We start from the raw sequence: 405888 nt of genomic DNA, 5'->3' as shown, positions 1-405888 counted from the left end.
GATTTGTCCAGCATATCAGGCACATATCCTTTCAGCTTCATAAAATGGCGGGCGTTGTCCTGATGGCCTCCAAAATACAAGGCTGATACAAATGCCGTGGTGATAATTTCTGCATCGCTTACCCTTACTCGCAAATCCTCGGTATGCTGCAATGACTTTAAAATATCATCTACAATACAATAAAGAGCTATAATTTTACTGTCTGAAAGCATGACTATAGTTTTTTAGATGTGGTAATCCAAAATTATTATAACATGCTTTCTCTTTTTATTCTTTTATAACTGGCAACTTGAGTTATTTAAAATAAAAAAATATTTTCAATAATAAATGCGTACCCCGAAAGCCTGACAAAGCTCCCCATTTAAACAGTAAAAGAGCAAAATTCTATAGCACAGCAAACCTATTGACCATCCAGATCTTGCAGGCCGGTAGCCGGCGACGATCTGAAATATAAAAACCTGATACGTTCCCCTAGACTTAGATTGTTGTAAGGTCAATTACCAGTGCATGATTACGGCTGTTATTACAGTTGCCATTCTATTGGCGCCTGCATTCATATTTTCGCCGTTGGCAACTACGATTGGGAGGCGATTGTTCCCACACCGTTTTTTTTCCTGGCAAAATGATGCGCTGCAAAGCTGCTATTTCGAATACCGCTCATAAGCCGCCTTCATTTTAAGGTCGTAGCGGTTTTTCTTATACTGCGGGCCGTTATATCCTTTTCCAAAAGCCGGCCAGTTTTGTGCGCGCAATGCGGCGAGTAAGCCGGTGTTCCGGATGAAATTGCAAAAGGCCAGCAAGTGGGCCGGCTCACTGGTATACATGGCATTTACAAACAGCTGGAGGCCGGCAAAGCCTGCCAGCTTAAAATTCAATCCCAGGATCTGGAATTTGCCCCAGGAGGTGGCCATCAGGGCGGCCTGGTGATCCAGTGCCGCTGCCCTTTTCAGGCGTTTGTGCTGTTCGCCGGGGTTGCCATATCCGCCGGCTACCGGGTTGCTGATATCCGGGTATTGCGCATCAAACCGTCCGGCAGTAAGCCGGTGAAAGGTATGCCGTTCAAAAAGGATCTTTGGCTCGTCATTGCAAAGGAATCCCGTTCCTGCAGATTCTACCTCCGCCACGGCCTTAATCGCCGCCACCGCACAACCCAATAGCCGGGCCGCACCCTGATAATCCTGTTCTGTTAATATCGGTTTCATGAGTATTATTTTAAAATGTGGGAATGTGAAAATGTGAAAATGAGATAGTATACCCGGCTTTTAGCTTTCAGCCTTCAGCAATCAGCTTTCAGCGCTCAGTTTTCAGTAGATCATCAAGCATGAAACGGATCCAACCTGGAACGGCATTTAGCATTTAGCTTTCAGCTTTCAGCCACGGTTACCTCGTGATCGATGATACAACTTCAAACGGAGCTAAACTGAAACTTTAAACATGAAACCTGGAACGGCCTTCAGCCTTCAGCTTCCAGCGTCTCTTCGTCTTCTTTAAACAGCTGCCTTAGCTGAAATGTAATGATGCGCCGGGCAGGGCGTACAAAGATCTTTACAAAGGCGCTGCGGGGGGCCATGGTTTCCATGTTCTCAAATACCGATACCACCTCGGTATAGATCATGATGTACAGCATTACATCGCCAAAGAGCCAGACGAAGCTGTTGTTGAACACCTCGCCGGAATCATACACAATATTCAGGATCACCATGGCCACAATAATGCAGCCGCCGTATTGTAAAAACTTGGTAATGGTTTTACGGAACCCCTGTGAACTGCGGCGGGTTCCGGTAAGGGTGGCCTTGGCTACGCCACAAATAAAGTCCAGCACTACCACCACCAGCAAGCCGGTGAGCAGCGCCGTGTTGGGCCAGTATTGAATGAAATGTTTCATGGTATTAAAATTTGAAAATGTGGAAATGTGGAAATGTGGAAATGGATCGTACATCAAGCATAAAAACGGCATCTGAGGTTGAACGTTAAACTTTAAACATGAAACCGCGTGTAGCCTTTAGCAGTTAGCTTTCAGCTATCAGCCATCAGTGTTATCAGTCTTCAGTTATCAGCTATCAGTTTTCAGATGATCACGTATGGATTCGATGATCTGACATCTTATACGAAAAACAGGGAATTGTACATCGCTCATCAGGTAACAAACGGATCTAACCTGAAACTTTGAACCTGGAACCTGGAACATACGCTTAGCATTCAGCTTTTAGCTTTCAGCTATCAGCATTAACCATCAGGTGTTAAAACGGACCCAACCTGAAACCTTAAACATGAAACGGCGTTTAGCGTGCTGCCTTAATTTAACCGCGCGGCATCTTCGCCTCCCGGCGGTATTTGATAACCGGTATTGCCGGGTTCCTGCCCTGTTATTTGCCCGCCTTTTTCCAGCCATTCCAGTTCCCGGATCAGCTGCCGGGCAGCCTCGGCCCTGTACCCTGCCAGTACCAGCCGGTACCGGATCTTTAACTGGTGTATAGGGCCACCGGTATCTAAAATACGCCAGAGATTGTGATTTAATACGGCCAGTACCTTGTTGCGTCGGGTGTTGGTGCTGTTTGCTTTGCAAAGCACCTGGGCCATCGCGTACATGGGACCCGCCGCCTCAAAATCGGTGGCTTTCTTTTCCAGCGCCCACCGGGCCCTGTTGGCATCATGGTTCGCCTGGGTAATGTCCCAGTTCAGCTTCCGGCGCAATTCTTCAACCTGGCTTTCAGAAGCCCTGCGGAATGGATCCGGCGCGTCGTTTTGCGCGGCACATATCTGTTGCCATACCTGGTGTATTTCCTGCAGCTGCAGCAACACCTCCTGGGGAAGGCTGCGGTCGCCCACGCTGTAACGTAACACCATTTCTTCTGAACAGCCCGCTATGCGGGCGATCTGCTGCGCCGTAAACGGAAGCTTGTTTGAATCTTGTTTCATATGATTTATTTTAATTGTTAAAAAAGAAAACGGAATCGTTCCTGGTTGTAAAAAAACCAACTGCCCGCTGTTGGGGCAGCTGGTTTTTACACGCTACAGTTCCGCTCTGCGGGTCTGTAACTCGCTGATCAGGCTAACTGTTTCATCCAACTCATACTGTATTCTTTTGAGCTCATAGATCTTTTCGATCACGGCCACATCGCCAAAGCTGGTTTTCCGGTTTTCTAACAGGAACACCTTGTACCAGGCCGTGGTGCGCTTTTTTATCTGCTCGGTTTTATAGGTACCGTCCGGCAGGGTGGCGATAACGGTATCCATGTTTTCCAGTTCTTTCTTCCGGATACCGAGCTCAGTGGCATTTACAAACGCATTATTGGAGTACTGATCTTTCAGCCGCAGGAGGTTGAGCTTTTTCCACTCCATGTCTTTGCGCTCTTTTTCTGCAATGTTGATGAGGGCATCGCAGTCTTCAGCGGTCGTTAACTGACTTAGGGGATAATTTGCCATATGCTTTAATTTTTAATTCCGGGAAACCCGGAGGTGAACAATACAGCAAACCTACCCTTCTGCAGCCCCCGTTTCCAAGCGGGGTACCGCCCTTTCCAAAAGGTTTAACAGTTAGCCCTGCTGCTGTACAATAACCTTACCGGCCAGGGCGGCCTTTTGCTGCGCGGTTAATACCTGCAGTTTAAAGGCCAGTAGCTGACGGCGCTGCGGGCAGCATTCCGATAGCTGAATAAGGGTAAGCTGCAGCCGGTTGGCCAGCAGCTCCATCCGCCGGCTGCCGGCCGGTGCCTCCTGCACCAGGCGCTTTAAAATATACAGTTTATTGATCAACCGTGCATATTGCTCCTCCATTGCCGTTAGCTGCTGTGTAATACTTACAGAACGGGCCGCAGCCCTTTGCTGATGCATGTTGAGCAGGTCCAGGCTTTGCTGATGCTGTACCTGTAAAAAACGCTCGCGGCTGGTTTGCGGTGCGCTTGCCCGTTGCGCGCTTTGCTGCCATTGCTGTTGCAGCGCCAGCCATTTTTCCGCGGCGCCGGCGGGCAAGCTGCGCAGGCCGTTTTCATAATGGGCGATGGTGCTGCGCGATACATTGAGCAGGAGGGCCAGCTCCTGCTGACTGAGGTTAAATGCTTTCCGGATCTGTTTCATGATGCATTGATTTTAGTGGGTATGGCCGGCCCTTTGTAGCGAAAAAATTGTACCCGTTTAAAATTGCTACAAAAAAAACGGTACAGGTTTTGCGTGGGTTTCCCCTTCGGGCCATAGCCGGTTTATGTGTTGCGAACCTGAACCGGGCTGTTCCCGGTTCCCTTATTTATACCGTTCTTCCAGAAGTACAGCCTGGGGGTTCTTTGTTCTGGCAACAGCCGACCGTGATGTTTTGGCGCATAAAGAAATACTGGTTCATAGCGGCGGGTTTAGATGCAATAAAAAAAAATACAAATTATATTTTAAAATTATATAATTTGTGTAATAAATGGCAAGGCACCGGAAAATATAGGGAAAACCCTACGGATGATACCCGGCAAAAATTGTTATTTTAAAGTAGATCCGGCAGGCATTGGATATATGCAGTTTTTATGATACGCCATGCTACCCGGTTTATAGGAATCAAAGGAAAAAAAGGTACCGGGTCTGCTTGTATGAAGCTATGTATTGAACCTGCGCTATAGAGCAGCCGAACCTAAAATAATGCTATGATACCTGCAAATTCGCTTACCAAAGCCACTGCTATGATGCACGTTTATACCGCCGCTCCGTGGCCGGCACATGCGCCCAGGGACCTGCTTCGATGGAACAGCACCACGCCCTGTTAGAAAGCTGCCATCCAATCAGGCATTTTATGCAAGCAGGAATGATGCATGCATCATTCCTTATTTCAATAACCAATCATTTTTTTATGGACACCTCCGCTATGATTCATGTTTTACCGGCAGACGATCACCAGCTCTGCCAGCAGGCCATTCATTTGTTATTAAGCGACTATGCGGCCATTACCATCTGCGGTACCGCCTTCACCGGTGCGGAACTGCTGGAACAATTACCGGTATTAAGTCCGGATGTAGTTATTATGGATATTCATATGCCGGTGATCGACGGCATACAGGCCACCCGGCAGGCCCGTTTATTATACCCGCAGCTGAAAATACTGGCCTATACCATTGCCGGGGAGGAAGACCGTATTGTAGAAATAATGGGTGCCGGGGCCAATGGCTTTGTGTTTAAAGCGGCAGCGGGCAACTCGCTGATACCGGGTATCCTTGCCGTTATGGAAGGGCATACCTATTACTGCAACAGCGCCTCTGCCATCCTTACCGATACGCTTAAACGACAGGCACGCACCCATGCCGCAGCGGCCCTTTTTACGGATACGGAAAAGATCATGCTCCGCCTGATCAGCCGGGGATATACCACAGAAAAAATAGCCACCACTTTATTTATGAGCATCAAAACCGTGGAGAAATACCGCTCGGCCCTGCTGGCAAAAGCAGACGTAAAAAATGTGGCAGAACTTATGGCCTATACCTACAAAAACGGGCTTTGCCTGCCCGAGGATGACGGAGAAATATAAAGCCGGTATCCCCCATCACTCCTATGGCGTATATATACCACTACAGGCACCCGGGGCAGATTGACAACCCGATATTTCGTAAAACCCGGAGAAATTTCAATCACCAGGTTCGCTATTTCCCGTACCGGTTCCTTACCTTTAAAAAATGAAAAAATTCATCGCCCTCTTCAGGGAACCCGACGGAAGAACGGAACAACACACAGAAGACGCCATCAAAAAACACCGGCAAAACTGGGCCGCCTGGATGGAACGCTGGCAGCAACAGATCAGCGGCGGCAGCGGGCTCACCCTCGATGGCCGGATCTTAAAAGATCCGCAGGCCGGGGCAACACCGGGTATTTACAAAAACGGAACAGAAATTGTGGGAGGCTTCCTGATGATTACCGCAACCGACCTGGATGCAGCCGCTGCCATGATGCAGTCCTGCCCCATTTTTGAGTTTGGGGGTTATGTAGAAATCCGGGAGTTGCAGCAGCAATAAGAGGGATCATTCCTTTGTTTATAAAAAGATGCACCATGAATACCCCTACCATTGAGCATTTCCTGGCTTCCTATTCTATACCGGTGCAGCAGCATGCGGCACTGCTCCGGCAGGTGATCCTCCGGCAACTCCCGGGCATCAGCGAACAACTGGATCTACCGGCAAAAATGATCGCCTACAGTTATGGTCCGGGATATGCCGGCCTGGTCTGCGTGCTCCTTCCTTCCAAAAAAGGATTAAAACTGGGATTCAATAAGGGCCCGGAAATACCGGACCCGGAAGGGCTGCTGCAGGGCACTGCAAAAACAACCCGCTATGTAGTCATTGACAACCAGGATCAAATAACGTCTCCGGGAATCGCAAAACTCCTGGCGGCAGCGCTGGAACAGTATAAAAAAAGAAGGGCACACCTTAAGCAATCGTAACCGCGCCGCTGGCTGCTGACATAGGGCTGTCAGCTTTCGGTTTTATCTTTACCAAAACAATCATCCATGAAACAGCATACCACCAACTATACCAACGCCTTTATACAGGTAGCCGATGATTGTGCTGCCACCGCCGGCGAAATCCCCCCGGTAAAAGGCAATAAGCCTACCGTGGCCAATATCCAGTTCGAAATGATCCGCAAACATCCGTACCGGTACACATCAGACGATGTGATCTTTGAGGTTTTTGCCCAAAAAAATGATCTGACAAAAGCCGGGTACAAAGCAGCACGTACCGCATTCTTTTCAAAAGGACAACCCTGTTTAAGAACATCCCCGCTTACAAAGCGGTATGGATGGGGCGTGCACAGCAATGCGGAGGGCAAGATTGCCATTTACGGAGTAGAGACCAAAGAATATGCGCAGTTTTCAAAAGACAAATCGCTCCAGGTCGTAAAAGCCATGCGCTCATCAAGATAATATCCAAACGCATCCGCTCCATATGCTATAAGGCAGGCAGCTGGTGTGCAGCGGCCTCGGTCCTTTTTTCCCCGAACAATCCCGCTTACATACCCTGCAACCCGCTCGTTCTGTTTTTTTTGAAGACGATACCCCGAAAATCCTGCCTGCCGGTACATGGCGGTTATTTTGTGCAGCGGCACCCGCAAAATCTTTCCCGCATTATTTTTTTTGTCGGTTCTTTTTAGATATATTTAACAAATATAATTGTGTACACTGTACATAATATATACGAATACATGAGGGTCTCAAAATTCTAAATCAAATTAACGAATCAACAAGAATGCGTATGAAAATGAAATTGCTTGTACAAAGCCTGCTGGGGTTTGCGCTGCTCCTTGCATTTTTCCCTGCGGTTGCCCAAACAAAAGCGGTAACCGGTTTGGTAACAGACGACAAGAATCAGCCAGTGGCAGGAGCTACTATTGAAGTAAAAGGTATGCAAACGGCTACCATATCCCGTGAAGACGGAACCTTTTCCTTGAACGTGCCCGCGAACGCAAAAACGCTACAGGTTTCCTATGTGGGTTATACCCGGCAGGAGGTAGCCATCACCGGGGGCACCATCCAGGTGAGCTTACAGCCTTCAACGGATCAGTCTTTAAATGAAGTAGTGGTCATTGGTTATGGAACGGCCAGAAAAAAGGATCTCACAGGATCTGTGGCCTCCATCAGCGCCAAGGACTTTAACAAAGGTGTTATTACCAGTCCCGATCAGCTGATCCAGGGCAAAACACCTGGTGTAATGGTATTGAATAATACCGGGCAGCCCGGGGGAAGTGCTACCGTGCGCATCCGCGGCAACTCCTCCATCAGGGCCAGTAACAATCCATTGTTTGTGCTGGACGGTATTCCGCTTTCGGGTACTTCCGCAAGACCCGGTGGTACTTCCGGTTATTCTACGGACCAGGGCAACCCGCTTACGTATCTGAACCCGAATGATATTGCCAGCATGGACATTTTGAAGGATGCATCTGCCACTGCTATTTATGGTTCAAGAGGTGCAAACGGAGTGGTAATTATTACCACTAAAAGAGGCAAATCAGGAGCCCCGGTACTCAATGTCAACGCAGCTTCAGGCATCGCAAATATCCTGAAAAGGCCCACCGTTTTAAGCGCTGATGCATTCCGCGATGCGCTTAAATTTTACACCCCTGAAAGTGCAGCCTCTTCCGATTTTGGGGCATCTATCAACCCGTTTAATGCCATTACCCGTACCGGGCTTTCCCAAAATTACTCGGCGGATATTACCGGCGGTACAGAAAACGGCCGTTACCGCATTTCCGGCGGATATTTTAACCAAAAAGGGATTCTGAAAAGCTCAGATCTGAAAAAATATACGGCCAGCTTTTCTTCCAGCTTTAAACTGCTTGAAAGTAAGAAACTGGGGCTCGACTTTAATATACTGGTAACTCAAACGGATGAGAACCTGGCTCCTATTGATGTTACTGTTGGCGCAGGAGGAAACCTGATTTCCCAGGCCTTGCAATGGAACCCTACCCGGCCCATGCGTGGCAACGGTGATTCCTTAACGTACGTAAGCACCACGATTATGAACCCCCTGGCCATTCTGAAAGCTTATAAAGACCAGGCCACCGTGAACACCATTGTTGCCAGTGTGGCCCCATCCTATAAAATCACAAATGACCTGGAATATAAATTCATATACAGTGTAACACGGCAGATAGGCCGGAGGAACGGGCGCTTTAACGCCGGCTTACTAAATCCCGGTAATGTCAATAACGGAGCCGCCTTTATCAATAACAACACGGAAACCGATCAGCAGATGACGCATACCCTGTCCTATAACAAACAGGTAACCACCGATCTGAACATCAACGCCGTAGCCGGTTATGAATTCCTGGATTATGAAACAAAATGGAATAACGCCAGCGGACTGGGCTTCACGGATATCGGGCTCGACTTTTTTGATTATCTCAATTATTCAACCGCATCCGGAAGAGAGATCAACTCGTATCATACGCCCACGAACCAATTACAATCCTACTTCCTGCGGGGTTCCTTTAACTATAAAGACAAATACCTGCTTACCATAACCGGCCGCAGGGATGGCTCTACAAAATTTGGTACAAATAATAAATACGGTACGTTCCCCGCTCTTGCGCTCGCCTGGAATATGTCGAACGAAGCCTTCCTCAAAGGAAATACCACGATCAATAATTTAAAGTTAAGAGCCGGCTGGGGTAGAACCGGGAACCAGGAGTTTCCGTCCGGGGCCTCCCGCGACCGCTTTACCTTCACTTCTCAAACCATTACACAGGTTAACTTTAAAAACCCCGATCTGAAATGGGAAACCTCCAGTACCCTTAATGCCGGTATCGACTTTGGTCTTTTTGATAACCGGGTTTCCGGATCGGTAGATGTTTTTGATAAAAAAACAAAGGATGCCCTGTTTGAGCGCACACTTGCAGGAATGGCCCCTGCCGGTCGCATTTGGGTAAATCTTGATGGTGAAGTAGAAAACAAAGGTATCGAGCTGGCGCTTTCAGGCGACCTGGTTCGCAATAGTACTATTACCTGGAACCTGGGTGTAAACGCTACGTTTCTAAAGAACAATGTAACAGGATTGCCCGGGTACTATGAAACCGGCGCTTTAAGAGGACAGGGTTTTTCCGGTGTTTTAGGACAAAGGATGGTGAATAACCAGCCGCTGAATGTTTGGTACCTTGCAAAATTTGCCGGTATCGATCCCTCAACAGGTATGAGCATGTATGAATCGCTTAACGGTACCGCTGCATCAAATGTAGACCCGGCCATAAATAAATTTTACCTGGGCAGCCCCAACCCTACAAAACTGCTGGGCCTTTCAACCCTGTTTACTTACAAAAAATTCAGCGCCAGCGTGAATATGAACGGAGCGTTTGGACATTACCTGTTCAACAATACGCTGGCTACCGTTTTGGGCATGAACAATCTTCCCACCCGAAACATTTCGAGCGATCTGTTTAACAAATCAATAAAGGAATCTACTTCCAATTCTGCAGCACCCTCAAACAGGTACCTGGAAAAAGGCAACTACCTGAAGCTATCCAATGCCACATTAAGGTATAATATCGGCAACATCGGCTCCACCATTCGAAACCTGAGTATTTCGCTCACCGGTCAAAACCTGCTGGTGTTTACCAAATACCGCGGGTTCGATCCCGAGGTAAATACCGATGGTGCTGTAAACGGCGTTCCCTCCTTGGGAATCGAATACCTGCCTTACCCTCCGGCACGTTCTTTCCTGCTGGGTGTTAATTTTTCTTTATAAATAAAAAAGATCAAACATATGAAAAGATTGAATATTTTATTGATCCTCATTTTAAGTAGCTTCCTGTTGCCGCAATGTACCAAACTCGATGAGCAGCTCAGAAGTGAGTTGGATCAAACAGCAAAAAAAGATCCTGCCTTATTGCTTACAGCTGCGTATACTTCAATGTACGGGCCTTATATACAAGGCAACCGTTGGGCGCTACAGGAGTTTTCGACCGATGCCGCCATGGCTCCTACCCGGGGCGGCGACTGGGATGATAACGGTACCCACCGCGCCATTCACCTGCATACCTGGAATGCAGATAACTCGTACATGAACAATACCTTTGTAGGACTCACCACCGCTGCTTACCAGGCGGCCGTTGTGCTGGAAAACAGTCCCAATCCGCAACAGGCTGCCGAAGCCCGTTTTATCCGTGCACTTGCTATATTTGATGTAATCGACCTATGGGGAGCCTTCCCTTACCGGGATGGAGAAGCCATGCACAACTTTAAACTGGATCCCAAAACATTGAGTACACAGGAGGCGCTGGACTTTGTAGCAGCAGAACTTACGGCGATCATCAAAGACCTTCCGGATGTTGGACCCAAGATCGCTGCCACTGCCAATAAAAACGCTGCACGCTTCTTATTAATGAAGCTTTATCTGAATAAAAGCACTTTTTTAAACCGGCAGGCTCCGAAGTTTGACAAAGCAGACATGGATAAAGTGGTTGAATTGGGCGACTCTATCACCGCAAGCAAGCTCTATACGGTTTCCGCCCCGGGGAAATACTTTGACAACTTCGCCCCCAACAATAATGATGTGTCTACCGAAAATATTTACACATTGCTCAACGACAATGGTGTAAGAGGTGGCAACGTAGCCAATACCTGGGCAGCGGTCATGCACTACAATATGTGGCCGGGCGGAAATAACGGCTGGTGCACCTTATCTGATTACTATGATAAGTTTAACGCTTCAGATGAGCGCAGGGGCATTTACTATGATTACCCGGCAGATACCACATCCAACCGGGCAAAGAGCACCTATCACCGCCAAAACGTAGGTTTCTTTGCAGGGCAACAGTATGACTGGAGAACCAATGTGCCGCTTAATGCCCGTAACCCGGCCGGAGCACCATTAATATTTACCCGCGAAGTTACCATCAGAACCTCCGGAGCTACCCTTGAAACAGCAGGGATCCGGGTAATGAAGTATGCATATGATTATAAAAGTGTGGGTCAAAAAAATAATGACTGGGTGATGTTCCGGTATGCTGATGCGCTGTTAATGCAGGCAGAAGCCATGCTGCGCGGAGGAAAAGGATCCGCAACACAGGCCCTCGCGCTGGTTAATACCATCCGGGCCAACAGGGGCGTATCGCTGGCACTGCTTCCGCTAACGTTAGACGATATACTCGACGAACGGGCAAGAGAACTATACTGGGAAGGCTGGCGCCGGCAGGACCTGATCCGTTTTGGCAAATTTCTTCAGCCGTGGCAGGAAAAACCCGCAGATCCTGACCCCAAAACATTGTTATTTCCTTTCCCCAGCCAACAGCTTGCGGTAAACCCTAATTTAAAACAAAACCCGGGCTATTGATCGCCCCTGGTGATGCTTCTTTTAAAAAAGTCCCTCCGGGGACTTTTTTTATACCAGCGATCTTCACAACAACGCCCCAAATACGGTCGTATTAAAGTGCAATAAGATCCCGCACATACACGGGGCTTTATACGTAAAAAAAACAGGAAGGTTACTTGCAAAGCGGGGTACATTAACACGCCCGATCTGCATATAATTTCTTTAATTTCGCCGCATATGGAACTTTCACAGGACACAAAAAACATTTTAGGTTTACAATTGCCCACCGATCCCCGTTGGGTAAACCTTGCAGAGATTTCGTTGGAAGCAATTTTAACCGATCATGCTTATTGTGAGCAGAAGGCGGCTACCAGCTGTATCTCCCTCATTCAGCGTTACAGTGATAAAGAGCAACTGGTAAAATCACTGGCGCCTATTGTTACTGAAGAATGGGGGCATTTCCGTCTGGTATTACAGGAGCTTGAAAAAAGAGGTCTAAAGTTGGGTCGCCAACGAAAGGATGCATATGTAAATGCATTATTGCAATTCCAGGCAAAAGGCGGCAGTCCGGACGAATTCTTTCTCGACAAATTATTGACCATGGCCATGATCGAAGCCCGGAGCTGTGAACGGTTCAAACGGTTGAGCGAAGGATTGAACGATACCTATATGAGCAAATTTTACCGCCGCTTTATGGAAAGTGAAGCCGGGCATTATACCCTCTTTATCGAGTTGGCTGAAACCTATCTTCCAAAAGAAAAGGTGCGGAAACGCTGGGCGGAATGGCTGGCACATGAAGCCGTGATCATGCAGGAAATGGAGTTGCGCGGAGACCGGATTCACTAATACATATCAAGGATGGATGTCCTTACAGCCTGATCCGCATGTGATGGTGCGGCACGCCCACTTCCACAAAGGGTGCATCATAAATTTCAAAACCATTTTTTATATAAAAGGGAATGGCCCTGTCTTGTGCATGACAAACAACCTCCGCCAGCCCCTGCTCTTTTGCAAACCTAAGCAATGCTGTGATCAATAACCGGCCGATCCCTTTGGACTGACAAATGGTTTCAACCGCCATCTGCTTTAATTGGGCATAACCTTCTTCAAACGGTACCAGGATCACGCATCCGATTACTTTACTTCCTTCAACAGCCACAAAGTGCCAGGCCTTATGATCATCCATTTCCCAACCATGATCCGGCAAGCCGATGGGCCGTAACAAAATACGGTTCCGCAGATCCTGTTCCTGTTTATAAAGAGGGTCCTGCATGTTGATTTGTGTTACAGTGATCATGAAGCATTTTTATTTATTTCAAAAATAAAGCATCCGGATAATACATCAGCAGCTGGTATAAACACACTTCTATTTATTGCAAGTGTCATTGTTCAGGCTCCGGTTAAACAATGATTATATCATCTATGCAGCGCATAACTCCGGCAGAAAAAAAGAAAGAAAAGAACATACAGCATCCTTGCAAATCAAGGTCCGCACATTACAGCCGGCCATAACGCAACATCCCGTTTTTGCCTTTCTTAAAAAAAATATCAGAAAAAATTTTGCTATATAAAAAAGGATTTACACCTTTGCATACGCAAATAAAAAAAATTAAAATGCAACGCAGGAATTTACATATTGAAACAAAAGCGTGGTTCAGCCCGATAGGACTGAATACGCGTTGCGGGGCATTTGCTGTAGAAAGTTAAAAATAATTTTTTAATAAAATTCAGGCCCCGCAAGAGATTGCGGGGTTTTTATTTATATGGAATAAATGAATCGAACAACCCTATTCCCTCAATTTACAATGATGATAACCGTCTCCAGCCGGTCTAATGGCGGAGCTATGCATCGGCGTATTCGTAAATCGGAAAAACGGGAACCGGAGTTTTTTACAGGGCATCATGTATAAAGAAAACATGATGATGTAACAAACCCGGTCCTTGAAGGCCGGGTTTTTTATTACAGAAAAGGAGGTGTATCATGAACATCATTTTTATCATCATACTGCTGGTATTTATTGTAGAAAAAATCGCCGGCAGCAAAAAAACAACCGGCACAACAGCGGATCCGGCTACACCAAAGATCGATGATCCGGCTTCTGTACGATTACGATAACTTATTCCTTGCAGGAAAGGAGAAAACACACCCGCGAGATGCAGTAGGGTGTTTATGTTGGCCCTGGTTTAACAGGTAAAACACCACATTGTGACTGTGGACAACAGGGTGCTCCCGATACCGATCAGGACCGGGGTCAATCAATACGGCTTGGTGTAAGGGTAACATGGTCATTCCCCTTTCTTTCTGAAAGGTAAGTAGCGGGTGATCGTTTTCAGTTCAAATCTGAAAGCCGTACGATTTCAGATACTGGTTTATAGTTCAATGGAACAGAACACCTCACTACGAATGAGGAGATGCAGGTTCGAATCCTGCTAAGCCAACAAAAATTGGTTTGTAACTCAAAAGGATTTCAGAGTGCCTGTCTTTTACACCGGGAGTTCAGGGTATCCCGATAGCTATCAGGATTTGGGCACCGCAAACATATGGGTTTGGTATAATGGTATTATGATGATCTCCAAAATTGTCGACACAGGTTCGATTCCTGTAGCCCGTGCTAAAAACAAAAAAAACAGATTGACAAATAAAATCAACAACAATGGAACAACAGCAGTGGCAGCGGTTCGGAGGTGCGTCCTTAAACGAACCGATTGCTGAAGCAGTGAACAACGCGTTACTGGCTGAATGGAATGCCGGCAATACCATACAGGTATGTTTGGGTACGGACAGCCAGGTAAAGGGCACTGTAATTGAATTTGCAACGGTGATCGTCTTTGTACGGAAAGGGAAGGGTGCTTTTCTGTTTCTTCAAAAGACGATGCTTCGTCGGCAAATAAGCATCCGGGAGCGGGTGTTAATGGAAGTGGACAAAACCGTTCAGTTAGGCTTGCAGCTGAATACCGTCCTTGAAAAGCATGGTATCATCCCGGAAGTACATATCGACATTAACCGTTCGCCTGCATACAAAAGTAACGCCGCATTCAGCGCCGCCATGGGCTATGTTTCCGGGATGGGCTGGATCTGCAGGGCAAAACCTTTTGCATTTGCAAGCTCCAGCTGCGCCAATAAAATCGTACAATAAGGCCGTTGCCCAAACACCTACACCAACCACTTTATGACCTCCGGTCTTGTGAGGTCATAAAGTTTAACCAAAAAAAAATGGAACAGGAACCCATACAAAGAGTCATCAATACGAATGAACTATTCGGAAGTTCATTCATCAATGCAAAAGTGCTGTATCTGCATGAGTTTGGAAAATTGCCCAGCACGCTGTTTATCGGTCAGCTGGATGGCGGCAAAGCATTTGTACCGTTAAAGCAATTATTAGCGGATCATACCCGGCATATTTTTCAACACCAGTGGTTCAAACGGAAGCATAAAAAATTCCAATACGAAACGGCCATCTTTCTTTTAGAAAACGGATGTATTATAGAATTGGATGAATGCTGGTGCGAGATCCTGCACGATGGTCATCAGGCTTCATTAACAGCAGCCATTGTAGCCTTGCTGCAGCAATTCCAGGAAAAGAAAAAAAAGGAGCCGTTGGAGATCAACCTCATCGTACGCGACGGGAGCCGGCTGCTGTTGCGATCTATGGAAATAAAGAAGAACAAACTCAACCTGGATCTTTTTTATGAAGCAGATTTCAAGGCGGTAGATGCCCGCATCCGGCAGCGCCTGAACCGGAAAAAGGATAAAGGTATCGTGTTGCTACACGGGTTACCCGGTACCGGGAAAACTTCCTACCTCCGCTACCTGGTTGGAAAGATCCGGAAGCGGGTGCTCTTCCTCTCTCCTTCCATTGCCGGCAACTTAACCAGTCCTGACTTTATCCAGCTGCTGATCAACAACCCGGATACGGTATTGATTATTGAGGATGCGGAAAACATCATTATGGACCGCCGTTACAGTTCCGGCTCATCCGTATCGAACCTGTTAAATATATCCGATGGATTACTGGCCGATTTTTTAAACATACAGCTGATCTGCACCTTCAACAGCGCATTGACACTGATTGATGAGGCATTGTTACGGGAAGGCCGGCTGATTGCCCAATACGAATTCGGAAAATTAGGCGTGGAGAAAGCAAAAGCCCTGGCAGGCCATCTGGGATGTGCGCAAAACATTACCGAACCCTGCACCCTGGCGGAGATCTGTAATGCTGAACCGGTATCCGGCAAACGCACAAGGCCCGCGCCGATCGGTTTTCAGCTGGCGGGGCTGAAAACTGAGGTCTGAAAAGCAGCCGGGAGTATTTCCCATTTACAACATCCTTTCTTACAGGGTTGTTGCGTTTCGCTCTTCAGCTGCGTTTTGAAAAAAAACGTTTTATGAGAAGCCAGTTATTACTCCCACTTGCCTTTCTGTTTGTTGCAGGCCTCTTTTGGACCTGTAATAAGAACCATGAATTCAAATACCGGACGGTGAACTGCAGCGATGAATCCCTAAATAAAATAGAAAGAACCGAGTATATAAGTGAAGCACCACAGGTTGATACATATTACCCGGTTTGGAAAACTATGTTCCTGCAACAAAACAATTTAACAGAAACATTTTTCAATGAGCACATTAACGTGTTTCAAAAAGATACATTTGTTTACAATAACACTACCTACTTGAATGTCGGTATTGAATACCATTCTGAATGGGCATCCGCTAATCTCTATAGTCAGATTATTATCCGGATCAACAATGAGCAATCACCATTTTACAAGAGTGGCCTTCCTGTAGATGCTGACCTTACCAAAGATCAGATCATACAACTCTCAGGTATTAACGGGAACACAATGGGAAATAGACTTATACAATTGTCGGGTAACACAACGTTAAAATATGACTACAATACTGCAAAAGAAAAAATACGGAAAAAACTAAACCTCAATAAACTCTGCGGATGTTGGTGCAGCATTAACAGCAAAGGCCACCTGGCACTTAATTATCACGACAATTTCTTTGACAATACAACTTATTGCACTTCTAGCGAACTCGATCTGGTAACCGGAGAAATAGATGCCAGGGTAAGCGAATGTGTCATTGATTAGGTATACTCCACCTTTAAGGCTTGTTGAAGGTCTTTATTAAAGGAACCCTTTCCTGTTCAATCTCATTTACTTACGCTCCTCCTCTCCCGCATGGATGGCATCCAACGACCAGGGGCCGTTACTGGCAATCAAAAAATAGACCAGCAATAACAATACAACAAGGGCCAGTAAGAGGTTGGAGAAAGGATGCAGCACATTACCAGACTGTCCGGCAAAGAACACCGCGCCCAGCAGGATAGGAATCTGCATCAGGCAGGCCGCTCTTGTAAGCAATCCTAATGTAATGAGCACACCACCCAGAATATGCGCTCCTACAATATAATGTCCTACAAGAATGGTCATAAATGAACTGAACGACATCCAGTCGGGCATCAACCCCATCAGTACATTGTAGTTATTGACAAATTGTACGCCCTTGGCGATCAGGAAAAGTCCCAATCCGATGCGGACAATATCCATCCAGGCGGGGTGATGCCTTTCACCCCAGAACTCAATACGTTGAATCAGTGTCATAGCGCTGTATTTTAAGGTGAACGATTGATAAACAAAGAACCAGTACAAAGTTACAACATCTATACACTATCCATGAAAATTTAAGTTAAAGTCAATCAATCACTTCAGGCAAAAGACCGGCGCAGCCCTGGCTCCCGGTCAAAAAACTGCTGCCGGTTTTGCCGCGTCCCTCCTGCAGTTCTTCTACGGATTTGTTCAATCCGTTACAGTATACGCAGATGTTACAGGGTAATGATCTGAAGTAGTTCGCTGCAGGTAATCCGGTACCACTTTCGTAACATCGGTTCTGATACTGGCCGACTGGTCTTGATACCAATAGCGCAGCTTACCGGAAACGAGCTGCTGATCAATAACGGAATTGGAAAAGGAAAGCGTGGACTGATAGCCCGTTGTATTTAAAGGCTGGGTAAGGGCCCGGTACCGCCCGCCATCATCCAAAAAATTCTTATAGGGCGAAACACGACCGGCAACGATACTGCCGTTCAGCTGGTCGTTAAAATCACCAAACACCATACAATCCTTTCCCTTAAAATAAAGATCCAGACTATCCTTGAGCTCCACGCTCCCTTCTTTGCGCCGGTTATAAGAGGCCGTATCTGCATCTGCCTTGGCATGCAACAATATAAAATGTACCGCGTGCCTTTTCCCGTTTATAACCATGTCTGCACTCAGTAAAAACGGAAACCGCCCGGAGGCAAAACGGACAGCAGCCGTTGCGCTCTGGCTCATGAAGGGTCTTGCCCGCACATTCCGGAAGATATGCTTATTGTATACAAATGCCAGCTTCTGATCGATCCTTGGGTAAGGACTGATCAGGTAGCTGAATTCATTTCCCAAATAGTTCCGGATCATCCGTCCGAAACGGGCTGTGTCCACTACCTCGCAGATCCCGTACATATCTGCATCCAGATAACGCAGAATCTTACCAGCATTCGACTCCTGGATGCCGGCATCGCCTCCAAACCGGGCAGCACCGAACCACTCGATATTCCAGTTTACGATGGTAAGCGCTTTGTAATAGTTTTTTAAATATGCGGTATCCCCGGTGCCTCCCGGGTTTTGAGGATGCTCTTTTGAGCAGGCCCAACAAGCGGCCAGCAGCAGCAGTGCAGGTAACAGGTGTTTCATAAGTTATTATTTCTACCATCAAATTTAAACAATTTTTATGGTTTCCTGTTTTAGAAAAAATCCCTTTTATTTTTAAACCAGTATGGATAACTATGATTGCCAGAATACTCCTTTTTCTGCTTTTTTCTACGGTACCGGCAGCGGTATATTGTCAGACCCGGTATGAGCAAACCGGTTGGGCCGCCTGGTTCAATAATACCAAACTCAACAAAAAATGGGGCTTGTATTTCGATATCCAGGCACGTACCTATGATAACTGGAACGGCATCCGCAATATACTGCTGCGGCCGGGGATCAACTATTATATAACACCTAACCAAACGGCCACGGTGGGATACCTGTATACCCCCACGTTTCCGGCACCAGGTGTGGCTGATGGCCGCACGCTGACCGAACACCGCATCTGGGAACAGTACACCGTTAGTCACCCCGTGTTTACCGGCACCCTCAGTCATCGTTTCCGGCTGGAACAACGGTTCATTGGCAGACAGGACCGTGATATTTTTTCGCAACGGCTGCGGTATTTTTTCCGCGATGTGCAACCCCTGGCCCGGACAGAAAACGGGTTTAAAAAAGGACCATTTGTTGCAATACAGAATGAGCTGTTTTTTAACCTGCAAAATAACGACCAACTAAATGGTTCTTTCTTTGATCAGAACCGCGCCTATATTGCCTTAGGATACCGCGCATCTCCCAAATTTGACATTGAAGCGGGATACCTGAACCAGGCGGTAAAGGGCGCTGCCAGCAATACGATGAACAGTGTAATACAGGTAGTAGTATATACGCGGTTTTAGAAGACATAGGGCCACTAATACACTAAGGAACACGAAGATTTTTACATCTTCTCTTCATGCATCTTCGGGCCTTTGAGGCTTCGTGGCTAATACCCCCTTGCACCAAACAACAGGCTTCCCACCCGTATCATGGTACTTCCGTAATCCAGCGCCAGCTCGTAGTCGCCGCTCATCCCCATGGATAATGTTTCAAGTTTCAGGTTTGATGTTTTTGGTTTTGTGCTCCTTTCAAAAAGTGTCTTCATTGCGGTGAACTCCTGCTTCAGCTTATCGGTATCCTCCGTAAAGCTTGCCATGGCCATCAGCCCCTTTATGGCAATATTAGATAGCACCAATGCACCGGAGCTGATCCGGTCGATCAAAGCAGTAACTTCAGCTCCATCGAAACCAAATTTCGTTTCTTCCTCCGCCACATGCACCTGTAAAAGGCAGTTAATAACCCGGTTATTTTTCCGCGCCTGTTTATCGATCTCTATCAATAATTTCTCACTATCGACTCCGTGGATCAGGTGCACAAACGGTGCAATGTATTTTACCTTATTGGATTGCAGATGCCCGATAAAATGCCAGCGGATATCTTCCGGCAGCTGTGGCTGTTTTTCTACCAGCTCCTGCACATAATTTTCACCAAAATCCCGCTGACCCAGGTCGTAAAGGGCTTGTATATCGCTTACCGGTTTCAACTTGGAAACGGCAACCAGCCGGGCTCCTGTCATCTTTGTTTTTTCCAGGACCACCTTATAATTCTGTTCATTTACCGACATGGGGTAAAAGTAATCAAATTCTAAATCTTAAATACCAAATATCAAATAGCCCATATCAAATCACAAGCTGCAACATTCAGACCTTATTTGTACTGAAATACGTTATACGGCAGAGAGGTCCCTTTTATGCGCAATATAACCACTCCATGTGCCGGTACTTCAAATGATTGTTCTTTATCTATTGACCGGGTATAGTCTTTCCTGTTCCATACATCCCGCATGGTATATCCTTTTCCGGCATCGATGCTCAGTGAATCGGGACTAAATTTTATGGTTGCGCCTGTTTTCGCCCGGTTAAACAATGCCACCGCTATTTCACCGCTCATGGTATGTTTCAAGGGACGGGCCCACACCTCCTGGTCGCCATCGTCCCGCAGCCGGCGTGCCTGGTATACCAGCGGATCCTGGTTAATAGCGATCATATCTTTATTGGTAAGGATCCGGAGGGTTTCTGCCGACATCTTTGTAAGATCATTACCGGCCAGCAGGGGCGAGTTGAGCATACACCACATCGAAAAGTGGGCTTTATCCTCTTCATAGCTCATCCCCCGGCCTACCTGCAGCATATCCATATCATTAACATGGCCCGGCCCGCAATACGGCCACAGCTCCGCGTTCAGATCAATGATCTTTGCAATCGCATCAAATTGTTCCCGTATATCTCCGGATACCCGCCAGGAATTGGCCACATTTACCACCCACTTACCGGGGAATTTCCAGCGGCAAACATTATACAGTGCACCGGGCTTTATGGCGTTGATCAACTGCCCGATCTCCGTATAACGGGTTTGTTCATCCAGTCCCAGCCACTCGCCACCGCACCAGTCTACTTTTATAAAATCAAATCCCCATTTATTCAGCATCAGCTCCAGGTCCTGCCGCTCATGACCATAAAGGCCCATCCCGATGCCAATGGAATCTTTATCCCAATAGGAACCGCAGGTATTGATACCGGCATCGCTATACGTACCCGCCTTTAATCCTTTTGAGTGAATGTAGGCTGCCAGTGCGCCCATCCCGCCGGGAAAACGCACAGGGTGACTTTTAATCGTACCAGCTCCATCCCGGCCTCCGTAAAAACCATCATCGATATTGATAAAACTGTACCCCGCCGCCTGCATGCCGCTGGCCACCAGCGCATCCGTTTGCGCCCGGATGATCCGTTCATTGATATGCACGCGAAAATGATTCCAGCTGGCCCATCCCATCATAGGAGTCTGATGTCCCTGTACGGAGTTCCCGGGTTGCGCATAAACGCCTGAAATAATGATCCACACTGCTAATAAAAGGAGGAATTGTTTTTTCATTGATATCCGTTTAAAAGCGAACTAAAAAATCAATAATTAACTACTACGCAGCTTATCGTTCTAAGGATGCTTGGGTATGCTCCAGTTTGATGCCGGTCCCAATTTCATAAACGTTCAGCTGAATACTGAACGCTTGTTCCAGGTTTCACGTTAAATCCTTTTGATGCCTGTACATTACTGCTAACTGAATACTGACAACTGATTGCTGATGGCTGATAGCTGATGACTGATGGCTAATAGCTCTTCCCCCACCTAATCCTCCAACCCCGTCAGATCTGTTTTCGGCTTGCGAAGATTCCACGCTGCGATCTCCTTCTTACAGGCATCAACCATATCCTGCGTCATTTCGTAATTGTAGTTACCATAGTCACCAAATTCAAATTTCCCTACATAAAAGAATCCATATTTTTCAAAAAAATCAGTCAGGTCTGTTTTTCCCACCTTGCAAACTGTTTTTACAAAATTCAGCTGGTATACAGCCGGGTTCTTCCCACGGTTTCCCCATCCGCCGGAACGGTGTTCTTTACTGCTTTCTTCGGCACCCTGCAGGCGGAAGGCTTCAAAAAGATCCGGGTAAAAATCGGCATACCCGCCCACGCCGGTAAAATACAATTGCAGCTGCCAGAAGGGAATCAGCCGGTTAAACACATCCTTATCCTGAAGATAACAGATCTTGCGGGCAATGATGCTGTCCCGTGCTTTCTGATAGTTCTTTTGTTCGGAGATGCGACTCTTATTCCCAAAAGAAGTGGTTCCGTAAAGCGAGAAGATATTATTGCTTACTTCTCCCAACCCGCCCCAGTTCAGGTAAGGCCGCAGCTGGTGTACATGTCCTACTTCATGACTAAACCCCCAGCAGGGATCGCCCTTGATCACCCGGGCAGGATCAATCACCAGCGGCATGGCGTTGCCTGGTTTGGTACCCATATAAGCTACACCATCCCCATCGCGGAACATGTAATAATTATAGTTTACGCGTGCCAGTATATGATTTTTGGGCACTTTATTATATTTGATCAGGCCAAGAATACGATGCTGGCGGTATACCAGAGAATCATAATTACTGATCAGCTCCACGCCTCTTCCGTATGCATATTTTTTACAATCTTCAGCGGGGTAGGCGATCTGGATATGGCGACCTTTGGCATCGATCACAGGGTATACGGCATGATCAATAAGCTGGTTCCAATCCGAATCGTTGTTCTTTGTAATGTCAAAATAACCGTTTACCTGTCCGTTTACAAAGTGCACCCGGATCGGCTGCTCCTTTTCCGGTTCATCGGAGTAATAATCGATATAGGCCAGTCCGTCATGCTTTTCCAGGTCGATGATATTGATCCCGTTCTTCAATGGGAATTCCTGCCGTTTAATGCCCCAGCCGGCAGGATCCTTGGTGGGATCAATGCCCTCCGGTGCCCGGCGATTCCAGTTGGGTACCAACAACCGCACTTCTTTTCCGGCGGCGATGCCCTCCACCAATACTACCTGGCGGCCCAGGGGAAGATAGATGCCGGTAACACCTTCATACTTACTATAACCATCCCCTATCATCAGCTGACGGCCCAATGTGGTAGGTTTCAGCCAGGCCGTATAATTGGCCACCCGGTAGCCGGTTCCGTATTTTTTATCGGCCATGGATAGGGCCGCTGCCTTTAACTGTGGATCGCTGATCTTTTCGATATCTTTTTTTGTTACCCTTTTTTTTAACTCCAGCGCCATGGGAGATTTGAAAACGTTCAGATCTTTTTCGATCTGTGCAATGTCCGGAGTTTGTGCTCCCGCAATCAACCAGCCCAATAAGCAAGCCGTAAGCAGCCCGATTCTCATATTCATGTAATTTGATGATGCGGTAAAATACAGCATATGTGCCGGTAAAAAATGTGCAAACGGTTGTGCAGATTAAAATTGAATTTGAGAATGTGAAAATTTGAGAATGTGAAAATGTGGGAATGTGGAGATGCCGTTCCTGCTTGTGCTTGGCGCTGCGCGAATAAGCAATCAGAATTAAGAACCTGAAGAAAAAAGTACATGCTAAAAACAATTTGACCAGGATCCTTAAACTTGAAACATGCGTTCAGCTTTCAGTACCCCGTAAGCGAGTATTATTTTGCATCTCCGAAAAATTCCCAGGTCAGCCCTGTCTACATGTTCCCCCAAAAGCAAGAGCCAACGTCAATGGCAAGTAGAACATCAAGTATGAAACCAGAATCTAACTGAACCGGTCTTCAGTTTTCAGCCATCAGCCTTCAGTCGATTATGCCGGAAATCACAGATTTGGCAGCCCGTGCTACTTCAAAATCCCCCGGCTGATCACGATCCGCTGTACTTCACTGGTGCCTTCATAGATCTGGGTGATCTTGGCATCGCGCATCAGCCGCTCTACATGATATTCTTTTACAAAGCCATACCCGCCATGCACCTGCACCGCTTCCACAGCCGCCCACATGGCCGTTTCTGAGGAAAACAGTTTGGCCATAGACGAACTGATATCATAATTCAGATGCTGGTCTTTTTCCCAGGCAGCCTTTAAACACAGCAACCGCGCCGCTTCTATTTTCAGCGCCATATCTGCCAGTTTAAAAGCAATGACCTGGTGGTTCATAATTTCTGTTCCAAAAGATTTACGGGTCTTTGCATAATCCCGGGCCCGCTCAAAAGCCCCGCCCGCAATGCCCAATGCCTGGGAGGCAATACCAATGCGCCCTCCCGCCAGTGTTTTCATGGCAAACTTAAACCCGAATCCATCCTCCCCGATCCGGTTTTCCTTTGGCACTTTTACATCCGAAAAAAGGATCGTATGTGTATCACTCCCGCGGATGCCCATCTTATTTTCCTTAGCCGCAACCGTTACACCGGGCCAGCTCTTTTCAACAATAAACGCATTAATGCCTTTTGATCCTTTTGAGCGGTCGGTTTGCGCAATCACCAGGTATACCGAAGCACTGCTGCCATTGGTGATCCAGTTCTTGGTTCCGTTCAACAGGTAATGGTCACCTTTATCTTCCGCCGTTGTTTGCTGCGAAGTAGCGTCGCTGCCGGCTTCCGGCTCACTCAGCAAAAACGCGCCAATATACAGCTGCCCTTCTTTTTTACCCTGCGCCAGCGGCACCAGGTACTGCTGTTTCTGCACTTCAGAACCGTATTCCTGCAGCCCGTAACAAACCAGGCTGTTGTTTACGCTCATGCATACGCTAACGCTGGCATCCACTTTTGAAATTTCCTCCATTGCCAGTACATAACTGATGGTATCCAATCCGGCACCGCCATATTCGGGTTTTACCATCATGCCCATAAACCCCAGGTCTGCCAGCTTTTCGATCTGCTCCTTTGGAAATTTTTGCTGTTCATCGCGTTCGATCACTCCCGGCAAACATTCCTGGTTGGCAAAATCCCGGGCGGCCTGCTGAATCATTTGCTGTTCTTCCGACAATTGAAAATTCATGCGTGCATCGTTTTGTTTCCACAAATATAAAAGACTGTTTTCTTAAACGAACAAGTGTTCATATATTTACCACCCTGAAATTGATGCGAAACAATGCGTAGCCGGATCCGGGTTATCTTTATGGACCCGGCGGTGGAATATATAGCATCAATGTGTCAGCCTGTTCCGCCAAAAGCGGGATCGCACACTTGTACAGCAGTACATCTGAAAGCTAAGCTGATAGCTTTCAGCCGTCAGATATCAGCTGTGAACGCAGGTTAAAAATAAAAAATGGAAGAAAAAAAGATCTATACAGACAGTAATATACCGGTAAACACCCTGTACACCGCTGCGGATCTGCCGCAGCAAGAGCCGGGGTTACCCGGAAAATTTCCTTTTACCCGCGGCATACAACCCGATATGTATCGCGGAAGGTTATGGACCATGCGGCAATATGCCGGGTTCAGCACCGCTGCAGAAAGCAATAAACGCTATCATTATTTACTATCACAGGGCGTAATGGGACTGAGTGTGGCCTTTGATCTGCCCACCCAGATCGGTTACGACAGCGATCATCCGCTTTCGGAAGGTGAGGTAGGCAAGGTTGGCGTTGCCATCGACAGCATGGAAGATATGGCAGAACTGTTCAATGGCATCCGGCTGGAGGAAGTGTCTACCAGTATGACCATCAACGCCACCGCTTTTATTTTACTGGCCCTGTATGTAGCCCAGGCTAAGACCCAGGGTGCCGATCTTTCCAAAATATCCGGTACCATCCAGAATGATATTTTAAAAGAATATGCTGCAAGAGGCACTTATCGTTATCCTCCCAAACCCTCTATGCGCATCATCACCGATATTTTTGAATGGTGCTCCCAAGAACTGCCCAAATGGAATACGATTTCTATTAGTGGTTATCATATCCGGGAGGCCGGCAGTACCGCTGCCCAGGAGGTCGCCTTTACCTTAAGTAATGGCAAGGCCTATGTAAAAGCGGCGTTGGCAAAAGGGCTGGACATTAATGTATTTGGCAAACGGCTTTCCTTCTTCTTTAATGCCCATAACAACCTGTTTGAAGAAGTGGCTAAGTTTCGCGCGGCGCGCCGGATGTGGGCGCAGATCATGAAGGACCTGGGCGCTACCGATCCCAAAGCGCAGATGCTGCGTTTTCATACACAAACCGGGGGCAGCACCTTAACGGCCCAGCAACCGCAAAACAATATCTCCCGGGTTACGATACAAACACTGGCCGCCGTATTGGGTGGCACGCAATCCCTGCATACCAATGGTTTTGATGAAGCGTTAAGTTTACCCACAGAAGAAGCTGCCCGTATTGCCTTAAGAACGCAGCAGATCGTTGCTTTTGAAAGCGGCGTTACCGATACCGTAGACCCCCTGGCCGGGTCTTATTTTGTAGAAGCGTTGACCAACGAAATGGAACAAAAAGCACAGGAGCTGATCGATCAAATGGATGCCATGGGCGGCAGTATTACGGCTATAGAGGAAGGGTTTATGCAGGAGGCCATTGCCCACAGCGCTTACGAATACCAGCAAAAAATTGAATCGCATGAAAAGATCATCGTAGGCGTGAACCGCTTTCAAACAGCAGAAACCAACACCACTCCGATATTTAAAGTAGACGATAGCATCGGCGCCCTGCAAAAACAAAGGCTGGAACAGTTACGCAATAACCGCGATCAATTGGCCTGTGACCGGATTCTTTCCGCACTCCGCTCAAAAGCATCCGGAACGGAGAATATCATGCCTTCGGTCATTGAAGCAGTGGAAGCCCGGTGTACCCTGGGAGAAATTGCAGGCACCCTGGTTGATGTATTTGGTGAATATAAATAAGAACGGATGTCTGCAACCCTTCTGCTGTTCGGATTGGGCCTGGGATTTGTTTACACCATGATCCTTATGGGTCTCTTTGGCCTATCCTTCAAACCCAAATGGCTCCTCGTTGCCTTAATACCGGCCATCCTCTCCGGCATCCGCTTTTTGCTGGGCAATACGGCCGCCAACTTTAGCATTTTCGCAGGTATTTCCCTGGTGTTCCTGATGGCCATTACCGGCATTATTTATTCCAGTATTGCAGATGCCCCCCGGATCGTACGATCAAAAAATAAAAAAGACCGCCGGGTCACTTATGGAAATATTGTTTTATTAAGCGGACTGCTGGGGATCCTCTACCAGCTCTATGTATTGGTGGTGATTCTTTCCTATATCCTCAACGCCCCCGCTCTATGGGGTAGCCGGGAAGACTATACCGGCTTGATCCGGTCATTGCAATTCCAGGTGGGCAGTGCGGTATTCATCCTCCTGTTGTCTGCCATTTTTATTGCAGCAGCCCGTCTGAAGCAATCAGATCGATGGGCCCTGTTAAGCTGGACCCGCGTGGATCTATCCCGCTTCCAGGTATACCGGCCATCCTGGAACCGGCTGGTGGGTTATGCCTTTGGCCTTTTGATGATCCTGCTATTCTTTAAAACCGGCGAGCAAAACGGCTGGTTTGTCTTTTTAAAAAATTTCGGGATCGTATCGTTCAAAGCCATGATACTAAATATGGCTGTCCTGTTCTTTTTGGGTTACAACCTGCTGTTCCTGGCAATAGACCCAAAGAACTGCGCTAAAGCAAATATGCAGCGGATCCTTCTCCTGCTTCGTTCTGCTTACTTCGGGCTCTTTGCCGCCGCAGCACTGATCCCGTTTTTCATCCTGGCTTCCTCAAAGAATATGGAACTGAATTTAAACTCCGAGATCATCCTGTTCCTGGGACTGAACCTGGTGTTGCTGATCACGGAGATCATTCTTTTTTTAAAGATTTCAAAGCATTTCAGAGGTCCAATAAAAAAAGCTACATTTTAAAAAGCCCCAGCTACCGCTCTGTAGCCGTCATCTCTAAAAGAAAATAACCAACCGTCTTTTATCTTTTACGATTTGATTGGCTTCATTTTTTCAGGTTTCCCTATTTTTGAAGGATGCGACAGATTATAGTACTGCTGAGTCTGGTTTTATTAAACACCGTTTGTTTTGCCCAGCTATCCATTAAAGGAACCATCCATGATGAAACAGCCACGCCACTTGCCGGCACAACCATCGAATTTTACAGCAGTGGCCAGGCTGCAAAAACATTAGCGGCAGATGCTTCCGGAAGCTTTGAGATCGATGCCCTCAGGGCCGGGGAAAAATACCTCTTGCAGGTTTCCGCTGCGGGGTACCAGGAGCAGGCCCTGGCCATTCAGCTACAGGGCGATACCACACTGAGTATCATTCTGGCGCGCAGCAGTACTGTATTAAAAGGCGTAACAGTAACCAGCAAAGCCAGGCTGATCGAAGTTAAGCCCGACAAAACCGTCGTTAACCTGGCAGACAATATGACCATTGTTGGCAACAGTATCGCCGAAACCCTGGGAAAGATCCCCGGACTCCAGATGAACGGCGACCGGGTTACCATTCCGGGTAAGGGAGAAGTGCAACTGATGCAGGATGGGCGGCTGATCCAGCTTTCGCAAAAAGACCTGCTTAACTATTTAAAGTCCATCCCCGCCGGCAATGTTTCCAAAATAGAGATCATCACCAATCCCTCTGCGGCTTATGATGCGGCAGGAAATGCGGGGTTGATCAATATCATTACCAAACGCAGCAAGCAACAGGGATATAACGGAAGCATCCAGGCCGGTTACAAACAATGGCAGCACTATCCGGGTATGGATGTTACCGGCAATATCAATTATAATGCCGGCAAATGGAATGTTTATGCCAATGCCAACCTGTTCCGGATCCGCCATAAATACGGCTTCCGCTGGGAAGAATATTACCCGGACCGCTCCTGGATCATGAGCGATACCGGCGATTACAAACAGCATAACCTCGTGCTGAATGCCGGGGCCGACTACCAGCTCTCGCAAAAATCACAGATCGGGTTCAGCACCGGTTTCTCAAGGTACTTTGAAGGCGGGGCCGATTATGTTCGTAATCATTTTTACAACGGGCAGGGACAAACGGATTCCGTATTGACCACCTATGCCACCTACATACCGCTGGCCAAATCCCAATCCTATAATCTTTACTATAAAACCAAACTGGATACGGCCGGTAAAACCTTTTCAATGGATGGCAGTTTTCTTACCTTTTACCGAACTGATGAATCCAATGTAACCGCTAAAACGTTTACACCGGAAGGTGCACCCATCGACCCTTCCACGGCTCGTTTTTACAATAACACCATGCAAAACATTAATATTTATGCGTTAAAAACAGATATGGAGTTTCCTACCCGCGTAGCAAAACTGCAATGGGGCGGCAAGGTAAACTTTATTGAAACCTACAATAATATGCGGTATTACCGCGTAACTGAAGCCGGTAATGACTATGACGGGCAACTGAGCAATGAATATAAATACACAGAAAACACCCAGGCGCTTTATTTAAACGGCAGCCGGGAAGCCGGGAGCTGGTCCTTCCAGGCCGGTCTGCGGGGAGAACTTACCCAAACCAGCGGGTATTCCTATATCCGGCAACAGGGCAACAAAAACAACTATGTAAAATTATTCCCCAACGCTTTGATCAATTTTAAAAAAGATGATCAAAACAGTTTTGCCCTTAGCTATAATAAGCGGGTACGCCGTCCTACTTTCTGGAACCTGAATCCTTATATTTCCATACTTACGGCATATAGCTATTACGAGGGCAACCCGTTTTTGCAACCAGAATACAACAGTAATTTTCAACTGCAGCATAACTTTAACAACAAACTCACCAGTGCTTTTTTTGTAGCCCTTACCAACAACGGGTTTGATGATATCACCATTGCGCATGTAGATACCAATTTCGTGATGCGCACTCCCAAAAATTTTGTCAATAGCACCCGCATTGGTGTTTCTGAAACCTATAATTTCTCCGCCATCCGCTGGTGGGAAAGCAATAACCTGTTTAATCTTTACTATACCAACGGACGGTCAATGCTCGATTATGTGGAAGGGCGGAAAGGTTGGGGTGCCTATGTTTCCAGCAGCAATACTTTTTATTTAAACAGCAACAAAACCCTGTCGGCCGCTGTAAACTTCTGGTACCAGTTCCGGGAAGTAACCCTCGTGAATCAATCGGATGCTTATTACAACATTGATCTGGGTTTGAATGCGCAACTTCTAAAAGACAAGCTATCACTGAATGCCAATTTACAGGATGTATTCGGCACCGGCGGTGCTTCATATACCACGGTGATCAATGGCATCCGGCAGAAATATGCCAACCTGCAGCTGAACCGGAATTTTTCATTAACCCTGATCTTTAAATTTGGTAAAAAAGAAGCTGCGGCAACAGAGCGCGCCAACAGTAACCAGGAAGAGCGGGAACGGATATAGTCATCAGTTTTCAGTTATCAGTTTTTAGTTTTTAGTTATGAGTATATTAATATCTGGTATAAAATGAATCGATCCGGTTTAAAAACAATGGGGCTTTTATGCCTGTTCCTTGGCTCCTTTCCGGCAACTGCACAAAGGGTCTCAAGGATCCATAACAAAGCCATCGTCGTAGACGGACACAATGATGTCACTTCGGCATCCGTCGTTCAGGGAAGAGACATTGCGCAGCCACAGCCGGACCGGCAAACAGATTTTATCCGGTGGAAAAAAGGAGGATTGGATGTACAGTTCTTTTCCATTTTTACGGGACCAGTAGCCCATAACCCGAAAGGGGTATATGCCGATGCCAATGACCAGATCGACTCACTGGAAGTATTGATCCGCCGTCATCCGCAGCAGATCATGCTGGCGAAGAGTTCTAACGAGATTCAACGCGGCTTAAAAGAAAAAAAGCTGGTAGCCCTGATCGGTGTGGAAGGCGGGCATATGATCGAGGATGACCTGGGCAAACTTGAAGCGCTTCAAAAGCGGGGTATGCGCTACCTGACCCTTACCTGGAACAACAGCAACTCCTGGGCTACCAGTGCCATGGATGAAACCCTGCATGCCGACACGTTAAAACATAAAGGACTCACTAGTTTTGGACGATCGGTCGTAAGAAAGCTGAATGAGCTGGGCGTATTGGTAGATCTTTCCCATACCGGCGAGCAAACATTTTATGATGCTATTGCAACCAGCACCCGGCCGGTGATCCTGTCGCATAGTTCTGTTTATAACCTTTGCCCGGTTTTCCGTAATGTAAAGGACGACCAGATTAAAGCCGTTGCAAAGAACGGCGGGGTTATCTGCATCAATTTTTATTCGGGCTTTATCAGCAAAAAATTTGATGAACGGCTAACCTCACTAAATACAACCATTGGGCAACAGTTTACCGACTCCGTTTTCAAACAGACCGGCGATCTGCAACAGGCGCGCAAACAATGGCAGGGCTATCAAAAACAAGAAATGGAAAAAGTACGGCCAACCGTTTCAGATGTTGTGGATCATATCGACTATATTGTAAAAATGGTGGGTGATGATTATGTAGGTATCGGATCCGATTTTGATGGCATTGGTTCCGTTCCCATCGGGCTTGAGGATGTAAGCGCCTATCCCCATATAACGGCCGAATTATTGAAACGGGGTTATAGCAAAAAATCGATCCGGAAAATATTGGGTGGAAATGTATTGCGGGTGGTCAGGGCCAGCTTTTAATAACCGGTGAACGTTAATAACAAGATGAAAAGACTGTTCCTTCCATTCCTGCTGCTCGCAGGCCATTTATCAATTGCTCAAAAAACAATTGTCTATACCTGGGTGCACTACAGTGGCACCATTGGCAGCTATCCGGTTGAAGTAAAAATAAGATGCACCAAAAATGCCGACTCCATCTGGGGAGAATACTATTATACCCGCAAGGGAAATTCCTCAACCATTTCTCTCGACGGAACCACAGGTACTAACGGAGCAAAGATCAGTGAGCAGTCCTATAACCGGCAATTAGGGCAACACGAAAAGACAGGGGCATTTGTACTCAATGCCATCGGCAGCAGGGAGCTAACCGGTACCTGGTCCGATGCGCAGCGTACACTTCCGGTTCAGTTAAAACGGGTGGAGAACGATTTTATCAATGAGCTGTCCGGATGGGATATCCGGTTGCAGCTTTATAAAGGGAAAGAAGAAAATGCCGGTGGCTCCCTGCAAACCTATACCAGGGCCAATAAACTCATCATTCACGACCCGGTAAAAAAAAGCACCGAGGCGCTGGGCGGTTTTGATGAGGCCATGTACAACCACCACGGCGAAATAGAACTGGAAGATCTTAACTTTGATGGATATCCGGACCTGAAGATTCCCATCTATTTTCCGCAGGCAACAAAAAATGATGGTTCTTTCCTCTATTTTATTTACAACCCGCAAACGCGCCAATTTGCTTCCAGCAAAGCACTAACGGACCTGGGCTATCTCGACTTTAATGCGCATACGAAAGAGTTCCGGAAATCCGATGCTGATGGACGGGGCAACGAAGGCGATGCCTACTATAAATGGGTGGGCGCTAAATGCTATCTCGTCCGGGAAGTCCGGACCTATGAAGATAGTCCGAAGGTTTTTTACACGGAATATACGATCCGGAACGGGCAATCCGTTAAAACAAAAACTTATAAAAAGTAGGATCCCGTATTTTGAAAAGGCAGCTTTTGCGATTGTGTTTAAACGCAGGGAGCCTTACATACATCGCGGTCAACACTCCACCGCAAGGGTTTTTCGCAATGTTCGCAAAGGGTTATAGCGTATCCTTGCGGTAAACATTTAACCACAAGCGGCCGGAAAGCGGTGGTTCGTTGCACGCTTAGATTATGTTGGACACGCTGTTATTGCAACACTTGCGGTTTCATATGAAACGCAAAAAACGCCAGGTTTTTTCGCAATGTTCGCAAAGAGTCGTAAGCGATCCTTGCGGGTTCCTTGCGCACCTTGCGGTAAAATATGAACCGCAAGAACGCAAGGGTTTCACAAGGCTTGCAAAATGATTAAACAACAATTGCTCCTGGCGACCTTTGCGGATACTTGGCGCGCTTTGCGGTTAAGGTTTAAACCGCTCCGGTGGTTATCTTTGCACCACTGAATCGCATTATGATGAAAATAAAAATCCTTCTGTTGGTTGCCCTGTTAACCGGTGCATATATGCCGGGAAATGCCCAGGTAACCTTTACAGACAACCCGGTATATAAGATCACCTACGCATCCAGTTTTAACGGGAAAACGCCGGAGCGGCAAAACAAGATCTGGGTATTTGCAGGTCCCCGGCAAACCCTGCTGACCACGGAAAAAGATTTTACCGGCCAAGCCGCCTATCCTTTTGAGCTCTCCATGATCGACCGGTTAACCAACCGGCAGGAGCTCTTTGCATTCCTTAATGACCGCGAAACCATTACCGCTTCCGACACGGCCTTGCGCAGTCAACATTTCGAATTGCTGGATGAAACCAAAGAAATACTGGGTTATCGCTGTAAAAAGGCAAAAACCGTGGTCAACTCCAATACCATCGAATTATGGTACACGGATCAACTCCCGGTAAAAGCAGCACCTTCGATCCTTGGACAAAACCTGGGCCTGGTGCTGGAACAGATGCGCAACGGCAATAATGTGATCCGGGCCGAAAAAATCGAAAAGCAGAAAATGCTCCGCCCATCCTTCATGGCCCGTCCGGCATTACAAACCGATCTGCTGAGCTATCGCGATGCCATCTGGAACAGCCGGTTTACAACCATTCCGCTGTTTACCAACCAGGTAATTAATTTTTCCGATACCAGCCACGCTACCGGCGATGTAATGCGTTTTGCCAACGGTACCATCGTCGTAAAAAAGGTAAAAATACCCGCGCTGGACAGCAGCAGCACGCTGTTCCTCGATCTCCGGGAACAATCGAATGGGGATGCATACGACCGCACCGGCACGGTATTTCTCATTCCAACCAATGCCAAACAGTCGTTCCTGGATGGATTAAAGAACGGCGCCAAAACCCTTCCCGCTTATACCAATGGCAATGGCAAAACCTACCAGGGGGTGGTAGCTACTCCGGATTATGCCCCACCGCTGGAGCTGATGCGCTTTTTTACCCCTTTTGGTGTAAAACAGTTCAACCATATCCAGCTCAAAGGAAAACAATGGCAGGAGGCGGTTCCCTACCGGCAGGATATCACCGATTTTGCCGCCGCACTCAATAACAAGGAAGTATATATCGGCGTATTCATTGGTAATTATGATAAGGGCGGACATAAAATAACCGCTCATCTTACCATTCACAGGGGCGGTCCGGACAAACCAAAACAAACCATCCTGCCGCTCTTCAATACCCTCAATATTATGGAAATGGCCGGACAGGATTATGCCACGATGTTCGATAGTGAAAACGGGCTTACGGTACATTTCCGGATCGATCATCCCCTGGAAAATGCCCATCTTCTTTATACCTCCACAGGGCATGGGGGCTGGGGCAATGGCGATGAGTTTGTACCCAAAAAAAATACGATCCTGCTCAATCAAAAGGTCATCTTTGACCTGGTGCCCTGGCGACAGGACTGTGGCTCATACCGGCTGTACAATCCCGCATCGGGTAACTTTAACAGCGGGCTCTCCTCTTCCGACTTAAGCCGTTCCAACTGGTGCCCCGGAACAGTAACCAATCCCTTTCGCATTGAACTTGGCCATCTGGAAGCAGGGGATTATACCCTGCAGGTGAAGATCCCGCAGGGAAAGCCAGAAGGCTCCAGTTTCAGCGCCTGGAATGTTTCCGGTGTTTTAGTGGCCGATTAGTGCCATCTAAACCGAAAAAACCGCAATTTTACGCAAGATTTTCGCTATAAAAGAGTCTTATAACTATTTATACCGATCATTAATCATACAATTAAAAAAATATTCATTTGAACCGGATTTCAACGCCCTTACTCCTGCTGATACTGCTATTGGGTACCCAGGCTTGTCATGAAAAGAAAAAAGCCGCGCCTGCCGGTCAAAAAAAAGGTACTGCCAAGGTGGATGCTTTTATTGTAAAGACAGAAGCCTTTGCTGAAAATATCGAAACCCCGGGCACGATCGTTGCCAATGAAGTAACGGAAATTCATCCCGAGGTGTCCGGCCGCATCACCCAGCTCAATATCCGTGAAGGCCAGTTTGTATCGCAGGGCACCGTGCTGGCAAAGATCTATGACGGCGACCTGCAGGCGCAGTTAAAAAAACTGGAGGCCCAGCTCAATATTGCCAAAGTAAACGAAGACCGTGCCCGGCAACTGGTCGATATCCAGGGCATCAGCAAACAGGATTACGACAACAGCCTGCTCACCATGCAAAACATTCAGGCAGATATGGCATTGATCCGTACCGAAATTTCCCGTACCGTGATACGGGCACCCTTTACCGGTAAAATGGGATTAAAGGCCATCAGCATCGGCGCCTATGTAACACCCGCCACGGTTATTGCCACCATCAACCAGACCAGCACTCTTAAAATCGACTTTGTGGTGCCCGAAAAATATACCTCTAAAATAGCGCCCGGGCAGATCGTTAATTTTACCGTTGAAGGCAGCCCTGCAAATTATGCGGCAAAAGTAATGGCCACAGAATCCAATGTAGCGGTTGCCAACCGGAGCCTTACCGTAAGAGGAACGGTAACGGGCAGCACACAGGGCCTGATACCCGGGGCCTTTGCCAAGGTGAAGATCAGCTTTGCGCCCAAAAGCAACGCGCTTTTTATTCCCACACAATCCATTCTTCCTACGGCGCGTGGCAAACAGGTGATCCTGGTGAACAATAGCAAGGCCGTCTTTTCAGATGTGGAAACGGGCAGCAGGGATTCTGCACGGGTTGAGATTATCAAAGGACTTAAACCGGGGGATACCATCCTTGTAACCGGGGTAATGGCTACAAAGCCCAATGCAAAAGTGAGCATAAATAAAATCGTTAACTGAACAAGGTGATGGTACATCATCCAATACATTATTGATGAATATTTCTGAGCTAAGTTTGAGGAGGCCGGTGCTGGCCATTGTGATGAACGTGGTGATCATCGTATTTGGGTTCATCGGCTTCAAATTCCTGGGAGTGCGGGACTACCCGGCTATTGATCCGCCCAATATCAGCGTGCGTACCACCTATCCCGGGGCCAATGCCGACATCATCGAAAGCCAGATCACGGAACCCCTGGAGGATGCCATCAACGGTATCGCCGGTATCCGGAATATTACGTCCAGCAGCAGTAACGGCAGCAGCAATATTAATGTGGAATTTGAAGTAGGCGCCAACCTGGAAGCCGCGGCCAATGATGTACGGGATAAGGTTTCTGCGGCACAGCGCCAGCTGCCTCCCGACCTCGAAGAACCTTCTGCGGTAACCAAGGCCGATGCCAGTGCAGAACCCATTCTATCCATGACGGTGCAAAGCAGTACCCGGAACCCGTTGGAGTTAACAGAATATGCCACCAATAACCTGATCGACCGCCTGCAAACCATTCCCGGTGTCAGCAGCATCGACACCTGGGGTCAAAAGCGCTTTGCCATGCGGCTATGGCTCGATCCCAATAAAATGGCCGCGTTCAACATTACAGCGGCCGATATCCAATCGGCCCTTCAACGGCAAAATATTGAGCTGCCCTCCGGTAAACTGACCGGTGAAAATACGGAGCTCACCATCCGGACGTTTGGCCGGCTCGACACCGAAGAAGAATTCGAAAACATCATTGTTAAAAATGTAGGCGGTGCCGATATCCGGGTGAAAGATGTGGCCAATGTGGTGCTGGGACCGGAGAACGAAGAATCTGCATTAAAAGAAAGTGCCATTCCCATGATTGCGCTGGCCATTGTTCCACAGCCGGGCGCTAACTATGTTTCTATTTCCAATGAATTTTACAAGCGGCTCGAAATCATAAAAAAAGAAGTACCGGATGATATCAAACTAAATATCGCGCTGGATCAGACCCAGTACATTAAAAAATCGATCACGGAAGTAGAAGAAACCCTGTTTATTGCCATCGGGCTGGTGGTGATCATCATCTACCTCTTCTTCCGCGACTGGGTACTATCCATTCGTCCGCTCATCGACATCCCCGTTTCGTTGATCGGTGCCTTCTTCATCATGTATGTTATGGGCTATACCATCAACGTATTGTCGCTCCTGGCCATCGTACTGGCAACGGGTCTGGTGGTGGATGACGGTATTGTGGTTACGGAAAATATCTTTAAAAAACTGGAGCAGGGCATGAGTAAGCGGAAAGCCGCCCTGGAAGGTTCCAAAGAGATCTACTTTGCGGTGATCGCCACTTCCATCACGCTTGCGGTCGTTTTCCTTCCGATCATCTTCCTGCAGGGATTTGTAGGCAGCCTGTTCCGCGAATTTGGCATTGTGGTAGCCGGTGCCGTATTGATCTCTGCCTTTGTATCGCTTACCCTAACGCCGGTCTTAAACGTTTTTGTTGCTAAAAAGAACGTACATAAGCATTCCTGGTTCTACAATAAAACGGAACCCTTTTTCCGGGGGATGGAGCAATATTATGAGCGGTCCCTTAAAGCATTTATGAATGTACGCTGGGTATCCTGGCTGATCGTTGTCGCTTGTTTTGGTATCATTCTGTTCATTGGCCGGAATATCCAATCGGAACTGGCGCCCATGGAAGACAAAAGCCAGTTCCGGTTAAACCTTACGGCACCGGAAGGAACCTCTTTTTATGCCATGGATGACTATGTGAACAAGGTGTCGCAGTTCCTCATCGATTCTGTTCCTGAAAAAGAGATCGTGCTTTCCATTACCGGGTCAAGGATGAGCGGAAGCGCCAACTCCGGAATGGTTCGGGTACGACTGGTGCCCCCCAATGAGCGGAGCCGCTCGCAAAAAGAGATCGTGGATTATGTAAACCGGCATGTTTCTAAATACACTGAAGCCCGGGCCTTCGCCATACAGGATCAAACCATCCAGGTAAACCGCCGCGGCGGACAGGATGTGCAGTTTGTGATCCAGAACAACGACTTTGAAAAGCTTTCCGAGATCCTGCCCAGGTTCCTGGATGAATGTAATAAAAGCGATATCCTGCAGCAGGTAGATGCCGATCTTAAGTTTAATAAACCAGAGCTGCGGGTACATGTAGACCGATTAAAAGCGGCACAGTTGGGTGTTACCATCAGCGATGTGTCGCAGGCATTGCAAACGGCCTATAGTAACCAGCGCCTGGGCTATTTTACCCGGAGCGGAAAGCAATACCAGGTAATGGCGCAGGTAGACCGTATAAACCGTGACGATCCCAACGACCTGAAAAAGATATTTGTACGCAACAACCTGGGGCAACTGATCAGCCTGGATAATATTACCACTGCGGTAGAATCCACTACCCCGCCCACTATTTACCACTTCAACCGTTATAAATCGGCCACTATATCTGCCGGACTTACAGAAGGCCATACCGTGGGTGATGGAGTAAAAGAAATGAACCGGATCGCAAAAAAGGTACTGGACGAATCCTTTACCAGCTCCCTGAGTGGCTCTGCCCGTGATTTTGCGGAAAGCAGCAGCAATACCAGCTTTGCCTTTTTGCTGGCACTGGGCCTCATCTTCCTGATCCTGGCCGCACAGTTCGAAAGTTTTGTGGATCCCCTTATCATCATGATTACGGTACCCCTGGCCCTGGCGGGTGCCCTGCTTTCCCTCTGGATCTTCGGGCATACCCTCAATATTTTTTCAGAGATCGGTATGATCATGCTTATTGGGCTGGTAACCAAGAACGGGATCCTGATCGTGGAATTTGCCAACCAGAGCCGCAAGAAGAACATGGGCAAAATAGACGCCGTAATTTTTGCCGCAGGCCAGCGGCTGCGCCCCATTCTTATGACGAGTATGACCATGGCCCTGGGCGCGCTGCCCATTGCCTTGTCGCTGGGCGCTGCGGCCACCAGCCGTATTCCGCTGGGTATTGTAATTGTAGGCGGTATCATTTTTTCGCTGGTGCTTACCCTGTATGTGATACCTGCTATTTACAGTTATCTTTCTTCCAATAAAAAGAATAAAGAATTTGATGAAATGCTCCGGCAGGAAGATAATAGCACACAAAAAAATTAATAAATGAACAACGGTTTTTATAAAATACAGCATCTGTTCCTCTTCCTGCTGCTGCTGGTATGCGCCGCACCGGTTCGGGCCCAGCGACTATTAACCCTGGAAGAAGCCATCGCAACCGCCCTGCTTAATAACTACCAGATACAATTATCAAAAAACGATTCCACCATTGCGTCCATCGATTACAGCTACCGCAATATGGTATTCCTGCCCAGTGTAAACGGCAATGCCGGTCTTACCAATACCAATAACAGCCAGAAACAAACCCTGGCCGATGGTACGCAGCGGAAGTCCAGCAATCTCCGGAGCAATAACATCCAGGCGAATGTTTCACTGAACTGGGTATTGTTTGATGGCTTAAAAATGTTTGCCACCCGCGACAAAGCAGCGGCCCTGCTGGAAGCCGGATCTTATACCATCAAAGAGCAGATCGTGAACACCATTGCCGCGGTTATTGCCAATTATTACGCCATTGCAAGAAGCAAGCAGCAAATTGAAGCCACCGATGTACAGATAAAGCTGAATGAGGAGCGGGCAAAACTGGCCCAGAATAAACTGGATATCGGTACCGGGGCCAAACCGGATGTACTGCAAAGCAAGGTGGACCTGAACAGTCAGAAATCATTGCGGATGCAACAGGAAGTGCAGGTAGCCCAATTGAAAGAACAACTGGCCCAGGCGATGAACAGCCAGATCAGTGGTGCAGCCTTCGATATTCCGGATACCATTCCCCTCAATTACGACCTGGCCCTTGGCAACATCCTGGATGGGATTGAACAGAACAACCCCTCACTGCAACTGGCAAGGGCCCGGATCCAGATCGCGCAATATGCATTAAAGGAAAGCAAGGCCGGGCTTTACCCCACGCTTTCGTTTAATTCCATGTACAATTTTACGCGCACGGAAAATAAAAAGGTCATCAACCCCTTCTCTACCCTGTTTAATCAAAGTCATGGATATAACTACGGGTTAACGGCTGTAATTCCCATCTTTAACCAGTTATCGGCAAGGCGGGATATCCGGCAAAGTCAGTGGGGGTTAAAAATGGAAGAATTGAATTACGATAATCAACGATCCCTGATCAACCTGAATGTGCTCAATTCCTACAAAAATTATGACCAGCAAAAACGCGCACTGAAACTGGAAGAGGAGAATATTGAGCTGGCTAAGGAAAATGTAGACATTGTTTTTCAGACCTACAAATTAGGAATGGCTACGTTGGTACAGTTACGTGAAGCGCAGCTGAGCATGGCCCAGGCTTTTGACCGGCTGATTGAGGCCCGGTATAATACCAAACTGTCCGAAACAGAGCTGATGCGGCTGAAGGGGGCTATTTTGAAATAGCGGGCGCTCATCAGCTTTCAGCTATCAGTCCTCAGTTATCAGTTATCAGTTTTCAGTAGCCGGAGACAGTTTAACGTTCAATGTTTCACGTTAGATCCGCTCTGATCTGGAATACCTATATCTTAAGGAGATCATGGAGCCGGTATCCAATAGCCAAAACGCCAGGCCGAAAACGAAACCAACCTGAAACGTTAATAATGAACCGCGATCAAAATTATCAGTATGGCAATTTATTGAGCAACCGGTATGCAACAGGTGAGCTGTTCTGATACAGGGTTCTGAAAAGAGGCAATGGCATTCATAAACAATATTCAAATACAAAGCGTGACGGGCCCAAAAACATTTTACCTGCTTTGTTCCATCGAAACAATCTATTGGTAGCCAGGTTACGGCCGAAGATCATTGGGTGTGCCGTAGGTACACCCCCTATAAAGATAATTTTGATGCCGGTTCATTTATAAACCTGGAACATGGAACAAAAAATCAGCCTTCAGCTACGTTCCGCTAAAGGCTGATAGCTAATAACTTAAACCGCAAAATCCCACCACTTCTGGTCCGATTGCGCGGAAGCAACCACATTATCGATAAATGCCATGCCCCGTACGCCATCATCTACAGAGGGGAAGTCGAGGCTTTCTTTGGACGGGGTTTCGTTGTGTATTTTTGCCTGTAATGCCGTAGCAAAGTTCCGGTAGTGGTTGGCAAATGCTTCCAGGTATCCCTCGGGATGCCCTCCGGGAGTACGGCAGTTATGTTTTGCATAATCGCCCAGGTAGCCACTGCCCGCGCGATAAACCTGTGTGGGTGCATCCAGCCATTTCACCAGCAATGTATTTGGTTCCTGCTGATGCCATTCCAATCCGCCCTTTTCTCCGTAAACCTTAATCTTTAACGCATTTTCTTCACCGGCAGCCACCTGGCTGGCAATGAGCACTCCTGATGCGCCCTGGTCAAATTTCAGCAATACCGCACCATCATCATCCAGGTTCCGGCCTTCTACGATCGTATTCAGGTCTGCACAAAGTTTAGAGATCTGTTGACCGGTAATATATTCCGCAAGGTTTGCCGCATGGGTACCGATATCGCCCATACAACCACTTTTACCGCTCTTTTTCGGGTCTGTACGCCAGGCAGCCTGGGCATTTCCTTCGCGCTCAGACAAACGGCTCAGCCAGCCCTGCGGATATTCTACATATACTTTTCTTATTTTTCCAAATGCCCCTTCCGCCACCATCTGGCGGGCCTGTTTCACCATCGGGTAACCGGTATAGGTATGTGTAAGGCAAAGCATCAGCCCGGTTTCCTTTACCTTCTGCTGCAATTGCCGGGCCTCATCCAGGCTAAATACCATCGGCTTTTCGATCACCACATGAAACCCATGTTCCAGCGCCATCATGGCCGGCGCAAAATGCACAAAATTGGGGGTTACGATCGATACAAAATGAATGCGTTTATCTTCCGGGAGCTCACTTTCCTTACGGATCATTTCTTCATAATTGAGATAGGTACGGTCTTCGGGCAGAAAAAGCAATTCACCAGATTCCCGGGCCACATCCGGATGCACACTAAGCGCTCCGCAGCTCAGCTCAATCAATCCGTCCATATTAAACGCCAGCCGATGCACTGCTCCGATAAAAGCATCCTTTCCCCCACCGATCATACCAACGCGCAATTTTTCTCTTTTCATATAGTAATTTTTATTTAACGTGAATGGTTACGAATATACATCTTTCTGTTTGAAAAAGGGCCCCGGTATCCCCGCTTCTGCAGTTACTTCCACCCTTTTTCGCCCTTCCCAAACCATGCATATCCCTCGCCGGAATTGGTGATGAAGATTTAAACAAAGCGTTACGCTTCTGTGCTTTTTTTTACCGATATTGCGCTGCAATTACTATAACATGAACGCCAACTTCCTGACTGCTGCAGTTATTTGTACGCTGTTTATCGCCTGCACAGCGGTTGAAAAAAAAGCCAATCCGATCCCCCCGCCGCAGGTGAAAGACTCCGTTGTAAAAACGGAACCGGTTCCGGAACGCCCACAGCTCACCTACCATTTTGTAAAAAAGAAAGAATGGCAGGCATTAAAAGACAGCTTTGATGGCGCCCGTCATCTGGACCTGTTAACAGCCATTAACCGCACCGATTCCAACCATATCCGGAGCCTTGACAGCATCCTGGTACCCAGCGATTTTTCCCTTCCCCTTACCGCATACATGCCCTTTCCTGAAGAGGCCTTGTTCTTAAAAGACATTCATAAGATCCTTGTGTTCTCGCTCCAGGCTCAGGCCTTTGCGGCTTATGAAAATGGCAAACTGGTGCTCACAGGGCCAACCAATACCGGCCGCAAAAGCAAGCCCACTCCTGCCCATCTGTATTTTACAAACTGGAAGGCCCGCAAAACCAATAGTACCGTTAACGATGAATGGGTGCTCAAATGGAACTTTAACGTACATAATACCTGGGGCATCGGATTTCATGAATATGCCCTGCCCGGCTATCCGGCATCCCATAGCTGCATGCGCCTCCAGCAGCGCGATGCGCAGTTCCTTTACAGCTGGGCAGACCAATGGATCTTAAAGAATAACCAGGAAGTGGCAAACGGAACTCCCGTTGTGGTATTTGGACAATACCCGTTTGGGCAACCCCGTCCCTGGTTTAAACTTACCGGAGATCCGGCGGCACTTAGCATTTCTTCCGACAGTTTAAAAAGCCATTTATCCGCCTGGCTTCCGGAAATCATGAAAAAGCAGGAACGAAGAGATTCAATACTCCTGGCGGGCTCCATAACCACGCGTTAAACCCCTGCTCAAAGAAGTAATTACGCCACTAAAAAAATACGAGAATTGTTTTTCAGAATCAAAAGCAGTTAGCTGTGGTTGCATGTAATATTTTCAGAAATAGTCAATGTTTCTCTTTAGCTGTTATAAAGTTATTCGCTAAAAAAATGTTAATTGAAAAAATTCGACGAGCGCCTGTATTTATTCCATGAATGCCGGATATTCTTCGCCGGATCACGAATACACTCCTACTCAAATACGATAGAAGCATCTCCTTCGATCGGGTATCCCTGGCAGGTAAGCACACGTCCCCGGGCAATTTCCTCATCCGTTAGCACTTCATTATACGCCATCCAGATCTTTCCCGAGGTACAGGTAGCCACGCAGCTGCCACATTGGCCCGACTCACAGCTATAAGGCAATGTGAGCCCTGTCCGTTTACCTGCCGCGGTTATGGCATCGGGGTATTGCACCACCAGCTCCCGTACTACCCGCCCTATATATATGGTTACCTTATGCGCTTCCAGGTCTGGTGGCCTGGGCTTTACCAGGCGCGGTAGCGGATAAAAATCTTCCTTCATGATCTGGTTTCCCTTCACCCCGTTGCTTTTCAGCGAAATTTCGGCCATCAGCATATAATCATAGGGCCCACATATATAAAACAGCGTATTCCTCCGGATCTGTACCGGCAGGTGTTGCGCTAACAAGTGCGTAAGCACCCAGTGGCTGAGTCGTTTTTGTAATACCTGCGGATGGTTGCTGAACATAAAATGGATCAGTAACCGGCCGGCATAAGCATCCCGTAGCAATTTTAGCGCTTCATAAAAAATCGTATCGGCTTCTGAACGGTTGCTGTACAACAGGATGATTTGCGCATCCGTGGTAGCTAACAGCGTTTTGATCAGCGAAAAACAAGGAGTAATGCCACTTCCCGCTGCCAGGAAACAGAATTGCTTACCTTGGGTCACTTCCGGCAACACAAAAAAACCGCTGATCCCGGAAGTTTTCAATACATCACCGGTTCTTGCTTTATAAATCAGGTACCGGCTGAATTCACCGTTATCCAGCTTTTTTACCGTAAAAGCAAGACGCCGGTCAGTAACCGGGCTGGAAGAAATGGAAAAAGAACGCCGCTGTTCCCCCAGGTGATTTTGAAAAACAAGGGTGAGGAACTGCCCCGGCCGGTATACCGGTTGCCAGCCATCCAACGGTTCTACAATAAAGGTTTTTGCATGCGCTGTTTCTTCGATAATTGCTGCGATCCTGAGGCACTTTATAATCGGGTCATTCATCCCGATAAATGTACTAAATATCCCATTGAAAAACATAATCTGTTAAAGAAAGCCCTCCTTTAAAATAAAGGTTCCGTTGGAAGGCTCCGGCACAGAAGGCGTTTTATACATCGCCTTTTCCCGGCTCCGGCCGGATGGAATTTTGAAAACAAAAAAGCGCCCCGGTATAAACCGGAACGCCTGTCTTTGCCTCTAAGTTTTGCCTATTGTTTTACGTATTCTTTATGTCCGTTTTTATTGATATAGTAGGTACCCCCTCTTTTTCCCCTGTAGATCGTTCTTCCTTTTGCGTCGGTACCCACCACCGGATCAGCCGAAGCTACTGTTTGCTGAACTTTTGGAGTAACTGCCGGACGGGGCGCCGGTGTTGGTGCCGGAGCTACGACCGGAGGAACGGTGGCTTTCACTTTTGCCACTGCAGGTTTGGGTTTGGGCTGAGGTGCCGGAGCCGGCGCAACAGGCTGTACCTGTGCTTTGGCTGCATCCCTGTTTGCTTTTATCCGCATATCCGGTTTCCCCGATTTTGTAGTACCCGTAGATTTTTTATGTTCTTTTGCAGCTACCGGTGTTGCCGGAGTTACCTGCGCAAATGAAGCTGCATAAAGACCGCCGCTCAGCAGAAAAGCCAGTAAAAGACGTTTCATTTTCGTATAGATTAAAAATTAAGTATTAAAAATAACCATATGAAGATAGTTTCCCGGGCAGCCCTTCGCTTTCAGCAATGGCCAAAACGGCAATTGCTATCGGTCAATGAGCATATTTACCGGTTCATTTCCAGACTGAGTGCCGCAACAACAGTCATCTTCTGGCCTTAAATTAAACGATAATACCAGTTACTGTGGAAATACCGGGAAGATCATCGAAGCAATCATACAGGTGCAGTGCGGCCATACTCTGCTCCCTGTTCATAGTTCGGATGGACTGTATCCGCCTTTTATGGGTGCTATGCCGCCCTTTTATTATTTTTATCCCCGCATTGCATCATCCTTAATGAAACAGCATTATGAAAAAATGGATCTTACTGGCAGCTGGTAGTTTTGCAGCGGCCCTGTCGATGGCCCAAACTCCGGCATTCATTACCGACAGCCTGGATAGCTATATCCAAAGAGGAATGAAAGAATGGCAGATCCCCGGGCTGGCCATCGCCATTGTAAAAGACGGCCAGGTGATCCTGCAAAAAGGATATGGCGTGCGCCAGGTGAATAAACCGGACAAGGTGGATGAAAACACGCTTTTTATGATTGCGTCCAATTCCAAACTATTCACCGGAACCGCTATTGCCAAACTGGATCATGAAAAAAAACTATTCCCTCAACGATAAAATCACCCGGTACCTGCCCTGGTTCCGTATGTGGGATAGCACCACTACCCAACTGATCACCCTCCGCGATGTGCTGTGCCACCGGCTGGGCACGCGTACCTTCCAGGGCGACTTTACCTTTTGGGACGCCAGCCTTCCTAAGGATTCCATCTTGTGGAAACTGCGCTATCTGAAACCTGCCGGCCAGTTCCGGCAGGATTACGGGTACTGCAACTCGGGCTTTTTAACAGCCGGCCAGGTCCTTCAAAAAGTAACCGGACAAACCTGGGAACAGTATGTACAGGAGCAGGTACTTACCCCCCTGGGTATGCGCAATACCTATATGAATACCGCCGGTATGGCACAACGGTCGAATGTTGCTTCCCCGCACAGCAATATGTTTAGCGCCCTTACCGTTTTGCCTTTTGACCGGATTGATAATCTGGGTCCGGCCGCCAGTATGGTCAGCAATGTAAAGGATCTTACACGCTGGTTACGGATGCAGCTGGACAGCGGCCGTTTTGAAGGAAACCGCATTCTGCCCTGGGAAGTACTGCAAAAAACCAGGGACGCGAACATTACGGTGAACAACCGCAAGAACAATAATTACCCCATTCACTTTGTAACCTACGGACTGGGCGTTTACTCCGCCGACTATAATGGCCGGCAGGTGTACTGGCATACCGGAGGCGCTTTTGGTTTTGTAACCAATGTTTGCTTTGTACCCGAAGAAAAACTGGGTATTACGATACTGACCAATAACGATAATCAAAGCTTTTTTGAAGCCCTACGTTATCAACTGCTGGATGCCTACCTGGGCATGCCCTATAAAGACCGGAGCCGGTTCCTGCAGGGCATTGCTGCCAAAAACAACAAGCAGATGGAAACCGATCTGAAAAAGATGCAGCAACGGGTCGATGCGCACGCCAATACCCCCATACCGCTGGAGGCCTATACCGGTGATTATTACAACACCGTTTATGGAGCCATTCATATTACAAAAGCAGGCAACAACCAGCTTCATTGCTCTTTCCAGCACCATCCCGATCTTACGGCTACGCTGGAGTATATGGACAATCATACATTCCGGCTCACCTATTCCAATATCGGTTTTGGTATCTTTCCTGCTACTTTTACCGTAAAAGATGGCAAGGCAGAAACGGTACAGATTAAGGCTACAGACTTTATTGAATACGATGCATACCTGTTTGCCCGGGACCCACAGGGCCTGAGGGTCAGGTGATCTAAGCACAGTACTAACGAGCTTCTTTCTTTATCAGAATGCGCTATAAATATTTTTACTCAGCACCCCTTAAACACGAAAACAACGATTATGAAAAAAGAAGATTTTAAGGCAATAATGGCAGAACAAACCGATGCAGAGCTCCTACGCATCCTTGCTGCACCGGAAGACAATTATCAACCGGAGGCTTTAGCAGCCGCCAGGGCCGAATTCAGCAACCGGAATCTTTCCGAAAGCGCATACATGGCATTAAAAGAAGCCAATGATGCTGATCAGCAAGCAGCCCAGGTCCGGGCAGCGATTCCTTTAAACTTTGGATGGAAATTTCTGGCATTCATTTTTCCGGGTATCATTCCGCTTCTTTTCGCAGGGGTGTTTAAAGCAGATGGCTACCATCGCAAAGCGGGTGAATTAACCCGCTGGACATTTTATGGGATCGGATTTTACATACTGGCCATTATTCTTATAAAAACAACCGGGTAATATCGTTCAAACACTTCGGGATAAGACTCTACTGGCTGTAACAAATTACCACCGGCAGCTGACCCTATGCCTGTCTTACGCCCCGGCACAAACCGGTACATTTCTGAATTCCCCCTATATTTGCATAACCAGTTATGTAATTAAGTATGGAAAAATTATTTTATACCCGAACCGGTAAAATGGCACTTGGCAGCCGGCTCCGGATGTTGTCCGCGCTTTTCACAGAAGAAGCGGAAAAAATCTATGAACAGAACCGGATCCCGCTCAAGGCAAAATGGTTCCCGGTCTTCTATATGCTTTCGCAGAACGAAGAGAAAACAATTACGGAGATCGCCCTGGAAATTGGGCACTCGCAACCCTCCGTAAGCCGGATCATCCGCGAAATGACGGCGAAAGGCCTGGTTAAAGAAAATAAAAAATCGGGCGACAAGCGCCAAAACCTTGTGGCATTATCCGCAAAGGGAAAGGCGCTGGTACCGGCGATACTGGAACAATGTACCGATGTAAACAAAGCAGTGGAACAGTTAATGCAGGAGGCTACGCATGATCTTTGGGAGGCTATCGGGGAATGGGAATTCCTGCTGGAACAGCAGCCGCTTTCGCGCCGCGTACTGGAACAGAAAAAAATCCGCGAAAGCAGCCAGGTGCGCATCGTACATTATGAACCGAAATACAAAACGGTATTCCGCGCATTAAACGAAGCCTGGATCTCCCGGTATTTTGAAATAGAAGAAACAGATACCCGTGCATTAAGTCAACCCGACAAATACATCCTTAATAAGGGCGGCGTTATACTGGTTGCCCTGTACGAAAAACAGCCGGTTGGGGTATGCGCACTTATAAAAATGGATGACCCCGATTATGACTATGAGATGGCCAAAATGGCTGTTGCACCGGAAGCACAGGGAAAAAATATCGGGAAGCTGCTGGCAGATGCCATCATTCAAAAGGCAAAAGAGTTGGGTGCATCCCGGCTATACCTCGAAAGCAATACCCGCTTAAAGCCCGCCATCAATCTTTATTATAAACTGGGATTTAAAAAAATCAATAACCGTCCCAGCCCCTATAAACGGGTAAACATTCAAATGGCGCTGGACCTGAAAAAAAACTAAGCCAGGTGCGACCAGGAGCCGGTTCTAAAGTGTAACAAAACTGCTTTGCACTTCGCGGTTAGATTTCAAACCGCAACGGACGCAAGGATCACGCAAGGTTCGCGAAGTTTTTACTTATAGCAGTCCTCCCTGCGATCGTTGCGGAAGCTTTGCGCGCTTTGCGTTAAACTTTAAACCGCATGAAACGCTTCCAGCAGGTACTTGGTAATGGAACCGGGTTTCGAAGATTTGCAGGTAAGATAATACGGATAGGGAATCGTTTTCTTTAAAAGAGACAACCGGTATCGCTGCCCTTCCTGCACCGTTACTTCCACATGAATATGAAGATCTTCTTCCTCCTGCGCATCCACCGTAAAATCAAAATGCATCGATAAATCACTCAACTGTTCGCGCAGGTAGCATTCGATCGACTGGTAAAGAAATGACCGTGTAGAAAGCCCGCGGTAATTGGGATAGTGAATGCGGTCCTGCTCCGTTGCTTCCAGGATCGCATCCACATCTTCAACCATTACCCGTCCGTAATAAATACCTCCTGGCAGGCAAACGGCATTGGCGGCAAAGCGATCACCCCCTACATGCGTGCATTCAAAAACCGGGACTTTCTTATCGTGATTTTCGATAAATTTAAATACAGGAAAACCAAATTTAGCACAACACTTGTCTTTTTTACCATTGGTGCACACCACATAAAACGGCGCTGTTTCCCAGATGGTATGGGGATTATTGATGTAATATTCCAGCCGGATGGCGGCCACATCGGCAGGCGTTGAATGCAGGGTTAGGTACCGGTTTTGAATACAGTCCACATAAATCAGCCGGCAGGTTTTAAAGCCTGTGTGCCGGTTGCGGATCAGCAACAATTTAGCCTTTTTTTGTTTGGCCAGATCCTGGAGACCCGCAATAAAATGCGGATCGAAATGTGCCTGACTTAGTTTTTCAGGAAACGGATCGCTATGCTCCAGCAGGATAAACCCATTATAGTTAGCAGCCGATCCATGAATATCTTCCCTGAAATACCGCGATGCCGCGCTGCAAAAAAAAACCTGCCCGGTACCTGTCTTATTCAATGCTTGCGTTTAATAGTGTTTACAAAATATCCCGGTAGATCACGCCCTCCTTTATCAACCGGGCAACCGCAGCCATCTTTGTATCCTCCGACTGATCTCCGGGCAAACCGGCCACCGTAAATTTGTCGGTATCAAATATATGATCAATTACCGGCTTTAACGCATCGGAAAATGAAATGGTTTTACCAAAGCACTTTACAAAGCACTGCCCGGCTGCATTCCCCCGTTCATAAAACACATTACGGTTCACCGTCAGTACTGTATCCGGCTGCAATTGATCCAGGTGCAGCAGCCCGTCAAAATATCCATGCGCCTGCTGGGGCTGCATCTTCTGGTACTGGTTATTCAGCTTCTCCAATGCATTGTCACCCGATAAGCGGCTCAGCAGTTCTTTTAAAAGACCGGTTTTTTCCCCGATAACGGTTTCCAGGTCGTTACGCCAGAAAGGAATGGCCTCGCGGAATGCTTTTTCATTTTCGAGTTGTGTGAGCAACTCTGAAAAATACCGGATCCAGGTAAAGGAAAGGATCCCAACGGTGATATGTGCAGAGATGCCATCATCAGCCACGGCATCATGTACATAGCCCCTGGGCACGTATAAGAAATCGCCCGGACTTAACTGCAGGGTTTGTTCCGGCTCCTTGCTATATCCCTTGCTCACAAAACCCTGGTTCTTTGTGGGCAACTCTTTTTCAAAACCATAGAGGTTCCAGGTTTTGGTGCCGGCAATCTGCAGTACAAATACGTCATGCGTATCCCAATGGGGATTAAAGCCCTGCGAACGGTTTGGAGTGATGTACAGGTTGGCCTGCACCGGCGCATTAAACTTCCGGGACAGTTCCATGCAACAAGCCGATAAATGGTTAAAATACCGCTGCCCCGCCTGCACCACCATGGTAGCACCCTCATTAAATAAAGCAAACGCTTTTTCCGTATGAATGATCCCATCCTTCTTATGGTGCCCGATGGGAACAGCTTTTAGTGTATACTCACCCGAAGGAAGTTCCTTCCCGTTCTTTACCATCCGCAGCGAGGGATAAAAAATGTCCTGCCGGTCTAAAAAAGCCGACAGTTCCCGGCTGGTGAGCACCGGTTCATAATAGGTGGCATCATTCCGGGGTATATACAGGATCTTTTTTTCGTGATAGGTGTTAAAGAACGCTTCAATGGAGCAGGGAGCGATAATCTTATCAAAAAATTCAGCCATATATGGATAAGGTTTTATAATACAAGATAATAAAAAAAGCCGCAGCATCTCAGATACCGCAGCTTTTCAATACATTCCTTTTTATCAGGCGTTATCGGTTCCGTCTGCATCACTGCCATCGCCATCCTCACCACCATCACCGTCTGCTCCGCCGTCTCCATCCGAAGCATCTGAGCCATCTCCATCGCTGCCATCTCCATCTGCACCGTCACCGTCCATTTCCGAATATTCCTGCTCAGCCGCACGTGTTACATGCAACTCCTCTTCATTTAACAAAAATTCGTTCAGTTCCATAATTAAAGTTTAAGAAGTTTAGAAATCGTTTACTAAAGTAAGTTAGGCAATTTTTCTTAAACCGCCCGTTTTGCCGGTAAATTTAATAGTTCATTAATACCAGTTAAAGGCTACGCGCAAAAGACTGTTAATATAATGGAGAGTGCTTAATTTTTTGATAAAACAAGCCGCAATAAACTGCCCGCGGTACGCCGGCTTTGTTTTTTAACTATCTTAACGGTTCCTTATTATTAAACGAAATGAAGCAGGATCAACAAAAATCGCCACATATCCTTAACGCCGCTTCTAACCTTACCGGTATATGTTTTATCCTGATCACTTCCTTGCGGATCTTTAGCAACAGGGGCGAACGTACTGTAATCGATGAAGCCGCCGCCGTTGCCATCCTGTTCTTTATGACCAGCTGTATTCTATCCTTTCTTTCCATGCGATCATCCGGCATCAAAAGTATCCGGCTGGAAACCTATGCTGATTATGCGTTCCTGGCAGGACTGGGACTGTTGTTCGTCACCACCATTTTGTTTGTGTTCAACGTGATTCATTAAGCTTTCAGCGGTCAGCATTTAGCTTTCAGATGATCCTGTCCTGATAACTGATTGCTGATAACTGATTGCTGATAACTGATTGCTGATAACTGAAGACTGATAACTGAAGACTGATAACTGAACACTGATAACTAAAAACTGTCCCTCCGCTACTTCGCCTTGGCCCAACTATCTTTTAATGTAACCGTGCGGTTGAAGATCAGCTGCTCCGGCGTACTATCCGGATCCAGGGTAAAGTATCCCTTTCTTAAAAACTGGAATCGCTCGTCTACAGTAGCCTCTTTCAATGCAGCTTCGGCCAATGCTTTTTCTACGATCTGCAACGATTGATTATTGATATAATCAGTAAAATTGCCCTCGGCATTTCCGGGATCTTCTACCGTAAACAACCGGTCGTATTCACGTACCTGTATGGGGAAACAATCCAGGGCATTTACCCAATGAAGTGTTCCTTTTACATGAATACCGGAAGTATCTTCCCCACTTTTACTGTTGGCGAAATAGGAACAATTCAGCTGGGTAATATGCCCCTCCGCATCTTTTATTACTTCATCACACTGGATGATATAGGCACTTTTAAGCCGCACCTGCTTACCCGGAGCCAGGCGGAAGTATTTCCTGGGCGCATCTTCCATAAAGTCGTCGCGCTCGATGAATAATTCCCGGCTAAAGGAAATGGCGCGGGTGCCTCCGTTCGGATCTTCGGGATTATTTTCAGAATGCAGCCATTCCCCCGCTCCTTCATAGTTGGTGATTACCACTTTCAGCGGATCAAATACCACCATCCGGCGTAAGGCAATTTTATTAAGGTGTTCCCGCGCACAAAATTCAAGTACGCCGGCATCCACCAGGTTATCTCTTTTTCCCACCCCGATGCGCTCACAATAATCGCGGATACTTTCGGGCGTGTACCCTCGCCGCCGCAAACCGGCAATGGTAGGCATACGGGGATCATCCCAGCCCGAAACATATTTCTCCGTTACCAGCTGCAGCAGCTTCCGTTTGCTGGTAAGCGTATGACTCAGGTTCCGGCGCGCAAATTCGTACTGATGAGAAGGATAAATTTCCAGCTTTTCAATAAGCCAGTTGTATACCTCGCGATGTGGTACAAACTCCATCGTACAAATTGAATGGGTAATATGCTCGATCGAATCACTTTGCCCGTGCGCAAAATCATACATCGGGTAAATGGCCCACTGATCGCCGGTACGGTGGTGATGCGCATGTTTGATCCGGTATAAAATGGGATCGCGCATGATCATATTGGGCGAACTCATATCAATCTTTGCCCGTAATACTTTTTCTCCATCCTTATATTGACCCTTGCGCATTTCTTCAAATAGCTGCAGGTTCTCCTCCACCGTTCGGTCTGCATAAACGTTTCGCCGGCCCGGCTGTGTAGGCGTTCCTTTTTGTTCAGCTATTTCCTCACTGGTACTATCATCTATATAGGCCAGTCCTTTTTTTATCAGCGTTACCGCGTAGGTGTACAATTGCTCAAAATAATCAGATGCATAGTGTTCATTGGCCCACTCAAATCCCAGCCACTGGATGTCTTTTTTTATACCATCCACATACTCTGTATCTTCCGTTACCGGGTTGGTATCATCAAACCGGAGATTGGTTCCGCCCCCGTATTTCAGGCTTAGTCCAAAGTTCAGGCAAATACTGCTGGCATGTCCGATATGCAGGTATCCGTTGGGCTCCGGGGGGAACCGGGTCATGATCGATTTATATTTTCCGGCTGTCAGATCCGCTTCCACGATCTCTTCCAGGAAATTCAGGCTCTTTTTTTCTTCCGCTTTATAATCTTCTGTCATAAAAATAATCTGTTCTGTCTACAAATGTAGCTAATTGTCCGTAAATGAGTTAGCGTGGCTGGCCCCACCTTCTTTAAAATGTTCGCCCAAGTTTTCTTATGCACAGCCGATACTTCTTAAAACTTTTTCAGAAGTATTGAGAATGATTTATTAACTTAGGATGAATAAAACGATTTACTTGCATAAGATTGCCATATACAGTAAATTAAAACGCAATATTTTTGAAAAATTATATTACGAAAAGGCATTGACCTGCAGCGATTTGGGTACCCTTCTGGGCAAAAGCATTCCCCTTGTGGCGAAAGCTCTTTCGGAACTAAAGCAGGATGGAATCGTGGTTATTGACGGACATGCCGATTCAACCGGTGGCCGGAAAGCCCTGCTGTACAGGCTGAAACCGGGAACCTCTTATATCCTTTCGGTGGCAATGGACCAGTTGTGCACCACCCTGTCTGTAATGGATGCCAGCCTGAACAATGCGGTGTATACCCAGCGGTTTGAATTGAAGCTGCTCAACAATGAAGAATCCCTTCCTTCATTGATTACGGCCATTACCACAACGCTGGAACGTTCGGGCATCCCGCGCAACCAGTTCCTGGGAATGGGTTTGGGTATGCCGGGGTTTATCAATATTAAAAAAGGCATTAACCAGTCCTATGTTTTTACAAAAAACACCCTTAGCCTTCGCGATCATTTAGAACAGGTGTTTGGGATGCCCGTTTTTATCGATAACGACTCCAGCACCATCGCCCTGGGCGAATCCAAGTTTGGCATTGCCCGCGGAAAAACCGATGTGGTGGTGATCAATATCAGCTGGGGAATCGGGTTGGGCATGATTGTAGACGGAAAGCTCTTCCGCGGCCATGCCGGCTATGCGGGTGAATTCAGTCATATTCCTGTTTCTGATAATAATATTTTATGTGAATGCGGCAAAAGAGGTTGCCTTGAAACCGAAGCTTCTTTAAGGGTTGTAGCACAAAAAGCCTTGCGGTTGATCGATGATGGCAAGCTGGAGCATCTTAATATAGCTACCAGGTGTGTAGATGAAGCCGCTTATGCGGTAATGAAACTGGCCAGCCGGGGCGATCAGCTTTGCATTGAGTTGTTATCGGATATGGCCTATAAGATCGGCAAGGCCCTGGCCATCCTTGTTCATATCATCAATCCGGAGCTGATCCTGCTCAGTGGACGGGCTTCGGAAGTAGGACGGCTATTAGTGGCGCCCATACAGCAGGCTTTAAATACATACAGTATTCCCCGGTTGATGGAAGGTGTGGAACTGGATGTGTCTACGCTGAAATACAATGCGTATTCTATGGGAGCCGCAGCACTGGTTGTAAACAGCCTGTCCGCAGCAAATCCGGAAAAAATAAAAGAACCCGGGCGCATAACAGAAGCCGCCCCCTGATATAAATCCCTATTGTTAACGAAAACAGATCGGTTACGCACATGAAATCAAAACAACCATTTGCATTCCATCTTCTGCTGGGCGTATGTGCCCTGCATGTGTTGAAAAAAAGCTAAAAGAATTGCTTTTCCCGCCTCCCTTGGCATGAAATTTTATTACTTACCATTGCAAAAGATCATATATACATGAGAGCGAAACGATCCATTGCACTCTGCCTCCTGCCCGGCGTGTAAATCCGCATATGCTGTAATAACAGTACCCTGACTCCCAGGGATCGCCCATAATCGATTGGATTATGGAGCAGGAAGTGCATTTTATGTATCAACAAAAAAACGACCACTTTATGTGGACGAGGGGAAATATTGTGCGTTGCCATTCAGGACAAAATCCTGTTTCTCCTTAATAAGTCTTTTATTATTCATTAAAGCAAAACTATCATCAAAAATGAAAGCAAAACAATTCCTTGCCTTCTGCCTGTCCCTGCTATGCACTTTTGCGGTGCAGGCCCAGGACAAAGCAGTACACGGTCGTGTTACCGGAGCAGACGGATCACCCTTATCGGGTGTAACCATTTCCATCAAAAAATCAAACAGGGCCGTACTTACGGACGCTGATGGAAAATACAACTTTAAAGCCGCTGTTGGAGAAACCCTGGTTTTTTCTTATGTGGGTTATCTCACCCAGGAAGTTGCGGTCAAAAACAGTGATGAACTGAATGTAACCCTTCAGTCATCAGCCACTGAATTAACATCCGTAGTTGTAACAGCATTGGGTATTAAACGAAATAAAGCATCGTTGACCTATGCCTCACAAACAGTGGGTGGCGACGAGCTAAGGAAAGCATCCAATACAAACTTTGTAGACGCCTTAAGTGGTAAGGCGGCAGGCCTTGATATCAAGGTGAGTGGCTCCGGCGCCGGAGGTTCTACCAAAGCCGTACTCAGAGGTAATAAATCGTTGCTTGGAACAAGTGAAGCGCTATATGTAATTGATGGTATTCCTCTGGTGAACAACAAAACCGCACAGCCCGGTTCTTATGGAGGCACCGATGGAGGAGATGGTCTTTCCTCGATCAACCCTTCCGATATTGAAAGTATCAACGTTTTAAGAGGAGCCAACGCCGCCATTCTTTATGGTAGTCAGGGCGCTAATGGTGTAATCTTAATTACTACTAAAAAAGGGCGGACGGGAAAGATGTCGGTCGACTTTAATTCAAGCACTGTTTTTGAGCAGGTATCTGGGCTTCCCAAATTTCAATACCGTTATGGAACTACCGGCGGGGATTACAGCTGGGTTTATCCCAAAGTTGACCCTACTGGCGTGGACGGAATAAAGCCAACGGATCTTATTAATATGCAGAAGTCGCCGGTAGTAAATATTACCTCCGATAATTATCAGAAAAACTATATTAAGGACTTTTTCCGGACAGGCGTTACTGCAACCAATTCGGTATCCATAGCCGGTGGAAACGATAAAACAACGGTTTATTTTTCGTATGCGAATATTTCGGCAACCGGTGTGATGCCGACCAACACCTACAGCAAAAACAATTTTGCTTTTAATCAAAGCACCAAATTGTTTAACGACAAGCTGACGATCAGTTCAAACATAATCCTGTCTGGGGAAATATCTAAAAACCGCCCCGGGGCCGGATACTATAATAACCCTCTTACCGGTTTGTATTTATTTGCCAGAGACCGAAATTTCGATACGTACAAAAACAATTACCAGGTATTCGACAGTACCCGGAATATGTACAAAATGAACTGGTACTCTACCGAGGAAAAACAAAACAATCCTTATTGGGAAATTTACAAGGATCCTAAGCTGGCCACTTCCAAACGCGCCATTGCGAACCTGAAATTGGCTTACGACATTGCAGAAGGTCTCCGGTTTGAAGTGCGGGGAAATATAGATTATAATAATGTTGTACGGGACTATCGTTATGCAGCAAACGGCAATACCGTAAGCGTAAGTGCCAATGGTAAATGGGATTATACAAAATATACCGACCAATCGTTGTATACGGATGGAATTTTAACCTATAACAAAACATTTGGGGCCATCAGCCTAAATACACTGGCAGGTCTTAGCTACCAGAAGAATATTTTTAATGACGGCATGAACGTAAACAATGGTACGGTAGCTTTACAATACCCCAACTTTTTCACACTTGCCAATATCCCCTACAATGTAATCATTAACAGTACCGGTAGTACCACTATAAAAGAAGGTGCTTTTGCAAACGCAACTATCGGCTACAAGGAAATGGCATTCCTGGATCTGGCAGCCCGCAATGACTGGGCATCCACACTGGCTCTTACAGGAAATGACTCGTACCTGTATCCGTCTATCGGTGGAAGCATCATTGTCAACAAAATGGTACAGCTGCCCAAAGCCATTTCATTTTTAAAACTGCGGGCTTCCTTTTCCCAAACTGCCAATGAAGTACCGTTCAACGTAGTAAACCCCTGGAATACCATCGGGGGTGCGGGTGGCCCCGATGGCATCGGTGGCATCAATAGAAATACACAGGTTCCCTTCACCAACCTAAAACCCGAAAAAATCGTGAGCAATGAGTATGGAATTGAGACCCGGTTTTTCGATGGAAGACTTGGTTTCGACTTTACGTACTATAAAGACATCAGCACCAATCAATTCCTTACCCTTGCAGCACCTTCCGGCTCAGGTTTCACCACCTACTATGTAAATGCCGGTAAGATCGACAACCATGGATTTGAGTTCACGCTGAGTGCAGACCCCGTACGCACGCAAAAATTTAGCTGGAGAACGGCTTTTAACGGCTCCCGGAACACCAATAAAATTGTGGAGTTAATTGCCACTAATCCGAACTACCAGGTGGGTGGCGACGATGAGGGCTTTGCCTCTATTATTAAAGCTGGAGGTTCTTTCAATGATGTGTATATCTATAAGTTTGCAAGAAACGCCTCCGGCCAGATCATTCTGAGCGACAAAGCGGTACCCACCAAAGCGCCTACCCAGGAAAAAGTAGGGAATGCGAACCCCGACTTCCTGCTTGGATGGAGCAATAACTTCAGTTATAACAATTTCTTTGCAAGCTTCCTGGTTAACGGGAAATTTGGCGGTGTTGCCTTTTCAAAAACAGAAGCATTCCTGGACTCCTATGGCGTAAGCGAAAGAACAGCCGCAGCACGGGACCAGGGCGCCGTACCCATTAACGCAATTTTGGGCACAACGGCCGTAACCAGTATTGATCCGGCTACTTATTATTCCGCCGTAGGCGATAGAAATAAGATCATGGAACCCTACATATTTTCCAGAACCAATGTCAGACTGGGACAATTGGTATTTGGTTACAACTTTAGATCGAAGAGCGCAAACCCCATATTTAAAGATGCTTCCGTTTCCCTGGTAGGAAGAAATTTATTCTTCTTCTATAAAAAAGCGCCTTTTGATCCGGAACAGGCCATGAGTACCGGTAATGCCATGCAGTCAAATGATGTATTTAGCCTGCCTTCCACCCGGTCATTCGGGTTCAACGTGAAGTTTACATTTTAGAATTTTAAATCAAATCAACATGAAACAAATAATTGTTGCACTAATATGTTTGATTGCATTGGGTTCGTGCACAAAAGGCTTTGAGACGGCGAACCAGAACCCCAATCAAATTTCCGATGAGATGCTTAAACAGGATTTCAACCTGTTAGGTTCTCCTTTTTCCGGTATGATATTCAACCTGAACGGCCACCAGGTGGAAGAAGATCTTTGTTACGACAACTGGATGGGATATATGGGAACGCCCACCGATTTCGTGGGCAATGTAAATAATACCACTTACTACATTCGCTGGAACAGTTACTGGAACCGTGTATACGGAAGCGTAATGTCGCCTGCAAAACAGGTGCTCCAATTAGCAGATGAAAATAAACAGCCGCTTTTCGGCACCTGGGCTAAATTGGTACGCATACTGGCCGTATCTAAATTAACCGCCATACACGGACCGGTTATCTACAGTAATTACGGTAGCTCTGCAGCTTCTATTCTTTACGATAAGGAGTCTGATTTATATGCACTTTTCTTTAAGCAGCTGGATTCTATTCAATCAGACTTCAGAGCAAATGCAGCGGATAAAAGATTTACAAAATTTGACCCTACCAACTACAAAGGCAGTATTCCCCAATGGATGAAAGTGGTAAATTCCTTACGCCTGAGGCTGGCCATGCGCCTGTCAAAAGTGGACCCCGCAACCGCCAAAATACAAGGAGAAAAAGCATTGAGCGATGCCGCCGGATTAATTGCTACCAATGCAGACAACTTCGTCAATTCGCTGAATGGAGCTGTGATGCCAGTAGCACAGATTTGCTACGAGTGGGATGATACCCGTATGGGAGCCGTAATTGAATCCTTTATGGTAGGATTGAAAGATGGCCGGATTTCTAAATATTTCGCCCCCCTGAGTAATGCAAGCCTGGCCGCCGACCATCCTGACATCCCTTATAAAGGTATTCGCAATGGCGCTTATATCAATGCAAAAGCCGACCGTGTTCCGTTCTCCAAAGTATCGGAAGACTTTAAAAGCGTTACCAAAAGAAGGGATTTTTGTGCAGCTGAAGTGGCTTTTCTTAAAGCGGAAGCAGGCCTTAGAGGCTGGGCCGGTGCTGGGGACCCCAAGACCAATTATGAAAACGGTATAAAATTATCGTTTGAAGATTGGGGTGCCAGTGGTGCAGACACCTACCTGACTGACGCGGTGAGCAAACCCATCAGCTACGTAGACCCTAAAGACTCCCGGAATAATTTTACAGCAGCGTCTACCATTACGGTTGCATGGAATGCCGCGGATAATAATGAATTGAAATTAGAAAAGATTATTACCCAAAAATATCTTGCGGCGTTTACACAAACACTGGAAGCCTGGGTGGACTTCAGAAGAACCGGATATCCTAAAATACCTCATGTTGCCAAGAACGACAGCGGTCCGGATTGGGGTGTTATAGCAGCAGATCAGTGGATCAAACGGATGCCGTTTATCAATGCTGAAAGAACGGGCAACACGGCGGCGGTAACGGATGCCGTTGGTAAAATGGGAGCCGGAGCCAAAGATGATATCGCCACCCGTTTATGGTGGGACACTGGTGGTCCGAATTTTTAAGTTTTGCTTTCATTAAATAGTAAAAAGGGGCAGTCTGTAGGATTGCCTCTTTTACATTACCAGCTATTCTATGGGACTACTATTTGTTGTTAGCCATTCTGCCAGCTTCAGATCGGCCTTCATTAAAAACACATTATAATCCTTCCAAACCGACATCAGGAAATACAAACGGGTACCTGCTGTTTCTAAAGGATAAATAAAGGACCCATATAACCCCGGGTAATCGGCACTCCTTACCAGGATCTTCGGTGGACTCCACCCCTTTTCAATTTCCTTTGAATCGCGCAATACCAGCGCTTTCCGGCTTACATCCAGGTATACAACAATCCACCGTTGAAGGGTTTCATTATAAGTAACCGACAGCTCTCCTGCCGGTGCTGCTATCACCGGTGTTGCAAATGCTTCATCCTTCTTTACCCAGCCCCGGCCTTCATTCCAGTATTCGTACTGATCCCCAAAAGCCAGCGCCTGCTCGCTTACCCGCGCCAGGTAAATGGCTCCATGGCGGCCGGCGGGCGTCCCCAGCAGGTACACCATACCCTTTCTTTTTACAAAGGCAGCTTGTGCAAACCTGCTTTCGGATCCAAACTGAACGCCCGTACAACGGCTCCAGCTTTTTCCATTATCGGAAGAACGGTACAATGCAGAGTAATTCGTTTTCCATTTCCCCGGGACCTCCCAGCAATGAATATTCATACAATGCACATAATCTGCATCACCTGCGTGAATAGCCGCCGTAGGGATCAGGGTATGTTCTCCCTTACAATCCGGGTCATGCCGGCTGGCAATTACCGCTCTGGCATTGCCATTTTTATCCGGCAACATTTCGTCAATGGTTATACCATCGGACAAATCCTTATCGGTAGAAAATGCCAGCACATTCGAACGCCAGTCACCTGCATTACCCGGGCCACCTGCTCCCGGCCTGAAGTCACGGCCATAGGTATCCCCAAAGAACAAGCCAACGGCTCCATTGCCCATCTTCCATGCAATGCCCAGGTCGGTACCACCCACATTATAATGCAGATCTGTGCGGTTCGGATTGGGCAAGGTTTCATGCACACCCGTAGCACCCGTAACACGCGCGATCCGTTCCACCTTGTAAGGTACCACTTCTGGCGGTCGTCCGGAGTTTTTGTGCTCCGGTATACCGGTAATCACCTGCAGCAATAAAATAAATATCAACCGTTGCACCTGATCGTCTGTTTATACAAATAAATCCATTTTCAGTTTTGATGATAACACGGATGCAATGTTATAGGCAAACCGGTCCGAAGGCTATCATCCCGCAGCCGCATTAAACCAGTATTCTGATTTCGTTTATATCAATCTTTCCGTGCACTACTTTAAGGGTTGCTTTTTTATTTTTATACGTCACGGTACCAAACCCGGAAGCGGTGGAAAGAAAGCTGGTAAAATCGCCAACCCTTGAACGGATATACAGGGTTTTGTCTACGGCATCATACCGCAAGCCTGTAAGCCCCTGCAACATACCGTAGCTTGCCATCGCCCTGGCGTACCAGTGGCCACACTCATATTCATTAAATGGATTCCGTACCTTACCGTTATAACGGTCGCGGCAGGCCCGCACAATATCCAGTCCTTCCTTTACTTTGCCCATCATCATTAAATGCGCAGCTACCTGGTATTCGATCCCCGTCCACACCTCATTACTGTACACAAACGGCAATGACAATTTACCACCTTTGGGCCAGGTACATAACAGCAGTCCGCCTTCACTTCCCAGGGCATACGCCGGCCGCTGGGGGTTTACATGTCCTTTCAAACTTTTCTTTAAATTATACCGGTGTACGGAAAGCAGGTGACTGCTGATCTTTTGCGGATCAACCGGATCTTCCAGTCCGCAAACGGCCGCGATCCAGCTGCCCAGCACCCCATCCGATAAACATCCCCGGCCATACTGATACTTGGGTCCCTCTTTCTGCAGGATTTCAACCGCCTCTTTAGAATAGGCGCCGCCAAAGGATTGCGCTTCTGCAGGGCTTTTTGCCTTTAAGCCTTCCCATTGTATCTTCTGAAAAAAGAACTCCCCGTTATACAACTGATTTTCCAGGTAGGTCTTTCCTTTTTCCAACAGGGATTGATAGGATGTTATCTCTTCCTTTAAAAAACTGCCCATGGCGATGATGGACTGTAATGCTCCCAGGTAAAAGGTCGTGCACATCGCGTCCGGTCCCCAGAATTCGATATCATAGGTATTGTGATGCGGTTCTTCCAAAACACCTTTGTGCATTGGATCCCAGGTTTCGATGCAATAATCCAGGCTGCGTTTTGCCAGCGGGTATATCTTTTTCAGCCATGTAGTATTTCCATGAATGCGCCATTCCCGGTGCACTTTCATAATGCCGCCCAGCTGTCCGTCCGCCGCCGCATGAAAATCGTGCTTCACCGGGCTGATGGGCATATTGGCCCGGAAGGTCTGGTGCCCCGGAGCACTTTGGTTTTCGCAAAATTCGGTATTCCGCAATCCAAGTTCCAATCTTGGAAACAAATGACAAACGGCCTGTGCATAATTCCATACATGCGTACAGGTTCCATGGCAACAGCCATTATCATCGCCGCATCCTTCCCAGGCCCACATACGCCCGTCGAACTGTCGCAATACCGTGGGTGATTTTAATATCGTAAGATTGGCCGCCACGGCTTCAATCACTTCGGGCGGCAATGTACTGTTGTAAAATGCATCTTTAAATAGCGTTGAAGTCCGTTTTAATTCCGCATAGTGCTGTGCCCAGTAAGCGGCAACCGCCTGCAGGTCTTTAAATTTAGCGGCATACCAGGGTTTGTATTTATCTCCCGTAAATTTCACATAAGACTCCAGACCGGAATCTGCCGGCGAGATGCAACATTCCGCACTATTGCAATGTTCCTTCCCATCCGGACCCTTGTCCTGTATACGCAGGTCCGACTCCGGCACATACCAGGCCATCATTACCCGCACCGTTTTCTGGGCACCCGGTGCGATGGTCAACGGCACAAATAAAGAGGCACCTGGGGCATCCCACTCTACCGGAGCATGATCCTGTACCGCCCCCGACTCGATCGTATTCCAGATCATTGTCAGCGGATCGAACCAGCCGCCCCGGAACCAGCAATAATCGATCACCGGTTGCTGATCTGTTGTTGTATAGATAACAAAGTCTGTTTTTGTAAAGGGCTTTTCCTTACCCGGCTCCTGGGAAAGAATAAAGCCGTTATCCATTTTCCGGATGCGTCCCCGTTCTCCCCTGGCCACAAAATTGCGGGCATTATAAGAAAACACCGCCTCTACCGTTTTTGAAGAATGATTGGCAAATGTATATTCCAGAGCACCAACCGGTAAACCGGAATCATCTTCATTGCCGGGAATAAAAGGGCTCCAGCCATTAAGGGTAATCTTAAGCGGTATTTCGGCATCCTCCAGTTCAATAGCAGCAAAAGGAAAACGCGCCCGGAAGGAAGCACTGCTAAACCGGGGCAGTCCGTAGCTGGTGCCGCTGGCTCCATTGCCGGTTCCCCGCTGACCAAAGATCTTCCATTCCGGCACCGGTCCTTCCAGCACCTTTGCTACCGGCTGATGTCCCTTTACACAAAGGGCGGCAAATACATTGGGTTCAAAAAATACTTCCGGCCGGTTGTTGATCGACATATGCGATATGGCCCCCGTTCCTTCGAGGCAAAACATGCCTGCACCCAGGCCGCCAATGGGAAAAGCAACCCGGTTGAGGTAAGCACCCGTATAAACGCCATTGTATACCCTTGTTCCTTCTACCGTATGTTGCGCCGATGATAAACCAGTCACCCCATCGCCGCCAGGAGCAGCCACAGCGCCTGTAACACCTGAAGCAACAGCCGCAAAACTTCCCAATCCAACCTTTTTAATAAATGATCGTCTTCCTTTAGAACTGCTCATAAAATCCATTTTCTTTTAAAGTATCTGTTCATTTAAACTACCACATAATTATATTTATATGCCGGCTCCGGATAACCGGGGCTTAACGACCGGCATTGATGTACTTCATAGAACAACTCCCCGTTTACCGCCTGTGCCAACGCTTCAAATACCTGTTGCTCCAGTAATTGGGGATCCGATTCCACCCTTGCATTGATCGTCATCTGGGCAATATTACTGATGCCTGCAGTACCCCTGAATTGCAACGTATCCGGTGTGCCCGTCTGATTCCCGATCCGGTACTGGTTGCCCATACATTCGATCATGATCTTTATATGTCCTACCGGCACTTCTGCCCCCAGCGCTGCATTCAGCCGGAGAAAATAAGTTGCTAAAAAAGCATCCCAGTCTACGGCCGTTCCCTGCAGTACAACGGAGGCATTGAGCCATCCCAAAGCCGCCTCCCCTTCAGCATACACATCATAGTCAACCGCAACAATCCGGCTACCGGAAACCGGGCTCGCCATCACATAATCCAGCCAGGCCTGAACCCCCGCACCGCTGTATGCACTGGCGCACAATACCTGCCGGTCCGGGTATACCAGGTTCACTTTTTCAATTAGCAGTTGCAGCCGTTCAGGCTCAATGCGATCTGTTTTCGAAATCAGGATCACATCACTTTCTTCCAGTTGTTTCCGGTAAATATAGGCCGCTGAGGGGTGCATTCCGCCATTACCTCCATCCAGTATCTGTGACAGTTTCTCCGGGTCTGCCAATACCGTAAACGGAGCCATGACCACCACCTGTTGTAACTGATCTTTTAACGGTTGTAAAATGGTAGCGGAAATATCGGTGCAACTGCCCATCGGCTCTGCAATAATCACATCCATCCCTTGCGGATGATGGATCAATGCATGAACGGCATCTGTAAACCCCGTATAATTACAACAAAAACAGCTGCCGCTGATCTCCTTAATAATGCCATTGCTCCTGGTTAAAAGATGGGTATCTACCAATCCTTCCGCCTGGTCGTTGGTAATAAAACCAACCGTGCAACCTTCTACAGTAAGAAGGCCGGCAACATACTGTAATAATGTGGTTTTACCGGCGCCCAAAAAACCACCGGTAAAAATCAGCTTTGTTTTACTTGTTTTCATATGTCACTTTTAATCCTGGATTCAAAACTGTTGCTGATAATTATTGTAAAGCATTGCCGCCTTTGCGGCTCCCGTAAGCTGCACAGCGATATACCCATCAATTTATGCTTTTGATAATTTAATCGTTTAAATACCCAATTCCGGACATATCATCAAATGCAAGCCGGTAACAGCAATGCGTTTATTCAGAACGCTTTTTTAAATAAATCCGGTCCAAAATGGTCATAGATACGGTTATAGGCTTCTGCAGCCGCACCGTTTCCCCAGTCGTAGATCGTAAATTCTCCGATTCCCAGACCGTGCGCGTTGGTAACGCCATCATGACCATAATTCTCCATCATAAACCCGTAATCCTGCTCATTAAAAAAGGGCCACCGGGCCTGCCATTGCTGCATGGTACCGGGGTTCAGGGGCGTATACATCATCACAAAAGAAGCCTTCAATGCCGCAATCCCCCGCTGGATGTAGTCGTTGCGATGCAATAACTGTCCATATTGAAGGATCAGTTCTGCAAAAAGACTTTGCCGTGCATCATTCCATTCCGCATCCCCATTCATAACACCAAAACCACCCAGGGTGTGCACCGCCATATACGGTGGTTGCCATACCGCCTGCCACAGCAGCAATTCATCCAGTGTACGTTGCCCCGCAACAAGATACTTTTTTTCTTTGGTAACCCGGTACATTTCCAGCAAAGCCTGTGCCGTCCAGAACACAGAAAAATTATTTTGCTTATACATGTTGTTCCGGGCGATTTTCTTCCCTACCCATTGATCACTGCCGATGCGGCTGCAAGACCAGTAGGTTTCAAAATCTTCCCATTGGCCCTGCGGGATATTATGCTTCATAACGGCCTCCATGGCCCTTGCTGCTGCATTGCGATAACGGCGATCTCCGGTGATCGTGTACAACTTTAATAAAAACGTTACCGATATACTGGTTTCAGGCGACCGGTTGAGGTGCTGCATCGGTTTCAGATCCTTCAGATCCAGCCAGGCCGGGAAAAAACCTATGGCATCCTGCAAACCAACCAATGCATCGGCGTATGTTTTCGCATAGGCCAGTAAGCGCGGATCCTTTTCCAGCTCAAGATACCATACCAGCATCCAGTAGGCCGTAAAACTCATATCGGCAATATGATAAGGCGCCATCCGCGCATCCCAGGTATAGGGATTGCGATTGGAATTGCCCCAATAACGTGTGTTCCATCCTTTAGACCGCATGTATTGTTTTCCGTCAACCGTTACTTCCTCCATTTCGGTTGCCACCACACTTTTAAAAAAGCCTTGCTGCTGCGGAAAGGAAAGGGCCAGCTCTTTTGTTTGCAGGGCATACTGCCTCAGCGAGTCATTACCCGTTCTTCTGGCATAGCGGTACAGTCCCTGTGCAGAACGTAGCGAATTAAACCAGGCCTGGTTCCAGACAGAGCGAAACTCGCGTTCATTGAGTACCCCCTTATAATTGGGGCTTTGCGTAGTATTTACAATGAATACCGGGGCGCCCACTTTTTTACCTTCCAGTTCCAGCTCCTGCCAAACCGCCGGGCGCCAGTTTTTAAATGCCCACGCATAGGTTTGTTTTACATAAGGATCCAGGTTCATATTCCCGGATGGTGTGGTTTCTTTCCGGAAAAGCGGTGCGCCCCATTTGCTCCATAAAAACGATGCAGTTTGCTGAAACGGGTTTTGGACCGCGTCCTTCTTTCCAGAAACCAAACAATAAAAACCCAGGGTAACCGTTCCTTTGGGAAACACGGCACCCGGCGCCCTGGTAAACAGCACATGTTCTTTTACCGAAGTATTTCCCATACCCAGCACCAGCCGATTGTTGAGGGCATCCATATCCATATACCAGGGTACCGGACTGCCTTTTTGCAAGAGGTCAAGATCCGGTATTACCGACAATAATTTTGCATCGTCTGCCACAATTAATGCCGGTGCCCGGAATACATGCTGTGCAATCACATGATGGTTTTCCGGGGTTAGCAACGGCGCCCAGTTAAAGCCGGGTATAAACGACGGCACAACCGATACATCAAGCCCATCCTGCGGCACAGATGCCGGCAGGTTCCAGGTGATGCGTATGTACAGGCGGTCACTTGCAACCGCCTGATAAGTGATCCTGCCCGGTGTATTTCCGATCTTATCCGGACGGATCTCTTTTATATACGCCTGAAACGCGGGAGGTACGGGTTCTGCAGCCCCTACACTGCCCGCCAGCAACAGTAAAAAAACACTCATCAACCGTCTGTACTTCATATGTGTTATCCAACAATTTATTAAATGCAATATAACCGGAGTTTTGTTTCACCAATCCATTCGTGCGCCCGGAATACACCACTTTAAAATCGACGTTACCGCCCCGGGGGCCATTCCCCAACCGCAGCACGGCTACATCAGTTGCACCATTGCCTCCGGCGTTAACCGGTCTCTTATTACCTTTATTAACCGGCCCTGTTTATTAAACAGCGCTATAAAAGGAAAGTGTTGTATCTGGTAATATTGCTGTACAATAAATGTTTGCCCTTCCGACCCTATTTTTATATCCGGATGCTCAGACAAATGGTACAACCGGTCAAACGCCTGCACATCTCGGATATGCGCATAAGAGATCATGATGATTTGTTTATTTGTCCATTTCTTTTTTTGTTTCAGCAACGCTTCGGTAAAGGCTCCGCAATGTTCGCACGAAGGTGAAAAATAAATAAGTACCAGCGGCTTGCTTTTATCTACCTGCTCGTACGTGAACCCATCGCCGTTCGTCAACCGGATCTTAAATGGCGGGAGGGCCGCCTTATCTTTTTGAGAAAAGGCTGCAACCCCGCAACAAAAGAAAAAAAACAAAAAGAGCAAATACTTCATCCGCATAAGGTTTACAGTCCGCCAGGTAGTTGATGGAGCCCTACATAGCTACATATCAACGCCCGCTTTTCAAAAACTTTTAATATCCCGGGTTCTGTTTATATACGCCAAAAGAATAATTCATCTGAGGTTGGGGGATCGGCATAAATTCATCACGTCCGGGAGTAAACTTACCGTCTTTCAACCACGACCTGCCTCTCGGTAATTCTTTGGCAAAATACGCATTTAAAGCCGTTGCCGCTATACCCCATCGAACAAGATCGTACCACCTTACTCCCTCCATCGCAAATTCCAGCCGGTTCTCAAACATCAGCGCCTTCCAGGCAAAATCATTGGTCCAGTTACAATTGACACCATTTATATATAAACTGATATTATAAGGCAACGTGGGAGTACCATTTGCAAACTTCAGCCTTCCGGTACTGTTGGCTGCCCGCTGCCGGATGGCATTAATAACGGGCAATGCCTCCTGCTCTCTTCCAAGCTTTATGAGTATTTCTGCTTTTTGAAGCAGCACCCGGTCATAACGTACGGCTATTTCATTTTTAGAATTCCACATCCAGAAAAGATTGACTAAACCTGGTGAATTGGATTCCACATTTTCCTTCAGCGAATTAAAATAGCCAAACGTAGCCGGATCCCGGGAGCCGCTGCTGTCAAACAATAAATTCTGCTGGTACTTCCACGGAAGCCCCGGTATGGCTACCGTATGACCAATGCGTGGATCCCATTTATTACCGCTAAAGTAGGTACTTCTGTTTGCCGGGGTAATATCCTGGTCATTATAATCATCAAACATGGGAATGCCTTTCGCATCCGTTTTAAACGCATTCACCATATTATACGAAGCCTTGTGAAAATCGCAACAACTGAAACTGGGCGGCCACCAGGGGGCATTCAAAGGGGTGCCGGCATTTAAAGTACCATTGGGGGTACCATCGCTATGCGAATATTGCCATTCAAAAATCGATTCAGGCGATTTATTATCAAAATCAAAAAGAAAATTGATGGCATAGTCCGGCGCCAGACTGTATTTTCCGCTATTGATAATACCGTCTGCAATAGCCAATGCCTGCGTCAGGGTTTCCTTGTTAACGTTCACCACCTTGTTGGCCAGGTCCTGCTCATAGGCCATCCACATTTTACATTCCAGCATCAACGCCTGTGCCGCATATTTGGTAGGACGGCCGGGATCTTTCTGATCCGGTGGCAATCCGTTGGCAGCCGCATTAAAATCGTTGTAAATATTTTGCCAGATGGCAAGATCATTCGTAGCACCATCCGGCCTGTTGGCAACTGTTCTGATAGAATCTATTGGCAGGGTTTCATCAAAATAAGGGATCCATTTATACCAGCGTTTCAGGTTCAGGAAAAAATACCCCCGTAAAAATTTCATTTCGGCAATCCGCTGTTGCTTTAAAGAATAATCCGATTCATTTACACTGTTCAGCGCTTTTATGGCGGTATTGCACCGGGATACCCCCTCGTATTCGGCATACCAGATACCGTCATTATTACCTGTGTTGGCATTATTGAGTGTAAAAACCTCCCATTGGTACCAGGGCAGCTGGTCACCGATGCCCCCTCCTCCTTTATAGGAATCATCGGATTTAATATCTGCCAGCCAGGGGCTCATACGGGCGTTAATGGTACCCTCATGTGGCAGCCAGGCATATGCGGCAATTACCAGTCCATCCACCTTATCAGGCGTGCTCACGTTATCTACCGTTACAACGCCCTGCGGTGTTACGTCCAGGAACTTTTTACACCCTGTTGCTGAAACTAACAGGGTTACCCATACTATGTATACTAAATGCTTTTTCATCAGTTTCATTTTTAATTAAAAGGATACTTGAATGCCTGCTTTAAAAACTCTCGGAATCACATAAGGGTTGGCATAATCATTCCCCTCCGGATTTTCCGGATCAAGCCCTGTATATTTCTTACTTTTCAGTATCGCCAGGTTTTGCCCCATCACAAATACATATATACGATCCATACTGATTTTGGAAATCAATGATTGGGGTAAACTGTAGCCGAGTTGCAGGTTTCTCAGTTTTACATACTGGCCGGGCTCTACGAAATACGTGGAGGTTCTCAGCTCTCCGTTTGCATTATTCCACGACAGTGCCGGAATGGTAGAGCTGGTATTGGTGGGCGTCCAGGCATCCAGCACGCGGGTGGGGTGATTAAACCCGTTTTGGATCCAAACATTCCAGAAATCGCTATAGCTTTTCCATCCATTATACACTTTCACACCTGCCACACCCTGCCAGAACATTGAAAAGTCGAAGTTTTTATAGGCCAGGTTTACATTTAATCCATATTCAAACTTTGGCCTTCCTCCATCACTGATCCATACACGGTCATAGTTATCATCAATTTTGCCATCGGGTTTTCCATCCGGCCCGGAAATATCTTTATACCGTATACGGCCAATACCTTTACCCGGCTGATCAGCCCACTGATCTACTTCCGACTGGTTTTGAAAAAGGCCATCGGCTATAAACCCATATACCGCGCCCCAGGGATGGCCGGCAATACCGTCCTGTTTCTGTACCGTTCCACCCCATGAATACGTAACGGTAGATGGAAGATCATTAACCACGTTTTTATTATAAGCAACATTCCCCTGCAACCGGTAGCTAAAATCCTTAGTGGTATTACTGCCATATGTAAGAGTTAGTTCCACACCTTTATTGGTCATATTGGCCGCATTGATAAATTGATACCCGCCTTCACCAATGGTACCGAGGTAAGGCGGCTGGATCAACATCCCGTTGGTGTATTTTTTATAAAAGTCTAAGGTACCAGACAGCCGTTGTTGTAAAAATCCAAAGTCAAGACCTATATTGGTTTGCGTGGTTGCTTCCCACCTCAAATTCGGATTCCCTGTTTGAACCTTGTAAAATCCCGAAGGCAAATTGCCGGTTTCATTTCCGCCGATAGCATAAGAAGTAAAATTATAATTGGGACGAAAATAAGTCTGTGCATTTAGTGAGTTGATGTTAGCGAGACTGCCATTTCTGCCCCAGCTGGCTCTTACTTTTAAGTCGGACAGCACTTCATTATCCTTTAAGAAATCTTCCTGGCTGATACGCCACCCTGCAGAAACGGCCGGAAATACGGCAAACCGGTTGTTAACACCAAACTTAGACGATCCGTCGTAACGCACCGAACCGGATAATAAATACCTGGAATTAAAGGAGTAGTTAAATTTTCCGAAATAAGACAACAGGTTGTATTTATCGCCTCCGCTGCCACCATCCTGGTAACTATTGATAATGGTATTACCTGTTGCCGTACTGATATACGCAAAATCGTAATTTTCAAAAGCAAGACCCTGACGACCTATTTGCGAAGTTTCGGTAGCATATTTATTGGCTTCCATACCTGCCAAAACATCCAGGCTATGTTTATCCTTTCTGAGGTTGTACGTTAGCGTATTGGTCCAATCAAACGCTGCCTCTCTCCAATACCATTGATCCACACTGTTTATATTGTTCACCTTTCCGCCGCCTTCTTTAAAAGTGAACTGTATATTCCGGTGATACCCGTCGGTGTAAATCAGCCCCAGTTGCGTGCGGAATACAAAGTCTTTCAACAACCGGATGCTGGCATGTACATCTCCAAACAACTTATTGTAATTATTTCCGTTGTCCTTATTCAGGGTAAGGTCGCGTACCGGGTTCCAGTAATCATCCATACCCAAGGCTACGGCAGATCCGCCCCATCCGCCACTGGTGGTATATACCGGAACAATCGGAGGTTCTATCAGTGCCTGGTGCATCACGTTCATATTGCGCTCTATTAAATGAGACACTTCCATATTTTCTCCAATGGTAACACGGTTATTAAATAACTTATAATCGGTATTTACCCGGGCGGTAAACCGTTTAAACCCTGTATGGATCTGTGTTCCCTGGTTTTCAGTATAATTCAGCGAGAATAAAGAGCTTGCCTTTTCACTACCGCTGGATACCGTAAGCTGATGCTCTTGCTGAAGCCCGCGCTGTGAAATAGCATCTAACCAATTTGTATTGGCAGATAGCATGGTAGAATCCGCAGTGAGGTATTTGATGGGGGTAACCTTATCCAAAACGGGAAATCCATTTGCATCCCGGTGCCAGTCATAATCATAAAACCGGATCGCTTTTTTTACATCTTCTTCATTCGCACCGGCATTTGTGTTTACAAAAGCCTGCCATATCGCCTGTCCATATTGCTGGGTGTTCAGCATTTTAGGTTTGTTATTAAATTCGGCAAACCCCATAGTGGTACTATAATCGATCTTTGTTCTGCCGGCTTTTCCTTTTTTTGTTTCGATCAAAATAACCCCTGCCCCGCCCTGGGTACCGTAAATACTGGCGGAGTAAGCATCCTTCAGCACCTGTATAGAGGCGATATTATTGGGATTGATATCCCTTAAATTCATATAACTGGGCATACCATCTATTACAATCAGCGGTGCCCCTCCCCGTACCGAAGTTAACCCTCTCAGCTCTACGCTTACATTACCGGTGGGGTTACCATCTGTAGTAATGTGGAGCCCGGGTACCACGCCCTGCAGCGACTGCAGCACGTTGGTAACACCCTGCCCTTTGGTAAGCTCTTTAGCCGACACAATAGACACCGCCCCCGTAAGATCTGCCTTTCGCTGTGTCATGTACCCCGTGTTTACCACCACTTCTTCCAGCTGGCGGCCGGCTTCATCAGGCAGCAGCGTTATGGTAATCGTTCGTTGTTCACCGGGCACCAACCGTTGTGTTTGATATCCTACAAAGGATACTTCCAGGGAATCCGCTGCATCATTCATTTCAATGATGAAATTCCCGCCCCGGTCTGTCACACTGCTTCTGGAACCCGGTCGCAATACACTTACGGTAGCCCCGGCAACCGGTTTACCCGCCTCGTCTTTTACGGAACCATGCAGCACCCAGCTTTTGCCGGGAATGGTATCCTGCATCCCGTGCATACCCGGGGACAGGGTGTTACAAAATGCCGGCTCATAAACGGCTCCTATGCAAATGCCCCCTATAAGCATCATGCAATACCGCAATAAACAGCGGTTCAAGGGAATGCGATGTCGTTGATTCATAAAATAAAAATTAAAGTGAATGGGAACAAACCTATTTTTTCATAAAAAGCTTAATCGTTTAACTAAATACAGCAACAGTACACTATTTCCCGCGGGATACATACGGCCGCCACTACAGCGCAATTTTCGAACCCTCTACCGCTTATTGACCATTAAAAAGCTTAATCGTTTAAACGAAGTTAGGATTTTTCACTTCTGATTCAAAAAAAATTTGAAGGCATTCTTTTTTATGCGCCATGCGGGTTCCTGTCAAACGCTCCTTAAAGCAAGAAGCCCCGCAGGATGCGGAGCTGTACCTGCCTGCTATTGCACTGAATCTTTATGGTGTTGTCTGCAGGTAATACAGGCTGCTTACATCCATCACAAGCTTGTCTGGGCCACCGGGGTCTGCCACAAATGACGCCTTCACCAGTGCCGTACGCCGGGGCGATACGCTACTTAACGAGTTATGCGTGTGGAACACATAGTACATCGAACCATCCGGATCCTTAAACAGATCGCCATGTCCGCTCCCCGGCTTGCCGGTATTGGTCATGCTCAGTACCGGGTTCTCTGCGGCTTTTGTCCAGGGACCCCAAGGCGAAGTGGCCGTGGCATAACCAACAGCATACCGCTGGTTTTCAAAATGATTGGCGGCATAGACCAGGTAATAGAGCCCTTTGTGTTTTACTACCGTGGGACCTTCAGCAACCCTTGCCTGAAGGATCTCCCAGGGATCAGTTGCGGTAATGCAAAGTTTGCGGGTCTGCTTATCAATTTCTGTAAATGCATCATTGATTGCAGCCACATAAATCTTGTTGCCGTTGGTAATATCCACATGATAGAGGTACTTTTTGCCGTCTTCATCCATAAACACATAGGGGTCGATATTTTTTTGGTCAAAGGCCAATGGATCCCGCGCATAAAAGGGACCTTCCGGATTATCGGCAGTGGCAATGGCGATCTGCTCATTGGCTACATAGGCCATATAAAATTTGTTATTGGCGGCCCATACCTGTGGAGCCCAAAACCCCTGGGTGCCAAATGACTCAAGCACTCTCACCGCAAAACCATCTGCTGATTTTGTTGAAAGCTTCCAATGGATTTTATCAGAAGATAAAAATACCCGGATCCCTTTATCAGGCGTAGCCCCATCTGTTCCATAAAGGTAATACGTTCCCCGGTAGGGAAAGATCGTCGGATCTGCCTGATAAACCGGCTGCCCCGTGTTAACAGGCGGATCCGGTTTCTTCTGTTCAGTAACCGGAGATTTCTTTCCACAGGAGCAACAGACAGCTGCAACAAAACAGCAAAACAATAGCGGTGTTATCTTTTTCATATTATAAGTACCAATATACGCTTAAAATATATAATTTTTACCGGGATCAAATGCCAGCCGGTATACGCCGTTAGATGCGCTCAGGGCTAAAATATCATTGCCGCTTACCATAATTTTCTTAAATACATTCCATCCGCTGCCCACTTTCTTACCGGTACCGGGAACGGCGGTTGCACTCGCCGGATAATACCAGAGATCTCCGCCGGCCGTCAGACAAAGCAGCGCATTGGAATTGACAGCAGGATATGCAACAACCTGGGAAAAATTAAATCCGGTTGCTACCTGGGTTCTGTTCTGATCGATTTTTGAAAAAACAGGCTGCCGCCATAAAATGCCGGCGTTATCTACGGTTAAAATATAACTGCCAAACGTTGCAATCAAATACTTGTTCCAAAAATCACCCAGCCAGAACGTGTTCCAATCTGCAATAGAAGTAATGATGTTCTCGGCCGGTTTGGGATTTGTCTGTACAATATTTTCCGGATGCATGTCAAACCGGAACAATCCTGCCCAATAAGGAGCATTTCTTACTACCATGGCATTTTCATTCACATAGTAGAATGATTCTGATGCATCCCAGTTAATACCGATGCGCAATGGCGGGCGTTTATAAAAGCCCTTGTCATCCGGCAGATACATCAATATATCCTTCGATACTTTATCATTGGTAATTACCGTATTCTTTGGCCCCAGGCAAAATATGCCACCCCAGTTAGCGCCTGTATTCAGGATCTCTTCCTGCCCTACCCGTACCAGGTAATAAGTAGTAGTATACGTTTTAGCAAGATTGCTCTGTCCTCCATCCACTGCCTTTATTCCTACCGGCAGGATATAGGTTTTAAAGAGGGATAACGCATTGTCTGATTTTATCGTCAGTGTTAAGCTATCGGTGCTCCTCTGGCCAGACCGGATCACGGCCGAAGTATTACTCAATGCATAATTTCCGGGGGGAAGCAGGGGGTAATTTGTTCCATACCTGTTGTTAAACGCCATTGCATCCGCTTCACTAACATTGAAGGATACGGTTATATCGCCCGTGGCATTCTCCGTTCCACCTAAATACGCGCTGTATCCCAAATGATATTCAGCCGCATCCGTTGTTACAGCCAGCACCGTAGAATCATTGGCAGCCCTGGGCATATACACATTCTTATAAACACCGGCATCGCTGATGCCACTGTTGTACTTATCACAGGAAACAACAGCGGCCAGCAGCAGCATCATTATAAAATAAACTATCTTTTTCATTGATCTGTTTTTATTGTTACATAAAATCCAAGACATGCTTACCAGTACATACTTTGCAGCATATCCGGTGCCTTATCCAGCTCCGACTGTGGTACCGGCCAGAAATAATCCCTGGGCGCAATAAAGATGCGTTTGTCGGCAACCGTCCTTTTATAAAAAGCAACGTCCTGCTGCGAAGTACCGCTGTTGATGTTCAGCCCATGCAGGTTACCGTTGTTGGTTTTGATCATTATCTTCCAGCGCCGGGCGTCAAAATAACGATGGCCTTCAAAAGCCAGCTCCGTCCGCCGCTCCTGCCAGATGCGGGCCCGCATTTCTTCTTTGGATAATCCATCCTGCAGGTCGGGTAACCCCGCCCGTTTGCGGATCGCATTTACATATTTATATACATCGGTAACCGGCCCCTGGCTTTCATTCAATGCCTCGGCATAATTCAGGTATTGTTCGCCCAGCCGGAACATGATAAAGGTTTTCAGATCCCACCCGGTATTGGTCTGGATATTAATAAGCGGGTTGGCAAACTTTCTTAACACATACCCGGTTTTGGAAAAGTCGGTTGTATTTTTGGAAGCGCCATCTTTGCCGCTAAAGTACATTTGTATGGGCGATCCTTTCCATTTGGCACCGGAGTAATGCACGCTGGCGTAAAAACGCGGTTCCCGGTTTACATACATATTGCTGACACCTGCATCCCAGTATTTTCCGGCTGCCGCCGCAAACCCATTCTCCGTGTATCCGGTTTCTGCATTAATAACCGGTGAGCCATCGGCATTGTAACCAGTGATCACATCCCTGCCCTGCGCATCCTGGTAAGCATCTACCAGTTGTTGTGATACAGACATGATGGAATAGCCTCCGTAACTCAGGGGACTGGAGCAGCGTTCCAGATGCTGAAAGGCCTGGTAATTCATCGCCCAAAGCACTTCCTTATTGTTGTTCTGCAAAAAAAGGTTGGTATAATTATCAACCGGGTCGTTACTGGGGGCTGTGTATATGCCATAACCCGCAGCTTCGCAGGCATCAATGCAGGCTCTTGCCGCATCTGCTGCCTGCTTCCATTTGTTAGCATCAAAGGACTGGGGAAAAAAAGGACGGCCATCCTTACTTTTAAAATCCCTGAAGTCAGGGTTGCCATTAAAAAGCGGACTGGCGGCGTACAACAATACCCTTGCTTTCAATGCCAATGCAGCGGCCTTCGTGGCACGCCCCAGTTTATCACTGGTAACGGTGATGGGCAACAGGCCTGCGGCAGCATCGCAATCCTTCACAATAAAGTCTACACAGGAATCGACGGTTGATCGCTGGATGGTCTTAAAATTATCACTGGTGCTCATGGACCTGGCCATAATGGGCATGGGGCCATAGATCCGGAACACCGCAAAATTATCCCAGGCTCTTAAAAACCGGGCCTCACCAATCCAACGGTCCTTATCTTCCTGTGTGTACCCATCCTGTAACGGTAAAAGGTCGATGTTCTCCAGGAAGAGGTCTGCCTTACGGATGCTCTGATAGGCAAACTGCCAGTTGTCCAGTATATTTTGCGCGTTCCATCCGCCCCGGTTCATATAATGCACATAACTTCCGGGAAAGGTAATTTCCAATTCATCGGAACCGCCCGTCCAGGGAGCACGGCTGGACGGATCTACAGGGTTTATTTCCCAGGGTTGCCCGGCATAAATGGAAGTAAGGAACGATTGGGTATAAAGACGGTTTTTAAATACATCCATAAGCGAAAGGTCTTCATCCGGAGTTTTATCCAGGTACTTTTTGCAGGAAAGCAGGCTCACTACCGCAATAACCGCTACCAATAATCTTGTTTTCATTTCTGTATTTTTAATGCGTTAGTTAAAATTGATTTGTAAGCCCAGGTTTAATGTCCGTTGCAAAGGATATAATCCCAGGTTATCCGCATCCAGGCCGTTATTGGTGCCATTGTTCACTTCAGGATCGATAAATTTCAGCTGATCAAACAACAGCAGGTTGGTGCCGTTCAGAAAAACCCTGAAGCTGCTGAAGCCATATCTTTTCAAGAGCGCCCGTGGTAAGGTATATCCTACTTCTGCATTCTTCAGGCGCAGGTAAGACGCATTCCGTAGGTACAGCGACGAATACTGGAAATTATTGGAATTATTAGCGGGTGTGGCCGCGGGGTAATGCGCATCGGGATTGTCCGGGGTCCAGCGGTTATCATAATATTCCCTAAGAATATTATAGCTGCCGGGGCCTCGGAGAAAGGGAAACAGCGAAGGCCCTACCGTAAACATACTGGTACGTGCAGCGCCCGCAAAATAAATGCTCAGGTCTACCCCTTTCCAGGCCACCGTTCCGCCAAAGCCATACATGATCTCCGGGGTACGGGGATAACCATTCAGAAACATATAATCATCTGCGGTTATCTGCCCGTCGCCATTTACATCCATATATTTAATATCTCCGGGATATACCGTAGAAGCAAAACGCTGCACCGGCCACTGGTTAATCTCCGCCTGATCGCGGAAAAGCCCCATTGCCTGTAACCCATACGGAGCGTCAATCGAATGGCCTTTCCGGGATTGGTAGGGCACATGCATAACCGGCTCATCGTTTTCAATGATCTCGTTATGCGCATAGGTAAAGTTGCCCATAAAGGAATAATAGAAGCCGTCTCCGGTTGGTTTATTCTGGATCTTCAAACTGGCATCAATACCTTTGTTCTTTACTTCACCCAGGTTGCCATAAGGGATGATCCAGGAAAAGAAGCCGGATACAAAGGGGATGGCCTGCCGCTGCATTAAAATATGCGTTCTTCTTTCATGAAAGGCATCCACCTGCAACTGCACCACACTGTTAAGCAAACTTACATCCAGCCCGATATTCTTTTTCAGGGCCGATTCCCAGGTAACATCCTGGTAGCCGATCTGCCCTTCATCATAACCGGGAAAGCCCTGCTGGCTGGACCCAAACCAATAAGTATTGGCATTTTTGGTGATCGTTGTCAGGTATAAAAAACGTCGTCCGTTGTTGATCTTGTCATTTCCCACTTTTCCATAAGATCCGCGGATCTTTAGCTGGTTGATAAATGATAGGTTCCAGAATTTTTCATTGGAAACGATCCAGCCCGCAGAAACGGAAGGGAAAAAGCCAAAGCGCTTACCCGGCGGAAACTGTTCCGATCCGTTAACGCCCATATTAAATTCTGCCATGTACCTGTTCCTGTAGGCATAGGAGGCCCGGCCTGCATACCCGCGCGATCTATAGGGCAAACCCAAAATAGAACTGGGCGCCACAAGATTGGTAGACTCTTCCTGGTTAACCAATAACAAACCACTTACATCATGCACATTTGAAAATGTACGCTGATAGTTTACAGATCCTTCCATATAACTCTTCCGGTTATTGTCTGCCGTAAAGGGACTATAACCCAACGGTCCCCCCTCCCGTACAATGCTGTACCGGTCTTCCCCGGTTACCGGGTCCTTGCCCAGGTATTGCTTGATCTGGTAATCTTTGGTCCGGTTAATACCGCTGAATACATAATAATCGTAAGCAAACCGGCCGTTCAGACTTAGCCCTTTTGTGATGGCTTTTGAGAGATCCCATTTCGCAGCAAGGGTGCTTTGCAGGGTATGACGGGCCTGGTCCGAATAACCGCGCTGTGTTACCAGGGCCCAGGGATTACGGCCCAGGTAAGACGCTCCCCCGGCCACAGATCCATCCGGGTTGGTAATGGGATATTGAATGGGTGAGATTACGGATAAGGAGCTAAAAATATCCTGAGCACTGGAACCGGGATAATGACCATTCTGAATAATAGCGCCTAATCCTACTGTAATGCTGAGGGTCTTAGACAAGTTTACGTCAATATTCGACCGGAAGTTATACCGCTTTACATTGGCGTTGGTATTGTATTTATTCAACCCATCTGTGTTATAGATACCTGACTGCATTAAAAAGCCTACGTTGGTATAATAGCGTACTACATCCGTTCCGCCGGATACACTCAGGTTATTGATCGTTTGCCAGGTATGTTTTTTTAAAATGGTATGGGTCCAGTCTACATTGGGATGAAAATAAGGATCGCTGCCATCTGCATACTTTTGCAGGTCTTCCGCCGTATACTGCGGCGCCGATCCGGTATGCTGCAGGGCCTCATTTAACAGGCCGGCATATTCTGCTCCACCTATGTATTGCGGTATGCGCAGGGAGGTCAGTTGGGCCGCTTCTGTACGGAGCATCACAGAAGGTTTACGCGCTTTTCCCCGCTTGGTATTGATCAGGATGACCCCATTAGCACCTCTGACCCCATATACAGCCGTGGCAGAAGCATCCTTCAATATCGTAAAACTTTCAATTTCCTCGGGGCTGATGATATTCATATCCCGGCCGGCCACTCCATCTATTAATACCAGCGGACCCTGGCTTCCTGCAAATGTGGCCACGCCTCGGATAAATACCTGCGCCTGATCGTAACCCGGTTCGCCGCTGCTTTGCCGGGTAATGATACCTGGCAGCTTTCCTCCAAGCACATTGGAGAGCGAGGGTGTGGGAACCTGTTGCATCTGTGATGCCGATAACTCTGAAACGGCACCGGTAACGGTGATCTTTTTTTGAGTACCATACCCCACCACTACCACTTCATTCATCTTTTGTGCTTCTTCATCCGGGTAAAGCACAATCGATATGTTGCGCCGGCTACCGGGCACTATTCTTTGCGTCTGGTATCCTACATAGGAGATCTCCAGGGTATCCTGCTCATGCTGCATTTCGATCATAAATTTTCCATATATGTCGGACAGTGTTCCTCGGGTGCCGGCGCGCAGTACATTCAGTGATGCCCCGGGAATCGCCTTTTGAGCAACATCTGTAACGGTACCATGCAGCACCCAGCTTTTTTCGGGAATGGTATCCTGCAAGCAGTTGAGATGGTGATGGAGTGAAGTACTGCGGCCCCATGCCTGCCGGCATATCACCAGCATACAAACGGCCCATAAAACCATCAGGCAGTGCCGCCGTAAAAGGCAGCGAAAAAGAAGGGTTCGTTTTTGGTTCATAACTATAGATTATTAAAATACAGGAGGTCCCCTGCTGAAAAAATGACAATCGTTATGCTTAATCGTTTAAACAACGGTATTAAAAAAAACACCAAACATGCAACCGGTCAGTGTTTCTTAATACCTGCAGCTCACCGGCCTTGCCGGGATTTCCCACAATAGCTTAATCGTTTAAGTAAAAATAGCATATTTTTTATATTTCACAAAAAAAGAGCCGGCGATTTTAAAAAAACATGCTGCATACCTCTCACGTATTTTGTCTGCCAGCTGTTTTCTACCATCAGGCCGTATTACCTGCCACACTTGTTGCTGCCGGCCTGGCCGATACTGCTCTGGTTTCCTTCCTGCCCATTGCTGCCAAATAACGGCATAAAAAAAGCGCGGGAATGATCGCCCGCGCTTTGTATAATGTTTAATGGATATTAATTATGCTTTTTTATTTTATAGCCATTGGTGGCATAGTAGAGGATAAACAAGAATAAGGGAATTGGCACCAGGAATCCTTTTGCCATTCCATAAGTATCCGAAATAGCCCCCATAAGCGGCGGAAACACGGCTCCGCCGGCAACAGACATTACGAGGTAAGCCGCCGCCTGTTTCGTACTGGTTCCCATGCCTTTTATGGCCAATGCAAATATGGTCGGGAACATAATGGACATAAAGAAAAAAACACCGTATAAAGCGATCAGCGAAGGCCATCCTTTTTCGGCTGAAACCAATGGCAATAAAACGCATACTGCAAGCGCATAAAACGCTAACAGTTTTGTTGGTTTAAAATATTTCATCAGTATGCTGCCGGTTATTCTTCCCAACATAAACAGCGCAAAACCGATCGATAAAAAATAAGGTCCGTATTTTGTATCCCACCGGGGCGACATATCGTGATCGGTAACAAAATTGATCAGGTAGCTGAACACACCCGTTTGGGCGGCTACATAACAAGCTTGCGCAGCTACGCCCAGTGCAAAATGCCGCTTTTTCCATACGGACTGCGTTCCTAATTCGCCAACGGTAACCGGCAAAATTTCAGGATCGTCCCCGGGTGTAGCAGAAGCGCCATGCCCGTGTGCCGCATTTTCATCTTCCTCCGTGATCTCCGGTAACTTCAGGCGCATAAAAATAAAGGCTACCGCAAGTACGGCGAGCCCGATAATGGCAAAGGGTAACACGATAGAAATCATTTTTTCGCCTTCTACATGACTTTGATTACCGTATATATACAATGCTATGAGGGGACCAACAACCCAGGCCAGCCCGTTAAACGACTGCGAAAAATTGATCCGGCGTTCGGCAGTTTCGGATGGACCTAATTTTGTCGTATACGGATTGGCCGCTGTTTCCAGCGTGGTTAAACCGGCACCAATGATCAGCAGACAGCACAGAAAGCAAACAAAGGATTCCAGGGGAGCCGTAGCAGCTGCCAGCAATGCCCCGCCGGAGAAAAGCAGCAATCCGAAGATCACACCTTTTTTATACCCATACTTTTTCATAAAAATCGCCGCCGGCATGGCCATACAGAAATAGGCACCATACAGAGAGAACTGGATAAAACTGGATTGCCATTTTTTCAGATGCAACATTTCCTGGAAATTCTTGTCCAGCGTATCCAGCATTCCGTGTGCTACCCCCCAAAGAAAGAACAACGCACTGATCGCTGCAAATGGCGCCGCATAGTTCACACCGTCCCGGATAAAAAGTGATTTCTTTTTGTTCATGTCAATTTTATAAGTTGGATAAATGGATGCGTCGAAGTGTATTTAGTTTACAACCCGCGTCAATGAACCATATCCTCTGCGAAATAGCCTGGGTTGCACCCGGTATGCGCAGTAAGAAGGTCTTGCTTTTTTTCATTGACATCGCTGATCGTTTTAAATTTAATGAGGCGGTAAAATACAGCTTTTTTACAGAATCCGGTTTCCCCTTGTTAATATAAGCTACAAAAATGTGAATTTTGTTTATAGCCGGTCTGCAGCCGTTAGCAATCAGCCTTCAGATATCAGTGTTCAGTTATTAGTCTTCAGTTATCAGCTATCAGAACCTCAGTTCTATTCGCCCATTCACCATTGCCTATTGCCCATGGCCCATTGACTATTGCCTATTGACCTTTTCCCCCTACCGGTACAACGGTCCGTAAACGGAACAGGCTCTGTAATCCGATCCCTCTGTATCCATACCAAAGGCGCCCCAGGCTGAAGGCCGGAATATCTTTTCGTCCGGAACATTATGCATCGCTACCGGTATGCGCAACATGGCGGCGAGGGTGATCAGCTGATCGCCGATATGTCCATAGCTGATAGCTCCATGGTTGGCGCCCCAGTTGGCCATTACCGCATATACGTCTTTAAAAGGCCCTGTACCTGTCAGGTTAGGCACAAACCAGGTGGTAGGCCAGATCCGGTCGGTACGTTCATTTAAAATGTCATGTACCTCACCGGGAAGGTCGATGGTATATCCTTCGGCAATCTGCAGTACCGGCCCCTGCCCCTTTACCAGGTTTAAGCGGCACATGGTCACCGGCATTTCGCCTTTTGTAAGAAAGGTGGAGGAATATCCGCCGCCACGCATATAATCACGGTTAGAAGGGCTCCATGTGGTTGCTGCCAAACAGGCCGCCGCTTCCGCCTCCCGGATCTCCCAAAAGGGTTTCATTGCCGGTTTTCCCCTCCGGGATTGCTGCCCGGTTCCATCCAATGTGGCAGAGCCGGAATTGATCAGGTGTATAAACCCATCCTGTGCCCGCCCCTCCGGTTTCCATCCGGATACACGTTCTGTAGCCTGTGGGCTCCAGTAGGTACGCACATCTGCAAAGATCTGTGCCGTATTGGTGAGCAGGTAATTAAACAACATGGATACGCCATTGTAACAATCATTTTCAGTGGCTACCATATAAGGATGCCGGATACCATTCCAGTCGAACGAAGAATTGAGCATCGCTTCAGAAAAATCACCGTCAGGCAAAAAGTCCGTCCATTGCCGCTGTCCCTGGAAACCCGAAACCAGGGCATGATGCCCTTGCGCTTCTTCCGCAAATCCCATTTCCTTCAGGCGGGGATTGCCGATCATCAGGTCCCGGATGATCATGGTCATTTTTACCACAAACTCCCAGTCCTTATCTTTCTCCCTTCTTGACTTGATCTTCTCCTTACGGTTATAATCCTTGCCTTCTTTACAGTATTTCTTTACCCATGCAATCGCTTTTTTAAATTCTTCAGGGTCAAAAATATTCAGCTGGATCCGCCTCAGGATCTCCGATGAATCTACATATTCATTGCGCATGCCCAGGTATTCCTGAAAAAATCCCGGGTCCACAATAGAACCGGCGATTCCCATCGATACGGATCCGATGGCCAGGTATGATTGTCCTTTCATTAATGCCACCACCATACCGGCTCTTGCAAAATTGAGCAGCTTTTCCTGTACATCTTCGGGGATGGAGGTATCTCCCATATCCTGCACATCGCGGCCATAGATGCCAAAACAAGGCAACCCTTTCTGATTATGAGCCGCCAGTGTTGCCGCAAGGTATACGGCACCCGGCCGTTCGGTTCCGTTAAATCCCCAGATCGCCTTGGGGATCGTCGGATTCATGTCCATGGTTTCGGAACCATAGCACCAGCAGGGCGTTACCGATAACGACACGCCCACATTGCTGGCTGCAAATTTTACGGCGCATGCTGCGGCTTCTGCTACCCCGCCAATACAGGTATCCGCAATGACACATTCTACCGGTGTTCCATCAGGATACCGCAGCTCCCGGGCATAAAGCGCCGCAACTGCCCTGGCCATACCCATAGTGGTTTCTTCCAAAGATTCCCTGATTCCCCCCAAACGCCCGTCGATGATGGGCCGGATCCCTATTTTCGGATAGGACTGCTTATTTGTTCTTTGTTTTGTTTTCATTGTTTCGTTATTGCTGGATACTGATCATTGATGTTTGTTCACGGTACTTCCTGCCGGGTTCCGGAAGGCCAGGTACCGGTTTAGGATTACGCGTACTGCTGTTATTTACCAAATACTTTTTCAATTTCATCTACAGACACACCCAATACTTTTGTTGCAATGGTGTTCAGCGCTGCTTTATCGCCGGTGAAATGATATACACTGTGTTTATGGGTTTGTGTGGCCCCGGGCTTCAGAAAGGCAGCGGGAGACACGCTTTCGATTTCATAAAACGGACCCATTTGCTTTCCGTCGGCCAGTGGTCCGTCATTATACGCATTCATGGCGTCTCCGCTAAACGGAGCCCGGTCTGTGCGCCACTCCTGGTTTAAATATTTCCCGGCAGGATCGATATCAAACTTTACGATCGTAAGCACATTGCCGATGGCATCATAGCTCCCAGCCACATCTTTTACCCGCGCCGGCGGAATGCCCAGCTTACCCCGGGATTTGCCATCGGCTTTAAAATATAACAGGCCGTTGCTAAACCGGATCCGGTCTTTTGCAATCTCGCCGAAATAGTCGGTAGTAGCTACTTTTCCGGCTGCATTATCCTGATAGGGTATCACGATCGTGCAGGCTTCAGAAGGCATAAACATATCCAGGTTCCACATACAGGGCGCCCCGGTTTTCTCATCCCAGGCAGCGGTTCCATTGTTCGTAATGCTGTTGGTCGTTTTAAAGGCAACCGATTTAACACCGGCACCTGCCGGCAGTCCCAGGTCTGCAGCAATCGCATCTGCGCTGATCAACGACACCTGCCGTACGGCCTTTAATTGCAAAGCAGTACCGGTATAGTTTTGCAGGCTCATTGTTTTGCTCATAGAAACGGTAGCAGCATCTGAGGCATCCAGGGTCCAGGGTTCCGTATCAATGGATGCCGGCGTTTTCCAATTTGCAAATTCCATCTTTGTTCCCGGCTTAAAGTACAGTGAGAACACTCCTCCTTCCGGGCCCAGCCATAAACGGTCTTCTCCCCCATAGGCATTCATATGCGCATCTTCCGGGCCTTCAAATGCCTTATAGTTTACCCATCCGAAACTCTTACCCGTTTGCCCATCGGCAGTAGAGGTAAACACCTTGGCCTGGTAACGGGGCGAAACAATGACCTGGCTTGCACCGTCACTGCTTTTCAGCACGATCAGCCCGCTGTCTTTTTGCTGCAGAAACTGTGCATCATATCCAAAAGTTCCGGGTGTGTGATTTTCCATAATTGTATTCGTTTTTGTTGAGTCAGCCGAAGCTCCTGGTGTTTTTGTATCACTATTGCAGGACGCAAGAACAGCGGCGGCGGCGATCACAGAAAGGGTATCTTTTATCTTCATGTGTTTGTTTTTAATGTTGGAAAGAGCAGTGAAAAAGTGTTCGCAGAAAAACAGTGAAATAAATAATTAAGGATGCATAATGTTTTTCTATCACTCAACTTCAACCTTCAATATTTAACCTCCTTGATAGCGAACCACAGATTTCTATAACGCCTAATTCACTTCCAGCACATCCATCTCCGGCAGCTTGGGAAACTTTTTATGGGGCTCTGTCTGGTACCAGTATGCTACCGTAATAATATCGGAGTGCTGTGGCAAATAGCGGCCACCGGATTTCCAGCCCAGGTCCTGTATGGTTACCTTCAGCTCTTTATCGAACCGGATGGGATCCATAATGTGCCAGCGATACATGCCAAAGCGCATTTGTGAACCGTACAATCCATCAGGCCGGAGCACCTGGTGCAATCCTGCATATGCAGTAGAAAATTCCTGGTATTGCCGGGTTTTCTTGTTTTCGAAGTTATAGGAACCACAGAAATAATCTTCCGTACCGGTGCCTACAATTGTAGCGTAGTCATCGTCGCCATCCATGAAGAATTTGATCTCACCTTCGCCCCACCAACCATTATTGGTAACGCCCACACCCATATAGGTGCCCACGTATTGTCCTTTGCCTTTTACACCGTCCAGGATGGTGTGCAGCGAGGTTGTATTGGGTTTGCTGCGGCGGTACTGGGCGTGAAAATAGGCTTCATCGGGTCCAACATCCGTAAGCGTATAATCTACCTGGTAATACAGGCGCATCGGTTGTGTATCGAGGTTTTGCATCGTGATCTTACAATTCTTACGGAAGGGCATTTTCCAGTAGGTGTTAAAGGCGCTACCCGGATTTACCGTCATTGCCAGCGAATTCAGCGGAGAAAACTCATTCCAGCCAATGCCGAAGAACGGCCCTACCGGGCTTTCCACCGAGGGATCAGATTCACCGTCATAATAAATCCTGAAAATAGAAAAATTAAAATTTCCGGTTGGTGTCATCCAGATATGCTGTACGGCTCCCGGGCCAGCGATATCAGCCATTGTAAAGGTTTCTCCGGGTTCGATGATGATAAAGGGATTCACTTTCCATCCCCTTCCCAGGTCGCGCGCTTCATTGGCAGCATTGGCCACATTGCGTTTGCCCTTATCTCTGGCGGGATCTGCCATTCCGCCTTTACCTTTCTCTCCGGTAAAGTTCTCCGGACTAATGGATCGGGTTTTTGCGTCAGAAAGACGCGACAGGTTTCCCAGGCTCATATCAAGGCCGTTAAACTTTTCCTGCTGTGCAAAGCCATAGCAAAATGCAATTACAGATAAGAACAGAAGTCCAATTTTTTTCATACAGACATTTTTTAATGAACAATCGTAAATATAAAAGCTTATACGTTTAAGCAAAAATAATAAGTTTCCACATATCCACAAATTTTTATTCCTATGCGGCATATTCTTGTTCAATGGCACCTTATGAGCAACACATTATTTATACGCCGTGCAGGGTACGCCGGCTGCTGCTTTCGCCTTTTACAATGACGGATGGAACGGTAATTTTAATGCATTTTTTACTACGGGAGTCGATGGATTGCATCAGCGACTGAACCGTATTTTCACTGATCGACTGAAGGTTTTGTTTAATATAGGTAATGGATGAGTAGAAAAAGTCAAAGACATCGCTTTCATCAAAACTGATTACGCCCAGGTCCTGTGGTACCTTTATCCCCCGCGCGTGAATCGCTTTTAACGACTGTACAGAGATGCTGTTGGTTGCAAAAACCAGGGAATCTACCGCCCGGCCCTTTGCGTCCAGAAAGCCTTCCAGTGCTGCGGTAACATGATCCTTGTAGTTCCCATACGGAACCCTGGCCAGCCATTTTGAATTGAATTTAATACCGCTGTCTTTTAAGGCATCCTTGTAACCGGCAATACGGTCCATCATATGTGTCAGTGTGGTATCATAGGCAATAATTCCGGGTTTTTTATACCCGTTCCGGATCAATAGCTTAACAGCATTGTACATGGCATCATGGTTGTCTGTAACCACTACATTGGTTTCAACTTCACTAAAGCCCCTGTCCATTAATACAAAGGGAACGCCTTTATTCCGGAGTTCTTCGATCTGCGATTGCGATCCGGCTACCGGGGTAATGATCAGCCCATCTACCTGGCGGTTTAAAAAAGTATTGATCAGGTTTTGTGATTTTTCCAGCTGCTCATCGCTGCTGCCAAACAATACCGTGTATCCCCGCTTCTGGGCCTCTAATTCAATGATGCGGGCCAGCATCGCAAAAAACGGATTGGAAATATCTGCCACAATAAGCCCGAGCGTATGTGTCTTTCCAAATTTCAGTCCCCGGGCGATCAGATTTGGCTGATAATTCATTTCCGCCGCTACTTTTTTTATCCGTTTTGCCGCCGCCTCCCCCACCCGGGCCTCTTTCTCTTTACCATTGAGTACATAAGATACCAGGGCGGTGGATACGCCTACTTTTTGCGCGATATCTTTTAACGATACACGTTTCTTTATCATGAAACTTTTTTATTGAATGATCATTTCTCGATGTTCCATACCCGTATTCTCATAAGAACGACCGATTATTACCTAAATTACAAAAATTGGAATTATTGACTGAATAAAATATTTTCCACGCCGTTTATTTTCAGATTTCAGTGCTTCCTCTTTTATATTCCCGTTATTTATGGCTTTAGCCTGGTCAATTGCCTTCGGGAAGTAAGGCATTCTAAAACACCGATATGACCTTCCATGTACATCATTGATTCATTGCCGGGATGTTCAGATCCTTACGATCACTAATAACCGATTTGCCTATTCTATTTAATCCTGGATGTAAAAAAGCCGCTGGGTTGGTTCCTATTTTATTCTTGCAAACATTACCCGGTCAAATACCAGTCCGGGTTGCGTATCTCTGCTCCTGAAGAGCAGGTTCACCGGTATGAAGCCATCGGTTATTTCGATTTCTCCGACGGGCAAATCTACAGGTGCCCCTCCTTTATTAAGCGGCACAGTATTCCAATCCCGGATCTTTACAGCATCCGCAATACGCACTTCCAGGTGATCGGTTTCTGCCTTCAGCCGGTGCAGAAAGACCCGGTATTTTCCTGGGGGCACTTCTGATACATTGATGTTCAGGCTGGCATTGTCATTGCCTGTAAGCATTGCCACATCCCGCTTTAACTGCAAGTTCCCATTATAGGTCAGGTGCCGCATCAGCCGGGTATAAAACGTTATCGTATCCGGTATATATACCTGGGTATTGGTGCGATCCGGTTCTATTGAACGGGCAATTGGCGCTGCTGCATAATACAATGCAACGGAGGTATACTGTACCTCCCGGTTGTTATTTACGGGGCCATGTTCAATCGTGTGCAGTATGCTTTTTTCAAACGGCATCTTATCTGTCAAAAAGAACCGATATCCTCCCGTTCTTCCCAGGGGTAGCGAGTAATCAAGACAACCGCTCAAAGGCGCTCCCAGGCGCTCTACCCATCCCCCGGGCTGTGCGTACCATCCTCCATTAAAATAATCTTCAGAGCCGGTGCCATGGGCAGTCATTACTCCATCAACGGCGGTATAATCATCTCCTTCAAAATATTCAGTAAAATTCGTAGCATCTGTGGCCTGGCCCTGGAGGATTGTTCCGATATAATGTCCCCTCCCCGCACCTTTCAGAAAAACATAAGGTTTTCCCAGCGGCGGCTCTTCCTGCTTCCAATATGCATAGAACCGGCCTTCTTTTTCAGGGTTCCGTTTTTGATGCGCATAATATACAGTAGCTGTCAGGTCGAGCGGTTGCTGACCGGCATTTCCATCGCGGTATACCAGTTCTATTTTTGCACTTCGATCAAACGGCATGGGAATATAACTATAAACCTTTGCAGGCGTGGCTCCGAGGAAGAGGCTTTCCATGGACCGGGAGCCATAGGCAAAGCCAAAGAAATCGGCAACCGGGACCAGCACGGCGGGCCGGGGCTCACCATCCCAGGTAATCTTCAGATCCAGCTGTTTCGAGATGCCGTTAAATGCCGTGGCAGATTTTAGCTCCAGTCCCAGTACCCGACCTCCCTGTTGCAATGCCGCAAGGGTTACAGAACGCCCAGGTTGCAGCAATACATCTTTTGTAATGGCCGCGGGGGCTACGGCATAAAACGCCCGGATGTCGCGGCCGGCATTGCTCCATAATGCAACGGCCTTCTTTAACCGTCCCTGCTCAGCCATCGCCTCTTCTTTTTTAAACGTACGCACCTGGTAACGCGCATCGTAGCTGCGGTACTGAACCTGGTGGAACAGGATCTTTGCACCACGGAAAACAATCTTGCAACTTTTATTATACGGAATGGGAATATAGCTGTAAAAGCCCCCTACTTTATGTGCAGCCAACGGCGGTAAAAAAGGAGCGGTTGTTCCATTGAAGAGATCTCTGAACTTTATCGTCAATCCTGGCGAGGCGTTTCCATCAAAATAGAAGTCGAGGGTATCATCGGTTGGGGTTGGTGTCCAGATGCGCTCAATTACTCCCTGCCCCTTTTGATCAAAGATCACCAGCCCATCAGCTTCCTTTCTCAGATATGAATATTTGCCACCAAAACCATCGTCGTTGCCTCCTGTGGTATCATAGGATGATATTTGCTTTACCAGGGTTCCGTCCAGGTAGCGTGGCAGGGTGCTCAAACTGCAAAGGCGATCCAGCTCGATTGCAAAAGTAACCGGCACCTGAGCCCTGCTTGTTAAACTAATGGCGAGCATCAGAAAAAGAGCGCAACCGGCAGCAAATTGTTTCATATGCTTTGTTTAATCGTTAAAGCATAGATAGGAGCAACCATCTTATCCACCAAACATTCCGGGTCACCGGCGCTTCTGCTTCTGCTTCTACTCAGCCAGGCACAGCACATCATAGACCGAAGGCACCAGACCACGAGGTTATTACTCCCCCCTTCATTCTTTTACATTATCCTTTTGCGAAGCCGGCACCCGATAGCATGCTACTTTCTTCGCTGCTACCGGGTACCGGCATCTCAATTATCCGATAGTAAAAATAAAAGACTTCGATTCAACAACAAGCCGTCAATAACGAGGTCCTTTTTTCTGCAATAATACGGTCTCCTTTTACAAAAGCCTCTTAAACGTATTGATCATAAACCGGTAATATGAAATGCGGCTATTGTTCATAGTACTCGATTACCCTGAATTCTGATAATTGGAAGGACGCATTCGTTCCAAACTTTTCGTTGATCACAATACGATAATATTTATATAGCTGCTGATTACTCATTTCAAATCGTTTTGTTTGTTTATAATCGGAAAACACAACATTGGATTGCGTATCTAAATTCACCCAGGTCTGTGCATCACTTGAGCCCTGGAATATCCAGCTTTTTGGATCGCGGTCATGTTCATCATTACCAGAGGTAAGGGTATAAGCACCAATGCTAATCTGCTGTTGAAAACCTAGTTGCATCCAAAGCCCGGATACAAAACTTCCTGTATAGAATTTAGTATTGATATTATTATCTACTACTTTCTTTGAACCCTCATTCGCATCAGCGCCTCCGGAATTATCAATATTTACACTCAAAGTGCCCTTTGCCGTTACATCCCGTTCTGGTCGAACAATATCATCGATCCGGAACCAGGTCGTTGTCAGCGCCGAATCTACTTTCTCCCCACCAGCAGACTTTAATGTAATAGGGAACATATACTTTGCCTTTACATCCAGCTTCTTACTTTCGATGGTTATTGTCAGCGGCTCCGAAGTCGTTTTACCCTTCTTTATAACAGAGCTAAAACCGGAGATACTATAGCTTCCTGCCGGCAAAGGCACATATTGGGTATTATTTTCCTGGTTATAGCGGGCGATCCAATCTTCCTTTAATTCAAACTCTACAGGAATATCCTTCGGAGCAGCTTTCATAGACATACCAAATGAAGCACCAAACCCTAATTGCGTTGGCTTGCTGGACATTGTAAGCGGAATGATATTCCTTCCCTGAGCTGCCTGTGCCATCAGTACCTTACCTTCGAACCCGGGGTAGTCTTTTTCAAAGATACTTTTACCACAAGCGCTCAACAGCAACACCAGGAAACCGGTAATACTGGCATAAATAATATTATGAACTCTTTTCATTTTAGTTTAATTTAAGAAATGAAATACGAAGGCTATTACCATCCGGGGTTTTGTTTAAGGTTGGGATTTCTGAATGTTTCATCCAGGGTAACCGGAATCACCAGCATTGCGTTCCGCCAGGGACGTTTCTCTACCAGGAATCGCTCGTACTTAAAACCGGATCCCTCCTTAATGGCTCTCATGCCCCATATGTTCTGCTCTGTTTGGGACGCTATTTTCCATCGCCGCACATCCCAGAACCGCTGGTTCTCTGCAAATAACTCCACGCGGCGTTCATTGCGGATGCGGGTTCTCATCTGATCCTGAGTAAGACCCGCAGGCAGCTCAGGCATGCCAGCCCTCGACCGGATTGCATTTACGTACTGTGCTATATCGGCATTGCCCGGAGCATATTCATTCAGCGCTTCTGCATAATTTAAATACAACTCTGACAAGCGAAACTTAATGCCATCTGTAGTACGGGATGTTTGCCCCACGGTTTGTCCTTCATCCACCAGCTTTCTTTGATAGTAACCGGTTCTTGAATGATCTGTGTTGGTGCTGGCTTCATCCCGGCCGCCGGCAAAGGTTTCTACAGCCCGCCCCTTAAACTGGGCGCCATTGTAAAGGATATCCGTATAAAACCGCGGGTCCCGGTCTACATACGGCGTAGCTTCTTTATAAAGCGACGACGTTGCGATCGGTGTTCCGTCTTTCATTTCATAATCATCCACTACATTTTGAGTAGGAGCAGCTGCAGACCATCCGCTATATCCAAAGGGGAAGTAATGGCGTTCAAACTCAGATCCGCCTTCTTCATTCATCCGGACCCACAATACCTCCGGACTATTCCAGGGTTGGATATACATATTTTTCCGGGAGGTAAGATTCGGTTCCAATTTATACCCGGCTGTTGCGCAATAATCAATGGCCGCCTTGGCCGCATCGGCCGCTATTTTCCATTTTGCGGGATCTGAGGCGATCGTATTTTCTGAGACATCCGGGAATGGAGTAGTCTTTCCGGTCTGCGCCCATAATGGACTGGCCGAATACAGGTAGATCCTGGATTTGAGCGCCAGGCAGGCAGCCTTCGTTACACGCCCAAAATCCTGCGGCTGATAAGTAGCGGTCTGCACCCGGGCGTAAGCCATATCACAATCCGCAGCGATCTGAGCCACGCAGGAGTCATAACTATTCCGCGGCCGTTTCAAGGCGGCATCGTCATTTGGATCCTGGATCACATTATTTACAATAATTACCCCTCCAAACTGCCTTACCAGCTCAAACAATGCCCAGGCTCTTAAGAAATACACTTCGCCAATCCTGTTTTTTAAGTCTCCTGCCCGGTTGGGATTATCCGGCGTATTGTATTTTGCAATCCCTTCCAGGATGGAATTTGCTTGCCGGATCATTACATAGTAATCCCGCCAGGTATTACCGATCGGATTATCTGTTGGCGATAAAGAGCCGGAATTGAACCGCATGGAAGCCATCCAGTTAGAAGCATCTTTTGCCTCATCCGTAGCAGAGCTCATCTGATACCCCTGCAGGTACCCATATACTTTTGGCAGCTTGCTATAAAGATTATTAATAACCATATCCGTTTGGCTAAACAAGGTAAAGATATCCTTATCCTGTTGCTGTGTGGTAGCCGCCCGGTCGAGAAATCCTTTATTACAGGCAGCAAATAAAGCTCCGGATATGATTAAAAGTACTGCCCAATATTTTGTTGTTTTCATAACAGTAATAATTAAAAGTTAATATCTATACCAAACGCCCAGATCTTCTGAATCGGATACATTGCACCATATCCATCATCAATTTCAGGATCTACAAAATAGTCGCTCAATGCATTTTTGAAGGTAAACACATTCATACCGTTTACAAAGAACCGGGTAGATTTCAGTTTCAGTGCCCGGGTCCATTGCGCAGGCAACGTGTATCCTATTTCCACGTTCTTGATTCTTAAATAATCAGCGTTTCGGATCCAGAAGGTAGACCCCCTGTGGTTATTGGCATTGGTGCTGTTATGGAGGAGCGGATAGGTTGCCGTGGCTGCTGTTTCCGGCGTCCAGCGGTTTAAGTGAAACGGCTTTACTTTCCCTTCCTGGAAAAATTCATATACCGCCTCATTGTTCAGTAATGCGCTGGCATGAGCGGCTCCCTGGAACAGGATACTAAAATCTAATCCCTTATAGCCCCCGCCACCTGAAAAACCATACATAATTTCGGGAGTACGGGAGTACCCGATCGGCCGTTCATCATAGCCGGCCAATACCTTTCCGTCTCCATCCAGATCCAGGTATTTCAGATCGCCCGGAAGCACCGTTCCAAACTGCTGGGCGCTGGCATCCACTTCAGCCTTGCTTTGAAAAAATCCGGTGTATACTAACCCGAACTTGGTTCCGATAGGCAGACCTGTCCGGTACATCCAGGGATTGGTTCTTGCTACCTCATCCTGGAATACGATCTTATTCCTGGCATAGGTGAAGTTCCCTTTCAAAAAATAAAAGAACTTCCCAATGGTCATCTTATGTCCCAGATCCACATCAATCCCCTTGTTATCTACAATCCCCAGGTTCTGGGGTTTAATATTCTGACCAAATACATCAGTCAATGTTCCCCTGGATATCAGGATATTGGTTCTACGTTCTTTAAACGCTTCAACGGTAAAACTTAAGGCGTCATTCCACAAGGAGCCTTCGATTGCCAGGTTTAATTTACGACCCCGCTCCCACGTAACACCCGGGTTTCCAATAGCGCCCTGAGCCCATCCGTTGGCTTGTGTAGGATTATTTCCTGTACCAAACCAATACTGACCGGCACCAGCCCAGGATGTAAACCAAAGAAACCTTTCACTACCTACCTGGTCGTTACCAACCTCACCATAGGAGGCTCTGAGTTTCAGAAGATTTATAAAGCTTAATGCATCATTATTACCAATAAATTTTTCCTGAGAAATTACCCATCCCCCGGATATCGAAGGGAAAAGGCCATACCTGCTTTCCGGCGGAAAGTTTTCGGATCCCATATAAGAGCCGTTCAGTTCCAGCATATACCGGGAATCATAGTTATATTGTGTTCTGAACAGGTATGTCTGAAATGCATAGGGAATTGCAGAACCCGATCTTCTTAACCTCCGGTTCCAGTTTCCCATTGCAGTAATATTGTGTTTTCCATACTGCCGGAACCAGTTAAGTGCTCCTTCAACAAAACTAATACGCTCTAAACCTCCACCGGAAAAACTTCCGTTGGGATCAATTCTTGAGTCACTGCCCACCTGCACATACCGGTCGATGGTTCCGTCATCCTTGTATACAGGATAAAACACTGCATATCCTTTACCATAGCTCACGTTAGGGGTAGCTGTATTATCATATGAATAAGACAATTTAACACTGAGGTTTTTTGTTAACACATCCAGCTTTTGCACAGCAGATAAGGTTCCCTGGATCGTATTGTTAAGATAAATCCGATAGCCTCTTCTGGCTACCTCACCCAGCAAATTGGAAGTATAGGTACCGTTTCCAAACAAGGAGCTATCCGGGTTTATAATCGGATAAATAGGAGGCATCCGGTTCATAATATTCATGATCGTACTGGCAGAAGTATTAGGGTCGGATCTGTTTGTCTGAATGCCGGCAAGATTCAGGCTTACCAACAGGTTCTTGGTTACATCAACATCTACATTGGCGCGCAGGTTAAACCGCTTCATCACGTTATTGGAATTATACCCCTGATCATTTTCCTTGGTATGTTTATAGTTTCCTTCCTGAATATTCAGGCCCGCAGACAAAAAGTACCTTACAATATCCGTTCCACCGGTGATGTTCAGGTTCGCATTTCCCACCTGCGATGGCTGTATTAAAAACTTGTAATAGTCTGTATTATACCCTGTACCATTTTTATAGGATTCCAGTTGTGCATCTGTAAATGCCGGCTGGTTACCATCATTCATTAACGCCTCATTTTTAAGCCGGGCATAGTCATATGAGCCCAGAAATTCAGGAATTTTTGTTGGCTCCTGCTTTCCATAAGAGGTTCTGAAACTCATTTGAGGAGTGCTTCTTTTACCCCGTTTGGTAGTTACCATTACCACCCCGTTGGCACCACGCATACCAAACACGGCAGTAGATGCCGCATCTTTTAATATGCTAAATGATTCGATATCATTCGGATCAATATAGTCCATACTCCGCTCCACCCCATCTACTACTACTATTGGACGAGCATTGCCCAAAGTGGCAATCCCCCGGATATAAAGGGCAGAAGCATCAACACCGGGTTCCCCACTTCGCTGCGTGGTGATTAAGCCGGGTAGCCTACCCGCCAGTGCGTTCGTCAGATTCGATACCGGGCTTTGCAGCAGGTCCTTCGTGGTGATTGTAGATACGGAACCGGTCATGGTAACTCTTTTTTGTTTACCATAACCGACCACTACTATTTCATTAATCGTACCTTGCTGGCCGATCATTACTACATCCAGCTTTTCATTCACACCTGGTTTAATTTTCTGCAATTCATAACCAACATGTGAAAATTGGAGCGTGTCGCCAATGGGTACCGCGATGGTATACTGCCCCTGTTCATTGACAACTGCAACCGTTGCTCCATTACTGCTACTTACCGTTACCCCCGGCAACGGTTGCCGGTTTTCGTCCATAACGATACCGGACACATGCATGGTTTCCTGCGAAGCCACCCGTTCAAATGCGCCTTGCAATAAAAGTGCACACAGCAGCAGCAATACAGCCCTCAGGTTGTGCAGTTGTTTAGCATTTTGTTCTTTCATACTTTAGTTTAAAATTATTAAGCAAGCGGTTTCGTTTTATCGCCGCTTCAGTACTCTTTGCCAGCGGATCGTCCGGAGGGCATTCCAATTCCACCCAGTCTGTTTTTTAACAAAAACGTTTTAGCACAAATCTGAAAAAAACACCGGAAGATGATTCCACTGTTACCACTGGTACATGTAAGCGCAATTAAAACCAACAAATCAATCGTTTTAAATAAACATATAACACTAACAGGAATTAAAAGCAGCATACAGATAATTCCGGTTTCCGAATTCTCCATTTTTCGCAGCAAATACGAGCCCGAAGATAGGCCTTAATCGATTAAATTACAAAAAAAATCGCTTTTCTAATAAAAAGAGAACCAGCATAAGTCAATACGACTACCCTATAGAAAAATTTTTCCTAAAAATTTATGACAGCCCGTATCCCCTCACTTTCGTTTTCAAACTGCAGCAATAATGTGTTTGAACCAGCATCCCAATCTTTCCGCAATAACCGAACATCCGTATCCGTATTTTTTTTGCTGAGCCGCACTTCTTTTGGAGCTGCAGGCAGGTATATACGCATCATATTGATGGTTCCGGTGGGGCTTTTTAGCAGGAAGGAATACTTCCCCTGCTGATATTGCTCTTCATATGCACGCCCGGCTGCAGCCAGGATCACCGGCCTCTGCTCATGAATGGTTTTCAGATCGTACAAGAATGCCTGTTGCCCGGGCTGTACTTCTTTTTGTTTCAGCACCGGCAACTCTGGGTCAAAAAGATCCACAACCGGACCATTTATCCTTAGCGGAGCCCTATCTGTATTTTCGTCCAGCGTAGCGGCGATGATATATGGTCCACGCTTTAATAAGAAGTGATTCTTTTTTTCCAGTTTTCCGCTTCCTGAACGGGCATATGCCTTAGCCACCAAATCCAGGAATGGCGCATCTTTCGCGGCTTCCAATACCAATTCTTTCGGATCCAAACGGTTTACCATTATCCAGCCTTTGCCGGCCTTTATGAATCCCTGTTGCCCTTCTTTGAAATCTAATAACCGGAATAATTCTTCGGACGGCGTTTTATAGGAAAGTCCCTCGGTGTTCCACCACTCTTTTACAGATTGAAACGGATCATTATCCCGGCCGTAATAAAGCAATATGCCTCCCCCGCGCACCCATCGGTTCAGGGCCTGGTGATATTGCTGCGATAATGGCTTCATATTGGCATAACTCATGATCAGCACCCGGATGTTCTTCAGCGTATTTGGATGTTCCAGGTTCTCCATATGTACCGTCTCTACCGGAATACCATTCTTCAGCAAGGGCAGGGACATACCATAAAAATTAGAAAGCTGTGGATCTTCGTATCCGGCATGGGTAGGAAAGCGTTGAAACATCATGGAGTTAGACACCAGCACACCAATGCCATGGCTGCCGCTGATCTTATTGGACGACAGCGGCATTGTATTTAACGCATTTACCATCATCTGCATCTGGGTAGCATAGGCTTTGGAAATAGGATAACGCACTGTATCATTTTCCAGTTTAAAACGTCCCAGGTAAATGCGGTTAGGCCAGGGCATTACTTCATAGTCTGCAACCATCGGGTACAGCAACTGTGCTGTAAATGTAGCCTGGTAGTTCTTTTTATAATCGTCCCAGGTGCGGGGCCAATCTTCAATGGGATCCGTAAGAAAAAACATTTTCTTGCCGGTGGGCGCTGTCATGGACACCATCGACCCATATTCCAGGAAGGCGTTTTCAAACACGCGTTCTTTTTTCACACCATTGTAATATACCGGTTCTCTGGAGGTACCCGTCCATACCTGTGCAATATATCCATCCATATCTTTAAGCGAAGCCAGGCTTGCTTCGGGACTTACGATCCGCCAGGAGGAATAATTCAGCAAAGAGTGCGTAGGCACATAACAGCGTACTACTTTACCCTGACTTTTAGAATAGGTTTTTACATAGGAGAAAGCTTCCTGAAGCGCATGAAGGTATAAATGATATTTGAGCTTGGACGACAGGTAGGTAGCTTCAGGAGACTGGTGCTGCGGCTGCCAGGCTGATCCGTAATATTGCTGCCATTCTTTTTTAAATGCCGCACTGTAACCGGCTCTTGCCCAAAATTCCGGTTCTTCCAGGTGAATAGCGGTAACACCTGCATCAATAGCCCGTTTCAAATGCGTTTTAAAATACCGGAGATAATTTTCAGTGGGCACGATATACGGCACGTCTTTACCATGCCAGATCGTATCGCCATTTTGTTGTACCTGCCCTTCATCGAAATGCTGCTTCCCGTCAAAACCACCTTTAAAATAATCCTGGTACTGCCCCCAGGCAATGCCTGTCATAAAATGCACCTGGTACCCTTTATCGCGCCAGCCTTTAACCCGTTCTTCAAAGGTTTGGCCACCGTCGTTTATTCCGTAAACAATGGCGATGTCTGAACGTACATCATACGCTTCGTTCCAGGGAGCAGCAATCTGAAAGGCTGTTTTTTCCTGGGCTACAACAACGGATGTTATCAGTAAGCAAGCCAATATCTTGATGACATATAATTTCGTAGAAGGCATATTAAAAAATTTAGGTTTTAATATTAGGGGATATCTACCCGAACAGCTGCATTATAGTTATGCCGTTTAATATTCTCCGTTGCATAGTTAATTCTGGCCGCCGCTCTTATAAACATCGTTCTTCCTGCAGGAATTGTTCCCTGTGTTGTAATTGTTACCGGCTGTCCCAGGGAAGCTTCAAATGCATTTCCCGAATAATTGATAATTGTAGAGTAACGGCTATCCCATTCCCTGTAACCAACGTATGGCACCTGACTTACAAACAGACGCAGGTCCGTTACATTCAGCATATCATTCAATGCCGCATCGTTATAGTTGCCCATGGGGCCAATCTTTGCCTTAAAGTCTGCAGGGCTTACCGCTCTTGTTACTTTTACGGTTGCCGTAATTTTACCATTTGCAACAGTAGGCGTACCCACCCACTCTATCTTCAGGAACGGTTGTACCTTAAATTCCAGTTCGGTCACGCCCTTTATTTCTAATGTTTTTGACTCGTTGGCAACGGTGTCTCCATTTGTATTTAGCCGCACTAACGGTATAAATGCCCCATCCACTCTTACATTATAGGTTCCTTTAAAAACTTTTGTATTCTGAAAAACACCTTCTTTCATACAATAGAAATCCAGGTTTTCCGGGTTTGAGGCGATCCAGCTCAGTTCCCGCATCCGTATTCTTGTACCTTCACTACCCTGATCCGTTAATACGGGTTCCCCGGTAACTACATCCACTACTTTACCTTTAAGCGTCTCCTTCGGCTCGGAATAATTATCCAGTTTTGTACAGGCATTTATTCCTGTTAACAGGATTAGTGTCCACAGCGTATAAAGCGATCTTTTCATATATTATTTTTTACGTAGTTTCTTCAATAAATAAATTAACGGCCGGGTTGCTGATCAATAACCGGGCTTTTCGTAACTTCTCCGGATGGAATCATAAAATAATATTCTTGTTCAGTGATCCGGAACCGCTTCCTGGATTCTTCAAAACCAGCATCAAAAAAATATTTATTGGCCACAGAAGAATAAAATGGATACAACCCTCTGTAATAGGCACCGTCTGCCTGTGTAAAGCCATTCAACATATCGGAATGTTGTGTCCGCCATCTGCGGATATCCCAGAGAATTTTGTTTTCAAATGCCAGTTCCTTGCGGCGTTCTTTCCGGATGCGTTGTAACCCATCAGGTCCTGATACATCTCCGGAACCCACAAGCGGCGTAGCACCGGCCCGCTCACGAATATCTTTTATGGCGTTGTATGCTACCGCCTGCAAATCATCGCCATTGAAAGAGGTTTCACCTGCAAGCATTAACTCGGATGCTGCTTCTGCTGCATTTAGCAATACTTCAGCATAGCGCATTAGGATGAACGACTGTTCCGACCGCCCTTCCAGCACGAGCGCCTGCGGCATGGTTGGGTTTAACCATTTACGCACCACAAATCCCGTAAAAGCTGCAGTCAGATCGGCATTTCCAAACGGGCCGCTTTTACCCCCCGCATTCATTTTTGATCCATCAGGGAGCGTAACCACTTCATGTGTAGTACCATTCTGCGAGAGGAACAGTGACTTTGTAGAGAATGTGCCCTTTGCTGTATACGCATCTACCTGATTGTAGGTTTGAGGCCCTCCAATCGAATAGTCTGTTGCGCCGTTCACTGCACGAAGCGGCGCAATTCCATTTGTAACACTTCCGGTAAAAATGCCCCGCCGTATTTCTATCGCTTCCGACTTGAAAATTTCCCCGGGCAAAATAACATTGGCCCGTAACCTTGGCTCCGCATTTGCAAAAAGATCGGTAACCTTATCATACAACAGATATTTACCATTGGCATCAAGCACTTTGATGGTACCATCAGCGTTTTTAGGAATACCATCAAATAGCTCTACAAAATCCAGTGTGGGGCAGTTACCTGCTGAGTACCCATTTCCTCCCATTAGCTGCCGGGGAATATTATAGGCATCATACCCATGGGCCAAATCGGGATACTTATAATCCTTTGTATAAATATTTTCAGAGCTGGTCGCATCAAAAAACATGTCTACCATATTCTGATACTGCGCGTCTTTATCATTGGCGGCCCATTTCTTTTTATACAACGAATACTTGCCCGATTTGATAATTGTACTGGCGGCTTTATAGGCCTCAGTAAAGTATTTTTTTGAAGTAGTAGCAGCAGTTGCAGGATCAAACCCGATAATCCTGACCTTTACTTTTTGGCCAAAACCTGTAATCTTATTGTATTTGGCTACGGAGCCAGCATACAGCATGGCCTCCGACTTAAATCCAAGTGCTACATATTTGTTTGCATACCCTTTAACCGGGCTGGTTTCGGGCAATAGTTCAATGGCCTTATCAAAATCGGCTAATGCCTGATTCCAGGTCTCTTCTTCGCTTGCCCTGGGTATTTCCAGTTGTGCCGCGGGGTTTTCCGGATATTTGAGCACTTTTGTTGCTAACGGCACGCCTCCGTATCTTTTCGCCAATGCGTAAAAGACCATTGCCCGGGCAAAATACGCTTCACCGGTAAAGTCATTGAACTCTGCATCTACAAAATTGGATTTATATCCGGGTAAGTTCTCTAAAAGAAGATTCGCATCCCGCAACAGGTTAAAGGCCCGTACCCAATATGCACCGTTCCGGGCCCAGCCTTCTGAAGTCATTGCCTCTCCAGCATCTCTTCCCAGTGAAGAGCCTTCATTCGTACCCGGAGTTACTAGCCAATCGTCAAAAAACTGGCGCGCAGGAGAATATTTAAAATCCTCAAAGGGCATTTGGCTATACATTCGCGACAGGTATAAAGACACGCCTTTTGAATTTGAAAAAAGATCAGACTCGTTAACAATATTTTTTGGAGGCACATCCAGGTAGTTTTTACACGAGATGGTGATGCTGATACCAAGCAATATAAATAAGAAATATTTCAGTTTCATCTTGAATACTTTTAGAAGGTTACATTTAGACCAACAGACACGGTTTTATTCAGCGGATACAGGTAGCCATAGCTATCAGTGGGATGTTCCGGATCTACATATTTTACTTTTGTTGAGGTAAGCAGGTTGTATCCATTTACATAAAACCGGGTATTCTTAACGCCCAGTCTTGTTATCCATTTTCCCGGAAGCGTATAACCCAGCTCCACCGATTTTAAACGGAGATATGCCCCGTTGACTGAATTATAGGAAGAGCTGGCATCTGGTAAGGTTCCGGTATACCCGTAGTAACCCGGTACCCATTCTGTTTTAGGATCATAAGGGTCTGCTTTGGGATCTTTGGGGTGCCACCGGTCCATAAACTGCACCATTGCTCCGGATTCATTATTGCCCCATAAAGGCTGATATAATTGCTCCACATACTGCACTGTAGACAGTGCTGAGCCCTGAAGCAAAAAGAACAGGTCGATCCCCTTATAGGAAAAGTTGGCTGAAAAACCATAATTAACCCAGGGTGTGGAACTTAACTGAAACGGATGCCGGTCCAAGTCATTGATCTCGCCATCTCCGTTCCAGTCCTCATAACGGTAATCGCCGGGTACAGTACCACGTCCAACATATACCGGGCTGTTCCAGATATCATTCCAAGACTCAAAACGGCCATTGCCTGTATATCCCCACCACACATTTTGCAGACGATCGTTTTGATTGTTTCTCCAGTTCGAATAAGAGCTGCCGTTAGGCCCGCGTTCTACATATAACGCCTTTATTCTTGTGAAAGAGAAAATACCTTTTAAACTGTAAGACACTTCTCCGATATGGCTATTGTGCAGTATTTCAAAATCATATCCGTAATTCAGATCACTGTTAATATTTTCATCCGGAAGTGCAGCGCCTACCACGGTTGGGATGCCGCCGTTTCTCTTTGCTAAAAGCCCATCTCTTCTCCGCTGAAAATAATCAAATGTAAAGCCCAGCAATCCGTTCCAGCCCAAGAAATCGATACCGGCATCAAATGATTTGGAAGTATACCATGTAATGGCCGTATTGGGAATTCCTTTATTACTGGCACTGGCGATAAAATTTCCGTCAAAAACATATCCACCGGTAAAATTCCTGGAATCCGTACCGGTTGGATAATTATAACCACTTGCCCATTGATAAGCCGCCGCTCCGTCGTCGCCCATTACACCATAAGAGGCACGCAGCTTTAGCTGTTTAATAAATGCCAGGCTGGTAGCATTTTTAATAAACTTCTCTTCCGAGATCCTCCAGCCAACAGATCCCCCCGGGAAAAAGCCCCATTGATAGCCCCCGTTGAATTTTGATGATCCGTCATATCGAAAGAGAAATTCCGCGAGGTACTTATTGTTAAACGCATAATTAACGCGGCCCGCCAATCCCAGATTGGTAAATTCATAAAGATCACCGGAACCAGTGTTCATTTTTGCCTGTTGGTTTAGTGGCACTCCCGCAAATAAATAAGGCAATGGCAGTGCCAGGTCTCGTTGTGCATTGAAGTTATCACCCTGTCTTTTTTGAGTTTCCCAAATCAATGCTCCATCCACCTTATGTGCGCCGTTAAAAAGCCGGCTATAGTTTAATGAAGTCTGACTCAGCAACTGAGAATAAAAATAGGCTTCCCGGGTGATGCGGTCGGGAGATTGCCGGACGAAGGCCGGCAAAAATTTTTGTGCAGCATCATCATAGCGGTACTGCTTATATTCTTTTTGAAAGTAATTCCTGTTGGAAATGGAATAATCATAACTGAATAAGGTTTTAGCATAAAGCCCTTTTATAGCAGGAACGTCATAACGCAGACTCAGTACCGGCTGCACCCAACTGTTCTTATATACCCTGTAGCCACTGATATCCTTGCTCATGAAGGAGATTGGGTTATCGCCCTCAATCAAACCATGGTAGGGCTTGGTTGGATCATCATTTGCATAAGCCGGAATCTGCGGCCCCTGCCTCCAAAATCCACGGATGATCCACCAGGGACTTTGATAAGGCTGATTCGTTGTTTCCGTAACAAGATTCACATTGGCATCCAACGTAAAACGTCTGGAAATTTTTGCTGTTATACTGGTCCGTAAATTATACTTGTTATAATTAAGGTCATTGGTCTTAAAAAAGCTTCCCTGGTTTTGATATCCTCCCCCAATATAATACTGAAACTTCTCATTGCCTCCCGTTGCACTTAAATTATGCTGGCTTTGTGGCGCATACTTTGCGAAAACCAGCGGGTACCAATCATAACTTTTTCGCTTTCCGGTTCTGTAATCATCAAAGACGTCATCATTATATACCAGGCTGCTTGGCCCACCAATGATGGAATGCCGCGCGATCTCATTACGTAAGGTCAGATACTGATAAATATCAACCGTTTTAGGCAATCCTGAGGGAAACTGCCAGGTGTAATTACCATCATAAGAAAGTACACTTTCCCTGTTACGCCCTTTTTTTGTAGTAATCAGTACCACTCCATTTGCTGAACGTACCCCGTAGATAGCCGCAGAAGCGTCTTTGAGCACAGATATATCTTCTATGTCATTCGCATTCATTCTCTGAAAATCTGCATTGGAACGCGGTACCCCATCGATAATGACCAGCGGAGAGCCAAAGCCTCTTATATCAAACACATTGTTAAATGCACCGGGTTCAGCACTTTTTTGGACAATCCGTACTCCGGGCACTTTACCTGTTAGCATATTCTGGGGATTTTCATTTTTGGTCGTACGGATATCGTCACCCTTAATCGACGATATTGCCCCGGTAAGCGTAGACTTCTTTTGCGTTCCGTAGCCCACTACCACTACCTCATCCATCGACCGGTCGGCCTCCGGAAGTAGAACCACCACCATCCCAGATTCACCGGTTACCGGTTTTTCCAGTGATTGATATCCAATTGCAGAAAACACCAGCACAGAGCCAGTATCCGATACCGTAATGTTGAACGCTCCATTCTTATCCGTAATCACACCAACAGAACTTCCCTTTATCTGAACACTTACATTCGGCAACGGAATACTCTGTTGGTCTTGTACAATACCCGTGATCTTTTTTCGCGGATCGGCCTGTTGCGCAAATCCTTTTCCATGGCAGATAGCAAAGCAAATTGCCAGCAACAACAATAAGTACTTCATAGAAGATGATTAATATTTGGTTTAATAATCGTTAGAATCAAATATGCATTTTTGGTCAACAATGTACCGTCATTGATCGCCTCCGCCCCAAAAAAATCATTTTAAACGATTCAGTTCCTGAAAAAATGCTTAAGCTAAACGTACATTAAATGTGGCAACAATCTTTGGATTCATTAATCATACAGCAATACATCCGCAACACATCCAGGTTCCGGTTCTAACTATCGGGCATTTCTCTTTTCTCCTGCCGGTACCTCAGAAAGCAAAATCGTTTTTGCAAAACTAAAATTAAAAGGATAATTTTAATTAACAAAATTTTTATACGGAATTTCTTAAAATAAGTTCAGGGGATACCAATACGCCTCCCTCGGGGTGCTTTTTCTTTTGCCCTGCATCCATTTGCTCCAGCAGCAATCGCATAGCCTGCGCAGCGATCTCCTGTACCGGCTGGCTGATTACGGAAATGGCCGGCGATGAAAAACGGAAAAGATCGGTATCATCGAAACTGAGTACCGCTACCCGGCCCGGTATGGCAATATCCAGGTCCTTTAGAGCTTTGATCCCAAACATGCCCAGGTAATTGGTTGCAAAAATAATGGCATCAATCTCCGGTCGCTTTTGAAGAAAGCTGCGAATTCTTGACTCATATTGTGTTTTGTCCTGGTAATACGGAAGCCGCAGCAACAGCTTTTTCTGAAACAGCCCGCGGTTGTGCATCACATCCACAAAGGCCCGCTCCCGCTCCTTCATCTGCACCTGGTCCATGGCCACATTTACGAAGGCGATGTTCTTCTTGTTTTTTTCAATAAGATACTCCGTTGCCTGGCTTACTCCCCCATAGTTGTCAACAAGCGCAAACGGGATATCTTCATCCGGAAAATAACGATCGATCAGCACCAACGGTTTCTTTGTCTTTTTTAATGCCTGAACCCCGGTTTTCATACCAATAGAAGGGGTAATTAAAAAACCATCCACCTGCTTTGCCAGCAGCTGTATGAGGTCGTTGCCTTTGCCATCGTCGTTTTCAGTGCTGCCATACACCACCCGGTAACCAACCTTAGCAGCAACGGACTCAACCGACTTGGCAAGGGATGCAAAGAATGCATTGGCAATGTCTTCCACAATCAGCCCGATCACATGGGTTCTTCCGGTGCGGAGACTTGCAGCCGCCCGGTTTGGGATATAACCGGTCTTTTTAATAATGGCCTGGATGTGTTTGACCATTTCTTCGCTGATCCGCATTTCCTGGTGTTTTCCGTTCACAACGAAGGAAACCGTGGATGGCGCAACCCCGGCGAGCCGCGCAATGTCTTTAATGGATAAATGTTTCACTACAGATAATCAAAAAGTTTGACGTTTAGTAATTTTGTTCCCTGCGGATCCGGATAGAATAAAATTAGCAGGTTTTTGCTATTTAGTACCGGGAACAGTTTTTTTTCTCGATACCGGCATGGGCATCCATGCCATATAAAACGGCACCGCGAAAGTAGTAAAACGCAGTCCTGGCAGAGATCTCAGCCAAAAAGCAAAGGGTTCCTCATTACCTGCTTTTTTTTGCGCAATCGATTTCGCTTTGGTTCATTTCTACCTTCGTATACCAATTTCCCGGTTGTTTACACCCTGGCCGGAGGAAAGCTGGTGACGGGATTATGGAGCGGACAGCCAAAGAAAAAGCCCTGCGAAAAATTCGACAGGGCTTAAAAAATTTAACATTTGTCCGGATTTCCGAATTAGTTCAGATGTGATTCGATCTTCTTTACAAAGTTGCCTTTGGGCTGCGCACCTACCAGCTTATCTACCACCTGGCCGTTTTTAATAAACAGGATGGCAGGGATGGAAGTAATACCATAGTTCATAGAAACCTGGGGATTCACATCCACGTTCACTTTCCCGATATTTACCTTTCCCTCGTATTCTTTCGATAATTCCTCAATTACCGGCCCAATCGCACGACAGGGACCGCACCATTCTGCCCAAAAATCCACCACCGTTAATTTATCAGAGTCCAAAACCTCTGCCTGAAAGTTGGAATCATTAAATTCTTTTGCCATTTCGAATATTTTAATTGATTAATTATTGATAAAGAATTACAAATTTAGTTCCCATTTTAATAACAGGCAATATTGACAAAAAGTTGTGCAGAAAATGTCAATACGGGTAAAGCGCCTGACAAATGACCGCTAACAGCCGTTCATTTAATGACCAGCCACGCGTTCCAGCGCCTGGGGATTGTGCTTATGCTTGAACAGCACGGCAAATAAAACGGCTACCACCAATGAATATGCAGCGAAGCTCAGCCAGATTTCATGCCAGTTCATAACCCCACCCGGCGCTGTAAAAAACTTTTGAATTACAATACCGCTGATCACGCTGCCCAGTACCGCACCAATCCCATTTGTCATCATCATAAAGATGCCCTGGGCACTTGCCCGGATGGAAGGACTGCTTTGTGTTTCTACAAACAACGAACCGGAAATATTAAAAAAGTCAAAGGCCATACCGTAAATAATACAGGACAGAATGATCATCCAAAGCCCTTCTGCGGGGTTGCCATAGGCAAACAAACCAAAGCGCAGTACCCATGCAATCATACTGATCAGCATCACCTGTTTGATTCCAAACTTTTTCAGGAAAAAAGGAATCGCCAGTATGAACAGGGTTTCGGAGATCTGGGAGATGGACATGATAATGGCCGGATATTTTACAGCAACGGTATCCTTATACAGATCGATCTTGGCAAAATCATGCAGAAAGGTATCGCCGTAGGCATTCGTTAGCTGCAATGCCGCACCCAGCAACATCGAGAAGATAAAGAATAGTGCCATTTTCCGGTTTCTGAATAAGGAAAACATGTCTTTTCCCATCCTTGCGCCCGCTTCCCTGTTCGACTGTCCTTTTAACGGAGGCGGACATTTGGGCAAGGTAAAGGAATAAATTGCCAGTAAAAAAGATGCCCCTGCGGCTACATAAAATTGTCCGGCTGTTTTCTCCAGCTGTAGCAAGCTTACCGTCCACATGGCAGCAATAAACCCCACGGTTCCCCATACCCGGATCGGCGGAAAGTCTTTTACCACATCCTTCCCTGCATTTTTCAAGGAGGTATAGGAAACGCTGTTAGCCAGCGAAATAGTGGGCATATAAAAGATCATATTGATCAGCATCACCGGGAACATGGTCACTGGGCTGTCTACCAACGGCACCAGCATCAGCACCAGTCCCCCCATGAGGTGGGAAAGACCGAGTAATTTTTCAGCATTGATCACGCGGTCTGCAAGCATACCCATTACCGTGGGCATAAAGAGGGCGGAAATACCCATGGTAGAAAAAATAGCGCCGAACTCACCGCCCGACCATTTTTTTGTCTGAAACCAATAGGCCCCGATCGTGATCAACCAGGCACCCCATATGAAAAATTGCAGGAAGCTCAGGATCGTCAATCTGAATTTTAAGCTCATAGTAAACTTTAGTTTATCCCTCTTGTTATACAACCATTGAAGATAACTATTAAACCCGAAGTTTTATTAAAATATTGCTGAGAAGGGTTAAAAGAAGTCCGGGTTTGAAGCATTGCGTTTCAAACCAGATTCCGGCGGAAACAGGATGGCGATTTCTGGTTCAGTAACGGATACTCCTTAACGTTTAGTCTTGCCCCCCTAAACCTTGAACTTGAGCCTTAAACAAGAAAGCGTTAAATTTGCAAAAAATCAGCAGCATGGCAGAAGTGTTAGAGACATCTATTTTAACAGCAGATACCGATCTGAAAAACATCGCTCAAAAAGTTTACGATAACCAGCGCATTACGGATGCAGAAGCATTGCTTCTTTTTGAAAAAGGCAGTCTTGGATTTGTGGGCTCACTGGCCAATTTTGTACGGGAACGGTTACATGGAGATATAACTTATTTTAACCGTAATTTTCATATTGAGCCTACCAATGCCTGTATTTATACCTGTAACTTTTGCAGTTACAGCCGTTTATACGCGCATCGGGATGAGGCCTGGGAACTGGGACTGGAGCAGATGATGGACATTGTGAAGAAATACGACAACGAACCGGTAACCGAAGTACATATTGTAGGAGGCGTACACCCTAAAATGAACCTGGAGTTCTTTGCTGAACTGCTGCGCAAAATTAAGGAGCACCGGCCCGACCTTCATATTAAAGGATTTACCGCCGTTGAACTGGATTATATGTTCCGGAAGGCAAAAAAAACCGTGAAGGAAGGGTTGGAATATCTCAAAGACGCCGGGCTGGAAAGCCTGCCGGGCGGTGGCGCTGAGATCTTTGCCGCAGGTGTGCGTGAACAGATTTGTCCGGATAAGGTAGATGCCGATGGCTGGTTAGCTATTCATGGTACGGCCCACGAATTGGGAATGCATACCAATGCTACTATGCTGTACGGACATATTGAAAGTTTTGCCGACCGGGTAGATCATATGCGCCGTTTACGGGAGCTGCAGGACCGGACCGGTGGCTTTAATACGTTTATCCCGTTAAAATTCCGTAACAAAAACAATGATATGAGCAACGTAGCAGAGTCTACCCTGGTAGAAGACATGCGGCTTTATGCGATTGCACGTATTTACCTCGATAATTTTCCGCACCTGAAGGCATACTGGCCCATGCTGGGGCGGCAGAATGCCCAGCTGTCGCTTTCCTTTGGTGTAAACGACCTTGACGGAACCATTGACGATACCACCAAGATCTATTCCATGGCCGGGGCAGAGGAACAGGTTCCGTCCATGTCTACACAGGATCTTGTAGTACTGATAAGGCAGGCCCACCGCAAACCCGTGGAACGAGGTACCCTTTACAATGTGATCAAAGATTATGGCACAGAGGTGCTTGTTTAATAAAGCGCAATGAGCTTTCAGCGTTTAGCTGCGGCTGATAGCTAAAGACTGATGGCATATAGCAATTGACGGATAATCCGATTAGGTTTTCTGCGCTATTTTTGATATATTGCTGTTCTAAATCATTGCTATCATGGCTAAGGTTTCCAATATCCTTGCCCGTAAAGGGCACAATACGATCAGCATTGCTCCGGCTACTTCCGTGTACCAGGCACTGGAATTGATGGCTGAAAAAAACATTGGTGCACTGGTGGTACAGAAGGGAGAAAATTACCTGGGCATTATTACCGAACGTGATTATTCCCGTAAGGTGATCCTGAAAGGGAAACATTCTTCAGATACCACCGTGGAGGAAATTATGTCAACGGAATTGCCGCATATTTCTCCGGATGATACCGTAGAGCATTGTATGGAACTGATGAGCGATAAAAACATCCGGTACCTGCCCGTATTTATCAACGCACAGCTCGCCGGCATCATTTCGATCAGCGACGTGGTAAAGGAAACCATTCTTCAGCAAAAGGAAACCATTAATCATTTGCAGGACTATATTCATAGTAACGGGTAGACAGCGGTTCGCAGTTTTCAGCCATCAGTTCTCAGTTTTCAGTTTGCGCTTTTAGCTACTAGTCATCAGTCTTCAGCCTTCAGTTTTCAGTTGATTCCGTTCCGGAATCTAAATCTGTCCTGACACATCAGGTGAAAGACGGAATCCAACCTGGAACCTTTAGTCATCAGTTTTCAGCGATCAGTTTTCAGTTGATCACGTTCCGGAATTTAAATCTGTCCTGACACATCAGGTGAAAGACGGAATCCAACCTGGAACATGAAACTTCAAACCGGGAACCTTTGGTCATCAGTCTTCAGCGATCAGTTTTCAGTTGATCACGTTCCGGAATTTAAATCTGTCCTGACACATCAGGTGAAAGACAGAATCCAACCTGGAACATGAAACACCCCCTTATCGCTTCTCAAAAACCAGGTATCCGTACGGCTGCATCACAAAACTTTTTGTGGTGGAAAGATCCCGGGTAGCGCCCGAAAAAACATCGCTAAATGAACCGGTAACATGCGCATCCGTGATATCCACATGCAGGTTTGAAGCATCAGAAAAATTGAGTACCACCAGTACTTCATGCGTACCATTTTTACGCAGATAGGCCAATACCCGGTCGTCTGCCGTAGTACTGAGTTTAAAAGTAGTTACGGCCGGGTCGCCACCCCGTAGTGCAGGATTGGTGGTATGCAAATTCAATAATACTTTATAAAAAGAATGCAATGCCAATCCATCTGTTTGCGCCACCCGATTGCCCGGCCATGGAATTGGATCCCGGTCAAAAAACTGCAGCCGCTTTTCTTTCAAAGGAATTTCCTGGCCGCTATATACCAGTGGTATGCCATTCCAGGTGCAGCTGAATACCGCCAGCGGCATGGCCAGTCCACCATATTTTTCATACTCCGTTCCATTCCAGCTGTTCTCATCATGATTTGATGTAAACCAGGCGCGCATACTGGAATCGCCAATGGAGTTGTACTGTTGCAGCAGATCGTATAATTCCGACAGCGGTTGACGCTTCTTAAAAAAGTCTTCCGTTTTATGCATCCATTTCCAGGAATAGCTGGCATCAAATACCTTCCCATAATCCGGGTTTTCCAGCTCATCATATTCGCCCAGCCAGAACAATGGCTTTACCGCATCCAGCTGCGGACGGGCTTCCTTCCAGAAATCCAGCTCCACCCAGGAGGCCAGATCGCAACGGAACCCGTCAATATCCGCCTGCTGAACCCAAAATTTCATCGCATCGATCATGGCCTTCCGCAATTCAGGGTTTCCATAGTTCAATTCAATAATATCATCCATTCCGCTGGCCACTTTAAATGTACCCGTGACGCTGTCTTTTAAATAATAGTCCGGATGTGAACGCGTCCACACATGATCCCATCCCGTATGATTGGCCACCCAGTCGATAATAACCTTAAAGCCCATTTCATGCGCCTGTTTTACCAGGTTTTGAAAATCCTGCAATGTGCCAAATTCGGGGTTAATTGCTGTATAATCGGAGCAGGCATAATAGCTGCCCAGGGATCCTTTCATTTTTTCCCGGGCGATGGGTGTAATGGGCATAAACCAAAGGGTTCCCACGCCCATATCTTTTAACCGGGGCAAGGCCGCCGCAAAAGCATTAAACGTGCCTTCCGGAGTATATTGCCGCAGGTTTACCTCGTAAATATTCGTCGTATGTTTCCAGTCTGTTTCCTTTTTCATTGCTGTTGTTTTTGATTTGCCGCCTGGTTCTTTTTTTGAGTCCTCCCTGGGCATGAGTTTACAAGCCCCCGTTATCAAAAGCAACGTTATCAGTGCATACCATCTGTTCATATTGCTTCTTTTAACTGAAGATAATTGTTTTTTTGAGATTTGAGATTTGGAATTTGCTATTTGGTACTCCATCATGGTGCTTTAAAAGATATCAAGTAATTTTGCAGGATGAAGCAGTTTGATGTACCTGTTTTTTACAGGAGCCCGTTGATTTCCGCAATAAAAAGAAAACGTAAGGAAAAAGACAAGCTCAAAAAAGACTTCTCGCCAACTTTCCTGGATTTCGGACCGGTACAGATTTACCTGGCCCGGCATTTTGGTTTTTGCTACGGCGTGGAAAACGCCATTGAGATCGCTTTTAAGACCATTGACGAAAACCCTGGCAAACGGATCTTTTTGCTCAGCGAAATGATCCATAATCCACAGGTGAATAAAGACCTGCTTTCAAGAGGTGTGCATTTTCTGCAAGACACCCATGGGCGACAGATCATTTCTTTTGAAGAGCTTACGCCCGAGGATATTGTGCTGATTCCCGCGTTTGGTACCACGCTCGAAATTGAGCAAAAACTAAACAGCATCGGCATTCACACGGAAAAATACAATACTACCTGCCCTTTTGTGGAAAAAGTATGGAACCGGAGTGAAGTGATCGCCAAAAAAGAATATTCCATTGTCATTCATGGCAAACCGACGCATGAAGAAACCCGGGCTACATTTTCACATGCCGCATTCAATGCCCCTTCCGTTGTGGTAAAGAACATGGCACAAACCATCGAGCTGTCGAAATATATTACCGGAGAAAAACCTTCCGAAGATTTTTATACAGAATTCAAAGGTCAATACAGCGAGGGGTTCAACATTGCCCGGGACCTGGGCCGCATTGGCGTAGTAAACCAAACCACCATGCTGGCCAGCGATACGCAGGCCATTGCCGATTATCTCAAACAGGTAATGATTGAAAAATACGGGCTCACCAAGGAAAACCTGGCCGAACGGTTTGCAGATACAAGAGATACTCTGTGTTATGCTACCAACGATAACCAGACTTCTGTAAGTGAAATGCTGCAAATGCCGGCCGATTTTGCGATAGTAGTAGGTGGCTATAATTCATCCAACACCTCACACCTGGTAGAACTTTGTGAGGAAAAACTGCCTACTTTTTTTATCAACAATGCAGAAAAGATCCTGAGCAGGGATGAGATCCTGCATTATAACTTTCATACCAAACAGGAATTACTCACCAGGCATTTTCTTCCCGCACATACACCGGTACGGATCCTGATGACCAGCGGCGCTTCCTGTCCGGATGCGTTGGTAGAACGGGTGATTGAAAAGCTGACCGGATTTTTCAGCGATACCGTTCCTACAGATAAAGTAGCCGAAAACTTTTTAGCCCTGTAAACCCGGCTTCACCCTCCGTACTGTACAAGTGGACCCGCTTCGTTTTTTGATCTTGAAGCGGATAGTTCCGAAACCCCGAACCTGGCCGACCAATATCCTGAAACGAAATACAAAAAGCCGCTTCCTGTTACAGAAGCGGCTTAAAAATATATACGAACAGAGTTCTAATAATTGGCGTTATACATCATCGCATAATACTCATGTGCCATGCGGTTGCTTTCAAATTGCCAGCGTACATCCTGCATGCCATTTTTCATGATCTGGCGCCAGGTATTATAATCGCGGTAATACAACGGAATCACCTGACCGGTAAGGATCTCATACAGCTTATCAAGGTCATACTGATCCTGCTCATGTGTATGCATATTCGCATAGTCGGCTTTGGGAATTACAAACCCGTTATGTCCGTGGTTAATGAACTCCGGAATCCAGCCATCATCTGTAGAAAAGTTTACGGCACCATTCATTGCCGCCGTCATACCACTGGTACCCGATGCCTCCCTGGGAACCCGGGGATTGTTAAGCCATATATCCGAAGCCTGTTTCAGCCGTTTCGACAATCCCAGCTCATACCCGGTAAGCACGGCCACATTCTTATAGTTTTTGCTCAGGTGTACCAGCTCGTTAAATTCTGAGATCGCCGGGAAGTCCATCGGGTAAGGCTTACCCGCCCAGATGATCTGAACCGGGAATTCGGGGTTGTTGAGCAACTCGTTAAACCGCCGCAGATCAGATGCGATCAGGCCCGCCCGCTTGTATCCGGCAAACCTTCTGGCCCATACAATGGTAAATACTTTGGGATCGAATAATTTACCGGTTTGATCGGCCACAATTTCAAAGGCCCTTTTCTTCAAAAACCATTTACGGTCGTCGAAGCCATAATCATCGCCTACATCTTTGAACTTATACATTTGTTTATCGGCCCAGTAGTTCCAGTTCTGTGCATTGGTAATGGAAACAATGGGACAGATGCCTTCGTATTTTCCCCACATATCCCGCGACACTTCTCCATGCAGTTTTGAAACGCCGTTGGCCACATGCGCAAACCGCAGTGCTACCAGCGAGTGGTTAAACTGATCGTTATAATCGCGGGTAAGCGCCTTTACCTCGTCTACACTCAGTCCACAGAAATAACTCATCTTATGGCAGAGATAAATATCATGTTTTTCGTTGCCCGCTTCTTCCGGTGTATGCGTGGTAAATACCAGGCGCTTTTTTACTTCCTCCAGGTTATTGTTAAACTTCCGGTACAGGTAAAATGCTGCAGAAAGGCCATGGGCTTCATTCAGGTGATAGAGCTCGGGATTGAATCCCAGCAGGTCAATCAGCCTGGCGCCTCCCACTCCAAGCAATATAAACTGCGCTACTTTTGTGGCCACATTGGCATCATACAGTTTATGAGAAATGGTTTGCGATACATAATCATTTTCCGGCAGATCCGTACTCAGCAAAAACAAGGGAGCCGTTTTAAACGTTTCAGGATTCAGGTACCAGGCTTTTACCCAAACCGGCGCATCATGCACCATGATCTGGAATTTGATGCCGGTATCTTCCAGGAAACTGTATAGTTTTTCATTCCAGGCAACATCCAGGGTTTGGTCCTGATTTCGTTCCTGGTCGTAATATCCATATTTCCATAAAATGCCAATGCCGATCATGTTCTGCCGCAATTCATACGCACTGCGAAAATGTGAGCCCGATAAAAAGCCCAGTCCTCCGCTGTAAATCTTTAGTGGCTGATGAATGGCAAACTCCATTGAGAAATAAGCAACCTTTTTCTCATAATTCTTATCCACCTCGTAGGGTACCTTAAAATTTTCAAAACTCATACGCTTTATTTAACGGATAGCAAAATAAGTGAATTATACCAAGAAATCGCTATAAAATACTACCGCGTTAATAATTGTGTGGATAACACACATTGACACCCGCTCCGCGAGCGGTTTCAGGTTTGACGTTTGAAGTTGGATCCGTCTAACACTCGATGATCTAAATACTAAATGCTGAGTCAATGTCGCTTCCTTAAAGCCGCAGATGCGCAGATTTGGTATCGGCTTTAACGGGAACAATATCGCAGAAAAGCGCCGCAGGCGCAATCAGCGTATCTGCGGCAACCATAAAAATTGCTTAAGGAAACGGCATTGAATGCTGAGTGCTAAATGCCGAATGCTGGGAGTTCATATCCAATAGCCTATTGTATACGTATATCGTTTATTGTACACAGCCATATCCCCCTTCCCCATTTTCACATTCTCAAGTTTTCAAATTCTCAAATTAGTAAGTTACTTCAGAATAATCCCCGCCAGCGGTGGCAGGTTCAGCGTAATCTTATACTGCCGGGTATCGGCGTCGATCAGTTCACTACGGATGTCTTTATTAAATACATCACCCGTTCCGTCATATTGCCTCCGGTCCGAATTAAACAGTTCTTCTGTATAGGTTTTTCCGGAAACCGTTACCACCCAATCATAGCGCACTTCGGGCGTCATATTCAGCAGTACCAGGAGATCATCTTCCGCTTTTAATCCCTTCCGTTTATATACCATTACACTTTCGGTGCGGTGATTCAGATCTACCCATTCAAATCCATCCTGGTTAAACTGGTTCACATGCATCGCCGGCTCCTCCACCAGTACAGCGTTCAAAGCCTTCAGACATTGCTGGGCGCCTTTATGACTGTTATGCTGCAATAAGGACCAGTTCAGCTCCGATTTATAATCCCATTCAGTTGTTTGTCCAAACTCCGATCCCATAAACAATAACTTGGCCCCGGGATGCGTCCACATATATGTAAAAAACAAACGGAGATTGGCAAACTTCTGCCATAGATCGCCGGGCATTTTATAGATCAGCGGACTTTTACCATGCACCACTTCATCATGGCTGATGGGCAGCATAAAGTTTTCATCGTAATAATACATCATACTAAACGTAAAGTCGTTCTGATGAAATTTCCGGTGTACGGGATCCAGCTTAAAATAATCCAGGGAATCATGCATCCAGCCCATCATCCATTTCATACCAAACCCCAGTCCATCTTCAAAAGTAGGACGGGAAACACCGGGCCAGTCGGTAGCTTCTTCGGCAATGGTTTGTACATCCGGGAAATCGCGGTAAATGGTTTCATTCAGATGTTTGATAAACGTAATGGCTTCCAGGTTACCATCACCACCAAATTCATTCGGTTCCCACTCTCCTTCATTCCGCGAATAGTTCAGCTTTAGCATTGAGCTCACTGCATCCACGCGCAGTCCATCCAGGTGAAACCGTTCCAGCCAGAAACGGGCACTGCTGATCAGGAAAGACTTTACCTCTCCTCTTTTATAATTGAAAATATAAGAATTCCAATCCGGGTGATATCCCTTTCGCATATCGGCATACTCGTAGGTATGCTCCCCGTCAAATAAGTATAAACCATGGGCATCGTAAGGAAAATGTGAGGGCACCCAATCCAGGATCACCCCAATACCGGCCTGATGAAAGGCATCCACCAGGCGCATAAACCCCTGGGGATCTCCAAACCGGGATGTGGGTGCAAAATACCCGGTGGTCTGGTAGCCCCAGCTCCCGTCAAACGGATACTCGGTCACCGGCATCAGCTCCACATGGGTAAATCCCATTTCTTTTACATAAGGCACCAGGCTGGTAACCAGCTGGTCATAGGAATTATAAGAATGTTCGTCTGAAGGATCCGGGCGCTGCCAGCTGGCCAGGTGTACTTCATACACGCTCCAGGGCGCATTGAGCGCGTTCTTCTTTTTCCGGTTCGCCATCCACTCCGCATCATTCCAATCGTAATGCAGGTCCCAGGTAATAGAAGCCGTCATTGGCCGCAGCTCCCAGTAATGCGCAAACGGATCGCCCTTATCCGTTACCGTATTTTGCATACCTACAATATGATACTTATATAACTCGCCCAGTTCAAAGCCCGGTATAAACCCCTCCCAAATGCCACTGTGATCCCAGCGTGCCGTTAAGGGATGGGTAATTTTATTCCAGTCGTTAAAATTTCCGGTTACAAATACAAATTGCGCGTTGGGTGCCCATACACAAAAATACATGCCCCATGTTCCATTCACCTCTATGGAATGTGATCCAAATTTTTCATACAACGCATAATGCGTACCGTTTTGAAAATTCCGGACATCATTGTCTGTTAACAGGGAATAGTTCCACACCGTTTTGGAAGTATCGATATAGTTGGCCGCCTCAAATGTTTCCTGGAGTTTCTTTATATCTATTGGCATATGAACAGTTGTTTAGGCAATGTACAACATTTTTAAGGAATTTTCCGGTGAGATTTACTACCCTAACAGGTGGCATTATCCAGACTTTTTGTATACTTTAACGTATTGAACAACTTCCTTTCAGTTGGAATTTGTGGAAAACCATCATTTTTGCGTCATAGGAATATTTGCCTTGGGAACAAACCATCCAACGATAACCAATGAGAATAAAAAAGACGATCATTTACCTGCCGCTTATGCAATCCTGGAAAATTGTATACCCCCCGGAATGCCCTTCAGCAAACACGCTTATCGCACCCGCGTGGAACGATCCGGATTCTGTTCAGCAGAATCTCTTTGGTCCGCAATAAAATAACTATTATTTTAGTTTTATTACGTTTTATTCGTAGATTCGCTCCGTATATCGTAACAAAAATTCCTTTGGCGCGTTTTAAACCATAAATCCATTATTAAACAGACCATGAGATTGAAATTAATCGCCTTGCTCACGCTTTTGCTTTGTACCTGCCAAATCATCACCGCACAGTCAGCCGGAACGATCAACGGCCAGCTGGCTGATTCGGCGGAACATAGAGATCTTACCAACGCCCTGGTATCACTGCTTAGTCAGAAAGATTCCACGCTTATTAAATTCGCTAGAACCTCCAAACAGGGCGATTTTCAGATGGCCAATGTTGATACGGGTAAATATATTGTCATGGTTACCCATCCCTATTTTGCGGATTATTTTGATAACGTTACCCTGCAGCCCAACACTCCGCTTAACCTGGGAACGATTCAGTTATTCTCCAAATTAAAAATGCTTGAAAATGTAGTGGTCAAAAGCGGATCGGCCATCCGTATTAAAGGAGATACTACGGTATATACAGCCGACAGCTTTAAAGTACGGGAAGGCGCAAATGTAGAAGAGCTGTTGCGTAAATTACCGGGGATCCAGGTAGACCGGAACGGCACGATTAAAGCCATGGGTGAAACCGTGAAAAACGTGCTGGTGGATGGGGAGGAATTTTTTGGAAACGACCCCGGTATTGCCACTAAAAACCTGCGTGCCGATATTGTAAAAGAAGTGGAAGTTTATGATAAAAAAAGCGACCAGGCCACATTTACCGGTATCGACGATGGCGTACGGGAGAAAACGATCAACTTAAAACTGAAAGAAGATAAAAAGAAAGGGTACTTCGGAAAAATCGAAGCCGGAGGTGGCCTCGGTAAAAATGATGACGCCGGTTCTCAAAATAAATTTAATAATGCAGCCATGATCAATGCCTTTAAAGGCAAACGGAAAATTGCAGCTTATGGTATCATGAGTAATACAGGTACACTTAACCTGAACTGGGACGACCGGAATAAATACGGTGGTAATTCAGAAAATATAGAAATGGGCGGCGACGGCTCAATTATGTTTTACTCCGGAGGCGACGATTATAACTGGAGTGATGGCATTCCTACCAACTGGAACGGGGGCCTGCACTACAGCAATAAATTCAATCAGGATAAGCAAAGCCTGAACACCGGTTATAAGTTTACCAAAATCAATGCACCGGCATACAACCGCAGCTTTTCACGCAACTTTATCAGCCTGGGCGGGCACGACTCCACCTGGCTGGTTAGCAACGAGCGGAACACCTACGGCTCTTCATTTAAACAGAATATTAATCTTACCTATGAAATAAAACTGGATTCCTCCAATACGCTGAAATGGATCGCACGGGGCAACCTGAACAGCAGCAATTCCAATTATTCAGGCCATACAGAATACACTGATACGTTGGGCCGGTTCCTGAATACCAACAAGAGTCACGGGTCATCCGAAAGCGACCGGAGCAACTTTAATACCAATCTACTTTGGATGCACAAATTTAAAAAGCCCTCGCGTACCCTTTCTGTAAATGCCTCCTTCGATTATAATAAATCGAAAACAACCGGGCTGCAGTTTTCCGATATCGATTACTTTAAAAACGGCGATTCAACCGGGCAGAAGACCATTGATCAGCGTACCATGGGCAATAATGAATCGAACAATCTGAATACTAAAATTGCTTACACAGAACCGGTAATGAAAGACGGCTACCTGGAGCTGAGCTATGCCCTGGGAATAAACAACAGGACCAATAACCGCGAAGTAAATGCGATCGGAACACCTGGCAACTATGATAACAGGATCGATTCGCTGAGTAATGATTTTGTGTACAACACGCTCTCGAACAGCCCGGGGCTCAATTTCCGGCTGACCAAAAAGAAATACAATTTTTCTTTTGGCGCCATTACCGGCTTTACAGAAAACGAACAGCTGGACAGGACACTGCATACAGAACGAAAATATCACTTTGTAAACTACTATCCCCGCGCCGGCTTCAATTATAAGTTTCGCCCGTCAGAGAGTATTTATCTAAACTATTACGGAGCCACCAATGCCCCTTCACTTGAACAGTTACAGCCGTTACGGGACAACAGCGATCCCTTAAATCAACGGATCGGAAATCCCGGCCTAAATCCCTCCTTTCAGCACAGCTTCAGGGTTTCGTATAATTCGTGGAAAATGCTGAAAGAAAGAGGCATATGGGCAAGCATGCGGTATAGCTTCACCCAAAATGCCTTTGTAAACCTCAGCCGGTTTACAGATTCCATACGTACCTACCAAACAGTAAATGCCAATGGTATTTATAATTTTGGAGCATACCTGGATTATAATATAAAACTAAAAGGGCCCAATATTTCTCTTGGATTCAGTCCGCAAATGGAGTTTGCACAAAACATAGATTTTGCAGCGGGCGGCGTAAACAGCGACCCAACGAAAATTAACACCCGGACAACAGGCTATACGTTCGAATTCTCCGTTTCCAAGAATAAAGATGAAAAATATGATATCCGTATCAACCCCCAGATCGGCTATAACATATCGGCCAGCTCTGCAAATAAGGAATCGGATATCCGATACTGGACCAGCGGCGGCTATATATCAGGAAGATGGACGATCATTAAAAACCTGGACCTCTCCAGTGATGTAAATGCCTACTTTCAGCAGAAAAATCCTAAATATCCGGGCAATTATGACTTTGTAAAATGGAATGCAAATCTTACCAAGAAGTTTGCTAAAAATAAATTTGAAGCAAGGGCCGCAATATATGATATCCTGAATCAAAACAGGAGTTATAGTCGTAATTTCTCCTCATCCAGTTTTACAGAATCCTACCGGACTGTATTAAAACGGTTCTGGATGTTATCCTTTGTATGGAATATCACCAAATCCGGCAGTACGCCTGCCCCGGCATCTAAATAACTAAAAAAGAAATAATGAAACCGATATTATTGTTATGTTCTCTGATGATAATGCTGAACGCAACCGCACAAAAATTCATTACCGGGGGTACCATTGAATACGAAGTACGAAAAAACCAGAAAAAGGAAATGAGCCGTTTTGATACCGATGAGGATGATAACGGTTTTTGGGCACAGATAAAGGACAAGATTCCGCAGTTTAGCCTGAACTACTATACCTACCAGTTTAATGAACAGGCAGGACTGTATAAATTTGCCCGCACGGCCGATAAACAAAAAATGCCTATGTGGTTTTCCCGTTCACAGGAAGACAATATCTGGTACAACAACTATGCAAGTAATACGTTTACCAATTTAAAAGTTATCGATGATAATTATTTAATATCCGGTCCGCTCCCCGCCATTCAGTGGAAGATCAGTCCCAATGATCAACGCATTATTGCCGGTTTCAATTGCAGGAAAGCAACGACTGTCCTATTTGATAGTGTATATGTGTTTGCCTATTATACCGATGAGATAACCGTAAGTGGAGGACCGATGGGGTTGCATGGATTACCCGGCATGATATTGGGAGTAACCATTCCGCGCATGTATACCAGTTGGGTAGCAACCACGTTAACATTGAATGTAGGTACAGTAGCACCTCCTGCAAAGGGAAAAAAGAAAACGGATAAGGAAATCATGCAGGCCCTGGTAGACCTGAGTAAATCATGGGGCAAGGATGGGGCAAAGTACCTTCAGCCCACAATCTGGCAAACGTTTCTTTAGGCGTGTGGAATGTGAAAATGTGGAAATGTGAAAATAGGGAAATGTGGAAATTAAGATCCATTACAGCTTACAACGTACCTTGCTGCTGCAACTCCAGCACCAGGTTCGACATTGGCTGCAGCGTAAGCGAATCACCCAGCACAACGGAAGTATTGCTGACCACATCCCTTCCCTGCTTGAAGCGCTGAAGCACCTCCCCGAACCTTGATGTAGCAATGGTTGCGGGCTTATTGTTGGTGTTCATCGCACACATGATGGTTTGCCTGCTGTCGTACCGGAAATATACATATACCCCATCATAAGGTGCAAACTGCAGCAGCTTTCCACTGGTAATGGCCGATGAATGCTTCCGGTAATTGGCCAGCGTCCGGATATAGTTAAACACCGCATTTTCTTTTTCGGTACGTCCGGATGCAACAAATTTATCCTGCGCATCCCCCTTCCATCCTCCCGGAAAATCCAGCCGTACATAACCATCGTTTGGCCAGGTAGTACCCTTCATCAGGATTTCGCTGCCGTAATACATTTGCGGAATGCCCCTGCCGGTAAGCAGCCAGGCAAAAGCCAGTTTATATTTTGCCGTATCTTCATTTACAACCGAATAAAAACGGGCAAGATCATGGTTATCCAGGAAGATCACCTGGCGCATCGGATCTGTGTAAACAAAATCCTGTGCCAGCGTGGTGTATAGTTTATTCACTCCTTCCGTCCATCCGAACGGCTGGGTCACCGCAGGAATGATTCCATAAAACAGGGTCTGAAAATCAGTGGTGGCCTGCAGGTTGCTTTTAAAAGGAATGGAATAATTATTCTGACAAAAATAGCTTTGGTTGACCACTCCGTGCACCCAGGTTTCGCCAAAGATGCTGATGCGCGGATATTCGTTGTACAGCGCCTGGTTGCAACGGTTCATGAACGGCAGATCATTATACGCATAGGTATCCACCCGCCAGCCGTCGATACCAAATTCCTCCACACTCCACAATGCGTGTTGGATCAAAAAAGTTTGCACAAACGGGTTGCTTTGATCCCAATCCGGCATGGAAGGTACAAACCAGCCATCCTCCATGATCTTCCGATCGATCTTTGAGCCATACGGATCAAATACTGCCTGGTCCTTGTAATTGGTTTGGGTAAACTTCGGCCAGCGATGAAACCAGCTGCTGTCCGGCTGATCCCGGAACAGTACATGTTCCAGCCCGGTATGATTATAGACCGCATCCTGGATCATTTTCATTCCCTTGGCATGGGTTGCATTGATCAGTTCCTTATAGGCCGCCGCTCCGCCGATACGGGGATCAATCTTATAATGATTGGTAAAGGCATAACCATGCTCGGTGCGGTTGGGCATATCATTTTCAATCACGGGGTTCAGCCATATCGCCGTAACACCCAGGTCCTTTAAGTAATCCAGATGATTTTCCACGCCCTTCAGATCCCCACCGTGCCGTTCAAATACCGAATCCCGGTTCAGCGATTGATCCCGCATACCCGGCACCCGGTCGTTAGAAGGATCGCCGTTGCTGAAACGGTCCGGCATGATCAGGTACATCAGGTCGGCTGCAGTAGCGCCGTTTGCAAAAGCCGTACCATTACCCGGCCGCCGGCTTCCCAGCGGCCATTGCACCACATCCTTACCGATCTTTATATTTACAATACCCGGCCGGGCTTCCGGGCCAATTGCCAGGTGCAGCACCAGATAGTGTGGATTTTCGAACCGTGAAATTTTTTCCAGCTTTACACCGGGATATTGAACAGTTGCTGTTTGGTTTTTTAGATCTTTACCGGCAGCCCGTACCAGTACCTGTACCTTGTTCCATTTCATATGTACCCACCAGTTGGTAGGATAGAGTTCATACTGAGCATGTGCCAATTGAAGCATCAGCAAAACGATAAACGATAAAATAATTTTTTTCATTGTTCTTTATTTTCGTATTCAGTTTTTAGCGATCAGCCTTTAGCAATCAGTTATCAGTTTTCAGTTATCAGTCTTCAGTTATCAGTCTTCAGTTATCAGTATTGCACATCAAGTATGAAACGGATCCAACCTGAAACTTGAAACCGTCCATAGTTTTCAGCGATCAGCCTTCAGTCTTCAGCAGATCTGTCATGTAATCTGGTATCCGGCATCAAACATCCAGTAACAATCGGATCTAACCTGAAACTTTAAACCTCAAACCTGGAACGGCATTCAACCTTCAGTTGATCTGTCTTGGGATCGAGGATCCTTCACCAGCCAAAAACAAATAACCGCAGCCACGATCATTAAACATCCCCCCACCTGTACGGCCAGTAAGCGGTCGTTGTGCAATACATTCCGCATCAGCCATCCAAAGCCTAATGAAGCGATGATTTCGGGTAGCACGATAAAGAAATTAAAAATGCCCATATAGATCCCCACCTTGTCTTTGGGTAATACCCCACTCAGCATAGCATAGGGCATGCTCAGGATACTTGCCCAGGCAATACCCACGCCGGTCATACAAACAAACAACATATATTTATCCGTAACCCAGGCCACACTGATCAGGCCCAGCGCACCCGCCAGTAAGCATAAAGCATGCGTGGCCTTCCTTCCTAACCGGTCTGCGATGGCCGGCAGCACCAGTGCAAATAAAAAAGTAACCACGCTGTAATAGGCCAGGGTAAGGCTTCCAAAATCTGCACCAGCCGCATATACCGGGTCTTTGGCATCCCTGCCACCAAATACATTTACCGCAACAGCCGTAGTATAATAAAACCACATCAGGAACAACCCCGGCCAGGTAAAGAACTGTACCAATGAAATGATCCGCATTTTGGGAGGCATGGTGCGCAGCGCATGCATGATTTCCCGGAAGCCGCCTCCCAATCCTTTAGCAGATTCCTTAGCCGTTTCTTTGTTGGCTGAATCCCGTGGCGGATATTCTTTCGAGGTGAATACGGTGTACAAAACGGAAGCCAGGAAAAAAAAGGCGCCCAGATAAAACGACCATTTTACATTTTCAGGAATTTCGCCCGGCATCGCGGTATTTTGAAAATGAAACAGGTTCTTCATCATCCAGGGAAGGGCCGAGGCAATACTTCCGCCCAACCCAATCATAAAGCTCTGCATGATAAACCCGCGGTTTACCTGGCTATCCGGCAGCTTATCGGTTACAAAAGCCCGGAAGGGCTCCATGGCCACATTGCCAAATACATCCAGTACCCACAACAGTCCGGCCGCCATCCAAAGTGCGCTGCTGTGCGGCATAAAGAACAATGCGACGGAACTGATCACCGCCCCAATCATAAAATAAGGTCGCCGTCTTCCCCATCGCGGGTGCCAGGTTTTATCACTCAGGTACCCGATCACCGGCTGCACCAGCAAACCGGTCAGCGGCGCTGCCAGGAATAACAGGGGCACCTGGTCCGGATCAGCACCCAGGTTCTCATAGATGCGGCCCATATTGGCGCGCTGCAGATCCCAGCCAAACTGGATCCCAAAGAATCCGACACTCATGTTGATGATCTCCGCCAGCGATAATTTTGGCTTTGGATCGTTTAATGTTACAGACATAGCAACCGGGTTTAAACAGCAAATTTAATATGTATTTAATACACATTATAAATTATTTTGAAAAAAAACACATCTTCTAAAAGTCATTATGCTCAGCGGCTCCGGAAATCATTCTCCCACAGCAACGAACCGCATGCCTGCAAATGCATTACCGGCCTGTGGTTGATATGTTCCTGCCTCAACATCTTCGCTATAACGCCCAACCGCCGCCTACCTGGCAGGTAGGCGGCGGTTGGAACCTATTTAATAATTATGGACAGCTGCGAACCCTACACGACAAATCCGCTGGGCAGCACGGCGCCTTTTTTCACCACGATAATACCATCCTTCACGGTATATAACTCATGATCCGTATTCTCCAGGTGGGTACCGCCATTCAGCCGTACATCATCCCCGATGCGGCAGTTTTTATCAATAATGCAATTACGGAGGTAACAGCGCTTCCCGATACCGATGGGCGGGATTCCCTTATTCTGATCGCGGCTCAGGTCTTCAATCGTTTCATAAAAATCGCTTCCCATAATATAACAACTCACAATAGTGGAGCCATAGCCGATCCGGGACCGGATGCCGATCACACTGTGCTCAATACGCGAAGCATTGATGATACAGCCTTCTGCAATCACCGTTTTCTCCAGTGTGGTACCGCTGATCTTTGCCGGCGGCAGCATCCGCGGACGGGTAAAGATCGCCTTGGTATTGTCAAAGAGGTTGAACTCCGGGATATCGGAAGTCAGTTCCAGGTTGGCCTCAAAAAAGGAGTAGATGTTCCCGATATCCGTCCAATACCCTTCATACTGAAAACTGGCCACCTTGTATTCGCTGATCGAAGCGGGAATGATCTCTTTTCCAAAATCTGTAGCTTCGGGATGTTTCTTTAACAACAGCGATTCCAGTAATTTCCGGTTAAAAATATAAATACCCATAGAAGCCAGGTAGTTCCGGCCTTTTTGCTGCATTGCAGCACCGGTATCGCTTTCCCATTCTTCCAGGATATCCTTCGAGGGCTTTTCAATAAAGGAAGAGATATAATGATTTTCGTCGGTCTTTAAAATACCGAATTCCGGTGCCTCACGGTCTCCAACCGGTATCGTGGCAATAGAAATTTCCGCTCCGCTTTTTTTATGCTGCTCCAGCATTTTATTAAAGTCCATCTGGTACAGCTGGTCACCGGAGAGGATCAGTACATAATCGCTGGGAAAAGGCCCCAGGTGCCGCAGACTCTGCCGCACCGCATCTGCCGTACCCTGGAACCAGGTAGGATTATCCGGTGTTTGTTCCGCCGCAAGAATATCTACAAATGCGGTACTGAAAGCACTGAACCGGTAGGTATTCTTAATATGCCGGTTTAATGACGCCGAATTGAACTGCGTCAGTACAAACATGCGATGTATATCTGAGTTGATGCAATTAGAAATGGGAATATCTACCAGCCGGTACTTCCCTGCGATGGGTACCGCCGGCTTGGAGCGGGTGCTGGTTAAAGGAGCCAGCCTGGAACCCGCTCCCCCGCCTAAGATCATGGCAATAATCTGATTTGAAATGGACATATAGAATAGTTTAAAATTGCTTGGTGTTATAAATATAAAAAGGAATCGGTAAACCCGGTATTATTATTTTATTGTTTTGGCTGAAGCGATTCATATACCTGCAGGTACTGTTTTGCAGACATATCCCATCCATGATCGATGGTCATCATCCGGCCGCGCATGGACGCATACAGATCTTTTTTGTTAGAATAAAGATCAATGGCCCGGCCTACAGAATAGGAGATATCACCCACACTGGACTGCTCCATTTTTATTCCAAAACCACCCTGATCACCAAAGTCCACAACGGTATCCTTAAGCCCGCCAATGTTCCGCACCACCGGTACCGTTCCGTAACGCAGTGCATACAACTGGTTCAGGCCGCAGGGTTCTACCCGGCTGGGCATGAGCAGGAAATCGGAACCGGCATATAGTAAATGGCTCAGCCCTTCATTATAACCAATATAGGCATTGAAATAACCTTTGAACCGGTTTTTCATCGCATCCAGCTGATTTTCTATTTCAGGATCGCCGGAACCCAGGATCAGGAAATTGGCCTTTCCCTGGTACTGGTAAATCGACTGACTGATGGCATCAGGCAGCAGGTCCGCCGCCTTCTCCCCTACCAGCCGGCCAATAAACGTGATCAGCGGTTTTTCGGGATCCAGTCCAAACTGTGCCGTTAATTCTTTTTTATTCTTATCCTTCCCCGTTGTTACGGCTTCGGTATCGTAATTTTTTGCAATAAACCCATCAGTTTGCGGATTCCACACTTCGGTATCTATACCATTAATAATACCCATGCACTTGCCCTTTTCATACTCGAAAAGGTTTTGCAATCCGTTTGCCGAATGTTTCAGTTCATTCATATAACTGGGGCTCACCGTAGTTACCTTCCAGGCGCATTTGATGGCCGATGCCATCGGGTTAATGGCATCGTTCCAATCCAGCAATCCCCAGTTCCAGGAATCATAGGCCGGCAGGTAATAATGCTTATCCCAGCCAAATTGCCCCTGGTATTCCCCGTTATGTATTGTGAACACGGTAGGTATACTTCCCAGCTGGTAGCGGAAGGCGTACGCATGTCTTGCCATAAACGGGATCAGCCCGGTATGGTGATCGTGGCAGTGGATCACATCCGGCCGGTGCTGCCAGCGTCCGATCCAGTCGCACACCGCCAGCTGGAAGGCAATGAAACGCTCGGTGTCGTCTTCATACCCGTAGATCCGCTCACGATCCAGTTTCCCATTGATATCTACCAGGTACAGATCAAACCCCAGCTTATTGGTCTTCTCCTTTATGACACTGTATTTAAACCATTCATTTCCCAATGCCTGCCCGCCCTCGTGTACCAGCTCCCATTCGTTCTGGTATAAGAACTTTGTCCGGTACATTGGCATCACTACTTTAGCCGTATGTCCAAGCTCATTCTGATACTTGGGCAAGGCCCCCACTACGTCTCCCAATCCGCCAGCCTTTGCCATCGGATAACACTCTGCTGATACATGAATTATTTCCATAATACTAGTTTCTTCCGTTACTAATGTAAGCATTATTTATAAATGAATAGAAATTGCAATGGAAAGAATTAAAATTTTTATTTAGATGATAACTATTTACATTTACTACCTCTTAAAAATTAAACGATTGACATGGCGAATCAAACGACAAAATGGTCTCAATTTGGAACGTTAATTATCGTGTTTTTTTTCTGGGGCTTTGTTGCTGCCAGTAATGATATCCTGATACCGGTGTTTAAAGAAAAATTGCACCTTACCCAGGTACAATCCCAAATGGTTTCTTTTGCATTTTATGTAGCGTATACCATCGGCTCCCTGATCTTCCTTTTGATCAGCAGCGCCATCCGCAAAGACCTTCTTCAAAAGATTGGTTATAAAAATGGTATTTCGCTGGGCCTCATCATCTCTGCCCTGGGCACCCTGATGTTTTACCCTGCCGCTCAACAGGAATCCTTTGCCTTATTTATTGTAGGTCTGTTTATTGTAGGTCTTGGTTTTTCACTTCAGCAAACCGCGGCCAATCCCCTGGCCATTATTATGGGAGATCCCAAGCTGGGCTCACAGCGTTTGAGCCTTGCCGGTGGTGTTAATAATTTTGGTACCACCATCGGGCCCCTGGTCGTAAGCTTTGCGATCTTCGGATCTGTTACCGCGTCCAGCGCCAGTGCAGATATCCAGAGCATTAAAGTTCCCTACCTGGTGTTGGGATTAGCGTTTGTGATTGTGGCAATCATTTTCCGGTTTTCTTCAGTTCCGAATAAGATCGATCTTGAAGCCATTTCCACATCGGATAACCTGGAAGCAGATGGCAGCAAACAATCGCTGGATCTGGAAACCAGCGTAACCCCACCGGCACGGCATTCTGTTTTTGCATACCCCCAACTGGTGCTGGGTATGATTGCCATATTTGTTTATGTAGGTGTAGAAGTAAGCACCGCGGCCAATTTGCCGGAGTTTATGAAAGAGCACCTGCAAACACCTACCGATAAGATCGCACCCTTTGTATCCCTTTACTGGGCCAGCCTGATGATCGGTCGCTGGACAGGGTCTGTAGGCGCTTTTGATCTCTCAAAGGGTGCAAAAAGCATTTTGCGATTCCTGATGCCCTATATCGCGTTTGCCGTTTTCCTGCTGGTAAACAAGATCGCAAACCATGATATCACACCTTTTTATATTTATGCCCTCCTGATTGTGGGCCTCATCGTTTGCGATATTTTAAGTAAGGGAAACCCGGCAAGACAGTTGCTCATTTTTAGTTGCATGGGCATGCTTGCCCTGCTTATCGGAATCTTTGCCGATAAAATGACCAGCGTTTATGCTTTTATCTGCGTAGGGCTATTCTGCTCTACCCTCTGGCCCTGTATCTTTACATTGTCCATCGCCGGCTTAGGTAAGTTTACCAATAAAGGTTCCAGCCTGCTCATTTTTATGATTATGGGTGGTGGCTTTGTAAGCCTGCTCCAGGGCTGGCTGGCAGCTCCGGAACACCTGGGCATCCAGTATTCTTACTTTGTTGGTGTCGCTTGCTTTGCTTATCTTGCCTTTTATGCCATAAGGGCAAAGGCCGCCCTGAAACAGCAAGGCATCGATTATGATGTAAAGACTTCGGGGGGCGGACATTAATATGTATTAAATGAATAATGATATGGGAATTTTAGACTTGTCAAGTGAATTAGCGATTGGCATTGATATAGGTGGTACAAATACCAAATACGGCATTGTGAATCACAGGGGTGAAATTTTGGATAAAGGAGATATAAAAACGGATGCATATCCTACTATTGAAGCATTTATTGAAGGCCTTTATGAGGCGATGAAGCCCATTATTGAAAAAAATAATGCCATTGGCATCAAGGGCATCGGCATGGGCGCTCCCAATGGAAACTATTATACAGGAACGATCGAATATGCACCAAACCTCCCCTGGAGAGGTGTCATTCCGATTGCAAAACTGGTGAGCGATAAATTCGGCATTCCCTGTACCCTTACCAATGATGCCAATGCAGCGGCCATGGGTGAAATGATGTATGGCGCGGCAAGAGGCATGAAAGATTTCATCATGATCACCCTGGGTACGGGCGTGGGCAGCGGCATTGTTGCGAATGGGCTGATGCTGTATGGCCATGACGGGTTTGCCGGTGAACTGGGGCACACGATCGTACGCCCGGGTGGACGTAAACACTGGAGCACAGGTGCACACGGATCGCTGGAGGCCTATTGCTCCGCAACCGGTATTGCCATTACCGCTAAAAAATTAAGAGCCGAAAATATTCACTCCGCATTGAATGATGTTCCGGAGGAAAACCTTGATTCCCTTGCCGTATTTGAACTGGCTGAAAAAGGAGATGAAACCGCAATGGAGGTATTCCGTTATACCGGACAGATATTGGGAGAAGCGCTGGCCAACTTTATTATGTTCTCTTCGCCGGAAGCCATTATTCTTTTTGGTGGCGTTATAAAGGCAGGTGATTATATTATGAAGCCCACGAAGGAGCACATGGAAAAAAACCTGCTGCCTATTTTTCAAAACAAGGTAAAGCTGGTGTTCAGTGAACTGAAAGAAGCCGATGCGGCGATCCTGGGTGCCAGTGCACTTGCCTGGGAGGCTTAACGTTCCAGTTTAACGTTTCAGGTACCATCCCCAAGATGAAACTTTAAACTTCAAACCCCGGTCGTCCGGGCGGGCTGAAACAAAAATTATGGATTATAAAATTCCTTCCGCAACCAGGATCGGTCATGTACACCTGAAGGTTTCCGACCTGCAGCGGTCAATTGATTTTTATTGCGGATTGCTGGGATTTGAGCTCACCACCATGTATGGTACACAGGCCGCCTTTATTTCCGCCGGAGGATACCATCACCATATTGGTTTGAATACCTGGTACAGCAAAGATGCACCGCCCGCACCGGTAAAGGCACCGGGCCTTTTTCATACGGCCATTCTCTATCCCACGCGAAAAGATCTGGCCAATATTTTATACCAGCTTATACAGGCGCATTATCCGCTTACCGGCGCTGCAGATCATGGCGTATCAGAGGCCCTGTACCTGAACGATCCGGATGGAAATGGCGTTGAACTTTACTGGGACCGTCCAAAGGAGGCCTGGCCGCAGCACCCGGACGGCAGTCTTGAAATGTATACGCGCGAACTGGATCTCGATCAGCTGTTGAAAGAGCGCGATGTTTAACGCATCACCTTAAAGCTTCAGGCCCGGGGCCGGATCTAACCTGGAACTTTGAACGTGAAACCAGGAACGGCCATCAGTTTTCAGCCATCAGCCTTCAGCTATCAGATTCAGCTATCAGTTGATGACGCCACGGCTTGGAGCGTTGACATCTCCACCAGGTATGAAACGAAATTTAACCTGGAACTTTGAACGGGAAACCTGAAACAAAAAAGAAGGGCCTCCGTTAAAAATAACAGAGGCCCATTGTAACTACCAAACCAAACTACTGTCTTCAATATCTTTAATACCGTCCGCCGGAACGGGAATTTCTTCTTCCCTCATTGTACCGGTTATTCCTTGAGCCGGATTCCCATTTTCTGAAGATCGCATCCACGATCCGGTCGATCTCTCTTCCTGAAATCCTTCGGCTGTTTACCTCATCTGTAGCCCACCCCTGCATAACCGTTTCGTCTGTACGGGCATCTACCATTGTTACCGTAATGGTTCCTTCTTTTGTGGGCACTTCATAGTTGTCATACCCCATAAACGTTGAAGGATAATACACATTATAAAAACGGCGACTGTAGGGGTTATAAAAAGTACGGAATCCTCCCCAGCCATAACGGGGATCCGATTCTATCCGTGATCCGCGCTCTACCAACACATCATAACTTAAGATCACATCCGGATTACGCGATACCTGCTGCCAACCCATACGGGATTGCAAACGATCTGAAATAGCACTTTTAACCTGGCTTTCCATCATAGTACTATTGCCGGTGCGACCCCGGCGGTCTTTTTTTTCAGCCCATGCAAATGTGCGGTACCGGCTAAAATTGGCATCGCGGGAAGTTTCTACGTGTGCTGAAGGACCACAGCCAGCCAGCACCAGGATTACCGCCGCCACTCCTAAAAATTTTATTAAACGGCTTTTCATTTTACTTCTGTTTTTCTACAAGTAAGACGCTGAAAACAGTAAATAGATAACAAGTGGGTTGTAAATTATTTGTGAAAAAAACCAAAATCATTCACAATCAAGAGATAAGCTGCTTTGAGAAAACCCATTTATTCTAACAGGCCCTTCTGCCCTGCACGCCCGTGAATTTTGCCAGCTGCAGCCTTTTGCCTAATTTAGTTATATGAGTAACACAGAAAATACCGGAACAAACACCAATTCCGGCAATCGTGGTTTAATAGGCCTTGCCATTATTGGAATTTGTATTTTGCTGGCCGGGTTTATTGTAGCCGGCGCCTATAAATATAAATTCAAAAGCCGCCAGACCATCCGGGTAACCGGCAGCGCTGAAAAAGATTTTACCAGTGATCTTATTGCCTGGAACGGCAGCTATAACCGCACCGACTTTGATTTAAAAGCGGCATACGCATTATTAAAGCAGGATGAAACCAATGTACGGAATTACCTTACCCGCAAAGGTATTACGCCCAAGCAGATGATCTTTTCTTCTGTGAAGATCGATAAGATCTTCCGGTCGAACTATAACGAAGAAACCAAGTCGACCACCACCACATTTGGCGGTTATAACCTTACCCAGAATGTAAAAGTAGAATCGGGTGATATTGCAAAGGTGGAAGCACTTTCCCGGGAAATTACCGAACTGATCGAAACAGGTATCGAGCTCAATTCACCGGAGCCCTTGTATTTTTATACCAAACTGGCGGATCTTAAGTTAGACCTGCTGGCAAAGGCTGCGGAAGATGCGCGCAAACGGGCAGAGACGATTGCCAAAAACACAGGCGGCGCTTTAGGCAACGTGGTTAAGGCCAATATGGGGATCTTTCAGATCACGGGACAAAACACCAATGAGGATTACAGCTATGGAGGCACTTTTAATACTTCATCCAAAAACAAAACCGCCAGCATTACGGTAAACCTGGAATGTGTGGTTAAATAAACAGAAAAGTGAGCAGTGAAATGCATAACATTTCACTGCTCACTTTAAACATTTCTTTTACCCCCTATCCCTTTCTGCGCCCGCCACCACTTTCGGCGTCGTTCATGCGAATCCTTCTGCCCCGGTAGTTTTTTCCGTCGAGGGCCTTGATCATGATGCGTGCAGAAGCGGAATCCACTTCAACCCAGCTGTTCATTTCCTTCATATCGATCCGGCCCAGGTTATCCTTACTCAGGCGGCTCATGTCCAGGATAAACTGCAGGAAGCTGGCTTTGTAAAAACCGTCTTTTGTTCCCAGGTTTACAAACAGGCGCTGGTATTGTCCGTTGCCAAATCCGCGGCTACCCCGCTCCTGCCCGCGTGCGCCTTTCCGGTCGTCGCCGCCGCGGTCGTTCCGCAGGTTCAGATCTACAGAGTTTTCATAATATTTCAGGAAGCGGTCAAATTCCAGGGCTGCAACACGCTGTAACACTTCCTCCTTACTGATGTTTTCAAATTTCTCTTCCAATACCGGCACATAGGCTTCGTATTCCCCATGACTGATATCGGCTTTCAACATTTTATCGATAAAATGGAAGAACTGCTTCCGGCAAACATCCTTACCCGATGGAATATCGATCTTATTGAACTTTGTGTTGATCAGCTTTTCGATTTGTCTTAACCGGTATACTTCCTTGGGTGTTACAATCGAAATGGAGATGCCACTAAGACCGGCACGACCGGTACGTCCACTCCGGTGGGTATATACTTCCGTATCATCAGGAAGCTCATAATTAATTACATGTGTGATCCCCTGCACATCAATGCCCCGTGCGGCCACATCCGTTGCAATTAACAGCTCCAGTGATTTTTCGCGGAAACGGCCCATTACTTTATCGCGCTGTACCTGGGTAAGATCTCCGTGCAACGCCTCAATATCATATCCTTCACGAATCAATTGTTCGGTGATCTGCTGGGCATCTGCCTTGGTTCTTGTAAATACAATGCCATACATCCCCGGGTTAAAATCGATAATGCGTTTCAACGTCTCGTACCGGTTGATATGTTGCGTCTGATAATACTGATGGGCAATATTGGTATTGGCTGAGTTGGCTTTTCCCACCGTAATTTCAAAGGGATTTTCCATATAGCGCTTACTTACCTGCCGGATCTCTTTGGGCATGGTAGCACTAAACAGCCAGGTGCTCTGGCGGTTGGGCGTTTCCTTCAGGATGAATTCAATATCATCTTTAAAGCCCATGTTCAACATCTCATCCGCTTCATCCAGTACTACGTAGTGAATATCTTCCAGGTTGATCGCTTTTCGTTCGATCAGGTCAATTAACCGCCCCGGTGTTGCTACAACAATATGTGTTCCTCTTTTTATTTCACGGATCTGCTGACTGATTGCAGTTCCCCCATATACGGCGGTGATGCCGATATGTGCATTCTTTTGACGGAAGGTTTGCAGGTCGTTCGTAATCTGCAAACACAATTCCCGGGTAGGACAAATGATCAGTGCCTGGGGAGAAGGAAATGACCGGTCAATCAGTTGCAGCAATGGCAAACCAAAGGCAGCCGTTTTACCGGTACCGGTTTGCGCCAGTCCGATAAAATCTTTTGTTCCCTCTAATAAAACCGGTATTGCTTGTTCCTGTATTGGAGTAGGGGTTTGAAACCCTATTTGCTGTAATGATTGAAGGAGTCCCTCTTCAATTCCCAACGATTCAAATGTAACCACTAAAATATTTTTATAAAATGAACCCGCAAAGGTATGCTTTTTTTTGCTGTTCGAGACTTTAAGTCTCGAACAGCAATGAACAGTAAACATAAAAAAGCCATCCTGCCTGTTCGGGGATGGCCTTTTATTTGCCGAATATGAATCACTTATTTTTTTACAGAAGTATCTGCTGCAGGTGCATGATTGGTGTCCAGATTGATCACCGTATCGGTATTTGCAGGAGCGGCCGGTGTAACGCTGGCGGGTTCGGTTGGAGCAACGGCTGTAGTATCTGCACCTTTTTCTCCTTCTCCACTATTATTACATGCTACAAAACCTACAGAACTGATTGCCAGGATAATAAATATTTTTTTCATTACTTTAATTTTTAGATTAGAGATTTAAGGTTAATACAAAAATTCAGGAAAGGTAACCTGCCTGCCGATAAAAAAGTTTTTCTTAGTGGGAAAGGGTTACTATTTTTAAAAAAAAGTATTATAAACGGAACAAAGCGTGAAAGAGACGATCTTAGAACAGGAAATATTGCTACTGAAGGGTTTAGCGCGCAATGATAAGAAGTCAACCGAAGAAATATACAAACAGCATTACAACCTCATTCAGGCTTTGGTAGTCAATAATAATGGTACCGCCGATGATGCCCGGGATATTTTCCAGGAAGCGATGGTGGTACTCTTTGAAAAGGCGCGGTCAGGAACATTTGAGCTTAACTGCCAGATCAAAACATATTTATATTCAGTAGCTAAGCGACTGTGGTTAAAGAGGTTACAGCAGCAAAGCCGGTTTACGGAAGAATGGAATGATTCTGAAAACCTGGTGAAAGTAGATGATGATCTGGAAGTGCATGAGCAAAAGGACCAGGAATTTGACCTGATGCATCATTCGATCCAGCACCTGGGCGAGCCTTGCAAAAGTTTATTGGAGGCCTTTTACTTTAAGAAAAAGAGCATGCTGGAAATAGCCGAAACATTTGGCTATACCAACGCAGAAAATGCTAAAACTCAGAAGTATAAATGCCTGATGCGGCTGAAAAAAATATTCTTTTCTCAATATAAAAAGTAGTTGGATAATGCAAGAACACGATAATATATTGTTAACCGAAGCGGTGGAACGGTATATTTCCGGGGAAATGACTCCTGATGAACGTTTACATTTTGAAAATTTAAGAAAGGCAGACAGCGAGATCGACCAGATGGTGGTGACCCATACGCTGTTTATGCAGCGCATGAACCGTTACAATGAGTGGCAGAAGTTTCATGCCTCCTTAAATGAGATCCATACCGACCTTACAGCCCAGGGGAAAATCGATTCCCCCGCCCTTAAAGGAAAGGCTAAACTGGCATACCTGTTTAACCGCTATAAAAGAGTGGCCTCCATTGCAGCATCAATTGCAGGTCTTACCGCATTACTGGTATCTGCGATTCTTTGGTCGGTAACGCCCAAAAACCATATTGCCCAGATCGAAACCCTGAGCAAAAAGTTTAATTCGCTCGAAAATAAATCGCGGAAGCAGGCAGAGGAGATCAATGATCTTAAAAACCGGAGCACGGATTCTAAAACACCAGAGATCACGTACAGTTCCAGTGGTACCAGTTTTATGATTGACAATAGGGGATTGCTGGTCACCAATGCCCATGTGATCCAAAATGCGCAAAATGTGGCTGTGGCCAGCAGTACCGGTGTTGAATACTTTGCCGAAGTAGTATATACCGATCCTGTAAGAGATATCGCCCTGTTAAAAATAACGGATAAAGACTTTAAGCCACTTCCCCCGGTACCTTATGGTTTCTCCCGCAAAATGTCGGACCTGGCAGAGCCGGTGTTCACCATGGGCTACCCGCGCGAAGACGAAAACATTGTTTACAACCAGGGCTACCTGAGTGCCAAAACCGGCTTTAACGGGGACACGCTCAGCTGCCAGATACAGATCTCGGCAAACCGCGGCAACAGCGGAAGCCCGATCCTGAATGATGAAGGAGATGTGATCGGCGTTTTAAACGGCCGGCAGAAAGACCAGGAAGGTGTAGCCTTCTTTATCCGGTCTAAAAATCTTTACAATATGCTGAATGAGGTGAAAAACAAGGAAAAAAATGATTCCATCATCCAGAATGCGAAGCTGACGACCAAATCCTCCATCGCCAATCTCAATCGTACCCAGCAAACGAAAAAGATCCAGGACTATGTATTTGTAGTGAAGGTGAATTAACTTTTTTAGTCATTAACCAAGACCAAAGAGGGTGTTTCTGATTGAGGCACCCTCTTTTTTTATGGAGGTCTTTAACGGAAAGAAGTTTCGTTTCGTTTTGTTAAGGTGATAGATGTAGCCGCAGATGCACAGATTTTTGAGGGATCATTTCGAAAAGTCTCAAAAACATCCTGGCTTCCCCTGACACTCATACCATAGCAATCCGGATTATTTACAAACCGGTATGAATGAGGCGACAGATACCGAATAGGCTGAAATATTTGTCAACTTCTTTTGCAACGGGTCGGGTCATTTTGTAATCAAAAAATCTGTAATCATTTTTTTTATTACAACCGGTCTGATTACAGTTTTGAAAAAAAATGTACCCGACGCCACATACAGCCGGTTTGCACCCCCGTTCTTATAAAAAATAGACTTTTTTGTTGCTGGGTATAAAAATACCTGGGCAAATGCCTTCAATTGAGTGATCGCGGCAGTCTTCCCGCTGATAGCGCCGATTTTTCCGCAGATTTCAGCTGCTCTTTTTGCGCATCTGCGGCTATAACATATCCACATCCGGGATCACCACCACCGATTTATACCGTTTTTCCTGGTGCAACTGGGCAATCTTAAACAGGATATCCTTTTTACACTGCGTGATTAAACGGGTATTCCGGGGCAGCTTTAACAACAGCTCCATCAGGTATTGATTGCGCACTTTATTGATGAGCGGCTCCGACGGCCCCATGATAAAACGGCCATACTGATCCTGCAAGCTGGCCGCAAACCAGGCGGCAGCATCCTGCACCACGTCCCTGATCTTATTTTTAAGCGTTAACCGGATCAGCCGGGTATAGGGGGGATAACCAAACGCTTCTCTTTTGGGCAACTCATCTTCAAAAAGCGCCCGGTAATTGTGCTGCTGTACCTGTAATAATACCGGGTGTTCGGGCTGCGTGGTCTGGATCATTACCTTACCCACGCCATGCTTTCTTCCGGCACGGCCACTCACCTGCTCCATCAGCTGAAACGCCCGCTCGTTGACCCTGAAATCAGCAAAGGACAAAATACCATCCGCATCTACAATGCCTACCAGTTCCACGTGTTCAAAATCCAATCCTTTTACCACCATCTGGGTACCAACAAGAATGTTCAGTTTTTGCTGTTCAAAGGTCTGGATCAGCTGATCATGCGCATGTTTTCCACGCACGGTGTCCATATCCATCCGCCCTATATGCGCCTGGGGAAGCAATTCCTGCAGGGCCTCCTCTACCCGTTCCGTTCCAAATTGTTTTTGAACAAAATCATGCCCCCCGCAGCTGGGACAGGTTACCATCAGGGGATAATTAGTGCCGCAATAATGGCAAACCAGCTTGTTGTATACCTTATGATAATTCAACGATACATCGCAGTATTTACATTGTGGTACCCAGCCGCAGGTATTGCAGCGCTGGTAAGGCGTATACCCCCTCCGGTTCTGAAAAAGGATCACCTGCTTTTTCCGTTCCAGCGTATGACGGATATTTTCGGCCAGCGGCGGAAAAATAATGGTATCCGCAAATTCCTTTGTCCGGTAACGGCGGGTATCTACCAGGTCGATCTGTGGCAGCTGAATATTCCCGAACCGCTCTGTTAACTGTACCAACCCGTACTTGTCGGTTACCGCGTTATTATACGATTCGAAAGAAGGTGTGGCGCTGCCCAGCAATACCTTACAGCCCTCAAACAGTGATGAAAAATAAATGGCGGCGTCCCGTGCATGATACCTTGGAGCCGGCTCCATCTGTTTATATGAAGGATCGTGCTCTTCATCACAAACAATCATTCCCAGGTCCTGGAAAGGCAGGAACAAAGAAGAACGGGCGCCCAGCACGATCTTCAGCGATCCGTCTTTTACTTTATTCCAAATCTCCACCCGCTCATTCTGCGAAAACCGCGAGTGATATACGCCGATATGTCCTCCGAAATGCCGCTGCAACCGCCGGATCGTTTGAGAAGTCAGTGCAATCTCCGGCAACATATACAGCACCTGCCGGCCCTGGCGGATCTGCTCCTCGATCAAATGAATATAGAGCTCCGTTTTCCCGCTTGAAGTAACTCCGTGCAGTAAACACACGTCCTTTTCCATAAAGACCGTCCGGATGCTGTTCAACGCCGTAGATTGCGCTGCAGATAAGTCAAAATTGATCCGGATATCTTTGGGCAGGCTGCGGATGCGATCCACGGCCCGCTTTTCCAATAGCAGGATCCCTTTATCTGCAAGACCTTTTAACTGGGCATCGCTGGCACCGGTCTTTTTAAGAAGGGCTTGTTTTGTAATAGCCCCCTCCGTTTTTTGAAAATGCAGGTACCCCAGCAACAGCTCCAGCTGCTTTTCGGCCCGCTGCAATTTAGTATCGGTATTCAGCAGCCGTTCAAGCGCCGCATCATTGTCATAATCCGGATGCAGCAATACATAGGTTTCTTTTTTCGGACTGTAGTTGTCCTTCAACGATTCCCAAACATAACAGATCTTTCCCTGTATGAGCCGGTTTACCACGGGGTATACATGGTTACTGTCGAGGATCAGCTGCACTTCGGCAAGCTTTAATTCCTTGCGCAACAGCAGGGCTTCCGCCACCAGGAATGCTTCATGATCCAGCTCCGTAAAATCATCGCCGGCCTCTTCGTTAAACACCAGTACGGTTTCGCTGCTCAGTTTAAAATGCGCCGGCAGGGCTGCCGCCATTACTTCTCCCTCCGTACACATATAATAGCGGGCCATCCATTCCCAAAGCCGCAGCTGCGATTCATATACCACAGGCGTTGCGTCCAGTACACTAACCAGTTCCTTTGCCTCAAAAAATTCCGGCGGCGTCTGGTGCACCCGTTTGATCACTCCTGCATATTTTTTGGATTTGCCAAGGTTGACCTCTACCCGGCACCCCACCAGGGCGGCCTCTTTCAGATGCTCCGGAATGGCCCAGGTATAATTCAGCGGCAGGGCCAGCGGAATGACCACTTCGGCAAAATCCGTTGTTACGGCCGACTGATAAGGCAGTTCATTATTCATGCATTCCTTGCTTTATTCCGGGTGCTACCCAGGTTACATTATACTCCAATAGCTTCTGCTCCATTTGCGCATACACCAATTGTTTTAACCGTTCATGATCTTTTACCGGCCAGCCCTCTACCGGCACTTCATCTAAAAATACCACGCGGCATTTGCCCGGGTTTAACGGAAGCTTCTGCCAATAGGGCATCCGGTCGAAGGTATCGAGGAACAACACCGGCCGGATCGGTGTACCGGTTTCCAGCGCCAGTTTAAAGGCGCCATTATAAAAATCTTTTAACGGCTGATGCGTTTCATTAAACGTGCCCTCCGGAAAAACAAAAATAGAGATCCCTTTGTTGATTACGGAACGAAGGATACGGATGCTCTTTGCCCGGCCTTCTGTTGACTTACGATCTACGGTCACGATCGCCCGTTTATAAATAAACCCAAAAATGGGCAGTTTTCCCATTTCTGCCTTCCCCAGCGCACGCATCGGCTTCCGGAACACCTTTACCATCACCGGTATATCCAGGTAGGAAATATGATTGGCAATGAGGATGTATTTCTTATCCGGGTCGAAGGGCATGGTATAGGTTTTTTGTACCCGTATGCCGATCATGGCAAACCAGATATCGGCCCAAAAGGTACAAAGTGCATAAATGATATTCCCCCCCCTTATCCGGCCCAGGAAAGCAGCGAGGATACAAAGCGGGAAAATCAGCAGCATCACGACCAGGAAGATCAATACCGCATAAATCATATAAAATAATCGAAACATAGTGCTTAGTCCTTCAAAAATAAATGGTTACGGCAAAATAGCACAGGGATATTTGTCAACAACCGCCAAAACACGCCGCATCGGCTAATTTTCCGTAATTTTGCAGCCTTTATGGAGGGTACAAAAACAGTCGCATTTCACACACTTGGTTGCAAGCTCAACTATTCGGAAACTTCTTCGCTTTCCAGGCTAATGGAACAGGAAGGGTTTGAGAAAAAGGAGTTTACCGATGTTGCAGATGTATATGTGATCAATACCTGCTCTGTAACAGACAACGCGGATAAGGAATGCCGGCAGCTGGTACGTCGCATCCAGCGCAAGGCCCCGGAAAGCGTGGTGGTAATCACCGGCTGTTACGCCCAGCTGAAGCCTAAAGAAATTGCTGACATACCCGGTGTGGACCTGGTGTTGGGTGCAGCGGAAAAATTTAATATTGTAAAACATATTAAAGAACTTTCTAAAAACGATGCCGCTAAAATATGCAGCTGCGATATTGAGGATGTAACCGGTTTCCACAGCTCCTACTCTATTAATGACCGTACCCGTACTTTTTTAAAGGTGCAGGATGGCTGTGATTATACCTGTTCTTTTTGTACGATACCCATGGCCCGTGGCAAAAGCCGCAGCGCCTCCATTGATGCGGTGCTGAAGGATGCACAGTCGCTGGCGGCTTCGGGTGCCAAAGAAATTGTGCTTACGGGCATCAACCTGGGAGATTTTGGAAAAGGGCCGGATGGCAATGCCTCGGCGGCGATCAATGGCCGGGCTGAGAACTTTTACAAACTGATACAGGAGCTGGACCAGGTGGAAGGCATAGAACGGTTCCGGATCTCCTCGATTGAACCCAATCTCCTGGGCAACGAGATCATTGAATTTGTGGCCAACAGCAAAAAGTTCATGCCCCATTTTCATATTCCTCTGCAAAGCGGCAGCAACGCCGTTCTGGGTGCCATGCGCAGAAGATACAAGCGGGAGCTGTATGCCGACCGTGTGGGCCTCATCAAAACCCTGATGCCCCATTGCTGTATCGGGGTAGACGTAATCGTTGGATTTCCCGGAGAAACCGATGCTTACTTTAAAGAAACCTACGATTTCCTGCATGAGCTGGAAATATCCTACCTGCATGTTTTTACTTATTCGGAAAGAGCCAATACCCACGCCCTTACACTGGAGCCGGTAGTGCCTGTAGCTCTTCGCAATGAACGGAATAAAACATTGCGCAACCTGTCTTACATGAAGATGCAGTACTTTGAACAACAGCATACGGGACAAACCCGAAAGGTGTTGTTTGAGAACCATAATAAGAATGGTATGATGGAGGGCTATACCGATAATTACATCCGTATTACAACGCCCTACCGGAAGGAATGGGAGCACCAGATCGTAGACTGGAACCTGTAAACAGACGCCAGCCAACCTGTGCTACTTTATTGCTATATCTATTTTTGTTGATCACAACCAGTTAGCAATTACTGCTTTTACATTAACATTTTCTTTTTATTTATTGGCCTTCGTGGTACTGTATTTGTATTTTAATCATTCAGAAAGATACTTAGAAAAGCTCTTTATATCCTTTGATATAATCCTTTAAACCGTTTACAGTACTGGCCTACAGCCGGCAACGTTTAATATTTTTTTATATTATTTATTAACAATTCCTGTATAACACTGAATCTTTTCCCTGCGTTTAGAAGAAGTATGTAAACCTTTATTATTTATATTTTTTATTAAAATTTTAATCATGAAAAGAACTACAAAAACAGTAATGATGGCATTGGCTGCAACCGTGATCACCGGAAGTGCATTTGCTCAGGTAGACAGCACAAAAACAGATTCGACTGTCGTGTCTACAGACTCCACACAAACAGACAAGAAAGACGATAAAGACAAGTCTAAAGAAGACTCAACAGCTACACCTACACCACCACAGGCTTCTGTTGCACCTTCGGTAAAGAACAATACTTATGTTTGGGTTGCCACTAACAGGGAACTGTTGGGTAACAAAAAAACAGCCATCGAAGCAGAAAAGCAAGAGGCCTGATTTTAATAGAATCCGGTTCATTAAAACCACACTGGGAAACCAGCGTGGTTTTTTTTTGTAAGTTTGACCGACAGAATGAGAAAATTATGTCTACAAAAATAAAGTGCCCGAACTGCCAGCATGAGTTTCCGATAGAAGCTGCGCTTACCGATGAGCTGAAAAATGCGATTGAAAAGGAGAAGGACGGCCTGCGCAGGCAGATGCAGGATTATAAAAAGAACAAGGACGAGGAAATAGCACAGCTGAAAAAAACTGCAGAGCTGGAGGCCACCAAAGCCAATGAACAGTGGCAGCAGAAACTCAATGTAGAAAAGCAGGCACTGCAACAGCAACTGGAAGCGCAGCTCCGTAAAAGCATCAGTACCGATTTTGAGAACCGTATTGGTTCTTTACAAAAAGCCAATGAAGAAAACGAAGAAAAGCTAAAACTGGCCCGGCAGAAAGAAGCCGACTTTTTACGGAAAGAGCAGGATTTCAAGACCCGCGAGGCAGAGCTGGAAATTACAGTCCAGAAAAAATTAAATACAGAGCGCGAGAAAATAGCAGAAGAGCTCCGGCGTATTGAGGGCGAAAAAACGGCCTTAAAAGAAAGTGAATTCAACCTGAAGCTTAAGGAACTGGAAACCCAGCTGGAACAGCAGAAAAAGCTGGCGGCGGAAATGCAGCGGAAAGCGGAACAAGGCTCCATGCAATTGCAGGGTGAAAGCCAGGAACTGGCGCTGGAAGAAATGCTGACCGCGGCGTTCCCTTTTGATCTCATCGAAGAAGTGGGAAAAGGCGTACGGGGCGCGGACTCCATTCAAACCGTTCGCAACAACTTGGGCGCGGCCTGTGGCAAGATCATCTGGGAAAGTAAACGGGCCGAAAACTTTGGAGGCGACTGGATCGAAAAGCTGAAGGCCGATATGCGCAGCCAGGGTGCAGACGTAGCCGTACTGGTTACCCGGCGCTATCCAAAAGATATGGAACGCTTTGGCGAAAAAGAAGGGGTCTGGATCTGCAATTTCAATGAAGCCAAGGCCCTGGCCAGTGTACTGAGGGATGGTATCATTAAAATATACAATGCATCCAAAAGCCAGGAAAATAAGGGCGACAAGATGCACCTGCTATACTCCTACCTCACCAGTCCGGAGTTTGCCGAACAATGGAAAGCCATCCGGGAAGGCTTTTTAAGCATGAAGATCTCCATTCAAAAGGAACGCGATGCCATGGAACGCCTGTGGAAAGCACGTGAAAAGCAACTGGAAAAAGTACTGCTCAATGCCACCCATATCCGTGGCTCCATTGACGGGATCAGTGGCCTGGAGTCGGTTGATCTGAACCTGCTGGGCTATGAAGAGGAAGAATAGCCTGCGGCATTTCAAACCAGCTTATCCCAATCCGCTTATAAATTTCAAAGCAGCATCATTGTTTCCAACTGATCCAGGATATTTTGTTATCACATTAATGGACAGGGAGCGGACTAAACGCGTTGCTTAGATCGGGACCACAAAGGCTCAAAAGCACAAAGAAACGCGAAGAGTATGTCGTTTTATCTTAGTGTCTTTGAGCCCTTGTAGCGAACACCCGTTATACTATAGCTTATTATCGCAATCTTCCAGAATTCCTTTTACATCATACACAATGGCCTGCTCTTTTTTAAGCTGCGCCAGGTCCAGGTCCTGGAACTCGGTGTGTGCCACACCCAAAACGATGGCATCAAAGGTATTTTCCGGCAGCATCGTGGTGCTTTCAATGCCATATTCATGCAGCACTTCCGCAGGATTTGCCTTGGGGTCGAAAGTCGTTACTTCAATACCGTAATCCTGTAGCGCGGAAATAACATCCACAATTTTTGTATTGCGCACGTCCGGGCAATTCTCTTTAAAGGTAATCCCCAGCATCAGTACGGATGCGCCACTGACACTGATCCCTTTTTTGATCATCGTTTTTACAACCTGCGCCGCCACATAGCCGCCCATCGAATCATTTAACCGGCGCCCGGCCAGGATAATTTCCGGGTGATAACCATGTTCCTGCGCTTTTTGCGCCAAATAATAAGGATCTACACCAATACAGTGCCCGCCTACCAGCCCTGGCTTAAATGGTAAAAAGTTCCACTTCGTTCCCGCCGCTTTCAGCACATCCTGCGTATTGATACCCAGGATATTAAAAATTTTAGCCAGTTCATTCACAAAAGCGATATTAATATCCCGCTGTGAGTTTTCAATTACTTTGGCGGCTTCCGCCACTTTAATGGTTGGGGCCAGGTGGGTTCCCGCTGTAATGACCGACCTATAAACCGCATCCACTTCCAGACCGGTTTCCGGCGTGGAGCCAGATGTTACTTTTAATATTTTTTCAACGGTATGCTCTTTATCTCCCGGGTTAATCCGCTCCGGGGAATAGCCTGCAAAAAAGTCTTCATTAAACTTCAGTCCCGAGGTTCGTTCCAGTACGGGGATACACTCTTCTTCGGTAACACCGGGGTATACGGTTGATTCGTACACTACGATATCTCCTTTCTTCAGTACTTTTCCTACGGTTTCTGAAGCTTTATAAAGCGGCGTCAGATCGGGGCGGTTGTGTTTATCAACAGGCGTGGGTACGGTTACCACATAAAAATCGGCTGCGGCAATATCAGCCAGCTGATTGGATACATATAAACCGCTGCCACCTGACTGGAACGGGTTTTCGGAAATTAAGACCCCCTGCAGCACCGCTTCTTCCACTTCCAGGGTCAGGTCCTTTCCAGCCCGCAACTCATCAATACGCCGCTGATTGATATCGAAACCAATTACCGGGTATTTGGTAGCAAATAAACGGGCCAGCGGTAATCCAACATAACCCAGGCCAATAACTGCGATCCTTTTCATGTATACTTATTTATAATTAATTCATTTTAAATTTTCCCAATACCATTTAATGGCCTCTTTCAGGCCTTTGCTGATTGTATGTGTTGGCTGATACCCTAAGACCGTTGTTGCCTTTTCAACGGACGCCAGCGAATGTGGTATATCGCCCGTACGGTTCGGACCATAAACAATGGGTATTTCAGCGATTGCCGCATCAAACGCACTTAAATATTCTTTAAGGTAGGTTACCAGGTCATTCAGGGTGGTACGGTCTCCAACTGCGGTATTATACACAGTATTAACCGCTTCGGGGTTGTTTGTCAACATTGCCAGCTCATTCATTTGAATTACGTTGTCAATATAGGTAAAATCCCGCGAAAAATTACCATCGCCATTGATTACCGGACTTTCATGATGTATTAATTTTTTTACAAACAGGGGTATAACGGCGGCATAGGCACCGTTGGGATCCTGACCCCGGCCAAACACATTAAAATAGCGCAACCCGATGGTTTCAATGCCATAGGTTCTTGAAAATATTTCCGCATATAATTCATTTACATACTTGGTAATGGCATAGGGCGACAGCGGTTTGCCGATCACTTCCTCTACCTTAGGCAGGCTTTCAGAATCACCATACGTAGATGAAGACGCTGCATAAACAAAGCGTTTTACTCCTGCATCCCGGGCAGCCACCAGCATATTCAGGAAACCGGAAATATTTACATCATTGGTGGTGATCGGATCTTTGATGGAACGGGGTACCGATCCCAGGGCCGCCTGGTGCAGCACATAATCGGCACCGGCCACAGCCTTTTGACAATCTTCCAGGTTGCGGATATCCCCTTCTATGAGTTCAAAATGCGCATGCCCCATGTAAGGCGCAATATTGTGCCGGTAACCGGTAGAAAAGTTATCCAGCACTACAACACCATATCCTTTTTCCAGGAAATAAGCCGTAAGATTGGATCCGATAAAACCTGCGCCTCCTGTAATTAATATTTTTTTCATATACGATATAATAAAGACCCGGTAAGTGTTTCTGCTCCGGGCAATAATTTCAATTTACTTTTATTCGCTCTTTTTTGAGGCGTTTTTGGCCGGTTACTTTCCAATTACATAGTAGCTAAATCCCAGCGCATCCATTTGTTTTTGCTCCAGGAGCTGCCTGCCGTCAAAAACAAACGCAGGAAGCTTCATCAGCTGCTTCACTTTTGCCCAGTCGTAGGTTTTAAATTCATCCCATTCTGTCAGTATCGCAACGGCGTGCGCAGCTGCCAATGCCTCGAACGGATCGTTTACCACCTGTACCAGCCGCCTGTTTTCCTCCGGAGAGCGGGTGCCAAGATAATCCAAATCCCGGAAAATCTGTTCCTTTGTAACCTTGGGATCATACACAACGATCTGCGCCTCCTCCTCCAGGAGATGGTCGGCAACATAAATGGCAGCCGATTCGCGGGTATCATTGGTATCTTTTTTAAACGCCCAACCCAGAAAAGCGATCCGTTTGCCATTTACCGTATTGTACATAGTGGAAATGATCTTCTCCGCAAACCGGGCCCGCTGATGATCATTCAGCCGGATCACCTGCTCCCAATAATCCGCCACTGCTTCCAGCTTATAAGAACGGGCGAGGTAAACGAGATTTAAAATATCTTTTTGAAAGCAGGAGCCGCCAAAGCCCACGGAAGCCTTCAGAAATTTGGGGCCGATACGCGAATCCAGCCCGATGGCCTTTGCCACTTCATCCACATTTGCGCCGGTTGCTTCGCATAATTCCGATATCGCGTTGATGGAAGAAACCCGTTGCGCCAGGAACGCATTCGCCACCAATTTGGAGAGTTCCGATGACCAGAGGTTGGTCGTTAAGATCCGTTCGGCGGGCACCCAGGCTTCATAGATCTGTACCAGGGCGGCTATTGCTGCTGCATTTTCCCCGCCGATCAATACCCGGTCCGGATGTAATAAATCGGTCACGGCTGTTCCCTCTGCCAGAAACTCCGGGTTGGAGAGAATGTGAAAATTGACGCCGTTTCCGGCATGCTCCATAATGCTTTTAATGGCAGCAGCTGTTCTTACCGGAAGCGTAGACTTTTCTACCACAATTTTATCTGATTTTGCTACCGCTGCAATTTGCCGGGCGCATAATTCAACAAACTTCAGATCCGCCGCCTGCCCCTTCCCTTTCCCATAGGTTTTTGTAGGCGTATTCACCGAAATAAAAATCATATCCGCTTCTTCAATCGCCTCCTCCACATTGGTGGAAAAAAACAGGTTCCTGTTTCGTGCTTCCATCACTACAGCATCCAGTCCTGGTTCATAAACCGGCAGATCATTCAGATCCGGAGCATTCCAGGCGGCAATGCGCTCCTTATTAACATCCACTACAGTTACCTGTATGTGCGGGTTGTTTTGAGCAATTACAGCCATTGTTGGCCCGCCCACATAGCCGGCACCAATACAGGCAATTTTTCTTATTTGTTTCATTGTTTGTTTTTACTTTAAAATAATTGCCGGGGTTACGGCGGTGTTTGCATGTCTGCCAGTAGCCGGCAATACGGCAACTTACAACTACTGTAAGTTTTTGTAAATATCTGAAATTAAAGGGCGTTATTTTCCCCTGAGTATAAATTCCCTTAGTGACCCTATCAGTTCCGGTGCGGCCAGGGTTTCAATATCGATATTCTTTACGGCTGTGTTTTTTAAAACAAGGGGCAGTTGCTGTACCAGCTCTTTTTCATCAAACGCTACCTCCACATATCCCATTGCTGCCATTTTTTTTGCAGTGGCCATCTGATGGTCATTTCTATGTTCCTTTAAACGCAGCAACCGGGGCATAACTAATAACGGCTTTCGCCTTACAAGAGCCGAAATAATGGTTCCCATGCCCGCATGCCCTACAATAAGATCTGCCTGATCCATCAGGGTATCAAACTCCTTTGGAGGCAGCATCCCCGTCAGCTCAATATTTTTTACCTTGTATTGCGAGGTGGTGCACTGTGCTATAATCTGCTGCCCGTTAAGCCGGGGAGCCATTTCGTCTATGGCTTTTATTAACCGGTCAAAAGGTTCCTGTGTACCTGTAGTAACTAAAATCATAATAAAACATTTCCGGCATAGTGAATCTGATCTGTGGCCAGATCTTCCCATTGCGTATACACGCGTCCCGCTATTTTTAGTGCAATTTTACCGCTCATCGAGAGACGCTCCACATTTGCAATGCTATCGATCCAAACGGTACGGATGCCTAACAACTTCCCGGCAAGCAGGGCCATAAGGCCGGGTGCTGCGCCTGTGGTAACAATAACATCCGGCCGCTCTTTTTTTATAATCCGCAATACTTCATAAAAGGACCTGATCAGTTTAAGTTTGCTGTTGCGGTTACCATCGGCTACCGCATAAAACTTTTCTCCCGGCACCATGCTGGAAAAGCGCTTGTTATTTGAAACAAACACCACCTCCATGCCTTCAAATGCAGGCTTCAACCGGAGTAACTGGATCCAATGCCCTCCCATGGAGGCTACAGCAAATACTTTCATGTGCTTAAGGTATTAATGAGTTGCTCATATTCTTTAATCATCTGCCCATATTGAAACCGCGCCAGGAAATGCGAGCGGCTGTTCGCAGCCATTTCAGCATATTGCAGACCGGTAACATCATTTAATCCGTTAATTTGTGTACCCAGCCCTTCCCAGCCATCCTCCAGTCTGATAGCGTTGAACTGAGGAACGCCAATCTCCAGATTTCCGCCCACATCGTTTACGAGCAACGGTTTACCATGCATAATGCCTTCCAATAAGGCGATCGGCAATCCCTCCTGCACAGAATACAACATCAGGTAGTCGTATCCGGGAATCAGGCGCTCCATATCATTTACAAATCCCAGTACTTTGAAATTGGGGAGGCCATCGCAACATTGTTTCAGCGCCTCTAAGTCCTCCCCGGCGCCTGCAAAATGGATCTCAATATTAGCGGCAATTTTATCCTTTAGCCGGTTTACAATCTGCAACTGGCGTTTCACCTGGTTTACCCGGGCCGGATAAAGTATTTTGATGGCATCCTGCTGCTTATATTGCCTGCCTGCCGCTTCTGGTATACCGGCGGTATCTCTAATGCCATTATATATCAGCGTTATTTTTTTGCCCTTTACTTTAAAATAATTTTCCAGGTTTTGTGTAACTTTTTGAGATATGGATACAATATTCTCCGGGAAAAAGGTCAGGCGTCTGTATGTTCTATACACATTATGCGAGATATAGATAACGCGGGCGTTGAGCCGGAGCAGCTTATTCAAAAAAACAATAAAGGGAATCAGGTTTCTTGCATGTACCAGTACAATATTATTCTTTAGCACCCGGGGATGGAACAGGATATATTCTTCTGCAGCGATCTGGTATTTGGGATGCAGTTGCTCAAATGCCTGCCGTCCTGTAACAAGGCAATTAAATTGTCCCTTTAGTCCGTTATGAACATCCATTAAAACTTTCTGAGCTCCGCCATAGCGGCTGAGATTGGTGGTTATGGATATTACTTTCCTTTCTCTCATTTAAGTATTTTGTTATTAGAAACCACCACCGCGTTTTCCGGAACATTTTTGGTAACGATGGCATTCGCCCCAACCCTTACATTGTTGTGTAATATTACCGGCCCCATTACTACAGCATGTATACCGATCACGCAGCCGTGCATTAAGACAGGCTGCGTGATCGTTTTTCCCTTATAAAGCGCTTCTTTATTATTGTTTCCACCAAGCGTTGCCCCCTGATATATTGTAAAATCGCCCTCCGCGATCACGTATCTTCCGATAACAATGCCGGCACCATGAAGAATCACAACGCCGCCTTTTAATGTGGCGCGCGGATCAATGTCAATAGAAAGCAACAACCGGTTTATGAGCCAAAACAACCGGCCCAGGGGTTTTAAACCAACTTTACAGAGCACATTGCTGATCCTAAAGAAAAGCATGCTGTATAAATGTATTTTAAAAAACGGCTTTAGCCTGCTGTTCGTATGTTTCGCCAGGGCCTGAAAATCTCTTATCAACGACATAACCGTGCAATGAATGTATTAACAAAATAATTGAACAAAGTCCTCAGGTTGGGCCGGACTATAAAACGATTGCACCCTGCCCAGTTTAGCCGTTGCAATCATTGCCCTGGCCAATCCTGCGGCATCGTCCACTTCAACAACATGTCCGTTAACGCCTTCCTTAACAATCCTGTTGATGATGGGCACACAGTTGGTTACTGCTACCGGGGTACCGATAAACAATGCTTCGATAACCGCATTGGGTAATCCCTCTGTTCTCGAAGGCAGGACAAGGCAGTCGGCATATTTTATATACCGGTATGGATTATCATCAAACCCGGTAAAAAAAACGTTCTGCGCTATTTGCAGATCATCAGCCTGATGCTTCAGCGCAGAAAAATAGTCATTGCATTTGGGCGTTACTTCACCAACGATATACAGCCGCGCATCGGGCCGACCCTGCAACACTTTCGCAAAAGCGCTGATGAGTATATCCAGGCCTTTAACCGGATCCACCCTCCCTATAAAAACATAGTGTGTGCCGTCTTCTTCAAAGGGGCAAACGGCCTGTTGCAGCTTCCGCGCTATTTCCTTTTGATTCACCGGGTTCTCCAGCGTTATCACTTTTTTATTGGGCAAGTTCAACTTTTCAATATACCCTTTCCGCATTTCCTGTGTTTGCATAATAAGCTTATCCGCCCGTCGATACGCCAGCCAAAGGCGCAAGTTCTGATGGAACGATTGTACATCTACCGGGCAGTCGGCTCTTATAATCAAACGGATCCCCGGCATAAAAGCTGCCGCAAAACATAGGCGCCAGTTGATCGGCATTAATGAAGCGAATACGCAATCCGGCTTTTCTTTCAATAATATCTTTACCAGCTTAAAAATAAAATAGTCTTTGTAAGAATTAATTCTCAGCAGATGAACCGGTATACCCGGAGGCAGGAATCTACTGATGGAAGCAAGTTCGGGTCCCACAATATAAAACACCACATCATACAATTCCGGCGGCAAAAAACCGGCAATATTCAGCGTCATTTTTTCTGCACCACCGGAATACCGGTTAATAAAAAAAAGAATTTTTTTCCTGTTTGTTGAATGCATGGTTAATGACTTAAAACGGCTTTCTGAATAAAACGTTCATCGTTTAGCGCCAGTAATAATTCCTTTTTCTGCCGGCCGTTAAGCGCTTTTGAATGCACATTGTATGCAATATTCTTTTGTTTGTATTCCTCTAACGTACAAATGATCCGGGCGGGATTTCCACCGATACATACATTATCCGGCACCGACCGGCTAACAACAGATCCTGCAGCAACCAATACATTATTTCCGATTGTAACACCCGGCAATATCAAACTGTTGTTACCGATATAGACGCCGTTCTTTATTTCTATTTTTCCAAAGCAATCAAAATCAGGAATTTCATTTCTTAAAACAAATGCACCGCCATGCGTAAAAAACTTTACGCCCTTTGTTATCTGGCAATTGTTGCCTACCGTAATAAGATAGGGTTCAGATGACCACTCAACATTATAAAGGATACACCCCTCCCCAATGGTTACGCCTATTGCCCGTGCATAAGCAGTTGGAGAGAGCAACATCCTCTTTAAAATCCGAATCAACATTTTGATTCTATTCATGTATTATATTTTTAAAAGGATCAGGAAGGTCACCACCTGGATAACTTAAGCTCCTGTTTGAGTATTTATGCCTGCGACTGCCGTTATAATAAGCCAATGAAATGGCGATACCGATAACCGGGTAAAAGAACTCATAGTAAAAAACCCGTGCATACAGTCCGCAGAACAATATTTCAAGTATCGAAAAGAAGGCAATTATTTTTATAGATAATTTCTGTTTTGAGTACAAAAGCCCTCTTATGATCGTAATTATAAATAACAGCCACAGTATTGCCGCGATGATTCCGCCCTCACATAAATGGATCATATATTCCGAATGCAGCGGATAATCTCCATTTGACAGGTATTTAAAATTCCACATACCAATACCCGTCCAGGGAGATTGTACAAAAAACTGCCATCCCAGCACATAATAGACCAACCTGTCGCCTGCAATTTTATCAAAAACGGTATTGGTCAGGTGGTTGTTATTCATGTTCGACATTTCAGCCGTATCCGTATCGGCCAGCCTGGAACCGATAGCCGTATTATCAATTACAAAATTGAACGCTGCAAACATAAGCAGTGTTAAAAGGGTAACGATCACGAGTGTTTGTGCCAACTTTGCGCCTTTCTGAACGGCATAGGCGATCGCATGGCCTACAATACCAATGGCCATCATTGCCAGCCCGTTCCTGCTTTGTGCCAGTAAGATAACAACCAGCGGCAATACGTATAAGCAGGCCGACTGTAACAGACTTAATCTTTTGCTAACCGAATAATACGCGATGTATATGCCCAACAGCGCCGCCGTTTGCCCCAGCTGTGTTGAATAAATCACCCCGGACATCCGCCCGTGCAAACTTGAGCTCGAAATATCATTTACAACAAAACTCAGCAACAGGTATACACTAAAACACACCAGCAGCGCCTTTATAGTGGCCTGGAAACTGCGGCGGGCGAGGTAAGCAAAAATCACAATACAGGCGTAGATCTTAAACCCATGAAGCAGGTCAAGCAGGTCCACTTCCGGAACCTTCTTTATCATCCCGTTTACCCAATGATAAACGGTCAATAACAACCAGATCATCAGGCCACGGGATAATGCTATGTGTTTAAACCCCGCATTTTTATAATAATAACAAAAAACAGCCACAAACAACAGGGAGACTACCGTATACTTTGCGTCGATATTAAAATAAGCCATTACCGGCAACAGGAGAAACATCAGGAATATAAACTTCCTGTCCGCTTTTAATTTCCGGGCTTTTTTTGAAATAAACCTATTTTCTGCAACTGTATACATCTGTTCTATTGGTCTTTGTTAACCATTCTATATTCACGGCCGGCTTCCACATACCCGGCACCTGTAATTGCTATACCTGTACTATCTTTTTCGAAAAACTTGCCTTAAATAACCTCAGCATATCCTCTTTCATAAAAAGGAATGCGAAAAAGACATATAAGATACTGTACCCTGTAGCTTTGGAAACCAGCGCCGCCGCATAGTGATCATGAAAATATGCGGTTGTCAAAGACATTAAAACATACGCAAAGGCAGCCATTACACAAACGCTCATAGCTGTGCGCAGCTGGCCGGCAACCGTATATCCAACTGCTTTATTTAATGCAACACAATTAAAGAACCAGCCAATAAAGCCGTTGAGAATAAACGCCACCAAAAGTCCTTTTACAGACCAGTACATCGCCACGATCAGAATCAATATACTGATGGTCCTCTTTACGATATCGAACTTTAGTAAAACACCGGTCTTACCGGTTGCTTTTAAAAAGCTGCGGGTTAACACTTCCATAGAAGCGCCTACAGTACCGATCATTAAAAATGACAGCATCCAGCCGGAGCTTATCCATTTTACGCCCAATAACAGCACCACTAATTCTTTGGATACCAGCGCTGCCAAAAATAAAAAAGGGAATATACAAAGCGCAAACAACCGGGTTATCCGTTCCATTTTATCTAACTGATGCCGACTTCCTGCAAGCGACGGGAAGACGACTTTGTCGAGTGAGAACGTAAGCAGGTTTACCGGCACATCATTGAACCTTTTTGCCTGTGCATAAAAACCAGCTTCCTGCAGGCCTGTAACCTTGCCTACGATTTGCACGTATAAATTATCGTACACGGTTTTTATAAACGAGGTTCCCAGAAGCTTGGAACCAAACCCCCAATGCCTTTTCAATGCAACGAGCGAATATTGAAATGCCGGGCGGTAGGAACCATAGATCATATAAAAAATAACGGTAAAAAAGCGCTGTAAAACCGGCTGGGCTACCAATGCCCAAATGCCAGCGCCATAATATCCCATCAGCAAAACAACCACAGAAGCACAAACCGTACTCCAAAACATGATTTTGCTTTGTATTTTAAACTGCAGATTCTTCGACAGTACTGCGCTTTGTATAATGCACAAAGAATTAACGACCACCGATACTCCAATCACTTTAATAATGATCTCCAGCAGCGGCACCTTATAAAGCGCGGCAATCCAGCCGGCGCCTAAAAAAAGTAAAAAATAAATTGCAAGACTTACTACCAAATTCGTCCAAAACAGCGTATGCAACTCTACGGCACGTACATCTTTATAAAAAATGATCGAGCCTCCCATACCGGAATCAACCAACATTTCCGAAATACTTAAAAAGATCGAACACATCGCTACAATACCAAAATCCTCCGCAGATAAAAACCTCGACAACACAAATGTAGTGACCAGCTGGATCAGCATTCCGCCAAATCTGCCGATGCCGGTAACCAGTAAGTTCGACAATAATTTATTTTTCCTTACATTCATATATCTCTTTAATAATTCATGTCCGGTTTCAATAAACGACCAATAGTTCTACACCTGATGTTCATCTTTTCTTAAAAAAAAGTTTTTCAGTCATTGGCTTTTCAACAAAAAAATGCAATAAGGCTGCCAGTAAAAAAGTAAGGAGCATACTTATATAAGGAACAATTTCCGGATAGAAGCCGTAGCGAAGCTGCTGATTCATTAACATATAACCGATGTTCTGATGAACCAGGTACCACATGTAGGAAACGCCTGCAATAAATAAGAGGACCGGATGTTCCAATATCTTTTTAACACCTGAAAGCCTGTCACTATACCGGATCGCCACATAAAGAAATGCTGCTATTAAGGGAACATAAACAAAACTAACCTTAAGCGACAAAAAAGCTATGGCCACTATAAAAAGCCATAAGAACCGCCCGGGAAGCTGGATTGCCTTCAAAAGCAACAATCCCGAATAAAGCTGAATATTAAAAAAATAGAAGGTTACAAAAGACAGCACTTCAGCGTAAAGGTCTGCACCATGTATCCTGTTTAAAAAAGAAGACAATACCGTCATGCCAAGCACACACGCATAAAACCACACCTTGTCCTGTAGCTTATATTTTGCGATTATAGAAAAGGCGGTATAAAATGTAACCAATGAAAAAACATACCAATGAGCCCCTTCTACATTTCCGGACAAAAATGGCAACATACACAGGTCTTTGATAAAACGCTCAAATGTTGGCTGTACTCCTTTTAATGGAAAATAAAAAAGGACTCCATAGATCACGACACAGGCAATAAAATAGGCCGGATACAACCGTAAAAGCTTAGCTTTTAACCAGGCAAAGGTGCCCTTTTCGTAATATTTGTTTGCAGTTAATAAGGTTAAAAACCCTGACAACATAAAAAAAACAAAAACACCAACCTTACCTCCGTTCTGAAAGCTGAAGATAAAATGGTTATTAAAAAGTTCCGTATACCTGTAGGTAAAATGGAACAATACCACCCAGACGCAAAAAATGCCTCTGATACCATCCAAAAATTTGAGATGTTTCATTTTTACAACTTAACAGCACTACGTTCGCCGCGCAAATTCCACCATTTCTTCTGCTTTTCACCAGGGCCATCCTCGCCATATCCATATCCGTAGCCATACCCGTACCCATAGCCATATCCGTATCCGCTGTAATACCCTTTCCCGGCTTTTACGTCGTTAAGAATGAGTTGAACCGACTTCATTTTACGCTGCTGCGCATATTCACGGGGAATGCGTAACTGTTCTTTATAAGTGTACTGCTGACGCACCAGGTACAAACAGATATCTGAATAGCGCGCAAGCAGCTGGGCGTCCGTCACCATTCCTACCGGCGGCGTATCGATCAATACATAGTCGTACTGCTGTTTTACCTGCTGAATCAATTGCGCTGCCCGGCGGCTGACCAGTAACTCCGCCGGATTGGGCGGAACGGTTCCGGCCTGCAGCAGGTGCACATTCTCATGCAACCCCGAATTAACAATGACATCTTCCATTGTCAATTCTGTCCGCACTACATAATGAGAAAAGCCTTTATGAGGCGTCAGGCCCAGCTTGGAAGTGATACTGGGTTTTCTCAGATCCAGCTCCATCAGCAATACTTTTTTATCGAGCAATGCCAGGCTCAGTGCCAGGTTTAATGCGGCAAACGATTTACCTTCTCCCGACATGGAGGAAGTAAACAGGATCGTATTACCTCCATTCAATGAAAATTCCAGGTTGGTCCTTATTGCACGGAACTGTTCGGCGATCACCGAACGGGATCCCGGCGTTACCACTACCGGCTTCTTTTCCTTCGAATGTGCAATTACCCCCAACACCGGCAGCCCGGTAATGGTTTGCACATCCTCCACACCACGCACTTTTACGTTCAACAGATCTTTTAAGTATCCTAATCCAAGCGGGAACAAGATGCCTAATAATGTGCCCAACGCGAAGATCATTTTTCGTTTCGGCGTAAATGGACGTTCTTCTGCCTTTGGAGAATCAATAATTTTAGAATTGGCCACATTCGCTGTACGGCCAATTGCTGTTTCCTCCCACTTTTCCTGCAGGAACACATATTGCGCCTGTTTGATCTGTTGCAGACGCGCCAAGTCAATATATCCCCGTTCGATCACCGGCACTTCATTCAGCTGGCCGTTAAACCGGCTGGCCAGCTGCTGCTGACTTCGGCGTGCCTGCTCCAACTGGCTACGGGTATTGGCCAGATTGCTGATCATATCCTGTCTTAAACCAGCAATTTGTCCATCCATATTCTTTACCAGCGGATTGTTTTCGGTATTCGATAAAAGCAGCCGCTCCCGTTGCAGGATCAAATCATTGTACCGGGCTGTGAGGCCAGTAAACGTTGCATCCTGTGGCAACAAGGCTGAGGGCACCACACGGGGATGACTCTTGTCTTTCAGGTAATCGGAAACGATATCCAGTGATGCCAGCTGACCATCGGCCTGTGCAAGCCCTTTGGTAAAATCCGCAGCACCTTCTAACAAAATTCTGCTTTGCTGGGAAATATCGGCCAGCTGTGTTTCCTTTTTATATCCGGAGATGCGGTCCTCTACTTCTGCCAGCTCCTGGGTTACTTTCTCAAGACGGGCGTTTATAAAGGCCAGTGTCGAATCTGCTATTTCATTTTTATCTGTAAGATTGCGCTCTACATATTTGGCAATAAGAGTGCCCAGCAGTTGCTCGCCTCTTTTAGGAAGGTTATGCTGCAGTGTAAGATCGATGGTAGAAACCTGTTTATTGGTTACTTCTGCAGTTAAGGCTTCTGCCAGTCCACCCACCACTTTTCGAACAGGAGTGATGGCAAACCCAAAGTGTTCCGAGCTATAGCCTACCGCCGGATTTCTGTTCACAAGAACGTTTCCGGTACCCGGCAAAAAGAATGCCTTACCCAATGCAACATGAAGCGTAGTGTCCGGACTCTGAAGATTCACAAAACCATTTCCGGCAGCAATCATATCAAAGGAGGACGTTGCCTGAATAGAATCCGGTGCCGTTTCAACCGTAACCGTATAGGGAGTTTGTATAACAGGGAAACTGTGAACCGTGCCTGCTTTAAAATAGGAAACGTAGGCTTTTTCAGCCAGTACCATTTCACGCATCAGGTCTGCGGTCTTTAATACTTCTACTTCATTATCTACTGAGCTCTTCACGCCCATAAGTCCGGATAACTCACTCAGCGCCGTATTCTGAAAAGGACTGCCTCCTTTTTTATCATCGGACACCAGCAGCTTGGCATGTATTTTATAATTGGGCAGGGTATAGCGCAAATAAATATAAGCGCCGGAAAACCCAATAATCCCGCAAACTAAAAACCAATACCAGTTTGCACGCACCCGGCCGATAAAACGCAATAATGTTTTATGATCGCCCTGCCGGGTTTCGGGTTCAAACTCGTCTTCCCAGTTGATATCTTTTTGCATACTTCAATAATAATCCTGAATAATTTTGATGCCTACCGGACCCTGGACAATGCCACAATGAGCACCGACACAATCGATCCGATAATGGCAAAGGTTTGCGTGCGTGCTGCATTGTTTGCCGCCGCTTTTGCTTTTCCGGGCTCTACGTACACCACATCATTTTGCTGAAGGTATAAATAGGGTGATGTGAGTGCCTGCCCGCTATTCAGATCAAAGCGAATGGACTTTTGCTTTCCTTCTGCATCCCTTAGCAATAATACATTCTGCCGGTTACCATAAATTGTCAGATCTCCTGCAAGACCAAGCGCATCCAGTAATGTAGCTTTCTCTCCGTTTACAAAATAAGTTCCCGGCCGGCCCACTTCGCCCAGCACCGTCACCTTAAAATTCATAAGCCGGACGCTGACCACAGGATTTTTATAATAAGTGGCAGCCTTTGTTTGTACCTGTGCTCTTATTTGTTCCGTGGTACGTCCGCTTACCTGCAGGGTACCCAAAAGCGGCAGGTCGATCGTACCGGCCGCGCTTACGAGGAAACCATTGCCTCCCGCTGATGCCATTGAAGTTCCTGGTACCGCCTGAGATCTGGCTCCCGTTTCGGTTAATACCGAAGTACTATTATCCAGTGTACTGATCGTAATTCCAAGCAGGTCATCCGGTTTAATTTTTAGCGCCTGGTAATCTACTGTGGGTATTACCCGTCCCTGTGCATAAGCTGAACTATCTGCCGGAATATTCCTGAAATAAGGAACTTTCTGATACGTTGTACAGGCCGTCAGTGCCAGAACGAACGAGCCAAGCAGCATTGCATTTGTTCTTCTGATTTTATACATAAATACAGTCAATATGTTCCGTCGCGCATTCCACCACGAAAGTCCGGGTAACCAGACCCCAAAAGACAGCCAACAGCCACTATTCAGAGGGCCGTAGCAGCAGGCAGCCTTTATGCAGCTTCTTCGCGGAAGCTATTTTAAAAATAACACATGCTAAAATCGAAAACAAAGCAGTGTTTGGAGGGCGTTAGTTTTTCTAACGTGTCAAAAATAATAACTTCAAACAACAATACCAATATTCTTTCAGGCGCTGAAGCAAATTAGGGAGATGTTGCATTGAGCAAGCATCTCCCTGTGTGTTGTTTATTCTATACGTACCTTCTTCGAATACTCATAAACCGGCCTCTTTACATTTTTCTTTCAGTAGTTCCAGGTTCGTGGCGCCGGCTTTGGTGCCTAAAATTTCCCCGCCGGCCGGATTGTCTCCTACTGTTGCCGTATTATCTACTTTTACCGTAACATCATTCGCCTCTTTAACGGTAGAACCCCATACCGCTTTAAAATCATATTTCTTTGCAGGATCCAGTAACGTGGTAGAAATGTATCCGTTCGTTACAATTCCCAACAATTTGAATCCCGTTTGGCCATGTATCTTATAATAGAGATAAAAGGTAGGCAACACATTCACGCGTTGTGCCTGATTCGGGCAGCGAACATATAATTGCATAGTGGTTTTGGGATTACCTGCAACCGGTGATGCCGCCAAATTAATGGTTTGCACCACACCGTTACAAGGATCGGCAATGGCTGTTTCCGACAGCCGGTTTCCATCGGCATCAAAGGTTTTTACAATAACGGGAGCCTGGGGCAGGTCATCAAAACTCAACTCTGATCCATCCGTTGCTGTTATATTTTTTTGCACCAGCAACTTATCCGCGCTACCGCCTATGCCCGAAAACACTTTTACAGTTACCGGGTGTGTTACCCCGTTCTTCAGCCAATCAGCTGTTAACTTTATTTTGAGGCCATCGTTGCAGGACTCAATAAGGTTGCCGGCCAGGAACCAGGTAGCATGCGAGCTCGAAAAATTCACAGTAAGCTTATTTCCTGAAGACTGCACAACAGCTTCCTGTTCGTGTTTCCAGATTGGGTTATTGGCAGAAAAACTGAATACACTGAGCTTGTCTCCAGACTTTACTTTCTGGCCCGTTCCCGGGTGCATAAACTCCGGATCGAGGGTAATGCCCAGGTCAACCGGTTTAGAAAAGTTAGTGATAGCAGTGCCGTTCAGGGAAAAGCTTACTTCCGACATACCTCCCGGCAGCAGGGTTCCCGCACTGGTTCCACTGGCTGTTTGCACAGCCGGCTGGGTTAAACCGGTTCCTCCCGGAAATATATCGGCCAGGCTTTCCGATCCGGTTTTGGGAACGATCAGGCTTACTTTAAGATCGGTTCCGGAAACCACGTTATTGTTGGCATCCCGGAACTGTGTTCCTGCAGGAATCATCACCGTGGCAGATTCTGAAGATCCGGAAGGTGGTGGGATATTTACCGTAATATTGGCAGCTGGTGTACCATCGGCAGACAATGCCACGGAGGTACTTTTTACAGCCATCTCAGAAGAAGCAGCGGTGGTATTTAACAATACTACTTTCCGCATGGTAATTTTTTCACTACCGGTTATTTTAACGGGCATCTGCACCCCCAGGTGGTTTGCCGCAGCGATAGCTACATTAATATTCAGCGGTGCCTGCTCATTTACCACTATGTTAGGATCCACCGCCAGGAACAAAAATCCACCGGTAATCTTAAATATCTTTTTACCCTCTGCGTTGTAAATCTTATCCGCATCCGGCCCGGTGATTACAACGGTTGCATTATCCAGTGAAGTGCCGCCAATGCTGCTGCTCACTTCCAGGTTCACCACATTTTTGAAAACATTGCTATTCACCGAAATTTCCAGGTCCTTAAACGGATTGGTACAAGCAACGATCATACCTGCCACAGCAAGAAACATCAGCGCAATAAATGAAATACGATTTTTTGTCATTATCTGTGTTTTTAATATTCTTTAAAACTTGTACGCTACGCCCACCTGCAAAACCGGCAGCCACCGGTAGTTCTCCAGGTTCTTTTGAACGGCGGCCTCCTGGGTGGTATTTTCAGACAAAAGATTATCCGCAGTCATATGTACCTCCGGCTTTGAAAGATAGTAGGTGCCCAGGTCTGCATTGAACGCAATACGTCCGCCCAAACGAACATCGCGCAAGGCCAGACCGGCATAGGGTGCTACTTTTTCCCACTTTACGGCGGCAGTTACCTTTCCCAGGTCTTCCTTTTTTATGATGATATCTCCGTAATGATAATCGTCTCTGGGTGTTGCCGTAGCGTTTGCTTCCTGTTTGTAAAAAACGGCAACACCTCCGTTTATATACAACTTACGCAGGAACCGTCCGGAATGTTCGCCGGCAAAGGGTTTCCATCCGATCAGGGCCTGTACATTACCAAGCGCTTCCTTCATTTTTACGTTATACGCATTCTTGCCCAATGTACGTGTGGCTGTATATCCATAAGGCGCATAACTGGTGGCCAAACCCGCCAGCCAACGCGGATGGATCTGGTAGTTGGCATGAACGCCGAATCCCTGTGTTCCCACATGAATTCCGGTTGAAAAGCGCGATCCATCTCCGGATGCGGCATCATTTCCCTTTTGCGCATACCCCATTGCAGCACTCAAAATTGTAAAAGATAAAATTAACAGTCGCTTCATTTGTTGTTTGCTTTTAAAGAATTTGACATTGAATGTTTTCGATAGTATTAATAGGCATTTTTTTCGCCCCTTACCATATTCCATACCGTCAGGAATATAATTTTAAGATCCAGCAGAAAATTCCAGTTTTCCACATAAGTAATATCATGCTCCACGCGCTTTTCCAATTGCCACAATTCATTTGTTTCACCTCTGAAGCCGCTAACCTGCGCCAGACCGGTGATACCGGGTTTAATATAATGCCGGACCATAAAGGTGCTGATCACTTCTGTAAATTTTTTGGTATGCGAAAGCATGTGTGGTCTTGGTCCTACAATTGACATATCCCCTTTCAATACATTGATAAACTGAGGCAGTTCATCCAAACTGGTTTTCCGTAAAAAGGCACCCACTTTCGTGATGCGCGAATCGCCTTTGGTTGCCTGCATGCTGTCTGCAGCGGCATTTACCCGCATCGTCCGGAACTTAAAACATTTGAATACGGAGCCGCCTCTTCCGGAACGGTCCTGTATAAAGAATACCGGCCCGCGCGATTCCAACTTGATCAGCAATGCCACAATGGGGATGAGCCAGGACAAAATAAAAACACATACAAATAGTGAAAAAGCAAAATCAAAAACATCTTTTACCAGGGAGCTTCCTTCCTTTTCCAGCGGCTCGTTGCGCACGCTCAATACCGGAAAGCTGCCGATATTGCGCATGACTACAGACTTCCCAACACTTAAAAATTCGGGCAGGAAACGGGTGCGGATCAAAAAATTCTCCGCCCGCTCGCAAAAGCGTTTTACTTCATCCTCACTGAGTGCCGACAAACTGATCACCGCCTCTGATTGCGCATGTATATCTCCTGCTGCTTCCAGTTGCCGGTAGTCGCCCAGGTACGTAAGCGGCAGCGATTTGAGCTCATGGGTATGATAGTACCCCACACAATGATACCCCATGTAACGATGTTCGTTCATCTGGCGCATCACTTCCTGCAGGGAATCGGAGCCGCCAATAAAAACAACATGCTGTACAATGCCCCCTTTTTCCCGGCAATACTTGCGCACCGCAAAAAACACCATGCGGCTCATGAGGATATAACTAATAAAAAACAAGAGATAGTTTGCAATAAAAACCAACAGCTCGCGCGGAAGTAATACATTATAAAGCGTACATAAATACACGCAGCAGGAACAAACCGAATAATACACAAATACCTTCAGCGTATCTGAAAACACCGCTGTAGATTCTTTAAAAAAGAGATTGCTGTAACAGTTAAAATAATCGGTAATTCCGCACCAGGTAATACCCTGAAGTAGTAATGTAGATAATATCACCTGGAAGCCTATATTTATAGACATCATTTTTACCAACAGGTAAATTCCCAATACGGTCACATCCAGTACAATCATGAACTTTGTGACCCGCTTCACAAATGGTAAATCTAAACGTATCATTTTTATCAGGATTACTTAAGCGGTTATTGAATAAAACATATTCCATGCATACTCCGTTCACAGCACAGCGCTCATTACCCGGTTATACAACCGAAGCAAAAACGCGGAGTCCGCAAAAGGGGCACAACAGATGCGGCACCTTAGCATACCGCTCAAAGCTGATATAACAAAGGCATCCTGTTGCCTGGGAACACTCCCAACATCATAAAAATCCTGGCTGTAAATCTGCAGCGGTTTTGAGGGCTATTCAAAATACTACGTGCAAATCACCAGAGCTCATTAAATACACTTAAACGTATGGACCTTTGTCCATCTGGTAACGTCAATATCTCTTAGTTCTTTTCTAAACATCCGGATCATTGTTTATAGCTGAGAGGGCTTATTTCCAGCTATACAGCAGTGTACGCATAATATCTATCCGGTTGCGCTGCAAATATAAACCGCGTATCAATACCAAAAAATGGTAAAAGAGTAGTATTCCCTTTGCTGTCTTTATTATTGATAAAACAAGGCATGTTCCCGTTCCTATGTATTTTGAAGATGGGCTTTCATACTATCCTTCACTTTCCGGATAGCTTCGGCCCTTGAATTCACCTGCAGCTTTTCATATATATTCCGGATATGGGTGCGCACGGTTTCCACACTGATAAAAAAATGTGCGGCAATTTCTTTATACCGGTGCCCTTTTGAAAGTTGCAGCAATATTTCATTCTCCCGCTGGGAAAGCTTTTCAGATTGCAGGCCGGGTGCCGGTGCTATAAACAGCCGGTCAATAACCTTCCGGGCAACCATACTGCTTAAGGGGAAACCGCCTTTGTATACATCTTTTATAGCTTCAACCACAGCGGTGTCTCCCGCATCCCGGAGAAGATATCCGGACGCCCCTGCATTCAACGCGCTAAAAATAGTGTGATCCTTATCATCAGTTGTCAGCGCCAGGTATTCCATTTTTGAATAGCGCCCCTTTAATTGTCCCACCACCTCTATTCCTGAAATCCCTGGCAGGTCAATATCGAAAAGCAATACGTCCACCGGCTGTTTTCCGATACCGGCAATTGCCGATTCGCCGTCTCTGAAAGTACGCACCACTTCCATCTCAAACTGCCGGTTTAATAAAGCCACAAGCGCATTCCCATACAATTCCTCATCTGCTAAAATGGCTACTTTTATTTTATACATACTAAACGATATTGTACAGTTGTGGTATCCAGATTATAATTCTTTTCGAACATGAATGAAATAAACAAAACGACCGGGCCTTGTCTGCTGTCATCTTTCATAACAGCAATGCATATTTTATCCCAGGTTCCCTGCCGGTTAACCATTCAGCAGATGTTGTTGCCAATCAGGCATCATCTGCTCCGGTTACTGCGGAAATTTTAAGTTAGTTATATGAATCCGCTAGAACCATGTATTTCCCTGGCAAAACAATCCTGCCCCAGGTATTCAACAGTTTCGGTGAAAACAAACAAATTGATTTCAAATACCGGTTCTTTGCTGCAAGTAATATTAGTCATGCGCATATTTTGGTTGCATTTTATTTATTTCGGCCTCATTGATTTACACAGGCAGCTATTCAAGCATACGCAGCTGTAGGATCCGGGCCATCCAGTTCCGGAAATCTATCGTAACTAAGGAACTATTAAAACCGCCGACTTTGCAGCATCTTACAGCTCCCCGATTACAGCACATACTACTAAATATAACCTACCCCTTTATTCCACGCAGATCAACCATAGCGAACACTATGATTAACATATGAGCCCCATATTCGGCATATGATTCCAAATACGTGTTCAATTTTATGTATCTTTCTATGGGTTCAGCGCAGTATGGAGGGCGGCAGTCATTTATTAAAGCTAAAAACAATGAAACCGGTTTGCCCAATTGCATCATCCTGTTGCTTTTGACTGGATGCGAAGTTAGGTCAATATTTCCAAAAATAGCGGTAGTAAAAAAGTAGTAACTACTACTAAATTACTATTTCACAAGCGTTTCCGCGTTCAAACCCGCGTCAATATCTGCTTTCAACCAGATCCGGACAAATCTTTTCTATACCCGCCAGGCAATTATCGTCCGTAAAAATTTCGGATGAACGCCTATATTTGGCGAAAAATAGTATGCGACCCTACTGCGTCCGGATCCGGATTATTGCAACCTTTATGATGATTTACACCAGCATTGCGTTTTCCCAGGCCCAGCAAAAAACGCCTCCCCCCAACCCTTACCGGCAAACAGACCAGGTAATGACCGCTATGCCTGCTGCAGCCGGAAATTCGGTACAGGAAGTAGCCACTTATATCCATGACCATTTTAGCAAGGAAGCGGAACAGGTACGTGCTGTTTTTTTCTGGGTAACCAAAAATATCGATTATGATGTAGCCAATATGTTTGCCATCAATTTTTATGAAAACAGTGATGACAAATTAAAAAAGGTATTGGCCAGCCGCAAAGGGATCTGCGAGCATTTTGCGTTGCTTTTTACCAGCATCTGCAAACAATTGAACATTGAAGCCTATACGATAGAAGGATATACCAAACAGAATGGCTTTACCGATTATATTCCGCATGCCTGGTGCGCAGCAAGGATCGATGGTTCCTGGTATTTATTTGATCCCACCTGGGGCTCCGGTTATATTTCCAATAAGCAGTTTGTAAAAAAGTTAAACAATGATTATTACCTGGTATCCCCCGGGAAGCTGATCCGGTCGCACATGCCTTTTGATTATTTATGGCAGTTCCTGAACTACCCGGTAACCACTGCCCAGTTCTATGAAAACAAAGCGGTTCAAAACCAGGGCCAGCCTTATTTCAATTACCCCGATTCAATCCGGGCATACAACCGGGCAGGCCTGGAAGATCAGTTGCGGGGCACCATTTACCGTATTGAAAAAAACGGGGTAGGCAATGCCATGGTCTTTGACCGGCTGCATCACGTTAAACTGCAACTGGAAAATCTCCGGATAAAGGAACAAAACGAAAAACAGCAGGCGGCCGTTGATTCACTCAACCAGATTACAGACGATTATAATAATGCCATCATCCTGATCAACCAATACATCGATTATCGTAATCATCAATTTACTCCTGCAAAACCCGATGAGGCTATTAAGGAAATGTTTGATGGAGCAACCCGGATCTTTACAGGCATCACAGAACGGCTATCGAAAGTAGACGCCAGCTTTTCTAATGTTGCTTCTGCAAAAGCCTCTTTACAAAAATCCATGCGGTCGCTTGAACCGCAGCTAAAGGAGCAAAAAGACTGGCTGGATGAGTACCTGTCCAAATCCAAATCAAAGCGCAAGGCGATGTTTTATGAACGGAAACTTACCTGGTTTGGCATTCCGCTCAATTAACCGATTCGAAAACCGGAACCGGATGATTCCTTTTAGATATAATGTCTCTACTACGCGGTTGCACTTATAAAGTTGGCCGTCAATAAAAACCGTTATATTTTATACGCCTTCCTGATCAGGGTACTTTGTCAAAGGCCACGATGGTAACCGCTGCTTGTCCGGGCGTCGCCGTTGCTTTAAAATAGATACGGCCATCCGGGGTACTGTTATAAACTGCACCGGGAGCCAGCAGGCTTTTCAATGCCTCATTTACCTTTCCGGCATAAGTAGGTTGGGTACTGGCCGTAATGGCATCATTCAGCTGGTTATAGTCCAGCTCTTTTTTACTGGCCACAATAGCGATCTGATCACGGGTGCCCTGGTTATCCGCTTCCATAGATTCGGACCTTGGGAATAAGCGATAACCGGTAATACCGCAGTATGGAGAATGCTTGGAAACCGCCTGCCCGGGTTTTAAATAAGGAAACAGCACATAACTGCTGCCGGTTGTTTCCTGTCCGAAAATATAGATATAACATTCGGTGGTATTCTTTACCTCCATTTTAAATCGGGTGCCAACTTTTATAGGCGTCACGGTCTGAAAGGCATTGGTGCCCGTTGATTTCAGCCGGATGTATTGTTTGGTATTGTTGTCTACCAGCCCCACATTGCATTCCAATGGTATGGCCGCTACACTGGCCGTTTTGGGTAATGGATCGATACCATATGCTTCCCGTACATAATTTTTAAAATCGCCATAACGTACCCAGGCTATACCGTTGTTGCCCCATTTAGGCGTCCAGCTGTTCATGATCTGGAAAGCCCCGCCGTATTTACGGTCATCATACCCGATCACACACATGGCATGTCCGCCCATGCCCACCTGCGACTGATCCATTCCCTGCGGCTGCCACAGATCCCGCCCCATCATATCCTGCATAAAACTTTGTCCCACCATCATACCGATTACCACCGGGGCATCTTTGGCCAGGTGTTCTTTAAGCGCTCTTACGCTGATCTGGTTCAGGTTATCGCCCTGGGTAAGCCGGGTAAACCCGTGAATGGCGTTCTGACGTCCGGCCTGAAGCGTTGCACCATCCGGTGCCCTGCTGCAATCCTGGTCGTTGTATGGATACGCCCGCAGCGGCACACCCCCATTGGCTTTCATGGCTTCCATGGCCCGTTGTATATAGGAGCCCTGGCAGTCGCTGCCCAACTTGATCTGGTTGTATAAATAAGCGGGACTGAATGCGATGGTGTTCGGATCCTGCCCGGTTGCTGCAGCCGTTAAAATCGTTTGTGCGCCATAAGCACTGCTCCAGGCCACGCAACTTCCCTGCTCACCCTGATCGCCTCTTTGAGGAGCAAAACGCAGTAATGAAACGGCTTCCGGAAGCGGGTTTTTATTATTATTTTCTTCCAGGCCTTCATAGATCTTGGCCTTATTGAACTCATTCGGACTATAGCTGTAACCACTTTTAGAAAACAGCTGCTGCGCGGCATCGCTTAAACCACCGATATTACTGCAACCACCACGTCCACCCAAAAAATAAACAGCCGCAGCAATGATCACCAATACAATAATTCCTTTTCCCCGGAACAGGCCCAGCAACAAAGGCAGCAATCCAAATAACCCGTTTCCACCTCCGCCGGGGCCCGATCCGCCACCACCACGGTCGTCATTAAAATCATTGTCCCCGCTATTGGGATCGTCCGTCATTCTGATAGGCATAGATTAAATTTTGTATAAAAATAATGTGCAGTTGGGAAATAAGCAGGAGAAATTTAGTGGTCAGTTCTTAGTCTTCAGTTATCAGCTTTTAGCGATCAGTATCTTTTTCTGTAACTTGGTTTTTGATTTTTTGCTTTTTGATTTTTGATTTTTGATTTTTGGAATTTGGCAATTACCATCCACAGCCCCCTTATCCCAATTTTATCTTTCCTCCTGTCTTTACAGCCTTATAAATCGCATCAATGATCACCAGGTCGCGCAACCCCTCTTCTCCGTCAACCGGTATGATGGCTTTTTTATCATCCAGGATGATGGCCGCCATTTCATCCATTTGTACCGCCTGCTGGGGACGATCGGTAGCAATCTCCAGCGGACCTTTGTGCGTTCGCCCTTTAATGGGGCCGTAGCTGGAAGCCGGCTGCAGCTCTGCAAATCCTTTCTCGCCGTTCAGGAAAAAACGATCCAGGTTGTTCATATTATACGAAGAAAGACAGGATGCGGTAACACCGCTGGGGAATCCCAACTGGAACGTAATGGTTTCGTCTACCCCTTCTTTAAATTTCACCGGGTCTGTTTTTGTTTCCTGCGCCGTAACCCAAACCGGCTCCTCGCCCACCATGTAGCGGCTGGCATTTAACGCATAAATACCGATATCCATCAATGAACCACCGCCGGCCAGGGCTTTATTTACCCGCCATTGTTTCGGATCGCCCAGCTTAAATCCCGAAAGTCCCTGGAAAAATTTAATGTTTCCCAGTTCACCGGCAGTACGCATCCGTTGAATTTCCAATGTGAGCGGTTCAAAATGCATCCGGTACCCTACCAGTAATTTTTTACCCGCTTTTTTACAGGCATCCACCATTTCCCTTCCCTCCTTTGCGTTCAGTCCCATCGGCTTTTCGCAGATCACATGCTTGCCGGCGCGGGTGCTGCGGATCACCTGATCGTGATGCAGGGCATTGGGCGTAATGACATATACGGCATCAATATCCGGATTATTACGAATGGCATCAAAGTTTTCATAATTGTACCGGCTGCTCTCCGGCACGTTGTATTTGGCACCCCAGGTTTTTAGCTTTTCCGGGGTACCGCTGATCAGGCCGGTGATCTTTGCCCTTGTTGATTGCTGCATGGACTCTGCAACGCGGCTGGCATAACCACCCAGCCCCATCAGGGCCACCCGCAGCACCGGGCCATCAGCCACCCGTGGCTTTAACGGCGAAAAAATGGTTGCGTTGATTCCCTGGAAGGTATAAAATCCCAGGGCAGAAAATCCTATCTTCTGAATGAAATTCCGGCGTGTACTCATGTGATCGATATTTTGTTCAGGGATCGCCGCACTGCCGTAAATGGACCGGGAAGGCCGGCCGGTTATCCCGATATATTTTTTACCAATTTTAATGCTTTCTTCAGCTGCTCTTCCGGGGTCAGGTTCGTATTATCAATGACTATGGCATCCTTTGCCTGGCGCAGCGGACTTACCTCACGGTTAGAATCTATATAATCCCGCATCTGGATGTTTTCGGCTACCTCTTCAATCGTTACATTGGGATTTTTTTCCACCAGCTCTTTAAACCTCCGCTCTACCCGAACAGCGTTGTCCGCCGTCATAAACAGTTTCAGTTCAGCCCTGGGAAATACTACCGTTCCTATATCGCGGCCATCCATTATGATGCCTTTTTTCTTTCCCATTTTTTGTTGTTGCGCTACCGCAAATTCCCGTACCGCTTTTACGGCCGCCACTTCGCTTACTTTTTCTGCAACAATCAGATCCCGGATCAGGTATTCCACGTTTTCATCGTTCAGGTAGATTTCATTCGTACCATTCTGATCATTGGGCTGAAAATCCAGCTCAATATCCGCCAACGCTTCTTTTACTTCTTTTTCCTGGTTCCAGTCGATATGATTTCTCAGGAAATAAAGTGTGATCGCCCGGTACATCGCTCCGCTGTCTACATAAATATATCCCAATGCCTTCGCCATCTGTTTGGCCAGGGTACTTTTTCCGCAACTGGACCAGCCATCTATCGCAACAATAATCTGTTTCATTTTATCAACCCTCCCTCTTAAAACCACGGATTACAAACCCACATGGAATCTAGGGCAAGATACAATTTTATTAAGGGAAAATTGTGGCTTTTAGAATAAATTTGCAACTGGTACTTCAATTAAAATCTTATTCGTATATTCAGACAAACCTTCGACTATGATCCTAAAGCAAATCGCCTCTATATTTTCAGCCGGTGCATTGTTTCTTCTCACGGCCTGCAACGGTGGTACCGATAAAACTCCGGAAGCAGAGGCCGAAAAGGACACGGCCAGCATCAGTAACACCGCTGTAGTACGTGAGCTGCCCCATGTTAAAACAGAGCCGGTGGAATATGAAGATGGAATTAAGACGTTTAACAGTATTATGGCATACGACAGTGCCAATGCGGGTAAAAAGCCGATTGTACTGATCATTCCGGAATGGTGGGGAGTTACCGACTATATAAAAGACCGTGCAAAACAAATTGCAGAACTGGGCTATTTTGCCCTGATCGTGGATATGTATGGCGGGGGTAAGGTTTTGGACAACCCCAAAGATGCGGGCAGGGAATCGACAAAATACTATAAAAATCCCCAGCTGGCGCAGGAACGTTTTGATAATGCCCTTTCCATAGCCAAGACATATCCCCAGGCGGATACCACCAAAATTGCGGCCATCGGTTATTGCTTCGGCGGTTCCATGGCCCTGAATATGGCGCGTTTGGGTGAACACCTCAAGGGCGTGGTAAGCTTTCACGGAGGTTTGGAAAGCAATGGAATCACCGCAAGAAAAGGCGGCATTGTACCTTCCATCCTTGTTTTAAACGGAGATGCCGATTCCTTTGTACCGGTAAGTGCGGTTAACGATTTCAAAAAGGAAATGGAAGCTGCGCACGCCAATATGCAATTTATCGGGTACCCCAATGCCAAACACGCGTTTACCAATCCGGGAGCTACAGCCATCGGCGAAAAATTCAAGATGGATATTAAATATGATGAAGCGGCCGATAAGGCATCCTGGGAAGAAATGAAAAAATTCCTGGCGAAAATATTTTCCTGAGCCGGCGTACACAAGTCGGGAATGGGCAATAGTGAGCAGTCATCAATGGCCGTTTCCTTTGACGATTTTTTATAGTTGCCGCAGATACGCTGATTGCACCTGCTGTTTTGTTTAACGGCAAAGCTCGCAATGAAAACTTTATGGCAGATATCCTGGCGCACCTTGCCCGTTCCTTGCGCTCTTAGCGGTTTCGTTTAACCGCAATAGACGCAAAGCATCCGCAAAGGCTAATAAAATTGTTATGGCAGCGGCGAACCCTGGCATTCAATAGACAATAATTAATATTCCATAGCCAATAAATGATCTGCGAATACGAAACGTAATCTAACCTTAAACTTCAAATATTGATATTGAACCTGGAGCTCAAAAATTAAGCCAGGTAAGCACCGGTAACCTTATCGCCTTCTACCTCCACATAAATATGATCCTGCAGTGTGGTAGCCAGCGAAATTCCTTTATAATCCGGTGTAATGGGAAACAAGGTATGGGTGCGCTCTACCAATACCAGCGTTTGGATGCGGGCCGGATGGGCGTTCAAAAATGGTTTTAATGCATAGAGCAGCGTTTTACCACTGTTTGTTACATCATCAATCAATACAATTACCTTATTGGTAAAGTCTATTTCCCGGCTCAGGGTTACGGCCTCGGGTTTTTTCTTATTTAATTGAAGCGTCAGCAGCTGTGTAGCGATCTTGCTGTTTTTTTGAATCAGCTGCTGTATGTTCTTTGCCAGCACCACACCGTGTTCCTCAATACCTACCAGGATCAGCTCCGGCACATCCAGATTGTTTTCAATCAGTTCCAGCGCCAGCCGCTGCAATTTTTTCTCCACCGTTTCCGTATTCAATAGATATTTTTTCACCTGCGATGCGTTTAAATTGCGTTCAAAATGCCTCTACTTGTAAAGGAAGCCGTAAATTAGCACTTTGTAACTGAATGCTCATGCAAATTGCTCAACAAATTTTATTTGTACTGTTATTTATTATCGCTGTTGTAGTTTTTTCAAAAAAAATAACGCAGATCCGACGGAATATCAACCTGGGCCGGGATGAAGCCATTAATGATCATCCCGATCAGCGCTGGCGGAATGTATTGCTGCTGGCCCTGGGACAAAAAAAGATGTTCCGCAACCCGCTGGTGGGTGTGCTTCATTTTTTTGTATACGCTGGTTTTATTATTATTAATATCGAGGTGCTCGAAATCATCCTGGATGGTGTACTGGGTACGCACCGGCTGTTTGCGGGGGCACTCGGAGGATTTTATACCTTCCTCATTAATGCTTTTGAACTCCTGGCCCTGGCCGTGCTTACTTTTTGTGCCATTTTCCTGATCCGTAGGAATGTACTGAAAATCCGGCGCTTTTTAAGCAGGGACCTCAACGGCTGGCCCCGCAGTGATGCCAATTATATTCTTATTACGGAAATTGTGCTGATGGCGCTATTCCTGACCATGAACGCCAGCGATACCTTGCTCCAGGCACGTGGCGCAGAGCATTATGCGACACATTTCACCGGCAACTTTATTATATCCCAATACCTGCAGCCTTTGCTCAGCGGTCTTTCCGACGGTTCCCTGCAACTGCTGGAGCGGGCCTGCTGGTGGCTTCATATTATTGGCATCCTGGCTTTCTTAAATTACCTGCCTTACTCCAAGCACCTGCATATCCTGCTGGCGTTTCCCAATGCCTATTATGCCCGGTTACAACCCATGGGTGAAATGGAGAATATGCCTGCGGTACAGAACGAAGTATTATACGCTATGCAGCCGGAGCTGGCACCGGCCGATGCCGCCCCCCCATCCCGATTCGGGGCAAAAGATGTAACCGATCTGAGCTGGAAGAACCTGCTGGATGCCTACAGCTGTACCGAATGCGGACGTTGCAGCGCAGCCTGCCCGGCCAATATCACCGGAAAACGATTATCTCCCCGTAAGATCATGATGGATACCCGCGACCGCGCAGAGGAAATGGGTAAAAACATCACCCAAAATAAAGAATGGAAAGATGACGGTAAAAGTCTGCTGCATGATTATATTTCAGTGGAGGAACTGCGGGCCTGCACTACCTGTAATGCCTGTGTTCAGGAATGCCCGGTAAGCATCAATCCGCTTGATATCATTCTTCAGCTGCGCCGCTACCTGGTGATGGAAGAAAGCAATGCACCCCAGGAATGGAATACGATGTTCAGCAATGTAGAGAATAATTTTGCTCCCTGGAAGTTCAGCCCGGATGACCGGGACGCCTGGACACAAACGATGTAGATGCATGTTTCACTTTTAAGCTCCTCGGTCCGGAGGCCGTACGCACTTCCGTGACATGGCTGGTTATTCTATTCAAACCGCCCCCCTTCTAACTCCCCGTACATATTATCCGCTATAACCTCAATTGGAATACAGTTGTGACAGTTGTGGCGGATAATTATTTTTTGCCTCGATTAGCGATGGCAACGGTCTGAGCTGCCGGCGGCCGGATTTTTATTGCATAAAACCAGGAGTCATGACTACTCAATTATGGAATAGACCATTTTTATGCATCTGAATAGATATGAAAAGAGCAATATTCCCGATCACCGCTTTGCTGATGTGGATCATAATCATTTGCAGCTATTATGCTTTTGACTACCCACAGTCCTTTGATATCGTGCAGCTGGTAAAACAGGTGGAATGGTATCCTTTACTGCCTTTATACCTCGCATTGCTCCTGTTTGCCTTCATATTAGCAGTTATTATCTCCCGGAAGTATCCCCTTGTTAAAACCTTTTTAAAGACCGCATCTATTCTCCAATGTATAGCCGCTTCATTTTTTATTATTTTGGGGCTGACCCATCTTTATAACACCAGTCAACAATATAAAGCAGTCATCCGGGAAACTGAAAAGCGGGCAGAGAACAATATAAAAAGAGATTCCGTCACCTTTACTTCCTTTGGCCTCCCAGTTCCCGACTCAAACTACCAGAAAAGAAACAGCATCCAGGCGAAATATGGCATCTACACCACTTTTGATTGCGTACTTGATCCGATTTCACAAAAAGCAGCGGAATATTACGAGCAACTAACCGCTGATTACTTAAACAAAAGAAATGGCAGGGGTTGGGAAAAGCGTATGCAAGCAGAGCTGGAAGCCTGTCAGTGCCCGTGATGCCTTTCAATCAAACGGGTATGCCCAGGGTTTGGCGCTATTCCGTTTCATGCAGTTTGGCACTGATACCTTTCTTTTTTACAAACATCCGCCAGGACTGGATCAGGGCGGTTAGCACAAATACCCCTCCAATGATATAATTCATTAAGGATTGATTGTTCTGGATCTTATTGGCGATCAGCCGGCCTCCAAAAATAAACACACAATTCCCCATCAAGGTTCCCAGGCCGATGCCTACAATATAAAAGTTGTAAAACGAAGCTTTGGGCTTTAGTACATTCTTTGTAAACAATACCGTGCTCCATCCAAACCAGAATGGGATCTGTACCGGGTTTACGGCACTCATTGTAAGGCCCAGCAAATAAGACGGAAGGTTATTATTTAAGATCACATTTCTTCCCTGGGACGGATGCATGGCTGCATAGAGGCTGGAAACAGCAAGCGCTACAATAATGAGCAGGGTTAGCCATTCCAGCAACCGGAAGATCTTTTCCTGTTTACGCACCCAATCCATGGCTACCAGGGAAAGGCGTACATACACCATCTCCGCAGTAAGGGAGCCTAAGGAAAACAACACCGCATTTTTAACAGACTGGCTGATCGCGATCTGCATAGCCGCAATGTTCAGGGTACCCAGGGGTAATGATCCGAGAAAGCTGACCAGCATCCCCGTAAAAAAAATCCGCATCAAACCTCCTGCCTGTTGTTCACTCACGATTTATCATTTAGTTTTTGCCTGCAAGCATCGGCACAAACGAAAAGTTATCAAACAATTCTTCCTTTATTGTTCCGTCTGTTTGCTTTATGATCCGTTTCATTTGTTGCACGTCGCCTGCCCCTACCGGTATTACCATGATTCCGCCCGGCTTTAGCTGTTCCACCAGCTTTGGCGGAATGGCCGGCGCCGCTGCCGTAATGATCACCCGGTCAAAAGGCCCGTAAGTAGGCAAGCCCTGGTAACCATCTCCGTAAAAAAATTTTATAAATGGAAATTGTTTAAGATAGGTAAATTTCTTGTTTTCCTCAAACAGCTTTTTCTGACGCTCGATTGTAAATACCTTTAAACCCATTTTTGCCAGTACCACGGCCTGGTATGCACTTCCGGTACCAATTTCCAGTATTTTTTGCCCCGGTACGGTTTCCAGCAACTGCGATTGATAGGCCACTGTATACGGTTGTGAAATGGTTTGTCCCTCACCAATCGGAAAAGCCCGGTCTTCATAGGCTACATCATCAAAAGCCGAATCCAAAAAGAAATGACGGGGCAATGCACGCATAGCTTCCAGCACCGTTTCATCTGTTATTCCTTTTTCCTTTATTACTTCTACCAGCTTTTTCCTTAATCCCTTATGCCTGTATGTGTCTTCTAACGTCCTCCTCATAAGAGTGCAAATGTAAAAAAGCCCGGGCTATTTGGCACATATATCCGTTAAATCTTATCCCCATAAGCCTCCTTAACGAATATTCCTGTTGCGTTCTGCACCCGCCTTCCGTTACCTTCAGTAAAATGCGCGGGGTTTATGTAATTTTACAGGAAAGCGCATCTATTAATAAACGTCTTTATATGAAAGTACCGGGCAGTGGCATCTTTTTATTACTGATCATCTTGTTTACCTGTATGAAACCAAATGCACAAACCATCAAAAACTATGAAACGGAATGGAATACCGTTGAGAAATACATCAACAAGGGGCTACCGGCATCTGCACTTACCACAGTAAAGGAGATTTATACCCGGGCAAAAGCCGGTCATCAGGAAGCACAACAGGTAAAAGCCCTGATCTATATGAACCGGCTCCAGGGCGAAAACCGCGAAAACAATGAACTGATCAGTATTGTGGAGCTGGAAAAAGAAGCTGCGGCCAGCAAAGGTTCCGTAAATGCACTGCTCAACAGTTACCTGGCCGGCGTTTATCAATCTTATTTTAACCGCAACCGGTATAAACTTTATAACCGTACCAATACCGCCGGTTTTCAGAAATCGGATCCCGCTACCTGGACCGTTGACGATTTTATACAAAAGATCAGCAGCCTCTACCTGCAATCGCTAAAGGACGAAGCACTGCTGCGCCGTGTACAGCTGGCAGATTATGATGCCCTTATTCAAAAAGGAAATACCCGGAACCTGCGCCCTACCCTTTACGACCTGCTGGCCTTCCGGGCATTGGGTTATTTCCAAAACCCCGAACGCTCCGTTACCCAACCCGCTTATAAATTTGAGATCAACCAACCGGTGGCATTTGCGCCTGCGGCAGATTTTGCGGCCACCCGGTTCGAAACCCGGGATACGCTTTCGTTATCATTTAAAGCGCTGAAGCTCTATCAAAAGCTGCTTCAATTCCATTTGAATGATTCAAAACCCGATGCATTCATTGATGCCGATATCAGCCGGCTGCAATTTGTATACCAGCATGCGGTGCTTCCGGATAAGGAAACGCGTTATTATGCCGCACTGGAAAAAATCACGCAACAATATGAAGCATATCCGGCAGCCGCACAGGCACGGTACCTGATGGCCCGGTGGCATTACGATCAGGCGCAGTTACCGAACAACAGCAAAAACCCCGAAAACCGGGATATGATCACTGCTAAAAACATCCTGGAAAAAATCATTGCGAAAAAAGAGAAAAGCGAAGGCAGCACAAATGCCAATAACCTGCTGCTGCAAATGCAACAACCGGCTTTCAGCTTTCAGCTGGAAAAGGTAAACCTGCCCCGCATTCCATTCCGCATACTGGTTTCTTATAAGAATGTGCCCACCGTTTACCTGCGCGCCATAAAGGCCACAGAAGCACTCAAAGCCGCTGTTCAAAACCGCAACGGCGAAGATAAATACTGGACGCAACTGGCGGCGGCCACGCCGGTGCAAACCCGGGAGCAGGCATTGCCGGCTTCCGATGATTACCGTTCGCACAGCGCAGAGATTAAGGCAGAAGGACTGCCCGCAGGAGAATATTTTATTTTTGCCTCCCTGAATAAAGCCTTTACCCAGGATAAAAACATACTGGCATTTCAGCTTGTATATTATTCTGCTATCAGTTATGTAAACCGGAATAGTGATTTTTTTGTACTGGACCGTAACAGCGGCCAGCCCCTTGAAGCGGCAAAAGTCACCATCTGGCAAAAACAATACGATTATAAAACCAGCACGTATCAGCGCACAAAGCTGGAAGAAGTAGTAACCGATAAAAACGGGCATTTCCGGATGGATACCGGTAATACGTCCAAAGGAAAGCGTAACGCAGGAAATAATTATCTGCTGGACATTACCAATAAGGATGAACGCTTTTTTATGGATGATAATAACTATGGCTATTATTACTATAACAGTTATGAGCAGGCGGAGCAGCTGAAAAAGAGCACTTCTGTTGCGCTGTTTACCGACCGCAGCATCTACCGGCCCGGCCAAACGGTTTATTACAAGGGCATTGCCATGGGCCATGAACCGAAGGAAAAAAAATCGACAGTGTTAACAGCGTTTAAAACAACCGTAACGCTTTACGATGCCAATCATCAGAAAGTAACCTCAGCAGACCTCGTCACGAACGATTTTGGGTCCTTTTCCGGTAGCTTCAAATTACCGGAAGGCGGGCTAAATGGTAATTTCACCATCTCCACACCACAGGGTAGTACCGGATTTAGAATGGAAGAATACAAACGCCCAAAATTCTTTGTAGACTTTGAAAAGCAAAAAGGCACGTATAAGCTCAATGAAAATATCACGGTTACCGGTACTGCAAAAGCCTACGCCGGCAATCATATCGACGGAGCCCGTGTAAAGTACCGGGTGGTACGTAATGCCCGCTTCCCATACCCCTGGGTCTTTTCCCGTTATTGGCTGCCCATCAACCAGGAGCAGATGGAGATCACCCAGGGCGAAACGCAAACCGATGCCAATGGCAAATTCAACATCATTTTTAATGCGCTCCCTGATCTTACCATCGACCCAAAAATGGATCCAGTATTTGACTACCGGGTTTATGCAGATGTAACCGATCTGAATGGTGAAGTCAGAAGCGGAGAACAACCCATTTCTGTGGGGTATAAATCGCTATTGCTAAACGCTGATATTCCCCAGCGCATCAGCGTGGAGCAGACGAAGCAATTAAAGATCCGCACGGAGAATATGGCCGGTAACTTTGAAAAAGCCGGTATCCAGATCAACATCAGCCGGCTGCAACCCGAACAGCGCCTTTTAAGAAGCCGGTTCTGGGAACAGCCTGATCAGTTCGTAATGACCAGGGAAGCCTATATTCAAAATTTCCCCAATGATATTTATAAAAACGAGAACGATCCGGCCAGCTGGCCAAAAGAAAAAGAGGTGTTGAATCAGTCGGGCACTACCGACTCCACCGGAATCATAAAGTTATCGCGCGCCCTTACAGAGCCCGGTTATTATGCCATTGAAATAACGGCCAAAGACAAGGATGGTAATACCATAAAAGACCTGCATTTTACAGAGATCTACGAGGAACAACAGCAGCGCCCCACCATTCCGCAATACCTTTGGACAAAAGCATCCGGTGCCATTGAACCCGGCGGAAAAACAGCCGTAAAAATCGGGAGCAGCGCCCGGAATGTATTCCTGGTACAGGCTTTGGACAAAACAAAAACCAGTTATAGTTATACATCCCTGAACGACGAAATCAAAACATTTGATTTTGGCGCCACGGAGGCAGACCGGGGCGGCTATGGCGTCAGTTATATGTTTGTAAAGAACAACCGGCTATATACTAACAATAATACCATTTCTGTGCCCTGGAGTAACAAAGAGCTGAAGATCACTTATGAGACCTTCCGCGATAAAACCTTACCTGGTGCTGAAGAAAAATGGAGTATCCAGCTTAGTGGTTATAAGAGCGATAAAGTAGCCGCAGAAATGTTAGCCGGTATGTACGATGCCTCCCTCGACCAGTTTTATCTGCATCAATGGGATGTACCCGGCATTTGGCCCAATTACTATAATTATACAAACTGGAATGCAGATGCCAACTTCAGCAATATCCATTCGCTGGGACGTACAACACTTACTTACGATTACCAGGATATCGATAAACGCTATGACCAGATCTTTGGCACTGTGCTTCCGGAAGTGGCTGGATGGGGAGGTGCTATCGGGGGAATCGCTGTGAGAAGCAACGCCCTGAATGAAGTAGTGACAGTAGGTTATGGCAAACAAAAGAAAAGTGACGTTACCGGATCGGTTAGCCGCATAGCTGCACCAGCGCCCCAGGCAGCGATGGACGCAGGTAAAGGGATTATCGAAATGAAGGAGCCCGATTTATTTACTCCTCCTAATAATAGAACACCGGAAACGCAGATCCGCAAAAACCTGAATGAAACCGCCTTCTTCTTCCCTGACCTGAAAACGGATGCCCAAGGTACTATCCGTTTTAGCTTTACGATGCCCGAGGCGCTCACCCGCTGGAAGCTCCAGGCCCTGGCCCATACAAAGGACCTGGCGTTTGGCTATTCTTCCAAAGAGATCGTAACGCAAAAGGAACTGATGGTACAGCCCAATGTGCCCCGGTTTTTAAGAGAGGGCGACAAGCTGGAACTCAGCAGCAAAATAGTGAACCTTTCTTCAAAAGAAGTAACCGGTATCGCCACGCTGCAATTGTTTGATGCAGCCACCAATGAGCCGGTGGATGGCTGGTTTAAGAATGCCATTCCACAGCAATACTTCACCATTGCTGCCGGACAAAGCCAGGCAGTTCTCTTCCCGCTTGAAGCGCCCTACCAGTTCAGTAAACCCGTTACCTGGCGCATCGTGGCAAAAGTGACCGGCGATGCTGACAACGCAACCGCCCTGAGCGACGGTGAGGAAAATATGCTTCCCGTGCTCACCAACCGGATGCTGGTTACTGAAACCCTGCCCCTGCAGCTACGCGGCTTTGGTTCAAAAAAATTCAGTTTTGATAAGTTGTTGAAAAGCGGTGGTAGTGAAACCTTAACGACCCAGGCCTTAACGGTTGAATACACATCCAACCCCGCCTGGTATGCCGTGCAGGCATTGCCCTATATGATGGAGTATCCGTATGAATGTGCGGAGCAAACCTGGAACCGTTATTATGCCAACTCGCTGGCTACCCTGATCGCCAACAGTTCGCCGAAGATCAAAAAGATATTCGATACCTGGAGCACACAGGATACAGCAGCACTGCTGAGCACCCTGCAGAAAAACCAGGAGTTAAAGGCCGTGCTACTGGAAGAAACGCCCTGGGTATTGCAGACACAGAATGAAACACAGCAAAAGAAGCATGTTGCCCTTTTGTTTGACCTGGTGCGGATGAGCGGGGAACTGAACAAGGCCTACGATAAACTGAGTCAGCTGCAAAGCCCCAATGGCGGGTTTGTATGGTTCAAAGGCGGGCGCGACGATCGCTATATGACGCAGTATATTGTAACCGGCATTGGCCACCTGAAGAAGATAAATGCCATCGAAAAATCACAGGCACAAAAACTGGACAACATGATCAGTAAAGCGATCCCCTATCTCGACGGGAAAATAAAGGAGGAGTATGACGAACTCATCCGCAACAAAACAAAGCTGGGCGAATATGTTCCCTCCTATTACGTGATCCAGTATTTATATATGCGGAGCTTCTTTAACCAGATCAGCATCACTCCAAATGCCCAAAAGGCCGCAGCTTATTTCACCGACCGCGCTGCCAAAACATGGGTAAAAACCAATAAGTATATGCAGGGCATGACAGCGCTGGCGCTGCACCGAAAAGGAGATGCAAGTACTCCAAAAGCCATTTTAAAATCGCTGAAAGAAACATCCATCAATAACGAAGAACTGGGCATGTACTATAAGGATGCCGCCCGCAGCTGGTGGTGGTATGAGGCGCCTGTTGAGCGGCAGGCATTGATCATTGAAGCCTTTGAAGAAATTGCAAAAGACCGCCAAACGGCCGATGATCTGCGGACATGGTTACTGAAAAACAAGCAAACCAATAACTGGAAAAGTACAAAAGCCACAGCGGAAGCCTGCTATGCGTTATTGTTGCAGGGTACCCAATGGTTAAGCGTTGCACCCGAAGTAACCATTGACCTTGGCGGACTAAAAATAGAATCGGCACTGGAAAAAACAGAAGCTGGCACCGGCTATCTTAAAAAGACCATCCCCGGTGAAAAAGTACGTCCTGAAATGGGAAATATCATGGTTTCCGTAACCGATCCGGTATCCGGCAAGCAACAAAGCAAACTACCTACCTGGGGTAGCCTGTACTGGCAATATTTTGAAGACCTGGACAAGATCACATTTGCAGAAACGCCTTTAAAACTCAGTAAAAAATTATTTATTGAAACCAACAGCGACCGCGGACCGGTATTAACGCCTATACCGGAAGGTGCCGCTATAAAAGTAGGCGATAAGATAAAAGTACGCATAGAACTGCGGGCAGACCGGGATATGGAATATGTGCATATGAAGGATATGCGGGCCAGCAGTTTTGAACCCACCAATGTGCTCAGCACCTATAAATGGCAGGGCGGACTGGGGTATTATGAAACCACAAAGGATGCCAGTACCAATTTCTTCTTTGGCCACCTGCCTAAAGGCACCTATGTTTTTGAATACAGCCTGTTTGCTACGGTAGCCGGCAATTTCAGTAATGGCATCACCAGCATTCAATGCATGTATGCGCCTGAGTTTACCGCACATAGCGAAGGGGTTCGGGTTACAGTAGAAAAAAACAAGTAATAAAGAAGGCCAACGCCGGGCAGCGATCAGAAACAGAAACCCGTCTGGCTAAAGAATGATTTCCGACTAAAATAACTATTATTGGTTTTCAAAGGAACCAAACAACATCATGCTGAATTTAAAAAAGCTACATCATGTCGCGATCATCTGCAGCGACTATGCGCGTTCAAAAAAATTTTATACGGAAATCCTGGGGTTTACGATCCTGCAGGAAGTATTCCGGGAGGAAAGGGATTCATATAAACTGGATCTTGCCCTGAACGGTCAGTATCTGATTGAACTGTTCTCCTTCCCCGCCCCACCGGCACGGCCTACAAGGCCGGAGGCCACCGGTCTCCGGCATCTGGCCTTTGAAGTAACGGATATAGAAGCAGCCGTACAGCAACTGCTTGCAAACAATATTGCGGCAGAACCCGTCCGTGTAGATGAATATACCGGTAAAAAATTCACGTTCTTTCCGGATCCCGATGGATTGCCGGTTGAGTTGTATGAGCACTAGCACACCATATGCCTTCTCTTCCTACACCCAACCGTTCCCGTAAATGCACCCGACAGGTTGTATTGTAGGCCGGATTTGTTTAACTTTAATAAAACCATACAAATGCGAAAATTATATCTGCTAGCCTTAGTGCTCAGCTTCATTTCTTCGATAAAAGCACAAACAATTAAGGTCAATGCCGGGCCTGAATTTCTCCACTCCTTTAATCACGACCTCAACTTTTGGGGTGTTGGTGTTTCTGCACAGGGCGAAGTATAGGTAAAAGAGCGGCTGGGCCTGGGCCTGAATACCGGCTTCCTGCAATTTGTCAGCCAGGAGCGACTGATGCCTGCCGGAAATGTAACCTATAATGCCATTCCGGTATTGGCCGTGATCAAATATCCCCTGCCGCTTATCAAAAATCTGTACGGGCAGGACGCCATGGGCTACACTTTTGCCAACAATGTACATTACCGCAATAACAGGGGAAAAGTACCGGGTGGCTTTACCTATTATTTCTCCCTGGGATATGAATTCACGAAACATTTTGATGTCGCAGTTAAGGTAGGCCGTTCCCGGTTTGATAAAAAGGACCGTCCTGCGAATGTGAATGAGCACAACCTGGGGTTAAAACTGGCCTATATTTTTTAAAAGAGCGGCCGGATGCCAATGCGGCATTGGAGTTTAGGAGATCACTTTCCTGTTTCAGATACCGTTTGGCTTATAGCGCTTACTAAAGGTAAGCCATTTTATATGACGCCGGCATTTGTTATATCAAGAAACCACTGGTCGGACTACTGCGGCTTCGGGTTCCGTTGCTTTATCATATTGCTTAGCCGGAACATCATCCAGATGGCCAGTACAGAGATGGCTGCCACCACATAGCCTACAACATTATAATGTTCAAGAGGGCTGGTTTTTGTTTTCTGCACCACGATCATTCCTGCAACCGCAGCGGCGATGCCACCTGACAGTTGTTGAAGGGAGGCATTGATGCTCATAAAAGCTCCCCTGTCCTGCATTTCGGGCACAGCCGTTATCAGTGCCGTCGATGGCGTCATCCGGCCCAGGATACCTGCCATCATCAGGATGTTTATAAGTACCACCAACCAAAAGGGAATCACTCCCAGGTTCGTATATACCACCACAATCAGCATCATCCCAACGGTAGCCGTAGCAAAAATGCTAAACTTATCTTTCTTATCGCTCAGTTTTCCGATAAATGGCATGATCAGCAGGGAGCTGATGCCGGAGATCATAAAGAGCAGCGGCAGCTGGTGCTCCGTTACGCCCTGATTATTGATAGCAAAGGCACTACCGAAAGGCATCATCATAAACCCGCCGATAGATAATAAGGCCGTAGTGCCAAAACCAATCCGGTATTGTCGTTTTGAAAACGTATTCCACAAATGCCGGAACGCCGAATGATCATGCTGCAAAGCCAGATGTTTATTGATGGGTTTTAACTTCCATGCAACCAGCGCTAAAATGATGACGGCCATCCCTGCGATCCACAAAAAGGCACTGTGCCAGCCCCAGCTGTTGGCAAGGAACAATCCAATTGGAATGCCCAGTACCTGGCTGGCGCCAAATCCCATTTGCACAAATCCCATCACCCGTCCTCTTTGCTGCAGCACAAAAATATCGGTGATGATGGCCATAGAAATAGAGCCGATCACTCCGCCAAAAAGCCCGGTTATTATACGTGCTGCAATCAGCATGGGATAAGAGCTGGCCATCCCACATAAAAAAGTACCTGCAATAAAGCCGGTGTAAAAAAACAGGAAGATTTTCTTACGATCGAACCGGTCTGCATAACCCGCAGCCAGCAGCCCCGAAAGTCCGGCACTAAAAGCATACGAGGAAACCGCAACACCAAACTGGGAAGTCGTAAGTCCCATCGATTTCATTAAAATATCCCCCATGGGCGACATCACCATAAAGTCGAGCACAACGGTGAATTGTGTAATCGCCAGTATAAAAATAACCAGTTTCTGGTAACCTGAAAGCGGCACTAACTCCGCTGTATGTTGTTGCATTTTTTTTAGCTTTTTATTAAAGGTCCCTTAATCCAACTCTGCACACTCAAAGCCTGCTTCCTGTACCAGCGCTATCACCTCATTTGCTGTGATGGTAGCCGTTACTACCCGAAGCACACAATCCGCATCCTGCTGATCTACATTAAAAGCCCGGATGCCTTCCCTGCTTTCGAGCAACCGTTGCACGCGGTTTTTGTTGCGGAAGGTTTTAATATTGGTTTTAAAAATCAGTATGTTGCTGCCATCGCTGTTCATAGGCTTACTTTTTTCCGGTTGATGGCCTTAATGCGTCCAATACTATTTCCAAGGTCTGAAGCATCAGCTCTTTTGTAAATACAAATTTTCTTCCGCCCAATGAGCTGCCCTGGCTGTGAAAACGCAGCAATGTATAGAGCGGACCATATACAATACTCCAAAAAGCTTCAACCGGCATGGGTTTCAGCTCACCCCTGTCGATAGCGTTTTGAACAAAAGCAGTCATCGCATCCTTAAAGGTCCGGAGCTTTTTCTTATCCATACATTCACCATAAGGCGAATGCCGGATGATTTCAGCACACATCGCCTCCAACGGGTATTTCAGGTAAAACTGTGAACGGTTTTCCCATTGTTTCCGGATCCCCTCGCGAAACCGCATCTCCGGTGAAAATCCGCTTAGCAGCGCATCCATGTGCCGGCTGCCTACATCAGCTCCCAACTTGCGGATCAGATCATCCTTATCCTTGTAATAGATATATAGTGTTGCCACTGATATATTACAGGCGCCCGCCAGTTTATTCATGCTGAAGCCCTGGAGCCCCTGTTCTACCAGCATTTGAATGGCCGTATCCCGCACCAGGCGTTCCTTATTTAAATCGCGTGCCCTCATTACGGAAGCAAAAATAGGAAAAGAAAATTAATAAGTGAGCGTTCATTCACTTTTATTTCGAAATGTACTTTGTATTGGCCAGCCGTACTATTGCCTGCTGTAAAATAGCCTATTTCTCTTTCTTATTTTTTGCGAGGAACTTGCCTGGCCTGCAATCATCATGCAACAAATCGCAGATTGCATCCTTGTCTCACCAGTCGTCCCTGTCCCGCCGACAGCACCTGCATATTCCAGCTCCCGGTCACCTCCCTTTAAAATCAACCGTAACTGTTTCCTCAGCCTCCAGATCACCGGCAGTAAACGGAGGTATGTGATACGGCCGGGCAGGACGCTCCAGCAGCCGTGCCTTTTCAGCGGAAAAGTTGAGTTGATACCCCAGCTGGTCAGCAGTTGTCATCAACACATGATCATATTCCATATCCAGATCCGGAACAAACAACAGCACTGGTTTGCCGGTGTTTTCTGCTGTCATCCACATATCGGTTGAACGTGTGGTAGCCCAGCCCATGGCATAAAAACGCCGGTTATAGCCTTTGGGATAATTCAGATAATTGATAAGCGTGCAAAAGATCTCAAACGGAACATCATATGGGAAGGTAATCGCAAACAACAGATCGGTCATTTTAGTTACCACCGGGATTACCTGCAACATTTCCCGGTTATGCCACCCGCAAAAATCCCGGATGATCCTTTTTATATGGACCTCATTCATTCCTTCCACAAGGATCAGCTTATCATTGGCTACTTTATCTCCGGGCAACCGTCTGTCTGGCGGGTCTCTCCTATCTGCCCCATCCTGCATACGCCGGTTCTTCAAATCCAGCCGGTCAACAATCAACAGCAATGTTATCATTAGAATAATTGCCAGGATCAGGTAGGGATGCTTCATATAAACGATGCGCTGTTTGGGTAAAATTACTGTTATCCATTCAACTTTCGCATGGATAGCAACAAACGCATGTCATTTTCATTATCGGCTTCTTTGCAGTTCAATTTCAACCGCAAGGCGCGCGAAGGCTCCGCCAGGTTCGCAAAGATATTAACGGTAGCCCGGCATTGCGGATTCCTTGCGCACTTTTGGCTCGATTGTTTGCCACAAAGACACTAAGGCTCAAAGCCCCACTAAGCTTAAGTCCTTCTTTGTGTTTCCTGGTGTCTTCGAGCCTTCGTGGCGCTTATACATTCCAAATTGCGGTGGATCCCGATGTTGAGCAACGCCCGGAATTTGGGTCAGCTCTTTTATGATAAATACTTTTTCCATTGGGATTTTGTTCTAAAAATGTAGCCGCCAGTCATTATTGATTCGTCATTTTATTTATCTCTTCAAGCGCACCGTCCTGCTTTTCACTATACTCCTCGAGCGGCGCAGTTCCGGGCCGGTTATCCTTTTGATACGTCGCAATCTCCGGAAGCGTCTTCACTATTTTTAATGCCGCGTGAAGGTCCGCCAGTTTCGTGGTTTTTGCATCAATCGCCTTCAACAGTTCCTGATGCTTTTCTGTGATCGCGTTGTATTTTGCAAGGTGCTCCTCCACCAGCTTTTTGATCTTATCTTTTAAAAGGGAATCACTGATCATATTGATATGCTGATCCGCCGCCTTATAATACGACCGACTTTTCGCATCAAATTGGTGAAATGATCGGGCGGAATCGCCCTTACGTTGGTTAAGCGCATCCAATGTGGTTTCCAGTTGTCTCAACCCGGCGTCCTTCTCTGCCAGCTCACCATAGAGGCTTTCTACCAGGTCATCAGGTTCTCTTTTTGAAATCAGTTGATCAGAAGCGCCATGGTCTTCCAGGGCCTTTGGTATATTCGCCACCGGTTGTGGTTGTACCCGGTGATGATTACATGCGCCGAGTGTTAGCATTCCAGTAGCAAGTATGCATATGATTGTTCTCATAAGTATTGTTTATACCGCTAATATAAACAGCTTTCATAAAATAGCGAAAAACAATTGCAACGCTATACATATCAAAGTCCTCTAAAAATAATGACAACTATATGTCCCACCAGCCACCAGCTCGCAAAAAATAAACTCTTCCTGACATACTGTTGTCACTCCCCCGTTTTAGCTTCGGTCCTCCAAATAAAAGAGCGGCGTTTCATAACAATTATTTTACACAAATTAAACAAAGTTTTTATTTGGTTTATTAGTTTTTTGAAATTACTTTTGACCCGGAGCAAAAAAATCAGGTTACCTTTTTTCAGGAATTGTATTAATCAGGCACAGGCGCTTTGTCAACAACTACAACACTTTAAGAAAAACGGTTCCCACGGTGCAGCACTAACAAACGTTTGAGCAACAGATCCTTCAGAAAAAAAATTTGGAAGTAGCTTCAAAACACCGTTAACTTTGCTAACACTGTTAGGTAAATTTGTTTTTTATGAGTGTAGCAGAGCGCAAATTGAGAGAAAAAGAAGTGGTCCGGAAGAAGATCATCGATGCAGCCTTGCAGCTGGTAAAGAATGAAGGCTGGGAATCGTTGTCTATCCGGAAGATCGCAGATGCCATCGAGTACAGCGCACCCGTGATCTACGATCATTTCGCCAACAAGGAGGCCATTCTTTTTGAGATTTCGCAGGACGGTTTTAAACTGCTGCTGTCAAATATTCACAAAGCCATCTCAAAAAAAGCGTCGCCACGCGAAGAGCTGAAAGCACTGGTAGATACCTACTGGAAGTTTGCGCTCAAGAACCGGAGCTATTTCAAACTCATGTTTGGCGTAGGCATGCCTTGTTGCGGAGAAGGAAAGATGAAAACAGAATTTGGAGCCTTACAGGATATAATTTATGAAATCATAAAAAAAATAATCGTTGAAAAGAAAACCAATATTGAATCCGCGTGTTATAAAACGCACGCTTTCTGGTCGGCAATACATGGTTTTACTTCAATCATGATCGCAAGAAGCGCTGATGTTCCGCAAACAATGAATGTATCAGTGCTCGATCAAATGGTGGTGAACATTATAGAAAATCTTTAAGCCAAAAAAGACGACAATTCAAATAGTAATTATTTTTTAGTGCATTTCGCCTCGGGATGACAACGGGCAATGGTTGCCACTCCCTAACACGCAGAAATTGCATTATCAACAGGATCACTGGCCCCGGCAATACCCTGGGCGCCTTTCTCCGGTATGTACCCCGGCAGGACATGTATTTCTTTGACTCAAAAAACAACTCTACAGATGAAAGCAAACAACCATACCATCCACACAAGCCTTATTGTACCTGCGCTTATTGCGCTTTCTATATCGCTGCAGAGCTGCACCAGCGGCTCCGCCAATCCAAGCCAGGCCGCCCAGGCCCCCTCACTGCCGGTAATGGGCACGCCCGTATCACCCGTAACCGTTTACCAGGAATTTTCGGCTTCGCTGGAAGGAAAGGTAAACGTGGAAGTACGGCCCCAGGTAGACGGCTACTTGGAGAAAATCTATGTAGACGAAGGCGCTTACGTAACCGCAGGACAACCGTTATTTAAGATCAACGCACAGGTGTACAACGAAGCGCTGAACAACGCACGCGCCAATGTACTGGCGGCACAGGCCAATGTACAAAAGGCACAGGTAGACCTGGACCGTCTGAAACCACTGGTAGATAACGCCGTGATCTCCGACGTACAGCTGAAAACCGCAAAAGCCAACTACAATGCCGCTACTGCAGCGCTGGCGCAGGCCAGGGCCATGGTAGGCAACGCGCAGATCAATGTAGGTTATACACTGATCAAAGCACCGGTGAGCGGTTATATCGGCAGCATTCCGTTCAAAACCGGTAGCCTGGTAGGCCGCGGCGAAACGCAGCCGCTTACCGTGCTGAGCGAAGTGAACACGATGTACGCCTACTTCTCCATGAGTGAGCCCGACTTCATTGCCTTTAAAAATAAATACCCGGGCGAAACCATTGAGCAGAAACTGAAGAACGTTCCTTCTGTTGAATTGCTGCTGGCCGACAATACCGTTTATCCGCAGCAAGGAAAGATCGAACTGGTTCAGGGGCAGTTTGACAAAACCATCGGCGCCATTAACTTCCGCGCAGCCTTCCCCAACCCCAATAAAATATTAAGAAGCGGCAATACCGGTAAGATCCGCCTGCCGCAGCTCTTTAATGAAGTATTGGTGGTACCACAGGAAGCCACGTTCGAGATCCAGGATAAAGTCTTTGTATTTACAGTAGACAGCAGCAACAAGGTAACCAGCAAACCCATTGCCGTTTCCGGTAAAACCTCCTACTACTACTTTGTAAACAAAGGACTTTCCAAAGGCGAAAAGATCGTGCTTTCCGGAACCGGTAATTTAAAAGACGGAACGCCGATTCAGCCGCAGATCGTTTCAGCCGACAGCGTGTTAAAGGCGAATCCGATTTAACGGGCTTACAGGGCTGGCCCGGCAGTCGCCGCGTCATTTCGAGCGCAATGTAGTGGAGCCGAGAAATCTCTACGGTATGAACAAGGGATCGTAAGATTTCTCCTCCCGATACCAATCGGGACCGCTTCGCCCCAGTCGAAATGACGATGCCCCCCGGGTCAACCCTTTCAACAACACTTATTCTTCGCGGCACAGCACACCGCTGTAAAAGCGCCCTGATCAAGCAGCAGCCCCTGCCGCACAGGGATCTTTTACTCCATTATTTACGCACAGCATACTTACAACTCGATATCATGCTAAAGAAATTTATACAACGACCCGTGTTATCCACGGTAATTTCCATTATCCTGCTTTTGCTGGGTATTCTTTCACTCTTTGCGCTTCCTGTTACCCTGTTCCCGGATATTGCGCCGCCCAGCGTACAGGTTACCGCCACCTATCCCGGTGCCAATGGTGAGGTGGTAGCGCGTTCCGTGGCCACTCCGCTGGAAGAAGCCATTAACGGTGTGGAGAACATGACCTACATGACCTCCAACTCCAGTAACGACGGTACCATGACCCTTACGGTATTTTTCAAACAGGGTACCGACCCCGACATCGCTTCGGTAAACGTGCAGAACCGCGTTTCCAAAGCCGTGAACCAGATCCCCCAGGAAGTAGTGCAGTCGGGCATCTCCACCCAAAAGGTGCAGAACAGTTTTATCATGTTCACCGGGCTTTATAGTGAAGACAGCGCCCAGTATGATGAACTGTTCCTGGAAAACTATCTTAAGATCAACGTGATCCCGCAGATCCAGCGGATCCCCGGTGTGGCCCAGGCCCAGGTATTTGGCGCCAAGGACTACTCCATGCGAATCTGGCTGAAGCCGGACCGCCTGGCCGCCAACAACCTCTCACCCCAGGATGTACTGGGCGCCATCCGTGACCAGAGCCTGGAGGCCGCGCCCGGAAGACTGGGACAGAACAGCGACGAGGTATTTGAATATGTATTAAAGTACAAGGGCAAGCTGAACCGGAACGAGGACTACGAGAACATTGTGGTAAAAGCAAATCCCAATGGTTCCGTATTAAAGCTGAAAGACCTGGCCCGTGTGGAGTTTGGCGCCTTTACCTATAATGCCAACAGCCGGCTGAATGGCAAGCCCGTGGCGGGTTTCGCTATTTTGCAAACCGCCGGCTCCAACGCCAATGATATTCTTACCGAGGTAGACCGGCAGCTGAAAGAGCTGTATACCACCATGCCCAAAGGCATCAAACCCATTACCATGTATAACTCCAAGGAGTTCCTGGATGCCTCCATCCACCAGGTAAGGGAAACATTGATCATTGCCTTTATACTTGTATTCATCGTGGTATTCATCTTCCTGCAGGATTTCCGTTCCACGCTCATACCGGCCATTGCCGTACCGGTAGCCATTGTGGGGACCTTCTTCTTCCTGCAGCTCTTTGGGTTTACCATTAACCTGTTAACGCTCTTTGCGCTGGTACTGGCCATTGGTATTGTGGTGGATGATGCCATTGTGGTAGTGGAGGCCGTGCACGCAAAAATGGAACATAAGGATATGCCGGTGCGTAAGGCCACCGTGCAGTCGATGAACGAAATCTCCGGTGCCATCATCTCCATCACGCTGGTAATGGCGGCGGTATTTGTACCGGTGGGATTTATGCAGGGCCCGGCGGGTGTGTTTTACCGGCAGTTTGCCTTTACACTGGCCATCGCCATCTTAATCTCCGCAGTAAACGCGTTAACGCTCAGCCCGGCGCTTTGTGCCCTGTTCCTTAAAAACCCGCATACACCGGGCGAAAAAGGACATCCGCACGAAAAGAAAGGGTTTATGGCCCGCTTCTTTACCGCGTTCAATGCAGGGTTCCGCACCTTAACGAACCGGTACATCGGTAGTTTAAAATTCCTCATCCGCAGGAAATGGATCGCCATTGGTGCGCTCGTGCTCATCGCCGGGGTTAGTTACTGGCTCATCAAAAAAACGCCTTCCGGCTTTATTCCTACGGAAGATCAGGGCTTTGTGCTGTATGCCGTAAACACACCTCCGGGTAGTTCACTGCACCGCACCCATAAAGCCACCGCGGAAATTGATAAGATCATCAAACAGGAAGAATCGACCAATAACCTTTGGGTTATCGACGGGCTGAACTTTATCAGCAGCGCCAGTGCCTCTCCTTATGCTGCCGGCTTTATCCGGCTGAAGGATGTGGACAAACGCGGCAAGCTGAAGAACCCGGATGAAATTGCGGCCACCCTTACCGGCAAGGTTACTTCGGTAAAGGACGCCAATACCTTCTTCTTCAACTTCCCCACGGTACAGGGTTTTGGTAACGTAAGTGGTTTTGAGTTTATGTTGCAGGATCGTACCAATGGTCCGCTGGAAAAGCTGGGCAATACCGCGGGAGCCTTTATCGGCGCGCTGATGCAGCGGAAGGAGATCGCGTATGCATTTACTACGTTTGCCGCCGGCAACCCGCAGTATACCATCGAAACGGATTTTATAAAAGCCAAACAATTAGGTGTATCCGTAAGCGAGCTGATGCAAACCATGCAGATCTACTTTGGTAGCAGCTTCGTATCCGACTTTAACCGTTTTGGTAAATACTACCGCGTAATGGCGCAGGCAGATATTCCCTACCGTAAAGACCCCGCCTCCCTGGATGGTATTTTTGTAAAGAACAACCTGGGCGAAATGGTACCGGTGAAAACGCTGGTTACCTTGAAGCGGGTATTTGGTCCGGAAACCGTAACCCGTAACAACCTCTTTAATGCGGTTACCATTAACGGAGTACCCAAACCGGGCTTTAGTACGGGGGATGCCATCCGTGCCATTGAGGAAACGGCGAAGACGGCCCTGCCGAGGGGCTACTCGTATGAGTGGACGGGTATTACCCGTGAGGAACGGAGCGCCGGCAGTCAGCAGGTATACATCTTCCTGCTCAGCATCATCTTTGTGTACTTCCTCCTGGCGGCCCAGTACGAAAGTTATGTGCTGCCCCTGGCGGTGATCCTCACCGTACCGGCGGGTATACTGGGTGTATTTATGTTCATCGGCTTTGCCGGACTGGAAAATAATATTTATGTGCAGATCGGATTGATCATGCTCATCGGGCTGTTGGCCAAGAACGCTATCCTGATTGTGGAGTACGCGGTACAGCGGCGAAGAAAAGGCATGAGCCTGGTAGCCTCGGCGCTGGAAGCCTCCAGGCTGCGCCTGCGCCCGATATTGATGACCTCCTTTGCCTTTATCGTGGGTATGTTGCCGCTGGTATTTGCAAAAGGTGCTTCCGCCATCGGTAACCACTCCATTGGCTACAGTACCGTAGGCGGTATGCTTACCGGTGTGTTGCTGGGTGTATTTATTATCCCGGTGCTGTACATCATCTTCCAGTACCTGCAGGAGAAGATCGTATCCAAAAGAGCAGATGATGATGAGGATTGGGAATTGGGATAGGTCGTAGCAAACACACTTATGGTCACCCTGACCGTAGCGGAAGGGTCTCCCAAATATCGGACAGCCTGATAACACAGGGATGCTTCGGCTTCGCTCAGCATGACGACAGAAAGTAAATAGCATCATAAAAAGTTCTTCAAAAGGATCAAAATCAACTATGAATTATTTAAATATGAAAAGAAGACATACCCTACAATACCTGCTGCCGGTGATCGCATTATTGGTTACGGCGGCATCCTGTAAAGTAGGACAAGCATATAAACGCCCGGAAGTGCCGCTGCCACAGGAGTTTCGCGCAGTAGCCACGGCCGATACCAGCAGCATTGCCGATGTGGAGTGGAAGCAGTTCTTTACAGATCCTGCTTTGCAAAGCCTCATCAGCAAGGGTGTTAGCTATAATTACGACCTGCAGATCGCGCTCAAACGCGTAGCCGCATCTGAGCAAACCTTAAAGCAGGCCAAATTGTTGCAGCTGCCCCAGCTTAGCTTTAGCGTAACCGGGCAAACCACCAACCCGTCTAACAACAGTTTAAACGGGTTAAGCATCGGCAGCTTTATCAAAAAGCAGCATGTGGAAGATTTCAATGCCGCCTTTAACCTTACCTGGGAGGCCGATATCTGGGGCAAGATCCGCCGCCAGCAGGAAGCCACCATGGCCGGTTATCTGCAAACCTACGAGGCTTCAAAAGCGGTGCAGACGCAGATCGTAGCCAGCATAGCACAGGGCTATTACAACCTGCTGATGCTGGATGAACAACTGGGGATTGCAAAAAAGAACCTGGCATTAATCGACAGCACACTCAACTTTACCCGCCTGCAACGCAACGCCGGTGAAGTTACCACCCTGGCCGTACAACAGGTAGAAGCGCAAAAGCAATCCACTGCCCTGCTCATTCCCCAGCTGGAGCAGAACATTGCCATACAGGAAAATGCACTGAGCATTTTAACCGGCAGTTTGCCCGCAGCCGTGGAGCGTGGTAAAGGGCTTTTTAACTCCGATGTGCCGCAATGGTTAACCCCGGGTATTCCTTCTGCAGTACTCAGCCGCAGGCCGGATGTGCGGGCTAAGGAAATGGAGCTGATCGCCGCCAACGCAAGGGCCGGTATTGCCCAGGCCAATATGTACCCCAGCCTGTCCATCACTGCACAAGGCGGGTTAAACTCTTACCTGGCCAATAACTGGTTTAATATACCCGCGTCCCTGTTTGGCACCTTGTTGGGTAATGTAACCCAGCCCATCTTCCAGCAGCGGCAGTTAAAAACGCAGCTGGAAACGGCCAGGATCCAGCGGGAGCAATCGGTATTGGAATTCCGGCAATCGGTACTCACAGCTATTGGTGAAGTATCCGACGCACTGGTGGCTACCGAAAAATTAAAGGAGCAAAAGACCATTGCCGCCGGTCAGGCAGATACTTTAAAACTGGCTATTAAAAATGCGCGCCTGCTGTTTAAAAGCGGTATGGCCAATTATATAGAGGTGCTCTCCGCACAATCCAATGTATTGCAGTCGGAGCTCAACCTCGCCAACATACACCGTTTGCAGCTGAGCGCCGCGGTAGATTTGTACCGCTCCCTCGGCGGCGGATGGAAATAGTGCGGCACATTTTGATGCCACAGAAGCACGGAAACACTGATGTCTTTGGTTTTTTATAAATCAAAGCAACTGAAGCATCGAACAGTCCTGTTGCTGTAGCATTAAAAACATTTTTACCTCTGTGTTTCAGTGGCATCAAAACACTGGTGTCCCGGGCTCATATAAATTAAGGCAGCTGAGGCACTTTGCAATTGAGCTGCTGCTGGAGCATCAAAAAAATCTGTGTTTCTGTGTTTCAGTGGCATCAAAACACCGGTGTCTTGGGCTCATATAAATTAAGGCAGCTGAGGCACTTTGCAATTGAGCCGCCGCTGGAGCATCAAAAAAATCTGTGTTTCTGTGCTTCAGTGGCATAAAAAGCAAGCGTTATGCAAACAACTGATATTAATAATAAGCGAACAAGGATCGTGCTCATCGCCATCCTTGGCTTACTCACCGCCATTGGTCCGTTTTCCATAGATATGTACCTGCCCGGCTTCCCGGCCATGGCAAAGGACCTGCATACCTCCATCAATACCATTGCCTATTCCCTGTCCAGCTTCTTTATCGGGCTTTGCATCGGACAGCTGATCAGCGGACCGTTGCTGGACCGGTATGGCAGAAAGCGCCCGCTCATCATCGGGCTGGTCATTTATATAGCCGCATCCATCGGTTGTGTGCTGGTACGCACGCCAGAAGCGTTGATCGTGCTGCGGTTCATCCAGGCCCTGGGTTGTTGCGTATCCATGGTAGCACCACGGGCCATTACCCGCGATCTGTTTCCGCTGGAAGATAATGCCAAGGTATTATCCCTGCTCATTCTGTTGTTAGGGGTATCCCCCATCCTGGCGCCCACTTTTGGCAGTTACGTGGTGGCTTATTATCAATGGCAGGATGTATTTATCATCCTGGCGCTGATCGCTGCCGCTACCCTGGCCGCCGTTATTTTCCGGTTCCGGGAAAGCCGCGCGCCGGACGCATCGGTATCCTTAAAACCGCGGCCCATCCTCAACGCCTTTGGCGGGGTATTAAAAAATCCGCAGTTCTTTACCTATGCCTTTGCGGGTGGCATTTCCTTTGCGGGGCTCTTTGCCTACCTCTCCGGATCGCCCTATTTGTTTATGGAATACTTTGGCGTATCCAAAACCGCATATGGTGCCATCTTCGCCATCATAGCGGCGGGGCTTATTGGCAGCAGCCAGTTAAATGCGGTCTTATTAAAAAAATATTCCAGTGAGCAGCTGGTGACCGCGTCCATCCTGTTGCAAACGATTATTGGCTTTGTACTGCTGGCGGGCATCACCACCGGTATTTTAGGATTGTATGGTACCATCGCCGTTATCTTTCTCCTTTTCTGTACGTTGGGCATCAGTTCTCCCAATACAGCCGCGCTCAGCATCCTGCCTTTTAGCAAGGAGGCGGGCAGTGCTTCCGCTTTATTAGGTGCGCTGCAAATGGGCCTGGGTGCGCTGGCCGCAGCTCTTACCGGTGTGTTTGACAATAAAACGCCCGCGCCCCTGGCCATTATTATTGCCGCCAGCGGGTTGCTGGCGCTGGTGCTATTGCTGGCCGGTCAGCGCAGGATTAAGCAAGCGCCTGCGGCGGAAGTGGCTGCGCCTGTTGAAGCAGTGGCGGAACAGGAAGCGGAAGAGGCCTGCATCATCGCATAATCAGTAAGTATAGAGAGCAGATTTGTTTTTTGAGTGTATCTGTGCAACCAGCGGGATTTATTTCCGCTGGTTTGTTTTTGGGTAATGCCCTTTGTCACCGCGATTATTTCATTTACGATGCAAAATCAATGGCCTCGATGACAAAAGTATCATTGTCATTTCGAGCGCAGCCGAGAAATCTTTACGCCATCATTATTGTTAGCAAATAAATTTCAAAACTCCTTTTACCTGGATGGTTCCGTAAAGATCGCTCCGCTTGGGTCGAGGTGACGAACGACAACCTCACTCCCGTCATGCTGAGCGAAACGAAGTGCAGCCGAAGCATCCCTGCGATATCGGAATGCTCAATATTCGCGAGACCCTTCGGCTCCATTACATTCCGCTCAGGGTGACGAAACCAGGTTTGCGTCAAGCGATTAGGCAATAAACAACAATCACGCTTCCGCCATCCTGAGCGTAGCCGAAGCATCCCTGTGATCTCGAACTGCCCGAAAATTATGAGCCCCTTCGGCTCCGCTTTGTTCCGCTTAGGGTGACGAAACAAAATTATTTTACTAATTTGTACTATGCAAAAAGGAGGCTTTGTATATATCCTAACAAACAAGCTAAGAACGGTGCTTTACATCGGCGTTACATCTAACCTCCGGGCGCGATTATGGGAACATGAACATCATGAAATACCCGGTAGTTTTACAGATAAATACAATGCAACATTGCTAATTTACTATGAATGGCTCGATACGATTAATTCTGCAATTGAACGGGAAAAACAATTGAAGGGATGGGTTAGGAAAAAGAAAGAACAATTGATTGTACGAAAGAACCCGCAGTGGAAAGTTCTTAATGAGGAAATAGCTAAAGAGATATACAGTCTTTTATATTGAGCAATTATACTTCCGTCATGCTGAGCGCAGCCGAAGCATCCCTGTGATATCGGACTACCCGAAAATTGTGAGACCCTTCGGCCGCATTACATTGCGCTCAGGGTGACGAAACAATATTTGCGTATTACGCGACCAAGCTAACGAACAACAATCACGCTTCCGTCTTGCTGAGCGCAGCCGAAGCATCCCTGTGATATCGAACTACCCGAAAATTGTGAGACCCTTCGGCTCCACTTCATTCCGCTCAGGGTGACAAAACATGGTTCACGTCATGCTGAGCGCAGCCGAAGCATCCCTATGATATCGGACTGCTCGATATTCGTGAGACCCTTCGGCTTCACTTCGTTGCGCTCAGGGTGACAAAACAAAGTTGGCGTTATGTAATCATGGTAATGAAAGCGAATCACACTTCCGTCATGCGATCATGGGGAGTACCCTATCACACACTCCAACGGGCGCAGACCTCCCACCCACCCCGCTGGTTGCAAAATACTTTCCGGCACCTAACATTGCAACAAAACTGTTGCAACCTTTATCGTTGCACTAAATATTGCAACAGAAAATTTTGCAACAGGAATTGGCCGGTTGGTCATCATTTTGAGCAACCAACGCTCCCCTTCCCCTCCGCTCAGGGTGACGAAACAACGTTTGCGTCAAGCGATTACGTAATAAACAACAATCACACTTCCGTCATGCTGAGCCTAGCCGAAGCATCCCTGTGGTATCACGCTGTTCGATATTCGTGAGACCCTTCGGCTCCTCCCGACTTTAGTCGGGATCCGCTCAGGGTGACGGAACGATAATCACGTTTACGTCATGCTGAGCGTAGCCGAAGCATCCCTGTGGTATCACGCTGTTCGATATTCGTGAGACCCTTCGGCTCCACTTTGTTCCGCTCAGGGTGACGAAACATGGTTCACGTCATGCTGAGCGTAGCCGAAGCATTCCTGTGATATCGAACTACCCGAAAATTGTGAGACCCTTCGGCTTCACTTCGTTGCGCTCAGGGTGACGGAACGATAATCACGTTTACGTCATGCTGAGCCTAGCCGAAGCATCCCTGTGGTATCACGCTGTTCGATATTCGTGAGACCCTTCGGCTTCACTCCGTTGCGCTCAGGGTGACGGAACCAAGTTGGCGATATGCGCCCATGGTAACAGCGTATCCCCCATCACGGCTCTGTAAAACCGCAAAGCTCATAAATTACCACACCCCGGGATTGAATATACGCCGCTTCTAGCAGCTTCATTAAATAATACCATACGGAAAACTCATCCAGCTCCACGCCAACGGCATGCTCCGTTACCCCGTTATACAGGACCAGGCTCAGGTCAGATTTCCACTCATCCCAGGTTTGATAGGTAAAAAACTGCTCAATCACCTTGCGGATATCGACCTGCTCCTCCTCTATAAAATAGGAAGCAAACTGTTGCTGACCGGGTAAGGGCTCGGCTGCAACGGTGCTTAAATCCGGCTGATGGTGCGGCTCCAGCTCATTTTCATAAATATAATGGGCAGCATCAATGACGGAATCAATGGCCATAAACGCGCAACAGAGGGTAAAGGGCGGCACTTTTGTTTGCCCCTCAAACCGCTCTATAAAAAGAAAGATGTGTAACAGCCATTGGCGAAATTCATGTATATCCCCGGCATGGTAAAAGCAGAGGGCAAATACCCGGTACGGATCGGTGGTGCGCTCCAGGCTCCAGCCCCCGGTGTGAAAGGGATCGGCTGTTTTTAAGGCTTGCATCGGTTATTGTTTTAGGTTAAAAGATTCATCATGCTTTTGTTATGCCGAGTTTTTAATTTTACGTTGTAAAACCAATGTGTCTAGGACATAACACTCTTTCGTCACCCTGACCGCATTCCGCTGAAAGCGGAAGGAGCGGAAGGGTCTCTTAAATATCGGACGCCCCTGGAATACAGAGATGTTTCGGCTACTCCCGCTATCGCGGGATCCGCTCAACATGACGAACGTATAATTACGGGCGTCACCCTGAACTTGTTTCAGCATCTGCCCGGCGGACGACCTTCTAAGAAAAAACACGTTTACCTTTTTGATTCTTTTTCATCGGGTGGACTTTTCTTCCTTTGCTCCGGAACGGGATCACAGCGGCTGTCATCTGCAGGTAACGCAACATCTCTTTTTTACGTGGCGGATCTTTAGGGCGGCGAAACGGGGTTACCCTTCTCCCCCCGCAGATCTACCGTACCCGGGAAAGCCGTAACTATTTCCCCGGCGGCGGTGCTAATGACCGTAAGCACACTTACCACGCGGCCGGTGGTATCATAGCCCAGCGGCGCGCCGGTGTCCCACACGCGTTGCAGCAGGTCGCTATCCGGCTTGGGCGCGGGGGCCTGCTGGTAAGCATCCCGTATGGCGGCGGCTATGGCGGGGATGGACAGGGTAAACTTACTGGCCAGCGGGTGGCGGGGTACTTTATAATAATGGCGCTCTAATATATGCGCCAGGGCGGTTGCGGTGAGGTACCAGCATTTGCGCAATAGTTTTTTACGGTTCTTTACCGGCAGCTGCCATATAAGGCCTTCCTGCAATTGTTGCAGCCAGCTTTGCGTATCTGCCAGCAGGAACAGTACTTGCAGCCACTGTGCTTCGTTAAAACAGGGGTTGGTGTTGGGTGCGGGTGTAGCAACGGCATTGTTCATATCAAATAGGTTTTAGGCCGGCACCCGCACAAAAAGGCGTGGTGCTCAACTTACCGCTTTTTGAGGTACTGGTATACCCTTGCAACAGATAAGAGAGCCCACGCCTAGGTCGTGAGCTATTCTGCTTATCATCTCGTTGCAATTAAAAATTACCAGTTTCCAAAATGCGAGATTCAAAGCGAATGCTTCAAATAATTTTATGAAGTAAACGCAAAAATAATTTCTAATGCGAATATAAGGAGAAATATTTAAATGTGGTCGAAAAAGACTACAATATTTTTTTAAACTATTCTCACCTTAGGTTAAATACCTGAGCATGGACAAAGATATCGCTGATAAATTTCTTTTTGAACTGGGCCACAAGCTAGCATCCTTCCGGAAGAAGAAAAATTTAAGTTATCGAGAACTTGCACAGCTATGCAGTGTTGATCACAGCAAAATCAGCAAAATTGAGAAAGGACAAGTTAATGTTCAAATGCTAACCATTCTTGAACTTGCGAAAGGGTTAGGTATTCATCCCAGGAAACTGTTGGATTTTGAGTTTGAGTTTGAGGATTGAGAAGTTAAGAGTTGCTTTTGTTAGCAATCCTTTTCAACTCCTGAATAACATTGCTATCTACGCATTCGTTTTCTAATGCATTTTTTGTTAGCTGTTCAAAAGTTTTAGAAGCAAGCCCCTTTTTTATTATTACCAAGTCCTGAATAAACGATTCTATTCTTGTCCAATCGCCGTTTTGCATAACCATTCTTTTCTTGGCTATTGCACATCGGCTAAAGCCATCAACATCGCCATCGTATTTTTTGTAAACTTCTATGTGTTTTAAAGTAATCACATTCTAACATTTTATTTCTCGATAAAGCCCTATCCACTATGTAGCTTTACCAATCCGTTCGTCTTTATAATATTCTTCCGTTTTTAAGTTCTGCATAAAGTTCATTTAATTCATTGTTGCCTTTCCAACCTTCACTTTCTGTCATTGCAATAATCAAATAACTTCTGGCCTCATCAATCGTATTTGCCTGCCCTTTTACAATAGCATATTTCCAAGGGCTTTTAGTTTCTGTCATTTGATATTCAAACTGAAACTTCTTATCGCCTATACTGTATACTGTAACAAACCAACCATGGTCCCATCTGTTTATTGCCTGAATTACAAGTGCATAGTGCGAAGTCAATCCATAAAGCGTAGTGTCAATAAAAGTCTCGTTTATCATTGAAATAAAAGAGAGCATTGCTTTTCCTATTTCATTTTCTGTCACGGTAGCCTTGGCACTTGTTAATTCCTTATAGAATTCCTCAAGTGTTTCACTCTTTTGATCTGAACTTCTTATTATCGGCATAGTGTCCCTCTAAATTAACTATAAAACCTTCAATTTCCAAAGGCGCGCTGTTAATATAGTTATTCTGTACAATTAACAAAAGTTTGCCAAGTAGTAAACTCGATAATTGAGACTACGTAACTTTATTGAATCATCAACAGAGGTACAATACAACTTTATCCGCATTAGTGGCCATAGCAAAGGAACTGGAAGTTTATCCGAAAAAGTTGTTGGATTTTGAATTTGAGTTTGAGGAATGATAATCAAATTTTACAAATCGTGAAGCTCCCTACACCTGCTACCACATTTTGTGAAATTCTTCCCTGTTCTTTTCAAATGCAATCAACTCCTCTAAAGTCATTCTTAATAGGATCGTACTGTAGTCCTTATACCTATCACTATCTTTTTTCTTAAAATATTTAATGATCATTTCAAAAGCAGTTGGATGTTCCAGATCTTTCAATTGAAAAACTGAATACCGCTTTGCAGATTTTGGGTATTGCCTATTAAATCTATTGTATTGCTCATAATAGAAATCTGTAACAATATCACTTACCTCATTAATTAACTCTATTGGTATCTCGTCGGCTGCTAAGTTTAAATAATAGCTGTGTATAATTTTGAAAAACGCTTCTCTGGGATCCATAGTAATTTCATTGTTCATTTGCCGAACTGTATAGTTTTAAAGAACATATTCAATATTCCTACACGTCATCAAGATACTGTTAAACATTTTTATGTTCTTTTAATTCATAGCCAAATTCTTCCTTCAAACTTGCAATTTTTTCTTTTGTTGTCCACGTTCGACTATTTGCGTATATAGTTGGATAAATTGTACCACCTGTATAATTAGCAGAGTCGGCTTCAGCTTTTGCATCTCTATACTTTTTCCATTCTTCGATGGATTTATCAAAAAGCAGAGGGTGTATAAAGCCTAGTTGGTTTTCACCTCTGAGTTGCTTTATTGTTTTAATTAGTTCTGACAATTCGTTATCCAATAGCTCAAAATCCTTACCCGATTTTATATTCATATCCTGTTGGGTTTCAGGAGCATTGGGATGAAGTAAATTCCAAATGAAGTCATCCACATGCTTCAAAAAAATTCTACAATTCCGAAGACATCTAAGTACTTCGCTGATGTCAACTTTGACGTTAGCAGAAAACTCATGACAAAAGATATGTCTTAATTCAAAAGTTCTTTTGATGTCAGATATTATCTGGCTGGAATTATCCCGAAATGCTTTTGAAATTTTATTCACATCCTCAAACAAACTTTTGCGCTTATACTTCTTGAGTGAATCTAAAAAATCACCGTTAGTTAAAGTTGACAGATTTGAATTGATGTCATTAAGATTATTACAGGGTAAGATATGAGAGATAAATTCCCCGATTGTTACACGCTTGCTTTGGATAGCGAGAATTATATCAAAATCGAATTTTATGTTTTTAGATTGGTTAAATTGAATTGCATTTTCATTATATGGTTTTCCCGAATCGATAAGTTCTTTAATGACAGAACGAAAAAAGGATTCAAAACATGCAACGGTTGCAATAGGCACGTACTTTACTAGTTCGACATTAGCATTCTGATTATTAGTTAAATATTGCGTAACAATAGTTTCTAATTGCTCCAGTCTAAAGTCTGCCTTGTATCTAAAATCACGTTCTGTTCTAGATTTTACTTCATTTATTTCTGTAAGTAGATTTCGCTTCATATTTTTCTAGACATAATGTCTTCGGTAGCTTTTGTCAAATTAGCCCATTGTAAATAGTGGGATTTGTCAAAATGTTTGCAATTATATTAGATAAAACGTCTCCTCCAAATCCCTTTATCTTTTCAATTAATTTTGTTTTAGTATTTACTGGTTCCTCTTTAAATCCCCTTAGAATCTCCTTTACTTCCTTAAACTCCTTTCCTGTCAGTTCATCTCCAATTGCTTCCAAAAACAAACTCACCGTCATCTGCTGAGTGTTATTTTGGTTATTAGTAATATTGATGTTATTTATCGAAGAAGGCTCTTTGGCATTTGTTTCGATTGGTTCAGTTGGCAATATTTTTATTGCTCTTAATATTCCTAATATTTTTCGATGATTGTCTGGACTAAGCTTCTTCGCAGCTTCTTTAACATCCTCTAAGTCGCTTGAATGATGAGTCTTGACAAAACGTCGTACAGAAGATAACCAGTTTTGGTAATATTCATCTTTGGAAGTTTTGTACACAGAAAAAGTCCTCATTACATTCGACGGAGGAGGCACAAAACTTATTGTTGCAGTTAAACTTTCTCCCTCTAAGATTAATTGATCTAAAATTTCCATGAGCCGTTTTTACCTGCTAATTTAGAAATTCCCAGTAAATAAAAACACCAAGGCGTAATAGTAGAAAACAAATTGATGGTTAAATCCAGCACCTCTTCATAAATACCCTGCCACGGGCTGTGCTAACTCTATTCAACTTTCGACACCTATACTTAATAACAATGCTTCATATTGTTCGTTGTCTTTTTCTTTGATTCTGTCCAATATAAATACCGCTGTTTTTTTCATTTCTGGTATATCAATAGGTGTCATACTTCTTTCAAATAAACCTTCTAAGTGCGACAACTCATTGTTAATACGATCTGTCATTGTAGAGGCTTGCCTGTTGGCGCCAAAGAATTTTGTTAGCTTTTCAATTTGGTCATTGGCATTTGGATATTTATAATAAAGAAATGCTTCCAAAAACTTCCGTGTATTGTTTCCAAAGTTATAAAACAAATTGTGTTGGCATTCATCGTCTGCATCGGCAATCGAACACATATAAATTTGATGGAAAAGAAAGTTAAACTCTGTTACATAGTCTTTTAAATATCTTGGCATCAATCTAATTCTACTGTTTTCTTTTTCTCTTGAAATTAAAAAATAATTGCATTGATTTTTATTTAACGCCCCTGGTAGTCGTTTCAAGTATTTCAGAAAATCAAGATTATGAGTAGAAATAAATATTTGCTCAAATTCTTGCTTGGAAATAATTTCAGCATTGATAAGACTATACACGAAAAAAATGTGATTATTGTCTAAACTTGAAATTGGGTCGTCAATCCAAATAATTGGCTTACTTCCTTTGGTTTCAACATCTTCAAGTTTAGCCATAAAGTAACAGAATGCTATCAAACTGCATTCTCCTTCGCTTAAATGATGGGCTTTCTTTCCATTCCTAATAATTTCAAAACGTATTTTCTTTTCTGCTACTTCTTTAGCTTGTAGAGTTAAAAAATCGTGCCCGAAAAAGTTATTTAAATATTCGTTTACCTTTAACGCTCCTTTTTCTTCATCTTTCATCAAGCGCTCTTTGTCTTCAATTTGTACTATTTGCCTTTGTATTTTATGTTCTATCGCTTGCTTGTTCTGTGTTTCTGTTTCAGAGGTCATTTTCAGCTCTTGTATTCTTGCAGTTTTACTCGTGTATTGTATTGTTGTTACAAAATCACTAACTTCACTTAGTCGTAACAACTTCTTTGCTTCAGTTTGTTCATTTCCTAATGAGCTACTATAATTATTAGCTTCACTTCTATATTTTTCAAATATTGTCCAACACCATTCAAGTCGTCTGCTGTTATCAATAATGCTAATGTATGTTTTTGAATTTAACAAGTCACCTTTGCGTTCTTTAAGATTTTCATTAATGCGATTTAATTCCGCTTTTATTTTCTCAACAATATACTGTCTTAGTGAAATTAATCTATCTAAATCCGAATGAAACTTTGAATAAAAAGCATTTTTATCCATTTGTAATTGTTTGTCAACATTTCGGATTAAGTCTTCAATTTCCGAAATGGCTTCATCAATCTCCTTTTCTAATTTTTCAGATTCTTCATCAAAGTGGCTGTCAAGTTCGTTCCAACGCTGTTCGGAAATATGATTGCCACAAAATGCACATTGTTCAAGTTTATTTTTGTGTATTTGTCGTCCTTCTTTAACCCAACGATTGAGAATAGCATCTTTCAAAAGTTGCTCAATTTTATTAGAGCTGATGATTGACCTTGTTATAAGCTCTTTAGCTTTTGTATTAACCGTTTTTAAATCTAAATTGGGTTTTGCTATATCAGAAATGTCTTCATTAGCCTTTTCATCCAGCAAAATTAGTTTTTGAGTTACTTCATCACTGGTTAGAGGTTGAAACGAACTTTTTAAAACAGTTACAATATCTGATGAAAGTTTTGCTGTCGTATAGTTTTGGTCACCAAACCTATCAGATCTATATTTTATACCTGTGGTTCTGTCTAATGCTTTTGTATTTAATTGTTGGTTTAAACTATTGTTTTCAGTTTGATAAGCTTGATATGCTATATTAGCTATTAAGTTAGCATTTTTTAGCTCAAGATAGAATCCGCTTTCGTTGCCTTCTTCATTACTACCTAAATCATCTTTGAATTTTTGTATTGCTTCCTCAATTGTTGCGTTTCCACCAATTATTGCAAAAGGCGTAATACTTTCGTCTGAATCTATGATGAACCGAAGATTATCTTTTACAAAATCCTCATTAAATACTCTAACTTTCTTTCCGTGTGCCGTTAAATTATCTGGTGTACAATCTCCAACGTCTTTAATACTTACTTCAAATTGTGGATTTTCATATTTATCAGAAATGCTTCCTGTTTCTAATGCTCTAACTATTCGTGAAAGTGTTGTTTTTCCAGAATAATTTCGCCCATAAAAAATATTAATAGGTTTGAATGTAACAACATTGTTGCCTCCATCTCGAATAGTTGTGTCCCAATTAAAATTTTGAAAAACAGCAAGGTTTGTTATGGATTTGAATTTTGCTATCATTACTTCCCGTTATTTGTGACAATGTTGCAGGGTAGCATTACACATAAATTAGCGATTACTGCAATTATTAAGCGTCTATAATCGTTTGCAAATACTTAAATACGGCTATTATACAGCTTTTACAGGTCAAAAAATTATTAATTCCGCAACCGTTCTGGCTTTTGAGCTTCAGCAGTTTTTCCCAACTGGTTGTTTTGCTAATATAGTTGTTTTTTTAATTTTTCAATAAAATCATCCAGCAGTTTTTTAAAAATGCTATTAAACCACTCCGTTTTACCAAACCATTTTACAATAGTGGGGCTGGTGGCATAATAGAAACGGATAAATGCCCGGCCATACCATGTTTGGGCCAGTGTATCATCCCGGTAACGGCGGAGCACCCATACCTGCGGGCTATCATAGCTGCCATAAACCGCCGTGGCAATATAGCAACCGGAGCTGGCCGGCTGCTCCGTGGATAATTTTGGAGCTTCATATGACCTGTCATATTTGGCAATTTTAGTTACATAGTCCATTATTCTATTCTTATTGCCCACTTTATCATTTAAAAAGCTTAATACCCTGCTATGCATGCTAACCCCGGCCTTCCAGGCAGTAGCGGCCAATTCGCAAGCGTATTGTTTATCGCCAAAACTATTCTCCAATACATCCCCCATATAGTAAACAGTTCCAAAAGCGGCAAAGGCATTATTAATATATTCCTGCACATAATTTTGCCGTATTTCAAAATCAGTATCATAATAATGGTTTGTTGCTCCATTAAACAGCATATTGGAAATATCTATTACTCGATTGGCTACTTCATTAATAGCATGTTCTTGTTCCAATTCATCGGCCACCTTATCTTTAATAAGCCCGATTACTGCATCTATACAATTATTAACAGAAACCGCAGCAGATTGGATGTAGGCAATTTTGCATTGTACGGCCTTAAAGTAAACCACGTAAAATGCGGCCTCCCAACTGGTAGGGTCCTCAATCAATATCATGTCATAATACCGGGCGGCATTTTCGGCATTATCCTCGTTTTTCGCCCGGCGGGCAATCTGGTACAGGTTGCTCAGCTTACCAGAACTATCTACCTCTACCTTACCCGTTATCTCTACTACTCCATCAATAATCATTTTTCTGGCTTCTTCTACGGAGTATTTTGTATTACAGTTTTGGCAAACATATGCGTCGTCCTGCTTGGCTAACTGGCTGCTGCCACATAACTCGCAAGTAATTTTTTTCATAACAGTGTATTTTGCATACAAATGTATTCCTCAACAACGGGTCATTTTTACGGAAAACCGTAAGGGGATTAATTGCTAAGATTTGGGGAAATCGGGCGGGTGGGCTGGCGTGCGATTGTATTGGGGGACGGGGGGACTTGGGGGACATGGGCAAGCATTTACGTTTGGAGGACGCGGGACACGGGGCGCTAAACTGATGCTCCCGATCGCTATCGGGACACCGCAGCACAAGTGAGTGATCCCGCTTTCAGCGGGATATCGATGCTACCTGCACTACAGCACAAGAGTGCGATCCCGCTTTCAGCGGGACAGGCTCAGGACCGTTGCCATACGCACTGCAGCCGGGACAATATATATACACCAACAAAAAAGCATTTTTACGGGAAACAGTAAGGGAATTAATTGCCAGGGTTTTGGGAATCGGGCGGGCTGGGCTGGCCTGCACTTGCATTGGGGGACATGGGGCGCTAAACTGATGCCCTATGCACCGCAGCACAAGTGAGTGACACAACGAAGCTGCTACCAGCACTGCAGCCGGGACAATATATATACACCAACAGAAAAGCATTTATACTACAGCCGCTTACCCATGATATGAGGATGACACTGTTAGAGATACCGGAAGATCGCTACGCGAATGGCTCGACCACTATTACTTCCCAATTACCGGTGTTGCCAGCATCTACCACCACCAGCAACTACTCTTTTGCAATATCCTCCTGTTTTGTTTTTTGCACCACATACAGACGAACTCGAGGAAGTACCTCCATTTTGATCGCTTCCCCCTGGTGAAGTTGACGGTATATAAGTTCCAAAACTAGAGGTACCCTTACCATTAACCGTACTGTAGGTAATCTCTGCACGATTATAGCCAAGATTTCCATAAACCACCTCCCCATCTTTCAGAATGTATGCCTGAATGGACTGATAGCTGGGTAAAGTTGTGACAACACTTAGCTTGAGGTTTGATGGCGTTTTCCCCAGGATATTAAAACTCCATTTACCGGTATTATTTCTTACAGTCCTGCTTTCACCATTTAAATCATTATAAGTTATACTACACAAATCGCAATGAACTTCGTAAGCAAAAACTGTTGGAGTGGGCTCCGGTTGCTTTTGCAAGTTGTTGGTTGCTTTCTTACAAGATCCCAGAAAAAACAGCAGCATGAACAGTTTAAAAAATAAGGGCAATGTGCTAACTCTAAATTTAGCGAACATCATAATCATAAGTATTTTTTTATTGCGCGAAACTATGAAATGCAGTAGCCGGCATTTTACGGATTTCCGTAAGGGAGGTATTGCTTTGCAAATGCGGCGGGTGGTGGTGTATATGCATGCATTGGTGGGACTGAGAGACCAGGGGGACATGCGGGCGCTATTATGGGCCGTGCCCGTCCGACCGGGTCATCCGGGCGGGCCTATGGCACTCCCCGCTCCGGTAGCATGGCAGCTGCCCCGGAATAATCCGAATGTTCGGATCCGGCGTTGTAACTATTTGCCGGTCATAATAGTTATCATACAAATTAAAGGCTCAAAGTGCCCATGCCAGGATATATGGCATAACAAATCCATTATAATCAACAGTGATCTTGCTAAGATATTCATTTTTTCACTCCTATGCATTGTGGGACAGGTGTGCAACAGAACCCCGGCACCGGGGGCTGACCGCCCCCTTAGTGTACCACGGCCAATTAAAAGTACCTGCCGGGCCAATAAAAAAACGCACCATTGCCTACGGACAGGAAAAAAATAGCTATTTTAACTATACTATGCTTTCCGTTGCAATAAGCAGCCAGCTATTTTCTGTTGCTTTTTTTGCTCCTTTAGCTTAAAATCCGTTTTCAGTTTATCATCTACCATTAGTGTAACAATGGGGTTTAAAGATAAAGCCTGTACCACCTTTTCATTCACATACACTTTAAACCCAAGAGAGCTGAACCCCAGTGGCCGGTTGATGAAAGAAACACTATCCAGACTTATCATTGAACTGTCGAGAAGTTTTAAATGAAACGTCCCTTTTGTTTTGAGCGTGCTATCAGAAAATTTTACTCTTGATGCAGCGTTGAGAAATAAAAGGTACCTGGGCGCAACCAATGTATCATCATAGCTCATTTGTTTTTGGATCAATAAACTATAAAAATCTTTTGAAGTAGCGATTCCACTAACGGTTATAATACCATTTTCCTTGTCTTTTCTTGTAGAAACAGCCTTGCAGTTTTGTCCATATCCCATGAAGCTTAAAACCATAAAAGACAGGATACAAAAGACACATCTAACTATTTTCATGATGAATGGAGTTTGTTTGTTGCTTGCTTCAGCAGTTTATTTTTCCAACCGGTTGTTTTACTAATATACTTAATTTTTCCCAAGTTTATTAAGCAGTCTCCGGCGGTTTATACAAAATAAATGCTAATAGCTGCGCATGGGCGGGGTTCCATTGGTGGAACGGGGTAGACGGCCACTCTCCCTACAGAGCGTGCTTTTGCAACCGACTAACCGGCCGGCCGATAGCCACTCTAAAAGCACTTTGAGTACACTTGCTAAAACGGATAGCGTCATGTCGCACCGGTCGCACCAGTCCCCAAATAGCCGGCTGCATCTACCAAACTGCTGCTGCCAAATCACCTATAAAAAGTGAGCGCCATCAAATCGGACGTATGCTACCCGCACTGGAGCACAAGTGTGCGACGCACCCCGGCCACTATAAGCACTAAAGCCGGGAACATAAAAAATATTTTAACTGCCTAAATAAAGATGCTGATTGCGGAATGGCCAACCGTGGCGTGTATTTTAGTTGACCACCTCCGTCTGTAATTTACCGAATAAGTATTTTTCAAGTTTTACAATATCTCCTTTGGCATTGTAGTAGAATCGGAAACTTTCCTGATTATTGATGGTATTTTTGAGCTGCTCTACTTGTCCGTCTTTGTTGTAGGTTACGCTGTAGTTATAAGGAAGGTTTGAACATAGAAAGCAACCGGAATAGGTATAGTTTGTAACGCGGCCAAAACTGTCGTATGTGTAGGTGTTTTCCCAATTACCTTTATCCTCCTTTTTGGCATTGGGATTTCGCAAAACGGATATGGTTTTATTTTTAAGTGCTTCGTCTGTAAACTTCTCCGGCAGGTAATACGGAAAGTTGAAGTGTTTCCTAAAAAAATAAAGGTCAACAGGCTGCTGTGTTAATGGTATGGTGTCGTAGCGCTGCCGGTAAACGTTGCCGTTACTGTATTCTGTTTTCTTGAAAATTTTTACCTGTTGCGCCTGGGCCCCGGCATGGATGGCCAAAAATGTGGCGATGGCCATTAATAAACGTTTCATAACCTGCGGATTTATGGTGATTGTTAAAGATTCTACTTATGATGAGCATTTTAACCAAGCGGCACAATAGCTTTGCTGGTTAAAAATTTACATTTTCCGCAACCGTCCTGGCACCTGAGCTATAGCAGTTTCATTTTTCTCAATCGGTTGTTTTGCTAATATAGTTGTTTTTTTTTATTTATGAAAGGGCGGGGTTGGTGGTTTATATGTTTGTTAACAAAGGGGGTTGGAGAATCGTAAAAAACAGCTACTGAAATTGAGGCAACTAGCCAGGGTGGAATCCCGTTAACTCCTGACACGATCCGTGCCCTGACGATTACAATTTGTTTTGCACCTTAGGCGTTACGAGAAGCTATTAAGTCACGTATATATCCTGGCATTTAGCACTATACCCATTAGCGACACCAGGCAAAATTGCCCGTTGTTGGCGGCAGTTACATTAAGCTAAAGCATTTTTTTGTATTTCCTTTTAACTGTCTTTGAGTTTCTAAAACAATCAAGCAATTTGTCAAATATTTCAGATTTCATTTTCCCCCATATTTCATAGTCGCTACCTTCATTCGGATAAATTTCTTCCAACAATTCAATGTTATACTCGTCAATTTGATGACCATACAAATACGTCTTAAAAGTAAAGAACTTTCCACATTCTGTAATTTCTAAATCTTTAGGTAAGACAAAACAATTAAGGTTTATATCAGGCAGTTCTATACAGCCTTCATCAATATTTTCATCAAAGGGAATTGTATCTTTTCTTGTAGGAAGGGAGGCTATAACGCTTTTTATGCCTGTATGCTTTAAAACTACAAAGTATTTAGGCTTTGCTGTATTACCGTTTTTGAAATAAAATGGGTCAAAATAAATAACATTCCTTTCCTCAATCATTCTAGTGAGATTCCAGGTATTCAGAATAGATTTCTAATTTCCTCTCATCATGAGAGATAATTTGCCCCATATCAATTAAGAACTCTGTATTGTTTATTATTTCCTTTTCTAATAATTCAAGAACAGAATTTTCTTTTGCAGTATTGTACCAGGGCGAATTAATTCTATGTGTATAGGAAACCAAATCTTTTGCAGACTTATTCCCAAATTTTTCAATTACAAAATTCATTAACTCAATGTCATTGTCAGAAAATTCATCATCATTAAAACCAACTTTAGCTTTAATATGACTTCCGTCATTTTCCCTTTCAATAAATTTGTCTAATAAAGTCGGCTCTGTGGATAAGTCGATAAACAATTCTTCAGAAACAGGGCCAAATTTCCAAACTTTATATTTTAAGTTTAAAATTGGAATACCACTTTTCTTAATTGAAATTTCGTCTAAAATATACAGCAACTTTAAAAGTTTAGTCTTAGATAATTGTGGAATCCTTTCTGCTAAATAAACAACAGTATTACCAATTTTTTCCAATTGGTCGCTACTAAATTTTATATAAGGAACTAAACTCATGGCTTTCAGACTGCAAAGGTAAATCTTTTTCAGGAAATGCAAACATTGTGATAATTAGCTGTTTATCAAATAGCTATCTCTACCATACCAATTGATTATTTTTAACTGTTTATGAAAAAGCATCTTTGATGGAAAATTTTGTGTAGTTGGGGTTGTATTGTGGAACCGGGGAGGATGCTTATGGGCGATGAGCGGCGCCCTATTGACCGACCAACCGGGGGGATGATGGCCATTGTTTTTATAGCAGCAGTTAGCCGCTGTATGATTCCATCGGGTCCACAATAGTATACCCGGTATTGCCATGTATTAAAAACTTACCGTTTGTGAGGCCCCTAAGGCCGGGCGGATATTCGCCAAATTTGAGAACCCTGTTCTGCCTGCGATCCCACAGGAAAAAGCTACGTTTATGGTCATAGCCGGAATGTAAAACAATCTTGTCCTGATAAGTTGAAATGGCCGAAGCCCCGGAAAAATCATCAGGGGTTTGGAACGGCTCTATTTGAAAGGTGTTAAGATCGAGCGCAAATACCTTCAGATCCATATAGGCGTAAAACAAAACCCGGCTTGCGCCGTGTTTGCAAATACAATAACAGTCGGTAATGACCATATCGTCCGCACTTGAATTAACGCCAAACTCCAGGCTACCTTCCAGGTCAAACACGGCAAGGCCTTCTTCGCATGGTCCATTGCCAACCAATATGCCTTCATCAAAATAGGTAATAACGATTTTATTGTGCTGGATAATAATATCGGCGATGGCATCCCCGGCTAAAAAGGATTTTAATCTTTGCCCGCCGAAATCGTACATATGCGCGTTAACCCGGCTGCCGGTGCGCGCGTCTGCAAGCAGGAATGTGTTGCTGTTGAGCCGGCGAATGACGGGATGACGAACGTCGATGTCTATTATTAAACGATGGTCATGGGTGATGACGGTATTATCGTCTGTAAAGGCAATAAAATTTCCCTGATCGTCCGCATCGAGGTTTAAAATGTTGCCGGGGCCGGTTTTGATATAGGTGGTTTGTTCGGTCATTTGGGAGTTGGTGTTTGAGATTCGTATATTTATCTGCGAAGACTGGTTAATTTCATGTTGCACTTAACCGCACATTTGGCCAAGCCGATATTATGTGACTTTGTAATTCTTTTTCCAGTTAATTTTAGAATGCATTGATCCACGGAAATCATCAACATCCAGCCAATCATAATTTCCATTATTCTTTTTAATAAGAATTAATTTTTCGGTTTTAATATCTTCAACAAAATTTTTCAATGAATTAAACGCTTCTTTAAAATCCTCACTGTCATATTGACTGAATCCAATATGCGTGTGAATATCAGATTTTCCCGTGGGATCCTTTAAACCAATTGTAATTTCACAATTATATGTTGCAATCCACATTGAAAATAAATCTGATTCACTTCTTAGCTCACAATCAAATGAATGATCATCATGATACACAATTTTTCCGGCAAATTCAGGATAGCTTCCAATAATAAATGTCTTAATAATATTAGAAAAATCAGCCTGATTCATTTGTAGTTTGATTTGTAGATAATATCACACAAGGTTCGGGATTTTTTTGTTGGGCCCGGGAAGTTGCACCGCAAAGCTCATACAAATTTTACTTCCCTTGTTAATTTACTTTTGTCCAAGCCCAGGTCATCACTAAACCAATCCGTTAATATTTTTCCTATTTCTTTCTTATTAAATGTCCATGGATTTCGTCTGGATTTTACATAATGCTCTCTCGTCATTTTCTCAGCTACCTGTCCAATCGTTTTTAAGTCGAGCTCGTTGCCGGTTTTATTTGCCAGCCAAAATCCTGCAATCGCAAAGATGAATCCTGCAAGTCCGGTTCGCCAATCAAAGAAAAGAGTAACGAAAGCTGCCAGCAGTAAAACAGCAAGTATGCCCGTCACCAAAAGTGGCGGCCGCAGGATGTTCAGTTTAAAACCCAAATGCGTTTCCAGCTTTGTTATGCATAAACGTCTGCTTTGCCGCGGGAAGAACTCTGCAAGAGAAAAATCCGTGGCGATTGTTTTTTTGTCTATTTGGAGTGTTGATGCAATAGCGTCACGCAACTTATAAAACGCCTGCTGACTTGTACAATTGTCTGTATTGTGAAGTTGGATTTTATTAGCAATGTGGTCACAAAGTTCACCAAAAGTGGTAATGAGCAATAACTCCGTGTCACCAAACTTAATGTCAAACGACTTTTCAACTTTAACGAGTATATCGCTAATGTCGTCCGGGTCGATATTTTTCAGTTCGTAGTCTGTCATAGCATTACTTGGCAACTTTCCATTGCCGTAAACTATTAAACGCTTATAATCGTTTGTAAATACTTAATACGGCTATTCAATACCTGTTAATTAAAAATCCAGTTGTTCCGCAACCGTTCTGGTGTTCCATGCCCTGGGCAGTTTTTCCAAATGGTTGTTATGCTAATATAGTTGTTTTTTAGCATTTATGAAAAAGGTTTGGTTGAAAGATTTGGAAGGTCGTGAGGGGGGGAAGACTTGGGGTACAGGGAGGCCACCGTATGAACCGTGCCGATGGCACTCTCCTGCACCTTAGGATGTTTTGGCTTCCGAAATAAATTGCCGGGTTGTAGAGAGTGAACAGGCCGATGGTCTTTGCAGGAGCGCGTGAAACGTACTTGTTCTTTTAAGAAATCACTTTAATTCATGTCGCTTTCTTCGCCTGGCCGCAATGACAACCAAAACGATCAGTACCCAACATAAGAGGCCTATTACACCATTTACGCGCACGCTTAAATAGCCGGAGTCTCTCATATATCTCGAAAAAACCATGAAGGCAAGCAAGATGCAAACAGAAACAAGAACGAAGTAGCGGCTTTGGTAGAATTTATTCATATAACAAAAGTAATGCGATCACCACAAAATAATTTATTTTTTCCAAATTCTTACATACGCCCTGGCAACCCGCTATTGTGCCAGGTGGCCAGCTGACATATGCCTGAGGCTAAGCCTGCAAACGTCTATTATCACATTGCTCAAAGCCAAAACATAAACCATAACAAGGCCGGGATGCCTCAAAGCCCCACCGCTACCTTTTGAGTTACTGTTGCCGTTTTCAGTGTTGCTTAAACGCGGCCCGCATGGGATAGTACTCATATTGGTTCAGCCCGTTTGCGGGATCGGCCTCGATGATCTTTTTTAGTTGGTCCTCATCGTTTACCGATACAACGCCTACCCCGTAACCACCGGTTGGGTCGGCTACCGGGCCAAAAACAATGGCAATGCCGTCGTTGAGCAACTGCGTCCAATAGGCAACGTGTTGCTGCATGGTGGCTTTTTCTTCGGCCGTCATATCCAGTATAAAACTGGGCCGCGGCGGATTTAGTTTTAGATAAAATTGCTGCTTGCTCATAATATGCTAAAATAACCAATATAACGGTAAAACAAATATGGACACCGCCTTACTGCTGTCTTGCAGGCTGGTCTGACAGCCGCGCAAACCGATCCACCGCCGCCGCATATATGATATAAATAAACCTGCTGAATACCCTGGCAGGACTGTTCGCCAATTGTCAGGTCCCTGAAAAATTACCGGCAACCGGTTTACGGGGCCTAAAACAACACTAAAGCCTAGTCGACGGGGCCAAACCCATCAACAGATAATCTGTATGTAAGAAAAACGTTGTTTATTCCGCTTCAACCGGCTCATCCACAAAATCCTGCTTATGCGTCCGTATATAATTCATCTGAATTTGTGGTAGGTTTTCTTTTTTATAAAGAGCATAAAATGCATCATCACAAACATCTAGAGGATTACTTTCATAGGATTTGCTAAAACCTTCTGTCGATCCATCCTGATATTTCGTTATCGTTGCATTTTCCTTTTGATAGATATCATTTGCCTTTTGCGTAAGCGCAGCAAACTGGCTGGCACCCACTAATTTTAGTGCATCCGGTAAGAGCTCGCGGAATTGTCCGCTGGGATTATAGTAAAATTGATTATAACCTCCATTGTTTACCTCCCATTCCAGTAGCCAGATCATATAAATAGCCCGCCTTGATTTATTCCAGGTCATTACCGTTTCATACTCATTTTCATGATCGTTAGAAAGTTTCTCTATCAGATTATCGAACACTACCTGCAAAAGTTTATCATCCGGTATTGTATCGATGATTCTTTGGGTAAGTGTTTTATAAATAGAACGTTCATTAAATGCCTTCAAATATTGTTCAAGCTCTTTTTCTTGCCTGGCTTCCTTTTCAGTTTTTTCTCTTTTTACCTCTGAGCATCCGGAAAGGCTAAGCAAAATGCCAATCACTACCCTCAATATCAGCTCCGATCGTATCATAAAATTTATCATCTTGTTTTTTTATTGAAAAGCTAAACACTGAACCTGGATCCGGCAAAAACCTTATCGCCCAGATATTGCGTCTGTCAGCTTCTTCTTCCACCAACGGCCAATGTCTATAAAGAAAATATGATGGGACGCCAAAAAATGTTCCGATTCTTTCCTACGTCCCTCGCAGTCTAAAAATATTCAATATACGCATAGGACCTTTTTATAGCATATGACGCTCCTGGTATCCGACAGTGAAACCTACTGCACCGGATACCTCCCAACCGCGTCCACCCCCTTGTTGGAAAATTTTAAAATTTCCGTTGTAACAGGATAGCCGGATTGCTTGTACTCTTCTACAACCGTGGGGGCCAGCCTCTTTGAAAAAAAGTTAAAGTCTTCCTCCGAAAACAAATAACAAAAGTCCCTTACCGGGATCACTGCATAAAAAGGAAATCCAAAATCTGCCTTTATCTTTTCCTTCATTCCGGATGCAAAAAGCAACGCGCCCTTTAAAGTAGTTTGTGCCGTGTCAATAAAACCCAACTTATGGCCTTCAACCGTATCTATCGTTATGGATACCTGTTGCAGCAATTTGTTTGCATTTTGATCCGCCTGGGCTGCCAGTAACGCCGGTGTTATATTCCATTTTTTCAGATCTTCATCCGACACCCATGTCAGCTCTCCTGGTCTTCTATGAATATACACTTTACGCATATGTTCCGTTACCGGTTCATTTAAAAAGTCTTCAAACGCATAATCATCGGGAAATAAAGAAATGTAAACATCATCCTTTGCTTCTTCCCAGGAAGCAGGAAGATCTAACGTATGCGAGGCCATTGTCTTTACAAAATCTGTTATAACAGCCATATCTTTATCCCTGGCATAGTCCTTCCTTAAATTATCAAGGCTAATTTTCAGTGTAAGAGCTCCCTTGGCTACATAAATAAACCCTTCTTCATCAACCGAATCTATTTTCATCCTCTGTTTTTCCATTTGCGTTTTGAACGCCTCAAAAACTTCATCCTTCTTGCTGTTATTTTTACAACTGCACAACCCGAATAACATGGCTAATAGTATTGTTTTGAAATAGGGCACCATCAATTTCATTCATTTATTTACCAGGGAGGAATTATTATTATTATTATTATTATTATTATTATGCTTTTTCAAGAAGATTTCTTTATTACGATTCCTTTGCTAAAATACTTCTTTTCTACAACCGGAGAAAATTTCACAGGTCCGGCCATGTGTACTTAGATCGCCGGAATAAAAAACCCTGGAAACATGCCCTATAAGCCGCTCCTACGGTACTCCCACTCCATAGCATGTTTTGGCTCCCGCAATTATTTCCGGAGTTGTAATGATCCGCCGGCCAATAGCTCTTTAAAAAATGGGATAGTATACTTACAAGCGCTCCATGTCCCACCAGTCGCCCAGGTCCCGCGATAGCCAGTTGCCCCTATGCACCGCAGCACAAGTGAGTGATCCCGCTTTCAGCGGGACAGGCTCAGTGTTGTTGCCATCGGCGCTGCAGCCGGGCCAATAAAAATAATACCCCTACCTGGCCGATAACCGTATACGTTTTTTTAAATGATACCAAAAAGATGTCTTATTTTTAGGTACACCTTGTACGAACTCAACAACACACGAAAACGATCTATAAAAAAACAAACGATGAAACGCAGAAAGTTCCTCCACTCCTCACTGGCAGCTACTGCTGGCATGGCAACAATGGGCGCATCGGCCGGTGAGCGGCCCGCAGCACAAAAGGAAGTATACGAATGGCGCGAATATGATATGCGCTTTGGAGTGGACAGAGGCCAGCTGGAGCAATATTTTAAAACGGCGCTGATACCGGCACTGAACAAATACGGTGTTAAAACAGTGGGCGTTTTTAAGGCATGGAAGGAAACGGAGCCGGCTAAATTATACGTACTGGTCCCCTATGCGTCTATCGACAGCTATTTGTTGGTAAACGCAAAGGTGAAAGCAGACGCCGATTATATTAAAAGCAGTGCTGCGTACCATGCGATACCCGCCGACAAACCGGTATACAATCGCTTTACGGCTTCGCTGATGACAGCCTTTGAGGGCTGGCCCGCATTGACTGTGCCGCCGGGTGCACCGCGGGTCTTTGAATTGCGGACCTATGAGGGCTATAGTGAAGACGCGGTGAGAAGAAAGGTAAAAATGTTCCACGACGGGGAGTTTGATATTTTTAAGCGGGCAAAGCTGAACCCGGTATTTTTGGGAGAGGTGATTGCTGGCGACAAGCTGCCGCGTATTACCTACATGCTTACCTGTAATAATATGGAGGAGCGCGATAAGGGATGGGGCGCTTTTGTTGCCGACGCGGATTGGAAGCGGTTGATCGCAGATCCCCAGTATGCAAATACCGTTTCCAGGATCATTAATACTTTTTTGGTGCCAACGGCTTACTCGCAGGTGTAGTGGGCTGGAGTATACTTGTATTGGGGGACGGGGAGCGCTTGAGGAACTTGGGAATATTAGAGGTGCTTTTGCATCATAATATATTTTGCGCTCCGGGCTAATTTCCCCGCTGATGAACGCGGATTATTCTCGCCGATTTCCGCGGATTTTTCCTGTGCCAGCCTTTACAATCTGTGAGTCAAACACTAAATCTGCGTAACATCTGCGCCATCTGCGGGACACATTCCCTGCTTATCTTTGTACCTAAAGCAGCAGGTAATGATACCGATTTTATTGATTGAGGATGACCAGCGGATAGCAGCCCTTACAAAAAAAGGACTGGAGGAACAGGGCTTTGGCGTAACCCTGGCCGCTGATGGCGAAACGGGCAAGCAACTGGCCATTAACAATCATTTTGATGTGATCATTACCGATATTATTTTACCGGGAATGAATGGTATTGACCTGTGTAAGGAGATCCGGAGCCTGAAGCCGGATATACCGATTATTATGCTTACGGCCCTGGGCACTACCAACGAAAAAGTGGAGGGTTTTGATGCCGGCGCGGATGATTACCTGGTAAAACCGTTTGAGCTGCGGGAGCTGGTGGCAAGGATGCGCGCCCTGCTGAAACGCGCGGCCAGTAATAAAAGTACCGATAGTTTTTTACTGAAATATGAAGATATTGAGCTGAACCAGCATACCAAAATCGTAAAAAGAGGAAATCGGGAAATAGACCTTACGCCAAAGGAATTGAAGCTGCTGGAATACATGCTGCAAAACCCGGAACGTGTTTTGAGTCGTGCTGAAATAGCAGAAAAGGTATGGGATACAACGTTTGATACGGGCACCAATTTTATTGATGTGTACATCAACTACCTGAGAAAAAAAATTGAAAAAGATTTTCCGGTAAAGCTCATTCATACCCGGCCGGGCATGGGATTTATTTTAAAAAAAGGCTGATTTATGCAGATAAAAACAAGGCTTACCCTGTTATTTACCTTGTTGGTAGCCGCGTTGCTATCTGCATTTGCCTGCATGATCTACATTACATCGGCCGAAGTACGGGAGGACGAATATTTTAAACGGCTGAAACAACAGGCTACTACGAAGGCCAACCTGCTGTTCGATTCAAAAATAGACCCGGATGTTTTACAACTGATCTACAAAAAAACGCCCACTTTTTTGTTCCAGGAAGAAGTGGCTATTTACGATACCGCGTTTAACCTGCTGTACCACGATGCGGTAAACATCGATAAGGTAAAGGAAACCAGGGCTATGATCAGCCGTGTGGTCGCACAAAAAGAGATCCAGTTTTACCAGGGCAACATGCAGGTGGTGGGCTTTTTATACACCCATAACAGTAACGCATATGTCATTACTGCAGCGGCCATTGATGAATACGGGTACGGTAAACTGGCATCGCTAAGAAACACGCTGATCCTTGCATTTTTAATAGCCATTGCCATTACGTTTTTTGTGGGCCGCTTTCTGGCCAAACAATCGCTGCGCCCCGTTTCCGCCATTGTAAGCAAGGTTAAAAAGATAACGGCCACCAACCTGGATTTACGCGTAAATGAAGGCAACCGTAAAGATGAAATTGCCGCACTGGCCATTACCTTTAATGAAATGCTGAACCGGCTGGAAAATTCTTTTGATGCGCAAAAGCAATTTGTTTCCAATATCTCGCACGAGCTGCGCACGCCCCTTACGGCCATGCTGGCGGAGTTACAGCTTACGGCGCTGAAAGAGCGGCCCGCGGAGGAATACCGGCAAACCAACCGGCACCTGATTACGGATGTGCAAAAACTGATTCGCCTATCCAATAGTTTGCTGGACTTTGCAAAAGCGAACTATGACCAAACGGAAATTTCGTTTAAAGAAATCCGTCTGGATGAAGTATTGCTGGACGCCCGCAATGATGTGCTGCACGTTCAGCAGGAGTATAATGTCAATATCCTGTTTGACCGGGAGATCGAAAACGATGATTTTATTTCAGTACAGGGCAATGAATACCTGCTAAAAACGGCCTTTATTAACCTGATGGAAAACAGCTGTAAATTTTCCGCCGACGCACAAAGCACGGTACACATTTCCTACACTAAAAACCGGGTCATACTGCAATTTTCGGACAATGGAATCGGAATTGCGGCCGATGATCTGCAAAATATTTTCACCCCTTTTTACCGGGGGCGCAACAAAACCTTTGTCAACGGTAACGGCATTGGCCTGGCATTGGTACAGCGGATCATTGACCTGCACCATGGCTCTATCCAGGTAAGCTCTACCGTAGGTAAAGGCACCATTTTTACAATTGAGCTGCCGCATGTTGTATCGGCGAGCGTTCAGCACTCAGCAATTAGCGTTTAGCGTTCAGCCCCGTTTTCTAATATTTTTCTAATAACATTCTAAGAGCCCTCTAACAGCCCTTGCGGATGGGAGGCATTAGTTTTGCAATGCATTCAACAAAGAATGTCATTTAAACACAAATAAGATAAAAAATGGATATCGATCCGGTCAGTAAACCCCATTATTAACTACCCGCTTTATGAAGGAATACTTGATGGTGTTCCCCGTAAAGGGGCAACAAAATTCAAGTGTTATGTTCAAATTCATTTCTTTTTTCAAAAGTCCCCTCATCCGCAAATCCGGCGCCGGGCAATTACCGGAAGTTATTATCGGCTCCTCTAATTCCGGCCTTGATGATAGCAGGATCTTTAAGACCGCCCATGTTAAAGCAGCAAAAAGGCGTAACCGGAACTATTACCGCGGTATACAGCGTTTAAAAAAGTACCGCTTCATTTAATAAATCAATCGAAGGCAACATGCGGAAAACAGGCAGCTGGGCTATTGCTGCGGGTGTGCTGGCGGTAAGCATTTACCTGGCGGATCTTCTGTTAAACCGGGAAACGCTTACCGCTCATCATCGCTCACCCGGCAACGGCGTGATAACCGGTCTTCTGATCATCGCCGTATTACTCCTGCTCCGGTTCTTTCTAAAAAGTAAGCACCCGGATAAAAAGTAACATCATTTCACTATTCATCATTCACCATTCCCTATCTACTCCTCTCTCATGAAAACATTAAGCATATCCATCAAAAAGCAGCTGGCTGCGGGTTTCAGCCGAATCACCAATGGCAGTGATGCCGCCGCCGCGGTAAAATTGCAGCATACTTCCCGGGCAGATGAAAATTTTTTCCTGGCGATGATGGACAGTCACCCCCAGGGCTTATCCGCAACCGAAGTAAAAGAGCGCCTGTTAAAATTTGGCCCTAACGAGGTCCATCATAAAAAGGCAAACAGTTGGTACAAACAGCTATTCATGGCATTTATAAATCCCTTCATTGCCATTTTGATTGTTATCGCCATTATTTCCTTTATTATGGATGTATGGATGGCGCCCGCCGGAGAAAAAGATTATAAAACCGTGATGATGGTGGGAATCATGGTCATGGTAAGTTCCCTCATCCGCTTCTTCCAGGAGTTCCGCAGCAATCGTGCCGCCGAACAGCTCAAAAACATGGTAAAGACCACGGCCACAGTTTTACGGAAAAGCACCGCGGACATCAGCGTAAAAAACGAAGTTGATATAAAAGGAATCGTACCGGGTGATATCATTTTTTTATCCGCCGGCGACATGATTCCTGCCGATTGCCGGCTGATACACTCCAAGGATCTTTTTGTAAGTCAGGCCATGCTTACCGGGGAATCTTTACCGGTAGAAAAAAGACACCTCCCTGTACGGGCCGCCACCGAAAAATCACCCTTGGAGCTGGACAATATTTGTTTTATGGGCACCAATGTTGTCAGTGGTACCGCCACGGCCATGGTAGTTACCACCGGTGATCACACATATTTTGGATCGTTAAGTCGCACCATTACCAGCACCCGGTCTGAGACGAGTTTTGATAAAGGCGTTAATAAAGTCAGCTTCCTGCTCATTCGCTTTATGCTCATTATGGTGCCGCTGATCTTTGTGATCAACGGCCTTGTAAAAGGCGACTGGCTGGAAGCCCTGTTGTTTGCCATTGCAGTAGCAGTGGGCTTAACGCCCGAAATGCTGCCGATGATTGTAACGGCCAACCTGGCCAAGGGTGCCGTAAGCATGAGCAAACGGAAGGTGATCGTAAAACGGCTGAACGCCATCCAGAACATCGGTGCCATGGATGTGTTCTGTACGGATAAAACCGGCACTCTTACGCTGGATAAAATTGTGCTGGAACGCCACCTGAACATTAACGGGGAAGATGACGATGAGGTATTGAAATGGGCCTATCTCAACAGCTTTCACCAAACCGGTTTAAAAAACCTGCTGGATCTTGCGGTACTGGAACATGCCGACCTGCACGATTACCTGAAAGTAGAAGATCATTTTGTAAAAGTGGATGAAATTCCGTTTGACTTTCAGCGCCGGAGAATGTCCGTCATACTCAAGCAGAAAAGCGGCCGGCACCTGCTCATTTGCAAAGGCGCGGTGGAAGAAATGATCGACCTGTGCAGTGCGGCCTTTGATCCCGGTGATGATAAACAGGTGCATATTGAGAGTGATAGCATCATCGCCATAGATACAGCCATGAAGCAACGCATCCTGGACACTTCAAAACGGCTGAATGAAGAAGGCCTGCGGGTATTGATCGTTGCCATCCGGGAGTTTGATGACCGCGCGCTCACCTATTCTGTAGAGGATGAACAACAACTCATCCTGACCGGGTTTATCGGCTTCCTGGACCCCGCAAAACCATCCGCCCGCACTTCCATCGAGGCCCTGCAAAAACTGGGCGTGCAGGTAAAAGTGCTTACCGGCGATAATGAAGTGATAACCCGGAAAATATGCCGGGATGTGGGTATCGACTTCAACAGCATCCTGCTGGGCAGCGAAGTGGAACAAATGACCGACGATGAACTGCGGAAGCAGATCGATGCGGTTTCCATCCTGGCCAAATTAAGCCCCATCCAAAAGTCGAGGGTCGTCAGCCTATTGCAGGCCAAAGGGCATACGGTTGGTTTTATGGGAGACGGCATCAATGATGCGGCTGCACTACGCCAGGCCGATGTGGGTATCAGCGTAGATACGGCCGTGGACATTGCCAAAGAAAGTGCCGACATCATCCTGCTGGAAAAAGACTTAATGGTGCTGCGCAAAGGCGTGATCTATGGCCGGCGCACATTTGGCAACATCATCAAGTACATCAAGATGACGGCCAGCAGCAATTTTGGCAATATGTTCAGCATGCTGGGGGCCAGCGCCTTCCTCCCCTTCCTGCCCATGCTGCCCGTGCAGATACTGGTACAGAATTTACTCTATGATGTATCGCAGATCTCCATCCCCTGGGACCGGATGGATGAAGAATTCCTGCTGGAACCCAAAAAATGGGATGCCTCCGGTATTCAGCGGTTTATGATCTTTATTGGTCCCATCAGTTCCATTTTCGACTATGCCACCTTTGCGTTGATGTTTTTCTTATTTAAAGCCAACACGCCGGAGCACCAATCCCTGTTTCAAAGCGGGTGGTTTATTGAAGGACTGTTGTCACAAACACTGATCGTACATATGATCCGCACCCGTAAAATCCCGTTCATCCAAAGCTGGGCATCAGCACCCGTGGTGGCTTTAACCTCTTTGATCATGCTCATTGGTATGGCCCTGCCCTTTACCCCGTTTGCAGCAAGTCTGAAAATGCAGCCGCTCCCCTGGCAATATTTTCCCTGGCTGATAGCAATTCTTACCAGCTATTGTTTACTGACACAGCTGATCAAAAACTGGTACATCAAAAAATTCAATCAATGGCTTTAAAAGCTAATTTGCAGTACAATCCTAAAAACCTTATCATGATCTCTAACCCCAAACGCTTTATCACACTTTGCTTACTCGCGCTTGCTCAGCTGGCAACGGCCCAGGAGCATCCGCAAGACAGCTCGCTGCCTAAATGGACCGCCCATTTTCAGACCACCGTCATTGCACAGAAACACTCCGGGTTCAGGGCACTATACAGTGGCATGAATTCTCTGGCCGATTCTGTGGAACCCACCGCAACCAGTCTTACGGCTACCCTTTTCCTGGGAAGAAGATTGTGGAAAGGCGCGGCAATCTATGTGAACCCGGAAGTATCCGGTGGTAAGGGTTTGAGTTTTGCCCAGGGCGTAGCGGGTGCTTTAAACGGAGAAACCTATCGCGTGGGAGAAGTGGCCCCGCAGGTATTTATTGCCCGGGCCTACCTGCAACAACATATTCCATTGGGTAATACCAGCTATGAAAAAGTAAGTGACGATAACAATCAATTGGAAGACCAGTTACCTGCCAGCCGTATTACCATCAGCGCCGGAAAATTTGCAATCTCTGATTTCTATGACGCCAACGAATACAGCAATGACCCCCGTACCCAGTTTTTTAACTGGTCCCTTTGGGCCAACGGCACCTGGGATTATCCCGCCAATACCCGGGGATATACGGAGGGTGTAGTGGTAGAACTCATCAAACCCCGTTGGGCAGTACGTTTGTCTACAGTAGCCGTACCCCGTATTGCCAATTATCATTTGATGGAATACCGGCCCGGCAAGGCGCATTCAGAAACCCTGGAACTGGAACACCAGCATTCCATCAACAGTCATAAAGGCAAGATCAGTTTCATCATTAGCAATACCCATACCCGGGCGCCGTCTTACGCAGACGGTATGAAAGCCCTTGCCGTCAACGACAGCTTCCTGTTAGCGGTCATAAAGGGCAATGCCGAAAACACCCGCTATGGCGGTAAAAAGCTGGAACTGGGCCTTAACATAGCACAGGAAATCACCCATGATATCGGCTTCTTTAGCCGGCTGGGCTGGAACGACGGCCAATATGCATCCTGGGCCTTTACCGAAATTGACCATACCATCAACGCCGGGCTTTCTGCTAAAGGAAGCCGCTGGAAGCGTCCGGATGATGTATGGGGCCTCGCCGCCGGCCTGAACGGCATTTCCAAACCACACCGGGATTTTTTAAAAAACGGAGGTTATGGCTTTATCATTGGCGATGGGCGGCTAAACTATGGATTGGAGGGCATTCTTGAAACCTATTACAATGCCCGTCTGACACGGTTTTTATCGGTCACTTTCGATTACCAGTTCATTCGACATCCTGGTTATAACAAAGACCGCGGACCGGTGCATGCCTTTGGATTACGAGGACATATTGATATATAACTGCCAGCACAATTGAGGTAATATGCGCATTGATTTTCCCGCTAAACACTACGGTATTGTAAGACGGGTAACGTCTGCCGGATAAATATAGCATTCCACACCAGTTCGCAAGTTTCATAACTCGGCCGCATTTATCTGCGAAACAGTTCTCACCGATAAATGCGGTTTGTGCTGCTTTAGGCTTCCGGTTTTTCTATTTCATAGGCCACTGTATTTGCCGCCTTTCGTTTAAGCCATGTTGAGCATATCAATCCCAGCAAAAAGCCGCTCAGTAGCCCTCCGATATGTGCCGCGTTATCAATACCTCCTGTAAGCCCCATAACCAGGTTCACGCCTACAAATACCAGTGTACTTATTAAGAACGTTTTTCCAAAATCAGGTGGGAATATTTTTAAAAGCAAGCACGACAGAAAAAAACCATAAAGTCCAAAAATGGCGCCTGAAGCACCAACGCTTACAGTGGCATCATACCACCATATGCTTGCAGCACTGGCTAAAATCCCTGCAATCAGGTACACCAGCAAATACCGCCATTTGCCCAGAAGCGGCTCCAGGAATACGCCAACAAACAGTAACCCGAACATATTTGCCAGGAGGTGCATCAGCCCGCCATGCAAAAACGTGTTGGTGAGCAATCTCCACCATTGTCCATCTGTTGTTAAAGGTCTAAAATTAGCGCCCCAATGAATCAGATCTGTCCCCTGAAAGGAAATAAATCCAAGTCCCGCAAATACCATTGCCAGGTATATAAGAATATTCAGATCGATAAGGATCGGTGTAATAAAAAAGTCCCGTCTTGGTAGCATTACTTCAAATACCTCTTTAAGACCACTCTCTTTTGCAGAGGTACCCGTTTTGAATTTCTTTATTCGTTCCTGGTCAACTTTCGGGAATAACAGGAATAACAACCAAACTGCTGCACCAATAGCAAAAGAGCCAAAAATCCAGGGCAGCTTTCTGCCGTTCCTTTGTTCAAACGGCTCGGCCTTTGCCTCAAAGATCATATTCGGACCGGGGGCATTGGCCCCCAATTTCTTTAACGCCTTATTGTACCCGTCATGATCATCTGTATTACCCATAACTTCCAGATATGTAAACTTGCTAAAGTCCGTCTGTTCAAACTCAGTTTGCGACTTTTCTGCAAAGGCCTTGTATTGATCATTCTTTTCCTGCTCGCTCAACCGGTTACTGATCCGCTCAAAATACCGTTTCCCCAGCCAGCAGGTACTTCCCATTTTAACAGTATCAGCACTGGTCACTAAAACAGGCATAGCAACATAAATTTGCATATTAAAATTTTCATTATGCTTCCCGGTTATGGTGGCAGCATTTTCAATAGCAATATGTTCCTTATCGATATAATAATGCTTAAGCGCATAATATTTCGTCTTTTTTGTTTTTTCAATCTGACTGATATTATCCAGCTGGGTTAGTTTACCCGTTGCAGTAACCAGGTACTCCTGCGCTATAATCGTTGGAATGGCTATTGCTATTGACGCCAGGAACTGATAGCCAAAGGCTGCGTTATCATTCTTAAAGTTCAGGAGCCTGATCCTGGGACGCAGCCAAATCAAAATAGGTATCCAGGGCAACCCAAAGGGCAACCAAAGCTTGACAATGTCCTCCTTTAAGGGTATTGCCGCCTTTATAAACAGCAGCCAATGCAACAGGGTATATAATAAAATAAACCCGATACTGATAAGTAAAAACGGTTTGTAAATGATCCGCAGTTTGTTTGATAATTCTTTCATTTGTTCCTTTTGTTCGGTGCAGCATACTGCCATAACATATTATACGCACAGGCAATCGATATTTGATATTTACCGCCTCTTATAAACATATAAAACTCCTGCCTGTCTTCGTTCTGCTTGCCGGCTGCACACTGCTATCGTTTTTTCAATTGATTTTTGCTAAAATAAACTTTTTTTGCAACCGGAAAACCCTGCGGCAATAGTATTTGCACATGCCATAATATTTGACCAACTTGTTACGGGACATATTATAGTGATCGCATACGGCTTATTTGCACAGAACACTCGTTCGTATGTAAAATACTGCATTTTTGCGTATGGGGGCAGCAAACGCTGATCTGCAGGAAGACTTTTCCTGCAGATTTATTTTGTCAGCAGCTTAATTCTTCACACTCAAATCCGCATTCCAGCAACAGTTTGATGATGGAAGACCCAATTTCAATTGAACTTTCTACCCGTAAAATCTTATCACAATCATCAAGATCAAAATTCCAGTTTGATGATTGCAACAAATCAGTTAAAACAAACTTTAGCCGCAATACATCCTTCTTGGTTTTAACAGATGTCTTAAATACATGGATCATCTTTCTGTTTTGTCAGGTTTATGATGCCAGCAGGGTAACGCCTTTCAGATCGGCTCTCCCATTCTTCAGAAACTCATAGGTCATTCGGTCGGTCCGGCAATTTACAAAGCGGATCTTTTTTAAGCTCCTTCCTTTAAAAAAGGTATTGATCAGGGTTGCATCCTGGAATGTAACCCGCGAAAAGGCACAGTTTTCAAAATAACAGTCATCAATGATCCCATCAAAAATAATATCAGCAAGGTAGGTTTCAATAAATGAGGTATGCTTCCAGCCCGCATTTACTATTGTGCTTTTCTCGAGGCCTCCGGATTTAATAGTTGCCCCGGAAAAATCGGCACCCGAAAAGTCACAACTCAGGATGTAGCTCCCGGAAAACTCGGCTTCTTTTAAAGAGCAGCTTGTAAACTGGTTGTTGGCCAGGTGCGAATGCTGAATACGGCTGCCATTGATATCGGAACCCGAAAAATCGCAATGACGGATATGGTTGCTTTTCAGCAGCAGGCCCGACAGATCCGAGCCGATGAATTTGCAGCGCTGCATATTGGAAGAACTGAATTTTTCATGCAGGTTTTCCAGACCGGAGAAATCAGCATCTGCCCAGTTGCCCCGCGACATATCCCAGTTCCGCTTTTTAGTTCCTGTTCCGTGCAGTGCCTGGTTGTCATCAAACCTCGCAGGTTGCAGAACCGGGATGGGGTCTTCGGATGCAGGCACTTCAGCGTCGGATGTAAACTCCCCGGATGAAAAACTTTCAGAGAAATAGTTAAGGTCCACCCCTAAAACTTCCGCAAGCCGGTTAAAGGTAATCAGATCCGGCACCGATTCTCCACGCTCCCATTTACCTACTGCCTGCGGACTGATAAACAAACGTTCGGCCAGTTGCGCCTGGGAGATATTGATTCTTTTTCGTGCTGTGGCAATTTTGCTGCCGATGGTCTTTGCTTCCATAAATGTTTTTTTATTACACAAAGGTGTCCGCATTCGTTCCCTGGTTCCAAAAAAAAGCAGCAACTTTTGGTTGTAAGTACGCTACTTACGGTTGTTTTTTAACAACCAGGAGTAGTTTGAAGAAATGAACGGCTAAAATGAGGGAATAAACGCCCCGGGATGGGTTACAGCGTAGCCTTGTCCACCACACCTTATGAACAGCCACATATACGTCGAAAAGCACTTCTTTTATGCACAATCTGCGGCGATTTTTATCCATGAAATGCAGTAAATTTGCCGCCTTATGGAATTAACAAAGAATTTTGAGCCAGCAGCTATTGAGACCCGGTGGACGGGGCATTGGAAGGAAAAAGGGTATTTTAACAGCACCCCGGATGAACGCCCGGCCTATACCGTGGTCATTCCGCCCCCCAATGTTACCGGCGTGTTGCATATGGGACACACCCTCAATGAAACCGTGCAGGACATACTGGTGCGCCGCGCCCGCATGAGCGGCTTTAACGCCTGCTGGGTCCCCGGCAGCGACCACGCGTCCATTGCCACGGAGGCCAAAGTGGTGCAGATGCTGAAGGAGGAAAAGGGCATCGACAAAAACAGCCTGACCCGTGGGGAATTCCTGAAATATGCGTTTGAATGGAAAGAAAAATATGGTGGCATCATTTATAACCAGATCGAGCGCCTGGGTTGCAGTGTAGACTGGAACCGGGTTAGCTTTACCATGGACGACCACTATTACAAAGCCGTTATAAAGGTTTTTGTAGACCTGTATAATAAAGGACTGATCTATCGCGGGGCCCGCATGATCAACTGGGACCCGGCTGCCAAAACGGCCCTCAGCGATGAGGAAGTGGAATACCGCGAGGTACAGAGCAAGCTGTATTATGTACAATACAAGCTGGATGGCGGCAATATGCTCCGGGAACCGTTCCTGAAGATCTGGACGGCAAAAGAATTGCTGGCAAAAGCAAAAAGTATTGTAAGGAGCCTTGTAAACAAAATCAAATCAGATCCCGCTAATACCATTGATAAAACGGTTATCGGGAGCGTAACACCGGAAGGTGCTGCATTCCTGTCGGAACTTACAGGCATTGAAATTAGTGAAGGCTATGTACACGCAATAGACAGAAGCGGTTTTAATCACATACTTAATAACCATGGCAACCCGGCTATAGAAGAAGGCCGGGGGCAGATTGCGATAACAGAACAAGACTTTGAATTAATCATTGATGTATTGAATCAACCCGATGAGGTAATTGCATCTGGACCGAACAAACAACAAAAAGAAACAATCACCTATTGCAAAACATTTGAAGACGGCACCATTATTTATTTAGAAGAGATAAGAACCGGCCGGCAGGAACTGATGCTGCAAACTATGCGCAAAATGAAAGGGAAGACTGGTTTAGAATCTTCCCTTACAAGCGGGCGAGCTGTGCCTTCCGACAACCCGGAAACTCCGGGGGTGGAATCCTTCTCTCACACGTCCGAAACGACTCCCGCTGACACAAAGATACCAAAAATTATTGATTTTGATATTTTAACGAACAAGGAAGATATTAGCAGTGGAAATCAATTCATTACCATTGCCACCACCCGCCCGGAAACCATTCTGGGCGATACCGCCATCTGCGTAAACCCCAATGATGCCCGCTACCAACACTTAAAAGGGGCCTATGCGTTTGTGCCTTTGATCAATCGCCGTATCCCCATCATTTTTGATGAATACGTGGATATGGAGTTTGGTACCGGCGCCTTAAAGATCACACCGGCACATGATATAAACGACTATAACCTGGGTCTGAAACATAACCTGGAAGTGATCGATACGCTGAATGAAGACGGCACCCTGAGCGAAGCGGCCCAATTGTATGTGGGAGAAGATCGTTTTGCTGTGCGGAAGAAGATCGTGATAGATCTTGAACAAGCCGGCAACCTGGTAAAGACAGAAGACATCGTGAACAAGAACGGGTTTTCCCAGCGCAGCAATGCCGTGGTAGAACCCCGCATCTCTACCCAGTGGTTTGTAAAAATGAAAGAGCTGGCCGATCCTGCTTTAAAGGCAGTGGTAGACGGCGATATTAAAATACACCCCGGCGACCGCTTCCTGGCCACCTACAAATACTGGCTGGAAAATGTAAAGGACTGGTGCATCAGCCGCCAGCTGTGGTGGGGCCAGCAGATACCGGCGTGGTACGCACCGGACGGTACCTTTGTAGTGGCGGAGAATAAAGAAGCGGCTTTTAGTCAATGGGCAAAAGGGAGTAGTGAATCCGCGAAAGGCATTGACCATTCACCATTCACTATTGACGACTTTAGGCAGGACAGCGATGTCCTCGACACCTGGTTCTCCTCCTGGCTCTGGCCAAGTGAGGTATTCCATGGTATTACCGATCCCGGCAATGCCGATATCAAGTACTACTACCCTACTTCCGTGCTGGTAACCGGGCAGGATATCATTTTCTTTTGGGTGGCGCGTATGGTTATGGCCGGACTGGAATATGAAAAAGAGATCCCCTTTAAGGATGTATACTTCACCGGTATGGTGCGCGATAAGCTGGGCCGCAAAATGAGTAAGCAGCTGGGCAACTCACCAGACCTGCTGAAACTGATCGACACCTACGGAGCCGACGCGGTGCGCTTTGGCATCATGATCTCTGCTCCTGCGGGTAACGACCTGTTATTTGATGAAAGCTCACTGGAACAGGGCCGGAATTTTAATAATAAGATCTGGAATGCGTTGAAGCTGGTGCGCATGTGGCAGAACAATCCCAATGGCATTATTGAAAGCACCGGCAACGAACCGGATATTGCTGCAACCTGGATGCGCAACCGCATTGAGCAGGCTAAGGCCGAAATGGAGAACCTTTTCAAAGAGTTCCGTCTCAGCGAAGGATTGAAGACCTTATATTCATTAATCTGGGACGATTTCTGTTCCTGGTACCTCGAATGGCAGAAGCCTGCACAGGGCGCCCCTACCAACAGCACCAAATTGCAGGCCACCATTGCATTCTTTGAAGAGCTGCTGCAATTGTTACATCCTTATATGCCGTTTATAACGGAAGAGATCTATCACCTCCTGCGCGAGCAAAGCGATGATCTTTCTGTAAAACAATACGCACCAACCGGGGCCACAGATAACAATATACTGGCACAGGGCGAGCTGTTGAAGCAAACCATCACCGCCATCCGCGATGCACGCGTGAAGAATAACATTAAGAGCAAAGAACCGGTAAAACTGTTTGTACAAACCGCACAGCCGGATAACTATACCAATCTGGCTGCCATCCTGGAACGCCAGGCCAATGTGGAAGCGGTGGCCATTACTACAGAATCCGTTGATAAATGCATCAACGTATTAGTGGGTAAAGACAAGCTGTTCATTTTACCGGCTACGGAATTGGATACCAGCATCCAGAAAGAGCAACTGGAAAAAGACCTGGTGTACCTGCAAGGCTTCCTGGCATCAGTGGAAAAGAAACTCGGCAACGAACGCTTTGTACAAAATGCAAAGCCGGAAGTGGTGGAGATTGAACGCCGCAAAAAGGCAGATGCCGAAGAAAAAATAAAAGCGATCGAGGAAAGTCTGGCAGCTTTGTAAAACGGAACATTGTGCAGCCACTGCACCCAATGAGGCAGCCGGACCGGCACACAACCCTAATTGGAGGTGTATCAAAATATTGATACACCTCTTTTTCTTGCCAGCTACGTAAACCCGCTGTTCACATAGCCCGCAGAAAAAAATCAATCCCAGTCTGCTGCTTAAGAAGGGATCGCCTTTACAAAATGGTGTTTCCTAAATTTGTCTCAAAATCGCTCCTGGATGAACAATTCTTTCAAAAAGGTACAATAATTGTATCCAGGTTGAAGTACCCTCTATTTAATCAACAAATCCTTATCCCATGAACAGATTTCGCTTCCTGCTGCTTACGATGTTCATTTTTTGTTGCACGATGCAATCATCAGCACAATGGAAAGGATTCAGTATTGGTCCTTACGGAGAATATGCCGTTCCACAGGGTACATTCGGCGAAAACTTCAACTGGGGCGTGGGTGTGGGAGGCAACGCCGATATCCGGCTGATTAAAAAGCTGGCGCTGACCGGTTCCGTAGGCTATATGTACTTCCGGGGGGCAAATCGTACCGATGAAGCAGGAAACCCTTACCGGGTGTATGACCTGAAAGCGGTTCCTATCCGTGTGGGATTGAAATACCGCCTGATTCCGTTATTGTATGTAAAGCTGGAAGCAGGGAGCGCCAAATACAGCGGCAATCACTATGATGGTTCGGCATTTATCCTGTCGCCCGGTGTCGGATTACGGGTGCTGGGATTTGATCTGCAGACCAAGTATGAAGCCTGGATGAAAGACGGAACTAAAAGTTTTGTGGGTTTTAAAGCGGGCTGGAATTTCTGATAATCAGACATTGTAAATGTTCTTTTACGACTGCCACAAAGACACTAAGGCACCAGGAAACACTAAGGATTTTATAGGGGCGCTGAAGTACTAAGAAATGTAAAACCTTTTTTATACCCTCTTTGTGTGTCTTTGTGTCTTCATGCCTTCGTGGCAGCCCTCCCTACTTATCCAGGCTGAACAAACTATCTACAAACTCGTGCTTATCAAATACCAGCAGGTCTTCCATTTTTTCGCCCACCCCAATAAATTTCACCGGTATTTTAAACTGATCAGCAATCGCCAGCACCACGCCGCCCTTCGCCGTGCCATCCAGCTTGGTAATGGCCAGTGCGGTTACATCGGTAGCAGCCGTAAAATGTTTGGCCTGCTCCAGTGCATTCTGCCCGGTAGAGCCATCCAGCACCAGCAATACCTCCTGCGGGGCCGACGGAATAAATTTCTGGATCACCCGTTTGATCTTGTGCAGCTCATCCATCAGGTGTGCTTTATTATGCAAACGGCCGGCCGTATCAATGATTACCACATCACTGCCCCTGCTTACCGCACTTTGAGCGGTATCAAAAGCAACTGCAGCAGGATCGCTACCCATGGCCTGCTTTACGATCGGCACGCCCACCCGCTCGCTCCAAATGGTGAGCTGGTCTACCGCCGCTGCACGGAACGTATCCGCAGCACCCAGCAATACATTCTTGCCCGCCTTTTTAAAATTATAGGCCAGTTTGCCAATGGTGGTGGTTTTGCCCACACCATTCACTCCAACTACCAAAATAATATACGGTTTAGCCGGCAGTTCGCTTTCAAAAGTATAGTTCGATCCGGAAGGCGCATCTACCAGCACCCCTTCAATTTCTTCCTGCAGAATCCGGTTCAGCTCACTGGTGCCCATGTATTTGTCCTTAGCCACCCGCTTTTCCACGCTTTCAATAATACGAACGGTGGTTTCAATACCCACATCGGCACCCACCAGCGCTTCTTCCAGGCTATCCAGCACTTCCTCATCAACGGTGCTTTTCCCGGCGATCGCTTTTCCTATTTTTGAAAGAAAGCCTTCCTTGGTTTTCTGCAAACCCTGATCCAGTGATTCCTTTTCTTTCTTTCCAAATAATTTTCCAAAAAAACTCATAATTGAAACGTTTATCGTTTGTGGTTTAAGCCCGCCCGGATGATCCGGTCGGACGGGGCTTGATGTTATTGCTTCGGCAAAGATGCAACATCAAATATAAAACGTCAAACATCAAACAAAAAACAAAAGCCATCCGTTTGAAAAAACGAACAGCTTTTTAATATTGTAATGAAAGCAGGGGCTTATTTCTGAGCTAAAAAATCTTTAACTTTCTCCTTGTGCACAATCTGCTCCTTAAAGGTATAGGCACCTGTTTTGGGGCTGCGGATCGCACGGATCACCTTCGTCCAGTTTTTAGACTCTGCTGCTGCTTTAGCATCTTTTACCTTCGAGTTCTTTGAAGCTGCTTTTGCCATCTTATATTAATTTGAAAATGTGAGAAATGTGGGAAATGTGGAGATGTGGGAATGTGAAATAAAGATCATTTGCACATTTGCACACTTACACACTTTCACATTTATTTTATTTAATTTCTTTGTGAACGGTTACTTTCTTCAGAATAGGGTTGTATTTCTTCAACTCTAAACGTTCAGGGTTGTTCTTTTTATTTTTTACAGTAATGTAACGACTGGTTCCGGGTCTGCCACTTGTTTTGTGCTCCGTACATTCCAGAATTACCTGTACCCTGTTTCCTTTTGCTTTCTTCGCCATTGTATAATGCTTTAAACTGCTTTAGTTAGATTTTTTCGCCTCTCGCACGCAATTCTTTCACTACAGCATACAGACCATTTTTGTTGATGGTGCGCAGGGCCTCTGTAGATAATTTCAACGAGATCCATTTGTCTTCCTCTACCAGGTAAAATTTCTTCTTTTGCAAATTAGGCAAAAAACGGCGCTTTGTCTTAATATTGGAGTGAGAAACCTTGTTGCCTCCAATTGGGGTTTTACCTGTAACCTGACATACTCTTGCCATAATGAATAAAAATTTAGGAGTGCAAAGGTAGGGAATTAAACTGGCATTATGTAATAATTTTTTAATTATTTTTAAACCTTTCTGAACAGCATCGGAAATAGCTGCGGGAGGTTGTCCTGAATTCCGCCTTTTTAACGATCTGATCGATCAGGTAGCATCAAAAAAATATTGATAATCAAATAACTAAATATCAGCATCTATTTCCCGGGAGAAATCTTCCGTGCTGCAAAGTTCAGCTTTTAATTTTAAGAACTACCGCCTTTTTTTGAAGTTGGCCGCCACCTGGAGATTAAGATTGGTACTGAAGTTCAAATGTTGCCGTTGATACCTGTAATTTCCATCCACCACTTCTGTGCCCGTATAAATATCCTTGCGTATCATTGTTTGCGAAAAACAGGTTTTAAAATAAGCGGCATTGGTATTCAGGGCAAGGATCAGGTGCGGGGAGAACCGGTAGCCGATCCGTATCCCGGAGGTTACGGTAAACGGGGTTTTCGTTCTCCAGCCGTCTAACAGAACGTTGTAGTAATTATTCGAATACTTCCGGAGCAGGTTGGCCCGTATCCCCGTTACTTCAAAATTTGTGACCCCCGCCCCCACGCTTCCGTAAACTAAAAAATGTTCTTTTTCAAACCGGTAAACAGGGCCAGCCGTAAAGCGGAACGTTGCAGGCGATTCATACCGTTGCCAGCCATGCCCGTATTTGTGTGTGAATATTTCGTAATCCCCGGAATACCGTGCTTCAAAAGACCGGTCAAGCGTTGCCCGCTGCTTTTTGTTAACGGCTGAAACATCAATTTGAAAATCTGCCATAAACCCCCATTTTTTGAAAACAAACACATGAAGGGAAGGATTCAGGCCCCAGTACCGGTCCCGGTACCCTACCCGCGCATCCATCGGATCCGCCGTTTTAGGCTTCTTAAAGGGCATCGAAAGCCCGCCGCCCATTCCTACGATGAGCTGCTTTCTGTAGGTTGACGTTCCCTGGGCATTAGCAACAAGTAAATTGCCGGCCAGCAGAATTATAAATATGAAGGTTCTCATATGCATTATTGCAGGTAAACGGGAGAGGTGGTTTGTTCTATGATTCTGCCGCTCTTCATGGTAAAAGCCATTTTAAACTTATGCCAGCCATTTTCAGGCAAAGGTTCCATAAGCAGGTACTTTTCTACCAGTGAGACATCCATTTTCTGGGAATCATTATAATTGGGATACGGCCAATACTTCAGGTAATCAGCGATGGTTAAATAACTTCCATTATAAACCCTGAACCGGCTGCTTACGTCTGTTCCGGAAGACCATCCGCCTCCGGTTTCCTGTAAATGATCCGTTATAACTATAGACCGGATACTGTCCATGGGCATATACTCCGAATACCGGCATGGCCGCTTGGTCATTGCATGGGCTGCGTTCCACAGCATCCATCCGTTTGCCCCCTCCGTCTTTGCCAACGTAGTGATGGCCGTAAGTTTTGCCTCAATCCCGTAGGCATTTTTATGAATTGAAGCACCGGTATTCCCCTCGATGGGCTTTGCACTCTGCAAGTGCCGTAACTCCAGCGTATTAAAATCATACCGGTAATAAAGGGTATTTACATTACACACACAACCTGCAAATACGGTAAAAATGTACGGAAGCAGCATTAAAACAGCTCCTTTAAAATAAATACGGCAACTCATAGCAATTCATTCAGTTTAATAATCATAACGTGCTTCCCCGGCTATTCGCAACAATAAACCAGCGGCCTGCATCATTTCATTTATCCTGTCCTTCTCCAAAAACCAGTAATTAATTACAAATCAGCATCTTGCAATACATTCTCAACAACCTGGGGAGACCGTTATACCCACTACTCTTATCCGGTATATATGCCCTGGTTTATTTCGGGCGCACTCGCATAAACGAAGCAAATACTATCCGTATCACGCCAACAAAGCCCCTCCTTAATTGTTGTATTTCTGGTAATTGACTTACAAAAACGATTGCGTATTTGGTTGAAACGGCATTTTGTCCGTTACCGTAATTCAACTAAATTCGCACTCTCACTGATCTTTTAATTTTTTAAACAACACATTTTATGGCATACGACGTAATAGTTGTAGGTAGTGGCCCGGGCGGATATGTAGCCGCTATACGCGCTTCCCAACTGGGTTTGAAAACCGCAATTATTGAAAAAGAGAGCCTGGGGGGAATTTGTTTGAACTGGGGATGTATCCCTACCAAAGCCTTATTAAAAAGCGCACAGGTTTTTAACGATATCCAGCATGCACAGGAATATGGCATCGAAGCCTCTGGTACCCCCAATTTTGAAGCCATCGTAAAACGCAGCCGCGGCGTGGCCGATAAAATGAGCAAGGGCGTACAGTTCCTGATGAAGAAAAATAAGATTGATGTGATTATGGGCTTTGGCACGTTGAAGGCCAAAGGCCAGGTAGAGGTAAAGGGTACAGACGGAAAAACAACCCTGGTAGAAGGTAAATACATCATCCTGGCTACAGGTGGCCGGAGCCGCGAATTACCGGCCCTGAAACAGGATGGTAAAAAGATCATCGGTTACCGCGAGGCCATGGTACTGCCCCAGCAGCCCAAGAGCATTATTGTAGTAGGAAGCGGCGCCATCGGCGTGGAATTCGGTTATTTCTACAACAGCCTGGGTACAAAAGTAACCATCGTTGAATTTTTACCCCGCATTGTTCCGGTGGAAGATGAAGATATTTCAAAAGAACTGGAAAAGAATCTCAAAAAGCAGGGCATTACCGTAATGACCAGCGCCGAGGTAACTTCTGTAGATACTTCCGGCAACGGCGTAAAAGCAAAAGTAAAAACCGCTACCGGTGAAGCAATCCTTGAAGCGGATGTGCTGCTGAGCGCCGTGGGTGTGGCTGCCAACATTGAAGGCATCGGGCTGGAAACCCTGGGTGTAAAAACCGATAAAGGAAAGATCGTTGTAGACAAATATTACAAAACCAATGTAGAGGGTGTTTATGCCATTGGTGACTGTGTTCCCGGCCAGGCCCTGGCACACGTTGCTTCAAAAGAAGGCATCATCTGCGTGGAAAATATTGCCTTTGGAGAAAAGAAATACAACCACCAGCCGGAAGCTCTGGATTATGGCAACGTGCCGGGTTGTACCTATTGCTATCCGGAAGTGGCCAGCGTGGGCTTTACCGAAAAGCAGGCGAAAGATGCCGGTTATGAAGTAAAAGTGGGCAAGTTCCCCTTAAGCGCCAGCGGAAAGGCCAGTGCTGCCGGACATACGGAAGGTTTTGTAAAAGTAATCTTTGATGCCAAATACGGCGAGTGGCTGGGTACGCATATGATCGGTTATAATGTAACAGAGATCATTGTAGAAACTGTTGTAGGCCGCAAGCTGGAGACCACCTACCATGAAGTGCTGAACAGCATTCATCCGCACCCTACCATCAGCGAAAGTGTAAAAGACGCTATTGAAGTGGCCTACGGTGAAGCCATTCACTTATAACAATATTTACAGATGGGTTTTACGGTCCCGCCTTCTGGCGGGACTTTTTTTATGGGCCCGGCCGTGATACTGCTATCGGCGGTCTTGCGTCGCACTCTTGTGCTGCAGTGCAATTGCTGGGCAAGCAGCAACCATCTGCTTCGCAGCTTGAGGGGACAGGGGCGACTGGTGTGACATATGCGCAAGCCGGTTAGGCCTCAATGCCCCACCAGTCGCCCCTGTCCCCTCAAGCAAACACCATAAACCCTGCAATAAAAAAAGCAGGCAACTTCTGCCTGCTTATCCGGTTCACAAATCTAAAAAAAATCAACCTATCTGCCCAAACCAATATTGTAAGCCACACCTATCCCAATGCTTCCTGCATTGTATTTCTGGGTAGCATTGCCAATGTTGATCTTCCCGTCATCCCCGGTAAATACCTTGGTATAATGAGCAAACACATTCCAGTTGCGGTTGTGCCATCCTAATTCAGGTTTCAGATAGAACCCGCCATCCGGACGGTTTACACTGTTGTTGCTGGCAACTTTTTCATCGCCGGTAATAAAACCATATCCCAGGTCGGTACCTACATAAATACCTTTAGCCTGCGGATAATAGCGCACCAATGCGGCCACGGGCACTACTCCAAAACTATTGTTCTTTAGCGTTGTACTACCCAGGTCATTGTCTCGCCCAAAGAAATGATTGTAACCGGTAGCAACACCAAGACCTACATGCGGTGTAACCAGGTTCTGGTACGATACATCTACACCCAGGTTTGCCGCAGCATTTTCATTGGGCACTGCTGCGCCTCCCATTACACCCACTTTAAGGGTATTCTTCATACTTTGTGCCTGTACAAAACTGATGGATAAAATGCCCATCGCTGCTGCTAAAACTACCTTTTTCATAACTATAAGATTTAATCTACATAAATAACAATAAAAAATGCTGCAGGTTTTCAAAAGAAATGGATCCGGATCAAGTTTTACTGCAGGGTACCTATAGCCATAAGAAAAAACAATACCAATTTTTTATTGATACGTTTTTGACCACATTTTTTTATACGCCCCTTTCGAACACACGCGCCTGTAAATCAAAAGCGGACGAAATCCAATTTTCTGTTATAAAGTTTAACACCCTGTTTAAGATAACACTTACTACAAGCATTTGTATGTCTTTAAAAATTACACCATCCCATTTCAATTTTATTTATCTTGTTGGGCAAAAACGAATGATTGTTGCGGATCTCGACCAGCAAAAGCCAGTGAAAAAAAAGAAACTGTACCAGGTACTTTATTTCCAGGTGATCGTTGCCATCGTCATTGGTATTACATTGGGACATTTCTTTCCGGATACGGGAAAAAAACTAAAGCCCCTGGGCGATGGTTTTATCATGCTTATAAAAATGATCATTGCCCCGGTTATTTTTCTTACTGTAAGCACCGGCATTGCGGGCATGAATGATCTAAAAAAAGTAGGCCGGGTTGCCGGAAAGGCCTTTATCTACTTCCTCGCGTTTTCAACGCTGGCGCTTATCGTAGGCCTTATTGTAAGCAACACCGTTCGTCCGGGTGCCAGTATGAATATTGACCACCGAACCCTCGATGCCAGCAGCATTGCCAAATATGTATCACAGGCAAAAGACCAAACGCTTGAGCATTTTATTTTCGACATCATTCCCCAAACGCTGGTGAGCCCGCTCTCCGGTAATAATATCCTGCAGGTATTATTCGCCGCTATCCTGTTTGGCGTAGGACTGGCTTTAACCGCAGAGAAAAGCAAGATCGTGATCGACTTCTTAAAAGCAATCACCTATCCTGTTTTTAAAGTTGTGGAAATCTTAATGAAGCTGGCACCCCTCGGAGCCCTGGGCGCCATGGCCTTTACCATTGGCGAGTACGGTATCCGTTCCGTATTGAACCTGGGACTGCTGGTGGCCACATTTTATCTTACCGCTGCCTTATTTGTGATCCTTGTGCTGGGCGCCGTAGCCCGTTATAACGGGTTTTCCATTTTTAAATTTATGCGTTATATCAAAGATGAGCTGTTACTTGTTTTAGGCACCAGTTCATCGGAAGCCGCCTTACCTACGCTGATGCAAAAACTGGAAAAAGCTGGCTGTGCCAAATCGGTGGTAGGGCTGGTGATCCCTACCGGCTATTCTTTCAACCTGGATGGCACCAATATTTATATGACCCTGGCGGCCCTGTTCATTGCGCAGGCCTGCAATATTCCCCTTACCTGGGAACACCAGGTGCTATTGTTACTGGTGGCAATGCTTAGCTCCAAGGGCGCCGCGGGCGTGTCCGGCGCGGGCTTTATTACCCTGGCGGCCACGCTGGCCATCGTACCGGAAGTACCCATTGCCGGTATGACGCTGATACTGGGCATCGACCGCTTTATGTCGGAATGCCGGGCCCTCACCAACCTCATTGGCAATGGTGTGGCCACGATAGTAGTGGCCAACTGGGAAAAGCAGCTGGACAAAGCACAATTAAAACAGGCCCTTGATCAAACGGAACAGGTGTCCCTTCAGCAACCGGCCCATTAAACCCGTTATCGTACCCGAAAAAGCATTTTCCAGGGGTTTTGATTTTCATCAAATCTTCATAATTGACGCCTAGGTTTGCTTAACAGGCTAAAATACCTGTTTATAAACTAAGAGCGATGAAAATGACTTTTGTATTCATAGTACTGCTTATTACAGCAAATGCATTAGTCGCTCAACCCGGGAAGGCACCGGTTAAAATAAAGCCGGTAAAACCCATTCTCAACCATGGTACTGTAGTGCGCACTGTTGCCCATAACAGCCATGATGGAAAGATCATAAGCCGTGTAGCATCTTCCAAATCCAATGGGAAAAAGGAATATAATAAGATCCACAACAGACGAAAATATCCTGTTGCTCCTAAAAAAGCAACAAAGTTTGTACCCTAAGACAGCGGGAACTAACAGCCCGATTTCTTTTTAATCAGTACCTTTATATCAGATAGCTTAATTGCTATCTGATATTTTCTATTATGAAAATCTTTTTTCTTTTTTTAGTGATGGCAGGATGGCTACCGGTTAACGCCGGAACAGGCTTGTTATACAAGGAAGAAATAAAAAAAGAACGGATTGTCATTGCTGATACCATTCCCCAGCAACAACAGGAGATACCGGCAGCGCAAAAAGAAGCAGGCCGGCAGCCGGTGGCAAAAGGAAAGCCGATTAAGGAAGTGCCCAGGGCCAAGAACCAGGCAAAACCCAAAATGGTAAATCCTGCTTCTATTAAAATGAAGCCGGTAAAGATTATTAAACCAAAAATTAACGGGAAAGGGTTAGGACGATAAAGGAAAGGATATTGTGAAAAAATTATTTGTTGCGTTAGTATGCTGTATGAGCATTACGTTCTTGTTCGCACAGGACACGACGGATACCCGCATGCAGCTACCGGTAGATTCAGTCAAAGAAAAAACAACCCTTACCATTGCCGCATTGTATGGAACCGGGATTGATTATTATGGTCAAACCACGGAACAACGGCTCCCCTACCTGGCGTTAAATGCCACCGTAAGAATTCCCGCGGGGTTTTACTTTTCAGCTACAGGCTTTCATCTGTTTTCAGATAGCTTACTCCTATCCGCTTCCGCATTGAGTTTGGGCTATGGCTTTAAGATCACACCCAAATTATCCGGAGACGTAAGTTTTGCCCACACCTTTTTCCCTTCTAAATCGCCCTTCCTCCAGGCCTCCAGTCCCAATACCGCAAGCGCCTCACTGGCTTATGAATATTTTCTAAAGACCTCTTTAGAAGGAGATCTGGCGTTTGGTGAGCAAACTGATTATTTCACAACCTTATCCAATTCAAAGTCCTTTGATATTAACCTTTCTGGTGGGCAGGCCATTCTCAATTTTACACCGGAGCTGGCGCTTACAGCCGGCACCCAGCAATATTATGAGACCTACCTCGTAGAAAAAGCGAACAATGGAAATGGAAAAGGAAACAATGGAAACGGTAAGGGAAAAGGAAATGGCAATGGCAATAATCCACCGGGGCAAACAACCGAAACAACCATTAATTATAAAAAATATGGGCTGCTTTCTTATAATCTGAAATTACCGGTATCCTATAACCGGGCCTCTTATTTGATAGAGGCTGCCTTAAAATTATCGCTGCTGGGTAGCAATACGGCCAATAAAGACCATATCAACTCTTTTTTTACCCTAAGTGCTTACTACCAGTTTTAATCCCCCGCTATGCACGTACTGATCGTAGAAGATGAACAATCCCTGGCAACAGAAATTGAGGCCGCCCTCCAAAAGAACCATTTCCTTTGCGACACCGCACATTCTGCAAAAGAGGCATTGAACCGAACGGATACCGGCAGCTATGATTTTATTTTACTGGATATCGGGCTGCCTGATAAAGACGGCTTCTGGCTGTTGCAGGAGATCCGAAAAGATCATACCGAAACCGTGATCATTATGCTTACCGCGCGCGGAGAAGTAGAAGATCGTATACGGGGACTGGACATGGGTGCCGACGACTATCTGGCCAAACCCTTTTCCCTGCTGGAACTGCAATCAAGAATGCAGGCCATCATCCGCAGAAAATTCAAATTGCACGATCAGCAGCTGAAACTGGGCGCTTTTACCATTCATGTAAAGAACCGGACCGTTCATTACGAAGATACAGAGATCATGCTCTCCCGTAAAGAGTTTGATCTGCTGAGCTATCTGCTGCTGCACAAAAACCGGCCGCTTTCCAGGATGCAACTGAGCGATCATCTATGGGGTGATAATGCCGATGATGAATATGATTCAAATTATATTGATGTGCATATTAAGAATATCCGGAAAAAACTCAACGCCTATGCAGATACCGAATGGCTGGAAACCATACGCGGAATAGGCTATAAAATAAGAACCGACGCATGAGGCTGTATACCAAGCTCACCTTATTTGCTGTTGCCGCAACCATTGCGGTGCTGGGCCTTTTTGTTTGGCAGCTCCCCTTTCTCATGCAAAAAATCGCATCGGATAATACCAACCGGAACCTCCTTCAACAACGGGAAAAGGCCTTAAATGCCATTCATAAAAACGGAATCGATTACTACTTCCAGGGCGACTCTGCATACGGCAGCTATTCCATGCTCAAAGATGAATACATTTCACTGGAGCCCTATTATCAAGGCGCTGATCTTACCCGGCTGCAAACTGCAGAACGGATCATCGACGACGACACGATCAATTACCGGATCCTTACAGATACATTTTCGATGCAACACCATATATACCTGCTGGAGATCGGGAAGAAGATCACTTCCATCCAGGAAGACAGTGTTGCGCTGCAAAGAGCCACCATCGGTGTATTGATTGTACTAACGCTTATTATGGCGTTCGTTCAGCTGTTTTACACCCGGCACCTGCTAAAGCCATTGGCCTCCATTATCCGCAACCGGCTAATTAAAAAAAGCTTTCCCTTCCGCGAACCTCAGCGCCCCCTGACCACCTCTACCTATGACTTCCGGTACCTGGATCAAACCATTGCCCAACTGATGCAACAGGTGAATCATGCGTTTGAAAAAGAAAAAGAGTTTACCTCCAATGCTTCTCATGAGCTCATGACCCCGATCAGCATCATACAAAGCAAAATTGAGAATATCCTGACCGATCCGGAACTACCGCCGGCGCTCGTACTGAAACTGGAAGACACGATGCGTATTATGAAACGGCTTAAAAAAATCGTAAACGCCCTGCTGCTGATCTCGCGTATCGAAAATGAACAGTATAACCGGAACGACGTGGTAACCGTAAAAACCATGATCCGCGAAGTGCTGGAAGAACTGCAACACCGGGCAGACGAAAAGGCGCTTACGGTGGAAGAACGGCTTACACCGGATGTAATACTTTATCATGTAAACAGGGATCTGCTGTTCCAGCTATTTTATAACCTCATTCATAACGCCATCCGGTACAACCGGCCCAACGGACGCATCATCATCACCGACCGATATGTAAACCAGGAGTATTTATTATGCATCGAGGATACCGGCATCGGTATTGAAGAACCGCAGCATGAACGGATCTTCGGCCGTTTTAAAAAGACCACTACCCAGCGGGAAAGTGTTGGCCTGGGCCTTTCCATTGTAAAATCGATCGCTGATTATCAACGCATCGGCATTACACTGGATTCTGAACCAGACCGGGGTTCGCGGTTCGAACTGCATTTTCCGGAAATCCATCTCACCCAATAAAGCCCGCAGCTTTTCATATTACCTTCATCTTTGGGTTTTAGCTTTGGTTTCAATAATGTAAAACCTCTTAATATGAAATTACTATTCCTTTCAATGGGAGCAGCGAGCTTATTGGCACTTGCCTCCTGTTCAAAAAACAGCAGCGCAGACCAGAACACCAATGGACAGGCAAAAGTTCAGATGATGCTTACCGACGCCCCGGCTACCTATGACGCTATTTTCCTGGATGTAAAAAGCGTGTCGATCAATAACAGTACGAATGACGCCGGATGGGTCAACTACCCGCTCGATCCTAAATTCAGTGCACCCATCAATATCCTGGATTACCGTAACGGCACCGTGATTGCGATGGGCGATCCGCTTATATTACCTCCCGGAAAAATAGAACAGATCCGCCTGATTCTTGGCGACAACAACAAAGTGGTAATCGGCGGTGTGGAACATGCGTTAACCGTACCTTCGGGTTCTACCAGCGGCTATAAAATCAATTTTCATAAAGAACTTGCACCGGACGGTGTTTATAAAATCTGGCTCGACTTTGATGCCGCCCGTTCCGTACACGCAGCCGGGAAAAGCGGCAAATACATGCTGAACCCCGTAGTAAAAGCTTTTAGCGAAGAAACAAACGGACAATTCAGAGGTTATGTAAAACCGCTGGAGGCGAAACCCTGGCTTTACGCATTGAAAGGCGTTGACACCGTTGGAAGTGCCATTCCGGCAACCGATGGATTCTTCCATTTTGTGGGTTTACCGGATGGGGCTTATGCACTTCGCATTGATGCAGACAGTACCAGCGGATACAGGGATACCACCATCAACAATATCAATGTAGTGTTTGGAAAAGTGACCGATATCGGTACTGTTACACTGACCAAATAGTTCGATACCAATTATACCGTACCCTGAAGCGGCATCCCAAACGGATGCCGTTTCTTTTATAAGGAGCCTTGCTTACCAGAACTGCTGCCCATTCCTTTCGGGGAGCTTATCGCCGCTCTATTAAATTACCTTTTTCATAAAAGATATTACCCATTTTACGCTGTAAACGGCAACCGCCTGCTTCTCAAAACCTTTCTTTTGTATTTTTACGGCCGCGATTGTACACGATTAAATCTACAGTAAGCATAATGAAAAAAATCCTTCTGGCAATAGCCCTGATCACAACCGGCCTGTTGCATGCACAACCGAAACAGTTATTTAAAGAAACCCCAAACGAAAAAGCAAAACGGATGGAATGGTGGACCGATGCCCGCTTTGGCATGTTCATCCACTGGGGATTGTATGCACAGGCAGCAAGACACGAATGGGTAAAGCAACGGGAACGCATTACCACCGAAAACTATCAGAAGTACTTTGATCATTTCAATCCCGATGAATTTGATCCGAAGAAATGGGCAAAGGAAGCGAAAGCGGCGGGCATGAAGTATGCGGTGCTCACCACCAAGCACCACGAAGGCTTCTGTCTGTTCGATTCCAAATACACCGATTATAAGGCTACCAATACCCAGGCCAAACGCGACCTTGTAAAAGAATTTGTAGATGCCTTCCGCGCAGAAGGGATTAAGATTGGGTTTTATTATTCGTTGATCGACTGGCACCACCCGGATTTTACTATCGACCGTACCCATCCGCAGCGGCTGGGCGGCGATGCCTCCGAAGCGGATTACGCCCCGTTGAACAAGGGAAAGGATATGAGCAAGTACCGGCAGTATATGCAAAACCAGATCAAAGAGCTGCTGACCAACTATGGCAAGATCGATATCATGTGGCTCGATTTTTCCTACCCCGGGAAGAACGGAAAGGGCCACGAGGACTGGGGCTCTGTTGAGTTATTAAAACTGATCCGGAAGCTGCAGCCCGGCATTATTGTAGACAACCGTTTAGACCTGAATGATTATACAGACGGCTATGATTTTGAAACACCGGAACAGGTAAAGCCTTCCGAGTTATTAAAATACAAAGGCAAGTATTGGGAAACCTGCCAAACCTTTTCCGGATCCTGGGGCTATTACCGGGATGAAAATACCTGGAAAACGCACCGGCAGTTGCTGGACCTCCTGATCACTTCTGCGGCAAATGGCGGCAACCTGATCCTGAATGTAGGTCCTACCGCGCGTGGAGAGTTTGACTACCGCGCCAACAACGCGCTCGACAGCATCGGCTACTGGATGCATGCCAATAACAAATCTATTTACAATTGTACGTATCCGCCGGATACCTACAAGCTGCCCGAAGCGCTGGATATTAAACAGACCTACAACCCGGAAACAAAAAGATTATACCTGCACCTGTTTACCTATCCATCCAACTACGGGAAACTGGTATTACCCGGCTATGCCGACAAGATCAGCTATGCGCAGTTCCTGCATGATGCTTCCGAGATCATTTATAAAACAGAGAACGGAGATATGATCCTGGAACTGCCCAAACAAAAACCACCTTACGAGATCCCAGTGATCGAATTGTTTTTAAAATAGCCGCAGCACAACGCTGCCCGTATCAGAACCCGGGAAATGTCCACTGGTCGGTACGGAAGGGCAACAGCGGAAGTCCCGCACTGCTGAATACATTTCCAATGGCCGTATCGGTGAAACAATACCGCACGGCCATTGGCCTTTTTACGCTGGTATTCCAAACCACAATGGTATCCCCCTGTATGGCCGCTTCCGCGGGATAAAAGACCTTATCCGCACCGGCGATCTGCATCGAGGTGATGCTATCTCCCCGCAGCTGAAGCCCGCCGTCAGCACCGGAAATTTTTATGACCGCCTTTGCTCCTTTTACCTGCATGCTTTTATATTCCGGGCTTTTGCAGGCAATGCCTTTTACCCCGTAATGATCCGCCAGGGCCCAGTTGGCCAGTCGCAGCCCTACATCGTGCTTGTTCTGCGGGTGCACATCATTTACATTGCCGGTAATATCGTTGGTGGCCACCATACCGGTATGCGGAATCACCCGGCATTGCCATTGGGCTTCCCGGAGCAGGGCGCCTGCGTTTGTTTTCCGGTAACGGAACGGCGCCACCTGTACATAGTAAAAAGGCAGGGGCTGATCCCATGCCTGGCGCCAGGCATGGATCATGGCCGTAAATAACGGGCGATACGTAGTGGCAGCATCAGTATTATTCTCCCCTTGATACCAGGTAACACCGGCAATGGCATACGGAACGATGGGAGCGATCATCCCGTTATAGGCACTCCCCGGAATATAGGGGCACATACCGCTGGGCTGTATCAGTCCGGCCGCCTTTTTAAGAACAGGATTATTGTTCACGATACTATCCGGCGTCCATACTTCTGCTGCTGTACCGCCCCAGGCAGCTTCGATCAATCCAACCGGCGTCCCAAGTTTTTGACTAATATTCTTTCCAAAGAAATAGCCCACTGCGCTAAAGGTTTTTAATGTATTGCTGTCGCATACCACCCATTCCCCCTTTACCTGTTCCTGCGGAAAAGCGGCCGTTGTTTTGGGTATATGAAAAAACCGCAGCTCCTGCTGATGCGCCTGCGGCAATTCCTTTTGAATATCCTGCAATCCCCAGCTGCCGCTCATTTCCATATTGCTTTGCCCGGCACAAAGCCACACTTCCCCGATCAGTACATTCTCCAGCAACAGGGTATTTTTCCCCTGCAGGCAAATGGAATAAGGTCCTCCTGCTGCCGGTGTTTGTAATTCAACCGTCCATTTGGCATCACGGGAACCGGTGGTTTCATATACCCGGTTATCCCAGGATGTGGTAATACTGATCTTCTCATTCGGATCGGCCCAGCCCCAGAGCTTTGCCTTACTTTGCTGTTGCAGTACCATGTTATTGCCAATGATATCCGGTAAACGGATACCGGCTTCTGCATGAGTCACTGCCAGCGCAAGCGATAATATCAAACAAAATTTTTTCACGTTCATTTTACGGGAACTTTAAATGAAGGAATGGTATAGCAGAAAACCTGGTACCGCAGCTCACTCCATTTATTGGCCTGGGGAAAGGGACGGCCGGGATAAAGCTCCTGCCGGTTGGGGATGTTTTTGATCCGTACGCGTACCGTTGTTCTGTTCCTTGTAAGTGCCGCAGGAACCAGGAATTCATCATCGCGCAGCCGTCGGTTGGAAGTACGCACTTCATATACCCGCTTGCCCAGCTCATCTTTCGGACGGGAGGTCATCGACACATTGGAACCGGCCAGGTACCATACCCCCGCCTTTTTCCAGCTGGTTTCATCGATGTTCTTTTTACCGGAGGGCACGGCAATATACACTTCGGCTGTTTGATTCGGATAACCATAATCCAATGTCCTTCGCAACAATACACCCTGGTTATCCTTCCGCAAGCGGATGTCAAACTCAGTAGTACCTTCAGTAGTACGTCCGTCTTCCTTTTGGGCAGGATAGATCTCCTTCCCGATATATTCCTTATACCCCGGGCGGTTGGGAAGATCATATCCCCATGCATGAGCGGGATACACATCCGGTCCCCATTCATATCTCGATTCGATGATTTGAACCGCAGATGCCTGGGGTGAATGATAATGGTGCTGCTGCTCGTCCTGGTCATTGCCAACGTCCAGCCGATCTGTTTCCACCAGCGAAGCCGATGGCAGCCCGTACCAGTAGCAAACGGATTCATAATGTTCCTGGGAAACGTTCTCATTGTGCTCAAAGCGGATCACGGCCCGTTTTCCAAAGGGCATCAGGTCGGCCCAGAGAAACCGGTACGCCGACTGGATCAGGTCTTTTTCATTCACAGCTTTTTTCTTTTCGATGGCACCGCAGGGATGTCCTGCCAACGGAAGCGTCATGTTCTCACCGCCCCAGTAATCGCCTCCGCCGGCCCATTCTTCGGTGCCGGTACCATAGGCCTGCGGGGTCTGACTGTCGTCAAAAAAGAACCGGGGATCGCCTTCCAGCGTGTTCAGATTGGCATTGTGCGAAAAAATGAAGGAATTGCCCAGGAAACTTCCCGACCATTCCTGCTGTCCTTCCAGGCCCTTAGTATCCAGCCAAACCATATCCTGTCCAAGTGCCGGCTTTGGAAAATCGCGATAGGTGGCATGAAAATAACTGCTGAGTGCCGGCATTCCCGCCACCTGTTTTTCATAGCGCAGCTCATATGCTATCGTGCCTGCTCCCGGAGGAAGCCCTGCAAGTTCAACCTGTGCAGAACGGAAGAACGGCATGGGATAATAACAGGCCAGTTCCACGGTTCCTTTTGCATAATCGTACCGTATGTTTATGGGCAATCCCTTCACGAGGTACTCTTTTTTTTCCCGGTTGAAAAACGTGCCCGCTCCAAAAAAAAGGCAGAGCGGTGCATCGATGGAGGGCTCCTTTGCCCCGTCCCAGCGCACTTTCAGCCGTACCCGTTCCAGTTGTTCCGCCTGATCCAATGGCAGCGTGAGCTTTAGCGCACGAAGCGTGGCCGGCCCGATTTTTAATGTAGCGAGCACCACTTGCTGCTGGTTGCGCGCAACGGTTCCCTGTACTTTCTGAATTGTTGCCGGCGCAATATCGGTACCCGCCCGGTTTAGAAATGCAACCGCATCTGCCGGCGGTACCTGTTGCAGATTCCATGGAGCAATCCGGTTCGCCAGCAATCCGTTATCCGCATAAAGATGATAAATATAATAACCCGTGCCATAGAAGGTTCTGGAATATGCGATCTGCAGCGAATCATTGAACCGCATCGGCACCCAGGAAAGATTGGCACCTTTGGTGGTACCCCAGGTCCATGCGAAGGGCTCCGGAAGCGCCGTTGCCGGTATGTAGGCGGTTGTTTTGTATTTTTTAACGGCGTCCACCGGATCGGCGGTCGCTGTTTCCCTAACAATATTGTCCGTTCCATCTACCACAAAATGCCAGGGACTGCCATGCCAGTGATTAGCCCGGAAAAACCATAGCGTACCGTTCCCTTTTACGTCCAGCGTTACATTTTCATCTTCCTTTTTCATAAACAGGAAATTGGAAGCATCGTATCCACCGCCGCCGCGGTCATAGGTACTGCGCATATAGGCCCTTACCCCTATCCGCTGCTGCGGCAGGCTGCTCCACAGCTGATAGGCATCATAGCCGGAAGGCTGTGCCGGCAACAATACACTTTTCCGCGACTGTGCTGCTGCACACAGCGGTACCATCAGCCCCAAAAACAACCATTGTTTTAAACCCCTTATGTTCATTTTATTTTTCTTTTGATATCCATTTTAACGGAGCCAGGTAAAGGCCTTTTTTATCCCAGCCGGTATTGGAAATAAACCAGCCTTCCTTTTTATCATAGATCACTTCCGCAGCATGTACGGGTAAGGTGCCCACAAGATTTTCGTTAGGAAAATGCAGCGGGTCTGCAGACCAGTATATATCTGTACGGTTATACTCCGTCATTGCCCGGCAGATAAAAAGATAGAACAGCCCGCCTTTTTTTATCACAAAGGGACTTTCCGCATCTCCGCCCCAATCTACCCGGTAGGGTTGTGTATGTACGATCTGCGGCCCGCTCCAGTGATACAGATCCTTTCCTGTGCGTACGGCCACTACCGACCGGAGATCGGTTTCGCTGAACGTACGGGTATAGTAATAATAATAAACGCCTTTATGTTTCATGATGTACGAATCCCGGGCATGGCCGGCATCACTGAACAGCGGGTTCAGCGCGTGCCGCTCCCATTGATACAGATCCGTACCGGTAGCCAGGCGCAGCTGCCCCCAGGAAGCATAGTTGGGTGCATTTTCCTGCATATTACCCGTGTTGTAAAACAGGTGATAACGTCCTTTCTCTTTAACAATATGCGGTGCCCACAATACCCGTTCCACCCCGGGCTCCGCCGTCATGGCATAGCCTTTATCTTCCCAGCGTGCCTGCGTCAGTGAGCGCGCTGTAATATGAAAGAAACGGGTTTCTTTCCAGGGCGCAATGGGCAAGTGATGTATGATGCCAAACGCATGCCAGGAGCCATCGGCCGCTTTTACAAAACAATGATCATTGGTATACCAGGAGCTGTCTTTTGCCCGGGTAGCTGCCGGGTCAAAGATATGCACCCATGCGCCTGCGATCTGCGGTACTTCTATCTTTTGGGCCTGCGCCTGCATCCATTGAAGGCCTAATAAAAGGACCGCTATGATCCATTTTTTCTTATATACTACCATTGTTTTTTCAACCACGATTTATATGATTCTTATTGCTTGCTGGTTAGAATTTTCTCCAGGGATTCACGAATCCATTGCTCGCTCCTGGGAAAATCCTCATAGGTATGCAGGGGAGCCAGCAGGGCATCTTCCGGCTGTATACCCGCAGATTGTAAAATAGCGTAATCCTGCAACGATTCTGAGAAGACCTCCCACCGGACCGAGTCATACGGACCATCCGGACCGGGATATACCGCAAACGGATCACCGGACGCGATACCCGGATAAGCATAGGCAGCACCTTCGGTAAAGGGGTCGCCCGCTTCCTCTTTATCCAGCTTATACCAGAAATTATATCCCCAATGCAGGAAGCCCTGGGCTTTCAGTTTATAAAACAGCCATCCGCTCATCCGTATTTTAGGCAGGGGCGTATCATACAGGCGATTGAGCCATTTATTGCGCGGTCCTGTGCAGAAATAAACCCAGTGCGGAATGTGCTCTTTCCGGTACGCTTCATCCGAACTGATGATGGGCACCGGAATATCGGTAAGGTGTTCCCGGCCATACCGCACATCGCTTAACGCATCCATCACCTTCATCCAGGGGGCCAGGCGGCGGAGTATATCGCGTGCTTTTTTATAATTTTCCACGTGTTCGGACCAGGGTTCATCCGAGAGATGGAAATACGAATCCTCCAGCAGCTTTTCCTTTATAAGGAAGCGGTGCAGTTCCGGCAAATATTGTTTTAAAAAATTGATATAGGTATCGGATGTGCCCGAAAGATTTTCTGCCCATAACAACTTATATGCATCGCCTTCTTTTTTATATACGTGCATGGCGTCCTGCACGCCCCAGTACAGCCAGAGATGTGCCCATTCGAATTTTTTATACCCCAGTTCCCGGCACATATCTACAAAGCGTTTGATCCGCGACCAGTCGAATGCATATTTCCCGGGACTTGGTTCATTTACGATCAGCATCTGACAGGGTTCTTTGAACACTGCCCGCAGCTCGAAGAAGTTCTGGATAAATGCCACGTCATTGCCATGTTCAATCAGGTTTTTCATACAGGCCCGCGTGAGCTTCCACCACTGTTCGTCGAACATTTTTGTTTTGTACTGAAGCGCAATGGCCTCACCCCGCCACCAGTGGGTGACGTAGAAATTTTTTCGGGGTTTTAAGGTTAATGTGCTTACGGATAGGTTAACCGTTAATGCCGTATCTTTTTCTTCCTTCCCTTCCTGCCAGCGCATCCGTACTTTGTAGCGGTGTATGCCGGGCGACAGCGCAGCCGGAACCTGAAGCGTGATCCAGAACGAACGGCTTTCAAACGGATTGGCTTCGGTTTTGGATACCGGGTAAAGCGGATCGGGCAGCCAGCCGGGCAGGTATCCCCTGCCATCCAGCTCCTCTGCGCTGACATCGGTATTAAAATGGGGCATCGGCACCAGGCCTACATAACGCACCTGCGGATGTACTGCTGCGGCGTTCTCCACACTGCAGGATATATGCGTTTGATCTTTCATGTTGCTGCGGAAAGCAACCTGGAATGAAACCCGGCTGTTCCGTGCGGCCAGCAACTCCAGTTCGGTGGTGGTTTGAGCGGGTGATTGCGGAAATACCCGTTGCAGTGAAGTGGTTAGCCATACACACATAGACGGGTCTGATGTACGGGCTCCGGCAACGGCGGTACTCAACAAACAACCGGCAAAAAAAATCAGCAATCGTTGTGCAAGTCTGTTCATGATTTTTCTGTTTAAAGGAAAGCGCTTTACTTTATCGTTTAAGCAACCATTCAAAGTTGCGAAATTTTATTTAATTCACCATTATTTTTGGGAATAGCGCTTTACCCGTAAGCTGGCCTGCCGTTTATGCCCGGCAAAACCTTCCAGTTCACAAAGACGTTCGGCATACATACCTATTTTGGCGCTGGCCTCCGGGGTGCACCGCTGATAGGTGCAGGTTTTTAAGAACTTCCCCACCCACAGGCCGCCGGTATACCGTGCCGCCTTCATGGTAGGCAGGGTATGATTGGTACCGATAACCTTGTCGCCATACGCCACATTGGTTTCGGGCCCCAGGAATAACGCACCGTAATTGGTCATATGTTCCAGGAAATAGGAAGGATCGGCCGTAAGCACCTCTACATGCTCGTAGGCCAGTTTGTCTGCCTCCATCACGGCTTCTACCTTATCATTCACCAGTATAATGGAGCCGTAGTTCTTCCATGCTGCTCCAGCCAAATCTGCGGTGGAAAGTGTTTTCAGCTGCTCCTCTATTGCGGCCATGGTTTCCCGGGCCAGTGTTTCAGAAGTGGTGATCAGGGTAGCCGGGGAAGTGGGGCCATGCTCTGCCTGTCCGAGAAGATCACAGGCCACCATCTCCGCATCTGCCGTTTCATCGGCAATCACCAGCACTTCTGTAGGACCTGCCAGCAGATCGATTCCCACCCTGCCGAACAGCTGCCGTTTGGCTTCTGCCACATAGGCGTTGCCAGGACCTACAATCATATCCACTGCGGGAATGGAACCGGTACCAATGGCCATTGCGCAAAGTGCCTGTACCCCGCCCAATATATAAATTTCATCTGCACCGGCAAAATGCATGGCACAAACCGTTGCCTCCGGTATCTTACCCAGTATGGGTGGCGTGCAGGCGATGACTCTTTGTACACCCGCTACTTTAGCAGTAAGTACGCTCATATGTGCCGAAGCCACCATCGGATAACGGCCTCCCGGAATATAGCATCCCACGCTGTTTACGGGTATGTTCTTATGCCCTAAAAACACTCCGGGAAGGGTTTCCACTTCCAGGTCCAGCAACGTGTTCCGCTGCTGCATTGCAAAAAAACGGATCTGCTGCTGCGCAAAAAGGATATCGTCCTTTACCTGCTGCGGAGTGCGGTCTACGATAGCCTGTATCTGATCAGCTGAAAGCCGGAAGGATGCCGGTGTCCATTGATCCAGCCGCTCCGCATACGCACGCACGGCCTCATCCCCACCAGATTCAATACTCCGGATCATCGCTTCCACGGTTCCTTTTACGTTCGAATGTTCCTGCTGCAATTCGGTTACAGCCTTGCCCTGTTTGATAAAACGTGCCATAATTATTCTTTTGAATGCTTTGATCGGTTTGTTATTATTAATAGCATCATTTGCCCCAAAGGCGGGTATCATTTCCCTTGCTCTTCCGCCATTCGTTTCGCCAGCGATGGATATCGGTGGGGCCGATCAGCGGCATCGGCCGGCGTGCGGAGGCATCCGGTATGGGCGGTACCCGGGCGGCTACATCCTGGTACCAATAAGCCACACTGGCCAGATCCAGCGTCAACACATTATTACTTCCATGTTCAATAGAGAACCGCAACGACCGGTCGAAGTAAACCGGGTCGGCAATATGGAACCGGTAAATATGGGTACGGCCCAGGAAACCGATATCCTCATTCACTTTTGCGTAACCAAAATAAGGTGTTGCATACGGTTGTTTGGGAGCACCCCAGGACGTATTAAAATAATCTTCGGTGCCGGTACCATTCAGCGTGGGCAGGGTGTCGCCGTCTATAAACCACATATCATCCCCTTCACCATACCAGTATGGCGTGGGTGCCTGCACATAATAGTTAACGCCTGCAAAATGGCCCTTGCCTTTGATATCCGCAATCATATAATTTTCCCTGCCATTTTTATTGGGCGGGTTGCCACCAAACATCCAGTGTTCATTTTCCACGCTATCCACCGGCCTCGTCAGCTGCTTGTTATACCAGGCATGAAACCGGCCGGTCTGCGGGGGCAGGGCTTTCATTTCCTGGTAATCGATATAAAAATACAGGGCATTGATATTGCCGCCGGTCTGGTTCTCAATTTCTATACGCGCACCCGTTGCAAAAGGCATGGCAAAATAACTTACCAGTCCGTTTCCGTTTGCAGGTGTAGCGGCCAGTGCAGCGGATGTAAACAGGTAGGTATCATTCCATCCCTGTCCGAAGAAAGGCCCAACCGGCGCTTCCACAGACGGGTATGTATTGCCATCCCAGTACATCCGGAGGATCACATCATTCCGGCTGAGCACATTGGGCTCCGGCGAAAGCGTCATCCAGATATGATCGATGATCCCCGCTCCCGCAACGTTAAAGATCGTACGTTTTTCACCGGGCCTGATATCCTTCAGGTTATCATGATTATCCCCGGAGGGGTCGTAACTGCTGATCCGTTTTGTTTTTATGCCCTGCTTTATGCTGGTAAGCCCCATCAGGTCCTGACCAGCCAATTGCAGGGTGCCTGCCAGCAGTAATAGCAGAATAAAATTCTTTTTCATGGATGCTTTTAATTCAACTAGAGCGATGATGATTGTTATCAGTGACAAGCGGGACAGATGCGACGTGGAGTACGCGTCCCAATCATGTGGCACAATGTAGATCCGAACCAACTATTACCGCTCATTCCCCCATAGCTTCGGATCATTGTTTTTGCTTTTACGCCATTCATTGCGCCAGCGGTGAATGTCGCCAATATCAATCATCGGCATGGGCTGTCTTGCCGCCTTTGAAGGAATGGCGGGAACCGCGTGGGCCTCGGGCTGATACCAGTAGGCCACGCTGGCCAGATCGAGCGTTAATACATTGTTATGCCCGTGTTCGATCGAAAAACGGAAGGCCGTATTAAAATAGAAAGGATCGGTGATATTGAACCGGTACAGGTGTGTGCGGCCCAGCCAGCCAATATCATTGTTTACCCGCGCATAACCATAATACGGATGTTCATAAATGGATTTCGGGCACCAGGCGGTATTGAAGTAGTCTTCCGTTCCCGTGCCTTTAAGAACTGTGCCCTTTGCCCCATCGATCTCGATCCGGTCATTGCCTTCCCCATACCACATGGGTGTGGGTGCATGTACATAATAGTTCACACCCACAAAATGTCCTTTGCCTTTGATATCGGCGATCAGGTAGTTGTCCTTACCGCTTGTGTTATTTCCCGGCTTTCCAAACATGGCCCATTCGTTTTCACCTTCGGTTTTCGAGGTTTCAGTCAGCTGCTTATTGTACCAGGCATGAAACCGCCCGGCCTTTGCAGGCAGCCGGTCCATTTCCACATAATCTACATAGTAGTAAAAATGACTGATCTCCTTTCCGGCCTGGTTTTCGATCTCAATGCGGGCACCCTTCGCAAAGGGCATCGAAAAATAACAGACCATTCCCTTGCCGTTTACCGGGCTGGCCGATAAGGGCAGCGCGCTATAGGTATACGATTCATTCCATCCCTGTCCGAAGAAAGGCCCGATGGGTGCCATCACGGAAGGCGATGCATTGCCATCCCAATACATTTTCAGGATTACATCGTTACGGCTCAAAGCCTCCGGCCCCGGCGCCATCGTGATCCAGATATGGTTGATCATACCGGCCCCCTTTACATCAAAAATGGTTCTTGTTTCCTTTTCACCGATGCGTATAAAATCATTACCGGCGCCGGCCGTATCATGACTGCTTACGCGCTTTGAGATCACACCGTCCTGCATCATAGAAAGCGCGGCCAGGTCATTGGCCGTTGTTTGGCCGCAAACTGTGCCGGCCATCCATATTCCAATTAATAATATAATTGCAGATTTTTTCATCATTCAGTTTTTTTCATCATCTGATCAATAACGGCCGTACCAGTGGTACGCATGCCGGAGTGCTTTGTAACATCCCAGAAGCTTTGCTGCTGCATGATCTGGGCCTGTGTGGTCACAATCCAGCTCTGGATCCAGCCTGTAAGCGTGCACCAGGCACCCCAGCCCGCATCGGAATTGGAGGCCCAGTATTCCCACTTACCATAGTCGAAGGCCCTGAACCAGGCACCATCCAGATCCTTATGCCTGCTGCTTTGCACCTGTATCCGGGTCAAAAAATCAGACAGTTTGTTTACCGCTTGCAGGTACCCTTTGTTGCCGGTTGCCAGCGCTGCTTCGTGCAGACTGAACACCGCGAAATTATTTGTGTACAGCATGCAGGATATTTTTTGTCCGTTTTGTGAAATCAGCGAACCTTCATCCGAACCGTAATCGTTGTTTGATTTCAGTTCCCGGAACATGCCTTTCCCTTTGCCCAGTTCCTCCCGGATGGCACCGCTTTCATCCTGGTATTTTAGCATCTCGCGCACCATCTCATCCAGCCAGCGCCGGTGCAGCGGTGTATCTTCCACGCGTACCAGCCAGGCCAGGGGCAAAATGAGCCGGGCACGCTGGGTTTGCAGGCTGCTGCCCCATTTCCATTTGTCGGGATAATCCTTCATGGTAATGGCGATGGCTTCCTTTGTACGTTGCAGCAACGGCGGATAGTGTGTTTTATCATACAACCACAAATAAAGGGCCCACATCCACGATTCAAAATGGGGTGAAGGATGTTCCAGGTTGCGGTTATAATAATAGGGCCACCCGTTTTTGATGATATCATTTTCCTCCAGCCGTTCGCCCCGGAACCCCCGTTTGCCGGTGGTTCTGAAATTGGCCATGATGGCTTCCGCCAGTTCCTTATCCCACTGATCCGTTTTCAGGTATCCCGCCGTGCCCAGTGCGCCCAGTATAGCGCGGGCATTATCATCTCCATAAAATGTACCGGCATTGGTGGTTGCCCAGCCGATCAATCCGTAAGCAGGACTGCCCGGATCATTCTTGGGGCCTGCCCGCAGGTTGGAGGTTTTAAAAAGGAAATCGATGATATTCGTTGCTTTTGTTTTATACGCTGTATTATTCAGCAGCTGCCCGGCTGCAGCCAGGGCCATACTGGCTTCTCCCTGTACATCGGCGCGCATCCAGTAACGGTATTGCTGACTGCCGTTGTAATAGATCGTGGAAGTGTGCCCTTCAATGATTCCCAGCGATCCGTCGCCATTGGGCTTTTCCTGCGGTACCGGAGGTCCTACCGGCTTCAATCCGTCTACTCCGCCATATTTCATCCAGTCTGCCTTCCAGCCGGGATGTACATAAAAGCGGCCGTTCGAAAACCATTCCACTCCTTTTTGCACACTGTTGCGCAAAGCATTCGCCGGCAGGGGCGCATTCCGGTCATACATGGGCCGTACATCCTGCGGCCAGTGGTTAATGGCAACCGCAGTGTTACCGGTAAGCTGCTTTATGATATACAACAAAACGGTTTGCACCGGTTGCGTAGGACCATAGCGTCCGGTTTTGAAATTACTGAGGGCAGTGGTACTGATGAGCACGCCGTTCCTGCGGAATAACAGCGGATAGGTTTTCGTGCTATCCAGCCCCAGTTCTGCTTTATCCACGCCTACCACTTTGGCCAGCACCATTAATGGATCGGTGGCACTAACCGGCCATACATAACAGTTATGAATCCCCAGCAATGCCAGGCGTGGCAGCCGGGCACCAAACAGATCGGTTGTCACCACACCCCGTTCCAGATGTGTTTCCAGCGGTTGCGATGGAATATCCAGTCCGGGATAAGCGGAGGGATATTCCACATAGAGCCGTAGCCTCCGGGAGGCTGCAGTTTGTAACAGCGCCTCATTGATGCGATTCTTTGCGTCCGGCGCCGGATACCGGTCTGCTGTAATAAAAACCCCGGATCCGGCAGGTGCCGCCTGAATGGCAGCTTCCGGACTATTATAGCGCTTTACCAGATAGCCCTGTGCTTTCAGCAAGAGGTACAGATCATTTTTTGCACCCCCGTAATAGGAAATGCTCTTTTTCAAAGACTGGGCCGTTGCTGTAACAGTGATACACCATACAAGAAGAAGGGCTGTCATTTTATATCGCCAAAACATATGCTTATGATTTTATCAGGTGCGTATTCCGTTTATAAAATTGTTGCTGCAGCAGGTCGATCGCCGCCGCTTTTATCCGCCCCGCGGCACTTTTTTCAAGGAAGGACCATTTACCGGGACCGGTTTCATAACCGCCTTCTTCAAATGCACGCAATGTTGGTACGTACCCGATGTTATTTTCGGAAAACCCTGCAATAATGGTATGTTCAAAAGGCGACGCCTCCTCAATCTCCAGGGCTGTTTCCACAAAGATCTCACCGGGCAGGAACAGGATGGCCAGAGAGTTAAAATGCAGCAGGCTGATCCGCGCCAGGGCGTCCAGCGGATTGGTAATACCGGATCCTTCCCTAACCGCAAAAGGGATCGCACAGCGTTGAAAAGAAAATGCGGTATCCGCCAGTTGCAACGGCTCCTGTGTTGCTACCAGTTTTGCCATTGCCACGCCGTGTGCATTTGCATAAGCGGCCCCCATGGATACCGTAGGCGGGTTGATATCACCGGCGGCTCCGTTCAGGAACAATGCCGTACCGTTTTGATCCGATTGTTCCAGTGCCTTGCAGAGTTCGCCCGGGAAATCGGCAGACACCGCGGGGATACACATCTCATGTACCGGGTGGCAGACCGCCTGCACCACCGTTGCAATGCCCTGCCTGTCTTTACCGGTAAGGCGGACGGTCTTCACCCGCCGGTCTACCGGCTCCCCGTTCATCAGCGCCTCGGATACGGGCTGCAGCGCATCGGAGATCACCATACCTTCCGGTAAACGGATCCGCCGTTGCAATGAATATCCTTCCAGTACGGCCGTTGCCACCGATAACGTACAGGGCTGAAGCCGGGCCACCGCTGTATGGATCGCAGCCCGGATATCCTGCTGCATTTTTTTTAACCAGGCCATAAAGGCAGGTGTCTGGTAAAGCCCTGTAAGGCCGCCCGACTCCGGCGCGCTGTGGGTGTGGGTACAACAGATCACTATATTTGCGGCCGGAACCGCATCTGCCATTTCCGCTTTAAAGTGCTCCCAGCCCCCAACCGAAGTATCGGTAAGCGACAGCAGGTCCAGTGCTACTACCGCCAGTTTTTCCTTTCCGGATTGCAGGACCAGCACCCGCGCTTTCAAAGGTGTATGTATGGATTCAAAGGCAGCATATTCCGCTTTTACAGATGAAGTAAGCAACCCTACCTCCAGCGGTGGTGTAATATCGGTTACTGCGGCGCCCGCATATAGTTCAGACTGACTCATAGCGTTCCTTTTATCCAGTTGTAGGCCTGCAGCCAGAAGTCGTTGTAGTTTTCCCACAACTCAAAATTGATGCCCCAATGCGGTGCCGGATCCGACATATAAGTAAACACACGGCCCTGCCCGTATGCACCGGCAACCACCAGCGGATGTCCGGTTTCTTTTACCCGAACGATTACATCGTCCTCGTTTTTAACGGTCACTTCATTATAGCCAAATATCGGCGGAAATGTATCCCAGGCCAGCCCCTTTACAACCGGATGATCGGGTTTCACCACCTCGGCGGTGAACCCGGCCGATGATTCCACCAGGTCTTCGATCAGCAGGCAATTCACCGGAAGCGCCTCCTGCAGCGTGCTCCGGCCCCAACCCGACCGGCTTTGCACCCCACTGAATGATAACCATCCGCCCAGCATCATCATGCCTCCGCCCCTGTGGATCCATTCCTTAATGGCCTCTATACGGTCCGGGAACGTAACGATCTTATGTTCGCGGCGCGCCCTGTCAAAAAAGCTGGGATACAGGTGAAAGCATTTTGCCTCCACATCACTAATGATCAGTGCTTCGGATTGTTGCAGGTATGCTTCCAGCTTGCCTGGTTCCAGCCGGTACAGTTCCCAGTTGGATAACGGCGTTACATCCGCCTGCTGTTCCAGCGCTTCGGTTAAACGTTCTCCGTAAAAATGCAGATCCGCGTCTTTTGTTTCTGTGCCAAATGGTGTTTCAATAAACGTGGGCCCTACATGAAAAACCCAGTCGCCCAGGTACAGCACATGCTCTTCTTTTGTTCGTACTACTTGTTTTGCTCTCATAACTTTTATATATGTTTTATGAATCCGGTATGGATCGTTTAAGATGGTTCGTGATAATGGGCGGTGTCCGCTTTACGGTCGCCCGTGCTTATTTCCAGTTCTGTAAGGTAGCGGGAAGCCATTTTGCGAAAGGCGATAAAAAGCAATATAGCTGCCAGCAGGGTAAGCAGGCCGGTGCCATACCGCGCAAACCAGGCATGGGTGAGCCCGAGTATGAATAATGAAACAGATACGGTTCCAACGATGGCGATAAAGATTCCTTTCAGGATGGGACGCAGCGGCCGGTACGCACCGGGTTCCCCGCTGCTCCGGAAGGGCTTCCAAAAACCCAGTGGCCGTGCGCGTTTATAAAAATCCTGTAACAGCGGCTGCGGATCGGGTCTGGTAAGCAATGCCACAACGATCCAGAGCAGCGTGGTAAGTCCCATCACCAGCAGGGTTTGCCAGTACCAGGCAACCACCAGCCGCTCTGCGCCAGCCACCCCCAGGTATATGAGTAAGCGGGGGCCCAGTACTACTACACAAAATATGGCGGCACCTCCAAAAGACGCCGCAATCCGTGCCGGGCCGTTAAACCGCCACCACCACCATTGCGCCCAGTTGGCCGGCAGTTCAGCCGCACTTAAGGACAACATAAAAATGGCCACATCCGTAATGATAACAACGTTGTATACAACGGCAATGGAAACGGCGAGTATTACCAGCATGGAGATCTTGCCGACAAACAGGTAATGCTTTTCTGAACGATCGCGCACAAACCAGCGGCGGTAGATATCACTAACCAGTATCTGGCTGCCGAAGTTGAGGTTGTCGCCTACAGTAGACATCGTTGCAGCCAGCATGGCCGCCACCATCAGCCCCATGGCACCAGATGGCAGCAGCATCTTCATCAGCCTGCCGTATACCAGCTCCCTGTCCGCCCCCGTTTGCCGCAGCTCCGGCCACAGCACGGCCGCACTGATACTGGGCAAGGTTACCAGCAGTAATAATACAAACATAGAGATGGCTGCCACCACGTACATCGTCAATGCTTCTGCTGGTGTACGGGTGGAAAGGATGCGTTGCCCTTCCATAGCGCCCCCCATGGGTGCAGCATCACCGCCATAGCCGATGCTTTGCCCGATCAGCCATCCGAAGGCCGCGGCCAGCGGAAACACCTCCTGCTTTTGGGGCGGTATGCTTCCCAGTATTTCCGCACTGTGCGGTCCAAATGCCTGTTCGATGGCTTTTACCATGGCCGTAGCCCCGCCAAAATGTTGCAGGGTCAGGAACAGCAGCAGCAGGGTTCCCGCCAGGAAGATCAGCATCTGGATAAAATTGGAGATCACCACGCCTTTGTATCCGGATGAAAATACAAACAGCAGGGATACGGGCACCACCAGGCAAAGCGTTTCAAACTTTGTAAGATCAAAGGCCGGGCCCATTATTTTATAAGCGGCCAGCAAAGTGATGCCGGTCCAGGCGGGCATTGCAATGAGCGAGGTGCGCAGGGCGATCCACAACCGCATAATACCTGCCGCCCTTTTTGGGAACCGCAAGTCATAAAACTCAAGCGATGTAAACAGGTTGAGCCGCCGCCAGAAAAAAGCAAAGAGCACGCCGCCCAGGAACAACGCCAGTCCAAAACGGCTTAAATACCACCAACAGATAAACCCGCCGGTGGCCACAGCCAAACCGCCGTAACCGGTGGCGGCATCCGGGCTCACCAGCGCTGCTGTGTAAGAAACACCGTTGAGCCATCCAGGTATCTTCCTGCCGCCCAGGAAAAAATTATCCATACTCTTGTTGGCAAAGCGCCGGTGCCAGAGACCGATCCCCAGCATCAGCAGCAGGTACCCGATCACAATCCAAATATCCAGATGATTCCAAATCCTCATTTTAATATTACTTTATTACAGGGAAGTTACATAATTGTAACCCGGGGCTTTGTTTTGTACTGAATGTGCCGGCAAGAACGGCTGCAACTAAACCACCTTCTGTTAACTGCAGCCGTCTTTTTTTAGCAGCAATGAATAACCGGCCATACGTTTACAATCCCTGTATCCTTTCGGCCACCGGCGGCAGCGGCGGCAGCTTACATTCAGGGCGGTCCAGGTAAAAATACGCCGTGGCGGAATAATGATCTACCCGGTAAAAATTCGTCCACTCGTCCTTCGGAAACTGTTCGTCAAATACATCCGGATAGTGCTGTTCATCCAGGATTTTGATAAGGCGTTCTGAAGTCATTACCGTTACCGGCCGGGCACGCCCGCCTGCCTTAATGATGGCCCGGATGGAATCCCTTCCGCCGCCGCCCATTTGCTGGATGGTAACCTTACAGCTGCTGTTAAAAAAAACCGGGTCGGGAATATGATACCGGTAAAATGAAAAGCGACCCTTTACCTTATCCACGATGGGAGCCCCCTGGTATAAATTAGCGAAAGGCCCCAGGTTCCAGGCAGAGCCGATATAATCCTCCGTACCCGTTCCGGCCAGGGTGGGATACTGCTGATCTCCATCCAGGTATATTTTTACTTCGCCTTCGCCAAACCAGGTACTGCCATATACTTTATCTGTTACTATGCCGACATTGGTACCCAGGAAGCGGCCCTTCCCGTGTACCTGCGGAAGAATCGCAAAATCGTCCCCAAGCTTTGAGCCATTGTTGGTACTCCAGTATGCATGGAAGTACCCGGCCTGCAACACCGGCCGTTTCAGCGCGGAAAAATTAATGTCGTAAAAAAGCAACTGCTTCACGTTCGACTCGTTGATGAAAACGATTTTTGCATGCTTTTTAAACGGCATCGGGATATAACAATTAAACGACCGCCCTTCCGGGTCTGAAAAAGCAGCACTCTGAAAGGCTGTTTTCAAACCAAGACTGATCCCGAAGAAATCGCCCAGGGGAGCCGATACCGCCGGCTTTTCCGCATTGTCCCAGTACATTTCAATGCGGATCGATCGAAGCGCTGCCGGGCTCCGGTCGATCACCGTCATCCAGATACGATGAATGATACCGGCGCCGGAATAATCCATCAGCACTTTGCTGGCACCCGGCAGGATCCACTCGGAAGAATGGCCTTTCGCGCCTTTGTTCTCTGTTGCCGCCCCGCCTTTTTCTCCGCGGATATTCTCAAAACTGATCCACCGCGATTCCGTACCCGCAGCCGGCAGCTCATATAACTGCTGCGCCTGCACGGTTCCGCTATAGCTCAGTAACCACCCTAATAAAACTACCTTAAATATTACCTTGCCTACGTAGGTAAAATCATTACAATACATGCTCATAAAAAATGCTTATTCATTACCAAAACGGATTCTGTACCAGGTTGTGATTTTTATCGATATCCCGCTGCTGTATCGGCCACAGGTAATGTTTTTTATCAAAAATCCGTTTCTCAATCATCGTACGTTTATAAAAGGCATCACTGGCGATCGTATAAGGCACGATGGGACTTTCGCTGGTCAACCCGTTTACATTTAAGCCGTATATATTCCGGTTATCGGTAACTTCTGCAATCTTCCAGCGGTGGCAATCAAAATAGCGGTGGGTTTCAAATGCCAGTTCTATACGCCGTTCATGCCGGATGGCTTCCCGCATGGCATCTTTTGAAAGACCGGCTGTAAGGCCCGGCAGCCCTGCGCGTTCACGGATCAGGTTCACATATTTGTATACATCGGCAATGGGGCCCTGCGCTTCATTTAATGCCTCTGCGTAGTTGAGGTATTGTTCGCCCAACCGGAAAAAAATCCAGGTGCGTTTGGGATCCGACTTTGGCGACATTACAAATGCCGGGTGGGTTAGTTTCTTCAGCAGGTATCCTGTTTTACTGTAAAAATCGGAGCTTACATTCGTGCGCCCATCCAGCCCCAGTTTCCAGAATTGTAAAGGCGTTTTACGCAGCTGCGGCGTTCCTGTTTTATATTTTGCCCCGGTAAAATTGATGGTGGCATAAAAGCGGGGCTCGCGGTTCACATACATGGTGCGGGTGCCCGCATAATAATAATCCGTTTCCGTTGCAGCCTGTGCATTTTCGGTATACCCCGACAGCGGATCAATGATGGGCGTCATGTCTGCATTATAGCCCGTGATGGGCCGGATGCCGTTGGCCATTTCATAATCGTCTACCAGGTCCTGTGTGGGCGATTGCAACGGCCAGTTGGCGCCCGTCATGCCCCGTGGTTCACTGTAGGCATCGATATTCTGATAGTCCGGATCATTACAGGTAAAAAACACCTCGTTGTTGAAGTTCATATAAAAGAGCTCCTGGTAATTTTTTACCGGGTTGTTATCCGCTGCACGGTACAGGCCGTAGCCCGCAGCGGTTGCTTCATCAATGCACTGTTTTGCAGCGCTGGCCGCTACCTGCCAGCGTCCGCCGTCAAAGTCGGGAAACAAGCGGGTTCCTTCTTTGTCTTTAAAGCTGGCATAATCCGGGTTGCCATTCCACAACGGGCTGGCCATATACAATAGCGTGCGGGCTTTGAGCGCCAGTGCAGCCGCTTTGGAAGGACGTCCGTAATCACTGGTGGAACTCACCTTGGGCTCCAGTAATCCTGCCGCTTTATCACATTCCGATACAATAAAATTTACACACTGATCGATGGGCTGTCTTTTTACCGTTGTAAAATCCTCATTCAGGTTATAGGTGCGATCAATGATGGGTACCGGACCATACACCCGGATCAGCAGGAAATGATAAAAGGCGCGCAGGAAAACCGCTTCCCCTTTCCACCGGTTGATCTTCGTTACCGGTGCCAGGTCGGAAGGAACCAGCTTATCAATATTCTCCAGGAACAGGTTGGCCTTCCGGATGGCATAATAACAATTCGACCAGAAATCCAGTGTATAGGTTACGGGGTTCCAGTTCCCCAGGTTCATATTGGTGGCAAAATTCCCTTCGTAACTCATCTCCATATCGTCGGAAGCGCCATTGAAGGGATTATTGGGTAACCCAGAGCCGGGGTTATCTACCATACGCAGTTCCTGTGGCAGCTGCGAATAAATATTGGTAAGGAACTGCTCGGTGAACCCGGAATTGGTAAAGATCTGATCCAGCGTAAGGTCGCCATCCGGCGTTTTATCCAGGTATCCTTTTTTACAGCCGGACAGGAACGCGAACACCAGCAAGACAGCTGTTATTTGTATCAACTTTTTCATGATGAATTTTTTTTTCGTTAAAACCTCACTTCGAGACCAAAATTGAAATTGCGGCTAATGGGATAACTTCCCGTGCCAAAATCCGACTCGGGATCAATGGCCTTGATATGATCCCAGGTGGCCAGGTTGGTGCCCTGTACAAAAAGCCTTGCGCCATTGAGTTTCCAGCGTTTCATCAGTGCATCGGGAAAATTATAGCCGATCTCTGCGTTCTTGATCCGCAGGTAATCGCCGCTGCGCAGGTATACCGTAGAACCCACGTAGTTGTTTTTGCTCAACGATCGTACCGCGGGAAATTTTGCTTCGCTGTTATCGGCGCCGGGTATCCACCGCTGATCGTATACCATCTGCATCACATTATACATGCTCTCGCCGGAAGCAAAAGGCATGGCGGTCCATTGCTGTGTAAAGAAGAAATCGCGCCGGGCCGCCCCCGTAAAGAAAATGGAGGCATCAAATCCTTTATAGGATAGTACGATGCCCAGGCCATACATCATCTGCGGCTCCGACCCGTATTTGCCGATCACTGTCATGTCTGCATTATCGATCTTATGATCGCCGTTGATATCCTTATACTTTACATCCCCCGGGCGGATCACGGACTGGAAATAAGTTTGGTCCGGACTGTTGGCAACATCTGCCTCATCTTTAAAAAAGCCTTCGGCAATATATCCCAGGTTGGAGCCGATCGGATAACCGCGCAGATCCTGCCATGGATACTGAAGCTTGGGATAATCATTTTCAATGATCCTGTTTTTTGCAAATGTGAGGTTCCCGTTTACGGAATAATAGAAGCCGCCCTTGGTCGTATTCCGGAACTGGAAGCTGCCGTCGATCCCTTTGTTTTCGGTAATACCCACGTTCCCGAAGGGAATAATAAAATCGGGATATCCTGCATAGATAGGAATGATCCGCCGGCTGAGCAGCTGATCTTCCCGCCGTTCGCGGAATACATCTGCTGTAAGTGTAATCATTCCCTGCAAAAGTTCCAGGTCCATCCCGATATTGGATTTATACGCGTGCTCCCAGGTCACATCCGGATTGCCGATAAAGTTTTCCCGCTTGCCGCCGGGGTTAATGTTCTGGTCCTGGCCAAAAACATAGCCGGGTGCATTTTTATCAAACCGGGTCTGAAATAAGAACCGGCCACCGCCAATACGGTCGTTACCCACCAATCCGTAGGAGCCTCTGAATTTTAAAAGATTGATCAAACCGGAGTTCCAGAACTTTTCATTGGATACGATCCAGCCCGGTCCTACAGACGGGAACAGGCCATACCGTTTTCCTTTCGGGAACTGCTCGGAGCCGGTATATCCTGCATTTACCTCCAACAGGTAGCGGGTATCATAGTTATAGGTAATCCGCCCGATCAGGCCCTGCCTGCGTTCCGGTATATTATCAATGGAGTTGCCGGCATTTACATTGTTATATTGCCGCCTGTTTGCGCCCAGCAATGCGGTGATATTGTGCTTTCCGAAACTGCGTACATAATCCAGCCGTAATTCTTCATATACGGTACGGTAATTCTCATTGAGGTTATACAAGCCCAGCGCCGTTTCCGTTACAATGGGCGTATAGCTTTCCTTGCCGGTAATGGGGTCCTTTTTATAATAAAAAGTGGCCGGGTCTTTAGAACGCACATTCTGCGTAATGTCTACCACATCAAATGCAGCCAGTCCGTTTAACGACAGGCCCTGCACCAGACCACCCATATCCCAGCGCACATTCAGGTTACTGGTGATGGTATTATAAAACTGCGTGGTATAACCGGTTTGTGTAACCAGCGTATAGGGATTGATCCTTGAATCGCCCGAGGCACCGGGGTTGGATCCGTCCGGGTTCTTTACCGGGTACATCAGGGGGTTGGTCAGCTTGAGTACATCAAAAATCGTAGACCGTGCCCTGCCGGGGAAATTAGCAGCTTTTGAAATTCCTGCCAGCCCCAGATCTACAGTCAGCCGCTTGTTCAGCTTTACATCCACCCTGGAGCGGAAGTTATACTGGCGCATCATTGCGTTGGTCTTATATTCTACTTTGGGATCTTCTACATACATCCCCTGCTGCAGGGTGTAGCCCAGGTTTACATAATACCGTACGATCTCGGTTCCGCCGGTAATACCCAGGTTGTTGATACTTTGCATGGTGTTTTTCCGGAAAATGGTCCGGTACCAGTCCACATCCGGGTAGAGATAAGGGTCCGATTGATCTTTAAATTTTTGCAATTCCGTAGCGGAATACTTCGGCGCCTCCCCCACATTGGCCCTGGATTCATTCACCAGGGATGCATATTCATAGGCATTGATATTGTTCTCGATCCGCTGTGGAGTAGCTACTGCTGTTTCTGTACGGAAGATTACCCGCGGCCTTCCGATAACGCCCTTCTTGGTTACGATCAGGATCACACCGTTGGCGCCCCTGTTACCATATACCGCGGTTGCGGAAGCATCTTTCAAAACGGAAAAACTCTCAATATCCTGGATGTTCATATTGGTCCAGTAATCGTTCAGTTCCCGCTCCACCCCGTCTACGATGATCAATGGTTTGTTCACGCCACTTTGTGAAACCAGTCCGCGTATATAGATCTTCGCGGCGTCATAGCCCGGTTCCCCCGAGGTTTGCCGGGTTAACACACCGGCCAGTTTACCGCCGATGGCATTGGTAAGCTGCGGGGTAGAATACTTCTGGATTTCGGCCACGCTCACCGTTGAAACAGCGCCCACCATGGTTGTTTTCTTTTGCGATCCGTAGCCGACCACCTGAACTTCATTCATTTTCTGTCCTTCCAGGTCGGGCGCCAGCTGGATCACCAGGGTTGGACGCTTATCCAGCAGCAGCGCCTGTTCCAGGTAGCCTACCGAGGTTACCACCAGGGAGTCGCCGCTCCGCGCTTCGATGATAAACTTACCATCCAGGTTGGTAACCGCACTGCGGGATGATCCTTTGATCTGCACCGAAGCATTAGGCACCGGGTTCTTGTTCTCATCCTGTACCAAACCATTCAGTATATAGGACGGCACCGTGTCCTGTATGAAGGTTAGGGATGGCGATCTGCCTGTGCGACCGGCAGCGATAGCATGTGCAGTGTTCAGGACGAGGCCGAACAAAAAAATGATTAAACAGCGTTTGGTAATCCGCCGTGCGGGACCATCCGGGGCCGGTATCTTTTTTGCGGCCGGGATGCTGCAAAGCAGTGGAATCATTACTCGTTTCATATTTGAGGCAATTTTTTTTATGGTTGGATCTGCAGCCTTTTTCCTGGCAACAAAAATCCCCTGCATCGTCCCGCACGGGTCAATGGCTGCATCTGATTTTTGAATACGTATTCAAAATAGATGAAAAAAAAGCTATTTTTTCTTTCTTACGGTATTCCGTATTACCAGGCGTCCTTTCATGGCAACGATCCGGGGCGCGGCATTCTTATCGTTTATTTCTTTTAATAGTAATTCTACGGTGCTGGTTACCATATCCTCCAGCGGCTGCTCCCAGGTAGTTAAGGGATAGGGCGTCCAGCCCAGCATCCGGATATTATCAAACCCTACTACCGATACATCTTCCGGAATGCGGAAACCCACCAGCCGTGCAGCATCCATTACCCCCAGCGCAATGATATCACTGCCGCAAAAAATGCAATCAATATTTTTATTACGGGTCAGCAGCTCCTGCGCCGATTTAAATCCACTTTCATAGGTATAGGTTCCGGGGATGATCGTAAGTTCTTTGATATTCCGTTCCCGCAGCACCTCCTGGAACCCCTTCAGTCGATCTACCGTTGTAGACGTATTCCGCGGGCCGGATATAAATGCAAATGTGCGGTGCCCCATTTCCACCAGGTAGGTGGCAATCTGCTGTGCCGCCAGGTAATTGTCGCAGTAAACGGCGCTGCAATTCAATCCCTCGGCGTGGCGGTTAAACAGGATGGAAACGATTCCGCTCCGTTTCAGTTTACGCGTAGCACCTTCTGAAAGCAGGGCATCGGTTACAATAATACCCTCCACATTAAATTCGAGCAGCTTGGCAATCTCCCATTCTTCGATGATCTCATTTTCCGAATTATTAAATATCAGCTGGTAGCCAAGCGGTGCTAAACGGGTATGAAAAATTTCCAGTACGGCCGAATAAAACGGGTCTTTTATATTGCGCATAATAATACCCACCATCATCGTTTTGCGGGTAATAAGGCTTCTTGCCTGGGCATTGGGTTTGTATTCGAGCTCTGCAGCCGCATCCAGGATCTTCTTCCGTTTTTTTTCCGATACATTGGCACCTCCGGCAAACACACGGGACACAGTGGCCTGTGATACCCCCGCCAGTTGCGCCACATCTTCTGATGTGGCATTTCGCTTTTCCGGATTTGTTTTGCCTGCCGATTTCATTATTGAATACGTATTCAAAAACTAAGGTAAAACTTTCTTTTAAACTGACAAATTTTTTTTATTCTTTTTTAAAAGAAGCAAAAAGAGGCGGCCCCTGTCCTGAATCAGCTTGCATTAAAAACGGTATAACTACAACCATCAACCGGATTTTTCAGGACCGCCTCTTTTAACCGCGCACTGCAGCGCCTATACTTTCTTCAGCTTCCAGCGGCCGCGTTTAAACAAAATGAACGAAACCACCGTAATAGCGGCTTCCGATACGGGTATGGCAATAAATACCCCCCGCTCATTCAAACCAACATACACGGCCAGTAAATACGCCAGCGGTATCTGGAACAACCAGAAACCAAAAAGATTTACCCAGGTGGGCGTCCAGGTATCGCCCGATCCGTTAAAGGCATTGATCATCACCATTCCTACCCCGTAAAACACAAAGCCGCAGGCCATCGTATACATAGCCGTTTGAGCAATGGATTGTACGTGTTGTTCTGTGGTAAAAAAAGAAACCAGCCAATTGGCCAACAAAAAGAACACGGCACTTACCAGCACCATAAACAATACATTGTATTTTACGGTGGTCATCACCGAGGCTTCTGCCCGCTCGGGGGCATTGGCACCCAGGTTTTGTCCAACCAGTGTAGACGCCGCATTGCTCATGCCCCAGGCCGGCAACATAAAAAACATCATCAGGCGCAGCGCCGTTTGATAGCCGGCAGAGCCCTCATCACCGCCGGTTACCGCAACAAGGCGCGCCAGCACGATCCAGCTGCAGGATGCAATCACAAACTGGAAGATACCGGGCACCGCAATCTTTACCATCGACCGGATCACCGGAAGATCCAATCCGAAATGCGTAAGGCGCATCCTGAATGATCCTTTGCTACGGAACAGGTGATACAACTGGTACAGCACTCCAATCGTTCGGCCTGTGGCCGTGGCCATGGCAGCGCCGGTTAAACCAAAAGCCGGTATGCCTCCCCAGCCGTTAATGAATACCGGGCATAAGATGATGTTACAGATATTGGCAATCCACAGGCTCTTCATGGCAATGGCCGCATTACCGGCTCCCCTGAAAATACCATTGATAAGAAACAACAGCATGATGGAAATACTGCTGCCCATCATGATCGCCGTAAACTGTTTCCCATGTTCGGCAGCAGGTTCCGATGCCCCCATCAGCAACAGGATCTCTTTGGCATAAAACATACCAACCCCGCTCAGCAGTACTGTTACTGCCGTTGCAATCAGCAGTGCCTGAGCTCCGGCATGCGCCGCACCTTCCGGATTTTTTTCACCAATACGGCGCGCTACCACAGCTGTAGCCGCCATGCTCATACCAATAGCAATGGAATACATAACGGTTAATACCGACTCTGTCAATCCTACCGTTTGTATGGCAAAACTGCTTTCCTTTAAATGCCCAACAAAATACAGGTCAACCAATGCAAAAACAGATTCCATACTCATCTCCAGCATCATGGGAATGGCCATCAGCAATACCGCCCTGCGGATGCTGATGGTTGTATAATCCGTTTCAGTTCCTTTAAACGCTTGTTTCAAAAACAACAGCGCAGCCGATACCTTCGGGGTATCTTTATGATCAAAAGACATAATTTTCTTATTCGTTTAAATGAAAATAAAATGCGATCCCGCAACAGCGGAACGCCACTTGGCAAATAGTTACAACGGAGATCGTTTAATGATACTTAGTGGAGCAGTACAACGATCGAAGCGGCAATGATTTTCATCAAAGTAGATTTTGAAACGCGAAGATAGGAGTTTTTGGAGATTTCAGCGGTCGGATTTTAGTGGTCAGTTATCAGTATTCAGTTTTCAGTATTCAGTTTTCAGACATCAGTTACTGTTGCCTCGTGATCGGTGATACCATCAAGCATCAAACGGATCCAACCTGGAACATTGAACATTAAACCTGAAACAAACACCAGTTTTCAGACATCAGTTTTCAGTATTCAGCTATCAGTACACAGTTATCAGTTTTCAGTATTCAGTATTCGCGGTTCGTTTTCAGTGTCGTGTTCTGAAATGTGTTTTTGATGGATATATGGTTTTAATTTTTGTCTTTTGATTTTTTGCCCGTTGATTGTTGGTTTTTGTTATTCCCCCTTTCGTTCCGTGGCTCCAGCATTTTGTTCCTTGTTTTTTGGCTCTTAGAATTTAGAACTTAAGATTTGGAATTTAATTATTTTTAAGCCTCCTATTGTCAAATCCGTAGGATAACGTTTTAAATGAACCGCCCGCTGCACTTGATCCTGCCCCTGCTTGCAGGCTTTTTTTTACCGGCATCCCACCTGCCTGCCCGGCAAGCTCCGCCGGGGCGCCAGGTATATCCCCTCCCTTCCCTACCCGGAGAAAAGATCATTTCCGCTGAAGATAGCATCAAAAACCGGCGGATCCCGGAGCTGGCGATGGAACAACTCAATAACTTTCCGATGAAGACGCAGTTTTCCATCGCAATAATCCAGAACGGCAACACATCTTTTTTGGGTCTGTTGAAGGAGAAGGATAGCATCCGGACTATTGACAACCGCACCGCCATCTTCGAGATCGGCTCCATTACCAAAGTATTTACCGCTACCGTACTGGCAGCGCTGGTAATTGAGAAAAAATTACAGCTCGAAGACAAGATCAATCCTTATTACCCGTTTCAATTCAACCAGGCTATTCAACCTGATCTTAAAAGCCTGGCCAATCACACTGCCGGGCTTCCGCGACTTCCTTCCAATTTTGCGGCAGCAAGAACGGCACCGCTGAATCCCTATAAAAATTACGGCAGTCAGCAACTGGAAGATTATCTGAAAAATGAATTGCCCCTGCAACAACCGGCAGGAGCAACATTTGAATACTCCAACCTGGGCGCCGGACTATTGGGGTATACCCTTGGGTTATCGCAAAAAACCAGTTTCCCGTTGCTGTTAAAGAAGCGGGTGCTTCACAAGTACCACATGCAGCATACATATACCAGTGCCCTGCAGGCCGGTGCTCCACTTGTAAAAGGGCTCAATGAAAAAGGCAATGAAGTGCCTAACTGGGATTTTGACGTACTCTTTGGTGGCGGAGGGCTGCTATCCTGTTCACAGGACCTGGCGCTATTTGCAACAGCGCAATGGGATACATCCAATAAGGAGCTGGCGCTTACAAGAAGGCCCACATTTACGGTAAACGACCGGATGCAGATGGGGCTGGGCTGGCACATCATTCGCACCAATGACAACCGGCAATTGTACTGGCACAACGGGGGTACCGGAGGGTATACCTCATCGATGGCGATCGATATCGCTGCTCAAAAGGGCGTCATCATTCTTTCAAACGTTTCCGCATTTCACCCGCAGAAAGAACGGATCGATCAGCTTTGTTTTATCCTTGCACGCCTGATCGCAAAAAAGACAGAAGCCGTTGCTCCTTAAAAGCAAACGGCCTCCGTTTAAAAAAAGTGTTTCGAATCTTAAATAAACCGGTTGATCATATTTTCATAGTATTCCTGTTTACCGCTGATCTGTGCCGGCTCCCCGTTTTGAACGGCCAGGTCGCGCAGTGCCTCCAGGCTTAATTTTCCTTCTTCAAAATCCCGCCCCGCTCCTTCCGCAAAGGATTGATAGCGGTTTGCACGCAGTTGCCGGTATTCGGATCTTTGCAACACATTATCCGCAATGATCAACGCCCGGGCAAAAGCATCCATCCCCCCGATATGCGCATAAAACAGATCCGCAGCATCCGTTGAGTTCCTCCGGATTTTTGCATCAAAATTGATCCCGCCCCCGCTGAACCCGCCGGCTTCAAGAATGATCAGCATCGCTTCGGTTAGTTCGTTCAGATTATTGGGAAACTGGTCCGTATCCCATCCGTTCTGGTAATCGCCCCGGTTGGCATCTATCGAACCCAGGAGTTCCGCATCTGCGGCTACCTGCAATTCATGCTGGAAGGTATGACCGGCCAGGGTTGCGTGGTTTACTTCTATATTCAATTTAAAATCATCCAGGAGATCGTATTGCCGCAGGAAGCTGATCACCGTAGCAGCATCGTAATCATACTGGTGTTTGGTAGGCTCGCAGGGCTTGGGCTCTATAAAAAAAGTACCCTTAAAGCCCTGCTTCCGGGCATAATCCTTTGCCATATGTAAAAACCGCGCCATATGCTCCTGTTCCTTTTTCATATTGGTATTCAGCAGGCTCATATATCCCTCACGGCCGCCCCAGAACACATAGTTTTCGCCCCCCAGCTTCAGCGTGGCATCCAACGCCGCTTTTACCTGGGCGCCGGCATGCGCTACTACGTTGAAGTCCGGGTTGGTGGCCGCCCCGTTCATATAGCGTACATGCGAAAACAGGTTGGCTGTACCCCATAACAATTGCACGCCGGAGGCCGCCTGCTTTTCAAGCGCATAGTCGGTAATGGCCTGCAGCCGCCGTTCGTTCTCCGCCACGTCGTTGCCATAATCTACCAGGTCCACATCATGAAAACAATAAAACGGCAGCGACATTTTTGTAAAAAACTCAAATGCGGCATCCATTTTATCCCGGGCCCGGTCCAGCGCATCGCTGCATTGGTCCCATGCAAAAAAATGCGTGGGTCCGCCAAAAGGATCGCTTCCATTCCCATTAAAAGAATGCCAGTAAGAACAGGCAAAACGCAGCCAATCCTTTAACGGCCGGCCTGCCACTACCCTTGTTTCATCATACCAGCGAAACGCCAGGGGATTATCCGACTCCAGCCCTTCAAATGTTACCGGGCCGATTCCTTTAAAATATTCAGTAGTTCCTGTAAGTACCTGCATAACCTTATTTATTTTGATGAATTTGTTGATCCAGTTGTATCCGCCACTCCTGGTAAATGGGTTCATATACTTCCTGCAGTGCAGCATCCGGTGCCATCACTGCTGCCCGTTCCAGGTTTTCAAACGCATTGGCCTCTGTATATATGCCCAGGCCAATGCCCGCGCCGATAGCAGCGCCCACACTGGCATCCGTATGATAGAGCTCCAGCGTAAGCCCCGTTACATTTACAAATGCCCGGGCAAATACTTCGCTTAAAAAAAGATTGGCTTTCCCTGCCTTTACAACGGTCGCCTGCAGCCCGTTTTCCCGCATGATGTCCAGTCCGTACCGGAAGGCAAAGGCTATACCTTCCTGAACTGCCCGGTACAAATGGGCCGGGGTATGCAGGTTGAGGTCGATGCCCGAAAAGCCGGCATCTGCAATGGTGTTCTGCAGCATCCGTTCCGCACCATTGCCAAATGGATAATAGCGCAGGCCGGCAGCGCCCGGCGCTACCTCCGCCGCCATTTCGTTCATCTGTGTATAAGAATGCCGTCCTCCGGTACAATCCCGGATCCAGCGGTTGCTGATGCCCGCGCCGTTAATGCAAAGCAACAGCCCGATACGTGGCTGGCCGGGAAGATGGTTTACATGCGCAAAACTATTGATCCTCGAAAGCGGATCATACACCAGCTGATCGGTTACCGCGTAAATAACCCCGCTGGTGCCGGCGGTGGTTGCAATTTCGCCGGGCTTTAATACATTTAATGAAAGCGCATTGTTTAATTGATCGCCGGCTTTATAGGTTATGGGTGTTCCCGCCTTCATACCCAGCTCCCCGGCAATCCTTGTACCTAATATTCCATGCACCGAAAATACCGGCTGCAGGTCGCCAAAAAGACCGGCATCAAATCCAAAAAAATCCAGGATATCTTCCGAAAGTGTATGACTGCGGAAATCCCAGAAGGTACCCTCCGAGAACATCGACACCGTGCTGGTAAGCGTATTGCTCAGCCGGAGCGCAATATAATCGCCTGGCAACATCGCTTTATCGATCTTTTCGTAAACGGCCGGCTCCTGCTCTTTGACCCAGGCCAGTTTTGCTGCCGTAAAATTGCCGGGATAGTTCAGCAGATGATGCAGGCACTTATCCGCTCCTATCGCTTTTAATGCCCGCTCACCTTCGGATATGGCGCGGCCGTCGCACCAGATGATCGCATCGCGCAACACCTTCTTTTCAGTATCCGTAACCACCAGCCCGTGCATCTGGTACGTGATCCCGATCGCATCAACCGCCTGCAGATCGCAGTCCGCCCGTTCACCCAATTTATGAATGGCTGCTTTTACATCTGCCCACCATTGTTCCGGGTCCTGTTCGGCCCAGCCCGGCTGCATGGATTTAATGCCCCGCTCCGTCATGTCCGGACTGGAAGCGGTGGCCCAAACATCCCGGGTAACTGCATTTACCAGCGCCACTTTCACCGCAGACGTTCCAACATCAATACCCAATAAAAAACGATTATTTTTTTTGGCAATCATGAATCCTTCATTTTACTGTCCCTTGTTCCGGAACAGACTGCAATATACTGCTTTTTAAAATGTAATCGATTTCATTACCGAAATAAAAATGGACGAAAAAAGGGTACATTTGCTGCTATGGAGAAACAGGTGACCATTTATGATCTTGCACGCGCGCTCAATCTTTCCACGGCAACTATCAGCCGGGCACTGGATGATAGTCCGTTGGTAAAGCCTAAAACGCGGGAAAAGATCCGGGCCATGGCCGAAAAAATGGGTTACCGTCAAAACCTCATTGCCAGCAACCTGCGCAAACAGCAGTCGCGGACCATTGGCGTACTGCTGCATGAGGTCAACTCCTATTTTTCTACTTCGGTGCTGGCTGGCATTGAGAAAATTACCACAGAGGAGAAATATGATATCCTCATCGCCCACTCCGGTGAAGACGGCGAACGGGAAATTGCCAATACCCGCAACCTTTTTAACAAACGGGTAGACGGACTGATCGTATCGCTGGCCATGACCACCACGGCCACGGATCATTTTAACCCGTTTTTTGAGCAAGGCATCCCCGTGGTATTTTTTGACCGGGTAGCCAAAAAGATGCCTTGCAGCAAAATTGTGATCGATAACGTTAAAGCGGGCTACGAAGCCACCGGACATTTGCTGCAGCAGGGCTACCGCCGTATTGCCCATATCACTGCCAGTTTACAGCGGAATGTTTATGAAGACCGGTTCAGGGGATACAAAAAGGCCCTGACCGACCGTCACCTTCCCTTTGACCCGCTACTCGTAGAAAGCTGCAGCCTGAACCGGGAAGACACACTCGAAGTGATGAACAAATTACTGAAGCAAAAGCCGGATGCTTTTTTTATTACCAATGACTTTGCTGCTGCTGTTTGCATGGACGAGTTGCAGCGAAGAGGCGTTCGCATACCGGCGGATATCGGGATCATTGGTTTTAACAATGATATTCTTGGCAGCCTGATTAACCCCAAACTGTCTACCATCGATTACCCGGGAACCCTGATGGGAGAAACGGCTGCACAAACCCTGATCGAAAAAATTAAATTAAAGAAAAACGGCAAAGCAGCCGCCGAGCACAAAAGCATTACCATTCCCAGTACCCTGCTCATCCGGGAATCATCGGTAAAAAAAGGCAGCCGGCCGCGTGGTGAGACAAAAAAAGTTCCAGCCCCGGAATTCCGGCACCGGGGAACCAGATCCGGCAACGGATCTGAAATATAAATTCACCTGGTGAAAGCAGGAAGCCGTGGAGCATGGAGCCGGATTACCGGATACCCATTCAATCCATTTTGAATCCCTTACTCAATTCGTACATCTTTTGATTTAGACACCAGTTTACTATAAGGATCTGCAAAAAAAGCCTCCAGGTAATCTACTCCATCGATCTTAAACCCGGCACCATGACCCGCATTGTGTTGGATCAGCAGTTGCGCGTTGGGCAGGGTTCGCCGGATAAGCCGGTTATAAAAAAGACTACATCCCGGATCCAGATCGCCGCCGCCGATAAGGACCGGTACGGACGAAAACACCGGGTGTTTAGAGCCCCCTGACGCTGGCTTCACCTTCCAGCACGCACATACCGACCGGTCTACGTTATTATAGCGGTAACCCCACAACCAGGGCAACACGGCGTTTTGCTGGTGTTGTAAATCTTCGCTGGACATTAATGTTTGATCAGCACAAAAAACAGTATAACGCATGCCGGCCGCTACACTACTCTTACCATTAAAGTAGGCATTTAAGTAGGCGGTGATCCATTTTTCATGCCGTCCTTCAATGAAATCAATCATGATGGCAGGAACAGGAGCCCCGTCTCCTTCCGAAAGTTTATCATTGATCACTTCCAGCAGATCGCTTTTTGAATAAAAGACCCGTATACTGTCCTGCTTCCCGTTTTCCAGGTAATTGATGGAAAATTCCCGTCCGGTTATACCGGTAAAATAAGCCTGGAAACGCTTTTTTAGTCCCGTATATTTCCGATCCGCGGAGTCGGTCCGGCAATTTTCAAAAACAGTCTCCAATGCTTCATTAAAGTTGAACAATGCGTGTTCATCATAATGAACCGATACCGGCAATGGCGAACGCAATACCAGGGTACGCACACACTCCGGGTGGTTACGCGCCACTTCCAGCATCAGGCCTCCGCTGTAAGACAACCCAATCAGATTTAACGAATCCAGTTCCAGGGCCTTACGTAAATCATTGATATCCGAAGCACTTTCCATCGTCGTATAGGCCGGCAGATCGATGCCTTGTTTTGTCAGTCGCTCCCGGCATTGTTTAATGGCTTCCAGCCTTAAACTGTCGAAATTCAAACTGGTTTTATAACGTTGGTTGTTAGCCGTTGTTACCTCGGCACATTCCAGGCAGGGAATCGCCATCTTTGTTCCGCGTTGCCCCAACATAATCGTGCCCCCGAATTTTATATAACCGAATTCGTACCCGATGCTATCAATGCCAAACGTGGTGCTGTAGCCAGGCCCTCCAACCATATATAAAGAAATATTCCGGGTCGGATGCTGATCGGGCCTCCGAATAAAAATAAAAGGCAACTGAATGGTTTTGCCATTGGGCTTCATGCGGTTTTCGGGTACGATCAGGTACCCGGATTTAATAATCAACCGGGGATCATTCCAGGCAAATTGCTTCCATTCAATAGCAGGTTTATACGATTGCGTAAATGCAGCGGCCGTTACTACCAGGCAAAGTCCAAACAGCAGCCCCCTGATTAAAATGTTGCGTTTCATTTTACAAAATTGCCGGGAACTACCGGCCACAACAAGTAAAAAACGGACAATTTATAAAAGGGCCGGAGGCAACCTGGCTTCCGTAAACCGGACCACCTCCTTCTGAAAATGACTGCGGTCATAGTATCCGTAATCGCAGGGATCAAATTTCCCGGGGTCCTGTACCCAATCAATAAGGGCGGTTCTTGCCCGGAGCACCGAAAAATACTTCTTGGGAGAAACCCCTATTTTACGCTGGAAATACCGGTTGATCGTTTTAGAACTGAGAAAATGCCGCTCCGCCAGTTCCGAGGTATTGAGCAACATGCCACTATCCATATAGGAGCTCACTGAAGCATGAATCATTTTGATATAATGATCGTTTACGGCTCTTTTGGTGCAACAACTTAAAAGGTGTGCGTTCAATATCTTTACCCTGTCCTGGAAACATGCAGCTGTTTTTATTTGCTGAATGAGTACCGGCGGCAATACCTGCCGTAAATCATAAACCGGCTCCGTCATTTCCGATTGGCGCATACCCAACACCGATTCCAATCCTCCGGGATAAAATTTGGTAATAAAAATATGATCATCCGGATGATTGAACCGCTCCGTTATCCGGTCCCGAAGAATCAATACATCGCTTTCCCTGCGGATATGAAATAATTGTTTTCCAATGGACATTTTGTAAGAACGGCCCAGATTGATATAAAAAGTGGGTGTCCAGCTGGGAAACATTTTAATCGTGTAGGCTTGTCCCTTCAGGAATAGCTCCGTTTTGGCGTCGCAGGTTTCGCCATAAAACTCAACAAAATCTGCAAGCTCAACGGGCCTGAAGAAATTATATGTTTTCCGGATGTCTTGAAATATTTCAGTCATGAAACTGGCGTAGAATGGTTATTGTTCCGGCAGGGACGATGAACATTGCCAAACGTCCGCTGCTCAACTAAATTACAAAAGCCCTTTCGTTTTCCATTTAACAATCTGTTAAACTCTTAGCGTAACTTTTTAGTTGCCCACCTATACAAATATCGGGTTTATTCCTTCGCGATCAAAAGTTGTTGCCGCTTCAACGAATGATTATTGCTTAATGCTTCTTTGTAAACGGGCGCCTTTTTTAAAACCCGGTCAAATTATATGTCTTCAGCAGGTCCGTTTCGTTTCTTTTGTCAATAACATCCACTTCAATTTTTTGGGGGTCCGTTTTTCATAAAGTGATTAAGGATTTTACATTGAGATAGCGCCTTCCAAAAAGCGGAGGAATTTCAGAGCAGACAATAGATGGCTGGGAATAATACCCGTTTCTTTTAGTGATAACCCGATTCCCGATCCGGCATGGATGAATTTTGCCAGGAAATAACAGGAAACCAGACAACCTTATCCCTAATATTAGTGACAGTCCTATTATATAAATCATGTTTTTAGATGATTGATGGTCGCAGCCTGCCGATCTATTTTTACATCGTTCATTGCATGCAACATAAACGGCCTATACTATTTAAGCCCTTAAAAAACCATCAGGGTGCAATACAATAGGAGTAAACGTATTGATCATTTTTAAAAACCATAAAAAAGTAAGACATGAAACACGTATTCCCTTATTTATCACTAATGCTTATCCTGGTACTATCCCATTGTACCAAACAAAGCCAAACCGGTTCCAATTTACAAATTGAAAAAGTTCAATTGGAAAGAACCGCCCTAATATCAAAAGCAACACTATTTACGGAACAGAAGGATTCGAACGCATCTGTTTCGCCCATACCTCAAAAATTCTTTGACGACGTAGCCGAACTGGTAGCCCCTGTACAGGAAAAATTAAACAGCATTCTAGAGAAAATCGACCCGGAATTAAACAAATCGTACCAGGAAGACGCAAAAAAACTGGGTACCATAAAATCAGATGCAGAACGGGATAAATTTCTTGATATGATGAAAGACAAATACCATGATTTTATACAAAAAGGCTGGACAGAAACAGGGGTAGATGAAAAAGCATATAAAGAAAAAATAACAGGTCTGTTGCCGGAAGCACTACGGGGGTTCATCAAATTCGATGCTGAATTTTTGATGTTTTATTTTGACATCATCCGCCCCAATGGTTCGATGACATGGATGCTCCCTCCGAATACAGATCGTTACCCTGCTGATCCTGACGATACGAAAACGCCCCCTACACCAACCCCTCCTTGCACATGGGGCGCAGGAAACACCTATTATCCGGGCATTCAAAGTACCAGTGCCTATATCGAAAAAGCAATGGCATCAGATGCCTATGCATACGGAATTGGGGCAAATGGCATTTATGCACTTGCGCTCTCCTATCCGTTCCCATGGGGAAGATCGCTTGCCAGCATTAGTCTTACAGGCAGTGTTAACTTTGCCAATGCCGCCTGCGCCAATGTAAAAGTTCAGAAAACGGTTAATTGGGACGCAACGGTGTATGGGTTCACATTTTACGGGCATGCCAGCGTAGGTACTGCCGAATACAATACGGGGTATAATGCGGGGAATGTAATAGCAGTGGCTCCTGTGATCTGGTATTTCAGGGTTCAGCGCAAAAAAGTCATCACAGAGGATTATACCATACCCAAAAACGATTGGAAAGTAAGTTTTGGTGCGAATATAAAAGCCACTGCATTCTCGGAGGGTGTGTTTTCGAATGCCGGCGGCAGAACCTGGCTCTCTATACCCAAATGGACCATAACCGAAATGTGCTGCAAGTAACAACATAAGACCATCTACAGATACCGTCAGCAAGCGCCACAAAAATTTTAGTGGCGCTTGCTGTATTAAAAATAACGGATGAAAAAATTTGTATCGCTTCCCGGAATATGGGGAAAAGGGCGTAATGCGTCCGGTCTTCCCGGAAAAACGGAGTTTTGGATGGTGCCATACGCTACCGGCTATGCTACAAAATAGTACAACAAAAAAGCCTTTGAAAATAATCAGAAGCTTTCTTATTTGCCGGGACGACCAGATTCGAACCAGCATCCCTTCCGCCAAAGCGTGCACAGTTCAACTTACAGTAATGAAATGCATTTCTTTAGCACGCCATTTTAGCTGATTTGTATCAAGCAACACTGGCTGCGGGGTCTTTCCTGCATTATTTTTTTTGCGGTCGGGCGGGCAATGTTAAAATAAACACATTGAGTCCATTTATGGCTTGTAATTGTAAATCCCCCCTGTGTAAAAGCGCCAGGGATTTCGACAGGGCCAGGCCAATACCGGTGCCGGGCTGATTTTTATTCTGGTTTAAACGGGTAAAGGTTTCAAATACTTTTTCCCGGTCTTCCGGTGCAATCAACGGACCGTTACTGGCTACACTTATTTGCACAGTATCTGTATCACCGTCATGCTTTGCCGAAAGGTTTACGGTTCCGTCACCATACTTGATCGCATTATCCAGCAGGTTCGTAACAATCTTGGTAAGTGCCTCCCTATCCGCATGTACATGTGTCAGCCCTTTATCTATCTCCGATGTAAACACAATGCCCTTCTCCTTTATAAGCGGGTCGAAAACAAAATAGATCGATTCGAGCAAGGGAGACAGTTCTATCAGCCCGGGCTGTAATTGCACCTGGGCACTTTCCGTCTTTTTTAAGGTAAGTAGCTGATTAATGAGTTGTATTGCCCTTTGAACCCCCTCTTCCATGATGGTAAGATATTTCTGTGTGCGCGGCAGGTCCTTACTATCATTCTTAGCCATTTCCAAAGGGGCTTTCAACAAGGTTACCGGAGCCCTTATCTCGTGAATAACATGGGTAAAGAATTCCGTTTTCGATGCATAGATCTCTTTCTCTTTTTCAATTTCATATAACATCGTCATTCTTTTCTGTTTTTCGGCCAACCGGTTTTTATAGATTCTAAAGGCCAGCAATACTAAAAGAGCAAGCGATAATGTATACAATAAATAAGCCCAGATAGTTGTATAAAAGGGCCCATTAATCCTGATCTCAAGTGTTCTTTCATTCTGCTGCCAGACACCGCGACTGTCGGTAGATCTAACTTTAAAGACATAATTACCAGGAGGCAACCCGGTAAAGCTTACGTTATCCTTTCTTTTTATATAATGCCAGTTTTTGTCCAGGCCTTCCATTATATAAGCATACTGCACGCCCTCGGGAGCCGCATAAGTAAGGGCAGCAAAGCTGATATCAAAAGAAGATTGCCGGTAGCTAAAAGTAATGGCCTCTGTCATGGCAGCAGAACGTTTTAAGGGCCCGTTTTCCCTGTCAATCGCAAGAGGCTTGTTTTGCATTGAAATACCGGTTATGTAAACAGGAGGTATAAAACTTGCCTGGCGTATCATACCCGGTTTCACTCTTATCAAACTACCCTGGGTAGCGATGTAAACATCTCCGTTGCGGGCCTTATACGAAGTAACATAAGAAAACTGGCTTCCGAAGAAACCTTTTATCTGGTGATAATTAGTAACGGTTTGAGAAGCCGGATTAAAAAACACCACACCGCCTGTTGTAGTTACCCAAAGGCCTCCATCATTATCCTCCGCAATACCCGTAACAATATTGGAAGGCAAGCCATGCCGCGTAGTATAAATATGCACCCGGGTATTCCTGGTATTCACCTGTATCAGGCCGTTGCCGGTGCCCAGCCAAAAACTGCCGTCCCTGGCTATAAGAAGAGCCGAATTAATGCCTGTGGGTAAAATATTCGCCCCATCTACCATTACCTTCAATTCACCTTTTAGTTTTTTCTGCTCATTATAAAAAAACAAGCCATGGCATAATCCCCAAACGGTGCCATCGGCTGTTTGAGCAATAGCGTTATAAGGTGTGAGCTGTGGGAAAGAAGTAGCTGTTGTAAATTCCCTGTTTTTTTTATTATACCGGGATATACCATCTGTTGCGCCTATCCATACGGTTTGGCTGTCAGCATCGGGGTAAATAGACATAATACGGTTACTTTTTAAACCGGACTTTCCGTCCCCTTCTGTAAAACGATCTGTTATAACTTCCTTATCAATATCCATTACATCTATTCCGTATCTCCAGGCGCCTATCCATAGCTGGTTACCATCGCAGGCAAGCCCCAGCAAATCGGGACCTGACAGGCGCCCTTTTTTACTCTGCGGAGCATACGTTACAAACTGCCGGGTTGCTGTGTTAAATTTATTAAGGCCATTATCACCGGCTATCCATATATTTCCTTTGAGATCTTCTGTAACATTAGTGAACGTTTTCCCGCTTATACTATTACCGGCATCCGTACCCGGCATATAAATTTCAAAAGCGCTGCTTACAGGTGGATAGTAACTAATTCCACTATAGTAGGTAGCGCACCAAATACCACCTTCGGTATCCTTTAAAAGGCCCTGCACGTCGTTTGCCGCAAGCGAATTGCGGTTCAGGCTGTTTTCATCAATCTTATTTTTGAACCGGCCTAAACTATCCAGCATATAAATCCCCCTCTTAGTGGCCATCCAGTACTCATTGGCATGCACCTGAACGAAATCACGTACCGTAACGGTCGAAGAGAGATCAATGCCCATTTGCAGCGCTCTTACCTGGTGCGATTGTGCGTTGAACGCTTTCACGCCCTGTATCACCCCTACCCATAGTCTGCCGTTTCCTTTGTCAAAAATTTTAAGAACCCTCCGGGTACTGGCGGGCTGCTGCTCAGTATTTACCGGGTAAAAAATGAAACGACGCTGATCAGGCAACCACAATCCGAGCTCACCACTCTCAGTCCCCACCCACATTTGCTTATGATCAGTAATAATAACATCTGTATACAGGCGCCGTTCGGGATTGGCATATCTTCTTGCCTCACGGTTTGCCGGATCACATTCATACATATCATTACGAAGTGAAAGCCACACCTTTCCTGCGGGATCTTCTGCCATACCATATACCGTACCATCAGGTACATTTTTAACCTGTAGCAGCTGTTCAGTGGTATCATTGAAAACAAAAATGCCTTTATTAGTAGATAGCCATAGAGCGCCGCTGCTATGCACCAGCAGATCCCATACATATAAGGTTCCAGTAACCCTGGCTTTGCTGGAAAAATTACGAAACACTTTGAAATCCTTACCGTCAAAACGATTCAGGCCATCGGCAGTCCCTATCCATATAAACCCTTTTTTGCCCTGTGCTACACAGAAAGTGGTATTGTTGCTAAGACCGTTAGTAATATCGAAATTGGTGAACACATTCAACTGCCCTTTAGCAGGGCTTAGGTTCGACAATGAAAGGAGCATACATGCTACTATTAACATACGACCTTTTATAAGAGATGCGAATTTGATAAAAGCAGCCATGAATATATTCTACAATTTTAAGGACCAGTTCAATCATTCAAATTTAGGGCAAAATAAATTCGACGCTACTAACAGGGTCAAAAAATGAGACGTTTGAGCAATTTATTTTTAATCTTACTACCGCTCTCCCTGTTTGATACAAATAACAAAAAAAAAGGGACTTATAGTAAACTAATTTCATTTGCTTTCATTCAACTTTAATATAGAAACGATAACATTCCACGCTGTTTTTGTCGAACAATATATTTTGTATCAAACACTGGATGAATGCAGCTGGATTCGATAAATAGATCTACAAACTTGAACGATTAGTGACCGGGATACGGTTGCAATAAAATTTAAAAATGACAACCTTTAATAATATGATGACCGAAAGCAGCAGCACTGCCATTAGCCGGCAATACCTGCATTCTTTAGATCATCATATCGGGGATGTCATTAATGGCGATGCTATCGAGTTCCTGGAACTGAACCAGATCGCGCGGGAACCGGCCATTTCGCACCGGCACCCCACCGATGTTATCCAAAAAGAAAACGGGCATCACCCCTGTTATTTTTATGATGCAAAGATGATCGACAAGGCAAAAGCACTCATTATTCATACAGATTTGTCCATTGCCGAAATTGCATGCACACTTACATACCCCCCCTCTAACTTTTCTAAATTTTCCCTTAAATGGATAGGTTGTACCCCGGGATCATTTAGAAAAAATCACCGGCAGAATATTCTGAATTATAAAAAACCGAAAAGTTCACCATAGTAAGCCCGTTTACCGGGCAGACCTTTGTGCCACATTTCACTTAAACATTAAATTAGAAAAACATGGCAAGAAACGACGCAAAAGGCAAAGTAGTGGTTATAGCCGGAGGGGGCAAAAACCTGGGCGGATTATTAAGCAAAGATTTTGCAGCAAAAGGCGCAAAACTGGTGATCCATTACAACAGCGAAAGCTCTAAAGCCGAATCAGAGCAAACCTTACAGGAAGTACAGGCGGCAGGTGCTGAAGCCATCCTGATACAATCGGACCTGACCAAGGTAGAAAACATCACTAAACTTTTTGATGCCGCTATCGAAAAATTTGGCGGTATCGACATCGCTATTAATACAGTAGGTAAAGTATTAAAAAAACCTTTTGGAGATACTACCGAAGCCGAGTATGACAGCATGAGTGATATTAACGCTAAAGTAGCTTACTTCTTTATACAGGAAGCCGGAAAGAAACTGAACGACAATGGTAAGATCTGCACTATTGTAACGTCTCTTCTTGCTGCCTATACGGGTCTTTATTCGACTTACGCTGGTATGAAGGCGCCTGTTGAGCATTTTACCAGGGCTGCTTCAAAAGAGTTTGGCGGTCGTGGTATTTCTGTTACGGCCGTTGCACCTGGCCCAATGGATACACCATTCTTTTACGGACAGGAAGCTGATGATGCCGTAGCTTATCATAAATCAGCTGCAGCTTTGGGCGGACTTACCGATATCAAAGACATTGCACCTTTAGTCGAATTTTTGGTAACGGATGGCTGGTGGATTACGGGCCAGACCATTTTCGCTAACGGCGGTTATACAACAAGATAATTGATCCAACCTTTTGAAAAAGATAATTGAAGGCTTACGCCTTCAGTTATCTTTTTTTAATCATTCAACTGAAACTATGATATTAAAAATCATTAACGCAGCACTAATGCTGGTGGCCGTTTTTATGGGCTTAAAGCAGGGCTATGCCATGTTTTCGGGTAAACCGGAGATGCTGGAAATGTTTGGCAAATGGGGATTTAATAAATCGGGCCTGATGATCAACGGAGTTGTTACCATCATCGCAGCCTTACTTATATTGTTTCCCAAAACATTTGTATGGGGTAATTTCTTAATGGCCGCCGGTATTTTACTGATCATTTGTTTTCACCTGATGGATAAAGATTTTAAAGGGGTATTGGTAGAACTCCCTTTTCTGTTACTGAACCTGGTGATCATTTACCTCCAACATCCTTTAAAAAAGGCATAGACATTCCACTTATCTATCCCATTCAATCATGCGATATGAAAGTTCCTTCTATGATCAGCTTATTGATATTAAGTATTTCACTTACCGCCTGCGGGCAAAATAAAAGTCGTACTGCTACAACATCATCCAAACAAACTATAAAAAAGAAACCACTATGGATTTTTCAAAAATCACTAACGAGAAAGTAAAACAGGCAATTGAAGCATTAGATGCCGGAGACAAGAGTTGGTATACATTTTTTACAACAGATCCAAAAATGACCGACGATGGCAACAAAGTGGATTTTAAAAGCTTTTTTGCAAAAGCACTAGGTAATGAAAAATTCCTGACCATCGACAAAGTAGAAAACGAAGGCAGGGATGTATCCGGCAACTTTAAAGCCGGCCAATGGGGCACTTTCAAAGTATTCTTTAAATTTCACCTGAATGCAGAAGGAAAATTTGACTGCCTTGACATCGGGCAGTCGCATTAATAAGTCAGCTGTTATAAAAAACTCATTTTGTAGCAAAGTATTGACTTTTCCAGCCTTGTCAAACGATCACAACTGGCGTTTATACAGCAGGTTGCAGGGACTTTATATACACGATCTGAAGCATGGCGATCATTCCCGTAACCAGTATTTTGTAAGGCAGAGAGTTTCTTATAAACAATTTGCTATCAAAGCCAGCGCTAACTGGGACTACTATGAAGCAACCAAAAAAGAAAAACGAAAAACTACCGCTACAACAGTGTAAATTAATATAAGCTTGGCATGTGCTAATTTCAGCATCAAATTTTTTGTTGTATATTATGACAAAGTCAGAGGCGGTAACATCAACGAAAAGAATTGTTCCGGTTGTGAAAGGAAAAATATTTCAGCGATGAAGAGATCCGCAAAACCGGGTTACAGTCAGATCTGAACGAACTTAAAATTACCGGGGCCGGCCAGGGCTGATCTATATAGTAAAGGGTATTGACTTTATCAGTGCCCTTATTATGTTTCCAAACAACTATCGGTGAATTTATATATTCTTGTGCTATTCGCAGCTACGCAGCTATTAGCATCCCACCCCATACCCTATTCCCCATTAGCTACTCACTATTCCTCATTCACTATTCATTACTCACCATTCGCCATCCTCACAAACTCCCCATATTCCTTCGTTTCACGTATTCCCTTAAATAACTAAGCGGCGCCTTACCAAACTTTCTTTTAAAACTCCTGGTAAATTGGGATGGTGATGAAAACCCGGTAAGAACAGATATTTCATTAATCTTATACCGTCCTTCGTGCATGAGTGCGGCCGCCCTTTTTAACCGCACCTGTTCTATAATTTCGTACGGTGAATAGTTGGAGGTAGCTCTTATTTTCCTATACAGGGAAGACCGGCTCATATGCAGTTGTTCTGCCAGGAACTCAATACTCAGCAAAGCATTGCCTATATGCGTTTCAATCAAAAGGTGCAGACTTGCCAGGAACTGCTGATCGGTTAAAGTAGTAACTGATTCACCCCCAGAATCAGTATTTCGTTCGAATCGCTCTTTTAATTTCAAACGGTTTTGCAAAATGCTAAATACCTGTGCATCCAGGTAGGCGGGAGAAAATGGTTTTTCGATATAAACGTCAACTCCTTTCTGTAAACCCGAAACCTTGTCTTCGAGGCCGCTTTTTGCGCTTAGTATAATAATGGGTATATGTCCGAACGCTTTGTTCTCTTTAATCATGGAACAAAGCTGAAAACCGTCTATATCAGGTAAAATAATATCGATAATGATTAAATCGATCGGGGTGCTTTTTAAGACTTCCCAGGCCTCTTCGCCATTAAAAGCCGGGGCAATACTGTAATTACCACCCAGGATATCTGTTAGCAGATCTACGAGTACCCGATCGTCATCTAAAATAAGAATAGCCGGCGCTCTCATTTAATTACTCCAACATTAACGGTAAACCACCGGTATATTTTCCCAAAAACCGGGTGTGACATCGAAAAGCCTGTTGCCTTTTGTAAATTTAGAGCCAGATTAAAAAAGCGGTAATAAAACATGTTCGTCTCTGTTCAAAGCTTGTGCTGAATTTCATTAATGCAAAGCATACTGTTTCCCGGAATCATTTTCCAACAACCGTTGCCGGATACCAGGACGGTCATCGTTTAATGCTGCTAAATGGTACTGCTTTCTCGAAGTGTTAGTCACTTTTAGGTGATTTGCTTCAAAAAAGTATCGTCTAAAAAATAGCATATAAGCCATCGAATACCGACACTATATACATTTTTTAAACCTGTAAAGGCCTTATACAGTCAAAAATAATTGTTTTGATTACCTGAAATAAAGACCTTATCAAATTGACACTCACGAACAACACAATGACACGTAACGACAATTTAATTTCATTTTCACAGGGCTAATAGGGGTCATGTGAAATAAAAAGTACTTGTACGTACTTCATTACAATACAAAATTTTACATTTGAATAATCAATAGTAAAAATGACCGTACCTACCAGCATACATTCTAATTCAAAAAACATGGTTAACACAATAGCCCGGCCTTGTTGGCTATATATCAACCGATCGAAAGCACGGAGAAGCCTGCCTGCTTTTTGGAAAATTGGTCAGCATACAACAAGTACCTCAAGTATATTGCCCTCATGCCAGTCGTCAAAAAAATACATCCTGACAACCGGATATTGTTTTTTTGAACTTACCAAAAAAGAAAAACTTAAGTTTTGAGATGTGAAAGACCTGCCATCTGGACAGCAACTTGTTGGCCAGCGTTTACCAAACAGTAAATACCTTTTGCACTTGCAATGATTGCATGGACTTTTTTAAATGGTTATACCCTATAATTATTTATGGAAAAACAAACGATACTGGTAGTAGATGATGAAAAGTTAGTGCTAGAACTATTAACAGACTTATTAGAAACAGAGTTTGAAGTAATTGCTGCGGACAATGGCGAACAGGCTATCCAGCAATTAAAGAGACACCCGGTATCTATGGTAATATCGGATGTGGCGATGCCGGGTGTAGACGGCTATGAGCTGTGCGGCTTTATTAAAAGAACAGGCAGTTTGAGTCATATACCGGTGATATTACTAACCGCTAAAACAGAGCTGGAAAGTAAAATACAGGGGCTGCATGGCGGAGCTGATGTATACCTTGAAAAACCTTTTTCACCCGATTTTTTAAAAGCCCAGGTGATTAGTACCCTGCAAAACCGCACCAGGGTACAGGACTATCTTATACTGGAAAAACAAAACAGTGACGCCGAAGAAAATGGAGAAAAAAGCTTTATCAGCCAGCTGCACCTGATTATTGATGAGTATATAACCGACCCCCTGCTCGACCTGGAATTCCTGGCAAAGCACCTGCATATGAGCCGGGCTTCTTTGTACCGTAAAATAAAAGCATTAACTCCTCTAACTCCTTATGAAATTGTAGAGCAACGTCGTTTAAGACGGGCCACCGACCTGATACAAAAAAGCCAGTACAAGATGAATGAAATAGCCATTATGAGTGGCTATAACTCCGCTTCCCAGTTTACCAAAAGCTTTAAACGACAATTCGGACAATCGCCCCTGCACTATTCGCGCAACCGGAAATAATGATGGATCATAGCTCATAGCGGATTGACCAGGAACGACCATCTATAAACTACAATCCGTCATCCAGTATCCGGTATCAAGCACCCAGTATCCGCACGCTGCCATCTGTTAACCTTGAGCGCTGAACATTTCTATTCTATTCATGTCAATACCTGAGACAAATACACCATAAAGAGATACATAAAAGCAACGACTCCATTTTTCGCCGCTCTACTTTTGTGGCCTGGTTGTTTATAAATGCATATTTAAAAACCAGGCTGTAAGAAAATCGGGGACAAAGCGGGTGCTTGTTATTTTTTAAAAAACAGTGCCGGAGTTTTGAAAACAGCCATACCCAGGTAACGCGTTCGGGTATGTGAAAAATATCATTGCTAAAAATGAATTCAGGACCCCGCACTATGGGCAAAAGTCGGCATTGTGTTGTGCTACCTGCCTTTTGAAAATTCGAAATAATATCTATAAAACCATACCATTAACTATTATTCATCATATAACTAAACTTAAACAACAATGACAAAAATGCGAGCTCTTAGCACCATTGTATTGACACTGATTGTCAGTCTGTGGTCCATCAACTACTCTTACGGCCAAGCGTGCTATGGCGCCAGCGGCTGCCAGGATTTTGCCAATTTTGGCTTTAACTCCACTACTGCTGCTACCCTGGAGTATGACAACTATGTATCCGGCTTTCACTCTACAGTGGTAAGAGATCTGGACGGTTCTTTAAAAATATGGGGAGAAAAGACCAAGGCAGATGGTGTTAGCAGCTGGCTGGTGCCAACGACTATTAATCCGGGTAATTATCCGGGATTGACCGGCACACCGCTGAAAGTGGCTATTGGCAGTTTTGGTCAAGATCAGGTTCAGTTTTTACTTCTTACCAGCGACGATAAGCTTTGGGTTTGGGGAGCGCCGGGCTTTTTAGTAAGTACTACGCTAGCTTCATCCCCCGCTTTCACACAATTAAGTCTAGGACTACCCACCGGTGTAACTTCCAGCAATGTAAAGATGATGTTTGGTACACATGAAGCAGTTATATTAACCACCTGCGATGGTAACGTATATGTATTGGCCGCTAACGCTGACATGCGTGGTGGTGGTGGTGCCGGAACTGCTACTACCTGGTCACATGTACAAAAAACAGACGGAACTTTCCTGACAGGAATAGTAGCCGCCAGGGGATGCTCCGGCAGCGTTATTGCGCTGGATGCAGCGGGAATTCTTTGGACATGGGGAAATAGCTGGGACGGCATAAGTGCAGCTGCCAGTCGAAACAGGGCAACCATTTTAACACCGCCCCCCGGTGCCGGGCCTATCAAAATGATCGGGGCCTCTTACTCAGCTTATAATTTTCTTCCTACCTACTATGTTTTATATCAAAATGGGTCCCTATACTCACTGGGCAATAATAACTACGCCCAACTGGGCATTTGGAATACCAGCAATTCCAATACCTGGGTGCAACCTACCTATTCAACAGGCGGAACACCTATGAACGATATTAAATGGATATCACCTAACGAGCATGACCGCGGCTATGCCTCCATTAATGTGCTAACCAATAACAAAGTAGTCTACACCTGGGGTTGCGAAAGCGGCAATATGCTAGGTCGTGGCTCCAATAACTCCTCTCCCAGTGCCGTGAATCCTGGCCAGCCCAGCAATTTCCAGACCGGTTATTCTAATACAAATGTCATCTCTGTCGAAAGCGGTGGTCATACCACTATGATCCTACGGGAATGCACCAGCACTTTTGGGTATGTAGGACATAGAATAGATGGCAGTATGGGTGATAATTCGACTGTCTCAACGTATGATCCCGTATACCACTTTAACACCAATGCCGTGCAGGTTTGCGGTAGCCAAACTGTAAGCGCAACGCTCGACGCTTCGTATAACGGTCCTTATTGTATTGGCAATAATGTACAGCTGATCGGTAACCCATCGGGCGGTACTTATGCGATCGATGCAGGCAGTACGGCTACGGCCACCCTGTCCGGCAATACGCTTACCTTTACCAGCGCAGGTACCTTAAGAGTAAACTATACCGTAAGCGCTGGGTCCTGTGGCTCTGTCACTATCGTAAAAGTATTTAATGTGGAAGACTGCGGTGCCAAAGTTACCATACCGGGTACCATCTGGAACGATGCGAATGGTAATGCCGTAATAGATGGCAGCGAAGCCGGTATCGCTAATGGCTTATGGGCTAATTTAACCGACCCCAGTGGCCACGTAATCGCCTCGGTACGGGTGAATACCGACGGTACGTTCTCCTTCCAGATAGCTACCAGCTACCTGGCCGCCGGTGGTAACTACCCGGTAGTACTTACCAATAGCGCTAAACAGGTGGGTGATCTCCTGCCTACTGCAGATACGCCTGCCGGTGGTTATGGCTATACGGGTGTAAACCGTGGCAGCACAGGTATAGACAACTCCAACCGTACCGGTAAGTTATACATTGGCAACCTGAATGGCATTGCAGGTGGCACTACTACAGCACCGGTAAACTTTGGCATCAGCAACGATCCGATAGCATTACCTGTACAGTTTACGAATGTATCAGCTATTATAAAAGGGGGTGTATTACTTGTAAACTGGGCCACTTCCTCTGAAAAAAATAACAAGCGCTTTGAAATAGAAGCTTCTGCAGATGGCGTTCATTTCACTACCATTGGTTCTATGGATTCCAAAGCCCCAAATGGCAACTCCGATAGTGTTTTAAGCTATGAGTTTTCAACGAATATGTCGGGCGTTGCCCTTGCTACGTCAGGTATTGCGCTGGTGCTGTTAGCTTTGGGTAGCCTGGCCATGGGATTGCCACGCAAAAGAAAACTGGTATTTGCAAGCTTATTGTTAACGGGCATATTTGCAGGTGCTATGGGTTGTCAGAAAAAAGCTTCAGAGCCTGTTTCTGATGGTAAGAGCGCCTATATCCGCGTTGTACAGATTGATGCCAACGGAAGCAAATCTTACTCAAAAATTGTAAAAGTGGTGAACAATTAAACCGTACACTTCGATTATAAAGAAGCCTGCCCGGGTAAACGGGCGGGCTTTTTTGTTGTTGAAACGATGATGCAGGAGGTACGATGCCGGATGTGTAGAAAGGAACGTAATTCTAACCTCGCCAATTGTCTGAATATAGGCCGCTATATCTTTGATCATTGCAGGTGAAAAAACGTATCGCAACAAAAGTATATACTCCTTACTATTTGTATTGTACTTGAATAACTCAATTATTTCATCTGCCCGACTGTCATTGCTTTGTTCACGATATACTTCAAAAGCAGCTATGAAGATGTCGGACAAGGAAAATGAAATTACCTGATCCATATAGTCCAATGCTGCTGCGAGATCTTTTAATGCTAAAATCAAGGCCTTCAGAGCTGCAGCAAGAGGGGTAAGAGATATTGCTTTTTTCCTGTTTAGACTCGCTAATATTTATGCTTAATCCCTACAATCCCCCAAATATCCAACATGATCCGAAAAAAGGCAATAAAAAAGCCTCTGAAAGAATCAGAAGCTTTTTTATTAAGTCGGGACGACTAGATTCGAACTAGCGACCCTCCCGCCACTGCGGGATCCGCTACCGGTATAAAATCAAAAAGCCCAGCATTACTGCTGAGCTTCTTTAAGTCGGGACGACTAGATTCGAACTAGCGACCCCTTGCACCCCATGCAAGTGCGCTACCGGGCTGCGCCACGTCCCGAACCGGATCCCATATCCGTAAATAAATACAGACGTTGTTGGGAGGGGGTGCAAATATAATACATTTTCTTTTTCTATCAAAAGAAACGGCTTTTTTTACGGCGAGCGTCTCCGGGGATCTCAGTCCTGCTGTATCTTTTGTGTTTCCCCTCCCATAACACAGCTATTTCTACCCCAATATGGCAGGATCTCCACGCATATTCCTTTAAAAATCAGAAATTGCGCTTATCTTCGCACCTTAATGAAAATTCTCATTAAGCAATCCAAGATCATCGACCCCACCTCCTCTTTTAACGGTCGCACCGCAGATATCCTTATCGTAAATGGAAGCATTCAGTCTATTGGTAAAAACCTGGTTCAGAAAGGTGCCAAAGTACTGGACGCAAAAGGGCTGCATGTAAGTCCGGGCTGGGTCGACTTGTTTGCAGATTTTGCAGATCCGGGGTTTGAATACCGCGAAACATTAACCAGCGGCAGTACCGCTGCAGCCGCCGGAGGGTTTACCGATGTTTGCATTGTACCCAATACCAAACCAGCCATTGATCAAAAATCGGTAGTAGAATATATTTGTGCAAAAGCAGCGCAGTTGCCGGTGAGCATTCACCCGTTGGGTGCGGTTACCAAAAATACAGATGGCAAGGAACTGGCCGAGATCTACGATATGCGGCAGTCCGGCGCCATTGCCTTTACCGATGGTAAAAATGCCATCCAGTCTTCCGATATCATGGTAAAAGCCCTGCAATACATCAAACCCTTTAACGGGGTACTGATCCAGTTGCCGGACAATAAAGACATACAGCCGAATGGCCTGATGAATGAAGGTGTCGTGTCTACCCGGTTAGGCCTCCAGGCAAAGCCGGCCATCGCGGAAGAGCTGCTGATCACCCGCGACCTTAAACTGGCCGAATATGCCGGTTCCCGGTTACACCTTACCGGTGTTACCACTGCCGCCTCGCTGAAGCTGATCAAAGAGGCCCGGCAGAAAAAAACAAAGGTGACCGTTTCTGTAACACCGGCGCACCTGTTTTTTACCGAAGATGACCTTCAAACTTACGATACGAACCTGAAGCTAAACCCGCCGTTGCGTACTGTTAATGACCGGAAGGCGCTCCTGAAAGGCATTACAGACGGTACTATCGACTGTGTGGCTACGCATCATATTCCTTATGATACCGATCATAAAATGGTAGAATTTGAATATGCCAAAAACGGCATGCTGGGCCTGCAGACCGCGTATGCCGTGCTCAATACCGTATTGCCGGAAGTACCGCAACAACGCTGGGTGGAGCTGCTCTCCATTAATCCCCGGAAGATCCTTGGATTACCGGTACCTTCCATTGAAGAAGGGGCCTTCGCCTCACTTACGGTTTTTGATCCTGCACAGCAGTGGATATTAAATGCCGATGCCATCCGCTCTCAAAGCCGGAATTCGGCATTTATCGGAAGATCCTTTACGGGTAAGCCGTTGGGCATCATTCATAACAATCAGACGAATCTTTCATTTTAACACATGATATTAAACGCAACAAGGAAGGGACTGATAACAGGTATTTTAATGATACTGGCAGGGTTGATCCTATCGGCATTAAAAACACCCGACAATTCTCCCCTGCATTATATAGGATATATCTTTTACGGAACAGGAATCGTATGGGCTGTCATTGCTTCTAAAGACAAGACAAAATTTGGAACGTTATTCAACGAAGGATTCAGGTGTTTTATCATGGCAACCCTGCTAATGGTGGTGTATACATGGATCTACTGGGCAACAAATCCAAAGAAAATGGACGAAACAGTGGCCAAACAAAAAGAAGTTCAACTTAAAAACGCAAAAGACCGAACGCCTTTAGAAATAGATCAACAGGCAAAAGACACCCGTAAATATTTTATACCGATGGTGCTGGCCGGAACCGTTTTTGACTTTTTACTTATCGGTGTGGTGGTAACCACTGCCGCCGCAGGAACCTTATCTTTGTCAAAGAAAAACTAAAAATGGACATTTCTGTAGTTATACCTTTATTAAATGAAGAAGAATCATTGCCCGAACTGGCCGCATGGATCGAGCGGGTAATGCAGGAAAACCATTTCAGTTACGAGGTCCTTTTTGTGGATGACGGCAGTACCGATAACTCCTGGCAGGTTATTTGTTCCCTGCATGAAAAAAATCCGGATATCCGGGGCATTAAATTCCAACGCAATTATGGCAAATCTGCCGCGCTGAATGAGGCCTTTCGCGCTACCCGGGGCGATGTGGTGATTACCATGGATGCCGACCTGCAGGATAGTCCGGATGAAATACCCGAATTGTACCGGATGATCCGGGAAGACCGGTACGATCTGGTGAGCGGATGGAAGAAAGTGCGGTACGACAATACCGTTACCAAAAATATCCCTTCCAAATTCTTTAATGCGGTTACCCGTAAGGTTTCTAAAATACAGCTCAACGACTTCAATTGCGGTTTAAAAGCCTATAACCGGAAAGTGGTAAAAAGCATTGAAGTGTATGGAGAGATGCACCGTTACATACCCGTACTGGCTAAATGGGCCGGCTTTAAAAAGATCGGCGAAAAAGTGGTAGAACACCGCAAACGCAAATACGGGGTCAGCAAATTTGGCTGGGATCGTTTTATCAACGGATTCCTGGACCTCCTTTCCATTACATTTGTAGGAAAATTTTCCAAGCGCCCTATGCACTTTTTTGGTGTTTGGGGCATGGTCTTTTTTATGATCGGTTTTTTTTCTGCACTATACCTGCTCATCTCAAAAGTCTTTAGCAACGACTTTTCGATTACCAACCGTCCGTTTTTTTATATTTCCCTGGTTGCCATCATCATAGGCGTGCAGTTGTTCATGGCCGGTTTTATCGGAGAACTGATCTCCCGCAATGCGCCGGGCCGCAACGCCTATTTAATTGAAGCAAAAACAGGACTGGATTAATGGATGCTGTTGCGGATATGGTCTTTTAATCGTTCTGTATATTGTTGAACAGGAACCTTAACGCTGGTCGTGGGGTCAGGCGAACGTGAACATCTTTTTATGCCCAAAGTAATTATTATAGGACCCGCACATCCGCTCCGGGGCGGATTGGCCACCTTCAACCACCGGCTTGTAAAAGCATTTGAAGATGGTGGCTACCAGGCTGCGATCTGGTCCTTTTCTTTACAATACCCCTCCTTTCTGTTTCCGGGAAAATCACAATATACGGATGATCCCGCTCCGGAAAATATCGCCATTCATACCCGCATCAATTCCATCAACCCGCTTAACTGGGTGCAGGTGGGTAATGCAATAGCCAAAGAAGCACCCGATATCGTGGTGGTACGCTACTGGCTTCCTTTGATGGGACCTGCATTGGGAACCATACTCAGGAAGATCAGGAAAAATAAAAAAACAAGGATCATTTGCATTGCCGATAATATCATCCCCCATGAAAAAAGGCCCGGCGACATCCCTTTTACCAACTACTTTATAAAAGCCTGTGATGGTTTTATTACCATGAGCGAAAAGGTATTTACCGACCTTCGAACCTTTACGCAGAAGCCGGCACTGCAGGTACACCATCCCTTGTATGACAATTTTGGCACACCTGTTTCCAAAACAGCGGCCCGCAGTCATTTACAACTTCCGGCCAACGATAAGATCATCCTGTTTTTCGGATTCATCCGGAAATATAAGGGGCTGGACCTGCTGCTTAAGGCGTTTGCCGGTCTTGAACATGAAACCTCAAACCTCAAACGTCAAACATCAGAGATCAGTCCCGGTAGCGATCGGGAACAGAAATCAGAAATCAGAAATCAGAAATCAGAAATTAAATTGTTGATTGCCGGTGAGTTTTATGAAGATGAAGCCGGTTATCAGGAGTTGATCGACAAGCTGGGCATCCGCGAGGCGCTGATCCTGAGAACCGAATTCATCCCCGACAATGAGGTTAAATATTATTTATGCGCCGCCGACCTGCTGGTGCAACCCTACCGGAATGCCACGCAAAGCGGCGTAACGCCCCTGGCCTATTATTTCGAAAAGCCAATGATCGTAACCAATGTGGGCGGGTTGCCGGCGCTGGTTCCCCATATGAAAAGCGGACTGGTGGCGGAGCCGGAACCCGCTTCCATCGCCAACGCCATCCGGGAATATTTCCGATTAGGAGAAACCCACTTTATTCCACATCTTCGCAGCGAAAAAGAAAAATACAGCTGGGATCACCTGGTCAACGCCATTGTTGAGCTGGCTGATAAATCAAGAAACGATGATTCACAGAAGTAAAGCGCCGTTAAGGATCGGGCTGGCAGGCGGAGGCACAGATGTAAGCCCCTATTGTGATGAGTTTGGCGGCGCCATCCTCAATGCCACCATTTCTTTAAATGCCAACGCCACTATTGAACGTACGGCCGACGGAATGATTTCCTTTGAAGCACTGGACCGGAACGAAACAGAGGCTTTTAGCTGGTCTTCCTCACTGCCGCTCAATGGGCACCTCGATCTGTTAAAAGGCGTTTACAACCGCATACAAACAGACTACCCGTTTACCAATGACGGCTTTCGTTTAAGTACCTATGTAGATGCGCCTGCCGGATCCGGCCTGGGAACTTCTTCTACACTTGTAGTAGCCATCGTTGGTGCATTTGTGGAAATGTTGCAACTCCCCCTGGGTGAATACGACATCGCACATTACGCTTATGAGATCGAACGCAGTGATCTCCGGCTTGCCGGCGGACGTCAGGATCAATATGCCGCAACCTTTGGCGGTGTAAACTATATGGAGTTTTATAGCAATGATAAGGTGATTGTAAACCCGCTCCGCATCCGGCAGCGATACCTGGATGAGCTGGAAAACAATCTGCTCCTGTATTATACGTCCACCAGCAGGGAGTCGGCAAAGATCATTATCGAACAAAGCAAGAACGTAACCGAAAAGAAAAGTCAGTCTATTGAAGCCATGCACCAGTTGAAACAACAGGCACAGATGATGAAGGAAGCCCTGTTGAAAGGCCAGCTGGATGAAATTGGCCGGATTCTGGATATAGGCTTTGAACAAAAGCGCCGTATGGCTGCCGGTATTAACAACGAGCTGATTGATACCATCTATGAAACGGCAAAGAACAATGGTGCATCCGGAGGAAAGATCAGCGGCGCCGGTGGCGGCGGTTTTATGATTTTCTATTGCCCCGGCAATACCAAATATAAAGTACGCACCAGTCTTGAACAGTTTGGCGGTCAGTACCGCAACTACCAATTTGTAAAACATGGTTTAAAAACCTGGACAGTTTAATTATGAATCATCAGATCAAATCCCTTATACAGGCCTCCATCGATGTAAAAAAACAAGTGTTGGAAAATGACCAGTTGCTGCAGACCGTAGCTGCAGTGGTTCACACCATCGTTGCGGCTTTCCAAAAAGGCAATAGTGTCTATTTCTGTGGAAACGGGGGCAGCGCGGCCGATGCCCAGCACCTGGCAGCAGAGTTCAGCGGACGGTTTTATAAAGACCGTAAAGCATTACCGGCAGAAGCATTGCATTGCAACACCTCCTATCTGACGGCTGTTGCCAATGACTATAGTTTTGATGTCATCTATTCGCGCATCATCGATGGCATTGGTAAAAACGGCGACGTTTTGATCGGCCTCAGCACATCAGGCAATTCACAGAACATCGTGCGGGCATTTGAACAGGCCAAGGCCAAAGGCATGACCACGATCGGATTCACCGGTGCCAGTGGCGGCCTTTTAAAAACAAGCTCCGATTTTTTAATCAACATACCCTCTTCCGATACGCCCCGCATCCAGGAATGCCATATGCTGCTGGGTCATAGCATTTGCCAGCTGGTAGAGGAACAATATTTTGGCTGATTGTGTTTAACGTCCGACCTTTCTGGTTTGACGTTAAACCTCAAACATCAAATTTCAAATATTAAACGTAGCCATGCTTCAAAAACGTGTAGAGGGCAACTGGGAAGAAGGCCGGGAGGCCATTGTACTGGCGGGTGGACTGGGTACCCGGTTGCGCGAAGCGGTACCGGACCTGCCCAAATGTATGGCGCCCGTTGCTGGAAAACCCTTTCTTTATTATGTAATCAATTACCTGCGCCGGCAGGGCATACAACGCATCATTTTCAGTTTGGGTTATATGCATGCGGTTATAGAAGATTACCTGGCAACAACATTTCCGACCTTACAATACGATTGTTGTATTGAGGAAGAACCGCTGGGTACGGGAGGAGCCATACAACTGGCATTGCAGAAAGCTACCGGAACGGATGTTTTTGCAGTAAATGGAGACAGCTTTTTTGCGTTTGATGCCTCCCAACTGATAACACTGCACCATCAAGCCAAAGCCGATTGTACACTGGCATTGAAACCCATGCAGCAGTTTAGCCGGTATGGGGTGGTAACCACTGACGGGCAGCAGCATATTGTAAGTTTCCGGGAAAAACAATATTATGAAAGCGGGCTGATCAATGCCGGCGTATACCTGGTGCACAAAGAAGCACTGCTTCAAAAGCATTTTCCGTTAAAATTTTCTTTCGAAAAAGATTTTCTTGAACAATTTGTGAACGAAGGGAAGTTTTCGGGCGCTGTTGCCGACGGCTATTTTATCGACATCGGGATTCCCGAAGACTACAACCGCGCTCAGAACGATTTCCAGGCCGCTCCTTTTACCCTCGATACATTAACCTCGGACTGGACCTTGTTCCTCGACCGGGATGGAGTGATCAACGAAGAGAAACCGGACAGTTATGTATTTCATAAAGATGAATTCCTGTTTTATGCCGGCGTTCCGGAAGCCATTCACCGGTTCACGCATTACTTCCGGCATGTGATCGTAGTGACCAATCAGCGAGGTATCGGCAAGGGTTTAATGGATGAAGCGGCCTTACAAGGCATTCATGATTTATTGAGCGATGAAGTAAAAAAAAGTGGCGGACATATCCCTGCCATTTATTTTGCCACGGCAGTAGATGCGCGTGATTTTTTCCGGAAGCCCAACCCCGGTATGGCCTTACAGGCAGCAGCAGACTTTCCGGATATCGACCTTACCCGATCGGTAATGGTAGGCAATAATATTTCCGATATGAAATTCGGCCGTAATGCTGGTATGCGTACCATTTATCTTACAACCACCAATGCTTCGGAAGTGCTGCCGCATCCGGATATAGACCTGCAGTTACCAGACCTGAAGACACTCGCTGCAATGCTTTCCTCCTCACAGGTATAAATAATAGGGTTGTAATAAGGCTTTAAATTCAGGGGTATATTCATTTCCGCTACGGATCAGGATCCGTTCCTGCAGATACCCGCTTTTATTATGGCCACATTCCACCATGATCCGGAATGGCACATGCCGTTCTGTTTGATGTACATAGCAACAACGGTTGATGTTTAACGCCAGCATATCCAGCTGCTGTAACAGTTCCGCTTCCCTCCTTGCCGGTAATAACAAAAAAAAACGCCCTTCAGCTGCCAGTTGTTCCCGGATAAAAGAAAGCAGGTTCCTTAAAGACAATTCTTCGCTGTGGTGCGCGATATTTTTATTCTGTTGTTCCCCTTTAAGATCTCGTTCATAGAACGGCGGATTACTGATAATAACATCATATTTACCAGGGAAAGACTGTTTCAACACATCGCCCTGTATCAGCCGGATTGAAGCCTGCCAGTCTGTTTGTGCAATATTCTCCCGGGCCTGCTCATAGTCGGCCTCCTGTATTTCAATGGCATCGATCAACCGGTTCCCCGTCTGCGCAATCATTAATGACAGCAATCCTGTTCCGGCGCCCACATCCAGTACCGTTACAGCTTCGGCCGGCATATGACCCGCCACCCAGGCCCCAAACAAGCAGGCATCCGTGGTCACTTTCATTGCGCAGCGATCCTGGTAAATTACAAATTGCTTAAAATGGAAATACGGATTCGGCATATGCAAAGATCAAGAATATCTATTAAAGATCGGCCCAATCATCTTTTCTTTAGGTCATAATAGCGTTTCACATTTGCAACAAAAGCAGAGTTGCCTGTATTGCAATATGCGAGCAACTATTTTAAATTTTCCGGCCAACACGCCCTCAAAGGCCTACTTCTAGACGCCCATCAGATAAGCGTCGAAACCGTTCGGATAATAGATCAGCATCAATCGGATAAAACTATTTGCCAGTCTTTTATATTTGAATACATTCGCTCATGGATCATCCCAAAATCATCATTGTTGGCCAGGGCATCAGCGGCACCTTTCTCTCCTGGTTTTGCTACCAGGCAGGCATCGATTTTATCGTTATCGACGAGCCCAATGCTCACGCGCCTTCCAGGGTGGCAGCAGGCATCATCAACCCCGTAACCGGGCGAAGGGTGGTTAAGGTTTGGATGGATGACATCATTATTCCTTTCGCCGAAAATGCATATAAAGCGATGGGAACATTCCTGAACCTGTCTGCGATTACTCAAACCGGGATCATCGACTTTTTCCCCAATCCATTCATGAAGGAAAGCTTTCTGAAAAAGTTAGCGCAAAAAGAAGATTACATTGCCATTCTTGAAGATGAAGCGCCCTATACGCCTTACTTCAATTATGAATTTGGCATTGGTATAATAGAACCCGCCTATATCGTACATCTGCAGCAACTATTGCCGGCCTGGCGCAGTTTTTTAATACTGCAGCATAAACTGATTGAAGCCCCCTTCGATTTTTCGCAACTCCAGGCCGGAACATCTGCCATCCATTACAAAAATGAAACAGCAGATAAGCTGATCTTTTGTGATGGTGCCGCCGGAGCAGCCAATCCTTATTTTTCATTATTGCCCTTTGCTTTAAACAAAGGGGAAGCATTGATCATTGAAGCCCCCGATCTGCCTTCCGGCCACCTGTATAAAAAATCAATGTTACTGGCACCGATGGCCGAGCCCGGTATTTTCTGGACCGGCACCAATTATATATGGGATTTTGAGGATGAAAATCCTACGGCCGATTTCCGGCAATCGGCAACACAAACATTAAAACAATGGTTAAAGGTTCCTTTTACGATTGTAGATCATAAGGCCTCCGTACGCCCGGCTACCGTAGAACGGCGCCCCTTTGCCGGTTTTCATCCGGTTCATACCAATATCGGCATACTCAATGGTATGGGCACCAAGGGCTGCTCACTGGCACCCTATTTTGCACACCAACTGGTGAAGCATTTGCAGGATCAGCACCCGCTGCTTCCGGAAGTAGATATCAACCGTTTTAAAAATATACTGAGCCGGCAGCTTTAGATGTTATTTTACAGTAAATGCTACCCATTCTTTTTGTTGCTGCCCTTTAAAATGGCTACCAGAATAAGAATGAAGAGCGCTCCTCCTACCGCCCACATCCAGGGCTGAATCTGAACATGCGTTTTGGTAGTGGTAGTGGTTACTTTTTCTTCCTGTGCCTGGATGGCCACGGCATATAACAACAGGTACCCTGCTGAAAGGAAACGCAAAAACGAACGGCATAAGGGTTTCATAACATAGATTTTATGGTGAATAATGCAATGAACCGCACATTGGGCTGCAGCGTGCGGCAACGGATGTAAAATCTGAAACAAAATTGCTGCCAGTTTTACGTTTAGCGGCTCATATCCTAACCATTATTTACGGGGAACGGCCGGTATCAGATCGTTTCAAAAATTAATCATTTGATTAAAAAATTTGTTTAAATTATTTTTTCTGTTCAATTTTGTGCTGTAATGGCAAAAAAGAAACAACAGGAAACACGGTCTTCGGAAGAAAAGATAAAGGAAGCGGCCCGAAAGGTATTTATGGAAAAAGGCTATGCCGCAACCCGTACAAGGGATATTGCGGAAGCCGCCGGTATCAACCTGGCGCTGTTAAACTACTACTTCCGCAGTAAAGAAAAATTATTTGAACTGATCATGCAGGAAAAACTGAGCAGCTTTTTTGGACTGATATTGCCCGTGCTGGAGGATCCCGATTCATCGCTCGACGACAAGATCCATACCATTGCAGACCGGTACATCAGCATGCTGGCAAACAATCCGGACCTGCCCCTGTTTGTGCTGAATGCTATGCGCAACGCACCTAAAAAGTTCGCGGCGATGCTGAAAGGGGCCGACCATTTACTACATTCCGTATTTGCCAGACAGTTAAAAGAAAAAAATCCGGTTATAGCACCTGAACAGCTTTTTATAAATATGATGTCGCTCTGTATTTTCCCCTTCGCCATGCGTCCGGGTTTAGAAGTGATTTCGCCGGAGATCGGCGTACAATTCAGCGTTCTTATGGAAGACCGGAAGCAACTGGTGCCAAAGTGGATGCGTGCCATGTTAAAGGTTAAATAGTTTTTGTTCCACGGTTAATCAAGAGATTAAATCAAACAATAAACAACGAATATGAAACGGTTGATATCCTGTTTTATACTGTTACTACCCCTCGGGTGTATGGGACAGTCGCTCAGTCTGGATGACTGTTATCAGCTGGCAAGAAAAAATTTCCCAACGATTAAAAAACAGCAGCTGCTTCAACAAAGCGCCCGGTACTCCATCGACAACACAACAAAATCCTGGTTACCGCAACTATCTGTCAGCGGCCAGGCAACTTATCAAACGGATGTTACCAGGATCCCGATAGCCCTGCCAGATGTACCCGAATTAAGCAAGGATCAGTACCGCATACAGGGAGAAGTTACACAAACACTCTATGACGGAGGCATTGCCCGGAGCCAAAAAGAGCTTCTCAGAACCGGCGAGGCCCTGCAGTTACAGCAGATCGAAATCAGTTTTCAATCGGTTAAAGAACGGGTTGCCCAGTTATTCTTTTCCATATTGTTACTGGATGCACAACTGGAACAACAGGAGATATATAAGGCCAATATCGCTTCATCCCTGGAAAAAGCGATAGCGGCCGAAAAAAACGGAACGGTGGCGCAAAGCAGCGTAAATGAATTAAAGGCCGAATTGATAACCGCAGGTATGAGTAATACGGCCATCATTTCCGATCAGAAAGCCACCCGGGAAATGTTGGGCCTCCTGATTGGAGCACCGCTAACCGGACCACTGATACCACCTGCCCCTCAACGCAATGATTCCGGAATTCTTCGCCCGGAGCTCCAGCTCTTTGAACTGCAGAAAAAGAACGTAGCGCTACAGGAAAAAGCACTTACAACAGGCTGGGCACCTAAAATTGCGGCCTTCGTACAAGCGGGTTATGGCCGCCCGGCATTGAATGTATTAAAAAATTCGTTTGACGCCTTTGCCGTAGGCGGTATCCGGTTTAGCTTTCCCCTGGGCAGTTTATATACCTACCAGAACAATAAAAAAATAATGGAACTCAACCGTAAGGAGCTGGAAACTGACAGGGAAACATTTATACTAAACACAAAGACGGCATTGACAAAGGAGGCCGGCGACATCGAAAAATATACACAGTTGCTGCAACAGGATGATACGGTCATTGCATTACGGGCACAGGTCACCCGGTCTGCACGCGCCCAGCTGGAGAATGGCGTTATCACTACACACGAATACATTACCCAGTTAAATGCGGAACACCTGGCAAAACAATTTAAAAACCTGCACCAGATACAATTGCTGAATGCGCAGGTTAATTATCAAACCATTTCCGGACATTAAACGGTACGAATATGAAATCAAACTTTCTCAGCGCGTTGCTTTTAATGCTCCTGGCCTGCAACGGGAATAAAAAAGACGTTGATGCAGCAGGCAACTTTGAAGCAGACGAGGTCATTGTGTCAGCAGAACAAAACGGCACACTTCTACGATTCTCCATCCAGGAAGGAGACTCATTGCAATACCATCAGGTAGTTGGCCAGATTGATGTAACACTACAGCAGCTTCAGCAGGAGCAAACACAGGCAAGCATCAGCGCACTTCAGCAACAGACCGTATCGCCGCAGGAAGAGATCCGCGTAGCGCAACGCCAGCTGGCCGCTCAGGAATCGCTTTTACAAAACCAGCACAAAGAGCGCAACCGCCTGCAAAACCTTGTTGCCGCAGCCGCTGCACCTCAAAAACAACTGGACGATATGGACGCCCAGATCATACAAACACAAAAACAAATGGCTGTTACCCGGCAGCAGATCCGTTTATACAACTCAAATGCAGTTACAAAGAACAGGGCCATTCTCAGCGAACAGGCACCGCTTGAAAAGGCAAAAGCGCAAACGCAACTTCAGGTTGAAAAGGGGCAAATCATCAACCCGGTTTCCGGTACCGTACTGACCAAATATGCACTGCAAGGTGAAATGACCACGATCGGGAAAGCCCTGTATAAGATCGCCAACCTGGACACACTCACATTGAGGGCCTACATCACCGGTGATCAGTTACCTGCACTTAAAATACAACAACCGGTTACCGTGCGTATAGACAATGGCAACCGGTCTTATAAAAATTACAGCGGAAGCATCAGCTGGATCAGCGATAAAGCAGAGTTTACGCCGAAAACCATTCAGACCAAAAATGAGCGGGCAAACCTGGTATACGCGCTAAAAATACGGGTCAAAAACGACGGCTATCTAAAAATTGGCATGTACGGCGAAGTCTTATTCCATGAAAAAAAATAATCTGCATACCATCCCCACAGCAGATACAGCAGATACGCCCATTATAGCGGATCGGATCAGCAAAAGCTATAACAAAGGCGCTGTACAGGCATTAACCGGCGTATCCCTGGCTGTAAAAAAAGGGGAACTATTTGGACTGATCGGGCCAGACGGCGCTGGTAAAACAACCCTCTTTCGTATCCTTACTACGCTTTTGCAGGCTGACAAGGGCCAGGCCCGGGTTTCCGGATACGACATCACAAAAGACTTCCGGCAGATCCGAAGCTCCGTTGGATACATGCCCGGAAAATTCTCTTTATACCAGGACCTAACCGTTCAGGAAAATCTTACATTTTTTGCCACGCTTTTTGGTACAAGTGTAGCCACCCATTACGAGCTGATCAAAGATATTTATGATCAGATCAAACCCTTCAGCAATCGCAGGGCAGGGCAGCTTTCCGGCGGTATGAAGCAAAAGCTTGCCCTATGCTGTGCATTGATTCACAAACCGGCCGTATTATTCCTGGATGAGCCCACCACCGGTGTAGATGTAGTATCACGCAGGGAGTTCTGGGAGATGTTGCAAAAACTGAAGCAACAGGGCATCACCATATTGGTATCTACGCCCTATATGGAAGAAGCCATACGCTGCGATCGCATCGGCCTCATACAAAACGGATGCATGCTTCAAGTAGCAACGCCTTCTCAAATCACCCAGGCATTTCCCGTAACACTGTATGCCGTTAAAGCCGAATCCATTTACCGGCTGTTGAAAGACCTGCGGTCCTGGAACGACGTAGAAAGTTGTTATGCCTTTGGAGAATGGCTGCATGTAACACTCCGGCAGGACACCGGAGATGGTACGGCACTTATCAAAAGATATGCGGAAGCCAGGGGGCATAAGCAAATAGTCCTTCATTCCATTGCGCCAACCATCGAAGACAGTTTTATACGGCTGGCAACCACAAATACATTACCACATGGATCCGGCAATTAACCATCAGCAACAACCACCGGTAACAGCGGGCGCTACGATTGAATGCAGGGAGCTCACTAAAAAATTCGGCAATTTTATGGCCGTGGACCGGATCAGCTTCTACGTAAAACCGGGCGAAATTTTTGGTTTCCTGGGAGCAAACGGCGCAGGAAAGACTACCGCTATGCGCATGTTATGCGGGCTCTCCTACCCAAGCGCCGGTCATGCTACTGTAGCAGGATTTGATGTATACAAACAACAGGAAAAGATCAAACAGCACATCGGGTACATGAGCCAGAAATTTTCGCTGTATGACGACCTTACACCATTGGAAAACATCCGATTCTTTGGGGGCGTTTATGGCATTCCGGCAAAGGTCATCCGGGAACGAAGCCATGAGCTGATCCGGTCACTGGGACTGGAAAAAGAAGCGACCAAACTGGTGGGTGGTCTTCCCCTGGGCTGGAAACAGAAACTGGCATTTGCCGTGGCGCTGTTTCATCAGCCGCAGATCGTTTTCCTGGACGAACCTACCGGTGGCGTAGATCCGGTAACCCGCCGCCAGTTCTGGGATATGATTTACGAAGCAGCGGAAAAGGGGGTTACCATTTTTGTAACCACCCATTATATGGATGAAGCGGAATACTGTAACAGGGTAACCATTATGGTAGATGGTAAAATAGAAGCGCTGGACACCCCCGCGAATCTGAAGCTCCGGTTTGCCTGCGACAATATGGATGAAGTATTTTACCGGCTGGCCAGAACAGCCCGGCGTAGTGACAACTAAAGTAATTCGTATGTGCTTACCGGCCACTGCTTATAGATAATCAACAAACCGGCAGAAAAATGAAACAGTTATTCGTTTTTATCCGCAAAGAGTTTTACCATGTCTTCAGAGACCGGCGCACACTCCTTATCCTGTTTGGGCTGCCCCTGGTGCAGATCCTGCTGTTCGGCTACGCCCTTACCAGTGAAGTAAAAAATATAACCATTGTTGTATCGGGTGTTTCCGACGACCTTCTGGCACAGCGGCTTACCGCCAGGCTTAAGTCTTCCGTGTCTTTCAATGTACAGGAAAAGCGATTATCACCCACAGCCATAGAAGCCGAATTCAAAAAAGGCCGGATTAAGGCCGCCCTGATCTTTCCCGCCGGATTCAGTAATGATTTTACCCGGCTACGGCATACAACGCTACAGGTTCTTACAGACGGTACGGAGCCCAACACATCCAAAACCGTTCTGCAATATATCAGCGCGATTGTACAGAGCTTTCAGCAGGATGAACAAAAAACAACAAGCATTCCCTTAACCATTACGCCGGAGCTGCGTATGTTATACAATGAAGAAGGGAATGGCTCCATTAATTATGTACCGGGAGTGTTAGCGCTCATATTGATGATCGTTTGTACCGCACTGACCTCCGTGGCGGTTGTACGGGAAAAAGAAGCCGGCACAATGGAGCTATTGCTGGTATCCCCGTTCAAACCGGTAATGGTACTGGTAGCCAAAGCCATTCCCTTCCTGATATTATCGCTGGTGAACTTCGCATTTATCCTGTTGCTGGCGGTTTATATATTACAGGTACCCATCCTGGGAAGCCTGGCGCTATTGTTTGTGATCACGCTGCTGTTCATTGCTACCAGCCTATCATTCGGACTGCTGATCTCCAACTTCACAAACTCCCAGCAGGTAGCACTACTTATCTCCATGATGGGGCTCATGCTGCCTACCATCATTTTTACCGGGTTTATTTTCCCGCTGGAAAATATGCCGTTGCCCTTTCAATGGCTTTCGAACCTGGTTCCGGCTAAATGGTATTACACCGCCGTAAAATCGGTTATGCTGAAAGGATTAGGTTTTAGATACGTATGGAAAGAAATGAGCATTCTCTGTATCATGACCATCCTGTTATTAACCATAACGGTAAACCGGTTTAAAATAAGGTTAGCATGAAAACACTTCGTTTTATATTACAAAAAGAATTTCGTCAGATGTTTCGCAACAGGACCATATTGGCAATGATGCTCATACTTCCGGTTGTTCAGCTGGGCATATTGCCCCTTGCCATGAACCTCGATGTAAAAAACATCAACATTGCGATCGTTGACATGGGTCACAGCACTTATACTCAAAAACTGATTTCCAAAATCGGCGCATCCGGTTATTTTAAAATCGTGGCCGCAGCTCCGGCTTACAAACAGGCATTGCCCGCGCTGGAAGAAGGAGCGGCCGATATCATCCTGGAAATACCGGCTTCGTTTGAACGCAACCTTGTAAGGGAAGGCAGTCAGTCGCTGAACGTTACAACCGACGCTATTAACGGTACAAAATCCGGGATCGGTTCTGCCTACCTGCTCGCCGTCATCAGGGATTTCAACCAGGATATCCGGCTGATGAGCAATGGTCAGCCGGTTGCCCCTCCGGCGGTGATCGATATCGCCTCTTCCGCCTGGTTCAACCCTTATGAAAAATTCACCTGGTATATTGTTCCGGGCGTTTTAGTATTACTGCTAACGCTGGTCGGAGGATTTCTTTCCGCGCTGAACATTGTGCGGGAAAAAGAAATCGGCACCATCGAACAGATCAATGTTTCTCCTCTAAAAAAATGGCAGTTCATTTTAGGAAAGCTGGTTCCCTTCTGGGTTATTGGTATGATTGTATTGACCATCGGCCTGCTGGTGGCACGCCTTTTTTACGGGATCATTCCGGCAGGAAGTCTTTTTCTCCTATACCTGCTTGCAGCGGTGTACCTGGTGGCCCTTCTGGGATTTGGCTTATTTATATCCACAGTCAGCAATAATCAATTACAGTCGATGTTCATTGCTTTCTTCTTTATTATGATCTTTGTTTTAATGAGCGGCCTGTTCACATCTGTAGACAGTATGCCGGTTTGGGCAAGATCCATCGCCGCCTTTCTCCCCATCACGCATTTTATGAAAGCCGTTCGCATGATCATCCTGAAAGGAAGCGGCTTTACAGATATAGCACCAACCTTTCTTATTGAATTGCTGTTTGCCATTGGCCTTAACACCCTGGCCATTTGGAATTACCGGAAAACACAATAAATTCCTTATTGCCCTGCCTTACTGATCCAGATCCTGTTAAAATACAGAGGTCCCTCCGCCCCCGGCGCTGCCTTAAAAGAAACCTCGTAAAACCCGGCCTTCGAAAAATGCAATTGTCCCAGGGAAGTATCTTCAAACTCATCCGTATAGCTGGAATGCGGTTCTGCCACAATGGTGCCCGATGGCTTCAACTGCTGTTCCAGGTGCTGATCCGTAACCCGTACCATTACATCCGTGTTATTTTTTGAATGGTTATGATAGGAAAGATCTACCTGGTAATTGCCCGCTTCCGGTATATATACTTCCCAGGTCATCGAGCCTTCTTTATCCACTACCAGGTGTGTGGGACGGAGCCCGTCGTAACGCACCAATTTAAAATTAGAAGCGTGCTCCCATACATTCGTGGCTGTAAGTGCAAAGCCACCAAAGGTAGATTCCGGTACCATTTCTCCATCCAGCGTTACGGGTGCCGGATACTGCAATACCACAACCGATACAAAAGGATTCGCAGCCAGTTCTGGTAACTGTATATGCGTTAACGGGCCATTCTGTGTAAACCGCAATGGTTTCCTGCCCGACGCTGTTATAAGTTCCGCCTTTTCCGGCTTAGACAAAATACCCGACAAACGCAATATTTTATCCAGTGGCCAGTTATATACATGGAGATAAACAAGTTGTTTATTATTAACCTTTTTTGTGGTGATCCGTCCCCAGTCGTGCTGACTGGCACGCAGCTCAAGGCCCGTACATCCATAAATCGCCTCACCGTTCTTCGATAGCCAATTGCCCATATCTTCCAGGCGGCGCACCCCCTCGTAAGGAACGGATCCGTCCGCCCTTGGTCCTACATTCAGTGTAAAGTCACCATTAAGACTTACATTACCGATCAACGACTGCAGCAGCTGACTGGTCGATTTCCACTCATTTTCCTGGCCATAATAACCCCAGGAATGCGCAATGGTTCCGGAGGTTTCCCAGGGGTGTGCCGTATAGGCCGAACCAAATTCATTATCGCCCTTCGATTCAAAATCCACACCGGCATCATCCGCCGGCAGACCGATCCGGGAATTGATCAAACAGTTGGGCTGTAATTCCCTTATCAGGCGAACCACCTGGTCCAGTTGTTCCTTCTTCACTACGGTCTTTTTATAATTCAGCCACATATCAAACCAGAACATAGAAATGTCGCCATAATTCGTCAATAATTCTCGCAACTGTGGAATTACTTTCTCCTGCCAGTATTTATTGTAGTCCTCATCCTTTATGCCAGTCAGTTCCTTATTATGATCCCATCCATAAGGATGATCCCAATCCACCCAATGGGAATAATAAAAGCCCAGTTTAATGCCGTGTTTTTTACAGGCTGCAGCCAGTTCTTTGATCACATCCCGGTTGGTACCGCTCAATTTTGTAAGATTATAGTCGCTCACTTTGCTATTCCAGAGTGCAACACCATCATGGTGCTTGGAGGTGATCGTTATATACTTCATACCGGCTTTTTTTGCCAGCAATACCCATTCCTCCGGATTGATCCGCTTCCAGTTGAACCGCTTTGCCAGTGTACCATACTCCTCTTTTGATATACGGTTACGGTAGCGGATCCATTCCGCATAATTATTTGCATACCGCAGCCGCTCGCCCTTCCACATACCTTCCGCTGCACTGTACAATCCCCAGTGTATAAACATTCCGAAACGGGCATCGGTAAACCATTTGGTCTTTGCAGCAGCAGGCGCTGATTGGGCATGAATGGTAAGGGCAGCCATTACCATTCCTAAAAGAAACACGATCTTTAATTTCATACGTAAACTGATTCCGGCTAAGATACGGAACTTTTACAGTGCGGCCTTTTTTTCACCGGCAGCTAAAAGCAAACGCTTCCTAATGGGGCAATCCACAAATACCGACCATGATATGCCGGCAGATGCAGCCAATTTTCACGCTGATTTCTGCTGATTTATTCACCGGCATCTTCAAAAACAATATCATCTTTGCAGCTGCCTTTTACTACATGCGCTATTTCCTCCGTAATAACAGGAATACGCCCAGCAGCGCGATTCCCACCAGGAAAAAAGCCCACCACATACCCGCCTTAAAAACGGCTTCTACCGCACTACAGCTTTGAAACATAAACATGCCAGCCAGCAGATAAAACAGAAGATTTTTCATATTTGTTATTTTTAGAGGTTCTGTAAGGTCATAACGAGATAAGAACCGTTGCAGGTAAGCCATTATATCGGTTTTTATGCGTTATTGTAACCCCACGAATTTCAGGCCAAACCGTTCATTATGGTTTAGTTTTTCAGCACCCACCTTAAAATCGCGGGATTGAAGCATTTTGGTTTAATATTTGGAGAATTCCCCATAAAAAGCAGGCAAAAACTAAGAAATCTGTTAGGTTTGCAAAACAGGACAGAATCTCATCATTCATTCTATTAACCCATTGCACACTTGAACAAAGCAGTTAAAAAAGGCATCAGGATCGTTGTAAAAATACTTGTAAGTATCCTTGTGCTTATCATCCTGCTGATCCTTTCGCTGAACCTGCCCTTTGTTCAAAACCTGATCAAGAATAAAGTGGTAGCATACCTCAGGAAAAAGACCAATACGGAGATCAGCCTCGAGCGCATCCGCATCGGGTTTCCAAAAGATCTTGAACTGAACAAGCTGTATGTAGCCGATAAAAAAAAGGACACCCTGATCTATGCGGAAAAGTTAGGGGTGGACCTGGATATGCTGGCCCTGCTCTCCAATCGCGTGGAGGTTAGCAGTATAGAGCTCAATACGGTACGTGCCAATATTTACCGCCTTCATCCGGATACGATGTTCAACTATCAGTTCCTGGTCGATTCGCTTATATCCAATGAAAAGAAACCCAAAGAGGCCGAAAAAAAAGATACAACTTCCACGCTTAAATTCCGGCTGGATAAAATCACCTTCAATGATATCCGCATCCGGTTCAGGGATGATGTGGTTGGAAATGATGCGGGGGTTATGCTGGGACATCTTGACGCCCGGGTAAAAACCTTTGACCTGGACCAGATGCATTACGGGCTCAGTGCGCTGGCACTTAAAAACACCCGGCTGCATTATTTTCAGAATAAACCGCTTACCGTATTGCAGCAGAAGGCCGATTCCAGCATCGATAAAACGGCAGCTGAAAAAGGTGGCCGGCTTCCGCTGATCGAATTTGGAAAGCTGACGCTGGACAATGTGCTGCTCAACTATAATGACGGGTTATCAGATACCCGTGCCCTGGCCGACCTGAATGCATTTCATCTGCAGGACCTGGTGCTCGATCTTACCAACGGCGGCTACCGCTCCTCAGATGTATTATTGCAGAACTCAGTGATCGATTTTGCTTACCGCCCAACCGCCACCAATGAAAAAGCTATAAAAACGGCCGCCAACAGTGCCGCCGCATCTCCCTTCAGCCTGTTGCTGAACAAAGTGATCCTGGCCAATAACCAGGTAAAATATGATAACCTGGCGGAAAAGCGAACACCCGGACACCTGGACTTCAATCACCTTAATATAAAAGCGCTGGGCCTTACCGGCAATAAAGTTTCCATCGACAGCAGCGGCATCAAAGCAGCCATTACAGGCGGACAACTGAAAGATACCAGCGGCTTTGTCTTGAATGATCTGAAGGGAGCTATCATATACGATGACCAGCAACTAAAGGTAGACGGGTTTATTTTAAAAACGCCGCATACACAAATCGATAATAACAGCCTGCTGACCTATACTTCTCAAAATGATTTGAGCAAGCACCCCGAAAAAGTAAAGATGGATGTACAGTTCCGCAATACCATTATTGGTATGCAGGACCTTTACTACCTCATGCCATCGGTGCCCGCCAATTACCGCAGCCGGCAGATCCGCCTTGCGGCAGCCTTCACCGGTTATTTGAACAATCTTGCTATTGAAAAATTGCAGGTACAAGGTTTAAACAGCACCAGCATTGACATTGCTGGCGGAGTTCGGGGTTTGCCCGACATGAATACAACGGTGTTCAACCTTAACCTTAGAAAACTGCAAACATCCAGGCAAGACTTACGGGCACTGGTGCCTGCTGCCTCCCTGCCACAGAGTATCGAATTACCCGCATATCTTTCAGCAAACGGAACATTCAACGGGGGGCTTACCAATTTCACCACAGCGCTGCAATTAAAAACAGATATGGGAGGGGCGCATCTGCAGGCAGCCATGGGCGGCCCCAAAAACAGGGAAATCTATCGCGCCAAGGTTCAGTTGAACAACTTCAACCTGGGGCGTTTATTAAAACAGCAGGCGCAGCTGGGCACCGTATCGCTGTTAGCCAATATCAGCGGACAGAGCCTCGATCCCAAACGGATGCGTGCAAAACTAAACGGCACGATCTATCATGCCCGTTATAATAAGTACGACTATAAAGACATCAAACTGGAAGGCGCTTATGCGGGGAACATTGCCGATCTCCGGGCCATCAGCAACGACAGTAATGCGCATTTTACCTTAGACACAAAGGTAGATCTCAACAAAAACAACCCTGCTATAAAAGGAACCGCAGACCTCAAAAACATTGACCTCCAAAAACTGAATTTCTATTCCGATCCGTTAAAACTGGCCGGACTGGTGAATATGGACTTCGGTTCTATAGATCCGGATTATCTGAACGGCTCCGCCACCCTTAAAAGCGTTCAGATCGGTTTCAACGAGTCTGTTTACAATATCGATACATTAACACTCAGCGCAGTTTCTACCAAAGAGCATAATGAGCTATCATTGCAATCGGACTTTTTAACGGCGCAGTTCAACGGCAAATATCAGCTCACCCAGATCGGGCAGGCCTTTATTAACCAGGTCAATAAATATTATGCATTTGCACCCACCAAAAAAATAGCACCGCAGCAAATGCAGTTCCAAATCGCCATCATTGATCCAAAGCTGATCCAACAGTTTGTACCGGCACTAACCACACTGGCCCCCGCTTCCATTAATGGAGCTATTAATACAGAGCGCGACAGCCTTCGTTTACATGCGTCGTTTCCCCATGTAGTATACGACAGTTTCGATGTAAAAAACATAGTACTGAGGGCAGGTAATACCGATTCGGCAAAACTGGATTATGTGCTGAATATTAAGGAGATTCGGAGTCCCTCTATTAACCTGTATAATGCAGAAGTAAGCGGAGCTGCACTTAACAATCTGCTGGATTTGAATATTTATCTGAGAGACCGCAGCAATAAAGACAAATACCGCATTGGCGGGCAGTTTAAATCCATGGATCAAACCTATCAGTTCACCCTGGATCCGCAAAAGCTCCTGTTGAATTACGACCCATGGAATGTAACACCCGATAACCTGATCCAATATGGTAAGGCCGGTGTTTATGTACGGAACTTTAAGATCAGCAACAACGGGCAGTCACTGGCGATCAACAGCCGGTCCACCCAGCCCAACGCACCGGTAAATGTAACGTTCACCAACTTTATGCTGGAAACCTTAACCCGGTATGCCGACCAGGATACTGCTATGATTGGAGGAAAGCTCAATGGCGTGGTAGATGTAACCGATATTGCCACTCCCGAACCATCGGGACCGAAATTTGAGGCCGACCTTACCATCAGTCAGCTCCGGTATCAGAAAGATGCCCTGGGTGATGCATCGATAAAAGTAAACAACAATACGGCCAATGCTTACCAGGCCGATATCCGTTTAACCGGTTTACACGACCTCGCTGTAACCGGGTTTTATTACACCGCCCCCAATAGTGCGCTCGATCTCGATATCGCGGTTAACAAGATCGATCTGAAGCATATCGAAAGTGTCACTGGCGGACAGATAAGAAACGGGAAAGGCATCCTTACCGGAAAGCTCACCGCAAAGGGGCCGGTTGGCAAACCGGTGATCCTGGGTGCGCTCACCTTTAAAGATGCGGGATTCAATATCGCACAGCTGAACGGGTATTACCAGCTCAAAAATGAAACGGTACGCTTTACCGAACCCGGCATTTCTTTTAATCAATTCACCATACGGGATTCCGCCAACCAGCCGTTAACACTGGATGGAAGGATTACACTACCCAACTTTTCCAACCCCGGCTTTGACCTTACGCTGCGCGCCAATAACTTCAGGGTTATGAACTCTACGGCTAAGGACAACGAGCTCTTCTACGGTACGGTGCTGGTAACCTTAAACGCGCGCATTACCGGCGACCTGAACAAACCCAAGGTAAACATGCAGGCACGCATCAATAAAGGAACGAAATTCAATTTTGTGGTGCCCGATGATGACCCGTTGGTGGCCAGCCAGGAAGGCATTGTAGAATTCGTAGATAAAGATGCACCGCCGCTCAACGGACGTCAACCGGTAAACGTAGATAGTCTGACCCGCTCCCCCATTACCGGTGTTGATATTGCAGGAGACATAACCATCGATAAAGAAGCCGAAATTACGATTGTGGTAGATCCGCAGAACGGAGATGCGTTACGGGTAAGAGGTGAAGCAGACCTTAGTTTACAAATGGATCCCAGCGGCCGCACTACTTTAACGGGCCGGTATGAGATCACCGAAGGCAGCTATAACCTGACCATCGGCGGATTGGCAAAACGGGAATTTAAGATCCAGCAGGGAAGTTCGATACAATGGACCGGGGCGCCCACAGAAGCCAATGCAGATATTACCGCCATTTATGAAGTCAATACTTCGCCCATCGATTTGGTTTCGGCACAGCTTGATGCCACCGACAATTTAACCCGCACCAAATCCCGGCAAAAACTCCCTTTTTATGTATACCTGAAAATGAAAGGGGAACTTTTAAAGCCCACCATCAGCTTCCAGATCGATATGCGGGAAAGTGATCGCAATGCCCTCAACGGCATTGTAAACACCCGTCTGCAACAGGTGAACGCCAATGAAAGCGAGTTAAACAAGCAGGTGTTTGCCCTGCTGGCGCTCAACCGCTTTATTGCCGACAATCCATTTGAAAGTCTTGCCGGTGGTACCTCTGCGGGCGCACTGGCAAGGCAGAGCGTGAGCAAACTGCTTACCGAACAGCTCAATAACCTTGCTTCCGACCTGATTAAAGGGGTGGACATAAATTTTGACCTTACCTCCCAGGAAGATTATTCCACCGGGCAGGAAAAGACCAAGACCGATTTGAACGTAGCCTTTACCAAGCGATTACTGAACGATCGCCTCAGTGTTACCGTAGGCAATAATTTTGCACTGGAAGGCGCCAATACCAACCAGAATGCGGCACAGCTGGCCAGCAATGTAAACATTGAATACATGCTTTCCAGGGACGGGCGTTACCGCCTCCGGGCTTATCGCCGTAACCAAACGGAAGGCATCATTGAAGGCCAGATCATTGAAACCGGTGTTGGCTTTATCATTGTTGTGGACTACAATAAATTTGGAGAAGTATTCCGCAGTTTCAGAAAACGGGATCAGCGCCGCGGAACCGGAAATTCCGGCAGTAACCGAAAAAACAAGGGAGATGAGTAAACGGAATGTTTCATATTTGATGCTCACGCAGCCTTCGGCGACCAGCGATCAGTGTTCAGCGATCAGTTATCAGTCATCAGTTGTCAGTCGTCAGTCGTCAGCTATCAGTTATCGGTCATCGGCTATTAGCCGCAAGAAATCCCTTCCCGTTTATTTTCTGTTCCTGTTCTTTCTTTCATTAATAATCGTTTCCTGTTCCTCTACCAGGAAATTAAAACCCGGAGAAGTACTTTATACAGGAGCCACTGTAAAGCTGAACCCGGATACACCTGCTGTTAAAGATCAAAAGCATTTTCAAAAGGCCCTGGAAGAAAAGGTACGTCCCGCTCCCAATAAAAAATTACTGGGCTGGCGCTATAAATTGTTTTTTTATAATCTGGTGAGTGAACCAAAAAAACAAAAAGGAGTTAAGTACTGGATAAAATACAAACTGGGGGAACCGCCTGTTTTAATGAACCAGGTCCGGCTGCAGAACAATGTAAATGTATTGACCAGCTACATGGCCAGCAAAGGTTTTTTGCAGTCATCCGGATCCGGCGACACCACCATCAAAGGCAAAACGGGTAAAGCATTCTACCGGATTTATTCCGGTCCCCGGTATACCATGAACACCGTTACCTTTCCGGGCGACAGCGGCAATGCCATTTCCGGTTTGATTCATGCATCTAAAAATAAAACACTGTTAAAACCGGGCAAATACTATGACCTCGATGTTTTTAAAGCCGAACGTGAGCGCATTGATGTACAGCTTAAAGAAAAAGGATATTTCTATTTCAGCCCTAACTACCTGTTGATACAGGCAGACAGTACCATTGGCGGAAACCAGGTAGATATCGACCTTAAGATTAAAAACGATGCTCCCCGGGCGGCGCTTCAGCCCTATTTCATCCGCAATATCAATATTTATCCGGACTACAGTTTACGGCGGGATTCCGTTACCCGGGCGTCCACACCGGTACAGTTCAAAGATTTTACCATCTATGATCCCAACCACAAGTATAAACCCCGGTTGTTCGATCACCTGATCTTCTTTCACAAAGGCGAGCCGTATAACCGTACGGATCACGCGTTAAGTCTGAACCGTTTGGTGAACATCGGTACCTTCCGGTTTGTAAAAGCGGAGTTCAACCCGATGGACACACTCACCAGCAATAATATGGATGTAGATTTTATGCTGACCTCATCCAAAAAAAAGGCCTTGTCGCTTTCCGTAACCGGAACCAGCAAGTCCAACAATTTTATCGGATCCGAATTAAAGGTCACGCACACAAACAGGAATACATTCCGGGGCGCAGAACAACTCAATCTTAGTCTGTCTGGTGGTTTTGAAAAGCAATTCAGCGGACAGCAAAAAAATCTAACGTCCTATTCATTGGGCGCCGAAGCCCGGTTATTGTTTCCACGGTTCCTGATCCCCGTTAAGGGATTTACCACCCACAACGCCTATGTGCCCAAAAGCCATATTACTATTGGATCACAGCTGTTAAACCGTGCCAATTATTACACCCTGCTTTCAGGAAAGGGTGAATTCGGTTACGTATGGAAGGGTAATGAATTTAATGAGCACCAGTTCAACCCGCTTTCCGTAAGTTACATTCGCACCGCCAATACCACCGACAGTTTCAATACGATGCTGAAAAAGGTTCCCACGTTGAAAAACAACTTCGAGAACCAGTTCATCATCGGAACCAACTATACCTATACCTACAGCAACCAGGTAAAAAATGAGCTGCGTAATAATTTCCTGTTTATGGGATCTGTTGAATCTGCAGGCAACCTGATCAATGCTTTTCTTCCCAAAGATGCGGACGGCAAAAAACGGTTGTTTCAAACAATCACCAACCAGTTTGTACGCCTCGAAGCAGATTTCAGGGACTACTACAAGATCAACCCCGGTTTAATCTGGGCCAACCGTTTAAACCTGGGTTATGGCATTCCCTATGGCAACAGCTCGGTACTGCCCTATGTGCGCCAGTTCTTTGCCGGAGGTAGCAATGATATCCGGGCATTCCGCTCCCGTTCCCTGGGCCCCGGTACCTTTTATATGAACGCCGACAGTCTTGGTCTGTTTGCCGACCAGGGAGGCGATGTAAAGATGATGCTGAATACTGAATTAAGAGCCAAGCTTTTCAGTGTTATCCAGGGAGCAGTGTTCATTGACGCCGGTAATATATGGCTGGCCAAAAACGATACCAGTCGGCCGGGCGGACAATTCCGGCTGGGAAATGTGCTGAGCGAAACAGCCATTGGCGGAGGTGTGGGCCTGCGGGTAGACGCTTCAATCTTTGTGGTACGCTTTGATCTGGCCATGCCGTTCCGCAAACCCTGGCTGCCACCGGGGGAACGGTGGGTATTTGACCAGATCCGCCTTGGTGATCCGGAATGGCGCAAAAAAAATCTTATATTTAATATTGGTATCGGCTATCCGTTCTGATATGAACCAGCTTATCTCCGTCTGTCTGCATGTTGCAGATCTGCCAGGCATACCGGATCGAAGGCCTTCTTATCTTTTGTAAACGTTAAAACCGGTTCTGTATGAACAAGCGCACCTTTACCGTTCTGAAAGCTGGGATAATTGTTGGTACACTGGACATCCTGTCCGCCTTCCTCTATTTTTACCTGGCAACCGGCAAAAATCCGCTTTTTATCTTCCGGTATATTGCCAGTGCCTTACTGGGGCCCGCCGCCTTTTCCGGAGGAGCTGCTATTTATATAACCGGGTTGCTGATGCATTACCTTGTTGCATTCCTGTTTACCGTATTTTTCTTCTGGCTGTATCCCCGTTTAAACATACTGAAGCGGAACCCGGTTGTAACAGGCATCTTCTATGGCCTCTTTATCTGGGTGGTTATGAACCTCGTTGTAGTGCCGTTATCCCGGATCGGGAAATTTCCCGGGTCGGTTTCCGGCATCCTCATTAACGCAGCCATATTGATCCTTCTTATCGGTATTCCCCTTTCCTTTATGGCTCGTCGTTATTATCGCAAGCTATAAGCGGTCAGCGGTCAGCTATCAGTCTTCAGTTTTTAGTTTTTAGCCCTGGACGTGAAAACATCAGGCATAAAAAGAATCTAACCCGCCACGACGGGCATGCCTGAAACGTTAAACCTGGAACCCATCATCTGGCCACCGGTGTAACCTTGTATGCACACCGCCGGGCTCCCTTTAAAATATGATCTACACGCTCTACTTCGGCCGCTTTGCCCAACACCGTTTTAAACGTTTTTAATTCCGATGCGCAAAAGCCCTGGCAACTGGCTGCGGCCGCGCAGATCGGACAATGATTTTCTACCAGCAAAAAATGATCGCCTTCCTTTTTAACATCCGCCATATAGCCCTCACGGGTGCGGATCGCCGCCAGGCCTTTCAGACGCTCTTTAAGCCCCGCCTTGCCTTCCAGCTCCTTCAGATATCGTTCCAGGCCGGCCTTACCATTTGCTGCGATAAGCTTATCCAGGACCGGCTGTCCCAATATGCCCCGGATCGATTCGATCAGGTTTACCGTCAATGCCGCATGCATATCCGGGAAACGGGCATGCCCCATATCGGTTAACGCCCATATCTGCTGTGGTCTTCCCCGGCCCCTGGACTCTGTAGTGGCGGTCACCAGTCCTTCTTTTGCAAGCTTCAATAAATGAAACCTTGCACCTTCCACGGTGATCTCCATTGCTGCCGCCAGCTCCAGCAAGGTTTGCGGCCCGCTGGTCTTGATAATGCCCAGCGCTTTTTCATTATCGGGAAGATGATTATGCATAATAAACAAAGTAATTATTTATTTTAAATACAAAATTAGTACTTTTACGGGACTTAAGATACAGGAACCCAATGATGCAAAATCTTCCGGATATCATACCAAATAAAGTAACCCAATCGGGTATTATAGGAATCAACCTTGCAGATTATGCACTGGATGAGCCATTTGCCGCTTTTGATATTACCCCCTACTGTTACCGGGGCCTGATGCTAAAAGAAAAAGAATTCAGAACAGCGATGGAGGCGGTTAACTGGAGCGAATATGCCGGAAGTTCTGTATCAGTGCATTGCACTTCCGGGGCTATTATTCCGCAGTGGGTATGGATACTGCTGTCTGTAAAATTACAGCCATTCGCAAAAAGCATTATATTTGGCAGCACGGAACTGCATAAAACGGAGCGCTGGGTAGCAAACATTGAGGCCGCAGATTTCAGCAGTCTGAAAGAGGAAAAAGTAACCCTGCGCGCAAACGCAGCTGTGCCGGAGGCCGTGTATATGAAGGCTGCAGAAAAATTAATGCCCCTGGTAACCACGCTTATGTATGGCGAACCCGGGCTGCCGAAAGTTATTTATAAATTACACAAACCATCAACAGAAACGACATCATGAATATATTAGTATTGAACGGATCATTGGATCAACGGGAAGGATCTACACCAACAAAGCTTTCTGCCTACCTGAAAGAACATCTCGAAGCCCAGGGAGCAACCGTTTCCGTTTTCAATCTTGTAGAGTCCGGCATTCCTTTATTTGACTATACGCTGCAAAAAACACCCAATGGTGTTCAGGTGATGCTTAACCTGTTTAGAAATGCCGATGCACATATCTGGCTCACGCCGCTTTATCATGGCAGCATGACGGGCGTAATGAAAAATTGCCTCGACTGGTTGGAGCTGAGCTCTAAAGAAGAACGTCCTTACCTGATCGACAAACTCATCGGGCTGATCTGCTGGGCAGACGGTGGTCAGGCGATGCAGGGTATCAATGCAATGGATGCCGTAGCCAAATCATTAAGAGCCTGGCCGGTTCCTTTCAGTGTACCCATTGTACGCAATGCATTATTTATGGCACCGGATTACCAGGAAATCACCCAGGAATATAAAAACAAAATCAACCTGCTTACCAGTATTATTACTTCAAAACGGGTAGTAACGATTTAAGACCGGCAGCTTCAATCCGGATGGTCTGGGAATGTGAAAATGTGGAGATTTGAAAATGTGAAAATGAAGATAACGTTTCTGTTTCGTGAACTTTCCTCCGGTCTACATTTGAGGAGAATCGGGAATAGCGGGTAGTGAACAGGAAGAAGCGAAGTTCCCCCGGGCAGAAACGAAGATCCAACCTCAAACCTGAAGCTTCAAACCTTAAACAGATCCCTCGTCGAAAACAGATCACCGGTCACCTGATGCCATAGACTGATGGCTGATTGCTAAAGGCTGAGAACTGATCACTAAAATTTATCCCCGCTTCCCCGCCGATAAATAATGATGCCACAGGATCATAGTGGCAACCGTACGGTGCGGCGCCCAGCTGGCTGCAATCGCAAGCAATGCTTCTTTTGGCGTATCCTTATCCAGCGCCTTCAGCCGTTTCAATGCATTTACGGCAGCAAGATCCCCAGACGGAAAGATATCTGCACGTTGCAGTACAAACATCAGGTATACATCAACCGTCCAGTTACCGATCCCCTTTAAAGCTGTTAGCTTTTCCCGGATCACGGCATCCGGCAACTGGTGCATAGCATTGAGATCGATCGTTCTGCTGGTAATAGCCGCTGCCAGTCCCCGGATATACCCGGCCTTTTGCCGGCTGACATAACAGGCACGCAGCGTTTCATCACTCAGCGTCAGAATGGTTTCGGGACTGATATGCCCGGTATATTCCTGCAATTTTTTTAAAGCAGCCAACGCCGAAGCCAGCGAAACCTGTTGCTCCAGGATGATATGCACCAGGGATTCAAAACTATTGGGCCGGGTCCACATCGGCGGATGCCCGTATGTTGCCAAAACGCCGGCCAGGTGCGCATCCTTCTGCGCCAGCTGGTTGCAGATACGTTTGAATGTTTTTTCAGAAAAAGAATGGATCATAAACCAAACGTCTTACCACAGATCCAGCTGTGGCTTTGGGTTTTCAAGGTTCAATAAATAAATTTTACGTTGCATACCCCCACCAAAGCCGATCATTTTTCCATCGGCGCCAATTACGCGGTGACAGGGCACAATGATCGGAATAGGATTTTTATTCAATGCCCCGCCTACCGCCCGAACGGTTTTAATATCGCCCACCCTTCTGGCCATTTCGCCGTAACTGATCGTTTTTCCAAAAGGAATATCCGCCAGCAGCGCCCAAACTTTCTTCTGAAATTCGCTGCCGGTCAGCATTACCGGTAATGCAAACGCTTTTCGTTTTCCCTCAAAATAATCGTTTAGCTGGCGTTCTGCTTCCAGTAACAGTGGGTGATTGACTTCTTTAAAAAAAGGTGCGTCACGAATGTATTTTTCATCAATCCGCCATTGCACTCCAACCAGGTGTGTGGCGTTGGCTACCAGGCGCAAGGGACCGGTGGGTGAGGTTATTTCTTTATAAAAATAGGATTCCATCTGCAGATCTAAAATACGCCTTTCCGGGAAATTGTTTACCAATACTTATATTTACAATCAACAAACCGCTGTTTCAAACGATCAACATTGCGTTCCGGAATACTGTAAGATCCTGAAAAAAAGCATGCTCCTGACATAGGGTTGTCACAACAACACTTTAGCTTCGTTTATCAAAACCTTATTTTATGACACAGGAGCACATTACCTCATTTAAAGTAATCGGGATCAGTGTACGGACGACCAATGCAAACAACCAGGCAGCCATCGATATCCCGGCACTTTGGGAACGGTTCATGACTACAGGCATCGCACAGCAAATACCCAACAAAGCCGGGGATGCGGTCTATTCTATTTACACCGCGTATGAAAAGGATCATACACAACCATACACAACCGTGCTGGGATGCAGGGTTACCTGTTTTGACCAGATCCCCGCAGGCATGGAAGCCGTAGAAATTGCTGCCGGAAATTACGCCCGCTTTACAGCAACCGGTAACATGGGTGAGGGATTTGTCTTTAACGAGTGGCTCAAGATCTGGAACACGCCCTTGTCCCGGAAATACACTACCGATTTTGAAGTGTACGGAGTAGAGGCGCAGGATCCGGAACATGCAGAAGTGCCTATCTTTATAGCATTGGAAACTGAATGAACGCATTAGATGATTTTTACGCCAAACAGGAAGAGCCGGTAAAAAGCTGTCTGTTCGCTTTAAAAACGATGATCCTGTTGCAGGATACCCATCTTACAGCCGCATGGAAGTATGGAATGCCTTTTTTTTGTTACAAAGGAAAAATGTGCTGTTACCTTTGGATCGACAAAAAGCGGGGGCACCCCTACCTGGGGATTGTGGAGGGCAAGCACATCCATCATCCCTTGCTCCAACAGGAAAAGCGGGCCCGCATGAAAACGCTTTTGGTTGATCCGCACAAAGATCTGCCCGTAAAAACCATTACCCGGATCCTGCAGGATATGCTCCGGCTATACCGCGAAGGGATCGTAAAAACAAAATAAATAGCAGCTATGGATTGCCGGCATTTTTCCGCCGGATTTTGTTACTTTACCTGCCCGTTACAACACCGGCAAAATGCGATCCCGCCATGCAGCAACTTCAACTTATACAACTCCGGCCAACAGATGCACTTCCCTTCGGTTTATTACTACTGGCGGATGAAACCATCGAAGCCATAGAAAAATATATCTATGATTCGGCAGTATATGTATTGATGGATGCAAAGGAAATGATTGGTGTTGCTGTCTTATATCCGTTATCGGCCGATGCGCTGGAAATAAAAAACATGGCAGTGGCTGCATCGCATCAAAACAAAGGCATCGGTTCTTTTTTAATCCAACAGATCATTGCGGTTGCGCGCAAACAGCAATACAAAACGCTTATTGTGGGAACGGCCGATACCGGGCTCCGGCAGATCCGGTTTTATGAGCGCAATGGTTTCAAAAAATACGGGCTGCGGGAAAATTTCTTTATTACCCATTACCCTCAACCGATTTTTGAAAATGGTGTGCAGCTCAAGGATATGGTACTGCTCCGGCAACTATTGTGATCTTCACTTTAAACCACAAAAAAATGACATCAATCTCTATCCGCGATTACGAACAAAAAGATCTGGGGGCGGTAACAGACCTCACAAATCAGCTGGGCTATCCAACCACCATAGAAGAAATGCAGCAGCGCATCAATGAAATCGCCATCTGCAGCCATTGCCGCACCCTGGTGGCGGTGATGGATCACCAGGTAGTGGGATATGCAGGCCTGGCGCAGGGATGGTACTGGGAAAAAAGAGGAACCTATGTATGGATCCAGGCGCTTGTGGTGCACAGGGATCAGCGGAAAGCCGGAGTTGGAAAACAATTACTGGAAGCGGCAACCGCACATGCCCGGGCCATTGGAGCCGGTACGCTCCGGCTCAATTCCGGTAACCGGCCCGAACGGAAAGCCGCCCATCTGTTCTACCCAAAGATGGGATTTGAGGCTTCTTCTACCGGGTATGTAAAGCAAATCAGCCCTTAAAGGTTTCGTAATAAGGGAAGTACCATAGCGGATGCTTACAGAATTCCACGGTTTTCTTACATCATTTACAGAAATGCTAAGTAAATGAGGATCAATTGTTATCAATCTGTTAGAATCTAAAATCAGGGCTATTTTTTTTGTTCGGAAAACAATAGGGTGTAATTTTGTGGAGTGTTACAAATGCGTTTCATAGTATTGATCGTATCTCTGGCCGCCTTTTTCATGGCGCCGTCAGTAACAGCCCGTGCCTGTGAAATGCATCAAAAAACAACGCAACATGTAGCGGTGGGCGCTTCCCACCTTAAGAAGGCTCATACCCGCCATAAGGCTTCCTGTTGCGATCATGCTGCCGCTAAACACCAGCAGAAAGGACATTGTACCCACGATAACTGTACCGACAACAGTTGTCATCCGGTATCCATCTACAGTTTACATACTGTCAGCTACCTGGGCATCAATTCCCTTCCTGTAGCGGTAACCGGTCACCGCATCGGGCGGAACAGGTTACACCTCCCCGCTTATGCCTATACGATCTGGCAGCCGCCCCGATTGAGTTAATCAGTATTACACGGGTGTTTTATGCCCATTCCGTAACGCTCCGGCGTTCACTCATGCAGTATGCGGTCTTTCGCATGCTATTTATCACTGATTAATTATACAACCATGCAATCGATAAAAAATATATTCCTGGTCCTTTTAATGGGCCTTACCACCACTTTTTCTTATGCAGATGGACAAATAATAAAACATTCAAAAACCACCACTGTATCCATCCTGGGAAATGCGGCTGCCTGCAAAGCACTGATCGAAAAAGCAGGCACACAAAAAAAGCAATCCCAGTTAACATGGGAGCCTGCTACACAAAAAGCAACCCTGGTTTATAACAGTCATGCCACCACTAAAGATGCGATATTGAAACAGGTGGCGTTGGCCGGATTTGACAACGAACGTTATAACGCCCCACTTGAAACTTACCGCACATTGCCGGAAGCCTGCCGGTACAAAGGCGATCCGGAGGCTGCTTCGCAACAGGCACATGCCGGTCATTCCGGGATGCAGGACGAAAATCCAGCCATAAGCACACCGGAAGCAGTCGCCGCTTCAGTACTGGATCCTATATATAAAGCCTATTTTGCCATCAACAATGCCCTGGTACAGGCGGATGCAAAGACCGTTACACAAAAAGCCGGGGAATTGAATGCGGCGGTTAAGGCGGTAAAAATGGGTGCATTAAGCAGCAACGAGCACCAGGTATGGATGGCCGTAATGGGCGATTTACAAAAGCAGGCATCCACACTGCAATCAGCCAGTGGCATTGAAAAGCAGCGGGCCGCATTTGTACCGCTTACGGAAACCATTTACAAGTTGATAAAAGCCTCCTCCTTACCCTATAAAATCTATTATAATCATTGCCCGATGTATAAGGGTGGCGCCAACTGGCTCAGCAACGAACAGGGGATCAGGAATCCTTACTACGGTTCCCGGATGCTGACCTGCGGGGCTACAAAGGAAACGATCCAATAACCCGTTAAGAGGCCGGCAGGTTGCCGATCAGAAGTTCGGGCCCGCCGGTGTCATTTCCATTCCTTAACAGACAATTTCTTATAATGTATTACAGATTAAAAACGGGAGTTGCTTTTCTTGCAGCGCTCCTGTTTACATTCAATATATACGCGCAACAGGTAAAGCGGTACGACCTCTATGTAACAGATACCATGGTGAACTATTCCGGGAAACATAAAATGGCGATCGCTGTTAACGGGCAGATCCCCATGCCTACCCTGGAATTTACGGAAGGCGATACCGCGGAAATCGTGGTACACAACCGGCTTAAGGAGCCAACCGCCCTGCACTGGCACGGCGTATTTCTCCCCAATAAAGAAGATGGGGTGCCGTATTTAACGCAAATGCCTATCGATCCGGGGACCACCTATACCTACCGGTTCCCGATCATTCAAAATGGTACGCATTGGTATCATAGTCACTATGGCTTCCAGGAGCAAATTGGCATGTATGGTTCCATGATCTTTCATAAAAAACCCGGTGACACTACATTCCGGAAAGGCATTGATGACCTGCCCTCCGTTCCGGTGATCTTAAGTGAATGGACGGATATTATGCCGCATAATATCCACCGGATGCTGCGCAATGCCAACGACTGGGCAGCCATTAAAAAGAATGCCGTACAGAGTTATGCAGAGGCCATCAAAGCCGGTCACTTTAAAACCAAGCTGGTGAATGAATGGAAGCGGATGCTGGCCATGGATGTAAGCGATGTATATTATGATAAAATGCTGATCAATGGCCGGAACGAAAGCCAGCTATCCCAATTCAAAGCCGGTGATAAAGTACGGTTGCAGTTCTCCAACGGAGGGGCTTCAACCTATTTTTGGGTACATTATGCCGGTGGAAAAATAACCGTGGTGGCCAATGATGGTAACGATGTAGAGCCCGTTGAGATAGACCGTTTTATCCTGCCGCCATCTGAAACCATCGACATTGTGGTAACCATTCCCAAACAAGGCATATCTTACGAGCTGCTGGCCACATCGGAAGACCGGACCAACACCACCGCCCTTTTTATCGGTGAAGGGAAAAAGCAGCTGGCACAACCATTGGAACGGCTGAAATACTTTGAAGGCATGAAGATGATGAACGGCATGATGCGGATGAACGGAAGCATGAATGATATGGGCATGGCCATGAGCCTGCAACAAATGGATATGAATACGGTTATGTACCCGGAGATCACCGGACCGGCCGTTTCAGGAAAAGCCAAACGCAAACCGGCGCCTGAAGCAGAAGCTGAAATGCATATGCATAACAGTCAACCCGGAAATAATGCAAACCCTGCCGGTCATTCAGCAATGCAACATACACCTGCGGAACCACAAAAGGACGATGATACCTCCGCTTCAACCGGTCATGCCCGGCACACCATGCAGGCAGATCCTGCGATGCCTCCGGCCATTGTAACCCTCAATTACAACATGCTAAAGGCGCCTCGTAAAACCGTGTTACCCGAAAACGCGCCGGTTAAGGAACTCACGTTCACCCTTACCGGGAATATGAACCGCTATGTATGGAGCCTGGATAATAAGGTGGTTTCTGAAACGGATAAAATACTGATCAAAAAAGGAGAGATCGTACGCATCAAATTATATAATGCCTCCATGATGCGCCATCCCATGCATCTGCACGGACATGATTTCCGGGTGCTCAATGACAAAGGCGAATATGCACCGCTGAAAAACGTCCTCGACATCATGCCGATGGAAACCGATGTGATCGAGTTTGAAGCCAACGCAGAAGGCGACTGGTTCTTTCACTGTCATATCCTGTATCATATGATGGCGGGCATGGGGCGGATCTTCACTTATCAGAACCAGGCACCCAACCCATATATTACCAACCCGCAGCAAACGATCAGAAAATTATACCGCGACGACCGCATGTTCTTCCTGATGGCCGAAAACGAAGTTGCATCCAATGGTAATTTCGGATCAGCGCTGTATCACAATACACGATGGGCCCTCAGTGCCGAATGGAAACTGGGCTATACCGCCAAAAGAGGACATGAGATCGAAGCCAATTTCGGCCGTTTCCTGGGGCAAATGCAATGGTTCCGTCCGTTTATTGGTGTGGAATGGAGGTATCAGAAAAACAGTCATGAAGAGCGGAACCTGTTCGGACAAACATTCAAACATGATGGCAAGCCGCGTTACACCGCTGGTTTTGCCTATACCCTCCCCTGGCTGGTGCTTTTGCAAACACAGATCGATACCAGGGGACAGGTACGGGTTGAACTGGGCCGGGAAGACATTCCACTTTCAAAACGGTTGAGAGGCGCTTTCTCGTTCGACACCCGCAGGGAATACATGGGCGGACTGCGCTATATCATTAACAGGAACTTTAGCGTATCCGCCAATTACAATACCGAATATGGCTTTGGCGGTGGATTGGTACTTACCTATTAATAGCAGCCTTCAAAGACAGATAAAAATTCCGCACAGATTACACGGATTTACGCAGATAAGATCCCGCTTCCTTCTGTGGTCGTCTGTGATATCCGCGAGCACAAACAATGGAATACATCCTATCATTTAAAAAAATAAATACCGTTCTATATGAATCGCTTTATAAAAACCAGCCTCATTATTTGCATAGCGCTTTCCCTGGCAGCTTGTAATAGTACATCTGAAAAGCAGGGAACAACAATAACACCGCCGGCGCCCGCAACCGCTCAGGCACTACCACAACCGGGAACTGCCGCCGCCTATAAAAAAGGGGATGCCGTACCCTCCAACCTTGTTTGTATGGTTAACGATGCCTATATGGTCAAAGCGCAAATAGCCGTGCCTTTTAACGGCAAAACCTATTATGGCTGCTGCGAAATGTGCAAGAACCGGATTCCGCAGGATGCTGCCGTTAGAAAAGCAAAAGATCCCGCCACCGGCAAACCGGTAGATAAAGCATCTGCCTATATCGTTATTACCGGCAATAATGGTGAGGTCTCTTATTTTGAAAATGCAGCCAGCTACAAAAAACTTGCGCAGGATCAATAAACAGGCCATTATAACGGCGTTATTCCGGAGCAATTGTTATGAAATTGCCATATTTAGTGTTTAAACATTGTTTTTAGAATGAACCGTTTAATTTTGTGCCCAATTTGTAAAACAAAACGTAAATATGAAACAAACAATTTCCATTTTTTCCCTGGCACTCATGCTGGCAGCCTGTGGCGGCGCATCAAGCGATCAGGCTAAAACCGAAGAAAAACAAGAAGCTGCTGCAGCTACCGGACATTCCTATGCAATTGACACCCTGTCTACAACCGTTGACTGGCGTGCCACACACAAAGGTGGCTTTGCGCCCCGGTTTGGCGTTATCAGCGTAAACGACGGATCTCTTTCTGTGGAGAATGGTACCATTACTTCCGGTGACTTTACCATTAACCTGGCCGGTTTAACCGTAGATACCGCATCCGTTACCGAGCCCGATAAAAAAGCAGCGGATCTGCAGGCGCACCTGAAAAGCCCCGACTTTTTTGATGTGGCTAAATACCCCACCGCAAAATTTGTGATCACAAAAGTGGCGCCCTATGACAGCACACTGCAGAAAAGCCTGTTACCCGGCGCTACCAACCTGATCAGCGGCAATCTTACTTTAAAGGACAGCACACTAAACATCACCTTCCCTGCACAGGTTACGGTTACAGACAACGAAGTAAGTGCACATGCCAAATTCACCATCGACCGCAGCGCATGGGGTATCAGCTATAAAACAGAAGGCAGTCCCGAAAACTGGATGATCAGCAAAGATGTGGAAGTAGGGTTTAACCTGAAGGCTGCGAAGAAATAATAAGAGTGAAAAGTTATTTAGTGAGAAGTTTTCAGTGAAATGTTTTTTAATGATATGTTCTGTAGTGAAAAGTAAAATGCAGCGAACAAACAGGCTATAACCCGCACCGTTCCGAAGCTTCACTATTGACTATTCACCATTCACTAAAAATTGTTCGCTGCTAACAAACATCTCACGATATCCATACCAACAAAAGCGGCTGTCTTCATACCGGAGACAGCCGCTTTTAATTTTAATGCGAAGAAACCACCTTCAGCCCTACAATAGAAGCGATCAGGGTGGTGATAAAAAACAATCTCCAAAAGGTAGCCGGCTCTTTAAACACCAGGATGCCCATTAACGCTGCACCTACGGCACCAATACCCGTCCACACCGCATAAGCTGTACCGATCGGAAGCCCTTGGATCGCTTTCATCAGCAATAACATGCTCGCCGTAAGAAACACAAAAAAACCGGCATACCACCAGTACATAGCCGCTCCCTCCGTTTCCTTTGCTTTACCCAGGCAGGAAGTAAATCCCACCTCACACAATCCCGCAATGATCAGAATAATCCAGTTCATATATTTTTATTTACGGCAAAGTTCAGGACCCACGCCGGATTAAAATTTTACAAATGATAAATAATAGCCACTGAATACACCGATAAAACCAACTCAAAACAATCCGCGCATATCTGCGGGAGAAAAAACAGCTTCAGATTACAAAAGGCGACCAAAATATCAGCGCATATCCGCGGGAAAACCAGCCACAGAAAACACAACTCCCGCTCACCGGATCTCCGACCGGATCCGGCTCAGGCTTACCTGCGTAATACCCAGGTAAGAGGCAATATGGCACAGGGCCACCCGCTGCAGCAGGTCCGGATTATCTGCCAGCAGTTCCTTATACCGCTGAGCGGCCGTTTTAAACTGCCGGGAAATCAATCGTTCCTCCGTTTTTATCAGTTCCTTTTCCGCAAATTTCCGTCCCCAGTTCGCAATCTGCAGGTCTTCCTGGTAAAGCTGCTGCAGTTCCTCCGCGCGCAGTTCATACAATACACAGGGTTCCAGCAATTCAATATGCTCATAGCCCGGTTTACCCGCCACATAGCTATTCATCGATACAATGGTTTCGCCTTCGCTCCCAAACCAGAAAGTAATCTCATGGTCTTCCGTATCTGCATAAGCTCTTACAATACCGCTTTTAATAAAATACAGGTTCCGCTCTACCCGGCCGGCATGCATCAGCAAATGATTTTTTCCAAATGTTACTTCCCCTACCCGCCCGATGATCTTTTCCCGGGCACTTTGGGGCAGCGGATATACCTGATCCAGTATTTGTGTAAGTTGCATACGGTTGAATCTTAAAGCCGCTAAATTAACACACAGAATGCTAAATGCCGAATGCTGAATGCAGAGAAAGCTAAGAAAGAGAATAAGTTCACCTGATGACTTTTTATATGCATCGATAGCGCGCATAAAAAAAGCTGCCGGCTTTCGCGCGGCAGCTTTTCAATATCAAAACGAACCGTATTATTCTGATTTACCAGAATTTTCCTGATCCAGTTTCTTCCGGATATCCGCCAAAGCGCTCAGATCACCCAGGGTAGCTTTTTCAACCTTGTTCTGGATATTCTTCACGGCTTTCTTGGTTTTTTCTGCTTCAGCACGTGCATCTTTCTTCACAGACTCTCTTTCTTCGTATGCAGACTGTTCCCACACGCGTGCGTGCGACAGTACAATGCGCTTTTCATTCCGATCGAATTCGATCACCATGAACGGAGCAGTTTCGTCTAAGCTTACAGACTTACCATCCTGTGTTGCCAGGTGACGGTTAGGCGCAAATCCTTCCAGGCCGTAAGGCAGCTGAACGGTAGCTCCTTTATCGTCTCTGCGTACGATGGTTCCTTCATGCACACTGCCGATGGCAAAAGTGTCCTGAAGGGTATTCCAGGGATCTTCCTCCAGCTGTTTGTGTCCCAGCTGCAGTTTGCGGTTTTCTTTATCAATACCCAGGATGATCACATCAATGTTCTCGCCCACTTTCGTGTACTCACCCGGATGGTTGAAGCGTTTCAGCCAGCTCAGGTCGCTGATGTGGATCATACCACCAATACCTTGTGCCAGTTCTACAAACACACCATAGTTGGTAATGTTCTTCACTTCGCCGGTATGTTTGGTACCTTCTGCAAAACGGGTTTCGATATCGCTCCATGGGTCTTCTGTCAGTTGTTTGATAGACAGGCTCATTTTGCGGGTATCTTTATCCAGCGTTACAATCTTCGCTTCGTGCTCATCACCCAGTTTGAAGAAATCTTTAGCGTTTACAGGCGTGTTTGCCCATGTAATTTCACTTACGTGAACCAGACCTTCAACACCCGGAGTGATTTCCAGGAATGCACCGTAGTCTTCAATATTTACAACTTTACCTTTCACGGTGTTACCTTCTACAATAGCTTCGGGTAATACATCCCATGGGTGCGGAGTCAGTTGTTTCAGACCCAGGCTGATACGTTTTTTCTCGTCGTCGAAGTCCAGTACCACCACGTTCACTTTCTGATCGATCTTCAGTACTTCGTTCGGATGAGAAATGCGTCCCCATGAAATATCGGTGATATACAGTAAACCATCCAGTCCACCCAGGTCCATAAACGCACCAAAGTCGGTGATGTTTTTAACAGTACCTTCCAGTACCTGACCTTTTTCCAGTTTACCGATGATTTCTGCACGTTGTGCTTCAATATCGCTTTCAATAAGCGCTTTATGCGATACCACAGCGTTCTTAATGGTTTCGTTGATCTTAACCACTTTAAACTCCATGGTTTTACCCACAAACTGATCGTAGTCAGTAACGGGTTTCACATCGATCTGAGAACCTGGCAGGAAGGTTTCCATACCAAATACATCCACGATCAAACCACCTTTGGTTTTTGATGTAACCTGTCCGGTAACTACTTCGCCTGTTTTGTTCACCTCTACAATGCGCTCCCATGCACGGGTAGTGCGGGCTTGTTTACGGCTCAGGTTCAAGTGACCATCCCGGTCTTCTTTCTCAACGATCATCACCTCTACTTCATCACCTACTTTCAATCCCTGAAGATCGCGGAATTCATTCAGAGAGATCAAACCATCGCTTTTAAAACCGATGTTCAATACTACATCTGTGTTGGTAATACCTACAACGGTACCGTTGATCAGCTCACCATCGTTTAATTGTACGAAGGTATTTTCATACACTTTGTCGTACTTTTCTTTTTCTTCTTTCGAGTAAGAAGAAACATTGCGTTTGTCCACGCTCCAATCGAAATCGTCGTGCGCAGTTTCCACAGCAACAGGTGCTTCTGCCGGCTTAGCAGCTTCTACAGGTGCAGTGGTTGTCGCTGTAGAAGCTTCCTCTACCGGTTCTCCGGCAGCACCCGCATTCTCCTGTGCATCAGCGTTTAATTGTTTAAAAAATAATTGAAACATAAAAAAATCCGAAGGTTTTTAAATTCGGACTGCAAAGTTACGAAATTCCGGGGGAATGACCTAATTGGCTCCCTATTCGTAAGTATTTGATTTTCATTTAGTCAGCTTCAGCACAACGATCGGCATTCTTGCGTCGCACACTGGTGCTGTGGAATATAGGGCGGCTGTTTACACCTTCCTTCCGGGGACCTGGGCGACTGATGGGACCGGTACCCTACGTCTTCTGAGTCACCCATGTCCCCTATTTGACGCATCCCCTCCGGAAAACATCAAGTCCCTTGCTTCTTCACTCTTGATGGTGCGTTGGCGTACCATTTCCGGTCGTACCGCACAAAAAAGGAAAGCCACACACTGCGTGCCATACGCATCAGCACCGGCTGCATACAAATAAGAAAAACGGCGTTAAAGATCAGCCAGTAGATCCACCGGTCGTCATAAATACTCAACCCGATCAATACCCACCAGGCCACCAGTGTAGATACGCTTAAAGCAACAGCCAGCGCATAACTCACATAGCCCGCACCAAAATAAAAACCGGTTTCCAGCTCAAAAGGTTGTTTGCATACGGGGCACTCCTGGTACATCCGCATGGTTGTTTTTAATTTATAAGGATTTTTCACCTCAAACATGCTGTGCCGCCGGCATCTGGGGCATTTGGAGGCCACCACATTAAGGTAACTGGGTACTTTATCTTTTTCTTTATCGGTTGCGGCTGCTATTGTAGATACAGGTTCCATATATAATGATTACGTTACTTTAAAAATTGTTTCCGGAATTCATCGGGCGTTACACCCTCATATTTTTTAAAAAAGCGGTTAAAATAGGAGTTATCCTGGAAATTAAGTTCATAAGCGATCTCAGCCACGGTTTTGTTTACATTAATCAGCAGGCGCTTAGCCTCCAGCAATACCCGGTTACGGATCAGCTCCCCCGCCGATTGCCCCAAAAGATCCTTGCACAACGCATTCAGATGATTGGGGGTAATGTACAATAAATCTGCATATTCCTTTGGCAGCCGTATAGATTTGTAATGCACATCAATTAACCGCCGCAAGTTATGTAAAATCATTTTCTTTTGTTCGGGAACGGCTTTTGCCGGATGGCCGGCAATGGCATTTCCCATCAGCAGCAGGATCTGCAACAGAAGCACCCGGTTCAGATCCGGCGGTACCTCCGCATCCAGGGACGAACTGATGAGTGCCTCAAAAAGATCCGGCACTTTTTGGTGAAGCAGCGCCGGCAGCTGAAATACACTTTCCCCGCTGATGCCGCTGAAAAAAGGAAACCGCTCCAGGTAATAGGGATTAAACAGGAAGTCGCGGAAAAAATGATCCGGGAAATTGACCACATAACCGGTTACTGCTGAAGTAAAATGCCAGCTGTGCACCTGCCCGGGGATCATGCAATATACCTGGAAAGGTTTTACCTCAAAATGGTCAAAATCGATGGTATGGGTTCCTTGTCCAGAAGTAAAAAGTACCATATGATAAAAGGAATGCCGGTGCGGCCGGTGCAGGTGCTCGTAATGCTTTTCCAGGTAGGCTGAAAAGTATTCAGCCTGAAGCTCCGTTTGCTGTAACGGCTCTTTCAGCATGTTCCCAATTGAATAAACAGGTATTTTTTCCTTTTGTACCACCCTTGTATTTTGACACCGCAAAGGTACAAAACAGTTTTCCGGCAGCCCGGACCAAACAAGGCTATTTATGGTACTTTTTACGGATCGGCTATTTTCCGGTAGATTCCCGTTTAACCAGCATGGAATCCATATTGATGCGTTCCGGAACATAACGGGCGGGCTTTTCCAGTGCCAGGATCAGCTGCTGTGCAGCCGCCTGCCCAATTTCAAAAGCGGGCTGGGTGATGGTCGAAAGCGATGGTTTTAGCAGGTGAGCCGTAGGCATATTGCTAAAACTCAGCAATTTCAGTTTCCCGGGCATATCGATCTTATGTTTCCGGCAAACATCATAGGCAATCAATGCATGCGTTTCCACAGATGTAAATAATCCGTCCGGAGCATCTTCCTGCAACAGGGTCTGCTCAATCAGCGCGGTATCGTGCATATAATCTTTCCGGGCAGTAAGGATCCACTCCGGGCGTACGCCAATGCCGGCATCTTCCAGTGCCTTTTGATATCCCTGCAACCGGTCGATACCGATGGAAATTTTATCCGAAACCTGGCAATGGGCAATGCGCTTGCACCCCTGCTCGATCAGGTAACGGGTGCCATTATAAGCACTTTCATAGTTATTGGTGGTAATAATACTGCTGTTGCTAAACCCTTCAGCTACCCGGTCGAAAAATACGATGGGCAACCCTTTCTCCTGCAGGGCCTGCAGATGTTCGGTATCATCAATAGGGCTGGTAAGGGAAATTACCACACCATCTACCCGGCCATTGGTCATATGCCGGATCACATCCTTTTCATATTCCGGGTTTTCGTTGGTAATATAAATCAGCACGTGGTATCCACGCGCATGCGCGGTTTCCTGAATACCCTTGATGGCGAAAATGAAAAAATTATTGATGATATCCGGCACCACTACAGCGATCGTTTTGCTTTTAAACTTCCGCAGGCTGCCGGCATAAGGGTTGGGTTCATAGTTCAGCTCACGGGCCAGGTCCATTACCCGCTTCTTTGTATCGGCACTGATCTCATGACTGTCGCGCAGTGCTTTTGAAACAGTGCTTATAGAAAGTTGTAAAAGAGACGCCAGTCTTTTTAAATTGATCGGTTCCATGTTCATCCTTACCCCCTTTTTTATAAATCCTTTTCGGGAATGAAGATAAGCAATAAATAATGGCAAACACCCCTTAGGGCTGCCACTCATCCAATAATTACGGAATCGTTGCCGGGAGACACAACTTAAATGCTGAATTCTAAAGGACCAAAATTAAAAAAACAAGCACCAAAAAGCAAAAAACAAGAAGCAAACAACAGCCGGAAATTCAAATATCAAAAACAAAATCCAAATCAGAAAACAGGACCCAGGGCCTGAAGTCCGATATTTCAGAATTGTCCATTTTCACATTCCCACATTCCCACATTTTCACATTCCCACATTTTCAAATTATTTATCCGCTCAAACAACCGCCGCTACCGGCTGTGCCTTTGCTGCAAGTTTCACATGCTTGCTTTTAGGCTTTTTCTTTTTCAGTTTATTCAGCCAGATAATGGTTCCGGTAACCGGCAGACTGGTGGCAATCAAACAGCAGATAAAATAAATGATCTTTGAAAAAAGTCCATAGATCTCCCCGGTATGTATCGGCCGGATGCTGGATGCTATTTTTTGTCCGGTGGTTTTCGCCGCAAAAAATTCCTTTTTTAACAGAGCCCCGCTATAGGCATCAATCATTACCCGGTCCGTTGCTGCGCTGTTCCAGGAAGCCGCATTATTTTTAGAAACGCTAAAGGTTCCGGAGCTGTCTGCCGGAAAACTCAGGCGTGTGATGCCGGTATAGCTCAACTGGCTATTGGCCACTTTCAATACATCATCGGCAGAAAGCATTGCCGTTCCCGAAGCCCCTGACTTGAGCGGTTTTTCTTTTTTCCCGCCAAATACTTCCGCGCCCAATACGGTTGACGCTCCTTTTTTATACCAGTCGAATGACCAGCATAAACCGGTTAGCGACATGATCAGTAAAAAGATAAAGGAATAAAATCCCAGCACATTGTGCAGATCATGGTTGATCCGCTTCCACTTTCCTGAAAACAGGATCACGAACCCCTGTTTCCAGTAACGCAACCTCCGGGGCAGCCATAAAATGATGCCCGAAAGCAGGAGCACTACAAAGATGAGAGTGGCTATCCCTACAATAATGCGCCCGGTAGACTGCTCCATCAGCAGCCAGCGGTGCAGCTTCATTACGGTCATAAAGAACTTACTGCTTCCGGTTTCCGCATCACCCGTAATGGTTCCGGCATAAGGATTCACTAAAACGGTTTTTCCCCTGCCCTTTTCTTTCCCTTTGGGCTTTACAGAAAAGGACCAGGCTTTTTCCGGCTGATTGGGAATGGTAATACCGGTAACCGGGCTTCCCTGTGCCTTCTCAACTGTGGCTACCAGTGCAGTAAGCGACTGCGCCTGCATTCCCGCTTTATAGTCTACGAAGTAAACGGCTTTATTCACCCGCTCTTCTACTTCTGTACGAAAGGTATAAATGGTGCCTGAAAGACATACCAAAAAAAGTACGATCCCGCTGGCCAGTCCAAGCCAGAGATGAATATCATTAAAGAATTTTCTGAATTTTCCCCGCTGCATAGGCCGCAAAATTATCGAGGGCTGCACTCCCGTTATTTACGAATTCGGGAATTTTTTAAAAAAGCATCGTTTTATTCGATGCCCGCCAGCTTTTGGAGGAGGCTGCGAAAACCCCGGGGATCTGCTACTGGCAGTAAGGCAGCGTCCACGGCAAGGACGGCGCCCTGCGGGTTTACCAGGAAGGATGCCGGCAAGGCGCCCGCATTCCATTTACGGGCCGCGCTGTTTTCCCCATCCGGGGTATCGATCAGCTGTGGCCAGGTCATTTTATCTGCGGAGATGGCGCGTTGCCATTTTTCACGGTCCGTATCTACCGAAATACTAAGGATCTCAAAAGGCAGGTCCTTAAACCGGTGATACCGGCGCACCAGCTGCCGGTTCTCCAGCCTGCAGGGCGCGCACCAGGAAGCCCAAAAAATCACGAGCACCGTTTTGCCCCTATAGTCGTTTAATGAAACAGTTCTTCCTTTCTGATCGATTAACGCAAACGGAACCGCCGGTGTGGGGACAACCATTGTTTGAGCCTGAGCCGCAGCCACAGACAACCACCACAAAACGATACAGACGGCCCTTTTCATCCTCTGTTAGCAGGCATACCGCTAGGGCTTCGCGGCATAGGTTTTTGTACGCTCATACCGGCAGCAGGCATGCAGCTTTTCATAAGCGGCATCATTGCCCTTAATCTCCTGCGTGTCGTACCCCGCATCGGCCACAGCCTGCTGAATTTTATTGCCGCTGGTATTTTTAGCATTGTATTTTACCGCCAGTGTTTTTGAGGAAATATCCCAAACCGCTTCCCGCGCACCGGCCGTTTTTGCAGCCTTTTCAATCGTTTTTTTGCACATACCGCAATTACCGGAAACTGCAATTTTTTCGGTCTTCGCCTGTGCGTAAACTCCGGAGGCAGTCAATAACATGACCATACCTAAGAGCATTGATGCCCATTTTTTCATATTGAATCCATTTTAATTAAACCAGCCTTTATAAGACGGCCTGGTTTCAAAACAGGTTGTATAAGCATTTGTTCAACAACCGCCGGCTTAGTTCACAAATCCCCAGAAAACGCCCAACCGGATCAGCAATCCGGGATAAGGATAATCCGTAGAGGCAAAGTTGTTATTGGTAAAGCCCCAGCTTCCGTTAAGATTGCGGAAGGTATTCAGATTCTCTGCCCGTACAAATGCTTTAAAGGAATTGATCCGGAAGTTTACGTAGGCCGCAATATTGGGCAACCGGTACTGTACCGTTTGATCATCCTGGTAAAAGAATTGTCCCAGCAACGGCGAGTATCCGTCGCCTTTGTAATTGGTGCGGTATTTTGCTTCAAATCCCATAGCTATATTCAGACGGGGATAACCCAATTTACCTTCGTACCCGATCCGGTTCCGTGTATAGATGGCCGGCACATGCAATGGCGCGCCTCCCACTACCTGCTGGAAATAAACTTCCGTACGCCATTTCCACTGTTTGGTTTTTCCGGCTTCAAAAACTTTGTTCACACCAATCTGCACCACGTTGAACAGGGAATTATATTGATTCACCTTATAATAGTCTGTATAATAGGTGTAATTGGTCATCAGGTAATAATGCCCCTCTAACCCCAGTTTGATCAGCGGCTGATAAATAGTTGCATACAAGTGACTGATATTCTCCTTTTTTAAACCCGGATTGTTATCCTGCATTATATAGAAGCTGCTGATGGGGTTCTGCATTAAAAAAGATGGGGTCCGGTTCACATTTTGCGCACCCAGCATCAGGCTGCCGATCTTTTTACCCAGCAGGCTCTGGATACTGGCCCCGGCCTCGTAATCACCGGCATTCATACCGGCAAAATAAATCTTGCCGTTCACCATCATATCCCATTTCTGGTTCTTGGTGCGGTTGCGGTATTCCCCGTGTCCAAAAATGTTATAATAACTCTTTTTCTCGCGGCCCTGAATCAGCTCCAGCGGGGTGCTGCGCTGCAAGGTATCAAATACGCCCGACAGGTTTTGAACCGCAGCTCCCAGTTTGATAAACTGCTGGGTATTCTTTGAATCGGGAAAAGTATAAATGGAAAAATCATTCACCATTTCCTTCCAGTCGTCCCGCTTTGAAAAAGCTAATGAAGGAGTGCCATTCCATATACCATAATACCGGCGGTAATAACCGGTATCGGGAGCCGCATCGGTAAACTCAAAGGTATACTTACTGTACCGGATCGTATGCTCCAACCGTACCCTTGGAAAAAACAGGGGAACCACGGTACTATCCGTTACCAGTGAATCTTTCTGGCCCAGGTCATATTGCTGACGCATCAGTACATTAAAGTCTGCATACCGGTTGCCGGTAGTGATATTGGTATTAAAAAAATCAGCAGAATAACGGGTGCCGCCCCCCAGGCGTACGGGAATATAATCCCGCCGGGCATAGTCTACACTATCGATATACGAGCTGTTCACCAGTCCGCCGTTTTCTGTATTCTGCAATTTATTAGCGGCAATAATAATATAGTTATTATACCGCTTGTTGGTAGATTGTACCCAGTTGGTAACGTAATAATTGTTATGGGCCGACTTCTGGTTCTGGAACAGTCCCGGGGAGTTGACCAGCCGGTATGAAAAATGAATATTCCAGTTAGGACGGATATTCTGCGTATGCATCAGCTCAATAAACTGTTCGGAGCGGGTGCCTAACATATAGTTCAGCTCTGAATAAGGGCGGGTTGCTGTAAAGAACCGGGCCTTTTCAACGGTATATTTGTAAATATCAAAGGCATGAAAACCCGGATCCCAGCCGGCCAGCATCCTTGGTTTAAAAATATAAGATTGTGCTGCATTTCCAAAGTTCCCGAGATAGTTATAGTCAGCCGGTATCGGGTAATATTTGGTAAGGTCGTTAATAGAGGAGTCCATCTTATACGTCCGCAGGGTGTCCAGGTAGCGGTACGAGATGGTAACGGAATCTTCAAATTTATCTCTCCGGGCCAGGCTGTCACTTCCGGAGCCAACGTTTTTAATACCCCGGAACCGGTTCCCCATGCCTCCTAACGGATCCTGCGCCTGTGCACAAATTCCCGTCAGGATAAGAAATAAAACAAAATAGAATTTCATTTATTGATTTTATGCGCGGGCTACCATTTCCGTAAATAAATGCGCCAGTTTGGGCTCTGCTGCCTTTGCTGCTTCCAGTACTTCCTCATGCGTAATTACATTTTCCTCCTCACGGATGCCCAGGTCGGTAATAATGCTTACGGCAAAAACATCCAGCCCCATGTGGTTGGCCACGATGGTTTCCTGTACGGTACTCATTCCTACCGCATCGGCTCCCAGTATATGAATCATTTTGTATTCTGCACGCGTTTCAAATGTTGGCCCCGTTACCGCATAGTATATTCCCTCGCGGATGGCGATACCCGCTTCTCCGCAAATTTCTTTTGCCCTTGTGATCAGGCTTTTTTTATACGGTTCGCTCATATCGGGAAAACGCGTGCCCCAAGCTTCAATATTTTTTCCTACCAGCGGATTAGGGGTACCAAAACTGATATGATCGGTGATGATCATAATATCGCCCACCGAAAATCCCGGGTTCACGCCACCGGCGGCATTGCTCAGCAGCAGTTGCCGGATGCCCAGCAGCTTAAACACCCGGATGGGGAAAACAACCTCCTGCGGGGTGTAGCCTTCATAAAAATGAAAGCGCCCGGCCATGGCCACTACTTTTTTGCCGGCCAGGGTTCCAAAAATCAATTTGCCCGAATGTCCTTTTACGGTTGATACCGGGAAATTAGGAATGTCCGTATAAGGTACTTCTTTTTCCACGGAAATTGCCGCGGCAAAATTTCCCAGCCCGCTACCCAATACGATCCCTACTTCCGGAGTTTCCGGGTATTGCGCCTGTAAAAACGCCACGGTTTCCCGTACCTGCTCCACAATTGATTCTGACATAAAATCCTGCATTAAGTGTGGGCAAATATAATGAAACTAACAGCTACACACACGTCCCCTGTAAGAATCCGGTGTTTCTTTTAAAACTATTAACATTCAAATGCTTAGCGGCATTTGTAGCACTGTTAAGCGTTTCAGCCCTTGCTGCGCAGGTTAGAGATCTTTTTTTCAAGATCGGTTATTTTACTGCTGGTCTTTGTAATATTCCGCTGCATACTGGCTACATTGGAGGTCAGCTTTTCAGCTTTGTTATTGCTGGATGAGGCGCTCTTGGCCGCTTTTTTTGCCCTCCGGGCCAGTTTTTCATCACCGGGATTTTTTGCCATCTTCTGGGAATAATCCTTGCTTTCAGCAGCCGACTTTGCGGCATCCTTGTTGGCCTTTTCCAGGTCGCTCTGTAGTTTTACCAGTTTGTTCTGATAGTCGGCAAGGTTCAGCTTCTGCTTGTTCAGCTCTGTAGTTTGTTTCAGGATCTCTTTGTGCAGTTTCAGCGATTTAATGGAATCTGCGGATACGGATTGCGCCTGCGTAAAAGTGGTAGCTGCCAGCAATAGGGCCAGCATCAAAAGCAGCCCGGGTGTGTTTTTTTTCATTTCTCTTTTGTTTAATTAAGGATCTGCACCCGGTATTTTCGCATTCTTTGCGCTGTTTTCCGGCGGTAACGGTAGCTATAATTTATAATACCTGCTCCGTTCCCTGTGCAGATTAAAGATACAATTTTATAGAAGACCATTTCTATATTCCCCGGGTTGCACCCTCAAAGAACAAATGCGCGTTTTAACGGCTCCCGGGCATCGATGCCACCTGGTCTTATCAACCTGCAGGAAACCGGTTCGGGGATGAACGCGCCCCGTACTGCGAAAATTTGAATGGCGACCGTTTCCTTTGAATCCTTATCTTCGTGGCGAAGTTCTTAATGAAATGGGCCCTGACAACTTCATCCTTCCGGTATGAGGACAATGGGGGCGCATTTCATCTGATCATCCATAAACAAAAAAACTATTTACAGATGAATCTTCATGAATATCAGGCCAAGGAATTATTAAAAAAATACAACGTTCCGGTACAGGAAGGTTATGCGTGCAGCTCCGTACAGGAAGCTGAGGAGGCATACCGGAAGATCAAAACCGATACCGGCAGCAAATTTGCAGTGGTGAAAGCACAGATCCATGCCGGCGGACGCGGAAAGGGCGCTATTAAAGAAACCGGTATCAACGGGGTTAAAGTAGCCAAATCCCTGGAAGATGTAGAAGCATATGCAAAAGGCATCCTGGGCGGAACGCTGGTAACCATCCAAACCGGACCTGCCGGTAAAGTGGTAAACAAAATCTTTGTTGGCCAGGATATGTATTATGATGGTCCTTCTGAAAGACAGGAGTTTTATTTATCCATCCTGCTGGACCGGAGCAATGGTCAGAATGTGATCATGTACAGCACAGAAGGTGGTATGAGTATTGAAGATGTGGCGCATGAAACACCGGAAAAGATCTTTAAAGAGTGGGTACATCCTTCCGGCCGTTTACTGGGATTTCAGGCACGTAAGATCGCCTTTAACCTGGGACTGACCGGTGCTGCTTTTAAAAACTGCGTAAAATTTGTAACCAACCTGTATGATGCATATGTAGGGCTGGACTGCAGCATGCTGGAGATCAACCCGCTGTTTAAAGCGGCAGATGATAAGATCATTGCTGTAGACTGTAAAATGAACCTGGATGATAATGCCATGATGCGTCATGCAGACCTGGCGTCCCTGAGGGATATTACCGAAGAAGATCCTACAGAAGTAGAAGCCGGAAAATACAACCTGAACTTTGTAAAACTGGATGGCAATGTGGGTTGTATGGTAAACGGTGCCGGTTTGGCCATGGCTACTATGGACATGATCAAGCTGAGCGGTGGTGAGCCTGCCAACTTCCTGGATGTGGGTGGTACTGCAAATGCCCAAACGGTGGAAGCCGGTTTCAAAATCATTATGAAAGACCCGGCTGTAAAAGCGATCCTGATCAATATTTTTGGAGGCATTGTACGTTGCGACCGTGTGGCCGCCGGCGTAATTGAAGCTTACAAAAATCTGGGAAATATTACCATTCCGATCATTGTGCGGCTGCAAGGCACCAATGCTGAGGAAGCAAAAAAACTCATTGACGAGAGCGGTCTGAAAGTACAATCAGCCATCTTGTTAAGTGAAGCAGCAGACCTGGTGAAAAAGGCCGTGGCATAATTTGATTTTATTTACAATTAATGAGAGAGCGGTTACTTTTAAAAGTGACCGCTTTTTTTATGGGGTGTTTGTTCTTTTAGTCGTTAGTGAGACGTTGATAGTGAGATGTAGATAGTGAGCTATTGTTCACCGGAATAAATGTTACTTCCTGAATTTTAAGATTCAAAAGACACGAGCTAAAGCAACAAAATTCAAAATAAAATTTCAAGGCCTTATGCAACCAACTGATAACCGGAGATGAATGGCTAACAGCTTATATTTTAACGGGAAAATTTCAAAAAATAAAAACCGAATTTCAAAACCAGACATCACAGACTGATAACGGATGGCTGATAACTGAAAGCTTAATTAAGCCAACTTTAACGATTGAGCATACAATCTTTTGTATAACTCCACGTTAACAAATAATAACCTTTATCCAGATCCGTTCTCTAACCCGGATCTGATCTATTACGCTACTAAACCTGAAATTCTATTATGATTTGCAGACCTGTCCGGCTACTCATCACCCTCGTATTGTTAACCACAACGATTCAATTGCAGGCACAAACAGTTACCGGTATTCATGGTAAGATCATTGGCCGGTCCGGGCTCGGCCTTGCCAATACTGTTTTAAGACTTATAGCCACCGGCGATTCTGCACTGACAGATGCAGAGGGCCTGTTTTTGATAAAAGCTAAACAGGGCGATTCATTGCGTATCGAAAATGCCCTGTTGCCTCAGCCCTACACCATCGCCATTCCGGGTTATGACAGCCTATTGATCCGCGTGGAAGATCATCAGCTACAAACCGGGAAATGGAGCAGCTCTGCAGGCGCTTTAAAAGATACCGTTTCCGAAGCCACCAGTACACCCATTGTTCGCGCAGATACAGTTCCGGCAACCGCTGCTGTTGCAGCAGCCTCCGCCGGTGATACGGTATTTATAAAAGGGCGGGTAACCAACAGCAATGGACAGCCCCTCGCTAATGCCAGCATCACCTATCCGGATGGAAAATTGTATACTGCAGGTGAAGACGGTTCGTTTTCCATCCCCTTTCAGCAGGGTACAAAGGTGGTATTCTCCAATGTAGGCACACCCGATCTTGAAGTTACCTTAACCAATCCCAACAAGCCGCTGTCGGTAAGGTTGGGCGGTAAAAAATCATCCGAAGAACTGGAGCAGGTAACGGTTACCGCGATGGGGATCTCCAAAAAGAGCCGGTCGGTGGGTTATGCCGTATCAGAGGTAAAGGGCTCGGAAATCCAGACGGCCAAGGAGGTTAATTTTGTCAATAACCTGGCGGGAAGGGTTCCCGGCGTAAACATCACCACCAACAGCGGATCCATGGGCGGATCGAGTAAGGTTACGATCCGGGGGCCGAAATCTATTTTGGGCGATAACAATGCCTTGTTTGTAGTGGATGGCATTCCCTTCAGTAATCTCAATACCAATTCCTATGGGCAGCAGATCGGGGGCGGTGGTTTTGACTACGGCAGTCCCGTACAGGATATTAACCCCGATGATATTGACCAGATATCGGTATTAAAAGGAGCCGCCGCTACTGCGCTTTACGGAAGCCGCGGCCAGAATGGAGTGGTATTGGTAACCACGAAGAAGACAAACGGCGGCGGTAAAAAGATCGGTGTTAACTATAGCCTGAATGTGCAGAGCGACAAAGTATATATATTACCCCGCTATCAAAATCAATACGGCGGAGGCTCCAAGTCAACATTTGATACACTCTTTTACAAAAATAATCCTGAACAATTCTTAAACAGTACGGCTCCAACTTACCAGGATCCCATATCCGGGGGTTATGACCTGATACCCGAATTTGCCGTGGATGAATCCTGGGGACCTGCACTGGACGGGCGTTTGGTGCGTCATTACTGGTCCTTTGACAAAAACAAAAACAATCCCTATTTCGGTCAAACGGCACCCTGGGCACCGCAGCCCAATAATATTAAAGATTTTTTCCAGACCGGCATAACGGTTACCAACAGTGTAAGCGCGGGCGGCAACAGCGATAAGGGCTCCATCCGGATTGGCATGGCAGATACCCGCCAGCGCTTTGTATTGCCCAATTCCCAGCTTTCAAGAACCAATGTGGGCATGAACGGAACCTATAAAATAACGGAACAGTTAACCGCCAGCGCCGGGATGCGGTATTCGTACACAAAGGCCAAAGGAAGACCGGGTACCGGCTTTACCGGGCAAAATGTGATGAACCTGTTTAGTGAATACGGGCAGCGGCAATGGGATATGAGCCGGATGAAAGATTATAAATATGCCGATGGAAGCCAGATCAGCTGGAACCGGAAAACCTTTGATGATCCCACGCCTAACTTTGCCAACAACCCTTACTGGACCCGTTATATGGAATACCAGAACGATGACCGCAGCCGCCTTTTTGGTTCCGTAGGCCTGGAATACAAACCACTCGACTGGCTTTCCGTAAATGCCCAGGCTTTTATGGACAGCTATAATACGCTGCAGGAAGAACGAACGGCTAAAGACTATTTCCTGGGGAGCTATGCCCGTAATACCATCGACTTCCGCGAAATGAATTATATGCTCACCACCAATATGAAAAAAGATATCGGCCAGCGGTTCAACATCGGCGCTACCCTTGGCGGTAATATCATGAAACAAAATGTACATCTTTTTACGGGGTCTACTCCTGCAGGCGCCGGTCTTATTACCCCCGGTGTATATACACTGGTAAATATTTCTGCACCGCCTACCATCACAGAAGCACGTCCGCGTAAGCAGATCAATTCCCTGTTTGGAACGGCTACCATCGGCTATAACAATAATATCTTCCTTGAATTAAGCGGAAGGAACGACTGGTCATCTACCCTGCCGGCCGCAAACCGTTCTTATTTTTATCCCTCAGCCTCTACTTCCATTGTTTTTTCAGACTGGCTGAAGAACGCCAAATGGCTGAGCTTTGGTAAGGTACGGGCCGGTATTGCACAGGTGGGCAGCGATACCGATCCCTATAATATTTACCTGACCTACGCATTGCCCCAGCTCTTTAACGGAGCGCCATTTGTATCTGTAGATGATCTGAAAAGAAATCCCGCGCTGCTGCCGGAAAAAACCACGGAAAAAGAAGCGGGGATCGAATTGAAACTCTTCAACAACCGGGTGGGGATCGACTTTACCTATTATGACCGCATTACAAAAAACCAGATCATCCCTGTAAATGTTTCACCGGCCGATGGCTATACCCAGTACCTGTTAAATGCCGGCAGTGTGAGCAACAAGGGTATCGAGCTCCGGCTTGACGGAACGCCCGTACAATCTGAAAATTTCCGGTGGAACATCGGTTTTAATTTTTCAAAAAACAAGAACAAGGTACTGGACCTTGCACAGAATGGCAACGAGGTAATCGACCGCATCAATATCGGTACGGAAAGAAGACTGAACCAGGTGTCTGTAGTAGCCGTTAAAGGCCAGCCATTGGGAACTTTGTATGGCTTTGATTATACCTATTTGAACGGACAAAAGGTAATCGATGAATCCGGCCACTATATTAAAACAGCAACCGTAGTACCGTTGGGAAGTGTTTACCCCGATTATGTGGGGGGCATTACCAACAACTTCACTTACAAAAACATCACATTAAGTGCGCTGGTCGATTACAGCAAAGGCGGTAAATTCTTTTCCTATACCAATATGTATGGGTTGGCTTCAGGGTTGCTGGCAGAAACAGCCGATGACAATGTAAGGGAAAACGGCGTAGCCGTATCGGGTGTATTAGCGGATGGAACGCCGTTTTCAAAAACCATCCCCGCCATGGATCATTTCAAAAATAACTTCGGCAAAAACATCAATGCCGCCAATATTTATGACGCCAGTTATATTTATCTGCGCGAAGTCACATTAGGATATCAGCTCCCCCATAGCTGGGCCGAAAAAATAAGCGCCAGTAATATCACGCTTTCCCTGTACGGGCGCAATCTCTGGCTTATAAAATCCAATGCGCCCAATGTGGATCCTTCCAATATCGCCAATGGAACGGGGAATATACAAGGCCTCGAAGGTGGCGCGCTGCCATCTATCCGCTCTCTTGGCTTAAACCTTAATATTGGATTCTAAAAAAAACATGATGAAATCTTTAATAAATCAATCCATCCTGTTCCTGCTCCTGTGTAACCTGGCTGCCTGCAGCAAATTTGATGCATTAAATACCGACCCGGTAAAGCCATCTGCCGTAACCCCCGAACAGTTATTGCTTTCGGCAGAAAAGAATGCGATGGATATTTTATATAACTCGGTGGTCAATAACCGCATCGGGATGCACTATGCACAATACTGGGCGGCATCGGATAAGGAGGAAGACAGCCGCTACAATCTGGGTGAAGCCGGTAACTCCACATTATGGTCGCTCTACAATCGTCCGTTGAAAGATCTCCAGACCCTGATCGATTTAAACCGGACCGCGGCTATCCAGGACCCGGTTCCCAATCAAAATGCGATCGCGGGCATCCTGCAGGTATGGCTGTATCAAACGCTTGCCGATGCTTATGGCAATATCCCTTACTCCCATGCGTTATCGGACAGTATTCCTGCACCGGCTTACGATGATGCAGCTGGAATATACACCGATCTTCTAAAAAGACTAAATGAATACCAGGGCGTACTGGACGCGTCCAAAGAAAGCTATTCATCCGGAGACGTCATCTATAACGGAGACGTTGAGCAATGGAAAAAGCTGGCCAATTCCCTGATCCTTCGTATTGCAATGCGCATGAGCAAGGCCAAACCAGCGGAAGCCATATCAGCGATTGAAGCTGCTGTAAAAAATGGCGTTATTACAGATGGTGCAGACGATGCCTTATTTCCCTATACCAGCCAGGCGCCCAATCAGAACCCCTATAATGATTTTGGAAGGGAGCAGGTAGAATTTGTAGTGAGTGAAACGATGGTTAACTATTTGCGCGCATTAAACGATCCCCGTTTGGAGATTTATGCCCGTCCGGCAAAAAATTCAAAAACCATTATAGGCAAGCCCTATGGACAGGGCACCAATTCTGCAGCCGATGCCCAAAAATACTCCACACCGGGCGTGCGTGTTTATGCGCCTGACTTCCCCGGCATCTTAATAACGGCTTCAGAAGTACAGTTCCTGCTGGCCGAAGCTGCGGCGAGAGGCATGAACGTTGGCGGCACCGCAGCAACATTTTATAAAGCAGGGATCCGGGCCAATATGCATTTCTGGAAAGTGCCGGAGGCCGCTGCCAACACCTATATCAACACCGTTCCCTATAACAGCTCCAACTGGAAAAACCTCATCGGTTCACAAAAATGGATCGCGTTATATATGCAGGGACTGCAATCCTGGTATGAGCGCCTCCGGCTTCAGTTTACCAAACCAGATGGAACGCCGTTGTTCATAGCGCCCGTTGCCGGTTCGCTCGATCCCAACGTTACCATGGTGCCCAGCCGGTTAACCTACCCCGTTGTGGAAACCAATACCAACAATAAAAATAAGGAGGCTGCTGCAGCGGCCATTGGCGGAGATACCAAGGGGGTAAAGCTTTGGTGGCAGTGATGGAACGCCCTTTCAGGTTTAAAGTTCCAGGTCCTTGGCATTGGGAGACAGGTGGAACAGCTGGGACATGGATCATTATCCCAGGCCTTGAGATTTGATCTTTGTTTTTTGTTTTTTGGGGAGGATCCTGTCTTTTGAAATTTGTGATTTGGTTCTTAGAATTTAGAATTTCATCCCTTAAACGCTTCTGCTTCCGGAAGATTTTTCAGCATATCCTCCGTCATCGTGGCCAGGCTGTATTCATGCTTCCAGCCCCAGTCATTGCGGGCTACCGTGTCATCAATGCTTTGCGGCCAGCTATCGGCGATCTGCTGACGGTAATCGGGTTCATACGCCATTTCAAATTCAGGAATATGCTTTTTTATTTCCGAGCCAATCTCCTTCGGAGAAAAACTGATACCGGCTACATTATAAGAAGTCCGGATAGAGATCTGCTCCGCCGGTGCTTCCATCAGCTCAATGGTAGCGCGGATAGCATCCGGCATATACATCATCGGGAGGTAAGTATCCTCGCTTAAAAAGCTGGTATATTTTTTCTCCTCCAGTGCTTCGTGAAAAATTTCAACCGCATAATCGGTAGTGCCACCACCCGGAGCCGATTTATAAGAGATCAATCCCGGGTACCGGATGCTTCTTACATCTACCCCGTATTTCATATTATAATAATTACACCAGAATTCACCGGCATATTTACTGATCCCATAAACCGTTGTGGGCTCAATAATGGTTTGCTGCGGACAATTTTGTTTGGGGGATGTAGGGCCAAATACGGCGATAGAGGAAGGCCAGTACACTTTGCTGATATGTTCTTCCCGGGCAATATCCAGTACATTCAAAAGCCCCTGCATATTCAGATGCCAGGCCAGGCCGGGATTCTTTTCACCGGTAGCGGACAAAATCGCTGCCAGGAGATAGATCTGGGTGATGTTTTGCCGGATCACCTGTACGTGCAGCATTTCCTTGTTCATCACATCCAGGCTAACGTAGGGACCGGAACCTTTCAGCAGGGGGTTCTCTTCTCTCAGATCAGAAGCCACCACATTATTGTTTCCGTATATTTCCCTTAAAGCCAGGGTCAGTTCTACACCGATCTGGCCGGAAGCACCGATCACCAGGATCTTTTCTTTTGTCATGCCGCAGTATTTTAAAGTGCAAATATACTGGCAGATTGTTCAGGATGCAATTCCTGCGCAAACGATTGAAATTTGCTTTTTTTTGTGCAAATTAAGTTATGCAACAGAATTAAAGGCCAGGTCTGGATAAAAAACCTGTTTTGGCCGAACGCCCTGTTACAGGCTATATTTGCATTATGAATCAATTCTTAACGGATCTTTTTGCCGGCCAGCAATACGACGCGAATCATTTTTTTTTGCTGGCAGGCCCCTGTGTAGCCGAAAGTGAACCCCTGGTAATGGAAGTGGCGGAAAAAGTTTCCGGCATTTGCAGAAACCTGGGCATCCCCTATGTGTTTAAATCTTCCTACCGGAAAGCCAACCGCACCAGCGTGAATTCCTTTACCGGCATCGGCGACGAAGCAGCACTGCAATTGCTCAAACAGGTTAAAGAACGTTTTCACATCCCTACTGTCAGCGATATTCACGCCCATGAAGAAGCCGCCATTGCTGCGGAATATGTAGATATGCTGCAGATCCCGGCCTTCCTGAGCCGGCAAACGGACCTGCTGGAAGCCGCCGCTAAAACAGGAAAGGTGGTTAATATCAAAAAAGGTCAGTTCCTCAGCGGACCTTCCATGAAATTTGCCGTGGATAAGGTAACACATGCCGGCAACGAAAAAGTGATCCTTACCGAACGGGGTAATACCTTTGGCTACCAGGACCTGGTAGTAGACTTCCGGAATATTCCCTGGATGAAGGAGCACCAGGTACCGGTGGTTATGGATTGTACCCATAGCCTGCAGCAGCCTAACCAAACCAGCGGTGTTACCGGTGGTAACCCGGAGCTTATTGGCACCATTGCAAAAGCAGCGATTGCCACAGGCGCCGACGGGCTTTTTATAGAAACCCATCCCAACCCGGCCGTAGCCAAAAGCGACGGGGCCAATATGCTGAAACTGGATTACCTGGAGCCCCTGCTGGACCAGCTGATCCGGATCCGGAAAGCCGTTATTTCTACCTAAATACCTATTTTATGAAGTTGAACCTGTCATTGCCCGCCTGGACGTTAATTACGCCCGTTATTGCTTGGATCGCCTATTTTACGATGGGCTCAATGACCGGGACCCTTCCCCTGATCATTCTTTGTATTGTACTTATTGCCGGGGTGCTGGCCGCCGTACACCATGCGGAAGTGGTAGCGCACCGCGTTGGCGAACCCTTTGGAACGATCATCCTGGCGTTGGCAGTTACCGTCATCGAAGTTTCGCTGCTGGTATCGCTGATGTCCTCCGGCGGCGCCAATACCGCCACGCTGGCGCGGGATACGGTCTTTGCAGCCATCATGATCATTCTCACCTTTATTATTGGTATTTGTATCCTTATCGGCGGCGCCAAGTTCCGGGAACAGTTTGTAACAAAACACTCCACCACATCGGCACTGGTAGCGCTTACAGCCATCCTGGTCTTAACCCTTGTGCTGCCCAATTATACGGTTAGTCAGCCCGGGCCTCAATATACCCAGCCACAGCTGGTTTTTGCGGCAGTAGTTAGCCTCATCATCTATGCCAGCTTTATCATGATCCAGTCCATCCGGCACCGCGATTATTTTTTACCGGCAGATCCGGAGGGTAAGGAAAATGAGGATGTGCATGCGGCACCACCTACCAACAAAACCACGTTTACCAGCCTGATTTTGCTCATTGCCAGTCTGGGGGCTGTAGTTTTACTGGCAAAAATGCTTTCTCCGGCTATTGAAGCAGGGGTGGCTTCTATTGGAGCACCGGCTTCCCTGGTAGGGATCATTATTGCTATGGTGGTTTTATTACCTGAATGTATTGCCGCCATACAGGCCGCCCGCAGAAACCGGCTGCAGACCAGTATGAACCTCGCCCTGGGCTCCGCACTGGCAAGTATCGGCCTTACCATTCCTGCAGTGGCCATTTATACTATGTTCAGCCATACTCCGGTGTTACTGGGTATTGATACCACATCCGTTGTGCTGCTGATCCTTTCCATTTTTACGGTGATGCTATCCCTGGTAACCGGTAAAACCAATATTCTTTATGGAGTAGTATTGCTGGTTATTTTTGCGGCGTACTTATTCCTGACGATCTTCCCATAGCTCCGGCTCTTTAAGAGCGATGAGGTTTTTTGGATGTTCATTACGCCCCGTCTGTAATAAAATTTTTTGTAATATTTTTTGTGATTACAAAAATCATGATCACAATTTTTGTAATAAATAATTTGTGATATTAATTCTGATTACAAATTTGTTGATCACAAAAAAACCAGGAATGCGCCTGTAACGCGGGGTTATATGTTCCGCCAATTACCAGGGCTCTGCTAAGCACGACCAGTAAACTGCGCCTTGATTATTTTTTATTTGATACTGCTTAATAAATGTGCCGGTCATCAGGAGTTTTATCCTGAAGCTGATCAACCGCATCCCGCTACACAGCAGTAGTTCTGATTACATATTGGGATTTCAATGTGGTTTTACTTAAAGCCGTAGATGTACAGATCTGGCAGCTTTAATAAAGATCAAAATAGCGCGATGCGGGCGTCGCAGCCGTAACCAGTACATCTGTGGCAACAATAAAAATCGTTAGGGCAGTGATTGGCATTTGATCTTTTATATATCAAATCATATTATTAAACCGGGCCACGGTTACAGATGTCTGCTATACCCCACTGAAGATAGAGAACCCGCCATCTACATTGATCACCGTTCCGGTTACGAACCGGGAAGCATCGCTGAGCAGCCAGATCAATGCCCCGTTTAGTTCTACCGGGTCGCCCAGCCGTTTAAAGGGCGTGTGATGCACAACAGCAGCACCGCGTTCCGTCATGCCGCCTTCCTGTGTGGTCAGTAAATCCTTGTTTTGTTCTGTAAGAAAAAAGCCCGGGGCAATGGCATTCATCCGAACAGCATCACCATAGCGGTTGCCCAGTTCCATCGCAAACCATTTGGTATAGGCATCAATGGCACTTTTGGCAAGACTATATCCCAATACCCGGGTAATGGCCCGCTGCGAAGCCATGGAAGAAATATTTACAATACTGCCCCCGCCATTTTCAGCGATCACTTTTCCAAAAACCTGGGTGGGGAGTATGGTTCCCATTAAATTCAGATCCATCACCGTGCGCAGGGCTGTAATATCCAGGTCAAAAAGGCCCATATCTTTTTGTATGATGGCATTTTTTATATTTCCGCCCGCAGCATTTACCAACCCATCGATCCGTCCGAAGGTGCTCAGCACCACTTCCCGCGCTGCCTCCAGGTCCTGTTCCTTTGTAACATCGGCCATTACAGCAAGCGCTCTTCCCCCCTGCGCTTTTATCTGCATTTCCCGCTCCCGCGCCACTTTTTCATTCCGGCCGGTAATGACTACAGCCCCGCCGGCAGCAGCAACACCTTCTACAAAGGCTTTTCCCAAAATACCCGTAGCGCCGGTAATAACAATTACCTTACCGGCAAGATCAAATGCACTCATAGTTCTTATTTTAAAGTCTAACGACAAGCAAAACCGCGCATGTGTTTCCATTAAGGGCAATAGGCGCAGCTTTCGATGGCACGAATATATTATTTATCCCCCTGGCTTACAACAGCCGACCCCGTTAAAGTGCACGAACCCCATATTACAACGTTTGAATATTTTGTTTTTTTTTGAAAATCACATTTTTTTCCTGACCTTTTGGAAAACAACTTATTTATATATCGTGAAAAAGGGCGTTACTATAAAAGATATTGCTGCAAAACTGAACATGTCCGTTTCCACGGTTTCAAAAGCCCTGAACGACAATTCCAGCATCAGTACCATGACAAAGGAGCGGGTAGTGAACCTGGCCAACGAATGGAACTATGTTCCCAATGAAGCGGCCCGGCATTTTAAACAAAGCAAGTCCTTTACCCTGGGCCTGGTGATCCCCGATCTGCTGGACCAGTTCTATGTGCTGGCCATTAATGGAGTGGAGGCCGTTGCGGGTGCCAATAAATACCAGGTAATTGTGGCGCAATCGCATGAAGATACCGAGAAGGAGGAACAGATCATCCAGAACCTGATCAGCAGCCGCGTGGATGGTGTGATCATTGCAATTTCCAAAAACACCAAAAAGACCGGGCTTTTTCAGCGACTGGAGCAAACCGGTATCCCGGTTGTATTTCTGTCGCGCTCGCTGAATGATCCCGGGTTTGATGCCGTGGTTACCGACAATGAGCATGCCGCAGAACTGGCCATCGATTACCTTGTAAAAAAGCAGCACCGCCGCATTGCTCACCTGATGGGTCCTGCGGCCCTGGGCACCAGTCATCTCCGGCACGAAGGCTATCGCAGGGCACTTGAAAAACAGGGAATTCCCTATGATCCAGAACTTGTAAGGGAGATTGATTTTTCGGTAACGCAAACCGATCATATGATGGAAGCCTTATTTGCCCTTCCGGATCCTCCCACGGCTTTTTTTACCTTCAAAAGTTATGTAAGTCTTGATGCGCTCCGTTTCGTTAAGGAGCGATACCCGAAGCGGTTACAGCAGATCGATATGGTGGGTTTTGGTAACCTGCCGCTGATCCAGTACCTGGATCATAAACCCAGTGCATCGATTGATGAAAACTCTTTTGAAATGGGCATTACCGCGGCGGAGTTGCTGCTGAAGCACATTGATCATACGGCAGACACGCCCCTTCCGGTTTCAACGGTACGCATTCCCTGTAAACTGATTATTCACCATACATAAAAAATGCCCCTTAGCGGGGCATTTCATTCTCTTTAATAAAAGGTATATTTATTACCGCAGGTCTACTACTTCCACGCCGGGATAGCTGGCCTTATTAAAGGCGAACTGTGCATCAGACAGGGTTACATTAGGTTTCAGGCTCCCGATGCTGTAAACATATTTGTTACCGCTTTTCTCTACCACAGTAGCGCTTACCACGGTTTTGCTGGCTTTGTCGATGGCCAGGTATAAACGGCTGAACGGTTTGTTTTTGTCGATCGGCTGCATAAGGATCACGGATACCGGTTTTCCATTTACCTTGCTATCCGGAGACATCATGTACATAAAATCCTTATTATAGAAATCGGTAAACAATTTCTGTGGCGTGATCGTGCTCTCTGATTTGTTGGCATTATTAACGGTTACTTCCTTGGTACCGGGATCATAATTCCAAACGGTAGTTCCGTCACTGATAATTTTATTGCTTCCAAAAGTGATATTAAACTTGTCGCCTTTCATATTCACCGTACCGGTTTTCTTTGTGAGCACCTTCCCTACCGCACTCTGAATCTGGTATCCAAATGTAGCAACCACCGTCTTATAGGTTTTAAATTTGGCGCTGGCCTCATCCAGGATCGCCTTTGCCGCCGGATCCCGCTGCTGCGCAAACGAACAAACGGTCATCAATAAAAAAACGGCACTTACATATGCTTTCTTCATATTCTTTTTTAAATTGGTTTATTAATTTTTATACTCCTTAGACGTCAAGATTTATACCGGGTTGCGGAGGTTAACAGTTTTTAACAGATTTTAACCCAGCATTTCAAGGTGCTGTTGCAGCTCCGCCTCTGTTTTTATCAATACTTCCCGGGCCTTGCTTCCCTGGTTAGGCCCCACGATGCCGGCCTGTTCCAGCTGATCCATCAGGCGTCCCGCGCGGTTATATCCCAGCTTCATGCGACGTTGCAGTAAGGAGGTAGATCCGATCTGGTTGGCCACAATCAGCTTTGCAGCGTCTTCAAATAATGAATCCCGGTCGTCCATATCAAAATCACCGGTTTCCAGGTCTTTTTCATCAATATATTCCGGCAGCAGGAAGGGTTGCGGGTAACCTTCCTGGTAAGCGATAAAATCAACCACTTTATCTACTTCCGGTGTATCTACAAATGCACATTGCAGTCTTGAAAGTTCTCCGTTCAGACTGATGAGCATATCTCCTTTTCCAATGAGCTGATCGGCGCCACCGGCATCCAGGATGGTGCGGCTATCGATCTTACTGCTCACTTTAAAAGCGATACGGGCCGGGAAGTTGGCTTTAATGATACCGGTAATGATGTTCACCGAAGGTCGCTGTGTGGCAATGATCAGGTGGATACCAATGGCCCGTGCCAGCTGTGCCAGACGCGCAATAGGCATTTCTACTTCTTTACCGGCCGTCATGATCAGATCGGCAAACTCATCCACCACCAGTACGATAAACGGAAGGAACTGGTGTCCTTTTTCAGGGTTCAGTTTGCGCGCCGTAAACTTGGCATTGTATTCTTTGATATTCCGGCAACCGGCATCCTTTAACAGGTCGTAACGGTTATCCATTTCAATACACAATGCATTGAGGGTATTGATCACCTTTTTTGTATCCGTAATGATGGCATCCTCCTCATTGGGCAAACGGGCCAGGAAATGATTTACGATCTGGCTGTATACACTCAGTTCTACTTTTTTGGGATCGACCAGTACAAACTTTAATTGTGAAGGATGCTTGCTGTACAACAGGGATACCAGGATGGCATTGATCCCAACGGACTTACCCTGTCCCGTAGCCCCTGCCATCAGCAAGTGCGGCATGGTAGCCAAGTCTACAATAAAGTTTTCGTTGTCGATGCGTTTTCCCAATGCAATCGGCAATGAAAAACTGCTGTTGCGGAAGGCATCCGACGCCAGCAGGGTTTTCATGCTTACGATCGTTTTACGGGCGTTGGGCACTTCAATACCAATGGTACCGCGCCCGGGGATGGGCGCAATGATCCGGATCCCCAGCGCAGACAAACTCAACGCGATATCGTCTTCCAGGTTTTTGATCTTCGAAATCCGTACGCCGGCTGCAGGCACGATCTCATACAGGGTTACTGTGGGACCTACCGTGGCACTTATTTTCTGAATTTCGATATCATAGTTGGCAAGGGTCTTGATGATCTGGTTTTTGTTATTTTCCAGTTCTGCGGGATCCTGCACTACCTTTTCACTGCCATGCGATTCCAGCAGGTCCGCAGACGGTTTTTTATAATGTTTCAGATCCAGGGCGGGCTCATAGGCCTTTGTTTTTTCTGCCGGTGCAGGTGCTGCCGCTGCGGGCGTGGGTGCAATCGGGCCTGAATTGATCTCCAGTTTCAGGTCTTCATCCGTAAGCGGCTTCACGGGCTTTACCGGTTTGGGAGCCACCGGCAGGTCCGGTTCAGGGTCTGGATTCAAATCCATTCCGGGCAATTCCTCTTTCGCCTCAACAGGTGTTGCTTTCCGCGTTTCCGGTTTTAACACCGTAATCCGCTCATGGCCTTCTTCCTCCTCTTTGGTTTGTACAACCGGCTCTTTATTGATCAGCTTAATGTCATATTTCGGCTTTTCTACTTCGCTATCGATTACCAGCTTCGCCCCTTTCTTTTCGGTGGCTGCGGGGCTTTTTACTTCCGGCGCTACCTCTTCTACTGCGGACTGCGCTTCCGGCTCTGCTACTGCCCCTTCTTCCGGTTGCGGGCGTTTCAGTTTTTTAGGGAAACTGAACACGGGGTTAAACTGCCAGATAAAATAGGCGATCACAATCAGCCCAAGCACGGCCCCGGCACCAATGGTACCCAGCGAGCCTCTTAGCCATCCGGCAATCATATTGCCAACACCACCGCCCCAGCGAAATTCTTCATCGGGCAACAGGAATGCCAGTATGGCCGATACGACCAACATGCCCAGGGTTACATATTTCAGATTTCTCCAAACGGAAAATACCCGGCGGCGCCACAGGAGGTTTACGCCTACCACAAAAAAGAATGTGCAGATCAGCAGTGCTGCTATGCCAAATAACCGGTAAATAAAATAATGCGCCATCAGCGCGCCCAGTTTCCCCAGCAGGTTCAGGATCTTTACATCCGGGTCCCAGAGGATCTCACTTCCCCGGGAAATTTGGGTAAAATCCTGCCGCCAGGTGAAGAAATAGGAAATAAAGGAAATGATCAGGAAAACGGAAATCAGCAGGAAGGTGGTTCCGGCAATTTTCCAGGTGCGTTCGTCTTTGGCCAACTCCTTGAGCTGAACTTTTTCTTCTTTTTCAACTTTCCAGGTTCCAGTCGTAGTATGATTCCGCGCTATTGGTTTTTTATTCTTCGGTTTACTCTTAGTCGCCATAAAAGCAAAGATACTATTACTGTTTAAAGAATGAAAAATCAAGTGCCAAACCGGGATTTGGGGGGAATTTGGAAATTTGGAAATGTGAAAATGTGGAAATGTGAAAATGTGGGAATGTGGGAATGAAGAACAGAAATTAAATTCAGAAAACAAACCTCAAAAAACAAAGGCTAAGGCCCCCGGAACGAAACCCAACCCGCCATGGCGGGCAAGCCTGGAACATTAAACTTTAAACCTGGAACGCTCCCCTGACCCGCCGGTTACCAGCTTTTAAGAATCATACGCCTGACCAATAGCATATAATTATTTACTATTAAGCACACTAAGTGTAAAAAACACCCAGCCGGCAATAAAGAACAATCCGCCTATCGGGGTTAGTATGCCCAAGCCGCCAAGGCCTACTTTCCCGGTAGCTTTCAGGGCTGCAAGGGCATAAAGGGATCCGGAAAAAAGGATAATCCCGATCAGGAAGGCTATACCGGCCCAGGACATGAATTTTACGGGGTACTTTTCAAAAAGCATTCCTACAAGGATCAGTGCAATGGCGTGGTACATCTGGTACTGCACCCCGGTTTGAAACGTAGGCACCGAGTCAGGCGCTATTTCCTTTAATTTATGTGCAGCAAAGGCACCCAGAATTACCCCCAGCCCGGACAATGCCGCGCCCAAAGAAAGATAAGCTCTATGCATCAATAATCTTTTTTACAAACTCTTCCGGCCGGATATGGCAATCGTCTACTTTTAGTTTTGCCTGATCATAATAGATCCGCCGGTCGTTGTTTTTCTTAACAATATACGCCTGTAATTGTTCATCGTCCAGGTCTCTTAAAAGCGGGCGGTGTGCCTTCTGTTGCCGCAGTCGGCCCAGCAGGATCTCAAAAGGCGTATTCAGCCATACGGTGGTACCATGCCCATTCATATAATCGATATTATTGAAAAAGCAGGGGGCCCCACCCCCGCAGGAAAGCAGCAGGTTGGGATGGCTGTCCGTGATCATATACAGTACTTCTTTTTCCTTCATCCGGAAATATTCTTCGCCTTCTTCTTCAAAGATCCGGGTAATGGGCCGCCCTTCGGATGCAACGATCAGTTCATCCAGGTCATAAAACGGCAGCTCCAGTTTTTTACTCAGGATCTTTCCCCAATGTGTTTTCCCCGCACCCATAAAACCGATCAGATATATACGCATAACGGTAGTAAATTCTAAATACTAAATTCTAAAATCCAAATATTAAGCTCCGATAGAGATCCCGGCAAATATCCGGTATTCGGGGGGGATGGTGAAATATTTTGGGGGGAGATATTGAAGTGGTTTATAGGAAAATGTTTAAAGTGAGATGTTGGTGATGCCGTAATAAATTTTAAAGACCAAATTTAAAACCCGGTACAAATATGTTTCCCATTTGTCACGATGTTCCCAACACTAAAGAACAAAATCTCAAAAAACAAGATCCAAAGGGCAAATATCAAGACCTCACGCGACCCGCTGATAGCTGATTGCCTTGAATAAGTTCTAAAGAGAAAAATACAAAAACCAAAGATCCAAATCTCAAAAAACACGATCCAAAGAACAAACATCAAGTCCTCACGCGACCCACTGATAACTGATAACTGATTGCTACTAACCGGGAGCCTCTTTATTTAAACGCATTCATCCCCGTAATATCCATTCCGGTAATCAGTAAATGAATATCGTGCGTGCCCTCATAGGTGATCACACTTTCGAGGTTCATCATATGCCGCATGACGGGGTATTCGCCTGTAATGCCCATGCCGCCGAGGATCTGGCGCGCATCCCGGCAGATCTGCGTGGCAATGGCACAGGAATTCCGTTTGGCCATGCTTACCTGCTGGGGTGAGGCGTTACCCTCATTCATCAATACTCCCAGCCGCCAGTTGAGCAACTGGGCTTTAGTGATCTCCGTGATCATTTCTGCCAGCTTTTTTTGCTGCAATTGAAAGGCCCCGATCGGTTTTTCGAACTGGATGCGCTCTTTTGCATAACGCAGCGCCGTATCATAACAATCCATTGCGGCGCCAATCACCCCCCAGGCAATGCCAAACCGTGCTTTATTTAAACAGCTTAGTGGTCCTTTCATGCCGCTTACCCCTGGAAGGATGTGGGTTCGGGGCACTCTTACATTATCAAAAACCAGTTCACCGGTAGCCGAAGCTCTCAGGCTCCATTTATTATGGGTGGTGGGTGTGGAAAAGCCTTCCATCCCCCGTTCTACAATCACACCATGTACCACGCCTGCCGGATCCTTGGCCCATACCACGGCCACCTGTGAGAAAGGTGCATTGCTGATCCACATTTTAGCGCCGTTTAAAATAATATGATCCCCGTCTTCGGTATAGCGGGTCACCATGCTGGAGGGATCACTTCCGTGATCCGGTTCGGTAAGCCCGAAACATCCCAGCCATTCACCGCTGGCTAACCGGGGCAGGTATTTCATTTTTTGTTCTTCGCTGCCATAGGCAAAAATCGGGAACATTACCAGCGAGCCCTGGACCGACGCAGTTGAGCGTACCCCGCTATCGCCGCGTTCCAATTCCTGCATCATTAGCCCGTAGCTGATATAGTCTAACCCGCCACCGCCATATTGCACCGGCACTGTTGGTCCAAAACATCCCAATGCGCCTAACTGTTTTACAATATGCTCCGGGAACCTGGCTTCCTGTGCGTATTTTTCAATAACGGGTGAAATTTCCTTTTTTACATAGGCGCGTACCGCATCACGGATCATGCGGTGCTCTTCGGTAAACAACGCATCTACTGCAAAATAATCAGGGCTTTGAAACAAATCAGCTTTTACAGACATACTAAACATTTGATACGTTCAAAGGTAATTGATTTAAACGCTATTGCCATTGAGGTACGAAACACAGAACGATGCGGTCCCTTACTGCAAAGGCGCAGTAAGCCGGATGTCTTTATCTGTAAAAGCGCCGCTGACAACATTTATTAGATCCGGAGGTATTCCCTTGTCAGAAAGCGGCCCAACCTGCCATTCCCCGAACCGAAATTTATACTTGTTTTAACTTTTTGCTATCTTTCGCCCCGTTTATCAAATACTGTGAGTGACTCAATCGGAAATATGATATCGCATGAACTGCTGAAGCTGGTGGCAGCGGGCGACGAAAAATCGTTTCGCGTGTTATTTGAAAACTATAAGCGCCGGTTTTATGCTGTTGCATTAAAAATGACGGTATCGGAAGTTATTGCAGAGGAAATGGTTCAGGATATTTTCATCAAAATATGGCAAAAAAGGGCGGAACTTACACAGATTGAGAACCTCGATGCCTATTTTTTTACAACGCTTTACCGCCAGGTGTACAAACACTATAAAAAACTGGCATTAGATCGTAAACTGCTGAAACTGATCGCCGAATCTCCCAGTTTTCACAATATTACCGAGGAAACCTTATTGCTGCGCGAAAGTGAGCGGCTTATTAATGAAGCCGTAACAAAATTGCCGCAACAGCAGCAGAAGGTGTTTACCTTATCCAGGCAGGATGGGTTTTCCCGGGAACAAATTGCCGAAAAACTGCATATTTCCCCCAATACCGTGCGCAACCACCTTGCAGATGCAACCAAATTTATCCGGGCTTATTTAGACAAAGCCGCACTCGTTTATATGTTACTGATCTTCAACAGTATCGGAAAATAATAAAAAAAAATCCAGATCGGCTAGTACAAGATCGTTTTCCAGGGATCTTTATAGAGTTGTTATGAAGAGCTGGTGAACAAACTGCTTTTTTAATTTGAATTGTATGCCATTATCCAGAGAACGGATTATTTATTTACTGGAAGCCTATACATCTCAAAAAGCCACTTCGCAGGAAGAGGAAGAGCTTTGGGATTGGATGCAACATGCGCAGGAAGACGTCTTGCTAAAGGACTATGTTCATACGCTTTGGAACGGTCATCAGCCGGATCAAACGTTTAGTGAGGTAGACTGGGACAGGATTTTTAATGCGATCGTTTCCCGAAACGAAACAATGCAACCAATTCCCCGGGGTAAACGCTTATTTATGCACTGGTACCAGGTGGCTGCGGCCGTTGCTATTTTTGCGGTATTGTCTGCCGGTCTTTATTTTGCCTTTTACAAAAAAGGCGTCAGTCAGCAACCTGTTACTGCGTTTCAGGACATCAAAGCTCCGCAAACGAACCGGGCCACCCTCACCCTTTCAAACGGGCAAAAAGTTTACCTGGATAGCATGGTACAGGGTGCACTTGTTGCCCAGGACGGCGTCAATGTGCTCAAACTCACCGATGGCCGGATCGTTTATAAAGGCTCTGCCTCAGAGGAACTATACAATACACTGACCAATCCCCGCGGCAGCAAAGTCATTGATATGTTATTAGCCGATGGTACGCATATATGGTTAAATTCCGGATCATCCATCCGCTACCCCGCGGCTTTTGTGGGCAATGAAAGAAAGGTTTCCATTACAGGGGAGGCATATTTTGAAGTGGCTCATGACGCGAAGCGACCTTTTAAAGTAATACTCCCCTCTTTCAAAGGAGTACAGGGCGGCGAAATAACGGTGTTGGGTACGCACTTCAACGTGAATGCTTATGATGATGAAAAAATGATAAAGACGACTCTTTTGGAGGGTAGTGTACTCCTGAATCTTCCGTCATCTGCTCCTGTAAAACGGGCTGCGCGGTTAAAACCCGGTCAGCAGGCCCGCATAACCGAAGACCTGGTTGTTGCCGGCAACTCCAACCTGGAGGAGGTGATGGCCTGGAAAAATGACCGGTTTGATTTTGGAGAAAAAACCGATATAGAAACGCTGATGCGGCAACTGGCAAGATGGTATGATATAGACGTGCATTATGCAGGAAAGATCAACGCGCATTTCGGCGGCTCCATATCGAGGCAGGTTAATGTTTCGGAGGTACTGAAGCTTTTAGAAGCCACCGGAGGGGTAAAGTTCAGGATAGAAGGAAAAACGGTAACCATTATACCCTGATTGCAAATTTCGATTGCCTGAAAATAAATGACCGGCGGCGCTGCAACGCCCCGGTCTAACAGAGGTCAACTTTTTATCCGTCCGGGCTTGGAGGCAAGGGCGGCAAACAACAATCAATAACAACTGATTGCTATTTTTTATTAATTAACGCTCAAATCAGAACAAAGGTATGGTATTAAAATCGTACGGCCAGAAGTGCTGTTTTTCCCGCAGTTCTTTTGCGAATGAAGCAAAGCGCCTGCTGCCGGAAAAGGAATCAAAACAAAAAATCTTTATCAAACAACTATTGCGTGTAATGAAATTAACAACGATCCTGCTGCTGTTTACATGCCTGGCTGCGAGCGCTACGGGGTTTTCGCAAATAACCCTTTCGGAAAAAACGGTGCCGCTGTCAAATGTGCTTCGGCAAATTCAACGGCAAAGCGGTTATGACATTTTGTATAACTATGAACAAACACGGGAAGTAGGTGCTGTAACCGTAAATGTAAAAAACGTTTCTTTAACAGCAGCTTTAGATGCTTGTTTAGACGGAAAGGGCCTGGAGTACAAAATTGTTGGCAAAACCATTGTTGTTTCCAAAAGTGATCAAAAACGGGATGTTGCCCCCGCTATAAAACCTGCCAGAAAGGAGCCGGCCATACCACCGCGTATTAACGTGGTAGGTTCCGTAAAAGATTCAACGGGCAATCCGCTTGCCGGGGCCACCGTAGCCCTCAAGGGAACCTCCATTGCCACCAAAACTGACGCGAACGGGAATTATTCCCTTTCAATTCCCGACGAAGGAGGAACACTTGAAATATCTTATACAGGATATAATACCGTAGAAATTCCCGTGAGCAAAACAGGCGTGATCGATGCTGTTTTAAGTTTGGCAGATACCAGGGCGGAAGAAATTGTCATTACCGCATATGGTGAAAAAAAGATGCGTGAAGCCGTTACCGGATCTGTAACCACCGTTAATCCTGAAAACCTGCGCATTCCATCCAGTAACTTAACCACGTCTCTGGCCGGACAAATAGCGGGCATTATTGCGTATCAGCCCGGGGGACAGCCGGGGTACGATAATGCGCAGTTTTTTATACGGGGCGTAACCACCTTTGGTTATTCCAGCAGCCCGCTCATCATCATCGACAACCTGGAATCCAGCACCAATGATCTGGCACGCCTGCAGGTAAATGATATCGAGTCCTTCTCCATCCTGAAAGATGCCGGGGCCACTGCCCTGTATGGGTCCCGCGGTGCCAATGGCGTTGTTCTGGTAATGACCAAAAGAGGAAAGATCGGAACACCGGTGGTAAGCGGTCAGTTTGATAATTCCCTATCGCGGCCTACAAAAAACCTCCAGCTGGCAGACCCCATTACGTTTATGAAAATGTACAATGAGGCCTCAGTTACCCGAGATCCGTATGCCGGGGAGCGTTATACAGCAGATAAGGTCTACTTTACCCAGCAAACAATTAATAAAGCCCCCGGCTACAACCCCTATGTTTACCCGGTCAATGACTGGATGGATCTTTTATTTAAAAAGTATACCAATAATCAGCGGGCCAATATCAATATCAGGGGAGGCAGTAACCTGGCAAAATATTTTGTATCGGGTTCGTACAATGTAGATAACGGTATACTGAAGGTGGATCCCGTAAACAACTTTAACAACAATGTGAAGCTAAAGAGTTATCAGCTGCGGTCAAACATCGATATGAACCTTACCAAATCAACAGTTTTGTCTGTGCTGCTGGGCGGTATTTTTGACCAGTACAATGGCCCTATCACCAGTGATCCAAGCGGTGCTTCAGATTTATGGAATGTTGTGATGCACACAGACCCGGTTGCTTTTCCTGCTTATTTTTTACCGGACTCGGCCAACCTGTATACAAAACATATTTTGTTTGGAAATACCAATGGAGGGCTTTCTATTAACCCGTATGCGAGCCTGATGAGAGGCTACTCCCAGTTTTACCGTTCTACCATCAACGCCCAACTGAATCTTGCACAGGATCTGAAAATGTTGTTGCCCGGGTTAAAGTTTTCGGGGATGATATCTACCACCCGGTTTTCCAATTATAGTATTACCCGGGCCTACAATCCCTTTTTCTATGCCGTGCAAAGCTATGATGCTGTTAAAGACCTGTATCGCCTGCTATGGCTCAACAATGTTACAGACGGTAATAAGCCAACGGAATACCTGGATTTTGGAAGGTCGCCCAATATTGTTACATCACAGGTATATATGCAGGGCGTATTGAGTTATGATAAAACCTTTGCCGACCATAATATTAGCGCAAAATTAATCGGCGCCCGTCAGGAAAGAGTTTTAAGCACTTCGGCTAACGGCTCTTTCGATGGATCGTTACAAGGCACGCTGCCTTACAGGAACCTCAACTACTCGGGCAGCGTAACCTATACTTACGGAAGAAAATATATCACCGACTTCAGCTTTGGGTATAATGGATCCGAACGTTTTTCGGAAGAAAAACGGTTTGGTTTTTTCCCAACGGTAGGTGCGGCCTGGGTCATTTCCCGTGAAAAATTCTGGCAGGAATCGGTTTTATCGGATGTGATCAATTCATTTAAGCTCCGCGGTTCTTACGGTTTTGCCGGTAACGATAATATTTCCGGCAACCGCTTCTTCTATCTTTCCAATGTTGACCTCACCGGTGGCAACGGAGCCTCATTCGGAGTTATCAATGGTTACTCGAGGCCGGGGGTTGCAATCTCTAACTATCCCAACCCGATGGTTACCTGGGAGCGGTCTAACCAGCTAAGCCTGGGCGCCGAATTAACGATCTTAAAAGATCTAAAAACGGTTGTAGAAGTTTATAAACAAAAACGGGATAATATTTACCAAACAAGGCTTCCGATTGCATCCATGGGTTTAGAAACGGGCATCGGGGCAAACCTTGGCAAGGCAGAATCCAAAGGGCTTGATCTTTCCCTGGACTATAGCACCATGGTGGCAAAAGACATCATGATTGCCGGAAGAGCAAATCTTACCGCTACACAGTCAAAATACATTTTTAATGAAGAGCCCGATTATCCGGGCGAGCCCTGGCGCCGCAAAACGGGGGCGCTGATTAACCAGCGGTATGGCTATATTGCAGAACGGCTGTTTGTAGATGATCAGGAGGTTGCAAACTCTCCCTACCAGTTTGCCGGAACCATGGGCGGTGATATCAAGTACCGCGACGTAAACGGCGACGGACAAATAACAACGGCCGATATGGTACCCATTGGTGATCCCACAACGCCACAGATCACCTACGGGTTTGGCTTGAGCAGCCGGATAAAACAGTTTGATATTGCTTTCTTTTTTCAGGGAAATGCCAAGACAAGCCTCTTTATAAATCCGAGTGCTGTTAGTCCCTTCCTTGGAGGAGGAGCACCGGCCAGCACTACACTATTGTTGCAAGCTTTTGCCGATGATCATTGGTCCGAGTCGAACAGAGACCTTTATGCATTATATCCCCGTTTTGGCACAGCATCCAATCAAATTACGAATAACCTGCAAACCAGCACCTGGTGGATGCGCAATGGTTCGTTCCTGAGATTAAAAAGTGTGGAACTGGGATACTCTTTACCAAATCAACTGTTACAAAGACTCCGGATAAAAAGTCTGAGGTTATATGCCAGTGGTATGAATTTGCTTACGATCAGCGGGTTTAAACTATGGGATGTGGAACAGCGGGATTCCAATGGTTATGGGAATGCGTTCGCCTATCCCATTCAAAAAGTATTCAATATCGGAGCACAAATAAGTATCAACTAATTTATAGTCAGTGTATGAAAAAATATATTATTATCTGCTTTGTAATCGCGATAACAGCCTCCTGCAAAAAGTACCTGGATATTATACCAGACAATGTGGCTACGATCGAATACGCATTCAGAAACAGAAATGAAACAGAAAATTATTTATTCTCCTGTTACCAGCGTATGCAGGCTTTAGAAGCGCCGGAAAACAATCCGGGCTGGACGAGTTCAGGAGAATTGATTATGCGCAACAATCTTACCGGTATTAATTTTGGAAGTGAATATAACGTAAATGGTTTCTGGGTACTGTATGGCAACTTATCGCCCTATGGCACCGCAGCCAATACCAATATTCAAAACGATTTCGCCAGTATTTATGTCGCCATCAGACGATGCAATACGTTTTTGGAAAACGTAAATATTGCTCCCGACTTAGGGCTGGATGAAAAAACCAGGTGGATCTCTGAAGCCAAAACACTTAAGGCTTTTTATTATTACTGGCTGGTAAGAAAATACGGGCCTGTTCCTTTGGTAAAAACAAATCAGCCGATCTATACACCAACGGAAGAAGCGCGCGTGCCAAGGGCCCCCAGCGACTCCGTATTTGCGCATATCTATTCGCTAATCGATGAAGCAATTCCGGGCCTGCCGCCGGCGGTTTACGATGTTACCACCGAATATGGCCGGTTTACCCAGGTAATGGCTGCAACCCTTAAAGCAAAGGCAACGGTGTTACAGGCAAGTCCCTTATTTAACGGGGATGAAAGTTTTAAAGCACTGGCCAACAAAGATGGTGTACGGCTGTTTCCGCAAACCTACGACGCATCCAAATGGAGCGCCGCTGCCCAGGCCTGCCGCAAAGCGCTCGATATGTGTGAAGAACAGGGGGCAACGCTGTATAAATATATAAAGCCTACCAATAACACAAATTATATTCCCGATTCCATCATGCAATTGCTTTCCATCCAGGGGCCCGTTAACTTCGACCGGTCGGTGAATGCAATCATTCCCGAGGTTATCTGGCCCGGAAATATTATCAACAGGCATCAGCGTTATTTTGCGCCATTGGCCTCCTCCAGCGCCACACGGAGTGTTGACGGTGATGCCGTGGTGGCGGTTCCCTTAAATATTGCCGAGCTTTTTTATACCAATCATGGGGTGCCGATTAACGAGGATTTAACCTACGATTATGCGGGCAGATATACAACCACAACCGCCGGTGCCGATCATAAATATTATATCAGCTCAAGCGGGCCTACAGCCAGATTGCATTTTAACCGGGAACCCCGTTTTTATGCCGACCTCGCTTTTGATCGTGGCATCTGGTATGGAATGGGTGTAGAAAACGCGGCAAATCCCAGTGGCCTCAATTATGCAAAAGGATACCCGGGCCTGGTATCCAGCTACACCGGTTACTGGGCCAAAAAGCTGGTAAATTATAAAACCACTTTTAATGGAAATTCCCTTACCGAAGTAGCCTATTATCCCCCGGTTATCAGACTGGCCGATTTGCAATTATTATATGCCGAAGCATTGAATGAAGCCCAGGGCCCTAATGCAGAAGCGTACCGGTATATTGATTCGGTACGGCTGAGGGCAGGCCTGCAGGGAGTGGTGCAGTCCTGGACCGGCTACTCATCCAATGCCTCAAAACCTTTTTCAAAAGAAGGATTGAGAAGTATTATACACCAGGAACGACGCATTGAACTATGCTTTGAAGGGGAAGTTGGATGGGATCTGAAACGGTGGAAAGAGTACATTCCGGTTAACTCGCTTCCCTACCAGGGATGGAATTACCGGGGCACCACAACGGCAGCTGATTTTTACCGGTTAACCAATTTATTCTCCCCCAATATCACTGAGAAGAACTATTTCTGGCCGTTTGATGAGTCGGTTATTTTAAACAACCCGCTCATCGTACAAAATTTATACTGGTAATACGATTGCCTGAAAATCTGGAATAAAAATTACAATAAGAATGAAAAAGATATTCAATATAATATGGATCCTGCTAACAGCGGCCTTTTTTCCGGTGGCCTGCACCAAGCCGGTTAGCTATAATGACATTGTTGCGGTAGACAAAACTCCTCCCGGTACAGTATCGAATGTACAGGTACAAAATGATGCCGGTACGGCCACCATTACCTATACCCTCCCCCATTCGGATAATATTTTATATGTGGAAGCAACGTACGAAATAAGGCCCGGTGTAAAGCGGCAATCCGTGTCCAGTTATTATTCCAACCAGTTAGTGGTGGATGGTTTTTCTGCAGATGCGAATTATAAGGTAGAACTGGTTGCGGTAAGCAGGGCCAATGTGCGTTCCGAACCGGTAAGTACCACCGTGCATCCTACAAAACCGCCTTATTTATTGGTGAAAGATGATATGTTGATCAGGAGTACTTTTGGCGGAGTAAATGTAGTGCTGAATAACCAAAACCGGGCTAATGTAGGAGTGGCTATTTTAAAATATGATTCTGCTTACCAGGTAATGAAACCCATTACACAGCATTTTGGTAAAGACTCGATACTTTCTACTACCGTACGCGGATATGATTCGTCAAACTATTATTGGGGCTTTGTTACCATGGATCAGTTTGGAAACCATTCCGATACTATTTACCAGTGGATAAAGCCCATATTTGAAATACAATTACCTAAGTATCCTACCATGCAGGGATATGCATTAACTACGGATGCCAATCCGGCCTGGCCCGTAGTTAATCTTGTCAATAATACATTTGCCAATAACAATGATGCCGCCAACTGCTGGCGTGGCACCGGCGCCCCGGCATTTCCTGTTTCATGTACCATTGATCTGGGTGGTAAGCGCACTTTAAGCCGGTATTTGTTATATACCAGGAACGGCGCGTCGAATCAATTTGCATGGACCAACCAAAATCCTATGGAATGGACGATGTGGGGCTGCAGTGATGTAGTACCACAGGATGTTTCTTTGCCATTGGGTGCCGAAAAAGGAACCGTGGCAGGCAATTGGGTTTGCCTGGGCCGGTTCCTGCATCCACCAAAGCCATCCGGTCAGGCTACCGGGGTAAGTACCGCAGATGTAGCACTTCTTAACGCCGGCTTCGCATTCGATTTTGACCTTGATATTCCTGATGTACGATATATCCGGTTCTCCTGCGAACAGAATTTTGATGGATCATTGGGAGAATGTCTTTTTAATGAACTTACATTCTTCGGACAGATGGCAAAATAAAAGCGGATCGTATATGCTTAAAATACTATTAAACGAAAATAAAATGAGAGGTACATATTTATTGCTTGGAATCGTGTTTATAATGGCAGCTATTCATGCCTGCAATAAGCCTACTGAATACAGGAAGTACCTGGGAGACGATGAGATCAATTACCCCGGGGCGCCTCAAAACGTAGTTATTCAACCACAATATCACCAGGTTACGTTCCGGTTCAATCCCAGCCCCGACCCCAGGGTTACCGCATATGTGGTTTACTGGAATAACAAGGCAGATTCGATGCGATTTCCGGCTACGTCCAACGATCCCGCTTCATTCGTAAAACTAACCATTCCCAATATCCCGGATTATATGATCAATAATTTTACGATTCAGTCTGTTTACAGTAATGGCACTTATTCCAAAGTGGTTTACTTAAGCAATGTACGCAGCATTGGCGATGTATACCTGGCCGGCCTCAACAACCGGCCGGTAACAGGCGTTGCTCCGGCTACCAAGGTTTCCACTAAAATACCCATGGACTCTGTTTACCTGGCGTTTAAAGGAATTGTAGACACGGTAAATGCAAAAACGGAAATCTACTGGACAGATCTATCGGGCAATGCAAAAACTACTGAAATCGACAATAAAAATGCAAAAGTGTTGTTGCCTGGTTTCAAAATAAATACATGGGTGTACTATCTTTCATTTTACAAACCCAACCGGTTCACGGATGAAATGTATACGCCGGTACGGGGTAAAGACTCTGTAAAAATTGTACAGGCACCAAATGGAAGTCTTTCGCTTAGCTTGCAGTAATTAAGATCCCAAACATTTTTATAACCATCTATATTAAACGATGCATCGACCCCTTACCATACTCGCCTTCGTGCTTTTTTTACTTGTGAATGCGAACGCACAAACTTCAATGTCTGATCCGGGTAATGAAAAGGCAGCGGCGGGCACAAAACGCATGCAATGGTGGACTGCCGCAAAGTTTGGCATGTTTTTACATTGGGGGCTTTATTCCGAAGCCGGGGGCAACTGGAAGGGCAAGCCCTACAAGGGCAATGAGCATTTTATGCTGTATGAAAAAATTCCCTGGAAAGAATATGGTTCGGTACTGGGCAATCGCTTTAATCCTCAAAAATTTGATGCAGACGCCTGGGTGCGCATGGCGCGGGATGCGGGTATGAAATATGTTGTCATTACAGCGAAACATCATGACGGGTTTGCCATGTACGATTCTCCGTCAAGCGACTATAATATTGTAAAGCAAACCCCTTTTGCCAAAGATCCGCTCAAAGATATCGCCGCGGCATGCAAAAAATATGGTCTCAAATTCTGCATCTACTACTCGCTTGGCAAGGATTGGCAGGATCCTGATGTACCCACCAATTGGCCGGTAAAAGGCGGCAGAAGCAACACCTGGGATTACCCGGATGAAGATGCAAAAGTATTAAACCGCTATATTGAACGAAAGGTGAAACCACAGCTACGGGAGTTACTGACACAGTATGGCGAAATAGGTATCGTTTGGTTCGACACTTATGAGCTGGTTACCCCAAAGCAAAGTGAAGCATTAAAAAAACTGGTCTTGTCTATTCAGCCCAACTGTATTGTAAACAACAGAATTGGTGGTGGCTTTGGCGATTATACCGTAATGGAGCAGGAAATTGGCAACCCCATTCGTACCAGTCCATGGGAATCATGTATTACCATGAGTGGGATGTGGGGATATAACCGATACGATTCTGTATGGAAAAGCCCGGAATTACTGGTGCGTCAGCTAACAGAAATTGTGAGCAAAGGAGGAAATTATTTGCTGAACGTTGGCCCCAAAGGAGATGGCAGCTTTCCGGATAATGCAATTACAAGATTAGTTACCTTGGGTAAATGGATGCAGATAAACGGTGAAGCTATTTATGGAACGAGGCCGTGGAAAATAGCCGGCGAAATACCGGATACAACCACTTTCCGCCACCATACCGTCGCCGGCAATCCGATGCAGGATGTATTGAATGATGCCACCTCAAAACGTATATTTCCCGAAATACGGTTTACTGCAAAAAAGAACCAGGTCTATGTTTTTGCCAATAGCATCGCCGAAAAAAAGATTGCAGTAAAAGCGCTGGGAAAAGCATCAGGCGAAAAAATAAAATCGGTTTCACTGCTGGGCTCCGGTAAAAAAATAAAATGGGAACAAAAAACAGCAGCCTTGATATTGCCACTGCCAACGCTGAGCAATGCAGCAGTGAATGTAAATGTGTTTAAAGTAATTTTAAAGCATTAATACAAACATTCAAAAAGCTGTGGCCAGGCAGCATATAGGTGATGCCACGAAGGAGACCAGGTACAGGGACCGCCGCAGGCACTGAAGGGTTGCAAACACGAAAGCGACTGGTATTTTTGAAAACCACGGTAACTGGTATACTCCAGGATTTAACAGCCGTCCGGAACGCAGAAGGCACAAAAAACACAGCAGAAAATGCATGCGTTCTTTGTGCCTTTGCGTTTATGTGGCCTAAATAGCCCCATCTATTTTTATTTTTTGCCCGGGATCAGTCCCCTGTTCTGTAACAGCGGGGTGATATCCGGTTCCCTTCCCCGGAATGCCTTATACAAAGCGGCAAGGTCTTCCGAATTGCCGCGGGAAAGAATCATATCCCGGAACCGTTGTCCGTTTTCGCGTTTAAGTCCGCCATTCTCTGTAAACCAGGCATACGCATCATGATCCAGCATCTCTGCCCAGCTATACGCATAGTAACCTGCGGAGTAACCGTTTGCCCATATATGTAAAAAATAAGAAGACCGGTAGCGTGGCGGGATATAAGAGATCAGGATTCCATTCTTTTGGAGCGCCTGCTGCTCAAATGCATCCACATCGGTTACGGCGCTATCCCGGGAAGAAAGCAGGTGCCACTGCATATCAAGTTTAGCCGCCGCCAGCAGCTCCGTCATGGCATATCCCTGGTTAAAAGTGGCCGCATTCCGGATCTTATCGACCAGTACCTGGGGAATGATTTCCCCGGTTTTATGATTCCGGGCATAATGTTTCAACACGGTTGAATCCAGTGCCCAGTGTTCATTAAACTGTGAGGGCATCTCCACAAAGTCGCGGGCAACGCTGGTTCCGGATAAGGAGGGATAGGTTTGACTGGCAAACAGTCCGTGCAGCGCATGACCAAACTCATGGAACATGGTGGTTACGTCATCAAAGCTCAGCAGGGCCGGCTGTCCTTTTACCGGTTTGGCAAAATTGCATACGTTTACGATAACCGGTTTTGTATGGAACAGTTTTGACTGCGTTACAAAATTATCCATCCAGGCACCGCCATTTTTATTATCGCGTTTGAAATAATCGCAATAGAACAGCGCCATTGGAGTGCCATCCTGCTCAAACACTTCGTATACCTTTACATCTTCCTGGTAAACGGGCAGGTCTGTACGCTCCTTAAAAGTAATGCCGTATAACCGGGTAGCTGCGTAAAACACACCATTTTTCAATACACTATCCAGGACAAAATAGGGTTTTATGGCGGATTCGTCCAGGTCGTATTTTTCCTTGCGAACTTTCTCCGCATAAAAATCCCAGTCGTATGGTGCCAATCCGGAAGTATCTTTTTCCCGGAGCTTCATAGCTTTTATATCGGTGGCTTCCGCGGCCGCTTTCGCCAGTGCTGCCGGCACCAGCTTACCCAGGAATGCATTCACGGCCTGTGGCGTTTTTGCCATCTGATCCTGCAGCTTCCAGGATGCATAATCGGCAAAGCCCAATATCCGAGCCTTCTCCTGGCGGATGGCAGCGATCCGCAATATATTTTTACGGGTATCGTTTGAATCGCCACGCTCTGCTCTTGTCCAGGAAGCCTCGAAAAGATCTTTGCGTGTATCCCTGTTCCTGAGCGATTGCAATGCCGGCTGCTGGGTGGTATTGATCAGCGCGAGCAGGTAATAACCTTCGTGATTGGCTTTTTTTGCGGCTTCTCCCGCCGCCTGGATCTCTGCATCCGACAGACCGGCCAGCTCTTCGGGACTTTTTACTACCAGCGCGCCCGCTTTAGCCGCTGCCAGTAACTGATTACTGAACTTTGTGCTTAAGGTAGCTTCTTCTGCGTTTAGTTTTTTTAGCTGCGCCTTGCCTGAATCCGGAAGGGCAGCGCCGTTCATCACAAATTTCTGATGATAATATTCCACCAACCGCCTGGATTCGGAATCCAGCTGCAGCTGACCCAGTTTTTTATAGATGGTATCTACCCGTTGATACAACCGGGTATTCATATAAATGGAGTCGGAATGAGCTGCCAATTGGGGCGCCATGGCCTCCTGGATCTTTTGAAGATGGTCATTGGTATTGGCACTGGTTAGCGCATTGAAGGCCTTATTCACCCGATCCAGCAGCTGCCCTGATTTTTCCAGGGCTACCAGTGTATTTTCAAAGGTTGGCGCTGCCGGGTTCTGTGCAATACTGTCCACCGCTTTCATTTCATCCGCCATGCCCTTTTCAAAGGCCGGCTCAAAATCACTTTCTTTTATTTTATCAAACGGGATGGTATGATAGGGCAATGTACTTTCTTCAAACAACGGGTTTGTTGCATCTGAAATGTTGTCGGGGGCTTTACCAGGCATATTACAGGAACTTACGATTAAAAAAATGCAAAATACAAATAAGTGCTGCTTCATAACATTTGTTTTAAATGAAAACGGCAGGTGTGTAGTACTACAGTACCGTTTTAATCTTTTTGCTCAGGGTTATTGGGAATATGAATTTCGAATGTGCTTCCGCTGCCTTTTTGCGAATCTACCGTCACCGTTCCATTCTGTTTTTCCAGTGCTTCCCTTAAAATAAAAAGTCCCAATCCCAAACTTCCCGGCTGGGCGCCTTTAAAAAAGGGATCAAAAATCTTTGTAGCCTCTTCCGCTTCCATACCGATGCCATTATCTGCAACAACAATCCGGGCCTCATCAGCATCCGTAGTGATCCGGATCTCTACTTTTTTATGGGGCTCTTCCGGACGCTGGCATTTTATGGCATTCGAAAGCAGGTTGGCAATCACAATCTCCACCCGGAACAGGTCTCCGAAAAAAGGTTGCTGCTCATCCACGGCTATACTAAAATGAATGTCCCTGGTACCATTAGATGTACGGTACAGGTCGATTAATGAACGTACCAGTGTTTCAAAATGAATTTGCTCCTGCACCACTTTAAAGCGGGCGGTTTTATAAAACTGAACCGTTTGGGAAACATAATAATCCAGCTTTTGAATACAGGCGTCCATCAGTTTCCAATAGCCTCCGGAGTCATCGATCCTTCCTTCCATCTTTACCAGGTCCAGGATGCCGGTGGCGGAAGCAATAGGTGCTCTCAGTTCATGTGAAAGGCTGTATACAAACCGGTTTAATCCATCATTGGCTTTTTGCAGTTCCGAAATTTTTTCCTGGAGGGCTCTATCCGCTTTATAATGATCATAGGCATTCAGCACACTGTTGTGTAGCTCCAGTTCATCCCAGGGTTTGGTAATATAGCGGTAAATATCTCCCTGGTTCACCGCTTCGGCCAGCACTTCAATATCCGTGTACCCTGTTAGCAGCACCCTGGGAATATGCGGATACCGTTCTTTTGTGATTTTAAAAAACTCAACTCCCGAAATTTCCGGCATCCGCTGGTCGGATATCAGTACATGAATTTCTTCCCGTTCCAGGATTTCGAGTGCCAGCGATACGGAAATTGCTGTAAAGATTCGATACCGGGTACGGAAGGACGCTTTAAAAGAATTCAGATTCTGCTGTTCATCATCTACATAGAGTACGTTAATTTCGGGCATCGCTTCAGTTTTTTTAACGAACAGGTAAACTAATTACAAAAGTAGTGCCGCGTCCTCTTTCCGTAAATACCTGAATAGTGCCATTGTGCCGCTCGATAATTCCCTGAACAATAGCCAGGCCCAATCCGGTTCCTTCGCCAACATCTTTTGTTGTAAAAAAAGGATCAAATATTTTGTTCCGCACTTCCTCTGTCATACCCTTTCCATTATCACCGATACTCACTTTCACCGTTTGTTCTTCTTCCCAGGTCTTTATTGTTAACACACCCTGCGCGCCATTTTCCTGAATGCGCTCCCGTATGGCCTGGATGGCATTGGTAACGATGTTCATCATCACCTGGTTGATCTTTCCCGGTTCGCATTCAATCCTGGGTATGGGTCCCAATTCCTTTATCAACTCAAAATTCTGGGGAAATGTATTTTTTACCAGCAGCAGGGTGGAATCAATTCCCTCATTAATATCTACCCGTTTCCAGTTGGCTTCATCAACTCTTGCAAAGCTCTTCAGCCCTTTGACAATTTCAGAAGTACGGCTTGCGCCTTCTTTTATACCCGAAAGCAGGGTGGCAATTTCCTCATACACATACTCCAGGTCAATCTCTTTTTTATATTTTTCGATAGCCTGCAGCTGAGGCGGCAGCTCTTTTGCAAGGTCCAGCGCTTCATACCGGCGGATCACATTTTGCAGATCTGTAACATCCGCTTCGAGCGGACGGATATTTGAAGTTACAAAATTAATTGGATTGTTGATCTCATGGGCGATGCCCGCGGTAAGCTGACCCAATGAGGCCATTTTTTCGTTTTCCACCAGTTTGGCTTGCGTATGCTGTATCTGGATCATCGCCGCCGTCAATTCTTCGTTGGTATGTTGTAACTCTTCTGTACGGATCCTTACTTCCTTTTCGAGGATGATGTTTTGCTCTTTTATCAGTTGCTCATTTTCCCTGGATACTCTTAATGCTTCCTTACGGGCCAGTTCTTCCTCCCGGCGATAGGTATTGATTTTATCGGCCAGGGCCAGGGAAAGCAATATGGCCTCTGCTGCCGACCCGATCTGCAGGGCATAATACGTAAGGTTATTATATGGAAGCAATCCCGCATTCCGCAATACGAAAATAATGACGCTGCATAAAAAAACCGTCCATGCCAGTAACAGGAATTTTGCAACCCTTATTTTCCGGTAACTCAGGTTACTCAGCATGACCAGTACGTAGGCCGATCCGGCAGCCGCAACAAACTGCACGACTACCTGGGCTTCCTGTCTGAATTTTAAAATACAAAGTACAAAAGCCACACAGTAAGCCAGCTCAATAATCAGCATGCGCCGGTTTAGTTTTGCAGACAACTGTTTAAGATTCAGAAAATGCCGGATAAACTCAGCTGCGGCAATGCCATTGAAAAACGGGATCAGCACATTGGCATATGCATTGATTCCCGGGAGACCGGGCCACAAAAACCGGAAGGAATAGCCCTGGAGCATGGCCTGGCTTAACCCTACGAAAAGCACATAAAGAATGTAGTAGAAATAACTTTTATCATTGGTGGAAAACAACAGGAAAAAGTTGTAGAGAAACATGGCCAGGATGAGCCCGGTGTACAAGCCAAAAACCAGGTCCTTTAATGCAAGTCCCTCCTGGATCGACTTAATAGTTCCCACTTCTATGGGCACCAATATCTGTTCAGACGCGTACAGTTTTATATAAACCGTTTGTTCGCTCCCCTTTTCCATCGTAAGATTGAACAGATAATTCTGGTTCTTATTGATCCGGCTGTTAAACGGCTCCTTTTCGGAAATCATGACAGAGTCGAGGAATGTTCCATCGCCTTTCACGGCATAAAACACCACTTCATCCAGGGTTGGATGGCTGAGCGCAATCAACAGCCGGGGAAAATCCGTATTGTTCCGTACCCGGATCCGCAACCAGAATGTGGAGTGACTTATAAAAAAATTGGGCACCTGGCCTTTATAGGACTGAAAAGGCAGCCGGGTTACCGCAGGAAAGCTGTACTGGCCTTTTTGATCCTCCAGGTACTCGATCTGTGCATGTGTGACCAGGTATGTTTTTTTACTATCATCGACGCTGGTCAACTGCTGCCCCTGGGCACGGATTATAAAAAGAGAGAAAAGAAATATTGTTATCAGCTTATACATTACATTAGCCGGTTATGTCCAGTTGATAGTCGATCATCAGTTGTCCTTTGGGGCCGTCCTCCGGCGCCTGCTGCACCGGATGCTCCAGTATGCTATAGATGCGGGTCCGCTCCTTTTCATCGGCTTTTGAAAGTACCGGGCAATCGTTGATGGCCATTGCCGTAGCAATAAAATCATCCTTCGGATAAAAGAAATTCCCCTTATTGCCTAATGATGTTTCTATTTCTGCGCCCATTCTTTTGCCCATCCGAACCGTAATGGGCGCCGCTAAAAACAGTACTTTTGTAGATTTCAGCATGCAGGCAACCGCCACCCCCGCACGGCTCATAAAAAAGCTTCCGATCCCCCATCCAACCACTTCTGTTGAATTCCATAGGCCACAGATCTCCGAAACGCCGGGCTGCTGTGCCATTGTATGAATTGACCGATCGTATTTACTGATCGCCGTTTCTATGGGCAACTGCAATTTCCCGTCTGCCAGTTGTACCCTTGCCCCTCCATAAACTTTGGTCCGCTCTTTATCTTCCGCAACAATCACAAATGTATTATCATGATACATCCAGTCCTGGTTACTCGACGTAATGGCAACGATACCAAAATGTAATTCAAGCAGCCGGCGATGCCCTTCGATAAAATTCAAACACGTATCCGGGTCGGTAGTAGCTCTGAATGCTCTTATTACAATTTCCAATGGTCAGATTCTTATTTTATTAAATCATTAAAGTCAATATAATACCGGCCGGAATTGTGTATCTCCGATAATAAAATCCTTCTACAGGTATCGGTTACCATGGCGCCGCCTAAAGCAACGGAGGATGCAAGCTGTGGCCAGGCATTAATTGTTTTTCGCATTTCACCAAGTGACATCTTCATTCTGTCGGAAATTTTTGAAAGATCAAATATCTTGCCCAGAATAACAATTTTTTCTTCGTTTGTTAGCCCTTTTAGCTTCGTGGTATCCATTTCTTCATCAATACTGCCATGAAATATAGCTCTTCCGGGTTCCAGATCAAACCGTTCCACATCGAGCATTCCCCGGTCGTTGGTATCCATTACCACCGGAATGCCCAAAGACCGTGCCTTTAAACGGCTTGAAATTTTTACATCAATACCATCACACTCCTCTACCAGCACATCAATTTTACCATTTTCTAAAAAAAACGCATCCAGGTTATGCTCTGTAATGCCTTCGGTAAAGCATAATACATCCAGAAAAGGATCTAACTCTGCTATTTTCCGTGCGGCTAAAACAGCCTTGTTCAGCCCAATATCCTGTACTCCAACGTTCAGCCGGTTCATATTGCTTAGCTCGATGGAGTCAAAATCAGCCAGATGCAAGGCCCCACAAACCCGTTCCATGGCCAGTGTTTGAGCGATGGCCTGCCCTACCGACAGCCCGATAACGCCGATTTTTTTTGTCCGCAACAATTCCCGTTCCTCCGGTGTAATTTTATAGGTATTCCGGCTCGTCCGCAATGCCACGAAGGCTTCCTCATCCAGGAGGTGCACCAGTTTTTTTGACCAGGGATAATAAACCCATACGCCATATGTTTCCAATGTATGTTCGCCCAGCGTTTCGGCTATAAAGGGTTCCGGATCATCGCCCGGGTTTAATTTTGTAATATAACAAATCTTTACGTATTCATGAAGCTGGCTCAAAATCTGGTCGTGTATTTCCAGGTCTTTTACGGTTTGCCGCAGTTCCCGGAACAGTTTTTGATCCTCCTGGTTGTATATCCTGAAAAACAAGGGTCTGTAGGTTTTACCGGGATCCGATAGTACCTGCAACAAGGCTGCGTGATTAGCCGTTGCGTTTTTTTCCATAAATATTAAGTAATTTTGAAGTTATACACATATAAACATAAACACAAACTTACACAAATATTAATTCCAAAGAAATTATGGAACAAAGTCTTCAGTATTCAAACGTTTTGTATGTTGATGACGAATTGCACAACCTGAACTCTTTTAAAGCATGTTTCAGGCGGGACTTTTCTGTCTTCACCGCGCAAACCGTAGCCGAAGCCTTACGGATTTTAAAAGAGCAGGAGATCCACCTGATCGTTACAGACCAGCGAATGCCGGAAACGACCGGTATCGAATTCCTGGAGTCGATTATTAAGGATTATCCGGATGCTGTTCGTATGCTGCTTACTGGTTATGCCGACATCGATGCCGTTGTTGACGCTATTAATAAGGGCCGGGTTTTTAAATATATACAGAAGCCCTGGGAAGAGGCCCTTTTAAGAAAGACCATTTTGGAAGGTCTGGAACTTTATGCCCTTAGCCGTGCCAACAAAAAGCTCACCGAAGAGCTGGAAGAGAATAACAAACAAATGGAATTCTTATTAAGACAATCGCTTCTTTCCTGATTTTTTTAGTAATTTCACCCCTAAACCGCTGATTCCCAACCCAAATATACCAGGCTGCCCTACCTGTTTCTGATAAAAAGGCCAATTTTGGCTGATTATTTGTGTTTTTACACAGCAGGACTAGTTGTTGCCGGGTATTGTGATTAGCAGGGATCTGTTAACGGATGCTATTTAAAAACTATAAATGTACATGATGAAAAAATGCGTGTTGTTATCTGCCTTTTTGTATACGCTTCTTCCCGCTTATGCGCAGGATCCTGTCAGCGCTCAATCACTGAGGGATAAGGTGTTGGATGATATTCAGAAAAACTTTACTACAAAGACCAAATCATTTGATTCTACGGTATCGCAACTGGACCTGCGGATGTCGGCGCTTGACAAATCGATCAATGAATCTAAAGACGTAAAGGATAAAGCCGACAAACTGGTGCTGCGGGTTCAGGCGGTGGAAGAAAAACAAAAAGCCATTGAACAAAACGAGCTGAATATTTTCCAGGCCAATTATCAATCGGCGATGGTGAATCTTATTTCTATGGAGCGGGAGATTAAACCGCTGATGCTTTTTAATTCTACCAAGGCGTTTTTTAATTCGCTGAGCGAAACGGGCAACCCCATGAACTATGAAGGATATACCAAATGGTACAATTCCTATGCGGCGTTTGTAAAAGAGAAAAAGGCGGAGAGCCCGGCTTTAAATGTGACCAGCAACCTGCTCAATTTTGCCAGCGGCTTTACCAAGGGTGTTCCGGTTACCGGCCCCATTACTTCTGCGCTTTTTTCCAGTATGACCACCTATATCGACAATATCGGGAAAAAAGAAAAGGCTTTAAAAGCCCAAAGTGAGGAAATGCTGACCCTTACCATGAAGGTCAGCCAGTTTAATTTCGACAATGGTCAGATCGAGAATGAATGGGAAGCCATCACTACCGAACTGCAGGATCTCCAGAAAAAGTACGACAAATCGCTGAAGGAAAACCTAGGCATCATTAAAGTGTCGCAAGCGGATTTTGATAATAATTTCTCGCGGCAGAATGATGCGGAAAGGCGTTACCAATACCTTACACGGGTACGGGATGAAGCTGCCAGCTTTGTAGCCAACGAAAAAAAGAACAATCCAAAAGAATGGCGTCAGGCAGCCTATGTGCAGATGAATGATGTGCAGTCCTTAAAACAACGGTTTGGCCAGGTTACCTTCCGGATCAGCCAGAATCTCTTAAAATACAAAGAGCTTTTTGACAAATACCGGACCGATCCGCAACTTGGAAGCAGGATCAAAGACCTTGAAATTAAAATGAAGGAGTTACAGGAATCTTTTGATAAAACATTTGATCCGCTGGAATATATCAATTCGGCGAACCGGATGTATAAGGTTTAGGAAAAGGTTTCAGTTCAACGTTTCACGTTAGGGCCTGTTCATACCCGATGAGAAAGGGCAAATCCCCGATCCCGGACGAATCAACTGAAAGCTGACCGCTGGCTTTGGTATAGGGTGACAGGGAGACAAGCAGGGCGCGGATCACTTGCCTTGTTTTGAAATTTGGTTCTTGTATCTTGAGATTTGTGATTTGGATTTCGAGTCTCCTTTCCACATTTTCAAATCTTCAAATTATCAAATTATTAATTTGCCAATGCTTCCAGCAACTGTTTTCTTATTCTACGGAAGTAAAGGATACTGTTATCATACTCATTAAAGTTCAGGACCAGGTCGTTTACAAAGCTGCGCGCCTTTGCTGCGTCTTTTTGTTCCAGCATTTTCAGCAGCTCGTAGTCGTAGATACCATCGCGCATGGCTTCAAACCGGATGGAGGTATATAGTTTTTTATATCCCGGATATACGATATTGGCGTCTCCGGCGGGTAATTTGCCGCGGTCGCGGGAAGCATCGTCCCGCAACGGATCGCGCCCACCCCAGTAGTTCAGTCCCCAGTGCAAATAACCGGTAGCGCCGTATTTATAATTGATCCAGTGCAGGTAGCGGGTCTGGATCAGGGGCTGCTCAATAAACCGGTTGGCATAGTTTCCCCGTGGCCCCACACAGGTATAAAACCATATTTCCTTACCATTCTTTTTCAGTTCTTCATAAAAAGCATAGTCCTTATGATATACATCCAGCACCGGCACCCACACATCAATACCTTCCTTTAGTTCTTTTGAGGTAAGTACCGCATCCATAATTTTTACACCGGGCAGGTATTTCCGCACATAATCGCTGATGGCAACATAGGAAGCCGCATTTTTTGCTGTTGGTTCATCCGAAATATGCTGCATGTATTTCGCCAGCCATCCTTTTTTCTCAAGATGCGTTTTCAACGCCGGCAGGAACTGGTTGAGAAAATTCTGCGTCCGGCTATCGGTTACCGGTAACAGTACAGAGCGCATGCCGGAAAGGCTGATCGATGGATTGGGCGCCTGTTTGAGCTTTTTTGTTTCTTCATTATCTTCCAGCGGTACCTCCACAAAGAAAGGATCATCCCAGGCACCGGACCGCCATGCAAGGTGGCCACCTTCTATTCTTTTGAGTGCACCTGCTTTTTCAAACAACTCCGCCTCTTTGTCAAAGTTGGAAAAGTCGAAGGTATATTGTCCGTTGTGCAGCGTATAGGTTGTATTCCACGCCGCATAAATGCGATGTACGTTTTGGTTATGCGATGCCATCATTGCAGCGTGCACTTTGAGGAGCTCCCAGTACAGCGGTGAATATAACGCTACCTTGTTTCCTTTATTTAATAATTCCAGCGATGCCGGGTTAAAGTGCGATGACCAGTTGGTGATCCACAACGAGGTTTCCGGTACTTTCACCGGGTAAACCTTTACCGGAACGGTTTTACGGAACTGCTCTTTTCGCCCGTTCACGACTCCGTTTACACTTACCTGTATCCGGTACACACCGGCAGCGGTATGGACAGGTATGGGCACAGACACCCACAGGGGATTGATCTCCCCCTGCGACAAATTCAGTAAGGTATCATCTACGATCGGATCCGGGAAGTAACCTGAAACAGAACGCAGCAGGTCCTTGGAAGCCGGTGTATAGCTTCGTCCTACAGGCACATAGGTTACCCAACCCGTTTTCGCCGTGAGTCCCGAAGCCATGCCCGGTAAACAAACGGCTCCGAAGGACAAACCCCGCAGCGGGCGATTGGCTCTTATCACCAATTGAATGGAGGCTGTTTCACCCGCTGCCGCTCGAATGGTATCATCTGCAAGCGGCGGGAAATACGCTCTTTCCCTGAACACTTTTTCCAACGCATCTACCTGGTACAGATCCGCACTGTTTTGCGCATACCCCTTTGAAAAAGAAAAAACAACCGCCATTAGCAAGAACTTCCTGATCATGATCTTTTAATTTGACTCGATTTTATATGGATGCATTCGTTATTTATTTTTTCCCGGAGGCCAGGCATTCCTTTTGCCGGCGTAAAGACCGCTGTATGATAGCAAGCCATTCCTCCATTACTAAGTGCTCTTTTGCTTAAAACAACCGCTTATCTTCTGTTTCCGTGATCCGTTTTACCAACTGGTTGTATAAGCCGATATTCAATCTGGCAGGATCCAACGGCTCATTCAGAAAGCGTTTTCCCCATTCAACAGTTTGGGCATTCTTTTGTGCGGAGGCCCATTTGTCAAAAACAGCACCCGCCTTCTCTTTCCTGTTCAGCCAGGTGAGTGCCGCTACCTGTGCCAATGCATTGATAGAACCAGGCGCTTTGTCTGAGCCGGCAACCTGTTCCAGCCACAGGCGCCCCTCCCGCTCTTTTTTCATAGCCAGTTTTACCAGGCCTGTAAAAAACTGCTCCAACCGGTTATCGATCTGGTCATCATACGGCTTACCCGCGCCCATATTCCGGGGCCATGCCCCCGCCTCCGTTATGTACTTCAGGGCTACCATATATTTTCTGCCCGCCAGCATTTCCAGCGCCTGTACCAGTTTTATTTCTTCATACAGGCGCCGTCCCTCCCCAGCACCTTCAAACGGCAGGATCTTCAGACCTCGCAATACTTCGTTCGCCTGTTGATACTGGTCATTCCGCATCAGTGCCCGTACATATAACATCCCGTTTATATAATCTCCGGGATGTTGTTGAGCGTAAGGTTCTATGGTCTGTAACGCGGCTTTATAATTGCCTGCGGCAAGATGAAACCGCGTGAGGTAGTTTTTATACCGCCAGCCGGTATCTACCCTATTGGCGCGCTGCAGATCCCAAAGTTGTAGGGCAGCATTTTCATTCAGGGAGGCTCTTACAATATAAAAGGGTGCAAAGCTGACAGAGTCGTTGATGCGGTTCAGTAACAAACGGGCCTCATCCTTGTTATTTTTGGCCAGCAGTAACAACGCCCGCAGGTAAACCGGCTTCCAGCTCTTAGTTTGCGTAATGGCCCAGTCAAATACCGGCTTTGCTTCTTCGCGGAACGGGAATGCGAAATCCGGCTCCGCAGTAATCGCCTCCTGCAGGTAAGTTGCACCGGACGGCCAGTCGCGGTTCAGGTAAGCCAGCCAGTAAAGCACCTCGTTATTTTTGGGAGCCAGCACCAACAGCTTCCGGGCTTCATCTGTGCGGCCCAGCTGCACATACCAGGAGGCCAGCTCGAGATAAGTCTGGTATGGCAATTCATTCCGGATACTACCGGTAAAAGCTTTTTCATCTTCAATATTTCCCTTTTCAAGAAATTTTTCAAATAGCAGGAAGTGATTTAATGGCTCTGCCTCCCGGATGCTTTTTTCTACCAGGGAATTGCTGTTTCCGGTTATCCGGTTTGCCAGGTATAGCAACTGCAGCCCCTCAATATTATACCGGTTCTGCAGCAGGGACTTCTCTGCATATTGCACCGTTCCGGAAAAGTCTTTCCGGAGAAAGCAGATCCTGCTCATTTCTGTATAAGCGGCGCTGCGAAATGCTGTAGTGAGCGCCGCAACATCCAGCCCGTCTACCGCATCATTGATTCTTCCTGTTTTTAAAGCTGCCAGGGCATAATAATAATTGGCTGCGGCATCATAGGTATCAATGCTCAATGCCTGTTTGGCGCAGTAAAAAGCAGTATCATATTCCATCCGGTTATAAAGTAACCTCGATAACAAGCCCAGTGCGGGCACATAGTTTTTATTTTTTTCCAACGCCTGCCGTACCTTCTTTTCTGCCTCCGCATAATTTCTCAATCCGGCCAGGTCTCTCGCCTCCAAATAATTTCCATAAGCATCATTCCAATCAAAATCGGCCGGCGCCGTAAGCGGCCGCTGCAATGCTTTATCATCCACTGTCCAGGTATACTTGCCCAGGCTGATGGCGGCTGTTTTCCATTGCCCGGGTAATAATCCGGTCTCCATTTTTTTTACCGTCAGTGGTTTCAGATCGGCCCATGCTGCAAACAATACCGCTCCGCTCCTGTCCCGGATATACAGGGTATCCCGCAGTGTAGCCAGGGGAGAAATGGTGAGCGCTGTTCCCTCCACATGCACTACGCCCATTTCATTGGCATCTGTAACACCGCCGGTTCCGGCAAAGGGATACCAGTACTCCGTCCATTGATCGGCCCCATATGGAATGAATTGGGTTTGTTTAAAGGGTGTCAGGCTGCTGGGAATGGAGTTCTGATTAAACAGGCGCCCACTTTGCATTTCCACATACTGCCCGTCTTTATCGGTCAGCAGCTCCTCCCAGATCGCGCCCTGATCGCTTAATGCCCATGAGAACATTTTACGTCCCAGCTTTTCATCGCTGGCCGTATAATGGAGCATTCCGAAATCTTCCGCCTTCCAATGTGCTCCAAAATAGGGTTTACCGCTGTTGATGATGTGAAAGGATTTAGAGCCGCCGTAATCATTTTCTTTCCATTGTGAAATAGCCTTCCGGGCAACAGAATCATAAGGCCACTGGATCAACTCCCCCGAATGGCCGATGGCTGCGATTCCCGGGTAAATAAGTTGCAGGTCCTTTTTTGCAGATACCGCAGCATTGGACCATTGATAATAAGGTTGCTCTGTAGCCGTGGTATTGAACCAGGAGGAACGGGTAGTAAAAAAGGCCTTGTCTTTCTCTACCTTTATTTCTACATTCCACCTTGTACGGCTCAGCATCTCCAGGTACCCGATCGTGCAGCGCACACTTCCATCTTCACCCGCGCTTAACTGGTAATCTACGGGCGTAGCGGTATTGGGAGTATGCCCGATAACACCATAGTTAAACTCTACTCCACCACTGGTCCAGGGGCCACGCATGGCAATATCACGAAACTTTACCACGTTATTATTATACAGGAAATAGCGCTGATGCACTTTATCATAGGCCGACCATACTTTACCCCCGATCTCGGGGAATACTTCCACACGGATAAAATCATTCTCCAGTTGCACTACTTTCCATTCTTTCTGCACCGGAGTGCCGGAAAAGCCATCAAAGCGGAAATAGGGATATATTTTACCAAATGAAGGAATAGGGTTGGGATCCGAAAACGGATAGGTCGTATAGTTTCGTTTCAGTTCGGTAATGGTTGCCTTTCGTTGTGCCACCACCGGCAGGAAAAACAATAGCAGAACGAACATACAGAAGCAAGCTCTTTTCATGTATCTTTTTATCGAATTTATCGAATCTTATCCGGAGACAGCTATGCAAACGTTTGTCTTCGTGATTTGATCAATGCTTCCATTTGCAAACTGACGCTTAAGCTGCATGCGGCGTTTCTGATTTTCTCAGCGACGTGCCCTTTAATTCCAGCCGGTAAGCCTGGTGCACAATCCGGTCCAGGATGGCATCTGCAATCGTTGGGTCTCCAATGATCTCGTGCCATTTGTTAACCGGTACCTGGGAGGTAATGATCAGTGCGCTTTTCCCATGCCGGTCTTCCACAATTTCCATCAGTGCTGCCCGGCTTTGGGCATCGAGCGGCTGCAGTCCAAAGTCATCCAGTATTAATAATTGTTGCCGCTCTATGCGATCAATCTCCTTGCTGTAACTGCCATTGGTCTTACTCATTTTCAGCATTGAAAATAACCGGTGCACATTGTGATACATTACCCGGTACCCCAGGCTGCAGGCCCGGTAGCCCAGCGCTGAAGCAATATAACTTTTACCAATACCGGTGCTGCCGGTAATCAATATACATGCAGCCTTGTTTATAAAACTACAGTCAGCAAACTGCTGGATCTGGTTTCGGTCGAGGTTACGGTCTCCATGGAAGTAAAGATCTTCAATATCAGCTTTATACCGGAACCGCGCATTCCTTATCCGCTGTTCAACATTGCGGCTTTGGCGGTCATCCCATTCAGCCTCCACCAGTTGAGCAATTAGTTCATCGGGTGTGTAAGCAGCGGATATTCCGGTCTCCAGGCTGGTTTTAAATATCCGGTGCATGCCCAATAATTTCATTTCTTTCATTTTGTCCAGTGTTGCGGCATTCATAATCTGTATTGTTTTATTGTTATAACATGAAGGATTACTGACAATGGATGTATCTCTTTCACAACGCGTATATCGCCGGCATTTTCACCGTAAACAGAAGTTCCAACGGTGACTGCAATATCGTTATCCTGCCTGGTTATCATCACAATGGCCATATGTACAGTATACCCGACCGGCTAAAAAAGAAAACGCCCTTAACTATTGCTTTTCCCATTTATGCTTCATTACGCTTCGCTAACATACCCGATTACTTTTCCATGGCCATACACTCTATTCGTCTCAGCACGGTGTTTTGGGCAATGCGCTATACAGGTATTGAAAGACCGTTAAAGGTTGATTTCATTTAAATAACAAAGCCCTGATGTTACCTTTTTTTTATACCAGCAATCGATCCACCCGGTAGCATCTCATGCAAAATAATGACTTTAAATTAAAAAAAACCATTCTTCGCTGAATTTTACGGGTAGGTACCCGTAAAATTCAGGAAACCAATAATAATAAACCGGTACCAATTTTGTCGAAATGCCTCCAAATGGTTTGTGGAGCCACAAACCACAGCATAGCTCCGGTCAGTGTCTCCACTCACGGAAAGGAAGTTGAAACCATTTATAATAATTTTGATACTTGTTTATTATAACAAAAAGCCCGGATTTTTATAAATCCGGGCGAAGAATACTCCATACGGCGATCACTATCAAATAGGGATCAGGCTTCTGTGCAGGGTTGCGCCGGTATGCGCCGGATCCTGTTTCAGTACCTCCTCCAGGTATTGATGGGCCTTTACAGCATCTCCCAATCCCAGGTAGCCCAGCCCCATCAGGTAATTGCAATGAAGACGGTTGCGCAGGTTCAGGTCATCATCAAAGATCATCAGATCGGGCAGCGACACAGCAAAGAAATCAATGGTAACCGTATCATTCAAATGTGTTGCTCCATAATGGATCAGGTTCCGGAACCGTTGTTCCGCTTCGGCCTGCTTTCCCGATTTCTGTAATGCCATCCCCTGGTAAAAGATCTTATCCGGCTGCTGATCGTTATAGTAAATGGCAGGAGTTGGCTCCGAAAGACCAACTGCCGCTTTCTCCCAACAGATCTTTGCCGCCGGCATATTGCCGCCAGCTTCTTCCACGCACCCCAGCCAATAGTGAATGTCGTTCTCCTGTGCACCAAAAAGCTTCCCTTCTCCCAGGTTTTCGGGATACTCCTGCGCCTTATGCAACAGCTTTGCCGCTTCATCCAGATCGTTCACAGCCAGCGCCCGTTTAGCAAGTTCCACATGGATCAGCACATGCTGCCCGGATGTTTTGCCCTCTCCTCCCTCCCAGGGATGAAAATTACGGGCATTCAGTAACTGGCTGGCTTCATCGAACCGGCCCAGTAAAGAATGTAATCCAACATATTCAATATACAGATCGTCCCGTTCCCTTACCTGATCCGGATACCGGTTTAAATAAGCCAGCCGGAGATGCGGGTCCACGCTAAAACGCTTCTTTAACTGGTCCAGCTCAAATAACACTCTCGAATCTGAAGGGTCTGCATCAAATGCTTTTTGAAATAAGCGAAGGGCTTCTTCTTTTTTGCCAAACTTATTGTAGCAGGCAATACCCAGATTCCGATTGGTGGTGGCGAAGTCCGGGTTTATAGCCAATGACTGTTCCCAGCAACTGCGGGCCGGATCATACAGGCGCTTCCCATAGTAGAAGTTACCCAGGTAATAGAGGGCCTTGTAATCTCGGGGATTTAGTTCCGCCGCGGTTGCCAGCACGGCAATGTCTTCAATCCGGTTGGGGAATATACCATCCGGGCTCATTTCAAAGGCTTTCCCCAGCCATATGGCCGCCTGGTTATTGTTACCGGACAAATGATTGAAATACCCCAGGTAATAATACACCAATGGGTCCGTGGTATTATTAACTACCAATAATAAAAAGGAAATCGCATCTTCATATAAACCTGCCGTTGCATATTGCAAAGCCATTTCTATAAAAGAATAAGAACGGTTGCGCATCTGCCTCAGCAATTGCTGTAGTTCTTTTTCAGCCGCCTCCATATTGCCTTTTTGCCGCAGGTAACGGCACCACTCAAACCGCGCCGCAAAATCAAACACATCGATCGTTAGTGTTTCCTTTAACAATACCGCAGCATCTTCTCCGCGTTGTAATTGCCGCAATGCCACCGCTTTTATGTGGCGGCCCTTCAGGCTGTTATAGTTTCTTAGCACCGACTTTTCTGCAAACTCCAGGCAGGCTTCCCAATCCTTGCGGACAGCGCTGATATATGCCAGTTGCAGGTAGGCGTTGTCCTGCATGGCCGCATTCCAGGTACTTTTATACAACCAGCTGGTGGCTTCTTCCCACCGGTGCTGGTAACGCAGGCAAAGGCCCAGGTTATACAAGGGCTCCCCATCATACGGATTGGGGTTCTTTGCAGTCAGTTTTTCCACCGCTGTGCGAAAATAGGGTTCGGCTGTTTCAAACTGGCCGCGGCGCAGGTACCAAAGCCCCAGGGCATTGTTGCATCGGATATCGGTTGCATCGCGCTTTAACGCTTCACGGTAATAATCCAGTGGCATATAGGTTGCATGCCGGTATTGCTCCAGGTGCAGACCGGCCAGGTACAATTCTTCATTAGTCGGAATATCTTCCGGTCGTAATATGGGTTTTGCAGGATCCGGTATCGCCTCGGTATTACGATTCACCGGTGTATAAGCGATCAGTAACGCTCCTTCAGCATCCAATACTTCTGCTTTTAGTTGCCGGGGATCTGTTCCTTCGGCAATGCCGATCTGCTTTTCAAAACTTTTTAAGGGCGACAATGTCACCGTCTCTGAAAACAGGCTGCGTTCTCCCTGCTTTAATCTTATGGTCACCGTCCGCTCCCGGGTTATATACACCTGTACCGTGGCTGCCTGCCCGGTCGTTTCCAGGTTTATCATCGCATCTGTGGAAGCGTTCTTTACATACCCGATGTTCTTATAGGGCATAAAGTATTGCTTAAATGTTCTTACTTCATTGGGCATGATCCAGCTGAAGTCCGGCTGGTTGTCTGTATATACGCCGCACATCAATTCAAAATACGGACCGTCCTCATCTGTAAGCTGGCGGTCCCAGGCCTTGCCAAAGGCACCACAGCCCCAGGTCCATTGTTTTTTCCCGGGACTTACATGATGATCTGCCACGTGCATGATCCCTGCCTTTTTCCGATGGTGATAGCCGCCCACAAAATTGAAAGCACTGTTAACGGCCATATAAGATGTAGGCACAGGAATATTGTTATAAACTGATATATCGGTACCCGGCGCATAGTTTACCTTATAATAGGTACCGGTTGCAATGGGGAATGAACTTACATCCCGTTTGCCATGATCAAAAACCGCATTTACATCGGGCGGAAATACACTCTGGTAATGCTCATCTACAGCAACCGCCGGATTCGCCCACCATAAAAAGGTTTGCGGGAAAGGCGTACGGTTATACAGTTTTGCTTCCAGTTCTATGTAAGCCCTCTCTGCATACAGGGTAAAGCCCAGGGCACACTTGGTGCCAAACATTTGCTCGTACTCATTTACCCAGATGGTTTTACTGCCATCTTTATTTTCAACGATCTGGAAATCGGTGGCATCAAAAGTGGTAGGACGATGGTGCTGCGGCCAGTTAAATTCAATACCGCCGCTGATCCAGGGCCCCAGTAAACCCACCAGTGCAGGTTTGATGACCCGGTTGTGATATACAAAATGGTAGTCGTTGGTTTTATCATAAGCCATCTGTATGCGCCCGCCCAGCTCCGGGAGGATCATTACTTTCAGGTAATCGTTCTCCAGATATAAGGCCGTCCATTCCTTTTCTTCTTTTTCATCGTACACTTTGTCGATCACCTGGTAAGGATATACAACACCACTGCTTCCCTGGTATACGCGTTTTTCCAGGAACATCGGGTTCTTGTCGGGTTGCCCGGTTTTATATGTGGGAATTTTAACCACTTCCTGCCAGGCTTGCACTTCCATCATCTTCGTTTATAATTTAATTAAATGTTAGTTGCCGATATCAATGACCGGAAAAAACGGTATCCATTTCTTCCAGCGATTTCCCTTTGGTTTCCTTCACCCTGAACTTTACAAACAAAAAGCCGATCACACAGATTCCCGCATACATATAGAACGGGGTGTAGGTACCCAGGTATTTTGCCAGTATGGGAAAGGTAAAGGTCAATACCGCATAGGATGCCCAAAGGGCCAGCACGGCAATGGATGTAGCAGCCCCTCTCACCCTATTGGGGAAGATCTCCGATATAAGCACCCAGGTAACCGGCGCCAATGTCATGGCATATAATCCGATGGCGGCTAGCAAAGACCAGGAAGCCGCAGCAGACTTTTGTTTTAGCAGCAGAGCACTTACGATATAGAGAAGGGTTAGTCCGATAGCCCCCAATAACATCAGCGGTTTCCGGCCCAGCTTATCTACCTGCCACATGGCCACCAGGGTACAGATCATATTCACCAACCCGATAAATACGGTTTGTTTTAACTGGTCGTCCTGGCTGAACCCCACGCTTTCAAAAATAGTTGCGGTGTAATTAAACACTACGTTGATGCCACAGAGTTGCTGAAATATGGCAAGTCCGATGCCGATCAATACCACCGGGAAAACGGAACGCTGGAATACGTCTTTATAACGGACGACGGTATCACCGGCAACCGATTTCCGGATTGCTTCCAGCGTATGTGCGGCATAAGCTCCGCCACCGATCTTTTTTAATATTTTTTCAGCAAGGGCAAGATCACCGGCCTTGGCCAGCCAGCGCGGACTTTCCGGCAGCCAGCAAACGCCCAGTAAAAAAAGCGCTGAGGGCACAGCTCCCAATCCCACCATCCAGCGCCAGGCATCTGCCCCTTCGTTCCGCAGGCTATAGTTAACCAGGTTGGTAACAAAGATGCCGATTACAATGGTCAGCTGGTTGATGGCCACCATACGGCCACGCATATGGGTGGGTGCCACTTCTGCAATATACATGGGTGATAATACTGAAGCCATTCCCACTCCGATCCCTGCAGCCAAACGGGCTGTTATGAATACGGGGCTGTTATGCGAAAATGCCATGGCCAGTGAGGAAACAAAAAATACAGCGGCAGCAAGCATCAGTCCTCTCCGGCGCCCCCAGCGATCAGAGATCCGGCCGGCCAGTAAACAACCTACAATACATCCCAGTGCCAGCGATGCAGTGGCAAATCCTTCCTGGATCTCATTAAAACCAAATTGCTCTTTCAGAAAGGGCAGTGCCCCGGCAATCACCGCAAAGTCGAACCCGAACAGGTAACCGCCCAGTGCTGAGATAAAAGAAATACCGATGATATAGGTTGTGTTAAACGGATACTGACTTTTCATACTGAAGCGATTTTTAACATCACAAAGATGCACACATTAAAAGGTAAACAGAATGGATATCCTTATGAAAAAAAAGGATGATCTTATGAAGGGTTGACATACCTGAACTGGCGGAACCGGAACAACTGGCAGCATATGGAACGCGGTTGATTTATCAATCAATCCGGCCTGGCCCATAATTTGAAAAAGAGCCTGGCTGCTTTACCTTTTCAACAATAGCAATTGCTCCGGCGTCAGCACTGTTTGCGGTACAAATGCGGCGCTATTCATGTACTGCAACAGGCTGTAACGCAGTTGGAGTGCAACAGGCCGCTGATCCAGCCGGTCTGTTATATTAACCGAGGTCATGAGCAGTTTTCCTTTTCCCACCCGCGCCTCAATTACATTCGCCATCTTCCGGTTTTTAAAAAAATTATCGATCACGCGCACCACCGGTGTCATGTCCGGCAATGAATCAATGATCATTGTTTTTGAAGAAGTGATCAAATCCCACCATTGCCAGTCGCTGTGAAATGCTGTAGGGAACTGTTGCAAAGCAGGATGCTTCGGATTACATAAGATACCCATGGTACCCGGCTGATCCGGAAAATGTACCGGGCTCCAGAACACGGGCGCAAAACGGCCGCTGACACCTTTCAGTTCGGACGTATCCGGGTTGAGCAACACATTCCGGCCCTCCTCCAATAACTGCCGGGCTTCTGCAAATGAACGCGTAACGTGTACATCCGTTGCGTTTTCGTCGATGGTGGCGGGGTATACCCAGATCCGCCATTGATTTTTAAAAGCTGTTCCTTTCAGCACCAGCCCGATGGTCAGCTCCTCCGCTTTTTTGATGCCACTTAGCGCGAACCGGGCTTCTCCAACCCGGTTTCCATTTCCTACCGGCAGGTCCGCTGCCGCCCATTCTTTTTTAAACAGGAGCTTACCGGAACGATCTTTAATGGTCAGTTGCGGCAACGCCTGCTTTAATGCACCCGCACTGAAATTAGCGATCTCCGCTGTAACGGCAAATGCCTCGTCATTGGTATAAACAGCTTTGCCGAAACGGAGCAGGGGTACCACTTTTGAATTGTACATCCGGTGCTCTTCCGGAGACACCAGTTGCTTACTATCCCAGAACGCATCCAGGACACCAACAAGCGCCGTTCCCTGCCCGGGAAAATCGTGCAGGTCCAGTAACTGGTAACCGCTGATGCCCTTTGTTTTTAATGCCCGTTCCATCTCTTCTTTATACAGCAGGGCCGCAAAAACGCCGCTGGCGCGTGTAAATGAATCTGCCAGGGATAACAGGTTCTTTTCCCGGAGGTCGTTCCGGACAGTTTTAAAATTCAGCGGGTCCAGCACCCCGGTGTACTTGGAAATTTCCTTAAGATTGGGGTATACCGAATACTGCCCGATCTCATGCGTTATGAGGGGCACGGGTGCACCTTCAACAGCTGCTGTATAATCGGTGGAGAAATCAGGGGTATGATCATTAAATACGCCCTGTCCGCGCACCCATCCTTTTTTTGTATACTGCGTAATAAAGAAATCATCGCCCGCTTCCGGCCAGCGGCCATGATCCTGCTGAAACGTAAACGTAGTAGTGGTATACAGGTGCCGGTTGTCTTTTTGTTTCAGTGCTGTCCGCAACTCCTTCAACCAGTTAAAATCGCCCTCCAATTCATTCCCTAACGACCAGAAACAAAATGAAGGATGATTGCCATAGGTTTCGCTGATCCGTGCAGCTTCCTGCTCCAGGAACCGGTTGGTAGCGGCATCCTTTCCCACATGCATGCTCCACAACGGCAATTCTACCTGCAGGTAAAACCCCAGGGAATCAGCCACTTCAAATGCTGCATCCGGTGGACACCAGGAGTGAAAACGCAGGTGGTTCAACCCGTAACGTTTGGCCGCAAGAAATACCTTTAGCCAGCCCTCATGCGTCATTGGCGGATGTCCTGTTAAAGGGAAAATATTGCATTCCAGCGTGCCTCTTAAAAACACCGGACGCCCGTTAATACGCAGGATCTGCTGATCGCTGGTTATGCTTCTCAGTCCAAAACGGGTTTCTTTGCGATCCAGCAACTTCCCGCTGCTGTTTTGTAAAGTAACTTCTACCCGGTACAATTTCGGATCAAATTCATCCCATAGTTTTGCATCCGCACCCAGGGAGCAGCTGACCTCGTTTCCGGACGATCCCGGCCCCAGGGTAACCGGAGTATTTATGGAGCGTATCCGTTTTGATCCATCCAATATGGTTGTCTTTAACCAGGCTTTTTGAGCTCCTGCCTGCTGATTTTCCAGCGTTATTTTCAGCCGCACCTGTTTTTGCATTGCATCCGGATAAACCTGTACAGCCCCTACCGAAAGGGGGGTGCAGGCGTTTAATTTCAGCGTACCGATTATGCCGTTCCAAATAATCTGTGTGCCGTCTGTATAAGCATGTGCCATATCATTCACGGAAATATCATATTGTTTCCGGTTGTCGATGCGGATGGTTAGCAGGTGCGCGCCGGGCGTAAGATAAGCGCCCAGCTCAAATACATGCGGTGTACTCAGACTTTCATCTGTGCCTGCTTCCTTACCGTCTACCCAAACCCGGGTATTCCAGATCACCCGTTCGAGGTATAAGCGGATCCGCTTATCCGCCCACCCCGTTGGAATCACGATCCGTTTGGTATACCAGGCCGGCCCGATATAAGCGTGTTTCCGTGTAAGGCGGATCATTACCTCCTTATTCATCCGGCTGGTATCCAGGTTGAGCCGTTCCCCGATCCCCGCATCATCCAGGGTTCCGGGCAGTTGTATAACGCTGCCTTCATCTTTCAGGAACCACTGTTCCCTTAGCCCGCGGTCGTCCTTATCCAGCCGCAGTTTCCATGATCCTGCCAGCGAAATATCCTGCTGCGCCTGCACCGGTATAAGGATCAAAAGAAAAAAACATAGCAGGAAACTTCGCATCGCTGCCGGTAATAATCTACGCGTTGGCTTTGTCATCGCAATTCATTTTTTATTATTTCATATGGGATATCCTGTTGCCGTTAAACGCATAAGCCTTTCCGGATCCTGCATTTCATACACCTCCTGCAAGTTCAGTTGCTTACCGGCAACATCCATATTGAAAGCCAAACATAGCGCCTCCCTTCCGGTTTTTCAATAGCTATTCTTCGGAAAAAGATAGATTTTCTGATGTTGAGGGTTACACAGCGTGCCGCCGGTACCGGCTATAGGATGTTTCCATGGAGTTACCCCGGTCTTTATGGCAATGCAGCCCTGTTATACAGGAATATCCCGGCATCTGAAACAATGCCGGCGGCTGGCAGAGATTGACGTTTCACAGCAACAAACCCTGCACCAATACCAGTAACTGTCATCAATAACCGTTTCTTATTTTGGAAGCAGCCAACGCAGGATCCGATCCGCGATCAGCCGGTGTCCTTTCTCATTGGGATGATTGCCCTGTGCCATATAATCCTTGAGTTCCTTTCCGCTCCCGGCCAGCTCGTAAAAAGCAGCATAACTGTCTGCAAGACCAATCTTGTATTTTTCCGCCAGTGCCGTCAGCTGCCGGCTGAACTGGCTCAGTATATTGTCCGGCTTCAATATATCTACCGCCAGATCCGGTGAGGGTGTTAACAACACCACCTTGATCTGTTTCCTCAAAGCCTGCCGGATCATTTTTTCCATGGCGATCCGCGAGGCCTCTAAACCAATGGCCCGGTCGTTAAGAGCGTAGTCGATAAACAATACATCCGGACGATGCGGCAACACCTCTCTTTCAAACCGCTTCTCCCCCTGGACGGAGTTTTCACCACCAATAGACGTGGTGATGACATTGATCACCGCATAAGGATATTGTACTTTTAACTGTTGCAGTACCAGGTGCGGGTACGCCTCCAGCGTATGTACAGCAGGTGTTTGAAAATATCCGCTGGGGACTGAATGCCCGTGAAATACCAGGTTGATCGTGCGGTTAGCCGGCCACTTCTTTTGTAGCGCTGTTTTTATCTCGGCCAGGTAGGTTTGCGTATCGGCCTGTGCAGCGGCTCTGTTTGCCCAATGCAGGATAAAGAACAGCAGCAACAGCTGTGTAATTATTGGATAGACTTTTATTTTTTCCATGATCGCGTTATAAATGCCGTCATCACCGGCGATAAGTTCCTGTTACCGTTACTACCGACCGGGCAGGCAGCTGCATATTGCCGGCGCGTGCTACAGACCGTTTCAGGTTCCGGGTCTGGTCTGTTGTATACACGTCAACCAGCTGATCGTTGAATCCATTGAGTGTGATATTTTTTGCCTGATGCTGCGGGTTGATCAATACCAGTACCATCTTTTTGGTATCCTTATAGGCCGATACCATTACGCCATCTGCGCTTCCGGACAGGCTTGCAGCGATCCGTTTCATCCCGGGCCGCACAAACCGGGCAAAGTTGCCCATTACCCAAAGTTGTTTTGAGTCGGTAACCACACCATCCGCTTTACTACCCGGTACATCGATTTTACCGGAGGGCGCATTGATATACACCAGCGCATCGCTGTAATCATAGGGAGCCATTGCCAGCCACCATTGCCAGGAACTAACATTGGCTACCGTAAGATCCTGGTGCATTACATCCGCCACATACAACCCATATTCGATGCCTGTATTCCGGGGCGCGCCATTGTACTGGTTACAGATATTGCCCAGGATGCCAAATTCGGTTTGCCATACCTGTAAAGACGCTACACGCGCTGCGGCTGTCTGCACCTGTTGCCGGATGCGTACTGCTACGGTGTCCGGGCAGGTAGTAAAATAACTATGCCCGGAAATAACAGGAGCCACCGCTGGCAGTCCGCCTATATAAGCCGGAGCAGCCGGAGTAAAAAACTGGTTGATCTGATCACCGCATCCCTGTTCATTTTTACCAAATAAATAATTCCACTGCCCGGCCTCTCCTACCACGATCTTTGTATGCTTCCCCTTTATTTTAGGAGCAATGGCCCTTACAAGGTCCGCGATTTCCGTATTCACCGCCTGTGTGCCTTCCTGGCTGGCACCGTTTGCCGTTCCCCATTTCCATTGGGGTTCATTTACCGGACTCAGAAAATCAAACTTAAAATGATTGGTAACGTTTGCTAAAAAGCCTGCATAAGCATCCATCATTCCCTCCCGGATATTCATCCTTGTAGTGCCGGAAGCATTATAAGCTTTTCCATTTTGCGTCATAAAAACCGGCGGCGTCTGCGAAAAACCCAGTGTATACCGCACGCCCCGCTTACGGGCCGCCTGCAGGAACCATTGCTGCCCCCGTTGTTTATCCCAGCTGTAGGAGCCATCTGCGTTCAAAAAACATTCTTCTCTCCGCCATTCATCTTTTATATGACTGGAATCGCCTTGTTCAAAACTTCCGCCCCCGATATTAAACCGCCATAATGATAATCCAATACCCTTGGGGCTTCCATCTTTTAATGTATCCATACTAAAGAGCAGATCGGCGATCCTTTCCTTCTTCTGCACATCCTGCCAGCGACCAATGAATTTTGCCGTCCAGCAATCGGAAGCTCCAAAACTATGTATCACCTGCTGCTCTTTTGCCGGGTCAACCGTAACAATTATTTTTTCATCCCGATGCTCCAGATTCATATCAGGGATACCCGGTTGTTCACCATAGGCCAACAGCAAGCCGGTAACAGGTATCAATAGCAACGCAAACCGTATCTTTTTAATCATCCGTCTTTTGTATTGCATTTATTCTTGCTTTATTTCGTTGTAAACAGATCCACGCTGATGAAAAAACAGGTTCAACCGGCAAGCATCTTATTTCTTATTCTCTGTACATGGCAATCTGAACACAGAAGGGCAACGCTTCCGGTAAAAATAATACTTTTTAGGTCTTATTCAATGCTGCCCGGGCGGGCAACACAAGCGCCGGCCTGCATTATTTTTACCCCGGTACTACAGACTGTTAAAAATATAAATACTTTTACACAACCATTAAGGCTGCGGATGGTTCCGCAACAAAAACGGATTTCCGATGAAATTAACGAGCACAGAAAACGGTCAGAAAAAAATGGAAGGCTTTACAGGCCAGTTAGCCTGTATCCTGCCGCAAGCCAAAATCAAATTCTGCGCGCAGCATATTTTTTGCAAAAACCTTTACATTACTGATATCGGGTATTATCCAAACGCAGCAGATCATGAACGCGAGCGCCCGAAGGGTTGTAGCCAGTATATTTTAATTCATTGTGTAAAAGGCCGGGGCTGGTATACCTGCGGAAAACACCGGTATACGGTAAAGCCAAACGATTTTTTTATTATTCCCGCGGGAGCTGCACATCATTACGGGGCCGATAGCAAAGATCCCTGGAGCATTTACTGGTTGCACTTTTCAGGCGCAGATGCAGATTTTTACTACCGGTTTCTTACCAAAACACAGGGGAAAGCGCCGGTCAGCGCCGTCGTAAGCACCTCACGGCAGCTTATTTTTTATGATATCCTGCAACACCTGGAATTGATGGACAACTCCGATAACATCCTTTATAGCTGCAGTTGCATACACGCTTATCTTGCTTCTTTTCAAAACACCCAGCTCATGCGTACAGCCAACGAAAAAGACGTCATTCAGCAGTGTATTCAATTTATGAAGCAACACCTTGACAAACC

General features: G+C 46.5%; 310 protein-coding genes, 3 tRNA genes and 1 pseudogene (1 of these 314 cut by a window edge). 134 read left to right on the top strand and 180 right to left on the bottom strand.

The genetic code is table 11. The annotated features are described in order from the left end of the window. The 6 genes and pseudogenes from Q1V85_RS09900 to Q1V85_RS09875 all read right to left on the bottom strand — a co-directional run. Positions 1–212, bottom strand: a pseudogene (locus Q1V85_RS09900) (IS982 family transposase); the annotation flags it as partial. Positions 213–641: 429 nt separating this feature from the next. Continuing rightward, the gene (locus Q1V85_RS09895) at positions 642–1202 is read right to left on the bottom strand and encodes an N-acetylmuramidase family protein (RefSeq protein ID WP_300599395.1); all 561 of its coding nucleotides are present in this window, start codon (positions 1200–1202) and stop codon (positions 642–644) included. Between the two features lie 251 nt (positions 1203–1453). Further along, entirely contained in the window at positions 1454–1885 is a 432-nt protein-coding gene (locus Q1V85_RS09890; protein WP_300599393.1) for a phage holin family protein, read from the bottom strand. Between the two features lie 410 nt (positions 1886–2295). Next, positions 2296–2919 carry a hypothetical protein gene (locus Q1V85_RS09885; protein WP_300599391.1) on the bottom strand — a complete coding sequence of 208 codons (624 nt, stop codon included), beginning with the start codon at positions 2917–2919 and terminating at the stop codon, positions 2296–2298. Positions 2920–3012: 93 nt separating this feature from the next. Beyond that, entirely contained in the window at positions 3013–3426 is a 414-nt protein-coding gene (locus Q1V85_RS09880) for a hypothetical protein (RefSeq protein ID WP_300599390.1), read from the bottom strand. 111 nt (positions 3427–3537) lie between these two features. Next, positions 3538–4077 carry a helix-turn-helix transcriptional regulator gene (locus tag Q1V85_RS09875; RefSeq protein ID WP_300599387.1) on the bottom strand — a complete coding sequence of 180 codons (540 nt, stop codon included), beginning with the start codon at positions 4075–4077 and terminating at the stop codon, positions 3538–3540. A gap of 751 nt (positions 4078–4828) precedes the next feature. Here Q1V85_RS09875 and Q1V85_RS09870 point away from each other — a divergent pair. The 7 genes from Q1V85_RS09870 to Q1V85_RS09840 all read left to right on the top strand — a co-directional run bounded on the left by Q1V85_RS09870 (position 4829) and on the right by Q1V85_RS09840 (position 12611). Continuing rightward, complete coding sequence (locus tag Q1V85_RS09870; protein WP_300599385.1) at positions 4829–5500, top strand: response regulator transcription factor; 672 nt, start codon at positions 4829–4831, stop codon at positions 5498–5500. Positions 5501–5645: 145 nt separating this feature from the next. Beyond that, positions 5646–5981: a YciI family protein gene (locus tag Q1V85_RS09865; protein WP_300599383.1), complete on the top strand. Its 336-nt coding sequence runs from the start codon at positions 5646–5648 to the stop codon at positions 5979–5981. Between the two features lie 35 nt (positions 5982–6016). Next, the gene (locus tag Q1V85_RS09860; RefSeq protein WP_300599382.1) at positions 6017–6406 is read left to right on the top strand and encodes a DUF1801 domain-containing protein; all 390 of its coding nucleotides are present in this window, start codon (positions 6017–6019) and stop codon (positions 6404–6406) included. A 66-nt stretch (positions 6407–6472) separates the two neighbouring features. Beyond that, entirely contained in the window at positions 6473–6886 is a 414-nt protein-coding gene (locus Q1V85_RS09855) for a DUF6157 family protein (RefSeq protein WP_300599380.1), read from the top strand. Positions 6887–7214: 328 nt separating this feature from the next. Next, on the top strand, positions 7215–10199 hold the full coding sequence (locus tag Q1V85_RS09850; RefSeq protein WP_300599378.1) for a SusC/RagA family TonB-linked outer membrane protein: 2985 nt from the start codon (positions 7215–7217) through the stop codon (positions 10197–10199). A gap of 18 nt (positions 10200–10217) precedes the next feature. After that, on the top strand, positions 10218–11786 hold the full coding sequence (locus Q1V85_RS09845) for a RagB/SusD family nutrient uptake outer membrane protein (protein WP_300599377.1): 1569 nt from the start codon (positions 10218–10220) through the stop codon (positions 11784–11786). A gap of 216 nt (positions 11787–12002) precedes the next feature. Beyond that, positions 12003–12611: a tRNA-(ms[2]io[6]A)-hydroxylase gene (locus Q1V85_RS09840; protein ID WP_300599376.1), complete on the top strand. Its 609-nt coding sequence runs from the start codon at positions 12003–12005 to the stop codon at positions 12609–12611. Positions 12612–12633: 22 nt separating this feature from the next. Here the strand turns inward: Q1V85_RS09840 and Q1V85_RS09835 are convergent, their stop codons facing one another. Next, complete coding sequence (locus Q1V85_RS09835) at positions 12634–13062, bottom strand: GNAT family N-acetyltransferase (RefSeq protein ID WP_300599374.1); 429 nt, start codon at positions 13060–13062, stop codon at positions 12634–12636. Positions 13063–13746: 684 nt separating this feature from the next. Here Q1V85_RS09835 and Q1V85_RS09830 point away from each other — a divergent pair. The 6 genes from Q1V85_RS09830 to Q1V85_RS09805 all read left to right on the top strand — a co-directional run bounded on the left by Q1V85_RS09830 (position 13747) and on the right by Q1V85_RS09805 (position 16862). Then, the gene (locus Q1V85_RS09830; RefSeq protein ID WP_300599372.1) at positions 13747–13881 is read left to right on the top strand and encodes a hypothetical protein; all 135 of its coding nucleotides are present in this window, start codon (positions 13747–13749) and stop codon (positions 13879–13881) included. A 250-nt stretch (positions 13882–14131) separates the two neighbouring features. Continuing rightward, positions 14132–14204: transfer RNA gene (locus Q1V85_RS09825), tRNA-Arg, on the top strand. A 102-nt stretch (positions 14205–14306) separates the two neighbouring features. Next, positions 14307–14377, top strand: a tRNA-Trp gene (locus Q1V85_RS09820). Between the two features lie 42 nt (positions 14378–14419). Beyond that, the gene (locus tag Q1V85_RS09815; RefSeq protein WP_300599371.1) at positions 14420–14902 is read left to right on the top strand and encodes a ribonuclease H-like YkuK family protein; all 483 of its coding nucleotides are present in this window, start codon (positions 14420–14422) and stop codon (positions 14900–14902) included. 77 nt (positions 14903–14979) lie between these two features. Then, complete coding sequence (locus Q1V85_RS09810) at positions 14980–16059, top strand: AAA family ATPase (RefSeq protein ID WP_300599369.1); 1080 nt, start codon at positions 14980–14982, stop codon at positions 16057–16059. Between the two features lie 92 nt (positions 16060–16151). Continuing rightward, complete coding sequence (locus Q1V85_RS09805) at positions 16152–16862, top strand: hypothetical protein (protein WP_300599367.1); 711 nt, start codon at positions 16152–16154, stop codon at positions 16860–16862. A gap of 66 nt (positions 16863–16928) precedes the next feature. Here Q1V85_RS09805 and Q1V85_RS09800 read toward each other — a convergent pair whose 3' ends face one another. Together Q1V85_RS09800 and Q1V85_RS09795 are read right to left on the bottom strand one after the other, a co-directional pair. Then, the gene (locus tag Q1V85_RS09800; RefSeq protein ID WP_300599366.1) at positions 16929–17375 is read right to left on the bottom strand and encodes a DoxX family protein; all 447 of its coding nucleotides are present in this window, start codon (positions 17373–17375) and stop codon (positions 16929–16931) included. Positions 17376–17570: 195 nt separating this feature from the next. After that, positions 17571–18503 (bottom strand): endonuclease/exonuclease/phosphatase, encoded by a 933-nt coding sequence (locus Q1V85_RS09795; RefSeq protein ID WP_300599364.1) that lies wholly within the window; start codon positions 18501–18503, stop codon positions 17571–17573. Positions 18504–18595: 92 nt separating this feature from the next. Between Q1V85_RS09795 and Q1V85_RS09790 the strand changes: the two genes are divergently transcribed. Then, a complete protein-coding gene (locus Q1V85_RS09790) occupies positions 18596–19300 on the top strand; it encodes a DUF2490 domain-containing protein (protein WP_300599362.1) in 705 nt (234 codons plus the stop codon). 86 nt (positions 19301–19386) lie between these two features. Here Q1V85_RS09790 and Q1V85_RS09785 read toward each other — a convergent pair whose 3' ends face one another. The 4 genes from Q1V85_RS09785 to Q1V85_RS09770 all read right to left on the bottom strand — a co-directional run bounded on the left by Q1V85_RS09785 (position 19387) and on the right by Q1V85_RS09770 (position 24813). Continuing rightward, on the bottom strand, positions 19387–20064 hold the full coding sequence (locus Q1V85_RS09785) for a YggS family pyridoxal phosphate-dependent enzyme (RefSeq protein WP_300599361.1): 678 nt from the start codon (positions 20062–20064) through the stop codon (positions 19387–19389). Positions 20065–20147: 83 nt separating this feature from the next. Continuing rightward, the gene (locus tag Q1V85_RS09780) at positions 20148–21371 is read right to left on the bottom strand and encodes a glycoside hydrolase family 27 protein (RefSeq protein WP_300599359.1); all 1224 of its coding nucleotides are present in this window, start codon (positions 21369–21371) and stop codon (positions 20148–20150) included. A gap of 252 nt (positions 21372–21623) precedes the next feature. Continuing rightward, positions 21624–23198, bottom strand: a complete 1575-nt coding sequence (locus Q1V85_RS09775) for a M60 family metallopeptidase (protein WP_300599357.1) — start codon at positions 23196–23198, stop codon at positions 21624–21626. A gap of 460 nt (positions 23199–23658) precedes the next feature. Then, positions 23659–24813, bottom strand: coding sequence for an acyl-CoA dehydrogenase family protein (locus Q1V85_RS09770; RefSeq protein ID WP_300599354.1), 1155 nt, complete (start codon positions 24811–24813; stop codon positions 23659–23661). A 270-nt stretch (positions 24814–25083) separates the two neighbouring features. On the opposite strand from Q1V85_RS09770, the gene Q1V85_RS09765 reads away from it, so the two are divergent. The 9 genes from Q1V85_RS09765 (at position 25084) to Q1V85_RS09725 (ending at position 40136) form a co-directional block, all read left to right on the top strand. Beyond that, positions 25084–26643, top strand: coding sequence for a methylmalonyl-CoA mutase family protein (locus tag Q1V85_RS09765; protein WP_300599351.1), 1560 nt, complete (start codon positions 25084–25086; stop codon positions 26641–26643). 6 nt (positions 26644–26649) lie between these two features. Then, the gene (locus Q1V85_RS09760) at positions 26650–27657 is read left to right on the top strand and encodes a hypothetical protein (RefSeq protein ID WP_300599349.1); all 1008 of its coding nucleotides are present in this window, start codon (positions 26650–26652) and stop codon (positions 27655–27657) included. A 113-nt stretch (positions 27658–27770) separates the two neighbouring features. After that, a complete protein-coding gene (locus tag Q1V85_RS09755; protein ID WP_300599348.1) occupies positions 27771–30155 on the top strand; it encodes an outer membrane beta-barrel protein in 2385 nt (794 codons plus the stop codon). 63 nt (positions 30156–30218) lie between these two features. After that, complete coding sequence (locus Q1V85_RS09750) at positions 30219–31409, top strand: dipeptidase (protein ID WP_300599346.1); 1191 nt, start codon at positions 30219–30221, stop codon at positions 31407–31409. Positions 31410–31433: 24 nt separating this feature from the next. Further along, on the top strand, positions 31434–32366 hold the full coding sequence (locus Q1V85_RS09745) for a hypothetical protein (RefSeq protein ID WP_300599344.1): 933 nt from the start codon (positions 31434–31436) through the stop codon (positions 32364–32366). A 462-nt stretch (positions 32367–32828) separates the two neighbouring features. Then, entirely contained in the window at positions 32829–34511 is a 1683-nt protein-coding gene (locus Q1V85_RS09740) for a PNGase F N-terminal domain-containing protein (RefSeq protein ID WP_300599343.1), read from the top strand. 107 nt (positions 34512–34618) lie between these two features. Continuing rightward, a complete protein-coding gene (locus tag Q1V85_RS09735; protein ID WP_300599341.1) occupies positions 34619–35662 on the top strand; it encodes an efflux RND transporter periplasmic adaptor subunit in 1044 nt (347 codons plus the stop codon). A 34-nt stretch (positions 35663–35696) separates the two neighbouring features. Further along, positions 35697–38795, top strand: a complete 3099-nt coding sequence (locus Q1V85_RS09730) for an efflux RND transporter permease subunit (protein WP_300599339.1) — start codon at positions 35697–35699, stop codon at positions 38793–38795. A 3-nt stretch (positions 38796–38798) separates the two neighbouring features. Beyond that, entirely contained in the window at positions 38799–40136 is a 1338-nt protein-coding gene (locus Q1V85_RS09725; RefSeq protein ID WP_300599338.1) for a TolC family protein, read from the top strand. Between the two features lie 526 nt (positions 40137–40662). On the opposite strand, the gene Q1V85_RS09720 is transcribed toward Q1V85_RS09725, so the two are convergent. Continuing rightward, a complete protein-coding gene (locus tag Q1V85_RS09720) occupies positions 40663–41823 on the bottom strand; it encodes a Gfo/Idh/MocA family oxidoreductase (protein WP_300599336.1) in 1161 nt (386 codons plus the stop codon). Positions 41824–42034: 211 nt separating this feature from the next. Here Q1V85_RS09720 and Q1V85_RS09715 point away from each other — a divergent pair, with 211 nt between their 5' ends. Continuing rightward, entirely contained in the window at positions 42035–42934 is a 900-nt protein-coding gene (locus tag Q1V85_RS09715) for a L,D-transpeptidase (RefSeq protein ID WP_300599335.1), read from the top strand. A 227-nt stretch (positions 42935–43161) separates the two neighbouring features. On the opposite strand, the gene Q1V85_RS09710 is transcribed toward Q1V85_RS09715, so the two are convergent. Next, a complete protein-coding gene (locus tag Q1V85_RS09710) occupies positions 43162–44205 on the bottom strand; it encodes an iron-sulfur cluster-binding domain-containing protein (RefSeq protein ID WP_300599333.1) in 1044 nt (347 codons plus the stop codon). Positions 44206–44408: 203 nt separating this feature from the next. Then, positions 44409–44849, bottom strand: a complete 441-nt coding sequence (locus Q1V85_RS09705) for a hypothetical protein (RefSeq protein ID WP_300599331.1) — start codon at positions 44847–44849, stop codon at positions 44409–44411. A 39-nt stretch (positions 44850–44888) separates the two neighbouring features. Here Q1V85_RS09705 and Q1V85_RS09700 point away from each other — a divergent pair, with 39 nt between their 5' ends. The 5 genes from Q1V85_RS09700 (at position 44889) to Q1V85_RS09680 (ending at position 48343) form a co-directional block, all read left to right on the top strand. After that, entirely contained in the window at positions 44889–45020 is a 132-nt protein-coding gene (locus tag Q1V85_RS09700; RefSeq protein ID WP_300599329.1) for a hypothetical protein, read from the top strand. Between the two features lie 188 nt (positions 45021–45208). Beyond that, positions 45209–45526, top strand: a complete 318-nt coding sequence (locus tag Q1V85_RS09695) for a serine hydrolase domain-containing protein (RefSeq protein WP_300599328.1) — start codon at positions 45209–45211, stop codon at positions 45524–45526. Then, positions 45498–46748, top strand: coding sequence for a serine hydrolase (locus Q1V85_RS09690; RefSeq protein ID WP_300599326.1), 1251 nt, complete (start codon positions 45498–45500; stop codon positions 46746–46748). Before Q1V85_RS09695 ends, Q1V85_RS09690 begins: the two co-directional genes overlap by 29 nt. A gap of 90 nt (positions 46749–46838) precedes the next feature. Next, a complete protein-coding gene (locus Q1V85_RS09685; RefSeq protein ID WP_300599323.1) occupies positions 46839–47231 on the top strand; it encodes a hypothetical protein in 393 nt (130 codons plus the stop codon). A gap of 146 nt (positions 47232–47377) precedes the next feature. After that, the gene (locus Q1V85_RS09680; protein ID WP_300599322.1) at positions 47378–48343 is read left to right on the top strand and encodes a bifunctional helix-turn-helix transcriptional regulator/GNAT family N-acetyltransferase; all 966 of its coding nucleotides are present in this window, start codon (positions 47378–47380) and stop codon (positions 48341–48343) included. A 170-nt stretch (positions 48344–48513) separates the two neighbouring features. Here Q1V85_RS09680 and Q1V85_RS09675 read toward each other — a convergent pair whose 3' ends face one another. The 3 genes from Q1V85_RS09675 to Q1V85_RS09665 form a co-directional block, all read right to left on the bottom strand. Next, the gene (locus Q1V85_RS09675) at positions 48514–49410 is read right to left on the bottom strand and encodes a sucrase ferredoxin (protein WP_300599321.1); all 897 of its coding nucleotides are present in this window, start codon (positions 49408–49410) and stop codon (positions 48514–48516) included. A 19-nt stretch (positions 49411–49429) separates the two neighbouring features. Next, positions 49430–50617, bottom strand: a complete 1188-nt coding sequence (locus Q1V85_RS09670; protein ID WP_300599319.1) for a cupin domain-containing protein — start codon at positions 50615–50617, stop codon at positions 49430–49432. 84 nt (positions 50618–50701) lie between these two features. Then, the gene (locus Q1V85_RS09665; protein ID WP_300599317.1) at positions 50702–50911 is read right to left on the bottom strand and encodes a hypothetical protein; all 210 of its coding nucleotides are present in this window, start codon (positions 50909–50911) and stop codon (positions 50702–50704) included. Positions 50912–51150: 239 nt separating this feature from the next. Here Q1V85_RS09665 and Q1V85_RS09660 point away from each other — a divergent pair, with 239 nt between their 5' ends. Beyond that, entirely contained in the window at positions 51151–51456 is a 306-nt protein-coding gene (locus Q1V85_RS09660) for a hypothetical protein (RefSeq protein ID WP_300599316.1), read from the top strand. A gap of 149 nt (positions 51457–51605) precedes the next feature. On the opposite strand, the gene Q1V85_RS09655 is transcribed toward Q1V85_RS09660, so the two are convergent. After that, on the bottom strand, positions 51606–53276 hold the full coding sequence (locus Q1V85_RS09655; RefSeq protein ID WP_300599314.1) for a glutamine--tRNA ligase/YqeY domain fusion protein: 1671 nt from the start codon (positions 53274–53276) through the stop codon (positions 51606–51608). 160 nt (positions 53277–53436) lie between these two features. Between Q1V85_RS09655 and Q1V85_RS09650 the strand changes: the two genes are divergently transcribed. From Q1V85_RS09650 to Q1V85_RS09640, 3 genes are all read left to right on the top strand, one after another. After that, on the top strand, positions 53437–54684 hold the full coding sequence (locus Q1V85_RS09650) for an ROK family protein (RefSeq protein ID WP_300599312.1): 1248 nt from the start codon (positions 53437–53439) through the stop codon (positions 54682–54684). 444 nt (positions 54685–55128) lie between these two features. After that, positions 55129–58224, top strand: coding sequence for a SusC/RagA family TonB-linked outer membrane protein (locus tag Q1V85_RS09645; protein WP_300599310.1), 3096 nt, complete (start codon positions 55129–55131; stop codon positions 58222–58224). 19 nt (positions 58225–58243) lie between these two features. After that, positions 58244–59818: a SusD/RagB family nutrient-binding outer membrane lipoprotein gene (locus Q1V85_RS09640; RefSeq protein WP_300599308.1), complete on the top strand. Its 1575-nt coding sequence runs from the start codon at positions 58244–58246 to the stop codon at positions 59816–59818. A gap of 63 nt (positions 59819–59881) precedes the next feature. Here the strand turns inward: Q1V85_RS09640 and Q1V85_RS09635 are convergent, their stop codons facing one another. The 27 genes from Q1V85_RS09635 to Q1V85_RS09505 all read right to left on the bottom strand — a co-directional run bounded on the left by Q1V85_RS09635 (position 59882) and on the right by Q1V85_RS09505 (position 108663). Then, entirely contained in the window at positions 59882–61012 is a 1131-nt protein-coding gene (locus Q1V85_RS09635; RefSeq protein WP_300599305.1) for a DUF4185 domain-containing protein, read from the bottom strand. Between the two features lie 103 nt (positions 61013–61115). Then, on the bottom strand, positions 61116–63731 hold the full coding sequence (locus Q1V85_RS09630) for a GH116 family glycosyl hydrolase (RefSeq protein WP_300599303.1): 2616 nt from the start codon (positions 63729–63731) through the stop codon (positions 61116–61118). 32 nt (positions 63732–63763) lie between these two features. Continuing rightward, on the bottom strand, positions 63764–64867 hold the full coding sequence (locus tag Q1V85_RS09625; protein ID WP_300599301.1) for a GTP-binding protein: 1104 nt from the start codon (positions 64865–64867) through the stop codon (positions 63764–63766). Between the two features lie 185 nt (positions 64868–65052). Beyond that, positions 65053–67125, bottom strand: a complete 2073-nt coding sequence (locus tag Q1V85_RS09620) for a hypothetical protein (RefSeq protein WP_300599299.1) — start codon at positions 67123–67125, stop codon at positions 65053–65055. A 132-nt stretch (positions 67126–67257) separates the two neighbouring features. Then, the gene (locus tag Q1V85_RS09615) at positions 67258–67728 is read right to left on the bottom strand and encodes a thioredoxin-like domain-containing protein (protein WP_300599297.1); all 471 of its coding nucleotides are present in this window, start codon (positions 67726–67728) and stop codon (positions 67258–67260) included. 79 nt (positions 67729–67807) lie between these two features. Further along, a complete protein-coding gene (locus tag Q1V85_RS09610) occupies positions 67808–69553 on the bottom strand; it encodes a RagB/SusD family nutrient uptake outer membrane protein (RefSeq protein WP_300599294.1) in 1746 nt (581 codons plus the stop codon). 15 nt (positions 69554–69568) lie between these two features. Next, the gene (locus tag Q1V85_RS09605) at positions 69569–72826 is read right to left on the bottom strand and encodes a TonB-dependent receptor (RefSeq protein ID WP_300599293.1); all 3258 of its coding nucleotides are present in this window, start codon (positions 72824–72826) and stop codon (positions 69569–69571) included. A gap of 319 nt (positions 72827–73145) precedes the next feature. Then, positions 73146–74144, bottom strand: a complete 999-nt coding sequence (locus Q1V85_RS09600) for a glycoside hydrolase family 43 protein (protein ID WP_300599291.1) — start codon at positions 74142–74144, stop codon at positions 73146–73148. Between the two features lie 21 nt (positions 74145–74165). Continuing rightward, entirely contained in the window at positions 74166–75392 is a 1227-nt protein-coding gene (locus tag Q1V85_RS09595; RefSeq protein WP_300599289.1) for a DUF1735 domain-containing protein, read from the bottom strand. A 38-nt stretch (positions 75393–75430) separates the two neighbouring features. After that, a complete protein-coding gene (locus Q1V85_RS09590; protein WP_300599287.1) occupies positions 75431–77215 on the bottom strand; it encodes a RagB/SusD family nutrient uptake outer membrane protein in 1785 nt (594 codons plus the stop codon). 18 nt (positions 77216–77233) lie between these two features. Further along, the gene (locus Q1V85_RS09585) at positions 77234–80422 is read right to left on the bottom strand and encodes a TonB-dependent receptor (protein ID WP_300599284.1); all 3189 of its coding nucleotides are present in this window, start codon (positions 80420–80422) and stop codon (positions 77234–77236) included. Positions 80423–80844: 422 nt separating this feature from the next. Next, positions 80845–82137 (bottom strand): sugar MFS transporter, encoded by a 1293-nt coding sequence (locus Q1V85_RS09580; protein ID WP_300599282.1) that lies wholly within the window; start codon positions 82135–82137, stop codon positions 80845–80847. A 397-nt stretch (positions 82138–82534) separates the two neighbouring features. Beyond that, positions 82535–84322, bottom strand: coding sequence for an L-fucose isomerase (locus Q1V85_RS09575; RefSeq protein WP_300599280.1), 1788 nt, complete (start codon positions 84320–84322; stop codon positions 82535–82537). Between the two features lie 101 nt (positions 84323–84423). Then, entirely contained in the window at positions 84424–85686 is a 1263-nt protein-coding gene (locus Q1V85_RS09570) for a DUF6786 family protein (protein WP_300599278.1), read from the bottom strand. Positions 85687–85839: 153 nt separating this feature from the next. Beyond that, the gene (locus Q1V85_RS09565; protein WP_300599276.1) at positions 85840–87006 is read right to left on the bottom strand and encodes a glycoside hydrolase family 172 protein; all 1167 of its coding nucleotides are present in this window, start codon (positions 87004–87006) and stop codon (positions 85840–85842) included. A 139-nt stretch (positions 87007–87145) separates the two neighbouring features. Continuing rightward, on the bottom strand, positions 87146–88189 hold the full coding sequence (locus Q1V85_RS09560) for a LacI family DNA-binding transcriptional regulator (RefSeq protein ID WP_300599275.1): 1044 nt from the start codon (positions 88187–88189) through the stop codon (positions 87146–87148). A 342-nt stretch (positions 88190–88531) separates the two neighbouring features. Then, complete coding sequence (locus tag Q1V85_RS09555; RefSeq protein ID WP_300599273.1) at positions 88532–90460, bottom strand: glycoside hydrolase family 172 protein; 1929 nt, start codon at positions 90458–90460, stop codon at positions 88532–88534. 376 nt (positions 90461–90836) lie between these two features. Further along, positions 90837–91802 carry a DUF1735 domain-containing protein gene (locus tag Q1V85_RS09550; RefSeq protein ID WP_300599271.1) on the bottom strand — a complete coding sequence of 322 codons (966 nt, stop codon included), beginning with the start codon at positions 91800–91802 and terminating at the stop codon, positions 90837–90839. A gap of 35 nt (positions 91803–91837) precedes the next feature. Next, complete coding sequence (locus tag Q1V85_RS09545; protein WP_300599269.1) at positions 91838–93520, bottom strand: RagB/SusD family nutrient uptake outer membrane protein; 1683 nt, start codon at positions 93518–93520, stop codon at positions 91838–91840. An 11-nt stretch (positions 93521–93531) separates the two neighbouring features. Further along, a complete protein-coding gene (locus Q1V85_RS09540) occupies positions 93532–96573 on the bottom strand; it encodes a TonB-dependent receptor (protein ID WP_300599266.1) in 3042 nt (1013 codons plus the stop codon). Positions 96574–96976: 403 nt separating this feature from the next. Further along, on the bottom strand, positions 96977–99133 hold the full coding sequence (locus Q1V85_RS09535) for a hypothetical protein (protein WP_300599265.1): 2157 nt from the start codon (positions 99131–99133) through the stop codon (positions 96977–96979). Positions 99134–99156: 23 nt separating this feature from the next. Next, complete coding sequence (locus tag Q1V85_RS09530; RefSeq protein ID WP_300599263.1) at positions 99157–99972, bottom strand: DUF3823 domain-containing protein; 816 nt, start codon at positions 99970–99972, stop codon at positions 99157–99159. Positions 99973–100007: 35 nt separating this feature from the next. Then, on the bottom strand, positions 100008–102062 hold the full coding sequence (locus Q1V85_RS09525; protein ID WP_300599261.1) for a RagB/SusD family nutrient uptake outer membrane protein: 2055 nt from the start codon (positions 102060–102062) through the stop codon (positions 100008–100010). 11 nt (positions 102063–102073) lie between these two features. After that, positions 102074–105208, bottom strand: coding sequence for a TonB-dependent receptor (locus Q1V85_RS09520; protein WP_300599259.1), 3135 nt, complete (start codon positions 105206–105208; stop codon positions 102074–102076). A gap of 318 nt (positions 105209–105526) precedes the next feature. Continuing rightward, on the bottom strand, positions 105527–106540 hold the full coding sequence (locus tag Q1V85_RS09515) for a LacI family DNA-binding transcriptional regulator (RefSeq protein ID WP_300599258.1): 1014 nt from the start codon (positions 106538–106540) through the stop codon (positions 105527–105529). 398 nt (positions 106541–106938) lie between these two features. Further along, positions 106939–107259 carry a thioredoxin gene (trxA, locus tag Q1V85_RS09510; protein WP_018626163.1) on the bottom strand — a complete coding sequence of 107 codons (321 nt, stop codon included), beginning with the start codon at positions 107257–107259 and terminating at the stop codon, positions 106939–106941. A 144-nt stretch (positions 107260–107403) separates the two neighbouring features. Next, positions 107404–108663, bottom strand: coding sequence for a nucleoside permease (locus Q1V85_RS09505; protein WP_300599257.1), 1260 nt, complete (start codon positions 108661–108663; stop codon positions 107404–107406). Positions 108664–108920: 257 nt separating this feature from the next. On the opposite strand from Q1V85_RS09505, the gene mqnE reads away from it, so the two are divergent. Together mqnE and Q1V85_RS09495 are read left to right on the top strand one after the other, a co-directional pair. Further along, a complete protein-coding gene (gene mqnE / locus Q1V85_RS09500) occupies positions 108921–110060 on the top strand; it encodes an aminofutalosine synthase MqnE (protein WP_300599256.1) in 1140 nt (379 codons plus the stop codon). 133 nt (positions 110061–110193) lie between these two features. Then, positions 110194–110628, top strand: coding sequence for a CBS domain-containing protein (locus Q1V85_RS09495; protein WP_300599255.1), 435 nt, complete (start codon positions 110194–110196; stop codon positions 110626–110628). Between the two features lie 393 nt (positions 110629–111021). On the opposite strand, the gene Q1V85_RS09490 is transcribed toward Q1V85_RS09495, so the two are convergent. Beyond that, on the bottom strand, positions 111022–112326 hold the full coding sequence (locus Q1V85_RS09490; RefSeq protein ID WP_300599254.1) for an alpha-amylase family glycosyl hydrolase: 1305 nt from the start codon (positions 112324–112326) through the stop codon (positions 111022–111024). 219 nt (positions 112327–112545) lie between these two features. Here Q1V85_RS09490 and Q1V85_RS09485 point away from each other — a divergent pair, with 219 nt between their 5' ends. After that, positions 112546–113778: a 4-hydroxy-3-methylbut-2-enyl diphosphate reductase gene (locus tag Q1V85_RS09485; RefSeq protein WP_300599253.1), complete on the top strand. Its 1233-nt coding sequence runs from the start codon at positions 112546–112548 to the stop codon at positions 113776–113778. A gap of 164 nt (positions 113779–113942) precedes the next feature. Here Q1V85_RS09485 and glgP read toward each other — a convergent pair whose 3' ends face one another. Both glgP and glgB read right to left on the bottom strand, forming a co-directional pair. Further along, positions 113943–115607 carry an alpha-glucan family phosphorylase gene (gene glgP / locus Q1V85_RS09480; protein WP_300599252.1) on the bottom strand — a complete coding sequence of 555 codons (1665 nt, stop codon included), beginning with the start codon at positions 115605–115607 and terminating at the stop codon, positions 113943–113945. A 453-nt stretch (positions 115608–116060) separates the two neighbouring features. Further along, positions 116061–118025, bottom strand: coding sequence for a 1,4-alpha-glucan branching protein GlgB (glgB, locus tag Q1V85_RS09475; RefSeq protein ID WP_300599251.1), 1965 nt, complete (start codon positions 118023–118025; stop codon positions 116061–116063). A gap of 460 nt (positions 118026–118485) precedes the next feature. On the opposite strand from glgB, the gene Q1V85_RS09470 reads away from it, so the two are divergent. Both Q1V85_RS09470 and Q1V85_RS09465 read left to right on the top strand, forming a co-directional pair. Next, positions 118486–121305 carry a TonB-dependent receptor gene (locus Q1V85_RS09470; RefSeq protein ID WP_300599250.1) on the top strand — a complete coding sequence of 940 codons (2820 nt, stop codon included), beginning with the start codon at positions 118486–118488 and terminating at the stop codon, positions 121303–121305. A 14-nt stretch (positions 121306–121319) separates the two neighbouring features. Further along, positions 121320–122072, top strand: a complete 753-nt coding sequence (locus tag Q1V85_RS09465; RefSeq protein WP_300599249.1) for a GLPGLI family protein — start codon at positions 121320–121322, stop codon at positions 122070–122072. A 67-nt stretch (positions 122073–122139) separates the two neighbouring features. On the opposite strand, the gene Q1V85_RS09460 is transcribed toward Q1V85_RS09465, so the two are convergent. The 4 genes from Q1V85_RS09460 to Q1V85_RS09445 all read right to left on the bottom strand — a co-directional run bounded on the left by Q1V85_RS09460 (position 122140) and on the right by Q1V85_RS09445 (position 128659). Beyond that, positions 122140–123990 (bottom strand): glycoside hydrolase family 13 protein, encoded by a 1851-nt coding sequence (locus Q1V85_RS09460; RefSeq protein WP_300599248.1) that lies wholly within the window; start codon positions 123988–123990, stop codon positions 122140–122142. A 273-nt stretch (positions 123991–124263) separates the two neighbouring features. After that, the gene (locus Q1V85_RS09455) at positions 124264–125610 is read right to left on the bottom strand and encodes an MFS transporter (RefSeq protein WP_300599246.1); all 1347 of its coding nucleotides are present in this window, start codon (positions 125608–125610) and stop codon (positions 124264–124266) included. Positions 125611–125879: 269 nt separating this feature from the next. Then, on the bottom strand, positions 125880–127160 hold the full coding sequence (locus Q1V85_RS09450) for a glucose-1-phosphate adenylyltransferase (protein WP_300599245.1): 1281 nt from the start codon (positions 127158–127160) through the stop codon (positions 125880–125882). Positions 127161–127228: 68 nt separating this feature from the next. Then, the gene (locus Q1V85_RS09445; protein ID WP_300599243.1) at positions 127229–128659 is read right to left on the bottom strand and encodes a glycogen synthase; all 1431 of its coding nucleotides are present in this window, start codon (positions 128657–128659) and stop codon (positions 127229–127231) included. Between the two features lie 132 nt (positions 128660–128791). Between Q1V85_RS09445 and Q1V85_RS09440 the strand changes: the two genes are divergently transcribed. The 3 genes from Q1V85_RS09440 (at position 128792) to Q1V85_RS09430 (ending at position 131847) form a co-directional block, all read left to right on the top strand. Beyond that, the gene (locus Q1V85_RS09440; protein ID WP_300599241.1) at positions 128792–130282 is read left to right on the top strand and encodes an MFS transporter; all 1491 of its coding nucleotides are present in this window, start codon (positions 128792–128794) and stop codon (positions 130280–130282) included. A gap of 22 nt (positions 130283–130304) precedes the next feature. Then, the gene (locus Q1V85_RS09435) at positions 130305–131270 is read left to right on the top strand and encodes an ROK family protein (protein WP_300599239.1); all 966 of its coding nucleotides are present in this window, start codon (positions 130305–130307) and stop codon (positions 131268–131270) included. 88 nt (positions 131271–131358) lie between these two features. Next, the gene (locus Q1V85_RS09430) at positions 131359–131847 is read left to right on the top strand and encodes a VOC family protein (protein ID WP_300599237.1); all 489 of its coding nucleotides are present in this window, start codon (positions 131359–131361) and stop codon (positions 131845–131847) included. Between the two features lie 280 nt (positions 131848–132127). On the opposite strand, the gene Q1V85_RS09425 is transcribed toward Q1V85_RS09430, so the two are convergent. Further along, a complete protein-coding gene (locus tag Q1V85_RS09425; RefSeq protein ID WP_300599234.1) occupies positions 132128–132763 on the bottom strand; it encodes a DUF4136 domain-containing protein in 636 nt (211 codons plus the stop codon). Positions 132764–132965: 202 nt separating this feature from the next. Here Q1V85_RS09425 and Q1V85_RS09420 point away from each other — a divergent pair, with 202 nt between their 5' ends. After that, a complete protein-coding gene (locus Q1V85_RS09420; protein ID WP_300599231.1) occupies positions 132966–133739 on the top strand; it encodes an SIMPL domain-containing protein in 774 nt (257 codons plus the stop codon). 64 nt (positions 133740–133803) lie between these two features. On the opposite strand, the gene Q1V85_RS09415 is transcribed toward Q1V85_RS09420, so the two are convergent. Next, the gene (locus Q1V85_RS09415; protein ID WP_300599229.1) at positions 133804–135459 is read right to left on the bottom strand and encodes a DEAD/DEAH box helicase; all 1656 of its coding nucleotides are present in this window, start codon (positions 135457–135459) and stop codon (positions 133804–133806) included. Between the two features lie 146 nt (positions 135460–135605). Then, positions 135606–135815: a hypothetical protein gene (locus Q1V85_RS09410; protein ID WP_300599227.1), complete on the bottom strand. Its 210-nt coding sequence runs from the start codon at positions 135813–135815 to the stop codon at positions 135606–135608. Between the two features lie 136 nt (positions 135816–135951). Between Q1V85_RS09410 and Q1V85_RS09405 the strand changes: the two genes are divergently transcribed. Further along, positions 135952–136518: a sigma-70 family RNA polymerase sigma factor gene (locus Q1V85_RS09405; RefSeq protein ID WP_300599225.1), complete on the top strand. Its 567-nt coding sequence runs from the start codon at positions 135952–135954 to the stop codon at positions 136516–136518. 7 nt (positions 136519–136525) lie between these two features. After that, the gene (locus Q1V85_RS09400) at positions 136526–137662 is read left to right on the top strand and encodes a serine protease (RefSeq protein ID WP_300599223.1); all 1137 of its coding nucleotides are present in this window, start codon (positions 136526–136528) and stop codon (positions 137660–137662) included. Positions 137663–138200: 538 nt separating this feature from the next. Here Q1V85_RS09400 and priA read toward each other — a convergent pair. Together priA and Q1V85_RS09390 are read right to left on the bottom strand one after the other, a co-directional pair. Further along, complete coding sequence (priA, locus tag Q1V85_RS09395) at positions 138201–140693, bottom strand: primosomal protein N' (RefSeq protein ID WP_300599221.1); 2493 nt, start codon at positions 140691–140693, stop codon at positions 138201–138203. Then, positions 140686–141453, bottom strand: a complete 768-nt coding sequence (locus Q1V85_RS09390) for a lysophospholipid acyltransferase family protein (protein WP_300599220.1) — start codon at positions 141451–141453, stop codon at positions 140686–140688. Before Q1V85_RS09390 ends, priA begins: the two co-directional genes overlap by 8 nt. Before the next feature lie 111 nt (positions 141454–141564). Between Q1V85_RS09390 and mtaB the strand changes: the two genes are divergently transcribed. From mtaB to Q1V85_RS09375, 3 genes are all read left to right on the top strand, one after another. Further along, positions 141565–142854 (top strand): tRNA (N(6)-L-threonylcarbamoyladenosine(37)-C(2))-methylthiotransferase MtaB, encoded by a 1290-nt coding sequence (gene mtaB, locus Q1V85_RS09385; RefSeq protein WP_300599217.1) that lies wholly within the window; start codon positions 141565–141567, stop codon positions 142852–142854. A gap of 340 nt (positions 142855–143194) precedes the next feature. Further along, a complete protein-coding gene (locus Q1V85_RS09380) occupies positions 143195–143494 on the top strand; it encodes a hypothetical protein (protein ID WP_300599215.1) in 300 nt (99 codons plus the stop codon). A gap of 86 nt (positions 143495–143580) precedes the next feature. Next, on the top strand, positions 143581–144843 hold the full coding sequence (locus Q1V85_RS09375; protein ID WP_300599214.1) for a DUF2130 domain-containing protein: 1263 nt from the start codon (positions 143581–143583) through the stop codon (positions 144841–144843). Between the two features lie 225 nt (positions 144844–145068). Here the strand turns inward: Q1V85_RS09375 and Q1V85_RS09370 are convergent, their stop codons facing one another. The 18 genes from Q1V85_RS09370 to Q1V85_RS09285 form a co-directional block, all read right to left on the bottom strand. After that, positions 145069–146349: a nucleotide sugar dehydrogenase gene (locus Q1V85_RS09370; RefSeq protein ID WP_300599213.1), complete on the bottom strand. Its 1281-nt coding sequence runs from the start codon at positions 146347–146349 to the stop codon at positions 145069–145071. 21 nt (positions 146350–146370) lie between these two features. Next, positions 146371–147339 carry an SDR family oxidoreductase gene (locus Q1V85_RS09365; protein ID WP_300599211.1) on the bottom strand — a complete coding sequence of 323 codons (969 nt, stop codon included), beginning with the start codon at positions 147337–147339 and terminating at the stop codon, positions 146371–146373. Between the two features lie 93 nt (positions 147340–147432). Next, positions 147433–148815 (bottom strand): nucleotide sugar dehydrogenase, encoded by a 1383-nt coding sequence (locus tag Q1V85_RS09360; RefSeq protein ID WP_300599209.1) that lies wholly within the window; start codon positions 148813–148815, stop codon positions 147433–147435. Positions 148816–148938: 123 nt separating this feature from the next. After that, complete coding sequence (locus Q1V85_RS09355) at positions 148939–149427, bottom strand: glycosyltransferase (protein ID WP_300599207.1); 489 nt, start codon at positions 149425–149427, stop codon at positions 148939–148941. After that, the gene (locus Q1V85_RS09350) at positions 149424–149867 is read right to left on the bottom strand and encodes a glycosyltransferase (protein WP_300599206.1); all 444 of its coding nucleotides are present in this window, start codon (positions 149865–149867) and stop codon (positions 149424–149426) included. The genes Q1V85_RS09355 and Q1V85_RS09350 overlap by 4 nt, the downstream gene beginning before the upstream one ends. Further along, complete coding sequence (locus tag Q1V85_RS09345) at positions 149864–150874, bottom strand: glycosyltransferase family 4 protein (RefSeq protein ID WP_300599204.1); 1011 nt, start codon at positions 150872–150874, stop codon at positions 149864–149866. Before Q1V85_RS09345 ends, Q1V85_RS09350 begins: the two co-directional genes overlap by 4 nt. After that, positions 150871–151293, bottom strand: a complete 423-nt coding sequence (locus tag Q1V85_RS09340) for a hypothetical protein (protein ID WP_300599202.1) — start codon at positions 151291–151293, stop codon at positions 150871–150873. The genes Q1V85_RS09345 and Q1V85_RS09340 overlap by 4 nt, the downstream gene beginning before the upstream one ends. Before the next feature lie 102 nt (positions 151294–151395). Next, positions 151396–152463 carry a glycosyltransferase gene (locus Q1V85_RS09335; protein WP_300599200.1) on the bottom strand — a complete coding sequence of 356 codons (1068 nt, stop codon included), beginning with the start codon at positions 152461–152463 and terminating at the stop codon, positions 151396–151398. A 2-nt stretch (positions 152464–152465) separates the two neighbouring features. Beyond that, positions 152466–153002: an acyltransferase gene (locus Q1V85_RS09330; RefSeq protein WP_300599198.1), complete on the bottom strand. Its 537-nt coding sequence runs from the start codon at positions 153000–153002 to the stop codon at positions 152466–152468. Then, on the bottom strand, positions 152995–154287 hold the full coding sequence (locus tag Q1V85_RS09325; RefSeq protein WP_300599196.1) for an O-antigen ligase family protein: 1293 nt from the start codon (positions 154285–154287) through the stop codon (positions 152995–152997). The genes Q1V85_RS09330 and Q1V85_RS09325 overlap by 8 nt, the downstream gene beginning before the upstream one ends. Before the next feature lie 70 nt (positions 154288–154357). Next, positions 154358–155794, bottom strand: coding sequence for a lipopolysaccharide biosynthesis protein (locus tag Q1V85_RS09320; protein ID WP_300599195.1), 1437 nt, complete (start codon positions 155792–155794; stop codon positions 154358–154360). Between the two features lie 61 nt (positions 155795–155855). After that, complete coding sequence (locus Q1V85_RS09315) at positions 155856–156839, bottom strand: acyltransferase (protein ID WP_300599193.1); 984 nt, start codon at positions 156837–156839, stop codon at positions 155856–155858. 2 nt (positions 156840–156841) lie between these two features. Then, a complete protein-coding gene (locus tag Q1V85_RS09310) occupies positions 156842–159244 on the bottom strand; it encodes a tyrosine-protein kinase family protein (protein WP_300599192.1) in 2403 nt (800 codons plus the stop codon). Between the two features lie 32 nt (positions 159245–159276). Continuing rightward, positions 159277–160077 (bottom strand): polysaccharide biosynthesis/export family protein, encoded by an 801-nt coding sequence (locus Q1V85_RS09305; protein ID WP_300599190.1) that lies wholly within the window; start codon positions 160075–160077, stop codon positions 159277–159279. A 331-nt stretch (positions 160078–160408) separates the two neighbouring features. Then, complete coding sequence (locus Q1V85_RS09300; RefSeq protein WP_300599188.1) at positions 160409–162067, bottom strand: hypothetical protein; 1659 nt, start codon at positions 162065–162067, stop codon at positions 160409–160411. A gap of 21 nt (positions 162068–162088) precedes the next feature. Further along, positions 162089–162787, bottom strand: coding sequence for a hypothetical protein (locus tag Q1V85_RS09295; RefSeq protein WP_300599187.1), 699 nt, complete (start codon positions 162785–162787; stop codon positions 162089–162091). A gap of 47 nt (positions 162788–162834) precedes the next feature. Then, complete coding sequence (locus tag Q1V85_RS09290) at positions 162835–164226, bottom strand: exopolysaccharide biosynthesis polyprenyl glycosylphosphotransferase (RefSeq protein ID WP_300599185.1); 1392 nt, start codon at positions 164224–164226, stop codon at positions 162835–162837. A 525-nt stretch (positions 164227–164751) separates the two neighbouring features. Beyond that, positions 164752–165405 (bottom strand): response regulator transcription factor, encoded by a 654-nt coding sequence (locus Q1V85_RS09285; protein ID WP_300599184.1) that lies wholly within the window; start codon positions 165403–165405, stop codon positions 164752–164754. Positions 165406–166346: 941 nt separating this feature from the next. On the opposite strand from Q1V85_RS09285, the gene Q1V85_RS09280 reads away from it, so the two are divergent. After that, positions 166347–167582 (top strand): transglutaminase domain-containing protein, encoded by a 1236-nt coding sequence (locus Q1V85_RS09280; RefSeq protein WP_300599182.1) that lies wholly within the window; start codon positions 166347–166349, stop codon positions 167580–167582. A gap of 115 nt (positions 167583–167697) precedes the next feature. On the opposite strand, the gene Q1V85_RS09275 is transcribed toward Q1V85_RS09280, so the two are convergent. From Q1V85_RS09275 to cmk, 3 genes are all read right to left on the bottom strand, one after another. After that, positions 167698–169293: a C1 family peptidase gene (locus Q1V85_RS09275; protein ID WP_300599180.1), complete on the bottom strand. Its 1596-nt coding sequence runs from the start codon at positions 169291–169293 to the stop codon at positions 167698–167700. A gap of 190 nt (positions 169294–169483) precedes the next feature. Then, on the bottom strand, positions 169484–170602 hold the full coding sequence (locus Q1V85_RS09270; RefSeq protein WP_300599179.1) for a Gfo/Idh/MocA family oxidoreductase: 1119 nt from the start codon (positions 170600–170602) through the stop codon (positions 169484–169486). Between the two features lie 62 nt (positions 170603–170664). Beyond that, on the bottom strand, positions 170665–171342 hold the full coding sequence (gene cmk / locus Q1V85_RS09265) for a (d)CMP kinase (RefSeq protein WP_300599178.1): 678 nt from the start codon (positions 171340–171342) through the stop codon (positions 170665–170667). A gap of 157 nt (positions 171343–171499) precedes the next feature. Between cmk and Q1V85_RS09260 the strand changes: the two genes are divergently transcribed. Continuing rightward, positions 171500–172381, top strand: coding sequence for a dienelactone hydrolase family protein (locus Q1V85_RS09260; RefSeq protein WP_300599176.1), 882 nt, complete (start codon positions 171500–171502; stop codon positions 172379–172381). A 370-nt stretch (positions 172382–172751) separates the two neighbouring features. Here Q1V85_RS09260 and Q1V85_RS09255 read toward each other — a convergent pair whose 3' ends face one another. Next, complete coding sequence (locus tag Q1V85_RS09255; protein WP_300599174.1) at positions 172752–173243, bottom strand: phosphoribosyltransferase family protein; 492 nt, start codon at positions 173241–173243, stop codon at positions 172752–172754. 80 nt (positions 173244–173323) lie between these two features. On the opposite strand from Q1V85_RS09255, the gene Q1V85_RS09250 reads away from it, so the two are divergent. Beyond that, the gene (locus tag Q1V85_RS09250; RefSeq protein WP_300599173.1) at positions 173324–174640 is read left to right on the top strand and encodes a (Fe-S)-binding protein; all 1317 of its coding nucleotides are present in this window, start codon (positions 173324–173326) and stop codon (positions 174638–174640) included. A gap of 283 nt (positions 174641–174923) precedes the next feature. Beyond that, the gene (locus Q1V85_RS09245) at positions 174924–175517 is read left to right on the top strand and encodes a hypothetical protein (protein WP_300599171.1); all 594 of its coding nucleotides are present in this window, start codon (positions 174924–174926) and stop codon (positions 175515–175517) included. 37 nt (positions 175518–175554) lie between these two features. Here the strand turns inward: Q1V85_RS09245 and Q1V85_RS09240 are convergent, their stop codons facing one another. Both Q1V85_RS09240 and Q1V85_RS09235 read right to left on the bottom strand, forming a co-directional pair. After that, positions 175555–176232 (bottom strand): LysE family transporter, encoded by a 678-nt coding sequence (locus tag Q1V85_RS09240; protein ID WP_300599169.1) that lies wholly within the window; start codon positions 176230–176232, stop codon positions 175555–175557. A gap of 10 nt (positions 176233–176242) precedes the next feature. Continuing rightward, complete coding sequence (locus Q1V85_RS09235) at positions 176243–176899, bottom strand: protein-L-isoaspartate(D-aspartate) O-methyltransferase (protein ID WP_300599167.1); 657 nt, start codon at positions 176897–176899, stop codon at positions 176243–176245. Between the two features lie 182 nt (positions 176900–177081). Here Q1V85_RS09235 and Q1V85_RS09230 point away from each other — a divergent pair, with 182 nt between their 5' ends. The 3 genes from Q1V85_RS09230 to Q1V85_RS09220 all read left to right on the top strand — a co-directional run bounded on the left by Q1V85_RS09230 (position 177082) and on the right by Q1V85_RS09220 (position 184354). Next, positions 177082–183225, top strand: coding sequence for an alpha-2-macroglobulin family protein (locus Q1V85_RS09230; RefSeq protein ID WP_300599165.1), 6144 nt, complete (start codon positions 177082–177084; stop codon positions 183223–183225). A 109-nt stretch (positions 183226–183334) separates the two neighbouring features. Continuing rightward, positions 183335–183724, top strand: coding sequence for a VOC family protein (locus Q1V85_RS09225; RefSeq protein ID WP_300599163.1), 390 nt, complete (start codon positions 183335–183337; stop codon positions 183722–183724). A gap of 324 nt (positions 183725–184048) precedes the next feature. Beyond that, positions 184049–184354 (top strand): hypothetical protein, encoded by a 306-nt coding sequence (locus Q1V85_RS09220; protein ID WP_300599161.1) that lies wholly within the window; start codon positions 184049–184051, stop codon positions 184352–184354. Positions 184355–184497: 143 nt separating this feature from the next. Here Q1V85_RS09220 and Q1V85_RS09215 read toward each other — a convergent pair whose 3' ends face one another. From Q1V85_RS09215 to Q1V85_RS09190, 6 genes are all read right to left on the bottom strand, one after another. Next, on the bottom strand, positions 184498–185742 hold the full coding sequence (locus tag Q1V85_RS09215) for an MFS transporter (RefSeq protein WP_300599160.1): 1245 nt from the start codon (positions 185740–185742) through the stop codon (positions 184498–184500). A gap of 27 nt (positions 185743–185769) precedes the next feature. After that, complete coding sequence (locus Q1V85_RS09210; RefSeq protein ID WP_300599158.1) at positions 185770–185997, bottom strand: hypothetical protein; 228 nt, start codon at positions 185995–185997, stop codon at positions 185770–185772. A 4-nt stretch (positions 185998–186001) separates the two neighbouring features. Continuing rightward, on the bottom strand, positions 186002–186607 hold the full coding sequence (locus Q1V85_RS09205; protein WP_300599156.1) for a TetR/AcrR family transcriptional regulator: 606 nt from the start codon (positions 186605–186607) through the stop codon (positions 186002–186004). Positions 186608–186848: 241 nt separating this feature from the next. Beyond that, on the bottom strand, positions 186849–187496 hold the full coding sequence (locus Q1V85_RS09200) for a hypothetical protein (protein WP_300599155.1): 648 nt from the start codon (positions 187494–187496) through the stop codon (positions 186849–186851). Positions 187497–187718: 222 nt separating this feature from the next. After that, complete coding sequence (locus Q1V85_RS09195) at positions 187719–187868, bottom strand: hypothetical protein (protein ID WP_300599154.1); 150 nt, start codon at positions 187866–187868, stop codon at positions 187719–187721. A gap of 34 nt (positions 187869–187902) precedes the next feature. Further along, the gene (locus Q1V85_RS09190) at positions 187903–188508 is read right to left on the bottom strand and encodes a hypothetical protein (RefSeq protein ID WP_300599153.1); all 606 of its coding nucleotides are present in this window, start codon (positions 188506–188508) and stop codon (positions 187903–187905) included. A gap of 484 nt (positions 188509–188992) precedes the next feature. Between Q1V85_RS09190 and Q1V85_RS09185 the strand changes: the two genes are divergently transcribed. The 6 genes from Q1V85_RS09185 to Q1V85_RS09160 all read left to right on the top strand — a co-directional run bounded on the left by Q1V85_RS09185 (position 188993) and on the right by Q1V85_RS09160 (position 198554). Continuing rightward, positions 188993–189589 carry a TetR/AcrR family transcriptional regulator gene (locus Q1V85_RS09185; protein WP_300599152.1) on the top strand — a complete coding sequence of 199 codons (597 nt, stop codon included), beginning with the start codon at positions 188993–188995 and terminating at the stop codon, positions 189587–189589. Between the two features lie 204 nt (positions 189590–189793). Next, entirely contained in the window at positions 189794–190969 is a 1176-nt protein-coding gene (locus Q1V85_RS09180; RefSeq protein WP_300599151.1) for an efflux RND transporter periplasmic adaptor subunit, read from the top strand. 293 nt (positions 190970–191262) lie between these two features. Beyond that, the gene (locus Q1V85_RS09175) at positions 191263–194427 is read left to right on the top strand and encodes an efflux RND transporter permease subunit (RefSeq protein ID WP_300599150.1); all 3165 of its coding nucleotides are present in this window, start codon (positions 191263–191265) and stop codon (positions 194425–194427) included. Positions 194428–194584: 157 nt separating this feature from the next. After that, complete coding sequence (locus Q1V85_RS09170) at positions 194585–196021, top strand: efflux transporter outer membrane subunit (RefSeq protein WP_300599149.1); 1437 nt, start codon at positions 194585–194587, stop codon at positions 196019–196021. Between the two features lie 368 nt (positions 196022–196389). Beyond that, positions 196390–197670, top strand: a complete 1281-nt coding sequence (locus Q1V85_RS09165; RefSeq protein WP_300599148.1) for a multidrug effflux MFS transporter — start codon at positions 196390–196392, stop codon at positions 197668–197670. A 566-nt stretch (positions 197671–198236) separates the two neighbouring features. Further along, positions 198237–198554, top strand: a complete 318-nt coding sequence (locus Q1V85_RS09160) for a GIY-YIG nuclease family protein (protein ID WP_300599147.1) — start codon at positions 198237–198239, stop codon at positions 198552–198554. A gap of 1172 nt (positions 198555–199726) precedes the next feature. Here Q1V85_RS09160 and Q1V85_RS09155 read toward each other — a convergent pair. Both Q1V85_RS09155 and Q1V85_RS09150 read right to left on the bottom strand, forming a co-directional pair. After that, on the bottom strand, positions 199727–200305 hold the full coding sequence (locus Q1V85_RS09155; RefSeq protein ID WP_300599146.1) for a hypothetical protein: 579 nt from the start codon (positions 200303–200305) through the stop codon (positions 199727–199729). 413 nt (positions 200306–200718) lie between these two features. After that, the gene (locus Q1V85_RS09150; protein WP_300599145.1) at positions 200719–201222 is read right to left on the bottom strand and encodes a hypothetical protein; all 504 of its coding nucleotides are present in this window, start codon (positions 201220–201222) and stop codon (positions 200719–200721) included. A 316-nt stretch (positions 201223–201538) separates the two neighbouring features. Between Q1V85_RS09150 and Q1V85_RS09145 the strand changes: the two genes are divergently transcribed. Further along, positions 201539–201781, top strand: coding sequence for a helix-turn-helix transcriptional regulator (locus Q1V85_RS09145; RefSeq protein ID WP_300599144.1), 243 nt, complete (start codon positions 201539–201541; stop codon positions 201779–201781). A 4-nt stretch (positions 201782–201785) separates the two neighbouring features. On the opposite strand, the gene Q1V85_RS09140 is transcribed toward Q1V85_RS09145, so the two are convergent. The 18 genes from Q1V85_RS09140 to Q1V85_RS09055 all read right to left on the bottom strand — a co-directional run bounded on the left by Q1V85_RS09140 (position 201786) and on the right by Q1V85_RS09055 (position 218663). After that, positions 201786–202055, bottom strand: a complete 270-nt coding sequence (locus Q1V85_RS09140; RefSeq protein WP_300599143.1) for a hypothetical protein — start codon at positions 202053–202055, stop codon at positions 201786–201788. 64 nt (positions 202056–202119) lie between these two features. Continuing rightward, positions 202120–202563 carry a hypothetical protein gene (locus tag Q1V85_RS09135; protein ID WP_300599141.1) on the bottom strand — a complete coding sequence of 148 codons (444 nt, stop codon included), beginning with the start codon at positions 202561–202563 and terminating at the stop codon, positions 202120–202122. 277 nt (positions 202564–202840) lie between these two features. Beyond that, a complete protein-coding gene (locus Q1V85_RS09130; protein WP_300599139.1) occupies positions 202841–203206 on the bottom strand; it encodes a hypothetical protein in 366 nt (121 codons plus the stop codon). Positions 203207–203267: 61 nt separating this feature from the next. Beyond that, positions 203268–204257: a lysozyme inhibitor LprI family protein gene (locus tag Q1V85_RS09125; protein ID WP_300599137.1), complete on the bottom strand. Its 990-nt coding sequence runs from the start codon at positions 204255–204257 to the stop codon at positions 203268–203270. A gap of 34 nt (positions 204258–204291) precedes the next feature. Then, positions 204292–204858 (bottom strand): hypothetical protein, encoded by a 567-nt coding sequence (locus Q1V85_RS09120; protein WP_300599135.1) that lies wholly within the window; start codon positions 204856–204858, stop codon positions 204292–204294. 132 nt (positions 204859–204990) lie between these two features. Further along, positions 204991–207351: an AAA family ATPase gene (locus Q1V85_RS09115; protein WP_300599133.1), complete on the bottom strand. Its 2361-nt coding sequence runs from the start codon at positions 207349–207351 to the stop codon at positions 204991–204993. Positions 207352–207548: 197 nt separating this feature from the next. Next, positions 207549–208586 (bottom strand): CFI-box-CTERM domain-containing protein, encoded by a 1038-nt coding sequence (locus tag Q1V85_RS09110; protein WP_300599132.1) that lies wholly within the window; start codon positions 208584–208586, stop codon positions 207549–207551. A 663-nt stretch (positions 208587–209249) separates the two neighbouring features. Further along, the gene (locus Q1V85_RS09105) at positions 209250–209813 is read right to left on the bottom strand and encodes a hypothetical protein (RefSeq protein ID WP_300599130.1); all 564 of its coding nucleotides are present in this window, start codon (positions 209811–209813) and stop codon (positions 209250–209252) included. 540 nt (positions 209814–210353) lie between these two features. Continuing rightward, positions 210354–210872, bottom strand: coding sequence for a hypothetical protein (locus tag Q1V85_RS09100; RefSeq protein ID WP_300599128.1), 519 nt, complete (start codon positions 210870–210872; stop codon positions 210354–210356). Positions 210873–211376: 504 nt separating this feature from the next. Next, positions 211377–211907 carry a hypothetical protein gene (locus Q1V85_RS09095; RefSeq protein WP_300599127.1) on the bottom strand — a complete coding sequence of 177 codons (531 nt, stop codon included), beginning with the start codon at positions 211905–211907 and terminating at the stop codon, positions 211377–211379. Between the two features lie 444 nt (positions 211908–212351). Continuing rightward, complete coding sequence (locus tag Q1V85_RS09090; protein WP_300599125.1) at positions 212352–212792, bottom strand: hypothetical protein; 441 nt, start codon at positions 212790–212792, stop codon at positions 212352–212354. A gap of 1 nt (position 212793) precedes the next feature. After that, a complete protein-coding gene (locus tag Q1V85_RS09085) occupies positions 212794–213324 on the bottom strand; it encodes a Panacea domain-containing protein (RefSeq protein ID WP_300599124.1) in 531 nt (176 codons plus the stop codon). 289 nt (positions 213325–213613) lie between these two features. Continuing rightward, on the bottom strand, positions 213614–214396 hold the full coding sequence (locus Q1V85_RS09080; RefSeq protein ID WP_300599122.1) for a hypothetical protein: 783 nt from the start codon (positions 214394–214396) through the stop codon (positions 213614–213616). Positions 214397–214486: 90 nt separating this feature from the next. Further along, positions 214487–214897, bottom strand: a complete 411-nt coding sequence (locus tag Q1V85_RS09075) for a hypothetical protein (RefSeq protein WP_300599120.1) — start codon at positions 214895–214897, stop codon at positions 214487–214489. 77 nt (positions 214898–214974) lie between these two features. After that, positions 214975–215646, bottom strand: a complete 672-nt coding sequence (locus Q1V85_RS09070) for an acyl carrier protein (protein WP_300599118.1) — start codon at positions 215644–215646, stop codon at positions 214975–214977. A gap of 814 nt (positions 215647–216460) precedes the next feature. Beyond that, on the bottom strand, positions 216461–216757 hold the full coding sequence (locus Q1V85_RS09065) for a YciI family protein (protein ID WP_300599116.1): 297 nt from the start codon (positions 216755–216757) through the stop codon (positions 216461–216463). 274 nt (positions 216758–217031) lie between these two features. After that, the gene (locus Q1V85_RS09060) at positions 217032–217706 is read right to left on the bottom strand and encodes a DUF4375 domain-containing protein (RefSeq protein WP_300599114.1); all 675 of its coding nucleotides are present in this window, start codon (positions 217704–217706) and stop codon (positions 217032–217034) included. A 237-nt stretch (positions 217707–217943) separates the two neighbouring features. Beyond that, a complete protein-coding gene (locus Q1V85_RS09055; RefSeq protein ID WP_300599113.1) occupies positions 217944–218663 on the bottom strand; it encodes a hypothetical protein in 720 nt (239 codons plus the stop codon). 696 nt (positions 218664–219359) lie between these two features. Here Q1V85_RS09055 and Q1V85_RS09050 point away from each other — a divergent pair. The 7 genes from Q1V85_RS09050 to Q1V85_RS09020 all read left to right on the top strand — a co-directional run bounded on the left by Q1V85_RS09050 (position 219360) and on the right by Q1V85_RS09020 (position 227298). Further along, a complete protein-coding gene (locus tag Q1V85_RS09050; protein ID WP_300599111.1) occupies positions 219360–220136 on the top strand; it encodes an NIPSNAP family protein in 777 nt (258 codons plus the stop codon). A gap of 258 nt (positions 220137–220394) precedes the next feature. Continuing rightward, complete coding sequence (locus tag Q1V85_RS09045; protein ID WP_300599109.1) at positions 220395–221078, top strand: response regulator transcription factor; 684 nt, start codon at positions 220395–220397, stop codon at positions 221076–221078. 3 nt (positions 221079–221081) lie between these two features. Beyond that, entirely contained in the window at positions 221082–222485 is a 1404-nt protein-coding gene (locus Q1V85_RS09040) for a HAMP domain-containing sensor histidine kinase (RefSeq protein ID WP_300599107.1), read from the top strand. A 178-nt stretch (positions 222486–222663) separates the two neighbouring features. Further along, a complete protein-coding gene (locus Q1V85_RS09035) occupies positions 222664–222921 on the top strand; it encodes a hypothetical protein (RefSeq protein ID WP_300599106.1) in 258 nt (85 codons plus the stop codon). Positions 222922–222940: 19 nt separating this feature from the next. Further along, entirely contained in the window at positions 222941–223141 is a 201-nt protein-coding gene (locus Q1V85_RS09030) for a hypothetical protein (protein WP_300599104.1), read from the top strand. Positions 223142–223189: 48 nt separating this feature from the next. After that, complete coding sequence (gene mgtA / locus Q1V85_RS09025; RefSeq protein ID WP_300599102.1) at positions 223190–225910, top strand: magnesium-translocating P-type ATPase; 2721 nt, start codon at positions 223190–223192, stop codon at positions 225908–225910. Further along, on the top strand, positions 225901–227298 hold the full coding sequence (locus Q1V85_RS09020; protein WP_300599100.1) for a carbohydrate porin: 1398 nt from the start codon (positions 225901–225903) through the stop codon (positions 227296–227298). The genes mgtA and Q1V85_RS09020 overlap by 10 nt, the downstream gene beginning before the upstream one ends. Before the next feature lie 176 nt (positions 227299–227474). Here Q1V85_RS09020 and Q1V85_RS09015 read toward each other — a convergent pair whose 3' ends face one another. Beyond that, complete coding sequence (locus Q1V85_RS09015; protein ID WP_300599098.1) at positions 227475–229049, bottom strand: rhomboid family intramembrane serine protease; 1575 nt, start codon at positions 229047–229049, stop codon at positions 227475–227477. Positions 229050–229651: 602 nt separating this feature from the next. Beyond that, positions 229652–230581, bottom strand: coding sequence for a pentapeptide repeat-containing protein (locus Q1V85_RS09010; RefSeq protein ID WP_300599096.1), 930 nt, complete (start codon positions 230579–230581; stop codon positions 229652–229654). Positions 230582–230864: 283 nt separating this feature from the next. On the opposite strand from Q1V85_RS09010, the gene Q1V85_RS09005 reads away from it, so the two are divergent. Both Q1V85_RS09005 and Q1V85_RS09000 read left to right on the top strand, forming a co-directional pair. Further along, on the top strand, positions 230865–234179 hold the full coding sequence (locus tag Q1V85_RS09005) for a valine--tRNA ligase (protein WP_300599094.1): 3315 nt from the start codon (positions 230865–230867) through the stop codon (positions 234177–234179). A gap of 301 nt (positions 234180–234480) precedes the next feature. Then, a complete protein-coding gene (locus Q1V85_RS09000) occupies positions 234481–234993 on the top strand; it encodes an outer membrane beta-barrel protein (RefSeq protein ID WP_300599092.1) in 513 nt (170 codons plus the stop codon). A 163-nt stretch (positions 234994–235156) separates the two neighbouring features. Here the strand turns inward: Q1V85_RS09000 and ftsY are convergent, their stop codons facing one another. The 6 genes from ftsY to Q1V85_RS08970 form a co-directional block, all read right to left on the bottom strand. After that, positions 235157–236119 (bottom strand): signal recognition particle-docking protein FtsY, encoded by a 963-nt coding sequence (gene ftsY / locus Q1V85_RS08995; protein WP_300599090.1) that lies wholly within the window; start codon positions 236117–236119, stop codon positions 235157–235159. Between the two features lie 182 nt (positions 236120–236301). Beyond that, a complete protein-coding gene (locus Q1V85_RS08990) occupies positions 236302–236475 on the bottom strand; it encodes a DUF4295 domain-containing protein (protein ID WP_090388931.1) in 174 nt (57 codons plus the stop codon). Positions 236476–236581: 106 nt separating this feature from the next. Further along, entirely contained in the window at positions 236582–236770 is a 189-nt protein-coding gene (gene rpmG, locus Q1V85_RS08985) for a 50S ribosomal protein L33 (protein WP_090388930.1), read from the bottom strand. A gap of 25 nt (positions 236771–236795) precedes the next feature. After that, entirely contained in the window at positions 236796–237032 is a 237-nt protein-coding gene (gene rpmB, locus Q1V85_RS08980; RefSeq protein WP_300599087.1) for a 50S ribosomal protein L28, read from the bottom strand. A 252-nt stretch (positions 237033–237284) separates the two neighbouring features. Next, positions 237285–238076, bottom strand: a complete 792-nt coding sequence (locus Q1V85_RS08975) for a hypothetical protein (RefSeq protein ID WP_300599086.1) — start codon at positions 238074–238076, stop codon at positions 237285–237287. Positions 238077–238081: 5 nt separating this feature from the next. Further along, positions 238082–238711: a DUF5034 domain-containing protein gene (locus tag Q1V85_RS08970; protein ID WP_300599084.1), complete on the bottom strand. Its 630-nt coding sequence runs from the start codon at positions 238709–238711 to the stop codon at positions 238082–238084. A 398-nt stretch (positions 238712–239109) separates the two neighbouring features. Here Q1V85_RS08970 and lpdA point away from each other — a divergent pair, with 398 nt between their 5' ends. Continuing rightward, complete coding sequence (gene lpdA, locus Q1V85_RS08965) at positions 239110–240513, top strand: dihydrolipoyl dehydrogenase (RefSeq protein ID WP_300599082.1); 1404 nt, start codon at positions 239110–239112, stop codon at positions 240511–240513. 311 nt (positions 240514–240824) lie between these two features. On the opposite strand, the gene Q1V85_RS08960 is transcribed toward lpdA, so the two are convergent. Further along, positions 240825–241403: a hypothetical protein gene (locus tag Q1V85_RS08960; RefSeq protein WP_300599081.1), complete on the bottom strand. Its 579-nt coding sequence runs from the start codon at positions 241401–241403 to the stop codon at positions 240825–240827. 263 nt (positions 241404–241666) lie between these two features. Here Q1V85_RS08960 and Q1V85_RS08955 point away from each other — a divergent pair, with 263 nt between their 5' ends. The 8 genes from Q1V85_RS08955 to Q1V85_RS08920 all read left to right on the top strand — a co-directional run bounded on the left by Q1V85_RS08955 (position 241667) and on the right by Q1V85_RS08920 (position 249211). Then, on the top strand, positions 241667–243046 hold the full coding sequence (locus Q1V85_RS08955; protein WP_300599079.1) for a dicarboxylate/amino acid:cation symporter: 1380 nt from the start codon (positions 241667–241669) through the stop codon (positions 243044–243046). A gap of 116 nt (positions 243047–243162) precedes the next feature. Continuing rightward, positions 243163–243432 carry a hypothetical protein gene (locus Q1V85_RS08950; protein ID WP_300599077.1) on the top strand — a complete coding sequence of 90 codons (270 nt, stop codon included), beginning with the start codon at positions 243163–243165 and terminating at the stop codon, positions 243430–243432. A gap of 83 nt (positions 243433–243515) precedes the next feature. After that, positions 243516–243827, top strand: a complete 312-nt coding sequence (locus tag Q1V85_RS08945) for a hypothetical protein (protein WP_300599075.1) — start codon at positions 243516–243518, stop codon at positions 243825–243827. Positions 243828–243873: 46 nt separating this feature from the next. Beyond that, positions 243874–244725 (top strand): hypothetical protein, encoded by an 852-nt coding sequence (locus Q1V85_RS08940; protein WP_300599074.1) that lies wholly within the window; start codon positions 243874–243876, stop codon positions 244723–244725. 9 nt (positions 244726–244734) lie between these two features. Next, positions 244735–245415 (top strand): response regulator transcription factor, encoded by a 681-nt coding sequence (locus tag Q1V85_RS08935; protein WP_300599073.1) that lies wholly within the window; start codon positions 244735–244737, stop codon positions 245413–245415. Next, positions 245412–246734 (top strand): HAMP domain-containing sensor histidine kinase, encoded by a 1323-nt coding sequence (locus Q1V85_RS08930; RefSeq protein ID WP_300599071.1) that lies wholly within the window; start codon positions 245412–245414, stop codon positions 246732–246734. Before Q1V85_RS08935 ends, Q1V85_RS08930 begins: the two co-directional genes overlap by 4 nt. 72 nt (positions 246735–246806) lie before the next feature. Further along, positions 246807–247613: a DUF4382 domain-containing protein gene (locus Q1V85_RS08925; protein ID WP_300599069.1), complete on the top strand. Its 807-nt coding sequence runs from the start codon at positions 246807–246809 to the stop codon at positions 247611–247613. 248 nt (positions 247614–247861) lie between these two features. Continuing rightward, positions 247862–249211, top strand: coding sequence for an alpha-L-fucosidase (locus Q1V85_RS08920; RefSeq protein WP_300599067.1), 1350 nt, complete (start codon positions 247862–247864; stop codon positions 249209–249211). 22 nt (positions 249212–249233) lie between these two features. On the opposite strand, the gene Q1V85_RS08915 is transcribed toward Q1V85_RS08920, so the two are convergent. The 16 genes from Q1V85_RS08915 to Q1V85_RS08840 all read right to left on the bottom strand — a co-directional run bounded on the left by Q1V85_RS08915 (position 249234) and on the right by Q1V85_RS08840 (position 274780). Beyond that, complete coding sequence (locus Q1V85_RS08915) at positions 249234–250637, bottom strand: sialate O-acetylesterase (protein WP_300599065.1); 1404 nt, start codon at positions 250635–250637, stop codon at positions 249234–249236. Continuing rightward, positions 250634–252901 carry a DUF2961 domain-containing protein gene (locus tag Q1V85_RS08910; protein WP_300599062.1) on the bottom strand — a complete coding sequence of 756 codons (2268 nt, stop codon included), beginning with the start codon at positions 252899–252901 and terminating at the stop codon, positions 250634–250636. The genes Q1V85_RS08915 and Q1V85_RS08910 overlap by 4 nt, the downstream gene beginning before the upstream one ends. Before the next feature lies 1 nt (position 252902). Continuing rightward, on the bottom strand, positions 252903–253880 hold the full coding sequence (locus Q1V85_RS08905; protein WP_300599060.1) for a family 43 glycosylhydrolase: 978 nt from the start codon (positions 253878–253880) through the stop codon (positions 252903–252905). Between the two features lie 14 nt (positions 253881–253894). Beyond that, the gene (locus Q1V85_RS08900; RefSeq protein ID WP_300599058.1) at positions 253895–255589 is read right to left on the bottom strand and encodes a DUF4091 domain-containing protein; all 1695 of its coding nucleotides are present in this window, start codon (positions 255587–255589) and stop codon (positions 253895–253897) included. Positions 255590–255670: 81 nt separating this feature from the next. After that, complete coding sequence (gene hisD, locus Q1V85_RS08895; protein WP_300599056.1) at positions 255671–256948, bottom strand: histidinol dehydrogenase; 1278 nt, start codon at positions 256946–256948, stop codon at positions 255671–255673. 46 nt (positions 256949–256994) lie between these two features. Continuing rightward, complete coding sequence (locus tag Q1V85_RS08890) at positions 256995–258158, bottom strand: glycoside hydrolase family 172 protein (RefSeq protein WP_300599054.1); 1164 nt, start codon at positions 258156–258158, stop codon at positions 256995–256997. 114 nt (positions 258159–258272) lie between these two features. Beyond that, positions 258273–259457, bottom strand: coding sequence for a glycoside hydrolase family 172 protein (locus tag Q1V85_RS08885; RefSeq protein ID WP_300599052.1), 1185 nt, complete (start codon positions 259455–259457; stop codon positions 258273–258275). Further along, entirely contained in the window at positions 259454–261607 is a 2154-nt protein-coding gene (locus tag Q1V85_RS08880; protein WP_300599051.1) for a hypothetical protein, read from the bottom strand. The genes Q1V85_RS08885 and Q1V85_RS08880 overlap by 4 nt, the downstream gene beginning before the upstream one ends. Positions 261608–261611: 4 nt before the next feature. Then, on the bottom strand, positions 261612–262847 hold the full coding sequence (locus Q1V85_RS08875) for a hypothetical protein (protein WP_300599049.1): 1236 nt from the start codon (positions 262845–262847) through the stop codon (positions 261612–261614). Then, the gene (locus tag Q1V85_RS08870; RefSeq protein WP_300599047.1) at positions 262844–263656 is read right to left on the bottom strand and encodes a glutamine amidotransferase; all 813 of its coding nucleotides are present in this window, start codon (positions 263654–263656) and stop codon (positions 262844–262846) included. The genes Q1V85_RS08875 and Q1V85_RS08870 overlap by 4 nt, the downstream gene beginning before the upstream one ends. A 38-nt stretch (positions 263657–263694) precedes the next feature. Further along, positions 263695–265533, bottom strand: coding sequence for a hypothetical protein (locus tag Q1V85_RS08865; RefSeq protein ID WP_300599045.1), 1839 nt, complete (start codon positions 265531–265533; stop codon positions 263695–263697). A gap of 151 nt (positions 265534–265684) precedes the next feature. Then, positions 265685–266923 (bottom strand): glycoside hydrolase family 172 protein, encoded by a 1239-nt coding sequence (locus Q1V85_RS08860; RefSeq protein ID WP_300599044.1) that lies wholly within the window; start codon positions 266921–266923, stop codon positions 265685–265687. Positions 266924–266939: 16 nt separating this feature from the next. Beyond that, on the bottom strand, positions 266940–268796 hold the full coding sequence (locus tag Q1V85_RS08855; RefSeq protein WP_300599042.1) for a RagB/SusD family nutrient uptake outer membrane protein: 1857 nt from the start codon (positions 268794–268796) through the stop codon (positions 266940–266942). Between the two features lie 17 nt (positions 268797–268813). Next, positions 268814–272008, bottom strand: a complete 3195-nt coding sequence (locus tag Q1V85_RS08850; RefSeq protein ID WP_300599040.1) for a TonB-dependent receptor — start codon at positions 272006–272008, stop codon at positions 268814–268816. Between the two features lie 132 nt (positions 272009–272140). Beyond that, complete coding sequence (locus Q1V85_RS08845; protein ID WP_300599038.1) at positions 272141–273169, bottom strand: LacI family DNA-binding transcriptional regulator; 1029 nt, start codon at positions 273167–273169, stop codon at positions 272141–272143. 186 nt (positions 273170–273355) lie between these two features. Further along, a complete protein-coding gene (locus tag Q1V85_RS08840) occupies positions 273356–274780 on the bottom strand; it encodes an MATE family efflux transporter (protein ID WP_300599037.1) in 1425 nt (474 codons plus the stop codon). A 635-nt stretch (positions 274781–275415) separates the two neighbouring features. Here Q1V85_RS08840 and Q1V85_RS08835 point away from each other — a divergent pair. Then, entirely contained in the window at positions 275416–276594 is a 1179-nt protein-coding gene (locus Q1V85_RS08835) for a serine hydrolase domain-containing protein (RefSeq protein ID WP_300599035.1), read from the top strand. 38 nt (positions 276595–276632) lie between these two features. Here Q1V85_RS08835 and xylA read toward each other — a convergent pair whose 3' ends face one another. Together xylA and Q1V85_RS08825 are read right to left on the bottom strand one after the other, a co-directional pair. Continuing rightward, positions 276633–277961, bottom strand: a complete 1329-nt coding sequence (gene xylA / locus Q1V85_RS08830) for a xylose isomerase (protein ID WP_300599034.1) — start codon at positions 277959–277961, stop codon at positions 276633–276635. Positions 277962–277965: 4 nt separating this feature from the next. Continuing rightward, positions 277966–279480, bottom strand: coding sequence for an FGGY family carbohydrate kinase (locus Q1V85_RS08825; RefSeq protein WP_300599032.1), 1515 nt, complete (start codon positions 279478–279480; stop codon positions 277966–277968). 117 nt (positions 279481–279597) lie between these two features. Here Q1V85_RS08825 and Q1V85_RS08820 point away from each other — a divergent pair, with 117 nt between their 5' ends. Further along, on the top strand, positions 279598–280707 hold the full coding sequence (locus tag Q1V85_RS08820) for a LacI family DNA-binding transcriptional regulator (RefSeq protein ID WP_300599030.1): 1110 nt from the start codon (positions 279598–279600) through the stop codon (positions 280705–280707). A gap of 77 nt (positions 280708–280784) precedes the next feature. Here the strand turns inward: Q1V85_RS08820 and Q1V85_RS08815 are convergent, their stop codons facing one another. Then, positions 280785–282233 (bottom strand): alpha/beta fold hydrolase, encoded by a 1449-nt coding sequence (locus tag Q1V85_RS08815; RefSeq protein ID WP_300599029.1) that lies wholly within the window; start codon positions 282231–282233, stop codon positions 280785–280787. Between the two features lie 51 nt (positions 282234–282284). Beyond that, positions 282285–283091, bottom strand: coding sequence for an AraC family transcriptional regulator (locus Q1V85_RS08810; protein WP_300599027.1), 807 nt, complete (start codon positions 283089–283091; stop codon positions 282285–282287). A 702-nt stretch (positions 283092–283793) separates the two neighbouring features. Between Q1V85_RS08810 and Q1V85_RS08805 the strand changes: the two genes are divergently transcribed. Beyond that, positions 283794–284939 carry a hypothetical protein gene (locus tag Q1V85_RS08805; protein ID WP_300599026.1) on the top strand — a complete coding sequence of 382 codons (1146 nt, stop codon included), beginning with the start codon at positions 283794–283796 and terminating at the stop codon, positions 284937–284939. 379 nt (positions 284940–285318) lie between these two features. Here Q1V85_RS08805 and Q1V85_RS08800 read toward each other — a convergent pair whose 3' ends face one another. Then, a complete protein-coding gene (locus Q1V85_RS08800; RefSeq protein WP_300599024.1) occupies positions 285319–288453 on the bottom strand; it encodes a two-component regulator propeller domain-containing protein in 3135 nt (1044 codons plus the stop codon). A 386-nt stretch (positions 288454–288839) separates the two neighbouring features. On the opposite strand from Q1V85_RS08800, the gene Q1V85_RS08795 reads away from it, so the two are divergent. From Q1V85_RS08795 to Q1V85_RS08775, 5 genes are all read left to right on the top strand, one after another. Continuing rightward, positions 288840–289256 (top strand): helix-turn-helix domain-containing protein, encoded by a 417-nt coding sequence (locus Q1V85_RS08795; RefSeq protein ID WP_300599021.1) that lies wholly within the window; start codon positions 288840–288842, stop codon positions 289254–289256. Positions 289257–289318: 62 nt separating this feature from the next. Next, the gene (locus Q1V85_RS08790; RefSeq protein WP_300599020.1) at positions 289319–290074 is read left to right on the top strand and encodes an SDR family oxidoreductase; all 756 of its coding nucleotides are present in this window, start codon (positions 289319–289321) and stop codon (positions 290072–290074) included. 76 nt (positions 290075–290150) lie between these two features. Further along, positions 290151–290501, top strand: coding sequence for a DoxX family protein (locus Q1V85_RS08785; protein ID WP_300599018.1), 351 nt, complete (start codon positions 290151–290153; stop codon positions 290499–290501). 154 nt (positions 290502–290655) lie between these two features. Further along, on the top strand, positions 290656–290973 hold the full coding sequence (locus tag Q1V85_RS08780) for a hypothetical protein (RefSeq protein ID WP_300599016.1): 318 nt from the start codon (positions 290656–290658) through the stop codon (positions 290971–290973). After that, positions 290927–291235, top strand: coding sequence for a hypothetical protein (locus Q1V85_RS08775; RefSeq protein ID WP_300599399.1), 309 nt, complete (start codon positions 290927–290929; stop codon positions 291233–291235). Before Q1V85_RS08780 ends, Q1V85_RS08775 begins: the two co-directional genes overlap by 47 nt. Positions 291236–291620: 385 nt before the next feature. Here the strand turns inward: Q1V85_RS08775 and Q1V85_RS08770 are convergent, their stop codons facing one another. Beyond that, a complete protein-coding gene (locus Q1V85_RS08770; protein ID WP_300599015.1) occupies positions 291621–292403 on the bottom strand; it encodes a response regulator in 783 nt (260 codons plus the stop codon). A 928-nt stretch (positions 292404–293331) separates the two neighbouring features. Between Q1V85_RS08770 and Q1V85_RS08765 the strand changes: the two genes are divergently transcribed. After that, positions 293332–294084: a response regulator gene (locus tag Q1V85_RS08765; protein WP_300599014.1), complete on the top strand. Its 753-nt coding sequence runs from the start codon at positions 293332–293334 to the stop codon at positions 294082–294084. A 510-nt stretch (positions 294085–294594) separates the two neighbouring features. Then, entirely contained in the window at positions 294595–297087 is a 2493-nt protein-coding gene (locus Q1V85_RS08760) for a hypothetical protein (RefSeq protein ID WP_300599012.1), read from the top strand. A 630-nt stretch (positions 297088–297717) separates the two neighbouring features. Here the strand turns inward: Q1V85_RS08760 and Q1V85_RS08750 are convergent. After that, positions 297718–297791: transfer RNA gene (locus tag Q1V85_RS08750), tRNA-Pro, on the bottom strand. Positions 297792–298031: 240 nt separating this feature from the next. On the opposite strand from Q1V85_RS08750, the gene Q1V85_RS08745 reads away from it, so the two are divergent. The 7 genes from Q1V85_RS08745 to Q1V85_RS08715 all read left to right on the top strand — a co-directional run bounded on the left by Q1V85_RS08745 (position 298032) and on the right by Q1V85_RS08715 (position 305003). Then, entirely contained in the window at positions 298032–299297 is a 1266-nt protein-coding gene (locus tag Q1V85_RS08745; protein WP_300599010.1) for a dihydroorotase, read from the top strand. 3 nt (positions 299298–299300) lie between these two features. Continuing rightward, positions 299301–299780 carry a DUF4199 domain-containing protein gene (locus Q1V85_RS08740; RefSeq protein WP_300599008.1) on the top strand — a complete coding sequence of 160 codons (480 nt, stop codon included), beginning with the start codon at positions 299301–299303 and terminating at the stop codon, positions 299778–299780. 2 nt (positions 299781–299782) lie between these two features. After that, the gene (locus tag Q1V85_RS08735) at positions 299783–300727 is read left to right on the top strand and encodes a glycosyltransferase family 2 protein (RefSeq protein WP_300599006.1); all 945 of its coding nucleotides are present in this window, start codon (positions 299783–299785) and stop codon (positions 300725–300727) included. Between the two features lie 99 nt (positions 300728–300826). Then, on the top strand, positions 300827–302053 hold the full coding sequence (locus tag Q1V85_RS08730) for a glycosyltransferase (RefSeq protein WP_300599004.1): 1227 nt from the start codon (positions 300827–300829) through the stop codon (positions 302051–302053). Then, a complete protein-coding gene (locus Q1V85_RS08725) occupies positions 302037–303059 on the top strand; it encodes a dehydrogenase (protein ID WP_300599002.1) in 1023 nt (340 codons plus the stop codon). The genes Q1V85_RS08730 and Q1V85_RS08725 overlap by 17 nt, the downstream gene beginning before the upstream one ends. A 2-nt stretch (positions 303060–303061) precedes the next feature. After that, positions 303062–303637, top strand: coding sequence for an SIS domain-containing protein (locus tag Q1V85_RS08720; RefSeq protein WP_300599000.1), 576 nt, complete (start codon positions 303062–303064; stop codon positions 303635–303637). Between the two features lie 73 nt (positions 303638–303710). Continuing rightward, positions 303711–305003: an HAD-IIIA family hydrolase gene (locus Q1V85_RS08715; protein WP_300598998.1), complete on the top strand. Its 1293-nt coding sequence runs from the start codon at positions 303711–303713 to the stop codon at positions 305001–305003. Here Q1V85_RS08715 and Q1V85_RS08710 read toward each other — a convergent pair. Then, entirely contained in the window at positions 304992–305645 is a 654-nt protein-coding gene (locus tag Q1V85_RS08710) for a methyltransferase (RefSeq protein WP_300598996.1), read from the bottom strand. The genes Q1V85_RS08715 and Q1V85_RS08710 overlap by 12 nt on opposite strands. A gap of 317 nt (positions 305646–305962) precedes the next feature. Between Q1V85_RS08710 and Q1V85_RS08705 the strand changes: the two genes are divergently transcribed. Then, a complete protein-coding gene (locus Q1V85_RS08705; protein ID WP_300598995.1) occupies positions 305963–307030 on the top strand; it encodes an FAD-dependent oxidoreductase in 1068 nt (355 codons plus the stop codon). Between the two features lie 20 nt (positions 307031–307050). Here the strand turns inward: Q1V85_RS08705 and Q1V85_RS08700 are convergent, their stop codons facing one another. After that, complete coding sequence (locus Q1V85_RS08700) at positions 307051–307263, bottom strand: hypothetical protein (protein ID WP_300598993.1); 213 nt, start codon at positions 307261–307263, stop codon at positions 307051–307053. 222 nt (positions 307264–307485) lie between these two features. Between Q1V85_RS08700 and Q1V85_RS08695 the strand changes: the two genes are divergently transcribed. The 7 genes from Q1V85_RS08695 to Q1V85_RS08665 are packed head-to-tail and all read left to right on the top strand — an operon-like array spanning position 307486 to position 314360. Then, entirely contained in the window at positions 307486–308097 is a 612-nt protein-coding gene (locus Q1V85_RS08695) for a TetR/AcrR family transcriptional regulator (RefSeq protein ID WP_300598991.1), read from the top strand. A 51-nt stretch (positions 308098–308148) separates the two neighbouring features. Further along, the gene (locus Q1V85_RS08690; protein ID WP_300598990.1) at positions 308149–309387 is read left to right on the top strand and encodes a TolC family protein; all 1239 of its coding nucleotides are present in this window, start codon (positions 308149–308151) and stop codon (positions 309385–309387) included. 11 nt (positions 309388–309398) lie between these two features. Beyond that, the gene (locus Q1V85_RS08685; RefSeq protein WP_300598989.1) at positions 309399–310340 is read left to right on the top strand and encodes an HlyD family efflux transporter periplasmic adaptor subunit; all 942 of its coding nucleotides are present in this window, start codon (positions 309399–309401) and stop codon (positions 310338–310340) included. Continuing rightward, positions 310327–311316: an ABC transporter ATP-binding protein gene (locus tag Q1V85_RS08680; RefSeq protein ID WP_300598988.1), complete on the top strand. Its 990-nt coding sequence runs from the start codon at positions 310327–310329 to the stop codon at positions 311314–311316. The genes Q1V85_RS08685 and Q1V85_RS08680 overlap by 14 nt, the downstream gene beginning before the upstream one ends. Beyond that, on the top strand, positions 311300–312082 hold the full coding sequence (locus Q1V85_RS08675) for an ABC transporter ATP-binding protein (RefSeq protein ID WP_300598987.1): 783 nt from the start codon (positions 311300–311302) through the stop codon (positions 312080–312082). The genes Q1V85_RS08680 and Q1V85_RS08675 overlap by 17 nt, the downstream gene beginning before the upstream one ends. A gap of 59 nt (positions 312083–312141) precedes the next feature. Next, the gene (locus Q1V85_RS08670) at positions 312142–313248 is read left to right on the top strand and encodes an ABC transporter permease (protein WP_300598985.1); all 1107 of its coding nucleotides are present in this window, start codon (positions 312142–312144) and stop codon (positions 313246–313248) included. Then, a complete protein-coding gene (locus Q1V85_RS08665; protein WP_300598983.1) occupies positions 313245–314360 on the top strand; it encodes an ABC transporter permease in 1116 nt (371 codons plus the stop codon). The genes Q1V85_RS08670 and Q1V85_RS08665 overlap by 4 nt, the downstream gene beginning before the upstream one ends. A 5-nt stretch (positions 314361–314365) precedes the next feature. Here the strand turns inward: Q1V85_RS08665 and Q1V85_RS08660 are convergent, their stop codons facing one another. Next, complete coding sequence (locus Q1V85_RS08660) at positions 314366–316162, bottom strand: alpha-L-fucosidase (RefSeq protein WP_300598981.1); 1797 nt, start codon at positions 316160–316162, stop codon at positions 314366–314368. A gap of 214 nt (positions 316163–316376) precedes the next feature. After that, positions 316377–316529 carry a hypothetical protein gene (locus Q1V85_RS08655; RefSeq protein ID WP_300598979.1) on the bottom strand — a complete coding sequence of 51 codons (153 nt, stop codon included), beginning with the start codon at positions 316527–316529 and terminating at the stop codon, positions 316377–316379. A 282-nt stretch (positions 316530–316811) separates the two neighbouring features. Between Q1V85_RS08655 and Q1V85_RS08650 the strand changes: the two genes are divergently transcribed. The 3 genes from Q1V85_RS08650 (at position 316812) to Q1V85_RS08640 (ending at position 324845) form a co-directional block, all read left to right on the top strand. After that, positions 316812–321851 (top strand): translocation/assembly module TamB, encoded by a 5040-nt coding sequence (locus tag Q1V85_RS08650; RefSeq protein ID WP_300598977.1) that lies wholly within the window; start codon positions 316812–316814, stop codon positions 321849–321851. After that, positions 321844–324285, top strand: a complete 2442-nt coding sequence (locus Q1V85_RS08645) for a BamA/TamA family outer membrane protein (protein ID WP_300598975.1) — start codon at positions 321844–321846, stop codon at positions 324283–324285. The genes Q1V85_RS08650 and Q1V85_RS08645 overlap by 8 nt, the downstream gene beginning before the upstream one ends. A 101-nt stretch (positions 324286–324386) precedes the next feature. Continuing rightward, entirely contained in the window at positions 324387–324845 is a 459-nt protein-coding gene (locus tag Q1V85_RS08640) for a hypothetical protein (protein WP_300598973.1), read from the top strand. Positions 324846–324969: 124 nt separating this feature from the next. Here the strand turns inward: Q1V85_RS08640 and Q1V85_RS08635 are convergent, their stop codons facing one another. Next, entirely contained in the window at positions 324970–325605 is a 636-nt protein-coding gene (locus Q1V85_RS08635; protein WP_300598972.1) for a metalloregulator ArsR/SmtB family transcription factor, read from the bottom strand. A gap of 71 nt (positions 325606–325676) precedes the next feature. Here Q1V85_RS08635 and Q1V85_RS08630 point away from each other — a divergent pair, with 71 nt between their 5' ends. Both Q1V85_RS08630 and Q1V85_RS08625 read left to right on the top strand, forming a co-directional pair. After that, entirely contained in the window at positions 325677–326213 is a 537-nt protein-coding gene (locus Q1V85_RS08630; protein ID WP_300598970.1) for a DUF2480 family protein, read from the top strand. After that, positions 326210–326764, top strand: coding sequence for an NADPH-dependent FMN reductase (locus Q1V85_RS08625; RefSeq protein WP_300598969.1), 555 nt, complete (start codon positions 326210–326212; stop codon positions 326762–326764). The genes Q1V85_RS08630 and Q1V85_RS08625 overlap by 4 nt, the downstream gene beginning before the upstream one ends. 297 nt (positions 326765–327061) lie before the next feature. Here the strand turns inward: Q1V85_RS08625 and Q1V85_RS08620 are convergent, their stop codons facing one another. Beyond that, positions 327062–327691, bottom strand: coding sequence for a DNA-3-methyladenine glycosylase 2 family protein (locus Q1V85_RS08620; RefSeq protein ID WP_300598967.1), 630 nt, complete (start codon positions 327689–327691; stop codon positions 327062–327064). Between the two features lie 12 nt (positions 327692–327703). Beyond that, positions 327704–328204 (bottom strand): methylated-DNA--[protein]-cysteine S-methyltransferase, encoded by a 501-nt coding sequence (locus tag Q1V85_RS08615; RefSeq protein WP_300598966.1) that lies wholly within the window; start codon positions 328202–328204, stop codon positions 327704–327706. A gap of 185 nt (positions 328205–328389) precedes the next feature. Between Q1V85_RS08615 and Q1V85_RS08610 the strand changes: the two genes are divergently transcribed. The 9 genes from Q1V85_RS08610 to Q1V85_RS08570 all read left to right on the top strand — a co-directional run bounded on the left by Q1V85_RS08610 (position 328390) and on the right by Q1V85_RS08570 (position 335592). Further along, a complete protein-coding gene (locus tag Q1V85_RS08610; protein ID WP_300598964.1) occupies positions 328390–328854 on the top strand; it encodes a GyrI-like domain-containing protein in 465 nt (154 codons plus the stop codon). Beyond that, a complete protein-coding gene (locus Q1V85_RS08605) occupies positions 328851–329216 on the top strand; it encodes a DUF1801 domain-containing protein (RefSeq protein WP_300598962.1) in 366 nt (121 codons plus the stop codon). The genes Q1V85_RS08610 and Q1V85_RS08605 overlap by 4 nt, the downstream gene beginning before the upstream one ends. An 86-nt stretch (positions 329217–329302) precedes the next feature. Continuing rightward, complete coding sequence (locus tag Q1V85_RS08600) at positions 329303–329764, top strand: GNAT family N-acetyltransferase (protein WP_300598960.1); 462 nt, start codon at positions 329303–329305, stop codon at positions 329762–329764. A gap of 23 nt (positions 329765–329787) precedes the next feature. After that, positions 329788–330231, top strand: coding sequence for a GNAT family N-acetyltransferase (locus Q1V85_RS08595; protein WP_300598958.1), 444 nt, complete (start codon positions 329788–329790; stop codon positions 330229–330231). 180 nt (positions 330232–330411) lie between these two features. Next, the gene (locus tag Q1V85_RS08590; protein ID WP_300598956.1) at positions 330412–330789 is read left to right on the top strand and encodes a hypothetical protein; all 378 of its coding nucleotides are present in this window, start codon (positions 330412–330414) and stop codon (positions 330787–330789) included. A gap of 105 nt (positions 330790–330894) precedes the next feature. Then, positions 330895–331755 carry a DUF3347 domain-containing protein gene (locus tag Q1V85_RS08585; RefSeq protein ID WP_300598955.1) on the top strand — a complete coding sequence of 287 codons (861 nt, stop codon included), beginning with the start codon at positions 330895–330897 and terminating at the stop codon, positions 331753–331755. A gap of 83 nt (positions 331756–331838) precedes the next feature. Then, entirely contained in the window at positions 331839–334208 is a 2370-nt protein-coding gene (locus Q1V85_RS08580; RefSeq protein ID WP_300598953.1) for a multicopper oxidase domain-containing protein, read from the top strand. Between the two features lie 150 nt (positions 334209–334358). After that, positions 334359–334796, top strand: a complete 438-nt coding sequence (locus Q1V85_RS08575; RefSeq protein ID WP_300598951.1) for a hypothetical protein — start codon at positions 334359–334361, stop codon at positions 334794–334796. 124 nt (positions 334797–334920) lie between these two features. After that, positions 334921–335592, top strand: coding sequence for a YceI family protein (locus Q1V85_RS08570; protein WP_300598950.1), 672 nt, complete (start codon positions 334921–334923; stop codon positions 335590–335592). A 232-nt stretch (positions 335593–335824) separates the two neighbouring features. Here the strand turns inward: Q1V85_RS08570 and Q1V85_RS08565 are convergent, their stop codons facing one another. The 12 genes from Q1V85_RS08565 to Q1V85_RS08510 all read right to left on the bottom strand — a co-directional run bounded on the left by Q1V85_RS08565 (position 335825) and on the right by Q1V85_RS08510 (position 347818). Then, positions 335825–336154, bottom strand: a complete 330-nt coding sequence (locus Q1V85_RS08565) for a multidrug efflux SMR transporter (protein WP_300598949.1) — start codon at positions 336152–336154, stop codon at positions 335825–335827. Positions 336155–336361: 207 nt separating this feature from the next. Next, positions 336362–336925, bottom strand: a complete 564-nt coding sequence (locus Q1V85_RS08560) for a Crp/Fnr family transcriptional regulator (protein WP_300598948.1) — start codon at positions 336923–336925, stop codon at positions 336362–336364. Positions 336926–337105: 180 nt separating this feature from the next. Continuing rightward, positions 337106–339040, bottom strand: coding sequence for a 30S ribosomal protein S1 (gene rpsA, locus Q1V85_RS08555; protein WP_300598947.1), 1935 nt, complete (start codon positions 339038–339040; stop codon positions 337106–337108). A 269-nt stretch (positions 339041–339309) separates the two neighbouring features. Then, a complete protein-coding gene (locus tag Q1V85_RS08550) occupies positions 339310–339777 on the bottom strand; it encodes a DUF983 domain-containing protein (RefSeq protein WP_300598945.1) in 468 nt (155 codons plus the stop codon). A 14-nt stretch (positions 339778–339791) separates the two neighbouring features. Then, positions 339792–340676, bottom strand: a complete 885-nt coding sequence (locus tag Q1V85_RS08545) for a helix-turn-helix transcriptional regulator (protein ID WP_300598944.1) — start codon at positions 340674–340676, stop codon at positions 339792–339794. Between the two features lie 88 nt (positions 340677–340764). Continuing rightward, positions 340765–341784, bottom strand: coding sequence for a LacI family DNA-binding transcriptional regulator (locus tag Q1V85_RS08540; protein WP_300598943.1), 1020 nt, complete (start codon positions 341782–341784; stop codon positions 340765–340767). 336 nt (positions 341785–342120) lie between these two features. Then, positions 342121–343299 carry a PepSY-associated TM helix domain-containing protein gene (locus tag Q1V85_RS08535; protein ID WP_300598941.1) on the bottom strand — a complete coding sequence of 393 codons (1179 nt, stop codon included), beginning with the start codon at positions 343297–343299 and terminating at the stop codon, positions 342121–342123. Between the two features lie 71 nt (positions 343300–343370). Next, positions 343371–343877 carry a TlpA disulfide reductase family protein gene (locus Q1V85_RS08530; RefSeq protein WP_300598940.1) on the bottom strand — a complete coding sequence of 169 codons (507 nt, stop codon included), beginning with the start codon at positions 343875–343877 and terminating at the stop codon, positions 343371–343373. A gap of 21 nt (positions 343878–343898) precedes the next feature. After that, complete coding sequence (locus Q1V85_RS08525) at positions 343899–344252, bottom strand: heavy-metal-associated domain-containing protein (RefSeq protein WP_300598938.1); 354 nt, start codon at positions 344250–344252, stop codon at positions 343899–343901. Positions 344253–344339: 87 nt separating this feature from the next. Continuing rightward, complete coding sequence (locus tag Q1V85_RS08520; protein ID WP_300598936.1) at positions 344340–346391, bottom strand: putative porin; 2052 nt, start codon at positions 346389–346391, stop codon at positions 344340–344342. A 9-nt stretch (positions 346392–346400) separates the two neighbouring features. Continuing rightward, a complete protein-coding gene (locus tag Q1V85_RS08515) occupies positions 346401–347225 on the bottom strand; it encodes a purine-nucleoside phosphorylase (protein ID WP_300598934.1) in 825 nt (274 codons plus the stop codon). A 134-nt stretch (positions 347226–347359) separates the two neighbouring features. Beyond that, positions 347360–347818: a hypothetical protein gene (locus tag Q1V85_RS08510; RefSeq protein WP_300598932.1), complete on the bottom strand. Its 459-nt coding sequence runs from the start codon at positions 347816–347818 to the stop codon at positions 347360–347362. Positions 347819–348234: 416 nt separating this feature from the next. Between Q1V85_RS08510 and sucC the strand changes: the two genes are divergently transcribed. From sucC to Q1V85_RS08495, 3 genes are all read left to right on the top strand, one after another. Continuing rightward, on the top strand, positions 348235–349446 hold the full coding sequence (sucC, locus tag Q1V85_RS08505; RefSeq protein WP_300599397.1) for an ADP-forming succinate--CoA ligase subunit beta: 1212 nt from the start codon (positions 348235–348237) through the stop codon (positions 349444–349446). 477 nt (positions 349447–349923) lie between these two features. After that, positions 349924–353532 (top strand): SusC/RagA family TonB-linked outer membrane protein, encoded by a 3609-nt coding sequence (locus Q1V85_RS08500; protein WP_300598930.1) that lies wholly within the window; start codon positions 349924–349926, stop codon positions 353530–353532. A 7-nt stretch (positions 353533–353539) separates the two neighbouring features. Beyond that, positions 353540–354988, top strand: a complete 1449-nt coding sequence (locus Q1V85_RS08495) for a SusD/RagB family nutrient-binding outer membrane lipoprotein (RefSeq protein WP_300598929.1) — start codon at positions 353540–353542, stop codon at positions 354986–354988. A 170-nt stretch (positions 354989–355158) separates the two neighbouring features. Here Q1V85_RS08495 and Q1V85_RS08490 read toward each other — a convergent pair whose 3' ends face one another. Then, positions 355159–356121: an NAD-dependent epimerase/dehydratase family protein gene (locus Q1V85_RS08490; RefSeq protein ID WP_300598927.1), complete on the bottom strand. Its 963-nt coding sequence runs from the start codon at positions 356119–356121 to the stop codon at positions 355159–355161. Between the two features lie 176 nt (positions 356122–356297). On the opposite strand from Q1V85_RS08490, the gene kdsA reads away from it, so the two are divergent. Together kdsA and Q1V85_RS08480 are read left to right on the top strand one after the other, a co-directional pair. Beyond that, on the top strand, positions 356298–357125 hold the full coding sequence (gene kdsA, locus Q1V85_RS08485) for a 3-deoxy-8-phosphooctulonate synthase (RefSeq protein ID WP_300598925.1): 828 nt from the start codon (positions 356298–356300) through the stop codon (positions 357123–357125). 11 nt (positions 357126–357136) lie between these two features. Beyond that, on the top strand, positions 357137–358225 hold the full coding sequence (locus Q1V85_RS08480) for an ionic transporter y4hA (protein ID WP_300598923.1): 1089 nt from the start codon (positions 357137–357139) through the stop codon (positions 358223–358225). Positions 358226–358784: 559 nt separating this feature from the next. Here Q1V85_RS08480 and Q1V85_RS08475 read toward each other — a convergent pair. After that, complete coding sequence (locus Q1V85_RS08475) at positions 358785–359597, bottom strand: SDR family oxidoreductase (protein WP_300598921.1); 813 nt, start codon at positions 359595–359597, stop codon at positions 358785–358787. Between the two features lie 226 nt (positions 359598–359823). On the opposite strand from Q1V85_RS08475, the gene Q1V85_RS08470 reads away from it, so the two are divergent. Then, positions 359824–360837: a LacI family DNA-binding transcriptional regulator gene (locus Q1V85_RS08470; RefSeq protein ID WP_300598919.1), complete on the top strand. Its 1014-nt coding sequence runs from the start codon at positions 359824–359826 to the stop codon at positions 360835–360837. 51 nt (positions 360838–360888) lie between these two features. Here Q1V85_RS08470 and Q1V85_RS08465 read toward each other — a convergent pair whose 3' ends face one another. The 5 genes from Q1V85_RS08465 to Q1V85_RS08445 form a co-directional block, all read right to left on the bottom strand. Further along, on the bottom strand, positions 360889–361536 hold the full coding sequence (locus Q1V85_RS08465) for an outer membrane lipoprotein carrier protein LolA (RefSeq protein ID WP_300598918.1): 648 nt from the start codon (positions 361534–361536) through the stop codon (positions 360889–360891). A gap of 90 nt (positions 361537–361626) precedes the next feature. Continuing rightward, positions 361627–364209, bottom strand: a complete 2583-nt coding sequence (locus Q1V85_RS08460; RefSeq protein WP_300598916.1) for a DNA translocase FtsK — start codon at positions 364207–364209, stop codon at positions 361627–361629. Between the two features lie 303 nt (positions 364210–364512). Then, positions 364513–364899 (bottom strand): DUF423 domain-containing protein, encoded by a 387-nt coding sequence (locus Q1V85_RS08455; RefSeq protein ID WP_300598914.1) that lies wholly within the window; start codon positions 364897–364899, stop codon positions 364513–364515. Next, complete coding sequence (locus Q1V85_RS08450; RefSeq protein ID WP_300598913.1) at positions 364892–365398, bottom strand: shikimate kinase; 507 nt, start codon at positions 365396–365398, stop codon at positions 364892–364894. The genes Q1V85_RS08455 and Q1V85_RS08450 overlap by 8 nt, the downstream gene beginning before the upstream one ends. A 448-nt stretch (positions 365399–365846) precedes the next feature. Then, positions 365847–367031 carry an acyl-CoA dehydrogenase family protein gene (locus tag Q1V85_RS08445; protein ID WP_300598911.1) on the bottom strand — a complete coding sequence of 395 codons (1185 nt, stop codon included), beginning with the start codon at positions 367029–367031 and terminating at the stop codon, positions 365847–365849. 255 nt (positions 367032–367286) lie between these two features. Between Q1V85_RS08445 and Q1V85_RS08440 the strand changes: the two genes are divergently transcribed. From Q1V85_RS08440 to Q1V85_RS08410, 7 genes are all read left to right on the top strand, one after another. Next, on the top strand, positions 367287–367880 hold the full coding sequence (locus tag Q1V85_RS08440; RefSeq protein WP_300598910.1) for a sigma-70 family RNA polymerase sigma factor: 594 nt from the start codon (positions 367287–367289) through the stop codon (positions 367878–367880). A gap of 103 nt (positions 367881–367983) precedes the next feature. Further along, entirely contained in the window at positions 367984–369189 is a 1206-nt protein-coding gene (locus tag Q1V85_RS08435) for a FecR domain-containing protein (RefSeq protein WP_300598909.1), read from the top strand. A 295-nt stretch (positions 369190–369484) separates the two neighbouring features. Then, entirely contained in the window at positions 369485–372955 is a 3471-nt protein-coding gene (locus tag Q1V85_RS08430; RefSeq protein WP_300598908.1) for a TonB-dependent receptor, read from the top strand. Positions 372956–372969: 14 nt separating this feature from the next. Beyond that, positions 372970–374877: a RagB/SusD family nutrient uptake outer membrane protein gene (locus tag Q1V85_RS08425; protein WP_300598906.1), complete on the top strand. Its 1908-nt coding sequence runs from the start codon at positions 372970–372972 to the stop codon at positions 374875–374877. Positions 374878–374917: 40 nt separating this feature from the next. After that, the gene (locus tag Q1V85_RS08420) at positions 374918–376159 is read left to right on the top strand and encodes a DUF4959 domain-containing protein (RefSeq protein ID WP_300598904.1); all 1242 of its coding nucleotides are present in this window, start codon (positions 374918–374920) and stop codon (positions 376157–376159) included. A 43-nt stretch (positions 376160–376202) separates the two neighbouring features. Continuing rightward, positions 376203–376955: a DUF4998 domain-containing protein gene (locus tag Q1V85_RS08415; RefSeq protein ID WP_300598902.1), complete on the top strand. Its 753-nt coding sequence runs from the start codon at positions 376203–376205 to the stop codon at positions 376953–376955. 40 nt (positions 376956–376995) lie between these two features. Then, positions 376996–378429: an alpha-L-fucosidase gene (locus Q1V85_RS08410; RefSeq protein WP_300598901.1), complete on the top strand. Its 1434-nt coding sequence runs from the start codon at positions 376996–376998 to the stop codon at positions 378427–378429. 251 nt (positions 378430–378680) lie between these two features. Here Q1V85_RS08410 and dcp read toward each other — a convergent pair whose 3' ends face one another. The 5 genes from dcp to Q1V85_RS08385 are packed head-to-tail and all read right to left on the bottom strand — an operon-like array spanning position 378681 to position 385937. After that, positions 378681–380819, bottom strand: coding sequence for a peptidyl-dipeptidase Dcp (gene dcp / locus Q1V85_RS08405; RefSeq protein ID WP_300598900.1), 2139 nt, complete (start codon positions 380817–380819; stop codon positions 378681–378683). 50 nt (positions 380820–380869) lie between these two features. Then, complete coding sequence (locus Q1V85_RS08400; protein ID WP_300598898.1) at positions 380870–381961, bottom strand: hybrid sensor histidine kinase/response regulator; 1092 nt, start codon at positions 381959–381961, stop codon at positions 380870–380872. A gap of 13 nt (positions 381962–381974) precedes the next feature. Next, positions 381975–384113 carry a 7TM diverse intracellular signaling domain-containing protein gene (locus tag Q1V85_RS08395; RefSeq protein ID WP_300598896.1) on the bottom strand — a complete coding sequence of 713 codons (2139 nt, stop codon included), beginning with the start codon at positions 384111–384113 and terminating at the stop codon, positions 381975–381977. A gap of 4 nt (positions 384114–384117) precedes the next feature. Beyond that, positions 384118–384804, bottom strand: a complete 687-nt coding sequence (locus tag Q1V85_RS08390; protein WP_300598894.1) for a hypothetical protein — start codon at positions 384802–384804, stop codon at positions 384118–384120. 11 nt (positions 384805–384815) lie between these two features. Further along, the gene (locus Q1V85_RS08385) at positions 384816–385937 is read right to left on the bottom strand and encodes a ThiF family adenylyltransferase (RefSeq protein WP_300598892.1); all 1122 of its coding nucleotides are present in this window, start codon (positions 385935–385937) and stop codon (positions 384816–384818) included. Between the two features lie 77 nt (positions 385938–386014). Between Q1V85_RS08385 and Q1V85_RS08380 the strand changes: the two genes are divergently transcribed. Beyond that, positions 386015–386485, top strand: coding sequence for a response regulator (locus Q1V85_RS08380; RefSeq protein ID WP_300598891.1), 471 nt, complete (start codon positions 386015–386017; stop codon positions 386483–386485). A 190-nt stretch (positions 386486–386675) separates the two neighbouring features. After that, positions 386676–387860 carry a hypothetical protein gene (locus Q1V85_RS08375; RefSeq protein WP_300598890.1) on the top strand — a complete coding sequence of 395 codons (1185 nt, stop codon included), beginning with the start codon at positions 386676–386678 and terminating at the stop codon, positions 387858–387860. Positions 387861–388102: 242 nt separating this feature from the next. On the opposite strand, the gene Q1V85_RS08370 is transcribed toward Q1V85_RS08375, so the two are convergent. The 8 genes from Q1V85_RS08370 to Q1V85_RS08335 all read right to left on the bottom strand — a co-directional run bounded on the left by Q1V85_RS08370 (position 388103) and on the right by Q1V85_RS08335 (position 404955). Continuing rightward, on the bottom strand, positions 388103–389821 hold the full coding sequence (locus tag Q1V85_RS08370) for a glycoside hydrolase domain-containing protein (protein WP_300598888.1): 1719 nt from the start codon (positions 389819–389821) through the stop codon (positions 388103–388105). 136 nt (positions 389822–389957) lie between these two features. Next, positions 389958–393023 carry a DUF5107 domain-containing protein gene (locus Q1V85_RS08365; RefSeq protein ID WP_300598886.1) on the bottom strand — a complete coding sequence of 1022 codons (3066 nt, stop codon included), beginning with the start codon at positions 393021–393023 and terminating at the stop codon, positions 389958–389960. Between the two features lie 118 nt (positions 393024–393141). Next, positions 393142–393879: an IS21-like element helper ATPase IstB gene (istB, locus tag Q1V85_RS08360; RefSeq protein ID WP_300598884.1), complete on the bottom strand. Its 738-nt coding sequence runs from the start codon at positions 393877–393879 to the stop codon at positions 393142–393144. A 694-nt stretch (positions 393880–394573) separates the two neighbouring features. After that, complete coding sequence (locus tag Q1V85_RS08355) at positions 394574–397885, bottom strand: DUF5107 domain-containing protein (RefSeq protein WP_300598882.1); 3312 nt, start codon at positions 397883–397885, stop codon at positions 394574–394576. Between the two features lie 37 nt (positions 397886–397922). Continuing rightward, the gene (locus Q1V85_RS08350; protein ID WP_300598880.1) at positions 397923–399260 is read right to left on the bottom strand and encodes a sugar porter family MFS transporter; all 1338 of its coding nucleotides are present in this window, start codon (positions 399258–399260) and stop codon (positions 397923–397925) included. 201 nt (positions 399261–399461) lie between these two features. After that, entirely contained in the window at positions 399462–402239 is a 2778-nt protein-coding gene (locus Q1V85_RS08345) for a sugar-binding domain-containing protein (protein WP_300598878.1), read from the bottom strand. A 390-nt stretch (positions 402240–402629) separates the two neighbouring features. After that, entirely contained in the window at positions 402630–403364 is a 735-nt protein-coding gene (locus tag Q1V85_RS08340; RefSeq protein ID WP_300598876.1) for a GDSL-type esterase/lipase family protein, read from the bottom strand. A gap of 22 nt (positions 403365–403386) precedes the next feature. After that, complete coding sequence (locus Q1V85_RS08335; protein ID WP_300598874.1) at positions 403387–404955, bottom strand: glycoside hydrolase; 1569 nt, start codon at positions 404953–404955, stop codon at positions 403387–403389. Positions 404956–405259: 304 nt separating this feature from the next. On the opposite strand from Q1V85_RS08335, the gene Q1V85_RS08330 reads away from it, so the two are divergent. Next, a protein-coding gene (locus Q1V85_RS08330) for a helix-turn-helix domain-containing protein (protein ID WP_300598873.1) crosses the window boundary here: on the top strand, positions 405260–405888 show its 5' portion. The gene runs 259 nt beyond the window's last position; only the first 629 of its 888 coding nucleotides appear in the window; its start codon is at positions 405260–405262; its stop codon lies off the right edge, out of view.

Source organism: Niabella sp. (assembly GCF_030150205.1).
Lineage (GTDB): Bacteria > Bacteroidota > Bacteroidia > Chitinophagales > Chitinophagaceae > Niabella.
The sequence above is the reverse complement of the archived record's forward strand: the minus strand, read 5'-3'. Positions and strand labels throughout refer to the sequence as shown.

What these genes read in the sequence shown, in the direction of transcription:
- Q1V85_RS08430 (WP_300598908.1), top strand. Translation starts at nt 369,485, where the DNA reads ATGAAATTAACAACGATCCTGCTGCTGTTTACATGCCTGGCTGCGAGC.
- Q1V85_RS09195 (WP_300599154.1), bottom strand. Translation starts at nt 187,868, where the DNA reads ATGGAAAAAGTATTTATCATAAAAGAGCTGACCCAAATTCCGGGCGTT.
- Q1V85_RS09230 (WP_300599165.1), top strand. Translation starts at nt 177,082, where the DNA reads ATGAAAGTACCGGGCAGTGGCATCTTTTTATTACTGATCATCTTGTTT.
- Q1V85_RS08920 (WP_300599067.1), top strand. Translation starts at nt 247,862, where the DNA reads ATGAAAAAAATCCTTCTGGCAATAGCCCTGATCACAACCGGCCTGTTG.
- Q1V85_RS09180 (WP_300599151.1), top strand. Translation starts at nt 189,794, where the DNA reads ATGAAAGCAAACAACCATACCATCCACACAAGCCTTATTGTACCTGCG.
- Q1V85_RS09540 (WP_300599266.1), bottom strand. Translation starts at nt 96,573, where the DNA reads ATGAAAGAACAAAATGCTAAACAACTGCACAACCTGAGGGCTGTATTG.
- Q1V85_RS09840 (WP_300599376.1), top strand. Translation starts at nt 12,003, where the DNA reads ATGGAACTTTCACAGGACACAAAAAACATTTTAGGTTTACAATTGCCC.
- Q1V85_RS09880 (WP_300599390.1), bottom strand. Translation starts at nt 3,426, where the DNA reads ATGGCAAATTATCCCCTAAGTCAGTTAACGACCGCTGAAGACTGCGAT.
- Q1V85_RS09215 (WP_300599160.1), bottom strand. Translation starts at nt 185,742, where the DNA reads ATGCAACAACATACAGCGGAGTTAGTGCCGCTTTCAGGTTACCAGAAA.
- Q1V85_RS09185 (WP_300599152.1), top strand. Translation starts at nt 188,993, where the DNA reads ATGAGTGTAGCAGAGCGCAAATTGAGAGAAAAAGAAGTGGTCCGGAAG.
- Q1V85_RS08395 (WP_300598896.1), bottom strand. Translation starts at nt 384,113, where the DNA reads ATGTATAAGCTGATAACAATATTTCTTTTCTCTCTTTTTATAATCCGT.
- Q1V85_RS08805 (WP_300599026.1), top strand. Translation starts at nt 283,794, where the DNA reads ATGAAACACGTATTCCCTTATTTATCACTAATGCTTATCCTGGTACTA.
- mtaB (WP_300599217.1), top strand. Translation starts at nt 141,565, where the DNA reads ATGGAGGGTACAAAAACAGTCGCATTTCACACACTTGGTTGCAAGCTC.
- Q1V85_RS08655 (WP_300598979.1), bottom strand. Translation starts at nt 316,529, where the DNA reads ATGAAAAATCTTCTGTTTTATCTGCTGGCTGGCATGTTTATGTTTCAA.
- Q1V85_RS08490 (WP_300598927.1), bottom strand. Translation starts at nt 356,121, where the DNA reads ATGACAAAAGAAAAGATCCTGGTGATCGGTGCTTCCGGCCAGATCGGT.
- dcp (WP_300598900.1), bottom strand. Translation starts at nt 380,819, where the DNA reads ATGAAGCAGCACTTATTTGTATTTTGCATTTTTTTAATCGTAAGTTCC.
- Q1V85_RS09355 (WP_300599207.1), bottom strand. Translation starts at nt 149,427, where the DNA reads ATGATTTTAGTTACTACAGGTACACAGGAACCTTTTGACCGGTTAATA.
- glgB (WP_300599251.1), bottom strand. Translation starts at nt 118,025, where the DNA reads ATGCCAATAGATATAAAGAAACTCCAGGAAACATTTGAGGCGGCCAAC.
- Q1V85_RS09295 (WP_300599187.1), bottom strand. Translation starts at nt 162,787, where the DNA reads ATGAAGCGACTGTTAATTTTATCTTTTACAATTTTGAGTGCTGCAATG.
- Q1V85_RS08535 (WP_300598941.1), bottom strand. Translation starts at nt 343,299, where the DNA reads ATGCAGCGGGGAAAATTCAGAAAATTCTTTAATGATATTCATCTCTGG.
- Q1V85_RS09090 (WP_300599125.1), bottom strand. Translation starts at nt 212,792, where the DNA reads ATGATTGAGGAAAGGAATGTTATTTATTTTGACCCATTTTATTTCAAA.
- Q1V85_RS08815 (WP_300599029.1), bottom strand. Translation starts at nt 282,233, where the DNA reads ATGAAACGCAACATTTTAATCAGGGGGCTGCTGTTTGGACTTTGCCTG.
- Q1V85_RS09530 (WP_300599263.1), bottom strand. Translation starts at nt 99,972, where the DNA reads ATGAAAAGATCGCTTTATACGCTGTGGACACTAATCCTGTTAACAGGA.
- Q1V85_RS09165 (WP_300599148.1), top strand. Translation starts at nt 196,390, where the DNA reads ATGCAAACAACTGATATTAATAATAAGCGAACAAGGATCGTGCTCATC.
- kdsA (WP_300598925.1), top strand. Translation starts at nt 356,298, where the DNA reads ATGAATCAATTCTTAACGGATCTTTTTGCCGGCCAGCAATACGACGCG.
- Q1V85_RS09595 (WP_300599289.1), bottom strand. Translation starts at nt 75,392, where the DNA reads ATGAAAAAGATAGTTTATTTTATAATGATGCTGCTGCTGGCCGCTGTT.
- Q1V85_RS09545 (WP_300599269.1), bottom strand. Translation starts at nt 93,520, where the DNA reads ATGAAAACAACAAAATATTGGGCAGTACTTTTAATCATATCCGGAGCT.
- Q1V85_RS08835 (WP_300599035.1), top strand. Translation starts at nt 275,416, where the DNA reads ATGAACCGCCCGCTGCACTTGATCCTGCCCCTGCTTGCAGGCTTTTTT.
- Q1V85_RS08765 (WP_300599014.1), top strand. Translation starts at nt 293,332, where the DNA reads ATGGAAAAACAAACGATACTGGTAGTAGATGATGAAAAGTTAGTGCTA.
- Q1V85_RS08840 (WP_300599037.1), bottom strand. Translation starts at nt 274,780, where the DNA reads ATGTCTTTTGATCATAAAGATACCCCGAAGGTATCGGCTGCGCTGTTG.
- cmk (WP_300599178.1), bottom strand. Translation starts at nt 171,342, where the DNA reads ATGAAACAGATTATTGTTGCGATAGATGGCTGGTCCAGTTGCGGAAAA.
- Q1V85_RS09780 (WP_300599359.1), bottom strand. Translation starts at nt 21,371, where the DNA reads ATGAAAAAACAATTCCTCCTTTTATTAGCAGTGTGGATCATTATTTCA.
- Q1V85_RS09610 (WP_300599294.1), bottom strand. Translation starts at nt 69,553, where the DNA reads ATGAAAAAGCATTTAGTATACATAGTATGGGTAACCCTGTTAGTTTCA.
- Q1V85_RS09715 (WP_300599335.1), top strand. Translation starts at nt 42,035, where the DNA reads ATGAACGCCAACTTCCTGACTGCTGCAGTTATTTGTACGCTGTTTATC.
- Q1V85_RS09205 (WP_300599156.1), bottom strand. Translation starts at nt 186,607, where the DNA reads ATGAGGGCACGCGATTTAAATAAGGAACGCCTGGTGCGGGATACGGCC.
- Q1V85_RS08710 (WP_300598996.1), bottom strand. Translation starts at nt 305,645, where the DNA reads ATGAAAGTGACCACGGATGCCTGCTTGTTTGGGGCCTGGGTGGCGGGT.
- Q1V85_RS08910 (WP_300599062.1), bottom strand. Translation starts at nt 252,901, where the DNA reads ATGAACATAAGGGGTTTAAAACAATGGTTGTTTTTGGGGCTGATGGTA.
- Q1V85_RS08510 (WP_300598932.1), bottom strand. Translation starts at nt 347,818, where the DNA reads ATGAAAAAAAACACACCCGGGCTGCTTTTGATGCTGGCCCTATTGCTG.
- Q1V85_RS08735 (WP_300599006.1), top strand. Translation starts at nt 299,783, where the DNA reads ATGGACATTTCTGTAGTTATACCTTTATTAAATGAAGAAGAATCATTG.
- Q1V85_RS08565 (WP_300598949.1), bottom strand. Translation starts at nt 336,154, where the DNA reads ATGAACTGGATTATTCTGATCATTGCGGGATTGTGTGAGGTGGGATTT.
- Q1V85_RS08740 (WP_300599008.1), top strand. Translation starts at nt 299,301, where the DNA reads ATGATATTAAACGCAACAAGGAAGGGACTGATAACAGGTATTTTAATG.
- Q1V85_RS08660 (WP_300598981.1), bottom strand. Translation starts at nt 316,162, where the DNA reads ATGAAATTAAAGATCGTGTTTCTTTTAGGAATGGTAATGGCTGCCCTT.
- Q1V85_RS08625 (WP_300598969.1), top strand. Translation starts at nt 326,210, where the DNA reads ATGAATATATTAGTATTGAACGGATCATTGGATCAACGGGAAGGATCT.
- Q1V85_RS09200 (WP_300599155.1), bottom strand. Translation starts at nt 187,496, where the DNA reads ATGAAGCATCCCTACCTGATCCTGGCAATTATTCTAATGATAACATTG.
- Q1V85_RS09730 (WP_300599339.1), top strand. Translation starts at nt 35,697, where the DNA reads ATGAATATTTCTGAGCTAAGTTTGAGGAGGCCGGTGCTGGCCATTGTG.
- mgtA (WP_300599102.1), top strand. Translation starts at nt 223,190, where the DNA reads ATGAAAACATTAAGCATATCCATCAAAAAGCAGCTGGCTGCGGGTTTC.
- Q1V85_RS09450 (WP_300599245.1), bottom strand. Translation starts at nt 127,160, where the DNA reads ATGTCCATTTCAAATCAGATTATTGCCATGATCTTAGGCGGGGGAGCG.
- Q1V85_RS09235 (WP_300599167.1), bottom strand. Translation starts at nt 176,899, where the DNA reads ATGAGGAGGACGTTAGAAGACACATACAGGCATAAGGGATTAAGGAAA.
- Q1V85_RS09705 (WP_300599331.1), bottom strand. Translation starts at nt 44,849, where the DNA reads ATGAAACGTCTTTTACTGGCTTTTCTGCTGAGCGGCGGTCTTTATGCA.
- Q1V85_RS09895 (WP_300599395.1), bottom strand. Translation starts at nt 1,202, where the DNA reads ATGAAACCGATATTAACAGAACAGGATTATCAGGGTGCGGCCCGGCTA.
- Q1V85_RS08745 (WP_300599010.1), top strand. Translation starts at nt 298,032, where the DNA reads ATGAAAATTCTCATTAAGCAATCCAAGATCATCGACCCCACCTCCTCT.
- Q1V85_RS08845 (WP_300599038.1), bottom strand. Translation starts at nt 273,169, where the DNA reads ATGAAATCGGCAGGCAAAACAAATCCGGAAAAGCGAAATGCCACATCA.
- Q1V85_RS09110 (WP_300599132.1), bottom strand. Translation starts at nt 208,586, where the DNA reads ATGAAAAAAATTACTTGCGAGTTATGTGGCAGCAGCCAGTTAGCCAAG.
- Q1V85_RS09655 (WP_300599314.1), bottom strand. Translation starts at nt 53,276, where the DNA reads ATGACAGAAGATTATAAAGCGGAAGAAAAAAAGAGCCTGAATTTCCTG.
- Q1V85_RS09495 (WP_300599255.1), top strand. Translation starts at nt 110,194, where the DNA reads ATGGCTAAGGTTTCCAATATCCTTGCCCGTAAAGGGCACAATACGATC.
- Q1V85_RS08935 (WP_300599073.1), top strand. Translation starts at nt 244,735, where the DNA reads ATGCACGTACTGATCGTAGAAGATGAACAATCCCTGGCAACAGAAATT.
- Q1V85_RS09525 (WP_300599261.1), bottom strand. Translation starts at nt 102,062, where the DNA reads ATGAAACTGAAATATTTCTTATTTATATTGCTTGGTATCAGCATCACC.
- Q1V85_RS08600 (WP_300598960.1), top strand. Translation starts at nt 329,303, where the DNA reads ATGCAGCAACTTCAACTTATACAACTCCGGCCAACAGATGCACTTCCC.
- Q1V85_RS08640 (WP_300598973.1), top strand. Translation starts at nt 324,387, where the DNA reads ATGAACAAGCGCACCTTTACCGTTCTGAAAGCTGGGATAATTGTTGGT.
- Q1V85_RS09435 (WP_300599239.1), top strand. Translation starts at nt 130,305, where the DNA reads ATGGGAATTTTAGACTTGTCAAGTGAATTAGCGATTGGCATTGATATA.
- Q1V85_RS09805 (WP_300599367.1), top strand. Translation starts at nt 16,152, where the DNA reads ATGAGAAGCCAGTTATTACTCCCACTTGCCTTTCTGTTTGTTGCAGGC.
- Q1V85_RS09315 (WP_300599193.1), bottom strand. Translation starts at nt 156,839, where the DNA reads ATGAAACATCTCAAATTTTTGGATGGTATCAGAGGCATTTTTTGCGTC.
- Q1V85_RS08420 (WP_300598904.1), top strand. Translation starts at nt 374,918, where the DNA reads ATGAAAAAGATATTCAATATAATATGGATCCTGCTAACAGCGGCCTTT.
- ftsY (WP_300599090.1), bottom strand. Translation starts at nt 236,119, where the DNA reads ATGAGTTTTTTTGGAAAATTATTTGGAAAGAAAGAAAAGGAATCACTG.
- Q1V85_RS09020 (WP_300599100.1), top strand. Translation starts at nt 225,901, where the DNA reads ATGGCTTTAAAAGCTAATTTGCAGTACAATCCTAAAAACCTTATCATG.
- Q1V85_RS08870 (WP_300599047.1), bottom strand. Translation starts at nt 263,656, where the DNA reads ATGAGAGCAAAACAAGTAGTACGAACAAAAGAAGAGCATGTGCTGTAC.
- Q1V85_RS09665 (WP_300599317.1), bottom strand. Translation starts at nt 50,911, where the DNA reads ATGGAACTGAACGAATTTTTGTTAAATGAAGAGGAGTTGCATGTAACA.
- Q1V85_RS09620 (WP_300599299.1), bottom strand. Translation starts at nt 67,125, where the DNA reads ATGAAGTACAGACGGTTGATGAGTGTTTTTTTACTGTTGCTGGCGGGC.
- Q1V85_RS09445 (WP_300599243.1), bottom strand. Translation starts at nt 128,659, where the DNA reads ATGGAAATAATTCATGTATCAGCAGAGTGTTATCCGATGGCAAAGGCT.
- Q1V85_RS09745 (WP_300599344.1), top strand. Translation starts at nt 31,434, where the DNA reads ATGAAAAGACTGTTCCTTCCATTCCTGCTGCTCGCAGGCCATTTATCA.
- Q1V85_RS08605 (WP_300598962.1), top strand. Translation starts at nt 328,851, where the DNA reads ATGAACGCATTAGATGATTTTTACGCCAAACAGGAAGAGCCGGTAAAA.
- Q1V85_RS08850 (WP_300599040.1), bottom strand. Translation starts at nt 272,008, where the DNA reads ATGAAACGAGTAATGATTCCACTGCTTTGCAGCATCCCGGCCGCAAAA.
- Q1V85_RS09100 (WP_300599128.1), bottom strand. Translation starts at nt 210,872, where the DNA reads ATGAAAATAGTTAGATGTGTCTTTTGTATCCTGTCTTTTATGGTTTTA.
- Q1V85_RS08890 (WP_300599054.1), bottom strand. Translation starts at nt 258,158, where the DNA reads ATGAAAAAGAATTTTATTCTGCTATTACTGCTGGCAGGCACCCTGCAA.
- Q1V85_RS08700 (WP_300598993.1), bottom strand. Translation starts at nt 307,263, where the DNA reads ATGAAACCCTTATGCCGTTCGTTTTTGCGTTTCCTTTCAGCAGGGTAC.
- Q1V85_RS08715 (WP_300598998.1), top strand. Translation starts at nt 303,711, where the DNA reads ATGCTTCAAAAACGTGTAGAGGGCAACTGGGAAGAAGGCCGGGAGGCC.
- Q1V85_RS09455 (WP_300599246.1), bottom strand. Translation starts at nt 125,610, where the DNA reads ATGTCTGTAACATTAAACGATCCAAAGCCAAAATTATCGCTGGCGGAG.
- Q1V85_RS09340 (WP_300599202.1), bottom strand. Translation starts at nt 151,293, where the DNA reads ATGCTTTTCTTTAGGATCAGCAATGTGCTCTGTAAAGTTGGTTTAAAA.
- Q1V85_RS09220 (WP_300599161.1), top strand. Translation starts at nt 184,049, where the DNA reads ATGCCTGCCGGAAATGTAACCTATAATGCCATTCCGGTATTGGCCGTG.
- Q1V85_RS09630 (WP_300599303.1), bottom strand. Translation starts at nt 63,731, where the DNA reads ATGAGCAGTTCTAAAGGAAGACGATCATTTATTAAAAAGGTTGGATTG.
- Q1V85_RS08685 (WP_300598989.1), top strand. Translation starts at nt 309,399, where the DNA reads ATGAAATCAAACTTTCTCAGCGCGTTGCTTTTAATGCTCCTGGCCTGC.
- Q1V85_RS09765 (WP_300599351.1), top strand. Translation starts at nt 25,084, where the DNA reads ATGGAAGAAAAAAAGATCTATACAGACAGTAATATACCGGTAAACACC.
- Q1V85_RS09885 (WP_300599391.1), bottom strand. Translation starts at nt 2,919, where the DNA reads ATGAAACAAGATTCAAACAAGCTTCCGTTTACGGCGCAGCAGATCGCC.
- Q1V85_RS08690 (WP_300598990.1), top strand. Translation starts at nt 308,149, where the DNA reads ATGAAACGGTTGATATCCTGTTTTATACTGTTACTACCCCTCGGGTGT.
- Q1V85_RS09365 (WP_300599211.1), bottom strand. Translation starts at nt 147,339, where the DNA reads ATGAAAAAAATATTAATTACAGGAGGCGCAGGTTTTATCGGATCCAAT.
- Q1V85_RS08880 (WP_300599051.1), bottom strand. Translation starts at nt 261,607, where the DNA reads ATGTTTTGGCGATATAAAATGACAGCCCTTCTTCTTGTATGGTGTATC.
- Q1V85_RS09350 (WP_300599206.1), bottom strand. Translation starts at nt 149,867, where the DNA reads ATGAAAGTATTTGCTGTAGCCTCCATGGGAGGGCATTGGATCCAGTTA.
- Q1V85_RS09375 (WP_300599214.1), top strand. Translation starts at nt 143,581, where the DNA reads ATGTCTACAAAAATAAAGTGCCCGAACTGCCAGCATGAGTTTCCGATA.
- Q1V85_RS09390 (WP_300599220.1), bottom strand. Translation starts at nt 141,453, where the DNA reads ATGTTTCGATTATTTTATATGATTTATGCGGTATTGATCTTCCTGGTC.
- Q1V85_RS08695 (WP_300598991.1), top strand. Translation starts at nt 307,486, where the DNA reads ATGGCAAAAAAGAAACAACAGGAAACACGGTCTTCGGAAGAAAAGATA.
- Q1V85_RS09055 (WP_300599113.1), bottom strand. Translation starts at nt 218,663, where the DNA reads ATGAAAATAGATTCGGTTGATGAAGAAGGGTTTATTTATGTAGCCAAG.
- Q1V85_RS08595 (WP_300598958.1), top strand. Translation starts at nt 329,788, where the DNA reads ATGACATCAATCTCTATCCGCGATTACGAACAAAAAGATCTGGGGGCG.
- Q1V85_RS08525 (WP_300598938.1), bottom strand. Translation starts at nt 344,252, where the DNA reads ATGAAAAAATGGGCATCAATGCTCTTAGGTATGGTCATGTTATTGACT.
- Q1V85_RS09135 (WP_300599141.1), bottom strand. Translation starts at nt 202,563, where the DNA reads ATGCCGATAATAAGAAGTTCAGATCAAAAGAGTGAAACACTTGAGGAA.
- Q1V85_RS08515 (WP_300598934.1), bottom strand. Translation starts at nt 347,225, where the DNA reads ATGTCAGAATCAATTGTGGAGCAGGTACGGGAAACCGTGGCGTTTTTA.
- Q1V85_RS08945 (WP_300599075.1), top strand. Translation starts at nt 243,516, where the DNA reads ATGAAAATCTTTTTTCTTTTTTTAGTGATGGCAGGATGGCTACCGGTT.
- Q1V85_RS09650 (WP_300599312.1), top strand. Translation starts at nt 53,437, where the DNA reads ATGAATAAAACGATTTACTTGCATAAGATTGCCATATACAGTAAATTA.
- Q1V85_RS08350 (WP_300598880.1), bottom strand. Translation starts at nt 399,260, where the DNA reads ATGAAAAGTCAGTATCCGTTTAACACAACCTATATCATCGGTATTTCT.
- Q1V85_RS08665 (WP_300598983.1), top strand. Translation starts at nt 313,245, where the DNA reads ATGAAAACACTTCGTTTTATATTACAAAAAGAATTTCGTCAGATGTTT.
- Q1V85_RS09440 (WP_300599241.1), top strand. Translation starts at nt 128,792, where the DNA reads ATGGCGAATCAAACGACAAAATGGTCTCAATTTGGAACGTTAATTATC.
- Q1V85_RS09815 (WP_300599371.1), top strand. Translation starts at nt 14,420, where the DNA reads ATGGAACAACAGCAGTGGCAGCGGTTCGGAGGTGCGTCCTTAAACGAA.
- Q1V85_RS08550 (WP_300598945.1), bottom strand. Translation starts at nt 339,777, where the DNA reads ATGGAACCTGTATCTACAATAGCAGCCGCAACCGATAAAGAAAAAGAT.
- glgP (WP_300599252.1), bottom strand. Translation starts at nt 115,607, where the DNA reads ATGAGTTTTGAAAATTTTAAGGTACCCTACGAGGTGGATAAGAATTAT.
- Q1V85_RS09130 (WP_300599139.1), bottom strand. Translation starts at nt 203,206, where the DNA reads ATGAACAATGAAATTACTATGGATCCCAGAGAAGCGTTTTTCAAAATT.
- Q1V85_RS08645 (WP_300598975.1), top strand. Translation starts at nt 321,844, where the DNA reads ATGAGTAAACGGAATGTTTCATATTTGATGCTCACGCAGCCTTCGGCG.
- Q1V85_RS09010 (WP_300599096.1), bottom strand. Translation starts at nt 230,581, where the DNA reads ATGGAAGCAAAGACCATCGGCAGCAAAATTGCCACAGCACGAAAAAGA.
- Q1V85_RS09115 (WP_300599133.1), bottom strand. Translation starts at nt 207,351, where the DNA reads ATGATAGCAAAATTCAAATCCATAACAAACCTTGCTGTTTTTCAAAAT.
- Q1V85_RS09575 (WP_300599280.1), bottom strand. Translation starts at nt 84,322, where the DNA reads ATGAAAACAAAACAAAGAACAAATAAGCAGTCCTATCCGAAAATAGGG.
- Q1V85_RS09720 (WP_300599336.1), bottom strand. Translation starts at nt 41,823, where the DNA reads ATGAAAAGAGAAAAATTGCGCGTTGGTATGATCGGTGGGGGAAAGGAT.
- Q1V85_RS08345 (WP_300598878.1), bottom strand. Translation starts at nt 402,239, where the DNA reads ATGACAAAGCCAACGCGTAGATTATTACCGGCAGCGATGCGAAGTTTC.
- Q1V85_RS09290 (WP_300599185.1), bottom strand. Translation starts at nt 164,226, where the DNA reads ATGATACGTTTAGATTTACCATTTGTGAAGCGGGTCACAAAGTTCATG.
- Q1V85_RS08855 (WP_300599042.1), bottom strand. Translation starts at nt 268,796, where the DNA reads ATGAAAAAGTTGATACAAATAACAGCTGTCTTGCTGGTGTTCGCGTTC.
- Q1V85_RS09345 (WP_300599204.1), bottom strand. Translation starts at nt 150,874, where the DNA reads ATGAGAGAAAGGAAAGTAATATCCATAACCACCAATCTCAGCCGCTAT.
- mqnE (WP_300599256.1), top strand. Translation starts at nt 108,921, where the DNA reads ATGGCAGAAGTGTTAGAGACATCTATTTTAACAGCAGATACCGATCTG.
- Q1V85_RS09015 (WP_300599098.1), bottom strand. Translation starts at nt 229,049, where the DNA reads ATGAAAGAATTATCAAACAAACTGCGGATCATTTACAAACCGTTTTTA.
- Q1V85_RS08340 (WP_300598876.1), bottom strand. Translation starts at nt 403,364, where the DNA reads ATGGAAAAAATAAAAGTCTATCCAATAATTACACAGCTGTTGCTGCTG.
- Q1V85_RS08460 (WP_300598916.1), bottom strand. Translation starts at nt 364,209, where the DNA reads ATGGCGACTAAGAGTAAACCGAAGAATAAAAAACCAATAGCGCGGAAT.
- Q1V85_RS09120 (WP_300599135.1), bottom strand. Translation starts at nt 204,858, where the DNA reads ATGGAAATTTTAGATCAATTAATCTTAGAGGGAGAAAGTTTAACTGCA.
- Q1V85_RS08475 (WP_300598921.1), bottom strand. Translation starts at nt 359,597, where the DNA reads ATGAGTGCATTTGATCTTGCCGGTAAGGTAATTGTTATTACCGGCGCT.
- Q1V85_RS09125 (WP_300599137.1), bottom strand. Translation starts at nt 204,257, where the DNA reads ATGAAGCGAAATCTACTTACAGAAATAAATGAAGTAAAATCTAGAACA.
- Q1V85_RS09845 (WP_300599377.1), top strand. Translation starts at nt 10,218, where the DNA reads ATGAAAAGATTGAATATTTTATTGATCCTCATTTTAAGTAGCTTCCTG.
- Q1V85_RS08480 (WP_300598923.1), top strand. Translation starts at nt 357,137, where the DNA reads ATGAAGTTGAACCTGTCATTGCCCGCCTGGACGTTAATTACGCCCGTT.
- Q1V85_RS09600 (WP_300599291.1), bottom strand. Translation starts at nt 74,144, where the DNA reads ATGAAAAAGATAACACCGCTATTGTTTTGCTGTTTTGTTGCAGCTGTC.
- Q1V85_RS08730 (WP_300599004.1), top strand. Translation starts at nt 300,827, where the DNA reads ATGCCCAAAGTAATTATTATAGGACCCGCACATCCGCTCCGGGGCGGA.
- Q1V85_RS09830 (WP_300599372.1), top strand. Translation starts at nt 13,747, where the DNA reads ATGAACATCATTTTTATCATCATACTGCTGGTATTTATTGTAGAAAAA.
- Q1V85_RS09160 (WP_300599147.1), top strand. Translation starts at nt 198,237, where the DNA reads ATGCAAAAAGGAGGCTTTGTATATATCCTAACAAACAAGCTAAGAACG.
- Q1V85_RS08775 (WP_300599399.1), top strand. Translation starts at nt 290,927, where the DNA reads ATGCAGAAGGAAAATTTGACTGCCTTGACATCGGGCAGTCGCATTAAT.
- Q1V85_RS08570 (WP_300598950.1), top strand. Translation starts at nt 334,921, where the DNA reads ATGAAACAAACAATTTCCATTTTTTCCCTGGCACTCATGCTGGCAGCC.
- Q1V85_RS09080 (WP_300599122.1), bottom strand. Translation starts at nt 214,396, where the DNA reads ATGACCGAACAAACCACCTATATCAAAACCGGCCCCGGCAACATTTTA.
- Q1V85_RS09245 (WP_300599171.1), top strand. Translation starts at nt 174,924, where the DNA reads ATGAAAAGAGCAATATTCCCGATCACCGCTTTGCTGATGTGGATCATA.
- Q1V85_RS08415 (WP_300598902.1), top strand. Translation starts at nt 376,203, where the DNA reads ATGAGAGGTACATATTTATTGCTTGGAATCGTGTTTATAATGGCAGCT.
- Q1V85_RS09410 (WP_300599227.1), bottom strand. Translation starts at nt 135,815, where the DNA reads ATGAAAAAAATATTTATTATCCTGGCAATCAGTTCTGTAGGTTTTGTA.
- Q1V85_RS08335 (WP_300598874.1), bottom strand. Translation starts at nt 404,955, where the DNA reads ATGATTAAAAAGATACGGTTTGCGTTGCTATTGATACCTGTTACCGGC.
- Q1V85_RS08760 (WP_300599012.1), top strand. Translation starts at nt 294,595, where the DNA reads ATGACAAAAATGCGAGCTCTTAGCACCATTGTATTGACACTGATTGTC.
- Q1V85_RS08410 (WP_300598901.1), top strand. Translation starts at nt 376,996, where the DNA reads ATGCATCGACCCCTTACCATACTCGCCTTCGTGCTTTTTTTACTTGTG.
- Q1V85_RS08530 (WP_300598940.1), bottom strand. Translation starts at nt 343,877, where the DNA reads ATGAAAAGGGCCGTCTGTATCGTTTTGTGGTGGTTGTCTGTGGCTGCG.
- Q1V85_RS09330 (WP_300599198.1), bottom strand. Translation starts at nt 153,002, where the DNA reads ATGAATAGAATCAAAATGTTGATTCGGATTTTAAAGAGGATGTTGCTC.
- istB (WP_300598884.1), bottom strand. Translation starts at nt 393,879, where the DNA reads ATGAATGCCGCAACACTGGACAAAATGAAAGAAATGAAATTATTGGGC.
- Q1V85_RS09335 (WP_300599200.1), bottom strand. Translation starts at nt 152,463, where the DNA reads ATGCATTCAACAAACAGGAAAAAAATTCTTTTTTTTATTAACCGGTAT.
- Q1V85_RS08975 (WP_300599086.1), bottom strand. Translation starts at nt 238,076, where the DNA reads ATGAGAACCTTCATATTTATAATTCTGCTGGCCGGCAATTTACTTGTT.
- Q1V85_RS09695 (WP_300599328.1), top strand. Translation starts at nt 45,209, where the DNA reads ATGAAAAAATGGATCTTACTGGCAGCTGGTAGTTTTGCAGCGGCCCTG.
- Q1V85_RS09775 (WP_300599357.1), bottom strand. Translation starts at nt 23,198, where the DNA reads ATGAGAATCGGGCTGCTTACGGCTTGCTTATTGGGCTGGTTGATTGCG.
- Q1V85_RS09660 (WP_300599316.1), top strand. Translation starts at nt 51,151, where the DNA reads ATGAAGCAGGATCAACAAAAATCGCCACATATCCTTAACGCCGCTTCT.
- Q1V85_RS08355 (WP_300598882.1), bottom strand. Translation starts at nt 397,885, where the DNA reads ATGATGGAAGTGCAAGCCTGGCAGGAAGTGGTTAAAATTCCCACATAT.
- Q1V85_RS08370 (WP_300598888.1), bottom strand. Translation starts at nt 389,821, where the DNA reads ATGATCAGGAAGTTCTTGCTAATGGCGGTTGTTTTTTCTTTTTCAAAG.
- Q1V85_RS09320 (WP_300599195.1), bottom strand. Translation starts at nt 155,794, where the DNA reads ATGAATGTAAGGAAAAATAAATTATTGTCGAACTTACTGGTTACCGGC.
- Q1V85_RS09760 (WP_300599349.1), top strand. Translation starts at nt 26,650, where the DNA reads ATGTCTGCAACCCTTCTGCTGTTCGGATTGGGCCTGGGATTTGTTTAC.
- Q1V85_RS09280 (WP_300599182.1), top strand. Translation starts at nt 166,347, where the DNA reads ATGCGACCCTACTGCGTCCGGATCCGGATTATTGCAACCTTTATGATG.
- Q1V85_RS08795 (WP_300599021.1), top strand. Translation starts at nt 288,840, where the DNA reads ATGACAACCTTTAATAATATGATGACCGAAAGCAGCAGCACTGCCATT.
- Q1V85_RS08800 (WP_300599024.1), bottom strand. Translation starts at nt 288,453, where the DNA reads ATGTTAATAGTAGCATGTATGCTCCTTTCATTGTCGAACCTAAGCCCT.
- Q1V85_RS08970 (WP_300599084.1), bottom strand. Translation starts at nt 238,711, where the DNA reads ATGAGTTGCCGTATTTATTTTAAAGGAGCTGTTTTAATGCTGCTTCCG.
- Q1V85_RS08875 (WP_300599049.1), bottom strand. Translation starts at nt 262,847, where the DNA reads ATGAGTCAGTCTGAACTATATGCGGGCGCCGCAGTAACCGATATTACA.
- Q1V85_RS09070 (WP_300599118.1), bottom strand. Translation starts at nt 215,646, where the DNA reads ATGACAGACTACGAACTGAAAAATATCGACCCGGACGACATTAGCGAT.
- Q1V85_RS08585 (WP_300598955.1), top strand. Translation starts at nt 330,895, where the DNA reads ATGCAATCGATAAAAAATATATTCCTGGTCCTTTTAATGGGCCTTACC.
- Q1V85_RS09030 (WP_300599104.1), top strand. Translation starts at nt 222,941, where the DNA reads ATGCGGAAAACAGGCAGCTGGGCTATTGCTGCGGGTGTGCTGGCGGTA.
- Q1V85_RS09170 (WP_300599149.1), top strand. Translation starts at nt 194,585, where the DNA reads ATGAATTATTTAAATATGAAAAGAAGACATACCCTACAATACCTGCTG.
- Q1V85_RS08820 (WP_300599030.1), top strand. Translation starts at nt 279,598, where the DNA reads ATGGAGAAACAGGTGACCATTTATGATCTTGCACGCGCGCTCAATCTT.
- Q1V85_RS09040 (WP_300599107.1), top strand. Translation starts at nt 221,082, where the DNA reads ATGCAGATAAAAACAAGGCTTACCCTGTTATTTACCTTGTTGGTAGCC.
- Q1V85_RS09570 (WP_300599278.1), bottom strand. Translation starts at nt 85,686, where the DNA reads ATGAAGATAAAAGATACCCTTTCTGTGATCGCCGCCGCCGCTGTTCTT.
- Q1V85_RS09305 (WP_300599190.1), bottom strand. Translation starts at nt 160,077, where the DNA reads ATGTATAAAATCAGAAGAACAAATGCAATGCTGCTTGGCTCGTTCGTT.
- Q1V85_RS08860 (WP_300599044.1), bottom strand. Translation starts at nt 266,923, where the DNA reads ATGAGCATGTATTGTAATGATTTTACCTACGTAGGCAAGGTAATATTT.
- Q1V85_RS09190 (WP_300599153.1), bottom strand. Translation starts at nt 188,508, where the DNA reads ATGAGAACAATCATATGCATACTTGCTACTGGAATGCTAACACTCGGC.
- rpmB (WP_300599087.1), bottom strand. Translation starts at nt 237,032, where the DNA reads ATGGCAAGAGTATGTCAGGTTACAGGTAAAACCCCAATTGGAGGCAAC.
- Q1V85_RS09590 (WP_300599287.1), bottom strand. Translation starts at nt 77,215, where the DNA reads ATGAAAACAAGATTATTGGTAGCGGTTATTGCGGTAGTGAGCCTGCTT.
- Q1V85_RS08560 (WP_300598948.1), bottom strand. Translation starts at nt 336,925, where the DNA reads ATGCAACTTACACAAATACTGGATCAGGTATATCCGCTGCCCCAAAGT.
- trxA (WP_018626163.1), bottom strand. Translation starts at nt 107,259, where the DNA reads ATGGCAAAAGAATTTAATGATTCCAACTTTCAGGCAGAGGTTTTGGAC.
- Q1V85_RS08465 (WP_300598918.1), bottom strand. Translation starts at nt 361,536, where the DNA reads ATGAAGAAAGCATATGTAAGTGCCGTTTTTTTATTGATGACCGTTTGT.
- Q1V85_RS09425 (WP_300599234.1), bottom strand. Translation starts at nt 132,763, where the DNA reads ATGAAAAGCCGTTTAATAAAATTTTTAGGAGTGGCGGCGGTAATCCTG.
- Q1V85_RS09380 (WP_300599215.1), top strand. Translation starts at nt 143,195, where the DNA reads ATGAAAAGAACTACAAAAACAGTAATGATGGCATTGGCTGCAACCGTG.
- Q1V85_RS09640 (WP_300599308.1), top strand. Translation starts at nt 58,244, where the DNA reads ATGAAACAAATAATTGTTGCACTAATATGTTTGATTGCATTGGGTTCG.
- Q1V85_RS08955 (WP_300599079.1), top strand. Translation starts at nt 241,667, where the DNA reads ATGTCTTTAAAAATTACACCATCCCATTTCAATTTTATTTATCTTGTT.
- Q1V85_RS09685 (WP_300599323.1), top strand. Translation starts at nt 46,839, where the DNA reads ATGAAAAAAGAAGATTTTAAGGCAATAATGGCAGAACAAACCGATGCA.
- Q1V85_RS09465 (WP_300599249.1), top strand. Translation starts at nt 121,320, where the DNA reads ATGAAACCGATATTATTGTTATGTTCTCTGATGATAATGCTGAACGCA.
- Q1V85_RS08960 (WP_300599081.1), bottom strand. Translation starts at nt 241,403, where the DNA reads ATGAAAAAGGTAGTTTTAGCAGCAGCGATGGGCATTTTATCCATCAGT.
- Q1V85_RS09035 (WP_300599106.1), top strand. Translation starts at nt 222,664, where the DNA reads ATGAAGGAATACTTGATGGTGTTCCCCGTAAAGGGGCAACAAAATTCA.
- Q1V85_RS09800 (WP_300599366.1), bottom strand. Translation starts at nt 17,375, where the DNA reads ATGACACTGATTCAACGTATTGAGTTCTGGGGTGAAAGGCATCACCCC.
- Q1V85_RS08810 (WP_300599027.1), bottom strand. Translation starts at nt 283,091, where the DNA reads ATGACTGAAATATTTCAAGACATCCGGAAAACATATAATTTCTTCAGG.
- Q1V85_RS09690 (WP_300599326.1), top strand. Translation starts at nt 45,498, where the DNA reads ATGAAAAAAAACTATTCCCTCAACGATAAAATCACCCGGTACCTGCCC.
- Q1V85_RS09565 (WP_300599276.1), bottom strand. Translation starts at nt 87,006, where the DNA reads ATGAAAAAAATTGGACTTCTGTTCTTATCTGTAATTGCATTTTGCTAT.
- Q1V85_RS08380 (WP_300598891.1), top strand. Translation starts at nt 386,015, where the DNA reads ATGGAACAAAGTCTTCAGTATTCAAACGTTTTGTATGTTGATGACGAA.
- Q1V85_RS09560 (WP_300599275.1), bottom strand. Translation starts at nt 88,189, where the DNA reads ATGATAAAGAAACGTGTATCGTTAAAAGATATCGCGCAAAAAGTAGGC.
- Q1V85_RS08385 (WP_300598892.1), bottom strand. Translation starts at nt 385,937, where the DNA reads ATGGAAAAAAACGCAACGGCTAATCACGCAGCCTTGTTGCAGGTACTA.
- Q1V85_RS09700 (WP_300599329.1), top strand. Translation starts at nt 44,889, where the DNA reads ATGAAGATAGTTTCCCGGGCAGCCCTTCGCTTTCAGCAATGGCCAAAA.
- Q1V85_RS09710 (WP_300599333.1), bottom strand. Translation starts at nt 44,205, where the DNA reads ATGAATGACCCGATTATAAAGTGCCTCAGGATCGCAGCAATTATCGAA.
- Q1V85_RS08630 (WP_300598970.1), top strand. Translation starts at nt 325,677, where the DNA reads ATGATGCAAAATCTTCCGGATATCATACCAAATAAAGTAACCCAATCG.
- Q1V85_RS08785 (WP_300599018.1), top strand. Translation starts at nt 290,151, where the DNA reads ATGATATTAAAAATCATTAACGCAGCACTAATGCTGGTGGCCGTTTTT.
- Q1V85_RS09670 (WP_300599319.1), bottom strand. Translation starts at nt 50,617, where the DNA reads ATGGCTGAATTTTTTGATAAGATTATCGCTCCCTGCTCCATTGAAGCG.
- Q1V85_RS09550 (WP_300599271.1), bottom strand. Translation starts at nt 91,802, where the DNA reads ATGAAAAGAGTTCATAATATTATTTATGCCAGTATTACCGGTTTCCTG.
- rpsA (WP_300598947.1), bottom strand. Translation starts at nt 339,040, where the DNA reads ATGTTTCAATTATTTTTTAAACAATTAAACGCTGATGCACAGGAGAAT.
- Q1V85_RS09275 (WP_300599180.1), bottom strand. Translation starts at nt 169,293, where the DNA reads ATGCCTATCAGAATGACGGACGATCCCAATAGCGGGGACAATGATTTT.
- Q1V85_RS09615 (WP_300599297.1), bottom strand. Translation starts at nt 67,728, where the DNA reads ATGAAGTATTTGCTCTTTTTGTTTTTTTTCTTTTGTTGCGGGGTTGCA.
- Q1V85_RS08675 (WP_300598987.1), top strand. Translation starts at nt 311,300, where the DNA reads ATGGATCCGGCAATTAACCATCAGCAACAACCACCGGTAACAGCGGGC.
- Q1V85_RS09725 (WP_300599338.1), top strand. Translation starts at nt 38,799, where the DNA reads ATGAACAACGGTTTTTATAAAATACAGCATCTGTTCCTCTTCCTGCTG.
- Q1V85_RS09420 (WP_300599231.1), top strand. Translation starts at nt 132,966, where the DNA reads ATGAGTAACACAGAAAATACCGGAACAAACACCAATTCCGGCAATCGT.
- Q1V85_RS09400 (WP_300599223.1), top strand. Translation starts at nt 136,526, where the DNA reads ATGCAAGAACACGATAATATATTGTTAACCGAAGCGGTGGAACGGTAT.
- Q1V85_RS08455 (WP_300598914.1), bottom strand. Translation starts at nt 364,899, where the DNA reads ATGCATAGAGCTTATCTTTCTTTGGGCGCGGCATTGTCCGGGCTGGGG.
- Q1V85_RS09460 (WP_300599248.1), bottom strand. Translation starts at nt 123,990, where the DNA reads ATGAAAAAAATTATTTTATCGTTTATCGTTTTGCTGATGCTTCAATTG.
- Q1V85_RS09145 (WP_300599144.1), top strand. Translation starts at nt 201,539, where the DNA reads ATGGACAAAGATATCGCTGATAAATTTCTTTTTGAACTGGGCCACAAG.
- Q1V85_RS08615 (WP_300598966.1), bottom strand. Translation starts at nt 328,204, where the DNA reads ATGGAATCCTATTTTTATAAAGAAATAACCTCACCCACCGGTCCCTTG.
- Q1V85_RS08445 (WP_300598911.1), bottom strand. Translation starts at nt 367,031, where the DNA reads ATGTCTGTAAAAGCTGATTTGTTTCAAAGCCCTGATTATTTTGCAGTA.
- Q1V85_RS09050 (WP_300599111.1), top strand. Translation starts at nt 219,360, where the DNA reads ATGAAACGCAGAAAGTTCCTCCACTCCTCACTGGCAGCTACTGCTGGC.
- Q1V85_RS08770 (WP_300599015.1), bottom strand. Translation starts at nt 292,403, where the DNA reads ATGAGAGCGCCGGCTATTCTTATTTTAGATGACGATCGGGTACTCGTA.
- Q1V85_RS09300 (WP_300599188.1), bottom strand. Translation starts at nt 162,067, where the DNA reads ATGACAAAAAATCGTATTTCATTTATTGCGCTGATGTTTCTTGCTGTG.
- Q1V85_RS08940 (WP_300599074.1), top strand. Translation starts at nt 243,874, where the DNA reads ATGAGCATTACGTTCTTGTTCGCACAGGACACGACGGATACCCGCATG.
- Q1V85_RS09680 (WP_300599322.1), top strand. Translation starts at nt 47,378, where the DNA reads ATGGAAAAATTATTTTATACCCGAACCGGTAAAATGGCACTTGGCAGC.
- Q1V85_RS09860 (WP_300599382.1), top strand. Translation starts at nt 6,017, where the DNA reads ATGAATACCCCTACCATTGAGCATTTCCTGGCTTCCTATTCTATACCG.
- Q1V85_RS09000 (WP_300599092.1), top strand. Translation starts at nt 234,481, where the DNA reads ATGAACAGATTTCGCTTCCTGCTGCTTACGATGTTCATTTTTTGTTGC.
- Q1V85_RS09535 (WP_300599265.1), bottom strand. Translation starts at nt 99,133, where the DNA reads ATGCCTTCTACGAAATTATATGTCATCAAGATATTGGCTTGCTTACTG.
- Q1V85_RS09750 (WP_300599346.1), top strand. Translation starts at nt 30,219, where the DNA reads ATGAATCGATCCGGTTTAAAAACAATGGGGCTTTTATGCCTGTTCCTT.
- Q1V85_RS08950 (WP_300599077.1), top strand. Translation starts at nt 243,163, where the DNA reads ATGAAAATGACTTTTGTATTCATAGTACTGCTTATTACAGCAAATGCA.
- Q1V85_RS09370 (WP_300599213.1), bottom strand. Translation starts at nt 146,349, where the DNA reads ATGAAAAGGATCGCAGTTATTGGCCTGGGTTATGTTGGATTACCGCTG.
- xylA (WP_300599034.1), bottom strand. Translation starts at nt 277,961, where the DNA reads ATGCAGGTACTTACAGGAACTACTGAATATTTTAAAGGAATCGGCCCG.
- Q1V85_RS08725 (WP_300599002.1), top strand. Translation starts at nt 302,037, where the DNA reads ATGATTCACAGAAGTAAAGCGCCGTTAAGGATCGGGCTGGCAGGCGGA.
- Q1V85_RS09875 (WP_300599387.1), bottom strand. Translation starts at nt 4,077, where the DNA reads ATGAAACAGATCCGGAAAGCATTTAACCTCAGTCAGCAGGAGCTGGCC.
- Q1V85_RS08365 (WP_300598886.1), bottom strand. Translation starts at nt 393,023, where the DNA reads ATGTTCGTTCTGCTATTGTTTTTCCTGCCGGTGGTGGCACAACGAAAG.
- Q1V85_RS08930 (WP_300599071.1), top strand. Translation starts at nt 245,412, where the DNA reads ATGAGGCTGTATACCAAGCTCACCTTATTTGCTGTTGCCGCAACCATT.
- Q1V85_RS09810 (WP_300599369.1), top strand. Translation starts at nt 14,980, where the DNA reads ATGGAACAGGAACCCATACAAAGAGTCATCAATACGAATGAACTATTC.
- Q1V85_RS08400 (WP_300598898.1), bottom strand. Translation starts at nt 381,961, where the DNA reads ATGCCCGAAATTAACGTACTCTATGTAGATGATGAACAGCAGAATCTG.
- Q1V85_RS08520 (WP_300598936.1), bottom strand. Translation starts at nt 346,391, where the DNA reads ATGAAATTCTATTTTGTTTTATTTCTTATCCTGACGGGAATTTGTGCA.
- Q1V85_RS09795 (WP_300599364.1), bottom strand. Translation starts at nt 18,503, where the DNA reads ATGAAACACCTGTTACCTGCACTGCTGCTGCTGGCCGCTTGTTGGGCC.
- Q1V85_RS08575 (WP_300598951.1), top strand. Translation starts at nt 334,359, where the DNA reads ATGAATCGCTTTATAAAAACCAGCCTCATTATTTGCATAGCGCTTTCC.
- Q1V85_RS08620 (WP_300598967.1), bottom strand. Translation starts at nt 327,691, where the DNA reads ATGATCCATTCTTTTTCTGAAAAAACATTCAAACGTATCTGCAACCAG.
- Q1V85_RS08780 (WP_300599016.1), top strand. Translation starts at nt 290,656, where the DNA reads ATGGATTTTTCAAAAATCACTAACGAGAAAGTAAAACAGGCAATTGAA.
- Q1V85_RS09360 (WP_300599209.1), bottom strand. Translation starts at nt 148,815, where the DNA reads ATGAAACAAATAAGAAAAATTGCCTGTATTGGTGCCGGCTATGTGGGC.
- Q1V85_RS08450 (WP_300598913.1), bottom strand. Translation starts at nt 365,398, where the DNA reads ATGCGTATATATCTGATCGGTTTTATGGGTGCGGGGAAAACACATTGG.
- Q1V85_RS09250 (WP_300599173.1), top strand. Translation starts at nt 173,324, where the DNA reads ATGCAAATTGCTCAACAAATTTTATTTGTACTGTTATTTATTATCGCT.
- Q1V85_RS09095 (WP_300599127.1), bottom strand. Translation starts at nt 211,907, where the DNA reads ATGAAACGTTTATTAATGGCCATCGCCACATTTTTGGCCATCCATGCC.
- Q1V85_RS09060 (WP_300599114.1), bottom strand. Translation starts at nt 217,706, where the DNA reads ATGATAAATTTTATGATACGATCGGAGCTGATATTGAGGGTAGTGATT.
- Q1V85_RS08435 (WP_300598909.1), top strand. Translation starts at nt 367,984, where the DNA reads ATGCCATTATCCAGAGAACGGATTATTTATTTACTGGAAGCCTATACA.
- Q1V85_RS09855 (WP_300599380.1), top strand. Translation starts at nt 6,473, where the DNA reads ATGAAACAGCATACCACCAACTATACCAACGCCTTTATACAGGTAGCC.
- Q1V85_RS09890 (WP_300599393.1), bottom strand. Translation starts at nt 1,885, where the DNA reads ATGAAACATTTCATTCAATACTGGCCCAACACGGCGCTGCTCACCGGC.
- Q1V85_RS08590 (WP_300598956.1), top strand. Translation starts at nt 330,412, where the DNA reads ATGCGTTTCATAGTATTGATCGTATCTCTGGCCGCCTTTTTCATGGCG.
- Q1V85_RS09740 (WP_300599343.1), top strand. Translation starts at nt 32,829, where the DNA reads ATGATGAAAATAAAAATCCTTCTGTTGGTTGCCCTGTTAACCGGTGCA.
- Q1V85_RS09470 (WP_300599250.1), top strand. Translation starts at nt 118,486, where the DNA reads ATGAGATTGAAATTAATCGCCTTGCTCACGCTTTTGCTTTGTACCTGC.
- Q1V85_RS09605 (WP_300599293.1), bottom strand. Translation starts at nt 72,826, where the DNA reads ATGAATCAACGACATCGCATTCCCTTGAACCGCTGTTTATTGCGGTAT.
- Q1V85_RS09285 (WP_300599184.1), bottom strand. Translation starts at nt 165,405, where the DNA reads ATGTATAAAATAAAAGTAGCCATTTTAGCAGATGAGGAATTGTATGGG.
- Q1V85_RS08670 (WP_300598985.1), top strand. Translation starts at nt 312,142, where the DNA reads ATGAAACAGTTATTCGTTTTTATCCGCAAAGAGTTTTACCATGTCTTC.
- Q1V85_RS08865 (WP_300599045.1), bottom strand. Translation starts at nt 265,533, where the DNA reads ATGAGGATTTGGAATCATCTGGATATTTGGATTGTGATCGGGTACCTG.
- Q1V85_RS08580 (WP_300598953.1), top strand. Translation starts at nt 331,839, where the DNA reads ATGTATTACAGATTAAAAACGGGAGTTGCTTTTCTTGCAGCGCTCCTG.
- Q1V85_RS09785 (WP_300599361.1), bottom strand. Translation starts at nt 20,064, where the DNA reads ATGTCGGTAAATGAACAGAATTATAAGGTGGTCCTGGAAAAAACAAAG.
- priA (WP_300599221.1), bottom strand. Translation starts at nt 140,693, where the DNA reads ATGAATAATGAACTGCCTTATCAGTCGGCCGTAACAACGGATTTTGCC.
- Q1V85_RS09790 (WP_300599362.1), top strand. Translation starts at nt 18,596, where the DNA reads ATGATTGCCAGAATACTCCTTTTTCTGCTTTTTTCTACGGTACCGGCA.
- Q1V85_RS09520 (WP_300599259.1), bottom strand. Translation starts at nt 105,208, where the DNA reads ATGAAGTACTTATTGTTGTTGCTGGCAATTTGCTTTGCTATCTGCCAT.
- Q1V85_RS09505 (WP_300599257.1), bottom strand. Translation starts at nt 108,663, where the DNA reads ATGAGCTTAAAATTCAGATTGACGATCCTGAGCTTCCTGCAATTTTTC.
- Q1V85_RS09225 (WP_300599163.1), top strand. Translation starts at nt 183,335, where the DNA reads ATGCTGAATTTAAAAAAGCTACATCATGTCGCGATCATCTGCAGCGAC.
- Q1V85_RS09105 (WP_300599130.1), bottom strand. Translation starts at nt 209,813, where the DNA reads ATGATTATGATGTTCGCTAAATTTAGAGTTAGCACATTGCCCTTATTT.
- Q1V85_RS08375 (WP_300598890.1), top strand. Translation starts at nt 386,676, where the DNA reads ATGATGAAAAAATGCGTGTTGTTATCTGCCTTTTTGTATACGCTTCTT.
- Q1V85_RS08915 (WP_300599065.1), bottom strand. Translation starts at nt 250,637, where the DNA reads ATGAACGTGAAAAAATTTTGTTTGATATTATCGCTTGCGCTGGCAGTG.
- Q1V85_RS09150 (WP_300599145.1), bottom strand. Translation starts at nt 201,222, where the DNA reads ATGAACAATGCCGTTGCTACACCCGCACCCAACACCAACCCCTGTTTT.
- Q1V85_RS08540 (WP_300598943.1), bottom strand. Translation starts at nt 341,784, where the DNA reads ATGAACATGGAACCGATCAATTTAAAAAGACTGGCGTCTCTTTTACAA.
- Q1V85_RS09155 (WP_300599146.1), bottom strand. Translation starts at nt 200,305, where the DNA reads ATGCAAGCCTTAAAAACAGCCGATCCCTTTCACACCGGGGGCTGGAGC.
- Q1V85_RS08720 (WP_300599000.1), top strand. Translation starts at nt 303,062, where the DNA reads ATGAATCATCAGATCAAATCCCTTATACAGGCCTCCATCGATGTAAAA.
- Q1V85_RS08790 (WP_300599020.1), top strand. Translation starts at nt 289,319, where the DNA reads ATGGCAAGAAACGACGCAAAAGGCAAAGTAGTGGTTATAGCCGGAGGG.
- Q1V85_RS08705 (WP_300598995.1), top strand. Translation starts at nt 305,963, where the DNA reads ATGGATCATCCCAAAATCATCATTGTTGGCCAGGGCATCAGCGGCACC.
- Q1V85_RS08885 (WP_300599052.1), bottom strand. Translation starts at nt 259,457, where the DNA reads ATGATGAAAAAATCTGCAATTATATTATTAATTGGAATATGGATGGCC.
- Q1V85_RS09045 (WP_300599109.1), top strand. Translation starts at nt 220,395, where the DNA reads ATGATACCGATTTTATTGATTGAGGATGACCAGCGGATAGCAGCCCTT.
- sucC (WP_300599397.1), top strand. Translation starts at nt 348,235, where the DNA reads ATGAATCTTCATGAATATCAGGCCAAGGAATTATTAAAAAAATACAAC.
- Q1V85_RS08925 (WP_300599069.1), top strand. Translation starts at nt 246,807, where the DNA reads ATGAAATTACTATTCCTTTCAATGGGAGCAGCGAGCTTATTGGCACTT.
- Q1V85_RS09585 (WP_300599284.1), bottom strand. Translation starts at nt 80,422, where the DNA reads ATGAACCAAAAACGAACCCTTCTTTTTCGCTGCCTTTTACGGCGGCAC.
- Q1V85_RS08425 (WP_300598906.1), top strand. Translation starts at nt 372,970, where the DNA reads ATGAAAAAATATATTATTATCTGCTTTGTAATCGCGATAACAGCCTCC.
- Q1V85_RS08680 (WP_300598988.1), top strand. Translation starts at nt 310,327, where the DNA reads ATGAAAAAAAATAATCTGCATACCATCCCCACAGCAGATACAGCAGAT.
- Q1V85_RS08495 (WP_300598929.1), top strand. Translation starts at nt 353,540, where the DNA reads ATGATGAAATCTTTAATAAATCAATCCATCCTGTTCCTGCTCCTGTGT.
- Q1V85_RS09065 (WP_300599116.1), bottom strand. Translation starts at nt 216,757, where the DNA reads ATGAGCAAGCAGCAATTTTATCTAAAACTAAATCCGCCGCGGCCCAGT.
- Q1V85_RS09555 (WP_300599273.1), bottom strand. Translation starts at nt 90,460, where the DNA reads ATGAAACAATTTGCTGCCGGTTGCGCTCTTTTTCTGATGCTCGCCATT.
- Q1V85_RS09850 (WP_300599378.1), top strand. Translation starts at nt 7,215, where the DNA reads ATGAAAATGAAATTGCTTGTACAAAGCCTGCTGGGGTTTGCGCTGCTC.
- Q1V85_RS09580 (WP_300599282.1), bottom strand. Translation starts at nt 82,137, where the DNA reads ATGAACAAAAAGAAATCACTTTTTATCCGGGACGGTGTGAACTATGCG.
- Q1V85_RS09210 (WP_300599158.1), bottom strand. Translation starts at nt 185,997, where the DNA reads ATGAACAGCGATGGCAGCAACATACTGATTTTTAAAACCAATATTAAA.
- Q1V85_RS09870 (WP_300599385.1), top strand. Translation starts at nt 4,829, where the DNA reads ATGGACACCTCCGCTATGATTCATGTTTTACCGGCAGACGATCACCAG.
- Q1V85_RS09485 (WP_300599253.1), top strand. Translation starts at nt 112,546, where the DNA reads ATGAAGCAGTTTGATGTACCTGTTTTTTACAGGAGCCCGTTGATTTCC.
- Q1V85_RS09430 (WP_300599237.1), top strand. Translation starts at nt 131,359, where the DNA reads ATGGATTATAAAATTCCTTCCGCAACCAGGATCGGTCATGTACACCTG.
- Q1V85_RS08610 (WP_300598964.1), top strand. Translation starts at nt 328,390, where the DNA reads ATGACACAGGAGCACATTACCTCATTTAAAGTAATCGGGATCAGTGTA.
- Q1V85_RS09645 (WP_300599310.1), top strand. Translation starts at nt 55,129, where the DNA reads ATGAAAGCAAAACAATTCCTTGCCTTCTGCCTGTCCCTGCTATGCACT.
- Q1V85_RS09490 (WP_300599254.1), bottom strand. Translation starts at nt 112,326, where the DNA reads ATGAAAAAGGAAACAGACTGGAAACATACGACGAATATTTACGAGGTA.
- Q1V85_RS09075 (WP_300599120.1), bottom strand. Translation starts at nt 214,897, where the DNA reads ATGAATCAGGCTGATTTTTCTAATATTATTAAGACATTTATTATTGGA.
- Q1V85_RS09270 (WP_300599179.1), bottom strand. Translation starts at nt 170,602, where the DNA reads ATGAGTACACGCCGGAATTTCATTCAGAAGATAGGATTTTCTGCCCTG.
- rpmG (WP_090388930.1), bottom strand. Translation starts at nt 236,770, where the DNA reads ATGGCGAAGAAAGCAAAAGGAAACAGGGTACAGGTAATTCTGGAATGT.
- Q1V85_RS08825 (WP_300599032.1), bottom strand. Translation starts at nt 279,480, where the DNA reads ATGATTGCCAAAAAAAATAATCGTTTTTTATTGGGTATTGATGTTGGA.
- Q1V85_RS09005 (WP_300599094.1), top strand. Translation starts at nt 230,865, where the DNA reads ATGGAATTAACAAAGAATTTTGAGCCAGCAGCTATTGAGACCCGGTGG.
- Q1V85_RS09175 (WP_300599150.1), top strand. Translation starts at nt 191,263, where the DNA reads ATGCTAAAGAAATTTATACAACGACCCGTGTTATCCACGGTAATTTCC.
- lpdA (WP_300599082.1), top strand. Translation starts at nt 239,110, where the DNA reads ATGGCATACGACGTAATAGTTGTAGGTAGTGGCCCGGGCGGATATGTA.
- Q1V85_RS08990 (WP_090388931.1), bottom strand. Translation starts at nt 236,475, where the DNA reads ATGGCAAAAGCAGCTTCAAAGAACTCGAAGGTAAAAGATGCTAAAGCA.
- Q1V85_RS09835 (WP_300599374.1), bottom strand. Translation starts at nt 13,062, where the DNA reads ATGATCACTGTAACACAAATCAACATGCAGGACCCTCTTTATAAACAG.
- Q1V85_RS08635 (WP_300598972.1), bottom strand. Translation starts at nt 325,605, where the DNA reads ATGCATAATCATCTTCCCGATAATGAAAAAGCGCTGGGCATTATCAAG.
- Q1V85_RS09755 (WP_300599348.1), top strand. Translation starts at nt 27,771, where the DNA reads ATGCGACAGATTATAGTACTGCTGAGTCTGGTTTTATTAAACACCGTT.
- Q1V85_RS09770 (WP_300599354.1), bottom strand. Translation starts at nt 24,813, where the DNA reads ATGAATTTTCAATTGTCGGAAGAACAGCAAATGATTCAGCAGGCCGCC.
- Q1V85_RS09310 (WP_300599192.1), bottom strand. Translation starts at nt 159,244, where the DNA reads ATGCAAAAAGATATCAACTGGGAAGACGAGTTTGAACCCGAAACCCGG.
- Q1V85_RS08900 (WP_300599058.1), bottom strand. Translation starts at nt 255,589, where the DNA reads ATGAACAGACTTGCACAACGATTGCTGATTTTTTTTGCCGGTTGTTTG.
- Q1V85_RS09625 (WP_300599301.1), bottom strand. Translation starts at nt 64,867, where the DNA reads ATGAAAACAAGTAAAACAAAGCTGATTTTTACCGGTGGTTTTTTGGGC.
- Q1V85_RS09260 (WP_300599176.1), top strand. Translation starts at nt 171,500, where the DNA reads ATGATCCTAAAGCAAATCGCCTCTATATTTTCAGCCGGTGCATTGTTT.
- Q1V85_RS09865 (WP_300599383.1), top strand. Translation starts at nt 5,646, where the DNA reads ATGAAAAAATTCATCGCCCTCTTCAGGGAACCCGACGGAAGAACGGAA.
- Q1V85_RS08500 (WP_300598930.1), top strand. Translation starts at nt 349,924, where the DNA reads ATGATTTGCAGACCTGTCCGGCTACTCATCACCCTCGTATTGTTAACC.
- hisD (WP_300599056.1), bottom strand. Translation starts at nt 256,948, where the DNA reads ATGGCACGTTTTATCAAACAGGGCAAGGCTGTAACCGAATTGCAGCAG.
- Q1V85_RS09325 (WP_300599196.1), bottom strand. Translation starts at nt 154,287, where the DNA reads ATGTATACAGTTGCAGAAAATAGGTTTATTTCAAAAAAAGCCCGGAAA.